Annotated in this window: 400 protein-coding genes, 16 tRNA genes, 6 other RNA genes, 19 pseudogenes and 2 riboswitches (2 of these 443 running past the window's edge); of the genes and pseudogenes, 280 read left to right on the plus strand and 161 right to left on the minus strand. The window is 64.9% G+C overall.

Translation table 11 applies throughout. From position 1 onward, the window contains the following. Together AMD14_RS04215 and AMD14_RS04220 are read right to left on the minus strand one after the other, a co-directional pair. Positions 1–158 carry the 5' portion of a thiol:disulfide interchange protein DsbA/DsbL gene (locus tag AMD14_RS04215; RefSeq protein WP_003482610.1) on the minus strand. 493 nt of this gene lie to the left of the window's left edge, so 158 of the gene's 651 nt are visible here — the first part of the coding sequence; the start codon lies at positions 156–158; its stop codon lies off the left edge, out of view. Positions 159–251: 93 nt separating this feature from the next. Continuing rightward, positions 252–1,049 (minus strand): c-type cytochrome, encoded by a 798-nt coding sequence (locus AMD14_RS04220; RefSeq protein WP_015462860.1) that lies wholly within the window; start codon positions 1,047–1,049, stop codon positions 252–254. Positions 1,050–1,192: 143 nt separating this feature from the next. On the opposite strand from AMD14_RS04220, the gene yihA reads away from it, so the two are divergent. Further along, positions 1,193–1,837 (plus strand): ribosome biogenesis GTP-binding protein YihA/YsxC, encoded by a 645-nt coding sequence (gene yihA / locus AMD14_RS04225; protein ID WP_003482606.1) that lies wholly within the window; start codon positions 1,193–1,195, stop codon positions 1,835–1,837. Between the two features lie 242 nt (positions 1,838–2,079). On the opposite strand, the gene AMD14_RS04230 is transcribed toward yihA, so the two are convergent. Next, positions 2,080–3,060, minus strand: coding sequence for an MBL fold metallo-hydrolase (locus AMD14_RS04230; protein ID WP_015462861.1), 981 nt, complete (start codon positions 3,058–3,060; stop codon positions 2,080–2,082). Positions 3,061–3,164: 104 nt separating this feature from the next. Continuing rightward, positions 3,165–4,001 carry a helix-turn-helix transcriptional regulator gene (locus AMD14_RS04235; protein WP_005911037.1) on the minus strand — a complete coding sequence of 279 codons (837 nt, stop codon included), beginning with the start codon at positions 3,999–4,001 and terminating at the stop codon, positions 3,165–3,167. Positions 4,002–4,286: 285 nt separating this feature from the next. On the opposite strand from AMD14_RS04235, the gene AMD14_RS04240 reads away from it, so the two are divergent. Then, positions 4,287–5,651, plus strand: coding sequence for a glutamate--cysteine ligase (locus tag AMD14_RS04240; protein WP_003482597.1), 1,365 nt, complete (start codon positions 4,287–4,289; stop codon positions 5,649–5,651). Between the two features lie 192 nt (positions 5,652–5,843). Here the strand turns inward: AMD14_RS04240 and AMD14_RS04245 are convergent, their stop codons facing one another. Then, positions 5,844–7,358 (minus strand): ATP-binding protein, encoded by a 1,515-nt coding sequence (locus AMD14_RS04245; RefSeq protein ID WP_011050504.1) that lies wholly within the window; start codon positions 7,356–7,358, stop codon positions 5,844–5,846. Continuing rightward, positions 7,355–8,074 carry a response regulator gene (locus AMD14_RS04250; RefSeq protein ID WP_011050505.1) on the minus strand — a complete coding sequence of 240 codons (720 nt, stop codon included), beginning with the start codon at positions 8,072–8,074 and terminating at the stop codon, positions 7,355–7,357. Before AMD14_RS04250 ends, AMD14_RS04245 begins: the two co-directional genes overlap by 4 nt. A 137-nt stretch (positions 8,075–8,211) precedes the next feature. On the opposite strand from AMD14_RS04250, the gene AMD14_RS04255 reads away from it, so the two are divergent. The 6 genes from AMD14_RS04255 to fghA all read left to right on the plus strand — a co-directional run bounded on the left by AMD14_RS04255 (position 8,212) and on the right by fghA (position 13,488). Beyond that, on the plus strand, positions 8,212–9,312 hold the full coding sequence (locus AMD14_RS04255) for a glycosyltransferase (protein WP_005925236.1): 1,101 nt from the start codon (positions 8,212–8,214) through the stop codon (positions 9,310–9,312). 531 nt (positions 9,313–9,843) lie between these two features. After that, complete coding sequence (locus AMD14_RS04260; RefSeq protein WP_223293192.1) at positions 9,844–10,176, plus strand: hypothetical protein; 333 nt, start codon at positions 9,844–9,846, stop codon at positions 10,174–10,176. Positions 10,177–10,503: 327 nt separating this feature from the next. Further along, on the plus strand, positions 10,504–10,779 hold the full coding sequence (locus tag AMD14_RS04265) for a metal/formaldehyde-sensitive transcriptional repressor (protein ID WP_005911021.1): 276 nt from the start codon (positions 10,504–10,506) through the stop codon (positions 10,777–10,779). A 66-nt stretch (positions 10,780–10,845) separates the two neighbouring features. Next, positions 10,846–11,955, plus strand: coding sequence for an S-(hydroxymethyl)glutathione dehydrogenase/class III alcohol dehydrogenase (locus AMD14_RS04270; RefSeq protein ID WP_011050507.1), 1,110 nt, complete (start codon positions 10,846–10,848; stop codon positions 11,953–11,955). A 68-nt stretch (positions 11,956–12,023) separates the two neighbouring features. Continuing rightward, positions 12,024–12,599 (plus strand): S-(hydroxymethyl)glutathione synthase, encoded by a 576-nt coding sequence (gene gfa, locus AMD14_RS04275; RefSeq protein WP_011050508.1) that lies wholly within the window; start codon positions 12,024–12,026, stop codon positions 12,597–12,599. Positions 12,600–12,657: 58 nt separating this feature from the next. Further along, positions 12,658–13,488, plus strand: coding sequence for an S-formylglutathione hydrolase (fghA, locus tag AMD14_RS04280; protein ID WP_003482586.1), 831 nt, complete (start codon positions 12,658–12,660; stop codon positions 13,486–13,488). A gap of 540 nt (positions 13,489–14,028) precedes the next feature. On the opposite strand, the gene AMD14_RS04290 is transcribed toward fghA, so the two are convergent. Next, positions 14,029–15,429, minus strand: a complete 1,401-nt coding sequence (locus AMD14_RS04290; RefSeq protein ID WP_011050509.1) for an aminotransferase-like domain-containing protein — start codon at positions 15,427–15,429, stop codon at positions 14,029–14,031. Between the two features lie 126 nt (positions 15,430–15,555). Between AMD14_RS04290 and AMD14_RS04295 the strand changes: the two genes are divergently transcribed. Then, a complete protein-coding gene (locus AMD14_RS04295; RefSeq protein ID WP_005911005.1) occupies positions 15,556–16,347 on the plus strand; it encodes a PhzF family phenazine biosynthesis protein in 792 nt (263 codons plus the stop codon). Continuing rightward, the gene (locus AMD14_RS04300; protein ID WP_011050510.1) at positions 16,344–17,255 is read left to right on the plus strand and encodes a DMT family transporter; all 912 of its coding nucleotides are present in this window, start codon (positions 16,344–16,346) and stop codon (positions 17,253–17,255) included. The genes AMD14_RS04295 and AMD14_RS04300 overlap by 4 nt, the downstream gene beginning before the upstream one ends. A gap of 37 nt (positions 17,256–17,292) precedes the next feature. Here the strand turns inward: AMD14_RS04300 and AMD14_RS04305 are convergent, their stop codons facing one another. Continuing rightward, positions 17,293–17,631: a hypothetical protein gene (locus tag AMD14_RS04305; protein WP_015462865.1), complete on the minus strand. Its 339-nt coding sequence runs from the start codon at positions 17,629–17,631 to the stop codon at positions 17,293–17,295. 187 nt (positions 17,632–17,818) lie between these two features. Further along, a complete protein-coding gene (gene ettA / locus AMD14_RS04310) occupies positions 17,819–19,480 on the minus strand; it encodes an energy-dependent translational throttle protein EttA (RefSeq protein WP_005910999.1) in 1,662 nt (553 codons plus the stop codon). A gap of 224 nt (positions 19,481–19,704) precedes the next feature. Here ettA and AMD14_RS04315 point away from each other — a divergent pair, with 224 nt between their 5' ends. The 5 genes from AMD14_RS04315 (at position 19,705) to ribD (ending at position 23,867) form a co-directional block, all read left to right on the plus strand. Further along, positions 19,705–20,202 (plus strand): RcnB family protein, encoded by a 498-nt coding sequence (locus AMD14_RS04315; protein WP_003490306.1) that lies wholly within the window; start codon positions 19,705–19,707, stop codon positions 20,200–20,202. Positions 20,203–20,399: 197 nt separating this feature from the next. Beyond that, a complete protein-coding gene (gene glyA / locus AMD14_RS04320; protein WP_003490309.1) occupies positions 20,400–21,653 on the plus strand; it encodes a serine hydroxymethyltransferase in 1,254 nt (417 codons plus the stop codon). Positions 21,654–21,754: 101 nt separating this feature from the next. Then, a complete protein-coding gene (gene nrdR / locus AMD14_RS04325; RefSeq protein WP_003490311.1) occupies positions 21,755–22,279 on the plus strand; it encodes a transcriptional regulator NrdR in 525 nt (174 codons plus the stop codon). Next, complete coding sequence (locus AMD14_RS04330; RefSeq protein WP_040107575.1) at positions 22,276–22,761, plus strand: GNAT family N-acetyltransferase; 486 nt, start codon at positions 22,276–22,278, stop codon at positions 22,759–22,761. Before nrdR ends, AMD14_RS04330 begins: the two co-directional genes overlap by 4 nt. Further along, positions 22,758–23,867 carry a bifunctional diaminohydroxyphosphoribosylaminopyrimidine deaminase/5-amino-6-(5-phosphoribosylamino)uracil reductase RibD gene (ribD, locus tag AMD14_RS04335; RefSeq protein ID WP_011050513.1) on the plus strand — a complete coding sequence of 370 codons (1,110 nt, stop codon included), beginning with the start codon at positions 22,758–22,760 and terminating at the stop codon, positions 23,865–23,867. The genes AMD14_RS04330 and ribD overlap by 4 nt, the downstream gene beginning before the upstream one ends. A 94-nt stretch (positions 23,868–23,961) precedes the next feature. On the opposite strand, the gene AMD14_RS04340 is transcribed toward ribD, so the two are convergent. Beyond that, on the minus strand, positions 23,962–24,585 hold the full coding sequence (locus tag AMD14_RS04340) for a hypothetical protein (protein WP_005910986.1): 624 nt from the start codon (positions 24,583–24,585) through the stop codon (positions 23,962–23,964). A 219-nt stretch (positions 24,586–24,804) separates the two neighbouring features. Next, a riboswitch (FMN riboswitch) is annotated at positions 24,805–24,983 on the plus strand. Between the two features lie 168 nt (positions 24,984–25,151). Here AMD14_RS04340 and AMD14_RS04345 point away from each other — a divergent pair. The 13 genes from AMD14_RS04345 to AMD14_RS04405 all read left to right on the plus strand — a co-directional run bounded on the left by AMD14_RS04345 (position 25,152) and on the right by AMD14_RS04405 (position 41,327). Beyond that, positions 25,152–25,754, plus strand: coding sequence for a riboflavin synthase (locus tag AMD14_RS04345; RefSeq protein WP_005920959.1), 603 nt, complete (start codon positions 25,152–25,154; stop codon positions 25,752–25,754). After that, the gene (gene ribB / locus AMD14_RS04350; RefSeq protein WP_011050514.1) at positions 25,751–26,890 is read left to right on the plus strand and encodes a 3,4-dihydroxy-2-butanone-4-phosphate synthase; all 1,140 of its coding nucleotides are present in this window, start codon (positions 25,751–25,753) and stop codon (positions 26,888–26,890) included. Before AMD14_RS04345 ends, ribB begins: the two co-directional genes overlap by 4 nt. Before the next feature lie 336 nt (positions 26,891–27,226). Then, the gene (gene ribH / locus AMD14_RS04355) at positions 27,227–27,691 is read left to right on the plus strand and encodes a 6,7-dimethyl-8-ribityllumazine synthase (RefSeq protein WP_003490334.1); all 465 of its coding nucleotides are present in this window, start codon (positions 27,227–27,229) and stop codon (positions 27,689–27,691) included. Continuing rightward, on the plus strand, positions 27,688–28,167 hold the full coding sequence (gene nusB, locus AMD14_RS04360; protein WP_003490336.1) for a transcription antitermination factor NusB: 480 nt from the start codon (positions 27,688–27,690) through the stop codon (positions 28,165–28,167). Before ribH ends, nusB begins: the two co-directional genes overlap by 4 nt. Before the next feature lie 110 nt (positions 28,168–28,277). After that, on the plus strand, positions 28,278–29,252 hold the full coding sequence (gene thiL, locus AMD14_RS04365; protein WP_011050515.1) for a thiamine-phosphate kinase: 975 nt from the start codon (positions 28,278–28,280) through the stop codon (positions 29,250–29,252). Between the two features lie 406 nt (positions 29,253–29,658). Beyond that, entirely contained in the window at positions 29,659–31,239 is a 1,581-nt protein-coding gene (locus tag AMD14_RS04370; protein WP_011050516.1) for a CocE/NonD family hydrolase, read from the plus strand. 224 nt (positions 31,240–31,463) lie between these two features. Then, positions 31,464–32,822, plus strand: a complete 1,359-nt coding sequence (xopI, locus tag AMD14_RS04375) for a type III secretion system effector F-box protein XopI (RefSeq protein ID WP_011050517.1) — start codon at positions 31,464–31,466, stop codon at positions 32,820–32,822. Between the two features lie 450 nt (positions 32,823–33,272). After that, complete coding sequence (locus tag AMD14_RS04380) at positions 33,273–33,365, plus strand: potassium-transporting ATPase subunit F (RefSeq protein WP_005910961.1); 93 nt, start codon at positions 33,273–33,275, stop codon at positions 33,363–33,365. Positions 33,366–33,380: 15 nt separating this feature from the next. Then, positions 33,381–35,174: a potassium-transporting ATPase subunit KdpA gene (gene kdpA, locus AMD14_RS04385; protein WP_011050518.1), complete on the plus strand. Its 1,794-nt coding sequence runs from the start codon at positions 33,381–33,383 to the stop codon at positions 35,172–35,174. A gap of 12 nt (positions 35,175–35,186) precedes the next feature. After that, positions 35,187–37,235, plus strand: a complete 2,049-nt coding sequence (kdpB, locus tag AMD14_RS04390) for a potassium-transporting ATPase subunit KdpB (protein WP_011050519.1) — start codon at positions 35,187–35,189, stop codon at positions 37,233–37,235. 40 nt (positions 37,236–37,275) lie between these two features. Further along, complete coding sequence (gene kdpC / locus AMD14_RS04395; protein WP_015462867.1) at positions 37,276–37,908, plus strand: potassium-transporting ATPase subunit KdpC; 633 nt, start codon at positions 37,276–37,278, stop codon at positions 37,906–37,908. 52 nt (positions 37,909–37,960) lie between these two features. Then, positions 37,961–40,621 carry a DUF4118 domain-containing protein gene (locus AMD14_RS04400; RefSeq protein ID WP_011050521.1) on the plus strand — a complete coding sequence of 887 codons (2,661 nt, stop codon included), beginning with the start codon at positions 37,961–37,963 and terminating at the stop codon, positions 40,619–40,621. Next, positions 40,611–41,327 carry a response regulator gene (locus AMD14_RS04405; RefSeq protein WP_011050522.1) on the plus strand — a complete coding sequence of 239 codons (717 nt, stop codon included), beginning with the start codon at positions 40,611–40,613 and terminating at the stop codon, positions 41,325–41,327. The genes AMD14_RS04400 and AMD14_RS04405 overlap by 11 nt, the downstream gene beginning before the upstream one ends. Here AMD14_RS04405 and AMD14_RS24530 read toward each other — a convergent pair. The 6 genes from AMD14_RS24530 to AMD14_RS04435 form a co-directional block, all read right to left on the minus strand. Next, positions 41,273–42,769, minus strand: coding sequence for an XVIPCD domain-containing protein (locus AMD14_RS24530; RefSeq protein ID WP_155400520.1), 1,497 nt, complete (start codon positions 42,767–42,769; stop codon positions 41,273–41,275). The genes AMD14_RS04405 and AMD14_RS24530 overlap by 55 nt on opposite strands. 149 nt (positions 42,770–42,918) lie before the next feature. Then, positions 42,919–43,491: a lysozyme inhibitor LprI family protein gene (locus AMD14_RS25205; RefSeq protein WP_011050523.1), complete on the minus strand. Its 573-nt coding sequence runs from the start codon at positions 43,489–43,491 to the stop codon at positions 42,919–42,921. Between the two features lie 120 nt (positions 43,492–43,611). Then, entirely contained in the window at positions 43,612–44,997 is a 1,386-nt protein-coding gene (locus tag AMD14_RS04420) for an FAD-binding oxidoreductase (RefSeq protein ID WP_003485313.1), read from the minus strand. Then, a complete protein-coding gene (locus AMD14_RS04425; RefSeq protein WP_011050524.1) occupies positions 44,994–45,533 on the minus strand; it encodes a metal-dependent hydrolase in 540 nt (179 codons plus the stop codon). Before AMD14_RS04425 ends, AMD14_RS04420 begins: the two co-directional genes overlap by 4 nt. Before the next feature lie 32 nt (positions 45,534–45,565). Beyond that, positions 45,566–45,934 (minus strand): YraN family protein, encoded by a 369-nt coding sequence (locus AMD14_RS04430; protein WP_005910940.1) that lies wholly within the window; start codon positions 45,932–45,934, stop codon positions 45,566–45,568. A gap of 3 nt (positions 45,935–45,937) precedes the next feature. After that, on the minus strand, positions 45,938–47,629 hold the full coding sequence (locus AMD14_RS04435) for a penicillin-binding protein activator (RefSeq protein ID WP_003485306.1): 1,692 nt from the start codon (positions 47,627–47,629) through the stop codon (positions 45,938–45,940). 120 nt (positions 47,630–47,749) lie between these two features. Here AMD14_RS04435 and rsmI point away from each other — a divergent pair, with 120 nt between their 5' ends. Continuing rightward, on the plus strand, positions 47,750–48,571 hold the full coding sequence (gene rsmI, locus AMD14_RS04440) for a 16S rRNA (cytidine(1402)-2'-O)-methyltransferase (RefSeq protein ID WP_005920993.1): 822 nt from the start codon (positions 47,750–47,752) through the stop codon (positions 48,569–48,571). Positions 48,572–48,717: 146 nt separating this feature from the next. Continuing rightward, positions 48,718–49,144, plus strand: an RNA gene (rnpB, locus tag AMD14_RS22365) — RNase P RNA component class A. Between the two features lie 925 nt (positions 49,145–50,069). Here the strand turns inward: rnpB and AMD14_RS25535 are convergent. Both AMD14_RS25535 and AMD14_RS04450 read right to left on the minus strand, forming a co-directional pair. Beyond that, a pseudogene (locus AMD14_RS25535) lies at positions 50,070–50,307 on the minus strand (type II toxin-antitoxin system CcdA family antitoxin); the annotation flags it as partial. A 37-nt stretch (positions 50,308–50,344) separates the two neighbouring features. Further along, positions 50,345–51,112, minus strand: coding sequence for an NRDE family protein (locus tag AMD14_RS04450; RefSeq protein ID WP_003485298.1), 768 nt, complete (start codon positions 51,110–51,112; stop codon positions 50,345–50,347). A gap of 315 nt (positions 51,113–51,427) precedes the next feature. On the opposite strand from AMD14_RS04450, the gene mraZ reads away from it, so the two are divergent. The 15 genes from mraZ (at position 51,428) to lpxC (ending at position 69,093) form a co-directional block, all read left to right on the plus strand. After that, positions 51,428–51,883, plus strand: a complete 456-nt coding sequence (mraZ, locus tag AMD14_RS04455; protein WP_005910933.1) for a division/cell wall cluster transcriptional repressor MraZ — start codon at positions 51,428–51,430, stop codon at positions 51,881–51,883. Positions 51,884–51,897: 14 nt separating this feature from the next. Continuing rightward, positions 51,898–52,956 carry a 16S rRNA (cytosine(1402)-N(4))-methyltransferase RsmH gene (rsmH, locus tag AMD14_RS04460; RefSeq protein ID WP_003485294.1) on the plus strand — a complete coding sequence of 353 codons (1,059 nt, stop codon included), beginning with the start codon at positions 51,898–51,900 and terminating at the stop codon, positions 52,954–52,956. Further along, positions 52,953–53,216, plus strand: a complete 264-nt coding sequence (gene ftsL / locus AMD14_RS04465) for a cell division protein FtsL (protein WP_005910928.1) — start codon at positions 52,953–52,955, stop codon at positions 53,214–53,216. The genes rsmH and ftsL overlap by 4 nt, the downstream gene beginning before the upstream one ends. Before the next feature lie 52 nt (positions 53,217–53,268). Further along, complete coding sequence (locus AMD14_RS04470; RefSeq protein ID WP_003485291.1) at positions 53,269–55,137, plus strand: peptidoglycan D,D-transpeptidase FtsI family protein; 1,869 nt, start codon at positions 53,269–53,271, stop codon at positions 55,135–55,137. 8 nt (positions 55,138–55,145) lie between these two features. Then, positions 55,146–56,621, plus strand: coding sequence for a UDP-N-acetylmuramoyl-L-alanyl-D-glutamate--2,6-diaminopimelate ligase (locus tag AMD14_RS04475; RefSeq protein WP_015472572.1), 1,476 nt, complete (start codon positions 55,146–55,148; stop codon positions 56,619–56,621). Beyond that, the gene (locus AMD14_RS04480; protein WP_011050528.1) at positions 56,618–58,129 is read left to right on the plus strand and encodes a UDP-N-acetylmuramoyl-tripeptide--D-alanyl-D-alanine ligase; all 1,512 of its coding nucleotides are present in this window, start codon (positions 56,618–56,620) and stop codon (positions 58,127–58,129) included. The genes AMD14_RS04475 and AMD14_RS04480 overlap by 4 nt, the downstream gene beginning before the upstream one ends. Continuing rightward, positions 58,119–59,204 carry a phospho-N-acetylmuramoyl-pentapeptide-transferase gene (gene mraY, locus AMD14_RS04485; protein ID WP_003485285.1) on the plus strand — a complete coding sequence of 362 codons (1,086 nt, stop codon included), beginning with the start codon at positions 58,119–58,121 and terminating at the stop codon, positions 59,202–59,204. The genes AMD14_RS04480 and mraY overlap by 11 nt, the downstream gene beginning before the upstream one ends. Continuing rightward, on the plus strand, positions 59,204–60,580 hold the full coding sequence (gene ftsW / locus AMD14_RS04490) for a putative lipid II flippase FtsW (protein WP_011050529.1): 1,377 nt from the start codon (positions 59,204–59,206) through the stop codon (positions 60,578–60,580). The genes mraY and ftsW overlap by 1 nt, the downstream gene beginning before the upstream one ends. Then, on the plus strand, positions 60,577–61,857 hold the full coding sequence (gene murG, locus AMD14_RS04495; protein ID WP_011050530.1) for an undecaprenyldiphospho-muramoylpentapeptide beta-N-acetylglucosaminyltransferase: 1,281 nt from the start codon (positions 60,577–60,579) through the stop codon (positions 61,855–61,857). The genes ftsW and murG overlap by 4 nt, the downstream gene beginning before the upstream one ends. Next, positions 61,854–63,287: a UDP-N-acetylmuramate--L-alanine ligase gene (gene murC / locus AMD14_RS04500; RefSeq protein WP_011050531.1), complete on the plus strand. Its 1,434-nt coding sequence runs from the start codon at positions 61,854–61,856 to the stop codon at positions 63,285–63,287. Before murG ends, murC begins: the two co-directional genes overlap by 4 nt. Beyond that, positions 63,284–64,240, plus strand: coding sequence for a D-alanine--D-alanine ligase (locus AMD14_RS04505; protein ID WP_003485275.1), 957 nt, complete (start codon positions 63,284–63,286; stop codon positions 64,238–64,240). Before murC ends, AMD14_RS04505 begins: the two co-directional genes overlap by 4 nt. Before the next feature lie 106 nt (positions 64,241–64,346). Continuing rightward, positions 64,347–65,183 carry a cell division protein FtsQ/DivIB gene (locus AMD14_RS04510; RefSeq protein ID WP_003485273.1) on the plus strand — a complete coding sequence of 279 codons (837 nt, stop codon included), beginning with the start codon at positions 64,347–64,349 and terminating at the stop codon, positions 65,181–65,183. Beyond that, complete coding sequence (ftsA, locus tag AMD14_RS04515; protein WP_003485272.1) at positions 65,180–66,415, plus strand: cell division protein FtsA; 1,236 nt, start codon at positions 65,180–65,182, stop codon at positions 66,413–66,415. Before AMD14_RS04510 ends, ftsA begins: the two co-directional genes overlap by 4 nt. Before the next feature lie 291 nt (positions 66,416–66,706). After that, complete coding sequence (ftsZ, locus tag AMD14_RS04520) at positions 66,707–67,945, plus strand: cell division protein FtsZ (RefSeq protein ID WP_003485270.1); 1,239 nt, start codon at positions 66,707–66,709, stop codon at positions 67,943–67,945. 236 nt (positions 67,946–68,181) lie between these two features. Continuing rightward, entirely contained in the window at positions 68,182–69,093 is a 912-nt protein-coding gene (lpxC, locus tag AMD14_RS04525) for a UDP-3-O-acyl-N-acetylglucosamine deacetylase (protein ID WP_003485269.1), read from the plus strand. Between the two features lie 185 nt (positions 69,094–69,278). On the opposite strand, the gene AMD14_RS04530 is transcribed toward lpxC, so the two are convergent. Next, positions 69,279–69,725, minus strand: coding sequence for a DciA family protein (locus AMD14_RS04530; RefSeq protein WP_005910885.1), 447 nt, complete (start codon positions 69,723–69,725; stop codon positions 69,279–69,281). Here AMD14_RS04530 and AMD14_RS04535 point away from each other — a divergent pair, their 5' ends adjacent. From AMD14_RS04535 to AMD14_RS04545, 3 genes are all read left to right on the plus strand, one after another. Next, positions 69,726–70,667: a M23 family metallopeptidase gene (locus AMD14_RS04535; protein WP_003485267.1), complete on the plus strand. Its 942-nt coding sequence runs from the start codon at positions 69,726–69,728 to the stop codon at positions 70,665–70,667. A gap of 156 nt (positions 70,668–70,823) precedes the next feature. Next, positions 70,824–73,562, plus strand: a complete 2,739-nt coding sequence (secA, locus tag AMD14_RS04540) for a preprotein translocase subunit SecA (RefSeq protein ID WP_005910880.1) — start codon at positions 70,824–70,826, stop codon at positions 73,560–73,562. 335 nt (positions 73,563–73,897) lie between these two features. Continuing rightward, positions 73,898–74,845 carry a Nudix family hydrolase gene (locus AMD14_RS04545; protein ID WP_011050533.1) on the plus strand — a complete coding sequence of 316 codons (948 nt, stop codon included), beginning with the start codon at positions 73,898–73,900 and terminating at the stop codon, positions 74,843–74,845. Between the two features lie 112 nt (positions 74,846–74,957). On the opposite strand, the gene AMD14_RS04550 is transcribed toward AMD14_RS04545, so the two are convergent. From AMD14_RS04550 to AMD14_RS04560, 3 genes and pseudogenes are all read right to left on the minus strand, one after another. Then, positions 74,958–75,587, minus strand: a complete 630-nt coding sequence (locus tag AMD14_RS04550; protein ID WP_011050534.1) for a hypothetical protein — start codon at positions 75,585–75,587, stop codon at positions 74,958–74,960. A gap of 45 nt (positions 75,588–75,632) precedes the next feature. After that, positions 75,633–76,460: a methylenetetrahydrofolate reductase [NAD(P)H] gene (metF, locus tag AMD14_RS04555; protein ID WP_005910875.1), complete on the minus strand. Its 828-nt coding sequence runs from the start codon at positions 76,458–76,460 to the stop codon at positions 75,633–75,635. Between the two features lie 39 nt (positions 76,461–76,499). After that, positions 76,500–77,881, minus strand: a pseudogene (locus tag AMD14_RS04560) (glycoside hydrolase family 2 TIM barrel-domain containing protein). Between the two features lie 692 nt (positions 77,882–78,573). Here AMD14_RS04560 and AMD14_RS04565 point away from each other — a divergent pair. Next, positions 78,574–79,551: an NAD(P)H-quinone oxidoreductase gene (locus tag AMD14_RS04565; protein ID WP_011050537.1), complete on the plus strand. Its 978-nt coding sequence runs from the start codon at positions 78,574–78,576 to the stop codon at positions 79,549–79,551. A 241-nt stretch (positions 79,552–79,792) separates the two neighbouring features. Further along, positions 79,793–81,550, plus strand: coding sequence for a S53 family peptidase (locus AMD14_RS04570; protein ID WP_011050538.1), 1,758 nt, complete (start codon positions 79,793–79,795; stop codon positions 81,548–81,550). 64 nt (positions 81,551–81,614) lie between these two features. Here AMD14_RS04570 and AMD14_RS25215 read toward each other — a convergent pair. Both AMD14_RS25215 and AMD14_RS25220 read right to left on the minus strand, forming a co-directional pair. Continuing rightward, positions 81,615–81,869 (minus strand): annotated as a pseudogene (locus AMD14_RS25215) (VOC family protein); the annotation flags it as partial. Positions 81,870–81,872: 3 nt separating this feature from the next. After that, entirely contained in the window at positions 81,873–82,301 is a 429-nt protein-coding gene (locus tag AMD14_RS25220; protein ID WP_015462875.1) for a VOC family protein, read from the minus strand. 303 nt (positions 82,302–82,604) lie between these two features. Here AMD14_RS25220 and AMD14_RS04580 point away from each other — a divergent pair, with 303 nt between their 5' ends. Then, a complete protein-coding gene (locus tag AMD14_RS04580) occupies positions 82,605–83,540 on the plus strand; it encodes a Gfo/Idh/MocA family protein (protein ID WP_005910858.1) in 936 nt (311 codons plus the stop codon). A 404-nt stretch (positions 83,541–83,944) separates the two neighbouring features. Here AMD14_RS04580 and AMD14_RS04585 read toward each other — a convergent pair whose 3' ends face one another. Further along, positions 83,945–85,315: an alpha-amylase family protein gene (locus AMD14_RS04585; protein WP_015462876.1), complete on the minus strand. Its 1,371-nt coding sequence runs from the start codon at positions 85,313–85,315 to the stop codon at positions 83,945–83,947. A 716-nt stretch (positions 85,316–86,031) separates the two neighbouring features. Between AMD14_RS04585 and AMD14_RS04595 the strand changes: the two genes are divergently transcribed. The 5 genes from AMD14_RS04595 to AMD14_RS04615 all read left to right on the plus strand — a co-directional run bounded on the left by AMD14_RS04595 (position 86,032) and on the right by AMD14_RS04615 (position 90,458). After that, on the plus strand, positions 86,032–86,577 hold the full coding sequence (locus tag AMD14_RS04595; protein WP_011050541.1) for a DUF2058 domain-containing protein: 546 nt from the start codon (positions 86,032–86,034) through the stop codon (positions 86,575–86,577). 239 nt (positions 86,578–86,816) lie between these two features. After that, positions 86,817–87,374 (plus strand): DUF3228 family protein, encoded by a 558-nt coding sequence (locus AMD14_RS04600; RefSeq protein WP_015462877.1) that lies wholly within the window; start codon positions 86,817–86,819, stop codon positions 87,372–87,374. A 150-nt stretch (positions 87,375–87,524) separates the two neighbouring features. Then, entirely contained in the window at positions 87,525–88,211 is a 687-nt protein-coding gene (locus tag AMD14_RS04605) for a sulfotransferase family protein (RefSeq protein ID WP_015462878.1), read from the plus strand. Positions 88,212–88,710: 499 nt separating this feature from the next. Then, complete coding sequence (locus AMD14_RS04610) at positions 88,711–89,643, plus strand: sulfotransferase domain-containing protein (RefSeq protein ID WP_011050544.1); 933 nt, start codon at positions 88,711–88,713, stop codon at positions 89,641–89,643. 32 nt (positions 89,644–89,675) lie between these two features. Then, entirely contained in the window at positions 89,676–90,458 is a 783-nt protein-coding gene (locus AMD14_RS04615) for a class I SAM-dependent methyltransferase (RefSeq protein ID WP_011050545.1), read from the plus strand. Positions 90,459–90,689: 231 nt separating this feature from the next. On the opposite strand, the gene ahcY is transcribed toward AMD14_RS04615, so the two are convergent. Beyond that, complete coding sequence (gene ahcY, locus AMD14_RS04620; protein WP_005921033.1) at positions 90,690–92,132, minus strand: adenosylhomocysteinase; 1,443 nt, start codon at positions 92,130–92,132, stop codon at positions 90,690–90,692. 31 nt (positions 92,133–92,163) lie between these two features. Further along, positions 92,164–92,276, minus strand: a riboswitch (S-adenosyl-L-homocysteine riboswitch). Between the two features lie 173 nt (positions 92,277–92,449). Here ahcY and AMD14_RS04625 point away from each other — a divergent pair. The 6 genes and pseudogenes from AMD14_RS04625 to AMD14_RS22820 form a co-directional block, all read left to right on the plus strand. Then, positions 92,450–94,936 carry a S9 family peptidase gene (locus AMD14_RS04625; protein WP_040107731.1) on the plus strand — a complete coding sequence of 829 codons (2,487 nt, stop codon included), beginning with the start codon at positions 92,450–92,452 and terminating at the stop codon, positions 94,934–94,936. 216 nt (positions 94,937–95,152) lie between these two features. Beyond that, positions 95,153–97,867, plus strand: coding sequence for a phosphoenolpyruvate carboxylase (gene ppc / locus AMD14_RS04630; RefSeq protein WP_015462881.1), 2,715 nt, complete (start codon positions 95,153–95,155; stop codon positions 97,865–97,867). Between the two features lie 136 nt (positions 97,868–98,003). Further along, positions 98,004–98,576 carry a TetR/AcrR family transcriptional regulator gene (locus AMD14_RS04635; protein ID WP_003485218.1) on the plus strand — a complete coding sequence of 191 codons (573 nt, stop codon included), beginning with the start codon at positions 98,004–98,006 and terminating at the stop codon, positions 98,574–98,576. Further along, positions 98,573–99,610, plus strand: a complete 1,038-nt coding sequence (locus AMD14_RS04640) for a DUF4105 domain-containing protein (RefSeq protein ID WP_011050549.1) — start codon at positions 98,573–98,575, stop codon at positions 99,608–99,610. The genes AMD14_RS04635 and AMD14_RS04640 overlap by 4 nt, the downstream gene beginning before the upstream one ends. Continuing rightward, positions 99,607–101,601: an esterase/lipase family protein gene (locus AMD14_RS04645; RefSeq protein ID WP_011050550.1), complete on the plus strand. Its 1,995-nt coding sequence runs from the start codon at positions 99,607–99,609 to the stop codon at positions 101,599–101,601. The genes AMD14_RS04640 and AMD14_RS04645 overlap by 4 nt, the downstream gene beginning before the upstream one ends. A 32-nt stretch (positions 101,602–101,633) precedes the next feature. Then, a pseudogene (locus AMD14_RS22820) lies at positions 101,634–101,849 on the plus strand (OmpA family protein); the annotation flags it as partial. 145 nt (positions 101,850–101,994) lie between these two features. On the opposite strand, the pseudogene AMD14_RS04650 reads toward AMD14_RS22820, so the two are convergent. Next, positions 101,995–102,333 (minus strand): annotated as a pseudogene (locus AMD14_RS04650) (hypothetical protein); the annotation flags it as partial. Here AMD14_RS04650 and AMD14_RS04655 point away from each other — a divergent pair. Beyond that, a complete protein-coding gene (locus AMD14_RS04655) occupies positions 102,332–105,103 on the plus strand; it encodes a TonB-dependent receptor (protein WP_011050551.1) in 2,772 nt (923 codons plus the stop codon). The pseudogene AMD14_RS04650 and the gene AMD14_RS04655 overlap by 2 nt on opposite strands. Further along, the gene (locus AMD14_RS04660; RefSeq protein WP_011050552.1) at positions 105,093–106,706 is read left to right on the plus strand and encodes a histidine-type phosphatase; all 1,614 of its coding nucleotides are present in this window, start codon (positions 105,093–105,095) and stop codon (positions 106,704–106,706) included. The genes AMD14_RS04655 and AMD14_RS04660 overlap by 11 nt, the downstream gene beginning before the upstream one ends. 569 nt (positions 106,707–107,275) lie before the next feature. On the opposite strand, the gene metK is transcribed toward AMD14_RS04660, so the two are convergent. Next, positions 107,276–108,487, minus strand: a complete 1,212-nt coding sequence (metK, locus tag AMD14_RS04665) for a methionine adenosyltransferase (RefSeq protein ID WP_005910819.1) — start codon at positions 108,485–108,487, stop codon at positions 107,276–107,278. Between the two features lie 243 nt (positions 108,488–108,730). Between metK and AMD14_RS04670 the strand changes: the two genes are divergently transcribed. Further along, entirely contained in the window at positions 108,731–109,831 is a 1,101-nt protein-coding gene (locus AMD14_RS04670) for a metal-dependent hydrolase (RefSeq protein WP_011050553.1), read from the plus strand. Here AMD14_RS04670 and AMD14_RS04675 read toward each other — a convergent pair. The 5 genes from AMD14_RS04675 to AMD14_RS04695 all read right to left on the minus strand — a co-directional run bounded on the left by AMD14_RS04675 (position 109,825) and on the right by AMD14_RS04695 (position 116,984). Next, positions 109,825–110,652 (minus strand): class I SAM-dependent methyltransferase, encoded by an 828-nt coding sequence (locus tag AMD14_RS04675; protein WP_003485197.1) that lies wholly within the window; start codon positions 110,650–110,652, stop codon positions 109,825–109,827. The genes AMD14_RS04670 and AMD14_RS04675 overlap by 7 nt on opposite strands. A 28-nt stretch (positions 110,653–110,680) precedes the next feature. Then, the gene (gene dusB / locus AMD14_RS04680) at positions 110,681–111,679 is read right to left on the minus strand and encodes a tRNA dihydrouridine synthase DusB (RefSeq protein ID WP_011050554.1); all 999 of its coding nucleotides are present in this window, start codon (positions 111,677–111,679) and stop codon (positions 110,681–110,683) included. 84 nt (positions 111,680–111,763) lie between these two features. Beyond that, entirely contained in the window at positions 111,764–114,109 is a 2,346-nt protein-coding gene (locus AMD14_RS04685; protein WP_011050555.1) for a glycoside hydrolase family 98 domain-containing protein, read from the minus strand. A 535-nt stretch (positions 114,110–114,644) separates the two neighbouring features. Next, positions 114,645–115,595, minus strand: coding sequence for a ribokinase (locus AMD14_RS04690; RefSeq protein ID WP_003485189.1), 951 nt, complete (start codon positions 115,593–115,595; stop codon positions 114,645–114,647). Positions 115,596–115,685: 90 nt separating this feature from the next. Next, positions 115,686–116,984, minus strand: a complete 1,299-nt coding sequence (locus AMD14_RS04695; protein ID WP_011050556.1) for a NupC/NupG family nucleoside CNT transporter — start codon at positions 116,982–116,984, stop codon at positions 115,686–115,688. Between the two features lie 1,093 nt (positions 116,985–118,077). Between AMD14_RS04695 and AMD14_RS04700 the strand changes: the two genes are divergently transcribed. The 5 genes and pseudogenes from AMD14_RS04700 (at position 118,078) to AMD14_RS04720 (ending at position 123,534) form a co-directional block, all read left to right on the plus strand. Next, complete coding sequence (locus tag AMD14_RS04700) at positions 118,078–119,046, plus strand: potassium channel beta subunit family protein (RefSeq protein ID WP_011050558.1); 969 nt, start codon at positions 118,078–118,080, stop codon at positions 119,044–119,046. Between the two features lie 162 nt (positions 119,047–119,208). Beyond that, positions 119,209–119,448: a hemin uptake protein HemP gene (hemP, locus tag AMD14_RS04705; RefSeq protein ID WP_003485179.1), complete on the plus strand. Its 240-nt coding sequence runs from the start codon at positions 119,209–119,211 to the stop codon at positions 119,446–119,448. A gap of 265 nt (positions 119,449–119,713) precedes the next feature. Further along, complete coding sequence (locus tag AMD14_RS04710) at positions 119,714–121,945, plus strand: TonB-dependent hemoglobin/transferrin/lactoferrin family receptor (RefSeq protein ID WP_015462885.1); 2,232 nt, start codon at positions 119,714–119,716, stop codon at positions 121,943–121,945. A 5-nt stretch (positions 121,946–121,950) separates the two neighbouring features. Further along, a complete protein-coding gene (locus AMD14_RS04715) occupies positions 121,951–122,583 on the plus strand; it encodes a ChuX/HutX family heme-like substrate-binding protein (protein ID WP_005930913.1) in 633 nt (210 codons plus the stop codon). Positions 122,584–122,610: 27 nt separating this feature from the next. Continuing rightward, a pseudogene (locus tag AMD14_RS04720) lies at positions 122,611–123,534 on the plus strand (DUF6607 family protein). A 126-nt stretch (positions 123,535–123,660) separates the two neighbouring features. Here AMD14_RS04720 and AMD14_RS04725 read toward each other — a convergent pair. The 7 genes from AMD14_RS04725 to AMD14_RS04755 all read right to left on the minus strand — a co-directional run bounded on the left by AMD14_RS04725 (position 123,661) and on the right by AMD14_RS04755 (position 131,143). Next, entirely contained in the window at positions 123,661–124,014 is a 354-nt protein-coding gene (locus tag AMD14_RS04725) for a DMT family protein (RefSeq protein WP_005910790.1), read from the minus strand. A 79-nt stretch (positions 124,015–124,093) separates the two neighbouring features. Continuing rightward, complete coding sequence (locus AMD14_RS04730) at positions 124,094–124,978, minus strand: ABC transporter permease (protein ID WP_011050561.1); 885 nt, start codon at positions 124,976–124,978, stop codon at positions 124,094–124,096. Continuing rightward, entirely contained in the window at positions 124,975–125,808 is an 834-nt protein-coding gene (locus AMD14_RS04735; RefSeq protein ID WP_003485166.1) for an ABC transporter ATP-binding protein, read from the minus strand. The genes AMD14_RS04730 and AMD14_RS04735 overlap by 4 nt, the downstream gene beginning before the upstream one ends. Positions 125,809–125,811: 3 nt before the next feature. Beyond that, positions 125,812–126,858, minus strand: coding sequence for an ABC transporter substrate-binding protein (locus AMD14_RS04740; RefSeq protein WP_003485164.1), 1,047 nt, complete (start codon positions 126,856–126,858; stop codon positions 125,812–125,814). Positions 126,859–126,898: 40 nt separating this feature from the next. Then, on the minus strand, positions 126,899–127,816 hold the full coding sequence (locus tag AMD14_RS04745; protein WP_015462887.1) for a TauD/TfdA dioxygenase family protein: 918 nt from the start codon (positions 127,814–127,816) through the stop codon (positions 126,899–126,901). A gap of 247 nt (positions 127,817–128,063) precedes the next feature. Next, positions 128,064–130,547: an ABC transporter permease gene (locus AMD14_RS04750; RefSeq protein WP_011050564.1), complete on the minus strand. Its 2,484-nt coding sequence runs from the start codon at positions 130,545–130,547 to the stop codon at positions 128,064–128,066. Further along, a complete protein-coding gene (locus tag AMD14_RS04755; protein WP_005921068.1) occupies positions 130,544–131,143 on the minus strand; it encodes an ABC transporter ATP-binding protein in 600 nt (199 codons plus the stop codon). The genes AMD14_RS04750 and AMD14_RS04755 overlap by 4 nt, the downstream gene beginning before the upstream one ends. Before the next feature lie 109 nt (positions 131,144–131,252). Between AMD14_RS04755 and AMD14_RS04760 the strand changes: the two genes are divergently transcribed. From AMD14_RS04760 to AMD14_RS04770, 3 genes are all read left to right on the plus strand, one after another. Next, positions 131,253–131,921 carry an arylesterase gene (locus AMD14_RS04760; protein WP_005921070.1) on the plus strand — a complete coding sequence of 223 codons (669 nt, stop codon included), beginning with the start codon at positions 131,253–131,255 and terminating at the stop codon, positions 131,919–131,921. A 91-nt stretch (positions 131,922–132,012) separates the two neighbouring features. Continuing rightward, positions 132,013–132,726, plus strand: coding sequence for a response regulator transcription factor (locus AMD14_RS04765; protein WP_002811889.1), 714 nt, complete (start codon positions 132,013–132,015; stop codon positions 132,724–132,726). Positions 132,727–132,870: 144 nt separating this feature from the next. Next, entirely contained in the window at positions 132,871–134,142 is a 1,272-nt protein-coding gene (locus AMD14_RS04770) for a sensor histidine kinase (protein ID WP_011050566.1), read from the plus strand. Positions 134,143–134,566: 424 nt separating this feature from the next. Here the strand turns inward: AMD14_RS04770 and AMD14_RS04775 are convergent, their stop codons facing one another. Continuing rightward, on the minus strand, positions 134,567–135,268 hold the full coding sequence (locus tag AMD14_RS04775) for an SGNH/GDSL hydrolase family protein (RefSeq protein WP_011050567.1): 702 nt from the start codon (positions 135,266–135,268) through the stop codon (positions 134,567–134,569). Positions 135,269–135,449: 181 nt separating this feature from the next. Here AMD14_RS04775 and AMD14_RS04780 point away from each other — a divergent pair, with 181 nt between their 5' ends. The 8 genes from AMD14_RS04780 to AMD14_RS04815 all read left to right on the plus strand — a co-directional run bounded on the left by AMD14_RS04780 (position 135,450) and on the right by AMD14_RS04815 (position 140,853). After that, positions 135,450–135,830 carry a diacylglycerol kinase gene (locus AMD14_RS04780; protein ID WP_005910722.1) on the plus strand — a complete coding sequence of 127 codons (381 nt, stop codon included), beginning with the start codon at positions 135,450–135,452 and terminating at the stop codon, positions 135,828–135,830. A gap of 96 nt (positions 135,831–135,926) precedes the next feature. Beyond that, positions 135,927–136,565 (plus strand): LemA family protein, encoded by a 639-nt coding sequence (locus AMD14_RS04785; RefSeq protein ID WP_005910712.1) that lies wholly within the window; start codon positions 135,927–135,929, stop codon positions 136,563–136,565. A 336-nt stretch (positions 136,566–136,901) separates the two neighbouring features. Beyond that, positions 136,902–137,795, plus strand: coding sequence for a TPM domain-containing protein (locus AMD14_RS04790; RefSeq protein WP_015472553.1), 894 nt, complete (start codon positions 136,902–136,904; stop codon positions 137,793–137,795). Continuing rightward, positions 137,795–138,286: a TPM domain-containing protein gene (locus AMD14_RS04795; RefSeq protein WP_011050570.1), complete on the plus strand. Its 492-nt coding sequence runs from the start codon at positions 137,795–137,797 to the stop codon at positions 138,284–138,286. Before AMD14_RS04790 ends, AMD14_RS04795 begins: the two co-directional genes overlap by 1 nt. A gap of 53 nt (positions 138,287–138,339) precedes the next feature. Beyond that, a complete protein-coding gene (lgt, locus tag AMD14_RS04800; RefSeq protein WP_011050571.1) occupies positions 138,340–139,230 on the plus strand; it encodes a prolipoprotein diacylglyceryl transferase in 891 nt (296 codons plus the stop codon). Beyond that, positions 139,227–140,021 (plus strand): thymidylate synthase, encoded by a 795-nt coding sequence (locus AMD14_RS04805; RefSeq protein ID WP_005910703.1) that lies wholly within the window; start codon positions 139,227–139,229, stop codon positions 140,019–140,021. Before lgt ends, AMD14_RS04805 begins: the two co-directional genes overlap by 4 nt. 53 nt (positions 140,022–140,074) lie before the next feature. Then, entirely contained in the window at positions 140,075–140,362 is a 288-nt protein-coding gene (locus AMD14_RS04810) for a hypothetical protein (RefSeq protein WP_005925790.1), read from the plus strand. Further along, complete coding sequence (locus tag AMD14_RS04815) at positions 140,359–140,853, plus strand: dihydrofolate reductase (protein WP_011050572.1); 495 nt, start codon at positions 140,359–140,361, stop codon at positions 140,851–140,853. The genes AMD14_RS04810 and AMD14_RS04815 overlap by 4 nt, the downstream gene beginning before the upstream one ends. A gap of 110 nt (positions 140,854–140,963) precedes the next feature. On the opposite strand, the gene AMD14_RS04820 is transcribed toward AMD14_RS04815, so the two are convergent. The 7 genes from AMD14_RS04820 to msuE all read right to left on the minus strand — a co-directional run bounded on the left by AMD14_RS04820 (position 140,964) and on the right by msuE (position 148,021). Beyond that, positions 140,964–142,037 (minus strand): sigma-54 interaction domain-containing protein, encoded by a 1,074-nt coding sequence (locus AMD14_RS04820; RefSeq protein ID WP_045714550.1) that lies wholly within the window; start codon positions 142,035–142,037, stop codon positions 140,964–140,966. Positions 142,038–142,140: 103 nt separating this feature from the next. After that, positions 142,141–143,328 (minus strand): acyl-CoA dehydrogenase family protein, encoded by a 1,188-nt coding sequence (locus tag AMD14_RS04825; RefSeq protein ID WP_003487416.1) that lies wholly within the window; start codon positions 143,326–143,328, stop codon positions 142,141–142,143. 124 nt (positions 143,329–143,452) lie between these two features. Beyond that, positions 143,453–144,211, minus strand: coding sequence for an ABC transporter ATP-binding protein (locus tag AMD14_RS04830; RefSeq protein ID WP_003487417.1), 759 nt, complete (start codon positions 144,209–144,211; stop codon positions 143,453–143,455). Beyond that, entirely contained in the window at positions 144,208–145,059 is an 852-nt protein-coding gene (locus AMD14_RS04835; protein WP_011050574.1) for an ABC transporter permease, read from the minus strand. Before AMD14_RS04835 ends, AMD14_RS04830 begins: the two co-directional genes overlap by 4 nt. Positions 145,060–145,067: 8 nt before the next feature. After that, the gene (locus AMD14_RS04840; RefSeq protein ID WP_003487421.1) at positions 145,068–146,072 is read right to left on the minus strand and encodes an aliphatic sulfonate ABC transporter substrate-binding protein; all 1,005 of its coding nucleotides are present in this window, start codon (positions 146,070–146,072) and stop codon (positions 145,068–145,070) included. 11 nt (positions 146,073–146,083) lie between these two features. Beyond that, positions 146,084–147,247, minus strand: coding sequence for an FMNH2-dependent alkanesulfonate monooxygenase (gene ssuD, locus AMD14_RS04845; RefSeq protein ID WP_005910687.1), 1,164 nt, complete (start codon positions 147,245–147,247; stop codon positions 146,084–146,086). Positions 147,248–147,457: 210 nt separating this feature from the next. Then, complete coding sequence (gene msuE / locus AMD14_RS04850) at positions 147,458–148,021, minus strand: FMN reductase (protein ID WP_011050575.1); 564 nt, start codon at positions 148,019–148,021, stop codon at positions 147,458–147,460. Between the two features lie 500 nt (positions 148,022–148,521). Between msuE and AMD14_RS04855 the strand changes: the two genes are divergently transcribed. Then, on the plus strand, positions 148,522–150,633 hold the full coding sequence (locus tag AMD14_RS04855; protein ID WP_223293156.1) for a TonB-dependent receptor family protein: 2,112 nt from the start codon (positions 148,522–148,524) through the stop codon (positions 150,631–150,633). Here AMD14_RS04855 and AMD14_RS24535 read toward each other — a convergent pair. Next, entirely contained in the window at positions 150,599–151,459 is an 861-nt protein-coding gene (locus AMD14_RS24535) for a hypothetical protein (protein ID WP_155400521.1), read from the minus strand. The genes AMD14_RS04855 and AMD14_RS24535 overlap by 35 nt on opposite strands. A gap of 95 nt (positions 151,460–151,554) precedes the next feature. Between AMD14_RS24535 and AMD14_RS04865 the strand changes: the two genes are divergently transcribed. Genes AMD14_RS04865 through AMD14_RS04890 form a run of 7 tightly spaced genes read left to right on the plus strand, consistent with a single transcriptional unit; the run spans position 151,555 to position 159,436 of the window. Beyond that, complete coding sequence (locus AMD14_RS04865) at positions 151,555–152,847, plus strand: acyl-CoA dehydrogenase family protein (protein ID WP_003487433.1); 1,293 nt, start codon at positions 151,555–151,557, stop codon at positions 152,845–152,847. Continuing rightward, a complete protein-coding gene (locus AMD14_RS04870; protein ID WP_003487435.1) occupies positions 152,844–154,304 on the plus strand; it encodes an LLM class flavin-dependent oxidoreductase in 1,461 nt (486 codons plus the stop codon). Before AMD14_RS04865 ends, AMD14_RS04870 begins: the two co-directional genes overlap by 4 nt. Further along, positions 154,301–155,935: an ABC transporter substrate-binding protein gene (locus tag AMD14_RS04875; protein ID WP_005921091.1), complete on the plus strand. Its 1,635-nt coding sequence runs from the start codon at positions 154,301–154,303 to the stop codon at positions 155,933–155,935. Before AMD14_RS04870 ends, AMD14_RS04875 begins: the two co-directional genes overlap by 4 nt. Continuing rightward, on the plus strand, positions 155,932–156,909 hold the full coding sequence (locus AMD14_RS04880) for an ABC transporter permease (RefSeq protein WP_005925814.1): 978 nt from the start codon (positions 155,932–155,934) through the stop codon (positions 156,907–156,909). The genes AMD14_RS04875 and AMD14_RS04880 overlap by 4 nt, the downstream gene beginning before the upstream one ends. Next, positions 156,906–157,790 carry an ABC transporter permease gene (locus AMD14_RS04885; protein ID WP_003487441.1) on the plus strand — a complete coding sequence of 295 codons (885 nt, stop codon included), beginning with the start codon at positions 156,906–156,908 and terminating at the stop codon, positions 157,788–157,790. The genes AMD14_RS04880 and AMD14_RS04885 overlap by 4 nt, the downstream gene beginning before the upstream one ends. After that, positions 157,787–157,918, plus strand: a complete 132-nt coding sequence (locus AMD14_RS25465) for a hypothetical protein (protein WP_011050580.1) — start codon at positions 157,787–157,789, stop codon at positions 157,916–157,918. Before AMD14_RS04885 ends, AMD14_RS25465 begins: the two co-directional genes overlap by 4 nt. Positions 157,919–157,960: 42 nt before the next feature. After that, positions 157,961–159,436, plus strand: coding sequence for an ATP-binding cassette domain-containing protein (locus AMD14_RS04890; RefSeq protein WP_230598903.1), 1,476 nt, complete (start codon positions 157,961–157,963; stop codon positions 159,434–159,436). Positions 159,437–159,612: 176 nt separating this feature from the next. Here the strand turns inward: AMD14_RS04890 and AMD14_RS04895 are convergent, their stop codons facing one another. The 11 genes and pseudogenes from AMD14_RS04895 to AMD14_RS04940 all read right to left on the minus strand — a co-directional run bounded on the left by AMD14_RS04895 (position 159,613) and on the right by AMD14_RS04940 (position 170,053). Further along, positions 159,613–160,557: a symmetrical bis(5'-nucleosyl)-tetraphosphatase gene (locus AMD14_RS04895; RefSeq protein WP_003487447.1), complete on the minus strand. Its 945-nt coding sequence runs from the start codon at positions 160,555–160,557 to the stop codon at positions 159,613–159,615. Positions 160,558–160,585: 28 nt separating this feature from the next. Beyond that, positions 160,586–160,969, minus strand: coding sequence for a Co2+/Mg2+ efflux facilitator ApaG/CorD (apaG, locus tag AMD14_RS04900; RefSeq protein ID WP_003487449.1), 384 nt, complete (start codon positions 160,967–160,969; stop codon positions 160,586–160,588). A 36-nt stretch (positions 160,970–161,005) separates the two neighbouring features. Beyond that, positions 161,006–161,794 carry a 16S rRNA (adenine(1518)-N(6)/adenine(1519)-N(6))-dimethyltransferase RsmA gene (gene rsmA / locus AMD14_RS04905; protein ID WP_003487450.1) on the minus strand — a complete coding sequence of 263 codons (789 nt, stop codon included), beginning with the start codon at positions 161,792–161,794 and terminating at the stop codon, positions 161,006–161,008. 117 nt (positions 161,795–161,911) lie between these two features. Continuing rightward, complete coding sequence (gene pdxA / locus AMD14_RS04910; protein ID WP_011050582.1) at positions 161,912–162,883, minus strand: 4-hydroxythreonine-4-phosphate dehydrogenase PdxA; 972 nt, start codon at positions 162,881–162,883, stop codon at positions 161,912–161,914. Between the two features lie 19 nt (positions 162,884–162,902). Continuing rightward, positions 162,903–164,294, minus strand: a complete 1,392-nt coding sequence (locus tag AMD14_RS04915; RefSeq protein WP_003487453.1) for a peptidylprolyl isomerase — start codon at positions 164,292–164,294, stop codon at positions 162,903–162,905. Then, a complete protein-coding gene (gene lptD, locus AMD14_RS04920; RefSeq protein WP_005910647.1) occupies positions 164,291–166,732 on the minus strand; it encodes an LPS-assembly protein LptD in 2,442 nt (813 codons plus the stop codon). The genes AMD14_RS04915 and lptD overlap by 4 nt, the downstream gene beginning before the upstream one ends. 128 nt (positions 166,733–166,860) lie before the next feature. After that, positions 166,861–167,034, minus strand: a pseudogene (locus AMD14_RS04925) (histone deacetylase family protein); the annotation flags it as partial. 87 nt (positions 167,035–167,121) lie between these two features. After that, entirely contained in the window at positions 167,122–167,931 is an 810-nt protein-coding gene (locus tag AMD14_RS22835; protein ID WP_005918793.1) for a hypothetical protein, read from the minus strand. A 32-nt stretch (positions 167,932–167,963) separates the two neighbouring features. Next, positions 167,964–168,875, minus strand: a complete 912-nt coding sequence (locus AMD14_RS04930; protein ID WP_011050585.1) for a histone deacetylase family protein — start codon at positions 168,873–168,875, stop codon at positions 167,964–167,966. Between the two features lie 38 nt (positions 168,876–168,913). Then, entirely contained in the window at positions 168,914–169,471 is a 558-nt protein-coding gene (locus AMD14_RS04935) for a cob(I)yrinic acid a,c-diamide adenosyltransferase (RefSeq protein WP_005921106.1), read from the minus strand. A 3-nt stretch (positions 169,472–169,474) separates the two neighbouring features. After that, positions 169,475–170,053: a hypothetical protein gene (locus AMD14_RS04940; RefSeq protein ID WP_011050586.1), complete on the minus strand. Its 579-nt coding sequence runs from the start codon at positions 170,051–170,053 to the stop codon at positions 169,475–169,477. A gap of 128 nt (positions 170,054–170,181) precedes the next feature. On the opposite strand from AMD14_RS04940, the gene AMD14_RS22840 reads away from it, so the two are divergent. From AMD14_RS22840 to AMD14_RS04965, 6 genes are all read left to right on the plus strand, one after another. Further along, a non-coding RNA gene (locus AMD14_RS22840) (sX9 sRNA) lies at positions 170,182–170,259 on the plus strand. A gap of 134 nt (positions 170,260–170,393) precedes the next feature. After that, positions 170,394–171,602 (plus strand): 2-octaprenyl-6-methoxyphenyl hydroxylase, encoded by a 1,209-nt coding sequence (ubiH, locus tag AMD14_RS04945; protein WP_003487462.1) that lies wholly within the window; start codon positions 170,394–170,396, stop codon positions 171,600–171,602. Beyond that, the gene (locus AMD14_RS04950) at positions 171,599–172,780 is read left to right on the plus strand and encodes a UbiH/UbiF family hydroxylase (RefSeq protein WP_003487463.1); all 1,182 of its coding nucleotides are present in this window, start codon (positions 171,599–171,601) and stop codon (positions 172,778–172,780) included. Before ubiH ends, AMD14_RS04950 begins: the two co-directional genes overlap by 4 nt. A 127-nt stretch (positions 172,781–172,907) precedes the next feature. Next, positions 172,908–173,630, plus strand: a complete 723-nt coding sequence (locus AMD14_RS04955; RefSeq protein WP_003487465.1) for an alpha/beta fold hydrolase — start codon at positions 172,908–172,910, stop codon at positions 173,628–173,630. A gap of 102 nt (positions 173,631–173,732) precedes the next feature. After that, entirely contained in the window at positions 173,733–174,164 is a 432-nt protein-coding gene (locus AMD14_RS04960) for a nuclear transport factor 2 family protein (RefSeq protein WP_011050589.1), read from the plus strand. Positions 174,165–174,315: 151 nt separating this feature from the next. Further along, entirely contained in the window at positions 174,316–175,347 is a 1,032-nt protein-coding gene (locus AMD14_RS04965; protein WP_015462895.1) for a SphA family protein, read from the plus strand. A gap of 164 nt (positions 175,348–175,511) precedes the next feature. On the opposite strand, the gene AMD14_RS04970 is transcribed toward AMD14_RS04965, so the two are convergent. Further along, entirely contained in the window at positions 175,512–176,186 is a 675-nt protein-coding gene (locus AMD14_RS04970) for a GntR family transcriptional regulator (RefSeq protein ID WP_005921114.1), read from the minus strand. A 235-nt stretch (positions 176,187–176,421) separates the two neighbouring features. Here AMD14_RS04970 and AMD14_RS04975 point away from each other — a divergent pair, with 235 nt between their 5' ends. The 3 genes from AMD14_RS04975 (at position 176,422) to AMD14_RS04985 (ending at position 178,756) form a co-directional block, all read left to right on the plus strand. Further along, positions 176,422–177,318, plus strand: coding sequence for a gallate dioxygenase (locus AMD14_RS04975; protein WP_005925849.1), 897 nt, complete (start codon positions 176,422–176,424; stop codon positions 177,316–177,318). A 10-nt stretch (positions 177,319–177,328) separates the two neighbouring features. Next, entirely contained in the window at positions 177,329–177,688 is a 360-nt protein-coding gene (locus tag AMD14_RS04980; protein WP_003487477.1) for a protocatechuate 3,4-dioxygenase subunit alpha, read from the plus strand. Positions 177,689–177,754: 66 nt separating this feature from the next. Next, on the plus strand, positions 177,755–178,756 hold the full coding sequence (locus tag AMD14_RS04985) for a LysR substrate-binding domain-containing protein (protein WP_005925852.1): 1,002 nt from the start codon (positions 177,755–177,757) through the stop codon (positions 178,754–178,756). A 178-nt stretch (positions 178,757–178,934) separates the two neighbouring features. On the opposite strand, the gene AMD14_RS04990 is transcribed toward AMD14_RS04985, so the two are convergent. The 7 genes from AMD14_RS04990 to AMD14_RS05020 all read right to left on the minus strand — a co-directional run bounded on the left by AMD14_RS04990 (position 178,935) and on the right by AMD14_RS05020 (position 185,959). Next, positions 178,935–180,413: an AMP-binding protein gene (locus tag AMD14_RS04990; RefSeq protein ID WP_011050592.1), complete on the minus strand. Its 1,479-nt coding sequence runs from the start codon at positions 180,411–180,413 to the stop codon at positions 178,935–178,937. A 203-nt stretch (positions 180,414–180,616) separates the two neighbouring features. Beyond that, complete coding sequence (locus AMD14_RS04995; RefSeq protein ID WP_011050593.1) at positions 180,617–182,086, minus strand: aldehyde dehydrogenase; 1,470 nt, start codon at positions 182,084–182,086, stop codon at positions 180,617–180,619. Positions 182,087–182,169: 83 nt separating this feature from the next. Next, positions 182,170–182,997 carry a p-hydroxycinnamoyl CoA hydratase/lyase gene (locus AMD14_RS05000; RefSeq protein WP_005925862.1) on the minus strand — a complete coding sequence of 276 codons (828 nt, stop codon included), beginning with the start codon at positions 182,995–182,997 and terminating at the stop codon, positions 182,170–182,172. A gap of 45 nt (positions 182,998–183,042) precedes the next feature. Beyond that, positions 183,043–183,516 (minus strand): MarR family winged helix-turn-helix transcriptional regulator, encoded by a 474-nt coding sequence (locus AMD14_RS05005; RefSeq protein ID WP_003487488.1) that lies wholly within the window; start codon positions 183,514–183,516, stop codon positions 183,043–183,045. Between the two features lie 129 nt (positions 183,517–183,645). Next, positions 183,646–184,047 carry an EF-hand domain-containing protein gene (locus AMD14_RS05010; protein WP_015472545.1) on the minus strand — a complete coding sequence of 134 codons (402 nt, stop codon included), beginning with the start codon at positions 184,045–184,047 and terminating at the stop codon, positions 183,646–183,648. A 202-nt stretch (positions 184,048–184,249) separates the two neighbouring features. Next, positions 184,250–184,972 carry a hypothetical protein gene (locus AMD14_RS05015; protein ID WP_003487491.1) on the minus strand — a complete coding sequence of 241 codons (723 nt, stop codon included), beginning with the start codon at positions 184,970–184,972 and terminating at the stop codon, positions 184,250–184,252. Positions 184,973–185,053: 81 nt separating this feature from the next. Then, a complete protein-coding gene (locus AMD14_RS05020) occupies positions 185,054–185,959 on the minus strand; it encodes an SMP-30/gluconolactonase/LRE family protein (protein ID WP_040260305.1) in 906 nt (301 codons plus the stop codon). 122 nt (positions 185,960–186,081) lie between these two features. Here AMD14_RS05020 and AMD14_RS05025 point away from each other — a divergent pair, with 122 nt between their 5' ends. Both AMD14_RS05025 and AMD14_RS22845 read left to right on the plus strand, forming a co-directional pair. Further along, the gene (locus AMD14_RS05025) at positions 186,082–187,191 is read left to right on the plus strand and encodes a Gfo/Idh/MocA family protein (RefSeq protein WP_005917260.1); all 1,110 of its coding nucleotides are present in this window, start codon (positions 186,082–186,084) and stop codon (positions 187,189–187,191) included. A gap of 240 nt (positions 187,192–187,431) precedes the next feature. Then, a non-coding RNA gene (locus AMD14_RS22845) (sX9 sRNA) lies at positions 187,432–187,508 on the plus strand. A 121-nt stretch (positions 187,509–187,629) separates the two neighbouring features. On the opposite strand, the gene rlmM is transcribed toward AMD14_RS22845, so the two are convergent. From rlmM to AMD14_RS05040, 3 genes are read right to left on the minus strand one after another with little or no spacing between them, the layout of a single operon-like run. Continuing rightward, positions 187,630–188,673, minus strand: a complete 1,044-nt coding sequence (gene rlmM / locus AMD14_RS05030) for a 23S rRNA (cytidine(2498)-2'-O)-methyltransferase RlmM (RefSeq protein ID WP_011050598.1) — start codon at positions 188,671–188,673, stop codon at positions 187,630–187,632. Between the two features lie 36 nt (positions 188,674–188,709). Next, complete coding sequence (locus tag AMD14_RS05035) at positions 188,710–189,270, minus strand: nucleoside deaminase (RefSeq protein ID WP_003487499.1); 561 nt, start codon at positions 189,268–189,270, stop codon at positions 188,710–188,712. Then, a complete protein-coding gene (locus AMD14_RS05040) occupies positions 189,270–189,653 on the minus strand; it encodes a hypothetical protein (RefSeq protein WP_005917257.1) in 384 nt (127 codons plus the stop codon). Before AMD14_RS05040 ends, AMD14_RS05035 begins: the two co-directional genes overlap by 1 nt. A gap of 262 nt (positions 189,654–189,915) precedes the next feature. Here AMD14_RS05040 and AMD14_RS22850 point away from each other — a divergent pair. Further along, positions 189,916–189,991: non-coding RNA, sX9 sRNA (locus AMD14_RS22850), on the plus strand. A gap of 13 nt (positions 189,992–190,004) precedes the next feature. Here AMD14_RS22850 and AMD14_RS24835 read toward each other — a convergent pair. From AMD14_RS24835 to AMD14_RS05065, 4 genes and pseudogenes are all read right to left on the minus strand, one after another. Beyond that, positions 190,005–190,202: a hypothetical protein gene (locus AMD14_RS24835; protein WP_003487503.1), complete on the minus strand. Its 198-nt coding sequence runs from the start codon at positions 190,200–190,202 to the stop codon at positions 190,005–190,007. Positions 190,203–190,317: 115 nt separating this feature from the next. Beyond that, complete coding sequence (locus AMD14_RS05055; RefSeq protein WP_011050599.1) at positions 190,318–191,247, minus strand: DMT family transporter; 930 nt, start codon at positions 191,245–191,247, stop codon at positions 190,318–190,320. A gap of 11 nt (positions 191,248–191,258) precedes the next feature. After that, a pseudogene (locus tag AMD14_RS25225) lies at positions 191,259–191,466 on the minus strand (hypothetical protein). 162 nt (positions 191,467–191,628) lie between these two features. Then, positions 191,629–193,368: a glutamine--tRNA ligase/YqeY domain fusion protein gene (locus tag AMD14_RS05065; protein WP_003487506.1), complete on the minus strand. Its 1,740-nt coding sequence runs from the start codon at positions 193,366–193,368 to the stop codon at positions 191,629–191,631. Positions 193,369–193,779: 411 nt separating this feature from the next. On the opposite strand from AMD14_RS05065, the gene AMD14_RS05070 reads away from it, so the two are divergent. Both AMD14_RS05070 and AMD14_RS05075 read left to right on the plus strand, forming a co-directional pair. Beyond that, entirely contained in the window at positions 193,780–194,421 is a 642-nt protein-coding gene (locus AMD14_RS05070; protein ID WP_015462899.1) for a glutathione S-transferase family protein, read from the plus strand. A 1-nt stretch (position 194,422) separates the two neighbouring features. Then, positions 194,423–194,653 (plus strand): putative signal transducing protein, encoded by a 231-nt coding sequence (locus AMD14_RS05075; RefSeq protein ID WP_005917243.1) that lies wholly within the window; start codon positions 194,423–194,425, stop codon positions 194,651–194,653. A gap of 141 nt (positions 194,654–194,794) precedes the next feature. On the opposite strand, the gene AMD14_RS05080 is transcribed toward AMD14_RS05075, so the two are convergent. The 3 genes from AMD14_RS05080 to AMD14_RS05090 are packed head-to-tail and all read right to left on the minus strand — an operon-like array spanning position 194,795 to position 197,870. Beyond that, on the minus strand, positions 194,795–195,259 hold the full coding sequence (locus tag AMD14_RS05080) for a response regulator (RefSeq protein WP_011050602.1): 465 nt from the start codon (positions 195,257–195,259) through the stop codon (positions 194,795–194,797). Further along, on the minus strand, positions 195,256–197,166 hold the full coding sequence (locus AMD14_RS05085) for an ATP-binding protein (protein WP_011050603.1): 1,911 nt from the start codon (positions 197,164–197,166) through the stop codon (positions 195,256–195,258). Before AMD14_RS05085 ends, AMD14_RS05080 begins: the two co-directional genes overlap by 4 nt. Then, the gene (locus AMD14_RS05090) at positions 197,163–197,870 is read right to left on the minus strand and encodes a helix-turn-helix transcriptional regulator (RefSeq protein WP_005917238.1); all 708 of its coding nucleotides are present in this window, start codon (positions 197,868–197,870) and stop codon (positions 197,163–197,165) included. Before AMD14_RS05090 ends, AMD14_RS05085 begins: the two co-directional genes overlap by 4 nt. Positions 197,871–197,994: 124 nt before the next feature. Between AMD14_RS05090 and AMD14_RS05095 the strand changes: the two genes are divergently transcribed. Then, positions 197,995–198,510, plus strand: a complete 516-nt coding sequence (locus AMD14_RS05095) for an SgcJ/EcaC family oxidoreductase (RefSeq protein ID WP_011050604.1) — start codon at positions 197,995–197,997, stop codon at positions 198,508–198,510. Positions 198,511–198,605: 95 nt separating this feature from the next. After that, positions 198,606–199,256 carry a peptide-methionine (S)-S-oxide reductase MsrA gene (gene msrA, locus AMD14_RS05100; RefSeq protein ID WP_011050605.1) on the plus strand — a complete coding sequence of 217 codons (651 nt, stop codon included), beginning with the start codon at positions 198,606–198,608 and terminating at the stop codon, positions 199,254–199,256. Positions 199,257–199,677: 421 nt separating this feature from the next. Here the strand turns inward: msrA and AMD14_RS05105 are convergent, their stop codons facing one another. The 6 genes from AMD14_RS05105 to ahpC all read right to left on the minus strand — a co-directional run bounded on the left by AMD14_RS05105 (position 199,678) and on the right by ahpC (position 205,980). Continuing rightward, positions 199,678–200,247 carry a type 1 glutamine amidotransferase family protein gene (locus AMD14_RS05105; protein WP_003487521.1) on the minus strand — a complete coding sequence of 190 codons (570 nt, stop codon included), beginning with the start codon at positions 200,245–200,247 and terminating at the stop codon, positions 199,678–199,680. A 356-nt stretch (positions 200,248–200,603) separates the two neighbouring features. Then, complete coding sequence (gene tal / locus AMD14_RS05110; protein WP_011050606.1) at positions 200,604–201,572, minus strand: transaldolase; 969 nt, start codon at positions 201,570–201,572, stop codon at positions 200,604–200,606. Between the two features lie 53 nt (positions 201,573–201,625). Next, positions 201,626–202,066, minus strand: coding sequence for a nucleoside diphosphate kinase regulator (gene rnk / locus AMD14_RS05115; RefSeq protein WP_011050607.1), 441 nt, complete (start codon positions 202,064–202,066; stop codon positions 201,626–201,628). Positions 202,067–202,605: 539 nt separating this feature from the next. After that, positions 202,606–203,547 carry a LysR substrate-binding domain-containing protein gene (locus AMD14_RS05120; protein WP_005925902.1) on the minus strand — a complete coding sequence of 314 codons (942 nt, stop codon included), beginning with the start codon at positions 203,545–203,547 and terminating at the stop codon, positions 202,606–202,608. A gap of 91 nt (positions 203,548–203,638) precedes the next feature. Beyond that, the gene (gene ahpF / locus AMD14_RS05125) at positions 203,639–205,231 is read right to left on the minus strand and encodes an alkyl hydroperoxide reductase subunit F (protein WP_011050609.1); all 1,593 of its coding nucleotides are present in this window, start codon (positions 205,229–205,231) and stop codon (positions 203,639–203,641) included. A gap of 185 nt (positions 205,232–205,416) precedes the next feature. After that, positions 205,417–205,980, minus strand: coding sequence for an alkyl hydroperoxide reductase subunit C (ahpC, locus tag AMD14_RS05130; protein WP_003488826.1), 564 nt, complete (start codon positions 205,978–205,980; stop codon positions 205,417–205,419). A 201-nt stretch (positions 205,981–206,181) separates the two neighbouring features. Here ahpC and prmC point away from each other — a divergent pair, with 201 nt between their 5' ends. Further along, positions 206,182–207,042 carry a peptide chain release factor N(5)-glutamine methyltransferase gene (prmC, locus tag AMD14_RS05135; RefSeq protein ID WP_011050610.1) on the plus strand — a complete coding sequence of 287 codons (861 nt, stop codon included), beginning with the start codon at positions 206,182–206,184 and terminating at the stop codon, positions 207,040–207,042. Between the two features lie 238 nt (positions 207,043–207,280). Beyond that, positions 207,281–208,222: a prolyl aminopeptidase gene (gene pip / locus AMD14_RS05140; RefSeq protein WP_003488819.1), complete on the plus strand. Its 942-nt coding sequence runs from the start codon at positions 207,281–207,283 to the stop codon at positions 208,220–208,222. Between the two features lie 214 nt (positions 208,223–208,436). Here pip and AMD14_RS05145 read toward each other — a convergent pair whose 3' ends face one another. From AMD14_RS05145 to AMD14_RS05160, 4 genes are read right to left on the minus strand one after another with little or no spacing between them, the layout of a single operon-like run. Beyond that, complete coding sequence (locus AMD14_RS05145) at positions 208,437–209,222, minus strand: N-formylglutamate amidohydrolase (RefSeq protein WP_003488817.1); 786 nt, start codon at positions 209,220–209,222, stop codon at positions 208,437–208,439. Continuing rightward, positions 209,215–209,766, minus strand: a complete 552-nt coding sequence (locus AMD14_RS05150) for an NUDIX hydrolase (protein ID WP_003488815.1) — start codon at positions 209,764–209,766, stop codon at positions 209,215–209,217. The genes AMD14_RS05145 and AMD14_RS05150 overlap by 8 nt, the downstream gene beginning before the upstream one ends. Then, a complete protein-coding gene (locus tag AMD14_RS05155) occupies positions 209,763–210,749 on the minus strand; it encodes a 5'-3' exonuclease (RefSeq protein ID WP_011050613.1) in 987 nt (328 codons plus the stop codon). The genes AMD14_RS05150 and AMD14_RS05155 overlap by 4 nt, the downstream gene beginning before the upstream one ends. Next, positions 210,746–211,321 (minus strand): nitroreductase family protein, encoded by a 576-nt coding sequence (locus AMD14_RS05160; RefSeq protein WP_005915539.1) that lies wholly within the window; start codon positions 211,319–211,321, stop codon positions 210,746–210,748. The genes AMD14_RS05155 and AMD14_RS05160 overlap by 4 nt, the downstream gene beginning before the upstream one ends. Positions 211,322–211,450: 129 nt before the next feature. On the opposite strand from AMD14_RS05160, the gene AMD14_RS05165 reads away from it, so the two are divergent. Together AMD14_RS05165 and AMD14_RS05170 are read left to right on the plus strand one after the other, a co-directional pair. After that, positions 211,451–213,682 (plus strand): DUF1631 domain-containing protein, encoded by a 2,232-nt coding sequence (locus AMD14_RS05165; RefSeq protein ID WP_011050614.1) that lies wholly within the window; start codon positions 211,451–211,453, stop codon positions 213,680–213,682. 222 nt (positions 213,683–213,904) lie between these two features. Then, on the plus strand, positions 213,905–216,262 hold the full coding sequence (locus AMD14_RS05170) for a PacR family protein (protein ID WP_011050615.1): 2,358 nt from the start codon (positions 213,905–213,907) through the stop codon (positions 216,260–216,262). 460 nt (positions 216,263–216,722) lie between these two features. Here AMD14_RS05170 and AMD14_RS05175 read toward each other — a convergent pair whose 3' ends face one another. Beyond that, positions 216,723–217,580, minus strand: coding sequence for an alpha/beta hydrolase (locus AMD14_RS05175; protein WP_011050616.1), 858 nt, complete (start codon positions 217,578–217,580; stop codon positions 216,723–216,725). A 125-nt stretch (positions 217,581–217,705) separates the two neighbouring features. Here AMD14_RS05175 and AMD14_RS05180 point away from each other — a divergent pair, with 125 nt between their 5' ends. Together AMD14_RS05180 and AMD14_RS05185 are read left to right on the plus strand one after the other, a co-directional pair. Then, on the plus strand, positions 217,706–218,305 hold the full coding sequence (locus tag AMD14_RS05180; protein WP_003488801.1) for a TetR/AcrR family transcriptional regulator: 600 nt from the start codon (positions 217,706–217,708) through the stop codon (positions 218,303–218,305). 621 nt (positions 218,306–218,926) lie between these two features. Next, positions 218,927–220,024: pseudogene (locus AMD14_RS05185) on the plus strand (NAD(P) transhydrogenase subunit alpha). Positions 220,025–220,434: 410 nt separating this feature from the next. On the opposite strand, the gene AMD14_RS05195 reads toward AMD14_RS05185, so the two are convergent. The 3 genes from AMD14_RS05195 to AMD14_RS05205 are packed head-to-tail and all read right to left on the minus strand — an operon-like array spanning position 220,435 to position 221,848. Continuing rightward, the gene (locus tag AMD14_RS05195) at positions 220,435–220,926 is read right to left on the minus strand and encodes a DUF3106 domain-containing protein (RefSeq protein ID WP_011050619.1); all 492 of its coding nucleotides are present in this window, start codon (positions 220,924–220,926) and stop codon (positions 220,435–220,437) included. A gap of 5 nt (positions 220,927–220,931) precedes the next feature. Continuing rightward, on the minus strand, positions 220,932–221,288 hold the full coding sequence (locus tag AMD14_RS05200; RefSeq protein ID WP_003488794.1) for a hypothetical protein: 357 nt from the start codon (positions 221,286–221,288) through the stop codon (positions 220,932–220,934). Next, entirely contained in the window at positions 221,285–221,848 is a 564-nt protein-coding gene (locus tag AMD14_RS05205) for an RNA polymerase sigma factor (protein ID WP_003488792.1), read from the minus strand. The genes AMD14_RS05200 and AMD14_RS05205 overlap by 4 nt, the downstream gene beginning before the upstream one ends. A gap of 123 nt (positions 221,849–221,971) precedes the next feature. On the opposite strand from AMD14_RS05205, the gene AMD14_RS05210 reads away from it, so the two are divergent. Both AMD14_RS05210 and AMD14_RS05215 read left to right on the plus strand, forming a co-directional pair. Further along, a complete protein-coding gene (locus tag AMD14_RS05210) occupies positions 221,972–222,277 on the plus strand; it encodes an NAD(P) transhydrogenase subunit alpha part 2 (RefSeq protein WP_003488789.1) in 306 nt (101 codons plus the stop codon). After that, complete coding sequence (locus AMD14_RS05215; protein WP_011050621.1) at positions 222,274–223,731, plus strand: NAD(P)(+) transhydrogenase (Re/Si-specific) subunit beta; 1,458 nt, start codon at positions 222,274–222,276, stop codon at positions 223,729–223,731. Before AMD14_RS05210 ends, AMD14_RS05215 begins: the two co-directional genes overlap by 4 nt. Before the next feature lie 389 nt (positions 223,732–224,120). Here AMD14_RS05215 and AMD14_RS05220 read toward each other — a convergent pair whose 3' ends face one another. Then, positions 224,121–224,540 (minus strand): hypothetical protein, encoded by a 420-nt coding sequence (locus AMD14_RS05220; RefSeq protein WP_011050622.1) that lies wholly within the window; start codon positions 224,538–224,540, stop codon positions 224,121–224,123. Between the two features lie 185 nt (positions 224,541–224,725). On the opposite strand from AMD14_RS05220, the gene sufT reads away from it, so the two are divergent. From sufT to AMD14_RS05245, 5 genes are all read left to right on the plus strand, one after another. Further along, positions 224,726–225,280, plus strand: a complete 555-nt coding sequence (gene sufT / locus AMD14_RS05225) for a putative Fe-S cluster assembly protein SufT (RefSeq protein WP_003488784.1) — start codon at positions 224,726–224,728, stop codon at positions 225,278–225,280. A gap of 64 nt (positions 225,281–225,344) precedes the next feature. After that, on the plus strand, positions 225,345–226,430 hold the full coding sequence (locus AMD14_RS05230) for a branched-chain amino acid aminotransferase (RefSeq protein ID WP_005915557.1): 1,086 nt from the start codon (positions 225,345–225,347) through the stop codon (positions 226,428–226,430). Positions 226,431–226,739: 309 nt separating this feature from the next. Beyond that, on the plus strand, positions 226,740–228,467 hold the full coding sequence (locus AMD14_RS05235; RefSeq protein WP_011050623.1) for a S8 family peptidase: 1,728 nt from the start codon (positions 226,740–226,742) through the stop codon (positions 228,465–228,467). A 260-nt stretch (positions 228,468–228,727) separates the two neighbouring features. Beyond that, positions 228,728–230,137, plus strand: coding sequence for a S8 family peptidase (locus AMD14_RS05240; protein WP_005925968.1), 1,410 nt, complete (start codon positions 228,728–228,730; stop codon positions 230,135–230,137). A 340-nt stretch (positions 230,138–230,477) separates the two neighbouring features. Further along, positions 230,478–232,175 (plus strand): S8 family peptidase, encoded by a 1,698-nt coding sequence (locus tag AMD14_RS05245; RefSeq protein WP_011050625.1) that lies wholly within the window; start codon positions 230,478–230,480, stop codon positions 232,173–232,175. Positions 232,176–232,375: 200 nt separating this feature from the next. Here the strand turns inward: AMD14_RS05245 and ybaK are convergent, their stop codons facing one another. Continuing rightward, the gene (gene ybaK, locus AMD14_RS05250; protein ID WP_011050626.1) at positions 232,376–232,849 is read right to left on the minus strand and encodes a Cys-tRNA(Pro) deacylase; all 474 of its coding nucleotides are present in this window, start codon (positions 232,847–232,849) and stop codon (positions 232,376–232,378) included. A 4-nt stretch (positions 232,850–232,853) separates the two neighbouring features. Further along, positions 232,854–233,339, minus strand: coding sequence for an asparaginase domain-containing protein (locus AMD14_RS05255; protein WP_003488754.1), 486 nt, complete (start codon positions 233,337–233,339; stop codon positions 232,854–232,856). A 509-nt stretch (positions 233,340–233,848) separates the two neighbouring features. On the opposite strand from AMD14_RS05255, the pseudogene AMD14_RS05260 reads away from it, so the two are divergent. Beyond that, positions 233,849–234,771 (plus strand): annotated as a pseudogene (locus AMD14_RS05260) (glycoside hydrolase family 30 beta sandwich domain-containing protein). A 222-nt stretch (positions 234,772–234,993) separates the two neighbouring features. Here AMD14_RS05260 and AMD14_RS05265 read toward each other — a convergent pair. Both AMD14_RS05265 and wrbA read right to left on the minus strand, forming a co-directional pair. Further along, positions 234,994–235,338, minus strand: a complete 345-nt coding sequence (locus tag AMD14_RS05265; protein ID WP_011050629.1) for a DUF2069 domain-containing protein — start codon at positions 235,336–235,338, stop codon at positions 234,994–234,996. Beyond that, entirely contained in the window at positions 235,335–235,931 is a 597-nt protein-coding gene (gene wrbA, locus AMD14_RS05270) for an NAD(P)H:quinone oxidoreductase (RefSeq protein WP_005925984.1), read from the minus strand. The genes AMD14_RS05265 and wrbA overlap by 4 nt, the downstream gene beginning before the upstream one ends. Before the next feature lie 111 nt (positions 235,932–236,042). Here wrbA and AMD14_RS05275 point away from each other — a divergent pair, with 111 nt between their 5' ends. From AMD14_RS05275 to AMD14_RS05290, 4 genes and pseudogenes are all read left to right on the plus strand, one after another. Continuing rightward, the gene (locus tag AMD14_RS05275) at positions 236,043–237,320 is read left to right on the plus strand and encodes a YihY family inner membrane protein (RefSeq protein WP_005915572.1); all 1,278 of its coding nucleotides are present in this window, start codon (positions 236,043–236,045) and stop codon (positions 237,318–237,320) included. Further along, positions 237,317–237,937 (plus strand): TlpA family protein disulfide reductase, encoded by a 621-nt coding sequence (locus AMD14_RS05280; protein ID WP_011050630.1) that lies wholly within the window; start codon positions 237,317–237,319, stop codon positions 237,935–237,937. Before AMD14_RS05275 ends, AMD14_RS05280 begins: the two co-directional genes overlap by 4 nt. Next, positions 237,937–238,202 (plus strand): annotated as a pseudogene (locus AMD14_RS05285) (acylphosphatase). The gene AMD14_RS05280 and the pseudogene AMD14_RS05285 overlap by 1 nt, the downstream one beginning before the upstream one ends. Positions 238,203–238,287: 85 nt before the next feature. Continuing rightward, on the plus strand, positions 238,288–239,517 hold the full coding sequence (locus AMD14_RS05290) for a hypothetical protein (protein ID WP_011050632.1): 1,230 nt from the start codon (positions 238,288–238,290) through the stop codon (positions 239,515–239,517). On the opposite strand, the gene ppk2 is transcribed toward AMD14_RS05290, so the two are convergent. The 5 genes and pseudogenes from ppk2 to hemA all read right to left on the minus strand — a co-directional run bounded on the left by ppk2 (position 239,499) and on the right by hemA (position 245,248). Continuing rightward, entirely contained in the window at positions 239,499–240,281 is a 783-nt protein-coding gene (gene ppk2 / locus AMD14_RS05295) for a polyphosphate kinase 2 (RefSeq protein WP_011050633.1), read from the minus strand. The two genes, AMD14_RS05290 and ppk2, sit on opposite strands and share 19 nt — an antisense overlap. 32 nt (positions 240,282–240,313) lie before the next feature. Then, positions 240,314–240,832 carry a molybdenum cofactor biosynthesis protein B gene (moaB, locus tag AMD14_RS05300; protein ID WP_005915581.1) on the minus strand — a complete coding sequence of 173 codons (519 nt, stop codon included), beginning with the start codon at positions 240,830–240,832 and terminating at the stop codon, positions 240,314–240,316. A gap of 350 nt (positions 240,833–241,182) precedes the next feature. Beyond that, on the minus strand, positions 241,183–242,889 hold the full coding sequence (locus AMD14_RS05305) for an O-linked N-acetylglucosamine transferase, SPINDLY family protein (RefSeq protein WP_011050634.1): 1,707 nt from the start codon (positions 242,887–242,889) through the stop codon (positions 241,183–241,185). Further along, entirely contained in the window at positions 242,886–243,971 is a 1,086-nt protein-coding gene (prfA, locus tag AMD14_RS05310) for a peptide chain release factor 1 (RefSeq protein WP_005915585.1), read from the minus strand. The genes AMD14_RS05305 and prfA overlap by 4 nt, the downstream gene beginning before the upstream one ends. Next, a pseudogene (gene hemA, locus AMD14_RS05315) lies at positions 243,949–245,248 on the minus strand (glutamyl-tRNA reductase). Before hemA ends, prfA begins: the two are co-directional and overlap by 23 nt. A gap of 65 nt (positions 245,249–245,313) precedes the next feature. On the opposite strand from hemA, the gene AMD14_RS05320 reads away from it, so the two are divergent. The 53 genes from AMD14_RS05320 to AMD14_RS05580 all read left to right on the plus strand — a co-directional run bounded on the left by AMD14_RS05320 (position 245,314) and on the right by AMD14_RS05580 (position 286,973). Continuing rightward, complete coding sequence (locus AMD14_RS05320; protein WP_029996037.1) at positions 245,314–247,002, plus strand: tetratricopeptide repeat protein; 1,689 nt, start codon at positions 245,314–245,316, stop codon at positions 247,000–247,002. Continuing rightward, positions 246,999–247,652, plus strand: coding sequence for a lipoprotein insertase outer membrane protein LolB (lolB, locus tag AMD14_RS05325; RefSeq protein ID WP_003486765.1), 654 nt, complete (start codon positions 246,999–247,001; stop codon positions 247,650–247,652). The genes AMD14_RS05320 and lolB overlap by 4 nt, the downstream gene beginning before the upstream one ends. Beyond that, entirely contained in the window at positions 247,634–248,521 is an 888-nt protein-coding gene (gene ispE / locus AMD14_RS05330) for a 4-(cytidine 5'-diphospho)-2-C-methyl-D-erythritol kinase (RefSeq protein ID WP_011050637.1), read from the plus strand. Before lolB ends, ispE begins: the two co-directional genes overlap by 19 nt. A 3-nt stretch (positions 248,522–248,524) precedes the next feature. Further along, positions 248,525–248,601: transfer RNA gene (locus tag AMD14_RS05335), tRNA-Gln, on the plus strand. A gap of 165 nt (positions 248,602–248,766) precedes the next feature. Continuing rightward, on the plus strand, positions 248,767–249,726 hold the full coding sequence (locus AMD14_RS05340; RefSeq protein ID WP_003486761.1) for a ribose-phosphate diphosphokinase: 960 nt from the start codon (positions 248,767–248,769) through the stop codon (positions 249,724–249,726). 108 nt (positions 249,727–249,834) lie between these two features. Then, entirely contained in the window at positions 249,835–250,470 is a 636-nt protein-coding gene (locus AMD14_RS05345; RefSeq protein WP_003486759.1) for a 50S ribosomal protein L25/general stress protein Ctc, read from the plus strand. Between the two features lie 51 nt (positions 250,471–250,521). After that, positions 250,522–251,103: an aminoacyl-tRNA hydrolase gene (pth, locus tag AMD14_RS05350; protein WP_003486757.1), complete on the plus strand. Its 582-nt coding sequence runs from the start codon at positions 250,522–250,524 to the stop codon at positions 251,101–251,103. A gap of 77 nt (positions 251,104–251,180) precedes the next feature. Further along, the gene (gene ychF / locus AMD14_RS05355; RefSeq protein WP_003486755.1) at positions 251,181–252,272 is read left to right on the plus strand and encodes a redox-regulated ATPase YchF; all 1,092 of its coding nucleotides are present in this window, start codon (positions 251,181–251,183) and stop codon (positions 252,270–252,272) included. A gap of 154 nt (positions 252,273–252,426) precedes the next feature. Continuing rightward, a tRNA-Tyr gene (locus AMD14_RS05360) sits at positions 252,427–252,512 on the plus strand. Positions 252,513–252,541: 29 nt separating this feature from the next. Then, positions 252,542–252,615: transfer RNA gene (locus AMD14_RS05365), tRNA-Gly, on the plus strand. Between the two features lie 33 nt (positions 252,616–252,648). Next, positions 252,649–252,724, plus strand: a tRNA-Thr gene (locus tag AMD14_RS05370). A 46-nt stretch (positions 252,725–252,770) separates the two neighbouring features. Then, positions 252,771–253,961, plus strand: a complete 1,191-nt coding sequence (gene tuf, locus AMD14_RS05375; protein ID WP_003486726.1) for an elongation factor Tu — start codon at positions 252,771–252,773, stop codon at positions 253,959–253,961. Between the two features lie 106 nt (positions 253,962–254,067). Continuing rightward, a tRNA-Trp gene (locus tag AMD14_RS05380) sits at positions 254,068–254,143 on the plus strand. 49 nt (positions 254,144–254,192) lie between these two features. Beyond that, positions 254,193–254,600, plus strand: coding sequence for a preprotein translocase subunit SecE (secE, locus tag AMD14_RS05385; protein ID WP_005917581.1), 408 nt, complete (start codon positions 254,193–254,195; stop codon positions 254,598–254,600). A 13-nt stretch (positions 254,601–254,613) separates the two neighbouring features. Then, positions 254,614–255,171 (plus strand): transcription termination/antitermination protein NusG, encoded by a 558-nt coding sequence (gene nusG, locus AMD14_RS05390; protein ID WP_003486751.1) that lies wholly within the window; start codon positions 254,614–254,616, stop codon positions 255,169–255,171. Positions 255,172–255,368: 197 nt separating this feature from the next. Further along, the gene (gene rplK, locus AMD14_RS05395; protein ID WP_003486749.1) at positions 255,369–255,797 is read left to right on the plus strand and encodes a 50S ribosomal protein L11; all 429 of its coding nucleotides are present in this window, start codon (positions 255,369–255,371) and stop codon (positions 255,795–255,797) included. Between the two features lie 3 nt (positions 255,798–255,800). Beyond that, on the plus strand, positions 255,801–256,499 hold the full coding sequence (rplA, locus tag AMD14_RS05400; RefSeq protein ID WP_003486747.1) for a 50S ribosomal protein L1: 699 nt from the start codon (positions 255,801–255,803) through the stop codon (positions 256,497–256,499). A 543-nt stretch (positions 256,500–257,042) separates the two neighbouring features. Beyond that, a complete protein-coding gene (gene rplJ / locus AMD14_RS05405) occupies positions 257,043–257,576 on the plus strand; it encodes a 50S ribosomal protein L10 (RefSeq protein ID WP_005930748.1) in 534 nt (177 codons plus the stop codon). Positions 257,577–257,630: 54 nt separating this feature from the next. After that, positions 257,631–257,996, plus strand: coding sequence for a 50S ribosomal protein L7/L12 (gene rplL, locus AMD14_RS05410; RefSeq protein WP_003486742.1), 366 nt, complete (start codon positions 257,631–257,633; stop codon positions 257,994–257,996). A 279-nt stretch (positions 257,997–258,275) separates the two neighbouring features. Then, a complete protein-coding gene (gene rpoB / locus AMD14_RS05415; protein WP_003486738.1) occupies positions 258,276–262,427 on the plus strand; it encodes a DNA-directed RNA polymerase subunit beta in 4,152 nt (1,383 codons plus the stop codon). A 150-nt stretch (positions 262,428–262,577) separates the two neighbouring features. Further along, entirely contained in the window at positions 262,578–266,792 is a 4,215-nt protein-coding gene (rpoC, locus tag AMD14_RS05420) for a DNA-directed RNA polymerase subunit beta' (protein ID WP_003486736.1), read from the plus strand. 218 nt (positions 266,793–267,010) lie between these two features. Continuing rightward, entirely contained in the window at positions 267,011–267,385 is a 375-nt protein-coding gene (gene rpsL, locus AMD14_RS05425; RefSeq protein ID WP_002811712.1) for a 30S ribosomal protein S12, read from the plus strand. A 12-nt stretch (positions 267,386–267,397) separates the two neighbouring features. Next, positions 267,398–267,865 (plus strand): 30S ribosomal protein S7, encoded by a 468-nt coding sequence (gene rpsG, locus AMD14_RS05430; RefSeq protein ID WP_005917592.1) that lies wholly within the window; start codon positions 267,398–267,400, stop codon positions 267,863–267,865. Between the two features lie 137 nt (positions 267,866–268,002). Next, the gene (fusA, locus tag AMD14_RS05435) at positions 268,003–270,120 is read left to right on the plus strand and encodes an elongation factor G (RefSeq protein WP_005917595.1); all 2,118 of its coding nucleotides are present in this window, start codon (positions 268,003–268,005) and stop codon (positions 270,118–270,120) included. Between the two features lie 48 nt (positions 270,121–270,168). Beyond that, positions 270,169–271,359 (plus strand): elongation factor Tu, encoded by a 1,191-nt coding sequence (gene tuf, locus AMD14_RS05440; RefSeq protein ID WP_003486726.1) that lies wholly within the window; start codon positions 270,169–270,171, stop codon positions 271,357–271,359. Between the two features lie 466 nt (positions 271,360–271,825). Beyond that, entirely contained in the window at positions 271,826–272,137 is a 312-nt protein-coding gene (gene rpsJ, locus AMD14_RS05445; protein ID WP_003486723.1) for a 30S ribosomal protein S10, read from the plus strand. An 11-nt stretch (positions 272,138–272,148) separates the two neighbouring features. After that, entirely contained in the window at positions 272,149–272,799 is a 651-nt protein-coding gene (gene rplC, locus AMD14_RS05450; protein WP_005917121.1) for a 50S ribosomal protein L3, read from the plus strand. Positions 272,800–272,811: 12 nt separating this feature from the next. Then, entirely contained in the window at positions 272,812–273,417 is a 606-nt protein-coding gene (gene rplD, locus AMD14_RS05455; RefSeq protein ID WP_005917124.1) for a 50S ribosomal protein L4, read from the plus strand. Then, entirely contained in the window at positions 273,414–273,713 is a 300-nt protein-coding gene (rplW, locus tag AMD14_RS05460) for a 50S ribosomal protein L23 (protein ID WP_003486717.1), read from the plus strand. The genes rplD and rplW overlap by 4 nt, the downstream gene beginning before the upstream one ends. Before the next feature lie 10 nt (positions 273,714–273,723). Further along, the gene (rplB, locus tag AMD14_RS05465) at positions 273,724–274,551 is read left to right on the plus strand and encodes a 50S ribosomal protein L2 (protein WP_003486715.1); all 828 of its coding nucleotides are present in this window, start codon (positions 273,724–273,726) and stop codon (positions 274,549–274,551) included. A gap of 6 nt (positions 274,552–274,557) precedes the next feature. Continuing rightward, positions 274,558–274,827 (plus strand): 30S ribosomal protein S19, encoded by a 270-nt coding sequence (gene rpsS / locus AMD14_RS05470; protein ID WP_005917128.1) that lies wholly within the window; start codon positions 274,558–274,560, stop codon positions 274,825–274,827. 12 nt (positions 274,828–274,839) lie between these two features. Next, on the plus strand, positions 274,840–275,175 hold the full coding sequence (rplV, locus tag AMD14_RS05475; RefSeq protein WP_003486710.1) for a 50S ribosomal protein L22: 336 nt from the start codon (positions 274,840–274,842) through the stop codon (positions 275,173–275,175). A gap of 17 nt (positions 275,176–275,192) precedes the next feature. Continuing rightward, a complete protein-coding gene (gene rpsC / locus AMD14_RS05480; RefSeq protein WP_003486708.1) occupies positions 275,193–275,927 on the plus strand; it encodes a 30S ribosomal protein S3 in 735 nt (244 codons plus the stop codon). Positions 275,928–275,932: 5 nt separating this feature from the next. After that, positions 275,933–276,346 carry a 50S ribosomal protein L16 gene (rplP, locus tag AMD14_RS05485; protein ID WP_045714552.1) on the plus strand — a complete coding sequence of 138 codons (414 nt, stop codon included), beginning with the start codon at positions 275,933–275,935 and terminating at the stop codon, positions 276,344–276,346. Continuing rightward, the gene (rpmC, locus tag AMD14_RS05490; protein ID WP_011050639.1) at positions 276,346–276,531 is read left to right on the plus strand and encodes a 50S ribosomal protein L29; all 186 of its coding nucleotides are present in this window, start codon (positions 276,346–276,348) and stop codon (positions 276,529–276,531) included. Before rplP ends, rpmC begins: the two co-directional genes overlap by 1 nt. An 11-nt stretch (positions 276,532–276,542) precedes the next feature. Next, a complete protein-coding gene (gene rpsQ, locus AMD14_RS05495; protein ID WP_003486701.1) occupies positions 276,543–276,812 on the plus strand; it encodes a 30S ribosomal protein S17 in 270 nt (89 codons plus the stop codon). A gap of 14 nt (positions 276,813–276,826) precedes the next feature. Further along, positions 276,827–277,195, plus strand: a complete 369-nt coding sequence (gene rplN / locus AMD14_RS05500; protein ID WP_003486699.1) for a 50S ribosomal protein L14 — start codon at positions 276,827–276,829, stop codon at positions 277,193–277,195. 15 nt (positions 277,196–277,210) lie between these two features. Beyond that, on the plus strand, positions 277,211–277,528 hold the full coding sequence (gene rplX / locus AMD14_RS05505; protein WP_003486696.1) for a 50S ribosomal protein L24: 318 nt from the start codon (positions 277,211–277,213) through the stop codon (positions 277,526–277,528). An 11-nt stretch (positions 277,529–277,539) separates the two neighbouring features. Further along, on the plus strand, positions 277,540–278,082 hold the full coding sequence (gene rplE, locus AMD14_RS05510; protein ID WP_003486694.1) for a 50S ribosomal protein L5: 543 nt from the start codon (positions 277,540–277,542) through the stop codon (positions 278,080–278,082). Between the two features lie 18 nt (positions 278,083–278,100). Beyond that, entirely contained in the window at positions 278,101–278,406 is a 306-nt protein-coding gene (gene rpsN, locus AMD14_RS05515; RefSeq protein WP_005917137.1) for a 30S ribosomal protein S14, read from the plus strand. A 204-nt stretch (positions 278,407–278,610) separates the two neighbouring features. Next, complete coding sequence (gene rpsH, locus AMD14_RS05520) at positions 278,611–279,009, plus strand: 30S ribosomal protein S8 (protein WP_005932726.1); 399 nt, start codon at positions 278,611–278,613, stop codon at positions 279,007–279,009. 15 nt (positions 279,010–279,024) lie between these two features. Next, on the plus strand, positions 279,025–279,552 hold the full coding sequence (gene rplF, locus AMD14_RS05525; protein ID WP_011050640.1) for a 50S ribosomal protein L6: 528 nt from the start codon (positions 279,025–279,027) through the stop codon (positions 279,550–279,552). Between the two features lie 88 nt (positions 279,553–279,640). Further along, positions 279,641–280,000, plus strand: a complete 360-nt coding sequence (gene rplR, locus AMD14_RS05530) for a 50S ribosomal protein L18 (RefSeq protein ID WP_003486684.1) — start codon at positions 279,641–279,643, stop codon at positions 279,998–280,000. Positions 280,001–280,158: 158 nt separating this feature from the next. Continuing rightward, positions 280,159–280,701 (plus strand): 30S ribosomal protein S5, encoded by a 543-nt coding sequence (rpsE, locus tag AMD14_RS05535; protein WP_003486682.1) that lies wholly within the window; start codon positions 280,159–280,161, stop codon positions 280,699–280,701. Next, on the plus strand, positions 280,694–280,885 hold the full coding sequence (rpmD, locus tag AMD14_RS05540) for a 50S ribosomal protein L30 (RefSeq protein WP_003486678.1): 192 nt from the start codon (positions 280,694–280,696) through the stop codon (positions 280,883–280,885). Before rpsE ends, rpmD begins: the two co-directional genes overlap by 8 nt. A gap of 4 nt (positions 280,886–280,889) precedes the next feature. Next, the gene (gene rplO / locus AMD14_RS05545; RefSeq protein ID WP_003486676.1) at positions 280,890–281,333 is read left to right on the plus strand and encodes a 50S ribosomal protein L15; all 444 of its coding nucleotides are present in this window, start codon (positions 280,890–280,892) and stop codon (positions 281,331–281,333) included. Positions 281,334–281,340: 7 nt separating this feature from the next. After that, the gene (gene secY, locus AMD14_RS05550) at positions 281,341–282,705 is read left to right on the plus strand and encodes a preprotein translocase subunit SecY (protein ID WP_003486674.1); all 1,365 of its coding nucleotides are present in this window, start codon (positions 281,341–281,343) and stop codon (positions 282,703–282,705) included. Between the two features lie 332 nt (positions 282,706–283,037). Continuing rightward, complete coding sequence (gene rpsM / locus AMD14_RS05555) at positions 283,038–283,394, plus strand: 30S ribosomal protein S13 (RefSeq protein ID WP_003486672.1); 357 nt, start codon at positions 283,038–283,040, stop codon at positions 283,392–283,394. 10 nt (positions 283,395–283,404) lie between these two features. Beyond that, complete coding sequence (gene rpsK / locus AMD14_RS05560) at positions 283,405–283,797, plus strand: 30S ribosomal protein S11 (protein ID WP_003486671.1); 393 nt, start codon at positions 283,405–283,407, stop codon at positions 283,795–283,797. A 15-nt stretch (positions 283,798–283,812) separates the two neighbouring features. After that, entirely contained in the window at positions 283,813–284,439 is a 627-nt protein-coding gene (gene rpsD, locus AMD14_RS05565; protein ID WP_002811641.1) for a 30S ribosomal protein S4, read from the plus strand. A 53-nt stretch (positions 284,440–284,492) separates the two neighbouring features. Beyond that, positions 284,493–285,491: a DNA-directed RNA polymerase subunit alpha gene (locus AMD14_RS05570; protein WP_002811635.1), complete on the plus strand. Its 999-nt coding sequence runs from the start codon at positions 284,493–284,495 to the stop codon at positions 285,489–285,491. 180 nt (positions 285,492–285,671) lie between these two features. After that, positions 285,672–286,055, plus strand: coding sequence for a 50S ribosomal protein L17 (gene rplQ, locus AMD14_RS05575; protein WP_003486665.1), 384 nt, complete (start codon positions 285,672–285,674; stop codon positions 286,053–286,055). Positions 286,056–286,454: 399 nt separating this feature from the next. Further along, the gene (locus tag AMD14_RS05580; RefSeq protein ID WP_003486663.1) at positions 286,455–286,973 is read left to right on the plus strand and encodes a disulfide bond formation protein B; all 519 of its coding nucleotides are present in this window, start codon (positions 286,455–286,457) and stop codon (positions 286,971–286,973) included. 130 nt (positions 286,974–287,103) lie between these two features. Here the strand turns inward: AMD14_RS05580 and AMD14_RS24975 are convergent. Next, positions 287,104–287,366: pseudogene (locus AMD14_RS24975) on the minus strand (hypothetical protein). Between the two features lie 92 nt (positions 287,367–287,458). Continuing rightward, a complete protein-coding gene (locus tag AMD14_RS05590) occupies positions 287,459–289,582 on the minus strand; it encodes a TonB-dependent receptor (protein WP_011050642.1) in 2,124 nt (707 codons plus the stop codon). A 245-nt stretch (positions 289,583–289,827) separates the two neighbouring features. Here AMD14_RS05590 and AMD14_RS05595 point away from each other — a divergent pair, with 245 nt between their 5' ends. Beyond that, entirely contained in the window at positions 289,828–291,225 is a 1,398-nt protein-coding gene (locus AMD14_RS05595; RefSeq protein ID WP_003486657.1) for a class II 3-deoxy-7-phosphoheptulonate synthase, read from the plus strand. Between the two features lie 85 nt (positions 291,226–291,310). Further along, positions 291,311–292,438: a mechanosensitive ion channel family protein gene (locus AMD14_RS05600; RefSeq protein WP_003486654.1), complete on the plus strand. Its 1,128-nt coding sequence runs from the start codon at positions 291,311–291,313 to the stop codon at positions 292,436–292,438. Between the two features lie 244 nt (positions 292,439–292,682). On the opposite strand, the gene AMD14_RS05605 is transcribed toward AMD14_RS05600, so the two are convergent. The 3 genes from AMD14_RS05605 to typA form a co-directional block, all read right to left on the minus strand. Beyond that, positions 292,683–294,332 carry an amidase gene (locus tag AMD14_RS05605; protein WP_171843856.1) on the minus strand — a complete coding sequence of 550 codons (1,650 nt, stop codon included), beginning with the start codon at positions 294,330–294,332 and terminating at the stop codon, positions 292,683–292,685. A gap of 103 nt (positions 294,333–294,435) precedes the next feature. After that, positions 294,436–294,855, minus strand: a complete 420-nt coding sequence (locus tag AMD14_RS05610; protein WP_008571656.1) for a DUF2127 domain-containing protein — start codon at positions 294,853–294,855, stop codon at positions 294,436–294,438. 67 nt (positions 294,856–294,922) lie between these two features. After that, positions 294,923–296,752 (minus strand): translational GTPase TypA, encoded by a 1,830-nt coding sequence (gene typA / locus AMD14_RS05615; protein WP_011050644.1) that lies wholly within the window; start codon positions 296,750–296,752, stop codon positions 294,923–294,925. 241 nt (positions 296,753–296,993) lie between these two features. On the opposite strand from typA, the gene AMD14_RS05620 reads away from it, so the two are divergent. Both AMD14_RS05620 and AMD14_RS05625 read left to right on the plus strand, forming a co-directional pair. Continuing rightward, positions 296,994–297,488 carry a peptidylprolyl isomerase gene (locus tag AMD14_RS05620; protein ID WP_003486644.1) on the plus strand — a complete coding sequence of 165 codons (495 nt, stop codon included), beginning with the start codon at positions 296,994–296,996 and terminating at the stop codon, positions 297,486–297,488. 118 nt (positions 297,489–297,606) lie between these two features. Continuing rightward, positions 297,607–298,593: a malate dehydrogenase gene (locus AMD14_RS05625; RefSeq protein WP_003486642.1), complete on the plus strand. Its 987-nt coding sequence runs from the start codon at positions 297,607–297,609 to the stop codon at positions 298,591–298,593. A gap of 55 nt (positions 298,594–298,648) precedes the next feature. On the opposite strand, the gene AMD14_RS05630 is transcribed toward AMD14_RS05625, so the two are convergent. From AMD14_RS05630 to AMD14_RS05645, 4 genes are all read right to left on the minus strand, one after another. Continuing rightward, positions 298,649–299,293, minus strand: coding sequence for a glutathione binding-like protein (locus AMD14_RS05630; RefSeq protein ID WP_011050645.1), 645 nt, complete (start codon positions 299,291–299,293; stop codon positions 298,649–298,651). A 408-nt stretch (positions 299,294–299,701) separates the two neighbouring features. Continuing rightward, positions 299,702–300,163: a cell wall hydrolase gene (locus AMD14_RS05635; RefSeq protein WP_005915848.1), complete on the minus strand. Its 462-nt coding sequence runs from the start codon at positions 300,161–300,163 to the stop codon at positions 299,702–299,704. A 1,354-nt stretch (positions 300,164–301,517) separates the two neighbouring features. Beyond that, on the minus strand, positions 301,518–303,557 hold the full coding sequence (locus AMD14_RS05640) for an NADPH-dependent 2,4-dienoyl-CoA reductase (protein ID WP_005932206.1): 2,040 nt from the start codon (positions 303,555–303,557) through the stop codon (positions 301,518–301,520). A 206-nt stretch (positions 303,558–303,763) separates the two neighbouring features. Further along, a complete protein-coding gene (locus AMD14_RS05645) occupies positions 303,764–304,786 on the minus strand; it encodes a zinc-binding alcohol dehydrogenase family protein (protein ID WP_011050647.1) in 1,023 nt (340 codons plus the stop codon). Between the two features lie 415 nt (positions 304,787–305,201). On the opposite strand from AMD14_RS05645, the gene AMD14_RS05655 reads away from it, so the two are divergent. The 3 genes from AMD14_RS05655 (at position 305,202) to AMD14_RS05665 (ending at position 307,887) form a co-directional block, all read left to right on the plus strand. Further along, positions 305,202–306,299, plus strand: coding sequence for an OmpA family protein (locus AMD14_RS05655; protein ID WP_005915855.1), 1,098 nt, complete (start codon positions 305,202–305,204; stop codon positions 306,297–306,299). A 192-nt stretch (positions 306,300–306,491) separates the two neighbouring features. Further along, a complete protein-coding gene (locus AMD14_RS05660; protein WP_011050648.1) occupies positions 306,492–307,007 on the plus strand; it encodes a hypothetical protein in 516 nt (171 codons plus the stop codon). A gap of 19 nt (positions 307,008–307,026) precedes the next feature. Further along, positions 307,027–307,887: a pseudouridine synthase gene (locus AMD14_RS05665; RefSeq protein WP_045720655.1), complete on the plus strand. Its 861-nt coding sequence runs from the start codon at positions 307,027–307,029 to the stop codon at positions 307,885–307,887. Here AMD14_RS05665 and AMD14_RS05670 read toward each other — a convergent pair. Then, on the minus strand, positions 307,838–308,230 hold the full coding sequence (locus AMD14_RS05670; RefSeq protein WP_011050650.1) for a hypothetical protein: 393 nt from the start codon (positions 308,228–308,230) through the stop codon (positions 307,838–307,840). The genes AMD14_RS05665 and AMD14_RS05670 overlap by 50 nt on opposite strands. Before the next feature lie 2 nt (positions 308,231–308,232). Beyond that, positions 308,233–309,441 (minus strand): glycine C-acetyltransferase, encoded by a 1,209-nt coding sequence (gene kbl, locus AMD14_RS05675; RefSeq protein ID WP_011050651.1) that lies wholly within the window; start codon positions 309,439–309,441, stop codon positions 308,233–308,235. A gap of 90 nt (positions 309,442–309,531) precedes the next feature. Between kbl and AMD14_RS05680 the strand changes: the two genes are divergently transcribed. From AMD14_RS05680 to AMD14_RS25645, 6 genes and pseudogenes are all read left to right on the plus strand, one after another. Beyond that, positions 309,532–310,629 (plus strand): sulfate ABC transporter substrate-binding protein, encoded by a 1,098-nt coding sequence (locus AMD14_RS05680; RefSeq protein WP_005922271.1) that lies wholly within the window; start codon positions 309,532–309,534, stop codon positions 310,627–310,629. A 3-nt stretch (positions 310,630–310,632) separates the two neighbouring features. Next, a complete protein-coding gene (gene cysT, locus AMD14_RS05685) occupies positions 310,633–311,493 on the plus strand; it encodes a sulfate ABC transporter permease subunit CysT (RefSeq protein ID WP_011050653.1) in 861 nt (286 codons plus the stop codon). Continuing rightward, positions 311,490–312,443, plus strand: a complete 954-nt coding sequence (gene cysW, locus AMD14_RS05690; protein ID WP_005922269.1) for a sulfate ABC transporter permease subunit CysW — start codon at positions 311,490–311,492, stop codon at positions 312,441–312,443. Before cysT ends, cysW begins: the two co-directional genes overlap by 4 nt. A 7-nt stretch (positions 312,444–312,450) precedes the next feature. Then, positions 312,451–313,482, plus strand: coding sequence for a sulfate/molybdate ABC transporter ATP-binding protein (locus AMD14_RS05695; protein WP_003490451.1), 1,032 nt, complete (start codon positions 312,451–312,453; stop codon positions 313,480–313,482). Between the two features lie 282 nt (positions 313,483–313,764). Then, complete coding sequence (locus tag AMD14_RS05700) at positions 313,765–314,481, plus strand: TorF family putative porin (RefSeq protein WP_003490453.1); 717 nt, start codon at positions 313,765–313,767, stop codon at positions 314,479–314,481. A gap of 454 nt (positions 314,482–314,935) precedes the next feature. Continuing rightward, positions 314,936–315,116, plus strand: a pseudogene (locus tag AMD14_RS25645) (hypothetical protein); the annotation flags it as partial. 108 nt (positions 315,117–315,224) lie between these two features. Here the strand turns inward: AMD14_RS25645 and tdh are convergent. Then, complete coding sequence (gene tdh, locus AMD14_RS05705) at positions 315,225–316,259, minus strand: L-threonine 3-dehydrogenase (protein ID WP_015472527.1); 1,035 nt, start codon at positions 316,257–316,259, stop codon at positions 315,225–315,227. Between the two features lie 432 nt (positions 316,260–316,691). Between tdh and AMD14_RS22880 the strand changes: the two genes are divergently transcribed. Continuing rightward, positions 316,692–316,767: non-coding RNA, sX9 sRNA (locus AMD14_RS22880), on the plus strand. A 4-nt stretch (positions 316,768–316,771) separates the two neighbouring features. Here the strand turns inward: AMD14_RS22880 and AMD14_RS05715 are convergent. Next, positions 316,772–319,192, minus strand: coding sequence for a TonB-dependent receptor (locus AMD14_RS05715; RefSeq protein WP_011050656.1), 2,421 nt, complete (start codon positions 319,190–319,192; stop codon positions 316,772–316,774). Between the two features lie 108 nt (positions 319,193–319,300). Here AMD14_RS05715 and AMD14_RS05720 point away from each other — a divergent pair, with 108 nt between their 5' ends. From AMD14_RS05720 to AMD14_RS05775, 12 genes and pseudogenes are all read left to right on the plus strand, one after another. Next, entirely contained in the window at positions 319,301–321,382 is a 2,082-nt protein-coding gene (locus tag AMD14_RS05720) for a phosphocholine-specific phospholipase C (protein ID WP_011050657.1), read from the plus strand. A 241-nt stretch (positions 321,383–321,623) separates the two neighbouring features. Then, positions 321,624–321,968: pseudogene (locus tag AMD14_RS24540) on the plus strand (S46 family peptidase); the annotation flags it as partial. 17 nt (positions 321,969–321,985) lie between these two features. Next, the gene (locus tag AMD14_RS05730) at positions 321,986–322,168 is read left to right on the plus strand and encodes a S46 family peptidase (RefSeq protein ID WP_003490852.1); all 183 of its coding nucleotides are present in this window, start codon (positions 321,986–321,988) and stop codon (positions 322,166–322,168) included. Between the two features lie 92 nt (positions 322,169–322,260). Further along, on the plus strand, positions 322,261–322,905 hold the full coding sequence (locus AMD14_RS05735) for a histidine phosphatase family protein (RefSeq protein WP_011050660.1): 645 nt from the start codon (positions 322,261–322,263) through the stop codon (positions 322,903–322,905). Positions 322,906–323,173: 268 nt separating this feature from the next. Beyond that, positions 323,174–324,472 carry a bifunctional tetrahydrofolate synthase/dihydrofolate synthase gene (gene folC / locus AMD14_RS05740; RefSeq protein WP_011050661.1) on the plus strand — a complete coding sequence of 433 codons (1,299 nt, stop codon included), beginning with the start codon at positions 323,174–323,176 and terminating at the stop codon, positions 324,470–324,472. Positions 324,473–324,539: 67 nt separating this feature from the next. Continuing rightward, positions 324,540–325,607 (plus strand): SPOR domain-containing protein, encoded by a 1,068-nt coding sequence (locus AMD14_RS05745; protein ID WP_011050662.1) that lies wholly within the window; start codon positions 324,540–324,542, stop codon positions 325,605–325,607. 213 nt (positions 325,608–325,820) lie between these two features. Continuing rightward, complete coding sequence (locus AMD14_RS05750; RefSeq protein ID WP_011050663.1) at positions 325,821–326,579, plus strand: CvpA family protein; 759 nt, start codon at positions 325,821–325,823, stop codon at positions 326,577–326,579. 30 nt (positions 326,580–326,609) lie between these two features. Further along, positions 326,610–328,076: an amidophosphoribosyltransferase gene (purF, locus tag AMD14_RS05755; RefSeq protein ID WP_045714554.1), complete on the plus strand. Its 1,467-nt coding sequence runs from the start codon at positions 326,610–326,612 to the stop codon at positions 328,074–328,076. 174 nt (positions 328,077–328,250) lie between these two features. Continuing rightward, on the plus strand, positions 328,251–329,096 hold the full coding sequence (locus AMD14_RS05760) for a ferritin-like domain-containing protein (protein ID WP_015462910.1): 846 nt from the start codon (positions 328,251–328,253) through the stop codon (positions 329,094–329,096). A 143-nt stretch (positions 329,097–329,239) separates the two neighbouring features. After that, positions 329,240–329,470, plus strand: coding sequence for a hypothetical protein (locus AMD14_RS05765; protein ID WP_015462911.1), 231 nt, complete (start codon positions 329,240–329,242; stop codon positions 329,468–329,470). Between the two features lie 216 nt (positions 329,471–329,686). Further along, positions 329,687–330,940: a zinc-dependent metalloprotease gene (locus AMD14_RS05770; RefSeq protein WP_011050665.1), complete on the plus strand. Its 1,254-nt coding sequence runs from the start codon at positions 329,687–329,689 to the stop codon at positions 330,938–330,940. Between the two features lie 134 nt (positions 330,941–331,074). Next, the gene (locus AMD14_RS05775) at positions 331,075–331,494 is read left to right on the plus strand and encodes a hypothetical protein (protein ID WP_011050666.1); all 420 of its coding nucleotides are present in this window, start codon (positions 331,075–331,077) and stop codon (positions 331,492–331,494) included. 185 nt (positions 331,495–331,679) lie between these two features. On the opposite strand, the gene lpxH is transcribed toward AMD14_RS05775, so the two are convergent. The 8 genes from lpxH to AMD14_RS05815 all read right to left on the minus strand — a co-directional run bounded on the left by lpxH (position 331,680) and on the right by AMD14_RS05815 (position 342,631). After that, positions 331,680–332,423 carry a UDP-2,3-diacylglucosamine diphosphatase gene (gene lpxH, locus AMD14_RS05780; RefSeq protein WP_003483738.1) on the minus strand — a complete coding sequence of 248 codons (744 nt, stop codon included), beginning with the start codon at positions 332,421–332,423 and terminating at the stop codon, positions 331,680–331,682. 492 nt (positions 332,424–332,915) lie between these two features. Beyond that, the gene (locus AMD14_RS05785) at positions 332,916–333,458 is read right to left on the minus strand and encodes a phosphatase PAP2 family protein (protein WP_011050667.1); all 543 of its coding nucleotides are present in this window, start codon (positions 333,456–333,458) and stop codon (positions 332,916–332,918) included. Next, entirely contained in the window at positions 333,439–334,575 is a 1,137-nt protein-coding gene (locus AMD14_RS05790; protein WP_011050668.1) for a glycosyltransferase family 4 protein, read from the minus strand. Before AMD14_RS05790 ends, AMD14_RS05785 begins: the two co-directional genes overlap by 20 nt. Positions 334,576–334,798: 223 nt before the next feature. Further along, positions 334,799–336,319 carry an exopolyphosphatase gene (ppx, locus tag AMD14_RS05795; protein ID WP_005915903.1) on the minus strand — a complete coding sequence of 507 codons (1,521 nt, stop codon included), beginning with the start codon at positions 336,317–336,319 and terminating at the stop codon, positions 334,799–334,801. A gap of 177 nt (positions 336,320–336,496) precedes the next feature. Beyond that, entirely contained in the window at positions 336,497–338,599 is a 2,103-nt protein-coding gene (gene ppk1 / locus AMD14_RS05800) for a polyphosphate kinase 1 (protein WP_003483747.1), read from the minus strand. 112 nt (positions 338,600–338,711) lie between these two features. Then, positions 338,712–340,040 carry a phosphate regulon sensor histidine kinase PhoR gene (gene phoR, locus AMD14_RS05805; RefSeq protein WP_005915906.1) on the minus strand — a complete coding sequence of 443 codons (1,329 nt, stop codon included), beginning with the start codon at positions 340,038–340,040 and terminating at the stop codon, positions 338,712–338,714. A gap of 72 nt (positions 340,041–340,112) precedes the next feature. Beyond that, the gene (phoB, locus tag AMD14_RS05810; protein WP_003483753.1) at positions 340,113–340,802 is read right to left on the minus strand and encodes a phosphate regulon transcriptional regulator PhoB; all 690 of its coding nucleotides are present in this window, start codon (positions 340,800–340,802) and stop codon (positions 340,113–340,115) included. Between the two features lie 182 nt (positions 340,803–340,984). Next, positions 340,985–342,631: a M48 family metalloprotease gene (locus tag AMD14_RS05815; RefSeq protein ID WP_011050670.1), complete on the minus strand. Its 1,647-nt coding sequence runs from the start codon at positions 342,629–342,631 to the stop codon at positions 340,985–340,987. 149 nt (positions 342,632–342,780) lie between these two features. On the opposite strand from AMD14_RS05815, the gene grxC reads away from it, so the two are divergent. From grxC to AMD14_RS05830, 3 genes are all read left to right on the plus strand, one after another. Beyond that, positions 342,781–343,089 carry a glutaredoxin 3 gene (gene grxC / locus AMD14_RS05820; protein ID WP_005915911.1) on the plus strand — a complete coding sequence of 103 codons (309 nt, stop codon included), beginning with the start codon at positions 342,781–342,783 and terminating at the stop codon, positions 343,087–343,089. Beyond that, positions 343,086–343,481 (plus strand): carboxymuconolactone decarboxylase family protein, encoded by a 396-nt coding sequence (locus AMD14_RS05825; protein ID WP_003483760.1) that lies wholly within the window; start codon positions 343,086–343,088, stop codon positions 343,479–343,481. The genes grxC and AMD14_RS05825 overlap by 4 nt, the downstream gene beginning before the upstream one ends. Before the next feature lie 226 nt (positions 343,482–343,707). Beyond that, the gene (locus tag AMD14_RS05830) at positions 343,708–344,715 is read left to right on the plus strand and encodes an isocitrate dehydrogenase (protein WP_003483762.1); all 1,008 of its coding nucleotides are present in this window, start codon (positions 343,708–343,710) and stop codon (positions 344,713–344,715) included. A gap of 124 nt (positions 344,716–344,839) precedes the next feature. On the opposite strand, the gene AMD14_RS05835 is transcribed toward AMD14_RS05830, so the two are convergent. After that, a complete protein-coding gene (locus tag AMD14_RS05835; protein WP_005915913.1) occupies positions 344,840–345,601 on the minus strand; it encodes a Bax inhibitor-1/YccA family protein in 762 nt (253 codons plus the stop codon). A gap of 150 nt (positions 345,602–345,751) precedes the next feature. Here AMD14_RS05835 and AMD14_RS05840 point away from each other — a divergent pair. The 4 genes from AMD14_RS05840 to AMD14_RS05855 all read left to right on the plus strand — a co-directional run bounded on the left by AMD14_RS05840 (position 345,752) and on the right by AMD14_RS05855 (position 346,776). Beyond that, positions 345,752–345,828, plus strand: a tRNA-Pro gene (locus AMD14_RS05840). Positions 345,829–345,870: 42 nt separating this feature from the next. Beyond that, positions 345,871–345,947, plus strand: a tRNA-Arg gene (locus tag AMD14_RS05845). A gap of 32 nt (positions 345,948–345,979) precedes the next feature. Then, positions 345,980–346,056: transfer RNA gene (locus AMD14_RS05850), tRNA-His, on the plus strand. Positions 346,057–346,212: 156 nt separating this feature from the next. Continuing rightward, positions 346,213–346,776: a hypothetical protein gene (locus AMD14_RS05855; RefSeq protein ID WP_011050672.1), complete on the plus strand. Its 564-nt coding sequence runs from the start codon at positions 346,213–346,215 to the stop codon at positions 346,774–346,776. 146 nt (positions 346,777–346,922) lie between these two features. Here AMD14_RS05855 and AMD14_RS22885 read toward each other — a convergent pair. From AMD14_RS22885 to AMD14_RS24840, 4 genes and pseudogenes are all read right to left on the minus strand, one after another. Beyond that, positions 346,923–348,090 (minus strand): annotated as a pseudogene (locus AMD14_RS22885) (IS3 family transposase). A 41-nt stretch (positions 348,091–348,131) separates the two neighbouring features. After that, positions 348,132–349,076, minus strand: a complete 945-nt coding sequence (locus AMD14_RS05875) for a site-specific integrase (protein WP_223293157.1) — start codon at positions 349,074–349,076, stop codon at positions 348,132–348,134. 71 nt (positions 349,077–349,147) lie between these two features. Then, complete coding sequence (locus AMD14_RS05880) at positions 349,148–349,537, minus strand: helix-turn-helix domain-containing protein (RefSeq protein WP_015462914.1); 390 nt, start codon at positions 349,535–349,537, stop codon at positions 349,148–349,150. A 438-nt stretch (positions 349,538–349,975) separates the two neighbouring features. Next, complete coding sequence (locus AMD14_RS24840; protein WP_015462915.1) at positions 349,976–350,173, minus strand: hypothetical protein; 198 nt, start codon at positions 350,171–350,173, stop codon at positions 349,976–349,978. 632 nt (positions 350,174–350,805) lie between these two features. Here AMD14_RS24840 and AMD14_RS05890 point away from each other — a divergent pair. Continuing rightward, positions 350,806–351,336 (plus strand): hypothetical protein, encoded by a 531-nt coding sequence (locus tag AMD14_RS05890; protein WP_011050676.1) that lies wholly within the window; start codon positions 350,806–350,808, stop codon positions 351,334–351,336. 470 nt (positions 351,337–351,806) lie between these two features. After that, entirely contained in the window at positions 351,807–352,358 is a 552-nt protein-coding gene (locus tag AMD14_RS05895; RefSeq protein WP_011050677.1) for a hypothetical protein, read from the plus strand. Positions 352,359–352,436: 78 nt separating this feature from the next. On the opposite strand, the gene AMD14_RS05900 is transcribed toward AMD14_RS05895, so the two are convergent. The 14 genes from AMD14_RS05900 to AMD14_RS24985 form a co-directional block, all read right to left on the minus strand. Then, on the minus strand, positions 352,437–352,967 hold the full coding sequence (locus AMD14_RS05900; protein WP_015462916.1) for a hypothetical protein: 531 nt from the start codon (positions 352,965–352,967) through the stop codon (positions 352,437–352,439). 1 nt (position 352,968) lies between these two features. After that, a complete protein-coding gene (locus tag AMD14_RS05905) occupies positions 352,969–353,601 on the minus strand; it encodes an antirestriction protein ArdA (protein ID WP_011050679.1) in 633 nt (210 codons plus the stop codon). Beyond that, entirely contained in the window at positions 353,598–353,840 is a 243-nt protein-coding gene (locus AMD14_RS05910; RefSeq protein WP_015462917.1) for a hypothetical protein, read from the minus strand. Before AMD14_RS05910 ends, AMD14_RS05905 begins: the two co-directional genes overlap by 4 nt. 186 nt (positions 353,841–354,026) lie before the next feature. After that, positions 354,027–354,188 carry a hypothetical protein gene (locus tag AMD14_RS24980; RefSeq protein ID WP_015462918.1) on the minus strand — a complete coding sequence of 54 codons (162 nt, stop codon included), beginning with the start codon at positions 354,186–354,188 and terminating at the stop codon, positions 354,027–354,029. After that, entirely contained in the window at positions 354,185–354,421 is a 237-nt protein-coding gene (locus tag AMD14_RS05915; protein ID WP_125459538.1) for a hypothetical protein, read from the minus strand. Before AMD14_RS05915 ends, AMD14_RS24980 begins: the two co-directional genes overlap by 4 nt. A 1,942-nt stretch (positions 354,422–356,363) precedes the next feature. Further along, entirely contained in the window at positions 356,364–356,915 is a 552-nt protein-coding gene (locus AMD14_RS25540; protein WP_040107580.1) for a hypothetical protein, read from the minus strand. 672 nt (positions 356,916–357,587) lie between these two features. Continuing rightward, the gene (locus AMD14_RS05925) at positions 357,588–358,037 is read right to left on the minus strand and encodes a lysozyme (protein WP_011050683.1); all 450 of its coding nucleotides are present in this window, start codon (positions 358,035–358,037) and stop codon (positions 357,588–357,590) included. Further along, positions 358,034–358,186, minus strand: coding sequence for a hypothetical protein (locus AMD14_RS24545; protein ID WP_015471743.1), 153 nt, complete (start codon positions 358,184–358,186; stop codon positions 358,034–358,036). The genes AMD14_RS05925 and AMD14_RS24545 overlap by 4 nt, the downstream gene beginning before the upstream one ends. Before the next feature lie 113 nt (positions 358,187–358,299). Next, complete coding sequence (terL, locus tag AMD14_RS05930; protein ID WP_011050684.1) at positions 358,300–359,880, minus strand: phage terminase large subunit; 1,581 nt, start codon at positions 359,878–359,880, stop codon at positions 358,300–358,302. Continuing rightward, complete coding sequence (locus AMD14_RS05935; RefSeq protein WP_015462922.1) at positions 359,880–360,125, minus strand: DNA packaging protein; 246 nt, start codon at positions 360,123–360,125, stop codon at positions 359,880–359,882. The genes terL and AMD14_RS05935 overlap by 1 nt, the downstream gene beginning before the upstream one ends. Further along, entirely contained in the window at positions 360,122–360,394 is a 273-nt protein-coding gene (locus AMD14_RS05940) for a phage holin family protein (protein ID WP_011050686.1), read from the minus strand. Before AMD14_RS05940 ends, AMD14_RS05935 begins: the two co-directional genes overlap by 4 nt. Before the next feature lie 7 nt (positions 360,395–360,401). After that, on the minus strand, positions 360,402–360,866 hold the full coding sequence (locus AMD14_RS22895) for a hypothetical protein (RefSeq protein WP_075149954.1): 465 nt from the start codon (positions 360,864–360,866) through the stop codon (positions 360,402–360,404). Continuing rightward, positions 360,866–362,926 (minus strand): pyocin knob domain-containing protein, encoded by a 2,061-nt coding sequence (locus AMD14_RS05945; RefSeq protein WP_011050688.1) that lies wholly within the window; start codon positions 362,924–362,926, stop codon positions 360,866–360,868. The genes AMD14_RS22895 and AMD14_RS05945 overlap by 1 nt, the downstream gene beginning before the upstream one ends. Beyond that, positions 362,901–363,836 (minus strand): phage tail tip fiber protein, encoded by a 936-nt coding sequence (locus AMD14_RS24985; RefSeq protein ID WP_171843832.1) that lies wholly within the window; start codon positions 363,834–363,836, stop codon positions 362,901–362,903. Before AMD14_RS24985 ends, AMD14_RS05945 begins: the two co-directional genes overlap by 26 nt. Between AMD14_RS24985 and AMD14_RS05960 the strand changes: the two genes are divergently transcribed. Next, positions 363,835–364,979 (plus strand): IS3-like element ISXac3 family transposase gene (locus AMD14_RS05960; protein WP_087943921.1). Its coding sequence is split into 2 segments (ribosomal slippage): positions 363,835–364,072 and positions 364,072–364,979, totalling 1,146 coding nucleotides; the frame shifts between segments, so codons are not numbered across the junction. The genes AMD14_RS24985 and AMD14_RS05960 overlap by 2 nt on opposite strands. 4 nt (positions 364,980–364,983) lie before the next feature. Here the strand turns inward: AMD14_RS05960 and AMD14_RS05965 are convergent. Further along, positions 364,984–365,385 (minus strand): phage-related DNA-directed RNA polymerase, encoded by a 402-nt coding sequence (locus AMD14_RS05965; RefSeq protein WP_011050690.1) that lies wholly within the window; start codon positions 365,383–365,385, stop codon positions 364,984–364,986. 501 nt (positions 365,386–365,886) lie between these two features. On the opposite strand from AMD14_RS05965, the gene AMD14_RS05970 reads away from it, so the two are divergent. Continuing rightward, positions 365,887–365,962 (plus strand) — tRNA-Lys (locus tag AMD14_RS05970). A gap of 425 nt (positions 365,963–366,387) precedes the next feature. Here AMD14_RS05970 and AMD14_RS05975 read toward each other — a convergent pair. Continuing rightward, positions 366,388–367,655 (minus strand): annotated as a pseudogene (locus AMD14_RS05975) (PAS domain-containing sensor histidine kinase). Between the two features lie 245 nt (positions 367,656–367,900). Here AMD14_RS05975 and AMD14_RS05980 point away from each other — a divergent pair. The 10 genes from AMD14_RS05980 to AMD14_RS06025 all read left to right on the plus strand — a co-directional run bounded on the left by AMD14_RS05980 (position 367,901) and on the right by AMD14_RS06025 (position 377,322). After that, positions 367,901–367,985 (plus strand) — tRNA-Leu (locus tag AMD14_RS05980). 201 nt (positions 367,986–368,186) lie between these two features. After that, complete coding sequence (gene tig, locus AMD14_RS05985; RefSeq protein WP_011050693.1) at positions 368,187–369,479, plus strand: trigger factor; 1,293 nt, start codon at positions 368,187–368,189, stop codon at positions 369,477–369,479. A gap of 92 nt (positions 369,480–369,571) precedes the next feature. After that, entirely contained in the window at positions 369,572–370,198 is a 627-nt protein-coding gene (clpP, locus tag AMD14_RS05990) for an ATP-dependent Clp endopeptidase proteolytic subunit ClpP (RefSeq protein WP_002806026.1), read from the plus strand. A gap of 124 nt (positions 370,199–370,322) precedes the next feature. Continuing rightward, a complete protein-coding gene (clpX, locus tag AMD14_RS05995) occupies positions 370,323–371,609 on the plus strand; it encodes an ATP-dependent Clp protease ATP-binding subunit ClpX (RefSeq protein WP_003483788.1) in 1,287 nt (428 codons plus the stop codon). A 144-nt stretch (positions 371,610–371,753) separates the two neighbouring features. Then, the gene (lon, locus tag AMD14_RS06000) at positions 371,754–374,225 is read left to right on the plus strand and encodes an endopeptidase La (protein WP_003483790.1); all 2,472 of its coding nucleotides are present in this window, start codon (positions 371,754–371,756) and stop codon (positions 374,223–374,225) included. A 213-nt stretch (positions 374,226–374,438) separates the two neighbouring features. Further along, positions 374,439–374,711: a non-specific DNA-binding protein Hbs gene (locus AMD14_RS06005; protein WP_002806049.1), complete on the plus strand. Its 273-nt coding sequence runs from the start codon at positions 374,439–374,441 to the stop codon at positions 374,709–374,711. Between the two features lie 11 nt (positions 374,712–374,722). Further along, positions 374,723–374,797, plus strand: a tRNA-Val gene (locus AMD14_RS06010). Positions 374,798–374,825: 28 nt separating this feature from the next. Continuing rightward, a tRNA-Asp gene (locus AMD14_RS06015) sits at positions 374,826–374,902 on the plus strand. 94 nt (positions 374,903–374,996) lie between these two features. Next, positions 374,997–375,073, plus strand: a tRNA-Asp gene (locus AMD14_RS06020). A gap of 278 nt (positions 375,074–375,351) precedes the next feature. Further along, positions 375,352–377,322 (plus strand): peptidyl-prolyl cis-trans isomerase, encoded by a 1,971-nt coding sequence (locus AMD14_RS06025; RefSeq protein ID WP_011050694.1) that lies wholly within the window; start codon positions 375,352–375,354, stop codon positions 377,320–377,322. A gap of 634 nt (positions 377,323–377,956) precedes the next feature. Here the strand turns inward: AMD14_RS06025 and AMD14_RS06030 are convergent. Together AMD14_RS06030 and gloB are read right to left on the minus strand one after the other, a co-directional pair. Further along, a complete protein-coding gene (locus tag AMD14_RS06030; RefSeq protein ID WP_011050695.1) occupies positions 377,957–379,135 on the minus strand; it encodes a lytic transglycosylase domain-containing protein in 1,179 nt (392 codons plus the stop codon). Next, positions 379,132–379,899, minus strand: coding sequence for a hydroxyacylglutathione hydrolase (gene gloB / locus AMD14_RS06035; RefSeq protein ID WP_011050696.1), 768 nt, complete (start codon positions 379,897–379,899; stop codon positions 379,132–379,134). The genes AMD14_RS06030 and gloB overlap by 4 nt, the downstream gene beginning before the upstream one ends. A gap of 12 nt (positions 379,900–379,911) precedes the next feature. Here gloB and AMD14_RS06040 point away from each other — a divergent pair, with 12 nt between their 5' ends. Genes AMD14_RS06040 through dnaQ form a run of 3 tightly spaced genes read left to right on the plus strand, consistent with a single transcriptional unit; the run spans position 379,912 to position 381,791 of the window. After that, positions 379,912–380,568 carry a class I SAM-dependent methyltransferase gene (locus tag AMD14_RS06040; protein WP_003483816.1) on the plus strand — a complete coding sequence of 219 codons (657 nt, stop codon included), beginning with the start codon at positions 379,912–379,914 and terminating at the stop codon, positions 380,566–380,568. Between the two features lie 27 nt (positions 380,569–380,595). Next, the gene (gene rnhA / locus AMD14_RS06045; protein WP_011050697.1) at positions 380,596–381,048 is read left to right on the plus strand and encodes a ribonuclease HI; all 453 of its coding nucleotides are present in this window, start codon (positions 380,596–380,598) and stop codon (positions 381,046–381,048) included. Between the two features lie 8 nt (positions 381,049–381,056). Then, the gene (gene dnaQ / locus AMD14_RS06050) at positions 381,057–381,791 is read left to right on the plus strand and encodes a DNA polymerase III subunit epsilon (protein ID WP_005913877.1); all 735 of its coding nucleotides are present in this window, start codon (positions 381,057–381,059) and stop codon (positions 381,789–381,791) included. 297 nt (positions 381,792–382,088) lie between these two features. Here the strand turns inward: dnaQ and AMD14_RS06055 are convergent, their stop codons facing one another. Continuing rightward, positions 382,089–382,793 carry a PP2C family protein-serine/threonine phosphatase gene (locus tag AMD14_RS06055; protein ID WP_003483822.1) on the minus strand — a complete coding sequence of 235 codons (705 nt, stop codon included), beginning with the start codon at positions 382,791–382,793 and terminating at the stop codon, positions 382,089–382,091. Between the two features lie 197 nt (positions 382,794–382,990). On the opposite strand from AMD14_RS06055, the gene AMD14_RS06060 reads away from it, so the two are divergent. Beyond that, positions 382,991–383,081, plus strand: a tRNA-Ser gene (locus tag AMD14_RS06060). Between the two features lie 256 nt (positions 383,082–383,337). Further along, positions 383,338–383,742 (plus strand): DUF6165 family protein, encoded by a 405-nt coding sequence (locus tag AMD14_RS06065; RefSeq protein ID WP_003483824.1) that lies wholly within the window; start codon positions 383,338–383,340, stop codon positions 383,740–383,742. A gap of 183 nt (positions 383,743–383,925) precedes the next feature. On the opposite strand, the gene AMD14_RS06070 is transcribed toward AMD14_RS06065, so the two are convergent. Continuing rightward, entirely contained in the window at positions 383,926–384,975 is a 1,050-nt protein-coding gene (locus tag AMD14_RS06070; RefSeq protein ID WP_011050699.1) for a glycosyltransferase family 9 protein, read from the minus strand. Between the two features lie 20 nt (positions 384,976–384,995). On the opposite strand from AMD14_RS06070, the gene AMD14_RS06075 reads away from it, so the two are divergent. The 7 genes from AMD14_RS06075 to AMD14_RS06105 all read left to right on the plus strand — a co-directional run bounded on the left by AMD14_RS06075 (position 384,996) and on the right by AMD14_RS06105 (position 389,107). Next, a complete protein-coding gene (locus AMD14_RS06075; protein WP_005913881.1) occupies positions 384,996–385,745 on the plus strand; it encodes a 3-deoxy-D-manno-octulosonic acid kinase in 750 nt (249 codons plus the stop codon). Next, the gene (locus AMD14_RS06080; RefSeq protein WP_011050700.1) at positions 385,745–386,494 is read left to right on the plus strand and encodes an MBL fold metallo-hydrolase; all 750 of its coding nucleotides are present in this window, start codon (positions 385,745–385,747) and stop codon (positions 386,492–386,494) included. Before AMD14_RS06075 ends, AMD14_RS06080 begins: the two co-directional genes overlap by 1 nt. Further along, on the plus strand, positions 386,494–387,525 hold the full coding sequence (moaA, locus tag AMD14_RS06085) for a GTP 3',8-cyclase MoaA (protein ID WP_003483833.1): 1,032 nt from the start codon (positions 386,494–386,496) through the stop codon (positions 387,523–387,525). The genes AMD14_RS06080 and moaA overlap by 1 nt, the downstream gene beginning before the upstream one ends. Positions 387,526–387,699: 174 nt before the next feature. Next, entirely contained in the window at positions 387,700–387,900 is a 201-nt protein-coding gene (locus AMD14_RS24990; protein ID WP_040107581.1) for a hypothetical protein, read from the plus strand. 24 nt (positions 387,901–387,924) lie between these two features. Beyond that, positions 387,925–388,422 (plus strand): cyclic pyranopterin monophosphate synthase MoaC, encoded by a 498-nt coding sequence (moaC, locus tag AMD14_RS06095; protein ID WP_011050702.1) that lies wholly within the window; start codon positions 387,925–387,927, stop codon positions 388,420–388,422. Further along, entirely contained in the window at positions 388,419–388,664 is a 246-nt protein-coding gene (locus AMD14_RS06100; RefSeq protein ID WP_003483836.1) for a MoaD/ThiS family protein, read from the plus strand. Before moaC ends, AMD14_RS06100 begins: the two co-directional genes overlap by 4 nt. After that, positions 388,661–389,107, plus strand: coding sequence for a molybdenum cofactor biosynthesis protein MoaE (locus AMD14_RS06105; RefSeq protein ID WP_033485142.1), 447 nt, complete (start codon positions 388,661–388,663; stop codon positions 389,105–389,107). Before AMD14_RS06100 ends, AMD14_RS06105 begins: the two co-directional genes overlap by 4 nt. Before the next feature lie 380 nt (positions 389,108–389,487). Here AMD14_RS06105 and ffs read toward each other — a convergent pair. Next, positions 389,488–389,584, minus strand: an RNA gene (ffs, locus tag AMD14_RS22900) — signal recognition particle sRNA small type. A gap of 308 nt (positions 389,585–389,892) precedes the next feature. Here ffs and AMD14_RS06110 point away from each other — a divergent pair. From AMD14_RS06110 to AMD14_RS06130, 3 genes and pseudogenes are all read left to right on the plus strand, one after another. Next, positions 389,893–390,504 (plus strand): ATP-binding protein, encoded by a 612-nt coding sequence (locus AMD14_RS06110; RefSeq protein ID WP_011050704.1) that lies wholly within the window; start codon positions 389,893–389,895, stop codon positions 390,502–390,504. Positions 390,505–390,545: 41 nt separating this feature from the next. Beyond that, positions 390,546–391,713 (plus strand): annotated as a pseudogene (locus AMD14_RS22905) (IS3 family transposase). Next, entirely contained in the window at positions 391,714–393,300 is a 1,587-nt protein-coding gene (locus AMD14_RS06130) for a MobA/MobL family protein (protein WP_011050705.1), read from the plus strand. A 52-nt stretch (positions 393,301–393,352) separates the two neighbouring features. On the opposite strand, the gene AMD14_RS06135 is transcribed toward AMD14_RS06130, so the two are convergent. From AMD14_RS06135 to AMD14_RS06150, 4 genes are all read right to left on the minus strand, one after another. Continuing rightward, positions 393,353–393,694 carry a hypothetical protein gene (locus AMD14_RS06135; RefSeq protein ID WP_011050706.1) on the minus strand — a complete coding sequence of 114 codons (342 nt, stop codon included), beginning with the start codon at positions 393,692–393,694 and terminating at the stop codon, positions 393,353–393,355. A 165-nt stretch (positions 393,695–393,859) separates the two neighbouring features. Next, the gene (locus tag AMD14_RS06140) at positions 393,860–394,540 is read right to left on the minus strand and encodes a hypothetical protein (protein ID WP_011050707.1); all 681 of its coding nucleotides are present in this window, start codon (positions 394,538–394,540) and stop codon (positions 393,860–393,862) included. Between the two features lie 145 nt (positions 394,541–394,685). Then, positions 394,686–396,203 carry a site-specific integrase gene (locus tag AMD14_RS24555; RefSeq protein WP_015471798.1) on the minus strand — a complete coding sequence of 506 codons (1,518 nt, stop codon included), beginning with the start codon at positions 396,201–396,203 and terminating at the stop codon, positions 394,686–394,688. An 85-nt stretch (positions 396,204–396,288) separates the two neighbouring features. Continuing rightward, positions 396,289–396,381: transfer RNA gene (locus AMD14_RS06150), tRNA-Ser, on the minus strand. A gap of 135 nt (positions 396,382–396,516) precedes the next feature. On the opposite strand from AMD14_RS06150, the gene dnaX reads away from it, so the two are divergent. From dnaX to AMD14_RS06170, 4 genes are all read left to right on the plus strand, one after another. Next, complete coding sequence (gene dnaX / locus AMD14_RS06155; RefSeq protein ID WP_011050709.1) at positions 396,517–398,586, plus strand: DNA polymerase III subunit gamma/tau; 2,070 nt, start codon at positions 396,517–396,519, stop codon at positions 398,584–398,586. Positions 398,587–398,592: 6 nt separating this feature from the next. After that, on the plus strand, positions 398,593–398,913 hold the full coding sequence (locus AMD14_RS06160; protein ID WP_005913896.1) for a YbaB/EbfC family nucleoid-associated protein: 321 nt from the start codon (positions 398,593–398,595) through the stop codon (positions 398,911–398,913). Positions 398,914–399,010: 97 nt separating this feature from the next. Next, the gene (gene recR / locus AMD14_RS06165) at positions 399,011–399,604 is read left to right on the plus strand and encodes a recombination mediator RecR (RefSeq protein ID WP_003483843.1); all 594 of its coding nucleotides are present in this window, start codon (positions 399,011–399,013) and stop codon (positions 399,602–399,604) included. A 104-nt stretch (positions 399,605–399,708) separates the two neighbouring features. After that, a complete protein-coding gene (locus AMD14_RS06170; RefSeq protein ID WP_003483844.1) occupies positions 399,709–400,059 on the plus strand; it encodes a histidine triad nucleotide-binding protein in 351 nt (116 codons plus the stop codon). Between the two features lie 118 nt (positions 400,060–400,177). On the opposite strand, the gene AMD14_RS06175 is transcribed toward AMD14_RS06170, so the two are convergent. Genes AMD14_RS06175 through AMD14_RS06190 form a run of 4 tightly spaced genes read right to left on the minus strand, consistent with a single transcriptional unit; the run spans position 400,178 to position 404,568 of the window. Then, positions 400,178–400,711, minus strand: coding sequence for a Slp family lipoprotein (locus tag AMD14_RS06175; RefSeq protein ID WP_015471799.1), 534 nt, complete (start codon positions 400,709–400,711; stop codon positions 400,178–400,180). After that, complete coding sequence (locus AMD14_RS06180) at positions 400,708–402,660, minus strand: transglutaminase TgpA family protein (RefSeq protein WP_011050711.1); 1,953 nt, start codon at positions 402,658–402,660, stop codon at positions 400,708–400,710. The genes AMD14_RS06175 and AMD14_RS06180 overlap by 4 nt, the downstream gene beginning before the upstream one ends. Beyond that, on the minus strand, positions 402,653–403,609 hold the full coding sequence (locus AMD14_RS06185) for a DUF58 domain-containing protein (RefSeq protein ID WP_005913900.1): 957 nt from the start codon (positions 403,607–403,609) through the stop codon (positions 402,653–402,655). The genes AMD14_RS06180 and AMD14_RS06185 overlap by 8 nt, the downstream gene beginning before the upstream one ends. 5 nt (positions 403,610–403,614) lie before the next feature. Further along, positions 403,615–404,568: an AAA family ATPase gene (locus AMD14_RS06190; protein WP_003483851.1), complete on the minus strand. Its 954-nt coding sequence runs from the start codon at positions 404,566–404,568 to the stop codon at positions 403,615–403,617. A gap of 37 nt (positions 404,569–404,605) precedes the next feature. On the opposite strand from AMD14_RS06190, the gene AMD14_RS06195 reads away from it, so the two are divergent. The 3 genes and pseudogenes from AMD14_RS06195 (at position 404,606) to AMD14_RS06205 (ending at position 409,282) form a co-directional block, all read left to right on the plus strand. Continuing rightward, complete coding sequence (locus AMD14_RS06195) at positions 404,606–406,459, plus strand: glycosyltransferase family 39 protein (protein WP_005913901.1); 1,854 nt, start codon at positions 404,606–404,608, stop codon at positions 406,457–406,459. Continuing rightward, positions 406,456–407,450: pseudogene (locus AMD14_RS24560) on the plus strand (glycosyltransferase). The gene AMD14_RS06195 and the pseudogene AMD14_RS24560 overlap by 4 nt, the downstream one beginning before the upstream one ends. After that, positions 407,450–409,282, plus strand: coding sequence for a hypothetical protein (locus AMD14_RS06205; RefSeq protein WP_015462930.1), 1,833 nt, complete (start codon positions 407,450–407,452; stop codon positions 409,280–409,282). The pseudogene AMD14_RS24560 and the gene AMD14_RS06205 overlap by 1 nt, the downstream one beginning before the upstream one ends. Positions 409,283–409,569: 287 nt before the next feature. Here the strand turns inward: AMD14_RS06205 and AMD14_RS06210 are convergent, their stop codons facing one another. Next, positions 409,570–410,145 carry a Maf family protein gene (locus AMD14_RS06210; RefSeq protein ID WP_033485135.1) on the minus strand — a complete coding sequence of 192 codons (576 nt, stop codon included), beginning with the start codon at positions 410,143–410,145 and terminating at the stop codon, positions 409,570–409,572. 111 nt (positions 410,146–410,256) lie between these two features. Between AMD14_RS06210 and AMD14_RS06215 the strand changes: the two genes are divergently transcribed. The 14 genes from AMD14_RS06215 to AMD14_RS06280 all read left to right on the plus strand — a co-directional run bounded on the left by AMD14_RS06215 (position 410,257) and on the right by AMD14_RS06280 (position 421,603). Continuing rightward, on the plus strand, positions 410,257–410,766 hold the full coding sequence (locus AMD14_RS06215) for a YceD family protein (RefSeq protein WP_005913909.1): 510 nt from the start codon (positions 410,257–410,259) through the stop codon (positions 410,764–410,766). 97 nt (positions 410,767–410,863) lie between these two features. After that, on the plus strand, positions 410,864–411,058 hold the full coding sequence (gene rpmF, locus AMD14_RS06220) for a 50S ribosomal protein L32 (RefSeq protein ID WP_003483870.1): 195 nt from the start codon (positions 410,864–410,866) through the stop codon (positions 411,056–411,058). 90 nt (positions 411,059–411,148) lie between these two features. Continuing rightward, complete coding sequence (locus AMD14_RS06225) at positions 411,149–412,126, plus strand: beta-ketoacyl-ACP synthase III (protein ID WP_011050716.1); 978 nt, start codon at positions 411,149–411,151, stop codon at positions 412,124–412,126. Positions 412,127–412,367: 241 nt separating this feature from the next. Continuing rightward, entirely contained in the window at positions 412,368–412,808 is a 441-nt protein-coding gene (locus tag AMD14_RS06230; protein WP_005913914.1) for an MEKHLA domain-containing protein, read from the plus strand. Positions 412,809–413,090: 282 nt separating this feature from the next. Next, positions 413,091–414,035 (plus strand): ACP S-malonyltransferase, encoded by a 945-nt coding sequence (gene fabD, locus AMD14_RS06235; RefSeq protein WP_011050718.1) that lies wholly within the window; start codon positions 413,091–413,093, stop codon positions 414,033–414,035. An 82-nt stretch (positions 414,036–414,117) separates the two neighbouring features. Further along, positions 414,118–414,861 (plus strand): 3-oxoacyl-ACP reductase FabG, encoded by a 744-nt coding sequence (gene fabG / locus AMD14_RS06240; protein WP_011050719.1) that lies wholly within the window; start codon positions 414,118–414,120, stop codon positions 414,859–414,861. Between the two features lie 204 nt (positions 414,862–415,065). Next, on the plus strand, positions 415,066–415,305 hold the full coding sequence (gene acpP / locus AMD14_RS06245) for an acyl carrier protein (protein WP_002814322.1): 240 nt from the start codon (positions 415,066–415,068) through the stop codon (positions 415,303–415,305). Between the two features lie 141 nt (positions 415,306–415,446). Continuing rightward, complete coding sequence (fabF, locus tag AMD14_RS06250; RefSeq protein WP_005913923.1) at positions 415,447–416,682, plus strand: beta-ketoacyl-ACP synthase II; 1,236 nt, start codon at positions 415,447–415,449, stop codon at positions 416,680–416,682. Positions 416,683–416,848: 166 nt separating this feature from the next. Then, positions 416,849–418,204 carry an aminodeoxychorismate synthase component I gene (locus tag AMD14_RS06255; protein WP_005920500.1) on the plus strand — a complete coding sequence of 452 codons (1,356 nt, stop codon included), beginning with the start codon at positions 416,849–416,851 and terminating at the stop codon, positions 418,202–418,204. Positions 418,205–418,264: 60 nt separating this feature from the next. Continuing rightward, positions 418,265–419,338, plus strand: a complete 1,074-nt coding sequence (gene mltG / locus AMD14_RS06260) for an endolytic transglycosylase MltG (protein ID WP_005928095.1) — start codon at positions 418,265–418,267, stop codon at positions 419,336–419,338. Beyond that, entirely contained in the window at positions 419,335–420,294 is a 960-nt protein-coding gene (locus AMD14_RS06265) for a DNA polymerase III subunit delta' (RefSeq protein WP_011050720.1), read from the plus strand. The genes mltG and AMD14_RS06265 overlap by 4 nt, the downstream gene beginning before the upstream one ends. Beyond that, entirely contained in the window at positions 420,291–420,644 is a 354-nt protein-coding gene (locus tag AMD14_RS06270) for a PilZ domain-containing protein (RefSeq protein ID WP_003483889.1), read from the plus strand. Before AMD14_RS06265 ends, AMD14_RS06270 begins: the two co-directional genes overlap by 4 nt. 164 nt (positions 420,645–420,808) lie before the next feature. After that, positions 420,809–420,883 (plus strand) — tRNA-Val (locus AMD14_RS06275). 393 nt (positions 420,884–421,276) lie between these two features. Next, the gene (locus tag AMD14_RS06280; protein ID WP_015462931.1) at positions 421,277–421,603 is read left to right on the plus strand and encodes a hypothetical protein; all 327 of its coding nucleotides are present in this window, start codon (positions 421,277–421,279) and stop codon (positions 421,601–421,603) included. A 232-nt stretch (positions 421,604–421,835) separates the two neighbouring features. Here AMD14_RS06280 and prpR read toward each other — a convergent pair whose 3' ends face one another. Beyond that, a complete protein-coding gene (gene prpR / locus AMD14_RS06285) occupies positions 421,836–423,452 on the minus strand; it encodes a propionate catabolism operon regulatory protein PrpR (protein ID WP_041127157.1) in 1,617 nt (538 codons plus the stop codon). Between the two features lie 127 nt (positions 423,453–423,579). On the opposite strand from prpR, the gene prpB reads away from it, so the two are divergent. The 13 genes from prpB (at position 423,580) to pbpC (ending at position 446,743) form a co-directional block, all read left to right on the plus strand. Beyond that, complete coding sequence (prpB, locus tag AMD14_RS06290) at positions 423,580–424,476, plus strand: methylisocitrate lyase (RefSeq protein ID WP_003483895.1); 897 nt, start codon at positions 423,580–423,582, stop codon at positions 424,474–424,476. Between the two features lie 75 nt (positions 424,477–424,551). Then, complete coding sequence (prpC, locus tag AMD14_RS06295) at positions 424,552–425,706, plus strand: bifunctional 2-methylcitrate synthase/citrate synthase (RefSeq protein WP_003483896.1); 1,155 nt, start codon at positions 424,552–424,554, stop codon at positions 425,704–425,706. A 145-nt stretch (positions 425,707–425,851) separates the two neighbouring features. Then, positions 425,852–428,443, plus strand: coding sequence for a Fe/S-dependent 2-methylisocitrate dehydratase AcnD (gene acnD / locus AMD14_RS06300; RefSeq protein WP_011050723.1), 2,592 nt, complete (start codon positions 425,852–425,854; stop codon positions 428,441–428,443). A gap of 85 nt (positions 428,444–428,528) precedes the next feature. Then, positions 428,529–428,771 carry a type II toxin-antitoxin system ParD family antitoxin gene (locus tag AMD14_RS06305; protein ID WP_015462933.1) on the plus strand — a complete coding sequence of 81 codons (243 nt, stop codon included), beginning with the start codon at positions 428,529–428,531 and terminating at the stop codon, positions 428,769–428,771. Between the two features lie 20 nt (positions 428,772–428,791). Continuing rightward, positions 428,792–428,944: a type II toxin-antitoxin system RelE/ParE family toxin gene (locus AMD14_RS24565; RefSeq protein WP_180324513.1), complete on the plus strand. Its 153-nt coding sequence runs from the start codon at positions 428,792–428,794 to the stop codon at positions 428,942–428,944. After that, positions 428,941–429,084, plus strand: coding sequence for a hypothetical protein (locus AMD14_RS24845; protein ID WP_157312935.1), 144 nt, complete (start codon positions 428,941–428,943; stop codon positions 429,082–429,084). The genes AMD14_RS24565 and AMD14_RS24845 overlap by 4 nt, the downstream gene beginning before the upstream one ends. A gap of 93 nt (positions 429,085–429,177) precedes the next feature. Next, positions 429,178–430,377 carry a 2-methylaconitate cis-trans isomerase PrpF gene (gene prpF, locus AMD14_RS06310; protein WP_011050725.1) on the plus strand — a complete coding sequence of 400 codons (1,200 nt, stop codon included), beginning with the start codon at positions 429,178–429,180 and terminating at the stop codon, positions 430,375–430,377. Between the two features lie 214 nt (positions 430,378–430,591). Further along, positions 430,592–432,808 carry a TonB-dependent receptor gene (locus tag AMD14_RS06315; protein ID WP_003483908.1) on the plus strand — a complete coding sequence of 739 codons (2,217 nt, stop codon included), beginning with the start codon at positions 430,592–430,594 and terminating at the stop codon, positions 432,806–432,808. Between the two features lie 76 nt (positions 432,809–432,884). Continuing rightward, complete coding sequence (locus AMD14_RS06320; RefSeq protein ID WP_015462934.1) at positions 432,885–433,883, plus strand: nucleoside hydrolase; 999 nt, start codon at positions 432,885–432,887, stop codon at positions 433,881–433,883. Between the two features lie 723 nt (positions 433,884–434,606). Continuing rightward, positions 434,607–439,508 (plus strand): alpha-2-macroglobulin family protein, encoded by a 4,902-nt coding sequence (locus AMD14_RS06325; RefSeq protein ID WP_162010798.1) that lies wholly within the window; start codon positions 434,607–434,609, stop codon positions 439,506–439,508. 326 nt (positions 439,509–439,834) lie between these two features. Next, positions 439,835–442,822, plus strand: a complete 2,988-nt coding sequence (locus tag AMD14_RS06330) for a TonB-dependent receptor (protein WP_011050728.1) — start codon at positions 439,835–439,837, stop codon at positions 442,820–442,822. Positions 442,823–442,969: 147 nt separating this feature from the next. Next, positions 442,970–443,917 (plus strand): glycerophosphodiester phosphodiesterase family protein, encoded by a 948-nt coding sequence (locus AMD14_RS06335; RefSeq protein WP_040107582.1) that lies wholly within the window; start codon positions 442,970–442,972, stop codon positions 443,915–443,917. Positions 443,918–444,352: 435 nt separating this feature from the next. Continuing rightward, positions 444,353–446,743 carry a penicillin-binding protein 1C gene (gene pbpC / locus AMD14_RS06340; RefSeq protein ID WP_011050730.1) on the plus strand — a complete coding sequence of 797 codons (2,391 nt, stop codon included), beginning with the start codon at positions 444,353–444,355 and terminating at the stop codon, positions 446,741–446,743. Positions 446,744–447,092: 349 nt separating this feature from the next. Here pbpC and AMD14_RS06345 read toward each other — a convergent pair whose 3' ends face one another. Both AMD14_RS06345 and AMD14_RS06350 read right to left on the minus strand, forming a co-directional pair. Further along, positions 447,093–447,653 (minus strand): ferritin-like domain-containing protein, encoded by a 561-nt coding sequence (locus AMD14_RS06345; protein WP_011050731.1) that lies wholly within the window; start codon positions 447,651–447,653, stop codon positions 447,093–447,095. A 42-nt stretch (positions 447,654–447,695) separates the two neighbouring features. Then, on the minus strand, positions 447,696–448,178 hold the full coding sequence (locus AMD14_RS06350; RefSeq protein WP_003483924.1) for a peroxiredoxin: 483 nt from the start codon (positions 448,176–448,178) through the stop codon (positions 447,696–447,698). A gap of 162 nt (positions 448,179–448,340) precedes the next feature. Between AMD14_RS06350 and AMD14_RS06355 the strand changes: the two genes are divergently transcribed. The 8 genes from AMD14_RS06355 to AMD14_RS06390 all read left to right on the plus strand — a co-directional run. Then, positions 448,341–448,817, plus strand: a complete 477-nt coding sequence (locus AMD14_RS06355) for an Hsp20/alpha crystallin family protein (RefSeq protein ID WP_011050732.1) — start codon at positions 448,341–448,343, stop codon at positions 448,815–448,817. Positions 448,818–449,228: 411 nt separating this feature from the next. After that, positions 449,229–450,128, plus strand: a complete 900-nt coding sequence (locus tag AMD14_RS06360) for a DnaJ C-terminal domain-containing protein (RefSeq protein ID WP_003483926.1) — start codon at positions 449,229–449,231, stop codon at positions 450,126–450,128. Between the two features lie 476 nt (positions 450,129–450,604). Next, the gene (gene pilH / locus AMD14_RS06365; RefSeq protein ID WP_003483927.1) at positions 450,605–450,991 is read left to right on the plus strand and encodes a twitching motility response regulator PilH; all 387 of its coding nucleotides are present in this window, start codon (positions 450,605–450,607) and stop codon (positions 450,989–450,991) included. A gap of 687 nt (positions 450,992–451,678) precedes the next feature. Beyond that, complete coding sequence (hflK, locus tag AMD14_RS06370) at positions 451,679–452,806, plus strand: FtsH protease activity modulator HflK (RefSeq protein ID WP_005920523.1); 1,128 nt, start codon at positions 451,679–451,681, stop codon at positions 452,804–452,806. Beyond that, positions 452,806–453,669, plus strand: a complete 864-nt coding sequence (hflC, locus tag AMD14_RS06375; protein ID WP_003483929.1) for a protease modulator HflC — start codon at positions 452,806–452,808, stop codon at positions 453,667–453,669. Before hflK ends, hflC begins: the two co-directional genes overlap by 1 nt. Positions 453,670–454,053: 384 nt before the next feature. Next, the gene (locus AMD14_RS06380) at positions 454,054–454,518 is read left to right on the plus strand and encodes an REP-associated tyrosine transposase (RefSeq protein WP_005913955.1); all 465 of its coding nucleotides are present in this window, start codon (positions 454,054–454,056) and stop codon (positions 454,516–454,518) included. An 898-nt stretch (positions 454,519–455,416) separates the two neighbouring features. Next, a complete protein-coding gene (locus AMD14_RS06385; protein WP_005913957.1) occupies positions 455,417–456,709 on the plus strand; it encodes an adenylosuccinate synthase in 1,293 nt (430 codons plus the stop codon). Positions 456,710–457,085: 376 nt separating this feature from the next. Continuing rightward, positions 457,086–458,307 carry the 5' end (the start) of a M1 family metallopeptidase gene (locus tag AMD14_RS06390; protein WP_011050734.1) on the plus strand. It continues 1,451 nt past the right edge of the window, so only the first 1,222 of its 2,673 coding nucleotides appear in the window; it begins with the start codon at positions 457,086–457,088; its stop codon lies off the right edge, out of view.

A 458,307-nucleotide genomic window follows, 5' to 3' on the forward strand; every position in this document is an offset into this window, starting at 1 on the left:
GTCACTTCGACCTTGCCGGCAAGCGGGGCGTACGGCTGGCCGCCGTCGATCAGGGTGTAGTCCTCGCCTTCGACCGGCGCGGCGTTCTTGTCGGCGGCGCAGGCCACCAGCGGCAACAGCAACAACAACAGCAGGGGCAGACGGGAAAGCAATTTCATGCGGGCTCCGTGGGGGCGAGGGGCGAGCGGTAAACGACGACGCCGGTCGCGGGACCGGCGTCGTGAAGCGGTGTGGCGACGGCAGGGATCAGCTCACGAACGTGCGGGCGCTCCTGCAGGCGGCTGCGCCGCTGCCGCGTCGTCGGCACGATCATGCAGGCCTTGCAGGTAGCTGGCCAGCGCCTGGATCTCCTGCTCGGTCAGCGGATGCGCCACCTGCGCCATGATATTGAACAGCGCTGGATTGCGCTCCTGGGTGGTGCCGGCCTGGTATTCCTTCAGGCGCCGCGCCACGTACTCGGCGTGCTGTCCGCCCAGGCGCGGATAGGCCGGGCCCGGATTGCCGCTGCCGGACGGCCCATGGCAGGCCATGCAGGCCGGCACACCGCGGGCGATGTCGCCGCCGCGGTAGAGCTTTTCGCCGACCTCGTAGAACTTCATGCCCTGGTAGGGGCCCTCGGCGATCGCCGCGTCGTCGGCGACACCGGCAGAGGCCTTCTGGGTGGCGAAATAGGCGCCCAGATCGCGCATGTCCTGGGCGGTGAGGTCCTTGACGAAGGGCACCATCACCGCCGACATGCCGGTATTACGCTCGCCGCTGGCAATCAGCGCCACCTGATGCGCGACGTAGCGCTCGGTTTGCCCGGCAATGCGCGGGTACATCGCCACTGCCGGATTGCCGTCCGGCCCATGGCAGGCTGCGCAGGCAGCCGCCTTGGTCTGGCCGGCCTTGGCATCTCCCCAGGTGGTCTTGGCCAGGTCCACCTCCAGCGGCGCAACGCGCACCGGCGGCGGATCGGGGATCGGCGTGACTGCCGATTGCGCAAACGCCACGGCCGCAATGACCGGGACGGCGAGGGCGGCGAGGACTAGCACACGAGCATGGCGCATCAGCTAAAGCTCCGTATGGACCCGGCCCGCGCGCGTTGGGTACTGGCAGTGGCAGGCGTGCTTCGATTATCGACACGCCTTTGCGCCAGGGTCAACGAACAGTGCAGCAAAACGGCCAGGCCCGAACGTGCGATCCTAAGGGGATGTCGCTCCTTATCGAACAAGCCCGCTACCACCTGTCCGCCCACAACGCCCGGCAATTGCCCGACGATGGCGGCTACGAGGTGGCCTTTGCCGGCCGCTCCAACGCCGGAAAATCCAGCGCGCTCAATGCGCTGACCCGCCAGAACGCGCTGGCGCGCGTGTCCAAGACGCCCGGCCGCACCCAGCAGCTGGTGTTCTTCCAGATCCAGCCCGAGCGCTACCTGGTGGACCTGCCCGGCTATGGCTACGCCAAGGTGCCGCAGGACCTGCAGGCGCACTGGCAGGCCTTCATCGACCGCTATTTCCGCACCCGCGAGGCCTTGCGCGGGCTGGTGGTGGTGATGGATATCCGCCACCCACTGAAGGATTACGACCTGCAGATGCTCGGTTACGCCGCCGAGCGCGGCCTGCCCGCGCACGGCTTGCTGACCAAGGCCGACAAGCTCGGCCGTGGCCAGCAGATGCAGACCCTGCAGAAGGTCAAGAAAGAAGTGACCTCGCGCTTCGGCGACAGCGTGACCGTGCAGACCTACTCGGGCGAGTCGCGCCAGGGCGTGGACGAACTGCGCGGGATCGTCGGTGGCTGGCTGGGCCTGGATGGTGCACCGCCTGCAGCGGAGGGTGAACCGGGCCAGGCGCCATGACGCCCGCCCCGGCAGGCAGTTCAGGACGGCGAGCCAGGGCTCGTCGTTTTCAGGTGCGGCATCGGTGGGCACAGGGGCCGGGTTGCGCCTAGGGAGCGGGCTGCCGCGACTGGCTCGCCTTGCGACCGGTCGCGGGCCAGGTTCTCATGCGCTGAACCGGCTCGATCCTCGTGCCGGCGCGGTCTGCGCGCCGGTTGTCGCAGCGCATCGGGCGGCGATGCGATCTGCGCTGGCGACCTCCTTCAAGGCGTCGCCGGCACCGGGCCGAATTCGGTCGGCACCCAGGCGAACGCGTTGCCCTCGCGGCGCACATGACCCAGACCGGGGAATGGCAGATGCGCGCCGGCCACCCACCAACGGCCGTCGGCTGCCTGCACCAGCAGGCGACGGCGTGAGGCGATGGCCTGGGTGCGATCGCTGTCGGCCTCGAACGACGCGTCCGGCTGGGCAAACTGCACGGCGTGATAGTGCAGGACATCGCCCCACACCAGCAGTGTGTTGCCGGCGCCGCCGTCGAAGCGATAGGACACGTGGCCGGGCGTGTGACCCCGGCTGTCCAAAGCCGTGATGCCGGCCGGCAAGGCGGTCTTGCCGGGCTGGAAACGGCGCAGCCGACCCTGCGCCAGATAAGGCGCCACCGCGGCACGCGCCAACGGGAAGGCGAACCGCACCATCGGCATGGCATCGGCCTCCGAAGCGGGATCCAGCCAGTACGCGGCATCGGCGTCGGACAGCCACACCGTGGCGTTGGGAAACGCCGGTGCGCCGTGCGCATCGAGCAGGCCGCACAGGTGATCCGGATGCGCATGGGTCAGCAACACATCGTCGACCTGGGCAGGGTCGTAACCGGCCGCGCGCAAGTGACTCAGCACCTGACCCAGGCCGGGCCCCATGCACTGCGCGGTGCCGGTGTCGACCAGGCTGAGGTGGCTGCCATCCTGGATCAGGTATGCGTTGACGGCAGTCTGCACGCCGTTCTCGTCTTCGGGTACGTAAGCGTGAGCGAGCAGACGGTCGTGCTCGGCCGGGTCCACATTCGTCAGCTCTTGCCGCGTCAATGCCACGCGACCGTCGAACAAGGCAGCCACGCGTAGGCTGCCGATACGCTGCAGGTAAAAGCCGGGAACCTGTGCGTGGGGGGAGGTGGGCGCAGCGGCGTGTGCGAGCGTGGCGCTGACGGCGAGTACCAGCGGCGCCAGCCCACGCAGGGCGGAAACGGACATGAGCAACTCCAGAGCAGGCGGCAACCGCCGCGATGTCGCCATGTTGGCGCCAGCGAGCTGCGCGCTTCGCTCATTGTGCTGCGCGAAGCGCTCGCTCCGGCGATCTAGCGGCTATTGCCGATGCTGGCAGGATCCAGTCCGTAACGCTGCTGGAATCGCTGACTGAAGCTGCGGGTAGAGCGATAGCCGGCACGCGCGGCCACGGTCTTGAGCGGCCAGCGCGTGCTGTAGAGCAGGCCCATCGCGTGCGCCAGTCGCGCGTCGGTGATCAGTTCGCGCAGCGAGCGTTGTTCGGCGGCCAGATGGCGGCGCAAGGTGGCGCCACTGATGCCCAGGCGGTCTTCGATATCGCGCGAGCGCCACCCCCGCTGCGGTTGCGCGGCGATCAGCGCGCGTACCTGCTCGGCGATGCCTGGTGCCGGCGGCAGCAGCAGGCCGCCGTGGCCGCGACGACAGACATTGACGACCAATGCGGCCAACGCCAGGCGTGCTTCGGTGTACAGACCGTGTTGCAGCGCATCGCGCCATTGCCGCAGCGCCAACTCGAAATCGATCGCCGGCAACCGTGCAATGTCGGCGCCGGCCTCAGGCAGCGGCTCGGTCCATAAGGCGCGCGCAGCGGCCAGCGCCTCTTCGCAGAGAGGGACCACCGCGCTCATGTAGAGCCCGGTCTGTGGGTCGGGCGTATTGATCACATCGATCCGGCAACGGCGCGTCGCCAGAAACAGATCGCCCGGCAGCAGCTGCAGCGATTGCGTCGCGCTGCTCACCTGCTGGCGGCCTTGCAGCAGAATCGCGAACTGCGGCTGGATCAGATCCACCGAACGGGCCCCATGTTCGCGCCGCGCGCTCACGCAGGCGAAGCCTTCTGCGCGCTCGCAGTGCATCAGGCTGGTCATCTGCGCGAGCAGGGTGTCGGTGGGTGTGGGTGCAGCGGTCATGGCTGGGCGATGCTACAGGATTGCGGGTGCGCGGCCGCGGGCGAACCTGGTGCATCTCCTGCCGGTGGATGCCTGCGTGCTGCAGCCCGGGGCGACGCCCGACATCGGGCGGTGCGGTCGCGCCCGTGCCTGCTGCGGCGTCGGCGACCCAGTGCGCATGGATGGAAATCTCAGACGTGGCCGATGGCGGCAATTCTTTCCATGCCCTGCGGTTATAGTGCGGGCCTTGCGGTGGCAGGGGAGTATCCCCACATCGTCCCACCCCTTTCGTTTGCGAGCCTGCCCTTGTCGAGTCCTAGCCACGTTGCCGAAACGCCGATCACCGAACGTGCGGAGCTGGCCCAGGTGCTGGCTTCCGGCGAGAAGCCGAGTGCGGACTGGCGGATCGGCACCGAGCACGAGAAGTTCGGCTTCCAGTTGGATGACCTGCGTGCGCCCACTTTCGACGGTGCACGCGGTATCGAGGCCTTGCTGACCGGTCTGACCCGTTTCGGCTGGGAGCCGGTCCAGGAAAACGGCCGCACCATCGCGCTGCTGCGCGACGGCGCATCGGTCACGCTGGAGCCGGCCGGACAGCTGGAGCTCTCCGGCGCGGCGGTGGAAACCCTGCACCATACGTGCGTGGAAACCGGTACCCATCTGGACGAAGTGGCGCAGGTCGCCGGCGAGTTGCAGCTGGGCTTTCTGGGCATGGGCTTCCAGCCCAAGTGGCGTCGCGACCAGATGCCGTGGATGCCCAAGGGCCGCTACCAGATCATGAAGAACTACATGCCCAAGGTCGGCTCGCTCGGCCTGGACATGATGACGCGCACCTGCACGGTGCAGGTCAACCTGGATTACGCCACCGAAGCGGACATGGTGAAGAAGTTCCGAGTGTCGCTGGCGTTGCAGCCAATCGCCACCGCGTTGTTCGCCGATTCGCCGTTCACCGACGGCAAGCCGAACGGCTATCTCAGCTACCGCTCGCACATCTGGACCGACACCGACGGCGATCGCACCGGCATGCTGGATTTCGTGTTCGAAGACGGCTTCGGCTACGACCGCTACGTCGATTACCTGCTCGATGTGCCGATGTATTTTTCCTACCGCGATGGCGTGTATCACGACGCCAGCGGGCAGAGCTTCCGCGATTTCATGCAGGGCAAGCTGCCTGCGCTGCCGGGCGCGTTGCCGACATTGCGCGATTGGTCCGACCACATGACCACCGCATTTCCGGAAGTGCGTTTGAAGAAGTATCTGGAAATGCGCGGTGCCGATGCCGGCCCCTGGGACCGGTTGTGCGCGTTGTCGGCGTTCTGGGTCGGCCTGCTGTACGACCAGACCGCGCTGGATGCGGCCTGGGACCTGGTCAAGGATTTCAGCCCGACCGAGCGGCACGCGCTGCGCGACGGCGTGCCCAAGCATGCGCTGGGCCTGCCGTTCCGCAATGGCACCGCGCGCGATCTGGCAGTGGAGGCGGTCAACATCGCGCGCGAAGGCCTGCGTCGCCGCGCACGCCTGAATCGCGACGGGCAGGACGAAACCGGCTTTCTGGATGTGATCGCCGAGATCGCCGAAAGCGGCGTCACCGCTGCCGAACGCAAGCTGGCGCTGTATCACGGCGCATGGAACGGCGATATCGACCGCGTGTTCCGCGAGTTCGCTTACTGAGCGCGCCTTGGCCGGTTGCCAGCGCGTGTTGGCGCTGGCGATCCGGTGGGCGTCGGTGATGGCTGGCGGCGCCGGTGTCGCCGCGTCAGCCGATGTAGCCCCACGCGCAAGGCTAGTGCCGGAACAGCTGTGTCGGGTCGTATCAGCACAGCTGCCGCTTGCGCGGCTCGGCAGGCCGCACTCCATCTCAGGTCAGCGTCGCTCCGGCATGCAGGGCAGTCGTACGGTCACGCGCAATCCGCCATGCGGCCGATTGTCCAGACGTAGGTCGCCGCCGTGCGCCAGCACGATGCTGTGCGCCACCGACAGGCCCAGCCCGATGCCGCCGGTGTCGCGATTGCGCGAGGACTCGCCACGCACGAACGGCAGCAACAATTGTTCGCGCTGGGTGGGATCGATGCCGGGGCCGTCGTCGTCGATCCACAACACGCCGTCCTCGCCGTCGCGCTGCAGTTGCAGACGGGCGCGCTTGCCGTATTTCAACGCGTTTTCGAGCAGATTCATGACGGCGCGGCGCAATGCCAGCGGGTCGCCGTCCAGGGTAATTTCCGGGCCGGGCAGCAGCTCGGCGTCGGCGCCGATATCGGTGGCGTTGTCGACCACGCTCTCCACCAGCAAGCGCAGATCCAGCGGCGCGCGTTCGCCGCGATGACGGTCGTTCTGGATGAAGTCCAGCGCTGCGGAAATCATCGCCTTCATCTCGTTGATATCGGCCAGCGCCTTGTCGCGCAGCGGTGGTTGCAGGCCATCCAGACGAAACGACAGCCGCGCCAGCGGCGTGCGCAAGTCGTGCGCGATCGCTGCGACCATGTGCGTGCGTTCGTTGATTAGGCGGTTCAGGCGCGCCTGCATCGCGTTGAACGAATCGGCCGCGCGCACGATTTCCGGCGGGCCGCTGCGTTGCAGGGCCGCGGCATCGGGATTACGGCCCAGGCGGTCGGCAGCCTCGGCAAAGCGCTTGATCGGTGCCGACAGCGCGCGCGAAAACCACCATGCCAGCGGCACGTTGGCCAGCAGGCCGGCCAGGAACAGCAGCACGACATGGGTCTTGAACTCGCCCGAGAGGCGTCGACGCGGCGATTCCACCGTACGCCAACGGCCATCGGGTTGTTGCAGGGCGGCGGTGAACCCGTCCAGCAGCGGTACGCCCGGGGTCAGGCGCTCGCTTTCCCATGCGCCGGGTAACTCGTCCGGCCGCAGCCCGTCGCCGGACAGCGCAGCGGGGTGGCTGTCGCGCGGCCAGTCGTCCGGAAACGGCGGCAGAGGTTGCGTGCCCAGGCGTTCGTGCGCCCCGCCACCGCCACCGCCACCGCCGTCGCCGGCGTGGTCCCGGTTGGACCAACGCTGCGGCGGCAGCATGCCTGGCTGCGGGCCTTCACGATCATTGGCGTTGCGATAGAACCGCACCTGGCGTTCGGGCACATCCAGCCAGTGCGCAAGCAGCATTTCGGCGAAGGGGTCGCGCACCTGGCCTGTCGGCGGCACCGGGGCTTGCGCCGATTCATGCACTTTCAGGGTCTGGGTCCCGGCCGGCATGCGGGTGGAGAGCAGCGCCACCACTTCCGGCGGATGGACGGGAGGCTCGTAGACGGGGGTACGCATCACCAGCAGGGCGATGCCCACCGCCTGGGCGGTGAGCAGGGCCACCGCCAACAATACAAAGGTCCGCGCAAAGATCGACAGCCCGCGCCGTGCCGGTTTGCTCACAGGCGCGAGACGCTCGGCAGCAGCATGTAGCCCTCGTTGCGTACGGTGCGAATCAATTCGGTATGGACGCGCTCATTGATTTTGCGGCGCAGGCGGCTGATCTGGCTGTCGATGGCGCGGTCGTAGACGTCGGTGTCGCGGCCACGGGCGTAGTCCAGCAACTGGTCGCGGCTGAGCACGCGCTGCGGGTGTTCGACGAAGGTGCGCAGCAGCGCGAACTCGCCGTCGGACAGATTGATGAAGATGCCGGTAGGGTCGCGCAGGTCGCGGCGTACCACGTCCAGCCGCCAGCCGGCGAATTCGTAGACGTTTCCGCGCTGGTCGGCCTGTTCGTTGCTGGCCTGGCTGCGCCGCAGCAGGGCGCGCACACGCGCCAGCAATTCGCGCGGATTGCAGGGCTTGGCGAGGTAATCGTCGGCGCCGACTTCCAGGCCGATGATGCGGTCGGTGTCGTTACCCAGCGCGCTGAGCATGATGACCGCAGGTGAACCGCGCTCGCTGGCCAGGGCGCGCGCTGCACTCAGCCCATCTTCTCCCGGCATCATCACGTCGAGTACGATGAGGTCCGGGCGGCGCTGCGCCATGACAGAGCGCATCTCCGCCACGTTTTCGGCCATATCCACCTGGTAGCCGTGGGCGCTCAGAAATTCGCCGATCAGCTTGCGCAGGTCCGGGTCGTCGTCGACCACGAGAACGCAGGGTTGTTGCAGGTCCATAGGGATCATCGTCTGTGGCGCGGCGCTTGGCCCGCGCAAGGTGGTGGCTGCCGGATACATGGTGCTCGCAATTGCAGGGCTGGAGCACGCATCATAATGATCGAATTTGTCAACCATTGGCACACGTGTAACGCACCATGACAGACCAGGACATCGCGCAGGAAGCCACGGCATCGACACTATGCCGTTGTACTGGCGCGTGCGTGCATGACAAGGCATTTCCAATGATGCGGGTGATCAGTCGCGACAACGGCGTGGGGCTGACCCGCGACATGGTGCTGATGGCCGACACGCTGCGCGCCGGCGGCGTGCCGGTGCAGGAAGTGGGATTCACCAGTCAGCGCCTGCACGACACTGGGCGCGAGGCGCGCCTGTGGGCCAGCCGCATGCTGTTCGGGCGGGTGCCGCTGCAGATCTTTTCCGAGCGCGTGTACAAGCGCTGCCTGCCGCTGGGGCAGATCAACCTGCTGGTGCCCAACCCGGAGTGGCTGCTGCCCAAGTGGCTGCCATTGCTGCCGCGCTTCGATGCGGTGCTGTGCAAGACCCACCATGCCGAGCGAATCTTCCGCAGCCTCGGGTGCGCCACACGCTTCATTGGCTTCACCAGCCCGGATCGGTACGACGCACGCGTGTTTCGTCAGCGCGCTTTCTTCCACCTGGCCGGGCGCAGTACCGCCAAGGGCACGCGCGTCTTGCTGGACACCTGGCAGCGGCATCCGGAGTGGCCGCTGCTGACGGTGGTGCAGAACCCGCGCACCGCCGGCAAACCGGTCGTGGCCCCGAACATCGACCACCGCGTGGGGTATCTGGACGATGCCGAACTGCGCCGCATGCAGAACGCGCATCTGTTCCATCTATGCCCCTCAGAGGCCGAAGGGTTCGGGCATTACCTGATGGAAGCGCTAAGCGTGGGCGCGGTGACGCTGGCGACCGACGGCGAGCCGATGAATGAATTGATCAGGCCCGAACACGGGGTGCTGATTCCGGTGGCCGAGGTGCGTCAGCGCCGTCTGGCATCGTATTACTACGTGGACGCGGCAGGCATCGCACAGGCAGTGGAAACCGCCCTGGCATTGCCACAGGCCCAACTGGACCAGTTGTCGGCCAACGCACGCGCGTTCTACCAAGGCAACGATGCGGCATTTGCCGCGCGCTTTCGCGCTGCGGTGCTGGCCTCGCTACCGGAGCATGCAGTGGACGCTGCGGTCGCCGCGGCGCCGGCTGCCGTCGAAAACTGACAGCGACGGCATCTGCGTCGCCATTGTCGGACCAGCTGCATCTTCCGACGCGTCAGCCGAAGCATGCGTTGCACGCACCTTGCATCTGCGCTGCGCATGCCGGCAAGCGCCAATCCTCGCCGGCGCGCGGCGCGCGGTGGCAAATGCGCAGCACAGTCAGCTGCAACGCTTCCCGGACGAGCGCGGCCCAGCCCGCGTCCGCCGTCTGCATGCCGTGCGCAGATGTGCCATCCAGCCAGGGAGATCACGATGGTCCACGCACCACCACGCGTTGTCGTTACCACTGCAATACTCGCAGCGCTCAACCTGGCAGGTTGTGCGAATTTCTGCGGTGCTGCGCATCATGCGCCTGTGCCCTACGCGCATCGTGAACCGCCACCGCCACCGCCACCGCCACCGCCGGATGCAAGAAACATCGATGCGTTACCGGCTTGTGCGCCGGAACACGATGTGGTCCCAACGCCGCCTGCCGACCTCGCGCACCGCGCTGCGCCCGAGCGGCAAGATCGGGAAAGCGTCGACGGCTGCCTGGTGGACAGGGGCGTCCCACCGCCGCCGCCCTTCGATGGCGACGCATTCGACGCACCGGATGCAGCAGATGGACCGCCTGGCCTGCCGCCAGACGATTCCGAATTCGACGCAGCGTTGCAGGCATGCGCTACCGCCGAAGGCATCGCAGCGCCGTTCCCGCAGGCGCCTTCGCCGGACCTGCCGCCCGACCTACTGGCGGAATGCCTGGATGCCGCAGGATTTGCTCCGCCGCCGCCGCCGCCGCCGCCGCCGCCGCCGCCACCGCCACCGCCGCCGCCGCCGCCACCGCCACCGCCACCGCCACCGCCACCGCCGTTCCAGCCCCCGCGCTGATGCGGGGACGCCACATCGGCGATCGGCAACGGTAGGGATGATCGAAGGGTCAGGTGTTGCGGTCATGGCCCGCAGCCATCGTTGTGCTGGGTATCTCGCGCGTCTGCGGCGTGCGAGGTGTCGCCACCTCTGCGCAATGTGCGTGCTGCACTGCGGTTACAGGTGGCCTCTTCACCCATGTGCTGCCAGCGCGCAACTCGCGCATCCCCCCATCTGCCAACGAGGGGCGGTGATCGCGCTCAACAAGACGACCGTCAGCAGGCCGCTGGGCATAGCTTTTTTCGAAACAATCCATATACTGCCCCCCAGTATTTCGCTGGAGCCGTCATGCCGCATTCGCCGCACGAGAAAAAGCGAGCGCTGGCGCGCGTGCGCCGGTTGCGCGGGCAATGCGACGCGCTGGAGCGGGCGCTGCAGGCGGGCGCAGACTGCGCTCCGGTCTTGCAGCAGATCGCCGCGATTCGGGGTGCCGTGAACGGGCTGATGTCGCAGGTGCTTGAAGCGCATATCCGCGAAGATTTCGGGCACGCCGCCGCATCCGATGCGCAACGCGCCGAGCGGGTGCAGGACCTGCTCGGTCTGGTCCGGTCCTACCTCAAATAAAACTCCCACCGGGTCGGCGCTGGCCGCGCTCCCGTCCTCGAACCTCATCGTCAGGAGCGTCATCCCATGAAATCCCGTGCAGCAGTCGCATTTGGGCCCGGCAAGCCGCTGGAAATCGTCGAAATCGACGTCGCGCCGCCGAAAGCCGGGGAAGTGCTGGTCCGCATCACCCACACCGGCGTGTGCCACACCGATGCCTTCACGCTGTCTGGCGACGACCCGGAAGGCATCTTCCCGTCGGTGCTCGGGCATGAAGGCGGCGGCATCGTCGAACAGGTCGGCGAAGGCGTGACAAGCGTCAAGATCGGCGATCACGTGATCCCGCTGTACACGGCCGAATGCCGCAAGTGCAAATTCTGTTTGTCCGGCAAGACCAACCTGTGCCAGGCCGTGCGCGCCACCCAGGGCAAGGGCCTGATGCCCGACGGCACCACGCGCTTCTCCTACAACGGCGAGCCTATTTATCACTACATGGGCTGCAGCACCTTCAGCGAATACACCGTCGTGCCGGAAATTTCGCTGGCCGTGGTCAACCCGGAGGCACCGCTGGAGAAGGTCTGCCTGCTCGGCTGCGGCGTCACCACCGGTATCGGCGCGGTGCACAACACCGCCAAGGTCAAGCCCGGCGAGAGTGTTGCCGTGTTCGGCCTGGGCGGCATCGGTCTTGCGGTAATCCAGGGCGCGGTACAGGCCAAGGCCGGGCGCATCCTGGCCATCGACACCAATCCGGGCAAGTTCGATCTGGCGCGCAGCATGGGTGCCACCGACTGCATCAACCCCAAGGACTACGACAAGCCGATTCAGGAGGTCATCGTCGAGTTGACCGATGGCGGCGTGGACTTCAGCTTCGAATGCATCGGCAACGTCAATGTGATGCGTTCGGCGCTGGAGTGTTGCCACAAGGGCTGGGGCGAGAGCGTCATCATCGGCGTGGCTGGCGCCGGCCAGGAAATCAGCACGCGTCCCTTCCAGCTGGTGACTGGTCGCGTATGGCGCGGCAGCGCCTTCGGTGGCGTCAAGGGACGTACGCAATTGCCGGGCATGGTGGAGCAGTCGATGAAGGGCGCGATCGACCTGGACCCATTCATCACCCACACCATGCCGTTGGAAGAGATCAACGAGGCCTTCCACCTGATGCACGAGGGCAAGTCGATCCGCACCGTGATCCATTTCTGACCAGGCGGCCAGGAGCGGCGCGCGGCCGCTTCCGCGCACGTAGTACCCGACACTCCGGGAGGGGCATGATGACTAGCGTGTCGATTCATCCTTCGGTAGATGGTGGTGTTGCGCGAGGCGGCGCAGAAGGTTTTCAAGGCGGCACGCTTGAATGCCACTGCGCCAGCGACAAGGTGACCGTCGAGGTGTCTGCGCAGACCGCGCATAACCATGCTTGCGGTTGCAGTAAATGCTGGAAACCCGATGGCGCGAAGTTCTCGGTCGTGGCGGTGGTTCCGCGCGACAACGTCGAGGTCACCGCCCACCAGGAAAAGTTGAAGATCGTCGACGAAAGCGCGACGATCCAGCGCCATGCGTGCACCGGTTGCGGCGTACACCTGTACGGGCGGATCGAAAACAAGGACCATGCGTTCTACGGTCTGGATTTTGTGCACACCGAGTTGTCGAAACAACAGGGCTGGTCGGCACCGGGCTTTGCCGCGTTCGTCTCGTCGATCATCGAAACCGGCACGCCGCCGGAGCAGATGGATGAGGTACGCGCGCGTCTGACCGAACTGGGGTTGCCGCCCTACGACTGCCTCTCCCCAGCGTTGATGGATGCCCTGTCGGCCCATGTGGCACGCAAGAAGGGTCTGTTGCATTGATGGTCCAACCCTGCAACCGGCGATCCGGCTGCAGGGTTTTCTCTTCGTAAGGAATCTCATGGAACGTATCGAACACCGCGCCTGCTTCGGCGGCTGGCAGGATGTCTATCGGCATCAGTCGCACACCTTGAACTGCAGCATGCAGGTGGGCGTTTACCTGCCGCCGCAAGCCGCGGACGGCCCGTTGCCGGTGCTGTACTGGTTGAGCGGTTTGACCTGCACCGAACAGAATTTCATCAGCAAGGCCGGCGCGCAGCGCTATGCGGCCGAACATGGCGTGATCCTAATTGCGCCCGACACCAGCCCACGGGGCGAGGATGTGGCGGATGCGGACGGTTACGACATCGGCAAGGGCGCCGGCTTCTACGTCGATGCCACGCAAGCGCCATGGGCGGCGCATTACCGCATGTACGATTACGTGGTGAACGAATTGCCGGCGTTGATCGAAGCGACTTTCGCCACCACCGGTGCGCGTGCGATCAGTGGCCATTCGATGGGTGGGCACGGCGCCTTGACCATCGCACTGAAGAACCCGGGCCGCTATCGCAGCGTGTCGGCGTTTTCGCCGATCGTGGCGCCCAGCCAGGTGCCGTGGGGCGAGAAAGCATTTGGCCAGTATCTGGGCAACGACCGCACGACCTGGAAAGCCTACGATGCCACCGCATTGATTGCCGACGCTCAGGAGCGTTTGCCGCTGCTGATCGATCAGGGCGATGCGGACGAATTTCTGCAAAACCAGCTGAAAACCGCGCTATTTGAAGGCGCCGCCAAGGCCGCGGGCTACCCGGTGACGGTGCGGCTGCAGCCCGGTTATGACCACAGCTACTACTTCATTTCCAGCTTCATCGGCGAGCACATTGCGCATCATGCTGCGGCCTTGCGTGGGTGAGTGCAGGCGCTCGTGTGCATGACCTAAAGACGCGCAGCGCAGCTGGGAGTTGCATGACACAGGCATCGGTTGCGCCTGTACGCTGCCGCACCCTGGCTATCTCATCGCCGCGTTCGCCGAACTGCTGGCTCCGGGTTTCGCTGCGATGATCGCGCCGGGCATTGTGTTGCCGGTGCTGGTTGGCGAAACGACGCCGTGCCAGTGGCCGCTGATCAAAAGCGTCGATCGCGCGCGCTGGGATGCCAGGAGTTTTTTGCAACGTGGATCTGTTTTGGAGCGGCTGCCAGAACGTTGCGAGTCGTCGTTACGTCCGCATGGGCCGCGCTTGGGCGACAGCATGTAAGCTTGATGCACGCCGCACCGAGGGCCGGCCACAGCCGCCTGGCGGCGAGCGCAGTCGTTCTGCCAGTCCGCCGAGCGCGGCCCTTTGCAGCAGTCGCGTATTGATCGAAAACGCAGTTTGATGGACAACGCAGTGTCGGTGCGAACCAGCCATCTGCGTGATGCCTGTGAACGTCCGCGGGCGGCGTTTCAACGCGATCATCGTGCAGCCAGTTTGCCCAGCCGGCGCATTGCCGCTTCCAGGATGTCGCTCCACGGCTGGCCGCAGCTCAGACGCAGGTGGTCGGCGTAGTCGCCACGGCTGGAATACAAATGCCCGGGCGAGGTGCCGATGCGTTCGGTCAGTGCCGCTTCGAACAACGCCTGGCCGCTGCCGCCTGCGGGCAATTGCAGCCAGAGCGACAATCCGCCAGCGGGGTCGCCGACGCGCGTGCCGTGTGGCCAGTACCGCACGATCGCATCGCGCAGGCGTTGCCCGTTGTTGGCCAGTGTGCGCCGCAGCTTGCGCAGGTGGCGTTCCAGATCGTGATGCGCCAGGTAATCGGCCAGCGCCAGTTGCGGCAGGCTGGCACTGCCAACTGTGGAAAAATATTTGGCGCGCACCAGTGCGTCGGTCCAGTCGCCTCCGAGCAACCAGCCCACGCGCAGGCCCGGGGCCAGTACCTTGGAGAACGAGCCGCAGGTGATCACGTTGGCATGCGTATCGAAGTGGCGCAGCGGACGTGGGCGCTGGCCCGACCAATCGAGCTCGCCGTAGATATCGTCTTCGATCACCACCGTGCCATGTCGCGCGCAGCTGTCGAGCAGGGCGCGCTTGGCGCTGTCGGGAGTGAGGCTTCCAATGGGATTATTGAAATTGGGCACCAGCACGGCGGCGCGCACCTTCGTGCGTTGCAGTAGCGACTCCAGGCGCGCGATATCGATCCCCTGGCCGCTGCGGTTGGGCACCTCCAGCACCTTGAGACGCAATGCGGCCATCGCCTGCAAAATGCCGTGATACGTGGGAGTTTCCACCAGAACGACATCGCCGGGCATGGTGAGTGTGCGCAATGCCAGGCTGATGGCCTCCATCGCGCCGGCGGTGATTACCACTTCGTCCGTAGTCACGCTGGTGGCGCAATGCGCGTAGCGTTGTGCGATTTGCCGCCGCAGCGCGGCGTGACCTTGCGGTGGCGCGTAATCCAGTGCGGCAGTGCGCTGGCGCCGCACCTGACGCGACAATGCGGCGGCCAGGTGCGCGGCGGGTAACAGGGCCGGCGCAGGAGTGGCGGTGTGCAGCGGCAACAGGTCGGTGCGCGCCACGGTGTCGAGCACGCGCTGCAATGCCGGATGATCGACCATACCAGGCGTGCGTCGACGCGGCGCAGGTGGCGCGGCAGGCGATGCAACGGCCGTGGCGCGCACGAAGTAGCCCGCGCGCGGTCGCGCCTGGACGCGTCCTTCGCGCTCGAGTTGCAGACACGCCTGCACCGCCGTGGCCGCGCTGATGCCGTGATTGGCGGCCAGCTGCCGGATCGAGGGCAGGCGCTCGCCGGCACGCAACGTGCCACGCTCGATCTGCTCGCGCAGCCGCATGGCGAGCGATTCGTACAAGAGCATTGAAGGCGCCTTATCTGTACTGGTTGATTTGTAGCGTATCTGAATCTGTACTGGTCGGGGGCAGCGCTGCACACTGCTGCTGTGCCGGCCCGCGTGTCGGCGTTCCCGTTGTGTGCGAGGCCGGTCATGCCGCTTTCCGTGTTCGTCATCGATGCGTTCACCACGCTCCGCTTCAAGGGCAATCCGGCTGCGGTGGTGCCGCTGCAGGCCTGGTTGCCGGATGCGCTGATGCAGGCCATCGCCAGCGAAAACAACCTGTCGGAGACGGCATTCTTCGTACGCGATGCCGATGGCGTGTTCGCGATCCGCTGGTTCTCGCCGCTGAAGGAGGTCGGCTTCTGCGGTCACGCGACGCTGGCCAGCGCGTTCGTGATCGCCACCCAGCAACTCGCACCGTTCCCGCTGCGTTTGCGTGCGGCCGCGGTCGGCGAACTGGGTGTGGAACGGCTTGCCGACGGCAGCTTCGAGATGCGCTTTCCGAACCAGGCGCCGGCCTTGGTGGCAGCGGTACCGCAGGCCCTGCTCGATGCCTTGTCGATCGCGCCGCAGGCGGTCTACGCCAATCGGCAGGCGTACATCGCGGTGTACGCGGACGAGCGCCAGGTGCGCGAGGTGGTGCCGGATCTGACGCGCATGCTGGCATTGGCGCCGCGGGATGTTGCGGTGACCGCGGCCGGCAGCGGCCACGATTTCGTATCGCGCTATTTCTGGCCGGCCAATGGCGGCGCCGAAGATCCGGTGACCGGCTCCATCCATGCGGCGTTGGCGCCGTTGTGGGCGCAGACCCTGGGCAAGGCGCAGCTGACCGCACTGCAAGCTTCGGCGCGTGGCGGCGAGCTTGGCTGCCGGGTCGAGGGGCCGCATGTCTATGTGCGCGGCAGCGCGGTGCAGTACCTGCATGGGACGATCGCGTTGTGAGCGCGGCCGTCGCCGTTGCTACCGGCGCAGCGCGCCGTGCCGTCTGGCAATTGCTGGTGGCCGAAGTGCTGATCGGCTCGGTCGGTGTGTTCGTGCATGAAAGCCGGCAGGATCCAGTCACCGCCGTGTTCTATCGCTGCCTGTTCGGTGCGCTGTTTCTCACCGTGTGCGGTGTGTTCGGCGGCCAGTTGCGGGGTCTGTGGCACGAGCGCGCATTGCTGCGCGATGCGAGCATCAGTGGTGTATTGCTGGTGCTCAACTGGGTGGCATTGTTCGCCGGCATGGCGCGCTCGTCGATCGGCGTGGCGACGATGGTCTATCACGTGTTCCCGTTCGTCATGCTCATCCTGGCGGCGGTATTACAGGGCGAACGTACGCGGCGCGCGGATCTGGGCTGGACGCTGCTGGCATTCGTCGGGGTGGCGTGCTCCGCCGATCCGGCGCGGCTGTGGCAGGCGGCCGATCGCGGCTATCTGCTCGGCATCGCGCTGACCCTGCTGGCAGCCTTGCTGTGCGGCGCATCGCTGCTGATGTCGCGTCGCATCAGCCGCGAGCGCCCGCTGGCGGTCGTGACCGTGCAGTGCTGGGTCGGCACGCTGCTGTTGGCCGGCTTCTCCAGCAGTGCGGCGCTGCATCCAGGGCTGCATTGGGTCTGGCTGGTCGGGTTGGGCGTGATCCACAGCGGCGTGGTGTACGTGCTGTTCTATTCGTCGTATCGCCATCTGCACGTGGCCACGATCGCCGTGTTGGCGTTTGTGTACCCGTTGGTCACGCTGCTGCTGGATTACCTGCTCTACGGCCACGCCTTGGTACCGGTGCAGTGGCTGGGGCTGGCGCTGATCGTGGTCGGCACGCTGGCGGTGAATCTGAAATGGCGATGGCCACGCCGCGCAGGGACGACGACATGACCCCGGCCTGCCACGCAGGGCGCGTGGCGATGCAGCTTCAGCGAACGTCGCGCATTTGCCAGTGCGAGCCAGCCAGTGCCTGCATGCGCTGCTTGAAGAGCTCGCCCGGGAGACTGGTGGTGGCGACCAGGTCGATGCGCAGATCGTGCTGCTTGCCGGTGACCGTGGCGGCCGGGTCGGTAATGCCCAGGCTGGGGTCCACCTCGTCCGGGTCGGTCTGCAGCTGGCGCCAACGATCGAACCAGGCCGAGTCGCGCAGCGCCGCCTGCAATTGCTCGGCAAAGGCTTCGGCGCCATTGGCGGTGAAGCTCACCGAGGGCGCGCTACCGCGGGCGAGCTTGGGATCGGGCAGGCTGATCGAATAGCTGACAGGCATGTGCAAGGCTCAGATGGATGACGCCGGCACGGTAGTGCAGCGTAAGTGAGCATGCCGTCGACGGGCGAACAGGCGACTGCACAGGCGCAGGTGGACGGCGATAGCAGCCAACAGCCAAGCATCCGTCCGATGACATCGCAGATAAAAAAGGCGCCTTTCGGCGCCTTTTTTCTACTCCGACGACGACTTACTTCAACGCCTTGAAGCGCAGGCGCTTGGGGCCTGCGTCGTCGCCCATGCGGCGGCGCTTGTCTTCTTCGTACTCGCGATAGTTGCCCTGGAAGAACTCCACGTGCGAATCGCCTTCGAAGGCCAGGATGTGCGTGGCGATGCGGTCCAGGAACCAGCGGTCATGCGAAATCACGAAGGTATTGCCAGGGAATTCCAGCAACGCATCTTCCAGCGCACGCAGGGTTTCGATGTCCAGGTCGTTTGACGGTTCGTCGAGCAGCAGTACGTTGCCGCCCTGCAGCAGGGTCTTGGCCATGTGCAGACGACCACGCTCACCACCGGACAGCGAACCGACCATCTTCTGCTGGTCCTGGCCCTTGAAGTTGAAGCGGCCGATGTAGGCGCGCGACTGGATCTCGATGCCGTTGATGTTGAGGATGTCCAGGCCCCCAGCGATTTCCTGGAACACATTGTGGTTGCCTTCCAGCGCGTCGCGGCTCTGGTCCACGTACGACAGCTGCACGGTCGGTCCGACCACGATCTCGCCGGAGTCCGGCTTTTCCTGGCCGGTAATCATCTTGAACAGGGTCGACTTACCGGCACCGTTGGGGCCGATGATGCCGACGATGGCGCCCGGCGGCACGATCATCGACAGGTTGTCGATCAACAGGCGGTCGCCGAACTTCTTGGACACGTTCTTGAACTCCATCACCGCGTTGCCCAGGCGTTCGCCCGGCGGGATGAAGATCTCGTTGGTTTCGTTGCGCTTCTGGTAATCGACCGATTGCAGCTCTTCCAGGCGGGCCAGACGTGCCTTGCCCTTGGTGCGGCCGCCCTTGGCGTTCTGGCGCGACCATTCCAGTTCCTTCTGGATCGCCTTCTGGCGGGACTTCTCCTGGTTGTCTTCCTGCTTGAGGCGCTCGTCCTTCTGGGTCAGCCAGTCGGTGTAGTTGCCCTTCCACGGAATGCCGCGGCCGCGGTCCAGTTCCAGGATCCACTCGGCGGCGTTGTCGAGGAAGTAGCGATCATGCGTCACCGCCACCACGGTGCCGGTGTAGCGCGCCAGGAACTGCTCCAGCCATTCCACCGACTCGGCGTCCAGGTGGTTGGTGGGTTCGTCGAGCAGCAGCATGTCCGGCTTTTGCAACAGTAGGCGGCACAGCGCCACGCGACGCTTTTCGCCACCGGAGAGCTTGCCGACGATGGCGTCCCACGGCGGCAGGCGCAGCGCATCGGCGGCCACATCCAGCTGGTTTTCCAGGGTGTGCGCATCGCCGGCGGCCAGGATCGCTTCCAGGCGTTCCTGTTCCTTGGCCAGCGCGTCGAAATCGGCGCCTTCTTCGGCATAGGCCAGATACACCGCGTCCAGCGCGGCCTGGGCCTGCAGCACGTCGCCCACGCCCTCTTCCACCGCCTCGCGCACGGTGTGCTCGGGATTGAGCTGCGGTTCCTGCGCCAGGTAGCCGACCTTGATGCCCGGTTGCGGGCGTGCCTCGCCTTCGAAATCGGTGTCCACCCCGGCCATGATCTTCAGTACCGTGGACTTGCCCGCGCCGTTCAGGCCCAGCAGGCCGATCTTGGCGCCCGGGAAGAAGCTCAGCGAGATGTCCTTGATGATCTGCCGCTTGGGCGGGACCACCTTGCTGACGCGGTTCATGGTGTAGATGTATTGCGACATGGGGGCTCCGTGGACGCAGGCAGCCCGCCGGCCGAGGCCGGAGGCAGCGGAAAAGGGATTGCGCCAATTATACGGGCAAGTGGCTTGGGTCGCGGCAGCGCCCCGGCAGTTAAACGGCACCTTACTTTCGACCTGAATGGGCTTTTTCGTAATCGATTCCAGCAAGAATGCGTTAAGGCGGTCCGTCCCTTAATGAAATTACGACACCGCGAACAGGAACCGTCATGAACCGCAAACGCATCGTTACCGTTGTGCTTTCCTCCATCCTGGCGCTGGGTGCCTTCGCACCTGCTGCGTTCGCTGGGGATTGGGACCGCGACCACGATCGCCGCGGCCATGATCGCCACCATGGCCCCGACCATCGAAGGGACTGGCGCGACGACCGCCGTGACGACCGTCGCGAGTGGCGCCAGGACCGCCGCTACTACAGCAATGGCTATCGCGAGGGCTACCGCGATGCCCGCTATCAGGACCGCCGCTACGACCGCAATCGCGTCTACGTCTACGACCGCCCCGCGTACTACCGCGCCGGCCCGCCGCCGCGTCCGTACTGGGCCCGTGGCCAGCGCTACCATGGCCCGGTCTATGTGGTGAACGATTACGACCGCTACGACCTGCGCCGCCCGCCGTACGGCTATCGCTGGCAGCGCGACGACCGCGGCAATCTGCTGTTGGTGGCTATCGCCACTGGCATCATTGCCGACCTGGTGCTCAACAACTAACTCGGCGCGGCCACCGGGTCATTCCCGGCCGCGACCGGCCGTCGGGCCAGTCATCGCACAAAGGCGCATCTCCGGGTGCGCCTTTGTCATGTGCGCAGTACGGGGGCACCGGCCGTGCCGGCTGCGCGGTTGGTCACCCGTGCGGCAGGGGCTTACAATCGGCGACCCTACTGGCAATAGCTGCCCCGGAGCTTCGAATGTTCTCGCGCGATGTCCGACTGGAAACCTACGACCCCGAACTGGCCAAGGCCATCGCTGCTGAAGCCGGCCGCCAGGAGGATCACGTCGAGCTGATCGCCAGCGAAAACTACTGCAGCCCGTTGGTGATGGAAGCGCAGGGCAGCCAGCTGACCAACAAGTACGCCGAAGGCTATCCGGGCAAGCGCTACTACGGCGGCTGCGAGTTCGTGGATATTGCCGAACAACTGGCGATCGAGCGCATCAAGCAGGTATTTGGCGCCGATTACGCGAACGTCCAGCCGCACAGCGGTTCGCAGGCCAATCAGGCGGTGTATCTGGCACTGCTGCAGCCGGGCGACACCATCCTGGGGATGAGCCTGGCGCATGGCGGCCACCTGACCCACGGCGCGAAGGTCAACGTCTCCGGCAAGCTGTTCAACGCGGTGCAGTACGGCGTCAACGAGCAGGGCCTGATCGATTACGACGAGGTCCAGCGCCTGGCGACCGAGCACAAGCCGAAGATGGTGGTGGCCGGTTTCTCTGCGTATTCGCAGAAGATCGACTGGGCCCGCTTCCGCGCCATCGCCGACAGCGTCGGTGCCTACCTGTTCGTGGACATGGCGCACATCGCCGGCCTGGTCGCCGCCGGGGTGTATCCCAGCCCGATGGAACATGCGCACGTGGTCACCTCGACCACGCACAAGACACTGCGTGGCCCGCGTGGCGGCATCATCGTCGCCAAGGGCGCCAGCGAAGAGCTGCAGAAAAAGCTGCAGTCGATCGTGTTCCCCGGCATCCAGGGCGGCCCGCTGATGCATGTCATCGCGGCCAAGGCGGTGGCGTTCAAGGAGGCGCTGGAGCCGGCGTTCAAGACCTATCAGCAACAAGTGGTCAAGAACGCCCAGGCGATGGCCAATACGCTGATCGCGCGCGGCTACAAGATCGTTTCCGGCGGCACCGAGAACCATCTGATGCTGGTGGACATGATCGGTCGCGACGTCTCCGGCAAGGATGCCGAAGCCGCGCTTGGCAAGGCGCACATCACCGTCAACAAGAATTCGGTCCCCAACGACCCGCGCTCGCCGTTCGTCACCTCCGGTCTGCGCCTGGGCACCCCGGCGATCACCACGCGCGGTTACCAGGAACAGGACAGCATCGATCTGGCCAACTGGATCGCCGACGTGCTCGACGCGCCAACCGACGAAGCCGTGCTGGCGAAGGTGCGCGACGCGGTGACTGCGCAGTGCAAGCGCTATCCGGTGTATGGCTGATACGGAATGGGGAATGGGGAGACGAGAATGGTAAAAGCGACGCTGCGATAGCTCTGCTGGCCCGATTCCTTAATTCCCCTCTCCCTATTCCCGGACGTCTGATGCATTGCCCCTTCTGCCAGCACAACGACACCCGCGTGATCGATTCGCGGGTGTCCGAAGACGGCACGACGATCCGTCGGCGCCGCGAGTGCGAGGCGTGCGGCGAACGGTTCAGTACGTTGGAAACGATCGAGCTGAAGCTGCCCACCGTGGTCAAGAGCGATGGTGGGCGCGAGGCGTTCGATGCACGCAAGCTGCGCACCAGCTTCGACCGCGCGCTGCAAAAGCGGCCGGTGGCCGAAGAGCAGATCGAAGCGGCGGTGCGCGCGGTGGTGCACCAGCTGCGCATGTCCGGCGAGCGCGAAGTGGGTTCGCTGCGGGTAGGCGAATACGTGATGGTGGAGCTGCGCAAGCTCGATCATGTCGGCTATGTGCGCTTTGCCTCGGTGTATCGCAGTTTTCAGGACGTGGCCGACTTCCGCGAGGAAATCGAAAAGCTCGAACGCGAACTGCCGGTCGGCAGCGAACAACTGCCGCTGCTGGAAGCGGCATTGGAACGCGCCGGCAAACCCGGCAAGCGATGAGCGCGATGCGCATCGCCTGCGTTGCGCGAACGCCGCAGTACCTGCCTGCGATTGCGCAAGCGCATCTACAGGCCTTCGGCGCGCTGTTGCCGGAGTGGAACATCGATGAGGCGCTGAGCGAGTTGCGCAGCCATGCGCGCGATGGCGTCATTCCGACGACCTGGGTGGCGCTGGATCAAACGCAGTGGCTGGGCTCGGTGAGCCTGCTCGAAAACGACGACGCACGCATCCGACGATGGTCGCCTTGGTTGGCGTCGTTGTATGTGCAGCCGCAAGCGCGCGGGCAGGGCATCGGGGAGGCGTTGGTGGCGCACTGTGTGCAGGCCGCCGCGCAGCTGGGCGTGCCGCTGCTCTATCTGTATTGCCAGCCGGGATTGGTGCCGTTCTACCAGCGCCTGGGATGGCAGACACATACCGAATTATTGCTGGGCCCGATGCAGATCGTGGTGATGCGCATTGCGCCGGGAGTGGTGACGCAATGAGTGAGGCCGCAACGACCGCCAGTGCCGACGACCATCGCTGGATGGCGCAGGCGTTGCGTCTGGCCGAGCGCGGCGCCTACACCACCCGCCCCAATCCGATGGTGGGCTGCGTGATCGTGCGCGATGGCGTATGCGTGGGCGAGGGCTTTCATCAACGTGCCGGCGGCCCGCATGCCGAAGTCTTCGCGCTGCGTGCAGCGGGTGAGTTGGCGCGCGGTGCCACCGCGTATGTGACGCTGGAGCCATGCGCGCATTACGGACGCACGCCGCCGTGTGCGCTGGCCTTGATCGAGGCAGGCGTCAGACGTGTGGTCGCGGCGATGGCCGACCCGTTTCCGCAGGTCAATGGCGGCGGTTTCGCGTTGCTGCGCGAGGCAGGGATCGAAGTGCTGAGCGGCGTGATGCAGGCGCAGGCGCGCACGCTTAACCGGGGATTTCTGTCGCGGGTGGAGCGTGGGCGGCCGTGGTTGCGGGTCAAACTCGGCGCCAGCCTGGACGGCCGTACCGCGCTGGCCAGCGGCGAATCCAAATGGATCACCAGTGCCGATGCGCGTGCAGATGTGCAGCGCTGGCGCGCACGTGCGGGCGCGATCCTGACCGGTGCAGGTACGGTGATGGCCGACGACCCATCCATGACGGTGCGGCTGGGCGAGGACACGCCGGTCGTGCCGCCGTTGCGCGTGGTGCTCGATGCCAGGCTGCGGACGTTGGCGTGCAGGAACATTCGTCAGGGCGATGCGCCCACGCTGTATCTGCATGGCGAGAATGTGGCCGCGCAGTCGCTGGACGATGCGCAGTTCCTTGCGATGCCGTTGCATGCCGGCCGCTTCGATCTGGCGGCTGTGTTGGCCCTGCTAGCCGAGCGCGGCATCAACGAAGTCCACGTGGAAGGCGGCGCCACGCTGAGCGGTGCGCTGCTGCAGGCCGGGCTGGTCGACGAACTGCTGGTCTACATGGCCCCGGTGTTGCTGGGCGACACCGCAAAGCCCTTGCTCGCTGGCCTTGGCATCGAAACGATGGCGCAGCGCGCTGCGCTGCAGCTGCTGGATGTGCGCCAGCTGGGCCAGGATCTGCGTCTGCGCTATGCGCCGGTTGTTGCCGGGTGAGCGCTGCATGGGGCGCGCGATGCTGCGCGGCCGTGCCGTTACGCGCATAAAAAAGGCCCCGCATGCGGGGCCTTTTTTTCATGCGCGACGCCGATCAGAAGCTCGCGCGCACGCCGACCTTGTACTGGTTGGCGTCGTCGACGAACTGCGCTTCGGCGACCAGGCCCCAGGTGCGGGTGAAGTTGACCTGGCCACCCAGGGTGCCGACGAACTCACCCTTGTCCACGTCGCTACCGTCGATGTAGCCGGCCTTGATCCAGGCTTCGGTGCGCGGCGAAGGCTTGCCGCGCAGACCCAGGTTGGCGAAGCCCAGGTTGCTCGAATCCGACGCATCGTCGACCGAACGGCCGCGCAGGCGCAGGTCGGATTCGACCTTGGCGCGCAACACGCTGATGTCGGCGGTGAACTCGACGCGCTCGGTCATTTCCTGGCGGTACCCGATACCCAACGTGGCCTGCTGCAGCGTGCCCTCGAGCACGAAGCCGCCACCGAGGGTGTAATCCTTGTTGGCGCGCTCATAGCTGGCCAACAGGTAGACCGGCTGGGCAATCTGCCAGGAACCGCGGATGTAGCCGCCGTCGATATCGTCCGAATCGCCATTGACGCTGATTTCGGTACGGTTCCAGCCACCTTCGACATAGGTGTAGCTCAGGCCTTCCGCAGACGCGGCAAACGGTGCGGCCGCCAGCAGGGCAGCCAGAATCAGGGTCTTACGCATTGGATGTCTCTCTCCGAATTGATGTCCGTGTCTCCACCCCGTTGCAAGGTGGAAAAGAACGACGTCTCCCGTCGCGGCGCATAAATTAACAGATCCTTCACAATCCTGGCTATGGGGGATTTCCTGACATGACGCAGTGTCCTGCCAGACTTCTTCCACACTCAGCCTTCGCGCCGATGTGCCCTGTTAAACTTTGCGCGCCGGTTCGCCGGTACTCACGAACGTCTTCAGGGCGGGGTGCGATTCCCCACCGGCGGTAGGCATGCGCAAGCATGCGAGCCCGCGAGCGCTTGCACTCCAGGGTTGAGCGGACTAACGCCAAACCCCTGCTGCGCAAGGTCAGCAGATCCGGTCCGATGCCGGAGCCGACGGTATAGTCCGGATGAAAGAAGACGGCCACCGCACAGCCTTGCGGCTGTGCGCGCGCCTGTTTGCTTTGCCTTGCGGCGTTTTTCGCTCAACTCCTGCGAGAAACGACTAATGTCCATGCACCACTTGCCGCGCTGCGCCGCGGCCTTCCAGCGCTCCACCACGGCAGCCTTGCTGCTGCAAGCGGGGGCACGCTGATGTTCACCGGCATCATCGAAGGCGTCGGCCAGCTGGCCGCGCGACAGCCGCAGGGCGGCGATGTGCGTTTCACCTTCGCCACCGGCACGCTGCCGTTCGAAGCGGTCCAGTTAGGCGAGAGCATCGCGGTCAATGGCGTGTGCCTGACCGTGATTGCGTTCGACGCGGCCAGTTTTCAGGCCGATGCCTCGACCGAGACGCTGTCGCTGACCACCTTGGGCGCGTTGCCGGAGGGCGCATTGCTCAATCTGGAACGCGCGATGCGACCCACCGATCGGCTTGGCGGGCACCTGGTCAGCGGACATGTGGATGGCCTGGGCCAGGTGCAGTCGGTCCATGACGATGCGCGTGCGCAACGCTGGCGGTTTGCCGCGCCGGCGTCGGTGTTGCGCTATGTGGCCAAGAAGGGCTCGATTTGCGTGGACGGCGTGAGCCTCACCGTCAACGACGTAGACGAAGACGGCTTCGAGGTCGCGTTGATTCCGCACACCGTAGCCCACACCGCGTTTGCGCAGACTGCGGTCGGTGCGGCGGTGAACCTGGAAATCGATCTGGTGGCGCGCTACGTCGAACGCCTGCTCGGCACGCGGGGGGCAGCATGAATTTCGCGCCCGTTCCGGAACTGATCGAAGAACTGCGCGCCGGACGCATGGTGGTCATCGTCGATGACGAAGACCGCGAAAACGAAGGCGATCTGATCATGGCCGCCGAGTTGGTGAAGCCGTCGGACATCAACTTCATGGTCACCCACGCGCGCGGGCTGGTGTGCCTGTCGCTGACCCGCGAGCGCTGCGCGCAGCTGGGTCTGGCGCCGATGGTGCGCAACAACACCGCGCAGTTCCAGACCAACTTCACTGTCAGCATCGAAGCGGCCGAAGGGGTGACCACCGGCATTTCGGCCTACGACCGCGCGCACACCGTGCGCACCGCAGTCCGCCCGGATGCCCGGCCACAGGATTTGAGCCAGCCCGGGCATATCTTCCCGTTGATCTCCCAGCCCGGTGGCGTGCTGACCCGTGCCGGCCACACCGAAGCGGCCAGCGATCTGCCGATGCTGGCCGGACTGGAACCGGCCGGTGTGCTGGTGGAAGTGCTCAACCCGGACGGCAGCATGGCGCGTCGCCCGCAGCTGGAAGTGTTCGCGCGCGAGCATGGGCTGAAGATGGGCTCGATCGCCGACCTGATCGCATATCGGCTTGCCAATGAGCACACCGTCGAGCGCGTGGACGAGCGCGAGATCACCACCGAATTCGGTCCGTTCAAGCTGGTGACCTACCGCGACCGCATCGCGCACGACCTGCACTTTGCGCTGTTGCGCGGGCGCGCCGATCCGCAGACGCCGACGCTGGTGCGCGTACAGGTGGAAAACCCATTGGCCGACCTGCTGCACTGGCAGCGCGATGACTTCGGCGTGGCAGCCACTGATGCCTTGCGCGCGATCGCCGCCGAGGGGCAGGGCGTGATGGTGGTGCTGTCGGCGCCACGCGACAGCGAATCGCTGCTGGCACGGCTGCGCCAGCAGCCCGAAGCCGCCGCCAATGCCAAGGACGTGAGTCAGTGGCGGCGCAACGGCGCCGGTGCGCAGATCCTGGCCGACCTCGGCCTGGGCAAGTTGCGCGTGCTGGGCACCCCCCGGCGCCAGGTGGGGTTGGCCGGATTCGGGCTGGAGGTGGTCGAGTATTTGGAGTGCCATGCCGGTGAAGGCGTGCGCTCGGTGCCGCCGTCTGCCGTTCCCTGAGATGGCTGCGAGCGGTTGCCGCAATCACTTGGCCGGTCGCGGTGGTCTCGACTGTTGCGTTGCTGACGGCGCGCAGCTGTCAGCAACGCGGTGCGTGTGCCGGCGACGCAGTGGCCTGGTGTCGCTACCAATCCAGCCATGCCTGCGCTGGCTGGCTGCGCAGGCGCAAGAGCCTGGTGGCGCTGGGCGATGTCCTCAATAACTTCGGCCGATTGCCATGGCCTGTGTTGTTGACGCGCATGGCCGGGTCTGCTTTGGCCGACCCGGCCCACACGCGTCGCCAGGCCTGGGCCCGGCAGCTGTTAAACTTCCCGCCCCCTCGAGTTGCCGACCCGCATGACCCACTACGAAGGCGATCTTCGCCCCACCACCGCGCGCTTTGCGATCATCGCCAGCCGCTGGAATGCCCGTATCACCGACGTGCTGGTTGCCGGCGCGCGCCAGAGCCTGGCCGGCAACGGCATCGGCGAAGACGCCATCGACGTGATCCGCGTGCCGGGCGCCTGGGAGATCCCGATCGCCGCCAATCGCGTGGCGCAGTCCGGTCAGCACGGCGCGATCATCGCGCTGGGCTGCGTGATTCGTGGCGATACCCGCCATTACGAGCACGTGGCCGACCTGTGTGCCGAAGGCCTGATGAGCGTGCAGTTGCAGACCGGCGTGCCGGTGCTCAATGGCGTGCTGGCGGTCGAACGCGTGGAAGATGCCGAAGCCCGTGCTGGCGGCAGCCACGGCAATAAGGGCGAGGAATGCGCGCTTGCAGCGCTGGAACTGGTGAATTTGATGGAGTTGCTGCCATGAGCAAGCCCGGTGGGCATTCGCGCCACGGCCGTCGCGACGGCATCGACCCGGTGCTGCGGTCGCGCGCACGTCGGCGCGCCTTGCAGGCGGTCTATGCCTGGCAGATCTCCGGCGGTTTCGCCAAGCAGGTGATCGCCCAGTTCGCGCACGAGCAGGCGCACGAAGTAGCCGATCTGGCGTACTTCGAGAACCTGGTGGAAGGCGTGCTGAGCAATCGCGCCGAGCTGGATACCGCGCTGACGCCGTACCTGGATCGCAGCGTGGAAGAGGTCGATGCGATCGAACGCGCCGTGCTGCGCCTGGCCGCCTACGAATTGCTGTACCGCCAGGATGTGCCGTACCGCGTGGTGATCAACGAAGCGATCGAAACCGCCAAGCGCTTCGGCTCCGAGCACGGCCACACCTACGTCAACGGGGTACTGGACCGCGCCGCGGTGGAGTGGCGCAAGGTGGAGTCGGGCGCCAGCGGCGCCTGAGCGCCGCGGGAAATGGGGAGTCGGGAATGGGGAATCGTAAGAGCACCGTTTCCGATACCTGCTGAGGCGCTTTTGCGATTCCCGATTCCCTTTTCCCGATTCCCGTCGCCATGCCCGAATTCGATCTAATTGCCCGTCTAGGTGCGCGCATTGCAGCGCGTGCCGATGTGCCGTTGGGCATCGGCGACGATGCAGCATTGCTGCAGCCGCCGGCCGGCGAGCAGTTGGCGATCACCGCCGATACGCTCAATGCCGGCGTGCATTTTCCGCATGAGACGCGCGCTGACGATCTGGGCTGGAAGACGCTGGCTGTCAATCTCTCCGATCTGGCGGCGATGGGCGCGCAACCGCGTTGGTGCACCTTGTCGTTGTCGTTGCCGCACGACGATGCGGCATGGGTGGATGGGTTTGCTGATGGCTTCTTCGCGCTGGCTGATGCACACGACATCGTGCTGGTCGGTGGCGACACCACGCGCGGGCCGTTGTCGTGCGCGGTGACTGCGATCGGCAGCCTGCCGCCTGGCGCAGCATTGCGGCGCGATGGTGCGCGCGTTGGCGATGACGTGTGGGTAACCGGTGCGCCGGGTGAAGCCGCCGCCGCGTTGGCGTTGTGGCAGGCCGGCCAGCTGGATGTGACCTGCGCGGCTGCCGACCCGTTGCACGAGCGCTGGCGCGGCCGCCTGCTGCGTCCGCAGCCCCGTGTGCAGGCGGGGCTGCGCCTGCGCGGGCTTGCGCATGCCTGCGTGGACATTTCCGACGGTCTGCTGGCCGATCTGGGACATCTATGCGAACGCAGCGGCGTGGGGGCGCGCCTGTTGCTTGCGGCCTTGCCGGCGATGCCGCGCAGTGCCGGAATCGACGTGGTGCAATGCCTTGGCTGGCAACTCGGCGGTGGCGACGATTACGAGTTGTGTTTCACCGCCGCGCCGAAGCATCGCGATGCCGTGGCGCAGGCAATGGAATTTGCAAAGGTGGCTGCAACCCGCATCGGCCAGATTGTCGCCGCGCCCGGTGTGGTGGTGCACGACGCCGAAGGCAACCCCTGGCACCCACCGCAGCGCGGGTACCAGCATTTCGTCGGCTGAGGCGTGGGGTTGGAGCGTGTAGCGGATGTGGGCGGTGTCGGTGCGCTGCGCTGAGACGATGCTGCTGCGCTGATCGCTGATCGCTGATCGCTGGGTGCGTATGGGCGCGGCGGTGGCGCGTTCTGTGAAGTTGGGTGGAGCGCATTGGGAACGACGGGTGCTGCCAGCGCCCTCATCCGCCCTTCGGGCACCTTCTCCCGCAAGCGGGCGAAGGTCGCAAGCCGGTCTGCCTGGCCGCTCCTGAGCCGGCGGACCCGCACACGCACTTTGACCAATCCCGCATCCCGGCCCTTGAGCCATACCGTACCGTCTGGTACGTTCGCCACGTTCTCCCCCCCCCCAACCACGGATGCATCGCAGTTGCCGCTGGGCCATCCCGGCCCGGCTTTGCGTGGGAGACAGCAGCATGAGCAAGCGTTGGATCGGGAGCATCGCCGCACTGGCGTTGCTGTTGGCATCGGCGTCGGCCGTGGCGGGCGCCTTCAGCAAGACCTATGAACGCATTCCAGGCTGGGACGGCGCCCAAATGGGCGCATTGGTGCTGGTGCCGCAAGGGCAGGGCGCCGGGCCGTTTCCGCTGATCGTGATGCCGGCCAGCTGGTCGCTGCCCAATCTGGAATATCTGGGGCGCGCCACCCAACTGGCCAGCGACGGCTACGTGGTGGTCAGCTATACCTCGCGTGGATTCTGGGATTCGGCTGGGCAGATCGATATCGCCGGGCCGGACACGGTGGAAGACGTCAGTGCGGTGATCGACTGGGCATTGGCGCATACACCGGCCAATCCCAATGCGATCGGCGCGTCGGGCATCTCGTACGGCGCAGGCATCAGCCTGCTGGCGGCCGAGCGCGACCCGCGTATCAAGGCGGTGGCCGCGCTCAGCGGTTGGGCCGATCTGGAAGCCTCGCTGTATTCCAATCGCACGGTGAGCCAGCAGGGCGTGGGACTGCTGGTGGGTGCGGGCGCACTGACCGGCCGGGCCGGCCCGGATCTGGCGCAGATTGGCGCACGCGTGGCGCAAGGCGATTACGACGGCGCGGTGCAGGGCTTCCTGCCGCAGGCCGCCTCGCGCAGCCCTGCGACCGATGTGGCAGCGCTCAATGTGCGTGGTACCGCGGTCCTGTTGGGTAACGCCTTCAACGACGGATTGTTTCCGCCCAATCAGACCATTGCGTTCTTCAACCAGTTGCGTGGCCCCAAACAACTGCTGCTCAGCCAGGGCGATCACGCCACCGCAGAGCTGCCCGGCGCATTGGGGTTACCGAATGAGATCTATACCGCGACCACGCGCTGGTTCGATCGCCATCTCAAGCAGCTTCGCAACGGCGTGGATGCAGAAGCGCCAGTGCGGCTATCGCCACGTGCGGGCCAATGGCTGGACTATCCGGACTGGGCATCGGTCCAACAGGCCACGACACAGCTTGGTCTGTCCGCACCAGCAGGGTTGCTGAGCCCCACCGGTGGATTGACCGGAGGGACGGCGAGCGGTTGGCAATGGCGCATCGCCACCGACGTGCCGAGCGTGGCCGATTCCGGGGTGGTGCTGGTCAGCGGTTTGCTGCAAGGCATCGGCCTGCCGGTGAGCACCTCCATTCCGCTGGTCAACCGCGCCGCCGCCGCAGTGTGGGTCGGCTCGCCATCGAACGGCACCCGGCGCCTGGCCGGTCGCCCGTCGCTACGCGTCACAGTGGTGCCCAGTCAGTCCAACGTCAGCCTTTTCGCGTATCTCTACTGCATGGATGCGCTGGGCGTGGCGAAACTGATTACGCATGCGCCGTATTCGTTGCGCAATGCCACATCGGGGCGCGCAGTCACGCTGGACTGGCCACTGCAGGCGGCGGCAACCGAGATTCCCGCAGGGCAGCGATTGGTCTTGGTGATCGACACCCGCGACGCGCGCTATACCGATGCCAGCGAGGGCGGTGGCACGGTGACATTCACCTCGCCAGTTGCAGCGCCGTCCGTGTTGAACGTGCCGCTGCGGTAGGGCGGCACGCCGCATCTGCATCGATCCCAGGTCGCCCGCCGCGGTACTAGCGAGCAGCGGCGGATGCAGGCCATCCGCAGAACCCACATCTGCACCTGTCACGTCGCGTTCGTTCAGGCGAACGCGATTTCTGACAGTGCGCGCGCACACGATGCCGCTTTCGGGAAAGTAAGCACGAAGCCTAACTCGATGCCGCTGCTGCGGCACACCGCAGGAGACCCGAGATGCCGATCAACCGAACCGGCCTGCCGCATGCTGTGGCGTCGACCAGCCAAACGCAGGAGGCGTTGACGTCACAGGCTTCGGGGAGCCAAGGAGTCCTCGCCCCAGGCGCAGTGCCAACCCAGCGTGCCGAGACCTTCGACGGACTTTCTGCGCTGCCGAATGATCTCCGCCGCGAGATTGTGCAGCGGTGCGGACCACGCAGCCTCGTGCGCCTGGGTAGCGTCTCGCGGCAGATGGCGGAGGACACCAGCGGGATGCGAGCGTCCCTGACCGCGCGGCCGCGCTATGACCCGAGCTTGGAGTTCGGGGCCGTCCATAGTGCAGAAAGCATGCGCGTCGCCCTGGACGAGGTGACGCATTTCCCCTACCCGGACGATGAGGATCGCAGCGAGCAGATATTGCGCGGATACGGAAGGCTTGCGGCGCGGATTCCATCATTGCCGCAGGCGCAGCGATTTGAGGCGTTTACCGCGGTGTTGAATCACGCCACCCGCTATTCCGGGAATATGGCATTTCGCGTGGTGGCGCGCTTGACGGATGACCTGGGATGCTTGCCCGCGGACCTGCGCGCGCTCGCCTTGCATGCAATCTTGCCCAGTTTGATTGCCACGCGAAGGCAAGCGCTGCAGGCTGCTGCCGGAGCAGCGCACGGTGGCCATATGGCGGCAGTAGCGGAGGCTGATGCAGGGGGCGTGCAAGGTGATGCTGCGCCAGGAGCGCAAGGCGCCGTGGCCCCGGTCCAGGGCGGCGCTGCCGGAGGCATTGGCGGAGCACTTCCGTTTCATTTGCTGGCATCGGCGATCAGGCAGCTGCCCGAGGAGGCAGTCAACCTGGCGATCACCGAGGCTGCCGCGCTCCAGACCGGCCCCCGCCTGCTGGCGGAGGTGACCCTGCGCCTGCATCTTGTCGGATTGGAGCCGATCCATCGATTCCAGCAGGCGTATGCGCAGCTTGCCGAGCACCTCGCGCGTTCGGGCGATGGAGCCGAAGCCTTGACCCACTTGGTGGCCTTGTTGAACAGACTGCCCAATCCGGGAGTGCGCCAAGCCGCCTTCAGGGAATTGACGCGGGCCGTGCATGCATTGGACAGCACCGAGAGTGGCGCCGCGGTGTTGAGGCGGTTGGCTGGGGCGTTGCCACACCAGCCTGCCGCGGTGCGTTATCTATGCAGCCTGGATGTGCTTGCAGCGGCAGGGAGCCTCTTCCCGAGCGAGCAGATACCGGTCATCGCCACCGTCCGTGCGCAGGCTGCTGCGATCCCGAACCAGGCCGCTGAACTCATCGCCAGATGCGATGCCGCGATCGCCACGGCCAGCATGATGCTTGCGACTGTGTCGCGCAGGTATCTGGACATGTGAGCACTGTTCGATTGAGTGTGGTGTGGTCACACCAGCGGACGCGCATCCGCCTGGCGCCACCCTGTCCGGCGCGACCCTAGAGCAGATGGGGCTTCACCGTATGGCTGCCATCTGCGCGCCGCCAGGCCCGCGCAGTCGGGGAACCAGCAGTCGGAGCACCCAGAGGGTTATCTGGTTGGGGCGCACGGCTGCTCTGCGCATTTTATGCGGACTTTACGTCGCGCCCGCGGCAGGTCCATAGCGACTTTACGCGGCCCAGGCAGAGACTGCGCAGGTTGGCGGAGCGGTTCCGCCGTGGACGATTCCGATGCATCCCTTGACCTGTCTGCTCCATCGGCGCTGCGCGCACGGTGCGGCAGCGCTTTGCCATGTTGGCACGCATACGCTGCCTACGTTGTTGCACATCGCATTGATCGCGCCGCCGTGCGCGCAGATGGGGGAGTGACCGACATGCCTGGCTGGTTGTCCCTGTTGTGCGGCGTGGCCGTACTCGTTGCTGCTGCGTACCTGCTGTACGTGGTGCTGCGGCCCGAAGACTTCTGATCCGAGTGCGCTCCAATGACTGAAACTTTTCTTGTGTACGCGCTGGCCATCGCGCTGGCGTGGCCCCTGGGCCGTTACATGGCCGCGGTGATGCGCGGCGCACCGATGCGTGGCGATGCGCTGTTCGGCTGGATCGAACGGCCGTTGTACGCACTGCTCGGCACGCGCCCGCAGCAGGGCATGTCGTGGCGCGGCTACAGCATGGCTTTTCTGCTCAGCAACCTTGTCGTTGGTTTGTTGACCTGGGTGGTGTTCATGACCCAGGCATGGCTGCCGTTCAACCCGGATGCCATCCCCAACATGCGTTGGGATACCGCGCTGCACACCATGGTGTCGTTCGTCACCAATACCAATCAGCAGCATTATTCCGGCCAGGCGCAGTTGTCGTATCTGGCGCAGATGACCGGCATCGTCGGCCTGCAGGTGGTGACGCCGATGATGGGATTGGCATTGGCGGTTGCGACGCTGCGCGCCTTGTTCGGTGGGCGCGCAGCCACACAAGCGTCGATTGCCGCACCGATTCTGGACACGACGGCTGTGGCGGAGATTTCGGAGCCGGAAGTGTCGCGTCAGGGACGCCAACACACGGGGTCCGGCCTGGAAGCGCTGCCTGAAGCCGACGTCGGCAACTATTGGGCCGACGTGATCCGCTCCAGCGTACGCGTGTTGTTGCCGCTGTGCCTGCTGTGGACCGTGCTGCTCGGCTGGCAGGGCGTGCCGTCGACCTTGCAGGGCGCGGCCACCGCGACGCCGTTGGATAGCAGCGCGGGCATGCCCAAGCAGACCATTGCGGTGGGCCCGGTTGCGGCGATGGTGGCGGTGAAACAGCTCGGCACCAACGGCGGTGGCTGGTATGGCCCCAACAGTTCAGTGGCGCTGGAAAACCCCACACCGTTGAGCAATCTGCTCGAAACCCTCGCCTTGGTCTTGCTGCCGATGAGCGTGGTGTTCATGGTCGGCTATCTGACCGGGCGCAAGCGACTTACGGCGTTGGTGTTCGGCACGATGTTGACGATGTCCGCCGCATCCACCGCGCTCTTGCTTTGGTCCGAAGCGCACTCGGCCACCGCAAGCTCGCCGGCGCTGATGGAAGGCAAGGAAGTGCGCATCGGTGCGGACGCCTCGGCATTGTGGGCGGCGTTGACCACGCAGACCTCCAATGGCTCGGTCAATGCGATGCACGATTCGTTGGCGCCGTTGAGTGGCCTGGTCACGTTGGTCGACATGCTGATCAACGCCATCTGGGGCGGCATCGGCTGCGGCCTGCAGCAGTTCGTGGTGTATCTGTTGCTGAGCGTGTTTCTGGCCGGCTTGATGACTGGACGCACGCCGGAGTTGTTCGGCCGCAAGATCGAATCGCGCGAAGTGCAGTTGCTGGCGCTGTTGATCCTGCTGCAGCCGCTGGTGGTGCTGGGCTTTACCGCAGTGGCGCTGGCAGTCCCGGCATTGACTGCCAATTCCAACCCCGGCTTCCACGGCATCAGCCAGGTGTTCTACGAGTACACCTCTGCGTTCGCCAACAATGGCTCGGGTTTCGAAGGCCTGGGCGATGCCACGTACTGGTGGAATCTGAGCTGCTCAGTGGTGCTGGCGCTGGGACGGTATCCGGCGTTGATCCTGCCGTTGATGGTGGCCGCACGCATGGCAGTGAAGCGGCGTGCACCGGAGTCGGCCGGCAGCCTGCAGGTCGAAACGCCCACCTTTGCGCTGACCCTGATGGCGATCGTGATCGTGCTGACCGTGCTGCAGTTCATGCCGGCACTGGTGCTGGGTCCTATCGCTGAACACCTCGCCCTGGCGGCGTCCTGAGAGTTTTGAGCAATGTCTACGATCGATACGACTGAAAAACGCGAGCGCGGTGACGCAGCGTTGTTCGATGCCGCCGTGCTGGTTGCGGCGATGCGTGCGGCGTTCGCCAAGTTGGCGCCGCGGCATCTGCTGCGCAGCCCGGTGATGGCGGTGGTGATGGGCGGCACGGTGCTGGCAGCGGTGATCACCGCCAGCGGGCACTCGCATGCCGGCTTCGGCTGGGCGGTGACGGCGATTCTGTTCGTCACCGTGTTGTTCGGCAATTTTGCCGAAGCCATTGCCGAAGCGCGTGGGCGTGGGCAGGCCGCCTCGTTGCGGCGTGCACGCAAGGACCTGGTGGCACGCAGGGTGGAAACCGCACTCGGTGGCCGCGAAACGCGCGTGCCGGCAGCGGAGTTGCGCCCGGGCGATTACGTCATGGTGTCCGAAGGCGAATTCGTGCCGGCCGATGGCGAGATCGTGCGGGGTGTTGCCACCATCAACGAAGCGGCGGTGACCGGCGAATCGGCGCCGGTGCTGCGCGAGGCCGGCACCGATCGCAGCGGCGTCATCGGTGGCACCCGGGTGCTCTCCGACGAGATCGTGTTCAAGGTCACCGCCGAGCCGGGGCACAGCTTTCTCGATCGCATGATCGCGTTGGTGGAAGGCGCCAACCGGCAAAAGACGCCGAACGAAATTGCGCTGACCTTGTTGCTGGCAGCGATGACGCTGACGTTTTTGATCGTGGTGGCATCGTTGCCGGCGATCGCGGGCTTTGTCGGCGTCACGCTGGATCCGCTGCTGCTGATCGCGTTGCTGGTGTGCCTGATCCCGACCACCATCGGCGGGCTGTTGCCGGCCATTGGTATCGCTGGCATGAACCGCGCGCTGTCGGCCAATGTGTTGGCCAAATCCGGCAAGGCCGTGGAAGTGGCCGGCGACGTGGATGTGCTGCTGCTCGACAAGACCGGCACCATTACCTACGGCGACCGCCAGGCCACCGCGTTCCATCCGCTGGCCGGCGTCGACCGCGTGCAATTGCGCGATGCGGCCATGCTCGCCTCGCTGGCCGACCCGACGCCGGAAGGGAAATCCATCGTCAAGCTGGCGCGTCAGCAAGGTGCCATCGCAGTGGAGGCGGAGGGTGGGGATTTCATCGCGTTCACCGCGCAGACGCGTATGTCCGGCGTGGATATCGGCGGGCGCAGCATCCGCAAGGGCGCCGGCGATTCGATCGTGGCGTATGTGCAGGCGCAGGGCGCGACGGTCTCGCCGGAATTGCAGGGCCGCATCGAAGAAGTCGCACGTGGCGGTGCCACACCGTTGGTGGTGGCCGAAGGCCGTCATGTGCTCGGTGTGGTCGAGTTGAGCGACGTGGTCAAGCAGGGCATCAAGGAAAAGTTCGCGCAGTTGCGTGCGATGGGCATCAAGACGGTGATGATCACCGGCGACAACCCGCTCACCGCAGCCGCGATCGCTGCCGAAGCCGGCGTGGACGACTACATCGCCCAGGCTCGCCCGGAAGACAAGCTGGCACGCATCCGTGCCGAACAGACGGGCGGGCGACTGGTGGCGATGGTCGGCGACGGCACCAACGATGCCCCGGCGCTCGCGCAGGCCGACGTGGGCCTGGCAATGAACTCCGGCACGCAGGCGGCCAAGGAAGCCGGCAACATGGTGGATCTGGATTCGGATCCGGCCAAGCTGCTGGCGGTGGTGGAAGTGGGCAAGCAGCAGCTGATCACGCGTGGCGCGTTGACCACCTTCTCGCTGGCCAACGACGTTTCCAAGTATTTCGCGATCCTGCCGGCGCTGTTTGCTGCCGCCATCCCGTCGATGGCAGCGCTCAACGTGATGCAGCTCTCCAGCCCGCGCCATGCGGTGCTGGCGGCGCTGATCTTCAATGCGTTGATCATTCCGGCCTTGATTCCGCTGGCGTTGCGCGGGGTGCGTTTTCGTCCCTCCAGCGCCACCGCGCTGTTGCGCCGGAACATGATGATCTACGGCGTGGGTGGCGTGTTGCTGCCGTTCGCTGCGATCAAAGCGATCGATCTGGCGCTGGTTGCCGTCCTCGGTGCCTGAGCCACGCGTGATGCCCCTTTCTTCTTCCTGGAACATGTCCATGTCTTCTTCCTTGCCGTTACGCGACGACGGCGTCCTGCGCGGTTCGCTGGTGCTCGCGGTGTTCACCTTGTTCGGGTTGGGCCTGGCCTACTCGCTGATCGCCACCGGCATCACCGGTGCGCTGTTCTCCGAGCAGGCCACCGGGTCGCTGATGCGCGTCGATGCGCGCGTGGTTGGTTCGGCCTTGGTGGCCCAGCCGTTTACCGATGCGCGCTATTTCCAGCCGCGTCCGTCGGCCGCCAAGTACGATCTCACCGCCGCGGCCGGCAGCAACCAGGCCCGCTCCAATCCCGATTTGCTGGCCCGCATCGCCACCACGCGTGCGCAAGTGGCCGCACGCGACGGCATCGCCCCTGAGGCCGTACCGGGCGAGCTGCTGACCCAATCCGGCAGCGGCCTGGACCCGCACCTGAGCCCGGCCGGCGCACAGGTGCAGATCCGCCGCGTGGCCGCCGCACGCGGCTGGCCCGAGCAACGCGTTGCCGCCCTGGTGCAGGCGACCACCGAAGCAGCACCCCAGTTCGGACTGCTTGGGCAGCCGCGGGTGAATGTGTTGGCGTTGAATCTGGCGCTTGATCAAGCTGGGAATGGGGAGTCGGGAAGGGGAAATGGTGTGAAGCAAGCGCACTAGGAACACTCAGCTGTACGCTCTGCGATTCCCGATTCCCGATTCCCGATTCCCGATGAACGACGCCCGCACCCAGCAAGCCGATGCCCTGATCGGCGAATTACAGCGCGAACACGGTGGTCGGTTGACGGTGTTCCTGGGCGCCGCGCCCGGGGTCGGCAAGACCTACGCCATGTTGTCGCGGGCGCGCGAGCGCCTGCGCCAGGGCATGGATGTGGTGGCCGGCGTGGTGGAAACGCACGGGCGCAGCGAAACCGCGGCGTTGCTGGAAGGCTTGCCGCTGCTGCCGCGCGCCGGCGTGAGTTACCAGGGCCGCATGCTGGAAGAACTCGACCTGGATGCATTGCTGGCACGCAAGCCGCGGCTGGCCCTGATCGACGAGCTGGCGCACCGCAACGTGCCCGGCAGCCGCCATGAGCGGCGCTGGCAAGACATCGTGGAGTTGCTCGATGCCGGGATCGACGTCTACACCACGGTCAACATCCAGCACCTGGAAAGCCTCAACGACATCGTGCTGCGCATCACCGGCGTGCGCGTGTCCGAGACCGTGCCCGATGCCGTGTTCGACCGCCTGCGCGACATCGTGCTGGTGGACCTGCCGCCACGCGAACTGATCGAGCGCCTGCAGCAGGGCAAGGTGTATTTGCCCGAGCAGGCCACGCAGGCATTGCAGGCGTTTTTCTCGCCTTCCAACCTCACCGCCTTGCGCGAGCTGGCGATGCAGACCGCTGCCGACCGCGTCGACAGCGATCTGCGCGATACCCAGGCCGCGCGCGGCCTGCCTGGCACCGCCGCGTTGCGACGCCGCGTGGTGGTGGCCATCGATGGCCGCGGCAGCTCGGATTATCTGGTGCGCGTGGCGCGGCGTCTGTCGGAGCGGCGCGATGCACCGTGGACGGTGGTCACCGTGCAGACCCGCACCGTGACCGATGCAGCCTGGCAGCTGGAAATCGATCGCGCATTCGCGCTCGCCCATCGCCTCGGTGGCGACACCGCGCTGCTGCATGGCGCCAATGTGGCCGATGCCTTGCTGGATTTCGCCTCGCAGAACGGCATCTCCACCCTGGTGCTGGGGCGCACCCGCGAGCGCCCGCTGGCGCGCATGTTCAACCGCACGCTGACCCAGCAATTGCTGCAACGTGGCGCGCATTACGAACTGGTGATCGTCAGCTCCGCCGATGCGCGCGCACGTGCGCGCCAACGCTGGCGCAACCCGCGCCAATGGCTGCAGCGCTACGACATGGCGTTCGCTGCGATCGCGGCCGCTGGTGCGGTGGGGGTGGCGTGGTTGCTGCAGCGCTGGACCGATATCGATGACCTGTCGATGGTGTTCATCGTCGCAGTGGTGCTGGTGGCTTCGCGCACGCGCATGGCCGCTGCGGTGGTTGCCGCATTGCTGAGTTTTGTCGCCTACAACTTCTTCTTCATCGAGCCGCGTTTCACCTTGCAGATCAGCGCGCGCCAGGGCGTGGTGACGGTGTGCATGTTCCTGATCGCCGCGCTGGTCGCCGGCCGGCTGGCCTCGCGTTTGCGCAGCCAGGTCCTGGCCTTGCGCGCGGCCAATGCGCATGCCAACGCCTTGCAGGCGCTGGCCCGCCAGCTCAGCACCGCCGCCGATCTGGGGCAGGTGCTGGAAGCCGGCCGTCGGGCGCTGACCACTGCGCTGGATGCCGAGGTCTGGCTACGCCTGGAGCAGCGCGAAAGCGACGCACCCGCCAGCTTCGGTGCGCTCGATCGCAGCGCCGCCGATTGGACCCAGCGCCACGGCCAACCGGCCGGCCGTTTCACCGATACCTTGGCCGGGGCGCAGTGGTGGTGCCTGCCGGTGCGCCACGAGCGCGGCACCCTGGGTGTGGCCGCGCTGCGCTTTCGACAGGCGCTGCAACGGCCCGGCCTGGAACAACGCCGCCTGGCCGAAGCGATGGTGGAAGACATCGGCCAGGCTGCGCTGCGCACGCGCCTGGTCGCCGATCTGGAAGGCGCGCGCGTCAGTGGCGAAACCGAGCGCCTGCGTTCTGCCTTGCTCTCGTCGGTCTCGCACGATCTACGCTCGCCGCTGGCCTCGATGATCGGCTCGGCCAGCAGCCTGGCCAGCTACGGCGATGCGATGGACGCGCACGACCGCCACAGTCTGCTCGACACCATCCAGCTCGAAGGCGAGCGGCTGGATCGCTACATCCAGAACCTGCTCGACATGACCCGGCTCGGCCACACCGGCCTGACCTTGAATCGCGACTGGATCGGCGTCGACGAATTGATCGGCTCGGCCGCCCGCCGCCTGCAGCGCTATCAGCCGGAGGTGCGCCTGCAACTGGACCTGGCCGCCGACCTGCCGGCGATCTGGGTGCATCCGGCGCTGGTGGAACAGGCCATCTTCAACGTGCTGGAAAATGCGGCGAAATTTTCGCCAGCCGGCGTGCCGGTGACCGTGCACGCGCAGCTGCGTGCCGGCGCGTTGCAGATCGACATCGGCGACCAGGGGCCGGGCATTCCCGAAGACGAGCGCGCGCGGATCTTCGACATGTTCTACAGCGTGGAGCGCGGTGACCGCGGGCGCAACGGCACCGGCTTGGGTCTTGCCATCTGCCAGGGCATGATCGGCGCGCACGGCGGCAGCGTGGCGGCATTGGCGGGCGCGCATGGTCACGGCACCACCATCCGCATTACGCTGCCGTTGCTCGTTCCCGCCGCGCCACCTCGCCCCGATGCCGACTGACCTCACTGCCATCCCGCCCGCCCGCGTGCTGATCGTCGACGACGAGCCGCAGATCCGCCGTTTCCTCGACATCAGCCTGCGTGCGCAGGGCTATCGTGTGCTGCAGGCCGGCACCGGCGAAGAAGGCCTGGCCTTGCTGGCCGGGCAGGGCGCCGAACTGGTGGTGCTGGACATCGGCCTGCCCGATCGCGATGGGCATGAAGTGCTGCGCGAGATCCGCCAGTGGTCCAACGTGCCGGTGATCATGCTCACCGTACGCGCCGGCGAAACCGAAAAGGTCGCCGCGCTCGATGCCGGCGCCAACGACTACGTCACCAAACCCTTCGGCGTGCAGGAATTGATGGCCCGCATCCGCTCGCTGCTGCGCCAGGCCGGCGCCGGCAGCACGGTGGAAGAAAGCGTGTTCGACGACGGCCGCCTGCATATCCATCTGGGCCTGCGCGAGGTCACCCTCGATGGCGAAGCGGTGCCCTTGAGCCGCAAGGAATACGCCTTGCTCGCGCTGTTGCTCAAGCACGCCGGCCGTGTGGTCACCCAGCCGCAACTGCTGCGTGAGGTGTGGGGCCCCACCCACGAGGAAGACACCCATTATCTGCGCATCCTGGTCGGCAAATTGCGCCAGAAACTGCACGACGATGCCGCCGACCCGCACTACATCGTCACCGAGCCCGGCGTGGGTCTGCGGTTTATCGGGGTAATGCGTTGAGCTCGATCGCCTGCAGGTTGGGTCACCTTCATTCGGTAGGAGTGCACCCGCCTGGCAAGTGGTTGAGAACGGATTGGCGAGCAACTTGGGAACACCAGACCCGTGTCACCATCTATCCGATCCCCGGTCCCTGGCGTTGCGGTTCCTGTGTTTGGTTGCATTCTCTGCTGCTGAGTTAACTGTTCTTGTTGGAGGTCCAGCCCACGCTGGACCGACACTTCGATCGGGGTATTGATCGCCACCTCGGTTTCTACATGAGCTCGCATATGCGCAGGGTTACTAGGACTGCCTTGCACGGCGAAAAGATGATGGCCGGCCTGCAGCGATGGCGTGGCCGTGCTGAGCATTACGTGGTCTACACGCGTGAGGCCGTTTGCCATTGCCTCGGTCGCCAGACATGCGGCCGCCCGATCACTGCGTTCATCTGGTGATCTCCCCAATGATGGGTCCAACGCATGAACGCGTTCTACGCACTGCGCGAATATTGGCGGCAAGGCTGGCGAATCGAGGGTCAGGGGTGCAGGTGGCCCAAAAGGGTGGGCTCCGCGGTGGTAGATCGGGTCGGTTCGTTCTAGTGCTGAAGCCCAAGATCTGCCATTCCAAATATGCATTTCCCCGGAAGGATCAGTCACCGATAAGTGGCCTTGACGATCAACTCTGACCTGAGAGATCTCAGCTCTGGCAAGTTCGTTCGCACCGGCAATCACTAGCGGCGGTCCAGCTGCTTCGGTATCCATCCTTCCAAGAATGCGCGCTCCAATTACTGGATCGCGCAACATGGCATCGAAAAGCTGCAAGCTGGGTTCGCTGTTGAATCCTCTGGCCAAGGCCGGGTTGTTGGCATCCCCGACCTGGGTCCTCCACTCTTCGCTACCTGGTCCACTTCCAAGTTCCAATGCATTGACGAGGCTGACGCCCCTAACTGTCGCGTCGCGCCCGGACGTGATCGCGGCGCGAGCGGCAGGGTTCAGTCCGTTGATTCCCTGGTTTCCGATCCACTCACGGACGCTTTCGGGCGTCATGCCCGTGGACTGCTGGAGGGTGCCGACAAGCAGCTCACCACGGGCTTGGTTCTGGTTGTAAAGTTTGCTGGTGACAGCAACGATCTCAGCGGCTTCGTCCGGGTATGTCCTGTTGAGATCCCGCAGCCATCCTATTTCTGACAAAGGCTGTCCCACAGCCTGCCATTTGCGCTCTACCTGCTGAGCATTCAGATCTTGCACAAACATGCGCCCGTCATCAGATCTGAGAAATTCGTTGAGACGATCCTGTTCTTTAGCGGAAAGGTCGTTACCCACCTGGCCGCGTGTCTGTAGTCGACGTAACAGGCCTGTCTGCTCTGTTTGGGTGAAGCCTTGGTCGGTTGGCGCCCAATCCGAATAATGACGAAGCATCTCCGCAGCAGCTTCACCGCGCCCAGGTTGGCCGAAGTCCCATTGCATGATGCCTACCGACCAGCCCGAGTTACCAGTGCTGTGTTGTAATGCGTATGCAGCACCGAGATTTACCTAGCTGGAGCGTCCGACAGCGTTGTAAGCAAGAACTTCGAAGCTCTGACGGCTGAGCGCATCGTATCTATAAATCTGTGCCATCACTGGACCCTATGGGATGGATTTTGCGAGTTGCTCCAGTTGCGCGATACGGAGCGTGTGATGCTCATCTTGCATGCTGTCGATAGCGCATCTTGCTCGTTACGAGACATTCCCTGCACCAACGGCTCGGCTTGGCAATAGGTGTCGCGATACGTTCGCCAAGCATTGGCGGATGCCGCGAAGTCCTTTTCAAGGTCGTCGAGATACGCTGGGTCGTCGGCGGTGTAGCTGGCATAGCTTGCCCGTGCCTTGCTGATGATATTTTTTTCGGCTGCAGCCATTTCGTTTTCGATGGTACGTGCCTGCTGCAGTGCAAGGCAGGCGGAGCCTAACGCTTCGCACTCCTTTGCTGGTAACGCCAAAAAACAGGCTTCTCTATCTTTGGCTGCAGCAACGCGTGAGCAATCCGTCTTGACCTTTGATGGCTTCACTGACTTGTCTTGGGTGGCGGCGTTGACATCTGGCGATGAGCAGCCAGTGAGTGCCGATAGCAATAATATTGCCACCCATAGGGGTGTGATTTTTCTATAGGTCGCGGAAAATCTCTCTGGTTCCTTTGTTGCCCTGATCATTCGAGATCCGCCCTAAGCGCCTTATTCGGATGATCAGGCTATCCATGTAAGTCTGATTTCATCAAGTGGTTGCTGTGGTATGACGTTGACGTTATGCAACGAAGAGTGCTCATCATTTACTCATGCAGGCGGTAATACCTTGCCCGGGTTGAGAATCCCGTCCGGATCCAGTGCGGCCTTGATTGCGCGCATGGTGGCCAGCGTTGCTGCGCTGAAGGCCTGGCTCATGAAATCGCGCTTGGCCACGCCGATGCCGTGCTCGCCGGAGAGCGTGCCTTCCAGCGCCAGCACCAGCGTAAACAGTCGTGGCAAGGCGGCATGCGCGCGGGCGTTTTCGTCGGCATCGGCCGGGTCGTACATGATGTTGACGTGCAGGTTGCCGTTGCCGGCATGGCCGAAGGCGACGATGGGCAGTGCGAATTCCGCAGCGAGCGCTTCCACGCCGGCGACGAGTTCGGGAATGCGCGACACCGGCACCACCACGTCCTCATTGATCTTGCCCGGCTTGATGGTGCGCAAGGCCGGCGACAGGGCGCGGCGTGCGGCCCACAACTTGTCGCGCGCGCTGCCATCGGCGGCCACGTCCAGGCTCAGTACGCCTTCGCCATCGGCCGCGTCGTGCAGGGCTTGCAGCGCGTAGGGCAAGGTGTCGTGATCGCCGTCGGCTTCGATCAACAGCATGGCGCCAGCGTCGGGCACATCGCTGCCATTGCGGCGTAGCAGCGCAATCGCACTGGCATCCATGAATTCCAGCATGGTCGGCGTGGTCGGTTGCGCCATCAGCCGCGACACCGCGGCTGCGGCGCTGGACGCATCGCGGTACAGCGCGCGCAGGCCGGCTTGCGCAATGGCGCGCGGGGTCAGCTTCAAGGTCGCCTCGACGATGATCGCCAGGGTGCCCTCGCTGCCGACCAGCAAGTGGGTGAGGTCGTAACCGGTGGAATTCTTGGTGTACGCGCCGCCGCAGCGGATCACCTCGCCGGTGCCGGTCACCGCCACCAGGCCGAGCACGTTGTCGCGGGTGGCGCCGTATTTCACCGCGCGCGGGCCGCCGGCGTTGGTGGATAGATTGCCGCCGACGCTGCAGATGTCCGCGCTGGACGGATCCGGCGGCCAGAACAAACCATGCGGCTGCAGCGCCTGTTGCAGGTCGCCATTGAGCAGGCCCGGTTGCACCACCGCGCAGCGGTCTTGCGGACGTAGTGCCAGGATCTGGTTCATGCGCGCCATCGACACCACCACCCCGCCGGAAAACGGCACCGCCGCGCCGGTGGTGCCGGTGCCGGCGCCGCGCGCCACGATCGGCACGCCGTGCGCACGGCACGCCTGCACGATCGCCACCACCTCATCGGTGTCGCGCGGCAACGCCACCGCGGCCGGCAATGCCCAGCGGCGCGAATCGTCTTCGCCATAGCGGCGGCGCGCATCGTCGCCGGTCAACCATCCATCGGTACCCAGGCGCGCGGCCAACAACTCGGCAAGTGCGGTGGGAAGTACATCGGTCATGACATGCGATCCTGTGGTGCCGCGCGCTGGATGCATTTCCACCCCAGCACGGCGACGGTGAGCGGCAACCAGACCCAGCGCAGCTCGGAGAGCAACGTGCTCAGGCCGCGCGCGTTGAAGAAGCCGGTCGCGAATGGTGACACCCGAATCGGCCGCCATGGTGCGAACCAACGCGTCTGGCTCCACGGCCAGCCCAGCGCAACGCCCAGGCCGCCGGAGGTCATCGCATCCAGCAGCGGGTGCGATGCGGCGCAGGCGAACAAAAATACAGACGCCTGCACGGCATCCGCACGCAGGCTGCGATGCGCCGCGATGCCGAGCAGTGCGATGACGCTGGCGAACAACAGCGAGTGGCTGGCGCCGCGATGGCCGAACGCATCGGCGTAGGGAATGCGCAGCGCGAACGCCAGCACATCGGCATCGGGCAGCATCGCCGCCACCACGCCGGCCGCGAGCAGGCGTGGCGAGATGCGGCCGCATTCGCTGGCGCACCACAGCGCCAATGGCACGGCAGCGTGGGTCATGATGGTTGGCATGAAAAAACGTTGGCGTGAGCGTTCGGTGGCGGTCAGCAATCGTCGGCGCGGAATGCGTCGCGGATCCAGTGCAATACCGGCGGTTCGCCGCTGGCATCGACTACATCGAAGCGGCACGGCAGCGCCGCCAGGGCCGGGTGAGCGCCAAGAAACAACTGCGCGGCCAGCACCAACTTGCGACGCTTGCGCCAGTCCACCGATGCCGCACCGCCGCCGAAGCGGTCGTCGCGCCGATAGCGCACTTCCACAAACACCAGCGATGGCCCATCGTGCATCACCAGATCCAGTTCGCCGCCGCGGTAGTTGGCGTTGCCGACCACCAGCCGTAGCCCGGCCTGCTCCAGCAACGCGCGTGCGGCCGCCTCGACCGCCGCACCACGCTGCTGACGCGCCGCCGGCATGGCTCAGCGGCCGTCGGCGATCGGCGTCGGGCGGCCACCGCTGAAGGTGGACCAGGCCGGCGTGCGCAGCACATTGCCGAAGCCGTCCAGGTGCAGGGTGCCGGTGGCGCCGCGCAGGCCGCCATCGGTGCCGGTGGCGAGTTTTTCCAGGTACGCAGTGATCTTCCAGGCGTCGTAGCCGAACGCGAACAGCCGGGCGGCCGGGCCGCGTGCGCTGGGCAGGGTGCTGGCCACCTGGCTGACCGCCGGCAGGCCGGACACGCCCAGGGCGGTCCAGGTTTCGCTCGGGTAGACGATGCCATCCAGCGCCAGATCGTCTTCGACCTTGCCGGTGCCGGCCACCAGTTGCGAGGTGCCCACGCGCGACTTGCCGGCGAATCCGGCCAGCGCCAGCTGCGGCGCCAAAGCACGCGCGGTGTTGCCGCGCACCGCCAGGAACACCGCGTCGGCGGTGCCGTAATTGCGCAGCTGCGCGCCGATGTCGCCCGGCGCGTCGGCCACGCTGATGCTGCCGGCCACCGTGCCGCCGCGTTCGCTGAAACGGTCGCGGAAGGCCTTGATGGTGCGCTTGCCGTTGTCGTCGCTGGTGCCGACGATCAGCACATTGCGGCGTTCGCGCGAGAGCAGGTATTCGGCGGCCATGATGCCGTCGTCTTCCGGCGCCAGCGAGAAGCCTGCGCTGCCGGTGGGCGGGGCCTTGTTGTCGCTGGGACGGTTCAGTGCCAGCACCGGCACCGCGAGCTGGCCGCGCGCGAACAACGCGCTGACTTCGTCGCGCCCCAGCGGGCCGACCACGTAATCCACCCCGGCGCTCACAGCCTTGTCGTAGGCGGCATTGGCACCGGCGGCGGTGCCGGCGGTGTCGAAGAATTGCACCTCCGGGCGGCGGCGGGTTTCCGCGTAGTAGCCGGCCAGCAGGCCATCGCGTACCGGCGCGGCGGCGGTCGCCAGGTTGCCGGTGATCGGCAGCAGCACGCCCAGCTTGACCGGTGGGCGGTAGCCATCGCGCTCGGCGGGCGGGCGCTTGCTCGTATCGAAACCCCATTGTGCATCGCGCTCGAAGGCGCGCGGCAGCGCCAGGCCGCGGCTGATCAACGCGCGCCCGGCGAAGTTGTACAACGGGTCGCCGGCCGGCAGCGCAGCGGTGCGGCCCTTGAGGGTGGCGTCGTCGAGCGCGGCAAGCAGGCGCACGATGGCGCGCTGGTTGTCGCTGCGCGCGGTGCCGGTCAGGCTGGCATCGGCGCGCGCGCGGTCGGCGGCGGCGCCGAACAGGTCGCCGGTGGCTTCCAGCGCCGCAGCGCGGGCCACCAGCCAGCGCGTCTGCAGCGGCTGGGTCAGCCCCTGCGGGCTGTCGCCCAGGGCCTGCAACGCCTGCGCGCCCTGCTTGTCGAGCACCGCCAGCTCGCCGGTGAGCAGCCCGAAGCGAGCCCGCTCCTCGCCGCTCAGGTGGCGTGGGTTGACCTGCGCCAGCAGCGTGCGGGCGCGCGCATCGTCGCCAGCGTCGTGCCAGCCGAACGCCGCGGCAGCCAGCAGCCGGCTGCGTTGCGCGCCGCTGGCACTGGCAGCTTCGGCTTCCAGCTGCTGCGCGGCGTCGCGCGGTTTGCCCTGATCCAGCAGTGCCAGCGCTGCGCTCTGCGTCGGCGAGGCGGTCGGCGTGACGCTGCTGGTGGCGCAACCGGCGGCCAGCATCACCATCAGCGAAAGGGCAGAGATCCTTGCAACACGCTTGTTCATTTCAGATCCATTGGACAGGGGCCGCCGGGGCGGACCGTTAAAAACGCTACGATTCTACCCTTTGCCCCCGGAAAACCGCTGATGACGTCCCCCGGAACCCTGCACGTGGTCGCCACGCCGATCGGCAACCTGGCCGACCTGTCGCCACGCGCGCAGGAGGTGTTGCGTGGCGTGGCCGCGATCTGCGCCGAAGACACGCGCCATACCCGCCAGTTGCTCGGCCATTTCGGCATCGACCGCCCGCTGCTGGCGCTGCACGACCACAACGAAGACGCCATGTCCGAACGCATCGTGGCGCGCCTGCGCGACGGCGAGTCGCTGGCCATCGTCAGCGACGCCGGCACCCCGCTGGTCAGCGACCCGGGGTTCAAACTGGTGCGCGCCGCGCGTGCCGCCGGCATCAAGGTCAGCCCGGTCCCGGGCGCCTGCGCGGCAATCGCTGCGCTCAGCGTGGCTGGCCTGCCCAGCGACCGCTTCGGCTTCGAGGGGTTTCTGCCGGCCAAGAGCGCCGCCCGCCGCGAGCGCCTGGCGCGGTTGGCAGGGGAGACCCGCACCCTGGTGTTCTACGAATCGGCGCACCGCATCGTCGAATCGCTGGCCGACCTGCGCTTTGCCTTCGGTGACGAGCGCCCGGCAGTGATCGCCCGCGAATTGACCAAACTCTTCGAAACCGTGCTCGACGGCAGCCTGGCGCAGCTGCAGGCCCAGGTCGAAGCCGACGACAACCAGCGCAAGGGCGAATTCGTGGTGATGGTGCAGGGCGCCGCCGACGCCGCCGAAGGCCAGCTCGCCGAAGGCCGCCGCGTCTACGCCAAGCTCGCCGAGCACCTGCCCCCTTCCACCGCCGCCAAGCTTGCTGCCGAGCTCACTGGCGCGCCGCGCAAGGCCTTGTATGGCGGCTAATGCGGTCATCGCAGGAACGTGGCTGGAAGCGACGGTGGTTGATCGGTACCGCCTCTCGCGCCCGGGTGCGCTCCTACAGGGCAATGGCAAGCTTGAAATCGCCGCGCCGTTCTGCACGGCAGCGATAGCGTAGAATGCGCCCCGGCGGAGTCGGCCAGACAGTCGCGTCACTCGCAAGAGTGCCGAGGAAAGTCCGGGCTCCATAGGGCAAGGTGCCAGGTAACGCCTGGGCGGCGCAAGCCGACGGAAAGTGCAACAGAAAGATACCGCCTACGTCCCTCGTCACCCCTTTGCCGCCACTGAAACGTGCCAGCGATGCCTCGCATCGCCAAGCGCGCTCGGAGGCCGCAAAGGGGTGGCGAGGGGCCGGTAAGGGTGAAATGGTGCGGTAAGAGCGCACCGCGAGTCCGGTAACGGACCGGCACGGCAAACCCCACCTGGAGCAAGACCAAATAGGGATCCATTGGCGTGGCCCGCGCTGGATCCGGGTAGGTTGCTTGAGCGCCGCGGTGACGTAGCGCCTAGACGAATGACTGTCCACGACAGAACCCGGCTTATCGGCCGGCTCCGCCGCCTTCTTTGGGCGTTCGCCCTTCGAAGGCGCCCACGCTTCGTACCGCCGCAGGCGGTACAAAACGCGGGTCCCGCTCCGGGCATGCCACATCCCCGCGGCTGTCGCCGCGCCCCCTTGACTCAAGGGGGCTTGCAGGTAGCCAGTGGGTCGAGGCTCTCGCTACGCTCCGCCGCCTTCTTTGGGCATTTGCCCTTCGAAGGCGCCCACGCTTCGTACCGCCGCAGGCGATACAAACGCGGGTCCCGCTCCGGGCATGCCACATCCCCGCGGCTGTCGCCGCGCCCCCTTGACTCAAGGGGGCTTGCAGGTAGCCAGTGGGTCGAGGCTCTCTCTACGCTCCGCCGCCTTCTTTGGGCGTTTGCCCGAAGAAGGCGCCCACGCTTCGTACCGCCGCAGGCGGTACAAAACGCGGGTCCCGCTCCGGGCATGCCACATCCCCGCGGCTGTCGCCGCGCCCCCTTGACTCAAGGGGGCTGGCAGGTAGCCAGTGGATCGAGGCTCTCGCTATGCGATCGACTCCCTTCCACCGCCTGCGGGGGAAGGTGCCCGAAGGGCGGATGGGGGTACGCAATTCGCCACGCCTGCAGCCGTGTTTGGCGCTAGCCGAACGAGCGGGTGAACAGCTCGTCCAGGGCGTCGATGATGATCTGGCCCTGGTCCTTCAATGTGCCGGCAGGTGTGTTGAGCACGGACAGCGGCATCCGAGGTCATTTCCAGGGGTGGCAGGATCACGCGGTGGCCGGCGATGGTGAGTTCCGGGGTGAAGCGGGATGGGGTCGGCGAAGAGCTTGGACTTTCGGATCAGGGGCCGCCGCCGCGGCGTGGCGAGGTGTCGAAAATGTTCGACTGAACGACGAGCACGTACGGATGTTCGTGTTCTGGCCGACATTGGCGTGAACATCGAGCTGGTCGGTCACAGCGTGGAAACTCGTCGGCGAAGGAGCCGTGCGCCTCGGTGAAGGCTTTCCATTCGCTTGTCGCGCGTTGCAGCTCAAGCGCTCCTGCGCTGTGGCTGTGGCGTTCCTTGGCGATGTACTCGGCCAGCAACTCTTCCACCTTTGCCGAGAGCTTGCCGGTCATCGCGCGGGCTTGCGCCGCCAGGTCGGCATGGCGGTCAGATTCGATGGTTTTTTTGCGCAGAAACATCGTAATGGCGGTTCATGCGTCGACTCCTCGGCTATGCGCACGAGCGTGGCTTGTCAACGCGAGCCAGGGATCTCCAGGCGTGCCTCGCCCTGGAAAATCCCATTCGGCCCGAAGCGTCGTTCGTGGATGAAGCCATGGCCGTGATGGTCCACCGCAACGATGGTGCTGGCGCGGGTGCCATAGCTGGGGCCGCTGATGAAGGCGGCCGAGAGCAGGCGTTCGGTCGCCAGGTCCACGCCGGTCTGCGGTAGCGCAGCGTCGGGGGCGATGGCCGGGTTGCCCAGGGCGGCCCACAGCGGCTGCAGGTCTTCGTCGCCGTCGGCGCACCAGCGGTGCAGCACCTTGGTCAGCGCAGCGGTCTTGGGCCACGGCGCATCCAGCGGCCCGTTGGACATGCCATGGATGCCCGCCGCCAGTTGCCGCGCCAGTGGCGGGTGGTTGCTCAGGTGCTCACACCGGTCGGCGTCGCACAGCAACAGGTTGAAAGGTGGGAACGCGTGGGCGGCGCCGGCCAGTGCGTCGGCGTACACGGTAGCGCCCAGGCTGCCGGACAGGTAGTCGGCAATCAAATGCCCGCGCGAGCGCCCCGAAGAAGTGGCGAGCGGGTCACGCACATTGGTGACCACCGCAGCGCGTCCGTCCCGATCCAGGCCAACCCAACTGCCACCGGAGCGCAGGTCGCGGCCAGCCAGCAGGTTGTCGGCCGGCGCCGCCCAGCGTGCCAGTGCCGCAGTGGGACGTTCGTGGAATTCGTCGCGGTTGCCCGCCAGCAGCAAACGCCAGCGCGGGTGGACTTTCCAGGCGAGAGCGACCAGACACATGTCGCCGATTGTCACCTTGTTTGCGCAGTTGAGATACGTCGCTGACGCAATGTGAAGTGAGATGGCAGTCGGGTTTACATGGCCTTCACCGCCCTGAATTTCCGTTCAATCTCAAAATATGAGATGAAACAGCAACTTGTGGATAACCTTTGAACAAGTCTCTAAAGAGTGCCGCAACTCATTGATGCGACTGGCGATTTGTGGTCCTCAAAGTTGTTGACAACCTTTGACGCGCTGCTAAGGTGGGCAACGGAGGGAAAACCAGGTGTTTTGTGGTTTTTCGTGGTTCAATGATCCCCCAGCGGGTATTCGAGGTTGCATTCGGTGTTTCAGGGCGAGACTGCCATCACGGTGGACGACAAGGGGCGTATGGCGGTGCCAACCGCATACCGCGACCTCGTTGCGCGTGTCAGCGGCAACCGTCTGGTCCTCACCTACAACCCGTTCGAAGCCGGATGCCTGTGGCTATACGCGGAAAAGGAGTGGGAGCGGGTGCGCGACGACGTGATGTCCAAGCCCAATACCCAGCGCGTGGTCCGCACGCTGCAGCAGAAACTGGTGGGTTCTTCGGCGGTGCTCGAGCTGGACGCCAACGGCCGTCTGAGCATTCCGGCCAGCCATCGCAATGCAGTGGGCATCGAGAAAAAAGCCGTGCTGCTGGGCATGGGCGACAAGTTCGAACTCTGGAGCGAGCAGGCACATCGCGCACTGATCCAGCAGACATTGTCTGACGGGGATCTGGGCGATGAATTGCTCGATCTCAGGTTGTGAGCCGGGGTGCCCGGATGCGCGGTGAAGCGCAGCCCGGTCACCCGGTGTCGCAGTCCCCGGCGGCCCATGTGCCGGTGCTGTACACGCAGGTGCTGGATGGCCTGCAAGTGACCGAAAACGGAACGTATCTGGATGGCACGTTCGGGCGTGGCGGGCACGCGCGCGGCGTGCTGGAACACCTTGGCCCGGGAGGTCGACTGCTGGTGATGGACAAGGACCCCGAAGCGATCGCGGTGGCCGAACACAGCTTCGGTGGCGATGCGCGCGTGTCCATCCATCGCGGCAGTTTTGCCGGGCTCGGCCAGGTGGTTGCCGCCGCCACCGTCGACGGCATCCTGCTGGATCTGGGCGTGTCTTCGCCGCAGCTGGACGTGGCCGGGCGCGGTTTCAGTTTCGGCAAGGACGGCCCGCTGGACATGCGCATGGACCCGGACAGCGGCCAGAGCGCAGCCGAGTGGCTGGCGCAGGCCAGCGACCGCGAGATCGCCGATGTGCTGTGGACCTATGGCGAAGAACGCCAGAGCCGCCGTATCGCGCGCGCCATCGTGGCGCGGCGCGCCGAACAGCCGCTGCTGCGCACCGCGCAACTGGCCGACCTGATCGCGTCGGTGATGCCGCGCGGCGACAGCAAGACCCACCCGGCCACACGCAGCTTCCAGGCCATCCGCATCCACATCAACCGCGAGCTGGCCGATCTGGAAGCCGGGCTGGATGCCGCCCTGGGCGCGCTCAAGCCGGGCGGCCGGCTGGCGGTGATCAGCTTCCATTCGCTGGAAGATCGCATCGTCAAACAATTCATGGCCCGCTACGCCAAGGCGCCGCCGAGCAACCGCCGCTTGCCCGAAGCACAGCCGTTCGTGGCCACGCTGCAACTGGTGAGCGGCGCGATCAAGGCCGACGACGCCGAATTGCACGTCAACCCGCGCGCACGCAGCGCGGTGTTGCGGGTGGCCGAGAAGCTGGGATTGGGGAATGGGGAATCGGGAATGGGCAAAGGCAACAGCGCCGCTGCTTCCCGATTCCCGACTGCCGATTCCCCATTCCCGGCGTCAGCGAACGGTGACGCCGCATGAGCCGCTTGCTGCTCGTCGTGCTGCTTGCCTGCAGCATCGCCTCGGCGATCGGTGTGGTGTATATGCGCCATATGCATCGCAAGCTGTTCGTGCAGTTGTCCAAGCTCGAACACACACGCGACGAATTGAATATCGAATTCGGCCGGCTGCAGCTGGAGCAGGCCACGTGGGCGGAAAGCAACCGGGTCGACCAGGTCGCGCGTGCGCGCATCGGGATGAAGTTCCCGGAGACCAACGACATCGTGGTGGTGCGCCCATGACAAAGCAGCACAGCCGCTTTGCACGGCGCAGCTGCGCACCGGGAGGTGTGCGATGAAGGCTGGCCGCAACCGCCCCCGCAGCAATTTCAATCTCCGTGGTCGCCTGACCCTGGTCGGCATCGCGCTGGGCCTGTGCTCGGTGACGCTGATCGGGCGCGCGGCCTACGTGCAGCTGGTCAACCGCGATTTTTACCAGCGTCAGGGCGAAGCGCGTTACCTGCGCGAACTGCCCATCGCCACCTCGCGCGGCATGATCACCGACCGCAACGGCGAGCCGCTGGCGGTGTCCACGCCGGTGGAGTCGATCTGGGTCAATCCGCAGGAACTGCTGCGTAACCCGGACCGCATTCCCGAGCTGGCAAAAGCGCTGGGGCAGCCGCTGGACGATTTGAACGCCAAGCTGGCACAGAAGGCCGGCAAGGAATTCATGTACCTGCAGCGCCGGATCAATCCGGACAAGGCGCATGCGATCGTCGATCTGAAGATTCCGGGCGTGTTCTCGCAGCGCGAGTTCCGTCGCTTCTATCCGCAAGGCGAGGCGATGGCCCACGTGCTGGGCTTCACCAATATCGACGACCGCGGCCAGGAAGGCCTGGAGCTGGCATTCGACGAATGGCTGCGCGGCAAGCCCGGTTCCAAGAAAGTGGTGCGCGATGCGCGCGGCGCCATCGTGGAAAGCGTGGACCTGGTGCGTCCGGCGCAGCCGGGCAAGGACCTGACGCTGAGCATCGACCGCCGCATCCAGTTCCTTGCCTACAAGGAGCTGCGCAATGCCTTGGTCGAGAACAACGCGGCCGGCGGTTCGATGGTGGTGATGGACGTGGCCACCGGCGAAGTGCTGGCGATGGTCAACCTGCCTACCTACAACCCCAATTCGGTCACCGGCATCAATCCGTCGGCCCGCCGTAACCGTGCGGTCACCGATCTGGTCGAGCCGGGTTCGACGATGAAGCCGCTGACCGTGGCCACCGCGCTGACCGCTGGCGTGGTGACCAAGGACACCGTCATCGATACCAACCCCGGCTACATGTCGGTGGGGCGCTTCACCATTCGCGATGTGCCGCGCAACAACGGCGTGCTCAACGTCACCGGCGTGATCACCCGCAGCTCGAACATCGGTGCGGCCAAGATCGCGGCCAAGGTGCCGGACCAGACCTTCTACCAGTCGATCCGCAACTTCGGTTACGGCAGTGCGCCGCACAGCGGGTTCCCCGGCGAATCGGCCGGCGTGGTGCTGCAGCCGGCGCGCTGGAGCGGCCCGTCCAAGACCACGATGTCCTACGGCTACGGCCTGTCGGTGACGCCGCTGCAGATTGCGCAGGCGTACGCCACGCTGGGCAACGGCGGCAAGCTCACCCCGCCGACCTTCGTGCGCGGCCAGCACAACGAAACCCGTCAGGTGATCACGCCGGAAGTGGCGCGCCAGGTCATCGACATGATGGAGACCGTGGTCACCCAGGGCGGCGCCAAGGGCGCGGCAATTCTGGGGTACCACGTGGCCGGCAAGACCGGCACGGCGCGCAAGAATGGCGCCAACGGCTACGAGCGCGGGCATTACAACGCCCTGTTCGCCGGGCTGGTGCCGGCCACGCGCCCGCGCTTTGCCACGGTGATCGTCATCAACGATCCGCAAGGCAAGGTGTATTACGGCGGCCTGGTGTCGGCGCCGGTGTTCCATCGCGTGATGGAAGGCGCGCTGCGCTTGATGGACGTGCCGCCGGACGATATCCAGTCGTGGCTGGCCGCACAGGCTGCCGGCAAGACCGGCCAGCCGGTGGTCAAGCCGCAGTCGGTCGATCCGGACCCGGCGCTGGTGCCGGACCCGGTGGATGAAGTCTCTGCCGGCATCCCGACCGCACTGGCGCCTGCGCCGGCTGCCGCACCAGCGCAGCCCGCGCCGTTGCAGGAGAGCCGCCAGTGAGCCGCTCCATGGCGCTCTCGCAGTTGCTGCCGGACGTGGCGTTGACGCACGACGTGCAGGTGTCCGGGCTGGTGATGGATAGCCGTGCCGTGCGTCCGGGCGATGCCTTCGTGGCAATCGCCGGTTTCGGTGCGCATGGTCTGGGCTTTGTCGAACAGGCGCGCGCCAATGGCGCAGCGGCGGTGTTGTTCGAGCCGCCGGCTCCCGATGGACTGCCGGTCCCGGCCGATGCGATTGCCGTGCCCGGTTTGCGTGCGCGCCTCGGCGTGATGGCCGATCAATTCCATGGCCGGCCGTCGCAGGCGATGCGTATGGTCGGCGTCACCGGTACCAACGGCAAGACCTCCACCGTGCAGTTGCTGGCGCAGGCATTGACGCTGCTCGGTACGCCCACCGGCACGCTTGGCACCTTGGGCGTCGGTCTGTATGGCGCGGCCGTGCCGACCGGTTTCACCACGCCGCTGGTGCTGCCCACGCATGCCTTGCTGGCGCAGTTGCGCGATGACGGTGCGCAGGCCGTGGCAATGGAAGTCAGCTCGCACGCGCTCGATCAGGGCCGCGTGGATGCGGTGCATTTCGACGTGGCGGTGTTCACCAATCTCACCCGCGACCATCTCGATTACCACGGCGACATGGCGCAGTACGGTGCGGCGAAGGCCAAGCTGTTCGCCCGCGCGGGGTTGAAAGCGGCCGTGGTGAACCTGGACGATGCGTTCGGCCACACACTGTTCGCTGCGCTCGATCCCGCGCTGCGCGCGATCGGTGTGAGCTCGCGCGCGCATGCCGACGCCAGCGTGAGCGCGCAGGCACTGCAGCTGGACCACAACGGCATCAATTTCGCGCTCAATATCCGGGGCCAGGTGCATCCGGTGCATTCGCCGCTGCTGGGCCGTTTCAACGTGGACAACCTGCTGGCCGTGGCCGGCGCGTTGTGGGCGATGGAGTTTGCGCCTGCGCAGATCGCCAGCGTGCTCGGCCAGTTGCAGCCCATCCATGGCCGCATGAACCGCCTTGGTGGCGCACATGGCGCACCGTTGGTGGTGGTCGATTACGCACACACGCCCGATGCGCTGGAGCAGGCATTGAGCAGCCTGCGCTCGCATGCGCAGGACCGCCTGATCTGCGTGTTCGGCTGCGGTGGCGAGCGCGACACCGGCAAGCGCCCGCAGATGGCGGCGATCGCCGAGCTCAAGGCCGACGTGGCGATCGTGACCGACGACAACCCGCGGGGCGAGGACGGCGATGCGATCGTGGCCGATATCCTGCGCGGCTTCGCGCGACCGGATGCGGCCATCGTGCAGCGCGACCGCGCTGCTGCGATCCATCAGGCCATCGGCATGGCCAGCCCATCGGACATCGTGTTGATCGCCGGCAAGGGCCACGAGCCGTATCAGGAAGTTGCCGGCGTGCGGCATGCCTTCGACGACGCCCTCGTGGCGGCGCAGGCGCTGCTGCCACGGACCGTATTGGGAGTGCGCCCATGAAGCTCACGCCCCTGTCGTTGATTGCCCATTGGGCCGGCGGCGAGCTGCACGGCGACGACGCCATGATCGATGCGGTCGGCAACGACACCCGCACGCTCGCCGACGGCAGCCTGTATGTGGCGCTGCGCGGCGAGCGCTTCGATGGGCACGACTTCGCCGCCGAGGCGGTGGCGCGTGGTGCCAGCGGTGTGCTGGTCGAACGCCTGCTGCCGGCGCTGAGCGTGCCGCAGGTGGTGGTGGACAACACCGAGCTGGCGTTGGCGCGCATCGCCGCCGGCATGCAGCGCGACCGCGCCACGCGTGTGCTTGCGCTGACCGGCTCCAACGGCAAGACCAGCGTCAAGGCGCTGCTGCTGTCGATCCTGACCGAAGCCGGGCGCGTGGATGGCACCACCGTGTACGCCACGCCGGGCAACCGCAACAACGAGATCGGCCTGCCGCTGGCGGTGCTTGCGGCGCCCGACGATGCGGACGTTGCGATCTACGAAATGGGCGCGGGCAAGCCGGGCGATATCGCCTATCTCACCGAGATTGCGCAGCCGCATGTGGCACTGGTCAACAACATCGCGCCCGCGCATCTGGAACGCCTGGGCAGCTTGCTCGGCGTCGCACAGACCAAGGGCGCCATCTACGCCGCATTGCCCGCCGGGGGTGTGGCGGTGATCAACGCCGACGACGCATTCGGCATGTGGTTCGAGCAGCAGTTGCAGAGCCAACCGGTGCAGGGACGCCGCGTGTTGCGCTTTGGCGTGCAGGCCAGTGCCGAGATCACTGCGCGGCAACTGCGTCTGCACCCTGGCGGTGCGCAGTTCACCCTGGTGACGCCGCAGGGCGAGGCACAGATTGCGCTGCCGTTGCCGGGCCGCCACAACGTGCTCAACGCACTGGCGGCAACCGGCCTTGCACTCGGTGCCGGCATCGCCTTGCCGGTGATCGCGGCCGGTCTGGCGCAGGCGCGCGCGGTGGCCGGCCGGCAGATCGCACAGACCTTGCCCAATGGCGCGGTACTGATCGACGACAGCTACAACGCCAACCCGGGCTCGCTGGATGCGGCCATCGACGCCTTGGCCGCGGCACAGGGCGAAGGCTGGCTGGTGCTGGGCGACATGCGCGAACTCGGTGCCGAAGGCGTCGCATTGCATGCCGCGGCGGGACGTCGCGCGCGTGCGGCCAAGCTGCAGCGGCTGTATGCGCTGGGCGAACTCAGCGCCGCCGCGGCGCAGGCATTCGGCGAAGGTGGCCGCGTGTTCGCCACGCATGCCGAGTTGATCGACGCCTTGCAGGCGGATCTGGTCGGAGCCGCCAGCCAGCAACAGCAAATGCAGCAACACGCATCAGGAAATACGCAGGAACATGCAGTGAATCAAGAACAGCAATCGCCGTCTGTGGCCGCTCTTTCGGGTGCCGCCTCCATCACGATCCTGGTGAAGGGCTCGCGCGGTAGCGCGATGGACCGCGTCGTCACCGCGCTGCTCGCATCGGCGGAGGGCGCATCCCATGCTGCTTGAGTTGGCCCGTTGGCTGCAGCAACTGGAGAGCCTGTTCGGGCTGTTCAACTATCTGACCTTCCGCGGCATCTTGGCTGCGCTGACGGCGCTGTTCCTGTCGTTGTGGATGGGCCCTGCGGTGATCCGCAAGCTCGCCCAGTTCAAGGGCGGCCAGCCGATCCGCCAGGACGGCCCGCAAACGCATTTTTCCAAGGCCGGCACGCCGACCATGGGCGGTTCGCTGATCCTGCTCACCGTCACCTTGTCGGTGCTGCTGTGGGGCGACCTGCGCAACCGCTACGTGTGGTTGGTGCTGGCGGTGATGATCTGCTTCGGTGCGATCGGCTGGTACGACGACTGGATCAAGATCGTCAAACGCGATCCCAATGGTTTGAAGTCGCGCTGGAAGTATCTGCTGCAGTCGATCTTCGGACTGGCCGCTGGCTTGTTCCTGTACTACACCGCCGACGTGCCGGCGGCGATCACGTTCTACATCCCGATGTTCAAGTCGATCGCGCTGCCGCTGGCCGGCGTGAGCTTCGTGGTGATCGCCTACTTCTGGATCGTGGGCTTCTCCAACGCGGTGAACCTCACCGATGGCCTGGATGGCTTGGCCATCATGCCGACCGTGCTGGTGGCCTGCGCGCTGGGCGTGTTCGCGTATGCGTCCGGCAACGTGGTGTTCGCCGAATACCTGAAAATTCCGCTGATTCCCGGTGCCGGCGAGCTGATCATCATCTGCTCGGCGATTGCGGGGGCAGGCTTGGGCTTCCTGTGGTTCAACACCTACCCGGCAATGGTGTTCATGGGCGACATCGGCGCGTTGTCGCTGGGCGCAGTGCTCGGCACCATCGCGGTGATCGTGCGTCAGGAGATGGTGCTGGTGATCATGGGCGGCGTGTTCGTGATCGAAACGCTGTCGGTGATGATCCAGGTGGCCAGCTTCAAGCTGACCGGCAAGCGCGTATTCCGCATGGCGCCGATCCACCACCATTTCGAGCTCAAGGGTTGGCCGGAGCCGCGCGTGATCGTGCGCTTCTGGATCATTTCGGTGGTGCTGGTGCTGATCGGCCTTGCCACGTTGAAGGTGCGCTGATGAACGACATGTCCCGCCAGGCAACACGACTGGACGCCATCGGCGGCCGCTACGACCCGTGGCTGCTCGGGGCCGCAGTCACGCTCGCGTCGCTGGGTGTGGTGATGGTGGCGTCCAGCTCGATCGAGCTGGAAGCCAGCCCGTTCTACTACCTGACCCGCCACCTACTATTCCTGGGGGGCGGCATCGCGCTGGCGTTCTGGGCGATGCGCACCGAGCTCAAGACCATCGAACAGCACAACCAGATGTTGTTGCTGGCCTGCTTTGTGCTGCTCGTGGTGGTGTTCGTGCCTGGCCTGGGCAGCACCGTCAATGGCGCCAAGCGCTGGATCAACCTGGGCGTATCGCGGTTCCAGGTGGTCGAATCGGTGAAGGTGTTCTACATCATCTGGCTGGCGAGCTATCTGGTGCGTTTCCGCGACGAGGTCAACGCGACCTGGCAGGCGATGCTCAAACCGGTATTCGTGGTCGGCTTCCTGGTCGGCCTGTTGCTGCTGCAGCCGGACTTCGGCTCCTCGATGCTGCTGCTGAGCGTGACCGCCTGCATGCTCGTGCTGGGCGGTGCGCCGATCGGGCGCATCATCCTGCCGATCCTGCTGTTGCTGCCGGCCCTGGTGGCATTGGTGATCTTCGAGCCATACCGCATGCGGCGCGTGACCTCCTTCATGGACCCGTGGGTAGATCAGCTGGGCTCCGGTTACCAGCTGTCCAACGCGCTGATGGCCATCGGCCGCGGCCAGTGGACCGGCGTGGGCCTGGGCGCTTCGGTACAGAAGCTCAACTACCTGCCCGAATCGCATACCGACTTCATCTTCTCGGTGATCGCCGAGGAACTGGGCTTTGTGGGCGTGTGCGGCGTGATCGGGCTATACGCGCTGCTGGTCGGTCGCGCCTTCTGGCTGGGCATGCGCTGCGTGGAAATGAAGCGGCATTTCTCCGGCTACATCGCTTTCGGCATCGGCCTGTGGATCGCGATGCAGAGCTTCGTGTCGATCGGCGTCAACCTGGGCATCCTGCCGACCAAGGGGCTGACCCTGCCACTGATTTCGTCAGGTGGCTCGTCGGTGCTGATGACCTGCCTTGCGATGGGCGTGCTGCTGCGTGTGTCCTACGAGGCCGATCGTGCCGAGCGCCTGCGCAGCAAGTTGTCTCCGCAGGGCGCGGCCAGCTCGCCAGCTGAGCCGGCCGAGCCGGTGGTCGATTCGGTGCCGCCGGCGTACGCGCCTGCGCACAAGCCGCAGCGCGACACTGCCGTCGCGCCCGCACCGGCCGCCGCATCGGTTGGCGCCGCCTACGTAGCGCCGGCGTCGGCCATCCTGCGCGGCACCAGCCGCATGCAACCGCGTGTGGAACCGACGTTCGGGAGGATTGCGTGAGCGTTTCTGCCAATGCCGCGCAAGCGCACGCACAGCCATCTGCGGTGCTGCGGCCGGTCATGATTCTGGCCGGCGGCACCGGCGGGCACATCTTCCCGGGCTTGGCCGTGGCCAAGGTGCTGCGCGCGCGGGGCGTGCCGGTGACCTGGTTGGGCGCCGATGGCGCCATGGAAACCCGCCTGGTGCCGCAGCACGATATTCCCATCGATACGCTGGCCATCAGCGGCTTGCGCGGCAAGGGCGTGGTGAAGTTGCTCGGTGCGCCGGTGCGGGTGATGCGCGCGGTGCGCGCTGCCGGCTTCGTGCTGCGCAAGCGCCAGCCGCGTGCGGTGATCAGCTTTGGCGGCTTTGCGGCCGGCCCGGGCGGCCTGGCCGCGCGCCTGCTCGGTGCGCCATTGCTGGTGCACGAACAGAATCGCGCACCCGGCATGACCAACAAGGTGTTGTCGCGTTTCGCGCGCCGCGTGCTGACCGGTTTTCCGGGCAGCTTCGTTGGCGAAGAAGCGGTGGGCAACCCGGTGCGCGCGGAAATCGCGGCATTGCCTGCGCCGGCCGATCGTTTGTTCGGTCGCACCGGCCCGGTACGCGTGCTGGTACTAGGCGGCAGCCAGGGCGCGCGCGTGTTGAATCAGGCGCTGCCGGCTGCGCTGGTCGCACTCGGCCATTCTGAGGTCGAGGTGCGCCATCAGTGCGGCGAAAAGCTGCGCGCCGAAGCCGAAGCGGCCTATGCACAGGCAGGCGTCAACGCCAGCGTCGAACCCTTCATTGCCGACATGGCCGCTGCCTATGCCTGGGCAGATCTGGTGGTATGCCGCGCCGGCGCGTCCACCCTGGCCGAACTGTGCGCCGCCGGTGTCGGCAGCGTGCTGGTGCCGTTTGCCGCCGCCGTCGACGATCATCAAACCCGCAATGCCGAATACCTGGTCGGCGCCAACGCCGCCGTGCTGCTCAAGCAGGACGACAGCCTGCCAGTGCGCTTGCAGCAGGTACTGCAGACCCTGCTCGCCGACCCGGCACGTCGCCTCTCAATGGCCAACGCTGCCCGCACCCTGGCCAAACCGGACGCCGCCGAGCGCATCGCCGACATCATTCTTCAAGAGGCAGGGAATGGTCCATCGGGAATGGGGAATGGACACAGCTCAGAACAACCGCAGGAACGCACATTGATGCACGCAGACAAGCGCACCGACCAAGTTTCCGTCGCCGCTGGCGCTCAGCTCCACACCATTCCCGATTCCCGATTCCCGATTCGCACCTCCACTGGAGGTGCCCGGTGATCCGCCGTCTGCAAGACAGTGGCGATCTGGTGCGGGCGTTCCCGCGCGTGCATTTCGTCGGCATCGGCGGTACCGGCATGAGCGGCATTGCCGAGGTGATGTTGACGCTGGGCTATGAAGTGTCCGGCTCGGACAACGCCGACAACGCGGCCACGCGCCGGCTGGCCAAGCTGGGTGCGCGCGTGATGCGCGGCCATTCGGCGGCCAACGTGCTGGGCACCGATTGCGTGGTGGTGTCCAGCGCCATCCGCGAAGACAATCCCGAGCTGATGGAAGCGCGCAGCCAGCGCATTCCGATCATGCCGCGCGCGGCGATGCTGGCCGAGCTGATGCGTTTCCGTCGCGGCATTGCGGTGGCCGGCACGCATGGCAAGACCACCACCACCAGCCTGGCGGCTGCGGTGCTGAGCGAAGGCGGGTTGGACCCGACGTTCGTGATCGGCGGGCAGCTGCTGGCTGCAGGCGCCAACGCCAAGCTCGGTGGCGGCCAATGGTTGGTCGCCGAAGCGGACGAGAGCGATGGCAGCTTCCTGCGCCTGAATCCATTGATGGCGGTCATCACCAACATCGATGCGGATCACCTGGAAAACTACGGCAACGATTTCGCCCGCGTGCAGGCCGCATTCGCCGAATTCCTGCAGCGCCTGCCGTTCTACGGCCTGGCGTTGCTGTGCATCGACGACCCGGAAGTGGCTGCACTGGCCGGCAAGACGCCGCGCCACGTGATGAGCTACGGCATGAGCGAAAACGCCGACGTGCGCGCCGAAGATGTGGTGCAGGACGGCCCGTGCATGCGTTTTACGCTGCGCCTGCCCGAAGGCACCACCACCCCGGTGACGCTTGCACTGCCGGGCCGCCACAACGTGCTCAATGCGCTGGCGGCTGCCGCAATCGGCTGGCAGCTCGGCGTGGCGCCGGACACCATTGCGCGCGCGCTGGAAAACTTTGCCGGCATCGGCCGTCGGTTCAACGATCTGGGCGAAGTCACCACCAGCACCGGTGCGCGCGTGCGCGTGGTCGACGATTACGGCCATCACCCGCGCGAACTCGAAGCCGTGTTCGCTGCAGCACGTGGCGGCTGGCCGGACAAGCGTCTGGTCGTCGCCTTCCAGCCGCACCGCTATAGCCGCACCCGCGATCAGTTCGACGCCTTTGCCGCGGTGCTCAGCACGGTCGACGCGTTGGTGCTGAGCGAGGTCTACCCCGCCGGCGAAGCGCCGATTCCGGGCGCCGACTCGCGCGCACTGGCGCGCGCCATCCGTGCGCGCGGCCGCAGCGAACCGGTGGTGGTCGGCCAGATCGCCGGTCTTGCCGAAGTGTTGCCGGACGTCCTGCAGGACGGCGATCTGCTGTTGATGATGGGCGCCGGCGATATCGGTTATGTGGCCCAGCACATCATCAACAACGGGTTTGTCGGAGAACCGGCATGAGCGCGTTGGTCGGCAACGCCCGCACCAGCGATCCGGCTGCCTTTGGCCGCGTCGCCGTACTGCTCGGCGGCACCTCGTCCGAGCGCGAGGTGTCGTTGAATTCCGGCGGCAACGTGCTGGACGCGCTGCGCGCACGCGGCGTGGATGCGCAGCCGGTTGATGGCATTCCGGCCTTGGCCAAGGCATTGGTCGCGCAGCAGTTCGATCGCGTGTTCAACGTGCTGCACGGACATAACGGCGGCGGCGAAGACGGCATCGTGCAGGGCCTGATGGAAGCCTTCGGCGTGCCATATACCGGCTCGGATGTGCTGGGTTCGGCGCTGAGCATGGACAAAATCCGCACCAAGCAGGTGTGGTTGTCGCTGGGCCTGTCGACCCCGCGCTATGCGCGGCTGGCCGCTGGCGCGAGCGCCGAGGACATTCATGCCGCTGCACGCCAGATCGGGTTGCCGATCATCGTCAAGCCGGCCAATGAAGGTTCCAGCGTCGGCGTCAGCCGCGTGTTCGACCAGGCCCAGCTCGAAGAAGCGGTGACCCTGGCGGCGCGCTACGACGGCGCGCTGCTGATGGAGCAACTGATCGAAGGCGACGAACTCACCGTGGCCGTGCTCGGCGACACCGCGTTGCCGTCGATCCGCATCGTGCCCAAGGGCCAGTGGTACGACTACAACGCCAAGTACATCGCCGACGACACGCAATACCTGTGCCCGGGGCTGGAAGGCGAGGCCGAAGCGCAGATCCGCCAACTCGCGCTGGACGCCTTCCGCGCTGCCGGCTGCCGTGGCTGGGGCCGCGTGGACGTGATGCGTGATGGCAGCAGTGGCCAGCTGTATCTGCTCGAAGTCAACACCGCTCCCGGCATGACCAGCCACTCGCTGGTGCCCAAGGCCGCCCGCCAGCTCGGCATCGATTTCGAAACGCTGGTCTGGCGCGTGCTGGAGCAGACGCTATGAAGCCGGGAATCGTGAATCGTGAATCGGGAATGGGTAACAGCGGATGCGCTGTTGCCGTTGCGATTCCCTATTCCCGACTCCCAATTCCCGTGTGCGGAGCGCGCCAATGAACGCCACCCTGCGCATCCTGGCCTGGTTGCTCGCGCTGGCGTTGGTCGCGCTGCCGGTGGTGGCCGTGCTCAATGGCTGGGTCGGTGCCGAGCGCTGGCCGTTGGCGAAGTTGCGTGTGTCCGGCGACTTCAAGCGGGTGCCGGCCGAAGAGTTGCGTGCAGTGGTGTTGCCGTATGCGCGTGCCGGCTTCTTCGCGGTGAAATTGCAGCAGGCGCAGGATGCCATCGCGCGTTTGCCGTGGGTGGAAAGTGCGCAGGTGCGCAAGCGCTGGCCGGATGTACTGGAAGTGCATGTGACCGAGCACAAGCCGTTCGCGCGCTGGGGCACCGACCGCATGCTGTCCGAGCAGGGCCGGCTGTTTCGCACCCCGCCGCTGTTGAAGGATTTCAAGTTGCCGCAGCTGGGTGGTCCAGACAGCAAGACCCAGGATGTGGTGGCGCTGTACAACGAATCACGCGCCCTGTTCGCACCGACCGGGCTGGATGTGGAGCGTCTTGAGATGGACGCGCGCGGCAGCTGGTCGCTGGGGCTGAGCAATGGCGTGCAGATCGTGGTCGGCCGCGACGATGCACGCGCACGGCTGCAGCGCTTCGCACGCGTGCTGCCGCAGCTGTCCGACCCACAGCGTCCGATCGCCCGCGCCGACCTGCGCTACACCAACGGATTCACGGTCGAACGGCGAATGGAGAGTGGGGAATCGGGAATGGAGAAGAAACCCAAGCCGGCGTCACCCGCCGCGCCTCACCCACTTGTCCTCGAAACTCCCCGCATTCGTGCACCGCTGTTGACCATTCCCCATTCCCCATTCGCTATTCCCGGCTTTAAGACATGAATCGCAAAGGCGACAAATCCCTCATCGTTGGACTGGACATCGGCACTTCCAAGGTCGTCGCGCTGGTCGGCGAGTACTCGCCCGGCAATCCGATCGAAGTGATCGGCATCGGTTCGCATGAATCGCGCGGTCTCAAGCGCGGCGTGGTGGTGGACATCGAATCCACCGTGCAGTCGATCCAGCGTGCAGTGGAAGAGGCCGAGCTGATGGCCGGTTGCGAGATCCGCTCGGTGTACGCCTCGATTTCCGGCAACCACGTGCAGTGCAAGAACTCGCCCGGCATCGTGCCGATCCGCGATGGCGAAGTGACCTGGAGCGATCTGGAGCGCGTGCTCGATGCCGCCAAGGCCGTGGCCATTCCGGCCGATCAGCGCATCCTGCATGCGATTCCGCGCGAGTACGTGCTGGACGATTCGCAGGAAGGCATCCGCAACCCGGTCGGCATGACCGGCGTGCGCCTGGAGGTGCATGCGCACCTGGTGGTGTGCGCGCAGTCGGCGGCGGCCAACATCACCAAGTGCGTGCAGAAGTGCGGCCTGCAGGTCGACGATCTGGTGCTGTCGTCGCTGGCATCGTCGGTGGCGGTGTTGACCGCCGACGAACGCGAGCTGGGCGTGGTGCTGGTGGATATCGGCGCCGGCACCACCGACCTTGCGGTCTACGTGCAGGGCGCGATCTGCCACACCGCCTCGCTGCCGATCGCCGGCGACCACGTCACCAACGACATCGCGCACATGCTGCGCACGCCCACCCCGGAAGCCGAGCAGATCAAGGTGCGCTACGCCTGCGCGCTGGCGCAGCTGGCCACCGCCGAAGAAAGCATCCAGGTGCCGTCGGTGGGCGACCGCCCGCCGCGTCGCATGCCGCGGCATGCGCTCGCGCAGGCAGTGCAGGGCCGTTACGAAGAAATCTTCGAGATGGTGCAGGCCGAACTGCGCCGCTCCGGTTTCGAGGAAATGGTGCGCGCCGGCATGGTGCTCACCGGTGGCGCCTCGAAGATGGAAGGTGTGGTGGAACTGGCCGAAGAAATGCTGCAGATGCCGGTGCGCGTGGGCATCCCGCAGCACGTCACCGGCCTGGGCGAAGTCGTCGGCAACCCGGTGCACGCCTCCGGCGTTGGCCTGTTGCTGATGGGCAGCCAGATCGAACACCCGCGCCGGCCATCGATTCCGACCGGGCGCGCAGGCAGCTTGTTCAAGAAATTGAAGAATTGGTATCGCGGGGAATTCTGAAGAACCGGGAATCGGGATTCGAGAATTGGTTGAAGCAAAGGCAAAGCGGTTGCGGCAGATTTGAGTGGAGAGCGGTGAGAGCGGGCAAGGCGTAGTTTTTTTTGCGGTTCCGTCGAGGAAGCAGTGGTTGGCGTGGAGGTGATTCGCTGTTGCGATTCCCCATTTCCAACTTCCCATTCCCGGCATTCAAACAACAACATTCGCCGACATGCGGGTGTTGGGCTGGCGAACGGAGCAATCCGATTCCCCATTCCCGATTCCCCATTCACGGCATCTAAAGAGGACACTGACATGGCACATTTCGAACTGATTGAAAAAATGGCTCCCAACGCGGTCATCAAGGTGGTGGGTGTCGGCGGCGGCGGTGGCAATGCCGTCGCGCACATGGTCAACACCAACGTCGATGGCGTGGAATTCATCACCGCCAACACCGACTCGCAGGCGATCAAGAACTGCGGCGCCAAGCTGCAGCTGCAGCTCGGCACCAACGTCACCAAGGGCCTGGGCGCAGGCGCGAATCCGGAAGTCGGCCGTCAGGCCGCGCTGGAAGATCGCGAGCGCATCATGGACGCGCTGCAGGGTGCGGACATGGTCTTCATCACCGCCGGCATGGGCGGCGGCACCGGCACCGGCGCCGCGCCGGTGGTGGCGCAGCTGGCCAAGGAAATGGGCATCCTGACCGTGGCCGTGGTCACCAAGCCATTCCCGTTCGAAGGCCGTCGTCGCATGCAGGTGGCGCTGAAGGGCATCGAGGAACTGAGCCAGCATTGCGACTCGCTGATCACCATCCCCAATGAAAAGCTGATCACCGTGCTGGGCCGTAACGCCACCATGATCCAGGCGTTCCGCGCTGCCAACGACGTGCTGCAGGGCGCCGTGCAGGGCATCGCCGACCTGATCGTGCGCCCCGGCCTGATCAACGTCGACTTCGCCGACGTGCGCACCGTGATGTCGGAAATGGGTCTGGCCATGATGGGCACCGGTTCGGCCCGCGGCGACGATCGCGCGCAGGCCGCTGCCGAAGCCGCCATCCAGAACCCGCTGCTGGACGATGTGAACTTGGCCGGTGCCAATGGCATCCTGGTCAACATCACCGCCGGCCCGGACTTCACCATGTCCGAGTTCGACGAGATCGGCCGCACCATCGAGGCCTTCGCGTCGGAAGACGCCACCGTGGTCGTCGGTACCGTGCTCGACCCGGACATGCAGGACGAAGTGCGCGTGACGGTGGTGGCCACCGGCCTGAACCGTGCGGTTGCCCGTCAGACCCAGCGTCCAGACCAGCGCGCACCGATCAAGTTGGTGCGCAATGCCACCACCGGCCAGCCGGAATTCGGCGATTTCGACACCACCAGCGGCGATGCGGTGTCCAAGGCCGTCGGCGGCAGCATGGGGCTGGGCCTGCGCCGTCCGAGCAGCGACTCGGTCGGCAGCGGCAGCCACAACAGCGGTGGCTCCTCGACGCCGGCGGCAGACCTGCCCAACGATTACCTGGATATCCCGGCGTTCCTGCGCCGCCAGGCCGACTGAGGAGCGTCGGCTGCGTCGCCACGGTGACGTAGCCCGTCCTACCCCGAAGCCCGCTTCGGGTTGCACCACCATGTCATGTCATTTCTGCCGGATCGGTGCCGATCCGGCAGCTTTTGCCATCGCGTGACTGACTGATTACGGTTGCCGTCACGCGCGACTTGTTAAAATTCGGATAATCTCAGCGGAATAGACAGCCGGTTCAGCGTCTGTCTGCATTGTTCATCCAGACTTCGCATATGACCCAGCAACGCACTCTCAAGAACACCATTCGCGCCACCGGCGTCGGCCTGCACAGCGGCGACAAGGTGTACATGACGTTACGGCCGGCTCCGGTCGATCATGGCGTGGTGTTCCGACGGGTGGACCTGGAACCGGTCGTCGAAGTCCCCGCAGATGCCGAACTGGTCACCGAGACCACGCTGTGCACCGGGCTGACCTGCAACGGCGCCAAGATCCAGACCGTCGAACATCTGATGTCCGCGTTGGCGGGCCTGGGTGTGGACAACGTCATCGTCGAACTGTCCTCGGCCGAGTTGCCGATCATGGATGGCTCGTCCGGCCCGTTCGTATTCCTGCTGCAGTCGGCAGGCATCGTCGAACAGAGCAAGCCCAAGCGCTTCATCCGGATCACGCAGACGGTGGAAGTGCGCGACGGCGACAAGGTGGCGCGCTTTGAGCCGTACGAAGGCTACAAGCTCGGCTTCACCATCGAATTCAATCACCCGATGATTCCGGCCAAGCAGTCGCGCCAGGAAATCGAGTTTTCCACCTCGGCGTACGTCAAGGAAATCTCGCGCGCGCGCACCTTCGGGTTCATGCGCGACCTCGAGTACATGCGCGAGCGCAATCTGGGCCTGGGCGGCTCGATGGACAATGCCATCGTGCTGGACGAGTTCCGCGTGCTCAACGAGGACGGCCTGCGTTACACCAACGAATTCGTGCGGCACAAGATTCTGGACGCCATCGGCGACCTGTATCTGGCTGGCGGCGCCATCCTCGGCGCCTACGAAGGCTTCAAATCCGGCCACGCCCTCAACAACAAACTGGTGCGTGCGCTGTTGGCCGACCAGGCCGCCTGGGAATGGGTCAGCTTCCCGGAAGGCACCGAGCAGCCGCCGGTAACCTACGCCAGCCCTGTCTACGCTTGATGTCAGGGAATGCCCTGGTCGACGTTCGAAGTGTGAACCAGGTCGTATTTCGGGCCCGTTCTTAACATTTATTTAAGGCTTCTCTAACTCCTGCGGGCCACATGCCCGCTAGGATGCGTCGGGTCATGTGCGGTCTTCGCAACTCTTTCACGCACTGGCGGCCGCTCCGGATGGGCGGCACGGCTTCACCGTTTGGTCGGTAACACGTCCTGCAGAGAAGCCAGCGCGTCGCGCAAGCCTTTGTGCGTCGCCTCGGATACAGGTTTGGGACGGTCGCGGTTCTGCTGCGTTGGGGAATGCAGCGGCACGGTTGCGGTCTTGACGGTCACCGCGGTGGCCTTCAGTCCGACGGATCGGGCGGCATCCAGGATTTGGGTTTCGGCAAGCCGCACCTTGGCATGCCAGACCGGCGAATCCACCAGAAAAACGAGCTGTTCGCCTCGGACATTGGCCAACCGGCAACGGGTGGACAGATGAGGTGGTAACAGGGGGCGCAACTGCCGGTCCAGCGCATCGAGCCACAAGGCGCGGCGCAAGGGGTCGCCAGCCTTTTCCCCCAGCGCGGCCTCGATGGCCGGTTGTGGAGTGGAAGGGTTGCGTGCGTTGGACTTGGGCTTGGACATGACACTCATATGGCGTTGAACAAAGTTGTAATCAAATCTCGGCAGACCCGGGCGCAGCGTGTGGCCCGACAGTTCCAGGACTTTGCAGCGGATCGACCGATGGTGGTGCTTGGCGCGGTATTGGGCCTGGGCATGTTGATCGGCGTCGGTGCAAGCACCGCCACAGGCATGGTGACCAATTCGGCGCTGCAGGCCAAGGTTGCGCAGCAGCAGGCCGAGCTGGCCCAGGCGCAGCGCGCCTCGCAGGCGCAGGTCAATGCGCTGGCCGCCCGTCTGGGCGAGCTGCAGGCGCAGGCCACCCGCCTCAATGCGTTGGGCGAGCGCCTGACCGAAATGGGCAAGTTGAAGGACGGCGAGTTCGACTTCGATGAGCCGGTCGGCGTTGGTGGCGGCGATGAGCCGGTCAGCGACATGCCGGTGCAAGACTTCAAGGAGACGTTGGGGCAAGTGGAGCAGCAGTTCTCCGCCTCCGGCCAGCAATTGAACGTGCTGGCCTCGCTGATGTTCGATCATCAGCTGGAGCAGAATTCGGTGCCCTCGCGGATGCCGATCCGCAACACCTACATCACCTCCGGTTTCGGCGGCCGCGCCGACCCGTTCGACGGCGGTTCGGCCTTCCACAAGGGCGTGGACTTCCATGCCAACGTGGGCGACCCGGTGCTGTCGGTCGCCGATGGCGTGGTCAGCTATGCCGGTGTACGCGGCGGTTACGGCAACGTGGTCGAAGTGGATCACGGCAACGGTTATGTGACCCGCTACGCGCACAACTCGCGCCTGGTAGTGAAGGTGGGCGATCTGGTGCGCGCCGGCCAGCAGGTCGCGCGTGCCGGTTCCAGCGGCCGCTCCACCGGTGCACACGTGCATTTCGAGGTGTGGGCGGACGGGCGCGTGGTCAATCCGCGCAAATTCCTGGGTGAAACCACGCCAGTGGGACGTCAGGGGCGCGGTTGACGAGGGCGCGGGCCGCGCTTGATTCGTGAAGGCCCGCCCCAAGCTACAATAGGGTGTTGCCATCGACAGGGCGCAGTGCGCCCTGTTTCGTTTACGGCGGTCGGGTCTGTGGGGACCGGCGTCGGTCAAACCGTTCCTTTTCAACCGGTTTCTTCAATGATCAACAGTCTGCTTACCCGTGTCTTTGGCAGTCGTAACGAACGCCAGCTGCGCCAGCTCAACCGCCTCGTCACCCAGATCAATGCGCTGGAGCCGACGATCGAGAAGCTCTCCGACGCCGAGCTGCAAGCCAAGACCCCGGAGTTCAAGCAGCGGCTTGCCGCCGGCGAGTCCCTGGACAAGATTCTTCCCGAAGCCTTCGCGGTATGCCGCGAGGCCAGCCGACGCGTGCTGGGCATGCGCCATTACGATGTGCAGCTGATCGGCGGCATGGTGTTGCACCTTGGCAAGATCGCCGAGATGCGCACCGGCGAAGGCAAGACCCTGGTGGCCACGTTGCCGGTGTACCTCAACGCGCTGCAGGGCGAGGGCGTGCACGTGGTGACGGTCAACGACTACCTGGCGCGCCGCGACGCTGCGCAGATGGGCAAGCTGTACAACTGGCTGGGCCTGAGCGTGGGCGTGGTGTATCCGGGCATGCCGCACAGCGACAAGCGCGAGGCCTACGGCGCGGACATCACCTACGGCACCAATAACGAATTCGGCTTCGATTACCTGCGCGACAACATGGCGCTGTCGCGCGCCGACCGTTACCAGCGCAATCTGCATTACGCGATCGTCGACGAGGTCGACTCGATCCTGATCGACGAAGCACGCACCCCGCTGATCATCTCCGGCCCGGCCGACGAATCGCCGGAGCTGTACATCCGCGTCAATCGCATCGTGCCGCAGCTGACCCGGCAGGAAAGCGAAGAAGGCGAAGGCGATTTCTGGATCGACGAAAAGGGCAAGCAGGTGCATCTGTCCGAGGCGGGCATGGGCCACGCCGAAGAGTTGCTGTTGCAGGCCGGCATCCTGGAAAACGCCGAAGACGGGCTGTATGCCGCGCAGAACCTGAGCGTGGTGCATCACCTCAATGCGGCGCTGCGCGCGCATGCCATCTATCAGCGCGATGTGGATTACATCGTGCGCGATGGCGAAGTGGTGATCGTGGACGAATTCACCGGCCGCACGCTGTCCGGGCGTCGCTGGTCGGACGGCCTGCATCAGGCGGTCGAAGCGAAGGAAGGCGTGCCGGTTCAGCGCGAGAACCAGACCCTGGCCAGCATCACCTTCCAGAACCTGTTCCGCATGTACAAGAAGCTGTCCGGCATGACCGGTACGGCCGATACCGAAGCCTACGAATTCCAGAGCATCTACGGCCTGGAAGTTGTGGTGATTCCGACCAACCGCCCGACCGTGCGCAAGGATCATCCGGACCAGGTGTTCCTCAACCGCAAGGGCAAGTTCAATGCGGTGCTGGCCGACATCGAAGACTGCGCCAAGCGCGGCCAGCCGGTGCTGGTGGGAACCACCTCGATCGAGACCTCGGAGATGCTGTCCGAGCATCTGCGCAAGGCCGGGGTGAAGCACGAAGTGCTCAACGCCAAGCAGCACGAACGCGAAGCTACCATCGTGGCCAACGCCGGCCAGCCGGGCGCGGTGACCATCGCCACCAATATGGCCGGTCGCGGTACCGATATCGTGCTGGGCGGTTCGTTGGAATCGGAATATCACGCTCTCGGCGAAGACGCCACCGAAGACGCGCGCTTCAAGATCAAGACCGACTGGCAGCGTCGTCATGACGCGGTCAAGGCGGCCGGCGGCCTGCACATCATCGGTACCGAACGCCACGAATCGCGGCGTATCGACAACCAGCTGCGCGGCCGTGCCGGTCGTCAGGGCGACCCGGGTTCGTCGCGCTTCTACCTGTCGCTGGAAGACAATCTGATGCGCATCTTTGCTTCGGACTGGGTCCAGAAGGCGATGCGCATGATGGGCATGAAGGAAGACGACGTCATTGAAGATCGCCTGGTCAGCCGGCAGATCGAAAAGGCGCAGCGCAAGGTGGAAGCGCATAACTTCGACATTCGCAAGAACCTGCTGGATTTCGACGACGTCAACAACGATCAGCGCAAGGTGATCTACGCCCAGCGCGATGAATTGCTGGATGCCGAGTCAGTCAAGGACAATGTCGACGGTATTCGCGGCGACGTGATCTACGACCTGGTCGCACGCTTCGTACCGCCCAATTCGGTCGACGAACAGTGGGACCTGAAGGGCCTGGAAGCCACGCTGGAGTCGGAGCTGGGCATGAGCTTGTCGCTGACGGACATGGTGCGCGCGCAGGAAGAAATCGATGCCGAGCAGATCGCTGCCAAGGTGCAGACAGCGGTGGATGCGCACTTCGCCGAAAAGGAGGCCGCCATCGGCGCGGACACCATGCGCGCGCTCGAAAAGCACGTGATGCTGACCGTACTCGACCAGGGCTGGAAGGAACACCTGGCCAAGATGGATTACCTGCGCCAGGGCATCTATCTGCGCGGCTATGCCCAGAAGCAGCCCAAGCAGGAATACAAGAAGGAAGCCTTCGAGTTGTTCTCCGAGATGCTGGAGAACGTCAAGCGCGAGGTGATCAATTTGCTGGCGCGCGTGCGTATTCGCAGCGAAGAAGAGGTGGCCGAACTGGAAGAGCAGGAACGTCTCCAGGCGCAGGCGCGCTTGATGGCCTCGCAATTCCAGCACCAGGATGTAGGTGGCTACGGCGCCGACGAGGAAGTGGAGCAGATGCAGGGCGGCAACGCGCCTGTGCCGGTGTCGCAGGTCACTCGCGATGAACCCAAGGTGGGTCGCAACGACCCATGCCCGTGCGGCAGCGGCAAGAAGTACAAGCATTGCCACGGTCAACTCAGCTGAGCTGAGTTGACCGTGGGGCCGCCCGCAAGGCGGGCGGCCCACCCAGCGTCCGCGCAGCGGACGCTGGGTGCACGGGTCCTCGCTTCCGATCCCCCGCGCCTTCGGCGCGCCCCCCTTACCAAGGGGGGCTTTGCATTCGGAAATACGGCGATAGTTTTTTGCTAGCTGCGAAGTTGGGGGGGGGTAAGTGCGGTGCTTGTTTGCCGTTGAGGCGGAGATTAGGAATTTGGGATTTGGCATTGGCGATACCGGTGCAACCCCTGCGTCAGCAAATCCCGAATCCCGCATCCCGGCCTGATTGCGCTGCACCGCTCACTCGCGGCACTCTTGCAGCCATGCCTGATTCTCTTCGATCCATTCACGTCGTTGCCGGCGTGGTCACCGACCCCCGCGGGCGCATCCTGCTGACCCGCCGCACCGAAACCCGCGACATGCCTGGCCTGTGGGAATTTCCGGGCGGCAAGCGCGAGCCTGGCGAGACCTCCGAACAAGCGCTGGTGCGCGAGCTCAACGAAGAGCTCGGCATCGAGGCGCAGGTGGGCGATTGGGTGATGGATGTGCCACAGCTCTATCCGGACAAGCGGCTGCGCCTGGAGGTGCGTCATATCACGAGCTGGAAAGGCAGCCCGCGCGGCCGCGAAGGACAGGCCATGACCTGGGTGGCGGCAGACAAGCTGGCGCGTTATTCGATGCCGCCGGCCGACGTGCCGGTGGTGGGTGCGCTACGGCAGCCCGACCGTTACCTGATCACGCCCGACCCGGAGGACGACGCGCGCTGGCTGGAGAGCCTGGAGCTTGCATTGCAGAACGGGATCACGCGGATCCAGCTGCGTGCGCGGCAGCTGGCGCCTGCGCGTTGGCAGGCGCTGTTGCAGCAGGTGATGCGCCTGCGTGGCCGCGCGCGTGCGCAACTGTTGCTCAATCGCGATATCGCACTGGCTGCGGACCTTGGTATCGGCGTGCATCTGGGATCGGAGCAGCTGGCCGGTTTGCAGGAACGCCCGCTGCCCGCAGAGCAACTCGTGGCCGCGTCGTGCCATGGCCTGGACGACTTGCGCCACGCCCAACGGATCGGCTGCGACTTCGCGGTGCTGGGCCCGGTGCAGGCGACCGCTTCGCATCCGGGCGCCACACCCATCGGCTGGGACGGTTTCGAGACCTTGCGCGAACAGGTCTCGCTGCCGATCTACGCGCTCGGCGGCATGCAGGTCGAAGATGTGCGTCAGGCGCGCTCGCATGGCGCGCAGGGCATCGCGGCGATCCGCGCGCTCTGGCCGCAATGAGCGCACCGCAGCGTCTGACGGCCGAACCGCCCGCACAATGCCCGCGATACCTGCCGCGGCGTACAGCGATCCAGCGGTGATCCCACGCAGCCCCGATGCCACGCATACGCCGCTAGAACGTCACCCAGAAGCAGTTGTATTGCCGGCGTAGCCGCAGCACGCTGCGCGCCGGCGTGCCACTGGCGAGGTTCTGTTCCAGCCGCAGTCCCCAGGGGCGCGGGCGGCTGGGCGGAGTAGGGAGCGGCGCATCGATGGCGCTGCCATCCAGCGACGGTGTGGGCGTGGTGGTGTCGGCGTCCCAGGTCGGGGTGTCGCTTTGCGGATACATCGGCACGATGTCCAGCAACGGGCGCTGCACGATGGCTTCCAGGCGGCTGAGCACCTGATTGGCGGCGGCATCGGATTGCCCGCTCCACAGATACAGGCTGGACAGGCGGTTGACGTCGCGGCTGTCGACCGCCAGTTGCAGCAACGACACCAGTTCGCTCAGCCGCCGCGGGCAACCGTAGCGATACAGGCCGGTATTGCCCTGCGGGCGGATGGCAGGCGGTGCGCGGCTGGCCGCGCCGACGTCTTCGCAGCGCCGGTCGGTGAACAGGGTTTGCCCGTCCGGCGCGACGCAGCGATGGATTTCCTGCGCCTGCACGCGCGCGGCGGTACAGGCGCAGAGCAAGAACAACAGGGGCAGAAGGCGATGCATCGGCGCAGCGTAGCCGGGCGCGTGTGAGCTGGCGACATACATGCGCGCGGGTGTGCGAGAGCGAGGACTGGAATGCGAAGCAGGTGCTCAGCGTCCGAGCAGCTGCAACACCTGCGTGGTCGGCTTGGCCAGATTGAGGGTGTAGAAGTGCAGTGCCGGCGCGCCGCCTGCGATCAGGCGCTCGCACAAGGCCGCCACGACCTCTGCGCCGAAGGCGCGCACCGCGTCGGCGTCGTCGCCGTAGGACTGCATCTTCTTGCCGATCCAGCGTGGAATCTCTGCGCCGCACTGCTCGGAAAACCGCCGCAGCTGCGAGAAATTGGAGATCGGCATGATGCCGGGAATGATCGGTATCTCCACGCCCATCCGCTGCACTGCGTCGCGGAAATGAAAGTAGGCATCGGCGTTGTAGAAATACTGGGTGATGGCCGCATCGGCGCCGGCATCGACCTTGGCCTTGAAATAGCGCAGGTCGCTGAGCGCGTCGGCCGCCTGCGGATGGGTTTCCGGATAGGCGCCGACCTCGATCCGGAATGCGTCGCCGTGTTCGGCGCGGATGAAGGCGATCAGGTCCGAGGCGTAACGCAGGTCGCCCGGATGGCCCATGCCCGAGGGCAGGTCGCCACGTAGCGCGACGATGCGGGTGCAGCCGATGGCGCGATACAGCTTGAGCAGCTCGCGGATCTCCTGCCGGCTGCCGCCGACGCAGGACAGATGCGGCGCCGCTTCGAAGCCATGCTTCTGCTTGAGGTGGCGCACCGTTTCGGAGGTGTAGCTGAGCGTGGAGCCGCCGGCGCCGAAGGTGCACGACACGTACTCCGGCGCGTAGCCCTTCAACCTGGCTGCAGTGCGGTCCAGTTGCGCGCGCTGATCATCGGTCTTGGGCGGATAGAACTCGAAACTGAGATGCGTCATCGCGGCGGTTCCGGCGGATCGTCTGGAGATAATATCGCTTCATCGCGATGAATGCATATCGTGCTGCGACGGTTCCGACGCGCCTTGTCGCGTGGCGGCGAGGGCGGCAGCACGCGGAAAGGCAGGTTGGCATAGCCGGCGCGGCCGGCGTCATCGCGGACTTCCACAAACAAACGGTAGTTGCCCGGCGGTGGCGCGATCAAACGCACCTCCTCGCCCGAACCGCGTGCGCCGCTGCGGTCGCCGGCCACGCGGTTCGGCGCAATGGCGGCATCGACCAGCGGTGGCAGCGTCTCGGGATCGCCACCGATGCTGCGCGCGGTGCTTTCGGTGCGCACATGCCAGTCGTAGCGCAGTACGGATGCGCCGCTGGCACGAATGCGTGCGGTCACGGTCTGGCCCGGGCGAAGGCGCACGCTGTCGGTGGCGCGTTGGCCAGCCAGCGTGAGTGCCGACACCGCCGGCGCACGGCTGGCCGGCCACTGGCCGGTCCACAGCAGTTGCAATGTGTCCACGCTGGGCGTGGCCTCGCCCGAAGGCAGGAACAAGCCATACCAGGTGGGCGTGCGCTCCTGCTTGTCGCCCCACAGGAACACGAACGAGCCCAGCCCCTGTCGGGTATCGCTGGCGATGTAGCTGCGGTAGCGCTGTTCCAGCAATAGCGCCTTGCGCGTGCTGTCGTCTTCGATCGGTGCGCCCCAGCGAGTGGTCGGCGATTCCCAATGCCCGGTGGGGCCCCACTCGGTGACCACGTAAGGGCCGCGCCACCCGCTCTCGTGCAGCTTCTGCGGCAGCGCTGCGATATCGCCGTAAAGCTGCACGGCGATCAGGTCCAGTGCCGGCGCGCGCGTCTTGAGTTGGTCGATCAGCTGCTTGTCGAAACCGGCCAGCGTGGTGGTGACCGGATGATCCGGGTCGATGGCATGGATCGCCTCGGCGATCTCGCCGACCGCGTTCCAGACCTTGGGATTGGTGTAATCCAGATTGAGTTCGTTACCGACCACCCACATCAGCACCGCCGGATGCGCCGCCGATTGCCGTACCTGCGCGAGGACGCGCTGCAGTTGCTGTTTTACGGCCGCTGCATCGTCGTAATCGAAGCCATGTCGCTGGTTGCCGAGCTCGATGCCGACCGCCACTTTCAGGCCGTTGCGTTGTGCGCGATCGAGCAGGGCGCGCTGGCGTTGCGGGTCTGGATCCACGCGCCAGGTGCGCAATGCGTTGCCGCCGCGCGCGGCCAGCGTTTCCATGCTGCCATTGCCCAGGCCGGCACCCTTGATCACGAAGGGCGCGCCATCCACCAACAAGCGGTAGCCGTCTGCTTCCTGCGCAATGCGCACCTGCGCCGCGCTTACCTGCGTGCTCGCGGACAGTGCAAGCACGCAGAGGGCGATGACGCGCGCGTTCCATGGCAGTTGCATGGCGACTCCTGGTGGTTAACAAGACACCAGCATAGGCTTGGACACCGAAGTGCGGGCGGCCGCGCAGCATCTGCCTGGTTGGGGTTGCTTGCGGGCAATCGCATCCGGTTCTGGGGGTTTCTGTGCTGCCATCGCGCGCTTGCGTGCTTGAACCTGCGGCGCATTCGGCGAGCGCAAGCATTTCGCTTCATTTAGTCGCAATGCGACATGCAACAAGAGGCGGTGGGTTTGGCGCCGGCTCGGGGGCGCGTTGGCGCACAGCGTCGACGACCGTGTGCCTGCATTGGCCGAGCAATCCAGGGTGGATGGCGCCACGCTGCTGAGCGATGTTGCCGCATGGCGGTTACCCCGTCTCAGGCCCGTCGTCGAGCCCGGCCAACCACTGCGTGCGATGTGGTGTTGGCGGCTGTCGATTCGACGAAGACAGGGTGGACGGCATCTGCATTGCGAACGCATGGCCTGACTGCAGCCGCCCGATTGTGCGCGTTGATCCTTGCGATGCTGTCGAGGATGACCGCTTGTCCAGTGCGCACGGTCTCTGAACACGACGGAGCACCACGACGTTGTCGACGACCCACCATCGCTGGCTTGCTGCTGCTGCGGCAATGCCTGCTGGCAACCGTGGGGTGCATCTGCGCCAGGCGTTGACGTCTGCACGCCTACACTGGGCGCACTTTCCATGGAGCGCTTTCATGAGCGATACCACGATGACCGCCATCGCCATCCGCGACGGCAAGGGCGACGCCGACGCGCTGTACGCCACCGAGCAACCGCGCCCGCGTCCTGCGCCGGGGCAGGTGCTGATCCGCGTGCATGCTGCCGGCATCAATCGCCCCGATCTGCTGCAACGCGCCGGGCACTATCCGCCGCCGCCTGGCGCGCCGGAAACACTGGGGCTGGAAATCGCCGGCGAAATCGTCGAGCCGGCCGGTCGCTGGAAGGTCGGCGACCGCGTGTGCGCACTGCTGGGTGGCGGCGGTTACGCGCAATACGCCGCCGTCGATGCGCGTCACGTCCTGCCGATCCCCGCCGGCATGGATCTGGTGCACGCGGCGGCGTTGCCGGAAACCATCTTCACTGCCTACGCCAATCTGTTCGAACACGGTCGGCTCGCGGCGGGCCAATGGCTGCTGTTGCATGGTGCGACCTCGGGCATCGGCGTCACGGCGATCCAGATGGCCAAGGCGGCGGGCGCGCACGTGCTGGCCACCGCGCGCTCGGCCGTCAAGGCGGCACAGGCACGCGAGTTGGGCGCCGATGTGGCGATCGATTCCACCACTGCGTCGTTTGTCGAGGTGGCCAAGGCGCATGGCGGTGTGGACGTTGCGCTCGACATGGTGGGCGCTGCGGTATTCGCCGACACCCTGGAAGCGCTCAACCCGCACGGACGCATCGTCTACATCGCCTCGCAGGCCGGCGCCACCATCGAGGTGCCGATCCCGGTGCTGATGCGCAAGCAGGCGGTCATCACCGGCTCGACGCTACGCCCACGCAGTGCAGACGAAAAAGCCCGGCTGGCCGCGGAAGTGGAACGCGTGGTGTGGCCCTGGATCGAGCAGGGCAAGCTGCGCGTGCTGCTCGACAAGCGCTTCCCGCTGCGCGAAGCGGCTGCGGCACATCGTTACCTGGAGCAGGGCAGTCACCTGGGCAAGGTGGTGCTGGAGATGTAGAACGAGCCACTCGCCGCATCACCAAGATCGGCGCCAGCGGCTGCAGGGGCCGCGCGCCCGGCGATCGACAAGTGCCGGGCGCACCACCGCCCAACCGCATAGCTACCTCGGCACGAGGTTCGCCTGTCAGTTCGCGGCCGCATCGTTTTACGCACACAGAGTTCGCACTGTCGCGTCTGAAATCACTGCCGCCTCGTGAGAATCCGCAGCCCGTTAACTCACGATCAATGGCGGCAAACGAATGGTGACGCGCTCTTTCTCTCACGCCGTCCTGGCTTGCGCCGTTGCGCTGGGTATGATCGGTATCGCGCCGGCAGCCGAACAGGCACCTGCGCAACTGGCCGTCGGTGGCGCGCTGGCGCCGCAACGCATCCTGCAGGTGGGATTGGTGCTCAAGCCACAGGTGGCCATGCGCCAGCAACATGCGGCGGTGGAGCAGTGGTTGATGCGCGATGGCGGCGATCCGCTGTTGCGCGGTCAACTGGCCCGCGCATCGGCTGCTTCCACCAGCCAGATCGCACAGGTCAAGGCCTATCTGAGCCGGTATGGCATCACCGATGTGCGCCCGGCCACCGATGGACGCTTGCTGCAAGTCCGTGCGACAGCGGCGGCATTGCAGGCCGCCCTTGGCACCCCGCTGCGTGTAGTGAGTGCCGATGGCCGCGTCGGCATTGCCGCCGCGCAGGGCGCGGTCGCAGTGCCGGCAGGCTTGCAGGCAGTGGTGCAAGGCGTGGTTGGCCTGGACGGTACCGCCGGCGCAAAGGTCGCGCCGCACGGGGCGCCGCTGAGCGCCGCGCGCACATCGTTATCGAACAGTAGCGCCGTGGTGGCCGCCAATAGCGGCGGCGCGGAAGTCGTGCGCCACAGCATCGAAGAGCTCAATAGCGCCTACGGCGCCGATACGCTGGCGCCGGCCAGCGATATCGTCGGCGCGGTCATTGCCGCCGGCAATCTGGAACAGACCCTCGTGCGTCTGCAGAGCTTCCAGGCCCTGCACGGCCTGCACACCCCGGTCACGGTGGTGACGGTGGGCGAACCCGGTGCACCGGGCTATCAGTCCAACGCTGCCAGCAAGGATTCCGAAGTCGAGTGGGACATGGATACCCAGTTGCTGGTCGGCAGCGCCGGCGGGTTGAAGCGCCTGATCATCTACAACATCCCGGATTTTTCCTGGAACAGCATGATCGATGGCATGGCGCGCGCGGCCGACGACAACCTGGCCCGCGTGGTCAGCATGTCGATCTATGGGCAGGAAATCCAGGTCGACGACGCGGTCTTCCAGGCCATGGACGCCAGCCTGACCAAGGCGGTGCGCCAGGGGCAGAACTTCGTGATCTGCAGCGGCGACGATGGCGTCTACCTGCCGCTGAGCGCACGCGCCAACGCGCCTTATTACGACACGCTGGCGGGGCGCCCGGACCTGCGCCAGGTCGGTTGGCCGGCCTCGCACCGCTACGCGATCGCGGTGGGCGCCACCGAGTTGCTGACCCAGGGCGGTAACCCCGGCAGCTACGCCTCCGAGCGCGTCTGGAATGCCGGTGTCGGCCGCCAACTCAGCCAGGGCGGCGTGAGCAAGATTGCCTATGCGCCGCAGTGGCAGCGCACCCTGCTGCCGGGGCAGACGGCCTCCGGCTACCGCGCTGTACCCGATGTCAGCTTCAATGGCTCGTTCTACAGCAGTGCGCAGATCCGCGGCACCGATGCGCAGGGTAACGAGGCTGCCTGGTATGTGTGGGGGACCAGTGCCGCCACCCCGACCTTCGCCGGCTATATCGCCCGGCTGTTGCAGTCGCATCCCAATCTGGGCTTCGTCGCGCCGCAGATCTATCAGTACGCGAGCCAGCGCCACGATGCGCAGCGCGCCCATGACGTCGTGGTCGGCAGTAATGGCCTGTATCGCGATGGATACAACGCGAGCTACGGTTGGGACTTCGCGTCGGGCTGGGGCAGCATGAACATCGGCGACTTCGACCGTTTCCTGACGCAGGCATCGCCATGACCTTCATTGCGCGGTGAGCGTGCCGCGCGTGCGGGCCTCCAACCACCGCCATGCCGGTCTTGGGTCACGATGCTGACGCTGAGCGTGGCGGCTTGCGGGCGACCACCGCTTCGATGTGGTGCCCGTCGGGGTCGATGACGAACGCGGCGTACTAATCGTCGCCATCGTCCGGTCGCAAGCCTGGTTCGCCATTGCAACAGCCGCCGTTCTGTAGCGTAGCGCGATGGAAGGCGTCCACCGCTGACGCATCGGTGGCTGCAAATGCCAGGTGACAGCCGGCCCCCGGAGCGCAGCGTGCGGCCTGACGTTGCTGTAGAGCGTGTTATGTCCGTTGAGATGAGATGCGTTGGCCGTCAGCGGTGCGGAGCGGGTGCTGCGTGGCGCCGGCGTGGCTGGCGCCAAGGCAAGCCGCGTGGCGCGTGCTCCGTGCCGCTGACGGCCAACCCTCCGGGAAGTGCCCTGTGGCGCGCCGAGACCGCGTTGCGCGCCTTGCCCAGGCGGCCAGCATGGGCAAGGCGCACGCCTTGTCTCGACGCGCCACAGGACGCTTCGCACTCACCTCAACGGACATGACACGCTCTAACGCCAGGCAGCCTTCGCCGCCGGGCCTGCCGTAGCCGACCGCCTGGTCGCGCGTGCCCGGCTCCAGATCCGACCATACCCGCACATCGCCAAGCGCGCCCAGCGCCGCGTCGTAAAAGGTGGCGGAGGCGTCGATCGCACGAACGCCCAGCGAAACGTGATGCAACATCGGTGCAGCCTGCAAGGGCGACGGCACATCGGCGTGTCGTGGCGATGCTGGTCTGCATGCGTGCTTGCGTCAATCGTGGGCCGCACAGCGGGCCCATGGTGTGCAAGTGAGCCGTCCCCGTGCACGGTGGCCAGCGCGCAGGTATAGCAAAACAAGCAGGAGCGATGTCTCGCAGTGGACTGCACCCTGACCGTACACTGCGCCGTCGCGAGCACCGCCGGCATCGCACCGCCATAGCGGTGACCATGCAGTGTGCGTGAGCAGGCGTTCGTACCCGTTACCACTATCAGCACGCAGGTTTCGATGAAGCATCCAGACGCATTGCGTATTGCCCTTGTCGGGATCGGCAAGATCGCCCGCGACCAGCACGTGCCGACCATCGCGGCACGCGACGATGTGCAGCTGGTGGCCACCGTGAGCCGGCATGGCACGGTCGACGGCGTGCCCGCCTATCACACCCTGGAAGACGCCTTTGCCGCGCAGCCGCAGATCGAGGCAGTGGCCCTGTGCACGCCGCCGGTCGGACGGCACGCATTGGCGCAGGCCGCGTTGGCAGCTGGCCGCCACGTGTTTCTGGAAAAGCCGCCGGCCGCCACGCTCGCCGAAATTCATGACCTGCAAGACGTGGCGCAGCGTGCACAACGCACCCTGTTCACCAGCTGGCATTCGCGCTGCGCCGCCGGTGTCGAGCCTGCCCGTGCATGGCTGGCCGACAAGCAACTCGTGCGTGCGCATATCACCTGGAAGGAAGACATTCGCCATTGGCATCCGGGCCAGGACTGGATTCTGGAACCCGGCGGCATGGGTGTGTTCGACCCCGGCATCAATGCGCTCTCCATCGCGACCCATCTGCTGCCGCGCAGCTTGGCGCTGCGCGATGCCGAACTGCACACTCCGGAGAACCGTCAGGCGCCGCTGTATGCCAGGCTCGCGTTCGTCGACACCGCAGGACTCCCGGTAACGGCCGAATTCGATTTCCTGCAGACCGGGCACCAGCGCTGGGATATCGAAGTGGAAACCACCGCGGGCATGCTGATGCTCAGCGAAGGCGGAGCCAAGTTGCGCATCGAGGGGCAACTGCAGGCGCTGCCAGCGTCCAGCGAATACGACGGCTTGTACGGGCGCTTCGTGCAGCTGGTGCGCGCGGGCCAATCGGAAGTGGATATTGCCCCGTTCGTGCACGTGGCAGATGCGTTCATGCTCGGCGCACGCCAGGTCACCGCACCGTTCGCCTGGTAGGTCGGTCAATCCGCTTGGCCAACGGTGAACGCCGCTGGTCAATGCCAGCAGTCCTGCGGCCGTACGCTATCTGCAGAAGTTGGGTTCGGCGCGCACCAGTCGTGCGCCGCTGCCAGCGTCGTTCGCCCACCGCAGTGCGCGGTGCCGCACGAAACGCGCCGGCTGCAACGCGTGGAGCGGTCCATCGATGCGAGTGCGCATGTGCGCTGCACCCAACGGCATCCTGGTGCAGTCGATCGGCGCAAGCCCGTAGAAACAACCAAGCCCCGACGCCGGTTCGCGTCGGGGCCTGGCCTTGATCGTGGTGCAGCGTCGTCGTGCGAAGTCGCAAGGCACGCCGCAGTCGCCGTTTCAAGCGGAGAGTACACTGCAACGTAGTGTCATCGCCATATTGTGGTGGCCGCTCAGCGGCGCCACATGCGCGCCCCGCGCGCCGGCAGCGTAAAGGTGTAGGAACTACTGGAAATGCGCACTACGTTGCCCGAGCCCAAGGCATCCACGTAATCGGCATTCCAGTACAACACGCTGTTGTTCATTCCCACCGTGGTGGTGACCGGGTTGCCGCACTTGTTGATGCCCACGATGCCCAGGCTGCCGCGACGGAACAGGATGTGGCAGGAGCTGGACGACAAGACCTGCATGTCGGTGCCCTGCACGCCATTATGGAAGCCGATCATGCGGCGCAGATCGTCGCGTAGATAAGCGTTGACCCAGCGATTGTCGCCGCTTTCGTTGTTGTCGGTATAAAGCATCGGCATGCCGCCGTTGCGACCGATCAGGTACGCGTAGGCCAGCGTTTCATCCACCGGGTCGAGAATCGCATAGCGGAATCCGGCGTTGTTGGGAATGTCGTGGGTCACTGCAAAGGTCACGGCGCGATTGCCCGGCAATGCCTGTCCGGACGCGGCGGGATCCACCAGCTGCTGCATGCTGGCGCCAATGGCGAACGCGTTGCGCACCGCATTGAACAGCGGAAAGTCGTAGGCCGCATGCGGCGTGGATTGCAGGTACGGCGCCAGGAACTGGTCGTAATCGCCATTGCCCGTACCGCCGCCGGTGATCACTTCGCCGAAGACATACACACCCGATCGGATGCCGGCATCGAAGACGCGATTGAGATGGTCGAACGTCATGTGCTTGGCCGCATCCACCCGGAAGCCGGTCACGCCCATGCTCTTGAGCGCCTGCAGATAGGCGCGCTGCTGCTGTACCACCCAGTCGTTGCCCAGCAAATCCGGCAGGCCTGGATCGCTGCCGCCGCCGCAGATACGGTAATTGCGCACCTGGTAAGCGTCGTTGTAGTTGCTGATGCACTGCGCCGGGCCGAAATCGCTGGCGCTGAGGAAGTTTGACTGCAGCGTGCCGAACAAGCGCAGCGAATCGTAACGGCCGGGGTTTGCCGCGTACTGCGACAGGACCGCGCCGCCTGGGTAATTGAGGTCCGAGCGTGTGGCCGCTTCGTTGGCCATGTGGTTGAACACGATGTCGGCATAGGTTTCCACGCCGTTGCTGGCCAGCGCCTGGACCATCTTCTTGAATGCAGCGGTGTCGCCGAGCGGATTGTCGATCAGGCGGATGTCCTGGGGTTGATAGCGCGCCCACCAGGCACTTCCTTCGGAGCGGTACGCGGGGGCGACCAATACCTTGCGATAGCCGGCATCGGCAATCTGCTTGGCGCGCGCTTCCACGGTGGCATACGGCCAGTTGAAGGCGTGCAGGATGACATCGGCCTGCGCGTTGGCGGTGGTCACCAGCAGGACCAATGCAGTCAGCAAGAGACGGACACCGCATTGTATCAGTGAGGGTGGAGCATGAGCAGGCGTGTTGCGCATCGGATCGATCTCCAGTGGTAAGCGCAGGCCGACGCGCAGTGCGCGATGCCCGCATCAGGGCTTCCGGCCCCTGTTCCGGAAAGCGCGCGCACGGCGTGCAGCGCGCAGTGATGCTAAGCGCGCATCGCGTCGCAGCATGGGTGTTGTGCATACGTATTCACTGCAGATGGCCGGCAAACTGGGCGCGGGGTTCGGCGCCAACGGCGCGATTGGTCGCAAAAATCAGTGAGCCAGGCGGCCGTTGCAATCTCGCCTGCACCTGCCTTGTCAAATCGAGGCTTGGCGATAGGCAAAGCTCATCGTTAGCATGCGGCGCATGCAACGTGGCCGGCGCATCTGGCCAGAACGTCTCTGTTGACATAGATCAGCTGCTTCGCGTTGTTTACTGCCGGCACCGTGCACGTCACCTTTGCATGCCGCGCTGCCCTCGTGCGGCAAAGCCAAGGTGCCGATGCGCGGCTTGCACGCTGCATCCGCATCGCGCCGAGCAGCAATAGCTCGCCGCAGCGGCGATATGCCCGAACGCGCGGATGGCTGCGTCTGGCAGCGGCACGGCCGCAATCCGGACCACCGGCATTGCCAACGGCCCGGCCCGGCTACGACGATGGGGTGGCGCTGGCCGCGTTAAACTAGGCGCCAGTCCACTGCCCAGCCTCCCGATGCGCAATCCATTGCAAGAACAGCTGCTCAAGGCCGGCCTGGTGAAAAAAGCCCAGGTGGACAAGGTTGCGCGCGAACAGGTCAAACAGCGCCATGCCAAGGGCGCGGCGGTGCAGCCGGCGGCGTCGGACAAGGTCGATGCGGCGCGCCTGCAGGCCGAGCGTGCCGAGCGCGATCGTGCGCTGGCCGAAGAGCGCAACGTGCAGGTGCGCCGGCAGGAAGTGCTCGCGCAGGTGCGGCAGATCGTGGAGACCAACAAGGTCAAGCGCGAAGGCGAGATCGACTACCGCTTCAACGACGGCAGCGTGATCCGTAGCGTGCTGGTGAACACGGTGCTGCGCAGCCAGTTGGCCAGCGGCGCGCTGGTGATCGTGCGGTACGGTGATGGTTTTGAGCTGATTCCGCGCGCGGCCGCCGACAAGGTTTACAGCCGCGATGCCGATGCCGTGGTGCTGGACCACGGACGCAACAGCGCGCCGGCCGCGCCCGATAGCGATGACGACTACTACAGCCAGTTCAAGGTGCCGGACGATTTGATCTGGTAGCGCTGGCGAACCCCCGCATTGGGTGGTTGCCAGACGGATCCAGCTCCACCGCGTGCGCCACACCGCTGCGTGATGCGTACCTGCATGGTGTCGGTGGGTGTTTGGTGACTGCCCGAAACCAGGCTGAGTAGGTGCGCGCGCCAGTCCGATCGCCGCGCGGTCGGCTGATGGTGATTCAACGTAGTCGTGCGGACGCCTGCGCGCTACCCTGGCGCTCTTTGTCGCCGCACAGTCTGCTCATGTCGATCGTCTTGACCCCGTTCGCCCGCACCCGCCTGTTTCCGCGCGATGGGCGTCGCAATGCCATCCAGGACTGCACGCCGGAGCAGTTCATCCAGCGGCTCAACGACGCTGCGCCGCTACGCGTGATCGAGGGCTATGCGCCGTTTTGCCAATTGCATGTGCACCGCAACTGGACTTCGACCCGCTGCCTCACTATTCCCATCACCGATGACAACCGGCACCTGCTGCGTTCCGGCTACGAGGCGCGCAGCACGCAGGAATTGGCCGTGCTGGTGCGTTGGTTCGAAGGTGTCGAGCCAACGGTGGCCGCCTATCTGCTGCCCATCCTCTACAGCCGCGAGCAGTTGGCCAAGGAAGGCACGCCCATCGAGGCTGACTGGGGTGTGGTCGGTTGTCTCTACACCGCAGAGCCGGACGAAATTCCGATGGCACCGATCACCATGTTGCGCAATGCCTTGGGTGTGGAAGAGGGTGGCTCGGGCACGCTGCTGGACCGCGATGCGTATCGGCGTAGCGTGGCGTTCTGGGAGCGCAATGCCAATTGGCGTGGGTGAGCGTGTCGCTCTGGTCCGCGTTCTCGTCCGCCAATTGAATTGCGCGTGGTGCGTGTAGTTGCCACATCCATCCCGACTGCCAGTACCGGGACGTACGCCATGGGTGCGTGCTAGGTTGCCGCCCTGCGTGTAATGGATCGGAGAATCGCCATGTCGTTACAAGTGCTTGGTGCTGGCCTAGGCAGAACCGGAACGCTGTCGCTGAAGTTCGCGCTGGAACATTTGGGATTTGGACCCTGTTATCACGCCACGGAGGTCGCCGCGAACATGCGTACGGCACTGCCGCTGTGGAATGCCGCCGAGCGCGGTGCTGCAGACTGGTCGGCCATCTTCGCCGGCTACCGTTCGAGCACCGACCATCCTGGTTGCTATTACTGGCGGCAATTGATTGAGGTCTATCCGCAGGCCAAGGTCGTCCTGACGGTGCGCGATCCGGACAGCTGGTTCGAATCGGTAACCCAGACCATCCTGATGCCAGGCAGAAAGAGCACCTTCGTCGGCCCCGAAGGCGAAACATTCAGTACGTTTTTGAAACAGCAGATGGGTGGGCGCAGTCAGGACCGCGCCTTCATGGTGGACTACTTCAACCGCTGGAATCAGGCAGTGATCGACGCGGTGCCATCCGATCGGCTGCTGGTGTTCTCGTCTCGGCAAGGCTGGGCGCCATTGTGCGGCTTCCTCAGCGTGCCGGTGCCGCACAAGCCTTACCCACACTTGCATGCACGGCCGCGGCTGCGCTGGTTTACGCGCGGCTTGCGTCTGCCGGATGACGTTGCCGCACGCGAGCGGCATGTACGCGAATATCTGCAGTACCTGCGCGAAGATCTGTTCGGATAAACGCACATTGTGTGTCTTGTTCTGCGACACATGCCTGGTAATTTGATTTTAAAAATAAAATACCAACCATAATGTTGATTGGCCATATGACTATTGCCAGCCTGAATAAGGCGAATGTCAGAGTTCGCCATTTCTGAAACTTCCAGAAGAGGTGCGCGTGATGAAAAATGCCAAAACCATGCTGTCACTCGTGTTTTCGAAGATTCTAAAGATGTTTGGTCCGCGCAAGGTGGCGTATATCTATACGCAGTAACTGCAATGCCAGGGCGGGCTTGGTCGGATGGCCCGCATGCACGCGCATCGTCGGCGACGGCGACGGCGATGCGCGTTGCCGCAGGTCAACGGTGGCCTGCAAGTGCAGTGTGCGGATGTGCAGCGGCGCGTTACGCGGTATTGCCGGGCCTTCGAGCCGGGCGCGGATGTGGATCATGCGGCTGCGAGGTGTTGGCGCGTGCACAGCCGATGAGTCCGATGCGATGACAACCGACAGGACGCCGATGTGGGCATGCCCTCCAAGCAGCGCGAATATTCCAATCGCTTTTTCGACTCGACAGTCTGGAACGACTTCGCCTTTCGTGACGACGATGTCGTCATCGCCAGCTATGCCAAGGCAGGGACGACCTGGGTGCAGCAGATCGTCGCGCAACTGATCTTCGGCGGCGCCGAGGAGATCGAGGTCTCGCGGCTGTCGCCCTGGTTCGACTCGGTGTATCCGGACAAGGCCACCAAGCAGCGCCTGCTCGCCGAGCAGCGCCATCGCCGCTTCGTGAAAACGCATCTGCCCGCCGATGCGCTGGTGCTGTCCGAACGTGCCCGCTATCTCTACGTTGGCCGCGATGCGCGCGACATCGTCTGGAGCCTGTACGACCACCAGCGGGCAGTTAGCGCGGATGCGCAGGCGCGTCTGGATGCGGAGCCGTCCAGCAACGGTAAATTGAGGGTGATGCCGCCGCCCACGTGCTCGGTCGAGGACTATTTCCAGACCTGGATGCGTGCGGACGGTGCGCCGCTGTGGCCGTTCTGGGAGGGCATGCGTTCCTGGTGGGCGCTGCGCGATTACGACAACGTGCTGCTGGTGCATTACGCCGCGTTGCTGCACGACCTGCCTGCACAAGTGCGGCGCATTGCCGCATTCCTGGATATCCCGCTGGATGCCCCGTGCTGCGAGCGCGTGCTGGCGCACTGCAGTCTGGACTACATGCGCGCGCATGCGGCGCGCTACGTTCCACAGGGCGCCGGTTTCTGGCGCAACGGCGGTGGAGCCTTCTTCAATCAGGGTCTCAATGGGCGGTGGCGCGACCGACTGGCGCCGGCAGTCGATACGGCCTATCGGCAGCATGTTGTCGCCGAGCTTGGCGCCGAGTGCGCGCGTTGGCTGGCCACGGGCGATGTTGCGTCGTCGGCGCACGCGACGACCGGGATGGTTGCTTAGGGGTGGCTAGCGAGTCTTTCGCGGAGAACGGTATGGGTGGATCGTCGGCGCACGCCTACGATCAGGTGTCGCAGTACTACGATCGCCTGAGGGACCACTGGGCCGTTGCCAGTGCAGCGCAGTGTGCGCAGGCATTGGCGGCGATGGTCGGCAGCGGCACGGCGCTGGAGTTGGGGGTCGGCACCGGCCGCATTGCGCTGCCGCTGGCAGCTGGCGGCGCGACAGTCTGCGGCATCGACAACTCGCCTGGCATGTTGGACATGCTGCGTGCAAAGCCCGGTGCGGAGCGACTGACCCTGGTCTGCGCCGATTTCGTCGATGTCCCGGTCGCCGGGCCGTTCGACCTGATCTATTCGGTGTACTCGCTCGGCTATCTGTTGACGCAGGATGAGCAGTTGCGTTGCCTGCGCGCCGTGCGCGAGCGCCTGGCAACCTCCGGCGTGTTCGTCCTGCAGACGATGGTGCCGCAGGCGGAGACGTTGCTGGCGGACGGCAAGGTGAAGTCGTTGGAGGCGCCGGCCCTGGGCGAAGGCGACGTGCCGGTGATGCTGATGTGCTCCAGCGCCGATCCGGCCCGGCAACTGATCCAGCAGCGCATCGTGATGATCGGGGAGTCGGCGACCCGCGTCTTCAACGATCGCTATCGCTACCTCTGGCCTTCCGAGCTGGATCTGATGGCACGGATCGCCGGCTTGCGCTTGCGGGCCAGATGGGGCGACTGGAGGGGGCAGCCCTTTACCGCGCGCAGCCGTAGCCAGATTTCCGTGTATGAGCCCGCCGCGATGGATGCAGACGAGGCGAGCGCACGCGGCTGACGGTGCCATCGGCGAAGATCGGCCAAGGGCGGTTGCAGCAAGTGCCACCGTGTTGGTGGCCTTGGCCGCAGGGCGGTCTGCCACTTTCAGCCGACCACAGCGCAGGCGACGACGCGTAGCGCGATGCGTGCGCAGATCCAGCTTCGACGTCGTGCCGATCCTGGCCTTGATGCACAACGGGCGCCTTGCGGCGCCCGTTGATTCACACTGTCGAGGGCGCGCGCCCAGGTCTCAGTAGCGGTAATGATCCGGCTTGTACGGGCCAGCCACGTCCACGCCGAGGTAGTCGGCCTGGTCCTTGGTGAGGGTGGTCAGCTTCACGCCGATCTTTTCCAGGTGCAGACGCGCAACTTCTTCATCCAGGTGCTTGGGCAGGATGTAGACCTTCTTCTCGTAGGTGTCGCGCTTTTCCCACAGGTCGATCTGGGCCAGGGTCTGGTTGGCGAACGAGTTGGACATCACGAAGCTCGGGTGGCCGGTGGCGCAGCCCAGGTTCACCAGGCGGCCGTCGGCCAGCAGGAAGATCGCGTTGCCGTTGGGGAACACGTACTTGTCCACCTGCGGCTTGATGTTGATCTTCTGCACGTCCTTCAGCGCCTTGAGCGCATCGACCTGGATCTCGTTGTCGAAGTGGCCGATGTTGCAGACGATGGCCTGGTCCTTCATCGCCTGCAGGTGCTCGACGGTGATGATGTCCTTGTTGCCGGTGGTGGTGACGTAGATGTCGGCACGGCCCAGGGTGGATTCGATGGTGTTGACTTCGAAACCTTCCATCGACGCCTGCAATGCGCAGATCGGGTCGATTTCAGTGACGATCACGCGGGCGCCATAGGCGCGCAGCGAGGCAGCGCTGCCCTTGCCGACATCGCCGTAGCCGCAGACCACGGCGACCTTGCCGGCCAGCATCACGTCCATTGCGCGCTTGAGGCCATCGGCCAGCGACTCGCGGCAGCCGTAGAGGTTGTCGAACTTGCTCTTGGTGACCGAGTCGTTGACGTTGATGGCCGGGATCAGCAGCTTGCCGGCTTCGGCGATCTGATACAGGCGGTGCACGCCGGTGGTGGTCTCTTCGGAGACGCCCTTCCAGTCCTTGACCACGCGACCCCAGTAGCCCGGGCGCTCGACGGCGACACGCTTGAGCAACGCCTTGATGACGCCCTCTTCGTGCGAGGAGGCTGGTTCGTCCACCCAGGTGCTGCCGTTTTCGAGCTCGTAGCCCTTGTGGATCAGCAGGGTGACGTCGCCGCCGTCGTCCACCACCAGCTCCGGGCCGGTGAGGGTGCCGTCGGGCAGGGTGAAGGTCAGCGCGTCCAGGGTGCAGTCCCAATACTCTTCCAGCGTCTCGCCCTTCCAGGCGAACACGGGGGTGCCGGTCGCGGCGATCGCCGCGGCGGCGTGGTCCTGGGTGGAGAAGATGTTGCACGAGGCCCAGCGCACATCGGCGCCGATGTCCTTGAGCGTTTCGATCAGCACGGCGGTCTGGATGGTCATGTGCAGCGAGCCGGTGATGCGCACGTCCTTCAGCGGCTTGGTCTGCGCGTGCTTGCGGCGGATCGACATCAGGCCCGGCATTTCGTGCTCGGCGATGTCCAGCTCCTTGCGGCCCCAATCGGCCAGGGAGATGTCGGCAATCTTGTAGTCGGTGTGCGGGGTGATCTTTGTGACAGCGTTCATGCAATGGCTCCGGTAGGCAAACGAATGTCTGCAATGCCGGGCGCCGTTGAACGGTAACTGCTGGTCGAGCCTGGCCGTGTACCTGCACCTGTGGTGCAGTGAGCGGATCAGTCCGCCCTACCGGTCGCAGCGCCCCTCGACGAGAGTGCCCGATTATATCGGCACCACCCCCGTGCGGCATGAATTGCGGCCGACCCCCTACCAACGGCAGGGGAGCGGCCGACAGGCGGCTGCTATGGTCCGGAGTCGATCATCAGCGGGGACGGACAATGCGGGCGAAACGGCATGCGCAAGGCTGGCGGCAGCACACATGGGCGTTGGCAGGGGCGCTGGCATTGAGCGCACCGATGATGGCCGGGGCGGCTAGCCCGGCAGTGACCAAGGTGGCAGTCGTGCAACCAGGCCCTGCGTCAGGCAGCGGTTATCAACTTCCCTCCAAGGCGCTGCAGGCGGTGGTGGACGCCCCGCGCGCGCCGCTGCTGCAGCTCTCGCCCAGGCGCGATCTGGCCGCGATGCTGCAACTGCCGGCACTGCCGGACATCGCCGAGGTGGCCCAGCCGGAGCTGAAGCTGGCCGGCCTGCGCATCCATCCGAAGACCTTCGCGGCCAGCCGCTTTTCGTTCGCCAGCAAGCTGTGGCTGCTGTCGGTGGCCGACGGCAGCGAGCGGCAGATCGCCGGGTTGCCCTCGCCGTTGTCGCTGGCCGATTTGAGCTGGTCGCCCGACCAACGCCATCTGGCGTTCCGCCGCGAAGACGCCGCCAGCGGCGCCAACGAACTGTGGCTGGTAGACGTGGCGACCGGGCAGGCGCGGCGTCTGGTGGCCGGCTTGAACACCAGCGTCAACGACGACTTGCGTTGGTTGCCCGATGGCAGCGGTTTGCTGCTGCAGCAGCAGGTCGCCGGGCAGGGCGCGCCACCGACCCGCGATGCGACGCCGACCGGCCCGGCTACCCAGCAGACCAGTGCGGCCGCCGGGGTGCGCTCGCTGCCCACCTACCAGGACCTGCTGCGCAGCGAGGCCGATGCGCGCGTGTTCGAGTACTACGCCACCGGTCAGCCGATCATCGTCACGGTGGCCGGGCAGGTACGTCCGATCGCCACGCCGGGCATCTATCTCAACCTGTCGGTGTCGCCGGATGGCCGTTACATCCTGAGCGAACGCAGCGAGCGGCCGTTCTCGTATCTGGTGCCGGTAGACAACTTCGCGCGCCGCATCGAGGTGCTGGACCTGCAGGGCAAACTGGTGCGCCAGATCGCGCAGCTGCCGTTGGTGGAAGGCTTGCCGACCGGTAACGACGCGGTGCCGACCGGGGTGCGCGACATCGCCTGGCGGCACGATGCGCCGGCCACGCTGGTGTGGGCCGAAGCGCAGGACGGTGGCGACCCGGCACGCGAGAGCAAGGTCCGCGATGCGGTGCGGATGCAGGCCGCGCCGTTCAACCGCGCACCGGTGACGCTGGCGCAGTTGGGCAGCCGGTTCGAAGGCATCCAGTGGGGCCGCGGCGATCTGGCGATCTTGAGCGAAAGCTGGTGGAAGACCCGCCGCACCAAGCAATGGCGCATCGCACCGGATCAACCGCAACGCGCGCCCGAACTGCTGTGGGACCGCTCCTCGCAGGACCGCTACAAGGACCCGGGCACGCCGGCGACGGTGGCCGACGGCAACGGCCGCCCGCTGCTGCAGACCAGCAGCGATGGCAACAGCCTGTTCCTGTTCGGCAAGGGCGCTTCGCCGGAAGGCGACCGCCCGTTCGTGGATCGATTCGATCTGCGCAGCAAGCAGGCCACGCGGCTGTTCCACTCGCAGGCGCCGACCTATTCGGCACCGCTGGCCTTGTTGGACGCGCAGGCCACGCAACTGCTGCTCAGCCGCGAATCGCCGGAGGAACCGGCCAACTATGTCGTGCAACCGCTGGGCGATGGCGCCGCCGCCGCGCGCGCGTTGACGCACTTCGCACACCCGCTGCCGCAATTGCGCGGCGTGCAGAAGGAGCAGATCCGCTACAAGCGTGCCGACGGCGTGGAACTCACCGCCACACTCTTGCTGCCACCTGGTTACGACCCCAAGCGCGATGGCCCACGGCCGTTGCTGATGTGGGCCTACCCGGGCGAATTCAAAAGCGCCGACACCGCCAGCCAGGTCACCGACTCGCCGTACCGTTTCAACGCGATCAGTTACTGGGGGCCGCAGGCGTTTCTGGCGATCGGCTATGTGGTGCTCAACAACCCGAGCACGCCGATCGTGGGCGAAGGCGATGCAGAACCCAACGACACCTATGTGCCGCAGCTGATCGCCGATGCGCAGGCGGCCGTGGACGAAGTGGTGCGGCGCGGCGTCACCGACCGCGAGCACATCGCCATCGGCGGGCATTCCTACGGTGCCTTCATGACCGCCAACCTGCTCGCGCACACGCGCCTGTTCAAGGCCGGCATCGCACGCAGCGGCGCCTACAACCGCACGCTCACCCCGTTCGGTTTCCAGGCCGAAGAGCGCAATTACTGGCAGGCGCAATCGGTGTACCAGGCGATGTCGCCATTCAATTACGCCGACAAGATCAAGGATCCGCTGCTGCTGATCCACGGCCAGGACGACAACAATACCGGCACCTTCCCGATCCAGAGCGAGCGCATGTTCGCTGCGATCAAGGGACTGGGCGGGACTGCGCGCCTGGTCCTGTTGCCCAACGAATCGCATGCGTACCGCGCGCGGCAATCGATCATGCAGATGCTGGCCGAAAGCGAGCAGTGGTTGAAGACCAATGTCGGCGATCCCGCGCAGGCGGAAGTGCCGTCCAAGCGTTGATCGTCGTCGCACGCAATGCGGTGCGAACGCAACGCGGATCGTCGCACCTACGCATTGCTTGCCGGTGCCGGGTGACGGATTCCAATGGCGCGCACGAACGTGGGCGGCGCTTGGTGCAGGATGGTTCGGTCTGAAACCGTCCTGCGCGTCGCGATCATCTAATCCTTTTGGGTTAGTCTTCGACGACTTTGCGCTTGAAGAGGGTGTGCGTTTCCGATGAACGAGTACCGCAGCAGTCTTGTGTTCGCGACCCCCGATCTTCCCTTGCGCGACGATGTGCGTCGGCTCGGCGCGCTGGTGGGTGATCTGCTCGCCGAGCAGGTCTCTGCGGAATTCCTCGATGAAATCGAACGCGTGCGCACCACCGCCATCTCGCGGCGCGAAAGCGATGCCCCACCGTCCACGCTGAGCGAACAACTCGCCGGTCGGCAGCCGCGTGACGCCGAAGCGCTGGTCCGGGCATTCAGTACCTATTTCCAGGTGGTCAATATCGCCGAGCGCGTGCACCGCATCCGCCGCCGTCGCGAATATCAGCGCAGCGGCACCGACACGCCGCAGCCCGATGGCCTGCATGACGCATTGCGCCGGCTCAAGGCGCAGGGCGTGACCCTGGACGAACTCAGCCAATGGTTGCCGCGCATCGACGTGGAGCCGGTGTTCACCGCGCATCCCACCGAGGCGGTACGGCGCGCGCTGCTGGAAAAAGAGCAGCTGATGGTCGCCAGCCTGGTCGACAACCTGGACGGCATGCGCACGCCCAACGAGCGTGCCAGCGATGCCGCGCGCTTCCGCATGGCCTTGACCGCGTCGTGGCAGACCGCCGATTCCTCGCCGGTGCGCCCCACCGTGGACGACGAGCGCGAGCATGTGGGCTTCTACCTCACCCAGGTGCTCTACCGCGTCATCCCGGTGATGTACGAAACGCTCGAACACGCCATCGAAGAAACCTACGGCAGCGTGCCGGCATTGCCGCGTCTGCTGCGCTTCGGCACCTGGGTGGGCGGCGACATGGACGGCAATCCCAACGTGGATGCCAAGACCATCGCCGGGACGCTGGACGCGCAGCGGCGCGCGGTGCTGGACCGTTATCAAAAAGAACTCTGGCAGTTGGCCAGCCTGCTCAGCCAATCGACCACGCTGGTACAGGTGAGCGGCGAACTCACCGCGCAGCTGGAACGCTACCGCGCGCTGCTCCCCGACGCCGCCGCGCGTTCGCGCCCGCGCCATGGCGACATGCCGTACCGCCTGCTCAACGACCTGATGCGCGCGCGCCTGCAGGCCACCCTGGACGATGCCGATGGCGCCTATGCCGCTCCATCGGAGCTCGAACACGATCTGCAGCTGATCCTGGACAGCCTGCAGGCCAACAAGGGCCTGCATGCCGGTTGGTTCGCGGCACGGCGCCTGTTGTGGCGCGTGCGTAGCTTTGGTTTCCATCTGGCGCGGCTGGACGTGCGCCAGGAATCGAGCGTGCATGCGCGCGCAGTGGCCGATGCCCTGGGCCAGACCGACTGGGACGCACAGGACGCCACCCAGCGCGCCGCCGTGCTCGGCCCGTATGCCGCAGGGCAAGACCCCTTGCCGCGCGTGGACGATGAAGGCAATGCACGGTTGGATGCGGTATTCGCCGCGCTTGCCGATGCACGTACCCGCCACGGCGCCGATGCATTGGGCAGCTACATCATCTCGATGGCGCATAACCGCGCCGACGTGTTGACTGTGCTGGCACTGGCGCGGCGTGGCGGCCTGGTCGACGACGCCGGCGCTGTGCCGCTGGATATCGTGCCGCTGTTCGAAACCGTGGACGATCTGCGCGGCGGTACCGGCACCGTGCAGGACCTGCTGGCCGACCCGGTCTATCGCCAGCATCTGGCCGCACGCGGCGATACCCAGATGGTGATGCTGGGCTATTCGGACAGCGGCAAGGACGGCGGCATCGCCGCCTCGCGCTGGGGCCTGCAACGCGCGCAGGTCGAGCTGCTGGAAGCGGCCGCCGAGTTGGGCGTGCGGCTGACCTTCTTCCACGGCCGAGGCGGCTCGATCGCGCGCGGCGGCGGCAAGACCAGCCGCGCGCTGGATGCCGCACCGCGCGGCAGCGTGGATGGGCGCCTGCGCGTTACCGAGCAGGGCGAGGTGATCCACCGCAAATATGGCATCCGCGCATTGGCGTTGCGCTCGCTGGAGCAGATGACCGGCGCGGTGCTGCTCTCGAGCCTGCGCCCGCGTGCGCCCGAGCCGCGCGAGGCGCGTTGGCGCCCGGTGATGGATCTGGTGGCCGAACGCAGCACGGTCGCGTATCGCGCCTTCGTCGGCGCGCCGGAGTTCATGCAGTACTTCCGCCTGGCCACGCCGATCGATGTGATCGAACGCATGACGCTGGGTTCGCGCCCGTCGCGGCGGCTGGGCCAGGACGCGGCGCTGTCCAACCTGCGTGCGATTCCGTGGGTGTTTGCGTGGAGCCAGGCGCGTGCGGTGATTCCCGGCTGGTACGGCGTGGGCAGCGGCCTGCAGGCGGCGGTGGATGCCGGGCATGAAGAGACCTTGCGCGAAATGGCGCAGGACTGGCCGTTCTTCCGCACCTTTCTGGACGACATCGCCATGGTGTTGTCCAAGGGCGATCTGAACATCGCCGAGTTGTTCTCGCGCTTGTCCGGCGACCTGCACACGCGGTTTTTCCCGCTGATTCGCGACGAACTGGCATTGACCAAGGGCTGGGTGAAGGCGCTGCTGCAACAACAGTCGCTGTTGCAGCACGACCCGCGGCTGGCGTTGTCGATCCGCCTGCGCAATCCCTACATCGACCCGATCAGCGTGCTGCAGGTGGATCTGCTGCAACGCTGGCGCGCCACCGATGGCGAAGACGAAGCGCTGCTGCGCGCGCTGGTGGCCTGCGTCAATGGCGTCTCGCAAGGCGTGCAGAACACCGGCTGATCGCATGGCCGGCTGCAGGGGCGGGCACGGAACAGCTCCACCGCAAGCAACGGCAACCACGCCGTTGGTCGGAGAGCGCACGCAAACGGCAAGCGGACTCTGGTGTAAACGGACAAATCTGTCCGATAATGCCGGCATGATGACTTCCCGCCCCGATGCCGCGCTGCGCCGCCGGCAGATTCTCGATGCCGCCGACGAAGTGTTCAGCGAACATGGCGTCAATGCCCCGCTGGAGCTGGTGGTGGAGCGCGCCGGATTGGGGCGCGCCACCCTCTATCGCAATTTCCCCGATCGGCTGGCGCTGATGACGGCATTGATGGCGCGTGGCCTGGATGGGCTGGAGCGCCTTGCCGCCGACCTCGCCGACCGTCCGGATGGCCTGGCGGTGCTGCTGCACGATGTCGCCGAGCACATCGCCCAGTCGTCGCCGCTGGTGGATTTCTGGCGCTCGATCGAACGCGCGCACCCGGCGGTGGAGGCAGCAGATCGGCGTGCGGTCGGCATCTTTCTGCCATTCGTCCATCGCGCCCGCGACGCCGGGCTGTGCCGGGCCGATGTCGACGAGGAGCAAGTGCTGTTGGTGATCGACATGCTGGGGAGCTGTCTGCGCGGCAACGATGAGGCAGAACGCAAACGGCTCGCGCATCGCTCGGCCGATCTGCTGATGCATGCGCTGGGCATGCAGGTGCCCGCAGGCGGCACGCGATGACACCGGCCACCCGTGCCCGCATCGGTCGCTGGGCACTGCGCGTTGCGCTGGTGCTGGCCGCCGGATGGGGTGGCCTGGCGATTTATTACGCACTGACCGGCAACGCCTTCGTACGCGCCGGGTGGGTGGCCTCGTGGTGCGCGATGGCGGTGGCAGCGTTATGGGGGCTGCGTCGTGGCCGCGAGAATTGGGCCCTGGTGGGCATCTTCAGTGCCGCATTCGTGGTGCTGGCGGTGTCGTGGTGGATGATGCAGCCCAGCCAGGACCGCGACTGGGCCGACGATGTCGCCCAGCGTCTGCAGCCGCAGGTGCAGGGAAGCATCGTCACCCTGCACAACGTGCGCAATTTCGATTGGCGCAGCGAGACCGACTATGTGCCGCATTGGGAGACGCGGCGATACGATCTGAACCGCCTGGTCAGCGCAGATCTTGCGCTCTCGTACTGGATGGGACCGGCGATTGCGCACACGCTGGTGTCGTTCGGCTTCGATGACGGTTCGCACGTGGTGTTTTCGCTGGAAATCCGCAAGGAACGTGACGAATCGTTTTCCGCGTTGGGCGGATTCTTCCGCAGTTTCGAAGAAACCCTGGTCGCCGCCGACGAACGCGACATTCTGCGCGTCCGCACCAACGTGCGTGGCGAAGACATGTACCTGTATCGCCTGGCGATTCCCAAGGCCGGATTGCGCCGCATGTTCATGGGGTACGTGGAGCTGGCCAACGAACTCGATCGCAAGCCGGCGTTCTACAACACGCTCACCAGCAACTGCACCACGATCGTGTTTGCGCTGGTGCGGCAATTGCAGCCCACATTGCCGCTGGATCACCGCCTGCTGCTGTCCGGCTATGTCGACCAATACGCCTACGACCATCACGGCCTGATGCCCGGTTATCCCTTCGCCACCTTGAAGCAGCGCGGGCACTTCACCGCGCGTGCGATCGCCGCCGACAAGGCCACGGATTTTTCGGCGCGCATCCGTGCCGGCATGCCGCTGGCGCCGGCGCCAGGCGCAACCGCGACCACGCCGCGATGAGGCCGCGCATGCCCCGATCCCGTGCCGCCGCATTCCTGGCGGGCGTGCTGGCAAGTGTGTGGTTGAGCGGCTGCGCCATGGTGACGGTGCAGTCGCGCAACAGCGGCGACTACATCGCGCAAACGCGTGGCGATGTGCTGAGCACCGGTGAATTGAGTCAGTCCGGCAGCGAGACCCTGCAGGTTGCCGGCCTGCAGCCCAAGGCCTGCCGCACCGCACCGCTGCCGTGCCTGCAGCAGCTCACCAGTGAGGCCGGTATCGGCGATGAGCGGCGTTTGGCCACGCAGGCAGAATTGTGGACCGCGCGTGCCATCGCGCTGAGCGGGCGCAACCCCACCACGATGAGCGATGCCGCGGTGGAGGCCTGGTTGGAAGCGGCGCGGCATGCGTATGCGTACCTGTTTTTTACTGCGCGTGCGCCCAGCGCGCGGGCGTTCGAGAACCGCCAGTCGCAGGTGCGCGATTACTACAATTACGCCGTGCAGCAGGTGGTGGAGCGCCTGTTCGCACGGTCGCAGCAAACCGGCGAAACCACTCCGGCATCCACCACGGTCGGGCGCTGGCAGCTCGACGTCGATCTGTCCGCCTACCGGCTGCCGGGTGACGGCAATACACCACGTGCGATCTTCGCCGCCTCGGCGCTGCGCTTCAATGGCCTGCGCAGCACCTACCGGCGCGATGGATTCGGCGCCGAGCTGGTCGCGGAAGTGGACCCGCAAGTGGTTGGCGACCCCGCTGGGCTGGCGTTGCAGCAAGCCGTCGCGGCGGGCGCGGCGCCCGATCGCCGGTTACCGACGTTCAGCGAAATGCCGTACGCGCCGGCAACGATATTGCTGCGTTTCGAGGGCGAGACGCTCGCTGAGGTGTTGCGCAGCCACCTGGTCACCGTGGTGCCGTACGACCCGTATCGCCAGAACGACGTGGTGCTGCATGGCCAACGCGTGCCGCTGGCGGGCAACTTCACTGCCGCGTATGGATTGTGGCTGGCCAAGTCCGGATTTGCGGAGCAGTCGCTGCGGTCGATGCTGGGCAGCGCACGCGGTATCGATCGTCCGCACCTGTATCTGATGCAGCCCTACGATCCCGACCGACGCGTGCTGCTGATGCTGCACGGTCTGGCCAGCAGCCCGGAGGCCTGGGTCAATGTGGCCAACGAAGTGATGGGCGATGAAACGCTGCGCCAGCGTTACCAGATCTGGCAGGTGTATTACCCGACCAACGCGCCGATGGCGATCAATCGTGCGGAAATCCAGTCGCTGGTGGAACGTAGCCTGCAGCACTTCGATCCGTCCGGCCGTGCGATCGCGTCGCACGAGATGGTGTTGGTCGGGCACAGCATGGGCGGGGTGATCGGGCGGCTGCTGGTGTCGTCCTCTGATGAGCAATTGTGGGATTCCCTGCTGCAGAACTACCGGCTGGACGGCGAACGCGGCGCGCGGATCCGCGCCAAGTTGTGGCCATTGCTGCACCTCTCGCCGATGCCGCAAGTGGACCGCGCCATCTTCATCGCCGCGCCGCATCGCGGTACGCCATTGGCCGAGGGCGGGCTGGGGCGGTTTGTCGGTAAATTGATACGCCTGCCGGGCGCGTTGCTGGATCGCTTCGGCGATGTGATGCAGGACCTGGCCAACAGCGAACGCGACGATCCGGGCGGCGCTCCCCGCCGCAAAGGCCGCGCGTTGGTGCCCACCAGCATCGACAACCTGCGCGACACCGATCCGTTCGTGCGCGCCACGATGGACCTGCCGATCTCTCCAAACGTGCAGTACCACACCATCATCGGGCGCGAGAAGCCGCAGGTACCGCTGGCCGATTCCGACGACGGCCTGGTGCCGTATCGCAGCGCGCATCTGGATGGCGCGGCCTCGGAACTGGTGGTGACCTCCTGGCACAGCGTGCAGGAAACGCCGCAGGCCATTCTGGAGATTCGCCGCATCCTGCATGTGCAGTTGCAGGCGGAGCAACAGGCCTCGCACGCGCCGGGCCGCTAGGCTGCCGGTCGGGCGGTTCCGATTCCGCGTGCTCCAATGCCAAGGGCAGCGATGATGACAACCGGGCGCTGTCCGGGCGCGGCGCCAATGCCGTGCTGGCGGCGTTGCGCGCCCGTGGTGCAGCGCAGTCGGCCAACGCAAAAGGCCATGGCGAATCGCAGCCGGTGGCGCCCAATACCGTCAACGGCCAGGACAATCCGGGTGGGCGGCAGCTCAATCGACGGGTGGAGATCTTCCTGCGTACCTGACGAAGGCGTGGCGGGCGGGGAGAGCGCTTGACGCGTTGGTGCCGATTGCCTTGCGTGCACCGTGACGCGCGTCGGTCGCAGGCTGGCTGGTGGCCGAAGGCTGCCGGCTACACCCGCCGTCCGCGTGCGCAACCATCACATGATTGAGATGCGTCTGCGCCACAACCAGAGCCCGTGCATCGCGTCGCCAGCGCGCATGCCCTGCTGTCGGTGGATGTTTGCGCCAGGCAGACAGCGCACTCCGTCGACAATTTTCGCCTCCATACGGCAACGACTGTGCCGACTTGCGCATGCGTTGCGCGCATTTGTCATGTTCGCAATTACGGTCACCAAACTGACATGCCGCATCACCACCATGCGCGGCGCCTGCTTACAGGCGTGATGCAGTTCCGCCTCCGCTGGCTGCGTCGCTTCCTCACATTCGCGGCGGCGCAGCCTTGGTGCATGTCCATGGCGCGCTGCTGCATTCATCGGATTGGATCATGATCGTTCGTTGTTCGCTGTTGCGTCCTTCGCGGTTGTCGCAGGCGCTGTGTTTGTCGTTGTGCGCCCTGTGCGGCCATGCTGCGGCCCAAGAGACGCAGGCCACCACGCCCGCACAGGGCGAGATGGCAACGCTGGACAAGGTCACGGTCGCTGCCACGCGCTACAACGCGACCGACATGCAGATGGCCGCCACCAATACGGTCAACGTGCTGTCGGCCGACGATCTCAAGACCACCGCCGTGCACAACGTCGCCGAAGCGCTGGGCCTGATGCCGGGCGTCAACGTGATCAATACCGGGCAGTCGTATTTCGGCGGCATCGATGGCGCCGCGCGCGGCGAGGGCATGTTCTCATCGGTGCGCGGCCTCAATGCCGAATACAACGTCAACCTGATCAACGGCATCAACGTCGCGCAAGGCATGCCGTACAGCCGCGGCGTGCAATTGAGCCTGCTGCCGCCCTCGGGCCTGCAGACCATCGTGTTGAACAAGACCTCCACCGCCGACATGGACGGCGATGCGATCGGCGGCACCATCGATTACCGCACGCCCAGCGCATTCGATTCGCCCGATCGCCAGGGCGGCAGCGTGACCTTGAGTGGACGCCTGGAAAGCCGTGCACGCGACTACGGCGATTCCGGGCTGGGCAGTGGCGCAGCCGGCGATTGGCATGCGCGTTTTGGCGATGCCGGGCAGTTCGGCGTGTCGGTCAGTGCGTATTACGACGAGCGCCATTTCGTGAACAGCGAAGTGGCCTCTGCCTCGGCTGCACGCAACGATGGCGCATGGAAATTCGCACGTGCCGATGCCAGCGGCAATCTGGCCGCTGGCGCCGACCCGCAAGAGGTCCTGCAGAGCACCGGCGTCAATATCGGTTACTCGCAGGGCGATACACGCCGCTATGGCGGCAACGCGGCCTTCGATTGGCGCGTGGATCCCAGCTTGCATCTGTACGCACGCATGACCTACGCCTTCGCCAAGACCGAGCAGAACACCGGCTACACGCAGTTCGTGCCGGCCAATGTCAGCTTCACGCAAATCGGCAGCAGCGGCGCGTATCAGCCGCAGATCAATCGCGTCGCAGTGCGTTATTGGTACGAAACCAACCCCGAAGAGGCCGACCTTGCTACCGTGCAGTTCGGCGCAGAAAAGCAGCTCGGCCATTGGACATTCGCGCCCAACATCTTCTACGGCACCGGTAATAACGACCGCCCGGATCACGTGGAAATCTCCGCGCGCAACGACCAGTACAGTTCGACCAACTTCGCCTACGGCGCCAACCGTTTCATCAGCTACAACGGCGACGGTTTCCCGATTCCATTGCTCACCCCGGCCATGCAGGCGCAGGCCTTGGACGTGGGTAGCCTGTATGCGCGACGCACCGGGCAGATTTCCAAGCAATACAGCGGCCAGGACAAGGGCGGCGGCAAGTTCGACGTGGCATATGACCTCGATGCGGGGCTGCTCAACCGCATTGCCTTTGGCGTGAAGTATGTCGACAGCTCGCGCAGCTTTACCGATCGCGATTGGACCAATGCCAAGTACACCGACGGTACCTTGTTGCGCGATACCGGCCTGATCGCGCAGCGCTACGATGCGGTCTATCCAGGCCAATACGCGTTTCCCACCGTACGCCTGAGCAATGCAGCGCTCAACGACCTGATCGCACGCACGCTCACCCCCGCCAGCTTCGACAGTTGCGGCCAGTTGGCGATCAACAATCTCAACTGCAACACCATGCGCGCAACCGAAGCGGTGAGCGCTGCCTATGCGATGGCCACCTTGCGCAGCGGCAACTGGGAAATCCTGCCCGGCGTGCGCTTCGAACATACCGCCATCACCAACACGTTCTGGGCGCAGCCGGTCGCCATCCACGGTGCCGAGCAGGTCGGCGCATTCGCCAACAACCACACGCGCTACAACGTCGCCTTGCCCAGCGTGTTCGTCAATTACCGGCCCGATGGCGATGGCGCGGTGTATCGCGGCTCGGTGTGGACCAGCTACACGCGCCCGGCCTTCGTGCAGCTGGGTGGCGGCCGCTCCACCGACATCTCCAGCGATGGCCAGACCACCATCACCGAAGGCAACCCGGATCTGAAACCGATCAAGTCGCTCAACGTGGACCTGTCCGGCGAATGGCAGAACGACAGCGGCGGCCATGCCATGCTGGCCGGCTATTACAAGCGCCTCACCGATTACATCTACGAAAGCGGTTCCAACGCCGCCAATGCCGGCGAAAGCGAAAGCGGCAATATCCGTTTCGTGCGTCCGCAAAACGGCGGCGACGGCCGCGTGCTGGGTATCGAAGCGGCCGTGCGGCAAACCTTCCAGGGCCTGCCCGCACCGCTGGATGGCTTCGGCATCGGTGCCAACATCACCCGCCAGACCACGCGCGTGGACCTGGGAGAAGAAGGCTTCGCACACGAACGTATCCAGAACGCGCCGAACCTGCTCGCCAATGCGGAGCTGTTCTACGAAAAGGGACCGTGGTCGGTCAACCTGAGCTATCACTACTCCGGCGAATACGTGTCGGTGTACGACTATCTCAACCAGGGCGCAAACTGGGACAACCTGTGGATCAAGCCGATCACCCGCGTGGACCTGCATCTGGGCTATGCACCGAACGATCACCTGCGCGTGGATCTGTCGGTGGCCAACCTCACCAAGCAGCACAGCTACTGGGCGCACGTCGGCCACGAGACCGATGCGATTTCCGACATCGTCGATTCCGGCATGACCAGCCTGTTGACCGCCAAGTATGCGTTCTGATCCCGCACGATTCGCATGCGACGACCTGCCAGGCGCGCAGCAAGATGCAGATGTCATGACGGACGCGCGGCATAGCGCAGGCCGTGCACGCGCCTGCGGTGGAACGGGGCAGTGGGCATTGCAACGCGCGTTGCTGGCCAGCGGTGGGGAGCCGCGATGGGCCGCCCGCGTTGTCGCGAGCGTAGGTGCCGCGATGGGGATCGCGGCACCTACGCGGCAGGCAAGACGCAGGCAGTGCGTCGGCATCGCACCGAGGTCTGGCGCGCCCCGTGCCACGCCGGTGGCAACCGGCAGCGTGCTGTGCCTGGTATTGGCGGCTGCGTTGGCGTTGGGAGGCTGCACCACGTCGATCCCGAGCGTGTCCACAGCGCGCGCATCCACCACACACAGTGGCGATCAATCGACCGTCACTGCCGGCAAACAGGTGGGCACCGGAGCGCCAGCATCCGCGCAGAGCGCGCAACTGGAGCGCGTCGTGGTGGTGTTCCGGCATGGCGTGCGCGCACCGCTGCAAGGCGAGGCCGCCGCCGCGCACTATGCCGACCAACCCTGGCCGCAGTGGTCCACGCCTGCCAGCCTGCTCACTCCGCATGGTCGCCAAGGCGTGCGCTTGAGTGGCGAGTACCTGCGCCAGTGGTTGGTGCAGCAGGCGCTGTTGCCGCGCAGTGGGTGTCCGGCAACCGGCAGCATGTCGGTGTGGGCCAATACCGATCAACGCACCATCGAGAGTGGCGCCCTGCTGGCCGACGCGCTCGCACCTGGCTGCGGCATCGTCGCCGGGCATCGGGAGGCTGGCAGCAACGACCCGCTGTTTCGACCGATCGAAGCCGGCACGTTGCCGTTCGATGCGGCGGCAGCGGTCGCATCGATCCAGCAACAGACCGGAGGCCCTGCCGCCCTGCTGCAAGGCCACGCCGCCGAGCTGCAGGCACTGCAGCAGATTCTGGGCTGCACGCGGACGCCCTGCGATTTCGCGCAGATGCCTTCCACGCTGGCGCCGTCGGCCAACGGGCGTGGGCTTAAGTTAGGCGGGCCCATCGACCTGACCTCCGGCACCGGCGAGGTGTTGCTGCTGCAATACGCAGAGGGCCTGCCGCTTGCGCAGGTCGGTTGGGGACGTGCGACGCCCGAGCGCCTGGCCCAGGTCTCACGCTTGCACGCATTGCTGTTCGACATTTACGCACGGCCGCACTACATGGCCTCGCGTTCGGGCGCACCGCTGGCGCGCGAGGTCTTGCAACGTTTCGGCGACGCGCAGGCGCCGAAAATCTCGGTGTTCGTTGGCAGTGACACCCATATCGCCGCGTTGAGCAGTTTGCTGGGCGTGCACTTTCATCTCCCCGGCTACGGCGCCGACGATCCACCGCCGGGCGGCGCGTTGCTGCTGGAGCTATGGCGCGAACCGAATGGGCAGCAAGTGGTGCGTGCGCAGTATCTTGCGCAATCGCTGGATCAACTGCGGACGCTGGCGCCGCTAAATTTGGAGCATCCTCCGTTGCGGCAGAAGTTGGCGCTTGGCGTTTGCACGGCAGAGCAACGCATGGCGTGCCCGTTGAAGGCGTTCGCCCAGGCGTTGGAGGAACAGTTGCAACGCGAGCCTTGAACGCAATGCTGGGGCTGCGATGTGCAGGCGCCTTCAGCTCATCGAAGCATCCGCATGGAACCGATTGAACAAGATGCAGGCAACGACCAGTTAACCGAAGGCCGCTTTTCTTCCAGTTGTCGACAATGATCGGTGGTGCTTGCGCGCGCACCGGTGTGGGACCTTGAGCGGCATGGATGCCGCGCCAGAGCCTACACGGACGTACTTGCGGCGTGTCCCACGCTGGTACGCGTGCAAGCGCCCGCAGCAAACCGAAGCAATTGCATGAAAATGCCAGATGTCGTGCGCAAGATCGATCGGAGTACGGAGTTGGTCGGCGGCGCGGCGCCGCATCCGGTGTCGGGACACGCCGTGAATCCGTCCCCGGAGGCTCGGTGGCGGCGTCCATGCCGCCACACGGTCCCGCCCCCGGACGCGGCGCCGCGCTTCCAACATTGCCACTGCTGATCGGCAGGCGATGCTTCCCACGCTAGCCTCGATGACTGTACGCATTCCGCCAAAACGCAGATGGGCCGCATGTGCGGCCCATCTCACTTCTTGCCGGTTTCACTCCCGCAGGAGCAGTTGGCTTACTTCAGCTTGGCGGCGGCACGCAGTGCGTCGGCGCGGTCGGTCTTTTCCCACGAGAACGAGGTCGCGCTGTGCTGCGCGCCGGTGCCGTCGGTGTAGGTGAAGTCCTTCGGCTTGCGGCCGAAGTGGCCGTAAGACGCGGTCTGCTGATACATCGGGTGGATCAGGTCGAGCATCTGGATGATGCCGAACGGACGCAGGTCGAAATGCTTGCGGATCAGCTTTTCGATCTGCTCGTCGGCGATCTTGCCGGTGCCGAAGGTGGTGACCGAAATCGAGGTCGGCTCGGCCACGCCGATGGCGTAGGAGACCTGCACTTCGCAACGGTCGGCCAGGCCGGCGGCCACCACGTTCTTGGCCACGTAGCGCGCGGCATAGGCAGCCGAACGGTCGACCTTGGACGGATCCTTGCCGGAGAACGCGCCACCACCGTGACGCGCCCAGCCGCCGTAGGTGTCGACGATGATCTTGCGACCGGTCAGGCCGCAATCGCCCACCGGGCCGCCGATCACGAACTTGCCGGTCGGGTTGATGTGGAACTTGGTGCCCTTGTGCAGCCACTTGGCCGGCAGCACCGGCTTGAGGATTTCCTCGCGCACCGCTTCGATCAGGTCCTTCTGCTTCACGCCCGGGTCGTGCTGGGTCGACAGCACCACCGCATCGATCGCCGTCGCCACGCCGTCTTCATAGCGCAGGGTGACCTGCGACTTGGCGTCCGGACGCAGCCAGGACAGCGCCGAGTTCTTCTTCTTGCGGATCTTGGCCTGCTGCTCGACCAGGCGGTGCGAGAGGTGGATCGCCGCCGGCATGAAGCTGTCGGTTTCGTTGGTGGCATAGCCGAACATCAGGCCCTGGTCGCCCGCACCCTGCTGCTCGGGGTTCTTGCGATCCACGCCCTGGTTGATGTCCGGCGACTGCTTGCCGATCAGGTTGAGCACGCCACAGGTCTCGCCGTCGAAGCCGACGTCGGAACTGTTGTAGCCGATGTCCAGAATGACCTTGCGGGTCAGCGCTTCCAGATCGATCCAGGCACTGGTGGTCACTTCGCCGGCCACGATCGCAACGCCGGTCTTGACCATCGTCTCGCAGGCCACGCGGGCGCGCTTGTCCTGCGCCAGGATGGCGTCCAGCACTGCGTCGGAGATCTGGTCGGCGATCTTGTCCGGATGGCCTTCGGAGACCGATTCGGAGGTGAACAGGTAGCTGGACATCAGGCTTATATCCCTTAATTCGGATGAAAAGATGGGTGCGGATGATACACGCCCCGTGTGTCGGTTGCATTGTGCGCCTGAATGGATCGCTTTGGGGTTAAGCCGACGTCGGTCCCCCGGCTGGAAGCACGGGCCTGTGCGTTGCGGTGACGATTAACTGCCCGGTGACGCAGCGGTACCGGCCGGCCGTACGCCGCGTCGAACATGCCGATCCGTGCATGTCCGGCCTGCTAGCATCGGCCGATGGATTCATTGACCCAGATCGTTCTTGGCGGCGCCATCGCTGCCGCCATCGCGCCGCCCGGACAGCGGCGTGCCGCCTTGTTGGCCGGCGCGGCACTGGGCACCTTGCCCGACCTCGACTCGCTGGCATTGCTGCCGCTGACCGACGACCCGGTCACCCTGATGACCGTACACCGCAGCGTCAGCCATTCGTTGTTCGTGCTGCCGCTGGTGGGCTGGTTGATCTGGTGGCTGTTCCGCCGCTACGGCAATGGACGCGTGGCCAGCGCACCCACGCGCTGGTTCTGGGCGATCCAGCTGGCCTTGATCACCCATCCACTGCTGGACGCGTTCACCGTCTACGGCACCCAGCTGTGGTGGCCGTTGCAGCCGCATCCTACGATGTGGTCGAGCGTGTTCATCATCGACCCGGCGTACACGCTGTGGCTGTTGCTGGCCTGCGCGGTGGCCTGGTTTGCGCGCGCGCGCCCGTTTGCGCAGCACGCGCTGGTGATCGGGTTGGTGGCGAGCACCGCGTATCTGGGCTGGTCGTTGATTGCCAAGCAACTGGTCGACCGCCAGGCCGATCGTGCGCTGGCGGCGATGGGCCTGGCCGATGCGCCGCGGTTCTCGGTACCGATGCCGCTCAACACCTTGTTATGGCGCGTGGTGGCGATGACGCCCAACGGCTATGTCATCGGCGAGCGTTCGCTGGTGGCCGACACCGGCCCGATGCACTTCCGCGGGTTTTCCAGCAACACCCAGGCATTGGGCGAAGTGGCCAGGTTCGATTCGGTGCGTCGGCTGACCTGGTTCAATCGCGGCTTCATGCGCGCGCGTCTGGTCGACGATGACCTGATGCTCAGCGACCTGCGCATGGGCCTGGAGCCGGACTACAACTTCAACTTCGTGGTGGCCCATCGCGACAACGGGACGTGGCAGCCGATCGTGCCGCGGCAGGTGCAGGCGGCGTACCGTGCGCCGGTGGCCCGCGATCAGATCGGCGCGGTGCTGGGCCAGATGTGGCATCGCATCTGGCACGAGCCCCGCAGCACCGTGCTGACCGGCGACCTGGAGCCTGTCGGCGCTCCGGTCGTCGCGCCCCCATCGGCAACTCAATAGACCGTGGCGCGCGCCTGCACGAACGAATAGAAAAACACTGCGTCCGGGTCGCTGTGCACCTGCGCCAGCTCACGGCGCATGCCATCCACGGTGGCGGCCTCGACCGCGCCGGCCTGCAGCAATTGGTCGGCCGCCGATAGCAGCACTTCTTCCCAGAACCCGATCATGGTCTTGCGCCGGCCCGGTTCGCGGTTGTCCAGATGCAGCGTCTTGATCTGCGTGTGCACATCGCGAAAGCCCCCAGCCAGCAACAGGTTGCCCAGCTTGGCACCGACGAACGGGTCGCCGCCCTGGTCGTGCTGGAAATCGTTGAATGCCATCCAGTAGCGCCACAGGCTGGGCGAATACGGATGCAGCAGGAACGAGGCATTCATCACCTCGGTCACGTACACCGGCGAGCCGGGCAGCAGCACGCGCCGCACTTCGTTGAGCACACGCGCAGGCGAGGGCACGTGTTCGAGCACCCAGCACAGAAACGCTGCATCGAACTGGCGCGCTTCGAACGGCAGGTCGCTCGCATCGGCCTGTTGCAGGGTGTAACGCGCGCGGCACCATGCCAGCCGTTCAAGATTTGCGCGCGCCGCATCCAGTTGCGTCTCGCTCAAGTCCACGCCGGTGACATGCAGCTCGGGAAAACGGCGCAGCAGGATTTCAGTCTGCGCGCCGACGCCGCTGCCCACTTCCAGCAGGCGCCGCGCGCCGCTGTAGTCGATCTGATTGAACAGTGTGGTTTCCAGCAAGCGCGCCTGTTTGAGCAGACGCGCCTGTTCGGTGGCGGAAAAGCCGTGCAGATAGGTCGGGGTGTCGCTCGGTGCGCTCATGCATGCAGCTCCAGCAGGACAGAAAACCTCAGGCAGCGTCCGATAGTGCGGGCGGCACGCCGGCGATCAAGGCATCGAAGTAATCGCGCGTCAGGGCCAACTGCGCGTCGGGGGTTTCGGCGCGATTGACCACCGCCCGGAAGTCGGCGCTTTGCGGGTGGTCCTTGGCGTACCAACCCAGATGCTTGCGTGCGATGCGCACGCCTTGCGGTTGGCCATAAAACGCGTGCAGCGCCTCCAGGTGGCCGAGCAAGGTGTCGCGCACGAACGCCAGCGACGGCGGCGGCAATACCTCGCCGGTGGCCAAAAAATGCGCCACCTCGCCGAAGATCCACGGGCGGCCTTGCGCGGCGCGGCCGATCATCACGGCATCGGCGCCGGTTTCGCGCAGCACCTGGGCGGCTTTCTGCGGCGAGTCGATATCGCCATTGGCAACCACCGGGATCTGCAGCGCGGCCTTGATCTGCGCAATCGTCGCGTACTCGGCGCTGCCGGTGTAGTGCTGGTCGCGTGTGCGCCCGTGTACGGCGAGCGCGGCGATACCGCAGTCCTGCGCGATCCGCGCGATCGTCGGGCCGTTGCGGTGGTCGCAATCCCAACCGGTGCGGATCTTCAACGTCACCGGCACGTTCACTGCCTGCACCACCGCGGTCAGGATGCGTGCCACCAGCTCTTCATCGCGCATCAGTGCCGAGCCGGCCCAGGCATTGCACACTTTCTTGGCCGGGCAGCCCATGTTGATGTCGATCAACTGCGCACCGTGGTCGACGTTGTAGCGCGCCGCCTCGGCCAGTTGCTGCGGCTCGGTGCCGGCGATCTGCACGCTGATCGGGTCCGGCTCGCCGGCATGGTCCATGCGGTGCAGCGATTTGCGCGTGCCCCAGAAGCGCGGGTCGGAAATGGTCATTTCCGACACCGCCAGGCCCGCGCCCAGCCGCTTGCACAGCAGCCGGAACGGCTTGTCGGTGACGCCCGCCATGGGCGCGAGGATCACCTTGGGAGCGATGGAGTAGGGGCCGATCTGCATGCCGCTAGTGTAACTTCAGCGATGACAGCACTTGGTGCTGCCAACCCTGCGGCGGCCGGGCCGGCACCGCCGCTGTGGTATCGCTTACTGCGAAACGGCCAGGTTATCCAGGTACAGCTTGGCCTGGGTGCCTGCACTGGCGCGGTACTCGACCACGTTATCGCCGGCACTCAAGGTCGCCGTCAGCAGACTGCTGGCCCAGTCGCTGGCCGAGCTGGTCTGGGCGAAGGCCGGGGTGCCTGCACGCACGCCGTTGACGTACAAGTCTACGGTACCGACGCTTGCGCCCGGTGCGGAATAGCGCGTGGCCAGCGTGTAGGTCCCTGCCTGCGGCACGTTGATGGTGGTCCTAAGGCGCGCGCCGGGGTTGCCGCCGAAGTCGACATAGCCCAGCCCCTGGTAGTTGTGCACCGCGCCGGAGACGCCATTGGCGACAAGACTGCCGATGCGCTGGAAATCGAAGTTCTCCGCTTCGTATTGCCGCACACCGGTATAGGCGGGCGGCGCGGCCGGTGCCTGCAGTGCCGTGACCGCCGCGGCGCTTGCGCGTCCGGTGGCCGAGCCTGAGCACTGGATGGTGATGTCCAGCGGCCCGTTGTGGGCGACGTTCAAGGTCAGGCCGTCGCCGCTGGGCGTGGCGGTCACGGTACTGGCCTGGTGCTCGCCGCGATCGGCGAAGCTATAGGTCGGTGTGCTGCTGGCGCCGCTGATGGTGATGGTGTCGGTCTTGAGCGGGCCGGTTTCGGAATCGAAATTGGTCAGGTAGATCGACAGCGCGTCGGCGAACTCATTGACCACGCCCGTCGTGTAGGGGCCGTAGGTCATGTTGAGCGCGGCGCAACTGTTGTACTTGAGGTTGAACGCGCCGCTGGCGGTCTTGTTGGTCTTGTAGGGGTTGTAGGTGACCCAGGTGTTGTCCTGACGTGCCACATAGAGATCGCCGGTGGATTCCTGCGGGAACAAGGCATTCAGTTCCTGGGTCTTGGCGGCGATGGACGGCCAGCGGGTGGCGTACTCGCTGCGCTTGACCTGTACGGGGAAGGACTTGGCAAGGTCGTCGGTCAACTGCCACACCGTCGGGATGGCGGGGTAGCGCCCGGTCTTCTTGTACCAGCTGTGCTGGTTCAGATAGGTGCCGTCGTCGTCCATCAGATACAGGCCGGAAAACAGCGTTTCCGGCGATGAATACAGGCTTTGATCGTTGCCGCTGGTGGTGTCGTCGACCACCACCAGCTTGGTCCGGTCGATCACCTGCTGGCGATCGAGGATGTGCAAGGTGCCGTCGAGGATCTTGCGGTAGACATCCATGTGGATGTTCTTGAACTGCGGGAAGAACTGCCAGCGCCGCGTGGTGTAGCCGTCGGCGGTGGTCGCGTTTGGCAGGCTTTGGACGGTATCGGTCCAGATCAGTTCCGGGCCGTCGAAGTAGGTTTCGCCGGTCAGTGTCAGGTGTTCGATCAGATGCGGCGCGCCCGCCGCCAGAGGATAGGCGCTGCCATCGGCGGCGTACCAGCCGCTGCTGTCAGGACGGATGCCGTAATGGCCCGCAAATCCCGACAGGAACATGCCCAGGCTGACGCTTTCGATGTCGTGGTAGCCGTAGTTCATCGTGAACTTTTCTTGGATGATGAAATTCTTGGCATAGCTGCCGAGGGCGGTGCGCAAGGCCTCATTGCGCTTGACCATCGCCAGCGGGTTGATGTTCGCGCCCCAGAAGCCGCCAGTGAAGCTCACCGCCAGATAGCCGCCGTACTTGTTGGTCAGCTTGAGCAGGTTGGCCCAATGTTCCCAGCGCTGCGCTGCCGAGACCGAGCAGGCTTCGTCGAATCCCCAGAACTGCTCGGCATAGTTGAAACCGAGGAAGTTCGGGTAGTCGCGGAAGAACTCACCGTAGACCGTCGATTCCAGATCGGTGCCGTTGGGATAGTCGGGGAAGTGGCTGAAGCCGCCGCTGGACGGTTGGACCATCGCCCAGACACCGTTGGCCGCTGCTGTCTTGATCCACGAGCGTGCCGTCTCGATCCCGTTCGCCACCTGGTTCCAGTTGCACTGGTTGTTGGTGGCGCCTTTGTGGCTGATCGAGAGCGAGATCAGCAGTACCGTATAGGGGCGCAGGTCTGCAGGAATCAGGTCGATGATCTTCTGCGGATCGGCGGCGTTCCAGGTGTCGGCATGGATCACGAACATCGGCTTATCGGGCGCGAGGCTGCGCCGGAATGCTGGATCGGTACTGGCGCTCGCCGTTGCCGTGGACGCCTGCGTCGCGGTTGGCGCCATGGCGCGGGGGGCACTCACGGTGACCGTCGCCGACTGCGATAGGGTCGCAGCGGTGCCGGCATCGGCGGCATTCTCGCCGCCACAGGAGCTGAGCAGGCAGGAAAGTAAGACGCAGGGCAGCAGGAGAGGCGTGCGCGATCGACGCAGGATCATCGGTGTTCCGTTGAGCTTGGGGAGGCAAGCCCAGGCACACGCGTGACTGCCATTGCGTGACGCGGCAGTGCGCCAGTCGACGATGCAGGCGCATGTCGGCAAGCCGCGCCGCCAGAGCGTCCTCGCATGACAACAGGAAATGGTCGTGGTGCGCCCGGTGGTGCGGCGATAGTAGGCAAGCGCAGATAACGCGCTAGCGCGTGCAGCCGATCAGCACGCTTTATGCGATGCGCTTTCGTTTTTCGAGCACCCAAAGCAGCGCTGGGTCACATGGCGTCGCGATGGCGCAGCCGGTGGCGTGACGTTGGCAGCAGAGTGTGCGCAGCGCGGCGAGCACACACATGCGCTCGTTGCAGCGTCACATCGCCCGGCGCGGTGGCGCTGCGACGCGGTGCGACGCGACTAGCGCTTGTCGCAATCGTCGTGGAGCGCGAGACATGCGCGCGCATTCCTGCAAAAACCTGGGCACGCCAATCAGGGTGCGGCATCCAGGGCATGCGCGTGTGGCGCACGCCGATCGCAGTGAACCGCGGTCTCAGTCGTCCGCGCGCAGCCGCGGCATCGACACCGCCGCACCTTCCACCTCGGTGGAGCGCGCCGCGTAACGGGTGGCGAAGCGCACGTGGGTTGCGAAGCTGGCAGCCGGCAGCTGCGCCAGCGAGGCAACCAGCGCACCGTTGAAGGCGTCGCCGGCACCGGTGGTGTCGATGGTCTGCGCGCTTTCCGCGCCCACCCGGTAATGCGCCTGGGTATCGCCGCGCAGTTGTTCTTCGGCGTGCGAAATGAAGGCGCCCACCGCGCCCAGCGTCACCACCACGGTACCGCCCGGCAGCAGCTTGCGGCACAGCGAATGCAGCGTATTGCCGTCCAGCGCGGCGACGTCGTCGGCATTGATGCGCTCGCCGACATGGCGACCGAGCAGCGCGGCGAATTCGGTTTCGTTGGGCGTCAGCACATCCGAGAGCTTGAGCAGGCCGATCGATGTCGGCGCATTGGCCGGGGCGGCATTGAGTACCGTCAGCACGCCGCATTCGTGCGCCAGCGCCAGTGCAGACTCGACCGTCTCGGCCGGAGATTCCAGCTGCGCCAGCAGCACTTTTGCTGCAGCCACCAGCGGGCGCTGGTTCTCGATGAAGGCCGGGCTCAACACGGCGTTGGCGCCGGCGCCGATCACGATGGTGTTGCGGCCATGCCCGTCGACGTAGATGCCGCCAGTGCCGGTCGGTTCATTGCTGGGCTCGGCGATCAGCGCAAAGCCATCGTGCGCGGCCAGCGAGCGCGCCAACGCACCACCGGCATCGTCGCCCAGCGCGCACAAGAAATGCGTCCTGGCGCCAGCACGTGCGGCCGCAACCGCCTGATTGAAGCCCTTGCCGCCCGGGCCGGTGCTGTAGCGCCCGGCGATGGTCGCACCCGGCACCGGCAAGGCATCGCAGCGCCACACGTGATCGACATTGAAGGACCCGACAACGACGACCGAACTCATAAATACCTTGCCTTGAATGACTGACTTGAAAGACTGGATGAAACGCGGCGTGCAGTGATTAGACCGTCACGCCGATGAACCCGCACCACCTCAACCGAAATGCGACAGCACGCCGGCAATGGTAGCGGTCATGAAGGTGGCGATCGAACCGCCGAGCACCGCACGCAGGCCGAAGTTGGCCAGATCGTGACGACGTTCCGGCGCCAGCCCGCCGATCCCGCCGATCTGGATCGCGATCGAGCTGAAATTGGCGAAGCCGCACAGCGCGTAGGTGGCGATCAAGCGGCCTTCTGCGCTCAGGCCCACGCCCCGCACTTCGCCCTTGACGATGCGCGACAACTCGCTGTAGGCGACGAACTCGTTGATCACCACCTTCTGGCCGATCAACGAACCGACCGTTGTCGCATCCACCCACGGGGTGCCGATCACCCAGGCGATCGGCGCCAGCACGTAGCCGAAGATCGTCGACAGGTTGGTCGGGCGGCCCAGCAGCGCGGTGGCGCCGGTGACCTCGCCCAGCCAGGTCAGCGGTGCGTTGATCAGCGCAATCAGCGCGATGAAGGCCAGCAGCATCGCGCCGATGTTCAGTGCCAGGCGCAAGCCGTCGCCGGCACCGGCCGCAGCCGCATCGATGACATTGCTGGTGGTTTTTTCCACTTCCATCTTGACCGTGCCGCGGGTCAGCGGGGTGCCGGTTTCCGGCACCAGCAGCTTGGCGACCACCAGCGTGGCGGGCGCGGCCATGATGCTGGCGGCCAACAGATGCTTGGCATAAAACGCCTGTTGCGCCGGATCGCTGCCGCCGAGCATGCCGACGTATGCAGCCAGCACGCCACCGGCGATATGCGCCATGCCGCCGATCATCATCGTCAGCAGCTCGGACTGGGTCATCTTGGGGATGTACGGGCGCACCGTCAGCGGCGCTTCGGTCTGGCCGATGAAGACGCTGGCGCACACGCTGGTGGTTTCCGCACCGGAAACGCGCATCACCTTGGTGATCGCCCAGGCCATCGCACGCACCACCATCTGCATCACGCCCAGGTGGTAAAGCACGCCCATCAGCGCCGAGAAGAAGATGATGGTGGGCAGCACCTGGAACGCAAAGATGAAGCCGTAGCTGTCGATGTTCATCAGGTTGCCGAAGATGAAGGTGGACCCTTCATTGACGAAACTCAGCACCTTGACAAAGCCCTTGCCCAGCGCGTCGAAGACGTCGCGCCCGCCCGGCACCAGCAACACCAGTGCGGCGAACGAGATCTGCAGGGCCAGACCGGTGGCGACCAGCTTCCAGTCGATCGCGCGGCGGTTGCTCGAAAACAGCCAGGTGATGCCGATGAGCACCGCCAGACCGAACAGGCCGAAACCGATCCTTCCCAAACCTTCGACCATTCCAATCCCCGGGCTGCTGACGGCAAAACGGGAAGCCTAGAGCAGGGGGTGACAGGGGGCAAGGCGAGCGGCATTCAGATGCTCCCGGTTGGCCCACAGACGAGAGGTGGCGGGCACGGGCAGGCCCGCGCCGGCGCGCTGTGGGACCGCGCTTGCGCAAAGTCGGGAGTTCGCATGGGCGAGGTGGGCGGCGTTTCGCATCGTGGCGGCGCGGCGGGTGGCGGTCGTGCCGCCCCCGGATGACGTGTTCACGTCATGCGTCAGCGTTGAGGGGACGTGCCGGGCAGCCAGGCGTGGCTGGAGCGCGTGGCGCCGATCTGCGGCTGCGACTGCTACGGCTGTCGTTGCTGCATCAGCTTCATTGGGATGTGGGTTTCCGGCGCAGATGGCTTTGACGGTTGTCGTTTGTGTCTTCGAGTGCTGGTGATTGACGCATGCGTCCGCCGGCGCCATCCGCTGGTCTATCGAGGCACGGTGCCGCATCCGGCGTCCGGGCACGGCGTGAAACCATCCAGGCAAGCTCGCTGGAGGCCTTCATGCCACCAATGGCCTCATCCCGGATGCGGCTCCGCACGCCGGCGATTTTGCTTGCTGATCGGCAAGCGGTCGCTGCAGCAAGGCGGCGCGTCTGTTGCTTGTGGATTGGTGGTGACGCATCGCGCATGCTCACCAGCGACGGCCACCGGGACGCAGATCCAGAACGACGATGATCCACCTGGATGCCGCTTTCCCCTGGCCGCCGACAACGAACGGTGGTGATGACACGCGCATCAGCGTGGGATCTGAGGGGGCATGGAGGCGCGTCAGAAACTTCGTGGATGCACGTGTGGCGTGTCCCGCGCCGGTATGCATGCAAACGCCCATGCAAGCCGAAGCATTCCACGCAGATCACAACCAACCGCAGACCGATACCGACGAAAGCGCCGATCACGATGCATGCGCAGTGCAGGCGGTGCTGCGAACAGACAGTCGCGCCGAGGAGAGGTCGATGCAAGGCGTCGCACATGCCACGCGCTGTGCGGCGCCCGACGCCACGGCCTACACTGCGCACGCCGGTCCGGGGCAGGTGTCCTGGAGGTTGCGGGAGTTCGCCATGCTTTACCGTCGTCTGGGTTCCACCGGGCTGCAGCTGTCGGCCTTGTCGTTCGGGGCCTGGGTCACCTTCGGCAAGCAGATCGGGCGCAGCGAAGCGCGCAATCTGATCGCCGCCGCCTGGGACAACGGCATCAACTTTTTCGATAACGCCGAGGTCTACGCGCGCGGCCGCGCCGAGCAAGTGATGGGCGATGTGATCGCCGATCTGCGTTTGCCGCGCGATGGTTTTTGCGTGTCGAGCAAGGTGTTCTTCGGTGCGGTGGACAGCCCGCGGCCGACCCAGCGCGGACTCTCGCGCAAGCATGTCACCGATGCCTGCCACGCCGCGCTCAAGCGCCTGCACGTGGAGTACCTGGATCTCTATTACTGCCATCGGCCCGATCCGGACACCCCGATCCAGGAAACCGTACGCGCCATGGATGCGCTGATCCGCCAGGGCAAGGTGCTGTACTGGGGCACGTCCGAATGGAGCGCCGCGCAGTTGCGCGAAGCCATCGCCATTGCCGAACGCGAACATCTGCATGCGCCGGCGATGGAACAGCCGCAATACAACCTGCTGCACCGCGAGCGGCTGGAGCGCGAGTACGCGTCGCTGTGCGAGGACGGGCTGGGCACCACGATCTGGTCGCCGCTGGCCTCGGGCCTGCTGACCGGCAAGTACAACGCGGGCGTGGAGGCCGACAGCCGTCTGGGCCAGCCGGGCAACCAATGGTTGCAGGACGAAGTGCTGGGCGCGCCGGAAGCGCGCCGGCTGGAGCGCGCCCGCGCGTTCTGCGCGGTAGCGGCCGAGCTTGGCCAGTCGCCCGCGCAGTTGGCCATCGCCTGGTGCCTGCGCAATCCACATGTGTCCAGCGTGATCCTGGGCGCGAGCCGGGTCACACAGTTGGAAGAAAACCTTGGTGCCTTGAACACCCTGGATCAGGTCGATGACGCCGGCTGGGCGCGGGTGGAGTCGAGCACGCGCTGAGTCATTGAGTCGGACGGGTGCTGCGGTGGACGTCTTGTGCGGTCACCGCAGCCGAGAACAGCGACACCGTATCGATTCGATTGGAGTGATGAATCGAAATTCAGAGTTCGATTTAAACATCAGGTCATTCAAATGAGAATGGCTCTTGATCATTAAATGAGAATGGTTATTATTTGTCTGGCCAACCGACTGGAGAACCAGATCATGACCGCTCACCCCGTGCTGCTTCGCTCCGAACCGGTCAATCTGCGCGACCGCGCCACGCCGCGCGCCGTGCCCGCCGAAGACCTCATCAGCAGCGAGGCGCTGCTCAAGGGCCGGCGTGAAGTGCTGATCCAGCACGGCGACCGCGTCTATCGCCTGCGCCACACCAGCAACGACAAGCTGATCCTGACCAAGTAATTCCAGCCACGAGCTGCGGCTGCGCACAGCCACTGTGCGCAGCTGCTGCCGCAACGATCGCCGTGCGCCATCAGTGCCGATGACGCGATCTTTCTCCGCGCAACGCTCGATCGCCGTCGCATCCATTCGCCGCACTCGCTCAACGCGTGTGCGGAAAGATCGCAGCGGGCGCTGCCGCCGCCGCCCGTCACTCAACTCTATCTTCCCTGCCGCGCGCGGCTTATGCCGCAATGCGCGCTGCCGGGGGGACGCTCAAGGGCTCCTGATGATCCGCCTGCATCCGCTGGTGGTCGCGCTGTCGCTGGCGCTGCCTGCTATTTCCTTGTGTGCCCATGCTGCCGAACGCGATGCCGGAGCGGAGGGTGCGCGTGAGGTGCACGACTTCGACCGGCTACAGGTCACCGCCACACGCACCCAACGCGCACTGGTGGATGTGCCCAGCACGGTGGATGTGATCGATCGCGAACAGCTCGACAACCAACTGGTGCGCGAACTCAAGGATCTGTTTCGCTACACGCCGGGCGTGTCGGTCACCAGCACCAGCGGCCGCTTCACCGGTGCCAACGGCATCCGCATCCGCGGGCTGGATGGCAACCGCGTGGCGATCCTGGTGGATAACGTGCCGGTGTCGGACACCTTCAGTTTCGGCAGCTATCTCAATGCCAACCGTAACTTCGTCGATCTGGAAACGCTCAAGCGCGTGGAAGTGGTACGCGGGCCGGCCAGCTCGTTGTATGGCTCGGATGCATTGGGCGGCGTGGTCGCCTTCGTCACCAAGGATCCTTCGGATTATCTGAGCGCCGACAAGCACAGCTACGTCGGCCTGAAGTTCGGCTACGAAGGCGACTGGAACGGTCTGTTCGCCGGTGCCACCGGCGCGTTCGGTGGCGAACGCTGGAGCGGCATGGTGGCGGTGAGTCATCGCCAGGGCCAGGAAACGCAAAACCAAGGTGATCACCGCAGCCGCGATTTCGCCCGCACCGCGGCCAATCCGCAGCGCATCGATGGCCGCAGTGTGCTCGCCAAACTGGTGTACGCGCCGAGCGCGCAGCAGCGCTTCAAGCTCACCGTGGAAGGCAACGAAGACTATGGCAGCATCGAGGCGTTGACCGGCATCGACCCGCGTGTGACCACGCCATCGCTGCGCATCCTGTCGCAGGACGGACGCGACCATCAGACCCGCGCGCGCGTTTCGCTACGCCACGAACTGGATGCGCTGGATTGGGCGCTTGCCGACGATCTGCAGTGGCAGCTGTATCGCCAGGACAGCGAAAGCCTACAGCGTACCGACGAGCTGCGCGGCAACAACACCCGCCGTCATAACGAACACACCTTCGATCAGCGCGTGTACGGCGTGCTGTTCAACGCGCACAGGGCCATCGACACCGGCACGCTCAGCCACGACATCACCTATGGCCTGGACGGCACCTGGACCGACACCCGCGCCAAGCGCGATGGTTACTCGGTCAATCTGGCCAATGGCGCGATCACCAATCGCGTCGGTCAGGACGTGTTCCCGGTGCGCGATTTTCCCAAGAGCGAGACCACCAAGCTCGGGCTGTATGCGCAGGACGAGATCCGCCTGTTCGATGGCCAGCTGTCGCTGACGCCCGGGGTGCGCGTGGATTACTTCCGGCTGTCGCCGCAGGTGGACGCCATCTTCCGCGAAGACAATCCGGGCGTGGCTGCCGAGACCATCGATCAAACCCAGGTCTCGCCCAAGTTCGGCGTGGTGTGGCGGTTCTCCGATGCATGGTCGGCGTACGCCAACTATGCGCATGGCTTCCGCGCGCCGCCGTACAACGACGTCAATATCGGCTTCACCAATCTGCAGGCGCGCTATACCGCCATCGCCAATCCGGATCTGAAATCGGAGACCAGCCGCGGTGGCGAACTGGGCCTGCGTTTCAACGATGCAGTCGGCTATCTGGGCGTCAGCGTGTACTACACCGACTACCGCAACTTCATCGAATCGTATGCGCCGGCCGGCTTCAATGCCGAAGGGCTGATGCTGTTCCAGTCGCGCAACGTGGACGACGTGGTGATCAAGGGGGCCGAAGCGCGCGGCGGAATCGATCTGGGCGCCCTGGCCGGTTGGCAGGGTTGGTCGCTCAACAGCGCCCTGGCGTATGCGGAAGGCGACAATCTCACCGACGACACCCCGCTCAACTCGGTCGACCCGCTGCGCGGAACGCTCGGCGTGGCCTTCGACGGCGATGCCTGGGGCGCGGAGCTGATCGGCACCTTCGTCGCGCGCAAGCGTCGCCCGCAGCTGGACAGCTATTACACCCCGGCCGGCTACGCCACGCTGGATCTGATGGGCCACTGGGAATTCGCGCCTGGCGCCAAGGTCACTGCCGGCATCTTCAATCTGGCCGACCGCCGCTACGTGGACTGGAATGCGCTGCCCAATGGCACGCTGGCCAGCAGCACGGTGCTCGATCGCTTCACCGGCGCCGGGCGCACTGCCTCGGTCAGCCTGGCGGTGAGCTGGTAGCGGCCATGCCCATCGCCCGCCCGCTGCCGTCGTTGTCGCATGCACGTGCCACCCGCGCCGCACTGCCGCGTCCGCAGCAATTGGCGGCGTTGGGCACGGTGCTGTGCCTGTACCGGCCCGCATTGGGCAACGAGCTGGATGGCTGGCAGCACGCGGTGGATGCGGCGGCGTGCCGGCAGGTCGACAGCGATGGCGTGCGTGAGAGCATCTGGTTCTTCGATGCCGAGGGGCAGTGCTGCTGGCGGATCTGCCTGCTGCCTGACAGCGATTTCCTGATCTGGGATCGCCTGGTCGCGCGGCTGCCACCGTTGCCGATGGAAACCCATGAGCTGGGCGTCGGCGAGCGGCTGTGGCGTCGTCTGGCCGGGCGCATGCGTGGGGAGGCGTGGCGATTGAGCGCGCTGCGCCTGCAGGCCGCCGCCACCCGCGAGCAGCCGTTTGTCGCCAGCCTGGCGACCGTGTCGGCGCTGGGCGCGGAAGTTGCCGCACGCCTGGCGCGTGAAGAGGGCATCGACGGCCGCGTGGCGGTGGACGATTGCTGCTGCGCGCGCGCTGCCGCCTTGCGCACGGCCTCCACCACATCCAGCAACAACAACCCATCCGACATGACGACGTCGCTGGTGCGCCTGCGCCGCTGACGTCTCCAACCACTCCCGAGAGTTCCGATGAGCCGAACGTTTCCCCGTTGTATCGCACTGACGCTGAGCCTGTTGCCGTTGATCGCCGCCGCCGACGCCCAGCGCGATCGGCAAAGCATCCTGGCGATGCAGGGCGAATACGCGGTGGACTTTGCCTTCGACGAGACGGTGTTGCTCAAGCCCGGCTACGAGCGCGCCTCGGCGATGCGCAGCGGTGCCAGCGAAGTGGTGATCGTGGTGGAGGATTCGCCGCGCAAGCTGGTGCTGCAGCATCTGCTGGTCGACGAGAAGACCGGGCATGTGACCAAGCACTGGCGGCAGGACTGGACCTTCGAGGCACCGCAACGGTTTGAATTCACCGCCGAGCAGACCTGGACGGTGCACGCGCTGCCGCCGGCCGTGAGCGCCGGTGCCTGGACCCAATGCGTATATGAAGTCAGCGACGCGCCACGTTATTGCGGGACCGGCCGCTGAGACTACGCCGATGGCCACCCCACCTGGACCAGCGATCCAAGCTGGCGCCCGTTGCCGCGGCGCGAGTACACCAAGCGCAGCGACTACAACGCGCTATCGGTGATCAACCGGCATACGCTGACGCCGAACGGCTGGACCCACGAACAATTCAATACCAAGGTGTTGCGCAAGCCCGACGGCACCCAGGAAGCGATTGCGCGCGAGTTCGGCTTCAACGATTACCGCAAGACCACCGAGGTGGATTTCGCCCCGGCCTATGCGTACTGGAAGGGCACCCAAGCCTATTGGGCCCGGGTGCGCACGCGCTGGGCCTCATTCCTGCATGCACCACCGGGCCTGCATCTGAAAACCAAGCCGGATGGCATGGCGATGATCGTGCCGATGTTCGAGCAGGCCGAGTCAGTGCAGAAGGGCAAGCGGGTCAAGGACGCGCAAATCGATGCGGTGTTCGCGCAGTGGGTCGAACCGGCGAACTAGGCACCCGGATGCCGTAGGAGCGCGCCCGGTCGCGACATGGCATTCCCGATAAGGCCCATCGCGCCGCGGGAGGCTTTGCGAGGTCGCGCCCGGCTGCGCTCCTACGAGCGAGACGGCGCTTTGCCTTTATTCCTTGAACATCAAAAACGCCGCCACCAGGATCAGGCCGAACGCAGCCCAATGGTTCCACTTCAGCGACTGCCCCAGGTAGAAGGTGGAGAAACCGGCAAAGACCAGCAGCGTGATCACTTCCTGCATGCCCTTGAGCTGCGGCGCCGAATACACCGCGCTGCCCAGACGGTTGCCAGGCACCTGCAGGCAGTATTCGAAGAACGCGATGCCCCAGCTGACCAGGATGGCGATCATCAGCGGCGTGGTCTTGTACTTCAGGTGTCCGTACCAAGCGAAGGTCATGAACACGTTGCTGGCGATCAGCAGCAGGACCGGGTACAGGTAGGCGGTGAAGGGGGCGGTGGGCATGGCGGCGAGCGGCAGAGAATGGGGGCCGAAGCATAAGCCAACCTCGTTAAGCGCACGCGACCGCACCGCCGAGGCCGCTCTAGCGCTGCATGCCCCAGCGGCGCACCGTCAGCCGCTCGACCGCCTGGAACACCACGCCCTCCACCAGCAGCCCCAGCACGATCACCATCGCCAGCCCCGCGAACACCTTGTCGGTATAAAGCTCGTTGCGGTTCTGGAAGATGTACCAGCCCAGGCCGCCCTGGCCGGAGGTGGCGCCGAAGACCAATTCGGCGGCGATCAGGGTGCGCCAGGCGAACGCCCAGCCGATCTTCAGCCCGGACAGGATCGCCGGCAGCGCCGCCGGAATCAGCAGCTGCGCCACGTAGCGCGGGCCGCGCAGGCCATAGTTGCGCCCGGCCATGCGCAGCGTGTCCGGCACTGCCTGGAAGCCGGCGTAGGTGGTCAGCGCCAGCGGCCACAGCACCGAGTGCACCAGCACGAACACCAGGCTGCCGGTGCCCAGCCCGAACCACAGCAAGGCCAGCGGCAACAGCGCAATGGCCGGCAGCGGGTTGAACATGGCGGTCAGCGTGCCGAGCACATCCCGGCCCCAGCGTGTGGAAGCGGCCAGTGCGGTCAGCACGAACGCCAGCAGCACGCCCAGCGCATAACCCTGCGCCAGCACCCGCAATGAGGCACCGACCCGGCGCAGCAGTTCGCCGGACAGCAGCCCGTCGTAGAACGCGCGCGCGGTCTGCCCTGCGCCGGGCAGCATCAGATCGTCGCCGACCAGCCGCGCGGCGATTTCCCATGCCGCAACCAAGACCGCCAGCACCAATGTCTTGCGCAGCCACGGCGGTGCCTGCCAACGCGTGGGCGTGGTCGCGGCAACCAGGGCGGGGTCCAGCGGCGTCAGCGCCACTTCGTACTCGGGCCGCACCGGTGGAATCGGTGGCAATGCGCTTGCAGTGCTGCGGCTCATGTCAGCGCCTCGCGCTGGCGCAGGGACGGGCGACGCAGCGGTGCCACCTTGTCGTCATCCAGCGTTTCATCGGGCAGATCGAACAGCAACCGGTGAATGCGTTGCGCGGTCTGCTGGAACGCCACGCTGCCGGCACTGTGCGGGCCGAAGGCATGCGCGTTGAGTTCGGCGCGCACCTGGCCCGGGTGCGGCGACAACAGCAAGACCCGGTTGCCGACCACCAACGCTTCTTCGATGGAATGGGTGACGAACAGCAGCGTGAAGCGCAATTGTTCCCACAATTCCAGCACCTGCTCCTGCATGCGCGAACGCGTCAGCGCATCCAGTGCCGCGAACGGTTCGTCCATCAGCAGGACACGCGGGCGCATCGCCAGTGCGCGTGCGATGGCCACGCGCTGCTTCATGCCGCCGGACAAGGTGTGCGGGTAGGCATCTGCAAATCCGCTCAGCCCGACCTGGGCCAGACTTTCGTCTGCCCGCTCGCGCGCTTCGGCGCGGCCGAGCTTGCGCGCCGCGCGCAGCCCGAACACCACGTTCTCGCGCACGCTTTTCCAAGGCGCCAACTGGTCGAATTCCTGGAATACCACCACCCGGTCCGGCCCGGGGCCGGTGACCGCATGCCCCTCCAGACGGATCTGCCCTTCGCGCGGCGCAACGAAGCCGGCAACCGCCTTGAGCAATGTGGATTTACCGCAGCCCGATGGCCCGAGCAGCACGAAGCGGTCGGCTTCGTGCACATCGAAGCGCACGCGATGGGTCGCGCGCACCACGCGCTGGGCGGAGGCATATTCCAGGCTGACATGATCGACCTGCAGCAGGGGCGTCGACATCGCTCAGCTCCCGCCCGCAATCAGCGGGTCGTCGAAAAAGTAATCGCCCACCTTGCCCGGCGCCTGCTTGATCGCCCCGCTGTGCTGCATGAACTTGCCCAGCCCCAGCGTGTTCTGCGGTGCCACGGTGAACTGCACCTTGGGGTCCTTGAGGATCTGCAGCACCAACGCGCGATCGATGCCCGAGCCATTACGGCGCAGGAAGATATCGGCCGCCTGCTCCGGATGGGCAGTGACGAACTTTGCTGCCTGGTCCAGGGCGGCGACAAATGCGCGATAGGTCTTGGGGTTGTCCTGGCGGAATTTTTCCGTGGCGTACAACACCGTTGCCGACGACGGGCCGCCTTCGATCTCGTACGAACTGGTGACGATATGCGCGGCCGGGTTACGCGCCAGTTCCTGCTCCTGAAACGGCGGGCTGGCAAAATGCGCGGTGATTTCGCTGCGCCCACGGATGATCGCCGCGGCGGCATCCGGATGCGGCAACGCGACCTGCAGCGCATCGAGCTGATGGGTGCCCTTGTCGCCCCAGCGTTGTTGCGAGGCATGCTGCAGAAACCGCGACTGCACCGAGACACCTGTCGCCGGTACCGCAATGCGGTCCTTTGGCGTGAAATCGCCGATGGATTTGATGCGCGGATTGTTGCTGATCAGGTAGTACGGGAAATTGCCCAGCGAGGCGACGCCGCGGACATTCTGGCGGCCGCGCGTGCGGTCCCAGATGGTGAACAGCGGGCCGACGCCGGCACCGGCGATATCGATCGAACCGGTCAACAACGCGTCGTTGACCGCCGCCCCGCCGGAGAGCTGCAGGAACTGCACGTCGATGTCCACGCCGGCGGCCTTGCCCTGCTGTTCGATCAACTTCTGGTCCTGCGCCACGTCCAGCAGCAGGTAAACGATGCCGAATTGCTTGGCGATCCGCAGCTTGCCTTCGGCTTGCGCATGCGCGCTATGCAACAGCGGCAACGCGGCCAACACCAGCAGCGCGATGCGCCGCGAAAAACGCCGGTGCGGCAAAGGAGCGTGGGAAGAGACGGTCAAACGCATGCGGCGCTCCAGTCGAGAAGGGGAAGGGAACAGGTGATGCTCAGAACGGCGCATCGCCTTCGATGGTGGTGCGGTTGAGCCGACGGCGCAGATGATCCGGCGTGCCCGCAGCCAGATGCATCACCGAGCGGTTGTCCCAGAACACCATGTCGTGCGGCTGCCAGCGATGCCGATACACCAGCGCAGCCTGCGTGGAGTGTTCGAACAGCGTCTGCAACAGCGCGCGGCTTTCGTCCTCGGGCAGGCCGACGATGCGAGTAGTGAAATGCTCGCTGACGAACAGCGCCTTGCGGCCGGTTTCCGGATGCGTGCGCACCACCGGGTGCTGCACCGGTGTCACTTCGGCAATCTGCTCCGGCGTCAGTGCCGGGCGCCACGGATTGCGGGCGCGCAGCTCTTCGTACTTGGCCAGATAACTGTGTTCGGCACGCAGATCCTGCACCGTGCGCTTGAGCGATTCGGGCAGCGTCTGCCATGCCAGGTGCTGGTTGGCGAACAGCGTGTCGCCGCCTTCGCTGGGCAGCTCCTGCGCATGCAGCAGCGACCCCAGGCTCGGGGTTTGCTTGTACGACAGATCCGAGTGCCAGTAATGCCCGGCGTCGCCCAGGCCGATCGGCTCGCCGTTTTCCTTGATGTTGGATACCACCAGCACTTCCGGCTGCCCGCGCAGTTGAAAGTTGCGCAGCACATGGATCTGCAGCGGCCCGAAGCGACGGCTGAATTCCACCTGCTGCGCCGGTGTGATGCGTTGATCGCGAAACACCAGCACGTGATGATCCAGATGCGCGCGATGGATACGCGCGAAGGTGGCGGCATCCAGCGGTTGCGCAAGGTCCAGGCCGATCACCTCGGCACCCAGCGGAGCGTCGAAGGGCACGATCCGGACGCTGGAGGTCTGCACGGGGGAAGACGCATCGCGCGGCGTGTGCACACGCGCTGCGGAAGTGATGCTGGCCATGGCGTGGCACCTCGACGGCAACGAAAGGCCGCCTGGGCCGGCGGCCGGACACACCACTCTAGGCCGTCGTGCCACCGCTGCGAACGTACGATTTGCAAGGTGCTTATGCGCTGCAGACATATGCAGCACTCACCGACGGCGAGGCGTCTCACGCGGCGCGCCACGGCGTCCGTCGCCTGGCATGCAGCACAGCCACCAGGCCGCGTGTCGCACGCCGTTGCCCGCATGCGACGCGTGTTACCCGCGCTTACTCGCTCCGCAATGCCAACGCCGGCGGCGTGGACAAGATGCGCCGGGTGCCCGACCAACCCGCCAACAGACTCAACGCCAGCCCGAATGCGCCGCCGAGCAGCAGGCGCGGCCAATCCGGCGTCAACGCAATCTCGAACGCCTGCTTCCCCACGACCGCGCCGATCACGGCCGCAGCGGACACTGCCAGCGTCGCCGCCAGCAAGCCAAGCGCGCCGAATTCCACCAGCACCGCACCGCGTAGCTGGCCACGGCGTGCGCCCAGGGTGCGCAATACCGCGCTGTCGTAACGGCGTTCGCCCGCGGTGGCCTGCAACGCGGCCAGCAACACCAGCACGCCGGCCAGCAGGCTGAAGCCCATCACCAATTGCACCGCCTGTGCCACCTGGTCGATGACCTCGCGCACGCGCCCAAGGATTGCGTCGATATCCAGCAACGAAATGTTCGGATAGGCGCGGCTCAGCGCCGCCAGCTTGGACGCATTGCCCGGCGGCAGGTGGAAGGCGGAAATCAGGTTGTACGGCGCATCGCCGACCGACCCTTGATTGAGCAGCAGGAAGAAGTTGACCCGGAACGAATCCCAATCGGCCTTGCGGATGCTGGTCACGGTGAACGTGCGTTGCTGTTCGCCCAGCAGCAAGGTGATGCGATCGCCCAGTTTGAGCTGGTAGCGTTGCGCCCAGCCTTCTTCCACCGAGGCTTCCGCCGCGGTGCTGTCGGCCGCCCAGAACTTGCCCTGCAGCAGCGTATTTGCGGGCGGGAACGCATGGCGCCAGGAAAAATTCACTGGCCGGTTGTCGCCGTCGCCATCGTCGGCCGGGTCACGCTCGCCGCGCACCGGCGGTTTGTCGTTGATGGCGACCAGGCGCCCGGTGGAAAACGGCTCCACGGCCGCATCGTTCACCCCCAGACCGCGCAGCGTCTGCAGCACCGGCTGGGTTTGTTCGGGCTGGATGTTCATCAGGAAGTAGTTGAGCGTGTCCGCCGGCAGGCGGTCGCGCCATTGACCGAGCAGGCCCGGGCCGACCACCGCCAGCAGCAACAGCGCGCACAACGACAGCGACAGCCCGACCAGCTGCACCACGCTCAAGCCGCGGCGCCGGGTCAGCGAGGCCAGGCCAAGTTTCCAGGCACCGCGCAGGCGGTGCTGGATCGGTCGCAGCAACGCGAGCAGGCCCAGCCCCAGCAACATCGCCACCAGTGCCAGCGCGGCCAGGCCGCCCAGCACCCAACCGGCCAACACCAGATTGCCGGTGGCATAGACGGTGAGCGCCAGCGTGGCGGCCAGGGCTGCGCCATACACCAGCAGCGAGCTGGGCGGCACTGCAGCAAAGCTGCGGTTGAGCACGCGCATCGGCGGCACGTTGCGCAGCCGCAGCAGCGGCGGCAGGCCGAAGCCCAGCAACAGCACCAGGCCGATGCCTGCACCGGCCAGGGCAGGGGTGGCCTGTGGCAGCGGCAACCGGTTCGGGATCAGACTGCCCAGCGCCTGCACCAGGCCTTCCTGCGCGAGCATGCCAAGCCCGATACCGACCAGGCAGGCCGGTATCGCCGTCAGCAACAATTGCAGCGACAGCATCGCCAGGATGTCGCGCTGGCGGGCACCCAGGCAGCGCAGGACCGCCACGGTGTCGATGCGTCGCATCGCAAACCGGTTCGCTGCCAGGGCCGTGGCCACACCGGACAACAGCACCGCCAGCAACGCCGACAAGGCCAGGAAGCGGCCGGCGCGATCAAACGCTGCACGCATGCCGCGCTGGGTGTCTTCGATGCCGACCAGGCGATACTCGCTGGCGCGTGGTTTCAACCAAGCGCGCAAATCGGCGATGGCATCCGGTGCGCCGGCGAACATCAACCGATAGGAGGCGCGGCTGCCGGGGCCGAGCAGGCCGGCGCCTTCGATATCGGCGCGATTGACCAGCAGCGGCGGCGAGAGTTGCATCAGCTCACCGGAGGCATCGGGTTCGGCGCGCAACACGCCGGTGATGGTCAGATGGCCGGCGCCGAATTCCAGTTGCTCGCCTATGTGCAGGCCCAGCGCTTCGAGCAGGCGCGGATCGGCATAGGCCTGGCCCGGCGGCGGTGCGCTGGCGACGCTGCCTTCCGTCCCGGTGCCGTTCTTGGACACCAGCAACTGCCCACGTAGCGGGTAGCCGGCGCCGACGCCGCGGATATTGGCCATCTGGCTGGCATCGCCATGGAACAACACGCTGGGGAAGCTGACCATGCGCGTACTCTGCAGGCCGCGTCGTCTGGCTTCTTCGGCGAAGTCGGCCGGGATTTCCTGCCGCCCGGTCACGCCCAGATCGCCGCCGAGCACTTCGGCCGCGCTGGAGGTCAGCGCGAGCGTCACCCGGTCGACCAGGGTGCCCACCGCGGTCATCACCGCCACGCCCAGCACCAGCGCGGCGAACACGGTCAGCAGGTCCCCGGCCAGGAATTCGCGGCGTACTGCGCGCGCGGCTTGTCGCACGACGTTCATGCGGCCGGACCGGTCTGTGCGTGCAGGCGGCCGCTGTCGATGCGGTAGATGTGGCGACAACGCTGCGCCAGCGTCATGTCATGCGTGACCAGGACCAGCGTGGTGTCGCTGGTGGCATTGAGCGCGAACAACAGGTCGCTGATCTGCGCGCCTGTGGCCTGGTCGAGGCTGCCGGTGGGCTCATCGGCGAACAGGATGCGCGGGCGCGCCACGAATGCGCGCGCCAACGCCACGCGCTGCTGCTCGCCGCCGGACAGCTGGCGCGGATAATGCCGCGCACGTGCGCTCAGGCCCACGGCCTCCAGCACTTCGCGCACCCGCGCCGGATCCTCGCGCCCGGCCAGTTCCAGCGGCAGTGCGATGTTTTCTTCGGCAGTCAGCGCCGGCAGCAGGTGAAAGCTCTGGAACACGAAGCCGACGTCGCGGGCGCGCAGCGCGGCGCGCGCCTCTTCGTCGAGCTGGCCCAGGTCCTGGCCCGCCAGCACGATGCTGCCGCGGCTGGGCAGGTCCAGCCCGGCCAGCAAGCCGAGCAGGGTGGTCTTGCCCGAACCGGACGCACCGACGATGGCGATGCTGTCGCCTTCACTGACCGTCAAGCTCACGTTGTCGAGGATGTGGAGCGTTCCCTCCGGGCCACTGACGGACTTGCCGACCTCGCGAACGTCGATGGCGGTGCGGGTGCTGGAGCGGGGGGCCAGACTGTCGATGAGGAATCTCCGAATGCGTGAAAGAACACTGCGATATGGCGTGCTGGTCCTGTGGCTGCTGACACTCTCCCTGCTTGCGCCGGGGATCGCCTCTGCCAAAAGTCCGGTCGCCACCGCGCCGATCCTGGTCGTCGGCGACAGCCTGAGCGCTGCGCACAACATCCCGGTGCAGTCCGGTTGGGTGACTTTATTGGACCAACGCCTGAAGCGTGACATGGCGACGCCACCGGCAGTCGTCAATGCCAGCATCAGCGGCGAAACCACATCCGGCGCGCTGACCCGGCTGCCGGGCCTGCTGGAAAAGCACCGCCCCGGCGTGGTGGTCATCGAACTCGGCGGCAACGACGCGCTGCGAGGGCTGACTCCGGCCCAGCTCAAGGGCAATCTGGAAAAGATGATTCAGCTCAGCCAGCAAGCCGGCGCGAAGGTACTGCTGCTCGGGATCGACGTGCCGCCCAATTACGGCCCAGCCTACCGCGAGCGGCTCAAGGCGACCTATGCGGACCTTTCCAAACAGTACAAGACCGCGCTGGTGCCGTTCTTTCTGGAAAAGGTCGCGCTGCAGCCCGGCCTGATGCAGGCGGACGGTCTGCACCCCACCGCCGCTGCGCAACCGAAGGTGCTGGAGACGGTGTGGCCGGCGTTGCGCCCGCTGCTCGGCCGCTAAATGCCGGACAACGCAACACGGTATCCAGTCTTCACGCCCTTTCCACCGTCGATCCGGCATGTTTCACAAAGCTGAAGACCGAGGAAAGTCCATGCGTCAGACCAAGGAAACGTCCGGCCTCGTGCTGGTCGTCGAAGACAACCGCAATATCTCCGAAATGATCGGCGAGTACCTGGAAGGCCGTGGCTTCGAGGTCGACTACGCGCAGGACGGCCTGGACGGCTATCGTCTTGCCGCGGAGAACAGCTACGACGTGGTCGTGCTGGATCTCATGCTGCCACGCCTGGACGGCATCGAAGTGTGTCGCCGCCTGCGCAACGACGCACGCAAGTCCACCCCGGTGTTGATGCTGACGGCCCGCGACACGCTGGACGACAAGCTCACCGGCCTGGGCTTTGGCGCCGACGATTACCTGACCAAGCCGTTCGCGATCCAGGAACTGGAAGCGCGCCTGCGTGCCCTGATCCGTCGCGAGCGTCGCCAGGTGGGCTCGGAAGTGCTCAAGGTCGCCGACCTGGTGCTTGACCCGGTGAGCATGCGCGCCACCCGTGCCGGCACCGAGCTGCAGCTTTCGCCGATCGGCCTGCGCCTTTTGACCATCCTGATGCGCGAATCGCCGCGTGTGGTCACCCGCCAGGAAATCGAGCGCGAAATCTGGGGCAACGGCTTGCCCGATTCGGACACCCTGCGCAGCCATCTGTACAACCTGCGCAAGATCATCGACAAGCCGTTCGACCGTCCGCTGCTGCACACCGTGCAGAGCGCCGGCTATCGCATCGCCGACATCGCCCAACCGATGGCGTGATGTCCTGCGCGCCGGCCGCCGTTCTGGCGGCCGGCCGCTGTGCAGGCGCTCACGCGCCGATCGATCTCCTGTGCTGCCGGCTGGTTGCACGAAGGACTCACGGAAGTGCTGCCTATACTCGGGCGCTCCTTCCTGGATGCGGCAATGCCACACGGGCTCCCGAGAAAAATACGTCTGGCCTTCCTGCTGCAGGTCGCGCTGGCGAGCTTGGCGCTCGTGCTGGCCGGGTATCTGGTGTCGTTCGTCATCAAATACAGCCTGGTGCGCACCGTGCTCGCCGACGAGGCCGTGCATTTCTGGCAGATGCAAAAGAGCGTGCCGGACAACCGGCCGCCGAATACGCGCAACATCCAGGGCTATTTTTCGCCCGCCGGTACCGCCGCCGAGGCGGCTCCGGCCGCGCTGCGCCACCTGTCTCCGGGTTTCAGCGAAGTGGCTGCCGCCGATGCGCTGGTGTATGTCGATCAACGTCCGGAGGGGCGGCTGTATCTGGTGTTTCCGCGCTCGCGCGCGGCGCATCTGACCTGGTGGTTCGGTGTGGTGCCGGCGATTGTGGTGTTGGTGGCAATCTACGGCGTGTCATGGTTCACCTACCGGGTTTCCAAGCGGCTGGTCTCGCCGATCAGCTGGCTGGCCCGGCGCGTGTCGCATTGGGACCCGCGCAACCCGGATGTGGACGAACTGGCTCCGGAGCGGCTGCCTGCCGAACTGCAGGGCGAAACGCGCCAGCTGGCCGCCGCGCTGCATGCGCTGGGGTTGCGCGTCAGCGAGCATGTCGCGCGCGAACGCAACTTCACCCGCGATGCCAGCCATGAATTGCGCACTCCGCTCACGGTGATCCGCGTGGCCAGCGACATGGCCTTGGCCGACGACGAATTGTCCGCGCGCACGCAGCGCAGCCTGCGCCGCATCCAGCGCGCCGGCCACGATATGGAGGCGGTGATCGATGCGTTCCTGATCCTGGCACGCGAAGCCGAGATCGACCCGCAGAGCGAAAACTTCGATGTGGCCGAGCTTGCCAGCGAAGAACTGCAAAGCGCGCGTGAGCTGCTTGGCGACAAACCGGTGTCGTTGCGCATGGTCGGCGACCGCAGCCTGCAGATGTTCGCCCCGCCCAGGGTGATGCGGGTGGTGCTCAGCAATCTGTTGCGTAACGCCTGCGCTTACACCGATACCGGCAGCATCGAGGTCGAGGTGACCCACGACCGTATCGTGGTCCGCGATACCGGCATTGGCATGAGCGAAGAAGCGCGGGCACGCGCGTTCGAACCGTTCTTCCGCGCCGACCCTACCCGCCCGCAAGGCACTGGGCTTGGCCTGTCGATCGTCCGTCGGCTGTGCGATCGCTTCGGCTGGCGTATCGAACTGCAGAGCGAAGCCGGCGTCGGTACGTCCGTGGCGGTGGTCGTCGCCTGAGGCGGCATTCAGTGGTGCTGGCGCGTGCTGATGATGTCTTGCTGCCGGCCAAGTCGTCAGGCAGCGATGGCAGGCAACGACGAAGGCCTGCTGCACGCGGTATTGGATCACCGCTTGGACCACTATGTTCCTTGCTCGGCAGCCGGAACGCGCAACGTGGTGTCGATAGTGCAGCGCGCGACGCGTACGCGCTTGCGGCGTGTTTAGCGACGTTGCAGAGGCCTGGCATGGCTGGCATCGCTCGCGCACACCGCCAACGCGTTCGCCGCGGGCCGACATCGCAGATGCCTACGTCAGTTGTGTGTGAGAACAGGACCGGCCGTTTGCCGCCACGATGCAACGTGCCGCCCTGGAGCGGCAGCCAACGTCTCGCCTGCAGACCGGCGATCCGGCGACAGGCGCGCCGGATTGGCTCGGTTGCGTTCTAGCGTTGTTCCAATACCGGTGCCACGACCTTGCGCCAGATCGCGTACCCATCGGCCGTCATATGCAGCCTGTCGGCGCGGAACAGTTCCGCGCGCGGCTTGCCGCTGGCATCGAGCATCGGGGTGTAGATGTCCACGAAGTCCACGCGCGGCAGCGGGGCTAGCGCGTCCTTGATCAGGCGGTTGGCCTTGATCACGGCCGGCAGCAGTTGCGCGCGCGACGGGCTGGGCTTGATCGACAGATAGCTGATGCGTGCCTCGGGCAGGTCGCGGCGTACACGTGCCACGAATGCCAGCACGTCATCGCGCACCTGTTCGGGCGTGCGGCCGCTGTTGAGGTCGTTGTCGCCGGCGTACAGCACCACCTGGCGTGGCGCGTATGGAATCACGATGCGGTCCGCGTACCAGGTGCTGTCGCGCACTTCCGAGCCGCCGAAACCGCGATTGATCACCGGCTTGCCCGGGAAATCCTGTGCCAATGTCTCCCAGAACCGGATCGATGAGCTGCCGACGAACACGATGCCGTGCTTGGGCGGCGGCTGACGCGCGTCGCTTTCGGCGAAGCGTTGCATGTCTTCTTCCCAAGCGGCATTGGAGACCTGCGCCGGCACCGCCGGAGCGGTGTGCAGGGCGTCGGCGTACACATGGCCGGACAGGAGGGCGAGGGCGCACAGCATGATGCGCAGGCGATGGATGGTCATGCAGGAACCTTCAAAGTGAAGCGGGCTGCCATGGTGCGCCAGGCTGGAAGCCGAGGGCAAACCTGGCAGCGGCTGGCGGGGCGGGTCGCCACGGTGCAAGATTCGCACTTTCCCCAGCAGCGACCATGCCATGCGTTCGACTTGTTCCCTTCTTCGCCCATGCGGCAGGACGCGCTGACGCATGGCCGATCAATTGGGGCACGTCCCGCGCGGCCCGCGTCGCATGCTCAAGGCGGCGATCTGGTCATGGCAGGGATTGCGCGCGGCGTGGCTGCACGAATCTTCGTTCCGCCTGGAGGTCTGTCTGGCGGCGGTGCTGGTACCGCTCGGTCTGTGGCTCGGGCAGTCGGGACTCGAGCGCATCGCGCTGATTGCACCGCTGTTGATCGTGCTGGCTGCCGAACTGCTGAACTCGGCCATTGAGGCCGTGATCGAACGCTACGGCCCGGAACACCACGTATTGGCCGGGCGTGCCAAGGACATGGGCTCGGCCGCGGTATTCGTGTTGCTGATCAATGTGCTGCTCTGCTGGGGATTGATCCTGCTGCCGCGGCTGTGGTGACGCACGATGGGCAGGGCGAACCGCTCAGGGGCGTGTGCATGCGGGCTTGACTTGGCACGTGGCATGCTCGGTCTCTCTTCCAACGGAGTCGCCTGCATGCCTGTCCTGATTCGCGCCCTGGTGTTGCTGATCCTGACCGCGTCGCTGTCCGGTTGCGGCTATAACGCGATCCAGCAGAAGGAAGAGGGCGTCAAGGCCGGTTGGTCGGAGGTGCTCAATCAGTATCAGCGTCGCGCCGATCTGATTCCCAACCTGGTACGCACCGTGCAGGGCTATGCCCAGCAGGAACGTCAGGTCCTGACCGAAGTAACCAATGCGCGCGCGCGCGTCGGCCAGATCCAGGTCAACGCCGATGACGAAGCATCGTTGAAGCAGTTCCAGCAGGCGCAAGGCGAGCTGGGTAGCGCGCTGTCGCGGTTGTTGGTGGTCAGCGAAAACTATCCGCAGCTCAAGTCGGACCAGTCGTTCCGCGATCTGCAGGTGCAGCTGGAAGGCACCGAAAACCGTATCACCGTGGCGCGTGGCCGCTATATCCAGACCGTGCAGGACTACAACACCTACATCCGCTCGTTTCCGCAGGTGATCACGGCCAAGATCTTCGGATACCAGCCCAAGCCCAATTTCAGCGTGGAAAACGAAGCGCAGATCTCGCGCGCTCCGCAGGTGGATTTCGGCACGCAGCAGGCGCCACAGCAGACGCCGCAGCAACAGCCCGCGCCGCAGCCTGCGCAGTAATCAGCGGCTGTGCGTGCCTGTGCAGTCGCCGCTAGCAAGCGCAGCACGCGCTGTCGAAGTACGCACAGGCACGCATCAAGGCAACGCATGCCAAGCGGCACATCAGCACGAATCTGCGGACCAAACCACAGAACGTTTGAGGCGAGAGCTAGCCGCTCTGCCGTCGGGGGGAGAGGTTGGGTGAGGGGACGGTGCCAGTCCTCGCAATCGTCCCGACTACCCGTGGCTTCGCTTCGGACGGACCCCCTCTCTGTAAGAGGCACTGTCACGCAGGGAGAGGGCTTGGCAAAACCCAGCGTTGATCGACGAGCGGCGCGCATCACATAGGAGTTGGCAATGCGGCGAATGGTTTTGCGAGTGGTGTGGATGATGGCGTTGTTGCTGCTGCCGGCGTCGTTGCTGGCGCAGGAGTTGGCTGCCATCCCGTCGCTGCGCTCGCCGGTGGTCGACGTCACCGGCACCCTGGATGCGGGGCAGATCCAGCAACTCGAGCAACAGGCGCTGGCCTTGCAGCAGCGCAAGGGCGCGCAGCTGCAGATCTTGATCGTGCCGACCACGCAGCCGGAAGCGATCGAGCAATACACCCAGCGCGTGTTCGACCAATGGAAGATCGGCCGCAAGGGCGTGGACGACGGCGTGCTGCTGCTGGTGGCCAAGGACGACCGTCGCGTCCGCATCCAGCCGGGTTACGGCCTGGAAGGCGCCATTCCGGACATCACCGCCAACCGCATCATCCAGGAGTATCTGGCGCCGCGCTTCCGTGAGGGCGATTACGCTGGCGGCATCGCGGCGGCGACCGCAACCCTGGCCGGCCTGATCGAAGGCGAGGCCCTGCCGGCGCCGGTCAGCGGGCATGCCGAGGGGGGCAACGGCGCGGGCGGCGGTGGCTGGATCATGGCGCTGTTCATCGGCTTGGTGGTGGCCATGGTGGCGCGCGGCATCCTGGGCGCGCTACCGCGCCCGCTGCGCGCCGTGCTGACCGGCGTTGCCGCCGGCGGTGCCGCATTGCTATTGACGTCGTTGCTGTTCGCCAGCGCGGGTGCGGCGGTGATCGGCTTGCTGGCGGGCCTATCCTCCGGCTCACCGGGCCGCTTTGTCGGCGGCGGCGGCTGGGGCGGTGGCGGCTTCGGTGGATTTGGCGGCGGCGGCCGTGGCGGTTTCGGCGGCGGTGGTGGCTGGGGCGGTGGCGGCGGGTCATCAGGAGGCGGTGGCGCCTCGGGGAGCTGGTAATGCGGTGGCTCAGGCATCTCTTCGCGCCCTCGGCGCAGCGCACATTTCCAGCCGCATGCATGGACGCCATTGCAGCGGCGGTGACGGCCAGCGAGCGCTCGCACACCGGCCAGATCATGGTCGCGGTCGAGGCCGACCTGCCACTGGAGGCGTTGTGGCGCGGGCACAGCGCGCGCCAGCGCGCCGAGCAGGCCTTCGCCCAGCTGCGGACCTGGGATACCGAAGCCAACAACGGGGTGCTGATTTACCTGCTGCTGGCCGACCACGCCATCGAGGTGGTGGCGGATCGCGGCCTGCGCAGCCGGGTGCCGGAAGCGCGTTGGGCAGAAGTGTGCCGGCGCATGCAGCAGTTCCTGCGCGAAGGCCAGCACGAAGCGGCTGTCCTGGCCGGCATCGAGGCGGCGACCGAGCTGTTGGCCGAACATTTCCCGGCCACCGACGGCGCGCAGCATGAAGACGAGCTACCTGACCGGCCGCGGATTTTAGGCTGAGCGCGTGCGAGGTGTCAGAATAGCGGCCTCGCTCTACGTGATACGCGGTCCGCATGATCTATCTGCACGCCATCGACCCCATCGCTTTCTCGCTCGGCCCGGTGCAGGTGCACTGGTACGGCTTGATGTACTTGGCGGCGTTTTTCTCGGCCTGGGCCCTGGGCCGTTCGCGCATCCTGCGCGGTCGCTTGCCCGGGGTAGACATGGATGGTTTTTCCGACCTGCTGTTCTACGGCATGCTCGGCGTGGTGTTGGGTGGGCGCATCGGCTACATGCTGTTCTATGCGTTCGAGACCTTCCTGGCCAATCCGCTGATCCTGTTCAAGGTCTGGGAAGGCGGCATGAGCTTCCACGGCGGCCTGCTTGGCGTGTTGATCGCTTGTTGGTTGTGGGCGCGCAAGCACCGGTTGCACTTCTTCGATGTGATGGACTTTGTCGCCCCGCTGGTGCCGCTGGGTCTTGGTTTCGGGAGGCTCGGCAATTTCGTCGGCGGCGAATTGTGGGGAAAATTCACCCAGGCCGGCTGGGGCGTGATCTTTCCGCATGCGCCGGAACTGGCCGACCGGTTGCCCGCGCAGATCCAGGCGCAGTACGCCGCCGGCGCGTTGAACCAGTTCGCACGCCACCCCTCGCAGCTCTATGAAGCTGCGCTGGAAGGGGTCGTGATGTTCGTGGTGTTGTGGACGTTCTCGATGAAGCCGCGCGCACGGTATGCGGTCTCCGGCCTGTTCGCATTGCTGTATGGCGTGTTCCGTTTCATCGTCGAATTCGTGCGCGTACCCGACGCACCGATCGGCTACCTGGCCTTCAATTGGCTGACGATGGGCCAGATTCTGAGCCTGCCGTTGGTTGCGGTTGGCCTGGTGCTGCTGGCGATGTCGCGCCGCGCGCCGGTGTTGCAGCCGGTGCTGCCGGTGCCCGCGGGCGTGGAGGCTGCCAAGTGAAGCCGTACCTGGAGTTGTTGCAGCACGTGCTGGACCACGGCGCAGAGAAGTCCGACCGCACCGGTACCGGCACGCGCAGCGTGTTCGGCTGGCAGATGCGCTTCGATCTCAACGACGGCTTTCCGTTGGTGACCACCAAGAAGCTGCACCTGCGCTCGATCATCCATGAGTTGCTGTGGTTCCTGAAGGGCGACACCAATATCGGCTACCTCAGCGACCACCAGGTGCGCATCTGGGACGAATGGGCCGACGACAACGGCGATCTCGGTCCGGTGTACGGCAAGCAGTGGCGGCGCTGGACCGGCCCGGACGGTGTCGAGATCGACCAGATGCAGTGGCTGGTGGATGAGATCAAGCGCAATCCGGATTCGCGTCGTCTGGTGATCAGCGCCTGGAATGTCGGCGAGCTGCCGCAGATGGCGCTGATGCCTTGCCACAGCCTGTTCCAGTTCTACGTGGTGAACGGCAAGCTCAGTTGCCAGCTCTATCAGCGCAGCGGCGATATCTTTCTGGGCGTGCCGTTCAATATCGCCAGCTATGCGCTGCTGACGCACATGGTGGCCCAGGCCACCGGCCTGGGCGTTGGCGATTTCGTGCACACGCTGGGCGATGCGCACCTGTATTCCAATCACTTCGAGCAGGCACGCGAGCAGCTGACGCGCACACCGCGTGCGCTGCCCAGCTTGCGTCTGAATCCCGAGGTCACCGACCTGTTCGCGTTCCGCTTCGAAGACATCGCCATCGAAGGCTACGACCCGCATCCGGCAATCAAGGCCCCGGTGGCGGTGTGACGAGCGAGTTGCGGCATGGTCCGCTGGTATCCACTTGAGACGGCAGCACTGTGATGGCCAAGCATTCGATCAAGGCACGGGAAAAACTGGCTGATTCGCTGATGGCAATGCAGGCCAGCCTGTTGGTGAATCTCACGAGCATCCTGCTCATCGCACCGATCGGCTTTTTCGGTATTGCCTTGTACAAGGGTGAACCCCTGCAGCTGACGAACGTCTTCGGCGGGCAGTCTTCAGCGGCGCTGGCGGTGATTGGCGTGTTGTACCTTGCGGCTTTCTGCCTTGGAATGATGGGCCGGCACGCGGCGATGAAAATCTACGACACGCTGTATCCGGATCGATGAAACTGACCCTGATCGTCGCCTTCGACCGCAACAACGCCATCGGTCGCGACAACGACCTGCCGTGGAAACTGCCCGACGATCTCAAGCGCTTCAAGGCGCTGACGCTGGGCAAGCCGATCCTGATGGGGCGCAAGACGGCGCAATCGCTGGGGCGTGCGTTGCCGGAGCGATTGAACCTGGTGCTGACGCGTTCGGGGCAGGTGCCGTTCGAGGGCATGCATGCGGTGGCATCGGTGGAACAGGCGATCGAGCGCGCTGCGCAGGATGGCGCGCAGGAGCTGTGCGTGATCGGCGGCGGCGAGGTGTATCGGCTGACCATGCAACGTGCCGATCTGCTGGCGGTGACCGAAGTAGACACGGTAGTGGATGGCGCCGATACGCATTTCCCGCCGATCGACCCTGCGCTGTGGGAGGCCGTGCAGCGCGAATCGCACGCGGCCGATGCCCGGCATGCGTTCGCATTCGACTATGTGGACTATCGGCGGCGTTGACGCCTTTGCGTGAACGATCCAAGCGCGCTGCGTCTGCGGTGACCGCACCCTCGCAGCGCGCCGTGTGAGCCGGCTATGCGCAGCGTGGTCTCGCAAGCAGCCAGGCGTGACTACCCCGGGCGTTTGTTCACCACCAGCTCGCCCAGTTCGATCAGCCGCGCACGCACGATGTTGCGGCTCAGTCCCAGCAGCGCGGCAGTCTTGACCTGGTTGTGGTGGCAGTGCCGATACGCGGCACGGAACAGTTGATCTTCCACCGTCGCATGCAGCGCGCCACCGGCGCTTTCGAACAGGCTGTCGAAGGCGCGTTCGAGCAGGGCCTGGCCGTCTTCGTGGGGGTCGCCGCCGGCCTGGCCTGGCAAGCGCAGTTGCGACAGACGGATGTCTTCGGCGCGCACCACGCCGTCGCGGTGGATCAGCAGGGTGTGGTGGATGACGTTCTCCAGCTCGCGGATATTGCCTGGCCACGGGTACTCGACCAACAGGTGCTCGGCATCCGCGCCGATGGTCACGCGGCCGTGTCCCAGGCGCTGGCTGTAGATATCGACGAAGTGGCGGATCAGCGGCGGAATGTCGCCGGGACGTTCGCGCAGCGGCTTGAGCTCCACGCCCACCACGTTGAGGCGATAGAACAGGTCCTGGCGGAAATACCCATGCTGGATGGCGTGGTCCAGCGGCACGTTGGTGGCGGCCAGTACGCGCACATCGATCGGCACGCTGCGGCGCGAGCCCAGCCGTACCACTTCGCGCTCCTGCAGTACGCGCAGCAGCTTGACCTGGATCGGCATCGGCAGGTCGCCGATTTCATCCAGAAACAAGGTGCCGCCGTTGGCCTCCTCGAACCAGCCGGCCTTGGCGCTCAGGGCGCCGGTGAACGCACCTTTCTCATGCCCGAACAGTTCGGCATCGACCAGCGACTCGCTGAAGGCGCCGCAGTTGACCGCCACGAACGGGTGGCGGGCCCGCGCGCTGCGATGATGGATGTGACGTGCGACCAGCTCTTTGCCGGTGCCGGATTCGCCGACGATCAGCACGCTGGCTTCGCTTGGCGCAACCCGTTCGAGGTGCGTCAGCAATGCCTGGGAAGATGGGTCTTCGAACACGTGCGCGGTGGCGCGCACGGCGTTGCCGGTGAGCGCGTGTTGCTGCGCTGCAGGCAGGGTGAGCAAGCGGACATCGGACATGGGACGGGCTCGTGCGTGGGGGAGGAAGGGCGCGAGGCGGCGTCGGTTCAACACGGCGGGACGCGAGGTCCGAGTCGGAAATGCAGGTGACGCATCGTCGGGCTCAGGAATAGAAACTGGGAGTGGGTGGCTGTTGCCGCAGCGCCCATTCGCCGAGTTCGCGCAGCTTGTAATCGACCGGATCGTGCAGCGTCTGGGTGCGCAGGTTGCGCCAGTAGCGGTCCAGCCGCAGCGCTGCATGCGTGGCACGCGCGCCGGTGACCTCGAAGAGTTTGCTGCACACCTCCAGCCCGACGCGTGTGGTGGCGACCTTGGCGGCGGCCACCGCCAAGGCGACTTGCGCGCGCTCGTCGCGGCCGAGCGCATGCTCCTTGCGCCAGGCGGCGTCGAGCAATCCGGCAGCGCGGTCGGTCAGCAGCCGGGCGCTTTCCAGGCCCAGCCAGAATTCGCCGTAATGGGCCAGGATGTAGGGGTCTTGGCTGGCTTGTTCGACCCCGGAGCGGTGCCAGGCGCGGGCTTCGCCCAGGGTGTAGCTGCGCGCTTCCTCGAATGCGCCCTCGGCAATCCCCAGGAACAGATGCGCGAACAGCAACTGCGCGATCAAGGGGCGCAGACAGGCGAACGGAGTGCTCAACGGACCGGGATCCAGCAATAGCTCGCTTTCTTCCACGCGGACGCGCTCGAAGGTGGTGCTGCCGCTGTCGGTCTGGCGCTGGCCGATGTTGTCCCAATCGTGGCCGAGCGTGATGCCGCTGCGCGCGGTGGGAATCGCACCGATCAACAATTTGCCGCTGCGCTCGTCCAGGGCCGAGGCGATCAGCATTTGCGAATCGATGGCGCCGGAACAGAAACTCTTTCTGCCGGAAAATTCGCGCCAGCCTTCGCATTGCACGGCGACGGTGCGGGTATCCAGGGGGTTGAGCGCATTGCCCCAGAACCACTGCTTGCGCGCGGTCTGCTCCAGCCACGGCTGCCACTGCGCGGGCTGGCCAAACAGCCGCACAGTGGCGAGCATCAGATGATGGAAGCCGAACACATGCGCGATGGAGCTGTCGACCTTGGCGAAGGTGCGCACGACCTGCAGCACCTCGCTCCAGCTTGCGCCGAGGCCGCCGTACTGCACCGGAATGCTGAGCGCGAGCAGGCCGCTGGCGCGCAATGCATCGCGCTCGGCCTTGGGAGTGCCGCCGCGCGCATCGCGCTCGATCGCGGTGTCGGCGAACCCGGCAGCCAGGCGCTGGGCGGTCTGCAGCGGATTGAGCAGGGTCGGTTGCGGTTGGCGGCTGGTCATGTGCGGTGGCCTTGTGCAGATGCGAAGGAGTGGGGCGCTGACCGGACAATGGTCGGCACGTAGTGCGGAAGATCGCCAGCTGGGCATGTCGCATCCGGGAGGGCATTCCAGCGCCGGCCAGCGCTCAGAACACATGGAGGCTGTGCAAGGCCGCAAGCAGGTCCTGGCGGGCCTGCCGCAGCGCCGCCTCATGCGCCTGGCGATCGCGCGGACGCGGCAGCTCCAGCCGCTGGGCATGCGCGATCGTTCCGGGCTGGCCACCGATGACGATGACGCGGTCGCTCAGGTAGACCGCTTCGTCGATGTCGTGGGTGACCAGCAGCACGCTGAAGCCATGTTCGCCGGCCAGGCGCAGCAGCAGGTCCTGCAGCTTGATGCGGGTGAAGGCATCCACCGCGCTGAAGGGTTCGTCGAGCAGCAGCACGCGCGGTTGCCGGTACAGCCCGCGTGCCAGCGCCACGCGCTGCGCCTGGCCGCCGGACAGCTGTTTGGGCAGCGCGGTTGCGTAATCCAGCAGGCCGACCTGGGCCAGCAACTGCTGCACGCGCGCAGATTGCCGCGCGGCCGCCGGCGATAGATCGGCCTCGTCGGCGAAAGCGACATTGGCGGCCACATCCAGCCACGGCAGTAGCCGCGGCTCCTGGAAGATGAAGCCGATCTGCCGGTCCACGCCACGCACACGGGCGCCATCCAGCGCCACCTCGCCGGCGTAGTCGCGCTCCAGGCCGGCCAGGATACGCAGCAGGGTGCTTTTGCCGCAGCCGCTGGCGCCGATCAAGCTGACGATCTCGCCGGGTGCCAGCTGCAGGTCGATATCGCGCAGCACCTGGCGCGTGCCGAAACGTTTGCCGGCGATGTGCAGCTGCAGGCCGGAGCTGCTCACCTAGGGCTCCCAGGGTGGCCGGGCGCGCTACGATTCTGCAGGTTGTCGCGCCAGCGCAAGGTGCGCGATTCGATGCTCTTGAGTAGGCCATCGCTGAGTTTTCCGAGCAGTGCGAGCAATACGATGGCGCCGATCACGATGTCCGGTCGCGAGGTTTCGCGCCCGTCGCTCAGCAGATAACCCAGCCCGCGGGTGGCAGCGATCAGCTCGGCGGCGACCAGGAACATCCAGGCCAGACTCAGGCTGGTGCGCAGCCCGGTGAAGATGGACGGCAGCGCCGCCGGCAGCAGGATGCGCCGCACCAGGCGTGGTTTGGACAGCCCGTAGCTTTCGCCCAGCTCCACCAGCGTGCGGTCGACCTGGCGCAGGCCGCTGACCACGCCCAGATACACGGGGAAGAACGCGCCGATGGCGATCAGGGTGATCTTGGGCGCCTCGTCGATGCCCATCCACAGCAGCAGCAACGGCACCCAGGCCAGGCTGGGCACTGCGCGCAGCGCCTGGAAGCTGGGATCGAGCAGGCGTTCCAGCCAGCGGCTCAGGCCCACCGCCACACCGACCAGCAGGCCGAGCCCGGCGCCGATGGAGAAGCCCGCCAGCACCCGCAACACACTGGCGCCAACATGACTGGCCAGTCCGCGGCTCGCCTCGTCGGCAAGCGTGCGCAGGATCTGGCTGGGCGGCGGTAGCAGGTAACTCGGTGTCCAGCCCAGCGCCGAGGCAAGTTCGAGCCCGGCGAAGAAGACCAGCGGCAGTAGCCAGCCCAGGCTGCTGGCGGGCAGCCTGAGGCGCGGTCGCGGCGGGGTGCCGGCCACGGAGGCGGAAACGCGCAAGGAGGTGTCGTTCATCGCCGTGCTCAGGCCCGCGCCACGCCTGCGCGCTTGGCGTAGCTGGGATCGATCAGCCCAGCCAGCACCTTGCCCAGATCGGTGCCGGGACGGACCAGGCCCTCTTCGAGCAGGATCGGCGCGGCGCTCTGCAGCGCTGCCCTCTCTTCCGGACCAATGACCGGATTGCGCAGGTCGGTGCGCTGCAGCTGCAGCGTGGCGACCTGGGGCGACAGCCGGGCCTCGGCGGCGATCAGCGCGGCCAGTTCGCCCGGGTGCGCGATCGCCCACGTGCGTGCTTTTTCGTAGGCCTGGATCACCAGCGGAATCTGCTCGGGGTACGCGGAGGCGAACGTCTCGCTGACATTCAAGAAGCCGCGCGAATTGAAGGCGGTGTTGCGGTAGATCAAGCGCGAGCCGGCCTCGATCTGGCTCGCGGCCAGGTGCGGGTCCAGGCCGGACCACGCGTCCACGTCGCCGCGTTCCAGTGCAGTGCGCCCGTCGGGATGCTGCAGATGCACGATATCCACCGCGCTCTTGCTCAACCCGGCCTGCCGCAGCGCGCGCAGCAGAAACAGGTAGGCGTCGGTGCCCTTGGTGGCGGCGATGCGTTTGCCTTTGAGTTCGGTCAGCTGCCGGATCGGCGAATTCTTGCCGACCGCCAGCGCGATCCATTCCGGGCGCGAGTAGATATACACGGCCTTGATCGGATTGCCGTTGGCGCGCGCCAGCAGCGAGGCCAGGCCAGCGGTGCTGCCGAAGTCGATGCTGTTGCCGCCCAGATATTCCAGCGCGCGATTGCTGCCGGCCGACAGCACCCATTTGACCTGGGTGCCCTGCGCCTTGAGCGTTTCCTCCAGCCAGCCGAAGTGTTTGAGCACCAGCGAAGTCGGCGAGTAATACGCGTAGTCCATGCGCAGTTGTTTGGGCACTGCACCCTTGGTTTGCGCGAAGGCGGTGCCGGACAGCAACGGCGGGGCGCCGAGCGCGACGCCGGCGAGGGTTCCGAATTTGAGCAGGTTGCGACGCTTCATGAGTGCTCCCGTCAGCGCGCCGAAGCGCGCGGCACGATGGTGTTGGCGATGACTTCGCCGAAGGGTCCGCTCAGTGCCTGGCCAGGAAGTTTTTGCTTGACCGTGCGCGGCAGCAGCGGGAACACCAGCTCGGCGAAACGGTAGGCTTCTTCCAGATGCGGGTAGCCCGAGAAGATGAAGGTATCGATGCCGAGCGCGGCATATTCTTCGATCCGCTTGGCCACGGTCTGCGGATCGCCCACCAGCGCGGTGCCGGCACCACCACGCACCAGGCCGACGCCAGCCCACAGGTTGGGGCTGACTTCCAGATCGGCGCGGGTACGGCGCTGACCGCGGCTGTGCAGTGCGGCCATGCGTCGCTGGCCGACCGAATCCATGCGCGCAAATGCACTTTGCGCGCGTTCCACGGTTTCGTCGTCGAGATGACTGATCAGCGACTCGGCCGCCGCCCACGCTTCTGCCTCGGTCTCGCGCACGATCACGTGCAGGCGGATGCCGAAGGTAAGCGTGCGCCCCAGCGCCGCGGCCTTGCTGCGGACCGAGGCGATCTTTTCCGCAACCGCATCCGGTGGTTCGCCCCAGGTCAGATAGGTATCGACCTGCTCGGCGGCCAGATCGTGCGCAGCGTCGGAAGAGCCACCGAACCACACTGGCGGATACGGCCTCTGCACGGTGGGATACAACAGCTTGGCCGCCTTCACTTGCAGATGTTTGCCGTCGAAGTCGTAGCTCTCGCCGCTGTGGCTGTGGGCGATGATCTCGCGCCAGATGCGGATGAATTCTGCCGATGCTTCATAGCGTTCTGCGTGGTCCAGAAAGACGCCATCGCCTTCCAGTTCGCCGCGGTCGCCGCCGGTGACCAGGTTCACCAGCAGGCGCCCGCCGGAGAGGCGGTCGAAGCTGGCCGCCGTGCGCGCGGCCAGCGCGGGCGCCATCAGGCCGGGACGCAGCGCGACCAGAAACTTCAGCCGGCGCGTCGCATTGATCAGGCTCGATGCGATGACCCACGGATCCTCACAGGAACGGCCGGTCGGAATCAGTACACCCTCATAGCCCAGCGTATCGGCGGCGACCGCCACCTGGGTGACGTATTCGGCGCTGACCTGGCGCGCGCCATCGCTGGTGCCCAGGTAGCGGCTATCGCCGTGGGTGGGGATGAACCAGAACATGTCCATGGTGGGTCTCGGTCATGCGCGTCCCTCGCAGCAGCCCGCACATCATGTGCAGGGATTGAATGGGGAGTTCGTTGCAAGCGTGTTCGGTTTCGACCAGGCGGCTGTCTTCTGGGGCACCGGCAGCTGCGGCGATTGGCTGGCCCCCGTGGTTTGGAAAAGTCCGCATCCTGTGCGTGCATCTGCATCTGCATCTGCATCTGCAGCGTGCAGTCAGGCAATGCGCAACAACGCATCGGTGCGCGCGCCAAGCACGCCGGCGGCGCGCTCTGCGGCCAGCTCGATGCGCTGTCGCACGGCAGGGTTGACCACGCGATACTCGTGGAAATCCGTCTCGGCGGCGTAGATGCCGATCGGTAGGGTCACCGCCTGGAAGAACGAAAACAGCGGGCGCAGTTGGTGATCGATCACCAGCGCATGCCGCTCGCTGCCGCCGGTTGCCGCGAGCAGGATCGGTGTATCGATCAACGCATTGATATCGATCAGATCGAACAGATGCTTGAGCAAGCCCGGATACGAGCCGCGATACACCGGTGCGACCACCAGCAACAGGTCGGCCGATTCGATCTGGCGCAGCGCCTGCTCCGCGGCCTCGTCCAACTCGCTGCGCCACAGGGCGGCGCCCAGCGGCCGGGCGATATCGCCCAGCTGGATGATGCTGGGCCTGATTGCCACGCGCTGCCCGAGTTCGGCCAGGGTCGCCTCGGCTAATGCCAGGCTGCGCGATGGGCGCGAGGTGCTGCCGGAAACGGCGACGACATTCAACGGACTGCGCATGCGAAGAATCCTGTGATGACGATGACGATGGCGGGCGGTCACGCGACCCTGCGTGGCGCCCGCACACCGATGGTGTTGCTGCACAAACACACGCTGGCAGCTGCAGGCTGTTCGTGTGCCGACAGCGAGGCATTCCATCTGACTGCACGGCGGAGGACATGGCAATGGCACAGGGCGCTCAAATGCGTCGATCGCTTATCAGATTTGAGAATGACCTGATGAAAAAACCCTGAAATCTCGGGTTTTTCGGCTTGCGCCGGGCGTTGCTCATGGCGTTTGTGGCATGACGATAGTGCGCGCGGAAATGACCGCGCGAAAAATGTTGGTGGAGAAACACCGAATCAGCATTTCGCCGTCCTGCAGGCACGATGCTGAGCGTTATCGACGGCATTTTTGCGCGTGATTCCATGTGCGACGGCCTTCGCGCGTCGCTGGCACGCGATGTGCGTGTGCAGCATCCAGCCGCGCCACGATGCGCAGACGATCAAGCGGAGAACACGATGTCCACGAACAGACGCGCAGTGCTGTACTCGGCAATTGCCTGGGTGATGGCCGCTTCGGCGCAGCTGCCGGCGCAAGCGCAGCCGACCGATGCCGAGACCGATGCACAGGTGCACACGTTGCAGGCGGTGACGATCAAGGCCGAGCGCAAGCCGGAACAGGCGCAAGCCGAGCAAGCCTTGCAGACGGTTGCCGGCAACACGGCGCTGGTGGACAACGAGCAGGTGGAACGTGGGCGCGCTGCCAGCGCCGAAGACGTGCTGGCTTTCCAGCCGGGCGTATTCGCGCAGTCCACCAGCGGCAACGCGGCCGCCAAGATCTCCATTCGCGGCTCCGGCCTGAATACCTTTTATGGCGGCTACGTGCTGGGCACCAAGTTTCTGTTCGACGGTCTGCCGATCACCGGTCCCGGGGGAACCCAGGAAGATCTGCTCAGCATCGCCGGAGTGAATTACACCGAAGTGCTGTACGGCGCCAACGCCTTTCAATATGCGGCCACCAGTCTTGGCGGCGCGATCAACTTCGTCACCCACACCGGGCAGACCTCACCGGGAACATATCTGCGGGTAGAGGCGGGGAGCTACGGCTATCGCAAGCAGCAGATCAGCAACGGCGGTGCGGCAGGGAATTTCGATTGGTACGTGTCGCTGCTGCACAACAGCCGCGACGGCTACCAGGACCTTACCGACACCAACGGCCGCGAGCTGGTCGCCAATCTTGGGTATCGCTTCGGCCCGCGCCTGGATACGCGCCTGCTGCTGCGTTACCGCGAAGAAGAGTTGATCAACGGCGGCACGCTGACCCTGGCGCAGATCAACAGCGGCTCGCGTGCCAACCCGGCCCCCTATGGCCGCAAGAAAGGCGGCACCACGCTGGTGGGTAGCAAAACCACCTATGTCTTCGACGATGACGCGCGCCTGGAGTTGGGGGTGGACCTCAACAACTATCCGCTCTACAACAGCTGGCGTTATTCCACCACGCCGAACCTGTGGCGATCGACCGACATCAACACCAGCGTGCGTTACTTGCGCAGCGGCGACATCTTGTTCGGCCGCAACCTGGACACCAGCGTGACCTGGAGCGATACGCGGCTGGCGTTCGGCGATGCGCGCACCCACGACCGCGACAGCTGGCGCCTGCTCAAGGAGGTGCGCTATACCGGGTCGCGCGACACCGTGCTGGCGCTCGGTGGCGAGTTGCAACTGGATGCGTCCTCATGGCTGTCGGCAGGCGTGTCGCTGATCAATATCGATCGGGACGTGCGCGTGGTGCAGTCGACCACCGCCAACACCAGCGTGTATCCGCAGCGTTATGCATTGGATACATGGTACGCAGCCCCACGCCTGGGGCTGCGCTATCGGCTGACGCCGGATCTGCAGGCATTTGCCAATGTGAGCCGCTCGATCGATCCGCCGGTCACCTGGCAGATCAGCGGCGGCGGGGTGGCCACACCGTTCGCGCGGCCGTTGGTGCCGCAAAAAGCCACCACCGCCGAAGCGGGCGTCCGCGGTAGCCACGGCATCCTCGATGGCAGCCTCACCATCTACCGCTCCTGGATCAACGACGAACTGCTGACCGTGGTGACCCAGCAGGCCACTGCCAGTACCGATGCGGTGGTGGCCAACGCCAACGCCGGGCCGACCGTGCATCAGGGCATCGAGGCCGCGCTGAGTACGCGCGTATGGGACGGCGACGATGGCAGCGGGTTGAGTCTGCGCCAGGCCTATACCCTCAACGACTTTCATTACCGCCGCGATGCCGCGTTCGCGCAGAATGCGTTGCCCGGCTTGCCGCGGCAGGTCTATCAGGCCGAGTTGCAATACGCGCATGGCAGCGGCTTTTATGCGCATCTCAATGTGCGCGCAGCGTCCAGCTATTACGTCGATTTCGCCAATACGCTCAGGGCGCCCGGTTACGGCTTGCTGGGCGCCAAGCTCGGTTACGGCTTGCCGAGCGGGCGCTGGAGCGCCTGGGTCGATTTACGCAACCTGGCGAACAAACATTACGCCACTGCCACCAGCACCGCCTACGACCTGCAAGGGCGCGATTCCAATGTGTTCTATGTCGGCGACGGTTTCAGCGTTTTTGCCGGCGCATCGCTTCGCTTTTGAGTGCGGCCGCTGCTTGCCGTCGCCGATGAGCGCATGTGTTCGTCGCGTTTCCGAGGTCGTTGCAAATGTGCATGCCATCAGGTGATTTCCGGGGATTATCAGTAAATGGATTTTGCTGCTGTGTGGACGCTGGATCAGCGGCTGATGGCAGGTCATGATCGAAATTGATTACGGAGATTGCTGCGTCGACGCGGCAATTGCTGCAGTTCCGTCCTGCTGGCGTGGGCATGCGATGGGCAGGCAATGGGCCTGCAATGGGCGTGCGGACTGCGATGAGGCCACGCATACCACCGGCGCGCAGCGAGATCCAACACCTGGAGCGATACGAATGGCATTGCTGGAAACCGCAAGAGGTCGACAAGCCCACTTGCATCACCGTACGACCTTTCCTTCGCAGTGCGGCGGTCGGCTGGCAGTGGCATGCATGGGCGATGCATGCCCTGCGGTGGCCGGCGATGCGGTCGCTACGCACGTTGGCGTGCTGGCCGCGATGCAGGTCGATGCTGACGGCGTGGCGGCGAAGGACGCTGCGCACGCCGCTCTGCACGCTGTAGCGGGTGGCGCGATCCCGATCGATCTGCGGCAGCGGCGGCGACGCGTCGCGACCAGACAGGATGTGCTGGCGTATCAGCCCGGCGTCGTTGCGTTGGCCGCAGCTGGCGCCGACGGGTTGAAGAGCAACATGCGCGGTTTGGGCAATCGCCGTGTTGCGGCCACGCTCTGCGCGCAGCTCGGTGCGGATCCGCAGACACGGCCGTGTCCGCGCCACCGCGAGCCCGCGTTCGACAACGCCGGCAGCGCGACGCAGCAGCAGGCCCTGCGGCATCGGCGTGCGGCCATGCCGCCGGCCACGCGTTACGCCTGGGGCCGCACGCATCCCGGCAGCCCCTGGATCGCTATTCCCTACCTTTGGAGCTCCCCATGAATGCTCAAGCTGTCTTTCCCTCCGATACGTCGCCGCAGCTCGGCGCGCCGACCGATGCGGCGCTGGCGCAGCGCTTCGATCCGGTGTTTGCGCGCATCGCCGAGGGCGCACTGGCGCGCGAGCGCGAGCGCATCCTGGCCCATGAGCCGGTTGCCTGGCTGCGGGCGGCCGGCTTCGGCGCCGTGCGCGTGCCGCAGGCCCACGGCGGCCTCGGTGCGAGCCTGCCGCAGCTGTTGCGACTATTGGCCCGGCTCGGCGAAGCCGATTCCAATCTGCCGCAGATCCTGCGTGCGCATTTCGGCTTCGTGGAAGGCCTGTACGGCAGTACTGCAGACGATGCGGCGTTACGCGCGCGCTGGTTTCCGCGCGTGGCCGCCGGCGCGCTCTTCGGGGCGGCCATGGCCGAGCGCGGCCCGGCCACCGAGAACACGCTGACGCTGCGTCGCGACGGGGCGCATTGGCAGCTGGATGGCGAGAAGTTCTATTCCACCGGCACGCTCTACGCCGACTGGATCCTGGCGGCCGCCGTGGACGGTGGCGACCAGCTCGCGCTCGCGGTGCCTGCCGATGCTCAGGGGGTGACGCGGATCGACGATTGGGACGGCTTCGGCCAGCGCCTGACCGGCAGCGGCAGCACCCATTTCAGGGCGGTGCGGCTGCAGGACGAGCATGTGCTGCACCGGCATCCCGCCGGGCAGGCGCGGCCGGACAACTATCTCACCGCGTTCTACCAGAGCGTGCACCTGGCGACCTTGACCGGGATCGCGCGTGCGGTGCTGCGCGATGGCGTGGAATTCGTGCGCGCCCGCACCCGCGTATTCGGCGTGCCCGGGCAAACGCGGCCGGCCGACGATCCACTGGTGCAGCGGGTGGTCGGCCGCTTGTCGAGCCTGGCCTTCGCTGCAGACGCGGTGGTGGAGCAGGTCGGCGTCTCGTTGCAGCAGGCCCACCTCGCGCATCATGCCGGCACCGCGTCAGAGGCCGATTACATCGCCGCCGATCTGGCCGCCTATCACGGCCAGCAGGTGGTGTTGCCACTGGTGCTGGAGGCCAGCACGCTGGTCTTCGAGGTCGGTGGCGCCTCGGCGACCGCGCGTGAGCGTGCGCTGGACCGGCATTGGCGCAACGCGCGCACCATCGCCTCGCATAACCCGGCGATCCTGCGCGAACGTGCGCTTGGCGACTGGCGATTGAACGGTCGTCGTCCACGCGAGGCGTGGTTCGCCGGCACCACATCCCAGAGTGCGGCCGGCGCAGATGCGAGCGTGTCGACGGGAGCGACTGCATGAGCGGCAATGCCGACCCCAAACAATTGCACGTCAACCTGTTCGAAATGAACTGCGTCAGTCACATCGTGCACGGCATGTGGGCGCATCCGGACAACAACCGGCACCGGTTCAACGATCTGGAGTACTGGACCGAGCTGGCACAGCTGCTGGAATACGGCACCTTCGACGGCATCTTTCTGGCCGATGTGATCGGCGCCTACGACAGCTTCGGGCACGGTGCGAAGGCCGCGCTGGAAGAGGCGGTGCAGATTCCCAGCAACGATCCGCTGCTGTTGATCCCGGCGATGGCGCAGGTGACCAGGCATCTGGGCTTCGGCGCGACCTTCTCCACCACCTACGAGCCGCCGTTCGCGTTCGCACGGCGCATGAGCACCCTCGATCACCTGACCCGCGGCCGGGTCGGCTGGAACATCGTGACCTCCTACCTGCCCAATGCGGCACGCAACTTCGGCCTGGAAGGCGAGGTGCCGCACGATCAACGCTACGAGATCGCCGATGAATATCTGGACGTGCTGTACAAGCTGTGGGAAGGCTCGTGGGACGACGATGCGGTGATCCAGGACCGTGAGCGGCGCATCTACACCGATCCGTCCAAGGTGCGCCAGATCGATCACCACGGCGCCTACTTCAAGGTCGCCGGCCCGCATCTGAGCCAGCCCTCGCCACAGCGCACGCCGCTGCTGTTCCAGGCTTCCGGCTCGGCGGCCGGGTTGGAATTCGCCGCGCGGCATGCCGAAGTGGTGTTCACCGGCGGGCTGACCGCCGCCGACGTGCGCGCCAATATCGCCAAGACCCGCGCGCGCGTGGAAGCGCAGGGGCGCGATCCGCGCGCGATCCGGTTCGTGGTGCAGGCCGGGGTGATCGTCGGCCGGACCGATGCAGAGGTCGCGGCCAAACTCGACAGCTACCGCGCGCTGATGAGCGTGCGCGGCGGCCTGGTGCACGCGCAGTCGGACATCGATCTGCTTGCCTATCCTCGCGATCTGGTAATCGGCGAGATCGTCGGCGGGCGCGGCAAGGGCAGCGCCAGCGGGATCGGCCGTGGCGTATTGGCCGGCTTCGACCCGCAGTGGACGGTCGGACAGGTGCTGACGCGGCTGGAGGCGTTCGACCGCGAGCGGTATTTCGTTGCCGGCACGCCGACCGGCGTGGCCGACACCATCGAGCGCTGGCTCGACGAAGACGACATCGACGGCATCAACCTGCGCCAGTATCTGTCGTTCGAGACCGCACGCGATTTCATCGAACTGGTGGTGCCGGAACTGCGCCGGCGCGGTCGCTTCCGCCAGACGTATCGCGATGGCGAGACGCTGCGCGAACGGCTGTTCGGCGCAGGCCAGGCACGCTTGCCGGACGATCATTTCGGTGCGCGTTATCGCGACCCCGCCAATCTCAAGGTGCCACCGCCGCCGCTGCGGTTTCCGGCGCCGTTGGCGGCAGCCGGGAGCGGCGGATGAAGGCGGCGCTCGGCGTGGCGTTGGCGGTGCTGGCACTGGCCGGCTGTCGCCAGCAACCCGCGGCGTCGGCGGGTGCCGCCGGCACCGCTCCGCGCCAGGGCGGCACGCTGATCTACGCCACCGACCGCGAGCCCACCTGCCTGGACCCGCATGTGCAGGGAGACATGCCGCAGGTGTTCGTGGCCCGCCAATACCTCGATTCTCTGGTATCGATGGATGCGCGGGGCCGGATCGGGCCGTGGCTGGCGCGCAGTTGGGAGGTCTCCGCCGACGGGACCGCCTACACCTTCCACCTGCGCGAGGACGTGCGCTTCAGCGACGGCACGCCGTTCACCGCCGAAGCGCTCAAGGCCAACCTGGACCACATCGCCGATCCGCATACCCAGTCCAGCACCGCCGGCGGCTACATCCGCCAGTACCGCCGCACCGAGATCGTCGATACGCATACCGCAATCGTGCATCTCGACAGTGCGTACGCGGCATTTCTGGAAGTCATGGCGCAGGGGTTTCTCGGCTTGCAGTCGCCGGCCGCGCTGGCCCGTTCGCGCGAGCAGAACTGTCAGCAGCCGGTCGGCTCCGGGCCGTTCAAGGTGGAGCGCTGGGACCGCCAGAACCAGCTGGTGCTGGTGCGCAATCCGGAGTATGCCTGGGCGCCGCCGACCGCCCGCCACAACGGCCCGGCCTATCTGGATCGGGTGGTGTGGAAATTCATCGCCGAACCGTCGGTACGCTTCGCCTCGTTGCAGGCTGGCGAGGTCGATGTCATCGACACCCTGCCGCCCGAAGCGCACGCGCCGGCGCGCATCAATCCCGAGCTCTCGCTATTGGTCGCCAATCGGCCCGGCAACCCCACCAACGGCACGCTCAACCTGACCCGCGCGCCGTTCGACGATATCCGCGTGCGTGAGGCCTTCCTGCGCTCGGCCGATGTCGAGGGCGCCTTGCAGAGCGTGTTCTTCGGCGAATTCGCGCGCGCCGGCGGCCCGCTCAGTCCCGGCACGCCGTTCTACAGCGCCGACTTCGAACACGCCGCCGACTACGACCCGGCACGCGCCAACCGCCTGCTCGATCAGGCCGGCTGGACCCGGCGCGATGGCGCCGGTTATCGCAGCAAGAACGGCCGCCGCCTGAGCGTGGATGTGCTGATGCGCAGCCAGACCTGGCCGGCCGAACAGACGCTGTGGGAGCAGGTGCAGGCCACCGCGCGCGGCACCGGTTTCGAGGTACGGCTGCACCTGCTCAGCGACGCGCTCTTGCAGCAGCGCCAGGCAGCCTGGGACTACGACGTGCGCGTGGGCTACTGGAACACCAATACCGCCGACGTGCTGCGGATCATCTTCGGCTCGCAATTCCTGGCCCCGGTCGGCGGCAAGGGCGGCTTCCACCAGAATGGCGCAGGCTTTGCCGATGCGCAGTTCGATGCGGTGGTGGCGCAGGCGCTGGCCACCCAGGACCCGCAGCAGCGTGCGCAGCTCTACCACCAGGCCCAGCGCATCGCGTCCGGCCAGTTCCTGCAACTCACCACCTATCCGCAGAGCACGCGGCTGGGCATCTACAAGACCGCGCACGGCGTGGCGCTGGAGCCAGCGCTGCAGGTCACCACGCTGTACGACGCCTGGGTGAGCAAATGAACGCGATTGCGAGCGAGAGACTCCGCCATGCCCCATGGCTGCGCCAGCTGCGCGCGCTGGCAACGCATCTGCTCGGTGCGGCGCTGGTGCTGTGGGCTGCGGCCACGTTGTTGTTCCTGGTGTTGCGGTTGATGCCGGGCGATCCGGCGCTGGCGATCCTGGGCGGCTCCAGCGCGAATCCAACCGCCGAGACGCTGGCCGCGGTACGCCGCGAGTACGGGCTCGACCAGCCATTGCTCCGGCAGTACGTGGCGCACCTGGGCCGGCTGGTGCAAGGCGACCTGGGCACCTCCTATTCCCAGCACCTGCCGGTGGTGCAGGTGCTGCGCGAGCAGGCCGGGGCGACCCTGCAGCTGACTGGCGCAGCCTTGCTGCTGGCCTGGCTGCTGGCGTTGGCGTCGGTGCTGCCGAGCGTGCGCCGCGGCTGGCGCGACCGGCTGTTTTCCACGCTCGAAACGGTGTCGGCCGCATTGCCGCAGTTCTGGCTCGGACTGGTGTTACTGGCCGTGTTCGCGTTCGGCCTGCGGGTGCTGCCGCCGGCCGGCAGCGATGGTCTGCGCAGCCTGATCCTGCCGGCACTGACGCTGGCGTTGCCGCTGGCCGGCTTCCTGGCGCAGGTCACCCGCGAGTCGATGGCGCTGGCGCTGGAACAGCCGTTCGTGTTGTCGGCGCGCACCCGCGGCCTGGGCGAGGGGGCCGTCCGCCTGCGTCACGCCCTGCGGCACGCCTTGCTGCCGGGGCTGAGTCTGTCCGGCTGGGCAATCGGCGCCACCATCAGCGGTGCGGTGGTCACCGAGGTGATCTTCTCGCGCAAAGGCGTTGGCCGGCAGCTGTTCTACGCGGTGCAGGCGCAGGATCTGCCGCTGGCGATGGGCATCGTGTTGTTCATCGCGGCGGTCTATGTGATCGCCAACCTGTCGATCGACGCCCTGCAGCGATTGGTCGATCCGCGTCTGTCCGGAGAGTCCCGATGAATACCGCAACGCTGTCTCGTGCGCTCCCTCCCTGCGCGCTGTGCGCGCGTGTCCGTGGCGCACTGCGCTGGCTGATCGCGCTGCCTCCCGGGCCCGCGTTGGCGGCTGCCTTTCTCAGCTTGCTGCTCGCGCTGGTGCTGGCGCCAGCCCTGTTCGCCGGCGCCGACCCGCTGGCGGTGGCGCCGCGGCAGGCGTTCCAGGCGCCGAGCTGGGCGCACTGGTTCGGCACCGATGCTTCCGGCCGCGATCTGTGGGCACGCGTGGTCTACGGCGCGCGTGAATCGCTGGCGATCGGCGTGGCCGCCACCGCCCTGGCGATGAGTGTGGCCATCGTCTTGGGGCTGGCCGCCGGGCTCGGCGGGCGGTTGCTCGATCGCTGCATCGGCGCTGCCTTGAACGTGCTGTTCGCGTTTCCGTCGCTGGTATTGGCCTTGCTGCTGGTCGCGGTGTTCGGGGCCGGGCTGGGGCCGGTGATCGTGGCCACCGGTCTGGGCTGTGCGCCCGGCTATGCACGCATGGTGCGTGCGCAGGTGCTGACGGTGCGCGGTTCCGGCTACGTGGAAGCGGCGCGCGTGCTTGGCCATGGGCCGTGGCGGATCGTGCTGCGGCACATCCTGCCCAATGCGATGCGGCCGCTGCTGGTCACGGTCACCCTGGGCGTGGGCCAGATCATCGTGTGGGCGTCGGCACTGAGTTTTCTCGGGCTGGGCAAGCCGCCACCGGCGGCGGAGTGGGGCACCCTGCTGTCGGTGGGGCGCGACTTCGTCGCCCTGGCCTGGTGGATGAGCTTCTTCCCCGGCGTGTTCATCGTGCTCACCACGCTGTCCACCAGCGTGCTCGGACGCTGGTTGCAGCGGCGTCTGGAAGGACGCAGCCCATGAGCACGCCGCTGCTGCGCGTGGATGGCCTCACCGTCACGTTCGCACGCCCCGGCCAGCCTGCGCTCACGGTGGTGCGCGAACTGTCCTTCAGCCTGGCGCCGGGGCGTGCGGTGGCCTTGGTCGGCTAATCCGGCTCGGGCAAGAGCGTCAGTGCGCGCAGCCTGGTCGGCCTGGCCGGTGCGCACGCGCAGGTCAGCGCACGCGTGCTGGCGCATGCCGGCCGCGATCTGCGCGGCTACAGCGAGCGGCAATGGCAGGAGTTACGCGGCAAGGACATCGGCTTCGTTCTGCAGGACGCACTGGTATCGCTGGACCCGTTGCGCCCGGTCGGCCGCGAGATCGAGGAAGCATTGGCCGCACACGGCTGGGGCGATCGCGCACGCCGTCGCGAACGGGTGCTGGAGCTGCTGCAACAAGCCGGTGTGCCGGAACCGGCCTTGCGCGCACGCCAACGCCCGGACCAGCTTTCCGGCGGATTGCGCCAACGCGCGTTGATCGCCTCGGCGCTGGCCAACGCACCCGGCATTCTGATCGCCGACGAGCCGACCACCGCACTGGACGCCACCGTGCAGGTGCAGGTGCTGGCGGCCTTGCAGGCGATCAAGCGACGCGGTGGGGCATTGCTGGTCATCAGCCATGATCTGGCGCTGGTGGCGCAACTGGCCGACGAGGTGGTGGTACTGCGCCACGGCGAGGTGGTCGAGCAGGGGCCGATCGCGCAGGTGCTGCAGCGGCCGGCTCATGCCTATACGCGTGCGCTGCTCGCGGCAATTCCCGGCGGCCGCGGGCCGCGCGTTGCGACTGCCCTGGCCAGTGCAGAGCCCGCCAACGCACCGACACCGCCGTTGCTGGAGGTGCGCGGCTTGCGCAAGGCCTATCGCGGTCCGGATGGCGAGGCGCGTCTGGCTGTCGATGGGGTCGATCTGGTGTTGCAGGCCGGGCGCACGCTGGGGGTGGTCGGCGAATCCGGTTCCGGCAAAAGCAGCCTGGCACGGCTGATTCTGGGGCTGACCGAGGCGGATGCAGGCGAGGTACGGCTGAACGGCCGGCCCTGGATCGGCAGCGCCGCCGCACGCGTGTCCGAAGCGCAACGTCGGCCGTGGCGGCGTGCGATCAGTGCGGTCTACCAGGATCCGCTGAGTTCGTTCGACCCCCGCTGGACGGTGGCCCGCATTCTCGGCGACGCGCTGGATGCGGTCGGCCTGCCGCGTGCTGCACAGCGCGCCCGGATCGCCGAGCTGCTCGAACTGGTACGGCTCGGTACCGCGCTGGCCGACCGCTTCCCGCTGCAGCTCTCCGGTGGCCAGCGCCAGCGCGTGGCGATCGCGCGCGCCATCGCCACCGAGCCGCGCCTGATCGTGCTGGATGAAGCGGTGTCGGCACTCGACGTATCGGTCCAGGCGCAGGTGCTCGACCTGCTGGCCGATCTGCAGGCACACCTGGGGCTGGCCTACCTCTTCATCTCGCACGACCTCGGCGTGATCCGTCAGGTCAGTCACGACATCCTGGTGATGCGGCACGGACAGGTCCAGGAGGCGGGACCGGCCGAGCAGGTGTTCGCACAGCCGCGTGCGGCCTATACGCGTGCGTTGCTGGCGGCGATGCCGCGTCTGCCAGCGCCAGTCGACGCATTGCGGCAGGCCTGACAGGCGGCCGGCATTGCGTCCGGAGCGGCCCGGGCGACCGGCGCCGTTGCAACGTGCAACGCACAACGCGGCAGCTGCGGCCGCACCCGGCCGATAGGCGGTATCGCCTGCAAGCCGCCCAGCACTCCCGTGCCGGGCAGGCGGCGCGACGGCATAGCGCTCGCCAGAGCGCCGGATCAGCCGCCGGCTGGACCGGTCGATGCCGGTGTCGGAGCGGGCCCGGTCTGCGCTTGGTCGCCACCACGCTGCCGCTGCCGGCGACGCGGTTGCCGCGGGCGCTGCGCGGTTTTCGGCGGATGCGTGATCGGATTTCCCGGCACCTGCACCACCCGTAGTTCGTCGGTATCCAGCTGCAACGCGGTCAGCTTGCCGCCCCAGACCGCACCGGTATCGATCGCATGGACGCCCTGGGTGATCGTCAGGCCCAGCGCGGACCAATGCCCGCAGACGATCTTCAGGTCGCGCTCGACCCGTCCCGGCACTTCGAACCATGGATACAGGCCCTGCGCCTGCGTGCCCGGCGTTCCCTTGTCGTCGGTGGCGATGCGCCCACGCGGAGTGCAATAGCGCATGCGGGTGAACAGATTGATGATGGCGCGGCTACGGTCATAGCCGCTCAGGCCCGGCGACCAGCCGGGCTGATCGCCGTACATATTGCGCAGCAGCTTGCGATAGCCGCCGCCCTGCAGTTGCTGCTCGACCTCGCGTGCATGCTTTTCGGCCATCTGCGTGGTCCACTTCGGCGCCAGCCCGGCGTGGATCATCATCCAGCCCAGTTCGCGGTCCACGTGCGCCAGCTTCTGCATGCGTAGCCAGTCCAGCAGCGCATCGCGATCTTCGGCCATCACGATGCGCAGCAGATCCGGGTTGACCTTGCGCTGCTCTTCTTCCGAGCGCGCGCCGATCGCCAGCAGCGACAGGTCGTGATTGCCCAGCACCACCACGCTGTGCGCGCGCAAGGAATGCACCAGGCGCAGGGTTTCCAGCGACTGCCCGCCGCGGTTGACCAGATCGCCGCAGAACCACAGCGTGTCCTGGGCGGGGTCGAAATTGATCTTCTCCAGCAACCGCTGGGTGATGTCGTAGCACCCTTGCAGATCGCCGATGGCCCAGACACTCATTGCGCGCGCTCCCTCACTCCAGCATCCATCAGTGCAGCGTCCTGGGCACGCTCAGCACGAAGGCGGCGATCGGGGCGATAAATTCGGTGCCATCGTCGGCCACCATGTCGTAGTGGCCTTGCATCTGTCCCTGCTCGGTCTCCAGCAGTACGCCAGAGGTGTAATGGAACGCTTCGCCCGGGCGCAGCCACGGCTGTTCGCCGACCACCCCTTCGCCATCCACCTGCTCGGTGCGTCCGTTGCCATCGGTGATCTGCCAATGGCGCGCGACCAGGCGCGCAGGCACCGCGCCCGCATTCTGGATGCGGATGCTGTAGGCAAAGGCATAGCGGCCTTCGTCCGGGGTGGATTGATGGGCGAGGAAGCGGGGCGATACCTCGACCTCGACCCGGTAGCGCGGATCATCTTGCATGGCGAAAGTCTAAATAAAACGGTGTGGGAACGGCGCTCAAGCCAGCTCGACATTGGCCAGCCGGATGAAATCGGCGACCTCAAGTTGTTCGGCGCGTGCATCCGGGCGCACCTGCGCAGCGTCGAAGTGGGCCGGTTCGCAAATGGCGGACAAGGCATTGCGCAGGGTCTTGCGGCGCTGCCCGAACCCGGCGCGCACCACATCGGCGAAGCGGCGGCGGTCGTTGATCAGCACCGTGGCCGGATCGCGCGGCACCAGCCGCACCACTGCCGAGTCCACCTTCGGCGGCGGCCGGAATGCGCCCGGCGGCACTACGAACAGCGCAGTCACCTCGCAATACGCCTGCAGCATCACGCTCAACCGTCCGTACACCTTGCTGCCGGGGCCGGCGGCCATGCGGTCGACCACTTCCTTTTGCAGCATGAAGTGCATGTCGGCCACGGCAGCGGCATGGTCCAGCGCATGGAACAGGATCGGCGAGGAAATGTTGTAGGGCAGGTTGCCGACCAGGCGGATCGGCGTGCCATCGGCCAGTGCAGTGAAATCCACGCTGAGCACATCGCGGTGGATGATGCGCAATGCGCCGATCGGTGCCGCGGCTTCGGTCAACGGCGCGATCAGGTCGCGATCGAATTCGATGACGGTCAGCGCGCCATGCTTGCGCAGCAACGGAAAGGTGATGGCACCCTGGCCCGGGCCGATCTCGACCAGATGCTGGCCGGCGCGCGGGTCTACCGCCTGCACGATGCGGTCGATGTAATACCGGTCGGCAAGAAAGTGCTGGCCAAGCGACTTCTTGGCCGGTGCGCTGAAAGAAGAATTCATCTGCGCAGTTTAACGGAGGCCGCGCCTGCACGCGGTGTCGTTTGCGCGCGCACCGCGCTTGGCGGATAGGCGGCGTGCATCATGCGGCATGCCCGCAGCGAGCAGGCACGCGTGGTTTTAGCGGCGCGCCGCCAATCGCGCGCACAACGCAGTGGCCGCCATCAGGCTGGAGGGGTCCGCGATTCCGCGGCCGGCCAGTTCCAGCGCGGTCCCGTGATCCACCGCCACGCGCGGGTAGGGCAGGCCCAGGGTGATATTCACCGCCTGCTCGAAGCCGCTGTACTTGAGCACCGGCAGGCCTTGGTCGTGATACATCGCCACCACCGCGTCGAAACCACGCAGTTTCTGCGGCAAGAAGGCGGTATCCGCCGGCAGCGGGCCGATCAGCTGCATGCCCTCGCCGCGCAGTTGCTCCAGCGCCGGAATGACGATATCCAGTTCCTCGCGGCCCAGGTGACCATCTTCGCCGGCATGCGGGTTGAGGCCGAGCACGGCGATGCGCGGGTGCTCCAGGCCGAAGTCGCGCTGCATCGCTGCATGGGTGATGCGCAGACACTGCAGCAGGGCATCGGCCGTGATCGCATCGGCCACCGCACGCAGCGGCAGATGGGTCGTCACCAGCGCGACGCGCACGATGCTGTTGGCCAGCATCATCACCACCGGGCAACCGGCTTGTTCGGCCAGCAGTTCGGTGGTGCCGGTGTAGGCAATGCCGCCGGCGTTGATCGCTGCCTTGTGCACCGGGCCAGTGACGATTCCCTGCAGGCGGCCGGCGAGGCAGTCGGCCGCGGCGCTGCGCAGGCCGGCGATCACCGCTGCGGCATTGGCTGGGTCAGGTGCGCCGAAGCGCGTGGCCACGGCTTGGCGAATGGGATGCAGCGGCAGGTCGCCGGGCGCGCGTGCGGGCTGGTCGGGCTCGAGCAGCCGCACGGGCAACGACAGCGCCGTTGCGGCGCTGTGCAGGGTATCTGGGTCGGCGTAGGCAATCAGATGCGCGTCCGAGCGCGGCTGCTGGGCAAGCCGGACGCAGAGTTCCGGCCCGATTCCGGCCGGCTCGCCTGGCACCAGCGCGAGCGACGGGACCATCATGCGATCCGGGCGCCCGCCCTCAGCGCGTCGGCTTTGCCGGCGGCGGCGAGGGCGCTGCAGGGTCTGGCGATTTGGCTGGAGCGGCAGTGGCGTTGTCATCGGCGCGGTCGCCGGTGCGGTAGCTCACATACGCTTCGCCACGCAGTTCCTGCAGATAGCGGTTGTACTCTTCTTCCAGCTTGCGGCGACCGATGGTTTCGCGCACCTGCGCGCGCTGATTCTCGGCGCTGACGTCGGTCTGGCGGCTGCCGACGCGCTGCACGATGTGCCAGCCCGCCTGGGTACGGAAGGGCTCGGAGACCGCGCCGTCGGTCAAGCTTTCGACCTGCTTGCCGAAGTCCGGGCCGAACGCGTCGGCTGGGAACCAGCCCAGATCGCCACCCTGGCCGCGGCTGTTGGTGTCCTCTGAGGACTCCTTGGCCGTCGCCTGGAAATCGGCGCCACCGACGATGCGTGCGCGAATCGTATCGATCTTGGCCTTGGCCTGCGCCTCGGTCTGGTTGTCGCCGATCCGCACCAGGATGTGGCGTGCGTGGTACTCGGTGACCATCTTCTTTTCGCCGCCGGCATTGGCGTCGCGCATTTCCACCAGCTTGAGCAGCTGGAAGCCGCTCGGGCCGCGCAGCGGTCCGGCCACCTGGCCAGGCTGCATGTCGCGGATCAGCTGCGCGAATGCATTGGGAATTTCATCCAGGCTGCGCCAGCCCAGATCGCCACCTTCCAGCGCATTGGGGCTATCGGAATAACGCACCGCAGCGGCCGAAAAATCCAGCTCGCCCTTGTCGATCAAGGCTTTGACGCCATCGACCTTCTTCTGGCCGGTGGCGATCTGCTCGGCATTTGCGCCTTCCGGCAAGCCGATCAGGATGTGCGCCAGGTGGTACTGGCTACCGGTGGCGGCCTGTTGGGCCAGCGCGGTATCCACCTCGCCTTCGCTCACGCTGATGCGGCTCTGCGCGAAGCTCTGGCGCAGGCGCTGCACGATGATCTCGTCGCGCACCGATGCGCGGAAATCGGCGTAGCCCATGCCGTCGGCCGCCAGCTTCTGGCGCAAGCCATCCACGGTCGTGCCGTTCTGCTGGGCGATGCTGGCGATGGCGCGGTTGAGCTCCTCGTCGCTGACGCGGATACCGTTGCCATCGGCGCGGCTGACCTGCAACTTGACCAGCACCAAGCGCTCAAGGACCTGGCGCTGCAGCACATCGTCTGGCGGCAGCTGGTTTTCGCGACCGGCGTACTGCGACTTGACGTTGCGTACGGCGCGATCGAGCTCGCTCTGCAGCACCACGTCTTCGTCGACGATGGCAGCGATGCGATCCAGCGGCTGGGATTGCTGTGCCGAGGCCAACGGCGAAACCGTGCTGGTGATGGCCAGCAGCGAGGCGAGAACAACAGAGAAAGGCTTGGTCATGGAATCAGGTTCGGATCGTAATCGTCCGGATTGGTCGTGGTGTTGCTGGGCGGGACCAGGTAGAGGTCGTCGCGGTAATAGCCGAGAATAGCACGGCGCAAAGTGCGGTCCGTGTTCTGCCCGAACGAGCTCAAGCCCTTCAGCACGAACTCTATCTGGATCGAGTTGTCCATCTCGCCATCGCGGTTGCGCACGAATCGGCGCACCAGTCCGCGTACCGCCAGGCAGCAGCTGTCCCATTGCACGCCACCGATGATTTCCAGCGGCTTGCGGTCCAGAAGCGAGTAGTAATACCGACCGACCGCGCTCCAGCTGGGGTTGATCGGGTAGAGGAAGGAGAAATCGGCCTGTTTGAGCTGGTCGCTGTTGTCGGTGAGGTTGCGACGGTAGCGATACGCCAGGTTGATGATGCCGTCGTTGTTGAGCAGATAGCGCGTGCGCAGGCTGGCCAGATCTTCCTTGCGCGAGTTCGGGTTCCACTGGTAGGTGGCGCCCATCGACCAGCGGTCGTTGATCATGTAGTTGGCGTCGGCCACCCAGGCCGACTTGCCCTGCTCGACGGTCTGCTCGCTGCCGGCCGCCGAGTTGTTGCTGTTGTTGATGGTCACCAGCGAGTCGCTGAAGTACAGGATTTGGCCCGCGCTCAGCGAGAGCTTTTCGCGGCCATCGTCCTGGCGCAGCCAACGCGAGGTCACCGCCAGGGTCAGCTGGTTGGCATCGTTCTGGCGGTCGGCACCGGTGTAGCGGGTGTCGCGGAACAGCTGGCCGTAGCTGAAGGTGAACGGACGGGTGTCGAACACCGGCAGATCGTCCTGGTCGCGGTATGGCACGTACAGGTAGTACATGCGCGGCTCCAACGTATTGAGATAGTTGGTGCCGAACAGCGAGGTTTCGCGATCGAAATACAGGCCGGCGTCCAGCGAGGCGATCGGCAGGCTGCGCGACGGGGTGCGATTGCCGGTCAGCGGTGCGGTGTTGGCAAGCGTGGAATCCAGTTGGTACGCGGTGTAGCGCCATGCCACGGTGGGCGTCAAGAACCACGCTGCGCCCGACAGCGGCATCGAGATATACGGCTTGACGTCCAGGCGCGCGCCGCTGCCATATTCCTTGTTGCGGATATTGGTACGGACGTACTCGTCGTTATCGTCGCGGTTGTTTGTTTCGCCTGGAGCGCTGGGGCTCGGAGGCTGGACGAAGTAGGAGTCGTCATGGGTGAAACGCACGGCTTCGGCGTAGACGCCCGCCTCGAAAATGCCAAACGGCTTTTCCCAGGTGAAATACGCGCGCGGCTGCCGGTTATAGGGCAGGGCCTGCTCGTCCAGCGTGTAGTCGGTGAGCTGCCAACGGTCGGCCATCAGGCCTGCGGTCCAGGTTTCGCCGGTGCCGTAGATGCCCACGGTGCTCTGCAGACTGGAAGCCGAGCCCATGCCGTTCAGACGGCTGGTGAAATCTTCGACGTAGCGCGTGTCGCTGACCCAGGAGATGCTGCTGCGCGCCTGCCAGTGGGTGTTGACGTTGTGGTAGCCGCTGTAGAACACGCTGCCGCGGTCCTTGTCGCGCAACTTGTCGTTGGGCAGGTAATTGCCGGTGACTTCGCCGCGACCGCCTTCGTACAGGTAACGGAATTCGGTGCCGAACATGAAACCGCGCTTGCTCATGTAGCGCGGCAGCAACGTGGCGTCGTAGTTCGGCGCCAGGTTCAGATAGATCGGCTGCAGGTAATCGAAGCCGTTACGACCGGACAAACCGAATTGCGGAAACAGCAGGCCGGTCTGGCGGCGGTCGTCGATGGGGAACTTGAACCACGGGAAGTACAGCACCGGCACCTTGCCGATCTGCAGCACCGCGTTGCGTGCAGTGCCGAAACCTTCCTCGTTGTCGACGTCGATCTCCGGCGCGCGAACGCGCCAGATCGGCTGCGAGGGGTCGCAGGTGGTGTACGTGGATCGATGCATTTGCCCGACCTGGCCCTGCAGGTCCACCGATTCGGCGTCGCCATTGCCGCGGCGCTCCACCAACTGGTACTGGATGTTGGTGACCTTGTGGGTGTCGGTATCCTGATTGCCTTCGGCGCGGTCGGCGACCATGCGGAAAGAGGTGTCCTGGTAGCGGACATTGCCTTCGGCGATGTAGTTGCCCGTTTCGGTGTCCATGCGCAGGTTGTCGGCACCCAGGAACTGGTCGCCGCGCTTCAACGCAACATTGCCTTGGTATTGCGGGGTGGTGCTGGTGCCGGAGAGCTGGTCGCCTTCGATGTCGGTCGGCAACTGCTGGCGCATTTCGGCCGCCTTGGGGTCGGCGGCAGGGGCGCCGTCGAAGCCGGGTAGCGGGTCTACGGCCGGGCACAGTCCCCAGTTCAACGGCTTGTCGGCAGCCATGGCCGGGAGGCAGATGGCGATGCTCAAAGGCAGGGGCAGCAGGCGGAGAGCTCGGCGCACGCGTGGGTTCAACCAATAAAATGGCGACTAGCTTGCCGCATACCCCGCATAGGGGCAATGAAGAGCGCCGGCGCCGGGTGGGCGAGGTTCATCGCCACCGGTGGCGCGACCGGCGCCCCGGCCGGGGTTCAGCGCAGCGCTGCCACGTGCGCCACGCTGCTTTCGCGCAGCGCCTGCAGGTCGTAGCCGCCCTCCAGCATCGAGACCACGCGGCCGCGTGCATGGCGGTCGGCCAGGGTGCGCAGCGCGCCGGTGAGCCAGGCGAAATCGTCGTCGTCCAGCATCAGGTCGGCCAGTGGGTCGGATGCCAACACTTAAATTCATTGCTGTACATACAACGCCTCTATGGTTTCAAGGCGTTGTATGAGTCTATCTCAGTCTCGTTTATCCTATCTCAGTGACCAAAGAACGCCATTTCTGCCGCTAACTCTAAATAAAACAGCAAGTGCCCCATTAGTGCTTAACGACAAGTACGGATCTGTTCCCTGTGTGCCAGTGGACCAAACGGGACTACCTGCAGAATTATATATTACAAAATTCCCGTCGCCTTGCATGACTGCATTCTCTCCTGATCCTGCTGTCCCAGATTGCCATTTAAGAGAGCCGCCAGCATAAAGCTCTAGATTCCCTGAAGCAGTGAAATCAAGTCGTGCAGATCCGTTGGATGTCTGAAAGCTGCTACCTTTAGTAAAAACTGTTCCAGGAGGAAAAGCTATTCCATCTAGCCCGTTTGGAAATTCGCCAGTGGCTCTCCAGGCCGGGCCGAAACCATAGACCACCAAATTTCCATCATCTTGAACTGCAAAGTAAGCGTCCTGAACCATCCCTACAACCGAGGACGGAGCGCATGTTCTGAACAGAGATCCGCCAGATGCGCCATTTTTTTGCAGGCCAGCGCACCTTGATGGCCTTGTTCCGGTTGCGCCCGTAGGTAAAAAGCTAAAGGAGTCTCCTTGAGATACTTGGCCGCTACTTGCCACCCATGTCTGCCTATTATCTGAGTTTCTATAGAGCCTTAATGAGCCATCAGCAAGAAATTTGAGTGAATATGCGCCATTGGGCGACGTCAGGGTTTCTTCTGGGACTAGTCGATTCCCTTGGTTGAGCTGGCCCGGGAAGTTTGCGCGCAGCATTTGGGCATTGACTTGCCCACATGCAATCGTAGCTGCTAGACCCAATACAATATTCAACTTTCTCACTTTTTATCCTTTAAAAGTAAATTGAGAGTGGTTTACTGCAAGAGAACTCTAACATGAGCAATTGAGCATTCTGCAAGCGCCTGCAGGTCGTAGCCGCCCTCCAGCATCGAGACCACGCGGCCGCGTGCATGGCGGTCGGCCAGGGTGCGCAGCGCGCCGGTGAGCCAGGCGAAATCGTCGTCGTCCAGCATCAGGTCGGCCAGTGGGTCGCGCAGATGCGCATCGAAGCCGGCGGAGATCAGGATCAACTGCGGGCGGAAGGCATCGACGAGCGGCAGCATCTCGTCTTCCCAGACATTGCGGAAGCGCAGTCCATCGCTGCCCGGTGGCAGCAGCAGGTTGTGGATATTGCCGACGCCGCGCTCGTAGACGCTGCCCGAATGCGGATACAGCCCGGACTGGTGGGTGCTCAGGTACTGCACGGCGGGGTCGCGTTCGAAGATCGCCTGGGTGCCGTTACCGTGATGGACGTCGAAATCCACGATGGTGATGCGCTCCAGCCCATGCCGGTCGCGCGCATGGGCGGCGGCCACGGCGATGTTGTTGAACAGGCAAAATCCCATCGACACCTGTGCGGTGGCGTGGTGACCGGGCGGACGCACGGCGCAGAAGGCGGTGCGGGTCTGGTCCTGCATCACCGCATCGACGGCGGCGATACCGGCGCCGGCGGCGCGCAAGGCGGCCGCGCGCGAGGCCGGCACCATGCGCGTATCCACGTCCAGCTGACGATAGCCGTCGAAGGCGGTTTCCAGTACCGCATCCACCTGCTCGCGCTCGTGCACGCGGCACAGGTCGCCCAGCTTGGCCAACGGCGCTTCGCGCCAGTCCAGATCCGGGAATGCGCCGCGCAGGGCCTGGACCACCGCTTCCAGGCGGGCGGGGCTTTCCGGGTGCTCAGGGCCGGCGTCGTGACCGAGGCAGGCGGGATGGGTAAAGACCAACATGGGGCAACTCTAGCCTCTGCGCCGACCCGGGCGCATGCTCAACCGCGTCGGCGGTCGTGCCGCCACAGGACTTCCTGCCGACCATCGGCACGCGCCAGCACGCGCGCCAGCACGAACAGCAGGTCGGACAAGCGGTTGAGGTAGCCGATCGCCTCGCTGCGCACCGCTTCCTGGCGCGACAGCGCAACGGTCTCGCGCTCGGCCCGGCGCACGATGGTGCGGGCCAGATGGCAGCGCGCGGCGGCCTCGCCACCGGCCGGCAGGATGAATTCCTGCAGTGCGGGCAGCGTCTGGTTGAAGGCGTCCAGCTGCGTCTCCAGCGCCTGGATGTCGGTCGCGTCGATGGCCGCGTGGCCGGGGATGCAGAGCTCGCCGCCCAAGTCGAACAACTGATGCTGCACGGTGGTCAGCAGTGCGGCGATCGGCTCCGGCACGCCGGGTGCGGCCAGCAGCACGCCGATCGCCGAATTGGCTTCGTCCACGGTGCCGTAGGCGTTGACGCGCAACGCATCCTTGCCGGTCCGGCTGCCGTCGCCCAGGCCGGTGCTGCCGTCGTCGCCGGTCCGCGTATAGATACGAGAGAGACGGTTGCCCATGGCTTAGCCGGCGTAGGGCTGGCGACGCGGTGCGGACAGACGCTCGGCAGCCACCTGGATCACCGCGGCTGCCGCCACGTACAGCGCGGCACTGCGCAGATATGGCCCCAGCCAGTCGGTGTAATTCTTGAACCAGCCGGCCACGGTCGGGTCGGCCACGCTGGCGCTGATCCAGTAGAAACTGCCCTGGGCGATCAGCTGGCACAGCGCCACGGCGATCAGCAGGGCCGGCACCAGCCGCGCCAGCGCGCTCCACTGTGCGCCATGGTAGTGCCGGCGCAGCCATACGCCGCCGGCCCACAGCGCGAAGTACGCCGGGACCAGGCACCAGTACGCCGGCGACACGCAGTAGTGCTGCCAGAAGCTCAGGCCCTGGCCGGTGATCACCAGCCAGTCCACCGCCACGGCCAGCAGCATCAGCAGTGGAAATGCCAGCTTGGTGCGCGCAGCCAGATGAAATCCGCCGATGAAGAACACCGCCCAGGACGCATCCGGAACCGGCGCGAAGTGATTGATCCGCGTGGCCGCCATCAACACGGCGAGCAGACTCAGAATCAGGGTGTCGTGCGAACGAGAAGTCATGCGCGAAGCGGGCCGGATTACAGGCCCTGGAGTGTAGCGTGGAAGTGGTGCTGCCCGCGGCTTGGGTCACGGCAGCTGCAGAACGACTGCGCAGTGCCAAGCGGGCGTGGCCGGCGCCCGGAATCGGCCTGCACCACGCCTGCATCGCCGTTTCTGGGTGCGCCGTCAACGCCCGCCTGGCGACTGCTCGCCAGGTCTTGCCAGCGGCTGCATGCGTTCGGGGAAGGCGTGAAGCCCTGCAGTGCGCGCAAGCCATGCAAGGTGCAGGCGGCAGCGGGCGCGGCAAGATGTCCCGCCCTCCGGCGGCAACGCGCAGGGGGCGAAGGCTTATCATGTGGGAATGACACATCCCCATGACGTTCTGATCGTTGGCGGCGGCCTGGTCGGCTCCAGCCTCGCGATTGCGCTGGACCGCCTCGGCCTGGATGTCGGGCTGGTGGAGGCCACTCCGGCCGGTGCGCCGCCGGCAGTGTTTGATCAACGCAACCTCAGTTTCGCCGCGGCCACCGTGAACGCGCTGGGTGCGCTCGGGGTGATGGCCAAGCTGCGCAGCCCGCCCGGGCCGATCCGGCGCATCCATGTCAGCCGCGCCGGGGACTTCGGCCGCGTGCAACTGGACGCGGCCGATTATGGCCGCGACGCCTTCGGCCAGGTGGTGGTGGCACGCGACTTCGGCGATGCCTTGCAAACGCGTCTGGACGAACTGACCCATCTGCGCCGTTACCGGCCTGCGCGGTGCATCGGCATAGAGCCGGTGCAGGACGATCTGCGCGCGGTGCGCCTGGCCACCGATGCGGGCGAGCAACGTGTGCAGGCCAAACTGGTGGTCGGCGCCGACGGCAGCCATAGCGCGGTGCGCGAGCTGCTGCATATCGGTACCGATGCCCACGATTTCCTGCAGACCCTGTTCGTGGCGCGCGTGCGTGCGTCACGACCGCCCGATGGCACGGCCTGGGAGCGTTTTGGCGAGCATGGGCCAACCGCGCTGTTGCCGCGCGGCGACCGCCATTACGGCGCGATCCATTGCGTGGCGCGCGCCGAGTCCGAAGCCGTGGCTGCGCTCGACGACGCCGGCTGGCTGGCCCGCCTGCAGCGAGCAGCCGGCTGGCGTGCCGGGCGCTTGGTCGCCAGCGGCGAGCGCAGTGCCTATCCGCTGGTGCAGGTGCTGGCCAACAGCCTCATCGCCGAACGCGTGGTGCTGCTGGGCAATGCGGCGCAGACGCTGCATCCGATCGGCGCACAGGGTTTCAACCTGGGGTTGCGCGATGCGCTGACGCTGGCCGAATTGATCGAGCACGATCGCAGCGATGCCGGTGCCGGTGCGTTGCTGGCCGAGTATCTGGCGCGGCGGCGGGTGGACCGCGAGCACACCATCGGGTTTTCCAGCGGTCTGGCGCGGCTCACCGGCAACCCGGCGCCGTTGCTGCGGCCGTTGCGTAGCCTGGGCTTGTTTGCGACCTCGCAGGCGGCCCCGCTGCAATCGATGCTGGTGGGCGGTGCCATGGGCTTCCGTGGCGATGTGCCGCAACTGTGCCGGAGCAGCGCATGAGCCGGCGCAGCACGCGCGAGGCCGTGATCGTCGGCGGCGGCGTTGTCGGCGCGGCCTGCGCGCTGGCGTTGAACGATGCCGGGCTGAGCGTTGCCCTGGTCGAAGGGCGCGAGCCTGCACGCTGGCACGCCGATCAACCCGATCTGCGCGTCTATGCCTTCGCCGCCGACAACGCCGCGTTGCTCGACAGCCTGGGCGTGTGGAATGCGGTGCGTGCCGCCCGCGTGCAGCCTTACCGGCGCATGCGGGTCTGGGATGCTGGCGGAGGCGGAGAGCTGGGCTTCGATGCCGACACGCTGGGACGCGAGCAACTGGGCTGGATCATCGAAAACGACGTGCTGGTGGACCGCTTGTGGGCCGCCGTGCATGCGGCCGGCATCCAAGTGCATTGCCCGGCACGCGTGGTCGAGCTGGAGCAGGACGCTGCCAGCGTGCGCCTGCGCCTGGACGATGGCAGCCGGCTGGAAGCGGCAATGGCCATTGCCGCCGATGGTGCAGCATCCACCCTGCGCGAACTCGCCGGGCTGCCGGTCTCCCGGCATGCCTACGCACAGCGCGGCGTGGTCGCCTTCGTGGAAACCGAACACCCGCATCAGGCCACCGCCTGGCAGCGCTTCCTGACGACCGGGCCGCTGGCCTTCCTGCCGTTCGCCGATGGCCGCAGTTCGATCGTGTGGACCTTGCCGGATGCCGACGCCGAGCGCGTGCTGGCGCTGGACGATGCCGATTTCTCGCGGGAGTTGACCCAGGCCTTCGCGGCGCGCCTGGGCGAGGTACGCGTGGTGTCGGCACGCACCGCCTTCCCGCTGCAACGGCAATTGGTGCAGCAGTACGTCAGCGGCCGCGTGCTGACCCTGGGCGATGCCGCGCATGTGGTGCATCCGCTGGCCGGGCAGGGCGTCAACCTGGGCCTGCGCGATGTGGCGGCGTTGCGGCAGAGCGTGCGCGAGGCGATGGCCAAACGTGCCGATTGGGCCGCGCCGCATCGCCTGCAACGCTGGGCACGTACCCGGCGCAGCGAGAACACCGTTGCCGCCTACGGCTTCGATGCGATCAATACGGTGTTTTCCAACGACGAAATGCACCTGACGTTGTTGCGCGGATCGGTATTGGGCCTGGCCGGCAAGTTGCCGCCGTTGGTCGATGTGCTGTGGAAGCGCGCCTCCGGCGGCGCGTGAGCCAATCGCGCCAGCCGCCGCAATCGGCGTCGGCGGCTGCCTGTCATGCCTTGATATGCCTTTGATGCTATAGCGAAGGCAGCAGGTTCCATACGACGTGCGTGGCTGCCGTGGCTACAGTCGCGCCATGACCTCGTCTGCGCCTCCTTCGTCCAAGCCGGCAGTGCTGCTGTTGTGCGGCCTGCTGTGCGACGCCGCCATCTGGCAACCGCAGCGCGTCGCGCTGCGCGATCTGGCCGACGTGCAGGTGATGGATTTCGCCGGCTTCGACAGCATCACGCAGATGGCCGCGCATGTATTGGCCGTCGCGCCGCCGCACTTTGCGCTGGCGGGACATTCGATGGGCGGACGGGTCGCGCTGGACATCATGCGCCAGGCGCCCGCGCGCGTGCTGCGGCTGGCCCTGCTGGATACAGGCATCGCGCCGCGCCGCGCCGGCGAACGCGAAGAACGACTTGCGTTGGTGCGACTGGCGCACGCCCAGGGGATGCAGGCGCTGGCGCAGCGCTGGCTGCCGCCGATGCTGCACCCCGATCACAGCGCCGACAGCGAGTTGATGGATGGCTTGATGGCCATGGTGCAGCGGCACAGTGCGCAGAGTTTTGCTGGGCAGACCAACGCCTTGCTGGAACGCCCCGATGCGGGGCCGGTGCTCGCGCACATCACGTGTCCTACGTTGTTGGGAGTCGGGCGACAAGACGCGTGGAGCCCGTTGGCGCGGCATCAGGACATGGCACGACACATTCCGCAGGCGCGGCTGGCGATCTTCGAGCACTGCGGGCACATGGCGCCGGTCGAAGCACCTGCCGCCGTCAGCGACGCGCTGCGCGACTGGTTGCAGGCCGCGTGATGGCGCGTCGGCCGAACGCGTGGCACGACGTGACGACTGCTGCCCAAACACGTCGTTCGTCGGGTATCGAGATTGCGTTGGTCACGTCTTGAGGAGCGCTGCATGCACGAAGACGCCTCGATCATCATCGCCTGCGAGCAAGCGATCCGCCGGTTCGCGCTGTACAACGATCGCCATGATCATGCCGGCCTCGCCGCGTTGTTCACCGACGATGGTGTGTTCGCGCGCCCCAGTGCACCGGATGCGCCCGTGCATGGGCGCGAGGCCATCTTGCAGTCGTTTCGCGAGCGTGCGCCGCGCACGACGTGCCACCTGATGCTCGATACCTTGGTCAGCGTCCAGTCGCACACGCTGGCGCACGCGCACAGCCACGTACTGCTTTACACCGCTGGTGATACCGCCGCAGCGCCGCCGTGGACGGCGCAATCGCCGGCATTGCTGGGCAGCTTCGAGGATGTGCTGGTGCTCGAGCAGGGGCGCTGGTTGTTCCAGCGACGGCTCGGGTCGCTGCTGCTGCGGATCGGCACCGGCTGAGTCAGCGCATCCGGGCTGCAGACGACACCCTTACCCATCGCTGTCCTGATGGCGCACGCCGCGCGTCGCCCTCTTGCGGTCCCGTTTTCTCCCCCCTCCACGTCGCGTCGCATCGCAGTCCTCCATTCCCTTTGCATCGGAGATTCGCCTAGTGGAACGCGTCCGTTCGTCTGCTCGTTGTGGTTCGGTGTTGTCGCGTGCGCTGTCGCCTCGTCAACCTGCATTGATCATCGCTGCCTTGCTGGCCGCAGCGTCGCCAGCAGCGTGGGCGCAGGCTGTGCCGGAAACCGCGGCGCCACCCCAAGGCATCAATTTGGGGGGCACCAGTTTTCTAGATGGCTTCGGCTCCATGAAGCCTGGATGGACGGCCATCGAGTATCTGCGGTACTACGATTTCGATGCGATCAAAAATGCCAGCGGCGACAATTCGCCGGCGTTCCGCGACCCCAAGGTTGGGGTCAGCGTCGCGTTGACTCAGCTCATCTACGTCACGCCATACACCTGGAACGGCGGTTCGTTGAGCTTCAATGCGATCGTGCCGCTGGTCAATTACGACACCTCCGTCGCTGCCGATAGCCCGGTGCGCTTGAGCAGCAATGGCTTGGGTATGGGCGATATCTCGTTCGGGCCGGCGCTGCAGATGCCGCCAGTGATGCGCGATGGGCGGGTGTTCTTCTTCCAGCGATTTGCCATCGACGCCTTCGCGCCCGTGGGCAAGTTCGATCGCGATATCGCCATCAACCAGAGTACCGGTTTCTGGTCGGTCGCACCGCATTGGGCCTTCACCGTGCAACCCAGCGACAATTGGGAAATCAGCGGGCGGCTGAATTATCTCTACAACTTCCGCACCAGCCGCGCCGGTGGCGTGACGCCGATTCCCGGGTTCCGTTTTCGCAATGGCCAGGCCGGCGATGTGCTCTGGGCAAACTTCGCCAGCTCGGTCGAGGTTACCGAACAATTGCGTCTGGGCATCAATGGGTATTACCTGCAGCAGTTGAAGAACAACCGCACCAACGACCAGAGCATCCCCGACAGCAAGCGCAGGCAGTTCTATGTTGGCCCTGGGTTGTCCTGGCGGTTCGACGAAAAGAACCTTCTCAACTTCAATGTTTACCTCCCTATCGAGGTCGAGAACTCGGTGGCAGGCAATAGCTATAACCTGATGATTGTGCACTCGCTGTAACGCGCGCCGGTCACCCACATTGCCGGCGCATGCCGGCGTGTGGGTTGGAGCTGGTGCAATGTGCCGAGTGGATCGGCTTGCGCTGTTTGCGCTGTGCACTCCACGTCATCCATCAATATGCGGCACAGCGCGTGCAATGGGTCAACCGCCGCAACACGTGCGTTTCAGATTCCCATGCTGTGCCGTTGCGTGTTGGCGTGTTCGCGGAACAGTAATTCCGCGCGTGCGCCATCGCGTTGTTCGATGGCCGAAACGATCGCGCCGTGTTGCCTGTGTCCGTAAAACAGATCGTCGTAGGCAAGCGCGGCAGTGCGTTGGCCGAACACGACGTTGACCGGGCTGACGAACGGCACCAATGTGCAGCGTTCCACGGTTTCGGTCAGGATCGGCTTGTTGGCCGCCTCCACGATGGCGCGGTGGAAACGGGCGTTCATTGCGCCATACGCCTGCTCATCGTCGGCGCAGAGGTTGCGGCTGGCCAGGATGCGGTCGCCTTCGCCCAGACAGGCATGCAACGTGGCGAGCAGCTCGGCCGGGGCGCCCTGTTCGGCGACGGTGCGTGCGGCCATGCCTTCCATCATTGCGCGCACCGCCAGGGCATCCAGGCTTTCCTGCTGGCTGAAGCGCCGCACGGCGTAACCACGGCTGCCCGCCTGCACCAGCAGGCCTTCCTGGCATAACGCCGGCAGGGCCTGACGGATCGGCGTGCGCGAAATCGCCAGGCGCTCGGCCAGTGCCGCCTCGGTGACGCGCTCGCCGGGCGCGAAGGTGCCGCACAGGATCAATTCGCGTAGCTGCTGAATCGCTTGCAATCGGTGGTTGTTCGCCATTGGCTCCATTCTCTCGCGCCATACCGCAGCGCACGTTCCTTCGACAGGGAAAACTCTCACTTACAGGTATAAAGACCTTGCGGATGAGATCGCTTGATGGCAATTTGGATCCCAAGGATACCGTTTTGGCGATCCGGCGTCGTTGGTCGCCCTTTGTTGGGATCCATTGCGTTGCAGATCCCGAATCACCCACTGACGCGCGCCTGCCCTGATCGGGGCCCGGCCCGCGTCGCAGGAGCGCAACATGGCAAGCATCATCGGCGGTATCGGGACCTCGCACGTTCCCACCATCGGGGTGGCCTACGACAAGGGCAAGCAGCAGGACCCGGTGTGGAAGCCGTTGTTCGACGGCTACACGCCAGTGGCCGCGTGGCTGGCCGCGCAACAGGCCGACGTGCTGGTGTTCTTCTACAACGACCACTGCACGACGTTCTTCTTCGATCTGTATCCCACCTTCGCGCTGGGCGTGGGCGAGCGCTTTCCGGTTGCCGACGAGGGCGCGGGCCTGCGCAACCTGCCGCCGATCCGCGGCGACGTGCAGTTGCAGGCGCATATCGCCGAATGCCTGGTCAATGACGAATTCGACCTGACCGTGTTCCAGGACAAGCCGATCGACCATGGCTGCGCGGCGCCGCTGCCGCTGCTATGGCCGCATGTGCCGGACTGGCCGGGCACGGTGGTGCCGATCGCCATCAACGTGCTGCAGTATCCGCTGCCGACCGCGCGGCGCTGCTATCGCCTGGGCCAGGCGGTACGCCGCGCGATCGAATCGTATCCGGAAGATCTTCGGGTGGTGGTGGTAGGCACCGGTGGGCTATCGCACCAGATCCATGGCGAACGCACCGGGTTCAACAACACCGAATGGGACATGGAATTTCTGGACCGTTTCCAGCATGCGCCCGAGACCCTCACGCATCTCACCCACACCGATTACGTTCGCCTGGGCGGTGCGGAGAGCGTGGAGCAGATCATGTGGCTGGCGATGCGCGGCGCGCTGGATGGGCCGATCCGCAAGCTGCATCAGAACTACTACCTGATGACCACCACTGCGATGACCGTGGTGCTGTACGAGCCGGGCGAAGAAGCAGCCGGCGCGCCGCGTTCGGCCGAACTGCTTGCGCGCACTGCCGCCGCGGCCTGAGGAGGTGCTGATGAATCCGCAAACCCATGGCATGGAGCAGATCGGCGGCACGTACCTGTTCGATCTGCGCACCAGCAATCGCGCGCTGCGCCTGAACCGCTTTTTCTGGCACATGATCCGCGCCCCGTGGCGCGATCGTTTCTTGCAGGATGCAGAAGTATTGATGCAGGAAGCCGACCTCACCGAGCAGGAGAAGGCGCTGATCCGTGCGCGCGACTGGCTTGGCCTGGTGCAGTACGGCGCCAACTTCTTCGTCATCGAAAAATTCGCGCGCGTGGTGCGCATGACCAATCTGCAGGTCTACGCAATCATGCGCGGCGAATCGTTCGAAGACTTCATGCAGACGCGGCGTGTGCCCCATGCGCGCTGAGCTATGCGTACTGGCTGTGCGCCGCATCGCCGCATCACCCGACTTCCCAACGTAAGGCCCACCCCCATGACCATGTCTTCCGTGTTCTTTGAACATCGCATCAAGGTGCGGCACCTGCGTGTCATCGAAGCGCTGGACCGACAGAAAAGCCTGTTGCGCGCCTCACGCGTCCTGAATGTCACCCAGCCCGCGCTCACGCGCGCCTTGCAGGAGATCGAAGAGATCGTCGGTGCGCCGCTGTTCGAGCGGCATTCGCGCGGCGTGCGCCCCAACGCGATGGGCGAGGTGCTGGTGCAGACTGCGCATGTGGTGCTGGGGCAGCTGCGACGTGCGCAGGACACCTTCGAAGGTCTTCTGCAGGACGATGCGCTCACGATCACCGTGGGCGCCTTGCCGGTGGCGGCCAGCGGTTTGCTGCCGGCGGTGCTGGCCGCGTTGTATCGCACCGAACCCACGCTGCGGGTGCGCCTGCTGCACGGCCGCACCGATGAGCTGTTGCCCAAGCTGGCCGGTAACGAGATCGATCTGGTGGTCGGGCGGTTGTATCCGCTGGCCCGCTACGACGCATTGATTCGCAAGGTGTTGTACCAGGACCCGATTGCGCTGGTGGCGCGCAGCGACCACCCGCTGTTCGCGAATGGGCCGGTGCGCATTGCCGAGGCGGTGGCCTACCGGCAGGTGCTGCCGACCTTGAGCCAGCATGTCGAACGCGACGTGGCGCAGGTCATGCGCGAACACGGACTTGCAACGCGCGACCAGTTGCGTTCCAGCTCGGCCAGCTTCACGCGCGAAATCCTGCTCGGTACCGACAGCATTGCGGTGATGCCGAGCATGATGGTAGCCGGCGACATCGCACGCGGCGAGTTGCGTGCCTTCCAGTTGCAGCAACCCTCGCAGGCGCGCGCAGGCGGAGTGATCTATCGCGATGGGAGCGCAATGCACAAGCCCGGCGTGCGCTTGCTGATGCGCGAGCTGGAGCACCAGCTCGCCCTCATGGCCGAACAAGGCGCGGTGTGGGTGGACGACCGCGTTGGCGAAGACGATGTGTTGCTGGATGCGTCTGCGTGATCGCGTAAGGCCGGCGCAACGCACGGCGCTTCGCGATTCCTGCCGAGCTGCCTCAACGCTCAACGGATGTCGAGCGCGGCTGCAGACAGTGGATCGTGCGCCGCGCCAGAGCAACGGGCAGCCCAGGCTGCCCGTTGTGCCCTTGGCGGTGCGCATTCGCGCCGGATGCGATGGCACATCAGGTGTCACTGGCCAAGGTGTCCCTCAAGCGCGCTTTCTGCAATTTGCCGGTTGCCGTGCGCGGCAGTGCGTCCACCAACCGCAGATGCTTGGGCACCTTGTACTTGGCCAGCCGGGTGGTCAGATAATTGCGGATCTCCTCCAGGTCCGGTGCCGCAGCGGCCGGCACGATCGCCAGGTAGCCCACCTCGCCCCATTGCGGGTCGGCCAGGCCGACCACTGCGCATTCGCGGATGTCCGGATGGTCTGCGAGCAAGGCTTCGATCTCTGCCGGATACACGTTCTCGCCGCCGGAAATGAACATGTCCTTCTTGCGGTCGACGACCCAGAAGAAGCCGTCGGCATCGCGCTGCACGATATCGCCGGTACGGAACCAGCCCTGCCCATCGAGCACCTCGGCGCTTGCCTGCGGGTCGCGCCAGTAACCGGGGCTGAGGTTGGGGCCGCGCAAGAGCAGTTCACCGGGAACGCCCGCCGGGCAGTCGTTGCCCTTGTCATCGACCACGCGCGTCTGCACCGATGGCGTTGCGATGCCGGCCGCGCCCAGCTTGTTGCGGATCACATCGCAGTTCACCGACATGCCGAACACCGTGCCCGCCTCGCTCATGCCGAAGCCGCAGACCATCGGGATGCCATCGTCCAGCCAGCCAAGCAGATCGTCGCTGGCGTGCGGCGCACCGCCGCTGACCAATGCGGTGAGATGGCGCAGCGCTGCCGCATCGAAGCCGGGCTGATTGCGAAATGCCTGCATCATCTGCGGCACGCCGACGTAATGCGTGATTCCCAGCGATGGATCGGCAAGCCAGCCCAACGAGCGTTTGGGCTCGAAGCCATTGGACACCTGGATCGAGCCGCCCACCGCCAGAGCCGAGCGCACTTTGGTGACCAGCCCGATGATGTGAAACATCGGCGCTTCGCACAGAAAGCTGCTGCGTGCGTCCACGCGCGTGGTGACGCCGAAGTTATGCGCGGCGTGCTGCAGATTTTGCTCGCTCAGCATCACGCCCTTGGGCTGACCTGAGGTGCCGGAGGTGAACAGGATCAGGCTCACACGATCCGGCGGAATCGATGGCGTGTCGGCGGGCTCCAGTGCATCGGCACTGGCGATAAAGTCCGCCAGGGCGTCCATGTCCGTGCGAGCGGCCGCGACATCGTCGCCCAGCAACACACGCGGCTCGGCGCGTTGCAGCAGCGCATCGAGCTCGCTGGCGCTCAAGCGCCAGTTGAGCGGGACATAGATCGCGCCGACCCGCCCGCAGGCAAAGTGCAGGGCCACCTGCCACACCGAATTGCGCGCCAGCACCGCGAGCCGCTCTCCATCGACGCAGCCACGCCGGCGCAACAAGGCCGCCAGGCGGCCCACCAACGCGTCCAGTTCGGCGTAGGTCCATTCGAGGCTCAGCACTAGGTCGCGTGCGGCAAACTGTTGCGGCGAGAGACGGGCGTGGAGAGCGATCGAGTCGGTCGGCATGGCCATGGCACGGTCTTCTGGGAGAGTGGGAAGTGACTGGGTGTGAGTGCGGCGGCTGGGTGCGAAAGGTTTAGACCGCGCGGAGAAAGTGGTGCGCGAATGCAGGGTGCAGCCACACGTACGCCGGCGAACAGCAGGCAAGCAGTGCGCACTCGGGTGGCGATGTGCATGCCAGCACGCAGGCATGGGCGCGTTCTATCGGCTGTGCGCTAGCTCAGGTAGAGGGTTCTGGTTTCGAGGAAGGCATGCAGGCCTTCGATACCGCCTTCGCGGCCGATGCCCGAGTGCTTGAAGCCACCGAATGGCATGCTGATATCTACCCACATGCCGTTGATCGCATGACTGCCGCTGCGCACGCGGCGCGCGATGCGATAGGCGCGTTCGGCGTCTTCGCTGTAGATGGTGCCGTGCAAACCGTAGTCGCTGGCATTGGCCTTGGCGATGAGGTCGGCTTCGTCGTGGTAGTCGATGAAGCTCACCACCGGTCCGAAGATTTCCTCGCGCGCAATGGCCATGTCGGGCATCACCTCGGCAAACACCGTCGGTTCGACAAAGAAGCCGCGCGACAGGTGTGCCGGACGGCTACCACCCATGACCAGGCGTGCGCCCTCGGCCTTGCCTTTGGCGATGTAGGACTGCACACGTTCGAGCTGGCGGCCCAAGGCCAACGGGCCCATGCCGGTGTCTGCCGCAAACGGGTCGCCCAGTTTCACTGCGCTCAGTGCCGTGCAATACGCCTGCAGGATTTCTTCGCGGCGCTGCGTCGGCACCAGGACGCGCGTCAATGAGAAGCACACCTGTCCGGCGATCGGCATGGAGTAAGGCACCAAGGTGGGCAGCATCTTCGCGAGGTCGGCATCTTCAAGCACGATTGCGGCCGATTTGCCGCCCAGCTCCAGGCCAACCCGTGCCAGGCGCTCGGCGCAGGCGATGCCGATCGAGCGACCGGCCTGGGTGGAGCCGGTGAAGCTGATCTTGTCGACGTGCGGGTGGCGGATCAATTGCTCGCCCACCTCGCGGCCGGCGGGGAGCAGGTTGAACACGCCATCGGGCACGCCGGCGGCGCTGATGCACTCGGCCAGGATATAGGCATCGATCGGTGTCTCCGGCGAGGGCTTGGCCACCACCGTGCAACCGGCAGCCAGTGCGGCGGCGACCTTGTAGCACAGCAATACCAGCGGCGCGTTCCAGGGCGTGATTGCGGCGACCACGCCAACCGGCTCCTGCACCACATGCACGCGGCCACCGCTGGGGCGCACACGCGGTTGGACGAATGCATGGGTGGCAATCAGATCGGCGTAGTAATCGAATAGATCCGGCGCCTGCTGCGACGCGCGCTTGCTGAAGCCGAGGGTGGCGCCCACCTGGCCCGTCCATGCTTCGGCCAACTCCGGCATGCGTGCGCGCAAGTGGTCGGCCACCCGCTTGAGCACTACGCTACGCTCTTGCGGGGAGAGCTGCGGCCAGGGGCCGTTGTCGAATGCGCTGCGTGCAGCGGCGATGGCCGCTTCGGTATCTGAGGGCGAGGGTTCGGTGTAGCGCAGCAGCCGTTCTTCGGTGTGCGGCGCGATCACATCGACGGTGCGATCGCCGGTGCTTGCGCGCCATTGCCCATCGATAAACAGGCCCAGTGGACCCCTTGCGGCGATCCCGCGCAGCGTTTCGGACAAGGCTTCCATACTCCCTCCTCGGTGCAGAAAACCACTGGCAGCGCCAGCGATGCACGCACACCGCGCACCGCTTCGGACGCCGTAGGACGCGCTTACGCGCTGTGTTTGCTGAGGTCGTACTCGCCCAGGCCGGGCTTGTAGCTCTTCTCGTCGATGAACTGACGAATGCCTTCCTTGCGGGCGTTGTTGTCGAACGAGTTGGCCGCTTCCTGCATGCGTACCAGGTAATCTTCGGCTTCGTCGTAAGTCATGGTGCCGACGCGGCGCACCGCATCCTTGGCGTACTTGAGCGCGACCGGGTTCTTGCGCAGCAGCAGTTCGGCCACCTCGCGGGTGCGGGCTTCCAGGCGTTCCAGGGGCACGCTTTCGTTGACCAGGCGCCACTCGGCCGCCTTCTTGCCATCCACCATTTCGCCGGTCAGCGTCATCCACATCGCATCGCGCATCGACAGCAGTTCCACCGCGACCTTGGTGACGCCACCACCGGGCAGGATGCCCCAGTTGATTTCCGACAGGCCGAACTGCGCCTCATCGGCGGCAATCGCCAGGTCGCAGGCGAACAGCGGGCCGAAGCCGCCACCGAAGCACCACCCGTTGACCATGGCGATGGTCGGCTTCTGATACCAGCGCAGGCGACGGAACCAGCCATACGATTCACGCTGCGAGCGCCGCACGCCGCGCAGGCCCTGCGCTTCGGTTTCGCGGAAATATTCCTTCAGGTCCATGCCCGCCGACCAGGCGGTGCCTTCGCCGCCGAGCACCAGCACGCCGACGTTGTCGTCGAATTCCAGCTCGTCCAGCACGTCCATCATGCGGCGGTTGAGCGCCGGGCTCATCGCATTGCGCTTGTCTGGGCGAGCGAACTTCACCCAGGCGATGCGGTTTTCGATGCGAACCGATACCACGTCATGCTCGTTCAAGCGGCGTCTCCTTCGAGTCGTGAGAGTGCTGATGTGTCGATGGGCTCAGAAAGCTTCGGCCAACGCGCTATCTGGCGCGGCGGCGCGCTCCAGTGCAGCGCTGGCGTTCAACTTGCAGAGCAGGCGCAGCAGGGTCTGTTGTTCGCTGGCCTGCAGGCCGGTGCAGGTGCGTTCGCCTGCGCGCGCCAGGCAGCCCTGTGCAACCAGCAGCGTGCGCTCGCCCGAGTCGGTCAGGTACAGGCCCTTGCTGCGACGGTCGCGGCCGGCCAGGCGTTCGATCAGGCCTTGCTCGGCCAGCGCATTGGCGATCTTCATGCCGGCGGCGCGGTTGACCAGCAGACGGTTGCCTAGCTCGGTCTGGTCGCAGCCGGGTTGGTCGCGGATGTGGATCAACGCGGTCACACGCGCCGGGGTGAGCTGTAGCTCGGCCAATTCCTGGCGCGCGGCGTGGCTGGAGGCCAGGGCGGCCAGTTGCAGCTGGTAGCCAAGGTCGGCGGCAAGTGAAAGGCGAGCAGTCATCGGTCCGTCCAGATTGTATCCGTTAAATACAATCTAGCCGACCCAAGCGGGCCCTGCAAGAGGGGGCGATGGCGTGACGCGAAGCGCAGTGCGCGGTTGCGTAGTGCAGCCGCGCCTGCCATACGACGATCAGCGAATCAGCCAGCCGGCGAGCTGTTCGCGGGTCAGGTAACCGCTGTGACGGGTGTCGAGCGCGTCGAATTCATCGGCCAGGGCAGGGTTGGCCTGCGCCTCTGCACGGCTGATGCGCCCATCGCCATCGGTATCCATGGCCTCAAAATCGATGCGATAGCTGCCGACCACGCTGCTGGGCTGGATCGAACGCACGATCACGCTGGATTGGCCGCGCGGGCGCTCCAGTTCGGTTTGATGGGTGACCTCGCCACTGGAGAGCGGCTGGGTGCGGATGGCACTGGGCACGTCGATCAGCGGCATGCTGCTGGCAGGCGTGGGCGCCTGTTGCGCCTGTGCGGCAGTGCAGAGCAATAGCGACAGCGTGGAGACGAGTGTGGCAATACGGCGAGTGGTCATCAGATCCCCCTGATGCGGAACAGTCCACAAGCATAGAGCCTGGCGGCCTCGCGCTGTGCGTGACGGTGACGGTGGCGCGGCGCTTGGCGACGGGATGCGTTTTCGAATGTCACAGCGGGCGAACATGCCTTGTCGCGATGCTGCGTCGTGGCCCTGAGCGAGCACTGCGCAGCGCATCGCGCAGTGCGCTGGTGAGCGCCACTCAGCCGGGGATGAAGGGGAACACGATCTTCAGCAGCCCCTTCAGGCCGCCCTCCGCCGTGCTCGTCACCGCCTTGGCACCCAGGCTGTTGAGTGCGCGACGCACGTCGTCCCAGCGCAGCTGCGCGATGTCCTTCTTGAGCAGATCCGACACCTCTTCTGCGGTGGGCGTGAGCTTCTGCAATGCGCGCACGGTGGCTTGCGGATCCGGTTGCAGGTAGCCCCAGCGCTCGGCGATTTTCAGCAGCGTGTCGAAGCGCACCGCGACCACTTCGCGATTGCGTTCGTACACCGGCAGCGCACCGACATCGAGAATGGCTTGTTCGAACTGTTGCGCGTCGTCGGGATGTTCGATGCGCACCGCCAAAAAGCCTTCCTTGCGGCTGCGTTCGCTGACGTGTTTTGCGCCGGAGCGCAGATTGTCTTCGGTGAGCACGTTGGCAACGATCCGCTGCATCGCGGCGTCGCCCTCTTCGGGCACCAGCGAGCGCCAACGCGCATAGCCATCGCGCCGCAATGCCTTGACCTTGGCCGAAGTCACCCGCAACTGCAAAGCGACCGCTGCGTTGGAGCTGTTGCGCGAGATGGCGCCATCGCGTTCGAGCAGCACGAAGATCAGCAATTCCAGGTCACGCTTGGTCAGCGACTGAAACCCCTGCAACAGGGTCAGGCGCAGAAATTCGCTGCCGAAGGCGGCCGCGTCCTTCAATTCGATCGGTTGCATGGGGAGTCCTCCACAGGTGACCTGCAGGATGCCATCACGCTGTTGCGCGGCCTGAGAACCAATGCGACGCACACGCCAGTTTCAGTGTCCGGTTTCGCGCCCGCGACGATCGGACCTGAACGTTTCAACTGCGCCACGGTCCTGCAAGGTGACGAACACCTGCTTTCCGTCTGTGCCGCCGAAGGCCACGTTGCTGGCCTTGCGCCCCTTCAATGCAACCGTGCGCAGCAGCTTGCCCTGCGGCGACACCACTGCAATTTTCCCGGCATCGTAGCGGGCGATGTACAGATTGCCGTCGGCATCGCAGCGCATGCCGTCCATGCCGAAATCGGGAAAGCTGATCAGCAGCCGTTTGTTGCGCAGGCCGCCGTCGCTGCCGCGGTCGTAGACCCACACCTTGCGCGACATACTTTCGTTGACATACAGCTGTTTGCCGTCGGGGCTGACGTCCAGGCCGTTGGGTGTGGTCATCCCTGCTTCCAGCAGCCGCACCCCGCCGTTGCGACCGATGTGCCACAAGCGCCCGCTATTGTCCTTCCAGTTCGGATCGCTGGCGTAGAAGCTGCCATCGGGCGCCAGCGCCAGATCGTTGGGGCCATCTGCCTCGGGCAACGCCGCGAACGTACTCACCGCGCGCGTCTGCATGTTGACCTGCAGGATCTTGTGGCCGGTGTAATCGGCGACATACATGGTGCCGTCGCGAAAGCGGATGCCATTGCCGGTGCTTCCCTCGGGCAAGGTGACGAACACCTCGGCACGTGCGCTGCCGTCCGCCTGCAGCGCAATGCGCGCGATGGTGCCGTCCTTGCCCAGGTTCACCGCGTACAGCGCGCCATCCGGACCAGTCGCCGGGCCTTCGGCATTGTGCGTGAATGCGCCATCGCCGATCAGATCGCGCGCAACGAACGGTTTGTCGGCAGCGATGGCGAGCGAACTGGACAACAGCAGCGCCAGCGGCAAACGGCCAAGATGGGCAACGACGGTCATGCGCAATGCTCCTGAGTGATCGCCAGCAGTGTGCCAGAACGTGCAGCGCCACCATGGCGGTGATCACACCCGATCAAGTAAGGTGCGCGAGCAGTATGCCCACACTCGCGAAGGAGGTTTGCATGTCCGTGGAATCGATCACACGTCGCCGCTTGCTTGCCGCCTTTGGCGGTGCAGGCATCCTGCTCGCTGCACCGACGTGGGCAGTGCCAAAGAAAAAGCCCGGAAAACCGCTCAATGTCGCGTTGGTCGGGTTGGGTAGTTATGCCAGCGAACAGCTCGCGCCCGGTCTGGCGCTGACCAAGCATTGCAAGCTCGCCGGTATCGTCACCGGCACGCCGTCGAAGATTCCGCAGTGGCAGTCCAAGTACGGCATCGCCGACCGCAATGTCTACAGCTACGAGAACTTCGATCGCATCGCCGACAACGACGACATCGATGTGGTGTACATCGTCACGCCCACGCATCTGCATGCGCCACTGACCCTGCGTGCGGCTGCCGCAGGCAAGCACGTGTGGTGCGAAAAGCCGATGGCGATGCATGCCGGTGAATGCGAGGCGATGATTGCTGCCTGCAAACGCAACAAGGTGGCGCTGACGATCGGCTACCGCATGCAGCATGAGCCAAACACGCGGCGCGTGATTGCGATGGCCAGCGAAAAACCGTTCGGTGCGATGCAACGCGTGCGTGCCGAGGCCGGGTACAACGGTTATCAAGGCACTGCCAAGGCCGACCGCCCATGGCGGTTGCGTTCGCAGTTCGGTGGTGGCGCGATGTACGACATGGGCGTGTATCCGCTCAATGCCGCGCGCTACACCGTGGGTGCCGAGCCGCTGGCGGTGACCGCCAAACGCTGGACCGACCGACCCGATCTGTTCGATGAAGTCGACGAACACATGGACTTCACCCTGGAGTTTCCCAATGCGGTCCGGGCCGAGTGCAAGACCAGCTTCGGCAAGAACATGAATGTGCTGCGTGCCGAATGCGAGCGCGGTTGGTACGAATTGTCGCCGTTCCAGAGCTATCAGGGCGTGACCGGCAAGGCCAGCGATGGACGCGTGTTCGACGCCAAGGTGCCGCATCAGCAGGCGCTGCAGATGGACGAAGACGCGCTGGCGATCATGAACGGCACACCATTACGTGCGCCGGGCGAAGAAGGCCTGCGCGACATCCGCATCGTCGATGCGATCTATCGCTCGGCGCGCGAGGGCAGCAAGCGCATCGTGCTGTAAGGGTGGCCGGCTCCGCCGATGGGCGGAGTGCGGGCGCTGCATGCGCTGAGCAGTGGGCTGGCTCAGCGTAGGCTGCACGATGCAGTGCGGACGCGTTGTATTGCTTGGTGAGCGCTGCTGCGCGCTCGTGGCTGACCACGAGCGCCGGCTATGCGAGTGAAATGCTTCAGTCAGGCTTAGAGCGGCTAACAAAACGACCGCGCAGCCGCCAGGCGGGCGCGGCCTGTGCTCGGAATCGGCATGTACCACCCGTACACTCTGGTTCCGAGCGCGCCGTCCGCGCCCACCTGACAGCTGCTCGCTACGTTTTGTTAGCCGCTCTTATTCGAGAACAGGTGCCCAGCGCACGGCGGACTGCATCGCCGATCGATCGCATGATCGAAGCACTCTTGATGACTCTCCGTCCCAGCCCCACCCTTTTCCGAATTCCGATTCAGCTCAATCCCGCATCGCCAGCACCGTGATCTCCTCGCGATCGTGATACAGCTGCTTGGCGCGCACGCTCAATGATCTCTCGGCCTGTTGCTCGAACAGGTCCAGGCACAGACGGGTCTCGTCCCAGCGCTTTTTCATCGGTAGCTTGAGGTTGAAGATGGTGTTGCGGCACCAACCTTCGCGCACCCAGGTCGCCATGCGTTCGGCCACGCGGCGCGGTTGCTCGACCATGTCGCAGACCATCCAGTCCAGCGGTTGCGCGGGCTTCCAGTGAAAGCCGTCGGCACGCAGGTGTTCCACCAGCCCGGTCTCCAGCACATGCTCGCGCAGCGGGCCGTTGTCCACGCTGGTGACGTGCACGTGCTGCCGCGTCAGTACCCAGGTCCAGCCGCCGGGCGCAGCGCCCAGATCGGCCGCACGCATGCCCGGCTTGACCAGTGCATCGCGTTCTTCGGGCGTGAGCAGCGTCAGCAAGGCTTCGTCGAGCTTGAGGGCAGAGCGCGAGGGCGCTTCCGGCAGCAATTTCAGGCGTGGAATGCCCAGTGGCCACGGGGCGCTGTCGGCGCTGTCGGCCACCGCAAGCAAGGCGTGGTCGCCGTCGAGAAAACAGACGTGCAACCGAGGTTGGCGCGGCTGCGGCTTGTCGGTGAGCAGGCCGGCCTTGCGCAGAGCCGGGCGCAGCGCATTGCCGAAGCTGCGCGCCAGGCCCGCCAGCGGCTTGCCCGCGTCCGAATCCGGGTGTTCCACCCACAGATCGCCAAAGCGCTGCTGCCCGTCCAACGCGGCCAGGATCGGCGTGATGCGGTCCTTGGGGTCGATACCTTTCAGCTCGGCAATCACCACCAGCTTCTGCCGGGCGAAGATCAACTCGCGCCACTGCAGTTTTGCTGCAAGTTGCGCGGCTTCGTCGCAGACGAACAATACATAGCCGTCGTTGCGTTGGGTGCGCGCATAGCCGGCAATGCCGACGAATGCGGCGCGCACACTCAATTCTGCGGCCAGCTCAGGTTCGAAACCCGGCCGGCAGTAACACAGCAGGCCGCTCATCGCTGCACCTGCAGGGCGCCCGCTGCGCCCGCGACATCAGTAATGGTCACCGCCGCCCTCGCCGTAGTTGCGCAGCACTGCACACGCCTGGTCGCGCAGTACGTCGCGCACCACCTCGATGCCGCGGCGGCTCAGTTCACCCACCCAGTCGGCCGGCAATGGGCCTTCGTCGAATTGCGTCAGCGCCATCACGTCGTCGGCGCGCGCGCCGATCAGCAGGCGGTCGATGCCGGCCCAAACGGTGGCGCCGTAGCACTGGCAGCACGGCTGCGCGGAGGTAGCCAGCGTCACCGGCGACAGCACATCGTTCAAACGCGGTGTCTGCAGGCGCTGTTGCGCGAGCATGTAAGCCATGTTTTCGGCATGCGCCAGCGAGGTGGTCTGCGGCACCACACGGTTCACTGCGGCGGCAATGATGCGGTGGTCCGGGCCGAACACCACCGCGCCGAACGGGCCGCCGCTGCTTTCGCGCACATTCATCCGTGACAGCTCGATCGCCAGGGCCACCTTGTCCTCATCGCCGGGATAGGCGCGGCTGTCGTCGACATGCGCATGGATCCAGTCGGGCAGGGTGAGGTGGACGTGCGCGTGAAGCATCAGTGGACCGTTTCTGTAGGGGGAGTGGCGGGGCGCAGTGTATCGGCCTGCGCGTCCTTTGCGGCACATTGGCCGGCGACGCACTGGCAGGCGCTGATCTCGCGGAAGCCGCACACGCTCATCATGCCGCCAGCCTGGCATTGCGCCAGTACGCCTTTGGGGTCGGTGGCGCTGTTGACGTTGACGCAGGCTGGAAACGCACCGCAACAGTTGCCGACGTTCTTCACCGTGCAATCGGCATCGGTGCGGCAGGTGGTGGTGGTGACGATGACCGCTTTGCCGGCTGCCGGGCCGCTTGTCGAGCCGGTTGCCGGAGGCGGCGCGGCGGTATCGGCCGGTGGTGCGGCCACGCAGCCAGTCGACCCAAGACAGGCCAGCAGCACTAGCATGTTCAGGCACCGGGACAAAAGACGCGACATGCGGCCGCTCCGATCAGGATAGGTGAGCGGCCATGGTAAGCCCCGGATGCGCGGATGTGGCGCGCGCTGGATCAGTTACGACCATCACGCGATCCAGGTCTTGCGCGCGTTGCGGCTGATGACGCTAGCGACGGCGTGGCGTGTGGCCGAAACACCTGCAGCCTTGGAGCAGCTAACAAGACTACTGTGCAGCCGCCAGGCGGGCGCGTCCGCTGCTCGGGTCGGCATGCGCCACCCGTACACTCCGGTTGCTCCGCGCCGTCCACGCCCAGCTGACGGCTGCTCGCGAGGTTTTGGTAGCCGCTCTTGGTGTAGTCAACGCCGTCTGCGCAGTGCCCGGTGGCAGCGCGTGGCAACATCCAGTTGCTGCATGCTTTCGTCGCGGCGATCGCTGGGCAGATCGTCATCTGGCCGACCCGGAAGAAGCGTACAGAACACCTCGGCCGGGGTCGCCGCGTTCGAGACGGGCAGCTGCGGCGAGCAGGCCGTCAGGCCGATCGACAGCGAAAACACCGCGCTGCGCCATGTGTTTGCAGGTGGGCGTAAGCATGGCGGTGGGAGGCACATGGCGGCATCGCTGGCTGACACAGCCTGCAATCTAGGCCGATGCGCGCATCAGGTGCCGAGGTCATTTCGCTTCCGCATGCAGTGCTGCGCACCACAGCACGCCGACCAGCAGGCAGGCGATGGCGGCCAGCTCCAGTGGCGTAGGCAGGCGCATTTCCCAGGCGAAGCCGTACAGCAGCGCAAACACCGTCTCGAACACGATCATCTGCCCGACCAGGGTCAGCGGCAGCACGCGGCTGGCACGATTCCACAGCGCGTTGCCGATGATCGAGGCCAGGATGCCCAGCAACAGCGACACGCCCCAGAAACTGGCCCACTCGAGCGGTGCATGCGCTGCACTGCCGATGAGGGCCGCCGGCGCCAGCAACAACGCCAGTGCGCCGGTCACCACGCCGGTCAGCAGCGACCAGTCGCCCCCGGACAGATCCGGGCGCCGCCGCAACCAGCGTGCGTTGGCGATCGAATAGGCCGACCACGACACCAGCGCACCCGCCGCGCACAGCAGGCCGGCGATCCGCGTCAGGCGATCGTTCGCCTGCTGGCCGGAGTCGTCCTGCACTGTGTCCAGTGCCACCAATGTCACGCCGATCACGCACAGCACGCAGGGCGCGGCCAGACGTCGCAATTGCACCGCACCGGCGGCACGCGTCCCTATCACGGTGACCACCACCGGCAACAGCCCGATGATCAACGCAGTTGCCGCGCTGCCCGCCCACTGCACGGCGCTGCCAAGCAGCACGTAATAAACCAGATTCCCCATCAGGCTCAAACGCACCAGTGCCCACCATTCGGCAGCGCCCAGCCGGGCAGCGGTCTGCCGCGCGCGTGGCGCCAGCAGCAAGGCCGCCACCACGCCATACGAGAGATACCGCGCCACCGCCAATTGCAGCGGCGTAAAAGCGCCCAGCAATTGCGGTGCCAGAAACACCAGCCCCCACAGCGCACCCGCACCGATTCCGCAGGCGACACCCACCATCAAGCGTTCACGCATCGTGCTGTTCCTCAGGGCGTGCATTGCAGCGTGCCGTGCGGCAGGGAGTTGAGCAAGACGAGCGCTGCAGATGTATGCAACACCGGCACGCCGCAGCGGTGCGCTGTTCCAGCCGCTGTGATGTCGTCGGCCACGCGCACAGCGCCGCGTGGAAACGATGGCACGGTGCAATGCAGTGGGATGTCTTCGCAGTGCGTGCACGACCGCCAAAACCGTGATGGTCTGGAGCGATCCACGGCGTGGCTGGCAGTGTGCGACGCATCGGCGCTGCGGCGGAGTAGGGGCGTGATGACGCAGATGCCGCCTCTGCAGCCGCGCACCCGCCGCCCGATCTCGGTAGCAGCGACGCCCGCCTTGCAAGGGCGCCGCTGTCCTGCGCGGTTACTTGGCCCAGGTGTCGCGCAAGGTCACGCTGCGATTGAAGACCGGCGTGGCTTCGCTATGGTCGCGACGGTCGGCAACGAAGTAACCGGTGCGTTCGAACTGGAACGCCTGCTCGGGCGCTGCCATCGCAGCGCTCGGCTCTACGTACCCGCGCACGTTGCGCTTGGACTCGGGGTTCAGGTAATCGCGGTAGGTCTTGCCCTCGGACTCGTCGTCAGGCTTCTCCACCGAAAACAGGCGGTCGTACAGGCGGATTTCCGCTTCCACCGCGTGTGCCGCGCTGACCCAGTGGATGGTGCCCTTGACCTTGCGGTTGGCGCCTTCCATGCCCGGGCGCGATTCCGGATCCAGCCAGCCGCGCAGTTCGACGATCTCGCCGTCAGCGTTCTTGATCACCTCGTCCACGCGCGCAATGCCTGCACCGCGCAAGCGGATTTCGCCGCCCGGCACCAGGCGCTTCCAGCCCTTTGGCGGAACCTCGGCGAAATCCTCGCGCTCGATCCACAGCTCGCGCGCAAACGGCACCTCGCGTGTGCCGAAGCTGTCGTCCTTGGGGTGGTTGGAAAACTGCAGCGTTTCGGTGTGGCCTTCCGGCAGGTTGGTCAGCACCAGCTTGAGCGGGTCGATCACGGCCATACGGCGCGGCGCCGCTGCGTCCAGATCCTCGCGCAGGCAACCTTCCAGCACCGAGAAATCGATCAGCGAGTTCTGCTTGCTGATGCCCACGCGGTCCACGAACAGGCGCATCGCCGCCGGCGTATAGCCACGCCGGCGCAGGCCCTGCAGCGTGTACATGCGCGGGTCGTCCCAACCGTCCACCAGCTGCTCTTCCACCAGCGCGGTGAGCTTGCGCTTGCTCATCACCGTGTAGTTGATGTTGAGGCGCGAAAACTCGATCTGACGCGGCTTGGCGGCTTCGCGCGGCAGGCCCTTGTCCAGCAGCGGCTGCAGCAGTTCCGGATGGCCGACCAGGTCCACCTTGTCCACGCACCAGTCGTACAGCGGGCGATGGTCTTCAAATTCCAGCGTGCACAGCGAGTGGGTGATGCCTTCCACCGCATCGCCGAGCGAATGCGCGAAGTCGTACATCGGGTAGATCGGCCAGGCGTTGCCGGTGTTCTGATGCTCCACATGCTTGATGCGGTACAGCGCCGGGTCGCGCAGGTTGATATTGCCGCTGGCCATGTCGATCTTGGCGCGCAGCGTACGCGCGCCGTCGGGGAATTCGCCGGCACGCATGCGCGCGAACAGGTCCAGGTTTTCTTCGACGCTGCGCTCGCGGAACGGCGAATTGCGGCCGGGTTCGGTCAGCGTGCCACGGTATTGGCGCACCTGTTCTGCGGAAAGGTCGCACACGAAGGCATGGCCATCGCGGATCAGCTTCTGCGCGGCCAGGTAATACACCTGGAAATAATCCGAGGCGTGGCGCAGTTGCGCCCAGTCATAGCCCAGCCAGCGCACGTCGTCCTGGATGGCCACCACGAACTCGGGGTCTTCCTTGGCCGGGTTGGTATCGTCCAGGCGCAGGTTGCACAGCCCGCCGAACTCGGCGGCCAGGCCGAAATCCAGGCAGATCGCCTTGGCATGGCCAATATGCAGGTAGCCATTGGGCTCGGGCGGGAAGCGGGTGCGGATGACCGTGTGCTTGCCGCTGGCCAGATCCTCGCGGACGATCTGGCGGATGAAGTCTTTCTTCTCCGCCGGGGCGGTGGCGTCGGTGGCTAGGGTCTCGGACATGCGCGCATCAGCAATAGGTAAACCGCAAGTTTAGGCGGTGGCACCGGTTAGGGGTAGGCGCCGGGTGCGGAGGGGCGGCGTGGGGGCAGTGGTTTCGGCGTGGCCTGGGTGCCGGATAGCCTCTGCAGGCTGCGCCGGCGATGCATGGTTCGGTCGCTGCCAGCCGTCACGATGCAACCCGGGCGCGCCAGGCGGCGCAGGCGGGCCTGGCGAGCAGGCGGTCGGCGCCCAGTGCGCAGCAACCACGGTACAAGGTCCCTCTCACCTCACGCTTGGCCTCTTCACGTTGTTGGCCCGCACGCGCTGCCTTGCGCGCGCGCTGCAGGACAAGGCGTGCTTGCGGCCGGCCATGGCTGGCGGGCATCGGCCGCGACGCGTACGCTGCGCCGACCCCGTTGGAGCGCTCCTGCGATGCCACTGCCCCGTCTGGTGATCGGCGACAAGACCTTGTCTTCCTGGTCGTTGCGGCCGTGGCTGCTGTTGCGACACTTCAAGGTGCCGTTCGAGGAAGTCGCGCTGCCGCTTGCGACGCCCGAATTCCAGGCGCGCATAGCCGGGTATTCGCCGACTCGCCAGGTGCCGGTGCTCTGGGACGACGCCCTGCATGTGTGGGATTCGCTGGCGATCTGCGAGTACATCAACGAGCGTTGGCTGGACGGCCGCGGCTGGCCGGCCGACCTGGCCGTACGCGCGCAGGCACGCGCTGCCGCGGCGGAAATGCATTCCGGTTTTGCAGCCCTGCGCAGCCAACTGCCGATGAATCTGGCCCGCACGCCAGGCCCGGCGCAATGGGACGCGGCCGCCGAGCGCGACATCGCCCGCGTCCAGGCGCTGTGGGCCAGCCTGCGTGCCGAACACGGTCACGCCGGGCAATTCCTGTGTGGCGACTTCGGCATCGTCGATGCGATGTTCGCGCCGGTGGCGCTGCGCTTTTTCAGCTACGGTGTGCCGCTGTTCGAAGCGGCCGGCGATTATCTGGCGGCGCTGGACGCGTTGCCGGCGCTACGCGACTGGCGCAACGGCGCGCAGAGCGAACGCGCAGCGCGCGGCTGAGATGCAGATCGCCTACCGCGCCAGTCACCTCATCGATGCGCATCTGGCCAAGCACGCTCTGGAAGATGCCGGCATCACCGCGTTCGTCTTCGGTGAATCGCTGCTGGGCGGTGCCGGCGAGCTGCCCGCCTTCGGCGTGCTGCAGGTCTGCGTGGCCGACGTGCATCTCAGCCAGGCCCAGGCGGTGCTGGCAGAGATCGGCTTGTGCGGGCAGGTCACCCGCGCGCTGTAGCGCAGCGCCAGTCGTAGGAGCGCACCCGGGCGCGACGAGGCTCTGCCGATAAACGCCACGTCGCGCCCAGGTGCGCTCCTGCGCTGGTGTTATCGGCAAAGCCCCGGTCGCGCCCAGGTGCGCTCCTACGATGTATGCGCGTCATTCCTGCTGACGCCACCCCGGCGGCGCTGCATCCGGCGCGGCCAATGCGCGCAGGCGCTTGAACAACACCGTGGTTTCGGCCACGTTCCAGACCCGCAGTGCGACTTCGAAAGTATCCAGCGGCTTGGTCAGAAAGTCCTTGGCGCCCAGGCCCAGGGCGCGGTGGCGCGCGCTGCGGCTGGGGTCGGCGGTCAGCACGATCACCGGCAGGAACTGGCCCGGGTCTGACAGCCGCGCCAGCTGTTCCAGCAGCGCGTAGCCGTCCAACTCGGGCATCTTCAGATCCAGCAGGATCAGGTCCGGCGCGAATGCCGAGACCAGGCCCATGACCCGCAACGGATCAGTGGTGGCGATCACTTGCTGGAAGCCTTCGCGTTGCAGCAGGTCTTCGAGCAGCCGCACGTTGGCCGGCTCGTCGTCGACGATGAGGATGCGGGAGCCGAGGATTTCATCGTGTGTCATGCCAGCAACCCGTCGATCACGGTGAAGAATTCCGCCACATCGAGTGGCTTGGTCAGATAGGCGCGCACGCCTTGGTTGCCCACGCGCGCCAGCGTGGCGCTCGTGGCATCGGCACTGATTACCACCACCGGGATGGCTGCCATCGCCGGCTGCGCCTGCAGTTCGCGCAACAGCTCTTCGCCGTTGCCATCGCTCAGGTGCAGGTCCAGCAGAATCAGATCCGGCGCGCCGTGCTGCAACAGCTCACGCGCTTGCGCCAGGCTGGCAGCTTCGAGCAGCTGCCATTGCGGGCGACGTTCGGTGAGCGTGCGGATCAGCGCCTGATTGGATGGGTTGTCTTCGATGCTCAGCAGCCGGCACACGCCGCTGCCGGCATTGCTCGGCGGCACCAGCGGCCGCGTTGGTTCGCTGTGCTGATGCTCTCCCTGCGGCAGCGAAATCCAGAACCGCGCGCCATCGCTGCTGCTGTCCACGCCGATCTGTCCACCCATCGCCTCGATCAAACGCTTGCTCAGCGCCAACCCCAACCCGGTGCCTTCCACCGCAGAGCGCTCGGCGCCCAACCGCTCGAACGGGGTAAACAGGCGTTCGATCTGGGCCGGGGTCAGCCCCGCGCCCTGGTCGGCCACGGTGATACGCACCTGCTCGCCATCGGCCTGCGCGCTCACCTGGACCTGCCCGCCAGTACGATTGAACTTGACCGCGTTCGACAGCAGATTGAGCAGCACCTGGCGCAGCCGCTGCGCATCGGCGCGCACCGTCCACGGTCCGTCGATGGATGCCGGTTGCAGCGCAATGCCATGCTTGTCGGCATCCGGTGCGATCAGTCCCAAGGCTTCGTGCACGGCCGCGCGTACCGAGATCGGCTCCGGGCTCAGATCAAGTTGATCGGCTTCGATACGCGCGATGTCCAGCAGCTCGGTGATCAACCCGAGCAAGTGCCTGCCGGCACCCAGAATGTGCCGCAGATGCCGTCGATGACCCGGCTCGGGCAGATCCATTTCCAGCACCTGCGCATAGCCCAGGATCGCATTGAGCGGAGTCCGCAGTTCATGGCTGCTGCGCGAGAGAAATTCGGTTTTTGCGCGGTTGGCGGTTTCGGCCTCGCGCCGCGCCAGCTGCGCTTCGGCTGCGCGTGCGGCCAACAGTTCGCTGGCTTGCGCCAGGCGCTGCCCGACCTGGCCCAGTTCGTCGCCGGCACGCGGTTGCGGTGCCAGCGGCAGGCCTTCGCCCAGCCGGTCGGCGTTGGCGGCCAGGGTGCGCAGGCGCCCGGACAATGCCGAGGCGAACCATGCCACGGCAAATACCGCGCCCAGCCCGCCCAGCATCGCCGCGCTCAAGGTGATGATGAGGTTGCGCTGGCGCAGCCCCTGCGCCTTGGCGGTACGCACCTGCAACTGCGCGGTTTCGTAATTGCGCAATTCGCGCAGCTCCGCACGCAGGATGTCGAGTTTGTACTTGCCATCCCACAGTTGCCGAATCTCTTCTTCGCGGCTCAGATCCGGTGCCAGCAATCGGCGCCAACCCTGCATTTTTTCCGCAAAAAGTGGCTTGATGCGCGCAAAGCGCTGCGCTTGGCTGGGGTCGGTAATACGTTGCGAAAGACGGTCGGCCACGCGCTGCAGCCGCGGCTCGGCATCGCGATACGGGGTCAGAAATTCATCGCGCCGCACCAACCGATAGCCGCGCACGCCGGCCGCGGTTTCGGCTAACAGTGCGTGCGCTTCGTACAGATCGCTGAGCACTTCCAGGGTCTGCCGCACGTCGTTTTCGGCGGCGATGTTCTGCCGTTCCACGCTGTAGATCGCCATCAATGCAACGGCCAGCAACAGCAATGGCAGGGTGACGACCGCCAGGCTTTTGCGGGTAATCGGCCAATCGTTCCAACGCACCGCCAATGCATTCATAGCGCAAGTCCGGATTGGACCGCGTACACCGCGGCCTGGGTGCGATCTTTTACCTCAAGTTTCTGCAGGATTCGCTCCACGTGCACTTTGACCGTGCCGGGAGAAATCCCCAGTTCAGCTGCGAGGGTCGCGTTAGTGAGTCCGCGCGGGAGCAACGACAACACCTGTTTTTCGCGCTTGCTCAGCGCGCCCAGACGGTCGTCCTGCAGCGGTTTGCGCCGCCGTGTGGCAACCGGTTTGGCCGGTTCCGCCACCATCGCCGGCAGCAGCAGCGCGAACGCCTGCAGCGCCTGCACGTCGTCATTGCCGGGGGCCGGGCGGCCTTCGCTCCAGGCCACGCAAAGCATGCCGTGCGTGGTGCCCAGCGCGTGGATCGGCACCCTGGCTTCGCGGATATCGGACGGGCGCGGTGGCATCAACCAGGCCGCCTCATGGCCGTCGCCGGCGGCGCTGGCCCCGGGCGGCAATGCACGGCCGCGGCTGGCCAACACTTGCGCGCGCGGGCCGCGCTGCGCCAGCACTGCGCCGTGTTCCAGGCCCAGTAGCAGCAGCACCCGCCCGAGGACCGCATCGCAGGCCTGCTCGGGACTCTGCACCTGGCGCAGTGCAACGGCAGCTTCCCAAAGCGCCTGCCAACGCGCGCTATCGGAGGCCTCGCGGCGCAAGGTCAGACGCCAATCGCCAGCATTGGTGGGGGTTTCCATAGTTTCGCTCTAGGCCGATCAGCATATTTGAGTATATGCCACTCGGCAGAATTGTTGGGGCTGCTTGATTTCGATACTGAGCCTGCCCGATGCGGCACCCCCATCAATCACACGGAGATTCCCCATGCGTCGCACACTCTTCTCTCTGGTTCTGGCTCTGGCTGCCACCCCGGCGCTGGCTGGCGGCGTGATGCATTACACCGACAAGGCCAAGCTGCCGGCCGGCGGCGAAGAGCGCGAAGTCGCTGCGCTGTTCGACACCTGGAACGCGGCGCTGGCCACCGGCAACCCGCACAAGGTGGCCGACCTGTACGCACCGGACGGCGTGTTGCTGCCGACGGTCTCCAACGAAGTGCGCGCCTCGCGCGAACAGATCGAAAACTACTTCGAGATGTTCCTGACCAAGAAGCCGCAGGGCGTGGTCAATTACCGCACCGTGCGCGTGCTCGATGACGACAGCGCCGTGGATGCCGGCGTGTACACCTTCACGCTGACCGACAAGGCCGGCAACAAGAGCAACGTGCAGGCCCGCTACACCTTCGTGTACGAAAAGCGCGACGGCAAGTGGCTGATCATCAACCACCACAGCTCGGCGATGCCGGAAGTGGACACGCGCGCGGCGGTTGCCAAGGCCAAGTAATGCGGCGCGGACGACAGGCGCTGGCCGGGCAGGCTTGAAAGTGGCTCTGGCCGGCGCCATCCAGCAGGCAATCCTGACGATTGCGGAGCTGCACCATGCTGGGAATCGGCGCCTTCAAACAACGTCTGCCACGCCCGGGCGAAGCACTACCCGGGCGCGAGCAAGCGCTGCCGCTGCATAACACGCACCTGGTCAACGGCCATCCGTTGCGCGGGGAATTCACTGGTCTGGCCCAGGTGCAATTCGGGCTCGGCTGTTTCTGGGGCGCGGAACGCAAGTTCTGGAACGTGCCAGGGGTCTACACCACAGCAGTGGGTTACGCCGGCGGGCAGACGCCGAACGCGACCTATTCGGAAGTGTGTTCCGGGCAGACCGGCCACACCGAAGCGGTGCTGGTGGTGTTCGACGACCATGCGGTGTCGTTCGCACAATTGCTGCGTACGTTCTGGGAAAGCCACGACCCCACCCAGGGCATGCAGCAAGGTAACGATATGGGGACGCAATACCGTTCGGCGATTTACTGCACCACGCAGGCGCAGTACGACGCCGCGCTTGCCAGCCGCGATGCGTATCAGCAACAACTGACCGCAGCCGGTTATGGCGAAATCACCACGGAGATCCGTTTCCCGGCGCCCACGTTCTACTACGCCGAAGACGATCACCAGCAATATCTCGCCAAGCACCCCAACGGGTATTGCGGGCTTGGCGGCACGGGAGTGAGCTGCCCGATCGGGCTGGATGCCTGACGGAAAGGCGGGCCGGATTGAAACGCTGTCATCCACAAGATCGTGGCAGCGTGCCGATGGCCGACAGTGACCGGCAGCGTTATCACGATCAGGCACCGCATGGGAGTGCGTGCTAGGCAACTTGAATGGCTGCGTCGGAGACGGCGCGGCCATCTTTTTTGAGCGGAGGTCGCAACACACGCTGGTGATGGGGCGATACGTTTTTGTAAGGTGAATCGGCTCGGAGACGCTGTACAGCGAATCAGTGGTGTGAGTTGTTGCGGCGAGCGCCGCAGAAGACCGGGCAGCAAATCATCGGAGGCTGCTCAGCGCGGGCAATTACTCCTGATGATTCGCCGCGAACGGTATGGAGACTCGATACGAGCAATCAGCACGGTGAGCCAGGACAGGGCATCAGCTGTACCGGCTTGAATCGGTTGGATCAAACGAATTCTCCGGCAAACATGCCGCGCAACTGGGCAAGCGTGTCGGTGCGCTCCGGATGCAATTGCCGCATGCACGCCAATGCGAACCCCACCGGGCTGGTGCCGGGTGCGGTGATGACGCCGTCGGCGCTGACGACCTTTTCGTGGCGATAGTGCGCAGCGCCTGCGTACGGCACCACGTGCTCCTGCAAGAAGGCCAGCGCGTTGCTGGTGTGCGCGCGCTCATCGAGCAGGCCGGCATAGGCGAAGGCGAGGGTGGCGCCGCAAATCGCCGCGACCGGGCGCTGCTGCTGCACGCGCTCGACAAGCAAACCGCTCAGCCCGGGAATTTCGCCGGCCTGCCAGCGTTCGCTGCCGGGCAGGATCCATAGATCAGCTTCGAGTGGCGCCAGATCGGAGAGGGCGAATTCCGGCGTGATGCGCAGGCCACCGATGGACTGCAGCGGTTGCCCGTCGATACTGGCAATGGCGACCTGGTCGCCGAACCATTCGCGTGCTGCCGGCAGCACCACGCCGATTTCCCAATCGGCCACGCCGTCGACCATCACCACTGCAATGTTTGCCATTGTCCGTTACGCCAGTTGAGGGAATCCGGATTCTAGGCAGTGCGCACGCCGCGGGTGTAAGCGATATGTGGAGAGCAGGGCGTTTGGTCCAAGCGGCACACGGCGCAGGTGTGGCTTTGCTGGGCCGCGGTCTTCTGTCTGTCGTACAGACGCGCTGATATGCGGCTGCGGTTGATCCCGGCACAGCCGGCTGCGGAAGCGACAATCCCCCATTCACGAGCTGCCCGCATCCGTACCCGTTATCGCGACGCAGACCCGCTTGGCCGCACATCCCCATCTAAACCAAGCTCCAAAAACAACAACGCCCGCAGCCGAGCAGCTGCAGGCGTTATGTGCAGAACAGGCTCGCTGCGTGATCAGCCAGCAAGTTTGTCGGCAATGGTCTTGCGCAGTGCGTGCAAGTCCTTTGCGAACGTGTCGATGCCGCCGGCCAGCTTCTCGGTGGCCATCGGGTCGGCGGCCAGGCCCGAAGCGAAGCTATCGCTGTCGATCGGGGTGAACTGGGCATTGTCGGCCTGAGCCGGGGAGAGCTTGCGCGGCAGCTCGCCGTGCTCGGCGTCGAGCTTTTCCAGCAGGTCCGGCGAAATGGTCAGGCGGTCGCAACCGGCCAACGCTTCGATCTGCGCGGTGGAGCGGAACGAGGCGCCCATGACCACCGTGGACGAGCCGCGCTGCTTGAACTCGTTGTAGACGGTGCGCACGAACACCACGCCCGGATCTTCATCGATGCTGGCCGGGGTCTGCCCCTGCGCCACGTAGTAGTCCAGGATCCGGCCCACGAACGGCGAAATCAGGAACACGCCGGCTTCGGCACAGGCCAGCGCTTGCGAGCGGTTGAAGATCAGCGTCAGGTTGCAGTCGATGCCTTCTTTCTGCAGCTGCCGGGCGGCTTCGATGCCTTCCCAGGTCGCGGCGATCTTGATCAGGATCTTGTCCTTGGACACGCCGCGCTCGGCGTACATCGCAATGAACTTGCGCGCCTTGGCGATGGTGGCCTGGGTGTCGTGCGCCAGATCGGCGTCGACTTCGGTGGATACGCGCCCCGGCACCAGTTCGGCCAGCTTGACGCCCACGCCGATGGTCAGGCGGTCGGCGACTTCGTTGACGGTGGCGGTGCGATCGTCGCCGCCGTGCTCGCGGCCCCAGGCCAGCTCGCGTTCGATCAGGTCGGCATAGACCGGCAGGTCCAACGCCTTCTTGACCAGGGTGGGGTTGGTGGTGCAATCGACCGGCTTCAGGCGCTTGATGGCGTCGTAATCGCCGGTGTCGGCGACAACGACGGACAGCTCACGCAGTTGGGCAAGCTTTGAGGGGGATGCAGTCATGCGGGTTCTCTCGAATCGTGGAACGGGTCGGGGATAGGACGCAGCGCGCTACGTTAGCGCGCTGCGCGCCGGAAGTCGCCCGCCGCTGCGGGTTGCTCGTGCACGGCAGTCACGCGCAGGCGCAGGTCGCGTCCGTCGGGCGTGCGCCAATCGATGCGCTGGCCAACCGACAGGCCGAGCAGCGCGCTGCCGACCGGCGCAAGCACCGAGATGCGTCCGTGCTGCACATCGGCTTCATGCGGATACACGAGGGTGAGCGTATGCCGTTCGCCATGCAACTGGTCTTCGCATTCGATGCGTGAGTGCATGGTGACGACATCGCCGGGAATCTGGTCGGGCGGCAGCACACGGGCGCGGCCCAGTTCGTCGCTCAGCGCAGTGGCGGCGGGATGCTTGTTGAAGCTTGGCGAATCGAGCAATGCCTCAAGCCGGGCAAGGTCGCGGCTGGATACCAGAATGGATGGCGGCAAGCCGCTGTGGTGTTGCGAAGTCATGGCAGTCTCCTGACGAATACGGCTTGCCGACATGGCAAGCGTCTCTGACAAGATGAGGGTGCCGGCGGCTGATCGCAATGCATGGATGTTGCGGAACCAAGGCACTGGCAAGGGCTGCCACGCAGGCGCTGCAGGCCTGGTGCAGCGAGCAAGCGCTGCGGTTGAGGCAATCGGAGGGTGAGGGCATCACGGCCGCTGCAAACGAGCCCGCTTCCACCGCATGCCGCAAACACCGCACTATCAGTCTCAAGCAAGCGAACCAAAACGCTGCTCGCAAATCGCATGGTCGCGTGGGCAGCGTGCTGCCGCCAGCCGCGTCCAACAGACAGCGGCGGATTGATGCGCAGCAAACCTGCGGGCAAGAGCGCTGCGCACAAACAAACAAAAAGCGACGCTCGCGCGCCGCCCAATTCCAAACCTCCAACCGGCACTCGAAGCGACCGCAACCGCGATACGCTTTTCCGATTTCCGATTTCCGATTTCCGATTTCCGATTTCCGATTTCCGATTTCCGATTCCCGATTCCCGATTCCCGATTCCCTAAGCCGCCACCGCCTTCGGTCCTGGCGCAGGCTGATCCAGCGTGAACAGGCTCTCGGGCAATTCCTTGAACAGCTGCGACAGCTGCTCCAAAAACGCGGTCATTGCCGAACTGCGCCGCCACGCCATCGCAATGCGGCGGCTAGGCTGCTTGTCTTCACGGAAGCGGATCAGGCGGATGTTTTCCGAGCGCGCAACAGGAGGCTTGACCGCCAGCAGCGGCAGCAAGGTCACCCCGACATTGGCCGCGACCATCTGACGCAGGGTTTCCAGACTTGTGGCCTGAAATTCGGATTTTTCCAGCGCGCCGGCCAGATGGCAGACATCCAGCGCCTGGTCGCGCAGGCAGTGGCCATCTTCCAGCAGCAGCAGGCGCTGCTCGGACAAGTCGTCCAGGGTCATGCTGTCGTGGCGCGACAGCGGGTGGCTTTCCGGCACTGCCAGCACGAAGGGCTCTTCGAACAGGAATTCGGCATGCAGCTGATCGTCCTGCAATGGCAATGCAAGCAAGGCGGCATCCAGGCGACCTTCGCGCAGCTGGTGCATCAGCTGATCGCTCTTCTCTTCGATCAGCAGCAGTTCCAGACGCGGAAAACGCTCGCGGATGCGCGGTACCACATGCGGCAACAAATACGGGGCCAGGGTGGGAAAGATGCCCAGACGCACCGTGCCCGCTTCCGGGTCCTGGCTGCGGCGTGCGGCTTCCTTCATCTGTTCCACCTCGGCCACGATGCTGCGTGCACGCACGGCGGCTTCGCGGCCGGCCGGGGTCAGCATGACCTTGCGCGGCGCACGTTCCACCAGCGACACGCCGAGCTCGTCTTCGAGTTTCTTGATCTGGGTGGACAGCGTTGGCTGGCTGACAAAGCAGGCGGACGCCGCGCGGCCGAAATGCTTGTGGTCGGCCAGGGCTACCAGATATTTCAGGTCACGCAGATTCATATACAGCAGCCTTCATTGCGGTGACGGGGAACCACTGGCGCGTGTTGCAAGCTTAGCGCCCGGGTTGGCCGGGCGCTAAGCGGGCGCTTGCTTATGCGGCCTGGGCCACACTGTCGGCAGTGGCCGGTGCGCTGGTGCGGATCAGGTGGTCGAATGCACTCAGCGCCGCCTTGGAACCTTCGCCCATTGCGATCACGATCTGCTTGTACGGCACCGTGGTGGCGTCGCCAGCGGCGAACACGCCGGGTACATCGGTCTGGCCACGGTCGTCGACGATGACTTCGCCGCGCGGCGACAGCGCCACCGTGCCGCGCAGGAACTCGGTGTTGGGGAGCAGGCCGATCTGCACGAACACGCCTTCCAGCTCGATGTGCTGGATATCGCCGCCGGTGCGGTCCTTGTAGACCAGACCGGTGACCTTCTGTCCGTCGCCGAGTACTTCAGTGGTCTGCGCGCTGGTGATGATGCGTACGTTGTGCAGGCTGCGCAGCTTGCGTTGGAGCACTTCGTCGGCGCGCAGCTTGTCGTCGAATTCCACCAGCGTGACATGCGCCACGATGCCGGCCAGATCGATCGCCGCTTCCACGCCCGAGTTGCCGCCGCCGATCACCGCCACGCGCTTGCCCTTGAACAGCGGGCCATCGCAGTGCGGGCAATACGCCACGCCCTTGTTCTTGTACTGATCTTCGCCAGGCACGTTCATCTGCCTCCAGCGCGCACCGGTGGACAGGATCACGGTCTTGCTCTTGAGCGAGGCGCCATTGGCCAGCTTGATTTCGATCAGGCCATCGGCACCGGCCGGGATCAGCTGCTCGGCACGCTGCAGATTCATGATGTCCACGTCGTACTGGCGCACGTGTTGCTCGAGCGCGGCGGCCATCTTCGGGCCTTCGGTTTCCGGCACGGAAATGAAGTTCTCGATCGACATGGTGTCCAGCACCTGCCCACCAAAACGCTCGGCGGCCACGCCGGTGCGGATGCCCTTGCGTGCGGCATACACCGCTGCTGCCGAACCGGCCGGGCCACCGCCCACCACCAGCACGTCGAACGCTTCTTTTGCAGCGATTTTCGCAGCGTCGCGCTTGGCGGCATTGGTATCCAGCTTGGCGACGATCTGCTCCAGCGTCATGCGGCCCTGGTCGAACAGCTCGCCGTTCAAGTACACGGTGGGCACCGACATGATCTGGCGGGCCTCTACTTCTTCCTGGAACCAGGCGCCATCGATGGCCACGTGCTTGATGCGCGGGTTGAGCACGGCCGCCAGGTTCAGCGCCTGCACCACGTCCGGGCAGTTCTGGCACGACAGCGAGAAATAGGTTTCGAACTGGTAATCGCCATCCAGGTGCTGCACCTGCTCGATCAGCTCGGCGGCGGCCTTGGACGGGTGGCCGCCCACCTGCAGCAGCGCCAGCACCAGTGAGGTGAACTCATGGCCCATCGGCAGCCCGGCAAAGCGCAGCGAGATGTCCTGGCCGGGCGTGGTCAGCGCGAACGAGGGCTTGCGCTGGTTGTCGTCGCGGTGGATGTCCAGGCTGATCTTGTCCGACAACAGCACCAACTCTTCCAGCAGGTCGAGCATTTCGCGCGAGCCGGCACTGTCGTCGATGGAGGCGTTGATTTGAATCGGCCGCGTCACCCGTTCCAGGTAGGCGGTCAGCTGGGTCTTGAGATTGGCATCCAACATGGAGAACTCCTGGGAATGGGCAAGGGGAGGGCATGGCGTCGCTGCGCTGAGGCAGGTCGCCGGGGAGGAAGGGAGTGAACCGCAGCCGGCGCGAGGTCGGGGTGCGTGCTGGCGGCGGCTGGCGGGCAGCCCGGCACCGGCTCCGGTTCACCCCCGGCCCGACTGGGCCGGAGATGACAGCCGGCTTAGATCTTGCCGACCAGGTCCAGCGACGGAGCCAGGGTCTTGGCGCCTTCCTTCCACTTGGCCGGGCAGACCTGGCCAGGATTGTTGGCCACGAACTGTGCAGCGGTCAGCTTGCGCAGCGTCTCGGTGACGTCGCGGGCGATGGAGTTGTCGTGGATTTCCAGCGTCTTGATCACGCCTTCCGGATTGATGATGAAGGTGCCACGCAGGGCCAGGCCTTCTTCTTCAATATGCACGCCGAACGCGCGGGTCAGCTTGTGGGTCGGGTCGCCGATCAACGGGAACTGCGCCTTGCCCACGGCCGGCGAGGTTTCGTGCCACACCTTGTGCGAGAAATGCGTGTCGGTGGTGACGATATAGACCTCGGCGCCAGCCTTCTGGAAGGCGGCATAGTTGTCGGCGGCGTCTTCCACTTCGGTCGGGCAGTTGAAGGTGAATGCGGCCGGCATGAAGATCAGCACCGACCACTTGCCCTTCAGGCTGGCCTCGGTGACTTCGATGAAGTTGCCATTGTGGTACGCATTCGCCTTGAACGGCTGGACCTGGGTGTTGATGAGAGACATTGAGTTTCCTCGTGCGGTAAAAGGGGGCGGGGGATGGAACAGGCGCCATGGTAGGCAGGATCGATAGATTCCTCAAATCGATTGATGGAATTACATAGATAGTCTCTGGCTATCGACTCGTCAGATGGCATCTGGCGCAATCGCGGTGCACGCCATCGTCGATAATGGTCAGCCGATGTTGCGTGTAGGTGAACAGCCCGTATGTCCGACGATCTCGCCGCCATTCCCGCCGATCAGCTGCTTCGCCGCGCCGACGGGCGGATCGAACGCTGCGATGCCGAGGCACTGCTGCTGCACGCGCTGGGCCGCGATCGCGGCTGGTTGTTCATGCACGGGCGCGATGCGGTGCCTCTATCGATCGCGCAGGCCTTCGATGCCTTGGTGCAGCGCCGTGAGGCCGGCGAGCCGGTGGCCTATTTGACCGGCTCACGCGGATTCTGGACGCTGGACCTGGCGGTCTCGCCGGCCACGCTGATCCCGCGCGCCGATACCGAAGCGCTGGTCGAGCTTGCGCTGGAGCGCCTGGACACCCTGCCAGGCCGTCGTGTCGCCGATCTGGGGACCGGCAGTGGCGCGATTGCGCTGGCCATCGCCAGCGAACGTCCGCAGGCGCAGGTGATCGCCACCGATGCGAGCGCTGCGGCGTTGGCCATGGCCCAACGCAACGCCGACAGCCACAGCTTGCGCAATGTCGAGTGCCGCCTGGGCGGCTGGTTCGCGCCCTTGGCTGGCGAGACCTTTGACCTGATCGCCAGCAACCCGCCGTATATCGCCGCGCACGACTCGCACCTGCAGCAGGGCGATCTTCGCTACGAACCGGCCAGTGCGCTGGCCTCCGGCAGCGACGGGCTGGACGATATCCGCCTGATCGTGGCCGATGCGCCTGCGCATCTGCTGCCGGGCGGCTGGTTGCTGCTCGAACATGGCTGGGACCAGGGGGCAGCGGTGGCCGAACTGCTGGTTGCGCGCGGTTTCGCTGCGGTGGCCACGCATCAGGATCTGGAGCAGCGCGATCGGGTGACCTTGGGGCGCTGGTTGCCAGCTGCGGGCCAGGGCGGCTGAGCAACTGCCCGCGCGCTATTGTCGGGAGACGAGGGCCGCGCGTTCCGAAGCGGAGTACGTGCGTTCGATAGAGCGGTTGCGCGCATCGAGTGCGCTCGCCCGCCGGTAAGCGCAGAAGGTTGGGTGCGCTCTTCAGGGCTTGGCCCATCACGGCGAACTCTTCTCTTCGAATCGCATGGCGTTGCCCGTGTGCGTGCGCAGCTGCCGATACACTAGCGGTTTCCCGCAGGACCGACGCATGCGCACGCTCTATCCCGAGATCACGCCCTACCAGCAGGGCAGCCTGAAGGTCGACGATCGCCATACGCTGTACTTCGAGCAGTGCGGCAATCCGCACGGCAAGCCGGTGGTGATGTTGCATGGCGGCCCCGGCGGCGGATGCAACGACAAGATGCGGCGCTTCCACGACCCGGCCAAGTACCGCATCGTGCTGTTCGATCAGCGCGGTTCCGGCCGCTCTACGCCGCATGCCGATCTGGTGGACAACACCACCTGGGATCTGGTGGCCGATATCGAACGGCTGCGCACGCATCTGGGGGTCGATCGCTGGCAGGTGTTCGGGGGCAGCTGGGGATCCACGCTGGCGCTGGCCTACGCGCAGACCCATCCGCAGCAGGTCACCGAGCTGGTGCTGCGCGGTATTTTCCTGCTGCGTCGCTTCGAACTCGAATGGTTCTACCAGGAAGGTGCCAGCCGCCTGTTCCCGGATGCGTGGGAGCATTACCTCAACGCGATTCCGCCGGTGGAACGCGCCGACTTGATGTCTGCATTCCATCGCCGTCTCACCAGCGATGACGAGGCCACGCGTCTGGCTGCGGCCAAAGCCTGGAGCGTGTGGGAAGGCGCCACCAGCTTCCTGCATGTCGACGAGGACTTCGTCACCGGACATGAAGACGCGCACTTTGCCCTGGCGTTCGCACGCATCGAAAACCATTACTTCGTCAACGGCGGTTTCTTCGAGGTCGAAGACCAGTTGCTGCGCGACGCGCATCGCATTGCCGACATTCCCGGCGTGATCGTGCACGGCCGCTACGATGTGGTGTGCCCGCTGCAAAGCGCGTGGGACCTGCACAAGGCGTGGCCGAAGGCGCAGTTGCAGATCAGCCCGGCATCGGGGCACTCAGCGTTCGAACCGGAAAACGTCGATGCCTTGGTGCGTGCCACCGACGGGTTTGCGTAAGCGAGTGCATGCGCATCGATCAGAGTTCGCTTTGGTCGATCGGCATGATCACTCTGCCGGACGCGCTGAGGTGCGATGACATACGCATGACGTGTCGGAGCGCGCTTGCGCGCGACGCGGCGTTACCGGTAACGCTCCATCGCGCGCAAGCGCGCTCCTACTGATTGCAGATGTTCAACGCGGCTGCGATGCAGCCGCCAAACGCTGCTGCTGCTCAACGCACCAGCAAGGCATCCGCCAGCGGCGGCAGAATGCGCGCCAGGCGCGCTGCCCAGGCCTGTTGCCCGGCCGCGTCGGCAATCAGGTCCTGGCGGATTTCCAGTTCGACATGCAGCAGGCCGCGGCCTTCGCCATACACCGGGATGGCGTAATCGGTGGCGTCGCTGACTGCATACGGCTGGTTGTCGCCCACCACCAGGTCGGGTTCTTCACGCAGCGCCTGCAACAGGCGATGCGCCAGCCGCGTATCGCGGTGGTAGAGCACGCCGGCATGCCAGGGCCGCGCGTTTCCGGCCATGACCGGGGTGAAGCTGTGCATCGACACCAATACTGTCGGCTGATTGCGCTGTGCACGCGCCTCCAGTTCGGCCGCGATACGTGCGTGATACGGCGCGAAGATCGCATCGATGCGCTGCTGCCGGTCGCTGTCGGTCAGCTGCTGGTTGCCCGGAACCAAGGTGCCGTCGCTGACCGCAGGCATCAGGCTGGGTGCGTCGTGCGGACGGTTGCAGTCGATCACCAGGCGCGAATACGTCTGCGCGATGGCGAACGCATCCAGCGCCTCGGCCAGCAGCCGCGTGACCTGCGCAATGCCGATATCCCAGCCGATATGACGGTCCAGTTCGTATTGCGGCAGGCCCAGGTCGGCCAGTCGGGCCGGCACGCGCTGGCCGGCGTGGTCGGCGATCAACAGCCACGGCGATGCGGCCTGCGCGTTGTGCACGGCGAACGGCGCCGGATCGTCGGTACTGAGCAATGGTTCGGTGGCTGCGTCAGCCACGCGGGGTGCCGTCCAATGCATGATCGACCAGATACAGGCCGGCCCACAGCTTGGGGTCCATCTGATAGCCCTCGGCCATCTTCTGCACCAGCCAGGCGCCGACCTGCGCGCGCGGGATTGCATGCACGGTGATGTCTTCGCTGGCATCGCCGCCGCCATCGCCGACCTTGCGCAGACCGGTGGCACGCACGAAGGCGATCTTCTCGCTGCTGGCACCGGCCGAGGTGGGGCCGATCATCAGCACTTCGGCATGCTCGGCGGTCCAGCCGGTTTCTTCTTCCAGTTCGCGAATGGCCGACAGTTCGATCGATTCATCGGCATGCACGTCGCCCACCAGCCCGGCCGGCATTTCGATGGTACGTGCCTGCAGCGGCACGCGGAACTGCTCGACGAACAACATCGCATCGTCCGGCGTCACCGCCACGATGATCGCCGCCAGGCCGCCGGCATGCACACGTTCGGAGTATTCCCAGGTGCCACGCACGACCATGCGCTGGTACTTGCCTTCGTAGACCACGGTGGGCGGGGTGTCGTGTCGGTTCATGGGCGGGGACCTTGTGCCAGGGAAGCGGGAGGAAACGGTGCGGGGACGCCGGTGCTGGCGGCCAGCAGACGGCGCCGGGTGAGCGGGCCGAAGCGCAGGCTCTCGCACAACCCGGTCAGCATGTCCGCATCGGCGTGCGCACGCGTGAAGCCGGTCTGGGTGAGCGCCAGCGGCGCGTCGAGCGCGATGGTGGTGAGCTGCCGCCACAGCAATGCGTGTTCGCGCTGTTCGCGCAGCCGCACCGCCATTTGCGCCGCGCCGCGCAGGCGCAGGAAGGGGATTTCGTCGATGCGCTCCAGCAGCGCATCCAGGCTGCCGAAGTGCGCCAGCAGCACTGCTGCCGATTTGGCGCCGATGCCGGTCACGCCGGGAATGTTGTCGATGGCATCGCCGCATAACGCCAGATAGTCGGCGATCTGGTGCGCATGCACGCCATGGCGCGCCTTGACCCCGTCCATGCCCCAGCGCTGGTTGCGCGCGTAGTCCCACTGCTCGTCATGCTCGAGCAATAACTGCGACAGGTCCTTGTCGGCCGACACGATCACCCCGCGCAAGCCGTGCGCCCGCACGCTGTGCAGCGCGCTACCGATCAGGTCGTCGGCCTCGTAATCGCGGTGGGCCAGCACGCTCAGCCCGAGCGCTGCGCACAGCGCCTTGCAATGCGCGAACTGGCGGCGCAGCGCATCCGGCGCAGGCGTGCGGTTGCCTTTGTAGGCCGGGTAGATCGCATGCCGGAAGCAGCTGTCCAGGGCTTCGTCAAAGGCAATGGTGATGTACTGCGGATCCTCGCGTTCGAGCAGGTCCAGCAGAAACCGCGCAAAGCCGTGCACCGCATTGGTCGGCCAGCCCTGCGCATCCTGAAATTCGTCCGGGATGGAGTGCCAGGCACGGAACACGTACAGGCTGGCATCCACCAGATACAGCGGGGTCGGGCGCTGGATTGCCAGTGGCGCAGCGTCGAGCGGGTTGGTCGGCGTGGTCACGGGGTCCAGTCGCGCAGCAGCGCACGCGGGTCCGGGCGCTCGCGTTCGGGCACCTGCATGCGCGGCGTGCCGATGTGGATGAAGCCGGCGATGCGTTCGTTGTCTTCCAGGCCCAGGTAGCCCGTCACCGCCGGGTCGTAGGCCATCCACGCGCTCAACCACTGCGCACCGAAGCCGTGCGCCTGGGCGGCCTGCAGCAATGCAAAACAGACGCAGCCGGCGGTGAGCAATTGCTCCTGCACGGGCACCTTGTGCTCCGGGCGCAGCGAGGCGATCACCACGATCACCACCGGCGCGTCGCTGAAGCGTCCGCGTTCCTTGGCAAGGGTTGCCGGCGATGCCAGCGGGTCGGCGGCCAGGGTGCGCTCGGCAAGAAAATCCCCCAGCGCAGCCCGCGCCTCGCCGCTGATGCGCAGAAAGCGGAACGGCACCAGCTTGCCGTGATCGGGCACGCGCACCGCCGAGGTGAGCATGCGCAGCAAGCTGTCTTCATCCGGCCCGGGGGCGCCGAGTTGTTTGGAGGGAACCGAACGGCGCGCGTCCAGCGCCTGGAGCGAATACGGTGCGTGCATAAATCCGGGTCGGGGCAACGAGGCATTGAATTATAGACGGCCTCTTCCCAACGCCCGCCGCATCATGTCGGCGGGGGCCAGTGGCCCCTCTGCGATTCAACCTCCCGTGCCCATCCAGTGCGTTGTCCAATGACCCAGTTTGTTGCTACCGAACCGCTGCCCAGCCGCAATCCGGACCTGCTCGATCAGGTCCGCGAGGTGGTGCTGGTGCCGTTGGCCGACGCGTTTGTGAATGTGCAGGACGCGCTGGCCGAGGCGTTGTTCCGGCTGGCGGCCGACGCGGGCGCGGCGCAGAACGATTTCATGGAAGCGATCCAGGCCCTGCGCCAGCAGCGCGAACCGATCACCGCACGCTTTCGCGGCCATCTGGCCAAGGCGTGGCAGGGGTTGGAATCCGGACGTCCGCTGTCGGCCGAGCGCACCCTCGCTCGGGGCGCCGCCGGCCTGACCCTGCTGCCGGAGCAGGACCTGGACGTGCGCCTGGCGGTACGCAACCTGGCCGGCGCGCTGCAGCACCAGTGGCGGCCGGAGCTGATGCGGCTCAATCGGTATTTGGGTTTCATCGCCGGTGGGCTGCGCATCGATGGCGACAGCAATCCGTTCGGGCCGGAGCATCTGGGCGTTGCGCTGTACGAGGCGTTCCAGGGCGTGACCCTGGCCCCCAAGGTGCATCTGGCGGTGATCAAGGTCTGCGAGCAGCAGCTGATGGCGCGCGTCGGCCAGCGCTACGGCGAGCTGGAACAGGCGCTGGCCCAGGTCGCGCGGCTGCGCGAGCTGCCGCAGGCACGCCAGCGTCAACGCGGTATTCCGCGCCAGGACGCCGCCGCCAGCGACGAGAGCGCCGAGGCGCCGGACTGGATCGCACGCTTCTTTGCAGACTGGTCGGGCGGGCAGGGCGCACTGGTCGGCGCACAGGTGATCGATGTGCATCTGCGCAGCGACCGCGAGGTGCTGCCGGCGGGCCTGCACCAGTTGCTGCAGCACGCACGCCGCCAGCGCGAGCCGGATGCCGCCACGTTGACGCCGGGGCAGCAGCGGCTGCTGTCGCCGCGCGAGGTGGTGTCGGCGCTGTCGCTGCTGCAGACCATGCCCGGCGCCAGTTTCGAGGTCATCGACGGCACCCATCTGGGCCTGGCGCGCGGTTTGCGCCAGCAGTTGATGCGCGCTGCCGCCTCGCTCGGCGTGGATCCGGCCACCACCCAGCTCAACCCCAGCGACGAAGATGCACTGGATCTGATTGCGCTGCTGTTCGAGGCAATCCTGCTGCAGAGCCATCTGTCGCGGCAGCAACGCGACATGCTCGGCCAGTTGCTGGTGCCGGTGGCCAAGATGGCGATGCTCGATGGCCACCTGTTCGTGCGCGATGGGCATCCGGCCCGGCGCCTGCTCAACCTGCTGGTGGACGCCTGCGACGGCAATGGCGGCGAAACCGCTGCCGAACAGGCCCTGCTCGCCCAGGTTGCGGCAGCGGTGGACACCGTGGTGCGCGACTTCGACGAGCATCCATCGGTGTTCCTGGCGCTGGAAGCCGAATTCGGTGCGCATTACGAGCAGTACCGGCGCCGGGTCGAAATCGCCGAGCGGCGCGCCAACGAATTGCAGCGTGCCGAAGAACGCCGCGAGCGTGCGCGCAGCATCGCCGCGCAGGCGCTGGCCGAGCGCTTGGCGCGCGGGCCGTTGCCGCCGGTGGTGGAACACTTTTTGAGCCGTGTGTGGCACCCGTGCGTGCAACAGGCCGCGTTGCGCTCCGACGGCGCCGGCCCGGCCCTGGACGCCGCGCTGGCGCTCGGCGACGCGGTGCTGCTGCAACTTGGCCGCGTGCACGGCGATGCCGCACTGGAAGCGCATCGTCCCCAGCTGCTGCAGGCCTTCACCCTGGCCGGGCTGGGGCAGCGCGAGGCCGAACAGGCCCTGCAGGAACTGCAGCGCGCGCTGCTGCCGACCCAACCTGCGCCCGCTCCGGAAGCACTCGCGCCGACCCTGACCGCGCTGACGCTCGCGCCCAGCCCAGCCGACCCGGTGGCAGAGCCGCTGACGCCGATGCTGGATGCCACCGCACAGGTGGAATTCGACCGCATCACTGCAGATTTCTTCCGCGTCATGGCAATCGGCACCAGCCTGGACTTCATCGACCGCGAGGGCCGCGTGCAGCCTGGCAAACTGTCGTGGATCAGTCCGATTTCCGGGCGCCTGATGTTCGTCAACCGGCGCGGTGGGCGGCTGTGCGTTTCATCGCCGGAAGAGCTCGCGATGATGGTGTGGCTGGACCGCCTGCGCCTGCACCGCGACGACGACGCCTTCTATAGCGCGATGCAGGACGTGGTGGACGGGCTGGAAGCGCCCCCGAAGCTGAAGGCTTAACACCCGCAGGCGCAGAATGATGATCGGCAAGCTCCACCGCGATGTTGCGAGCTAGGATGGCCGCTTGACACGCAAACCCTGGGCGGTCACGAGTAAAGTGAGTAAAATGTCACACTTAACGGATGCGCGAACCGCCTACCATGCACAGGCGGAATTTGGGGCCGCGTCTGTTTTTTCTCGTTCGAAAATTTTCACGCCTGCAGAGGCGGGGAGCCTTTGCGCATGACTTTTCAGCCCAGTCCGTCGGGACATCCGGGCCGTGACCAACGCTTGCTCGAGCAGGCGCACGACGTTTTCGTGCCGGCGCTCGCGCAGGTTTTTGCTGCTGCAGTTGCGCATTTCGACGATGTGCTGTTCGACCGTGCCGAATCCGCTGGCGCCTCGCAGTTGCTGTTTCTCGATGGCATGCGCGAATTGCGCCGCAAGCGCGAAGAGGTCGCCCGCCAGTTCCGCCAACAGCTGGAAGATGGCTGGCAGGCGTTGGTGCTCGGCACGCCGTTGTCGGCCGAAGTGGTGCTGGCCGGCGACATGGGCACCGGCCCGCTGAGTCTGGTGCCCGAGCACGTGCTCGAATCGCGGCTGGCAGTGCGCAATCTGGCCACGGTGCTGTTGCGCGATTTCAAACAGGTGCTGGCACGGGTGGACCGCCGCCTGGGCTGGATCGCCGGCGGGCTGGAGTTGATGGCCGACACCAACCCGATTGGCCCCGAACATCTGGGCGTGGCGATCCACGAAGCCTTCGCCACCTGCGACCTGGCGCCGGAAGTGCGACTGGTGTTGATCAAGCTGTGCGAGCGCGATCTGGCCGAGCCGATCGGCAAGTTGTACGCACGCCTGGACGAAACCCTGGCCAAGGCCGGGGTGATGCCGGAAATTTCGCAGGCCAAGCGCGCACCGCCGCGCATGCAGTCGCGTGGCGAGATGCCGGATGAGCGCGTCCAGGCCGAGCCGCAGGGCGGTCACGCCGAGATGGGCGGCGACAACCAGGGTGATCAGTACGCACCGGCCTGGGCCAACCGTTTTCTTGACCGCTGGGCACATAGCCGCGGCCGCATGCAGGCCGCGACGCAACGCGGCCATGCCGATGGCGGCGGGGATGGCGGCATGGACGGCGAGGCCGACCATCCCGGCGGCAGCCAGGGCATGCTGCTCGAGGCGCTGCACGAATTGCTGCAACAGACCCGCAGCGTGCGCGACACCGCCGCGTCTGCCGCCACCGTCGCGGTAGGGCAGCAACGCCCGTTGAGCCAGCGCGAAATGATGTCGGTGCTGTCGCTGCTGCAGGCCACGCCCAGCGCGACGCTGCAGGCGGCCATCGGCGACGACACCGAATCGCTTGCGCAGCGGTTGAAGAACGAGGTGCTTTCCAGCGCCACGCGACTGGGCGTGGACCCGGCCACCGCAAAACTCGACCCGATGGACGAAGATGCCATCGACCTGGTCGGCATGCTGTTCGATGTAATGCTGGACGAGCGCGATCTGGAAAATCGTTCGCGCGAAATGATCGGCCGCCTGGTGGTGCCGTTCGTCAAGGTCGCACTGCTGGACCGCAAGATGTTCGTGCAGAAGACCCACCCCGCGCGGCGCCTGCTCAACTCGCTGGCCGAGGCCTGCGAAGGCAACAACGGCGACAGCGCTGCCGAGCGCGTGCTGATGGGCAAGGTCGAAGAAATCGTCGACCGCCTGGTGGCCGAATTCAACGAAAATCTGGCGATCTTCCTCACCCTGGAAGAAGAATTCCGCGACTTCCTGTCGCAGCACCGGCGCCGGGTGGAAATTGCCGAGCGTCGTGCCACCGAAACCCAGCGCGGGCAGGAAAAGCTCGAACTGGCGCGCAGCCGCGCGCTGTCGGAACTGGAGCAGCGTGCGCCCGAAGGCGCGGGCCTGCCCAAGGCGGTGGACGACTTTCTGCGCCAGCCGTGGCTGCATCACCTGACCATGGCGATCCTGCGCGACGGCGAGGAAGGTCCCGGCACCATCGAGGCCCTGGCGGTGGCCGACGGCGTACTGGAAGAACTGGCCGAAGCGCGCCGTCATATCGTCGGCAAGCCATGGCTGCAGGTCTGGCAGCCGGCGTTGCACCGCGTGTTCGCAAGCGTAGGCCTGCACGGGGATGCGGTGGTGGTGGCGATCACCGCCTTGCACGACACCTTGCAGGCGATCGCCGAAGCGCGCCCGGAACTGGAAAAAGCCCTGCCGGAACTGCCGCAGGTCAATCTTCCCCCACCGGCTACCGAAAGCGTCAGCGTGGTGCTGGGTGCCGAAGCGGTCGCGCAGAGCATCGACAGCGCCGATGCCGAACGTTTCCGAGCGATGGATATCGGCACGTGGCTGGATTTTGTCGACAAGGACGGCAAGGTGCAGGCCGGCAAGCTGTCGTGGGTGAGCCCGATTTCGCAGCGTCTGCTATTCGTCAATCGACGCGGCGTGCGTTTCTGCGTCGCCTCGCCAGAAGAACTGGCGGTGATGGTGCGCCTGGGCCGCCTGCGCGAGCACATCAACGACGGCGCCTTCGACAGCGCGATGCAGGGTGTGATCGATCGACTGGATCCGTTGCAGAACAACAGCACGGTGCACTGAGCGGTCCCACGTGCGTATGTGATTAACGGCCGTGCGCTTTCGACGCTGCGGTGCAGGGCGCAAGTGGCTGGACCCATTGCACAACCGCGGTGCGGTGCGTTGAGCGATTCAAAGCGCGTGTGCGGCCGCCAGGCTGCTCGCTTCCCACAGCGCGATGCAGGCTGTGACCGACCTGCCGGCCCGATGACTTGGCGATGCAGTGCCTTGAGCGATCCGGCGTGCGTGCATTTGCCGAGCGGCGCGGTGGAATAGGGAAAGCGCGTTCTGCGGTGCGATGCCTTGCCACTGAGTCCATGCTGCTGAGGTGCTGCGCTCGGAGGCAGCTCACGCGCAGGACAGACACTGCAATTAAATAAATGAGCTGCGTCGCTTGTTTGCCCAAGACCTCATCGATGCGCGCTGCGATGACTGCTGCCTCGGGCTGCGGCCACAATGGCAGAGTTTCTCGTATTTCTTCAGATCATGCCGGCCCGATAAATTGCATCGCCCGCTCGATCACCGAGGTGTGGTCGACCATGCGGTTATGGCCTAGCCCTTCGGTGGTGAACAGCTGCGCGCCCGGCCACAGGCTGGCGAAACGCGCGCCTTCGTCCCACGGCGTTTCGCGGTCGCGACGGTCGGGGATGATCAGCGCCGGGCGATCGAACTGCGGCAAGCGCGGCGTCGCATCGAAATCGGAAAAGCGCTTGCCCGTCAGGTCTGCCAGCCAGTTTTCGAACGGTGCGAACGCGGCAGGCGCAATACCGAATGCGCGAAACTGGCGCTGCGCACTGGCGGCCGGCGCCAGCAACGGTGCGATCAGCACATAGCGCGCAGGGCGCCACACCGGGTCGTCGGCAAATACCACCGAGGCCGCGCCGAGCGAGTGGCCGATAAATGCGGCCGGGCGGCCGAAGCGGCTGCCGATGACACGCAACATTTTCACGAAATGCGGCATGTAGCTGATTCGTCCGCCGCTCAAGCCGTGCGCCGCCTGGTCGAACGCCACGACCGCATAGCCGAGTGCGCGCAACTGCGGCACCCAGGCCGCAAAGCGCAGCGCATAACTGGCCCAGCCATGCGACAGCAGCACATACCGCTGCTGCGCCGGATCGCCCCACTGGTACATGGCGATGTCGATGTCATCGATCCGCAGCGTGTGACGCTGCATGTCGGTCAATGTGGCCGCGATCGTGGCCGCCTGCCGGCGCCCAAGCGCTGCCGGGGTGACGAAGCGACGTGCCAGATAGCGGCCGGTGGGTCCAGGAGCCAACCGACTGGCGCCGGCCAGGGAGCCGCGTAACAGGCGCCTGCGCAGCGTGGCGATGGATGAGCTCATGAGGCATGTCCTGCAAGGAGAGGCGGCATCTAGTCGATGACAAGATGTGCCATCAGTCTGGTGCGCGTATCTTGTCAACGTCAAGATGGTTTGATCCACTGTTGTTTCCATAAGCGAAGCTGCCCATGCCGCCCTCGTCCGCCACTGCTGCCTACCACCACGGCGATCTGCCGGCCGCGCTGCGGCGGGCAGGCTGGGACTTGCTGGGCGAGTCCGGTTTGCGCGGGCTCACCTTGCGCGCCTGCGCGCGCCGCGCCGGTGTGTCGCACGCCGCCCCCGCGCACCACTTCGGCTCGCTGGACGGGCTTTTGGCGGACGTGGCGGCTGACGGTTACGAGCGCATGCTCGCGCGCATCCTCGCCACGCAGCGTGAGGTGGACGACCCGTTGATGGGCTGCGGGCTGGGCTATATCCGGTTTGCGCTGGAGTTTCCGCAGCATTTCCGGCTGATGCTTGGCCTGGATGTGCGTGCGTTGCGCTGGCCACGCTTGACCGAAGCCAGCGCTGCGGCGATGGCGTGCCTGCGCGAGACGGTGCGTGCGCAATGGATTGCCCGGCACGCTAGCGACCCGGGCGCCGCGTTGCTCGAGCAGCGCACCGTGCTCGCTTGGAGCGCCGTACATGGTTACGCCTCTCTTGCCATCGACGGGAAGCATGAGGCGTTGCTGGGCGTTGCCCCCGAGCTGGTGTTTGCGCCGCTGCTGAAAGGGTTGTTTGAGCCTTAGTGCGCCCTCTTCGACGATTTTCGGAGCCTCGACGGTCATGCCGGGACTGCAAGGCGCTAGGAGATGGGCTGGAGCGCGATGAGGCGTGCCTTCAACGTCGGCATTGCCTGCACCTGCACAGCCGCAAGGGTCTCGAATACGATCTGACGCCGGCATGACGTGTTTTGAAGCGGAATGCGCATTCGACGCGGAATACGTGCCGGTTGCGCTCTTGTATGCGGCAGCCGGCCCCCGTTTCCCAGCGAGAGCTGCGGCCACGCGGTCGTTGATTTGCAGGGCAGGGCGATCACGCGTGCGTGTTGACGCCGGAATCAGCGCTGTGCCGCAGGCAACATCCATGATTTGCGTATCGTCCTGCTGGTGTGCCGGCGCGTATCGCGCAGTACAGCTGCAGCGCCGTCGTCCAGAACGATTCTGCGAGTTGCCTCGGGTAACTCCCCGAAACTCGTCATCCAGCTCACGGGTGCCACCAAGCCAAATGCGCGCTGGACCGATGCGTCAGCGGCAGCTCACCCTCGGCCACTGACGCTCTCGCCGAGAGAATGATCCAAGCTTCGCTACCTGCGCGCGCACCGCGCTCTGCTAGCATCGCCGCGACTGGGCGCAAGACCGGAGCAACCCATGGCTGTGCAGGTGCTGGTACTGAAAGAGCAGGCCGCCGGCGAACGCCGTGTGGCCGCGACGCCGGAAACGGTCAAGAAACTGGTCGCGCTCGGTGCCGGCGTGTGGATCGAACCGGGGGCCGGCCGGGCCAGCAGCATGGACGATGACGCGTATCTGCAGGCCGGTGCGCAGCCTGCCGGCGCCGACGCCGTGGCGCAGGCCGAGATGGTGCTGTGCGTGCAGGCGCCTTCTACCGACACGTTGCTCCGGTGCAAGCCGCACGCGGTGGTGATCGGCATGCTGGCGCCGGATGCAGACCCTGCGCGTGCGCAGGCGTTTGCCGCGCGGCAATTGATTGCGTTTCCACTGGAGCGCCTGCCGCGCACCACGCGCGCGCAGTCGATGGATGTGTTGAGCTCGCAGGCCGGCATGGCCGGCTACAAGGCGATGCTGATTGCCGCGCAGCTGGCGCCGCGCTTTTTTCCGATGCTGACCACCGCGGCCGGCACCATGCGCCCGTGCAAGGTGCTGGTGATCGGCGCGGGCGTGGCCGGCCTGCAGGCGATCGCCACCGCCAAGCGGCTGGGCGCGCAGGTGGAAGGCTTCGATGTGCGGCCGGAAACGCGTGAGCAGATCGCCTCGCTGGGTGCGCGATTTCTGGACCTGGGCGTGAGCGCTGCCGGCGAAGGCGGCTACGCGCGTCAACTCAGCGACGACGAACGCGCCGAACAGCAGCGTCGTCTGGCCGAACACCTCACCGGTGTGGATGTGGTGGTGTGCACTGCAGCGGTTCCGGGCCGGCCGGCACCGAAGATCGTGACCACCGAGATGGCACGCGGCATGCGCGCCGGCAGCGTGATCGTGGACCTGGCGGCGGAAACCGGCGGCAATTGCGCGGCCACCCGCCCGGGGTAGACGTATGACCTCGACGGCGTGGTCATCGCTGGCCCGCTCAATCTGGCCAGCCAGGGCGCAGTGCATGCCAGCGAGATGTTCGCGCGCAACGTGTACGCCTTCGTCGCCCTGTTGATCCAGGACGGTGCGTTGACGCTCGACTGGGACGATGAGTTGCTGGCGAAGACGCGGTGGTCGGCGCCGGCCGCAACCACCGCCTAGGCGTCGCAGAAAGCTCGGTGCGCGCAATCCGACAAGGACAGCGCGCTAGCGCATCGCGAGCCGTCGTCAGCCCGGCGCTGACGTGCGATGCGCCAGGCAGGTTGAGGCGTGGCGCGGTCAGTGATTTCGTCGTTGTCGTTGCAACCGACGATGTAGCGAAGCCATCGATGCAACACGGGTGTTGGCGTGCGAGGCGGTTGCTGCGACGTGTTGCAGCTGCGTGCGCTACCAACGTTACGCCACCTCGCGCGCGGGTACGCGGGGTGCGCGTCGCTGCATTGGGTGGCCGTCGCGCGCTGCAAGATGCCAGGCGCGACGGCTGATCAATGGCCACCGCCCATCGCAACCCTGCGCGGCGCTTGAACAGGCGGCATCGTCCGCCGCGTCCGCGGCGCAATTCCTGCCAAACATCAGTCCTCGACCGGCGGATGCTCGCGCAACCAAGCGCTGCGCTCGGCCGGGCTCATCTTCTGCCAGCGTTGCTGCAGTTCGTTGCGCTGTTGCGGGTTGAGCGTGCGCATGCGGTCGAACAAGGCCTTGGCCTCGCGGCGTTGCTCCGGACTCATGTTGCGGAAGCGGTCCATGCCGGCCTTGGCCTGCTTGCGCTGCTCGGGCGTCATGTCCAGCCAGCGGCGGGCGTGCCGGTACATCCTGGGGCGTTCTTCGGGCACGTCGTCCCAGCGCTCGCGCAGCGCATCGATCATGACCTGGCGTTGCTGCTTGGTCAGCTGGTCCCACTCGGGCATGGGCGTCTCGTCACGGGGGCCCTGGCCGCGTGGGCCAGGCGCGTCCATGGGCGCACCCGGTGGAGGAGGTCCGGGCGGGCCGTCCTGAGCCAGCGTGGAGGCGCATGGCCCGGCGCTCAGCAACAGGGTCAACAGCAGGCGGGTGGTGTGGGTCATCGTGCTTATTCCATGGCCAGGGCGGTGTCGGAGCCGAGCCAGACATACAGGTCCGGGTTCTGGGCCAGCAGGTCGTCTGTCTCGGTGGTGGCGCTGGTGCTGGCGCTGGCAACCGACGAGGTCGGCGCGGCGCCAGATGAGACGCTTTGGCTGGGGTGCAGCTGCAGGCCGATGCCGATCGCCAGCAGGCCCGAGCACGCGGTGGCCAGCAACCAGTAGCCGCGCCGGCCGCGCGTGGATGCCGGGGCGTGGCGGGCCTGGCGCAGGCGCGCCAGTGTCTGCGGCGGCAGGCTGGTCAGCGCGGTGGCATGCAGCCGGCGCAGCTGCGCATCCAGCCGGGCGGTGTCGTGGGAGCGGTTCACAGGAAATCCTCGAACTGTTTTTGCAACGCGTCGCGCGCGCGCGACAGGTGGGTTTTGACCGAGCCTTCGGAGCAGCCCATCGCCTTGGCGGTGGTGGCCACGTCCAGGTCTTCGAGCACGCGCAGGGTGAAGGCTTCGCGCTGGCGCGCCGGCAGTGTGCGCAATGCATCGACCAGCCGTTGGTAGGCCTGTTGATGCTGTTGTTCGTCGACCGGTCCGGTGCCGGGGTCGGCCCAGTCGATCGGGCCTTCGTCGTCGGCGCGCTCGGCCGGTGCCCAGAACTTCAGGCGGAAGCTGCGTCGCCGCTGCAGGTCGATGATGCGGCTGCGCAGGATGCTCCAGAACAGCGGCGTCCATTCCTCGGCTGGCCGTTCGCGATAGCCCAGCAGCTTCACCATGGCGTCCTGCACGGCGTCCAGCGCATCTTCGCGGTGCCGCAGGCCGGCCTCGGCAAAACGGAACGCACGCGGCCCGATGCCGGCCAGAAAGGCGTCCAGCGACACCGGCGCGGTGGCGGCCGGTGCGGTAGCTTGCGGATCGAAAGGAGTTCCCACCAGCACAGCGTAGCTTCCGCGGAGACGATACGACGTCAACGGGCGAGCGCGGATTCGGTTGACAGGCGCCCGCACGGGCGTGGCGTGGGTATGATCGGCGGGCCGCACCGACCAGTGGAGCCAGAGACGATGAGCGACGGATTCGTAGCGCTGTACATCTTCATGCTGGCGGCCATTGCCGGCCACGTGATCATCTCGCGGGTGCCGGTGATCCTGCATACGCCGCTGATGTCCGGTTCCAACTTCATCCACGGCATCGTGCTGATCGGGGCGATGGTGGTGCTGGGGCATGCCGACACCACGTTGGAAAAAGCGCTGGGATTTGTCGCAGTGGCGTTAGGTGCGGGAAACGCGGCGGGGGGCTACGTGGTCACCGAGCGAATGCTGGAGATGTTCAAGTCCAGCAAGAAGTCGCCTGGCGGGGATAGGTCATGAACGTCTCCACTGCCGAGTTGCTGTCGTGGGTGGTCAAGTCCAGTTACCTGGTTGCAGCCACCTTGTTCCTGCTCGGTCTGCAGCGGATGGCGTCTCCATTGAGCGCGCGCAGCGGCATCCGTTGGGCCGGGCTGGGCATGTTGATCGCCACGGTGGCCACGTTTTTCCTGCCCGAGTTGCACAACGTGCCGCTGATTCTGGCGGCGTTGGCGATCGGCACCGGCGTGGCGTGGTGGTCGGCCAAGAAGGTCGCCATCACCGACATGCCGCAGATGGTGGCGCTGTACAACGGCATGGGCGGCGGCTCGGCGGCGGCGATCGGCGCGGTGGAACTGCTGCGGTTTTCGTTCTTCGCCAATCGCGACACGGCGCATTGGAGCGCCCAGGCGGTTGCGGAGCTGGCGGCGCGGCAGCCGGACACCGCCATGGTGGTGCTGGCGGTGATCGGTTCGGCGATCGGGGCGGTGTCGTTGTCGGGGTCGATCATCGCGTGGGCCAAGCTCGATGGCCGGCTGGACCGGCGGATGACCTTCCCGGGGCAGCAAGCCTTCAATCTGGCGGTGGCAGTGGCGGTGCTGGCCCTGGCCATCTGGGCGGCGGGCAGCCTGCAGCCGTTGGCGATCATCGCGTTCTTCGTGGTGGCGTTGGCCCTGGGCGTGCTGATGACGCTACCGATCGGCGGTGCCGACATGCCGGTGGTGATTTCGCTCTACAACGCGTTTACCGGGTTGGCGGTGGCGTTCGAGGGGTATGTACTCGGCAACGAGGCACTGATCATCGCCGGCATGATGGTCGGCGCGGCCGGCATTCTGCTGACGCGGTTGATGGCCAAGGCGATGAATCGTCCGATCAGCGGGGTGCTGTTTTCCAACTTCGGCGGTGGCGGGCAGGCGCAGGAAATCAGCGGTGTGCAGAAGCCGATCGAGGCCGGCGATGTGGCGGCGATGATGGCCTTTGCCGAGCGGGTGGTGATCGTGCCCGGCTATGGCATGGCAGTGGCGCAGGCACAGCACAAGATTTGGGAGCTGGCGCAGCGCTTGATGGCGCGCGGTGTCAAGGTGAAGTTCGCGATCCATCCGGTCGCTGGGCGCATGCCGGGGCACATGAACGTGCTGCTGGCCGAGGCCGGTGTGCCCTACGATCTGATCGCCGACATGGACGACATCAATCCGGAATTTGCCAGCACCGACGTGTCGTTGGTGATCGGTGCCAACGACGTGGTCAATCCGGTCGCCAAGACCGATTCGGCCAGCCCGATCTACGGCATGCCGATTCTGGACGTGGTCAATTCGCGCAACACGGTGGTGATCAAGCGCGGCAAGGGAACCGGCTTTGCCGGCATCGAGAATGCGCTGTTCTACGCCGACAACACGCGCATGTTGTACGGCGATGGGGCAGAAGCCGCTGGTGCGCTGGTGAGTGAATTGAAAGCGCTGGATGGCAGCGGGCATTGAGTGTTGGTGTGTCGCCAGGCGCGCTCAGACGCTTGAGGCAACGCAGGGTCGGTCGTGTCCTGTTGCGTTACCGGAGGCGCTTACACGCGCGGATCAAAGCCGGGTGAGTCGAAGGCGCGGCGCCCTCACCGTTTGCGGGACGCGCCGTAAATCCGTCCCTGGAGTCTCGATGGCGGTATCCATGCCGCCACGGAGCTTACAAGGACGTACTTGCAGCGTGTCTGGCGATGGTGGGCAGGAAAGGGGCCCTGCGGCAAACGCGCAGCGCGTTTCCATGTATCTCTGATGAGAGCGATGGCGTTTGACGAGCCGCGGTGCCCGAATCTGTGCAGCTAACGCATCAGCTGCAACGACGTCCGACGTTGGCTACTGAAACAATCGCGCCTGCCTCAGCGCGCCGCCCACCAGGCCACGAGCAGTGCCGCGACATAGCACAGCAGGTCGAAGCCGTTGTTGGCCAGTTGCAGCAGCGTCCAGGCCAGGCCGGTGCCCATCTTCTGGGCCGAGGTCCACGGGTCCAGGCCCAGCGGTCCGCCCAGTTGGGCCGAGGCGATGCCCCAGTTGGCGCCTGCGATGATCAGCGCGGTCGCCACGACGGCCACGCCGATGCGCAGCCGGCCGGCGCGCAGGGTGCCCAGGCGCAGCATCCAGACGATCTCCAGCGCCACGACCACGGCCATCCAGCCGGCCTGGTTGCCCAGGGCCAGGGCGATGAGCAGCCAGGCGATGAGGGCGGTGACGCATCCCAGCAGCAGGAGCGGGGGCCAGAGCCAGTGGACAGTTCTGGCGGACGCGGTGGTGGGCGGCATTGGAGCTCCTGACAGTGCGCACATGATAGACGCGCGCCGGCCTCTGCGACGCACGCCACGCCACGGCAGTGCGGCCGATGGAATGCAGCGTCGTCCCCGGCTGGCACGCTGGCCGGCGGCGGTAGCGTCGTGGTCGGCTAGAATGGCCGACTTGCGCGCGTCCGGCGCGGCCCCATATCCAGCCCATGTATTCCCGTAGCAGCGAACCCGTCCAGTTCGAACGCGATTGCGATGCCGTCATGGTGCCGCAGGGCGATTCGGTGACCCTGCCCGCAGGCAGTTACGGCTATATCACCCAGGCGCTGGGTGGCAGCTATACCGTCTTCGTCGAAGGCAATCTGTTCCGCATTGCCGGCAAGGATGGCGATGCGATCGGCAAGGAGCCGCCGCCGGGGCTGGAATTGCCCGCCAATGCCAGCGACGAAGAGGTGGAAGCGCTGGTGTGGCAGCAGCTGCGCACCTGTTTCGACCCGGAAATTCCGTTCAATATCGTCGATCTGGGCCTGGTCTACGAGGCAGTGGTCAGCCATCGCGAAGAAGACGATCAGCGCCGGGTCGACGTCAAGATGACGCTGACCGCGCCCGGTTGCGGCATGGGCGAAATCCTGGTCGACGATGTGCGCAGCAAGGTCGAAATGATCCCGACCATCGCCGAGGCCGACGTCGAGCTGGTGTTCGACCCGCCGTGGGGCCGGCATATGATGTCCGAAGCGGCCCGTCTCGAGACCGGCATGCTCTGATCGTCACGCGCCATGTCCACGATGTGGCGCTGCGTCCTTTCGCCCGCCATACAGGAATCTCCCGGTGTCCGTGTCCTTCGCTTCCACCCGTTCTCCGTCGCCGCGCAGCGCCGACGAATTGTCCGTGATCCTGGCTGCGCCCGGTTTCGGGTTGCATTTCACCGACCACATGGTCGCCATCTCCTGGAACAACGAGCAGGGCTGGCACGACGCGCAAGTGCGCGCGTACGGCCCGCTGCAGCTGGATCCGGCAGCGTCGGTGCTGCATTACGGGCAGGAGATCTTCGAAGGCATCAAGGCCTACCGGCACGCCGACGGCTCGATCTGGACCTTCCGTCCGCAAGCCAACGGCGAGCGCCTGCAGCGGTCGGCGCGCCGTCTGGCGCTGCCGGAATTGCCGGTGGACCTGTTCGTGGAATCGCTGCGCCAGCTGGTGGCCGTGGATGGCGGCTGGGTGCCGTCGGCGCCGGAGACCAGCCTGTATTTCCGCCCGTTCATGATTGCCGATGAGGCCTTCCTGGGCGTGCGCGCGGCGCACAAGGCCTCGTATTACGTGATCGCCAGCCCGGCCGGCCCGTACTTCGCCAAGGGCGTGGCGCCGGTGTCGATCTGGCTGTCCACCGAATACGCACGTGCGGCCAAGGGCGGGACCGGCGCGGCCAAATGCGGCGGCAATTACGCCGCGTCGCTGCTGCCGCAGCAGAAGGCCTATGCCCAGGGCTGCTCGCAGGTGTTGTTCCTGGACCCGGTGGAAGGCAAGTACATCGAAGAACTCGGCGGCATGAACGTGTTCCTGGTCTACAAGGACGGCACGTTGGTGACCCCGGAACTGTCCGGCAGCATCCTGGAAGGCATCACCCGCGACAGCATCCTGCAACTGGCCCGCGACCGTGGCATGCAGGTGATCGAGCGCAAGGTCGCGATCGACGAATGGAAGCAGGGCGTGGCCTCCGGCGAGATCACCGAGGTGTTCGCCTGCGGTACGGCGGCGGTGGTGACCCCCATCGGCGAGCTGAAGGGCGAGGGGTTCGCGGTGGGCGATCTGTCCGCGCCAGCGGGCCAGGTGACCATGTCGCTGCGCCAGGAACTGACCGATATCCAGTACGGCCGCGTGCCGGACCGCCACGGGTGGTTGGTGCGTTTGTCGTAAGCGGACATATTTCGCCAAACAAGGGCCTCCGTGTGTCAGCACGGGGGCTTTTTTGTTTGCGCAACAGCAAAAAGACCATTTTTCGACCAAGAACAAGTCGAATTCAGCATGAGTAAAGTGTGATTCAAGTCGCGTAGTTAAATTTTGATTTCGAAAAATACAAACTCCGTACTGTCCAGTTCGGTTCCTCTGGGATAGGTTCACTGAACGGATCGATAACAGGGGCGGTCCGGGGCACTGGGCCAGTCGCCATTGCGACGGTTTCGGAACTACCGCTTCGGCGGTTCTCTTGCACTGGAAGGGAATTCGATGTCCAACGCGTCGTTTCGTCCGCGCCACCGAGCGCTCTGCATCCTGGGTGTTTCGGCACTTACCTCGCTGCTGCTGGTAACGCCGGCATTCGCCGGCGATGTCTACCTGGGTGGCCTGGCCACTGCGCAGACCCACCAGAAGTTCATCGTGACCTACAAGGACGGCAGTAGCGCCCTGAGCAGCCCCAGTGTGTTGACGACCTCGTTGCGCACCGCTGCACGTGCGTTGCCGGCCAAGGCCGGCAAGTCGCTGGGCCTGAACAGCGTGCGTCGTCTGGCAGTGGGACCGGAGCTGGTTCAGGCCGACCGCGCGCTGGATCGCGCCGAAGCCGAAACCCTGATGCGCCAGCTGGCCGCCGACCCCAACGTGCAAAGCGTGGAAGTGGACCAGATGCTGTACCCCACGCTGACCCCCAACGACAGCCGCCTGTCCGAGCAGTGGGCCTTCGGCACCACCAACGCAGGGCTCAACATCCGCCCGGCCTGGGACAAGGCCACCGGTGCCAACGTCGTGGTTGCGGTGATCGACACCGGCATCGTCAGCCATCCCGACCTGGACGCCAACATCCTGCCCGGCTACGACTTCATCAGCGATGCCACCGCCGCGCGCGACGGCAATGGGCGCGACAACAATCCTGCCGACGAAGGCGACTGGAACTCGACCAGCGGGTGCGCCACGTCCAATTCCAGCTGGCACGGGACCCATGTCGCCGGCACGGTGGCGGCGCTGACCAACAACACCACCGGCGTGGCCGGCACTGCGTTCAACGCCAAGGTGGTGCCGGTCCGCGTGCTGGGCCGGTGCGGTGGTTCGCTGTCGGACATTGCCGATGCCATCATTTGGGCCTCCGGCGGCACCGTGAGCGGTGTGCCGGCCAATCCCAACGCGGCTGAAGTCATCAACATGTCGCTGGGCGGCGGTGGCACCTGTTCGTCCACGATGCAGAGCGCAATCAACGGCGCAGTCTCGCGCGGTACCACGGTGGTGGTGGCGGCCGGCAACAGTGCCGCCAACGTGTCCGGTTCGTTGCCGGCCAACTGCGCCAATGTGATCGCAGTGGCGGCCACGACCTCGGCCGGTGCCAAGGCCAGCTACTCCAACTACGGCAGCGGGATCGACGTCTCCGCGCCAGGGTCGGGGATCCTGTCCACGCTCAACAGCGGGACCACCACGCCGGGCAACGCCAGCTACGCTTCGTACAACGGCACCTCGATGGCGGCGCCGCATGTGGCCGGCGTTGTTGCCCTCGTGCAGTCGGTTGCGCCCACCACGTTGACGCCTGCCGCAGTGGAAACACTGCTGAAGAACACCGCACGCGCCTTGCCGGGTGCCTGTTCGGGCGGTTGCGGTGCGGGCATCGTCGATGCCGATGCGGCAGTGACGGCGGCCATCGCCGGCAGCAGTGGCGGTGGCGGAACCGGCAACACCTTGACCAACGGCACGCCGGTGACCGGCCTCGGCGCGGCCACGGGCGCGGAGTTGAACTACACCATCTCGGTGCCGGCCGGCAGCGGCACGCTGACGGTCTCCACCAGCGGCGGCAGCGGCGATGCAGACCTGTACGTGCGGGCCGGTAGCGCGCCGACCGACACCGTCTACGCCTGCCGCCCGTATCTGGATGGCAATGCCGAAACCTGCAACATCGCCTCGCCGTCGGGAACCTATTACGTGCGGATCAAGGCTTACAGCACGTTCTCCGGCGTGACCCTGACCGCCAGCTACTAAACGCTGGATCGCTGCACGCGTTCCCTGGCATGACGTCAGGGAACGCTGCCACCATCGCTTCAACCCCATTTGCGATACCTCGCCCAGGTCTGCCGTTTCGGCAGGCGCAGGCGATGTGTTGCCACTTGGCCGGAATGGACGCCGGTCAGTCGCTCCGACGGGCCTGGCGCCCGTGCAGTTTCCGGCCCCGAACCGCAGCCTGCGGCAAAGGGCAGGCCCTCTCGCCGCAGCTGCGGCACCTCTCCAATAAGGAACGATCGATGTCCAATGTGTCGCAACGTCGTGCGCCCACGCGCGCGCTGGTAGTCCTGGGTGTTTCCGCGTTGACCTCGCTGCTGGCCGTGCCGGCATTCGCCGGTCAGGTCAATCTGTCCGGGTTGGATGCGCAGCCCACCCTGGACCGCTTCATCGTCAAATACAAGGACGGTTCCAGTGCGGCGGTCAGCCCCACCTCGATGCGCGCATCGCTCAATTCCGTCGCCGGTGCGATGCCGGCACGCGCCGGCCGTGCGCTGGGCCTGAACCACGTGCGCCGCACGGCGCTGGGTTCGGAAGTGCTCAAGACCGACCGTGGCCTGGACCGCGCCGACGCCGAAACGCTGATGCGCCGCATTGCTGCCGACCCCAGCGTGGACTATGTGGAAGTCGACCAGATCATGTACCCGGTGCTGACCCCGAACGACACGCGCCTGTCCGAACAGTGGGGCTTCGGCACCTCTTCCTCCAGCATCAACGTGCGCCCGGCCTGGGACACCGCCACCGGCACCGGCGTGGTGGTGGCGGTGATCGACACCGGCATCACCAGCCATCCTGACCTCAACGCCAACGTGCTGCCGGGTTACGACTTCATCAGCGATGCCACGCGTGCACGCGACAACAACGGGCGTGACAGCAATCCGGCCGACCAGGGCGACTGGACCACGGCCGGCCAGTGCGGCAGCGGCACCTCGGCCGCCAATTCCAGCTGGCACGGCACGCATGTGGCCGGCACCATCGCGGCGGTGACCAACAACAGCACCGGCGTGGCCGGTACCGCGTTCAACGCGCGCATCGTGCCGATCCGTGCGCTGGGCGCATGCGGCGGCGCCACGTCCGATATCGTCGATGCGATCGTGTGGGCCTCCGGCGGCACCGTGTCCGGCGTGCCGGCCAATGCCAACCCGGCCGAAGTGATCAACATGTCGCTGGGCGGCAGCGGCAGCTGCTCGAGCAGTTACCAGAATGCGATCAACAGCGCGGTGTCGCGCGGCACCACCGTGGTGGTGGCGGCCGGCAACAGCAATGCCAACGTGGCCAACTTCACCCCGGCCAGCTGCGCCAACGTGATTTCGGTGGCGTCGATCACCTCGGCCGGGGCGCGTTCGAGCTTCTCCAACTACGGCACCGGCATCGACATCTCCGCGCCGGGTTCGGCGATCCTGTCGACCTTGAACAGCGGCACCACCACGCCGGGTTCGGCCAGCTACGCCAGCTACAACGGCACCTCGATGGCGGCCCCGCACGTGGCCGGCGTGGTGGCGCTGGTGCAGTCGGTCGCCAGCCGTCCGCTGACGCCTGCGGCGGTGGAAACGCTGCTGAAGAACACTGCACGTCCGCTGCCGGGCGCCTGCTCGGGCGGCTGCGGCGCGGGCATCGTCAACGCGGCCGGCGCGGTCAGCCAGACCCCGTAAACCTGCGCCGACGACCGCGATGCCGGCACGCAGCCGGCATCGCGTCGGGCCTTTCCCGACGCCCGTGTCGGTGGTTTGAAACCTGCACTGCCCCGCTCTATGCGGGGCCCTGTGCGTTCGGGCAGCGGCAATTGCCGCAGCGCCAGCCAGGGCCGGCAGCGATGGCTGAATGAAACGCGCGCCAGTACGGCATGGCCGCTTCAGCGCACCGGCGGCACGCCGATAGCCACCCCACGTGAGGCATGCAACATCTGCATGCACGCGCATCGGGCACGGCGCAGCGCACTGGCGTCAGCGCGTTGCCAACCGGGTTGCCAGATCCTTGGGGAGGGATGGAGTCATGCCGTATCACTCAGTAGGCGTACTGCGCCGCGTTGCATTCGTCTGTGCGTTGTCATGCACGTTTCATGCCGCTGCTGGCGAGGTCAATCTGCAAGGATTGAATTCCAGTAACACCCATCAGCGCTTCATCGTCAGCTACAAGAACAGCGTCGGCAGCAGCCGGGCGACTGGGTTGTCTGCGCCATGGGGCGACATCGCGCGTGCCGTGCCGCAAGCGCGCGGGAAGGCGCTGGGCCTGTCGGCCACGCGCCGGCTCAGTGGCGGGCCGATGTTGCTGGTGGCAGACCGCAAGCTGGACCGCGTGGATTCGGAAAGCCTGATGCGGCGCCTTGCCGCCGACCCGGCGGTCAAACGCGTGGAAGTGGACATCCTGATGCGGCCATTGCTGGTTCCCAACGACCCGGGCGTGCCGCAGCAGTGGGCGATGGGCGCGACCGCCGCCAGCCTCAACATCCGTCCGGCCTGGGACCGTTCCACCGGCAAGGGCATCGTGGTGGCGGTGATCGACACTGGCATCACCAATCATCCGGACCTGGCAGCCAATGTGCTGCCCGGCTACGACTTCATCGTTGATCCGGCCACTGCGCGCGATGGCACTGCGCGCGATGCGAACGCCGCCGACCAAGGCGACTGGGCCGCGGCCAACGAATGCGGGCCCGGAGCGTCGGCGTCCAATTCCAGTTGGCATGGCACGCACGTGGCCGGCATCGTGGCGGCGGTGGGCAACAACGCGGTGGGCGTGGTCGGTACCGCGTTCAACGCCAAGATCCTGCCGTTGCGGGTGCTGGGCCGCTGCGGCGGCTACATGTCCGATATCGCCGATGCGATCGTGTGGGCGTCCGGCGGCAAGGTCACTGGCGTGCCGGCCAACCCGAATCCGGCCACGGTGATCAATCTGTCGTTGGGCGGAGCGGGCACCTGCTCGGCGACGTTGAACAACGCCATCACCGCAGCGGTCACGCGCGGCAGCGCGGTGGTCGTGGCCGCCGGCAACAGCAATATGGACGTCTCCACCAGCGTGCCGGCCAATTGCGCCAACGTGATCGCCGTGGCCGCCACCACCTCGGCCGGCGCCAAGGCCAGCTTCTCCAACTTCGGCAAGGGCGTGGATATCGCCGCGCCCGGGCAATCGATCGTGTCCACGCTCAATACCGGAACCACGGCACCGGGCAATCCGGCATATGCGGTGTATAGCGGCACCTCGATGGCTGCGCCGCACGTGGCTGGCGTGGTGGCGCTGATGCAGTCGGTGGCCCTGAATCCGCTGACGCCGGCAACAGTGAAAGCCCTGCTCAAGGCCAGCGCGCGGCCCATGCCGGTGGCCTGCACGCAGGGGTGCGGGGCCGGGCTGGTGAATGCCGATGGCGCGGTGGCGGCGGTGATCGAGTCGACCACCTTGAGCAGGAATGTGGCACGCACCGGGCTGAGCGCAGCGCTTTCCGATTCGCTGTATTACCAGGTCAATGTGCCGGCCGGCACCCGTTCGCTCAAGGTCACGCTCGCCGATGGCAGCGGCAACGCCGACCTTTCGGTACGGGCCGGAGCGTTACCGACCGACGCCGCGTACAGCTGCCGCAGCATGTTGCCGGGCAATGGCGACAGCTGCACGCTGGCCGCGCCGGCTGCGGGCGTCTATTACGTGCGCTTGAAGGCAACGCTGGGCTTTTCCGGAGTCAGCGTCACTGCGGCGTATTGAGTGGTTCCGGCGCGGTGGTGCTGCCGTGTCCAGAGGCGCTGCTGCCTGCTCTAGTGCGGCAGTGCTGCATGCGTGCAATGCGGAGACATCGGTGGAAGATCGAAATCAATGCAGGCGATCCGCCGAGAGCATCGCGTGAGTCGAGTCCCAAACGCGTAGCGCGCATACCGGCCGATACGCGCGGCATCGCGTTTACGCGTTCACTCGCACAGCGCGCAAGCGCGTGCGGCGAGTGCATGCACCAGCTGGGTGCCGGGCAATTCCAGCAGCAGCCCCCGCTGGCCGGCGTTGATCCACAGCGCCGGTACGTCCAACGCCGTGACTTCGACCAGCACCGGCGCCTGCCGTTGCTGGCCGAGCGGGCTGATACCGCCGACCTTGTAACCGGTGCGCCGCTCGGCATCGGCCACGTCCATCATGCGTGCCGACTTGCCGCCGTAGGCGCTGGCCAGTTTCTTCAACGACACCCGGCGGTCGCATGGAATCACCACGCACACCGCCTTGTCGTCGACCCATGCCATCAGCGTCTTCAACACGGTATGCGGCTGCAGGCCCAACGCATCTGCGGCTTGCAGTCCCTTCGCATCGGCATCGGCCCGGTAGTCGTAAGGATGCAACACATAACCTACGCCGGCCGCGTCCAGGGCCTTGGTGGCGCGTGTGGCCTTGCTCATGCGCTCAGACCGATTCGAAGCGGTTGGCAGCCACGTTCTTGCGCACCTTTTGCGGATTCCAGATGCGGCCGTTCATGGCGATATAAACGCCTGCCGGCAGCGATTGCACCGCACCGACAGCGCAACCGATATTGAATTCGGCATCCGAGCCGCGAAAGCGCGCCGGATTCAATGCGCCGGTCATCACGATGGTCTTGTCGGCGATGGTCTGCAGCACCTTGCCGGTTTCCACCATCGAATCGGTGCCGTGGGTGATCAGCACGTGGCGGGTGGGCTGGGCGGCGATGGTGGCGCGGATCAGTTCGCGGTCGGCATCGGTGATGTGCAGCGAATCCTTGCGGATGATCGGAATCACCGAAAAACGAAACGTCACGCCCAGTTCTTTCAAAATCTGACCGATCTGCGGGTCGCCGATCTGGTAGTCCGATTTGTCGTCGAAGTAGATCTTGTCGATCGTGCCACCGGTGGTGACGATCAGGAGGTCTTCCATTGCTGCGGATCCTGTAGGGCTAACGCGGCGCAGGCCGCGCGCGGGCCGCCATGATACCGCCCGGCCAGGAGAGTGGCAGTAGAACAACGGCCTTGACCAAAGGGTGCGCTGAATCTGCGCTCGCTGTGCCGAATGTGGCGGTGCTACATGTGCTTGGGTTGATCCGGTGCAGGCATGCGTCGACCAGCGGAGCGTGACGCTCGGTTCAACGCGTAGGGATCATGACGCACGCTGCGAGCAGCCTTCGCACATGCAGCGCACGCGCAGACTCTGGATGCGGCGTTAGGTCCGAATCGGAGGCGTTGCTTCAAAGTTGCCTCCGCATCACTGCCTATGCCGCAGTGCAAAACGCTGCGTGATTCATGCAAAGCTCCAACGCACTACGCGCTTGTCCTGCGTCACGAAACCAACAATGAGACGCCACAGAAATTGAACTGCCATCTCCGCAGTCGATAGTCGGCGGGCCGTCCGTACCGCGATGCCGTCGCCATCCCTTTCCGGAGAAACCCATGAAGAAGCCTTTGTCGATGTTGCGCGCTCTCACCTGCGCGATGGCCGTGCTGGTGGCGGGCCAAGCCGCCGCGCAGACGGTGACGATCACGCCCACGCAGACCTACCAGACGGTGCGCGGGTTCGGCGGCATGAACGGCGCCGGCTGGATCAACGACCTGACACCCGCGCAGGTGGATCTGGCTTACGGCAGCGGCACCGGGCAGATCGGGTTGTCGATCCTGCGCATGCGCATCGACCCCTCCAGCTCAGGCTGGGCGACCCAGGTGCCGACGGCAACGCGCGTGCATGCGCTGGGCGGGTTGGTGTTCGCAACCCCCTGGACGCCACCGGCTTACATGAAGTCCAACAACAGCCTGGTCAATGGCGGCAAGCTGCTGACGAACTATTACGGCGCCTACACCCAGCACCTGCTGGATTTCGCCAATTACATGTCGGGCAAGGGCGCACCGCTGTACGCGATTTCCCTGCAAAACGAGCCGGATTGGCACCCGGATTACGAATCGGCCGACTGGAGCGGCAGCGATTTCGTCAACTACCTCGCTGGTGGTACATCCGGCGCAGCTACGGGCTGATCAGCGGAAACGGCGCAGTGAGCAAGCGCGGCTATGCGATGTCGCAGTTCGCGCGCTTCGTGCGGCCAGGGTCGGTGCGGGTCGGCGCCACCGAGCACCCGTATAGCGATGTCTCGGTGACCGCCTACCGCACGCCGGACAACAAGCTGGTGGTGGTGGCGGTCAACACCGGCACCGGCCACCAGCGGCTGGACCTGACGCTACCGTCCGGCACTGCCACGCAGTTCGCCAAATACAGCACCTCGAGCACGCTCAATGTCGGGTTCGGCGGCAACTACAGCGTGGTCAACGGCAAGACCTCGCTGTATGTCGACCCGCAGAGCGTGGCCACGCTGGTCGGAAACTGAGCGCCGAACGAAACGTCGCAAGTCGTCGACAGGTGGCGTGGACGGCGCGCAGGGATCGGAGTGGAGGCGTGTGCACGCCACCCTGAGCCCCGGCTGTGCCCGCCTGACGATGATCGAACTTGGTTGAGTGGCTGCGTTGGGGTGGTCGCGGCTGACCACCTCGGCCGGACGCATGCGCAGCTGCATCGCGCAGTTGCGCATGCGCTTTGTTCGACTCGCCGATCAACGTGGCGGGCGCTTCCTGCCCAAGCGCGTCGCCATGCCGGGGCCGCCGACCAGGCCCACCACGGCCAGGGCGAGCAGCAGTTCCAGCCACGCCATTCCACGTGCCTGCGGCTGGCTCCAGGCGGCCATGACGCCGTGGCTGAACCAGCCCAGTGCGAACACGCCGGCCCAGAAGCGGGCACGCGCACTGCGCACTGCCAGCACGCCGGTCAGCGCGGCCGGCAGCACGAACACGATGAACGCGGCCAGTGGGCGCGGGTCGTCGTGGAACCACACCGCAAACAACGCCGCCAGCGCCAGCAGCGCGGCGCTCAGCAGCCACTGCATGGCGCGCACGCTCACGGGCTTGCCAGCCGCCGCGCGATGTCGGCCACCCGGCGGCCCAGCGCACGCGCCAGCAGCGCTTCGTCCTCGCTCGGTTGCGGATCGCCGCCAGCGCCGGAGACATGGCTGGCGCCATAGGGCGTGCCGCCGCTGGTGGTGTGGCTGAGCGCGGCTTCGGTAAACGGAATCCCCACGATCAGGCAACCGTGATGCAGCAGCGGCAGGTGCATCGACAGCAAGGTGGATTCCTGGCCGCCATGCATCGAGGCGGTGGAGGTGAACACGCCGGCCGGCTTGCCGGCCAGGGTGCCGCTGGCCCATTCGGCGCCCAGGCTGTCGAGGAAATGCTTCATCGGTGCGGCCATGTTGCCGAAGCGGGTGGGGCTGCCAAGCAGCAGGCCGCTGCACTCGGCCAGATCGGCGCGGTCTACATAGGGCGCGCCTTCGTCCGGCACCGGCGGGGCGCTGGTCTGGGTGACCGCGGCCACCGGTGGGACGGTGCGCAGCCGCGCGCTCATGCCGGGCACTTCGCCGATGCCGCGTGCGATCTGCCGCGCCAGCCGCGCCACCGAACCGCCCCGGCTGTAATACAGCACCAGAATCTCCGCCATCGTGTCGTTGCCGCCTGTGTGAGTTGCCGCAGTATCGGCCAAGCCAGCCTGTTGCTGCACGCCGCAGCTGCGGCAAGGCCGCGATGACGGCGCATCGGGTACCCTTGCGCGATGTCGCGTGTGAACAAACTCCACCAATGGAAAGAACGTCTGCGCGACCGCGCGCGGACGGTGAGCTTCGGACGCTTTCTGTGGCGCCGCTTCCTGGACGACCGGTTGTTCCAGGCGGCCGCCTCGCTTGCATACACCACCGTGTTCGCACTGGTGCCGCTGGCGATCGTGGTATTCGGCGTGCTGTCGGCATTTCCGGCCTTCAACGAGTGGAAGGACGCGCTCACCGACTTCATCTTCAACAATTTCGTGCCTGGCGCGGCGCGTTCGGTGCAGAACTATCTCAACCGTTCGCTGGAGGACCTGGGCAAGTTCACCGTGGCCGGTATGGTCGCGCTGGTGGCCTCGCTGCTGATCACCCTGCACAGCATCGAACAAACCTTCAACAGCATCTGGCGGGTCGCCGCTGCGCGCCCCAAGGTGACGCGCTTCCTGATCTACTGGACGGTGCTGACGCTGGGCACGATGCTGGCCGCCGCCTCGATGGCGATGGCGGCCTACGTGTTCGCGCTGCCGCTGTTCCGCACCACCGAAGGCCAGTGGCTGGCCGAATTCGCCTGGCGGCTGGCGCCGATGGCGGTGGAGTTCGTGTGCATCGTGCTGATCTACCGCGTGGTGCCGCAGCACGTGGTGCGGCTGCGGCATGCGCTGCCGGGCGCGCTGCTGGCGGTGATCCTGATGGAGATCGTCAAGTGGGGCTTTGGCTTTTACCTCGGTAATTTCCAGACCTATCAGCGCATCTATGGCGCGCTGTCGGCATTGCCGATCCTGTTGTTGTGGATCTACCTGAGCTGGGTGTCGGTGCTGTTGGGTGCCTCGCTGGCCTCGTCGATGTCCGCGTTCCGCTACCAGCCAGAGGCCATGCGGCTGCCGCCGGGCTTCGAGATCTACGGCCTGCTGCGTCTGCTCGGCCGCTTCAGCCAGGCGCGCGTCCACGGCGATGGCCTGGACGAAGATCGCATCCTGGCGCTGGAGCCGATGCTCACCGACACGCTGATGCAGGAGCTGCTGTGCGAGCTCAAGCGTATTCGCCTGCTGCGTCGCGACGAGCGCGGGCAGTGGCTGCTGGCGCGCGATCTGGATGTGGTGCCGCTGGCCGAACTCTACGAAAACTGCCAGCTGCGCGTGCCGATCGAAGACCGCCCGTTGCCGTGCCGCGACGATGCATTCGGCCAGGCCGCCGCCGCGGCGCTGGAACAGCTGCGCCAACCCTTGCGCAGCGTGCTGGCGCAGCCGGTCGGTGACCTTTACACCCACCTTCCCGGAGATCCTCCATGACCGTGCGTCTTGTCCGCAGCGCCTGCGGGCTGCTGTTGCCACTGCTGTTGCTGACCGCCTGCAAGCCCGCCAGCGAGGCCACTCCCGCTGCCGGCAACGGCGCTGCGCCTGCCGCCACGCCCCAGGCGCCGACCACGCCGGCCACGCCGGCCACGCCGGCCGACCCGGCCGCACCTCCCAACAGCTCGGTGGTGCAGCAGACCGCCCAGATGCCCAGGCTCTCGCTGCCGACCGTGACCGGCGAGACCTACGACCTGGCCGCGCACCGCGGCAAATGGGTGGTGGTGAATTTCTGGGCTACCTGGTGCGCGCCGTGCCTGAAGGAAATGCCCGAACTGTCGGCGCTGCACACCATGCGCGACACCGTCGAGGTGGTGGGTCTGGCCTACGAGGACATCACCAGCGCCGACATGCAGGCATTCTTGAAGGACCACCCGGTGTCCTACCCGATCGCCATCCTCGACCCGTACCAGCCGCCACAGGACTTCGCCACCCCGCGCGGCCTGCCGATGACCTACCTGATCGGCCCGGACGGCAAGGTCGCCAAACAATTCCTTGGCCCGGTGACCGCACGCGATATCGAAGCGGCCGTCGGCATCACCGGCAAGGCGGGTTGATGCAGGCGGCGCGTTTTGTGGTGAGCGGGGTGGTGCAGGGCGTGTATTACCGCGCTTGCACCCGTCAACGCGCAGTGGCACTCGGTCTGGTCGGGCATGCCCGCAACCAGGCCGACGGCAGCGTGGACGTGGTCGCCGCCGGTAGCGCGGCGGCGCTGGACGCTTTGGAAGCATGGTTATGCAGGGCCCGCCGGCCGCCACGGTCGCGGCGGTCACGCGCACGGCCTGCGCGGTTCCGCCGACTGAAGACTTTGTAACTGGGTGAGCGTGCACCACTGAAGCGGGGCAACAGAGTTGGGTTGCCTCGCCGATAACCCTGTCAACGCGATCAGGCGTGCACGGGGAATGTAATGGCCGCTCCATCTCAAGACCGCAACGACGGGCACGACCTGCCCGCGCATCGCCGCCACCGCCAGATGGCGCAGCTGGCGCCGTGGCTGTATCTCGGTGTCCTGCTAGGCAGCGGCTGGTTGTTGTTTCTGCACCCGCCAACCCGCGTGCTATCGACCGGACAGGCGGCAACCAGCTGGCTGCTGGCCTGGATCTTTGGCGGCATCGTGATCGGCGCGGTGGTGTGGAGCCTGCGTCTGGCACGCCAGGGGCTGGCTCAGCCCTCGGCAAGCTACCCGCTCTCGGCGCGCTTGCCCGATTCGTGGGCCGATGCCTACGCCGCACTCCTGCGCCCGGCCACGGCAGCTCCGGTGGCCGCGGCCCGGCCGGACCCGGCCGGCGCCCAGCGTGGCGCAGCCTGGCACCGCTTCGGCGGCGGCATGCTCAGCGCGGAAACCTTCGATCCCAACGACGCCACCCGCGCACCGTGGGACGGGCTGGATGCGCAGTCCTGCATCCTGCGCCTGGACGATGTGCGTCAGGCCTGGCACAACGCCGCCGCCAACCGCACGCTGCAGCAGGAACGCCGCTACTGGCTGGATGTGGTGCTGTCGCTGCTCGACCACGGCGTGATGCGCCCGCTGCAGGACGGCTACCTGCCCGACACCGCGGCCCTGCGTACCGAACGTTTTCTGATCGGCGCCGATGCCGGCCCGATCGTGCTGTCCGAGGTGCCGGCGTTGTTTGCGCGGCGTCTGGCACTGGCCATCGAGACCATGCCGACCGCCCAACGCGAGGCCGCCGGCGTGCAATGGCGCCTGCTGCAGCAATTGCATGCACTGGTCGCCGAAGGGCGCATGCTCGACGAGCGTTCGCAGGTGATCCAGGTGCTGGCATGGAACCCGGATGTGGACCTGGACCAGGTCGAAGTGGCCTACATCCTGGCCGCCGAATACCGCGAAGGCATGCGCGACTGGCTCCGCCGCGCCGCACTGGTGCGCCTGCCCGACAGCGCGTTGCGCCTGGACGAAGTGCTGCTGTCGTCCTGCAGCCCACTCGGTGCGCAGGCCGACGATGTGGACTACATGGAAGCGATGCGCCCGCTGCATCGCGGTTTCATGCAATTGTTCAGCCAGCGTCTGAGCCAGCTGGTGCTGCAGGCCGAGCAGGCCGAACGTCAGGCCGGCCTGCACCCGCTGCCGCGTGCCACGGCCGCCAGCGACGAAGTCTCTCAGGACTGGGCGGCGTAATCGTCGATCGGTTCCAGCACGCCATAGCGTTCCTTGTGCAGCTTGCCGGGCAATGGCGGCAGCTGCACCAGCGCATCGGGCACAGCGATGTCCGGTAGCCGGTCCAGCAGATCGCGGATCAGGCTCAGGCGGCCACGCTTCTGGTCGTTGAAATCCACCAGCGTCCACGGTGCATCGGGCGTATGCGTCGCCTCCAGCATGCGTTCGCGCGCGGCGGTGTAGTCGTCGTATTTGGTGCGTGACTGCAGGTCCACCGGCGACAGCTTCCAGCCCTTGAGTGGGTCTTCGCGGCGTTCGGCAAAGCGCTTTTCCTGCTCGGCCTGGTCCACGCACAACCAGTACTTGAACAGCAGGATGCCGTCGTCGACCAGCATCTGTTCGAAGCGTGGCGCCTGCTCCAGGAACAGGTCGTATTGCGCGTCGGTGCAATAGCCCATCACCTTCTCGACGCCGGCGCGGTTGTACCAGCTGCGATCCATCAGCACCAGTTCGCCGGCCGCCGGCAGGTGCGTGACATAGCGCTGGAAATACCACTGGGTGCTTTCGCGGTCGTTGGGCTTGGGCAGCGCCACCACGCGACACTGCCGTGGGTTGAGGTGGCTGGCGATGGTCTGGATGACGCCGCCCTTGCCGGCGGTGTCGCGGCCTTCCACCAGGACCAGGGCGCGCTGGTTGGTGTGGCGCAACCAGCGCGCCATGTCCACCAGTTCCAACTGCATTGGCGCCAGCAACTTTTTATAAGCCTTGCGTTTCAAGTGCGACATGCGCGTTCCAGCAGCGGTGGAAAGCGCGCAGACTATTCGCCTAAGCGTGGACGCAATGTCGCCAGATTGCAGGGTTTGGTGCGCGCATCCAGCTGCGCGCGCACGATCTTTTCCCAGGCCGTGCGGCAGGCCGAGGTGGAGCCGGGCAGACAGAACACGAAGCTGTGATTGGCCAGCCCGGCAAAGGCGCGCGACTGCAGCGAGGAGGTGCCGATTTCTTCCACGCTGATCGCGCGGAACATCTCGCCGAAGCCAGGCATGACCTTGTCCAGCAACGGGGTGATCGCTTCCGGGGTGCTGTCGCGACCCGTAAAGCCGGTGCCACCGGTGATCAGGATCCCATCCACCTGCGCATCTGCGATCCAGCCGGAGACGATCGCCCGCATCCGGTAACGGTCGTCCGGGCACAGCGCACGTTCGTGCAGGACGTGGCCTTCATGGGTGAGGACATCGGCCAGGTAATCGCCGGAGCGGTCGTCGGCCAGGGTGCGGCTGTCGGACACGGTCAGCACGCACAGGCGCAAGGGAATGAAATCGAGATTGGAAGGCATGCGCGCAGCCTAGCGAGCCTGGACGGCCGGGTACAGCGCCGCGGTGTGAAGTTGCACGGAGCACCTGACTATCGGGCACGGACTGATGCACTGCCGTTAGCCCCTCTCCTGCGGGAGAGGGGTTGGGGTGAGGGTAAGGTTGACCAGTGTGATTGCCGCAGACGTCGCCTCATCCCGCGCTACGCACCACCTTTCCTCCACGAAGGGGAACAATGTCCCGACGCAAGGAGGGAATGCAGCGTCGATGCGTATCGGCCGCTTTGGGCAGCGTTTTCAGCCATGCCATCTCAGGCCAACACAGCAGCGAGGCCAGCTCGCAGCATCCAATGAGCCAAGTCGGGCACCAACGACTAAACCCCCAGCCATCCACGGCGCTGAGCAATGCCACGCAGCAGCGCGGCCAGGTCATCCGCAAATCCATCCATATCGAACAGGCCACTGCGCAGGCGTTGCTCCGCCAGCTGCGCACGCACGCCACGCAAGGCCTCCGCATCGCTCGCCAGCTCGATCGCTTTGGCCACGAACGTAGCGTCATCGGCCACATTCATTTCATCCAGCCCCAGACGATGATTCAGGCTGCCGGCAACGCGCGCGGCAAATGTCTGACCAGGTGTGGTCAAGACCGGGCAGCCTGCCCATAACGCATCGGAGGCGGTGGTGTGCGCGTTGTACGGATGCGTATCCAAGAACAAGTCCGCATGTCGATAGCGCGCCAGATACTGCGGGTGCGGCAGTTTGGGCATGAAGACCAAACGCTGCGCGTGCACGCCCTGTGCCTGCGCTGCTGCACGCAATCGCGCATCCGCTTCACCCGGGCCGGACAGCAGCCACAGCACGCTGCCGGGCACAGCGCGCAATACCGCCAGCATGCGCGCCATGCTGCGTGGATTGAGCTTGTAACTGTTGTTGAAGCAGCACAGCACCACAGCGTGATCCGGCAGCCCGCACTGCGCGCGCGATGGCGCTTCGGCCACCGTGCGCGAGGTGTCCGATGGTTGAAATGCGCGCGGCAGGCGCAGCACCTGTTCGCTGTAGAACGGCTCCAGCCACGTCGGCAATGCGATGGCGTCGCCAAGCACATAATCCATCCACGGCGCGCCCGAGGTGCCCGGATACGCCAGCCAGTTGAGTTGCACCGGTGCCGGCCGCAATGCGAAGACTTCCGGTCGTCCCCCACCCCCCCAGCCGCGCAGATCGAACAGCAGGTCGATGCCCTGGTTGCGGATATGTTGCGCGGTTGCCAGATGCCCCAGCGCAGTGACATCGTGCATGCGCGTTGCCTGCGCCAGGCGCGCGCGAATGTCGCTGCCATCGTCCGGGCTGGTTGCAAACAACTGCACCTGCAGGTCCGGCTGGCGTCGCCGCAACGCTTCGAACAGGGCCACCGTCAGCAAGCCCGTCGGGTGGGCGCTAAAGCCGTTGGACACGAATCCGAGTTGCAGCGTGCCGCGGCTGCGCAGCGTGGCCGCTGGCAGTGGGTGCACGGAGGAGGCAATCGCCTGCGCGCGGGTGCGGGCGCACGCCAGCTGCTCCGCAGCGCTGGCGTCCTCGCTCAGGAACGCGAAAGGCTCCACGGCCGCCTCGCCTTGCGTTACTGCGGTGCGCACCTGTGCAGCCAGGGAGTCCAGCTCGCGCCAATCGCACAGGCGGCGTCGCCAGTTGAGCAGTTGTGCGGTGATGTAGGGCTCGTCGGGCAGCAGCTTGTGGGCGCGCGTATAGGCGGCCGCGGCCTGTTCCGGTTGGCCTGCATCTTCGAGCGCGTGCCCAAGCCACAGGGCGATCCCCGGATGCTGCGGTACCAGGTCCGAGGCCTGTTGGAGCAGCGTGGCCGCTTCTGCATGGCGCTGCTGCGCCCAGCGTACCCGTCCCAGCCGCGCCACCGCTTCCGGATGGCCCGGGTGCAGCGCCAGCGCGCGCTGCACGGCCGTTTCGCCGGCAGCGGTGACGCCCATGCCCAGCTCGGCATCGGCCAGCATCAACCAGGCGACGAAATCGCCAGGCTGGCGTCGCACTTGCTCGCGCAGCTGCAGCAGCTCGCGCGGGACTTGCGCACTCACGGGCTATCGCTCAACCGTGCCAGTTCGTCGGCTTGATGTTCGTGCAGCAGCCGCCCGATCAATGCATCCAGATCGCCTTCGATGATGTTGGGCAGGTCGTACAAGGTCAGCCCTTCGACGCGATGGTCGGTGATGCGACCCTGCGGAAAGCTATAGGTGCGAATGCGCTGGCTGCGGTCGCCGCTGCCCACCTGCAACTTGCGCGTCTGCGCTTCGGCCGCTGCCGCCTTGCTGCGTTCGGTGTCCAGCAACTGCGCCTTCAACCGCTTCATCGCCTTGTCGCGATTGGCATGCTGGCTGCGCTCGGTCTGGCATTCCACCACCACCCCGCTGGGCACGTGGGTGATGCGGATCGCCGATTCGGTCTTGTTGACGTGCTGGCCGCCCGCACCGGACGAGCGGAACGTGTCCACCTTCAGATCGGCTGGATTGATCGTGATCTCTTCCACGTCGTCGGCTTCGGGAATGATCGCCACCGTTGCGGCCGAGGTGTGGATACGGCCTTGCGATTCGGTTGCCGGCACGCGTTGCACGCGATGGGTGCCGGATTCGAATTTCAGCCGCGAATACGCACCGCGCCCGACCACCCGCGCCACCACTTCCTTGTAGCCGCCGTGCTCGCCGGGACTGTCGGATTCGATTTCCACCTTCCAGCCCTGGCGCTCGGCGTAGCGTGCGTACATGCGGAACAGGTCGCCGGCAAAGATCGCCGCTTCGTCACCGCCAGTGCCCGCGCGCACTTCCAGAAACAGGTTGCCGTCGTCGCGCGGGTCGCGCGGTACCAGCAGCGATGCCAGCTGTGCATCGAGTTGTTCCAGGCGCGCCTGTGCAGCGGCAATTTCCTCTTCGGCCAGCTCGCGCATCTCCGGGTCGTTGCGCAGGGCTTCGGCCGTGGCCAGGTCGGCCTTGGCGCGCGCCTCCTCTTCCAGCGCCACCGCCACCGGCTCCAGTTGCGACAGTTCGCGCGAGAGCGTACGGAACGTGTCGTTGTTGCCCACCACATCGGGGTCGGAGAGCAGGTGCTGCAGTTCTTCGCGGCGCTCGGCCAGCGCTTGGAGCTTACGGCGCAGGGTCGGCGTCATCGGTCCTCACGATCGGGGTAGCTATGGGGGGGATGTTGGTAACCCGGCTTTTCCGGAAACAGCCGGTCGGCCGCAGCGGTCAATTCCAGGTCGTTGTTGAGCGCCGCATCGCGCAGTGCGGCGGTGGGCGGATGCAGCAAGCGGTTGGTCAGCGCATGCGCCAACTGTTCCAGCACTTCGTCGGCCGGTTTTCCGTTGTGCAACTGCTGGCGTGCCTTGGCCAGCAGTTCGTCGCGGGTGCTATCGCCAAACGCGCGCAGCCGCTTGAGTGGTGCCTGATGCGCAGTGGCCTGCAGCGTTTCGACATAGCGCGCCACTTGCAGGTCGATGATGGCTTCGGCCTGGTCGGCCGCTTCGCGGCGCCCGCGGCGATTGTCTTCGACCGCACGTTCCAGGTCGTCCACCGTGTACAGGTAGGCGTCGCTCAACTCGCCCACCGAGGCCTCGATATCGCGCGGCACCGCCAGGTCGAACAGCAGCATCGGTTTGCGCTTGCGGGCGCGTAAGGCCTGTTCCACCTGTACGCGGGTCACCAGCGGCTCACGCGCAGCGGTGGCCGAAAACACCACGTCGGCCTCGGCCAGGTGGCGTTCCAGATCGGTCAGCGGCAAAGCGAAGCCGCCGTGCTGGCTGGCCAGTGTCTGTGCATGGGCCAGGGTGCGGTTGGCGATCAGCAGGCGGCGCACGCGGCCTTCGCTCAGATGCTTGGCCGCCAGTTCGATGGTTTCGCCGGCACCGATCAACAGCACCGTGGATTCGTTGAGCCGGGCAAACGAGTCCTGTGCCAGTCGCACCGCCGTGGATGCGACCGACACTGGATTTGCGCCGACACGGGTGTCGGTACGCGCACGCTTGGCCACCGAAAAGGTCTGTTGGAACAGCCGGTCCAACCCGCTGCCCAGCGCGCCGTGCGCCCGCGCCACTGCCCAGGCGTCCTTCACCTGGCCCAAAATCTGGGGTTCTCCCAATACCATCGAATCCAGCCCGGTGGCGACACGAAACAGGTGACGCACCGCCTCGGCTTCCTGGTGCTGGTACAGATAACCGCTCAGGCCGGGCGCGTGGGTTTCCAGCCAGTTGACCAGGCTGTGCGCCTCCTCGGCCATCGCATACAACTCGGTACGGTTGCAGGTGGACAGCAGCGCGGCCTCGCTCACCTGGGGCAGCGCACGCAGCGATTCGAGCGCGCGCGGTAGCGCATCACCTGCGAACGCCGCGCGTTCGCGCAGGTCCACAGGTGCGGTCTGGTGATTCAGTCCGAGCACCCACAACGTCATTGTTCAGTTGCTTGCGATAAGCTGGCGGCCATTCAGGGCCCCATTTTACGGCCCGGTTGCCCCCGATGCCTGTACCGATTCGCATCCTGAGTGTTCTTTTGCTGGTCGCAATGTCCGCCAGTGCCACCGCAGCACCCAAGAAAGCACCGCCCGCTTCGCCGCCAAGCAGTGCCGGCGCCTCGTCGCTGGAACCCGTGCTTGCCGGCGAATTCGCCTTGCAGGCCGGGCAACTGGACGATGCCGCGCGCGCCTACCTGGACGCCGCCAAGGCCGAGGCCGGCGATGCCGGGCTGGCCGAGCGCGCCGCCCGCATCTCCATGCTGGCCAACGACGACCCGCGCGCGATCGAAGCGCTGGCGTTGTGGCGCGCCCGCGCACCGTCGTCGATGTCCATGCGCAGCACCGAGGCCTCGCTGGCCCTGCGCCGCAACGACCTGCGCACCGCACGCCGCGACCTGCTCGGCCTGCTCAAGGAGCCCGACCCGCGTGGCTGGCGCTTTGCGCTGATCGCCCTGGCCAACGGCGGCCGCGAGCCGGAAGCCTCGGCCGACGTGCTCGAAGACCTGGTCAAGGCCGGCGCCATCCCGAATCAGATCGAAGCCTGGCAGGAATTCGGCCGGCTTGCGCTGCGCATGGAGCGCCCGGCGCTGGCCAAGCGCATCGTCGACGAGGTGGTGCGCCGCTTCCCCGAAGAGCCGCGCGTGGCCTTGCTGCACGCGACCCAGTTGCAGCAGGAAGGCAAGAACGACGAAGCGCTGGCGCTGCTGAAGAACATCGAACCGCAAGCGGTCAAGGACTCCGAGCTGCGCGGCGCGCTGGCGTTCGCCTACGACGCCATGGGCCAGACCGAAGCTGCTGCACGCGTGCTCTCGACCGGGCCGCAGGACACGCAGACCTATGGCTTGCGTGCCTCGATGCTGGCCAAGGAAAAAGACCGCAGCTCGCTGGAGGCGCTGTACGCCGAGCTCAAGAGCAACGCCACCAAGCCCGATCCGGACCGCCGTCTGCTGCTGGGCAAGATCGCCGAATTCCTCAAACGCTACGACGAGGCGGTGGAGTGGTATCGCGGCGTGCCGGGTGGTCCGCAACTCAGCGAGGCGCGTCTGCGCGCCGCCAGCGCCTTGTATGAACTGGGCCGCAAGCCCGAAGCGCTTGCCGAAGCCCGCGCCCTGCAGGGCGACGCCAGTGCCGACGATGACGCGCGCCGCGACGCCTACGTGCTCGAAGCCGAGCTGCATCAGCGGGCCGACGATGCACCGGGCGAACTGGACGCGTTCGAACGTGGCCTGGCCGCCTACCCGGACGATAGCGCGTTGCTGTATGCCCGCGGGCTGGCCTGGGAGCGGCGCGACGATGTCCCGCGTGCCGAGGCCGATCTGCGCAAGATCCTGGTGACCGAACCGGAAAACGTCGCAGCCCTGAACGCGCTGGGCTACACCCTGGCCGACCGCACCACCCGCTACAAGGAAGCGTTGGCGCTGATCGACCGCGCCCGCACCGCCGACCCGGACAACCCGGCCATCGTCGATAGTTATGGCTGGGTGCTGTACCGGATGGGCCGTACCAAGGAGGCGCTGGTGCAGCTGCGCCGCGCCTGGGCGCTGGTCAAGGACCCGGAAATCGCGGCCCACGTCGGCGAAGTGCTGTGGGTTAGCGGCAAGCAGGACGAAGCACGTCGCTACTTCGATGAAGCGCGCCGTCTCGACCCCGACAACCGTGCGCTGCAGCGTGCGGTGGAGAAGTTCGGGCTATGAGCAAGACGGTCCGAACGCTGGCCCTGGGCGGGCTGGTGCTGGCCGGGCTGTCGGCCTGCGTCAGCGTGCCGCGCGGGCAGGGCAGCGGTGCGGCGGTGGTCGATCACGTCTCCGACAGTGCGCGCCAGGCCGAAGCCGCTCGCCAGGCCTGGTTGCAGGCGCATCCCCACTGGTCCTTCCAGGGCCGGGTGGCGATCAGCAAGGACCGCAACGGCGGCAGCGGCCGCATCGACTGGCAGCAGGATGGCCCGCGCTACCGCGTGCAACTCAGTGCGCCGGTCACCCGGCAAAGCTGGGTGCTCACCGGCGACACCACCAGTGGCGCCGGCCGGCTGGAAGGGCTGGAGGGCGGTCCGCGCAGTGGCCCCGATGCCGAGCAGGTGCTGCTGGAAGCAACCGGCTGGACCATCCCGGTCAACCAGATGCCGGACTGGGTGCGCGCGCTGCGCATCGCCGGTGCGGGTGCCGCACGCGTCGACCTGGATGCCGCCGGGCGCCCGCGCACCGTGCAGCAGGACGGCTGGACGATCGACTTTCTGGCCTGGACGCCAGCCAGCGCCGAGCAGCCCGAGCTGCCGCAGCGGATCGAAGCCCGTAGCGGCGAGGCCAAGGTGCGCCTGCTGGTCGACCAATGGACCGTATCGCCCTGATGGACGCGCCGGACACGGACTGGTCGGCCTGGCCTGCGCCGGCCAAGCTGAATTTGTTTCTGCAAATCACCGGGCGCCGGGCCGACGGCTACCACCTGCTGCAGACCGTGTTCCGGCTGCTGGACTGGGGGGACACCGTTCATCTTCGCGTGCGCAGCGGCGGCCAGATCCGCCGCGTGGGCGAGAGTTTGCCCGGCGTGGCCGAAGACGATGATCTGGTGATCCGCGCCGCGCGCCTGCTGCAGTCGGCAACCGGCGCCCAGGCGGGCGCGGAGATTCGGGTCGACAAACGCATCCCGGCAGGGGGAGGTTTCGGCGGCGGTTCCTCGGACGCGGCCACCGTGCTGGTGGCGCTCAATGCCTTGTGGGGCCTGGGTCTGGCGGCCGATGCGCTGGCCGAGCTGGGCTTGCAGCTGGGCGCAGACGTGCCGGTCTTCGTGCGCGGCCACAATGCCTGGGCCGAAGGCGTGGGCGAACAACTGACCCCGATTTCCCTGCCGGAAGCGGCCTATCTGCTGGTCGATCCCGGCGTTCACGTGCCGACACCAGCGTTATTTCGATCACAGGAATTGACGCGGGATGCTGCGCCCGCGAAAATAGCGGACTTCGCTTCCGGTTCCCTGCTCGACAATGCGTTCGAGCCGGTCCTGCGGCGCCGCGAACCCGCCGTCGAGGCCGTGTTCCAGGCGCTTTCCAGGGTCGGTACACCGCGCTTGACCGGGTCGGGAAGTGGCTGTTTCGTCGAATTCGCCACGCGCGCTGCTGCAGAGCAGGCGCTGGCGCAGTTGCCGGGCGGCCTGCGGGCGTGGGTGGCGGAGGGTGCATCGCACTCGCCGTTGCTCGACGCACGGGACGCGAGACAAGTTTGATGCAGGGGCGTCGCCAAGAGGCCCAAGGCACCAGGTTTTGATCCTGGCATTCGTAGGTTCGAATCCTACCGCCCCTGCCAGTTTGTCGAGAAAGGCAGGTCCGCCTGCACCAGGTTTCACTGCAGATCCGTCTGCAACACCTCGCGCATCCTTGCGCGGGACTCGAACGAAAGCCCGGCATTGGTTCGGCTTTGTCCTGCTCCACCATCGATCCGCACGCTCTTCGCCGCCGCCCGAGAGATCTCATGCAAGACCAACGTAATCTGCTGGTGTTCTCCGGCAATGCCAACAAGCCGCTTGCCCAGAGCATCTGCAAGGAACTGGGCGTTCGCATGGGCAAGGCGTTGGTCACGCGCTTTTCCGACGGCGAAGTGCAGGTGGAGATCGAAGAGAGCGTGCGTCGGCAGGAAGTGTTCGTCATCCAGCCTACCTGCGCGCCCAGCGCCGAAAACCTGATGGAACTGCTGGTGCTGATCGACGCGCTCAAGCGCGCCAGCGCCCAGTCCGTTACCGCGGTGATCCCGTATTTCGGTTATTCGCGCCAGGACCGTCGCATGCGCTCCTCGCGCGTGCCGATCACTGCCAAGGTGGCGGCCAAGATGATCTGCGCCATGGAGGCGGACCGCGTGCTGACGGTCGACCTGCACGCCGATCAGATCCAGGGTTTCTTCGATGTGCCGGTCGACAACGTCTATGCCTCGCCGCTGCTGCTGGCCGACATCTGGCGCGCCTACGGCACCGACAACCTGATCGTGGTGTCGCCCGACGTGGGTGGCGTGGTGCGCGCACGCGCCGTCGCCAAGCGCCTGGATGACGCCGATCTGGCCATCATCGACAAGCGCCGTCCGCGCGCCAATGTGGCCACCGTGATGAACATCATCGGCGACGTGCAGGGCAAGACCTGCGTGCTGGTCGACGACCTGGTCGACACCGCCGGTACCTTGTGCGCCGCTGCCGCAGCGCTGAAGCAGCGCGGCGCGCTCAAGGTCGTGGCCTACATCACCCACCCGGTACTCTCGGGCCCGGCGGTGGACAACATCAACAATTCGCAGCTCGACGAGCTGGTGGTCACCGACACGATTCCGCTGAGCGAAGCGGCGCGCACCTGCGCCAAGATTCGTCAGCTGAGCGTGGCCGAACTGCTGGCCGAGACCATCCGCCGTATCGCCTTCGGCGAATCGGTCAGCTCGCTTTACGTCGACTGATGCCCCATTCGGTGCCCGGATTCCCGGGTGCCGCCACACGTCTCACCTGGTCGCGGGTGAGACGCTTCATCGCCGCGAGGCGGTGTTCCAACCAGGTAGTGAAATCCAATGGCAAAGACTCATGAAATCAAGGTCGAGCGCCGCGCTGACGAGGGGAAGGGTGCGAGCCGCCGCCTGCGTCACGCTGGCGTCATTCCGGCCATCGTGTACGGTGGCGAACTCGAGCCGGTCAGCATCCAGCTCAACCACGAGCAGATCTGGCTCGCCCAGCAGAACGAGTGGTTCTACTCGTCCATCCTGGACCTGAACCTCAACGGCGACGTGCAGCAGGTGCTGCTGCGCGACATGCAGCGCCATCCGTTCAAGCAGCTGATCATGCACATCGACTTCCAGCGCGTCAGCGCCAACGAGAAGCTCAGTGCTGCCGTGCCGCTGCACTTCATCAACGAAGCATCCTCGCCGGCCGGCAAGTCGAGCGAGGTGGTCGTCACCCACGAACTCAACGAAGTCCAGGTGGTCTGCCTGCCGAAGGATCTGCCGGAGTTCATCGAGGTGGACCTCGGTGCACTGGAAGTGGGCAACGTGATCCACCTGTCCGAAATCAAGCTGCCGGCCGGTGTTGAAATTCCGGAGCTGAAGCTGGGCAAGGAGCACGACGTGGCAGTGGTGGCTGCCAAGCACGTGCGGATCGAAGAAGACGACGCTGCCGGCGAAGAAGGCAGCGAAGGCGCCGAGACCAAGTAATCCGTCGGCCGATCCCCTGCATTGCGCGCGGGATCGGCTGCGGTCACTGGCATGACTGCACTCCGCCTGATCGTCGGGCTCGGCAATCCGGGCCCGGAACACGCGCAAACCCGGCATAACGCCGGGTTTCGTTTCGTCGATGCCCTCATCGAGCGCAGTGGCGCCCGCTGGGCATTGGACAGCAAGTTGTTCGGCGAGACCGCCAAGGTCGAGGTCGCGGGACAACCGGTCTGGCTGCTCAAGCCGGCTACCTTCATGAATCTCAGCGGCAAGTCGATCACCGCCGCATTGCGGTTCTGGAAGATCGAGCCCGAACACCTGCTGGTCGCCCACGACGAACTGGATCTGGCGCCCGGTACCGCGCGGCTCAAGTTCGACGGCGGTCACGGCGGGCAAAACGGCTTGCGCGACACCATTCGCCTGCTCGGGCACGGCAAATTTCACCGTCTACGCGTTGGCATCGGTCATCCCGGTCATAAGGATCGCGTGGTGCCCTGGGTGCTGGGGCGGGCAGGGCGCGAGGACGATGCGGCGATCGGCGCTGCGGTGGACGCCGCCATCGATGTGCTGCCGCTGGCGATGGAAGGCAATTTCAACGAGGCGATGAAACGCCTGCACACCGAAAAAAAATAGAGAATGGGGAATAGGGAATGGACAGGGCGCTGCTCCTGCCATTCTCCATTCCCGATTCTCCATTCACTGGAAAACCCATGGGTATCAAATGCGGCATCGTCGGCCTGCCCAATGTCGGCAAGTCGACCCTGTTCAATGCGCTGACCAAGGCCGGCATCGCTGCGGCCAACTTCCCGTTCTGCACCATCGAGCCGAACGTCGGCATCGTGCCGGTGCCGGATCCGCGTCTCAATCAGCTGGCTGACATCGTCAAGCCGCAGAAGCTGATTCCTACCGCGGTCGAGTTCGTCGATATCGCCGGCCTGGTGGCCGGCGCGGCGAGCGGCGAAGGCCTGGGCAACAAGTTCCTGGCGCACATCCGCGAAGTCGATGCGATCACCCACGTGGTGCGTTGCTTCGAGAACGACGACGTCATCCACGTCAACAACAAGGTCGACCCGATCGCCGATATCGAAACCATCGATACCGAGCTGGCGCTGGCCGATCTGGATAGCGTGGAAAAGGCCCTCAACCGTGCCGAACGCAGCGCCAAGGGGGGCGACAAGGATGCAGCGGCGCGCAAGCCGGTGCTGGCCAAACTGCAGGCCGCGTTAGCGGATGGCAAGGCGGGTCGTGCCGCCGGTCTGGACGAGGAAGAAAAGGCGCTGGTGCGCGATCTGTTCCTGCTGACGCTCAAGCCGGTGCTTTACATCGCCAACGTGCTGGAAGACGGCTTCGAGAACAATCCGCACCTGGATGCGGTGCGCGCGCATGCGGCTGCCGAAGGTGCCGAAGTGGTGCCGGTCTCGGCGGCCATCGAAGAAGAGCTGTCGCAGCTGGACGATACCGATCGCGACAGCTTCCTGGCCGATCTCGGCCTGGAAGAGCCGGGCTTGAATCGCGTCATCCGTGCGGCCTACACGCTGTTGGGCCTGCAGACGTATTTCACTGCAGGGGTCAAGGAAGTGCGCGCCTGGACGGTCAAGGCCGGTTCGACGGCGCCGCAGGCTGCTGCCGTGATCCATACCGATTTCGAAAAGGGCTTCATCCGCGCCGAAACGATTGGTTTCGACGACTTCATCAAATACCGCGGCGAAACCGGTGCCCGCGATGCCGGGCGCCTGCGCCTGGAAGGCAAGGAATACCGTGTCCAGGAAGGCGATGTGCTGCACTTCCGCTTCAACGTGTGATCGGCTGTGCGTGGCGCCTGGCGCCGCGTGTCGTTGAGAGTGAAGGATTGCTCAAAATTTTTGTTGACACTGCATGCGTCCCACAACAAAATAACGGGCTGCTTCACCCCGAACCGAATTCGCCTCGCGGCGCACAGGTCCGGTAGTAAAAGCTGGAGGGATACCCAAGCGGCCAACGGGGGCAGACTGTAAATCTGCTGGCTTACGCCTTCGGTGGTTCGAATCCACCTCCCTCCACCAGTTTCACGTTGTGGCATGCAGTTCCCGGCGCGGGAGTAGTTCAACGGTAGAACCTCAGCCTTCCAAGCTGATGGTGCGGGTTCGATTCCCGTCTCCCGCTCCATTGAACGCAAATGCATGGCATAATGCAAAACTCGCTCACGTAGCTCAGTCGGTAGAGCACCTCCTTGGTAAGGAGGAGGTCGAAGGTTCGATTCCTTTCGTGAGCACCATTACTCAATCGTCTTCAACTCCAAACGATTACCGAGACACGCACCCATGGCAAAAGCTAAATTCGAGCGCACCAAGCCGCACGTGAACGTCGGCACCATCGGTCACGTTGACCATGGCAAGACCACGTTGACCGCTGCGCTGACCAAGATCGGTGCCGAGCGTTTCGGTGGTGAGTTCAAGGCGTACGACGCGATCGACGCGGCGCCGGAAGAGAAGGCGCGCGGCATCACGATTTCGACCGCACACGTCGAATACGAATCCCCGACCCGCCACTACGCGCACGTCGACTGCCCCGGCCACGCCGACTACGTCAAGAACATGATCACCGGTGCGGCGCAGATGGACGGCGCGATCCTGGTGTGCTCGGCCGCCGACGGCCCGATGCCGCAGACCCGTGAGCACATCCTGCTCTCGCGTCAGGTCGGTGTGCCGCACATCGTGGTGTTCCTGAACAAGGCCGACATGGTCGACGACGCCGAGCTGCTCGAGCTGGTCGAAATGGAGGTGCGCGAGCTGCTGAGCAAGTACGACTTCCCGGGCGACGACACCCCGATCATCCACGGTTCGGCGCGTCTGGCGCTGGACGGCGATCAGAGCGACATCGGTGTGCCGGCGATCCTGAAGCTGGTCGAAGCGCTGGATTCGTTCATTCCCGAGCCGACCCGCGACGTCGACCGTCCGTTCCTGATGCCGGTCGAAGACGTGTTCTCGATCTCCGGCCGCGGCACCGTGGTGACCGGTCGTATCGAGCGCGGCATCATCAAGGTGGGCGACGAAATCGAAATCGTCGGTATCCGCGATACGCAGAAGACCACGGTCACCGGCGTGGAAATGTTCCGCAAGCTGCTGGACCAGGGCCAGGCAGGCGACAACGCCGGTCTGCTGCTGCGCGGCACCAAGCGTGACGACGTCGAGCGTGGGCAGGTGCTGTGCAAGCCGGGTTCGATCAAGCCGCACACCGAGTTCGAAGCCGAAGTCTACGTGCTGTCCAAGGATGAGGGTGGCCGTCATACCCCGTTCTTCAAGGGCTACCGTCCGCAGTTCTACTTCCGCACCACCGACATCACTGGCGCTTGCCAGTTGCCGGAAGGCGTGGAAATGGTGATGCCGGGCGACAACGTGAAGATGGTCGTGACCCTGATCAACCCGGTCGCGATGGACGAAGGTCTGCGCTTCGCCATCCGTGAAGGCGGTCGTACCGTCGGCGCCGGCGTGGTTGCCAAGATCATCAAGTAAGTGCCTGTATCCAGCTGCCTGTTGGTGGCTGGATTCAAACGAATGGCGGGCCGGCTGAACCGCGGTCCGCCTTCGTTGTCTTGGGGTTTGCGGTAAACGAGTACATACGCCAGTAGCTCAATTGGCAGAGCAGCGGTCTCCAAAACCGCAGGTTGGGGGTTCGAGTCCCTCCTGGCGTGCCACTCCTCTTTCCGGCCCAGCGACTCGGGTCAGATCGGTAACTAGAGCCGGATGAATAGCAAAATCGAGCCTTCCAAGAGCGCGTCCTCTAGCGCTGATGTCGTTAAATACGTTGTCTCCGCTGCCCTGGTGGTTGCGGGGCTTTTTGTGTGGTTCTGGTTCTCCGCTCCCGAGCGCGCGACCCAGCTGGGCGCGTGGACGCCGCAGCTGCGTGCATTGGCTGTCATCGTCGGGTTGGTGGCGGGTGCATTTGTGTTTTTGGGTACCGGCAAGGGCCGGGAGACCCGCGAATTCCTGTCCGAATCCAGGTTCGAGTTGCGTAAGGTTGTCTGGCCGACGCGCCAGGAAGCTATCCGCACCACCTGGGTCGTCATTGTTGTTGTAATCATTCTGAGTTTGCTGTTGGGCGGCTTCGACTTTGTCATCCAGAAGCTCACGCAGTGGTTCCTGGCTCGTTGAGGAGAATCAAGCAGTGAAGCGTTGGTATGTCGTTCACGCCTATTCAGGCTTCGAAAAATCCGTTGCGCAGGCATTGCGCGACCGTATCGCGCGTGCCGAGATGGAAGATCGTTTCGGCGACGTGCTGGTGCCGACCGAAGAGGTCATCGAAATGCGCTCCGGCCAGAAGCGTCGGTCAGAGCGCAAGTTCTTCCCCGGCTACGTGCTGGTGCAGATCGAAACGCATGAAGAAGCCGGCATTCCGCGCATCGACAACGAAAGTTGGCACCTGGTGAAGGAAACTTCCAAGGTGATGGGTTTCATTGGCGGCACCGCCGACCGTCCTCTGCCGATTCGCGACGAAGAGGCGGATGCGATCCTGCAGCGGGTGCAAGATGGCGTCGAGAAGCCGCGTCCGAAGGTGCTGTTCGAGCCGGGCCAGATGGTGCGCGTCACCGAGGGTCCATTCAACGACTTCAACGGCGTCGTCGAGGAAGTCAATTACGAAAAGAGCAGGCTGCGTGTTGCCGTGCTCATCTTCGGTCGCTCCACGCCGGTCGAGCTCGAATTCGGTCAGGTCGAGAAAGGCTGACCCTGTGGGCGCCGGCTAGGCGCTCGCCCCAAATGCTGCTATAGTGCGCGGCTCGCTGTCCTGGCGAACCGCCTGGAACCAATGGCTGCCGCATGGCGGCCATCTGCGTGTGGTCAACAAACGTGAAGCCGGGACACGTGAATCCCGGTCCGATGGGGAGCCTGCAGGTCAGGCGCTAGCACCCGGAGAGTATTGAAATGGCTAAGAAGATTACCGCTTTCATCAAGTTGCAGGTCAAGGCCGGTCAGGCCAACCCTGCGCCGCCGGTTGGCCCTGCACTGGGTCAGCGCGGTCTGAACATCATGGAATTCTGCAAGGCATTCAACGCGGCAACGTCGAAGCTGGAGCCGGGTCTGCCGACGCCGGTGATCATCACCGCGTATTCCGACCGTACCTTCACGTTCGTCACCAAGAGCACTCCGGCCAGCGTGCTGCTCAAGAAGGCCGCAGGCGTGAGCTCCGGCTCGAAGCGTCCCAACACCGACAAGGTGGGCAAGGTGACGCGCAAGCAGCTGGAAGAGATCGCCAAGGTCAAGGAAGCCGATTTGACGGCAGCCGAGCTGGAAGCGGCGGTGCGCACGATTGCGGGTTCTGCCCGCAGCATGGGTTTGACGGTGGAGGGCTAAGACATGGCACAGAGCAAGCGCGTTAAGGCCATTACGGCCGCTGTCGTTCCGGGCAAGACCTATGCCTTCGAAGACGCAATCAAGATCCTGAAGACCGCCACCAAGGCCAAGTTCGTCGAGTCGATCGACGTTGCCGTGCGCCTGGGCGTGGACGCCAAGAAGTCCGACCAGCAGGTGCGCGGTTCCACCGTGCTGCCGGCCGGTACCGGCAAGAGCGTGCGCGTTGCAGTGTTCGCACCTGCAGGCGCCAAGGCTGACGAAGCCCTGGCCGCTGGTGCCGAGGCCGTGGGCATGGACGACCTGGCCGAGAAGATGCAGGCCGGCGACCTGAACTATGACGTGGTCATCGCGACCCCGGACGCCATGCGCGTCGTCGGTAAGCTGGGCACCCTGCTGGGTCCGCGCGGCTTGATGCCGAACCCGAAGGTCGGCACCGTGTCGGCCAATCCGGGCGAAGCGGTCAAGAATGCCAAGTCGGGCCAGGTGCGCTACCGCACCGACAAGGCCGGCATCATCCACTGCACCATCGGCAAGGCCAGCTTCGACGACGAAGCGCTGAAGTCGAACCTGCAGGCGCTGTTGCTGGATCTGGTCAAGGCCAAGCCGGCCACCTCCAAGGGTACCTACCTGCAGAAGGTGTCGGTCAGCTCGACCATGGGTCCGGGCGTGACGGTGGACCAGTCGAGCCTGTCGTTGAAGTAAGCGAATGCGTCCGGCGTCATGCGCCTGACGTATTTGGCAGTACAGCATTGTTTTTCCGGCCCGGGTCACCGTGTGCTGGGAGTCCGTTCCCTCCTTTGGGGTAACGGACATTTTGAAGGCGATCGCCGGCACGTCCGGCGGTAGCCGTCAAAGACCGCAGGCGCGGTCAGCGCGGATCGACGACGGGCAGGGATGCTCGCACTGGCAAGGAGTCGCCGTCGATGCAGCGGGATCGCTTAATTGGTTCGTTTCGAACCGGCCGGCGTAGATGGTGTCGCCCTTCTGGAGCTTTCTGGTATACGCGCGTCTGGGACATCCCGGATCGAGTCCACTCCAGGTCTAGAACGGCCACCAAAGGAACATCGGTCGATGTTCCCGGCTTCCAGGAAGGAGGCTGCCCTGGACCGCAACCGGCAGGAGCCGCGAGCGGAGTAGTTTGAAGCGGGGATTAGGGATTCGGCATTGGGGATTTGCAGGCTGCTTCACGGCTCTGGCGAATCCCGAATCACCAATCCCGAATACCGGCTTTAACGGAGGAGTGCAATGGCTCTCAATCTGTCCCAGAAGCAAGAAGTAGTCGCCGAGCTGGCAGACATCGCCGCCAAGGCCCACTCCCTGATCGCTGCCGAATACGCTGGCACCACGGTCTCCCAGATGACCGCGATGCGCAAGCAGGCCCGCGAAACCGGCGTGTTCTTGAAAGTTGTCAAGAACACCCTGGCTGCGCGCGCCGTTGAAGGTACTGATTTCGCTGTCGCTGCTGACAAGCTGGTCGGTCCTTTGCTGTATGCGTTTTCGATGGAGGAGCCCGGCGCAGCCGGTCGCCTGATCAAGGAATTTGCCAAGAGCAACGACAAGCTGCAGGCCAAGGTCGTGTCCATCGGCGGGGAACTGTTCCCGGCTGGACACGTCGACGTATTGGCCTCGCTGCCGACCCGTGACCAGGCCCTGGCCATGCTGGCCCGCGTGCTGTCCGAACCGGCTGCCATGTTCGCCCGTGCCGTCAAGGCCGTTGGCGACAAGCAGGGTGGTGGCGACGAAGCCGCCGCGCCGGTCGCCGAGACTGCCGAAGCTTGATGTCCTAGCGTTCGCTAGAACCCCAATCCAGAAAATCATTTAAAGGTAATCACAATGTCCCTTACCAACGAACAGATCGTCGACGCCATCGCCGAGAAGTCCCTGATGGAAGTGATGGAGCTGGTCAAGGCCATCGAAGAAAAGTTCGGCGTCTCCGCCGCTGCCCCGGTCGCTGCTGCTGCAGCTGGCCCGGCCGCCGTGGTTGAAGAGCAGACCGAGTTCAACGTGGTGCTGACCAACTGTGGCACCAACAAGGTCGGCGTCATTAAGGCCGTCCGCGCCGTGACCGGCCTGGGTCTGAAGGAAGCCAAGGATCTGACCGAAGCCGGTGGCATGCTGAAGGAAGGCGCTTCGAAGGACGAAGCCGAGAAGATCAAGAAGGAACTGACCGAAGCTGGCGCGACTGTCGAAATCAAGTAAGCAACACCTTGCATCGCCAGCGTTTCATGGTGATGCACTGAAGGCTGGGAGCGTAAAGCTCCCGGCCTTTGGCCGTTTCGGACGGGAAGTGGGATTGGAGAATCGTACATGCAGCATGGTGCGATCATCCGATTCCCGATTCCCGGCCTCACCGAGTTGGTAGTTGGAAGTAGCGGGAGAAGGCGTGCTGGTGCCGGCAATACCAGCGACTTCCAACTGACAATTTTGTTATTTCAGGGCCGCCGCGATGTGGCCCCCGCAGCCTAGGGTGAAGACCTCATGACGTCTTATTCGTTCACCGAAAAAAAGCGTATCCGCAAGGACTTCGGTAAGCAGCGCTCGATCCTCGAAGTGCCGTTCCTGCTTGCCATCCAGGTGGATTCCTATCGCGAATTCCTGCAGGAAGACGTGGAGCCGAACAAGCGTAAGGACCTCGGTCTGCACGCGGCATTGAAGTCGGTGTTCCCGATTTCCAGCTACAGCGGCAACGCTGCGCTGGAGTACGTCGGTTACAAGTTGGGTCAGCCGGTGTTTGACGAGCGTGAATGCCGTCAGCGCGGCATGAGCTATGGCGCGCCGCTGCGCGTGACCGTGCGTCTGGTGATCTACGACCGCGAGTCGTCGACCAAGGCGATCAAGTACGTGAAGGAGCAGGAGGTCTATCTCGGCGAAATTCCGCTGATGACCGGCAACGGTACCTTCATCGTCAACGGCACCGAGCGCGTGATCGTCTCGCAGCTGCACCGCTCGCCGGGCGTGTTCTTCGATCACGACCGTGGCAAGACCCACAGCTCGGGCAAGCTGCTCTACAGCGCCCGCATCATTCCGTACCGCGGCTCGTGGTTGGACTTCGAGTTCGACCCGAAGGATGCGCTGTTCACCCGTATCGACCGTCGCCGCAAGCTGCCGGTGTCGATCCTGCTGCGTGCGCTTGGCTACAGCAACGAAGAGATGCTGGCCGAGTTCTTCGAGATCAACACCTTCCACATCAACCCGGACGAAGGCGTGCAGCTGGAGCTGGTGCCGGAGCGTCTGCGTGGTGAAACGCTGAACTTCGACCTGGCAGACGGCGACAAGGTCATCGTGGAAGCGGGCAAGCGCATCACTGCGCGTCACGTCAAGCAACTGGAAGCCGCCGGCGTTGCCGCGCTGGCCGTGCCGGACGACTACCTGGTCGGTCGTATCCTGTCGCACGACGTGGTCGATGGCTCCACCGGCGAACTGCTGGCCAATGCCAACGACGAAATCAACGAAGACCAGCTGGCTGCCTTCCGCAAGGCGGGCGTCGATGCGGTCGGCACCCTGTGGGTGAACGATCTGGATCGTGGTCCGTACCTGTCCAACACCTTGCGCATCGATCCGACCAAGACGCAGCTGGAAGCGCTGGTCGAAATCTACCGCATGATGCGTCCGGGCGAGCCGCCGACCAAGGAAGCGGCGCAGAACCTGTTCCACAACCTGTTCTTCACCTTCGAGCGCTACGACCTGTCCACGGTCGGCCGCATGAAGTTCAACCGTCGCGTCGGCCGCAAGGACGTGCTGGGCGAGTCGGTGCTTTACGACAAGAAGTACTTTGCCGAGCGTAACGACGAAGAATCCAAGCGCCTGGTTGCCGAGCACGCCGACACTTCCGACATCCTGGAAGTGATCAAGGTGCTCACCGAAATCCGCAACGGTCGCGGCGTGGTCGATGACATCGATCACCTGGGCAACCGTCGCGTGCGTTCGGTCGGCGAAATGGCCGAGAACGTGTTCCGCGTGGGCCTGGTCCGCGTCGAGCGCGCGGTCAAGGAGCGTCTGTCGATGGCCGAGTCCGAAGGCCTGACCCCGCAGGAGCTGATCAACGCCAAACCGGTGGCTGCCGCGATCAAGGAATTCTTCGGCTCCTCGCAGCTGTCGCAGTTCATGGACCAGAACAACCCGCTGTCGGAAGTGACGCACAAGCGTCGCGTCTCCGCGCTGGGTCCAGGCGGTCTGACCCGCGAACGCGCCGGCTTCGAAGTGCGCGACGTGCACCCGACCCATTACGGCCGCGTCTGCACCATCGAAACGCCGGAAGGCCCGAACATCGGCCTGATCAACTCGCTGGCCGTGTTCGCCCGCACCAACCAGTACGGCTTCCTCGAGACGCCGTACCGTAAGGTGCTGGACGGCAAGGTCTCCGACGACGTCGAATACCTGTCGGCGATCGAGGAAAACGAGTACGTGATCGCCCAGGCGAACGCGCTGACCGATGCCAAGAACATGCTCACCGAGCAGTTCGTGCCGTGCCGGTTCCAGGGCGAATCGCTGTTGAAGCCGCCGTCCGAAGTGCACTTCATGGACGTCTCGCCGATGCAGACCGTGTCGGTCGCAGCGGCGCTGGTGCCGTTCCTCGAGCACGACGACGCCAACCGCGCACTGATGGGCGCCAACATGCAGCGCCAGGCCGTGCCGACACTGCGTTCGCAGAAGCCGCTGGTCGGTACCGGCATCGAGCGTGCGGTTGCGCGCGACTCGGGCGTGACCGTCAATGCGCTGCGTGGTGGCGTGATCGAGCAGATCGACGCAGCCCGCATCGTGGTCAAGGTCAACGAGGCAGAAATCGGCGGCGGCACCGATGCCGGCGTGGATATCTACAACCTGATCAAGTACACCCGCTCCAACCAGAACACCTGCATCAACCAGCGTCCGCTGGTGAATGTGGGCGACGTGATCGCGCGCGGCGACGTGCTGGCAGACGGCCCGTCCACCGACATCGGCGAACTGGCGCTGGGCCAGAACATGCTGATCGCGTTCATGCCGTGGAACGGCTACAACTTCGAAGACTCCATCCTGCTCTCCGAGCGCGTGGTGGAAGAGGATCGTTACACCACGATCCACATCGAAGAGCTGACCTGCGTTGCGCGCGACACCAAATTGGGGCCGGAGGAAATTTCCGCCGACATCCCGAACGTGTCCGAGCAGGCCTTGAACCGTCTGGATGAAAGCGGCGTGGTGTACATCGGTGCGGAAGTGCGCGCCGGCGACATCATGGTCGGCAAGGTCACGCCGAAGGGCGAAAGCCAGCTGACTCCGGAAGAAAAGCTGCTGCGTGCGATCTTCGGCGAGAAGGCGTCCGACGTGAAGGACAGCTCGCTGCGCGTGCCCCCGGGCATGGACGGCACCGTCATCGACGTGCAGGTCTTCACCCGCGACGGCATCGAGAAGGACAAGCGTGCGCGTCAGATCGAAGAGTCTGAAATCAAGCGCGTCAAGAAGGACTTCGACGACCAGTTCCGCATCCTGGAAGCGGCCATCTACGCGCGTCTGCGCTCGCAGATCGTGGGTAAGGTCGCCAACGGCGGCGCCAACCTGAAGAAGGGCGACACCGTCACCGACGCGTACCTGGACGGGCTGAAGAAGTCCGATTGGTTCCAGCTGCGCATGAAGGACGAAGACGCTGCCGACGCCATCGAGCGTGCGCAGAAGCAGATCCAGGCGCACGAGAAGGAATTCGAAGCACGTTTTGCCGACAAGCGCGGCAAGATCACCCAGGGCGACGACCTCGCACCGGGCGTGCTGAAGATGGTCAAGGTGTTCCTGGCCGTGAAGCGCCGCATCCAGCCGGGCGACAAGATGGCGGGCCGCCACGGCAACAAGGGTGTGGTCTCCAACGTGGTGCCCGTGGAAGACATGCCGTACATGGCCACCGGCGAGTCGGTCGACATCGTGTTGAACCCGCTCGGCGTGCCGTCGCGCATGAACATCGGCCAGATTCTGGAAGTGCATCTGGGTTGGGCCGCCAAGGGCCTGGGTCGCAAGATCCAGCGCATGCTGGAAGCCCAGGCCGCCGTCAGCGAACTGCGCAAGTTCCTCAACGACATCTACAACCACGACAACGCGATCAATGCACAGCGCGTGGACCTGTCGCAGTTCAGCGATGAGGAATTGCTCAACCTGGGCAAGAACCTGATCGACGGCGTGCCGATGGCGACCCCGGTGTTCGACGGCGCCAGCGAAGCGGAAATCAAGCGCATGCTGGAGCTGGCCGATCTGCCGCAGAGCGGTCAGACCCAGCTGTACGACGGTCGCACTGGCGAAGCGTTCGATCGCAAGACCACGGTCGGCTACATGCATTACCTGAAGTTGAACCACTTGGTCGACGACAAGATGCATGCGCGCTCGACTGGCCCGTACTCGCTGGTGACCCAGCAGCCGCTGGGCGGCAAGGCGCAGTTCGGTGGTCAGCGCTTCGGCGAAATGGAAGTCTGGGCGCTGGAAGCCTACGGCGCGGCCTACACCCTGCAGGAAATGCTGACGGTGAAGTCCGACGACGTGCAGGGCCGCAACCAGATGTACAAGAACATCGTCGATGGTGAGCACGAGATGGTCGCGGGCATGCCGGAATCCTTCAACGTGTTGGTGAAGGAAATCCGCTCGCTGGCGATCAACATGGAACTGGAAGAGTAAGAGCCGGGCCCGGTCAGCGGCCTGCAACCCGGAAGTGGCGAGCGCTCAGCGCGTTCGCTCTTCCCGGGTACGGTGTCCTGATCGCAGTCCCGTTTGAAGCTGTTCGCGTTTCATCTCAGATACGAAATTCCTCCGACCCGGAGATATCAAATGAAAGACCTGCTCAACCTCTTCAATCAGCAGCGCCAGACGCTGGATTTCGATGCGATCAAGATCGCGCTGGCGTCGCCGGACCTGATCCGTTCGTGGTCCTACGGCGAAGTGAAGAAGCCCGAAACCATCAACTACCGGACCTTCAAGCCCGAGCGTGATGGCCTGTTCTGCGCCGCCATCTTCGGACCGATCAAGGACTACGAATGCCTGTGCGGCAAGTACAAGCGCATGAAGCACCGTGGCGTGGTCTGCGAAAAGTGCGGTACCGAAGTCACCCTGGCCAAGGTGCGCCGCGAGCGCATGGGTCACATCGACCTGGCCTCGCCGGTTGCGCACATCTGGTTCCTCAAGTCGCTGCCGTCGCGCATTGGCTTGATGCTGGACATGACCCTGCGTGACATCGAGCGCGTGCTGTACTTCGAAGCCTATGTCGTCACCGAGCCGGGCCTGACCCCGCTCGAGCGCCGCCAGCTGCTGACCGAAGAGCAGTATCTGACCGCGCGTCAGGAGTACAACGACGACTTCGACGCCGCCATGGGCGCCGAGGCTGTGTATGAGCTGCTGCGCACGATCGACCTGCAATCGGAAATGACTCGTCTGCGCGAGGAAATCGCCAGCACCGGTTCGGAAACCAAGCTCAAGCGTTTGACCAAGCGCATCAAGCTGATCGAAGCCTTCCTGGAATCGGGTAACCGTCCGGAGTGGATGGTCATGACCGTGCTGCCGGTGCTGCCGCCGGATCTGCGTCCGCTGGTGCCGCTGGATGGCGGCCGCTTCGCGACCTCGGATCTGAATGATCTGTACCGCCGCGTGATCAACCGCAACAACCGTCTGCGTCGCCTGCTGGAGCTCAATGCTCCGGACATCATCGTGCGCAACGAAAAGCGCATGCTGCAGGAATCGGTCGATGCGCTGCTGGACAACGGCCGTCGCGGTCGTGCCATCACCGGCACCAACAAGCGTCCGCTGAAGTCGCTGGCCGACATGATCAAGGGCAAGCAGGGCCGGTTCCGTCAGAACCTGCTCGGCAAGCGCGTGGACTATTCCGGCCGTTCGGTCATCACCGTCGGTCCGTACCTCAAGCTGCACCAGTGCGGCCTGCCGAAGAAGATGGCGCTCGAGCTGTTCAAGCCGTTCGTGTTCGCCAAGCTGCAGCGTCGTGGCCTGGCCACCACCATCAAGGCCGCCAAGAAGCTGGTCGAGCGCGAAGAAGCCGAAGTCTGGGACATCCTGGAAGAAGTGATTCGCGAGCATCCGGTGCTGTTGAACCGCGCGCCGACCCTGCACCGCCTGGGCATCCAGGCGTTCGAGCCGGTGTTGATCGAAGGCAAGGCCATCCAGCTGCATCCGCTGGTCTGTACTGCCTTCAACGCCGACTTCGACGGCGACCAGATGGCTGTCCACGTTCCGCTCTCGCTGGAAGCCCAGCTGGAAGCGCGTGCGTTGATGATGTCCACCAACAACATCCTGTCGCCGGCCAACGGCGAGCCGATCATCGTGCCGTCGCAGGACGTGGTGTTGGGTCTGTACTACATGAGCCGCGCCCTGGAGAACAAGAAGGGCGAAGGCATGGTGTTCGCCAACACCAGCGAAGTGAAGCGCGCCTACGACAACCGCGTGGTCGAACTGCACGCCAAGGTCAAGGTACGCATCACCCAGGTGGACGTGGAAGCCGGCGGCAAGCGCAGTAGCGGCACCTCGATCGTGGACACCACGGTCGGTCGTGCGCTGCTGAGCGAGATCCTGCCCGAGGGCCTGCCGTTCCAGCTGGCCAACACCGAGATGACCAAGAAGAACATCTCGCGCCTGATCAACTCCAGCTACCGTCTGCTGGGCTTGAAGGACACCGTCGTGTTCGCCGACAAGCTGATGTACACCGGCTACGCCTACGCAACCCGCGCCGGCGTGTCGATCGGTATCGACGACATGCTGATCCCCGACGAGAAGAAGGGCATCCTCACCGAGGCCGAAGCCGAAGTGCTGGAAATCCAGGAGCAGTACCAGTCGGGTCTGGTCACCGCCGGCGAGCGCTACAACAAGGTCGTGGACATCTGGTCGCGGACTAGCGAGCGCATCGCCAAGGCGATGATGGACACCATCGGTACCGAAAAGGTCGAGAACGCCAAGGGCGAGACCATCGACCAGAAGTCGATGAACTCGCTGTACATCATGGCCGACTCCGGTGCCCGTGGTAGCCAGGCGCAGATCCGTCAGCTGGCCGGTATGCGCGGCCTGATGGCGCGTCCGGACGGCTCGATCATCGAGACGCCCATCAAGGCGAACTTCCGCGAAGGCTTGAACGTGCAGGAGTACTTCAACTCCACCCACGGCGCCCGTAAGGGTCTGGCCGATACCGCGCTGAAGACGGCGAACTCCGGTTACCTGACCCGCCGCCTGGTCGACGTGGCGCAGGACGTGGTGATCACCGAAATCGATTGCGGCACCACCGAGGGGTTGATCATGACCCCGATCGTGGAAGGCGGCGACGTGGTCGAGCCGTTGCGCGAGCGCGTGCTGGGCCGCGTGGTGGCCGAGGACGTGTACCTGCCGGGCAACGACGAAGAGCCGATCGTCACCCGCAACACGCTGCTCGACGAAGCCTGGGTGGCCAAGCTCGAAGACGCCAGTGTGCAGTCGGTGAAGGTGCGTTCGACCATCAGCTGCGAATCCTCGTTCGGCGTGTGCGCACGCTGCTACGGCCGCGATCTCGCACGTGGTCACCAGGTCAACATCGGCGAAGCGGTCGGCGTCATCGCCGCGCAGTCGATCGGTGAGCCGGGCACCCAGCTGACCATGCGTACGTTCCACATCGGTGGTGCGGCGTCGCGTGCGGCTGCGGTGGACAACATCACCGTCAAGACCACCGGTTCGGTGAAGTTCAACAACCTCAAGTCGGTGGCGCATGCCAGCGGTTCGCTGGTTGCGGTCTCGCGTTCTGGCGAACTGTCCGTGCTCGATGGCCATGGCCGCGAGCGCGAGCGTTACAAACTGCCGTACGGCGCGACCATCACTGCCAAAGACGGCGATGCGGTCAAGGCTGGGCAGAGCGTTGCCAACTGGGATCCGCATAACCACCCGATCGTGTCGGAAGTGGCCGGTTTCATTCGCTTCATCGACTTCGTCGACGGCGTCACCGTCATCGAGAAGACCGACGAGCTGACCGGTCTGGCGTCGCGCGAAATCACCGACCCGAAGCGTCGCGGTGCACAGGCCAAGGAACTGCGTCCGATCGTGCGCATCGTCGATGCCAAGGGTAACGACCTGACGATTCCCAATACGGATCTACCGGCCCAGTACCTGCTGCCGCCGCGCTCCATTGTCAACCTGCAGGACGGCGCTGCCGTCGGTGTGGGCGACGTGGTTGCCAAGATCCCGCAGGAAGCGTCCAAGACCCGCGACATCACCGGTGGTCTGCCGCGCGTTGCCGACTTGTTCGAAGCACGCAAGCCGAAGGATCCGGCGATCCTGGCAGAACGCTCGGGCATCATCAGCTTCGGTAAGGACACCAAGGGCAAGCAGCGCCTGATCATCAAGGATACCGATGGTTCGGAACACGAAGAGCTGATTCCCAAGTACCGCCAGATCATCGTGTTCGAAGGCGAACACGTGACCAAGGGCGAGACCGTGGTGGACGGCGAGCCGAGCCCGCAGGACATCCTGCGTCTGCTGGGTGTCGAACCGCTGGCCGCTTATCTGGTCAAGGAAATCCAGGACGTGTATCGCCTGCAGGGCGTGAAGATCAACGACAAGCACATCGAGGTGATCACTCGCCAGATGCTGCGTAAGGTCGAGATCGTTGATCAGGGCAACAGCAAGTTCCTCAACGGCGAGCAGGTCGAGCGGCAGCGCGTCATCGAGGAAAATGCCCGCCTGGTCAAGCGCAACGAACTGCCGGCCAAGTACGATCCCGTGTTGCTGGGTATCACCAAGGCATCGCTGGCCACCGAGTCGTTCATCTCGGCGGCATCGTTCCAGGAGACCACCCGCGTGTTGACCGAGGCAGCCGTGCGCGGCACCCGCGACAACCTGCGCGGTCTGAAGGAAAACGTGATCGTGGGTCGCCTGATCCCAGCCGGTACGGGTCTGGCGTACCACGCCGGACGTCGCAAGGCCTCGGGTCTGACCGACTCGGAAATGGAAACGCTGTCGGGCAAGCCGGCAGTCGCCGAACCGGTCGCCGCAGTGGCCGACGCTGGCGCGGACGAGGAGTAAGCGCTCCGACGGCGGTCGCAAGATCGCCGTAAGCCAAGCGAAAAGGAGGGCAGGACGCCCTCCGTTTTCCGGCCTTGGATGGGCCAGCAGGTTCAGATTTCGTGAAGTTGACGGAGTTTCCTCCTGCCAGCTATACTTCTCTGTCTCGGTGGGCCGGTCTCGGCCTGCCTTTGTTTTCGTGCAGGCCGTCTCGGCCTATCAATCAGAAGAATCAACTGATGACGACGATCAATCAGCTGGTCCGCAAGCCTCGGCAAGCGACCACCTACAAGAGTGCCTCTCCGGCACTGGACAAGTGTCCGCAGCGCCGTGGCGTCTGCACACGCGTCTATACCACTACCCCGAAGAAGCCGAACTCGGCCCTGCGTAAAGTCGCCAAGGTGCGCCTGACCAATCAGGAAGAGGTCATCAGCTACATCGGTGGTGAAGGCCACAACCTGCAGGAGCACTCCGTGGTCCTGATCCGCGGTGGCCGCGTCAAGGATCTTCCCGGTGTGCGTTATCACACCGTCCGTGGTTCGCTGGACGCCGCCGGCGTCGCCAAGCGTCGTCAAGGCCGTTCCAAGTACGGCGCCAAGCGCCCGAAGAGCTAAGGAAATACTCAAATGTCCCGTAAAGGTTCTACTCCGCAGCGCACCGTCCTGCCAGATCCAAAGCATGGCAGCGAAACCATTGCCCGCTTCATCAATATGGTGATGCAGAGTGGCAAGAAGTCGGTTGCTGAGAAAATTGTCTATGGCGCAATGGACGTCATTGGCGAAAAGAATCCGAATGCCATCGAACTGGTGCAGAAAGCACTGGACAACGTGGCCCCGGCTGTCGAAGTCAAATCGCGTCGCGTCGGTGGTGCTACCTATCAGGTGCCCGTCGAAGTGCGTTCCTCCCGTCGCATGGCGCTGGCGATGCGCTGGTTGATCGATTCCGCGCGCAAGCGTGGCGAGAACACCATGCCGCGTAAGCTGGCTGCAGAACTGTTGGACGCCTCGGAAAGCCGCGGCGGCGCGATCAAGAAGCGCGAAGAGACCCACCGCATGGCGGAGGCGAACAAGGCGTTCGCACATTACCGCTGGTGACCTCGGGGGCCTTGGTAACGGGGCCCTTCAGCACCATATGAGTGCTGTTTGCGACGCATCTTGCGTCGCATCCAATCCGAAGGCCGCCGAAAGGCGGCGTTCGGCCATCCGAAATCCAAGAAATTGAGAGGCTCCCCGTGGCCCGCACCACCCCTATCGAGCGTTACCGCAACTTCGGCATCATGGCCCACATCGATGCCGGCAAGACCACCACGTCCGAACGCATCCTGTTCTACACCGGTGTGAGTCACAAGATCGGCGAAGTCCATGACGGCGCTGCAGTGATGGACTGGATGGAGCAGGAGCAGGAGCGTGGTATCACCATCACCTCCGCTGCGACCACCGCGTTCTGGTCGGGTATGGACAAGTCCATGCCGCAGCACCGCTTCAACATCATCGACACCCCCGGGCACGTCGACTTCACCATCGAAGTGGAGCGCTCCTTGCGCGTGCTCGACGGTGCGGTGTTCGTGCTGTGCGCCGTGGGTGGCGTGCAGCCGCAGTCCGAGACCGTGTGGCGCCAGGCCAATAAGTATTCCGTGCCGCGCATGGCATTCGTCAACAAGATGGACCGTACCGGTGCCAACTTCGACAAGGTCGTTGAGCAGCTGAAGGCCCGTCTGGGTGCCTATGCCGTGCCGATGCAGGTGCCGATCGGCGCCGAAGACGGCTTTGAGGGCGTGGTCGACCTGCTGAAGATGAAGGCGATCCATTGGGATACCGCATCGCAGGGCACCACCTTCGAATACCGCGACATTCCGGCCGACCTGGTCGATGTCGCCACCGAGGCGCGTTCGTTCATGGTCGAGGCGGCTGCAGAAGCCAGTGAAGACCTGATGGACAAGTACCTCAACGAGGGCGACCTGAGCGAGCAGGAGATCCTGTCGGGTCTGCGCGAGCGCACCTTGAAGGTGGAGATCGTGCCGGTCTTCTGCGGCTCGGCGTTCAAGAACAAGGGCGTGCAGGCCATGCTCGACGGCGTGGTGCATTTGCTGCCGTCGCCGGCGGACCGTCCGCCGGTGCAGGGTATCGACGAAGACGAGAAGGAAGACACACGCGCCGCGACCGATACCGCGCCGTTCTCGGCGCTGGCGTTCAAGATCATGACCGATCCGTTCGTGGGCTCGCTGACGTTCTTCCGTGTCTACTCGGGCACGCTGAACTCCGGCGACCAGGTCTACAACCCGGTCAAGTCGAAGAAAGAGCGCGTGGGCCGCATCCTGCAGATGCACTCCAACAATCGCGAAGAGATCAAGGAAGTGCGCGCGGGCGACATCGCCGCTGCCGTGGGTCTGAAGGACGTCACCACCGGTGACACGCTGTGTGCGCAGGACAAGATCATCACCCTGGAGCGCATGGTGTTCCCGGAGCCGGTGATCTCGATGGCGGTGGAGCCGAAGACCAAGTCGGACCAGGAAAAGATGGGCATGGCCCTGGGTCGTCTGGCGCAGGAAGATCCCTCGTTCCGCGTCAAGACCGACGAAGAATCCGGCCAGACCATCATCTCGGGTATGGGCGAGTTGCACCTGGACATCATCGTCGACCGCATGCGTCGCGAGTTCAATGTCGAGGCCAACGTCGGCAAGCCGCAGGTGGCCTACCGCGAAACGATCCGCAAGTCTGACGTCAAGTCTGATTACAAGCACGCCAAGCAGTCCGGTGGTAAGGGTCAGTACGGTCACGTAGTGATCGAGCTGTCGCCGATGACCGAGGAAGAGCGCAAGAGCGACAACGTCAAAGACGATTTCTTGTTCGTCAACGACATCACCGGCGGCATCATTCCGAAGGAGTTCATCCCTTCGGTCGAAAAGGGTCTGCGCGAGACGATTACCAGTGGTCCGATCGCCGGCTTCCCGGTGGTGGGCGTGAAGGTCAAGCTGGTGTTCGGCTCGTACCATGACGTCGACTCCTCGGAAATGGCGTTCAAGCTGGCTGCATCGATGGCGTTCAAGCAGGGCTTCGCGAAAGCCAGCCCGGTGTTGCTGGAGCCGATCATGAAAGTCGAAATCGTCAGCCCGGAGGATTACCTGGGTGACGTGATGGGCGACGTGAGCCGCCGTCGTGGCGTGTTGCAGGGTCAGGACGACAGCCCGTCGGGCAAGATCATCAACGCGATGATACCGCTGGGTGAAATGTTCGGTTACGCCACTTCGCTGCGCTCGATGAGCCAGGGCCGTGCGACGTTCTCGATGGAATTCGACCACTACGAAGAGGCACCGGCCAACATCGCCGACGCCGTCACCAAGAAGGGCTGAGTTCGCTCAGCCGCTTCTCACAAATTTTTCAATTAGAGGTAGTTAGTCATGGCAAAAGCTAAATTCGAGCGCACCAAGCCGCACGTGAACGTCGGCACCATCGGTCACGTTGACCATGGCAAGACCACGTTGACCGCTGCGCTGACCAAGATCGGTGCCGAGCGTTTCGGTGGTGAGTTCAAGGCGTACGACGCGATCGACGCGGCGCCGGAAGAGAAGGCGCGCGGTATCACGATTTCGACCGCGCACGTCGAATACGAATCCCCGACCCGCCACTACGCGCACGTCGACTGCCCCGGCCACGCCGACTACGTCAAGAACATGATCACCGGTGCGGCGCAGATGGACGGCGCGATCCTGGTGTGCTCGGCCGCCGACGGCCCGATGCCGCAGACCCGTGAGCACATCCTGCTCTCGCGTCAGGTCGGTGTGCCGCACATCGTGGTGTTCCTGAACAAGGCCGACATGGTCGACGACGCCGAGCTGCTCGAGCTGGTCGAAATGGAAGTGCGCGAGCTGCTGAGCAAGTACGACTTCCCGGGCGACGACACCCCGATCATCCACGGTTCGGCGCGTCTGGCGCTGGACGGCGATCAGAGCGATATCGGTGTGCCGGCGATCCTGAAGCTGGTCGAAGCGCTGGATTCGTTCATTCCCGAGCCGACCCGCGACGTCGACCGTCCGTTCCTGATGCCGGTCGAAGACGTGTTCTCGATCTCCGGCCGCGGCACCGTGGTGACCGGTCGTATCGAGCGCGGCATCATCAAGGTGGGCGACGAAATCGAAATCGTCGGTATCCGCGATACGCAGAAGACCACGGTCACCGGCGTGGAAATGTTCCGCAAGCTGCTGGACCAGGGCCAGGCAGGCGACAACGCCGGTCTGCTGCTGCGCGGCACCAAGCGTGACGACGTCGAGCGTGGGCAGGTGCTGTGCAAGCCGGGTTCGATCAAGCCGCACACCGAGTTCGAAGCCGAAGTCTACGTGCTGTCCAAGGATGAGGGTGGCCGTCATACCCCGTTCTTCAAGGGCTACCGTCCGCAGTTCTACTTCCGCACCACCGACATCACTGGCGCTTGCCAGTTGCCGGAAGGTGTGGAAATGGTGATGCCGGGCGACAACGTGAAGATGGTCGTGACCCTGATCAACCCGGTCGCGATGGACGAAGGTCTGCGCTTCGCCATCCGTGAAGGCGGTCGTACCGTCGGCGCCGGCGTGGTTGCCAAGATCATCAAGTAAAAGAGCTGCAGGTTGACGGTCTAGGCCGTTGGTGCAGTGGAAAAGGGGTCGGCGCAAGCCGGCCCTTTTTCGTTGCTGTCAAGCAGTGGTGGTAAGGATGGCCTGCGGGTCTACCCAAGCATCGGCTTGCGCGCCCAAATCATGTTCGCTACAATGCGCGGCTCGGTGTCCCTGGGTAGGGCGCTGAGTTACAGCGAAAAGAACGGCAGGATGCCGCTCGTGTTCGCCAGACCGGGAAGGTCGCGTTGCATGAAGCACTCAGCAACTCATACGTTGTTGACCGTGCTCTTGTTGCGCATTATACTTTTCCGTCTGGGCAGGCCGGGTTACCGGGCTGCCTCAGTTTTTGGGCGGAGGAAATGCCCTCGCCAGCAGGACGCGCGGCGATTTCATCAACGTCAGGAATATCGGGGCAGGTATCCCAGAGGCCTTGCCCGTCGCTCTTTTAACGAAGGAAGCTTCCGTCATGTCGGAACAAAAGATCCGGATTCGGTTGAAGGCGTTCGATCATCGTTTGATCGACCGTTCGGCCAGCGAGATCGTCGAAACGGCTAAGCGGACCGGCGCGCAAGTGCGTGGCCCGATCCCGTTGCCGACCAAGATCGAACGTTACACCATCCTCGTATCCCCGCACGCTGACAAAGATGCGCGTGACCAATACGAAACCCGCACGCACAAGCGTGTGCTCGATATCGTCGACCCGAACGACAAGACCGTGGACGCGCTGATGAAGCTCGAACTCGCGGCTGGCGTCGACGTCCAGATCAAGCTGACCTGAGGACTACGACCATGACGAAGAAATATTCGTTGGGCTTCGTGGGCCGCAAGGCTGGTATGAGCCGCGTCTTCACTGAAGACGGTCGCTCGGTACCGGTCACGCTGATCGAAGCAACTCCGAACCGCATCGCGCAGATCAAGACCGTCGAGGTTGACGGCTACAGCGCCGTGCAGGTCACCGTTGGCGCCCGTCGTGCCGCGCTGGTCAACAAGCCGGCTGCTGGCCACTTCGCGAAGGCGAAGGTGGAAGCGGGTCGTGGCCTGTGGGAATTCCGTGTTGAAGATGCCCAGCTCGGCGATTTCGCCGTCGGTGGCGAAATCAAGGCGGACATTTTCGAGGTCGGCCAGAAGGTTGACGTCCAGGGCGTCACCAAGGGTAAGGGTTTCCAGGGCACCATCAAGCGCTACAACTTCCGTATGGGCGATGCAACCCACGGTAACTCGCTGTCGCATCGCGCGCCGGGTTCGCTGGGTCAGCGCCAGACCCCGGGTCGCGTTTTCCCGGGCAAGAAGATGTCGGGCCACATGGGCGCCGTGCAGCAAAGCACGCAGAACCTGGAAGTGGTCAAGGTCGACGTCGAGCGTGGTCTGATTGCTATCCGCGGCGCCGTGCCTGGCGCAGCAGGTGGCGACGTGATCGTCCGTCCGGCGAGCAAGGCATAAGGAGAGATGACGATGGAACTCGTTATCACGGGTAGCAACAACAAGGTCTCGGTCTCCGATGCCGTGTTCGGTCGCGAATTCAGCGAAGATCTGGTTCACCAGGTCGTCGTCGCTTATCGCAACGCCGGTCGCGCCGGTACCAAGGCACAGAAGACGCGTTCGGAAGTTGCGGGCACGACCAAGAAGTCGAAGAAGCAGAAGGGCGGCGGTGCGCGTCATGGCGCGCTGACGGCTCCGATCTTCGTCGGTGGCGGCGTGACCTTCGCGGCCAAGCCGCGCAGCTTCGAGCAGAAGGTCAACCGCAAGATGTACCGTGCGGCCATCTGCGCGATTTTTTCCGAGCTGAACCGTCAGGGTCGTCTGATGATCGTCGACGCATTCGACCTCGAAGCGACCAAGACCAAGGGCTTGATCGAAAAGCTCAAGGGGCTGGAAGTGGGCAAGCGCCCGCTGATCGTCACCGAAGAGGCTTCCGAGCACCTGTATCTGTCCGCTCGCAACCTGCCGTATGTGCAGGTGCGTGACGTGCAGGGCCTGGATCCGGTCGCTCTGGTCGGGGCCGATACGGTCGTGATCACCGCTGACGCGGTCAAGAAGGTCGAGGAGTGGCTGGCATGAGCAGCAACGAAAAAATCTTCAGCGTGCTGCGCGCTCCGCGAGTCTCCGAAAAGACCGCGCGCCTGCAGGAAATCTCCAACCAGTATGTCTTCGAAGTTTCGAACGAAGCCACCAAGGCCGATGTAAAGGCCGCGGTTGAGCAGCTGTTCGACGTCAAGGTCAAGGCAGTCAACGTGGTCAACGTCAAGGGCAAGAGCAAGTCCTTCCGTAACCGTGCTGGCAACCGTGGCAATTGGCGCAAGGCGTACGTCCGCCTGGTCGATGGTCAGTCCATCGACGTAACGGCCAAGGCCTGAGGTCCATCCCATGCCATTGATGAAGTTCAAACCCACCTCTCCCGGCCGTCGTTCCGCCGTGCGCGTGGTTACTCCCGATCTGCACAAGGGCGCACCGCACGCGGCGCTGCTCGATTCGCAGAGCAAGTCCGGTGGTCGTAACCACCACGGCCGCATCACCGTGCGTCACGTCGGTGGCGGCCACAAGCAGCACTACCGCATCATCGACTTCAAGCGCAACAAGGAAGGCATTCCGGCGCGTGTGGAGCGGATCGAATACGATCCGAACCGTACCGCTCATATCGCCCTGCTGTGCTATGTCGACGGCGAGCGCCGCTACATCATCGCCCCCAAGGGCCTGAAGGCTGGCGACCAGGTCATTGCCGGTGCCAACGCACCGATCAAGACCGGCAACACGTTGCCGCTGCGCAACATCCCGGTCGGTACGACGGTTCACGGTATCGAGCTGAAGCCGGGTAAGGGCGCTCAGATCGCACGTGCTGCCGGTGCAGCCGTCCAGCTGGTCGCTCGCGAAGGCATCTATGCCACGCTGCGTCTGCGCTCGGGCGAAATGCGCAAGGTGCCGGTCGAGTGCCGCGCCACCATCGGCGAAGTCGGCAACGACGAGCATAACCTCGAGAAGTTGGGCAAGGCCGGCGCCAAGCGTTGGCGCGGTGTTCGCCCGACCGTTCGCGGTGCGGCCATGAACCCGGTCGATCACCCGCACGGTGGTGGTGAAGCGAAGGCTGGTCAGGGTAATCCGCATCCGGTCACCCCGTGGGGTGTTCCGACCAAGGGTTACAAGACGCGCAAGAACAAGCGCACCCAGCAATTCATCGTCCGCGATCGTAGGGGCTAATCGACCATGGCACGTTCACTTAAGAAGGGCCCGTTCGTCGATCACCACCTTGCAAAGAAGGTGGAGTCCGCTGCGGGTAGCAAGAAGCCGATCAAGACCTGGTCGCGCCGTTCGATGATTCTGCCTGAAATGGTAGGCATCACCATCGCCGTGCATAACGGCAAGAACCACATTCCGGTGCTCGTCAACGAGAATATGGTCGGCCACAAGCTCGGCGAATTTGCCGTCACCCGGACCTTCAAGGGTCACGGTGGCGACAAGAAGTCGGGCAGGTAAGGAGAGATGACGATGGAAGCGAAAGCAATCCTGCGCACCGCGCGCATCTCCCCGCAGAAGGCCCGCCTGGTCGCTGACCAGGTGCGTGGTTTGTCCGCCGAGCGTGCGGTCAATCTGCTGAAGTTCTCGGACAAGAAGGCTGCACACCTGATCAAAAAGGTGGTGGAGTCGGCGATCGCCAATGCCGAGAACAATCAGGGCGCGGATGTCGACGAGCTGAAGGTCAAGACCATCATGGTTGATGAAGGTCCCTCCCTGAAGCGTTTCATGGCGCGGGCGAAAGGCCGCGGTACCCGCATCCTCAAGCGCACCAGCCACATCACTGTGGTTGTGGGCGCCGCCAAGTAAGCGGAAAGGAAAAGACCATGGGTCATAAAGTTCATCCGACTGGAATCCGCCTCGGCATCGCCAAGGACTGGAATTCCAAGTGGTACGCAAACAAGGCCGAGTTCGCCTCCTATTTGGCAGCCGACCTGAAAGTGCGTGAAATGCTGCGCAAGAAGCTCGCGCAGGCAGGTGTCAGCAAGATCTTGATCGAGCGCCCTGCCAAAACCGCCCGCGTGACCATTCACACCGCCCGTCCGGGTGTGGTGATCGGCAAGCGTGGCGAGGACATCGAAAAGCTGCGCAAGGAAGTGAGCGAGCTGATGGGCGTTCCGGCGCACATCAACGTCACCGAAGTGCGCAAGCCGGAGCTGGACGCGCAGCTGGTCGCCGAGTCGATCGCGCAGCAGCTTGAGCGTCGCATCATGTTCCGCCGTGCAATGAAGCGCTCGGTCGGTAACGCGATGCGCCTGGGTGCCCTGGGCATCAAGGTCAATGTGGCTGGCCGCCTCAACGGTGCAGAAATCGCCCGTTCGGAGTGGTACCGCGAAGGCCGCGTGCCGCTGCACACGCTACGTGCCGACATTGATTACGGTTTTGCCGAGGCGTCCACGACGTACGGCATCATCGGTATCAAGGTCTGGATCTATAAGGGCGAAGTCTTCGACTTCTCTCAGGTTGGCCAGGAAAAGCAGGACGACAGCCCGCGCAACGATCGTAACGATCGCGGCGACCGTGGTGACCGCCCGTCGCGCCCGGCTCGTGAAGCGAGGTAACGGCAATGTTGCAACCCAAGCGAACCAAATATCGCAAGATGCACAAGGGCCGTAACGACGGCCTGGCATGGAGCGGAAACGCCGTCAGCTTCGGCGAGTACGGCCTCAAGGCCACGGCGCACGGTCAGCTGACCGCACGCCAGATTGAAGCAGCACGCCGCACGATCAGCCGCCACGTCAAGAAGGGCGGCAAGATGTGGATCCGTGTGTTCCCCGACAAGCCGATCACCAAGAAGCCGATCGAAGTCCGCATGGGCTCCGGTAAGGGCAACGTGGAGTACTGGGTCGCGCAGATTCAGCCGGGCCGCATGATCTATGAAATCGAGGGAATCCCCGGAGAAACCGCACGTGAGGCGTTCCGCCTTGCCGCTGCCAAGCTCTCGGTGACCACCACTTTCGTGACCCGGACGGTGCGCTGATGGATATCGAACAACTCCGCGAGAAGTCGGCTGACGAATTGAAGGCCCATCTGACCGATCTGCGTAAGGAGCAGTTCTCGCTCCGTATGCAGCAGGTCACCGGCCAGCTGCCGAAGACCCACGAAACCCGCCGGGTGCGCCGCGAGATTGCTCGCGTCAAGCACCTGCTCGGCAGCACCAAGTAAGGACGGCCGCGATGAGCGACAATAACGAAAAGCAAACGCTGCGCACGGTCGAAGGCCGTGTCGTCAGCAACAAGATGGACAAGACGGTCACCGTGTTGGTGGAGCGCCAGGTCAAGCATGCTCTGTACGGCAAGTACATCAAGCGCTCGACCAAGCTGCACGCACACGACGCCGACAATGCCTGCAACGAAGGCGACGTCGTGCGTGTGACCGAGATTGCTCCGATGTCCAAGACCAAGAACTGGCGGGTGGTGGAAATCGTCACCCGTTCGGCCGAATAAGGGAGATCTGAATCATGATCCAGATGCAGAGCTACCTCGATGTCGCCGACAATTCGGGTGCCAAGGAAGTGATGTGCATCAAGGTGCTGGGCGGCTCCAAACGCCGTTACGCACATATTGGTGACATCATCAAGGTGACCGTCAAGGACGCCATTCCGCGTGGCAAGGTCAAGAAGGGCGAAGTCTACGACGCCGTCGTGGTGCGTACCCGTAAGGGTGTGCGCCGTCCCGACGGTTCGCTGATCCGCTTCGATGGCAACGCCGCTGTGCTGTTGAACAATAAGCAGGAGCCGATCGGGACCCGCATCTTCGGGCCGGTGACGCGCGAGCTGCGTTCCGAGAAGTTCATGAAGATCGTCTCGCTCGCTCCCGAAGTGCTGTGAGCGGAGGACATACACATGGCTAACCGTATCAAGAAGGGCGACCAGGTCGTCATCAACACCGGCAAGGACAAGGGTAAGCAGGGTGAAGTGGTGCGTGTGGACGGCGATCGCGTGATCGTCTCCAACGCCAACGTCATCAAGCGCCACACCAAGCCGAACCCGCAGGCAGGCGTTGCCGGCGGCGTGGTCGAGCGTGAAGCGTCGATCCATATCTCCAACGTCAATATCGTCAACCCGGCAACGGGCAAGGGCGAGCGCGTTGGCTTCAAGGTGCTGGAGGATGGACGCAAACTGCGTGTGTTCCGCTCCAGCGGTGAGGCGCTCGACGCCTGAGGAATGAGATCATGAACACTCGTCTCGAAAAGTTTTACAAGGACAACGTGGTGCCGGCCCTGATGAAGGAGTTCGGCTACACCAATCCGATGGAAGTGCCGAAGCTGGTCAAGGTCACGCTCAATATGGGCGTAGGCGAAGCCGCTACCAACAAGAAGATCCTGGAAAATGCGGTTGCCGACATGGCGAAGATCTCCGGTCAAAAGCCGGTGGTCACCAAGTCGCGCGTTTCGGTCGCATCCTTCAAGATCCGTGACGGCTGGCCGATCGGCTGCAAGACCACCTTGCGTCGCGCCAAGATGTACGAGTTCCTGGATCGTCTGATCAACATCTCGTTGCCGCGCGTGCGCGACTTCCGTGGTGTGTCCGGTCGCTCCTTCGACGGTCGCGGCAACTTCAACATGGGTGTGAAGGAACAGATCATCTTCCCGGAAATCGACTTCGACGCCGTCGACGCGATCCGTGGTATGGATATCGCCATCACCACCACCGCCAAGACGGATGCGGAAGCGAAGGCGCTGCTGGCAGCGTTCAAGTTCCCGTTCCGTAACTGACCGTCGAGGACATCCGAAATGGCAAAGACCTCCATGATCCACCGCGACATCAAGCGTGCGAAGCTGGCGAAGAAATTCGCCGGCAAGCGTGATGCGTTGAAGAAGATCCTCTCCAGTCAGGATGCGTCCTACGAAGAGAAGATCGATGCGTCGACCAAGTTGCAGAAGCTGCCGCGCGATTCGTCGCCGAGCCGCCACCGCAACCGTTGCGAGCTCTCCGGTCGCCCGCGCGGTGTCTACCGCAAGTTCGGCCTGGGTCGCAACATGCTGCGCAAGGCCACGATGAACGGCGACGTTCCGGGCCTGCGCAAGGCAAGCTGGTAACGCATTCCGGCCGTTCGCGGCCGGATTTGAACAGGATCGTTCTGTTCAACAAGGGAGTCCGACGCAAGTCGGGCTCTTTTGTCGTATACTTCCGCTTCTGTCTTGCCCGTGCGGGTCTGGCATGGCGTCAAGGGTCCTGGCCCGTCCCCAGGAAAACACAAGATTTTCGCGAAAGCGGATATCGGTGCACTCAAAGGTACTCACATGAGCATGACTGATCCCATCGCCGACCTGCTGGTTCGCATCAAGAATGCGGCCGCGGTTGGTAAGCAGACGGTGAAATTGCCGTCGTCCAAGATTAAGGTTGCGATCGCCCAAGTCCTGAAGGACGAGGGTTACATCACCGACCTGCGCGTGACCCAGGCCGAAAACAACAAGGCGGAACTGGAAATCGTGCTGAAGTATTTCGAAGGCCGCCCGGTCATCGAGACCCTGAAGCGTTTTTCGCGCTCGGGTCTGCGCCAGTACCGCGGCAAGACCGAGCTGCCCAAGGTCCTGGGTGGCTTGGGTATCGCCATCATCTCCACGTCGAAGGGCATCATGACCGATGCGCAGGCTCGCGAAGCCGGCGTTGGTGGTGAAGTTCTGTGCTTCGTGGCCTAAGGGAAGGAATCGAACATGTCCCGTGTAGCCAAGAAGCCTGTCTCCCTCCCGAAGGGTGTTGAACTCAACGTCCAGCCTGGGCTGGTCAGCGTCAAGGGCCCGAAGGGCACGTTGACCCTGCCGAAGCCGGCTGGTGTCGAAATCGCCATCGATGGCGGCGTTGCCACGCTGTCGGCCAACGATCCGTCGCAGATCGCCCTCACCGGCACCGTCCGCGCCATCCTGGCCAACATGGTCAAGGGTGTCTCCGAAGGCTTCGAGCGCAAGCTCGAGCTGGTCGGCGTCGGTTACCGCGCTGCCATGCAGGGCAAGGACCTGAGCCTGGCGCTCGGTTTCTCGCACCCGCTGGTGTTCGTGGCGCCGGAAGGCATCACGCTGTCGACTCCCACTCAGACCGAAATCGTGGTCCAGGGCGCCGACAAGCAGCGCGTCGGCGAAGTTGCCGCCAAGATTCGCGGTTTCCGTCCGCCGGAGCCCTACAAGGGCAAGGGTGTGAAGTACGCCGGTGAAGTCATCATTCGCAAGGAAGCCAAGAAGGCTTAATGGCGAGTCCCTCGCAAGAGCCCGCACATCCCTGTGCTGACTTTTGGTAGGAGCACGCTTTCCCTTCAGCTTTCGTAGGATAAATATCATGAGCATCAACAAGAACATCGCCCGTCTGCGCCGCGCCAAGTCCACCCGTGCGCACATCCGTGAGCTGGGCGTTGCCCGTCTGTCGGTGCTGCGCACCGGTCAGCACCTGTATGCGCAGGTCTTCACTGCCGATGGCTCCAAGGTGATCGCTGCTGCGAACACCCTGCAGGCCGACGTCAAGGATGGCCTGAAGAATGGCAAGAACAGCGATGCGGCTGCCAAGGTCGGCAAGCTGATCGCCGAGCGCGCCAAGGCTGCTGGCATCGAGAAGGTTGCATTCGACCGCTCGGGCTACCGCTACCATGGCCGCATCAAGGCGCTCGCCGACGCAGCACGCGAAGGCGGCCTGCAGTTCTAAGCACTGCTGCGGAGGCGGTCATCGACCGCCTCCGCAATACCGCCGGCAGGGAAATGCCGGACCGCCCCGTTCTTTTGCAACGGTGCCGGGAACACCGCTTCACTTCACAACCATAAGCGGCTTCGAGCCGTACATACTCAATCAATCAAGGAATCAAGATGGCAGAAGAACGTGCACCGCGGGGTCGTGATCGCGACCGTAACCGCGAAGAGAAAGTCGACGATGGCATGATCGAAAAGCTGGTCGCGGTCAATCGCGTCAGCAAGACGGTCAAGGGCGGTCGCCAGTTCACCTTCACCGCGCTGACCGTGGTCGGCGATGGTCTGGGCAAGGTCGGTTTCGGTTATGGCAAGGCGCGCGAAGTGCCGGTCGCCATCCAAAAGTCGATGGAACAGGCACGCAAGAACCTGGCTACTGTCGATCTGAACAACGGCACCCTGTGGCATGCCGTCAAGTCTGGCCATGGCGCAGCACGCGTCTACATGCAGCCGGCGTCGGAAGGTACGGGCGTCATCGCAGGCGGCGCCATGCGCGCTGTGCTGGAAGCGGTTGGCGTCAAGAACGTGTTGGCCAAGGCCGTCGGTTCGCGTAACCCGATCAACCTGGTCCGTGCGACTCTCAAGGGTCTGTCGGAAGTGCAGTCGCCGGCACGCGTTGCGGCCAAGCGCGGCAAGAAGGTGGAGGAGCTCAACCATGGCTAAGGACACCAACAAGACCGTCAAGGTGCGCCTGGTGCGTGGCCTGCGTGGAACCCAGTCGCGTCACCGCCTGTCGGTGCGTGCGTTGGGCCTGAATAAGCTCAACGATGTGCGTGAACTGAAGGACAGCCCGCAGGTGCGTGGCCTGATCAATACGGTTCACTACCTCGTCAAGGTTGAGGAGTAATCCCATGACTCTGCGTCTTAATGACCTCAAGCCGGCCGACGGCGCCCGTACCGAGCGCACCCGCGTCGGTCGTGGTATCGGTTCGGGCCTCGGCAAGACCGCTGGTCGCGGTCACAAGGGTTCGTTCGCTCGTAAGGGTGGCGGCAAGATCAAGGCCGGCTTCGAAGGCGGCCAGACCCCGATGCAGCGTCGTCTGCCGAAGATCGGTTTCCGCTCCAAGATGGCGCGCGATACCGCAGAAGTGTTGTCCTACCAGTTGGACAAGCTGGATGCCGGCGATGTCGACTTTGCAGCGCTGCGTGCGGCCAATCTGGTCCCGAGCCGCGCCAAGAAGGCGAAGATCGTGCTGAAGGGGGAGCTGAGCAAGAAGTTCGTGCTGAAGGGCGTTGCGGCAACCGCAGGCGCCAAGGCGGCAATCGAAGCTGCCGGCGGCAGCGTAGAGGAGTAATCGGCAGATGGCGCAGGCTGGCATTGGTAACCTCGGCGGCGGGCTCGGCAAGTTCACGGAACTTCGCCAGCGGTTGCTGTTCGTCCTCGGGGCATTGATCGTTTATCGCATCGGCTGCTATGTGCCGGTGCCTGGCGTGAATCCCGATGCCATGCTTTCGTTGATGCAGGCGCAGGGCGGCGGCATCGTGGACATGTTCAACATGTTCTCGGGCGGCGCCCTGCACCGTTTCAGTATTTTTGCATTGAACGTGATGCCGTATATCTCGGCATCGATCGTGATCCAGTTGGCCACGCACATCTTTCCCGCCCTCAAGGCGATGCAGAAAGAAGGCGAATCGGGCCGACGCAAGATCACCCAATATTCGCGCATCGGTGCGGTGTTGCTGGCGGTGGTGCAGGGCGGCAGTATCGCGCTGGCACTGCAGAACCAGACCGCCCCTGGTGGCGCTCCGGTGGTGTATGCGCCGGGCATGGGCTTCGTGCTCACCGCGGTGATCGCTTTGACCGCTGGTACCATCTTCCTGATGTGGGTAGGCGAGCAGGTTACCGAGCGCGGCATCGGTAACGGCGTATCGCTGATCATCTTTGCCGGCATCGTGGCTGGCCTGCCGTCGGCGGCCATCCAGACGGTCGAAGCCTTCCGCGAAGGCAATCTGAGCTTCATTTCGCTGTTGTTGATCGTCATCACCATCCTGGCGTTCACGCTGTTCGTCGTGTTTGTCGAGCGTGGGCAGCGGCGGATCACGGTCAACTACGCGCGCCGCCAGGGCGGTCGCAATGCGTACATGAACCAGACCTCGTTCTTGCCGCTCAAGCTGAACATGGCCGGTGTGATTCCGCCGATCTTTGCGTCCAGCATCCTGGCATTCCCGGCAACGTTGTCGATGTGGTCGGGTCAGGCTGCATCGGGTGGTATCGGCTCGTGGCTGCAGAAGATTGCCAACGCGCTTGGCCCCGGTGAGCCGGTACACATGCTGGTCTTCGCTGCGCTGATCATCGGTTTTGCATTCTTCTACACCGCGCTGGTGTTCAACTCGCAGGAAACCGCCGACAACCTCAAGAAATCGGGCGCGCTGATTCCGGGCATCCGTCCAGGCAAGGCCACCGCAGATTACGTCGATGGCGTACTGACGCGCCTGACAGCTGCCGGTTCGTTGTACCTGGTAATCGTCTGCCTGCTGCCGGAAATCATGCGCACGCAGCTCGGCACTTCGTTCCACTTCGGGGGCACCTCGCTATTGATTGCAGTGGTGGTGGTGATGGACTTCATTGCGCAGATCCAGGCGCACCTGATGTCGCACCAGTATGAGAGCTTGCTGAAGAAGGCCAACCTCAAGGGCGGCTCACGCGGCGGTCTTGCGCGCGGTTAAGTGGTACACTAGATCTTCATCACGTGAAGACGGCCTGGTTCCCGGGCCACGATCTTCCGATCAGAAGGGCGGCTCGCGCGACGTCTCGCGCGCGGGTGTGACGGGGTGGTTCTGTGCGGGAGTAGCACAGGCGATTCGGAGTGGTTTTCTGGATCAGCACCGTCCGGCGCCGGAGCGAGGGCACACTCCCCACGCCGGGTCCATGGAACCTCTGGTTCCACGGGCTTCAAAGCAATCCGAGGCCTTGCTATAATTCCGAGTTCACTTTTGATCCATCCTGCCGGATGGCGCCTGGGCGCTGTCGGGCCATCACTCAGTTGGAGAATCGCGTCATGGCGCGTATTGCAGGCGTCAACCTGCCAGCCCAGAAGCACGTCTGGGTCGGGTTGCAAAGCATCTACGGCATCGGCCGTACCCGTTCAAAGAAGCTCTGCGAATCCGCAGGCGTTACCTCGACCACGAAGATTCGTGATCTGTCCGAACCCGAAATCGAGCGCCTGCGCGCCGAAGTCGGCAAGTATGTCGTCGAAGGCGACCTGCGCCGCGAAATCGGTATCGCGATCAAGCGACTGATGGACCTCGGCTGCTATCGCGGTCTGCGTCATCGCCGTGGTCTTCCGCTGCGTGGTCAGCGCACCCGTACCAACGCCCGCACCCGCAAGGGTCCGCGCAAGGCGATCAGGAAGTAAGGGATAGATCATGGCCAAGCCAGCAGAAAAGAAAACGAAGAAGAAGATCAAGCGCGTCATCACCGACGGCGTCGCTCACGTCCACGCTTCGTTCAACAACACCATCGTCACCATCACCGATCGCCAGGGCAACGCGCTGTCGTGGGCTACGTCCGGCGGCGCCGGTTTCCGTGGTTCGCGCAAGTCGACCCCGTTCGCTGCCCAGGTTGCCGCCGAGAAGGCTGGCCGCGCTGCGCTCGATTACGGCGTGAAGTCGCTGGAAGTGCGTATCAAGGGTCCGGGTCCGGGCCGTGAGTCGGCCGTGCGTTCGTTGAACAACGTGGGCTACAAGATCACCAACATCATCGACGTGACGCCAATCCCGCACAACGGGTGCCGTCCGCCGAAGAAGCGTCGCGTCTAAAGGGAGCGATAAGAAATGGCTCGTTATATCGGTCCTACCTGTAAGCTCGCGCGTCGCGAAGGCGCCGACCTTTCCCTCAAGAGCCCGGCGCGTGCGCTGGACTCCAAGTGCAAGCTTGAGCAGAAGCCCGGCCAGCACGGCGCGGCTCGCAAGGGCAAGCTTTCCGACTACGCCACCCAGCTGCGCGAAAAGCAGAAGGTCAAGCGTATCTACGGTCTGCTGGAACGTCAGTTCCGCAACTACTACAAGAAGGCCTCGACCAAGAAGGGCAACACGGGCGAGAACCTGCTGCAGTTGTTGGAAACCCGTCTGGACAACGTCTGCTATCGCATGGGTTTTGCCGTCACCCGTCCGGCCGCGCGCCAGCTGGTGTCGCACCGTGGCGTGCTGGTCAACGGCAAGTCGGTGAATCTGGCCTCGTACCAGATCAAGGCTGGCGATGCGATCACGCTTTCGGAAAAGGCGCAGAAGCAGCTCCGCGTGCAGGAAGCCCTGACCGTGGCTGAGCAGCACGACATGACGCCGTCGTGGGTTGAAGTCGATTCGAAGAAGTTCAGCGGCGTGTTCAAGGCCGTCCCGGATCGCGCTGACCTGCCTTCGGATATCAACGAAGCGCTGATCGTCGAGTTGTATTCGAAGTAATTCACATTGGAGAACCTCCGGTACTGCCGGAGGTTCGCAGGAGACCCCGCAACATGACGGTTACCGCCAACCAGGTTCTGCGCCCCCGTGGTCCGCAGATCGAACGTCTTACCGACAACCGTGCCAAGGTCGTGATCGAGCCCTTGGAGCGCGGTTACGGGCACACGTTGGGCAATGCCCTGCGTCGTGTGTTGTTGTCGTCGATCCCCGGTTTTGCGATCACCGAGGTCGAGATCGACGGTGTGCTCCACGAGTACACCACGGTCGAAGGTCTGCAGGAAGACGTGCTCGACGTCCTGCTGAACCTGAAAGACGTGGCGATTCGTATGCACAGTGGCGATAGCGCCACGCTGTCGTTGTCCAAGCAGGGTCCGGGTACGGTCACTGCGGCAGACATCAGGACCGATCACAACGTCGAGATCATCAACGGCGACCACGTGATCTGCCATCTGACCAAGGACACGGCGCTGAACATGCGCCTCAAGATCGAGCGCGGTTTCGGCTATCAGCCGGCTGCTGCGCGTCGTCGTCCGGACGAAGAGACCCGCACCATCGGTCGTCTGATGCTGGATGCGTCGTTCTCGCCCGTGCGTCGCGTTGCCTACGCCGTGGAAGCTGCGCGTGTTGAACAGCGCACCGACCTCGACAAGCTGGTGATCGATATCGAAACCAACGGCACGATCGATGCAGAGGAAGCCGTGCGCACCGCCGCCGACATCCTTAGCGATCAGCTGTCGGTGTTCGGCGATTTCACCCACCGCGATCGCGGTGCGGCCAAGCCGGCTGCCAGCGGCGTGGATCCGGTGCTGCTGCGTCCGATCGACGACCTCGAGCTGACCGTGCGTTCGGCCAACTGCCTGAAGGCCGAGAGCATCTACTACATCGGCGATTTGATCCAGAAGACCGAAGTCGAGCTGCTCAAGACCCCGAATCTGGGCAAGAAGTCGCTGACCGAAATCAAGGAAGTGCTGGCGCAGCGCGGCCTCGCTCTGGGCATGAAGCTGGAGAACTGGCCGCCGGCCGGTGTCGCCCAGCACGGCATGCTTGGTTAATGCGTCACCGCATGGGCGTCTTCGGGCGCCCATGCTGTTTTTCTACATCGACGGGCCGAAGCCCGCGATGACATCCGGTCAAAGGACGGCCGGCTCGGACCAACCGCAGTCCATTCAACAGCGCCAGGATGGCGACAACGTCACTGAAGCAGTCTCAATATTCCTTAGGAAACCATACTCATGCGTCACCAGAAATCCGGCCGTAAGTTCAACCGTACCAGCGCACACCGCGAAGCCATGTTCCGCAATATGGCCGCCTCGCTGTTCAAGCACGAGCTGATCAAGACCACCTTGCCGAAGGCCAAGGAACTGCGTCGCGTCGCCGAGCCGCTGATCACCATCGGCAAGGTCGATGGCGTTGCCAATCGTCGTCTGGCATTTGCTCGCCTGCGCGACAAGGAAGCCGTGGGCAAGCTGTTCGTCGAACTGGGCCCGCGTTACGCGACCCGTCCCGGCGGCTACCTGCGCATCCTGAAGGCTGGCTTCCGTGCCGGCGACAATGCGCCGATGGCGTATGTCGAGCTGGTCGACCGTCCGGTCGTTGCCGAAGAAGTGGCCGAGTAATCTGATCGCCTCTATAAAGATTCTTGAAAAGCCCGGCACACGCCGGGCTTTTTTATTGCTGGTCGAAGGGGGGGGCGCTGAACGCTGTCGGCTCTATCGGTCGGCCGACGCGTGCTGCACACGATGAGGCGATGCCGCTAAGCAGGCCTCAAGTGGAAGCGCCTGCGGCTTGGTCGGTGCGTGCCGTTGCCCGAGGGTGCACCGTGCGTCGCGGCGATTGGGTTTTTGTTGCGGTGTTCCTGATCTTGGGGTAATGCGTCCAGGTCTTGCTGGGCTTGCCGCGGCCATGCGGAAGATCCCACCAGTGCCTGGCCCGATGGCCCGCCCGTTCGGACATGCGTGGTCACGGCCGTGGCGATGGCTGATAATCGACAGCCTGACCCAAGGCAAGCAGTGACGATGAATCCATTTCGTTGGAGTTTCCGGGCGCAGTTTCTGCTGGGCTTTCTTGCATGCGCAGGATTGCTGGCTTACGCGATCTATGTGCAGTTGCATCTGGGTCTGGAGCCTTGCCCGCTGTGCATCTTCCAACGGATCGCCTTCGCAGCGCTGGCAGTGTTTTTCCTGCTTGGCGCGCTGCATGGGCCGCGTGCCGCCGCCGGGCGCAAGGTCTATGGGGTCTTGAGTTTCATCGCCGCAGGCGTGGGTATGGGCATCGCTGCGCGGCATGTGTGGGTGCAGATCCGGCCCAAGGACATGATGTCTTCGTGCGGGCCGCCGTTGAGCTTTCTGAGCGAGACGATGGGGCCCTTCGAGGTGTTCCGCACCGTGCTGACCGGCACCGGCGACTGCGGCAATATCGATTGGCGCTTCCTCGGGTTGAGCATGCCGATGTGGAGCATGGTGTGGTTCGTAGGGTTGGCTCTGTGGGCCCTATACGCGGGCTTCAAGGTACGGCGTAGTTCGGTTCATCACTAACAGGTCCGGCGCTTTGCAATGCCCTGCGGCAGCCTCGTAGGCGTGCATCGCGACGGGAACGGCCGCTGTGCGTTATCTAGACGACGCTGATGCGTAATTGACGGGTAAAAGGTGCGCCTTCCGCTGCAGGTCAGGCGCCTTGATTCGTCGCAAGGTGGCTTGCGCTGCGCTCGCTCGACGCGTCTGCTTCCTGGCCTTCATACTTGAAGCCGTTGCTGCGGCTTGCATGCGTCTGCGTCGTGTCGACCGTTAGCGAGAATAGCGACATCGGAGGCGTGACTGATTACTGGCTCTTTCCGCTGGCTAGCGCTGGTGGATCGCAGTTGGATCGTGGCACCGCTCGAATCAATAAGCCGATATGTACACGTCCGCCAAACGATGCGCACCCGCCATGCAGGCGGTACGCAGCGTGGCCAGCCGTGCTGCAGCCTTTCGGCAACGAATGGGCTGGTCCTGTTCCGGTCATTCGCTGCCTCGCACCGCAATCAGAAGTCCTGCTGCAGGCTCACATAGACGCCGCGGCGCGGCGCCCATTGCGGCGCGAACACGCCGATGCCGCCACCATCGCGCAACTGGTAGCTGCGGTTGAGGACATTGACCGCGGCCAGTTGCACATGCAGCGGATGCGTGCTGACGTCGAAGTCGTGACCGACGCTGGCATTCAACTGGAAGTACGACGGAAGCGAAGCGCCGTTGGGTACCGTGTCGGTATCGGTGCGCAAGCCGCTGCCGAACAGATAGTTGAGGCCGACCTTGCTGCCTTCGCTGAAGGCGTAGTTGACGCCGCCGGACGAGGTCAGCTTCTGGTCGTGATCCAGATGGATCCAGTTGTCGTAGGTATAGGCCAGCGCATCCGGATCGAAGTTGTACAGGCTGGTCATGACCCGCTTGCCCATGGCCTTGCTGTAGGCGAGGTTGAAATATGCCGTCACGGGCCCGTTGGTGTAGTCGGCGCTGAATTCGGCGCCGCGGATGCGGCCATAGCGGTAATTGAAGGTGGAATAGACATAGGCGGCACCGAACTGGCCTTCGTCCTGGAGCCGGTCGGCCTCGCGGTAATAGGTGTCCAGGCCAAGCGTCAGATGATCGGTGACCACCTGCGAGATACCCAGGTCGTAGTAGTCGCTACGCTCGCTCAGTGGCGTGGTCGGGCCGTCACCGGCCGACTGCTGATTGGTGGTGCCGTCGTAGAGCGCGATGTCGCTGGTGGAGATCAGCTCGCTGGCCGGTGGGGTGAAGTAACGCGCGTATCCGGCGTGCAGGGTGGTGCTGTCGCTGGCGCGCCAGATGACGCCCAGGCGCGGACTGAGCTGACCTTCGGTCGTGCCGAAGGCCTTGTACTTGTCGCCGCGCAGGCCGTAATTGACGGTCCAGTCCTCGCCGATCTTCCACTCGTCCTGCAGGTAGAGCGCGTAGGTGCTGGCATGGAAGCGGCTGCCGTCGAGAATGAACAGCGGCACGTTGCTGCTCTGGCTGCCGTCGTCGTTGGCAGGGAAGACATACGAATTGTTGCTGGCGATGGCGTGTTCGAAATTGCCGTACACGCCGTAGCGCAGCGTGTGCGATCCGCCCCAGGGCGTTGCGAAGTCCGCCTGCACGGTATTGGCGCGGTTGCTGCGGTCCACTTGCGAGGCGATGCCGTTGAAGATCAGGTCGCCGGCAACGTCGGGGGAGAAGGCGACGCTGCTGTAACGCTGGCCGGCGGAGAGCTGATAGTTGGTGTCGCCGAGCGTGCCTTGCAGGGCCAGGGTGCCGAAACGGGTGTTTTCGCGCTGGTTCTCGTCCAGGCGCGAGGAGTCGAAATCGGTGGTGCCCAGGTAATCGAAGGCCGGCGTCTGCCCCGGATTGTTGGGGATCTGGAAGCGGTTGTTCGCGTAGCCGACCAGCAGGCTGAGACGGGTGTCCTCGTTGACCAGGTAGGTCAGATCGGCGAAGCCCTTGCCCTGATGGGTTTTGTCATGGAGGGGGTTGAGGCTGTCGACCGGGTTTTCCAGGCCATTCTTGTTCTGGTCGTAATCGCCGCTGACGAACCAGCTCAAACGCCCGCTGCTGCCCCACAGCGAGGCGTTGGGGTTGATGGTGCCGTAGGAGCCCGCGGTGATGCCGACGCTGCCGCCATTGCCGAGCTCGGCCCCATTCTTGGTGGTGATGTCGACCACCGCAGCGGTGCGGTCGCCGAACTGTGCCGGCAATGCGCCATCGAGCAGCTTGAGGTTCTTGATGATGCGCGGCTCCAGGCTCTGGCCGAAGCCAGAGATGGATTCGGGAATGATCACGCCGTTGATGCGGTACTGCAGGTTGGCGTGGTCGCCGCGCACGTGGATGCCGCCGTAGGAATCCTGTACCACGCCCGGCGCCTGCAGCAGGACCTGATTGAGTGGCGTCGCCGCGCCGAGCGGCAGGCGATCGATATCGTCAGCGGTGATGGCAAATTGGCTGCTGCCGATGTCCGGCGACAGGGCATTGCGTGCCGCCTCGAGCTTGGCGATCACATTGACCGTATCCAGGTCGGTCGTGCGCTCGGAGTCGGCATCGGCGGCAGACGCCGCACCGATGGGGGCGGCCAGCAAGGCGACGGTGATGGCGGCAGACAGAAGGCGAGGAGTCATGGCGGTTTCGCGCGGTGGGTGAGGGAGGATGTTGTTATTTTGTAACGTTGGGCGCTTTGGCGAGCGCTAGCGTAGGTCGAAAGTCATGGCTCGACGGGCGATGTTGTTTGCTGTTCAGGTCGAAGGGGCCGCCGCGCGACTGCCACGTCGGACCGACGCGGCGGCAATTCGGAGCCACTGGCCTCCCGGCGCTTTGCGTAGCGTTCCGGCTCTGCCAACATCGCAGGCTGCCTAGGAGTCCTCTCATGAATCTTTCCGCTGCCACTTCCGTTACCGATTCCGCCGCCGCAGCGTGGGCGCCGGACAGCTGGCGCGGCAAACCTGCATTGCAACTGCCGGTGTACCCGGATGAAAACGCGCTGCAGGCGGCCATGCACGAGTTGGGGCGGCTGCCGCCGCTGGTGACCTCGTGGGAAATCTTTGCGCTCAAGCGCCAGCTGGCGGAAGCGCAGGAAGGCAAGCGCTTCCTGCTGCAGGGTGGCGATTGCGCTGAGAATTTCAGCGATTGCGAATCGGGCACCATCTCCAACCGGTTGAAGGTGCTGCTGCAAATGAGCCTGGTGCTGGTGCACGGCCTGCATTTGCCGGTGGTGCGGGTGGGTCGCTTCGCCGGGCAATACGCCAAGCCGCGCTCGGCCGATACCGAAACGCGCGATGGCGTGACCTTGCCGAGCTATCGCGGCGATGTGATCAATGCGCCGGCCTTCACCGAGGCCGCGCGCGTGCCCGATCCGCGCCGCATGATCACCGCGCATTCGCGCTCGGCAATGACGATGAACTTCGTGCGCGCGTTGATCGACGGTGGCTTCGCCGACCTGCATCACCCCGAATACTGGAATCTGGATTGGGTGGGCTATTCGCCGCTGGCGGCGGACTACCAAAAGATGGTTGCCTCGATCGGCGACGCCGTGCGCTTCATGGAAACGCTGTCCGGGGCGGAGGTGTACAACCTCAATCGCATCGATTTCTACACCTCGCACGAGGCCTTGTTGCTGCCGTACGAGGAAGGCCTGACCCGTCAGGTGCCGCGGCAGTGGGGCTGGTTCAATCTCAGCACGCACTACCCGTGGATCGGGATGCGGACGGCCGCGCTGGATGGCGCGCACGTGGAATACCTGCGTGGCGTGCGCAACCCGATCGCGATCAAGGTGGGGCCGTCGGTGCAGCCGGACCAGCTGCTGCGCCTGATCGATGTGCTCAATCCTGAGGACGAACCCGGGCGCTTGAGCTTCATCCATCGCATGGGTGCGGCGCAGATCGCCGACAAGCTGCCGCCGTTGCTGGATGCGGTCAAGCGCGACGGGCGGCGGGTGCTGTGGGTCTGCGATGCGATGCATGGCAATACCGAAAGCACCGGAAATGGCTATAAAACCAGGCGTTTCGACAATATCCGCAACGAAGTGGAGACCTCGTTCGATCTGCACGCGGCCGCCGGCACGCGGCTGGGTGGCGTGCATCTGGAACTCACCGGCGAAGATGTCACCGAATGCACCGGCGGTGCGCGGGAGCTCACCGAGCGGGATCTGGAGCGGGCGTATCGCTCCAGCGTGGATCCGCGTCTGAACTACGAACAGTCGCTGGAAATTGCGATGGCGATCGTGCGCAAGCAACAACAGGCGGCCTCGCAGCCGCTGGGCGCATGAGCGGCGTGTGCGCATGACGTGATGCTCATGCCGCGTGCGGCATGCTCTGGCAGCCATCCCTCTTTCCCCCCACAGGAGGAACGGTTTGACTGCCGATTGGAACGTCATCCGCGAATACGCAATTCCGCTCGGTGCCTCGCTGCTGGCGGGCATCGTCACCTGGTCGTTGATGCTGTGGCTGTTTCGCCGCATGCAGGGCCGCGACTACCGCCGTGCGCGCATCATTCGCGTGATCACGCTGCCGGCGGCGTTTATCCTGCCGCTGTTGTTTCTGGGGATCGCCACCGAAGCGACCCCATTGGCCGGCAAGGCGCTGGCAGCGGTGCAGCATCTGCTGCATCTGGGAATCGTCGGCTGCGTCACCTGGTTGCTGGTACGCGCGGTGGCCGCCGGCGAGGCGGCGATCTTGCGCAGCAACCCGATCGAGGTGTCGGACAACCTCACCGCACGGCGTATCCAGACCCAGACGCGGGTGCTGAGCCGCGTGCTGATGGGCACGGTGATCCTGCTCGGCATTTCGGTGGTGCTGCTGACCTTCCCGCAGGTGCGCCAGATCGGCAAGACCTTGCTGGCGTCGGCCGGCATCATCGGGCTGGTGGCCGGTATCGCGGCCAAGCCGGTGTTCGGCAACCTGATCGCCGGCTTGCAGATCGCACTGACCCAGCCGATTCGCCTGGACGATGTGGTGATCGTGGAAGGCGAGTGGGGCCGCATCGAAGAGATCGGCAGCTCGTACGTGGTGGTGCGGATCTGGGACGAGCGCCGCATGGTGGTGCCGCTGACCTGGTGGATCGAAAACCCGTTTCAGAACTGGACGCGCAGCAGTGCCGACCTGCTCGGCACCGCGTTCCTGTGGCTGGATTACCGTACGCCGATTGCAGCGGTACGTGCGGAACTGGAGCGTATCTGCCACAGCGAACCGCTATGGGATGGCCGCGTGTGCGTGACCCAGATTACCGACACCAGCGACAACACCATCCAGGTGCGACTGCTGGTAAGCGCGCGCAATTCCGGCGATGCCTTCGATCTGCGCTGCCTGGTGCGCGAACGCATGATCGATTTCCTGACGCGCGAGCATACGTATGCATTGCCGAGGCTGCGCGCCGAAATCGCGACGCAGGAAAGGCCGCCATCACGCCCTGCCGAGCCGATTGCGCAGGAGAGCGTGCGCTCGCCGGGCGCCGAAGACGGCGAGCCTGCGGCCAGCATCTAGCGCGGCCAAGAAAACAACTGCATGGCCGCCAAGCGGGTGCGGCCGTGCTCGGAATTGGCATTGACTACTCGTACATGCGGTTCCGTGCACGCCGGCCACGCCACCTGACGACGCTCGCTACGATATGTAGCTGCTTTTGTCGGGTGGTATTGCGCCAACTGCCGGCATCACATGTATTCGGCAGGTATTTGCACAAGTACCCACCGGGCCGGTTCTTCCTCTGGGACGCAAGGCGTCACAGCGGTCAATCATGCTGGCGCGACCCCTGCGCCGGCGCGACGGGTGTCGTGCCTGACGTTGCCGGACCTGGCGCAGCCGGCGCACTGGGCGCATAGCCAGGCGTAAAGCGCGCATGGCTGCGTTGTTCGTACGCATACGCCAGCTCGATCAGGCGCGGCTCGCTCCAGGCCGTGCCCATGAACAACAGGCCAAGTGGCAAGCCCTGGGTCTGTCCCATCGGCACGCTCAGGCTTGGATAGCCGGCCACTGCAGCGGCACCATAGCCGGCGCCGGGGAAGGTATCGCCCTTGCCGAGCGTGGTGACCCACGCCGCGCCGGTGGTGGGCACGATCAAGGCATCCAGGCGATCTGCCTTCAAGGCTGCGTCGATGCCTTCCGGCCCGGCCAACCGCTTGGCGTTGGCGCGCGCGCTCAGATACCCCGCATCATCGAGACCGGGCGCTGCCTGCGCCTGTTCGAACAGCTCCTGCCCGAAGTACGGCATCTCGCGCTGCGCATGGTTGCGATTGAACGCAATCAACTGCTGCAGGGTCGCCACGGGCGTGTGGTGGTTTTGCAGATACGCATTCAAGCCGGCCTTGAATTCGACCAATAAGACCATCTGCTCGGCTGCGTCCCACTTGCCATCGGTGACCAGGGCGGTCTCGACCACAGTAGCGCCTGCTGCACGCAGCGTCTGCACGGCGCGGTCGAGCGCCGTGGCGATCGCCGGGTCCTCGCGGAGCGGGTTGCGCAACAGGCCCAGGCGCGCGCCACGCAGGCTGTCGGGTTTCAGGTGGGCGAGATAATCGACGCTGGTCGCCGGTGCCCTGGCGGTGGCCGGGTCCTGCGGGTCGGGTGCGGCGATGGCCTGCAGCACTGCAGCCGCATCGGCGACGCTGCGGGTCATCGGGCCGGCGGTGTCCTGGCTGGTGGAAATCGGGATGATGCCGTCGCGACTGACCAGGCCAACGGTCGGCTTGAGCCCGACCAGGCCGCTGACCGATGCCGGACAGGTAATGCTGCCATCGGTTTCGGTACCGATGCCGACGGTAGCCAGGCTGGCCGCGATGGCCGCACCGGTGCCGGCACTGGAGCCGCAGGGATTACGATCCAGCGCATACGGATTGCGCGTGAGCCCCCCGCGTCCGCTCCAGCCGGAGCTGGATTGGGTGGAGCGGAAATTGGCCCATTCGCTGAGGTTGGTCTTGCCCAGGATCACCGCACCGGCAGCGCGCAGGCGCTGCACCACAAACGCGTCGCGGTCGGGACGGAACTCGGCCAGCGCCAGCGAGCCGGCGCTGTTGACCATCGGCAGCGCGTCGATATTGTCCTTGAGCAGCACCGGGATCCCGTGCAGCGGCCCACGCACGTGGCCGGCTTTGCGTTCGGCGTCCAGGGCGCGGGCGTCGGCTTCGGCCTGCGGATTGAGTTCGACCACCGCGTTGAGCCTGGGGCCGGCGCGATCGATGCTGGCAATACGCTGCAGATACGCGCGCGTCAGTTGCAGGCTGCTGCTCTGGCCGCTGGCCATGCGCGCCTGCAGGCCGGCCACGTCGGCCTCGCTCAGATCGATAGGGTGGGCGGTGGACGCGTCGGCAGTGCCGGTCGCAGAACGCGATGGATCATCGGCATGCGCACAGCCGCACAGCGCGGCAAGCAGCGCGAAGGACAAAAGGGTGAATCGCATGGATGGTCATCCCCGGGGAGAAGTCGCAGGCTAACGGCGCTGCGTCGGGGTGACAACGGAGGGCGTGCCCGCAAACGGGCAGGCAGGCTCAGCGACGGCGGCGTCGCACCAGGTCGCGTGCGAGCACGCCGACCACCAGCAGGTTGATCGCCAACACGCCCCAGGCGGTCCAGCCGGGATGACGCACGATGGCGTAGATATCGAAAGGCAGATAGATGGCCGCCGACAGGCAGCCCAGCACCGAGGCCCACGCCTTGGCACGCCACAGACCCCAGGCTTCCACCACATGCAGCAGGCCATAGGCCAGCATGGCGGCAGCGGCCAGATGCACTGCATCGGGGCTGATGGTCTTGAGCAACGACGGCAGTGCGCCGTGGTCGGGGTCCAGATTGAAGCGGCGGATCAGGGTGATGACCGCGTTCTGCAGCGGGAGCGGGCCCAGAATTTCCAGGCCCGTCGCCGCCAACAGCGCAAGCGTCCCCTTGACCGCCTCAAGCAAGGCGATCACATGCAGTCCCGGATGCGCGCGCGGATCCGGGCTATAGGGTTTGTCACTCACGCGTCAGCTCAACAACTCAGCCCGAACGGCCAGCACGCTTGCGGTCGCTTTCGGTCAGGAACTTCTTGCGCAGGCGGATTTCCTTCGGCGTGACTTCCACCAGCTCGTCGTCCTCGATGAAGTCCAGCGCCTGTTCCAGCGTGTACTTGATCGCCGGGGTCAGCTTGATCGCATCGTCCTTGCCCGAGGCGCGCATGTTGGTCAGCGGCTTGGTCTTGATCGCGTTGACGGTCAGGTCGTTGTCCTTGGAATGGATACCGACCAGCTGGCCTTCGTACACGTTGTCGCCTTCGGCGGCGAACAGGCGCCCACGCTCTTCCAGCGGTCCCAGCGCATAAGCCGGCGTCGCGCCCGGTGCATTGGCGATCATCACGCCGTTCTGGCGCTTGGCGATCGCGCCCTGTTCCTTCGGACCGTAGTGGTCGAACACGTGGAACAGCAGACCCGAGCCCTGGGTCAGGGTGCGGAATTCGTTCTGGAAGCCGATCAGGCCACGCGCCGGGATCATGTAATCCAGACGCACGCGGCCCTTGCCGTCGGGTTCCATGTTCTTCAGCTGGCCCTTGCGGGTGCCCAGCTTTTCCATCACGCCGCCCTGGTGCTGTTCTTCGATGTCCACCACCAGCTGTTCGATCGGCTCCATCAGCTTGCCGTCGATTTCCTTGATGATCACTTCCGGACGCGACACGGCCAGCTCGTAGCCTTCACGACGCATGTTTTCGATCAGCACCGACAGGTGCAGCTCGCCACGGCCGGAGACCAGGAACTTGTCGGCGTCCGAGCCTTCCTCGACCTTCAGCGCCACGTTGTGCACCTTCTCGCGGTCCAGACGGTCGCGCAGCTGGCGGTTGGTCAGGAACTTGCCGCCGGACAGGTCCTTGTTACCGGCGAACGGCGAGTTGTTGACCTGGAAGGTCATCGAGATGGTGGGCTCGTCCACGGTCAGCGCCGGCAGCGCTTCGGGATGATCGAGCGCGCACACGGTGTCGGAGATGGTCAGTTCCTGGATGCCGGAGATGGCCACGATGTCGCCGGCCTCGGCGGTGTCCTGCTCGATACGCTCCAGGCCCAGGAAGCCCAGCACCTGCAGCACCTTGCCCTGGCGCTTCTTGCCCTCGCGGTCGATCACGCTGACCGGCATGTTCTTCTTCAGGGTGCCGCGCTGGATGCGGCCGATGCCGATCACGCCCACGAAGTTGTTGTAGTCCAGCTGGCTGATGCGCATCTGGAACGGGCCGTCCGGGTCCACGTCCGGGGCCGACACGTGCTGCATGATCGCTTCGTACAGCGGGGTCATGTCGCCTTCGCGCACGTCCGAATCCAGGCTTGCGTAGCCGTTCAGTGCGGAGGTGTAGACGATCGGGAAATCCAGCTGCTCGTCGGTGGCGCCGAGCTTGTCGAACAGGTCGAACACCTGGTCGATCACCCAGTCAGGGCGTGCGCCGGGACGGTCGATCTTGTTGACCACCACGATCGGCTTGAAGCCCATCGCAAAGGCCTTCTGGGTCACGAAGCGGGTCTGCGGCATCGGGCCATCCATCGCGTCGACCAGGATCAGCACCGAGTCCACCATCGACAGCACGCGCTCGACTTCGCCACCGAAGTCGGCGTGTCCGGGGGTGTCGACGATATTGATGCGGTTGCCCTGCCAGGTGATGGCGGTGTTCTTGGCCAGGATCGTGATGCCACGTTCCTTTTCCTGGTCGTTGCTGTCCATCACGCGCTCAGCCAACACGGTGCGTTCGGACAGGGTGCCGGACTGCTTCAGCAGGCAGTCGACGAGGGTGGTCTTGCCATGGTCGACGTGCGCGACGATGGCGATATTGCGGAGTTTTTCGATAGACATGCGGAAAGGGCCCCTGTCTGGCGCCAGTCTTGAGATGAGGTAAGCCCGACATTATAGCGGTTTCGTTGCGCTGCCGTTGCCGATTGCCCTGAGTCGATTCAGATCGCCCATTCAGCTGGCGTGACGGGCCGGGTACGTGGCAGGCGGGAGCGTTGGACGATGGTCGTACCCATGCGGCCGGCCACGCACCCGGGTGTATCCTAGCGGGCTATTGATCACCCCAGAACCTGCAAGGATTTCTATGTCCCTGATCGCCACTTTCGACACCTCCCGCGGCCCCATCGTCGTCGAGCTGTACCCGGACAAGGCCCCGCTGACGGTTGCCAACTTCGTCAACCTGGCCAAGCGCGGCTTCTACAACGGCCTGAGCTTCCACCGCGTCATCGCCGACTTCATGATCCAGGGCGGTTGCCCGGAAGGTTCCGGCCGCGGCGGCCCGGGCTACCGTTTCGAAGACGAGACCAACAATGGCGTCGGCCACGAGCGCGGCGTGCTGTCCATGGCCAATGCCGGCCCGAACACCAACGGCAGCCAGTTCTTCATCACCCACACCGCCACCCCGTGGCTGGACGGCAAGCACACCGTGTTCGGCAAGGTCACCCAGGGCCTGGACGTGGTCGATAGCGTTGCCCAGGGCGACACCATCAATACCCTCACCATCGAAGGCGACACCGACGCCGTGCTGGCCGCCAAGGCCGACCGCGTTGCGGAGTGGAACAAGATCCTCGCCGCCTGATCGCATCCCGTCGAACGGCCGCCATGTGCGGCCGTTCGCTTGTCAATGCGCGCCGCCAGGCCTTGCGCCCCGCCAGCGTACGACCCTTACCAACGTTTTTTAGCAGAGGAAACACCCCATGAAAGCACCTGTTCGTGTTGCTGTGACCGGCGCTGCCGGCCAGATCGGCTATGCCCTGCTGTTCCGCATCGCTTCCGGCGAAATGCTGGGCAAGGACCAACCGGTCATTCTGCAGTTGCTTGAACTGCCGATTGAGAAGGCCCAGGCCGCCCTCAAGGGCGTGATGATGGAACTGGAAGACTGCGCGTTCCCGTTGCTGGCCGGCATGGTCGGTACCGACGACGCCGAAGTGGCCTTCAAGGACGTCGATGTCGCCCTGCTGGTCGGTTCGCGTCCGCGCGGCCCGGGCATGGAGCGCAAGGACCTGCTGCTGGCCAATGCGGAGATCTTCACCGCACAGGGCGCGGCCCTGAACAAGGTCGCCAAGCGCGACGTGAAGGTGCTGGTGGTCGGCAATCCGGCCAACACCAACGCCTACATCGCCATGAAGTCGGCGCCGGACCTGGACCCGAAGAATTTCACCGCCATGCTGCGCCTGGACCACAACCGTGCGCTGAGCCAGCTCTCGGCCAAGCTCGGCAAGCCGGTGGCCGGCATCGAGAAGCTGGCGGTGTGGGGTAACCACAGCCCGACCATGTACCCGGATTATCGTTTCGCCACCGCCGATGGCGCCTCCATCGGCGATGCGATCAACGACCAGGAGTGGAACGCTTCCACGTTCATCCCGACCGTGGGCAAGCGCGGCGCGGCGATCATCGAAGCGCGTGGCCTGTCCTCGGCTGCCTCCGCGGCCAATGCCGCCATCGACCACATCCGTGACTGGGTGCTGGGCACCAGCGGTAAGTGGGTGACGATGGGCGTGCCGTCGGACGGCTCCTACGGCATTCCGGAAGGCGTGATGTTCGGCTTCCCGGTCACCACCGAAAATGGCAAGTACACCATCGTCAAGGATCTGCCGATCGACGACTTCAGCCAGAAGTACATCGACAAGACCCTGGCCGAGCTGGAAGAAGAGCGCAGCGGCGTGGCGCACCTGCTGGGCTGAGTTGGTCGATCACGGCAGTCATGAAAACGCCGGGCATTGCCCGGCGTTTTTGTTATTACGCGTCGTGTGGCAAACGGCTGCGCTGCCAGGCCAGACCCTCGGCCTTGAGTGCAGCCTGCACATCGGCATCGGCCAGCATGCGTTGCACGAACGCTTGCAGCGCGTTCAAGCCATCCAGATTCACAGCGGCTTTCTGCGCCCACAGCAAGGTGACGAACAAATACGCATCGGCACCGGTGTGGCTGTCGCTGGCAAGCCAGGTACGACCTTGCAGATGCGCATCGACGCGCGCGTACAGCGTGCGCAATTTGACGCGCGCATCGTCCTGGCTGCGCGCAATCAGCGCCGGGTCTTGCAGATACGCGGTGCTGCCGAAGATCGGCTTGAAGGTGGGGTGCACGTCGGCATTGACGAAGGCGATCCAACGATTGATTTCGGCACGGCTGCGCGCGGTGCCATCGCCGGATAGGCCGGTGAGCGGCGCGATGTCGGCGATGTAATTGAGGATGGCTGCATTCTGGGTCAGTGCCCAATCGTCGACCAGCAGCAATGGCACGGCGCCTGCTGGATTCAGACGCAGGTACTCGGGAGATTTCATCGTCGCCGCATCGACCACACTCAGGTCGAACGGCAGCCCCGACCAACGCAACACGATGTGATCTGCCAGCGAACAAGCGCCGGGCTTGGTATACAGCTTCATGGACGATCCACACGGAAATGAAGACCCAAGCTTAGCGGGCAGACGATGCCGTGTGGAGCGCGCAGCGGGTATTGGAGGCTTGAGCAGGGTGTCGCCCATTGGCCCGTTGGTCGCTGAAGTTGGTGTTATGCCGATACGAAGCTAGCCAGCGCGGCAAGTGGCGACAGCGGCTACAGCTTGGTCAGGGTCTTCTTTGCAACCTATCCGGGTGCGGGAGGCGAGTCGGTGCCTGATACCGCTTTCTGCCACGCCGGTCGATCGTCACGCATGCGGTGTGTCCGTTGTACTGCGACGCATGGGTGTCTCGAGATGGGCGCATCAAGACGCGTCAGACGCATCGGCACTGCATCTCGATAATCAACGACCTCAGCGACGTATGACGCTCAGAGATACCGCGACAGTCCGCGCTCAGGACGCGTTGCGCGGGCGCAGCGATTGCACGCGATAGAACGTGTGGTCGCCGATGGTGGCCACCTGATAGGCATTACGCCAGCTAGGGCTCGCGATTGCGCTGGCGGCAAAGTGGCTGGCGCCCGGCACGATTTCTTTGCGTTGGCCAACCGGCAATGCCCAGTTGCGCTGCGCCGCCAGTGCCACGCCCAAAGCCTTGTTCCAGGCATCGTCGTTCTTCAGCTGCGTGCCTGGCGCCACGATCGTCGGCGCGAATTGCTTGCGTGCAGTGACCACCTGGCACATCGAGTCGCCCCACAAACCGCTATCCAGGCGACGCAATGCAACTTCTGCAACGGCCTGCTGGCCACGCAAGGTCTGGTCGCGCGCTTCCAGATAGACGGTCGTACTCAAACACAGCGAATCTGCAGCTGGCTGCGGCAACACATGCGACAGCCAGAGTATCCAAACAAGTTTCATAGAACTCCTTGCTCCGTATGGGCCGGTCCGCAGAGCATCCAATGTGGATGCACCAGTGCAGAGGGCTTGGCGTCATGGGGAGGCGACCTGCCACCGGTCGCCAAATGCTTCGGCGAAAGACCATCTGCCGAAGGCGCCCACCAAATGCGGTGGGTCAAAAAGTTGGCGCAAGGTAGGCGTCGATCACACAATCGCGGCTGAATGAGAGGGGTTGACGATTCCGACTGCCCGCGATGCATCGCGCTGTGAAACAGCCTAGCGTGCATCGCAACATCGAATCTGCGTCGCATTGTTAAAGCGACTGTTGTGTTTGCATGAATTGTTTGCCACATCGCGCGCTGCGGCATTGCGTATCGGTTCGGATGATCGCCTGGTGGCAAAAAACCGCCTTCCTGATAAGCGCAAATTTCATACACGCACTCGTCACGCGTGGTTGTGCTGTCGAGTGCAGTTGTGCAATTCGGTTTCGTACATCGATCAAGGGTGCGCGAGAAAGACGGGCGTCGCGGAGACGCCCTGGATGGCGAAAGTGCTAGCGTCTGAGATGCAGCGGTGTGTGTGCTGCATCACTGGCGCGTTATGCGTCATCTCCTCTGCGTATGGATACGCAGTCTTGACGCATCTCGCTGATCACGCCATCAGAAGCAGTACAGATGCTAGCTGTTGCAGCGAAAGCTATCTGCCATCACGACGTGATGGCCGTTGTCGCATGATGTTCGGAGGGCACGTAGCGATGTTTCGAAAGCTCGTCGAGCATTCGATGCGCCAGTGGTGTGTCTTATTGCGTTGCGATCTGTTTGCGAGGTCGCATGTTCAAGAGCGCAAGAGCGCGAAGATGCTCAAGTGCAGAAGTGTCAGATACGAAAGTTTTAAGACCAATGGGTGCCAAAACGAAGTAGGCGCTGATACGCCAGGTACTGCACTCAGTGCAGCATGCACTGTCGTCAGAAACGTGCATGCACGTTGCGAAAATCTCTGTCGAAGCGATAAGACACGCGGTGTCATCGCATCCCACAAGCGCACGCTGATGCTGTAGCGGCGATTGCGAATCGACAATGCAGGCAGCAAGCGGTACCTGAGCGCGTTTTAGATGCGCGAAGTGCCCGCGCGTCTACCACACAGGCCCGTGTCGAGATGCGCTGCCGCGTAGGCGCGCAATGCGACAGGCGGTAATGCGTGCGGTAACGATGCATGCGGCACTTATCGCCGATCCGCACGGCAAGAAAAAGAATCGGCGTGGCAGGCCACCACATCCGCATGCATGTCGACGTCGGTAACGCTGCATGCACGGCAGTCGTGCGGCAAGCCTCGAACGCAACGACGGCCTCGTCGTGACGCCGTCCTCGAAAATCCGTTACAGGGTCGCGGCCAGCCGACTTGCCTGGTTGATCGCGCGCTTGGCATCCAGTTCGGCCGCCACGTCCGCGCCGCCGATCAGATGCGGCTGCTGGCCATTGGCCTGCAGCGCGGCCAGCAATTCGCGACGCGGCTCCTGCCCGGCGCACACCACCACCGTACCGACATCCAGCAGCTGTTCGCTGCCTTCCACGCGAATGCGCAGGCCGGCGTCGTCCACGCCCAGATATTCCACGCCGCCGAGCATCTTGACGCCCTTGGCCTTGAGCGTCGCGCGGTGGATCCAGCCAGTGGTCTTGCCCAGGCGTCCACCGGGCTTGCCGGGGCTGCGCTGCAACAGCCAGACCTGACGGGCGGCACGCTCGGGTTGCGGTTTGTTCAACGCACCGCGCGCTTCGAAGCTCGGATCTACGCCCCATTCGGCCATCCAGCGCTGCGGATCCAGCGATGGCGATTGGCCCGTGTGCACCAGAAACTCGCCGACATCAAAGCCAATTCCGCCGGCACCGATGATGGCCACCTTGTCGGCGGCGACGTGGCGGCCCAGCACCACGTCGAGGTAGCTCACCACCATCGGATGATCGGCACCGGGGAAATCCACCTTGCGCGGCTCGATGCCGGTGGCCAGCACGACTTCGTCGAAGTCTTTCAGATCGGCCGCCTGCACCGGGGTGTTCAAACGCAGCTGCACGCCGGTCGCTTCGATGCGATGGCCGAAGTAACGCAAGGTCTCGTTGAACTCTTCCTTGCCCGGAATGCGCCTGGCGACATTGAATTGCCCGCCGATCGCATCGCTTGCATCGAACAAGGTCACCCGATGCCCGCGTTCTGCCGCCACCGTCGCGCAGGCCAGACCGGCCGGGCCGGCACCGACCACGGCAATGCGCTTGGGCGTGGCAGTCGGGGTGTAGTTGAGTTCGGTCTCGTGTGCGGCACGCGGGTTGACCAGGCAGCTGGCCAGCTTGTTGTCGAACACGTGATCCAGGCAGGCCTGGTTACAGGCAATGCACGTATTGATGGTGTGCGACTGCCCGGCGCGCGCCTTGTTGGTCCACTGCGGGTCGGCCAGCAGCGGCCGCGCCAGCGACACCATGTCTGCGGCACCGTCGGCCAGGATGCGCTCGGCCACCTCCGGCATGTTGATGCGGTTGGTTGCCACCACCGGAATGCGCAGATGCGGCTTGAGCTTGGCAGTGACCCCGGCAAACGCGGCGCGCGGCACCGAGGTGGCGATGGTGGGAATGCGCGCTTCGTGCCAGCCGATACCGGAATTGATGATGGTCGCGCCGGCCGCTTCGATCGCCTGCGCCTGGGCCAGGATTTCCTGCCACTGGTTGCCGTCTTCGACCAGATCCACCAGCGACAGCCGGTAGATGATGATGAAGTCCGGCCCGCACGCCTCGCGGATGCGCCGCACGATCTCTACCGCAAAGCGCATGCGCTTGCTCGCATCGCCGCCCCAGGCGTCGCTGCGCCGATTGGTGCGCGCGGCGGTGAATTCGTTGATCAGATAGCCTTCCGAGCCCATGACCTCGACGCCGTCGTAGCCCGCCTCGCGCGCTAGCCGCGCGGCGCGCGCATAGGCTGCGATCTGCCGGTCCACCGCGCCGGCCGACAACGCGCGCGGAGTGAACGGGTTGATCGGTGCCTTGAGCCTGGATGGCGCAACCGACAGCGGGTGGTACGCATAGCGCCCGGCGTGCAGCAGCTGCAGGCAGATCTTGGCGCCGTGTTCGTGGACTGCGCGGGTGACCTGGCGATGCGGGCGTACTTCCCACGGCCACGATAACTTGCCGCCGAATGGCTTGAGCCAGCCCACCACATTCGGCGAAAACCCACCGGTCACGATCAGGCCCACGCCACCGGCGGCGCGCTCTGCGAAATACGCCGCCAGCTTGGGGAAGTCGCGCGCACGGTCTTCCAGGCCCGTGTGCATCGAGCCCATCAGGACGCGATTACGCAGTTGCGTGAAGCCCAGATCGAGCGGGGTGAACAGGTGCGGGAAAGACAAGGCGGAAGGGCCGGTGGCGGGCGACATGATGTGGATACGCTGGCGTACGGATTGCGCACGATGCCGGCAAACCGGCCTGGCGGCAAGTCCCGACGCATGCAGCGGCCCTACCGATGCCCCGGAGACGCCTGGTAGGTAACACGCCTTCGCTGTCGCCCGCACGGGCGCGCGCCGATACGCAGGCGCCGCGCGCATCCATGCATCGCCGCAGCGACGTGAGCCAGACCGCCGCCTTACCAGCCGGCCAGCACCAGCTTGCCGATCGTGCTGCCGCTTTCCAGCCGACGGTGCGCCTCGCGCAGCTGCTGCGCATTGATCGGCGACAGCGTCTCGGTATGCGTGGTGCGCAGCTCGCCGGCATCGATCAGGCTGGCCGCCCGGTTGAGGATGCGGTGCTGCTCGACCATGTCTTCGGTCGCGTAGCGTGCGCGCGTGAACATTAGCTCCCAATGGATGCCGATGCACTTGGATTTGTATGGGTCGCCGATCGACAACGGCCCGCGCGGCTCCACGATCAGGCCCACATGGCCCTGCGGCGCCAGCACTTCGCCCAGTGGCTGCCAGTAGCGGTCGGTGTCGGCCAGATTGAGCGCCGCGTCCACCGTTTCCAATCCCAGCGCCTGCAGTTGCGGCTGCAGCGGTTGATGATGATCGATCACGTGGTGCGCGCCCATTTGGCGAACCCATTCGATGCTCTCCGGGCGCGATGCGGTGGCAATCACCGTGAATCCGGCATGCCGCGCCAGCTGGATCGCGATGGAGCCCACGCCGCCAGCGCCGCCGACGATGAGCAGATGCCTGCCGCGATTGCGTGCACCGTCGAATGAATAGGGCATGCGCTGGAACAGCAGTTCCCACGCCGTCAGGGTGGTCAGCGGTAGCGCGGCCGCCTGCGCGAAGCTGAGCGAGGTCGGTTTGCATCCGGCAATCCGCGCGTCCACCAACTGATACTGCGCATTGCTGCCCGGCCGCCCGATATCGCCGGCATAGTAGACCTCGTCGCCGACCGCGAAGGCGGTGACCTCCGGGCCGACCGCCTCGATCACTCCGGCTGCGTCGTAACCCAGGACCTTCGGCGCCTGCAGGGGCTGCGGCTTGGGCGCGCGCACCTTTGTATCGACCGGGTTCACCGAGATCGCCTCCACCCGCACCAATAAGTCATACCCCGACGGCGCCGCAGGTGCCGGAAGTTCCACGTCAAGTAGCGATTCGGGATCGTCGATCGGAAGATGGCGGGTGAGGGCGACAGCTTTCATTGGAGCGCTCCTGAGCGGGAGGTTCAGGGTGCGTTGTGGGGCAAGTCGTCCGCAACCATCCACCCCACAATTCAGCTCGGACGGGGCTTGGCGTTCACCAATGTAGTTTTCCAGGCAACCTGGAACGCTGAAAACCAGTCGGCACGGAACCGTATTCAAGTGACCTAATTGGGCTGCCGTTCATGCAGACGCGTTGTGCGAATTGGGTGCCCGGTCCTTTCCTTCATGAAGCTGTATACGTAGGATTGCTTGGCGTTGCGGGACCTGGTGATTGCTTTCACATGTTATATGACCGTTAACGCGATCTTCACCGAGGCCGGCTTAATCTGCGCCCCGATGGCTCTGGATGTGACGAGCATCTTTACCAAGCACAACGCCTCTATCGGTTTTATCTCCCAAAGAAGGAGCTGTATAAATGAACAAGAAAATTCTCACTGCCGCGTTGCTCGGCGGTCTGGCAGTTGCCCAGGCTGCTTCCGCGCAGGAGTTCGACGACCGTTGGTACCTGACCGGTAGCGCTGGCTTCAACTTCCAGGACAGCGATCGCCTGACCAATGATGCCCCGTTCGTCACCCTGGGTCTGGGCAAGTTCGTCAGCCCGAACTGGTCGATCGACGGTGAGTTGAACTATCAGAACCCGAACTTCGATGCCAACCAGGATCTGAACTGGAGCCAGTACGGCATCTCGTTCGACCTGCGTCGCCACTTCATCCAGGAAGGCCGCGGCTGGAACCCCTACCTGCTGTTCGGTCTGGGCTACCAGCGTTCGGAAGAAGAATTCGACGCGACCCCGAACCCGGTTTCGCCGGGCCAGCAGAAGGACGGCAACTTTGCCGCCAAGGCCGGTGTCGGTCTGCAGACCACCTTCGACAAGCGCGTCGCCGTGCGTGCCGAGTTGGCCTACCGCGCTGACTTCAACGACCAGAGCGTTGCTGCTCCGCAGGAAGACTGGTTCGGCGACGTGCTGGCTTCGGTCGGCGTCGTGATCCCGTTGGGACCGGCTCCGTCGACCGCTCCGCCGCCGGCTCCGGCTCCGGTTGCTCCGAGCTGCGCCGATCTGGATGACGACGGTGACGGCGTCAACAACTGCGACGACAAGTGCCCGAACTCGCAGCCTGGCCAGACCATCGGTCCGGACGGTTGCCCGGTTCCTGTCTCGATCGACCTGAAGGGCGTGAACTTCGACTTCAACAAGTCGACCCTGCGTCCGGATGCCGTTTCGATCCTGAGCGAAGCGACCGAGATCCTGAAGCGCTACCCCGACCTGAAGGTCGAGGTTGCCGGTCACACCGACTCGAAGGGTACCGACGCGTACAACCAGAAGCTGTCCGAGCGTCGTGCGACCACCGTGTACGACTACCTGACCAAGAACGGCGTCGATGCATCGCGCCTGGTCGGCCCGATCGGCTACGGCGAGAGCCGTCCGATTGCTCCGAACACCAACCCGGATGGTTCTGACAATCCGGAAGGTCGTGCGAAGAACCGTCGTACCGAGCTGAACGTCCAGAACTAATCGGACCGCTAGCTTTATTGCAGACAAAACCCGGCCTTGTGCCGGGTTTTGTCTATGCAGGTCCGGGAAAAGCGCGCTCAAGCGCTGCCGATCCTGTCTGTGTTGCCATCCAGGCACGGTTCCTGTTGAAACAGCGTTCATCGCTGCCTACACTCGCCGCGTCAACACCACACTCATACTTGGAAGAACCCGATGCTGCGTACCGCTACGGCAGGACTGCTCTGTCTCGCTCTGATCCCCGCTGCCTACGCCGCTCCAAACTGCGCCGGCAGCATGGTGTCCCAGCCACTGCCGTTGCCCGCTACTGTCGTTGCACCCGCGGCTGCCGAGTTCTATACCCGTAGCGTGCAGCTGGGCATGCCCACCGGCGTGCTGGCACAGCCCTATAGCAGCGACCAGTCGGTGGATCGTGTGCTGCTGCGCCTGCGCGTGGAAGGTTGCCAGGATCTGGCCAAGGTCATTCCGCCCGGCGGCACCGTCAACCCGAACGACCCGGCGGCCTACAAGGCCACTACCGCGTTCGACAACACCCCGTGGCGCTTTGACATGAGCCAGAACGGCAAGCGCATGACGGCAGAAGAATTCGATGCCTGGATGAAGGCCCGCGGTGTGCGCGTGGTCAAGGCTCGCCCGGCCGCTGGTGCGGCACCTGCAGCGGCAGCGCCCGCAACACCTGCGGCCGACGCCAAGTCGGTCGAAAACAAGTAAGCCCTGCGGTCGGGACGGCATGCCCCGGCGACCTGCGCCGGCAACGTCCCGGCAGCGTCAGCGTGGTCCGGGGGAGGGCGGCGCGGTGCGCCCACCCGCTGCCGCATCCGCCAATGCCGCGCCACGCCATGGGCTGGCGCGCGTGCTGTCCAAGCTTGGCGTGTGTTCGCGCACCGAAGCGGCGCGCTGGATTGCCGCTGGCCGCGTCAGCGTGTCGGCACGTGTGGTGCGCGACCCCGAGTTTCCGATCCGCGGCGATCAGCAATCGTCCATCGCTGTCGATGGGCAACCGCTTGCGGGACTGGCACGCTGCTACCTGATGCTCAACAAACCGCGCGGCGTGGTCACCACCGTGCGCGACGAGCAGGGCAGGGACACGGTCTACCGTTGCTTCGATGACGCCGGCCTACCGTGGATCGCGCCGGTGGGGCGCCTGGACAAGGCCAGCGAAGGCCTGTTGCTTTTCAGCAACGACCCACAGTGGGCGGCGACGGTGACCGACCCGGCGACCGGGCCGGACAAGACCTACCACGTGCAGATCGATTGCCGTCCCAGTGCCGCGCAACTGGTGCAGCTGCATGCCGGTGTGGTCGATCCCGATCCACAGGGCCAGGGCCTACTGTTGCGCGCCAAGCAGGTCAGCGTACTGCGCGAAGGCGAGCGCAATGCCTGGCTGGAGATCGTGCTGGACGAAGGGCGCAATCGGCAGATCCGCCGGCTGTTGGCCGCAGTCGACATCGGCGTACTGCGGCTGGTGCGCGTGGCGATCGGCCCGCTGGCGATGGGGGAGCTGGGCAAAGGCGCGTGGCGGATGCTGAGCGCCGAGGAAGTCAGTGCGTTGGTGCCGGCGGCGCACGCCAGCGCGCCAGACGCGCGCTGAGCAGGGCGCTGACCACGTCGTAAGCGCGGGCGTCGCCGGCGCCGTTGGCATCGTGGCGGCGACCCTTGGCGTGATTGCAGCCGGCACAGGCCAGCGCCAGATTGCGCGCATCGTTGGCATCGTCGCCCACCAATACGCACAGCGACGCGGCCGCGCGCCGACCGAACCAGGCCTGCGGCACCACGTGTTCGAGCGTGGTGTGGCCGAGCGGTTCGCCGTCGGCGCGCATCTGCAGATGCCGACGGCAGTGCAGGCAGCGCGTCTCCCAATGGCCGTCGAGCAGCTGCGCCTGCGCATCGGTCTGCGCCGCCAGCAGCAGCCGTTGGCGCAGCACCGTGCGCATGCTCAGGCCTCGATGACCTTGAGTTCGCGCCCGATCTTGATGAACGCTTCGATCGCTTGATCCAGGTGCTCGCGCGTATGCGCTGCGCTGATCTGGGTGCGAATGCGCGCCTGGCCTTTCGGAACCACCGGGAAGAAAAAGCCGATGGCGTAGATGCCTTCCTCCAGCAAGCGCTCGGCGAATTTTTGCGCCAGCGGTGCGTCGTACAGCATCACCGGGCTGATCGGATGCACGCCCGGTTTGACGTCGAAACCGGCGGCGGTCATGCGTGCGCGGAAATACGTGGTGTTTTCGACCAGCTGCGTGCGCAGCTCGCCGGCGGCATCCAGCATTTCGAAGGCTTTGATGCCGGCAGCCACCACGTGCGGCGGCAATGAATTGGAGAACAAGTAGGGACGCGAACGCTGGCGCAGCAGCTCGATCACTTCGCGCTTTGCGGTGGTGAAGCCGCCCAATGCGCCGCCCATGGCCTTGCCCAGCGTGCCGGTGAAGATGTCGATCTGGTCGAGTACGCCCTTGACCTCGGCCGAGCCGCGGCCGGTGGCGCCGAGGAAGCCGGTGGCATGGCATTCGTCGATATGTACCAGCGCGTTGTATTTGCGGGCCAGGGCAGTGATTTCGTCGAGCGGGGCGATGAAGCCGTCCATCGAGAACACGCCGTCGCTGGTGATCAGCTTGGTCTTGCAGCCGGCGGCGTCGGCGGCCTGCAGCTGCGCTTCCAGGTCGGCCATGTCGCAGTTGGCGTAGCGGAAGCGCTTGGCCTTGCACAGGCGCACGCCGTCGATGATGGAGGCATGGTTGAGCGCATCGGAAATGATGGCGTCGTGCTCGCCGAGCAGCGGTTCGAACAGGCCGCCATTGGCATCGAAGCAGGCTGCGTAGAGGATGGTGTCTTCGGTGCCGAAGAACGTGGCGATGGTGCGTTCCAGTTGCTTATGCAGATCCTGGGTGCCGCAGATGAAGCGTACCGAGGCCATGCCGAAGCCGTGGCTGTCCAGCGCGTCCTTGGCGGCCTGGATGATGTCCGGGTGATCGGCCAGGCCCAGATAGTTGTTGGCGCAGAAATTCAGCACGCTGCGACCATCGGCCAGCGTGATCTCCGCTGACTGCGGGCCGGTGATGATGCGCTCGGACTTGAACAGGCCCTGGGCCTGGATGGCGTCCAGTTCGGCGGCGTAATGGGCGGTCAGCGCGGCGGGAGCGGTGGTCATGGCGGTCGCAATGGCAGAAAGAAGCGCGATTTTAACGATCACGGTGGCATACCACTACGTCATGCAAAATCGGCATAAGCGGCGGCGCTGATGTCATTTCACCGCCTGCGTGCCGCTGCGCAGCATGGCATGCTTGCTGTTCAGCTGTGCTCAACCGGCCAGGAGATCGTCGTGACATATTCCCGTTTCCGTTTTACCTCCTTTCTTTTCGCCTTGCTGGTCCTGGCCGGCCCAGCTGGCGCACGCGAGATCGGGCTGCTCAACGTGAGCTACGACCCGACCCGCGAGTTCTATCGCGACTACAACGCCGCCTTTGCAGCGCAGTGGAAACAGCAGCACCCGCAGGACACGGTGACCGTGGAAACCTCGCACGGCGGCTCGGGCAAGCAGGCGCGCGCGGTGATCGATGGCATCGAGGCCGACGTGGTGACCTTGGCGCTGGCCTACGACGTGGATGCCATCGCGCAGAAGGCCAAGCTGATCGAGACCGATTGGGAAAAGCGCCTGCCCGACAACAGTGCGCCGTATACCTCGACCATCGTGTTTCTGGTACGCAAGGGCAACCCGAAGAACATCCACGACTGGCCGGACCTGCTGCGGTCTGGCGTGGCGGTGGTGACGCCGAACCCGAAGACCTCCGGAGGCGCGCGCTGGAACTATCTGGCCGCCTGGGCGTACGCCGACCACATCTTCAAGGGCGACCGCGAGCGCATCCTGCGCTATATGCAGGCGTTGTTCCGCAACGTGCCGGTGCTGGATACCGGCGCACGCGGCGCCACCACGACGTTCGTGCAGCGCGGTATCGGCGATGTGCTGCTGGCCTGGGAAAACGAGGCGCTGCTGGCGCGCGAGGAACTGGGCAAGGACAAGTTCGAGATCGTGGTGCCGAAGTTGTCGATCCTGGCCGAGCCGTCGGTGGCGCTGGTGGACAAGAACGTCGACAAGCATGGCACCCGCGAGGTGGCCGAAGCCTACCTGCGCTATCTGTATGCGCCTGAAGGTCAGAAGCTGGCAGCCAAGCATTTCTATCGCCCGCGGCATCCGGAATTTGCCGACCCGGCCGACATCGCGCGGTTTCCGGAGATCAAGCTGGTGACCATCCAGCAGGCGTTCGGCTCGTGGGAGAAGGCGCAGCAAGAGCATTTCGCCGACGGTGGCGTGTTCGACCAGATCCAGGCCAACAAGTAAGCGATGTCGATGTCGGTTGCACCTCACCCAGCGCCGTCATCGCGCCGACGCGTGATGCCGGGGCTGGGCCTGAGTCTGGGAATCACCTTGACCTGGCTTGGCCTGATCGTGCTGATCCCGCTGCTGGGTATCTTCATCAAGACCAGTGGCCTGGGCTGGGAGGGCCTGTGGCGGGTATGGAGCGAGCCACGCGTGCTTTCGGCGCTGCGGGTGAGCTTCGGCACCGCGTTTGCGGCCGGTGCCTTCAACGCGGTGATGGGCACCTGGGTGGCATGGGTCTTCGTGCGCTACAGGTTTCCGGGCAAGCGCTTTTTCGATGCGGTGATCGATTTGCCGTTCGCGTTGCCTACCGCGGTGGCCGGCATTGCGCTGACCGCGCTGTATGGCGGCAACGGGTGGGTGGGACGCTGGCTGGAGGCGATCGGGATCAAGGTGGCCTACACGCAACTGGGTATCGTGCTGGCATTGGTCTTTGTGGGCCTGCCCTTCGTGGTGCGGGTGGTGCAGCCGGTGCTGGCCGAGAGCGATCGTGAAATGGAGGCTGCCGCCGCCACACTGGGCGCCTCGCGCTGGCAGACGGTCTGGCGGGTGGTGCTGCCGGGGGTGTGGCCGGCGGTCCTGACCGGGTTTGCGCTGGCGTTTGCACGCGGCGTGGGGGAATACGGCTCGGTGATCTTCATTGCCGGCAACCTGCCCAATTCCACCGAGATCGCGCCGCTGCTGATCACCATCCGACTGGAAGAGTTCGACTACGCCGGCGCGACTGCCATTGCCGCGGCCATGCTGTTGCTGTCGTTCGTGATCTTGTTGGTGGTCAATACGCTGCAGGCACGGCTGCTGCGCTATCAACGCAGGCCCGTATGAACGATGCTGTTTCATCGCTGCCTTCCATGTTGCCGACCCATGCCATGACCAAGCAGGCGCGTCGCATCAGCGATTCGGCCACCAATGAGCCGCGTTGGGTGCAATGGCTGATGATCCTGGGCGCCGTGCTCTTTCTACTGGCGTTCTTGCTGCTGCCGCTGGTGCTGGTGTTCGCCGAGGCGTTGCGTGGCGGTTGGGAAACCTTCCTGCACGCGGTAGTCGACCCGGACGCGTTGTCGGCGATCAAGCTGACCTTGCTGGTGACTGCGATCGTGCTGCCGTTGAATCTGGTCTTCGGCGTGGCCGCGGCGTGGGCCATCAGCAAGCATCAGTTCCGGGGCAAACGCCTGCTGGTCAGCCTGATCGACCTGCCATTCTCGGTGTCGCCGGTGGTGGCGGGCTTGATCTTCGTGCTGATCTTCGGCCGCAACGGCTGGGCCTGGCCACTGATCGACGAAGGCTGGCATGTGCAGCTGCCGGCGCTGGGCGACCTTGTGATCCAGTTGCCGCGGATCGTGTTCGCGTTGCCGGGCATCGTATTGGCGACCACGTTCGTAACCTTTCCCTTCATTGCGCGCGAATTGATGCCGTTGATGGAGCAGCAGGGCAGCGACGAAGAACTGGCGGCACTGAGCCTGGGCGCGAACGGCTGGCAGATGTTCTGGCGGGTGACGCTGCCCAATATCCGTTGGGGCCTGTTGTACGGCGTGCTGTTGTGCGCGGCGCGTGCGATGGGCGAATTCGGGGCGGTGTCGGTGGTGTCCGGGCATATCCGTGGACGCACCAATACGCTGCCGCTGCATGTGGAAATTCTCTACAACGAATACGCCTACAGCGCCGCATTTGCCTGCGCGTCGCTGCTGGCATTGACCGCGCTGCTGACGTTGGCGCTGAAGACGTATCTGGAATGGCGACACGGCGATTCGCTGGCCGCCAACCACCGCCATTGAGGTGACCATGGGCATCCGCATTCACCGCCTGCGCAAGCAGTTCGAGACTTTTACCGCGCTGGACAACATCGACCTGGAAGTGCGCCAGGGCGAGTTGCTGGCCTTGCTTGGGCCCTCCGGCTCGGGCAAGACCACGCTGCTGCGGATCATGGCCGGGCTGGAGCATGCCGATGGCGGGCAGGTGCTGTTCGGCGACGAGGATGCCACCCGCATGAGCGTGCAATCGCGCCGGGTCGGCTTCGTGTTCCAGCACTATGCGTTGTTCAAGCATATGGACGTGTTCGAGAACATCGCATTCGGCTTGCGCGTGCGCCGCGGCAACGCGCGTTGGGCCGAAGCGCGCATCCGTGCGCGCGTGGAGGAACTGCTGGCGCTGGTGCAGCTGCAGGGCCTGGAACAGCGTTATCCCACCCAGCTCTCCGGCGGCCAGCGGCAGCGCGTGGCGCTGGCGCGCGCGCTGGCGATCGAACCGCGCGTGCTGTTGCTGGACGAGCCATTCGGTGCCCTGGATGCGCAGGTGCGCCGCGACCTGCGCCGCTGGCTGCGCGAGTTGCACGAACGTACCGGCCTGACCACGGTATTCGTCACCCATGACCAGGAAGAAGCACTGGAACTGGCCGACCGCGTGGCCATCCTCAATCGCGGCCGCATCGAACAACTCGACACGCCGGCCATGATCTACGACAAGCCGGCCTCGCCATTCGTGTATTCGTTCGTGGGTGCGGTGAACCGGATTCCCGGGGTGTTGGCGCAGGGCCAGATCCAGGTGGCTGGGCACGCACTGCCGTTGGCCAATGCGGCATTGGCGGCCGGGCCGGTCGAGGTGTATGTGCGGCCGGAAGATTTGGTGCCCGACCAGGCCGGCTGGCCGGCCACGGTGGCGTGGTCGCAGCGCAGTGGCTCACGCCTGCGGCTGCGCGCAACGCTGGAACCGTCAGGCAACGAAGTGGAGGTGGAACTGCCGGCCTCTGCCGGCAGCTTTCAGCCAGGGCAGCAAGTGCGCTTGGCAGCACGGCAGTACGGGATATTTCCCGCGTAAGCGGGCGCCGGCTGGGGTCGGGGCTCGCCGGAATGGGTGTGCGAAGCGTGGGTTTCTCCTTGGCTGTGGCGAATCTCCGATTCCCAATCCCAGCTTCCGAACATCAAGATTCGGCGCAAGCGGTCGATGACATCAACACCTGATTCGCGCATGGGCTCTTGAGTGTGTGCGCTGGATCAAGCGAACGCGACTTTCATGTTGCGCTGCAATGACAGTTGGACTAATAAGTCTTTGCAGCCTCGCTTCGCGCCATCCCACCGTTCATCGCTCCAGGAGATGCCCATGAAGTCGTCCCCGCTCGCTTGTTGTCTGTCGTTACTGCTGCTCGGCGTTGCGCCGCTTGCGCAGGCGCAGGACGAAGATGCGTCTACATCGCCGTTCAGTGGCACCTTTGCGGTGACCAGCGATTACCTGTTCCGCGGTATTTCGCAGACAAATGAAGAGCCTGCGTTTCAGGCCGGTTTGACCTACAAGACGCCATTCGGGTTGTACCTGGGGACCTGGACGTCCAACGTCGATTTCGGCGCCGGCGATCCGGATTGGGAAGTGGATGGTTTCGTCGGCTACAACACCGACCTTGGCAGCCACTGGAACTTCGACGTCATGATCAACCGCTACCAGTATCTGGGAGCGGGCGCATCCAACTACGCCGAGCTGATCACCAAGACCACGTTCCTGAAGACCTATAGCGTGACGGTCGCCTACACCGACGATCTCTACGGCAGCAAGACCGATGGCTATTACTACGCCTTCGATGCCAACTGGACGTTGCCGTACGACTTTACCTTCGGCGCGCACGCAGGGCATAGCGTCTACACCTCGTCGCTGAGTCAGGTGGACCACGACTACAACGATTTCGGCGTCAACGTCGGCAAGACGTTCGGCCCGCTGGGTTTGAGCGTGGGGTATTACGACACCAGCAAAGCCGCCGAATTCGGCTTCGGTCGTCAGAATTCGCAGAACCATCTGGTGGCGACGGCGACGGTTGCTTGGCCGTGATGGCGATTGAATAAAAGCGACAAGAAAATGTAGGTGCGCAGTAGTTCTTCTCGCTGCTCCGAAGCTGTTTTGAAGACCTGGCTGTGTCGTTGTGAGGCAGGCAGAGTTGATGCTCGCACTTCTCATTGTTACGTCTGAACAACGGCAGGACGCAAAATCCCGGTTGTGTTGTGTATTGACGCGATTGGCCGTGCGGATCGATCACTCCTAGAGCGCCTGATCTGTGGGGTGGCTGCGCGGCCCTTGCCCGCCACTGTCGCGGGACACGCTGCAATGTAAGCTCTTACGCGGCATCCATGCCGCATAAGGTCCCGCGACGGTGGGCGGACAAGGACCGGTTGAGATGCTCGGTGCGTAGAGTTTCCAGCAAGGCGTTTCGTCGAATCACCTAGCGCAGTGTTTTCGTTGTTCACTGAAGCGACCAGACAAACTGTCTGGTGCGTGTTTCTGTTCTTTAGGTCAACAGCAAACTGTCAGGTGCGGTGTCCTTGCCGATTGCGTGACCGTTGGCGGCATGGATGCCGCCATCGAGCCTACATGGACGTACTTGCGGCGTGTCCCGCGAGCGGCGAGGGCATCGCGCCCTCGACCCACTAGGCTTTTATCCAGACCCTAGCCGACCCCGCGTCGCGTGAGACGCTTCGCCAGCTTCAGAAAATCGCTCGCGCACTCGTCAGCGCGCGTAGCTTAAAAACGCGAAAGGCGCCTCGCGGCGCCTTTCGCACATCTGCAGTGTCAGCCGATCAATTCCAGCTCAGCACGACCTTGCCGGCCTTGCCTTCTTCCATCAGGTCGAAGCCCTTCTGGAAATCGTCGATCGGCAGTTGATGGGTCAGCACCTTGTGCAACGGAAAACCCGACAGCACCAGCTGCGTCATCTTGTACCAGGTCTCGTACATCTTGCGGCCGTAGATGCCCTGCACGGTGAGGCCCTTGAAGATGATCTTGTCCCAGTCGCAACCGGCGCCACGCGGCATGATGCCGAGCATGGCGATCTTGCCGCCGTGGTACATGCAATCGAGCATGTCGTTGAACGCGCGCGAGTTGCCGCTCATTTCCAGGCCCACGTCGAAGCCTTCCATGTGCAGGTCGGCCATGACGTCCTTGAGCGAGGTCTTGGAGACGTTGACTACGCGCGTGGCTCCCATGTCGGCAGCCAGCTTGAGACGGAAATCGTTGACGTCGGTGACCACCACATTGCGCGCACCGATGTGCTTGCAGATGCCGGCGGCAATGATGCCGATCGGGCCTGCGCCGGTGATCAGCACATCCTCGCCGATGACGTCGAATTCCAGCGCGCAATGCGCGGCATTGCCGTAGGGGTCGAAGAACGCGGCAAGCTCGGACGGGATCTGGTCCGGGATCGGCCACAGGTTGCTGGCCGGCATCACCATGTATTCGGCGAAGGCGCCGTTGACGTTGACACCGATCCCGACCGTGTTGGGGCACAGGTGCGGACGGCCGCCACGGCAGTTGCGGCAATGGCCGCACACGATGTGGCCTTCGGCCGACACCCGTTGGCCGATCTGGTAGCCGGTCACTGCCGAACCGAGCTCAGCCACCCGGCCGACGAATTCATGACCGATGGTCAGGCCAGGCTCGATCGTGCGCTGGCTCCATTCGTCCCACAGGTAGATGTGCAGGTCGGTGCCGCAAATGGCGGTCTTTTCCAGCTTGATCAGCACCTCGTTGGGGCCGGGCGTCGGCACTGGCACCTGTTCCAGCCAGATGCCCTTGTTCGCTTCGCGCTTGACCAGCGCCTTCATCGTCTGCGCCATCTGGCGGAACCTGCTGAGTGAAAGTAAGCCGGCGATTATAGGCGTCGCGGCCTGTATGCCATGCGGCGGTGCGGGAATGGACGTGATGCCGCCCTGGATCCACGGTGGGCCAGGGCCGATCCGGCCCATGCCCGTTGAGACGAAGTTGGCACCTCAGCGCAGGATTGAGAGCCGCCGTCCAGGCCTGTCGCTGCCTGCGAGGGCTAGCGCGTTGGCCAAACATCGCAGGCGTGCGTCATCTGCGCCAGCATCGCTCCAATGCCCTTGCTCCGCGCTACGGCCCCATCTGCGATGCGGCGACGCTGGCTTTCACGCATGGCGCCAGCCTGGTCTTTTGGGCCCTGCAGGCGGAAGGAGCAGGCAGCGGGGCCAGAGCAGTCAAAAAAACACTGCACAGCCGCCATGCGGGCGTGCCCACCACTCCGAATCGGCGTGTGCCACGCGTACATTCCGGTTGTGAGCGCGCCGTCCATGGCCCTCTGCCCGCGGCTCGCCACGTTTGTCAGCCGCGCTCAGAACTTCACATCCAGGCTCATGAAGTACTGCCGCGGTGCGCCGACAACCATGGTCTGGTTGTAGCCATCCGGATCGGAGGCGACGTAGCCGTTGGTGCCGGTGCTGGCGAAGTAGCGCTTGTCGGTGAGATTGCTGATGTTGAGCGCCAGCGCCACATCCGCTACCCCGCCGACACGGCCGAAGTCGTAACGCGCGCCGGCATTGAACAGCCAGTACGACGGCACCTGCGAATCGTTGAGGAAGGTGATGTAGCGCTTGTCCACGTACTTGCCGTCCAGATCCAGGCGCAGGTTGCCGATCTGGTAGCTGGCGCTGGAAGAGAACATCAACGCCGGGATGCCGACCACGTCCTTGCCGGAGGTGGCGACCACGCCGTTGTTGAGGTAATCGTCCTGGTAGCGCGAGCGATTCCACGACAACGAGTTCAACCAGCTCAGGCCTTCGGTTGGGCGCCACATCAGCGCCAGATCCGCGCCGGCGCTGTGCACCGCGCCGACGTTGCTCAGGATCGAGGCGCAGGTCTGCACCGCGGTGCACGGCGAGGTGGTCAGCAGGCGGTTGGAGAACTTGGTGAAGTAGGCGTCGGCCGAGAGCTGGAACTGCGCATCCTGCACGCGATAGCCCACCTGCACGGTCTGCGATTGTTCCGGCTCCAGCGTGGAGCGGCTGCGGTCGAAGGCGGCCTGCGAGGTGGCGAACGGGGTGAAGCCAAACGCCGCGATGTTCTTGCTGTAGGACGCGTACAGGTCCTGGCGTTCGTCGAGCTTGTAGTTGATGCCCAGCTGCGGCAGGAAATTATCTTCGGCGCGGATGCGGCCCTGCGCCAGCGCGGTGGTCGGCACCAGCGATTGCGCGCGCGTGGTGGTGCTGAGCGCCTTTGCGCCGTAATTCAGGGTCAGGCGGTCGTCGAGCAGGCGCACGGTGTCCTGCACATACAACATCCGGGTTTGCGTGGTGTAGCGCTGCAGGAAGTCGCGACGGAACGGGGTCTGTGCTTCGTAGACGTTGTAGAGCGAGGTGTAACCTTCGTTGCCGAGCGCGAAGTAATTGCGGCCCTGCGTGGTGCGCGCGTTTTCTGCCCATGCGCCCACTTCCAGATCGTGATTGCCCCACGACCATTTCAATGCGCTCGTGCCGCCGAAGCGGTCCAGGCCGTAGTCGGTGGTGCGCATCGACACTGGAATCTGCGCGGAGGTGCGCACGTACGGTGTCACCCATTGGCCTTCGCCACGATTGCCGTGGTAATAGCCACTGGCATCGAGCGTGGCGCCGCCGAACACGAAGGTGCCCGACAGGCCTGCCAGGTTGTCGCGACGCAAGCCGCCGCCGGCGTAATAACTGGCATCGAGCCAGCTGTAGTCGCTGGGCAGACCGGCAAGCGATTGTGGGTAGCCGTTGGCCACGCCGCTAGTGGCCCCGGTGTTCTGGTAGGCGCGTGCCATCTGCACGGCGGTGGCCCAATCCGGTTGCAGGTAATCGTAGTTCCAGCCGAGCGCGCGCTGGCTGGTCAACGACAGATCCATGTAGTCGTATTCCTTGCGCCGCGAGGTATCCACGAACAGGCTCAGGCGGTTGCCGTCGCCCCACTGGTACACCGTCTTGAGATTGGCCTGTTCGGATGTCTGATCGCCATAGCCCTTCCACTTGTCGGTGCTGGCGTTGGCGTACGACAGATACGCCGACAACCCATCGCGATCGCCGGTGTCGGCACGCACGAAGGTGCGGCGCGTTGCATCGCTGCCCACCGTCTGCACCAGGCGCGCGCCGGGCGTGGTCTGCGGGTCGGCCGAGTAGAACTGCATGGTGCCGCCAAGATTGGTGTTGGAGGCGGTGCCGAGCGCGCCTGCCCCTTGCGCAATTTCCACCGAACCGAGGTTTTCAGAAATGATGGCGCGCGTGATGTGCAGGCCATTGGTCACGCCATAGCTCATGTTGCCCAGTGGAATGCCATCGAGCGTGTAACCCAGGCGGCTTTGGTCAAAGCCGTGCAGGGTCACCTGCGTGGACCATTCGTAGGTGCCGAATGGATCGGCGGACTGGAACTGCACGCCCGGCAGTTTTTCCACGGCCTTGAATGCGCTGCTACCGGGCGTCAGCTGCTCGATGTCCTGCTGGCTGATGCGTTGCACCTGGCGCGTGCTGCCTTGTGACACCACGTTGATCGCATCCAGTTGCGTGGCATTGGCGGCGGCATCGGCGGTCAACGCTGCCTCTGCCGGAGCGACGGCAGCCGGGTCGGCCGGTGTCGCAGCCTGCGAAATGACGGGAAGCAGCGTTGCCAGGGCAAGCGCCAGCGGGGTGACATGAAAGCGACGAGCGGAAGTCATGGGGGAGTCCTGTTCGGGCACGGCTGAGGGCGGACGCACGGTGCAAAGCCGGCGTTTCGCGACGCAGGGTGTCAACGGCTCATGAAACATTGATGACGGTCGCTGTCGCAAAACTGTCGTGCTCGCCCGCTATACGTGTCGTGTCCAGCCGCGCTGCGCGGTGACAAAGGCACCACTTTCTTTGCAGGTTCTGCCGCCATGACGTCTTCCTCCTCGCGTCGCGATTTCCTCAAGCGCGTTGCTGCGCTCACTGCTGCCGGCGCCTTGCCGTCTTCGATCGGTCGCGCACTCGCGCTGCCGGCCAACGCGCGGACCGGCACGTTGCGCGATCTCGAACATGTGGTGATCCTGATGCAGGAAAACCGCTCGTTCGATCATTATTTCGGTGCGCTACGCGGCGTGCGCGGCTTTGGCGATCCGCGCGCGCTGCAACTGCGCGACGGCCATGCGGTATGGAGTCAGCCCACGCCCGACGGACGACGCGTGCTGCCATTCGCGTTCGATTCGCAAAATACCTGCGCGCCCTTGATCAAGAGTCTGGATCATTCCTGGAAGGCCGGTCACGGGCAGGACCCGGCACGCTGGGCCGAATACGATGCGTGGGTGCCGTACAAGGGGGAATTGACGATGGGATATTTCCAGCGTCACGACATCCCGTACTACCACGCGCTTGCCGACGCGTTCACCATCTGCGACGGCTATTACTGCTCGCTGCACGGGCCGACCAATCCCAACCGCATGTATCTGTTCACCGGTACCAGCGGCCCAAGCGTGGGCAACGTCGGCGCGCAGGCGGTCACCAATGCCGACGATGGCAACTGGACCGCCGACATGGCGCGCGACAAGCCCGGCTACGCAGCGCTGCAGTGGACCACGTACGCGCAGCGGTTGCAGGCTGCCGGCGTGGACTGGCGCGTGTATCAGGAATACGACAACTTCGGCTGCAACTCGCTGGCGTATTTCTCGCACTATCGCGATCTACGCACCGACGACGAACGTTACCTGCGTGCACGTGCATGCGTGCCCGGTTCCACCGCGGGCAATGCCGCCACCACCCAGGCCGAGCACCTGGTCGCCGCGATCGCTGCCGATGTGCGGGCCAATCGCCTGCCGCAGGTGTCGTGGGTCATTCCGCCGACTGCGTATTGCGAACACCCCGAAGCGCCGCCTGCCTATGGCGAGTCCCTGGTGGCGCGTCTGATCGATGCGCTCACCGCCAATCCCGAGGTGTGGGCCAAGACGGCGCTGATCATCAATTACGACGAGAACGACGGCTTCTTCGATCACGTGCCCGCGCCGTTGCCGGCATTGGACGCACGCATGGGGCGCAGCAATGTCGACACGCATGGCGAGGTCTACGATGGCGTGCCGATCGGCCTGGGCATTCGCGTGCCGATGCTGGTGATCTCGCCGTGGACGCGTGGTGGCTGGGTCAACTCGCAGGTGTTCGATCACACCTCGGTGCTGCGTTTGCTGGAACGCCGCTTCGGCGTGGCCGAGCCCAACATCAGCCCGTGGCGGCGTGCGGTCAGTGGCGATCTCACCAGCGTGTTCGACTTCCGCAAGCCGGACGATTCGGCGTTGAGCGCATTGCCGTCGGTCGACGACTATCGGGCACGTACCGCTGCCGTGCGCGATAAACCGCTACCGTCTGCGCCTGCTGCCGCAACGATGCCACGGCAGGAACCGGGGCAGCGGCCGGCGCGCGCATTGCCATATGCCTTGCAGGTGCATGCACGCGTGCAAGAGGGTGCCGCCGTGCAGTTGCAGTTCGTCAACAGCGGCGCGGCGGCTGCGGCGTTCAACGTCTACAACAGCGCGGCCGGCGGCGGCCCCTGGTATTACACGGTGCTGCCCGGCACGCAACTGGACGATGCGCCGATTGGGGCCACGCACGAGGGTGCATACGCCTTGCGCGTGCACGGGCCCAATGGCTTCTTGCGCGAGTTCGCCGGGCAGGTGCCGCGCGCCTCTGCGCCATCGGCCGCGCCATGGGTGGAGGCGCGACAGGAGGGCGACGCCTTGGTGCTGGAAATCGGCAATGCCGGGCAGCGCGCCTGCACCGTGCAGCTGCGTGCGCTGGACTACGCAGACCCAAGTGCGCGCACTTTGTCGTTGGCCGCAGGTCAGCGCGAGACCATTCGCCTGGCGCTTGCCGCCAGCGATCACTGGTACGACCTGGTGGTGGAACAACCGGGCAGCGCCTTCCGCCGCCGTCTGGCCGGGCATCTGGAAACCGGCAGGCCTAGCCGCAGCGATCCCGCATTCGGCCGCGTCTAGCCAGCGCTCGGCCGCGGTACGCAGCAGGCGAATCCGCCGACGCCTGCTGCGCGGCAAACGTGCGCGAGTGCGTGTGGAGCGGGCGCGTGCCGACCCTGCCATCGGTCATGGGTTTGCCAGTAGGTATTGGCGTTGCACTGTAACGAAATAACCCGTGGGGCTGTCGATGCGTCCGAACCTGTTCGCTGTTTCCGTGCTGGCCACGCTGGCCGTCGCTGCATCTGCACAGGCCGGCGAGGGGATGTGGGTTCCACAACAACTGCCCGAGATCGCCGGGCCGCCCCAGCAAGCAGGCTTGCGGCTTTCGCCTCGGTAACTGGCCGACCTGACTGGCGATCCGATGGGCGCCGTGGTCGCCTTGGGTGGTTGCACCGCCAGCTTCGTCTCGCCGCAGGGTCTGGTCGTCACCAACCACCACTGTGCTTATGGCGCGATCCAGCTCAACTCCACCGCGCAAAAGAACCTGATCAAGGACGGGTTCAACGCCGTACGCCCTGCCGACGAGCTCAGCGCAGGTCCCAGTGCGCGCATCTACGTGCTCGATGCGATTACCGACGTCACGGCGCCGGCAAAGGCCGCGATGGCAACTCCGGTTCGCCGGTGATGGACGCGCAGGGCAAGCTGGTCGGCCTGGCGTTCGACGGAAATTGGGAGTCGGTGAGCAGCAACTGGATCTTCGACCCGGCAATGACCCGCATGATCGCCGTGGACGGCCGCTATCTGCGTTGGATCATGACCGAGGTCGCTCCGGCGCCACAGCTGTTGAAGGAACTCGGCGTGCGCTGACGCGGGGCGGCCGGCGCGCAGGCGCCAGGGGTTATCATGCGGTCCCGTTTCGCGGTGGCGAGCGGGCCCCTCCCCCAAGGAACCCCCAGCGCATGCGCATCCTGCTTGCTCGTCACGGCGAGACGCCGTGGAACGCCGAAGGCCGTTACCAGGGCCAGATCGATATTCCGCTCTCGCCGGTCGGCGAAGGCCAGGCGCGCGCATTGGGCGAACGGCTGCACTCGCTGCAGATCGACCGCGCGGTGGCATCGCCGTTGTCGCGCGCGCAGGCTACTGCCAAGGCCGCGTTGGGCGCTTCGCGTCAAGCGCTGCTGCAGACCGATGCCGACCTGCAGGAAATTGCGCACGGCGAATGGGAGGGCCTGCTGGCCAGCGAGATCAACGACAAGGATCCCGCACGTCTGCGCGCCTGGCGCGAAGAGCCCGATACCGTGTTGATGCCGGGTGGCGAATCGCTGCGTCAGGTGCTCGATCGCAGCTGGCGCGGCCTGATGCGCGCCGCCGATGGGCTGGGCGCCCACGACACCTTGCTGGTGGTTGCGCACGATGCGGTCAATCGCGTGATCCTGTGCAAGATCCTGGGCCTGCCGTTGTCCAGGCTATGGAGCTTCCGCCAGGCCCCGACCACGCTGAACCTGCTCGAAGGCGATGACGTCGAGCATCTCGAAGTGGTGCGCCTCAACGACTGTGCGCACCACACACCGTTCTTTGGTGAGGCAAAGCATCGGGCGCTTTAAGGCGAGGCAAGGCGCTGGATCACCCAATGGCGCGCCATGCCGTTGCAGTTTCCAATGGCGAAACGTTGTCGCATACACGCTTTTTGCAGGTGCGGTTGATTTGCTGGTGCCTGGGGCGTTCTCCGATTTCCTTCCTGCACCGTTTCCATGCGGGCCGCGGTGAACCGGGCTGCTTCGGTCTGGCCAAGCAATTGCGAGAGCACCGACGTGGCGTGCGACGCGCAAGCGCAAATGGCGATAATGTGCCCCTCTCTGCGCAGCCCTCCCCATGAACGCAACCGACTCCCTCTCCGCCTGGCTCGCCTATATCGAGCAGCAGCATCCCAGCGCTATTGCCATGGGCCTGGAGCGCGTGCGCGAGGTTGCGGTGCGGTTGCAGATCGCCGCGCCGGCCAAGCACGTCATCGTCGTAGGCGGGACCAATGGCAAGGGTTCGACGGTGGCCTTCATCGAGGCGATCGGGCGTGCCGCCGGCTGGAAGGTGGGTGCCTACACCTCGCCGCACCTGCTGCGCTACAACGAGCGCGTGCGCATCGATGGCCAAGAGGCCAGCGACGCCCAGCTGGTCGACGCGTTTGCGGCGGTCGAAGCAGCACGCGGCGACACCGCGTTGACCTATTTCGAGTTCGGTACGCTGGCGGCGCTGTGGTTGTTTCAGCAGTCGGCGCTGGAGTTGGCGGTGCTGGAAATCGGCCTGGGCGGGCGTCTGGATGCGGTCAACATCGTCGATTCGGATGTGGCGGTGATTACCACTGTCGATCTCGACCACACCGATTGGCTGGGCGACGACCGCGAGGCCATCGGCGCCGAGAAGGCCGGCATCATCCGCGCCTGGAAGCCGGTGGTGCTGGGCGAGATCGACCCGCCGTCCAGCGTGCTGCGTCGCGCCTACCAGTTGGGCGCCAATGCCATCCGTGCCGGCAGCGATTATTTCTTCGAGCCGATCGACACACAGCACGCCGAGAGCCCGCAATCCGATGCGCCGCGCTGGCGCTGGCGCGATGTGGCGGTGACGCTGGAATTGCCGATGCCGGCATTGCACGCGCCGGTGCAGCTGGCCAACGCCGCTGCCGCGATCGCCGCATTGCAGGCATTGCCGGTGGAGGTGCCCGACGCGGCCTGGGCGCAAGGCATCGGTAACGCGCAAGTGGCCGGACGACTGCAGCGGCTTGAGGTCGATGGCGTGCAGGTATTGCTGGATGTCGGCCACAACCCGCAGGCCGCGCGGGCGCTGGCTGCCGCGCTCGATGCGCAGGCGCATGCCGGCAGCACCTATGCGATCTACGCTGCATTGGCCGACAAGGATGTGTTGGGCGTGGTGGAGGCAGTCGCTGCGCAGATCGACCGCTGGGCGCTGGCGGGGCTGGAAGGCGCTCGCGGCCAATCGGCGCAGGCGTTGCAGGCCCGCCTGCAAGGCAGTGCCGCCGCGCAGGCGCCGTGTCATCGCGATGTTGCCAGTGCGGTGCGTGCGGTCCTGGACGCGGCCAGCCCCGGCGACCGTGTGCTGGTCTTCGGCTCGTTTCACACCGTGGCCGACGCGCTTGGCGCACTTCGTTCAGCCCGCTGAGGTCGTCGGGGTGGCGCCGGCCTTATAATCGCCGCGGCACCCCGCCACGCCGCCTCTCGTCTCTTCCGTGGATACTGCTCTGAAACAGCGACTGATTGGCGCCATCGTTCTGGTGGCGCTTGCCGTGATCTTCCTGCCGATGCTGGTCAAGGGCCCCGCGCCGTCGAGCGGTGTGGCCGATGTGCCGCTCGAGGCGCCCGCAGCGCCCGCCAATGGCGAGTTCGAAACCCGCGAATTGCCGCTGGTCACCCCGGGCAATGCGCCGGCCGGTGGCGCGTTAGGCATGGCCGGCGCGCCGGCGCCGGTGCAGAACAACCCCGACGCCGCCGATCTGGCCGCCCCGTCCAGCACGCCCTCAGCTCCGGAAGTGGCTGCCGGCAATTACGCAGTGAATTTCGGTGCGTATGCCACCAGCGCCGACGCCGATGCGGTGATTGCGCGGCTCAAGCAGGCGCAGTTGCCCGGCTTCAGCGAAAAGACCCAGATCAGTGGTCGCCCGGCCTGGCGCGTGCGCGTGGGGCCGTATGCCGACCAGGCCCAGGCCGAATCGGCCCGCCTGCAGGCAGTGAAGGTGCGCAGCGACGTCAACGCCCAGGTGGTGACGTTGGACGCCAATGCCGGCGCGCCATCGCCTGTGGCCAGCACCCCTGCGCCCGCACCGGCCCCCAAGCCGAGCAGCAGCGTCGCCGCCGCCAGCACCACCGCACCGACCAAGACCGAGAGCCTGCCGCCGGAACCCGCCAAAGCGGTGGCCGCCGCGCCCAAGCCGGCCGAAGTGGCCAAGCCCGCGCCCACCAAGCCTGAGGTCACCAAGCCCATCCCCGCCAAGCCCGAGCTTGCTGCCAAGCCTGAACCCGCCAAGCCTGTGGTCACCGCGCCTGTGGCGCCTGCGGCCAGCGCGGTCGGGTTTGCAGTGCAGCTGGGCGCGTTCGGTCGTGCCGAAGATGCCGATGCCTTGCGCGACCGCGTGCGCGCCGCCGGCTTCAGCGCCTTCGTCGAGCAGGTGCGGACCGACAAGGGCGCACTCAATCGTGTGCGTGTTGGCCCGGTTGCCAATCGCGCCGATGCCGAACAGTTGCGCGCGCAGGTGGCAGCCAAGGTCGGTATCTCCGGCATGGTGCGTCCGCATCCGTAACCGCCATGCCGGCCGTAAGCAAACGCGGCCGCCGCGCACTTGGCAGCCGCTCGTACACTGCACTGCCGGCGGACCGCCACGTGTCTGTTGACTGCCTGCACTGCGCGCCTGCAGCTGCTGGATTTTCGAACGCCTCGCACCCATGGAGGGGAGGGCAATGACGACCGAGCCCAATTGCACTCACGGCGCGCGCGCCACGCGGAGAGGTTGCCCATGATCGATATGGTGCTGGGCGTCATCATTCTGGTGTCGGCCCTGTTGGGCTTGCTGCGTGGCTTTGTCGCCATCGTGGTGGGCACGTTGTCGTGGTTGTTGGCCGGCTGGGCCACCTTCATGTTCGGCGGCGCGGCCGCGCGCTGGCTGGCCGATGGCAAACACCCGTCTGCGACCGAATCGTTCGGCGGCTACGCCATGGTGTTCGTCGGTGTGCTGATCACCGTGGCAGTGATTGGCATGGTGATCCGCGCGGGCGTGGATGCGATCAAGCTCGGCGGCACCGACCGCATGCTCGGGTTCGGCCTGGGCGTGGTGCGCGGCGCGTTTCTGGCCAGCGTGCTGGTGCTGCTGATGGGCTTCACCCCGCTGCCGCGCGAGCCGGCATGGCGCCAGTCGGTGCTGCTGCCCATGCTGCAGCCGGGCGCCGGCTGGATGCGGGCGCAACTGCCGGCCTGGCGGATGCCGTCGATGGAGATGCCATCAATGGAACTGGGCAACTTGCCCACGGAGTTGGGGAAGTTGCCTTCGGCAGGCGATAATACGGACCTGGGCAAGGCACTTGGCGGTTCCGGGCTGAGCGACACCATCACCCGTGCGCTTGCCCGTGCGCTTGGCAAACCCGGCAAGACGGCTGGCGACGGACGCGATCCGACGCAGGCGATGCCGGCCAACATCGATCCGGCGCAGGTTCGCGGCGGAGAAAGCGACCCGGCTCGGGTCGAATCCCAAGGCCAGGCACGGCCACCTTCACAGTAACGGCGCAAGCCGAAGCGGAGAACGCGCACCATGTGTGGCATCGTCGGTATTGTCGGCAACCAGAACGTCGCCGGGCAGCTGTATGACGGCCTGACCGTCCTGCAGCATCGTGGGCAGGACGCCGCAGGCATCGCCACCGCAGATGGCACGCGCCTGCGCGTGCAGAAGGCCAACGGCCTGGTGCGCGACGTCTTCGACGAAAAGAAGATGGCGGTGCTGGAAGGCCGCGTCGGCATCGCGCATTGCCGCTACCCGACCGCAGGTTCGGAAGGCATGGACGAGGCGCAGCCGTTCTACGTCAACTCGCCCTACGGCATCGCGCTGGCGCACAACGGCAACCTGATCAACACCGAGGCCTTGCGCCAACAGGTGTTCGAAGCCGACCGCCGCAATATCAATACCGATTCGGACAGCGAAGTGCTGTTGAACGTGTTCGCCTACGAGCTGGACGCGCAGCGCATGCTTACCCCCGAAGCGGCGATCCGCGCGGTGGCCGGCGTGCACCGCCGTTGCAAGGGCGGCTACGCGGTGGTCAGCGTGGTGCTGGGCCTGGGCCTGGTGGCGTTCCGCGATCCGCACGGCATCCGCCCGCTGGTGCTGGGCAAGCGCGAGCATGCCGAAGGCACCGAATACATCGTGTCCTCCGAATCGGCAGCGCTGGATATCCTCGGCTACCAGCGCGTGCGCGACGTGCGCCCGGGCGAAGCGCTGGTGATCACCGCGCGCGGCGAACTGTTCTCGGAAGTCTGCGCGGCACCGACCAACAACGCGCCGTGCATTTTCGAGTACGTGTATTTCGCGCGCCCCGATTCGATGATCGACAACATCTCGGTGCACAAGGCGCGCATGCGCATGGGCCTGAAGCTGGGCGAAAAGATCCTGCGCCTGCGCCCGGACCATGACATCGACACCATCATTCCGATCCCGGACACCTCGCGCGATGTGGCGTTGGAGATGTCCAACGTGCTCGGCGTGAAGTACCGCGAGGGCTTCGTCAAGAATCGCTACGTGGGCCGCACCTTCATCATGCCGGGGCAGGGCGAACGGCAGAAATCGGTACGTCGCAAGCTCAATCCGATCCATCTGGAATTTCGTAACCGCGTGGTGCTGCTGGTGGACGATTCCATCGTGCGCGGCACCACCAGCCGGCAGATCGTGCAGATGGCGCGCGATGCCGGTGCGCGCAAGGTGTACCTGGCCTCCGCCGCGCCGCCGGTGCGCTACCCCAACATCTACGGCATCGACATGCCGGCCGCCGAAGAGCTCATCGCGCATGGCCGCAGCGAGCCGGAAATCCAGGAGTTCCTGGGCTGCGACTGGCTGATCTACCAGGATCTGGAAGACCTGGAAGTGGCGGTGCGCGAAGGTAATCCGGACATCAAGCAGTTCGATTCTTCGTGCTTCAACGGCGAGTACATCACCGGTATCGAACCGGGGTATTTCGAACGCATCCAGCAGCTGCGCTCGGACGATGCCAAGAAGCGTCGCCGCGCCTGAGTCACCGAACCAGGGTGGCCGATTGGCCGCCCTGGTTGGCATGCGGATGGCGTCGGCAGCCAGTGGCGAACAAAACACTGCAGTCATCGACACGCTCGATGACGCGCGCCTGCGCAACGGGCAGGTACCTGCGACCGAACGCGTGCAAGCGCAATCCGTTTCTGCAGCGCGCCATTGCTCCGTACGGCCAACGGCATGAGCAGCGATCTGTTCGCAAGCGCGGATCTGTTCGACGCTGCGCGCCTGTGCCTGGACCAGGCCGACCCGCGACAGAAAGTCGCGCTGACCCAGCACTACGCAGCCGCCTTTCGCGAAGGCGTCCTGACGCTCGATCCGTCGGCGCCTGCGCCTGCGCCGATCCGCATGCCGGGGCGTCCGGCGACGCCACTGCTGGTGCATCCGCGCGACTTGCCGCGCCGTGGACTGGGCACGCCGGAAGGGCGCGCTGCGTTTATTCACGCCATTGCGCACATCGAGCTCAACGCCATCGATCTGGCCTGGGATGCGGTGTATCGCTTCCGCGGGCTTCCTGCGGCGTTCTATGCCGATTGGGTCGCGGTGGCCGACGATGAATCGCGCCACTTCATGCTGCTGCGCGCACGACTGCAGGCGCACGACCACGACTACGGCGATTTCGCCGCGCATAACGGGTTGTGGGAAATGTGCGAGAAGACTGCACACGACGGCCTGGCGCGCATGGCCCTGGTGCCGCGCGTGCTCGAAGCGCGCGGCCTGGACGTAACGCCGGGAATGATCGTCAAACTTCGTTCGCTTGGCGACGCTGCCACTGCCGAGGTACTCGAAACCATCCTGCGCGAAGAAGTGGCGCACGTGGCCGCCGGCTCGCGTTGGTACCGCTGGTATTGCGAGCAGGCCGATGTCGAGCCGCGCGCACGGTTCAAGGCTCTGTTGCGCGAATACGCCGGCGGCTATCTGCATGGGCCGTTCAATCTGCAGGCGCGCCTGCTTGCCGGTTTCGACGAGGACGAGCTAGCCGACCTGGTGGAGCAGGCTGGCTGAGCGTGGCCCGCATGCGAGCTGCGAACTTGCGTTCGTGGCCTGTGTCGTGGATCTACCTGACGCATGCGTGCGCAGATTTCAATGACGCCACCCACGCCGCGTCACGTTCCACAGATCGGGGCGCACCTCAACGCCCATGGCCGATGGGAGCGGGCATCGATGCACGCTGCGCCGTGCATGACGACGCGGCGGCGCTCGCCATCTGCACCGGCACCGACGCCGACGCGGACGCGGACGCGGCACGGTGTCCTGCAACACAGGCGAGGATCGACGCAGCCAATCGCGTGGCGGACGCAGTCACGTCCATGCGCATCGATCTGTATGACGACGCGGGATCGCCGCGTTGTCCGGGAAGGTGGCCTGTGCTGGTGTGACACGCTGCTTCCGAACGCGCTCTCCGGAGGACTGTGCGCTGGTTCCCGTTCGAGAGTTGCTGGAATCGCATCCAGGGATTGGTAAACATCACAGAAACATAATTTTCCGTTGCAACAACTTGCATTCGGTACAGTCAAACGCGCCCTAATGGCGTCCCGGGGACAGGGGGCCGGTGTTTCACATCCGTAACTTTCATGTCTTAGGAGAGAAAGACGATGAAGTCGAAGTCGATGTGCACCACGGTGGGTCTGATCGCCATGTGCCTGGCCGGCTCGGCCGCCGCTGCCGGCAAGCCGTTGTATCAAACCGGCCCTGCGCTGAGCCGCAGTGCCACCGCGACCGCTGCAGCCGAACCTTCGCTGCAACGCCTGTTGAGCGCCCCGTCCACGGCCAACGCGCAGGTGGTTCAGCTCGACGCCGCCGCGGTGACCGCCTCGGAAAAATTGCTGGAGCTGCAGCTGGATGGCCAAGCCATCACCGCCACCCAGGCCAAGGTCGATGCCCTGGAGGATGGCGACAGCGTGTGGTACGGCAATCTCGGTCCGCGTGCCGGCACCCGCGCACGCACGCTCTCGGGCGTGGACCCGCTGAACTCGGCCATCTTGGTGCGCAGCGGCGACACCGTGACCGGCACGATTCGCTACGCCGGCAAGCTCTACCGCCTGCGTCCGCTGGCCGATGGCCGCCACGTGCTGGTGCAGGTGGATGAGCGACGCATGCCGCAGGAGCATCCGGCCGACTACAGCCTGCTGCCGAAGTTCGACATGCCCGGCGATGGTCGCGTGACGGCTGCCGCCGCCTCATCAGGTAGCCCGGCCACCATTCGCGTGCTGGTGGTGGCCACCAACAAGGCCGTGACCGCTTACGGCGGCAACATGCAATCGCTGGTGCAACTGGCGGTGGCCGAAGCCAATCAGGGCTACATCAACAGCAATGTCGGCATTACCTTGCAGCTGGCGCGCTACGAGACCACCAGCTACACCGAGACCGGCAACTTCACGACCGACCTGCAGCGTTTCCGCGTGACCAACGACGGCTACATGGACAGCATCCACACCAGCCGCAACACCTACACGGCCGATGTGGGAGTCATCGTGCTGGACAACAGCAGCTACTGCGGCCTGGCGTCGGGTATCGGCTCGAACGCCGCGAGCGCATTTGCGTCGGTGTACTGGGATTGCGCCACCGGCTACTACAGCTTCGCCCATGAAATCGGGCATCTGCAAAGCGCACGCCACGACGCCACCAACGACCCGAGCACCTCGCCGTACGCGTATGGCCACGGCTACCGCTACGGCAACAGCTGGCGCACCATCATGGCCTACGACTGCACCAGCGGCTGCCCGCGCCTGAACTACTGGTCCAACCCGAACATCAGCTACAACGGCGTGCCCATGGGCAATGCCAGCACCGCCGACAACCAACGCGTGCTGGTCAACACCAAGGCCACGATCGCCGCCTTCCGTTGAGTGGTTGCTGACCGATCCAAGCCCGGCCCGGCACCGCAAGTGCCGGGCTTTTTAGCTACACCTGCGCGCATGGATCGCGCAGACTAGGCGCATCGCCGGTGACTGCCGGCCCTGTCCTGTCGAGCGGAGCCCTCATGTCCACGTCCCTGCGTCATGCGCTTGTGTTCCTGGCCGCGCTGACGGTTGCCGGATGCAAGCAGCAACCGGCCGACCCTGTCGCCACGCAACCCAAACCTGCCGTGAGCGCACCGGCGCCGCCCCCCGGCGGCGACGCGCAAGCCCGCGCGCTGCAGGCGCTCGAAGCCCGCTTGCAGGGCGACAACGCGTACCCGGATCATTGCATCAGCATCATGGCCGAGGACGGCGATGCGCCTGCGCCGGACACGTTCGATTTTGCGGTGCGCGAACGCCATGGCGACGGCTGCCCTGGCGACCCGCAGACCAGCCCGGTACGCGACCGTTTCCGCGTGCAGGCCGATGGCACGCTGCTGTGGTACGACGTGGTGAATGCCGATTTTGTCGACTACGCCGAGCGTGCGCGAAGCCTGCAGTAATGCGGCGCGACCATGATTGATTGGCACGCCTGACGATGCTGCGCGTCTCTATCGGCAAGCGCTGTTGATCCATCGCTGCATAGCCGCGCGTCTGTGGCCTCAGGCGCGCTTTCGGTCTTGCTGTGCGCCTTGCGTGCAGCACTGCGTCGCTGCGCCTTGCCATGGCAGGCACGGGATCGGCCGCGTTACAGCGCCAACTGCTCCAGCGACGCGCCATCGGCATCCACGCGCAAGACCGAGCCTTGCTCGTACCAGTCGCCCAGCACGATGCGCGTGCAGGTGTGACCACCGGCCTGCAAGGTATGGATGGCAGGGCGATGGGTGTGGCCGTGGATCAGCCGATCCAGGCCGTAACGCACGAAGGTGGCTTCCACCTCGGCCGGCGAGACGTCGGTGACGGTTTCGAAGCGCGACTGGTCGCCCTGCTTGAGTTCTGCATGCCGCGCCTGGCTTGCCGCGCGCGCCTGCTGCGCGAACGCGACGCGTGCGGCCAGCGGCTGGGCCAGGAATTGCGCCTGGAACACCGGGTCGCGCGTCTGCGCGCGGAAGGCCTGGTAGGCCGTGTCGTCGGTGCACAGCAAATCGCCGTGCATCAGCAGCGTGGTGTGCCCGTACAGATCGATCACGGTGGGGTCGGGCAGGATCCGGAAGCCCGCCCGCTGCGCGTAGGTTTCGCCCACCAGGAAGTCGCGGTTGCCGGCCATGAAGAACACCGGCACGCCGGAATCCGCCACTGCATGCAGGGCCACCGCCACGGCATCGGCGGCGGTGGATGGGGTGTCGTCGCCGATCCAGGCTTCGAACAGATCGCCCAGGATGTAGAGCGCGTCGCTACCGGGGACCTGCGTGCGCAGGAATTCCAGGAACAACTCGGTGATCGCCGGCCGGGCCGGATCCAGATGCAGGTCGGAAATGAACAGGGTCGTCATTGCGCCATTGTACGGCGGCAGCGCGGGGCGGTCAGGGGCGGGGACAGGAATTCGGGTTGCGAGATTCGGGTCAGGATTCAAAGATCATGCAGGCGTGGCGTTCGTGAACATTGCTCGGCGCCAGAGCGTTACGCGCAGCCGCTTTCATGCAAGAGCGAAAACGTAGCGCGCCCCTCTCCCTGCGGGAGAGGGGGAGGGGTGAGGGTACGCGGTGAGGGTACGCGGCGAAGCCACACGCTGAGGCGGCACGCTGTGTGTTTCTTTATCAGCAACAGTTGATCGTGCAAAAACAGTCGACGATAAGTGCATGAGGCTTGGTCGTACCCTCATCCGACCCTGCGGGCACCTTCCCCCCATGACGGAGGACAATGTCCCGCTGGGAGAAGGGTCAGGCGAAGCCGCGCTGCTGCCTGCTTGGTTCCGTCCCGGTTGCTCGTCCGTCCGTCTGTCCGCCTGCCGGTCCGTAAGCCGCGTCCCGCCATTGGCTAGCGCTTACCCCAACACCACCGGCAACCCCCACAACGACAGGCTGGCCAGCAGCACGCCGATCAGCGTGGCGGCCAGCACGTCGCTGGGATAATGCAGCCCCAGCACCACCCGCGAGAGCGCCACGCCTGCCGAAAACGGCACCAGCAAGGGGGCCAGCCAGGGGTAGTAGGCCAGCGCCACGATGCTGAAGGACACCGCGTGCAAGGTATGGCCGGAGGGGAAACTGAACTCGTCCAGCGGCGCCACCCATGCGCGAATACGCACGTCCGCCGCATACGGGCGCGGGCGGCGGGTCCAGCGTTTGAGCGCCTTGTACAACGTCAATGCAAGCACGCCGGTGGCGGCCATATGCGCCGATGCGCGCACGCCGTCCATGCCGTCGAGCACCACCAACAACCCCATCAGGGCGTACCAGAACACGCCGTCGCCCAGCCGGCTGATGGTGGCGAAGACGCGCCGTACCGGGTTGCGTCGGCACCAGAGATTGGCGCGTCGGCACCAGCGCGCTTCGTGGCCGCGCAAGACCTCAAGCCGCGTTGACGACATAACGCCCCCGTGCAGCGCTGATTCCCAGCAACAAGGCCTCGAAGTCGGAGACCACATTGTCTGGATGCAATTTCTTCATCGCCTGCGCCGCCGCCGTGCCCATGCGCCGGCGCAACGCGTCGTCTTCGGTGAGCGCGACGGCGGCCTGGATGAAGGCCTCATCGTTGTCCACCGCCGCGCCGGTATGGCCGTTGCGCAGATATTCGCGCGCCGCCCCGTAATCGAAGGCGACCGTCGCCACGCCGCTGGCCATCGCTTCCAGCGTCACATTGCCGAAGGTTTCGCTGCGGCTGGGGAACAGGAACAGGTCACCGCTGGCGAAGTGACGCGCCAAGGCATCGCCACGCTGGACGCCGCAGAAAATGAAGTCCGGATTGTCGTGCGCAAGCTTCTCGCGCGCCGGGCCATCGCCCACCCATACGAAGCGTGCCTTGGGGCGGATCTGCTGCAGTTTGCGAAAGGCGCGCACGGCCAGCGGCAGATTCTTTTCGCTGGCGATGCGCCCCACATAGATGGCGGCAAAGCCTTCGCCTTCGATGCCCCAATCGGCGCGCAATGCGAAATCGCGACGGTTCGGATCGAATTGCTGGCTGTCCACTGCGCGCGCCAGCAATTGCACGCGTTCGAAGCCATCATTGCGCAGGAACTGCTGCAGCTCGCGCGTGGGCACCAGGGTGGCGTCGGCCTGGTTGTGGAAGCGCCGCATCCAGCGCAACGCGGTGCCCTGCAGCCAGGCAGCGCCGTAATCGGGCAGGTATTCGTCGAAGCGGGTGTGGAAGCCGGTGGCGACCGGAATGCCAAGCCGGCGGGCTGCGCGCATTGCCGACCAGCCCAGGGGGCCTTCCGTGGCCACATAGATCGCGTCCGGTTGCGTACTGCGCCAATGACGGAGGAGGCGTTGCGTGGCCGGGAGGCCAAATTTCAATCCCGGGTAGCGCGGCAGCGATGCGCCACGCACCAGCAGCGCATCGGTCGGCGCGGTATCGGCGCTCTGGCGTGGCCGCACCACATCCACCTGGTGTCCACGCGCGCGCAGACCGGTTTCCAGACCGTGCACGGTCAACGCAACACCGTTGACCTCGGGGGGATAGGTTTCGGTAACGATCGCGTAGCGCATGCCCGTTCTCCCGTTTTGACTAGCTTCCGGGAGCGCGATGGCATTGATGTTGCGCCGAGAAGACGTGGCGGTGACAGCTGTGACGGGAATGGAGAATCGGGAATCGCAAAGGCAGCGTGTTGCACCGGTTCGGCGCCATCGACACCACTCAGAAACTTCTAAGAGCCCCGTGGCGGACTATTCCCGATTCCCGATTCCCGATTCCCGCCTGAGGCCGCAGGCCTCAGGTCACAAACGGTTTGAACGCAATTCCCAGCCCGGCCATGCTGTCGACTTCGCCGATCAGGTCGGCGCGCAGCAGCGGGCGCGAGTCGATCCAGCTTTGCGACAGGATCAACGACAACCGGGTGTCGTCGGCGGTGAGTTCCAGGGTCGGGATCGGGTCGGACTCATGCGCGCGGTGCAGCAACACCGCCAGTCGCAGCAGTGCGGCCTTGCGTCGGGTCGGCAGCAGCAGGCGGTCGGGCAGCGCATCGAAGGCGGTCTTGGGCACATTGCGCCGGTGCGTGCGCACCAGCGAGGCCAGCACCTGCTGTTCCTGCCGCGAAAAACCCGCGATATCCGAGTGTTCCAGGATGTAGCTGCCGTGCACGTGGTACTGGCTGTGCGCAATGATCAGCCCCAGCTCGTGCAGTCGCGCGGCACGGCGCAGTACCTGCGCGTCGTCGCCATCCAGTTGCCAGGATTCGCAGACCTGGTCGAACAGGCGGCAGGCGGTGGCTTCCACGCGCTGCGCCTGTACTTCGTCGATGCCGTAGCGTTGCATCAGCGAGGTCACCGAACTGTCGCGCGGGTCGTTTTCGCCGCCGCGGCCAAGCATGTCGTACAGGATGCCTTCGCGCATCGCCGCCTTGCTGACCATCAGTTTCTCCAGCCCCAGCGCCTGGAACGCAGCTTCCAGCACCAAGATGCCACCGGCGATGATGGGCCGCCGTTCGGCGGCCAGACCGGGCAGCTGGATGTCTTCGATGCGCTTGGCCTTGAGCAACTCCTCGCGCAGCGCCGGCAGCGCCTGCGCCGTGATCGCCCCCTTGGTCAGCTTCATTGCAGCGCACATCTCGCCGATGGCCTTGTGCGTGCCGGACGAGCCGATCGCCTCATGCCAGCCCAGCGCCTTGTACTGGCCGGCGAACTGCTGGAACTCGGCGCCGATCTCGGTCAGCGCGTCCTTCCATTTCTTCTTCGACAATTTGCCGCCCGGGAAAAACCGCCGCGTGCTGGCAATGCATCCGGCCTGCAGACTCTCGCGTTCCAGCGTCTGAAACCCGCGGCCGATGATGAACTCGGTCGAGCCGCCGCCGATGTCGATCACCAGCCGGCGTTGGTCGGGCTTGGGCGGTTGCGCATGCGCCACGCCCAGATAGATCAGGCGTGCTTCCTCGCGCCCGCTGACCACTTCGATCGCATGACCCAGCGCGGTTTCGGCCGGCATCAAAAACGCTTGCGGCGAACGCAGCTGACGCACCGTGTTGGTCGCTAGCGCGCGCACGCGTAGCGAAGGCACGTCGCGAATGCGCTGGCCAAACCGCGCCAGGCATTCCAGTGCGCGCTGACGCGCTTCGTTGGAGAGCCCACCTTTGCCATCCAGGCCATCGGCCATGCGCACGGTCTCGCGCAGGCGATCGACGACACGCAGCTGACCCATCAGGTAGCGCGCAATGACCATGTGGAAACTGTTGGAGCCTAGGTCGATGGCGGCGAGAAAATCGCCATCGCGCAGGGGCGGAATCGTGGGGGAGGGCATTGGCATGGCCGCATGGTAGCCGATGGGCTGTTGGCCACGTGAGAGGCCATGCGTGCGCCCAGCTGCAGGCGCACGCGCTCGGTATTGGAAGCGCTGGGGGCGGGCGGCCGGTCGCCGTGATGGGCATGCCGCATGCCTGCGCAAGCGGCTTGCCACCTTGGTCGCTGCAGTGAGCGCTCAGATCCGCTCGAGCAAGGTCATCTGCGCCGAATGCGCCGGCTCGCCCGGTGCGGGAGTGCGCTTGTGGTACACGCCCTCGGCATCCAGCTCCCAGGCGCTGACGTTGTCGTCCAGATAGTTCTGCAGCACTTCGCGGTAGACGCGCTTGGCCAGGTCCGGTTCCAGGATCGGGAAGCAGGTCTCCACCCGCCGCAGCAGATTGCGTTCCAGCCAGTCGGCACTGGCGCAGTACAACTCGGCAGCGCCGTCGTTGCCGAACCAGTACACGCGGCTATGTTCCAGAAAGCGGCCCACGATCGAACGCACGCGGATGTTGTCGGACACGCCTGGCACCCCGGGACGCAGCGTGCAGGCCCCGCGCACGATCAGATCGATCTGCACCCCGGCCTGCGACGCCGTGTACAACGCACGCACCACCTGCGGTTCGTTGAGGGCGTTCATCTTGGCGATGATGCGGCCCGGGCGACCCTTGCGGGCCAACCGTGTCTCCCGATCGATCCGCTTCAACACCCCCGCATGCAGCGTAAACGGCGACTGCAGCAACTGGTCCAGCTTCATGCGCGGCGCAAGCCCGGACAACTGCTGGAACAGCATGTGCACATCGTTGCCGATCTCGGCATCGGCGGTGATCAGGCTGATGTCGGTATACAGGCGCGCGGTGCCGCTGTGGTAATTGCCGGTGCCCAGGTGTACGTAGCGTTTGAGCTTGCGGCCCTCGCGCCGCACGATCAGCAGCATCTTGGCGTGGGTCTTGAAGCCGACCACGCCGTAGACCACCTGCACGCCGGCTTCCTGCAGTTTGTCGGCCAGGCCCAGGTTGGCTTCTTCGTCGAAGCGCGCACGCAATTCCACCACCACGGTGACGTCCTTGCCGTTGCGCGCGGCCAGAATCAGCGCATCGACAATCAACGAATCCTTGCCGGTGCGATACAGCGTCTGCTTGATCGCCAGCACGTTCGGGTCGACTGCGGCCTGGCGGATGACATCCAGCACCGCGGTAAACGCATCGAAGGGGTGATGCAGCAACACATCGCCTTTTTTGACGATCTCGAAGATGCCCTCGCTGTCGCGCAAGGTGCGCGGATTGAACGATGGGTACTTGAGTTCGGGGCGCTGCACCAGGTCATAGACCTGCGTGACGCGGCTCAGATTGACTGGCCCGGTGATGCGATACACCGCGTTCTCGTTCAGGCCGAAATTCTGCAACAAGGTGCGCAGGATCGGTGCCGGGCAATCGTGCGCGATCTCCAGCCGCACCGCCGGCCGGTAGCCGCGCGTGACCAATTCGTCGCGCAGGGCCAGCGCCAGGTTTTCGACTTCTTCCTCGTCCACCACCAGCTCGGAATTACGGGTGACGCGGAACTGGTACGAGCCCATCACCTGCATGCCCGGGAACAGCTCGTCGACGAATTCGGACAACACCGACGACAGGAACACGAAGCTCTGCGTGCCCTCCGGCGACAGGCTTGCCGGCAGCTGGATGATGCGGGGCAGCGAACGCGGCGCGCGCACGATGGCCAGATGCCCGGCGCGACCGAACGCGTCCTGGCCTTCGAGCACCACCACGATGTTCAAGGTCTTGTTGAGGATCTTCGGGAACGGGTGCGCCGGGTCCAGGCCCAGCGGCGACAGCACCGGCATGATCTCGTTGCGGAAATACGCACGCAGCCAACGTTTCTGGCGCGCCGTCCATGCCGAGCGGCTGAGCACCGCAACGCCTGCGTCTTCCATCGCCGGCCGCAGCACCTCGTTCCACGCGTGGTATTGCTGCTCGACCAACTTGGCGGCGCGATCGTGCACCGCGTTGAGGATGGCGGTCGGGCTCAGTCCGTCCGGTGCCGGCGGCAGCCCGAACTCCTGTGCGTGCCGCACGGTGGCCGCGCGGATCTCGAAGAACTCGTCCAGGTTGGTGCACGAGATGCACAGGAAGCGCAGCCGTTCCAGCAATGGCACCTGCTCGTCGAGCGCCTGCGCCAGCACCCGGAAATTGAAGTCCAACTGCGACAGCTCGCGGTTGATGTACAGCGCCGGATCACGCAACGGATCGGTGGCGACGTCGTCGCCGGGTGTGATGTCGTGCAGTTCTTTGGCGTGGCCCATGGAATCGATCGTCAAGACGGGTTGTGTAATTGCCTGGTGCGCGCAACGCAGGCAATGCGGCGCGTGGCAGACGCGTCCATCGCAGCGCGCTGCGGCGCGCACTGACTACATATCACGCCGAGCGTGACAGTGGCACCGATTGCTCGCGCTGCACGACGCGCGCCGGTACGAAATGACACGAGAATTCGCTGCCGCGCCCCACTTCGCTTTCGATGTCCAGGCGCGCCTGATGCAGCCCCAGGATGTGCTTGACGATCGACAGCCCCAGCCCGGTGCCGCCGCTCTCGCGCGAGCGGCTGCTGGAGACGCGGTAGAAGCGTTCGGTGATGCGCGGCAGGTGCGAGGCGGGAATGCCATAGCCGGTGTCGCGCACTGCCAGCGCCGCACCATCGCCTTCGCGCACGAAACGGATCGTCACCGTGCCGCCGCCGGGCGTGTAGCGCACCGCATTGGTCACCAGATTGGAAAACGCACTGTGCAGCTCCTTGTTGGAGCCGAGCAGGTCCACGCCGGCCTCGTCGATCACCTCCACGGTATGGCGGCCCTGGCTGTGCGCCTCGGCCTCGCGGCGCAAGGTCGACAGCATCGGCGCCATCGCCACGTGTTCTTCGCCGAGTTCTTCCTGCGATTCCAGCCGCGAGAGCGTCAACAGGTCTTCGACCAGCTGCGCCATGCGTTGGGATTGCTTGCGCATTTCCGCCAGCATCGGGCCCGAATCGGGGAAATCTTCCGGGTCGAGCATGTCCAGATAACCGTGCACCACCGTCAGCGGGGTGCGCAGTTCATGCGAGACGTTGGCCACGAAATCGCGGCGCACCTGTTCCAGCCGCAGCAGCTTGCTGACATCGCGCGCCACCAGCAGCCAGTAGTCGTCGGAGTAGGGAATCAGGCGCAGATTCAGGCGCAGATCCGGGTCTGCCGGCGAGGCGGCATCCAGCATCGGCTCTGCATTGCGCCCGGCCGCCAGCCAATGCGCCAGCGGCAACGGCTGCAGCCGCTCCACGATCGACACCCCCATGTCGCCGGGATGGTGCAGGCCGAGCAAACCGCCGGCCGCCTTGTTGAACCACTGCACGCGCTGGCTGTTGCGATCCACGACCACCACCGCATCCGGTAGCGCCTGCGCCGCCGCGCGGTAGGTGCGCAACATTTCGATCAGGCGCCGCTTGCGCGCGCGCATTTCGGCCTGGCTGCGATACAGCAGCCGGTCCAGTTCGTTCCAGGCGCCGATCCCGGCCGCCGGCTCGGCACGCTGGCGTGCGGTCAGCCGCCGCAGCACCTGGCGCAGCCGCCAGTAATGCCAGGCCAGCACGCCCAGGGCGGTGAGCGTCAGCGCCATCCACACATGCCCGATCAGCACGCCGGCGACGACGGCAGCGCCCAACAACAGCGCGAGGGTGCCGAGCGTCTTGAGCCAGGCGGAACGGATGTGTTGAGGCATGGAAGGCGTTACCACGAAGCGTCAGGTAGGCAGCCACCCGGCCGGACTGTGGCCGGGTGGCTTTGCGGCACGTCAGGTCGCCGAAGAAAAACGATAGCCGGAGCCACGTACGGTCTGCACCATGTTTTCCAGCCCGAACGGTTCCAGCGTCTTGCGCAGGCGGCGGATATGCACGTCGATGGTGCGCTCTTCCACATACACGCTGCCGCCCCAGACATGGTCCAGTAGCTGGGTACGCGTATACACGCGCTCGGGGTGTGTCATGAAAAAGTGCAGCAGCCGATATTCGGTCGGGCCGATCGGCACCGGTGCATCGCCAGCGAACACCCGGTGCGCGGCGCCGTCGATGCGCAGCTTGCCTACCGCCACGCTACCGTCTTCGTCGTCTTCGCGGGTGCGCCGCATCACCGCGCGGATGCGTGCCAGCAGCTCGCGCGCCGAGAACGGCTTGACCACATAATCGTCGACGCCGGCTTCCAGGCCGCCGACGCGGTCGTTTTCTTCGCCGCGCGCGGTGAGCATGATGATCGGAATCTCGCGGGTCAGCTGCTCCTTGCGCCAGCGCCTTGCCAGGTCCAGCCCGCTGGTGCCTGGCAACATCCAGTCCAGCAGGATCAGGTCCGGCACGCGGTCGGCGATGGCGGTTTGCGCCTCGCGGGCATCGCCGGCATGGATGGGCTCGAACTCGCCTTTGCGCAGCGCGAACGCCACCATGTCGCGGATCGCGGGTTCGTCATCGACGATCAGAATGCGTTTCTGCACGCGGGGCTTACCGTCTGGCTTTGGTTGATCGCCAGTAGACTACGGTTTTGTGACTATAATGTGACATCGTCGGCGGCGCCTGCGCGGCGGCAACGACCCGTGAAGCGGACTGCGCGGTTTCGTTACCGGCAGGCGGCCGTCCGACCCCCTACTGCCGTGAAGAGCCGGCAATGCGTCAGCGATCAGCGCGTGGACAAATCCGGGTCGCGGATGCCCTGGCGACGCAGCTCCAGCACGGTTGGGGTGATCGCGGCGATGCGCGCGTCCACGCGCGCCCGTGTCACATAGTCGAGATCTTTCTTTTTCAGTGCTTCCAGCTGGATCAGCGCCTGTTCGGCGCGACCGTTCAAGAACGCCGCTTCCGCATACGCCTCGCTGGCGCGCAATGGGTCGCCGGACAGCTCGCAAGCACGGGCGTAGCTCTGTTGCAGCAGCGGGTCGTCGCTGCTCCGGTGCAACAACGGCTCCAGCACCTGGCGCGCGCGCTGGCCGGACTCCTTGCTGGCCTGCTCGTTGAGCGCAGTGGCATAGGTCAGCGCGACCGCGCGGTTGTTCGGCAATTGCTTGAGCAGCGCATCGAAGCGGGCATTGGCCGCTTCTCGCGGACCTATGCGCGCCTGCGCCTCGCTCAGGCCCAACGCCAGCCATAAGTTGTCCGGATGTGCCTCGAGCAGGCTGGTCAGCTCGGCCACCGGCTCGCCCGGCCGCCCGCCGCTGTTGCGCAGCCGCGCCAGCGCCAGGCCATAGCGCTGCGGATCGCTCAAGCCTTGTTTGGAGCTGCGACGCAGGTTTTCGTACTCGCGAATGGCCGCATCCGGCGTGGCTGCGCTGAGCACGCGCAGGCGCTCCTTGGCCCAATCGAAGCCCTGCTGGTCGGCGCCGCGGCTGAGCGCATCCACCGGCAACCGCAGCGCGTAAGGGAGCAGCGCGTTGCCATTGCGGCTGAGCGGCTCCGACAGCGACGGGTCGGCCGGGTCTACGCGCTCCTGGCGCGTCCCGCCCGGCACCGAGGTCGTCAGCACCACGGTGTTCTTCTTCATCTGTTCGGCGCGCGACTTGGCTTCGCTGATGCGGGTGACGGTCACCGGGTGGGTCTGCAGGAAATCCGGCGCGCTGTAGCCACCCTCGTTGGCGCGCATCGCCACCGACATGCGCTCGAAGAAGCCGGCCATCGCATCCACGTCGTAGCCGCTGCGCGCCAACGTGCGGATGCCCAGCCGGTCGGCTTCGGATTCGTTGGAGCGGGTGTAGTCGATCTGGCGCTGCTGCATCAGCCCCATCGCGCTGGTGATGGTGGCCATGGTGGCGTCGCCCTTGGAGTTGCCGCCGGCCTGCTGCGCTGCCACCACCGCCGCCAGCATGCCGAGCAGGATCGGAATCTGGTCACGTTCCGCACGCTCCACTCCACGCAGCACGTGCTGCTGGGTGACGTGGGCGATTTCGTGCGACAGCACCGCCGCCACTTCGTCCTCGCGCTCAGCGGTCAACACCAGCCCGGCATTGACGGCGATGTAGCCGCCCAACGTGGCGAATGCATTGATCTGGCGGTCGCGCAGCATGAAGAAAGTAAACGGTTGCTGCGGTTGGTCGCTGTTGGCGCCCAGCCGGGTGCCCATGGTCTGCAGCCAATCGGTAATCAGCGGGTCGTCCAGCACGTAGTCGTAGTTGCGCAGCTCGGCCAGCATCATCCGGCCGTATTCGGCCTGGCGAGCGGGGGTCAGCAACTCGCCGGCCGACGAACCGATGTCGGGAAGGCGGCTTTCCTGCGCAGGTGCCACACCGATGGCAACGGCCAGCGTGAGCGCAGTGGCGAGCGGTAGCAGGCGCAAGTGGAACTCCCAGGTGGTGCGCGGAGCATGCGGGCAGCCCGGCGCAGAGGCGTGAATCGTCGGTTAACCCACAGTGTTGCGGTGACGACGTGGAAATTCCAGTCGCCCGGTACCATGTGTCAGACCTCACACCAACCACGGAGTTTCCCGTGAGCCAAGACCATACCGATCAGGACGCGGCCTCCGGCCCGCAGATCACCCTGTATTCCTCCGCCATCTGCCCGTATTGCGTGGCGGCCAAGAACTTCCTCAAGAGCAAGGGCAAGACCTGGACCGAGGTGCGGATCGACCTGGACCCGGCCGAGCGCGACAAGATGGTCGCCCTGGCCAAGCGCACCAGCGTGCCGCAGATCTTCGTCGGCGACGTCCATGTGGGTGGCTACGACGACATGATGGCCATGCATCGTGCCGGCAAGCTCGAGCCGCTGCTGGCCGGCAGCGCGGGCGGCCAGGCATGAGTGGTTCCGACGAGGGCAGCGCCGACCGCCTGCGCGAGTTCACGCAATTCCGCCAGCGCATGAACCAGCGCATCCTGGCCGAGCCGAACCAGGTGGTGCGGCGGTTCTTCGCGCTGGACACGCAGACCTACCAAGCCGGCGCGCTGGACGTGAAGACCAAGGAACTGCTCGGCCTGGTCGCCTCGATGGTGCTGCGCTGCGACGATTGCATCAGCTATCACGTGGCCCAGTGCAAGGAAGCCGGCGTGAGCCGGGAAGAGTTCTTCGAGACCTTCTCGGTCGGCCTGGTGGTCGGCGGCTCCATTGTCATCCCGCATCTGCGCCGCGCGGTGGATTTCCTGGACCAGCTCGAAGGTGGCGCGCAGGCGCCGGCCCAGCACGCACACGACTGAGCGTGTTGCTGCGGCGCGCACGTGGGGATCGGGGTTCGTCAAAGCCAGTAACGCACGCGCCGCCCACCGAGGCGGCGCGTTGCGTTCGGGCACTTGCACTCTTAGACCAAGGTCGGTTTGGGCGCCTTCACCGGCATCGGGCATAATTGCCCGTGAAACCTCCTTGCGCCGCTTTGCCGGGTATTGCGGCTGGCGCTCCCCCCTTCAAGTTCGGAAACCCAACGTTATGACGCAGACAATCACGGTCATCCGCGGCGACGGCATCGGCCCGGAGATCATGGATGCCACGCTGTTCGTGCTCGACGCGCTGCAGGCTGGCCTGACCTACGAATACGCCGACGCCGGCCTGGTTGCGCTGGAAAAGCATGGCGATCTGCTGCCCGAGTCCACTCTGGCGTCGATCACCAAGAACAAGGTGGCGCTGAAAAGTCCGCTGACCACGCCGGTCGGCGAGGGTTTCAGCTCGATCAACGTCGCCATGCGTCGCAAGTTCGACCTGTACGCCAACGTGCGTCCGGCCAAGTCGTTCCCGAACACCAAGTCGCGTTTTGCCGACGGCGTTGACCTGATCACGGTCCGCGAAAACACCGAAGGTGCGTATCTGAGCGAAGGCCAGACGGTGTCCGAGGATGGCGAGACCGCGTTCTCCGGCACCCGGATCACCCGCAAGGGCTCCGAGCGCATCGTGCGCTACGCCTTCGAGCTGGCCAAGAGCACCGGCCGCAAGAAGGTCACCGCCGTGCACAAGGCCAACATCATCAAGTCGACCTCGGGCCTGTTCCTGAAGGTGGCACGCGATGTGGCCGCGCAGTATCCGGAAATCGAATTCCAGGAAATGATCGTCGACAACACCTGCATGCAGCTGGTGATGCGTCCCGAGCAATTCGACATCATCGTGACCACCAACCTGTTCGGCGACATCATCTCCGACCTGTGCGCCGGCCTGGTCGGCGGCCTGGGCCTGGCGCCGGGCGCCAACATCGGTCTGGACGCGGCGATCTTCGAAGCCGTGCACGGCTCGGCGCCGGATATCGCAGGGCAGGGCAAGGCCAACCCGTGCGCGCTGCTGCTTGGCGCGGCGCAGATGCTCGACCACATCGGTCAGCCGCAGAATGCCGAGCGCCTGCGCGAAGCCATCGTCGCCACCCTGGAAGCCAAGGATTCGCTGACCCCCGACCTGGGCGGCACCGGCAACACCATGGGCTTTGCCAAGGCCATCGCCAGCCGCCTCTGAGCGCACTGGGTGATCGCTTAAACAAAAGGCGCCTAGGCGCCTTTTGTTTTGCTCGGAAGTCGCTGAGAAGCCGTATCTGCTTATCGATTGCAGGAAATCGCTCTGACGATTCCCAATTCCCCACTCAATTGCGCGACTGCAGCTTCGACAGCAGGCGCAGGAACTCGATGTACAGCCACACCAGCGTCACCATCAGGCCGAATGCGCCGTACCACTCCATGTGCTTGGGCGCTCCGTGCTCGACGCCGCTCTCGATGAAGTCGAAGTCCAGCACCAGGTTCAATGCCGCCACCACCACCACGAACAGGCTAAAACCAATGCCGATCAGGCCCGAGTCGTGGATGAAAGGGATGCGCACACCGAACAAGCCGAGCACGATGGTCGCCAGATATACCAGCGCGATGCCGCCAGTGGCTGCGACCACACCCAGCTTGAAGTTCTCGGTGGCCTTGATCATGCCGCTGCGGTACGCGAACAGCAGCGCGAACAGGGTGCCGAAAGTGAGCAGGACGGCCTGGAACACGATGCCGTTGAAGCGTGCTTCGTACACCGCCGAGATCGAGCCGAGGAAGAAGCCTTCGATCAGTGCGTACAGCGGCGCCGTAATCGGTGCCCAGGTCGGCTTGAGGCTGGTGGCCAGTGCGAACACCAGGCCGCCGATCGCGCCGGCGATCATGTAGATACGCGCGACGGGCAGCGGCATGCCATCGGCGCCGATCGATTGCGACCAGGCGAAGGCGGCCGTGATCACCGCCATCAGCAACAACGCGCCGGTCTTGTTGACCGTGCCGTTGAGGGTCATCGCCTGGCCGTCGCGGGTGACGACCGAGCCGGAGCCGGAGTCGAGGAATGTGGATTCCCGAAGGGCAGGGTTACCGCTACGCATGCGTGTTCTCCATGAAAATAGTGCTCACCCTACTGGCGAACGTTGTTGCGAGGATAGCTGATCGGTCAAGTTGCACAGGGTGATTGACAGCGAGGCCAAACGTTCCCAAAATAGCCGACCTTTCGAGCCTTCGGGATTGAAAGGTCCCGCCGGGGTATAGCGCAGTCTGGTAGCGCGCCTGCTTTGGGAGCAGGATGTCGGGGGTTCGAATCCCTCTACCCCGACCATTCCGAGCTTTCGACGGCGTGGGAATGCGAAGTTCGGTCCGGGCGCCCGTAGCTCAACCGGATAGAGCACCGGCCTTCTAAGCCGGCGGTTACAGGTTCGAGTCCTGTCGGGCGCGCCATCGGCGGTACGGTAGGAAGCAGGTTTTCAGTGGTGGCTGTAGCTCAGCTGGTTAGAGTACTGGATTGTGATTCCAGATGTCGGGGGTTCGAGTCCCCTCAGCCACCCCATCTCTTCAAGCGATTAGCTGGAAACCCTAGGGTTTTCAGTTATTTGCAGCTATTAAATCCCTATTGTGGGCTGTGTTGCAGTCATGGATTTGTCCCTTTTCAGGGATTGGTGCCGCGCTTCCTAATCTTCAGTATTTTGTCGAGCAAGGGGGGAGCATGAAAGATTTCTTCAGCAAAATTCTTGTCGATCTGCTGGCTAAGGTGATCGTAGGCCTGTTGGTGGCTGTCGGCGCGCTGTTGGTTGCGTCGCCGACCCTTCGTGCGTGGGCTGTAAGTGAGTACTTAGTTCAAAAATGGGCGGTGTGGATTTTCTTTCCTATGTTCATCCTCGTAACTGCTGCAGCTAGTGCTTGGCTGGGCCGAGTTAGGGGAAGCAGGGCGGGAAGCGGCCCGCAGAACTTGACACTGACCGATGGTGACCCAACTTATGTGCCGACTGAGCTTGAAGACGAATGCATTGTGCTCATTCGGTTCAGTGATGAGTTGGGCGTCACCGTGAAGACCATGCATGGAGTGATGAACGAGGGGCATGCAGTTCGCGACCTTGAGTACGCAGCGGAGCATCTTATTGATGTGGGCTGGGCAGAGGCGCACTATGGCTTTCTCGGTGAGAAGCTGTACGTTCTTGCAGGTCCTGGGTTGACCTACGCGCGTGAGAAGAATTATGCGGCGGCGACCGGTACTGCGCGCGAATCGTTACGCAAAGCACTTAGGGTTTAACTGTCAGCCAGGGCGCTCAGCTGAAATGTCTAGCGTGCGGGAAAGCGAGGCGGTGCCTAACTAACAGAGTTTTTTTGATTGGGATGGGCTGCTCAGAGGGGAGAGTGAGTGCCGTTCCATTGATACGCCCAGGGTTCCGTAGACACTCAAGACCCTCGTTGCGCGTAGCGCCGTTCAAACTCTACAGGGGACAGGTCGCCAGTTGAACCATGACGGCGTTGTGGGTTGTAGAACATCTCGATGTAGTCGAACACCTCGGCGCGTGCGGCGTCCTTGGTGGGGTAGATCCGCCGCCTGATCCGCTCGCGTTTGAGCAGACCAAAGAAGCTCTCCACCGGTGCGTTGTGCCCCAAGGGCAGGCTTCGCGCTCGTGGCAGTTGCCACGCCGACTCATGCTGCACACCAAGCCATGGGACGCCAGGAAACTGCGCCAGTCATCGCTGGTGTAGACAGACCCCTGGTCCGAATGAACCAGGCAACCAGCGCTGGGTTTGCGCCGCCACACCGCCGACAGCAAGGCCTGCACGACCAACTCGGTATCGGCTCGATCGCGCATCGCCCAGCCGACGACCTGCCTGGAAAACAGATCGATCACCACAGCCAGGTACATCCAGCCTTCATGCGTACGGATGAAGGTGAAGTCGCTCGCCCAGGCCGTGTCCGGCTCGGTCACGTCGAACTGTCGATCCAGCAGGTTGGCTGCCGCCTTGCACGGCGTTCCGCCATGGAAGCGCGGCTTGCGGCCATAGCCCACCTGGGCACGCAGTCCCTCGGTGCGCATCAATCGATGCACCCGATGGCGACTGCAACGCTCACCCAGATCGCGTAGATCCTTGGCAATCTTGCGATGCCCATAGACACTGCCGCTGGCCAACCAGTGGTGCTTGATCAGCCCCAGCAGGCGTTCGTCTTCCTTGGCGCGTTCACTGTCGGGCGACTTTAGCCACGCGTAGTATCCAGCCCGGTTCACCCGCAAAACCCGGCACATCGCGCACACCCTGAATTCTTCGCGGTGGACTTGCATGAAGAGGTACTTTGCCTTTACCCCTTGGCAAAGTACGCGGCGGCCTTTTTTAGGATGTCGCGCTCCTCCGTCACCCGGCGCAACTCGATCTTCAGCCGCCGGACTTCGGCGCTCTGGTCCGCCTCAGCGCGCTGTACTACGCCGGGCTTGCCGAACTTGCGCAGCCAAGCGTACAGGCTGTGCGTGGTGACACCCAGTCGCTCGGCGACCTCTGCCACCTTGAACCCACGATCGGTCACTTGCCGGACCGCCTCGATCTTGAACTCATCCGTATACCGCTTACTGCTCATGGACACCTCCGAATCAGCCATTTTCCATGGCCTTGAGATGTCTAGGAAATCCTGGGCGTATCAAGCGCTGTTTTTGCTTTGCCTAGATTCCAGAGCTGAGTTGCTCGGATGCGTCGTAGCCCTGCGAAAGGCCCGTCCGTATTGTTTGCTTTGCGGCGTTTGAGGATCTGCAAAACACGATCCGTGCATGGAATCGTTCGGATTCGTCCTCCCTTCTGTTCCCCTTTGCGCCAGAACTTAACACCAACCACTCCAGGCTGTAGCTCCCAGTCGATGTCCCTCCAGCGAACTTTGAGCGCCTGGCCGGCACGACAACCGATGTCTGCGAGAAAGGTGAAATAGTCCACGTAGTCTGCAGCATCTCGTACGACGGGGTTGCCCCCCTTTGGACCGTCTTCTCGCTCGTCCAACTTAGCTATGGCATCGAAGATCGCTCGCTCGTCCTGTGCGGTCAACACAAACTGCCGCGCGTTGTCGCCCTCCTTATATGGCTTCCACCTGGGCAAGTCTCCGGGATACTGCTTATGAGCCTTTGCGTAAGCCAGGACGTGCATGAGGGCGAACAGCTTACGGTTGACCGTTGCCTTGGCGTTCTCTTCGTCGTTTATGAGGAAATCGGCGTAGTCCTCGATTTTCTCTTGGTCAACGAAAGCAACCGGTACGTCAGCTGTCAGATATTTCTGCGCCTGTCCACAGTTGACCTTGTAAGTCTCGTTGGAGAGGGTGGTGCCCCATCCACCTTCTCCGCGGTCGCGCAAGCAGGCATCGCAGGCCTCCTTGAGGCTCCAGGACTTCGCTTCATGGCGGCGCTCCTGGATAGCTGCGAGACGTTCGCCGCGGAGAATGCGCTTGAGTTCGAGCGAGGTCACCGCGGGGTCATCGCGCAGTGCATCGATGATATTTTGTTCTTTCTTCTCGGCGAGGTGCCGATCTCGTGTTCCGGTTGAGAGCCGCTCGCGACGATTCCCAACTTGCACATCGATCATGTAATAGCGTCGGTCGGCCTCCCCTGGTCGGGGGGCCGTGCCCTTGAGACGTAGTGGCATCGCATCTCCATTTATGCGGACTTAGCGGCGCGGATACCTCGTTTTTCGAGACTCTTATTCACGCGCTCGGTGAGACTGTTTAGGTACTGCTGGCCCTTCGGCGTAACGAACAGCAGGTTCCGCCGCCGATAGGCGGGGTCAGGACGTTGCTGGACGAACTCCACGCCAGGCTTGCCCTTCTTGTCATACTCGCTCCAGTCCATGACGTGGCGAGATGCAGAGGAGCTGCTGAGGCCCTTGATGTGCTTTCCGAGGTCTAACTGTTGAAGCCCTGGGTGCTCGTAGGTCGTCGTCAAACAGAGCAACTTGGAAGCCAATAAATCCGCGTCCACATCTTCCCGAAGCCCTTCCAGTGCAACCTGCAGGATATGGACGAGTTCGTCGGTCGTAAGTTTGGTCATGGGGTGGTTCCAATGGGTTTCAGGAAGTGGGCGCCACCTTCCCCCAAGGTCGGCGCTATTTCGGGTTATGTCCCTCAATTGCAATAATACCGGGGCCGCACCCGATGTACACCTCGTCGTTCGAGTAATAGTCGATCCAGAAGCCCTTCTGGTTCGTGCTTGCCGCCAAAAACGAAATTCTGGCGCGGAAAGTAACAACAGAGAGAAGGGCAGAAATCAGTCTCACAGATGCTCGGTCTCTATGGCTCGACAAAGGGTCACGTCCCGCAATGGGGCCAATTCCATCACGACTCATGATTGCTCGAAAGCAAGTTTAGGCGGCGCCAAACGGCGCGGCGGCGATAGCGGCCCAGAGGGCGACTCCGCCTAGCAGGAAGCCCAGGAACAACCCCTTTACCACCAAGATGCCGATCTCCTGGACGATGCGGCTGGCGTGCCTCACGCGGCCTCCGCCGGAATCGGGTGGCGGAGCACTGATAGCTCCCAAGCCTGCCCGTTTTCGGTGACGGCGTGTAGTTGGACAGGAGCCTCCGGGGCGGCAACGCGAGCTATCGCAAGGGCGTCGGCAATTGCTTCTAGTAGGTCCTGAGAAGTGCGGTATTCAGTGCGCACAATGCGGGCAATCTGCGGGGTCATGTGGCCTCCTGATCGTCCGTGTCGTAGTGCTTCCGCATGGCGCTATTAGAGCTTTGATCGGTCTCATGGGCGGAGACTAGTGGTCGGCCAGCTAGGTCATAAATAACAACAAACATTGCGATAACTCCTTTTGATTGAGACAGCCGCAGGTCTCTACCTCAGTTGTTGAGTCTGCTGCGTAGTCCACGAGTGGTGTCCCATGTTGGTGTTTTGGGTATGACCGTTCGTCAGTGAGTGCCTAGTGGCACAACGGGTTACAGGAATTTCCCACATTTGGTGTTGACCCCTCCCTGGCACCCCACTATCTTGGGGGCCAGGCGAGGGGGTTAGCCGCGGACAGCGGGTCAAAGGTGTGCAGTGGTCCGCTTGCTGTCATGTCACAGCTGACGAAAGTGCAGCTATTCATGCGCATAGGTATGGGCTTCGCCGCAGTTGGTTTTAACTTGCGACAACAACGTTGTGATTCGATGCGCGACGATTAGCGTTTATTTGTGACGTACATCGCGGTAGGCGTGGCGCAATGCCTCTAGATGGAGTCAGTGAGTTACTTTCCATTCATTTGTGAACGGAATATAAACTATGAAAGTTGTCAACTCTTCTAGAGATCTTCGTATGCGTTTAGAGTTCGTTACATGGACGCAATCAAGGCCGCCACCGAGGAAATTGCTAAGGCTGATCGACAGATCGAGGCCTTGCTCAAGCGTCGGGATGAGCTAGTCAGCTTCTTGAATATGGCGAAGGAGTTGTTAGGTCTGCAGGTCACTTCACTGCCGACCGTCCCGCTGCCGCCTCTGCCCAAACCAATTGCACCAGGCTTACAACCTGGCGTTATTCGGACTGTAGTGCCGGCGGTCCAGGTTGCGGTCGTACCCCGGCCACTCAAGGACAGGGTAGTTGAGGCTTGCTTGGAGTTGCTGAAAGACGGATTTCCCATGAAGCCCGTGACGCTTGTTGAGGCTTTAGAGCTTCGTGGGATTGAAATTGGCGGCGCGAACAAAGCAATGTCGCTTTCTTCGATGCTGTCTAAAGATAAGCGTTTTCAGCCTGATCGAAAGTGGGGCTGGAGCCTGAAGCGAGCCCCCTCTCCAGTTGCAGCTGGAGAGGGAGGTAATACTAAACAGGGTGAGACCCCTGACGCAGACAGCAGCGACAATGAGCTGTGAGGAGGTACGAGATATGGCACACATTCACCATATGACCTTAAGAGTCTAAGGTGGTTCATAGGCCCTGACGTTAGCGTCGGGGCCTATTCTTTGGTGAAAGCGAAATTACGTCAAGTTGTTCCTTGCGGATGACTTGTCCGTGTCTTTCTACGCTGGCTTCGTCAGCATCTCTGTAAGCAACTTCGCGTGTGCTTCGACCGCGCAGTCGGCAATCCAGCCGTCGATGTAGTGACCCGCGTTGTCGTGGTAGTCCACCCAACGGACTTCCCAGTGGTCGGGAGTCTCGCCAGGCTTGGGAGGCTCGGTGTACTCAGTTCGCCGAAGGTGCCCCCGCGGGTGATGCGGGGGCCGTAGGCAAAGACGCGGCCGTCTGAGGTATGGACTGTCTTGTCAACGTGCGGGGCGTAAAAGCTGTTCACCGCCGTCCTCGTAGATTTTTAGGCTGCATAGCTGTGCTCCAATAGCCCCGGATGTCGATCACTGGGGATTCGATGGTTGATGTAATTGAATTCATGAAAGCCACTCTCGGCCCTGCCGTCGCGGCATTGGGCGTGGCGGTAGCAGTTGCTCAGTGGCGCACTGGAACCATCAAACTTCGGCTTGATTCGTATGACCGACGGTTGAGGGTCTACAAGGCCACGATAGGGTTGCTAGATTGCGTACTGGCAGAGGTCCGATGGCGGCGCGGGCCGGCGTACCGACAAAAGAGCAATTGTTTTCACAAGCCGTACGAGGACATCCCGGCGGACGTTCTTGCAGAATTTGACGATTGCCTCCTTGAAGCGTCCTTCCTCTTCGGCAGGGAGGTAACAAGCCTCATGTATGCAATCAGGAGCGATATGGAGCTGATCCGGAGAGAGGCGACAGCTCTTGAGCGCAAGTCGCCTTTCGACCTCTCAGATGCGGTCACGCTGAATGACATGGCAAGCCTGCGGGCAGTGGAGAGAAAAATTGGCAATGCGCGTGGGCGAGTCGAATCAGCCTTCGGGCGCTATCTTCGTTTTCAGAAATTTCGGAAATAGTGGCGGCCAAATCCACGTGTCCCTGCCCCTAGTCGCCTGTCGCAGAAGCACCGTGTGCGTGTTGGTTGTGACAGCCGCTTATGCGGCCCTCCGCAACTCGACAGTGCGCGCCGGCAGCTCAATAGTCGGTCCCCAGTTCACCAGCGCACCGATACTCAGTGCGAGGTCGCAAGCCATCGTGTCAGCGTGTGAACCGTCATCCGCGACGCCCCATAGTTCATCGCTGTAGTCGGTCTTGTTGCCGTCCGCATCAAGCAGCGTGACGATTACGCCGATGTAGCCCCAACCATCGCGGCACCACGCCTTGAGGTGTTCGTAGTCCTCGCGGGCGGCCAGTGCGGCGATCTGGCGCTTGCTCATGCCCGGCTCGGCGTAGCGCGATCCCCAGCCATCACGTAGGGCGATCTTGCAGGCTTCCGCGAAGTCGTAGAAGCGGACCTCCATCGGGCTGTGCTGATTCAACACCAGCTCACCGGGGCGCTTGGTGCGCTTGTGTCGCCACCCGGAGACAGGCCCATGTCCGTCCTCGCGGTCCCAGGGCGTGCCGGCGTCGTGGTCGTGTTCCTTCTCAACGGCGAAGGTCAGGCTGTGCAACTCAATGGTGCTCATGTCAGTGGCTCCAGAAGTAGTGGCCGCGCGATTCGTAGGCCTCGCCACCCGTCCGCATGTCACGGCCATAGCTTTCGTAATCAAAGTAGCGCCGCAGGTTCTCGGGGACGTCCTCAAGAAGCGCAGTCTCGTCCGCGTGGTGCTCGGCCATCTCCGCCCAGCTGTTGAACTCGCCGATGTAACGCTCGCGGAACGTATCCACGTCCTCTTCCCCCTCGACCTCGCAGAAGGCATCGAAGGCTTCGCGTTCGTCGTCACTGAGGTCTTCCAGCTCCTGCAGCCGTTCCACCAGAGCGGCCAGGTCGGGGTGTTCGGTGTCCCGGAAGCTGGTCGGCAGGTCTTCGCTGTCATGGACGGCCCATTCCTCGGCGCTGGGCACCTTGCCTGTGCCACCGCACATGGGGCACGCCTTACGTTCGTTGGAGACGCAGGACGCGGCCAATCCGCCGTCACCGTCGCCACCGCACTCAGGGCACTTCACGGTCACGTTAGGCTCCGGCGACTCGCGCAGCATCTCTGCTATCTCGGCCTGCACGTCGTCATAGTCCAGGCCGTCCAGTTCGATCCAGCGGCCATGCAGGACGCCATTGTTGTAGGAGGCCAGGCAGGCCACGTAGATGCGTGGGGCGGTCACGACGCGTCCCCTTTCGGTGCGTGGAAGTTCAGCGCCACGCTGTTGCCGCTCTTCGTGATGTCGTGATCTGCCTGTTCAACCGCCGCCTCTAGCAGTGCCTCGGCAATGGCGTCGGCATGCTTGCGCGCGGTCTTCTGCGGGTCACCGCCGACTCGGCGCATAACTTGAAGAAGCATCGAAGCTTCGACGTTGGTAAGCAGCAGGACGGTGGCGCCCTTTTCGTAATAGGCGAAGGCCATGCGGTTTCTCCAGGCAACAAAAAAGCCGCCCGGAGGCGGCTTGTGGGAATTTTCGGACAGCGCAACGCGCCTTCCAGTGATGTTCAAAGACCTGCGCGATGCTAGGATTTACTCACCAGCCACCGGGCCGTAGGCAGCCCATCCGGTGTGGCGCTAGGGCAGCGCTCCCGCTGGTACTTCAGGCATTCAGCCGAACAACTTGATGACCGCCGCGACCGCTGCGAACAGCGCCGTGGTGACGACCATCGGATACCAACGAGTCTCAAGCATCAGCTTGTCGGACTCGCGGTTGAGTTTGCGAATCTCAGCGCGCAGCTTGGTGAGCTTCAAAGCGTCCTCCTCGATCATGCGGACGCTCCAGAGTTTACGTCCTGAATGCAGAAGTTCCACCCCTCGATCCGCAGCCACTCCTGCTCGTCAGTGCACCAGGCGCGGAAGTGTCCGTCTAAATCGGTGTCGGGGCGGATCAATAGGTGCAGATCGAGCGTCGTTGTCCTGGCGAATACTTCGCGAGTGAAGCCGGCCATGACTGCGGCGTTGTCGCACTCCAGCCCCTCAGTGATCCCGTCGTGCTCAGCCATGAGTGCGTCCTTCGTGTTCGAGCCGGGCAGCAACAAGTGCGCCCAGAGTCGGATAGATGCCAACCGCAAGGCCGTGGTGCCGCAGCACCCAACGGCCAACGACGCGCAGGCAGGTGTACTGCGCTCTTCTTGCCGGCCTCCCCATGCCGGCTTGAACTCTTCTGTGGTGCGCTTCCTTATACCTGGTCATGTCACGCTCCTTCGTGGGATTTGTGCCAGATGTGGGATGCAGTGGACAGGGCTTCGGTACGGCCGATGCTCGTCCGGTAGCACGCCAGTTCCCACCTCACGGTGTCCATCAGGCGGTCGTCGGGTGCAACGTAGGGGATCGCATCGTGTTCCATAGGGTTCTCCATTGAATCAAGCCACTCAAACACCCCCGTGTGACCGAGGCGCTTGAGTGGCCCGACTCTCCTGCGGTGTGCAGGATTGTCAGGCCGTGCCGGTTTCGGGCCAGTGCCGCTCCGCTGTCGTTGAGGGGTCGTCATGTGGGTGGGTGAAGGCAGAGCCATTCCCGTCCCGGACTTCCCGCAACGACGCCTCATCGCGCCTTAGCTGGTCCAGCCGCACCGTGTTATTTACGACCCCGTGCAAGGGTCGGAATGCGGCGGGAGAGCTTCCCGCCTTGTCAGCTGGCTGCCTCAGCAGCCGTGGGACATATCCTAAATCTGCTAGCGTCCCGTTGTCAAGTCATTTCCCAATAATGGGATGATACGGCCGCGATATCTGAGAGCACCCCGGAACCGTGCGGCCTCTAGCCGCCTTGGCCTCTTTCGGTTCCCCTGCGGTTGCCTCTCGGCTTAGTCGCAGGCCCTTGAAGGCCACCCCAGTAGCGCATCGCACGGGCTGGGGCCGGTTGAATCCGATTGCTTCTCCTAGCGCCGCGCTGGGCGGCTCAGGGATCGCTTCGGCCGGTGTGGCTGGCCGATGGGATATAAGCTAGATCAATTCCTCATATGGGTCAAGTCCCGAATTAGGGATTAAGTAAAAATTGCCTGGGTGATCACAAAGACGGTAGGGCGCTAGCCGTGGTCTGTCAGTGCTATATCAGTGGGGCGACTAGTGCGCCGGCTGCTGGGCTGTGCGGCAGGAGTAATCACGGGGCAGGGTAGGGCCGTGAGCGATCGGCGGGTGCTGGCCTATGGTCGGAAGCAAAACGACAGATAGGGACAGAGAGACGCGAACACATGCGGACAGCTTAAGCGCGCCAGCTGTGCGCTATTGGTGCGCGTTGGGGTAGCCCTTGGATAGGGAATCCAGCGCGGTATGCCTCAAATCAATGACATAGCCCAGCAGGTGACGCCGTAGAAGACGGCTAGGCCAGGCAGGCGTTCGAAGAGAAGGGAAGACGGCACACCGCGACCCCAGAGGGGGGGAAGCGCGCGACGTTTCGGAGTCAGATACCGCCGCGGAAATTTGCGGTGCACATTTCTCCCCTCTTCCGCGCACCTCAAGAGACCTCTAGGAAGGCTGAGACGGCCAGAAGCCCGCTGCCGCCAGAGGGGCGGGAGAGATTATCAGAGGGTGTTAAGAAGGCGGCGCTCTGGGTCGCGCAATCAGTCCCTGGGGTCAGGGGTAGCTTCACCTTTCTCACCGGAGGAGCGGGAAGCGGCTGCAAGGCGCGCCAACGCTGCGAGAATCATCACCACTGGTGCCACGCCGATGATCCAAGCAAACGCGCTGTAGCCTTCATACCGAGCCCAAGCAAAGAGCAGAAGCAGTACGAAGCATCCCGGCCCCAGCATCAACGCTCCGAGGAACGGCGTTAGCCTCTTAATACTCACTAACGATATTCCAAGATAAGAAAATGTAACCAACGGGCGATGGGGTGGTGGCAGATTGATCGCGGTAATCCCAAGGCACTTCCCTGTGCCCTGCAGAAGACTCCAAGCGCTTTAACGAATTGATGTCACACGCGCTTGGATTGCATTCCAAAGATCGGTCAATACGCCGAGCGCTCTACCGTGCAGGTTTGAGTCACGCACACGATTCTGGTGATTGTGCCACCAGTGCCGCCAGACCCTGAAAAGCTCACGGTGCCGCCAAAGCGTTGAATGAGCGCAACCATCGGAGCCAAGTTGTCACCACCGTAGTTGGTCCAAGTGCCCGAAAGTTCGCTGGCCTGCTTCGGAATCGTCTGGCCCGCTGCCGTTCTTTCGCTGCCGGGTTCGGATTTTCCATTCGCCTGGGCCAAATCGACGATCACGCTGACATACGAGCCGTCCTTGAAGACAATTCGGAAGATGAGGCGTGCTTGATCTCTGACGCCAGTGTAATTCGTTACGAGTTGCAGCAGATCGGTCAAAGCCCCCATGACGCTAGAGCCTGTGACCTTATCTATAAGCACGCTGCTACCTGCGGCACCTTCAACCATTCCCCGCAGATTCGTATCGGTTACGTAATCGTATGCGGTCTTCTCCCGTGCATCAGGATTCAACCCCAGCATTGCGACCGGGATGTTGTAGATTGGTCGAATGGTGCCCCCAGCAATCACGTGAAACGTGTGCGCCTTAGAAATCTCTTGAGTTGCACCGCCTGGCGCCGTCTGCTTGCGCACGACTGGTGTCGACGCGGCCCCGGCCCTCGCGGGTACCGTTCCACCGCCACCACCCGACCCAACATACCACTGCTGAACCAAGTTGTTAGAAACGCTGTAGACGATATGCGTGCCCGGGCCAGCCCGCACCGCTTCGGCTCGAAAGTCGCCGTCTACCTGACAGGTTTCGCATCTGATTGCAACAGCTTCTGCGCGATCTGAGACGGCAGCAAAGCCTGCCGCCAGAATGACTATCCATATGTATTTCACAACAGCTCCCTAGCCTCTGCGAATGCAGCATGAACAGCGTATTAGAGAGGCGCTATTGTTGCAATAGAGGCACATGAGTGACCTTCCCGATTTTGACAAATCAAGCGCGTATGCACGTACAGAATCACGAGCACAACAACACAGGTTGGTGTGAAGCAGACTCATGCGGATACCTAGACTGCCCCGTTCGCGCAAAGGCTGTACCCGGGTGGCGCGCAGCGTGTTGTGCAGTTCATTAAGGACCGGCAGGAGGCCAGAAGCATCAGAGGGGACGCTTGAGGTGCTTCAGCGCAACCAGGAAAGCAGTAGCAAGACCGAACGAAGTGATGGCTTCGCTGCAGCACTTACAGAAAGCTCGCTTCATGAGCGCGTTTCCCACATCGCCACGTTCGCCCTGCGGCGGACGATGAGGCCGGGAAGCCTTTTGGCCTTGCCGTTGACCTCACCGTACACCCAACGTGGCAGCTGCGTGGATACTGATGCGTAGTTGCCGGAGTTAAGCAAACGTAGCAGGGTCGAGGTGCGAAGGCGCTCGGCCCCTAGGTTGAACACGAAATCCACTAGGGCAGCCTCCTGCTGCGCTGTGAGGGGCACGTGCACGTACTTCCTTACGCCGGCCAAGGCCTTTGCCAGGTCGGCCTCCAGCAGCGCATCAGCGCGCTCCTGAGTGATCGTCAGTCCAGGGGTTACGTCGTAGCCTGTGTGGCCGTATCCGATGGTCAGCTTGCCGGCTGGGCACACGTAGGAGCGAAGGCGCAAACCCTCACTCAACTTGGTGAGCGGGGTTGCGATGCGGATGGATTCGCTCAACGGACCTGCTTGCGCGGCTTCGTGCCAGTCGAACTGCCGCCACCGCTAGGTGTGCCGGTCGCGGCCGATGCCTTGGCCTTACGGATACGGTTGCGGATGAAGAGGCCGAACGCCAGGAAGACGGCGGCAGTGATGAAGAACTCGGTCATGGGTATTTCCTTTGTTAGTAGTTGTCGTAAAAGTTCGCCTCGTCCACCGCACGGCCAGTGACCGATTGGATGAAGTCGAGGTAGTCCTGCTCTTGGAGTTCCTCCATGCGCCGCTACTCTTCGTCCTCGACATTGCGTGCGAGCTGGTCGGCCCAGTACGCGAGCGCCATGGCGAGTGGTTCCACGCGGTCGTCGTGCTTGACGGCGCCGCGGTCGCGGGTCATTCGGGAGAGTTGGTGGAATAGTTGGTAGTGATGGTTTTCGGTGTCCGCATCGGCGCGGATCACGGCCTTGTCCACGACCAGGCGATGCTGGTTCAAAACCGGCTCGATGGTGTCGCAGATTCGGCGCTCCTTCTGCGTTGAGTGCTTGATTTCCTCGACGGAGCACGGGTAGATCCGCTTAAGAACCGGCTCGAACAGCTTGTTGAACATGCCGTCGCCGAAGTTTGATTCGACAAGGATTAGCTGGACCTTCTCTGCGCGCGCAATGTGCGCTAAGCCCTCCAGCGTGGAGTCCTCGTATCCGCCCTTGAAGCCGCCCGAGCGGCGCAGGTAAATCATGCCGCGCAGCACTTTGGTGACGCAGAAGCCTGTCTCGTCGCCGCCCCGTCCGGACGGATCGACGGTCATCAGCGATCCAGTGAACTCTTCCATTTCGGGAGCCACGTACATCGGCTGGTGCCAGCGGTCGCCCGAGAAGCCCACGGAGGGCAATTCCTCGACTACATGCTGTTTACCGGAGGACCACACGACGCGGATCGGCGCGACCTCGCGGTCAACGTCCATGACGATGAAGTCCGACAGCTTGAGCGGATACTTCTCGGCGTCAGACAGCGTGGTGTCCAGCATGAACTGCAGAGCGAAACCAGCACGTCCGTAGGACGCTTCGCGCTCCATCAGGTCCTTCTCGTCGAAGCGCCTGGAGTCGGTCGGCGTCCAGGCGAGGGCCTGATTGTCGTCGAACGCCGCCGCGATCACTGGAGCGAGCATGGCGCCGTATGCGACGCGCTGCTTCATGTTCTTTGGAAAGCGCGCGGGCCAAATGCGGATGTCGTACCCGCGTTCCGGCAGCTTGTTGTAGAGCGACTCTTCGGTCTGTGGCGTGCCGAGGTAGATCACCTGTCCACCTGGCTTCAGTACCGCATCGAACTCCTTGATGAGTTCTGCGAGCTTCTCCCGCTGCACGATGGTCTGCGAGTTCTTCACGACCTCGATGTCATCGGGAATAATCGTGTTAGCGCGCGAGCCGGTCAGCTGGCCCGTGATGCCCACCGACTTCACCGAAGGCGATTGGTCAGGGAGGGCAGGGCCAACGTCGAAGGCAAGGTTGGAGTTGCGCTGGTCGCTGCGAGGGCGCAGGTGCGAAAGCGGCTCGAAGGTTTCGATGATCTGCTTGACGAACACCGAGAACGCGTCAGCGCGTTCCTTGCTCGCCGATACGACCATGATTTTGTGTTGCGGATCTTTCCATAGAAGCCAGCACACGTATCCTGCTGTGAGGAACGACTTGCCCACGCCTCGGAACGCCTGGACCATTCGACGCCTTGGCCCGTGCTGCAGGTACGAACAGATGTCGTACTGCACGGGCGTTGGCGAGGGCAGGGCCAGGTGCGTCCAGAGGTCGAACGCGAAGTTGCGGAAGTCCTCCCAGGGGTGAATGACGTGCAGGGAAGTGATCCCTGACGCTTCCATCAGTGGTGCTTCAGGCTCTCGGCGGGATCGAAGGGATGCTTCGAGACTGCATCGGCGACCTTGCCAACCGGGTTAGTCTCGGTCGCCACGGAGTCGATGCCGTTGTCCTTTAGGAACTGGCGGGCCACATTAAGCAGCGCGGCCAGCCCTTTGTCGCCGGCCTCCATATTCCGGATGGTGTCGCTCAGCTTGTCTGCGATGGCGCCATGAAGGCGTTCCATCGAATCCTTGCTGGCCTTGCTCATTTCTTCAGGTACTTGTTGAAGGCTGCCTCTAGTGCGGAGGTGCCGAGCGAGGAGAATACGCACGCGATGCCAACGATTGCTGCGGTGCCCAGGCCAGGGATCAGTACCAGGATGCCGGCCGACGCCACCCCGAGGCCGGCGTGTAGAAGGGCACGACCAATCACCTGGCGGGGCTTGAGGGGTTCGTCGGAGACAAGCAATTTTGCGATGCCGATCAGCGCTCCGACAGCACCGAGGGTGCCGAGGAGCGTAAGTTCTTCTTTGTTCAAGGGTTCCTTACACAGTGTTGAAGTAGTCGTAGTAATTCGTCGCGTAGGCGGTAGTGCTGCTCTGTCCGTCACTGACAGTGCACCCCACGGTTACGCTTCCGGTTTGATTCATCGTGGCGGTGACGCTTACATCGCAGTGCGGCCCAGATGGGCCGATCGATACATTCGACACTTGGCTGGAGCCGCTCACGAACCAGGAATAGGTGAGGTTTCCGTTTCCGCCTGCGGTGTAGATGCTTGCGCGTGCCCCCAACTGCCGGGTCATAGGTGTGCGACTGTTTCCGTTGTTGTACTGGGCGGAGCTCCCAGTGGCGTTGCTTGAGAGTGAGGTGTATGCGGTGTAGATGGTCACCCAGCCACCACCCCACCGAAGGCGGACGGCAGCTGGGTTGATCCACGTGCCACCCCATTTCAGGCGCACGATCCAGGGCTTCCGATACGCGCCGCCCCATTTGATAAGCCAGCCACTCATTACGGCTGAATCCAAAGGACACCATCGGCGCCGCCAGGATCTGTCGTCGATACGATGACCATGCCGCATTGCTGACAGGCGCCCCAGCTGCCGCCCTGCCTTTGGCGGCGAAATTGCTTGGGCGGATTTGATGTGAAGTTGATGACCTCCTGCTGCACCCAATCACCGTTGTGGACGGTTACGTGGCCGAGCCACCAATCTGAGTTGTCGGGAGAGTTGGTAGCGCCTACAGCCATCCAGATTCCCTGAGTGACACAAGTGTTCCAGTCACTATGCTGCCGCCCACTCACGCCGTAGTATCCGGTGTTGCCGGCATGCTTGAGTTCCTGTCCCGCCGCCTGCAGGGTGGTGCCGTCCCAACCGATTGTCGGTCCCGTTCCGAACTGCAGAAATCCGATGTTCCCGTTAGCCGTGCTTTGAATAGCCGTGGTGTGGCTTCTACCGATGTCAACTAGGCGCACGTCGTCGCCAATCTGTACGTAAGCTCCGTTGCCGGAGCCACCCGCAATTAAATGGGGCGCGGTGAAGGCGCCAGTGACGCCATTCCACTTGGCATACTTGAAAGACGTGCCATAGCCGAAGCGCAGTACGACGCTCTGATTGGCATCTTCGGCGTAAAAGTATTGATCGTTGTTGGCGCCGACAAAAACGCCGGCGAAGCGCGGCTGCCCGCCCATATCCACCTTGGAGGCAGGATTGAAGTTGCCAGATGTCCACACGGTTCCCGAGGAGTCCAGGGATGCGTTGAACTTGCCTTCAATTTGGAACCTGAAGGCGTCTCCCTGCTTGAAGAGCCAGCTATCGCTTGCTCCGAAATAAACCACGCCATCGTTTGCGATTCCGCCCCAGCCGCTTAACCGGAGAGAGCTATTCCGCACGGTGACACCGCCCGTAAAGGAGGGCTTGTCGATAGGTGCTTTCGTGTCCAGCGCTGCCTGCTGAGCGTTGCTCACCGGCTTATTTGCGTCGGATGTGTTGTCCACGTTAGAAAGCCCAACGTCGCCCTTCGTGTGCATGTGTCCGCTCGGAGGGTATGAAGCTGGCTTGTTTGTGACATGACTGCTGAAATCCACGCTGTCGCGTGTAGCTAAAGTGCCCAGGCCGGAGATGTCGCTCGGTACCAGCTGGACCGCTCCGGACTTGCCTGCCACTGAGGTGACCTGCTCGGTGTTGTCGATGTGGTCCCAGCCGGAGCCGTTATGGACGATCTGGTCGCCGGGGTTGTACTGGCGACCGCCAATGGAGCCGCCCGTAGTGACTTTGTAAAACGCGCCAGTGTTACCGCCCGATGGGAACGACCCGGTACCGGCGTCCCAGCCGCCTCGATAGACCAGCGTGCCCGTAAGGGATGCTTTGGCCTGCTCGGACCAGTGCTTAGCTGAAAAGGCCCCTGGCTCAATCTCAGTTCCAGCCGGGGCGTTCGCCCACGACTGCGCGTGGTCGCTCCAATCTTCCGCCTGGTGTGCGTAGGACGCGGCCTGCGCTTCACTTGACGCGGCTGCGCTTGCGGAAGCCACGGCCTGGGCCTTGGAGTTCGCTGCTTGGATCGCGTCAGCGTCAGCATCGGCTGCGCTTGCGGAAGCGGCGCTATCATGCAGTCCGGCCGATTGGTTGCTCGACTCCGACGCAGACGCGCTTGCGGCACTTGCCGTTGCACTTGCAGCTGACGCTTCTGCTTGGTCGGTCGCGTCTGCGAGTTGCTGAGCTGCGTCTTCGGCACTCGTTTGTGCATCGTTGGCGGAGGCCTGCGCGCCCTCAGCGTACAGCCGGGCCATATTGGCAAACTCGGAAGCGCCGCTAACGGCGCCCGTTAGTTCATCCACCAACTCTGAGACATCCTTGGAGAGCTGGAGGAAGGAAGGCAGGACGTGATCCTTGCCGAGGCCGTCAGTGACCGTTACAGCTCCTTGGGGTTGAGTGAGGAGCGCGATCATCTGGCCCTCGCGCGTGTTCCAGCGATCTACCAATGCCGAGATGCGTTCCGCGAGCTTTGCATTGGAAACGTAGCCTGGTGTTTCTGCCATTAGTTCCTCGTTATCGGAGTCCTTGGATGAATCCACGGACCTTTGTGATGATCAGGCGGTCACCGCGCGAAGAATCGGCGATGGCCACACGGTAGGTGGCTTCCGCCGTTGTCGGGTCTCCGACGTAATTGAGCGCATGGTTGAACTTGTGGCCCGAGCCTTGAATGATGAAGTAGGTATCCACCGTCACCCAGGCCGCACCAACTAGCTTTTGGATGTAAATGAATGCACGCCCGTTGTCTGACGACGCATGGTCCACGCCTGCACTGAGTACGATCAGCGGCGTGTGCGACTCGCCTAGTAGCACAGGCGCCGGGAGTGTGAAGTTGACGATTCCCGTGGTGTTATTCATCGACACCGAGCCAGTCCAATCTACGGGGGCCAAGCGATTGAAGTTGCCGACGATGTTTGGCGCGGACACGCGGCCTTTGAAGCCTGCGTTGCCCGAGCGATCAACCCAGAAGACGGCGTTGTTCTCGTTCTTGTCTCCTGCCCCGACCCAAATGGGCCAAGCGCCGACGTTGGACAACTCGACGCGGAACTCGTGCGCGTCGACGATATTGCCGTTGACATCGAGCGTGTGCGTCTTGAACGTGCCGCCGTTGACGGTTCCCATGTTGGCGGTGATGGCGGCTAGCGAGTTCACTGTCAGCTTGTTCGCGGTGATCGAGCCGTCTACCAGCAATTGCCCAGTGATGCCCACCGTGCTCAGGCCACCCACGGTCCCTACCACGAAGGGAAACTTGCGAGCACCGTAGCCCGCGGTTGGTGTCGTGATGGCGAAGCGATCCGACTGGACTACGAAGTCCGACCCGCCCGGGTATGCACTAAGCGCGATGCCGGCGACGACAGGGTTGTTAGGGTCGCCGCCGTTGATCCGGTGATACGCCCAGGATTTCCTAGACATCTCAAGGCCATGGAAAATGGCTGATTCGGAGGTGTCCATGAGCAGTAAGCGGTATACGGATGAGTTCAAGATCGAGGCGGTCCGGCAAGTGACCGATCGTGGGTTCAAGGTGGCAGAGGTCGCCGAGCGACTGGGTGTCACCACGCACAGCCTGTACGCTTGGCTGCGCAAGTTCGGCAAGCCCGGCGTAGTACAGCGCGCTGAGGCGGACCAGAGCGCCGAAGTCCGGCGGCTGAAGATCGAGTTGCGCCGGGTGACGGAGGAGCGCGACATCCTAAAAAAGGCCGCCGCGTACTTTGCCAAGGGGTAAAGGCAAAGTACCTCTTCATGCAAGTCCACCGCGAAGAATTCAGGGTGTGCGCGATGTGCCGGGTTTTGCGGGTGAACCGGGCTGGATACTACGCGTGGCTAAAGTCGCCCGACAGTGAACGCGCCAAGGAAGACGAACGCCTGCTGGGGCTGATCAAGCACCACTGGTTGGCCAGCGGCAGTGTCTATGGGCATCGCAAGATTGCCAAGGATCTACGCGATCTGGGTGAGCGTTGCAGTCGCCATCGGGTGCATCGATTGATGCGCACCGAGGGACTGCGTGCCCAGGTGGGCTATGGCCGCAAGCCGCGCTTCCATGGCGGAACGCCGTGCAAGGCGGCAGCCAACCTGCTGGATCGACAGTTCGACGTGACCGAGCCGGACACGGCCTGGGCGAGCGACTTCACCTTCATCCGTACGCATGAAGGCTGGATGTACCTGGCTGTGGTGATCGATCTGTTTTCCAGGCAGGTCGTCGGCTGGGCGATGCGCGATCGAGCCGATACCGAGTTGGTCGTGCAGGCCTTGCTGTCGGCGGTGTGGCGGCGCAAACCCAGCGCTGGTTGCCTGGTTCATTCGGACCAGGGGTCTGTCTACACCAGCGATGACTGGCGCAGTTTCCTGGCGTCCCATGGCTTGGTGTGCAGCATGAGTCGGCGTGGCAACTGCCATGACAACGCACCGGTGGAGAGCTTCTTTGGTCTGCTCAAACGCGAGCGGATCAGGCGGCGGATCTACCCCACCAAGGACGCCGCACGCGCCGAGGTGTTCGACTACATCGAGATGTTCTACAACCCACAACGCCGTCATGGTTCAACTGGCGACCTGTCCCCTGTAGAGTTTGAACGGCGCTACGCGCAACGAGGGTCTTGAGTGTCTACGGAACCCTGGGCGTATCACGCAGCTTCTTGTAGTTCACGTCCTGTGCGATGGCAGAGCCGACAGAGCGCGCAACGGCGGTCAACTTAGCCTGCTCACCGGCAAGGGCGTTCACGCATACCACGGCAGTTAGGTAGGCGCAGCCCTCGGGGTCGAGATGCTCCAGCCACTTCACCGCCGTGTGTCTCCGGCCACCGCCGCCCTGTTTGGCCTTCTCGACAAACTCACGGATGGCCTGGCCGGTGGCCGCGACCGCCTGCATGACCAGCTTCTTGCCGGGGCCGGTGTCAGCCTCGTCGGAATTGGCGCGGGCCTTTTCGTAGCGAGCGATGCCGAGGGAGGTTGATTCGGACTCCAGCTGGAGTTGGCGTTCGTGGAGCGTCTGGGCGGTGGATTGCATATTAGGAATGCGTCCCGAAGTTGAGATTGAATGGGCAAACGAAAAACGCCCCCGCCCGAAGGCGGAGGTGTTGGCTGAACAGTTGAAACCGGCACGGCCGGAAGTGTCACTTGAAGCGCACCTCCAGTAGGACTGGAAGAGACCTCTAAGTGGCTCCTCTATAGTGATGTTGAATCATATCCCATATGCGGGATATATGTCCTGACTCAGAGGGGAGGCCTGCGTCCTCCACACTTAAAGTTCGTTTGGTCTATAGCCCCGACTAATTGGCGCGTCACCTGTGACGCCACGGATGTCACCTTTACGTCACCCGCGGCGTCACAAAACCAAGAAAACGTTGTATGCTTACGGGCTGGGGCGGGATTGTGATTCCAGATGTCGGGGGTTCGAGTCCCCTCAGCCACCCCACTGATGACGAGAAATTGCAGGTATGTTTGACCCGATGTGTCACAGGGTGTTGCAACAAAGCAAAAATGCACATACAATGTGCGACCAGTTTCAGGGCCGTTAGCTCAGTTGGTAGAGCAGTTGACTCTTAATCAATAGGTCCAAGGTTCGAATCCTTGACGGCCCACCAAATAAAAGCACTTAGGCACTGCCTAGGTGCTTTTCTTTTTCCAGGATTGAAAGCGGCGCGCGCGCTCGTTGGGCCTGCTGTAAACGAATCGAGACCAGCGATAGGTTGGCGTCGCGACGGCGGTGCTGCAGCTTCGCGATAGCGCCGGCATCGCCAACGTCTGATTTGGATACCAATGGCTCTTCAAAGCCTTTGGGCGACGCTCATCATCGAATGCCTGGCTGGGGTGCGGTTGCCGCAGCCGGCGTCAGCGATCGAACCCCGGTCACATCGTCAGCGATGCCGGAAGTATCGCCGTGCGCCACTGCGGCGCCACGTCATTGCCTGTGGTGAGCGCGTGGCGCGACGTGCTCTGCGATCTGCAAGCAATTGCCGCAAGCAGCCATGTCACCAGCGCCTGCGTGTAAGGCCAGCAATGCAGGCGTCTAGCTTCGCTGCACGCGCGGAAATGCCAGCACGAAGCGCGTGCCCTGGCCAGGCGCCGAGAAGACTTCTACAAAGCCGCCGGCCTGGCGCACTGCGCTATAGACCTGCGACAATCCCAGGCCGGCGCCCTTGCTGGCGTGCTTGGTGGTGAAGTAGGCCTCGAACAAGCGCGCCTGCACTGCGCTGTCCATACCGTGCCCGCTGTCGGCGACGGCGAGGGTCATGTAGTGCCCGGCCGGTCTGGCCAGTTGCGCCTGCTCTTCTGTGACGAAGGTTTCCCCGGTTTCCACGCTGATGCTGTCGCCGCTGGCACAGGCATCGCGGGCGTTGATCACCAGATTCAGGATGGCGCGCTCCACGGTATGACGGTCGACCATGGCACAACACCCGCCGTTGCCGGTGTGCAGCCGTAACCGCAGTTCTGCGCCAACCACCTGTTGCAGTAACGGGCTGAGCTGTTCTGCCAGTTCGGCCAGATCCACCGCTTCGGGGCTATAGGGGTAATGGCGCGAGAAACCGACCAGGCGCCGCGCCATCACCGCGCCGTGTTGAAGCGCCGCGTCCGCAACGCTGAGCAGCTTGGCATCGTGGGCGTCGATCTGCGCGCGCTGCACGACCAGATTGATCGCCGATGTGGCGGCCTGCAGCACGTTGTTCAAATCGTGGACCACGCCGGCCAGCAGTTGTCCTACCGCTTCGCCTTTCTGCGCCTGCTCGGCGATCTTCTCGGCTGCCTTCTGTGCGGCGCGCGCGATGTCCAGGTCGCCTTCGATGCGCTCGTGCGAATCGCGCAGGCTGTGCAGCTCGGTCGACAGCGAGGTTTCGCGTGCGCGCGCCAGCATCAGGCGTTGGTGGAAAACGCGCGTTCTGCCGTCAGGGTGCTGTCCAGGGTGTGAAAGGCTGCTTCCAGCGCGCGGCGGTCGGAGACATTCTTGCTCACCGCCAAGATGGCTTCGACCTTGCCTTGCTCGTCGAACAATGGGCTGGTGACGGCCTGCCAGGTCTGGCGCACGCCGGCCAGGTTCACGCAACTGGCCTCGAATTCCCGGGTTGCGCCCTTCGCCGCCGCGGCCATGGCTGCGCCCACCATGGCTGCCGCTTCGGGTGGCCAGAGTTCGCGCCACGGGCGGGCAAGAACCTGATCCGCAGAACTGGCCCCAAGTCCGACCAGCCCGTTGAGATTGACCGACGTGATCCGACCGTCCAGATCGATCTCTTTAATGCAATCGCGCGACAGTGCCACGATCTGGCGATATCGGTCTCGCATCGCGACTGATGCCCTTGGGCTGAAATTAACGGAATTTTCGCAAATCCTGCTGCTGCGATGTACTGGTGGACAATACGGGCCTTGTCTGGATTCAGGCGGGGGCACTGCACTCCCTTGTTCGGGCAGCGCCTCAAGTCTCCACGTGAGGCCATCACCGTGCCCATCGCGTAGTCACACGTTTCGGGCTTCTCGGCGCTTTTTCTTTACGGGCATCCCTGCAACAATAGCCGGGCATCTACGGCATTGCGAAAGTGGCGGAATTGGTAGACGCACCAGATTTAGGTTCTGACGCCGCAAGGCGTGGGGGTTCGAGTCCCCCCTTTCGCACCAATGCCGCGCGGCCGTGTGGGTTCCGGCCGCTGCACTTCCTGCAAACTGGTCGCTTCTGTCCGTGAGGCCGCTGCGCGCATGCCGCTGGCAGCGGCCGCCGTTATCGGCGAAACTACAAGGCTCGGCGGCATTCTCGCCATCCGTCAACCCGCATCTTCCATCTCGTGCCGACGCTGTGCGCTGTCGGTGGCAGGAGTCAACATGCAAGCATCGATCGAATCCACCGGCAATCTGGAACGCCGACTGACCTTCACCCTGCCGCAGGAGCGCCTGGAGACGCACGTCGGTGGCCGCCTGCGCGAGCTTGCGCGGACCACGCGCATCAAGGGCTTCCGTCCCGGCAAGGTGCCGACCAAGGTGATCGAGCAGCGCTTCGGTCAGCAGGTGCGTGCCGAGGCGATGGAAGGCCTGCTGCGTGAGACCTTCGATTCGGCCGTGCGCGAGCACTCGTTGCGTCTGGCCGGCAACCCGCGTATCGATCAGGGCGAGACCGATTTCGACTTCGTCGCCACCTTCGAAGTGGTGCCGGATTTCGGCGACATCGACGTGACCAAGCTGTCGGTGGTGCGCGCGACCGCTGAAGTGACCGATGCCGACATCGACCAGATGATCGAAAACCTGCGCCTGCAGCGCCGCACCTGGAATCCGGTCGAGCGCGGTGCGCAGGTCGGCGACCTGGTGGCGCTGGAGACCTGGTCGCAGGCCGGCGACGAGCGCCTGCCCGCCGAAGGCGTGGAGACCGGCAGCAGCGTGCTGGGTTCGGGCGTGATGTTCGACCAGATCGAAAAGGGCCTGGAAGGCCTCACCAAGGGTGAAGAAAAGACCCTGACCGTCGATTTCCCCGCAGAATGGCGCGTGCCGCAGCTGGCGGGCAAGACCGTGCAGGTGCACGTCAAGGCGGTCGAAGTCTCCGAGCCGGTGTTGCCGGCAGTGGACAAGGACTTCATCAAGAGCTTCGGCGTGAAGAGTGGCGATGCCGAGCAGTTCCGCGCCGATATCCGCACCAACCTGGAGCGCGAGCTCAAGGGTGCGCTGATGAACCGCCTGCGCCGCGAAGTGGGCGAGCAGCTGATTGCCGCCTACGCGCATGTCGAAATGCCGCCGCGTCTGGTCGAGAGCGAAGCGCGTTCGATGCTGGCCCAGCAGGTCGAGCAGGTCCGCCGCAGCGGTCGCGATCCGGGTCAGGTGCCGGCCGACGCGCACCAGGGATTCATGGATGCCGCCGCCAAGCGCGTGCTGGTCGGTCTGCTGGTGGGTGAAGTGGCGCGCCGCAACGAATTGCGCCTGGAATCCAAGCGCGTCAGCGAAACGCTGCGTCTGATCGCTTCGACCTACGAAGAGCCGGAACAGGTCATTGAGATGTACCGCAACGACCCCCAACTGATGAACGGGCTGCAGAGCCGCGTGATGGAAGAGCAGGTGATCGACTGGATCGCCGAGCGCGCCCAGCACACCGAGCAGTCGCTGTCGTTCCAGGACGCCATCCGCGTCTGATCCGGCAGTAAGAGAAGAACCGCGCCCGCAGTCAGGGGTGCGGATGTCGAACACGGGCAGCGGCACAGGCCGCTGCCACAACGGGAAGACTGATGAGCATTGTGACCAAAGCCCTGAACCTGGTGCCCATGGTGGTCGAGCAGACCAGCCGTGGCGAGCGTGCGTACGACATCTACTCGCGTCTGCTGAAGGAGCGTCTGATCTTCCTGGTCGGTCCGATCGACGACCACATGGCCAACGTGATCGTGGCCCAGCTGCTGTTTTTGGAAGCGGATAACCCGGAAAAGGACATCAGCATCTACATCAATTCGCCCGGTGGCGTGGTCACCGCCGGCATGGCGATCTACGACACCATGCAGTACATCAAGCCGGACGTCAGCACCATCTGTGTCGGCCAGGCCGCCTCGATGGGCGCGCTGCTGCTGGCCTCGGGTGCGGCAGGCAAGCGTTACGCGCTGCCGAATTCGCGCGTGATGATCCATCAGCCGCTGGGTGGCTTCCAGGGCCAGGCGACCGATATCGATATCCACGCGCGCGAGATCCTGACCTTGCGTTCGCGCTTGAACGAGATCCTGGCCAAGCATACCGGCCAATCGCTGGAGACCATTGCGCGTGACACCGAACGCGACAATTTCAAGAGTGCAGTCGATGCGCAGGCCTACGGCCTGGTGGATCAGGTGCTCGAACGTCGTCCGGAAGAGTCGATTCAGCCGTCTTGATCTTCAAGTCATTGAAATTGAAGGAAAAACCGGCAGGGTCGGGCGGGGCGAATGTCCTCCCGACCCTGTGCTATTCTCGAATCGAACCCCCGTGCATCGGGTGGGGTAACTGGGTAACAGAAGCATGAGCGAAGACCGCCAAGGTCGTTCCGGCGACAGCAACAAGATTCTCTACTGCTCGTTCTGCGGTAAGAGTCAGCATGAAGTCCGTAAGCTGATTGCCGGTCCCAGCGTATTCATCTGCGATGAGTGCGTTGAGCTGTGCAACGACATCATCCGCGAGGAACTCGAAGAGAAGGCGCAGTCGGCACGGTCCAGCCTGCCCAAGCCGCGCGAGATTCTCGAGGTACTGGATCAATACGTGATCGGGCAGCTGCGCGCCAAGCGTACGCTCGCGGTAGCGGTGTACAACCACTACAAGCGTATCGAGAGCCGCAGCAAGAACGATGATGTGGAGCTGGCGAAATCCAACATCCTGCTGGTCGGCCCGACCGGGTCGGGCAAAACCCTGCTGGCCGAAACGCTGGCGCGGCTGCTCAATGTGCCGTTCACGATCGCCGATGCCACCACGCTCACCGAAGCCGGCTATGTCGGCGAGGACGTGGAAAACATCATCCAGAAGCTGTTGCAGAAGTGCGATTACGACGTCGAAAAGGCGCAGCAGGGCATCGTCTACATCGACGAGATCGACAAGATCTCGCGCAAGAGCGAGAACCCGTCGATCACCCGCGATGTGTCCGGTGAAGGCGTGCAGCAGGCGCTGCTCAAGCTGATCGAGGGCACGGTTGCCTCGGTGCCGCCGCAGGGCGGCCGCAAGCACCCGCAGCAGGAATTCCTGCAGGTCGACACCAAGAACATCCTGTTCATCTGCGGCGGCGCATTCGCCGGCCTGGACAAGGTGATCCAGCAGCGTTCCAACGACGCTGGTGGCATCGGCTTCGGCGCCAAGGTCAAGAGCAGCGAGCGCAAGCAGGAAGTGGGCAAGATCCTGGCCGAAGTCGAGCCGGAAGATCTGATCAAGTTCGGCCTGATTCCCGAGTTCGTCGGCCGTCTGCCGGTGGTCGCCACGCTCGAAGAGCTGGACGAGCCGGCGTTGATCAAGATCCTGACCGAGCCCAAGAACGCCATCACCAAACAGTTCAAGAAGCTGTTCGACATGGAAGGTGTGGAGCTGGAGTTCCGCCCCGACGCCCTGTCTGCGATCGCCAAGAAGGCGCTCAAGCGCAAGACCGGCGCGCGTGGCCTGCGCACCATCGTCGAATCGGTGCTGCTGGACACGATGTACGAGCTGCCGTCGCAGGAAAACGTCAGCAAGGTGGTGGTGGACGAGTCGGTGATCGAGCACAAATCCGAGCCGTATCTGATCTACCAGGCGCAACCGGCGCCGGCCAAGGCTGCGTCCGGAGACTGAGTCCGTTGGCCGCCTCGCCAGGCCTCGGCCTCGCTGGCGGATAACCGCTTTCCTAACGCTACTTGCAACACCTCGCCGATGGCCCCATAACGGGGCCATCGGCTTTTTACTGCCCCAAAAACCCCCATTCCTGCGGAGTGCCCCATGGCCCAGTCCCAACCAGAAGTTCTCGATCTGCCGGTGTTGCCGCTGCGCGACGTGGTGGTGTTTCCGCACATGGTGATCCCGCTGTTCGTCGGCCGCGACAAGTCGATGCGTGCGCTGGAAAAGGCGATGGAGGCGGACAAGCGCATCCTGCTCGTCGCGCAGAAGTCGGCCGAGACCGACGACCCGGCTGCCGGCGATCTGTATACCGTCGGTACCCTGGCGCAGGTGCTGCAGCTTCTCAAGCTCCCCGACGGCACCATCAAGGTGCTGGTCGAGGGTCTGTCACGGGTCACCGTGGACAAGGTTGTCGAGCAGGACGGCGCATTGCAGGGGCAGGGCACCGAAATCGAAGCCAGCGACGCGCGTGAGCCGCGCGAGGTGGAAGCGATTGCGCGGTCGCTGATGTCGCTGTTCGAACAGTACGTCAAGACCAATCGCAAGCTGCCGCCGGAACTGCTGCAGACCTTGGCTGGCATCGATGAGCCGGGCCGTCTGGCGGACACCATCGCCGCCCACATCGGTGTGCGTCTGGCCGACAAGCAGCGCCTGCTGGAGATCACCGACATCGGCGAGCGGCTGGAATTGCTGGTCGGCTTGGTCGATGGCGAAATCGACGTGCAGCAGCTGGAAAAGCGCATCCGCGGCCGCGTGAAGTCGCAGATGGAAAAGAGCCAGCGCGAGTACTACCTCAACGAGCAGATGAAGGCGATCCAGAAGGAGCTGGGCGACCTGGACGATGCGCCTGGCGAGCTGGAAGAGCTGGCGCGCAAGATCGCCGAGGCGGGCATGCCCAAGCCGGTCGAGACCAAGGCCAAGGCCGAGCTCAACAAACTCAAGCAGATGTCGCCGATGTCCGCTGAGGCAGCCGTGGTGCGCAATTACCTGGACTGGCTGCTGGGCGTGCCGTGGAAAAAGCGCACCAAAGTGCGCAAGGACCTCAAGGTTGCCGAAGACACGCTGGACGCCGATCACTATGGCCTGGACAAGGTCAAGGAGCGCATCCTCGAGTACTTGGCGGTGCAGTCGCGCGTGAAGCAGATGAAGGGGCCGATCCTGTGCCTGGTCGGTCCGCCGGGCGTGGGCAAGACCTCGCTCGGGCAGTCGATCGCCAAGGCGACCAACCGCAAGTTCGTGCGCATGAGCCTGGGCGGCATTCGCGACGAGGCCGAAATCCGTGGCCACCGCCGGACCTATGTCGGTTCGATGCCGGGCCGCCTGGTGCAGAACCTCAACAAGGTCGGCAGCAAGAACCCGCTGTTCCTGCTGGACGAAATCGACAAGATGTCGATGGACTTCCGTGGCGACCCGTCGTCGGCACTGCTGGAAGTGCTCGATCCAGAGCAGAACAATTCGTTCAACGACCACTATCTGGAAGTCGATCTGGACCTGTCGGAGGTGATGTTCGTCGCCACCTCCAACTCGCTCAATATCCCGGGCCCGTTGCTGGACCGCATGGAGGTGATCCGCATCCCCGGCTACACCGAGGATGAGAAGCTCAACATCGCCACGCGCTATCTGGTGCCCAAGCAGATCAAGGCCAACGGCTTGAAGCCGGAGGAGATCGAGATCGCCAGCGATGCGATCCAGGACATCGTGCGGTATTACACACGTGAGTCGGGTGTGCGTAATCTCGAACGCGAGGTGGCCAAGATCTGCCGCAAGGTGGTCAAGGAAATCGCGCTCGCAGGTCCGCAACCGGCGGCCAAGAAGGCGGTCGCCAAGAAGGGCAAGCCGAAGGCGCTGGTCACCGTTAATGCCAAGAATCTCGACAAGTATCTGGGCGTGCGTCGCTTCGACTTCGGCCGTGCCGAAGAAGAGAACGAGATCGGTCTGGTCACGGGTCTGGCATGGACCGAAGTCGGTGGTGAGCTGTTGCAGGTCGAGTCCACGTTGGTGCCAGGCAAGGGCAACCTGATCCTCACCGGCCAGCTCGGCAATGTCATGAAGGAATCGGCATCGGCTGCATTGTCGGTGGTGCGTTCGCGCGCCGAGCGACTTGGCATCGATGTGGATTTCCTGCAAAAGCAGGACGTGCATGTGCATGTGCCCGACGGCGCCACGCCCAAGGACGGCCCAAGCGCAGGTATCGCGATGGTGACCTCGCTGGTGTCGATACTGACCCGGGTGCCGATCCGCGCCGATGTGGCGATGACCGGCGAGATCACCCTGCGCGGGCGGGTATCGGCAATCGGTGGCTTGAAGGAGAAGTTGCTGGCGGCCCTGCGCGGCGGCATCCGCACCGTGCTGATCCCCGACGAGAACCGCAAGGATCTGGCCGACATCCCGCCAAACGTGACCCGCGATCTGAAGATCGTGCCGGTGAAGTGGATCGACGAGGTGCTCGATCTGGCGTTGGAACGTCCGCTTGCGCCGAAGAAGGCCAGCAAGGAAAAGGCACGCAAGGCGGCCTCGCGCGTGACCGTGCGCGGCAAGTCGCGTAGCACGCCCGGTACCCGCGTCAAGCACTAACGAGGGCTGTCTGGGCCTCGCCAAAACAAGCCAAAACCCGCGTCGTTATTGGGTTTTGGCTTGCGTGCTGTTGGGGGCGCTGGTATAAATGCACGACTCGTGGGCGCGGCAAATGTGATGCGTCATGCGATACCACTTGTGTCGGGTTCTTCGCTTACGGCAAGAGCGCCGATTGTCGATTCCGCGGCATCTGCCGCAAAGGGAGTTTCAAGAATGAATAAAACCGAATTGATCGATGGCGTTGCCGCTGCCGCTGACATCTCCAAGGCTGAAGCTGGCCGTGCTGTTGACGCGGTTGTGAGCGAAATCACCAAGGCACTGAAGAAGGGCGACGCCGTCACCCTCGTTGGCTTCGGTACCTTCCAGGTCCGCGAGCGCGCTGAGCGCACCGGCCGCAATCCGAAGACCGGCGACAGCATCAAGATCGCTGCTTCGAAGAATCCTGCATTCAAGGCTGGTAAAGCCCTGAAGGATGCAGTAAACTAATCGACTCGCTAGGGTGCTTAGCTCAGCGGTAGAGCGTCTCCCTTACACGGAGAGGGTCGGGGGTTCGAAACCCTCAGCACCCACCATTAAGCACCAGGCAAACGTTTCAAGCGCGGAGCGGTAGTTCAGCTGGTTAGAATGCTGGCCTGTCACGCCGGAGGTCGCGGGTTCGAGTCCCGTCCGCTCCGCCAGTTACACGCGAAGCCCCTGAGCAATTGGGGGCTTCGTTTTCTCCACGACATTCGTGCTGCGAACGGAATGGAGGCAGACGTCCAAGTTTAAAACGGAGCGGTAGTTCAGCTGGTTAGAATGCTGGCCTGTCACGCCGGAGGTCGCGGGTTCGAGTCCCGTCCGCTCCGCCAGTTATACCAAGCCCTCGGCCTTGTGCCGGGGGCTTTTTTTTTGACTGTCGGTAATGGATGCGGGTCCATCCTGGCATGGCGGTGCGGCGTACTGCCGCGCATCCTGCAGCGGCGCGCTCTGCTGCGTTTGAAGGCGCTTCGGTATGTGGCTCTGGCTTGCGCCGTTCACCCTGGGGCCGATTGGATGCGCCACGACGCCGTCGTCACGGGCATTGGGCTGGGTGCCTGGCGCCAAGCGCGTTACACTGCGCGGCTCGCCCACAGGCCGTGATTTGCCAATGCTGCAGAAACTTCGCGACAAGACGTCAGGCTGGATCGCTACCGCCATCCTGGGGTTGCTGATGATTCCGTTCCTGTTCGTCATCGACAACAGCTACCTCGGCGGCATTGGCGCCAACAATGTGGCCAAGGTGCAGGCGCCGCCGGCCTGGTGGAAATCGGCGCCGTCGTGGTGGCCGGTCTCTTTGCTGTGGCAACACCATGAAATCAGCACGCAGGATTTCCGCACGCGTTTCGAGCAGGCGCGTATGCAGGAGCGTCAGCGTCAGGGCGAGAAATTCGATCCGCGCAGCTTCGAATCCCGCGAAAACAAGCTGCAGGTGCTCGATCAACTGGTCGACGAACAGGTCGTGCGACTGGGTGCGGAAGACGCCGGAATCGTCATCGGCGATGCGACCGTGCGGGATTACATTGCCAACATTCCCGCATTCCAGGTCGATGGTAAGTTCAGTCCGGACCAGTATCGCGCCGCACTCGCGCAGGGCACGCCGCCGCGCACGCCAGCGCAGTTCGATGCGTTGGTGCGCGACAGCCTGCAGCAGTCGGTGATCCCGCAGGCGGTGGCGGAGTCCGGCTTTGCCACCACGTCCGAGTTCGAGCGCCTGCTCAAGCTGATGGGTGAAACGCGCGATGTGGAGTTGGCGATGCTGCCGCCGCCGGCCGCAGATGCTGCGCCGGTGAGCGATGCGCAGATCAAGCAGTGGTACGACGGGCACACGCAGGATTTCCGCCAGCCGGAAACCGTGACGATCGAATACGTGGAGCTCAACGCCGCCACGATGCCGCCAGCCACTGCGGCCGACGAGGCCACGCTGCGCAAGCGCTATGAAGACGAGAAGGCGCGCTTCGTCGAGCCGGAGCAGCGTCTTGCGTCGCACATCCTGATCAGTGCCGGCACCGATGCAGCCGCGCAGAAGGCTGCCGAGGCAAAGGCTGCCAAGCTTGCCGCCGAGGCCAAGCAGACGGGTACCGACTTTGCTGCACTGGCGAAGGCTAATTCGCAAGATCCCGGTTCCAAGGATGCCGGCGGCGACCTGGGCTGGGTCGAGAAGGGCACGATGGTCAAGCCGTTCGAGGACGCGCTGTTCTCGATGAAGGCTGGCGAGGTGGTGGGCCCGATCAAGAGCGAATTCGGCTACCACGTGATCCAGCTGCGTGAGGTCAAGGGCGGCCAGGGCAAGTCGTTCGAGCAGGTGCGCGACCAGCTGGCTGCCGAGCAGCTCAAGGCCGACGCAGACAAGGCCTTTGCCGATGTCAGCGGCAAGTTGGTGGACCAGGTTTACAAGAACCCCACCGCACTGGAGCCGGCGGCCAAGCAGGTTGGCCTGCCGGTGCAGACGCTGGGGCCGTTCTCGCGCAGTGATGCCAGCGGTGTTGCCGCCAACCCGGCTGTGCTGCGCGCGGCGTTCTCCGAAACGCTGGTGCAGGACGGCACGGTGAGCGACCCCATCACCATCGCGCCGAACCATAGCGTGGTGCTGCGTGTGACCAACCACACCGCCGAACAGGCGTTGCCGTTGGACAAGGTGCGCGACAAGGTGACGGCGGCAATCCGCGCGGACCGTGCCGAGAAGGCCGCCGCTGCTGCTGCCGATGCCTTGCTGGCACGCGTGCAGAAAGGCGAAACGCTACAGGCACTGGCCGACAGCGAGAAGCTGCAGGTGCAGCCGATTCCGGGGCTGCCGCGGACGGCGCCGATCCCGACCCCGGCTGCGAACCGTGCGATCTTCAGCGCGCCGCGACCGACCGAAGGCAAGCCGTCGGTTGGCAAGGTGGAGTTGGATGGCGGGCGCTTTGCTGTCTTTGTCATCAGCAAGGCGACGCCGGGCGATCTGAAGCAGATGCCGGCCGAGCAGCAGACGATGCTGCGCGAGCAGTTGAGCCAGATCGACGGAAACAACGCTGCGCAGGCTTACGTCAAGGAAATGCGCAAGCGCTACAAGATCCAGATCGAAGAAGCCCAGCTGTAAGGCTGGATCATCGATTGGTGAGAGCAAAGCCCGGGCAACCGGGCTTTTTCTTTGGGCGTTCGTGATGGAAGACGCAGTCCGGCTGGCGGGCATCCCAGTCAAGCTCCCGCGCGGCGCGTATCGATTTGCCGGCGGTGTCTGCGCGCCTGACGGGAGCTGCGATTCCTGCGCGCAAGTCGCGGGGTTGTCGGCCGGTTCCCTGACGATCTGGCCGTCGTCGCTGCTGACGCTCGATTGTGCGACGGCGCGCGCGGGCAGCGGTCCTGAAAGACATGCGAGGTGTCGCGCTGATGATCTGCGGTGGTCGGGTCAGTTGAATGGCTGGGCGTGATTGACTCAACGAGGAGCGTCGCCAATGTCATGGCGCGCATTGCGTAGGGTCTGCAAGATCGATTTTTGCCGGAGCTCGGCTCGCACGTGGAGCGCCAAGTCGGCTCCCCGGCGCGACGCGCAGCAGGTGCTCACTGCACGTTTGCAACCCGGTAACTTTCAACATCCATCTTTCGCGACCGAAGCGGCCTGACGAAGAAGGCTGGGTTGGTGAGCGAAGTTCAGGATCGACGCGATCATGCTGGCGGCCGCCTGCCTGCGCGTACGACAGCGTCCAAGGTCGCGCCGCACCTCGGCGCATCGCTCAGGGCGAGTCGTCGAACGACAACACCATGCCAGGCTTCAGAATGGCGCTTTTGTCCAGGCCGTTGGTGGCGAGCAGCGTCGTGACGGTGATGCCATAGCGGCGTGCGATCGCCCAGGCCGATTCGCCATTGCGCACGGTGTGGGTGCGTGCTGGCGAGGTCGACGCTTTGCTGGCTGCAGCGGCGACGGCTGTGGGCGCGGCAGTGCTGCTGGCGGCGCCAGTTTCCATCTCCGCAGATGCGACCATGGCGCTATTTGCACCGGGCTGCGGCGGCGCAAGCGGTGCGAGCACGTACACACCGCGCGGTGCGGCGCGTGCGCCAGCGAGGGCGGGATTCAGGCGCGCGAGCAATTGCGGCTCGATCGCGCGCTGTCCAGCCCAGGTGTTGAGGCTGGTGCCTGCCGGTAACGCATGTTCGGTGAGGACAGGCACCGGACGGTCCAGCGAGGTCAGCAGGTTGCCCTGCTGCTGCGCGTGATCGAGCACGCAGGCAAGCGCGTGCAGTTTTTCCACATAGTCGTAGGTGACCTTGGACATGCCCGGCAATTCGGACGGACGCACGTTTTGCGCGTTCATCCCGGCGCTGCGCATCGCCTGCAGCACGCGGTACTCGCCGGCGTTGTAGGCCATCAGGGCCAGGCGCCAGTCTCCGCCGAACATGCCGTAAAGGGTTTTGAGATAGCGTACCGCCGCAGTGGTGGAATCCACTGCCGACAGGCGTCCGTCGTACTGCGCGCCGACCGGCACCTGGTGGTTGCGCGCGGTGGTTGCGATGAACTGCCACAAGCCTGCAGGGCCGCTGCCGTTGCGAGCCCCGGGGCGGTAGCCGCTTTCGACGAACGGAATCAGCGCAAATTCGGTCGGCATGTCGGCCTTGCGCAATTCATCGACGACATAGCCGAATAGCGGCAGGACATCCTGCGCATCGTCTGCCAAACGTGCCGGGGCGCGCGAAAAATGCTGTTCCCAGCGGGCATCGCTATGGGCGCTGTCGCAGCCCGGGTCGGCGCGTCCGTCGAGGAAGGCCGAAAAAATCTCGCGCCCGTTGCGGAGGCCTGGCGCGCTGGCCGGCGCGGCCTGGCCACCTGCGGAGGCGGAGCTTGCGTCGTTGGGCGATGCGGCTGCCGGTGCAATGGCCGAACACGCGGCCAGCACTGCCAAAACCAGGCGCCTCATGCCCGAAATTCGTCTTTCCAGCGCCGAAGTTCGGCAAAAATATCCACTTCAGAGGAAAGTGCGCTGGCTGCGCGTGGTGCCACTGCAGCGCGGATCTCGGGGTGGCTGGTGCGTAAGAACGGATTGGTGGCCAGTTCACTCTTGAGCGAAATCGGCAGGGTAGGACGGGCTGCATGACGCATGGCCTGGGCTTCCTGTTGACGGCGCTGCAAGGCAGCGTTGGTGGGATCGACATGCAGCGCGAAGGCCGCGTTGGCCAACGTGTATTCGTGGCCGCAACACACAAGCGTTTCGCCAGGCAGGGAGGCCAGGCGCTGCAACGAGTCGAACATCTGGGGAGCGGTACCTTCGAACATCCGCCCACAGCCTAGGCTGAACAGCGTATCACCGCTGAACAGGTGGCCGTCAGCGAGAAAGGCGATATGGCTGCGGGTGTGGCCCGGCACCTTGATCACCTGGAACTCGACATCGAGCAGGCGCAAGCGCTCGCCGCGACCCACATGATGCGCGTTGGTCGGGATGCGTTCGTCGGCCGGGCCGAACAGCGCCAGGTCCGGCCAGCGCTGCTGGAGTTCGGCAACGCCGCCGATGTGGTCGCCGTGGTGATGGGTCAGCAAGACGGCGCTCGGCACCAGGCCCTGGCGCTGCGCGGCAGCCAGGACAGGCTCGGCTTGACCGGGGTCGACAATGATGGCGCGGCCATCTGCGGCGACCAGCGCCCAGATGTAGTTGTCGTCGAATGCGGGCAGGGCGATCAGTCGCATAGAATTGGGACCATGCCTGCCCCGCCATTCTCCCGTCAAGCTGGCGTCTCATCCTGGTTTGAAACCGGCGCGGGGCGCGGCCTGCTTCAGCTGGAGCGTCGTCTGGCGTTGGAAGCGCTGCAGACACGGCCGTCGCAGCCGTGGTTGTGGCTGACGCCGACCGCCGACATGCCGGCGCGCGAGTTGCTGCAAGGGCGCGGTTTGCGGCTGCATCGCAGTGCCGGCCGTTTTGCTGGCGACGCGCGCTGCGCGCTGCCGTTTCCGCTGCCGACCGAGAGCCTGCAGGCGATCGTGGCGCAGCATGCGGTGGTTGGCGGGGCGGCGGACTTTCTGGCCGAATGCGAGCGTCTGCTGATGCCCGGCGGCCGCCTGTGGCTGTTCACGCTCAATCCAATGAGCCCCTACCGCTTCCGGTGGGCGCGGCGCGGGCCGGTCGCGTTGCGCCCGGATCGCTGGCGCCTACTGGCGCAGCGTGCCGGGCTGCACAGCGTGCAGGCGGAGCGCTATCTGGGGCCGATCTGGCGCCCCAGCGGCGAGTCCACCGACCCCGGCCGGGCGCCCTGGCGCGCGGTGTATCTGCTGGAAGTGGAAAAGCGCGCTGCCGCGGCGATCGGGCCGACGCCAATCGCCCTGCCTGCCCGCTGGCCACAACCGGTGGCTACGATCTGACCTGTTTACGTTCAACTCTGGAACCTGATGAAATCCATTGAAGTGCATACCGATGGCTCCTGCCTCGGCAACCCCGGCCCGGGCGGTTGGGCGGCCTTGTTGCGTTACAACGGCCGCGAAAAGGAGCTGGCTGGCGGTGAGGCGGTGTCGACGAACAACCGCATGGAATTGATGGCGGCGATCATGGCGCTGGAAACGCTGACCGAGCCGTGTCAGATCGTGTTGCATACCGATTCGCAGTACGTGCGCCAGGGCATCACCGAATGGATGCCAGGATGGGTGCGACGCAACTGGAAAACCGCCGGGTGCGATCCGGTCAAAAATCGCGAGTTGTGGGAGCGGCTGCACGCGGCCACGCAGCGCCACCGCATCGATTGGCGTTGGGTGAAAGGCCACAATGGCGACCCGGACAACGAGCGCGTCGACGTGCTCGCCCGCAATCAGGCCATCGCCCAGCGCGGTGGTCTTGCGACATCGTAAGAGGACACATGCGTCAGATCATTCTCGATACCGAAACCACCGGCCTGGAATGGCGCAAGGGCAACCGCGTCGTCGAAATCGGCGCGGTGGAGCTGCTGGAGCGGCGCCCGAGCGGCAACAATTTCCATCGCTACCTGAAGCCGGACTGCGACTTCGAGCCGGGCGCGCAGGAGGTGACCGGGCTGACCCTGGAATTTCTGGCCGATAAACCGCTATTCGGCGAGGTGGTGGACGAGTTTCTCGCCTATATCGACGGCGCGGAACTGATCATCCACAACGCCGCGTTCGACCTGGGGTTTCTGGACAACGAACTGGCGCTGCTGGGCGATCACTACGGGCGCATCGTCGAGCGCGCCACGGTGGTGGATACCTTGATGATGGCGCGCGAGCGCTATCCGGGGCAGCGCAATTCCTTGGATGCCCTGTGCAAGCGTCTGGGCGTGGACAACTCGCATCGCCAGTTGCACGGCGCCTTGCTCGATGCGCAGATCCTGGCCGATGTGTATATCGCGCTGACCTCGGGTCAGGAGGAGATCGGGTTTGCCAGTGCCGACGCCGGCCAGCAGGCCGACGCCGCGAGCGGCATGATCGCGTTCGATCCGGCGCTGCTGTTGCCGCGTCCGCGCGTTGCGGTGACCGCTTCCGAATCGCAGGCGCACGAGGCGCGTCTGGCGCAGTTGCGCAAGAAAGCGGGGCGTGCGTTGTGGGATCCGCCGGTCGAAGAGATTGCCGTCGCCGGGTAAGGCGTCGGACCCGAGGCACATCGCCGCCGTTGGTCGGCAAAGGCGGTGCATGTGCGCACCTGGGTCGTCCGTTGCGGCGATGGCTGCATGCGCGCACGGCAGGTGTACACAGAACACATCGGCATGTAGTGACGCGCGATGTTCGCCGGTGTGGCTCTGCTTGCCGTCAGAGTGGCTGGCAAGGCGTGACGAACGATGGCGACGTTTCGTCGCAGAAACCAAGCGGCCACATGGGGATTGAACGATGGCTGGCGGTCGCTGCGCTTTGTTGCGCAACTGTCCGCTTGCGCGCAGCGCTCAGTAACTGCGCACCAGGATCGCGGTGATGTTGTCCGAACCGCCGCCATCCAGTGCGGCGGCGACCAGGCATTCCACGCATTCCTGCGCGCTGCAATCGGCCTGCGACAACGTGGCTGCGATGGCGGCATCGTCCACCTCTTCGGTCAGGCCGTCGCTGCACAGCAATAGCTGCATGCCGGATTTGAGTTCGCCTTGCATGATGGCGACATTCAGGTGCGCCGGGTCGGTCACGCCGAGTGCCTGGGTCACCACGTTGCGATGCGGGTGCGCGCGTGCCTGCTCGCTGGTCAGCGTGCCTTGGGCGATGAGCTCCTGCACATAGCTGTGGTCCTGGCTCAGCTGCGCCAGCCGGCCATCGCGCCACAGGTAGGCGCGGCTGTCGCCAACCCAGGCCACTTCGAAACGCTGGCCGAGTACGCGCGCGGCGACCACGGTGGTGCCCATCGGCAGGGTGTCGTTGCAGCGGCGCGAGGTCTTGATGATCTCTTCGTCGGCGATGCGTACCGCCTGGGCGAGCGGGGTCCCGGCGCGAACTTCTCGCACGATGGTTTCGCGCGCCAATGCGCTGGCTACTTCCCCGCAGGCATGCCCCCCCATGCCGTCGGCGACCAGCCACAATCCCAGCTCGCTGTCGCCGTAATAGGTGTCCTCGTTGAGGTCACGGCGCAGGCCGACATGGGTGAGGTGTCCGAATTCGAGCATGGGGCCGGGTCGCCAAGAAGAAGATGCACCACCATCATCGCGGCCCGGCCGGTTAGCGGCAACACGCCGCGCGCGGGCGTCGCAGCACCGGTTCACGCCTGGACGCGCGCTGCCCCTGTCGACGCCGGCCCGGGCCGCTTGTGGCGGGGGCCATGTGCCCGTATGATGCACGGCCCCAGGACACTGGGGACCCATCTGGAGAGGTGGCAGAGCGGTTGAATGTACCTGACTCGAAATCAGGCAGGCGTTTATAGCGCCTCGGGGGTTCGAATCCCCCCCTCTCCGCCAGATTGAGGCGAGCAGTTGTGCCAGTGCCGCGTGAGTTTCGCCGGCGGCATTGGGGGGTGAGGAGCCCCGGGTTCGACAGGCAGCGCAGCTGCCTACACGGCGAAGCCGCCCGCAGGGCGAAGGCACGTCGTGCCGCGTGAATCCCCCTCTGCCGCCAGATTCGCATCGGCCCCCGCAAGGGGGCTTTTGTTTATGTGTAGCCGTCGCCGGCCGCGGCGATGACTACAATCCGCCCGATCCCCGTTGGAGGCCTGTCATGTCCGAGATCCTGGTGCCCGTGTCGTTTGGTGAGCTGCTCGACAAGATCGCGATCCTGCAGATCAAGTCCGAGCGCATGCGCGATGCGGCCAAGTTGGCCAATGTGCGCAACGAGCTGTCTGCGCTGGAAACCAGCTGGATGGCGCATCCGGCCGCCGGGCACGACATCGTGCGCCTGCGCGCCGAGCTCAAGGCCGTCAATGAGCGGCTGTGGGTGATCGAGGACGACATCCGGCTCAAGGAGCAGGCGCAGAGCTTCGACGATGCCTTCGTGCAGCTGGCGCGCAGCGTGTATATCGAGAACGACGAGCGCGCGCGCATCAAGAAAGAGATCAACCTGGCGCTGGGTTCTTCGTATGTGGAAGAAAAGTCCTATCAGGACTATCGCGCTACCGGCGCTTGAGCGCGCCGGTTGACCAATCGCGCTGGCCGCCTGGTCGGCGCCATCGCCCAGTCATGGTGACTGGCATTAAGCGATTGGGCGGTGCCTGCGGTTGTGACGTCGGCGTTGATTGGCGGCATCTGCACGGTGTCTGGCAGTCAGCATTTTTGAATGCAATGCGCCTTCAATCGCGGTGCCGAATCCCTAACGCCGATGGTCGGCGCGATAACGCTCAAAGGCGGCGATCGCGTCATCCACGGTGATCAGCGACATCACCTCGTCGAATTCGATCTTCGTTCCCCAGCTCAGCTGGTCGGCCGGTTTCTGCAGGAATTTGCGCGCAGCGGCGTCGTAACGGTCCACGCAATAGCGCACGTCCGAATACGGGCCGCTCCGTCGCGGGTTGCTGGCGGCATGCAGGCCGAGCACCTTCGTGCCCATGGCGTTGGCGATATGCATCGGCCCGGAATCCGGCGTGACCACCAGGTTCGCGCGCGCAAGCAGTGCGGGCAGCTGTTTGAGGGTGTCCTTGCCAACCAGATCCAGCACCGGCGTGCGTGCGGCTGCGACGATGGCATCGGCAGTGCTGCGTTCCAGGTCGCTGCGGCCGCCGCACAGCACGATCCGCCAGCCCTGCGCGGCGGCATGATCGGCCAGCGCGGCATGGCGATCGGGATACCAGTTGCGACGCGCGTGGCTGGAGCACGGCGAAATCATCAGTACCGGGCGGCCATCGTCGTCCCATTGCGCGCGTGCCCAAGTGTGTGCCTCATCGGGCACCGGCAGGTCCCAGCGCACCTGGGTCTGGCGCAGGCCCAGCGGCTCGGCAAAGCTGCCGATGGCGTCGAGCACATGGATGCCAGGGCGGTCGGCAATGCGCTCGTTGACGAACAGGCCGTGCAGGTCCTTGGAGCGGCTGCGGTCGTAGCCGATGCGTCGCCGCGCCGGCACGAAGGCCGACAGCACATTGGCGCGCAAGGCCACCTGCATCTGCAGCAAGGCATCGAAACGCCCCAGCGGGGCCAGCGACCGACGGAGCGCGCGCATGCCGGCCACGCCACTGCGTTTGTCGTAGGCATGGAACTGCACGCCGGGCAGGCCATCGAGCAATTTGAGCCCGGCCCGGTCGATGATCCAATGCAGTTGGGTTTCAGGAAACCCTGCCTGCAGCGTGCGTACCAGTGGCACCACGTGCGTGACATCGCCCAGGGCGGACAAGCGCAGCAAACACAGCGATGCGGGCGTTACAGCCATGGTGTTGTTAGACTCGATAGATGGTTTCTTTCGATGCCACCGAAGCGCTGGCGCCGTACCGCGAAGGTCGCGGTTATGGCGCCATTCTGTTCGACCGCGAACGGCTGCGGCAAGCCGATGCCAGCCTGTTTTCGCCGCAATCGTGGGGCGACAGGGCGCGTCCGGTGGATGCAGGCGGGCGTGGCGGCGCGTGGTTCGTGGATGCGCCATTCGGCCATAGCGTGTTGCGGCAGTACCTGCGCGGCGGCATGGCCGCACGCGTGAGCCGCGATCGCTACCTGTGGAAAGGGGCGGGGCGCACGCGCAGTTTTGCCGAGTTCCGGCTGATGCGTGAACTGATCAAACGCAAGTTGCCGGTGCCGCGTCCGTTGGCTGCCTGCTACCTGCGCGAAGGCCTGGGTTATCGCGCTGCGCTGTTGATGGAGCGGCTGGAAAACGTGCGCTCGTTGGCCGAGCACGCCCAGGTGGCCGGACGCGGTGCGCCGTGGGAGGCGACCGGCCAGCTGATCGCACGCTTCCATCGCGCTGGCCTGGATCATGCCGATCTCAACGCGCACAACATCCTGTTCGATGCCGGCGGGCATGGCTGGCTGATCGACTTCGACCGCGGCGTGCTGCGCATTCCGGCCACGCGCTGGCGCGAGCGCAACCTCAAGCGGCTGCATCGCTCGCTGTTGAAGCTGCGCGGTAACCGCAGCCGCGAGGACGTCGACAAGGACTATGCGCGCCTGCATCGCGCCTACGAACTGGCCTGGGGCCGGGGCTACTGATGGACTGGGCCTTGCGGGTGCAGGGAGTCGGCAATGCGTCGGCGGTGGCGCTTGGCTCGCCGATGGCCACGCTCGAGCGCGCCGGTGCGCCCTGGCTGACCATCGATTGCGGCAGCGAGGGGCTGACCGCCTATCAGGCCCACTATGGCCAGCTGCCACAGGCAATCTTCATCACCCATGTGCATCTGGACCATGTCGGCGGGCTGGAACGGATGTTCGTCGACAGTTATTTCTCCGCGCGCCGCGGACGCACGCGCCTGTACGTGCCGGCGCCGGTCGTGCCGCTGCTGCAGCGACGCATCGCCGATTACCCGAACGTGCTGGCCGAGGGCGGGGCGAACTTCTGGGATGCGTTTCAGCTGGTGCCGGTCGGCGATGCGTTCTGGCACGACGGCGTGCGGCTGGAAGTGTTCCCGGTACGCCACCACTGGCCCGAGACGGCTTACGGATTGCGTCTGAAGGGCGCGCTGGTCTGGACCGGCGATACCCGGCCGATCCCGGAAATGCTGAAGCGTTATGCGGACGACAGCGAGCTCATCGCACATGACTGCGGCGTTCACGGCAACCCGTCGCATACTGGCGTGGACGATTTGGAGCGGGAATACCCGCAGGACCTGTTGAGCCGCATGCTGCTGTACCACTACGCCAGCGACGCCGACGGCGATGTGCTGCGTGCACGTGGCCACCGCGTTGCCGTGCCCGGTCAATACCTCGCGTTGGCGAACCCGACCGCCGCGACGGTACCCTGATGGGCGCCTTGCTGCAGCCGGATCTCGTGACGGCGCCGATGCAGGACCGCTACGGCCGCCCGCTGCGCGATCTGCGCCTGTCGGTGATCGAAGCCTGCAATTTCCGCTGCGGGTACTGCATGCCGGCCGATCGCGTGCCCGACGATTACGGCTTCGATTCACAGCAGCGGTTGAGTTTCGATCAGCTGGAAACCCTGGTGCGTGCCTTCGTCTCGGTCGGGGTGACCAAGGTGCGCCTGACCGGCGGAGAGCCGCTGCTGCGTCGCGACCTGCCGAGCCTGATCGCACGGCTGACCGCGATCGAGGGCATCGAAGATCTGGCACTGACCACCAACGGCACCTTGCTCGCCCGCCAGGCCGTCGCGCTGCGGCAGGCCGGGCTGCGCCGCATCACCGTCAGCATGGATGCGCTGGAACCGGCGTTGTTCAGGCGCATGAGCGGCGATCGCGGCGAGATTGCGCAGGTGCTGACCGGCATCGCCGCCGCCGAGCAGGCCGGTTTTCAGCGGCTGAAGATCAATTGCGTGGTGCAGCGTGGCGTCAACGAAGATCAGGTGCTGCCGCTGGTGGAGCACTTCCGCGGCACTGGGCACGTGCTGCGCTTCATCGAATTCATGGATGTGGGCAGCTGCAATGGCTGGACCCCGGATGCGGTGGTGACCTCTGCGCAACTGCACGAACGCATCCACGCGCGCTGGCCGCTGGTGGCGCTGGACGCCAATTACACCGGGGAAGTGGCCCAGCGCCACGCCTTCGCGGATGGCGCCGGCGAGGTGGGCTTCGTCAGTTCGGTCAGCGTCCCGTTCTGCGGCGATTGCCAGCGTGCGCGCGTTTCGGCAGACGGGCATCTGTATACCTGCCTGTTCGCCAGCCAGGGGCATGACCTCAAGCCGGCACTGGCCAATGGCGAGCCTGCGCTGGCGACGCATCTGCGGCAGCGCTGGAGTGTGCGTGGCGACCGCTACAGCGAAGTGCGCGCCTCGGTGCCACGGCGCGGCAAGCCGGTCGAGATGTTCTTGATCGGCGGATAAGCGAGGACACGCTGCCGGTGCAGTTGCGCACGCTGGAACAGCGCCTGCGCGATCCGTCGCTGCGTGCCGGTGTACAGGTGTTGGAAGCGCTGCTGGATCCGGCCTTTGTCGAGTCCGGTAGATCGGGCCGCAGGGACATGCGCAGCGAAGTGATCGCGGCCTTACGCACCCGGTATTGCTGCCGATTACCAGGCCGACGGCGTCGAATGGGCGTGGCTGGCGCCGGATCTGGCGCAGTTGCGCTATCGGTCGATGGATCGTCGTCAGGGGATTGAGCGGCGGGCCTCGCGCAGCTTGTTGTGGCGAAACGAGCCTGTTGGATGGCAGCCGCTGTTCCACCAAGGCACCCTGTTCACCGAGAATGCCGCATCCTGATGGCCTGTCTTCGCGTCGCTTCCCATGCCTGCAAACTCCCGCTCCGCCCGCCTGACCCACCTCGACGATGCCGGGCTTCCCACCATGGTGGATGTCTCGGACAAGGCGGTTACCGCCCGTAGCGCCACTGCGGAAAGCCGCGTGCGCTTTCCGGCTGCCGTAGCCGCACAGTTGCGCGCCAATGGCTTGCGTAGCGCCAAGGGCGGCATCGTGGAGACGGCGGTGATTGCCGGCACCATGGCGGTCAAGCGCACGCACGAATTGATTCCGTTCTGCCATCCGCTACCGATCGATGCCTGCCGTTTCGGGATCGACTGGGCGGGCGAACAGGTGCTGGACATCCGTTGCACGGTGCGCTGCGTGCATCGCACCGGGGTGGAAATGGAAGCGCTCACCGGGGCCAGCGTTGCCGCATTGACGATCTACGACATGTGCAAGGCGTTGTCGCACAGCATGAGCATTGGTCCGACCAAATTGGTGTCCAAGCGCGGCGGCAAGCGCGACATCGGAGCGGCACAATGACCGCCACGGTGACGGTGCTGTATTTCGCCAGCCTGCGCGAGGCCGCAGGCATTGCCGACGAGCGTGTGCAGACCGGCGCGCAGGATCTGCGCGGCCTGTATGCAGAACTCGATGCACGGCATGGCCTGCGCTGGGCTCCTGCGCAGTTGCGTGTAGCCGTGGATGGCGCATTCGCGCGCTGGGAGGATGCGCTGCGCGACGGCAGCGAAGTGGTGTTCATTCCGCCGGTGTCGGGAGGTTGAGCATGAGCGAGCAGGGTGTCGCAATCTTTGCGCTTTCCGAGGTGCCATTGCCGATCGATCAGCTGCGTGCCGGGGTGGAACATCCGCATGCCGGCGCGTTCGCCAGCTTCGAAGGCTGGGTGCGCAATCACAACGAAGGCCGCGGCGTGGCCGGCTTGCGCTACGAAGCCTATGCCGCGCTCGCGCAGGCCGAGGGGCAGCGTGTTCTTGACGAAGCAATGCAGCGATTCGCCATCGTGCACGCGCATTGCGTGCACCGCGTGGGCGAGCTGCGTGTCGGCGAGATGGCGGTGTGGGTCGGCGTCAGTGCGGCGCATCGTGGCGCCGCATTCGACGCATGTCGCTACATCATCGATGAGGTCAAGGCGCGCGTGCCGATCTGGAAGCACGAGCATTACCTGGAAGGCGACGCGGGTTGGTTGCATCCCGAATTGCAACCGTAGCAGGTTGGATGCGGTGCGCATCCGCGCGTGAGCAGGCGACCGGCGTTGCATAAGCGCGCGGCGCAGCACGAGCTGCCTGCTGCTTTTCGCTGGATCAATCGCGCGCAAGTCGATGCTCCGGGCGGCTCGCCTGGAATCTTTCGAAGTTGGGGTGGTATCCCCGCCGGTTGACCTCGGCGCCCGCATCGCGCCGTGGGAGACGCTAACGCTGCGGGATGCGTGCGCCGTCGCCACGGCGGGCACCAGTGACTGATGGGCTTTTCGCCTCGGCTTGCGAATGAGCGCAGCGCTGCACGTGATGATCGCTGTTGTTCGATCAATCGCGCCCAAGCCGGAGATTCCAGCTAGTTCGCCTGGCATTGTCGAAAGTTAGGGTGGTGTCCCCGCCGGTTGACCTCGGCGCCCGCATCAATCGATACCGTTGCTGCCTTCCGGCCCTGGCGGGATTTTCGATCTAGCGTCGCGAGGGACCGACGGGGCCACCATAAGACGCGGGCCATTGGCATGACCCTGCGATTTGCGGCGTTGGTGCCTTTGCGCAAATCATAAAACTGGCGGAGAGAGGGGGAGGTACTGATCCCGATCCAACTTCCTGACTCTCCTACAGCCACGCAAACCAGGAGGGTGTCCTGCTTTGTGGTCCGCCATTGTAGCTTCACGGAGGATAAGGCGCTAGCGTAATCTGCTGGGGTCAACGAACAGAGGTGTGGCACTGAGGCTAAGCAAGCGCGGGTAGAAGCGCCCACTCGGTCCGCAACGCGAAAAGTCTGCAACGAGGGAACGAGATGCCAAAGAAAGTTGTAAAGAAAGGTGCGACCGCCAAATCCTCAGGACAAGGGGGAGGGGCGGCGGCGGGCAAGAAGTACACCTTGCAGATTGAGCTGGGCGTTCTCGACCACCTAGCGGGAAATCTTTACAGCAACGTTCCTGCCGTCTTGACGGAGATGGTGGCTAACGCATGGGATGCCGATGCCAAGGAGGTTCGAATTGATGTCGACCTCAAAGCGGGAAAAATCGTTGTGACCGACGACGGATTTGGCATGACGGCGAAGGACATCAACGAAAAATTTTTGACGGTCGGCTATCGCAAGCGGGAACAGCCCGGAGGTGATGTGACCCCCGGAGGTCGGCCCGTGATGGGGCGTAAGGGGGTGGGGAAACTCGCACCATTCTCGATCGCTGATAGCATTGAGGTCTATTCGAGAAGCAAAAATCAAAAGTCCGGCCTGTTGATGACGACCGCCGGCATCAGGACTGCCAAGAAGCGCAAAAAGTCTTATCACCCTGATGTGCGCGACTCGTCTGAGCTCATTCCCAAAAAGGGGACGACAATCGTCCTCACTGAACTAAAGATGGAGAGGTTCCGGCGGCCTAATGATACGCCCAGGATTTCCTAGACATCTCAAGGCCATGGAAAATGGCTGATTCGGAGGTGTCCATGAGCAGTAAGCGGTATACGGATGAGTTCAAGATCGAGGCGGTCCGGCAAGTGACCGATCGTGGGTTCAAGGTGGCAGAGGTCGCCGAGCGACTGGGTGTCACCACGCACAGCCTGTACGCTTGGCTGCGCAAGTTCGGCAAGCCCGGCGTAGTACAGCGCGCTGAGGCGGACCAGAGCGCCGAAGTCCGGCGGCTGAAGATCGAGTTGCGCCGGGTGACGGAGGAGCGCGACATCCTAAAAAAGGCCGCCGCGTACTTTGCCAAGGGGTAAAGGCAAAGTACCTCTTCATGCAAGTCCACCGCGAAGAATTCAGGGTGTGCGCGATGTGCCGGGTTTTGCGGGTGAACCGGGCTGGATACTACGCGTGGCTAAAGTCGCCCGACAGTGAACGCGCCAAGGAAGACGAACGCCTGCTGGGGCTGATCAAGCACCACTGGTTGGCCAGCGGCAGTGTCTATGGGCATCGCAAGATTGCCAAGGATCTACGCGATCTGGGTGAGCGTTGCAGTCGCCATCGGGTGCATCGATTGATGCGCACCGAGGGACTGCGTGCCCAGGTGGGCTATGGCCGCAAGCCGCGCTTCCATGGCGGAACGCCGTGCAAGGCGGCAGCCAACCTGCTGGATCGACAGTTCGACGTGACCGAGCCGGACACGGCCTGGGCGAGCGACTTCACCTTCATCCGTACGCATGAAGGCTGGATGTACCTGGCTGTGGTGATCGATCTGTTTTCCAGGCAGGTCGTCGGCTGGGCGATGCGCGATCGAGCCGATACCGAGTTGGTCGTGCAGGCCTTGCTGTCGGCGGTGTGGCGGCGCAAACCCAGCGCTGGTTGCCTGGTTCATTCGGACCAGGGGTCTGTCTACACCAGCGATGACTGGCGCAGTTTCCTGGCGTCCCATGGCTTGGTGTGCAGCATGAGTCGGCGTGGCAACTGCCACGAGCGCGAAGCCTGCCCTTGGGGCACAACGCACCGGTGGAGAGCTTCTTTGGTCTGCTCAAACGCGAGCGGATCAGGCGGCGGATCTACCCCACCAAGGACGCCGCACGCGCCGAGGTGTTCGACTACATCGAGATGTTCTACAACCCACAACGCCGTCATGGTTCAACTGGCGACCTGTCCCCTGTAGAGTTTGAACGGCGCTACGCGCAACGAGGGTCTTGAGTGTCTACGGAACCCTGGGCGTATCACCGCGCCAAAGGGCATTCGTCCATCGCAGCGGCCGCCTACCGCGCTGGCCTGCTGCTGGAGGACGTGCTCACCGGCCTGCGCCACGACTACCGCCGGCGGGACGGCGTGGTCGAAACGCGCTGCATCGCCCCCGAAGACGCGCCCGATTGGGCCCTGGTGCCCGCTGAGCTCTGGCCGGCGGCAGAAGCAGCCGAGCGCCGGAAAGATGCGACCGTCGCGCGCGAGTTCGAGTTTGCGTTGCCCCACGAACTCGATGACCTCCAGCGGTCCGACCTGGCCGTCGAAGTCACCCGTGCGCTCGTCGGGCGCTATGGTTTTGCGGCGCAGGCCAGCATCCACAGTCCTGGTTCCAAGGATGGGCTGAACTGGCACGTCCACGTCCTGGCAACGACGCGTCGCATCGGACCGGGCGGCCTCACCGACAAAACCCGGGAACTCGACGGCGGGCCGTCGGGCAGGGCAGAGGTGGAGTGGGTCCGCGAGCTGGTCGCTTCCACCATCAATGCCCATCTTGAGAAGGCGGCGCTCGAGATTCGGGTGGACCATCGCAGTCTGGCCGCTCAGGCGGACGACGCGCTGGCGCGCGGCGATTTAGCCGCCGCTGCCGTGCTGTCCCGGGAGCCGACCAAGCACGTCGGCAAAAATGGCACAGCGCTAACCCGGCGGGGCCAGCCGTCGGAGCGTTCGGACGCAAACCGTCGAATCGAAGAGACCAACGAGGAGACCTTCCGAAAACTCATTGCCGTTTTCGAGCAGGAAGGGCGTGTCATGCCGGTGCCCGACGGTCACAGCCCGGCCCAGGCCGAGCGCGAGGCTCGCCGACCTTCTGATGTGCTGTTCTTGCCGCTCAGACGCGGGGCAGGGCACATCGAGGTGTCCCGCAGCATGGCGCCCATTGCCCGTGGGCTCGGACTGATGGAGGCCGAGGAGGCCAAGCCGTCGCGCGAGCCACGTTCGGTCTCGCAGCTCGCGGAGGAGGCCAGCGACGAGTGGGGCGTGGCTGCTCAAGCCGATCCCCGCTTGGCTCAAACGCTCCAAACAACCCTGGACCTGCTGCAGTGGATCAGAGAGCGCGTGACCGCCTTCGCCGAAGCGGCGCAGCTCCGTCCAGACCTCAACGAATTGCTGCGCCGGTTGCGGCGCTTCAAGGCAGCCACCATGAAGTTTGCCCGGCGGCTACTGGCGGTGCGCCGAGCGGAGAAGCTGCACCACATGGCCGAGAACGCGTGGCACGACTTCCTGGCGAACAATCCCGAGCCGGGAGCCTCATGGACGCAGGGAGACTGGAAGCAGCGGCGTGGGCGTCGGTTGAGCACCCTCGAAGCCCGAGCCGCAGAGCTGACCGATGCAAGGGCCAGGGTGACCCCGGAGGAACAAGCCCTCTGCGAGAAAGAAGCGTCGGCCAGCGCGGCGCATCTGGAGGCTTGGAGCCGGGACATGCTTCAGCGCTATCCCCTGCAGCTCGACATGGCGATCGAACCCGATCAGCCCCGGCCAAGCCCTGCCGTCTCCGCCTCCCCTGCTCCCGCCTACGTTCCCAAGCCGCCGCGCCTCCACTGAAAACAAAGAGCCCCGCAGTGTGGGGCTCAATGTTTGCGGGCCCTTGGCCGCCTCAGTGAACCGTTGGGCGCTTCTTGCTGCGGACTGGATCCATCTGCGCGTCTTTCTTCTTCCGGCCCGCGCGCCATTCCTCCACCGACGGGAACTCGCGCACGATGACGGCCTCGCGGGTGCGCACCGGTTGGGAGGGCTGGGGTGGGGTGTGATCCAACGATTGAGCGGCGTTTCCTCCACCTGGTGGCTTCTTCTGGCTGTAAACGATCAGTTCGCCAGCGGAGGCCCAGGCGTTACAGACATTGCGTTGGCGCACCAGCGGTTCGTCCGAAAGCGTCTGGCTCATCAGACCGGCGAGCAGCTGGCCGGCGATTTCGAGCTGTTGGGGATGGGTGGTCATGAAGAACTCCTGCGTGTGGGGGAAGTCCTCATCCAACCAAGAATCGCAGCTTGCGCAAGAGCTCGCTTCGAGCCGTGTTTCACAAATTTGAATGCGCGCCGAAATTCGATGTCTTGTATGCGAATTTAGGAATGGGGGCGGGGCGGGGTGGCGCGACGTGATGCATTAGCCAATCACTTTCCCTGGCCCAGGCTTCTGTTCAATACGATCCGCCGCTAGTGCGAGCAGTCCTGCAATGCGCTCAAGCTTTCCGGCCAAGATAAACACCACGACAGAGCCGATGAGTATGCCAAGGCTTCCAGCGTAAACAAATACTTTGGCGTTGGCTGGGTTAGACCATATGTTGACCTTCTCACCAGCGTCGAAAAGATTGACCAACACGACGCTAATCGCACCAAAGAACGTGGATAGTCCTGCCCGGCGAGTCAATAGTTTGTTTTCAAGGTCTATGTGTTTTGAGCGCTCTCGGAGAGTCTGCGGGTTGCATGTGCCGAGTTCGTCCATAATCTCGCTCTCTCTGGAGATAGCCGTGTCGATTCGGTCTGCCATCGGTTCATAGCCCTCCTTCCACGCCACAATGACCTGAATGATCTGAAGAAGCCCAAAGACGAGAAAGACAGCCACTAATGCCGGTAGTGCCACTATCAAGACATTCTTGGCATTTGTGTTGCTAATCCATGCAAGGTTGCTAGCTGCAACCACCCCGAAGGCAAAAAGTAAAAGAGCCACCATTCCACGAAATATGTATTTTTCAAAGCGCTCAAGCTTTCCTGCTCTCTCGGGGCGCTTGATCTTTTGGAGCATCTGAAAGGTGCTTGGGATTGGACTGTATTTGGGCTCAGTCATTTTTGGCCCCCTGCTTGAATGATCGCGATTTTCGTCAAAACGGTCTCACCGGCTGCGACTAAAATAATCAGCTTATATTTCTACTGCGGCCATCCGTCAGGCGCCGTAGTCTTTGGCGTAAAGCAATACGCTGCATTCGTTTCATTTAGCGCGGTGCCCGCGCGCCAGATGCTTTCCTGTTACCGGGGGCTTCTGAAAGAAGGGGACGAATCGCGTCGAGGCTGAGTCCGTAAGCCAGCACGGATAGCCCAGGCGATACACCCCGAAGCCCGTCCAGCTTCTCCTGGGCGGTGAAGGCACGGCTGTAGGTGACGTGGTGCTCGTCGTCCAACTCGTGACCCACAAGCTGTGCGCGAAGCTCGGAAACCACTCCCGCGCCCTGCAACTCTTGGATCAGGGTTTTGCGCAGCGAGTGGAAACCGCGCTTGGCCGTGGGCCAGTTCTTTCCCACCTCGGCCAGGTGCCGGCTGAAGGCCTTGGAGATCCAGTTGCCTTGGCCATTCTTGGCATCGGCTTTGGCCGCCGGGAACAAGCGCTCCTGGCCCTCGGCGCGCGCCTGCTCGACCCAGCTCAGGAAGCCCAGGGCGAGCAGGTCGGGGTGGACCGGCACCGTCCTCAAGCTCACGTCCGTCTTCACCTTTTGATGCTCGCCTTCGTCCGAAATCTGGATGCAGGGGAGGCCGCCTTCCTCCACCACATCGGCGGTCAACAGTTGGCCCACCTCCGAAGCGCGGGCGCCGGTATACAAGCCAATGAGGGAGGCCCACCGCGCAGCCAAGGGCAGACCTTCGAAGGCCGCCGGCGCGAACAGGGCCTGAACCTGGTGGGCGTCGTAAGCCTTGAAGCCGAACTTGCGCCGGGCGCGTTTCTCGCGAGTGGAGTAGCTCACGTGCCCGGACGCGGGGTTGTCGCCCCGGTGGTAGTGGCCGGAGGCTTGGGCCCACTCGAAGAAGCCGCCCTTGCCGCCGATGTAGGACTGCTTGTTGGTCAGGGTCGGAGTGGAGGCGCCTTTGTCGCGCATATCCTGATACCACCGGGCCAAGTCCGAGCGGGTAACCGTGTGCAGCTTGGTCTTCTCGCCCAGGAAGCTGGTCAACAGCTCGATGGCGGTCCGCTTGATGGTCCAGGTCTTGGGCAAGGTGCTGCCCTTGAGGCTGGTCAGCCAAGCATCACGGGCCTTGCCCAGGGTGATCGTCTCAATGGCGGGCTTCGTCGTCCGCCGTGGTGTCGGAAGAGGCGGCACGTGCTGTTGAATCAGCTCCCCCAGCGCGCTGGGCTGCGGGGCGGTGAGCGCCATGAGTTGCTGGTAGAGCGTGACGTCCTCTGGGGAGTCGATCTGCCATTGCTCGGTGATCGACCCGTCTGCCGAACGCGTCCGGTTCAGCGTCAGCTCCTGCGGACGTTCGGTGCCGGTCAGGCGTGCCAGGAGCGCGTCCAAGTCGTCGTCTCGGCTTTGCATGCGTCGTTCCCTCAACACAATGAAGACCTGAGCATAGCGGGCAGCCAGCGTCAGTGCGCGCAGCCGGGCCTCGCGCATGTCGTAGGTGTGCAGGGTGCGTTTGAAGGTCTGGCGACCGACGATGGGCTGCAAATCGACCGGCACACGCTGGCGGTAGGACCAGAGTCCGGAGGGGGCTCGAACGAGATGATGAGGAATGCGCATGGGGGTCGTGTGTTCCGACTTGCGCAGCTGCCGCCAGTTTTTACGCTAACAAAAAACCCCTGATTTCTCAGGGGTTTGCGTATTCTGGCGGAGAGAGGGGGATTCGAACCCCCGAAGCGCGGTTTAGACGCTTACACACTTTCCAGGCGTGCTCCTTCAACCACTCGGACACCTCTCCGTGCCTGTACGACTGTGGTCGAACAGGGCCGCAAATTCTAGCGGTCGCCGGCCCGTACCACAAGCTGAATCTTCCAGCCGCAGTCGTGGAGACCGGGCGTGGCACAATATCGGCTCAAACAAAGCCGGTTGCCCGATGTCTTATCTTGTTCTCGCCCGCAAGTGGCGCCCGAAGCGTTTTGCCGAACTCGTAGGCCAGGAACACGTGGTCCGCGCGCTCAGTAACGCGCTCGACAGTGGGCGCGTGCATCACGCGTTCCTGTTCACCGGCACCCGTGGCGTGGGCAAGACCACCATCGCGCGCATTTTCGCCAAATCGCTCAATTGCGAGACCGGCACCAGTGCCGATCCGTGCGGGACGTGCCCGGCCTGCCTGGACATCGATGCCGGTCGCTACATCGACCTGCTGGAGATCGACGCCGCGTCCAACACCGGCGTGGACGACGTGCGCGAGGTGATCGAGAACGCCCAGTACATGCCCTCGCGCGGAAAGTTCAAGGTCTACCTGATCGACGAAGTGCACATGCTCTCCAAGGCGGCGTTCAATGCGCTGCTGAAGACGCTGGAAGAGCCGCCGGAACACGTGAAGTTCCTGCTGGCCACCACCGATCCGCAGAAACTTCCGGTGACGGTGCTGTCGCGCTGCCTGCAGTTCAACCTCAAGCGGTTGGACGAAGACCAGATTCAGGGCCAGATGACACGCATCCTGGCCGCCGAACCGATCGAATCGGATCCGTCGGCGATCGTGCAGCTGTCCAAGGCGGCCGACGGTTCGCTGCGCGATGGTCTGTCGCTGCTGGACCAGGCGATCGCCTATGCCGGCGGCGCGCTGCGCGAGGACGTGGTGCGCACCATGCTGGGCACGGTCGATCGCACCCAGGTCGGCGCCATGCTGCACGCGTTGACCGACGGCGATGGCGCGCGCCTGCTGCAGGTAGTGGCGGCGCTGGCCGAATTTTCGCCCGACTGGAGCGGCGTGCTGGAGGCCCTGGCCGAGGCGTTGCATCGAGTGCAGGTGCAGCAGCTGGTGCCCTCGGTGGCCTTTGTCGGCGACGGCATCGACCCAACCCCGTTTGCAGCGCAGCTGCGGCCGGAAGTGGTGCAGTTGTGGTACCAGATGGCGCTGAACGGGCGCCGCGATCTGTATCTGGCGCCCAGCCCGCGCGCCGGTTTCGAAATGGCGGTGCTGCGCATGCTCGCCTTTCGCCCCGCAGCGGCGGTACCGGCTGGCGGCTCGGATGACGGGCGCGGTGCCACTGCTGGCGGTGGCGCGCGTTCGGCCGCTGCCGGCGGTCAGCTTGCTGCTCCAGTAGCGGCGGCACCGGTGACGTCCGCGCCCGCCGTAGTGGCCGCGCCGACTGCGGTGACGGATACGATGCCTGTTGCGGCTGCGGAGGCGTCCTTGCCGGCATCAGGGACCCGGGCAACTCCGGCTCCCCTTGTCGTGCTTTCTCCCCAAGAGTCTTCTCCGGCCAGTCGCGCGTCTGCAGCCAATGCGCGCAATGACGACACGCCGCCCTGGGCAGTGGACGATGCGCCGGTGCGTGCGCGGGCCACGCCTACACCCGACACGATGGGCGTGCTTGCGCCTGAAGCGGCAATGGCTCCGCCGTCTGCACCCGTCGAGCTCGCGCAACCCGATGGGATTGCGTCTGACGCTGCGGTGGAAGCTCCGGCTTCGGTTGTAGTGCCTTCACCGGCCGCGCTTGTCGAGCCCTCGTCGCCTGAAGAGCCAGCGGTGGTCGCGTCAGCGGCAACGGCAGGGGCTGCATCAGACGCGGCAACCGACGCGGCGGCCCTGCTCGATGACGGCCGCATCGCCGATGCCGAGCAATGGCTGGAGCTGGTGACGCGCAGTGGCTTGAATGGCCCGTCGCGCCAGCTGGCCGCCAACGCCGCGTTTATCGGCCATCGCGATGGCGTGCTGCGGCTCGCACTCGCGCCGGGCTTCGAATATCTCAACTCCGAGCGCTCCATCGCCAATCTCGCGCAGGCGCTGGCACCGGTGTTGGGAAACGCGCCGCGCATCGTCGTCGAAACCGGCAGCGCCGACGTCGAAACCTTGCATGAGCGTGCCAGCCGCCAGAAAGGCGAGCGCCAGAGCGCGGCCGAAACAGCCTTCATGAACGACCCGACGGTGCAGCTGCTGGTTCAGCAGCAAGGCGCGCGGATCGTGCCCGATTCCATCCGCCCTTACGACGAGTAACGACCCATGCGTGGAAACATTGCCCAACTGATGCAGCAGGCGCAGAAGATGCAGGAAAACCTGCAGCGCGCCCAGGAAGAACTGGCCAAGCTGGAAGTCACCGGCACCGCTGGCGGTGGCATGGTCAGCGTGACGCTGACCGGCGCCAAGGAGTGCCGCAAGGTGCGCATCGACCCAAGCATCCTCTCCGACCAGGAGATGGCCGAGGATCTGATCGCCGCCGCCTTCAACGACGCCTCCAACAAGATCGACGCCGAATCCAAGGACCGCATGGGCTCGGCGACCGCCGGCATGCAGTTGCCGCCGGGCATGAAGCTCCCGTTCTGAGCGAGGGAGAATTGGGAATTGGGAATGGGGAATCGCAAGAGCGAATGCGGTCTTGCTTTTCACAATTCCCTACTCCCGATTCCCGATTCCAGGCCCAATGTCCACTCTGCTCGAACAACTGATCGAGGCCTTCCGGGTATTGCCCGGTGTGGGCCAGAAATCGGCGCAACGCATGGCCTATCACGTGCTCGAACGCGAGCGTGAGGGCGGGCGTCGGCTTGCCGCTGCGTTGGGCAGCGCGGTGGAAAAGGTGGGGCATTGCGTGCAGTGCCGCGACTTCACCGAATCGGAAATCTGCACCATCTGCGCCAGCAGCAGCCGCGACCGGCAGCAGCTGTGCGTGGTGGAGTCGCCGGCCGACCGCCTGGCGATCGAGCACGCCACCGGCTACCGCGGGCTGTATTTCATCCTGCAGGGGCGCCTGTCGCCGCTAGATGGCATCGGCCCGCGCGAACTGGGGCTGGACCGGCTCAGTGAACGTCTGGCTGCTGGCGAAGTGACCGAAATGATCATCGCCACCAACGCCACCGTGGAAGGCGAGGCAACCGCCCATTACCTGGCGCAGCTTGCCCGCCAGCACGCAGTGCGCCCGAGCCGGCTTGCCCAGGGCATGCCACTGGGCGGCGAGCTGGAGTACGTGGACCGCGGCACCCTGTCGCACGCCTTCGGCACCCGCAGTGAGGTGCTTTGAGGGTCGGGAATGGGGAATGGTGAATAGGAATCGGAGAAGCAAAGTCAGAAGCACGCGCGGTAAGCTCTTGCGATTCCCCAATCCCGATTCCCTATTCCCATCCCATGTCTGACACCATCTTCGGCAAAATCATTCGTCGCGAAATTCCGGCCACCATCGTCTATGAAGACGACGAGGTGCTGGGCTTCGAAGACATCGCGCCGCAGGCGCCAGTGCATGTGCTCTTCATTCCCAAGCAGCACGCTTTTCCGACCCTGGACGATGTCCCGCCGGAGCAGGCGCTGTTGGTTGGCAAGTTGGCAATCGCGGCGGCGACCTACGCGCGCGCGCAAGGGCTGGCGCAAGACGGCTACCGCATCGTGATGAATTGCCGCGAGCATGCCGGCCAGACGGTCTTCCATATCCATTTGCATCTGCTGGCCGGTGCGCCGCTGGGCCGTTTCGGTACGCCGTGATGGGTCGTTGGGTCATGCGTTGCGGGCAAGCCGCGTAACCAGCGATCATCGCGCACAGACAAAAACGCCGCTCCCTGCGAGCGGCGTTTTTGCGAGTCACGCTTAGGTCAGCGGCGCATCACCACCAGCCGCGGCCCCAACCCCAACCGCCGCCCCAGCGCGGACCCCACGGGTCGCCCCACGGGCCATACGGGTAAGCCGGCACGACTTCCACATCGCGCACGATCGGCCACAGGTAGACCACGTCGGCATTGACCTTGGGCAGCTTGTAGTCGTACTCGCCGATCTGGGTGGTTTCGTAGCCTTCGATCTTGCCGATGAAGGTCACTTCGCGCCCCGGCTCGAACACCGCTGGATCGTAGAAGCCAGAGCGGCAGGCCAGGAAGCGGCCATCGCTGGCATCCACGGCATTACGGTCGGGGCGACCGCTGGCATTGAGCGGGCGCGAGATCAGCTCGAAGCAGGTCTGGCCCTGGCCAGGCGTGGTCTTGATGATCTTGCCACCCCAGCGCACGGGCGTGCCGACCTGGGCGCTGGCGGTGGAATCGCTCGGACTGACCGCGGGGAACTGGCCCTGCAGCGGCTTGGGTGCGGTGGCGCAGGCTGCGAGCCCGAGCACAGCGATAAGAGGAACAAGAAAACGGGTACTCATGAGGAAGCTCCGGTTCGCGGGCGATGCTGCAGCAAGTCTTTCAAGAGAGGGGCGCTGTCCGAATCAGCGCCAGCGTATCGCGCGGCAGCGAAACGTTGGCTGAGTGCCAACAGGGGCGTATTCGGGTGTGAGCGGGCGACACGTTGCGCCCACACACTGGCCGGTTCGTGCGGTTCACGGGCAAGGCCGAGCTTGCGGTAGCGGTGGCTCAGTCGGTGCCAGGCGCGCAGCAACGGGTCGCGCTCACGTTCGCCCCGTGCCAGCAGCCAGCCCATCCACGCCAGCGCGCTCACCGCGAACACGCCGAAGATGGCGGCCAGTTGCGAGGTGTCCAGGCGATCGATGCCGAAGGGTTGCAGCAGCCGTTGCTGGCGATCGGCATCGAAGGACAGCACCAGCTCGTTCCAGCCTCGCCGCAGCCAGTCGCTGACCTGGCCCAGGCTGGCCCATGTGCCAAGGTCGGCGAAGTCGTTGCCGCCGCCGGTTTGCAGGCGATCTTCGAGCGTGTCGTAGATGCGTTCCGGCGCCACTGCGGCGGTGGGGTCCACGCGCGCCCAGCCACGCCCGGCCAGCCAGACTTCGGTCCAGGCATGCGCATCCATGCGCCGTACCACCCAGTAATTGCCCAGCCGGTTGTAAGTGCCGCCGGCGTACCCGGTCACCACGCGCGCCGGGATGCCGGCCGCGCGCATCAGCACCACGAACGAGGAGCTGAAGTGTTCGCAGAAACCGGCCTTTTGCTGAAACAGGAATTCGTCGACGCTGTTGCGGCCGAGCAGCGGCGTTTCGAGCGTGTAGGCGAATTCGCGGGTGATCCACTGCAGCGCGCGCTGCACCACCGCATCGTCGTTGTTGCCGGCCTCGCGACGCCATTGCCGTGCCAGCGTCAGCGTGCGCGGATTGAAACCGGGCGGCAGGGCAAGGGCACGCTTGCGCAACTGATCGGGCAGGTCGGCATCGAAGCGCGTTGGCGGTGCCGATTGCAGGTCCCAGCGGGTCAGTGCACTCAACGGCCGTTGCGCGAACAGTTCGTAGTCGGGCGATAACTCGGCGTTGGGCACGCCCTGGGTAGGCAGATCCAGCGACACCAGTTGGCGGCGATCGGTGGGCTCGTAATCCAGGCGGTAACGGTAGGTTTGCGGGCCTGCGGTGACCGAAGCGGGCTGGGCGCGGCCGGTCCAGCGCGCGCGCTGCCAGGTGCGGCCGTCGAAGTCCCACATCACCGGACCGCGCCAATAGCGCTGTTGCGGCGGTGGCGCCTTGCCGGCGAATTGCACGCGCAAGGCCGGGCTGTCGTCGGCCATCAGGTCGATCCATTCGCCTGGCGACATGTTGTCCGACAAGCCAGGCCGGGAGAGCGCGCGTTCGGGCACGCCCCACAGCGGCGCACTCAGGCGCGGCAGCAACCAGAACGTGGCCAGGGCCAGCGGCACGCCGATGGCAACCAGCTTGCCGATACCGCGCAATTGCAGGCGCAGGGCCGGCGTGGCGGTATGGTGTTCTTCGTCGGCCAGCCGCTGCATGCTCAGCAAGGCGCTGACCACCGCCAGCAGCGCCAGGCCCATCGTCGCCGGGCCCTGGTCGAGCAGAAAGGCGGCAAACGGTGCGAACAACGCAAAACCCAACAGGCTGCGTGCATCGCGCAGGGTGCGCAGCTCGGAGGCCTTGATCGCCAGCATCGATGCCAGCACCGCGCAGCCGGTGTCGCGGCCGAAGCGCATGCCGATCTGCCAATACACCGCCGCCAGCATTGCGATCACCAACAACAGCCGCACCGGCGCCATCAAGGTGCCGCGCCAGCTCAGCACGCCGACCAGCACCGCGGCCACCGCGACAGTGGCCGCAAGCAGGCCCGGCAACTGCAACAGCAACGGCGTCAATGCCAGCCAACTGGTGGCCAGCACCCAGGCGCGGCTGGCCTGGCTGATCGGGAGGGCGGGCTCAGTCATGCGGAAGCAGGGCCAGGGCGCGTTGGCACAGGTGGTGGTGCGAAGGTCCCTGCGCGGGACCTAACGGTGGCTGGCCAGGCAGCAGCAGGCGATAACGGCGCCCGTCGCGTTCGGCCAGGTTGACCCAGCGGGCAAGGCGCGCAATGCGGCGCTCATACGGCAGCGCGTTGAGTGCACGCCAGTCCAGTGTGACGTCGATTCCCAGTGGCTGTTCGTATTCGCGCACCAAGAGCGTGTCGCGCCGTGCCGAGTGTTTCCAGGAGATCGTGCGCGGGGCGTCGCCAGCGCGATACGGGCGCAGTTGGTGCAGCTCTTCGCCTTGCGCATGCAGGCGCGTCTTGTTGGGCGAGCCCGCACCATCGGGCAGCGCCGGACCTTGTTCTTCGGGCCTGGGATAGGCCAGCAACGGCGTTTCCGGCCATACCCACGACCAGGCGCGCACCAGGCCCAGCGGCTGGGTGCTGGACAGACGAATGCGCTCGATATCCTGCCAGCCGCGGCGCTGGGTCGGCACCAGCAGATCGACCTCGGCCATATCGTGCTCGATCAACGCACAGAAGCCACTGCGGTCCAGGTGATCCAGGCGCAGCCCGCGTCGTGCGCGGGTATCGCGACGCGCCAACGACACCCGCATGCGCAGCGGTTCGCCGGCGACCACCGGTTCGGCCGATACCGCTTCGATACGCAGCGCCGATAGCTGCAGGTGCGCCATGATGCTGCTGGCGATCCCGGCCGTGGCCAGCAGCAGTGCGAGCAGCAGCGCCGGATTGTTGTTGTAGTTCAGTGCGCCGAGCAGCATCGCCAGCAGTAACGCCGTGACGAACAGCCCGAAGCGGGTCGGCAGCACATAGATGCGCCGCCGATCCAGCACGATCGGCAAGCCTTCCGCGCCCCGCGGCCGCACCAGCAGGCTGAGCCGGCGGACGATGCCGCGCATGTGCCCACGCACCTGAGTCAGTCCACCGGCACGCTGTGCAGCAGCGCCTTGGCCAGCGCCGGCCCGGACGACGATTCGGCTTCCGGCACCAGCCGGTGCCCGGCCACAGCCACAAACAGCGCCTGCACGTCTTCGGGCAGCACGTGCTCGCGCCCGAGCAGCAGTGCGTAGGCCTTGGCCGCGCGCAGCAAGGCGATCCCGGCGCGTGGCGACAGGCCCACGCGCACCCCGGCATGCTGGCGGCTACGCAGCAACAAGGCCTGCACATAGCCGATCAGCGCATCGCTGGTATGGACTTGGTTGACCACCCCGCGCAGCGCGACCACGTCGGCGTCGCTCAATTGCGGGGCGGCCTGGGCGATCAGTTCGCGCCGATCCGTGCCCGACAGCAGCGCACGCTCGGCATCGGCGCTGGGGTAGCCCAGGCTCAGCCGCAGCAGGAAGCGGTCCAGCTGCGAGTCGGGCAGCGGGAAGGTGCCCGACAGATCGACCGGGTTCTGCGTGGCAATCACGAAGAACGGCTCCGGCAATGCATGCGTCACGCCATCCAGCGTCACCTGCTGCTCGGCCATCGCTTCCAGCAGCGAGCTCTGCGTACGCGGCGGAGCCCGGTTGATTTCGTCGGCCAGCAGCACGTTGGTGAACACCGGGCCGGGATGGAACTGGAACTGCCGCGAGGCGGCGTCGTAGACGGACACGCCCAGCACATCGGCCGGCAGCAGGTCGGAGGTGAACTGCACGCGCTGGAAGCCCAGCCCCAGGCTGGAGGCCATCGCATGGGCGAGGGTGGTCTTGCCCAGGCCGGGCAGGTCCTCGATCAATAAATGTCCTCCGGACAGCAGTGCCACGAACGCCAGCCGCACTTCCTGCGCCTTGCCCAGCAGCAGCGAATTGACCTGGTCTTGTGCGCGCCGCAGCGATTGACGCAGCGCATCGGTTAGCATTTCCGTGGAACGCAGCGGTGTCGACATCACAATTCCGTAGGTGGAAAGAAGAGTGCACAGGGCAATGCAGGGGGACCAACGCGCACATCGCACCTTCGTGATCCTGTGGACACTGGCGACAGCCGTCAAGCTGTTGATCGCCGCACGCTTGCCGCTATTCGTTGACGAGGCCTTCTACTGGCAGGAAGGCCAGCATCTGGCGGCGGCGTATTCGGATCTGCCGGGCATGACCGCCTGGCTGGCGCGGCTGGGCGTGGAGCTGGGCGGACATCATCTGCTGGCGTTGCGGCTGCCGTTTCTGGCCATTTCCGCGCTGATTCCCTGGTTGATCGCGCATATCGCCACGCGCTGGTTCGGCTCCACGCTGGGCTGGCAGGCCGGCAGCCTGACCTTGCTGATGCCGCTGTCGGCCACGCTGGGCATTCTGGCCGTGCCGGATGTGCCGATGGCATTGGCGGCGGTGCTGTGCATGGATGCCGGTGCGCGCTTGTTGCGCGAGGTCGATGCCACCAGCGCGCTGGAGCTCGCCATCGGCCTGGTCATCGGTGCGCTCAGCCACTACCGCTTTGTCGGGGTGATCGGGGTGGGCTGCATCGCATTGCTGTGCATCCCGCAGGGGCGTGCGGTGATGCGCGACCCACGCATCTGGATGGCGCTGACCGTCGGCGCGGTGAGCTGGCTGCCGCTGCTGTTCTGGAACACCGACCACGACGATGCCGGGTTGCGCTTTCAATTGGTCGACCGGCATCCGTGGCGGTTCCAGATCGGCGGGCTGTGGTTTGTGCTGATCCAGACGGTGGCGGTGACGCCGCTGTTGGCCTGGGCGATGGTCAAGGTCGGTCTGGCCGGCACCCGCAGCGGCGGCGGCTCGCGCGCGCAATGGCGCTATTTCGGCTTGCTCGGCGGCATTTCGACCGTGGCGATCTTCGTGCTGGGCTTCTTCAGCGATGCCGAGCGGATCAGCTTCCACTGGCCGCTGCCCGGCTATCTGGCGCTGCTGGTGGCGGTGCCGGTGATCCTGATGCGCTGGCCGCATCCGCTACGCCGCACGGCGTGGTTGATCGCACTGCTGGGCATGCTCGGCGCATACGGCTACTACTTGGCGGTGTCGGTGCCGTCGATCCGCGCGCATGCCGCCGGCGAAAAATACTACCCGCGCAACTTCGCCGGCTGGAACGATCTGGCGGCTGCGGTCAAATCGCGGCTGGCGCAGATGCCGCCGGGCACGCGCGTGTTGGCGGAGAACTTCAAGGTTGGCGCCGAGCTCGGCTTCCAGTTGCACGATGCCAAGATCGAGGTGCTGCGTGCCGCGTTGAACGACAAGCACGGGCGCAGCGCGCAGCTGCAGCAGTGGGGGTTGCTCAGCGACGGTACGCGTGACGGGCAGCGGCTGCTGGTGCTCTCGCCCAGCGATCAGCGCTACCGCGACCTGCTCACGCGTTACCACGCCATCTGCGACATGGTCGGCCCGCTGCCGCCGCCCACTGTGGTCTCCACCGATCACGGCTATCAGCGCTTTCTGCTGTTCGCACTGCCCGCGCAACGCCAGCCCGGGCCGTGCGCGACCCCGGCGATGGCGTGGATCGATGCGCCGCTGCCGGATGTCGCCGTGTCCGGCACGCTTCAAGTGCATGGCTGGGCCTTCAAGGATGGCGTTGGGCTAGCGAATGTCGAGCTGCTGCTCGACGGTCGCCCGATCGCGCAGGCCACCTACGGCACGCCGCTGGATGTGCGCCCGTACTGGAAAATCTCCACCGACCCGCAGCATCCCAACGTCGGCTTCACTGCAACGCTCGACACCCACGCCTTGCCGCCCGGCACGCACTGGCTGGGCCTGCGCCTGCATGGCCGCGACGGCAGCGTCGAGGATTGGTGGGAGCAGCCCCTTACCGTTTCAGCACCTCAGAGCACGCGATGACCGATGCCATGCCTGTTGCCCATCCCGCGCCGGTGCCCGGGATTCGAATCGCCGTGCTGGTGCCGTGCCACAACGAAGCGGCGACTGTCGCTGCGGTCGTCGGCAATTTTTCTGCCGCTTTGCCGGGTGCGGTGATTCATGTGCTGGACAACAATTCCAGCGATGCCACCGCAGCGATCGCCGCGGCGGCAGGCGCCCAGGTCTGTCGTGTCGCATTGCAGGGCAAGGCAACGTGGTACGGCGTGGATTTGCCGATGTCGAGGCCGACATCTACGTGTTGGTCGATGGCGACGCCACCTACGATGCCGCCGCCGCGCCGGCGCTGGTGCGCAAGCTGGTCGACGAGCGCCTGGACATGGTGGTCGGTGCGCGGCGCGATCAGCAGCAGGCCGCGTATCGGCCGGGGCATCGGTTGGGCAACGTCTTGCTGACGCGCTGCGCGGGGCTGCTGTTCGGCCGCAGCTTCGACGACATGCTGTCCGGCTACCGGGTGTTCTCGCGGCGCTACGTCAAATCGTTCGCCGCCCACGCGCAGGGCTTCGAGACCGAAACCGAACTGGCCGTGCATGCCTTGCAGCTGCGCATGCCGGTGGCCGAGGTCGAAACCGCCTATGGCGTGCGTCCGGAAGGCTCGCAAAGCAAGTTGAACACCTGGCGCGATGGCTGGCGCATCCTCGTCACGATCGTCAAATTGTTCAAGGCCGAGCGGCCGTTACTGTTCTTCTCGATCGGCTTCGTGCTCAGCGCCACATTGTCGGTGGTGCTGGCGATCCCCTTGTTCGAGACCTATTTCCAGACCGGGCTGGTGCCGCGCTTCCCCACTGCAATTCTGTGCGTGGCGCTGATGCTGCTCGGCTTCCTGCTGCTGGCCTGCGGTCTGATTCTGGATACCGTCACGCGTGGACGGGTGGAGGCCAAGCATCTGGCGTATTTGTCCGAGCCGGGCGTCGGCAGGCTGGTCGCGGTAGAAGACAACAAGGAACGTCGCTGATGGCATCGATTGCGGGCTCTGCACCTGTTGCGCGGCGGCAGCGTGTGTTGCGGTGGGCAGATCGCTGGTTCGGGTTTCATTCGCGGCGCCAGATCGCATCGGCAGTGGTCGCGGTCCTCCTGTTGGGGGCATTGCTGTCGCTTGGCCTGGGGCAGGACGCCAATTGGGATTTGCGCAATTACCATCTTTATATCGGCGATGCCTGGGCAAGCGACCGACTGGGCACGGATCTGGCCCCAGCGCAGATGCAGAGCTATTTCAGCCCGCTGCTCGATGCGATGCATGCCTGGCTGATGCTGCAGCTGCCCGGGCCGGTGGCCGGTGCGTTGCTCGGTGGCTTGCATGCGCTGGTCTTCATCCCGCTGGCGGCGCTGGCGTGGCGGGTATTGTCGAATGAATCCCGCCGCGCGCAGTGGGTGCCGCTGTTCGCGTTGGCTGGAATGTGCAGTGCGGTGTTCCTGTCCGAACTCGGCAACACCATGGGGGACACAGCCAGTGCAATTCCGGTGCTGGCTGCATTGGCGGTTGTGTTGTTGGCGCAGTTCAGGGCGCGCAATGGCTTGCACGTCGTGCATCTGTGGGCCGTTGCTGGTGCGTTGATCGGCCTGGCGGTGGCGCTCAAGCTCACCAATGCGTTGTATGCGTTGGCATTGGTGCCGGCAGTGCTGTGCGACGGTGGCCGCCTGCGCTCGCGCGTGCTCGCGTTGAGTGTGCTGGCGGGCGTTGCGCTGCTGGTGCTGTTGCTGGTGGCTGGCCCTTGGTATTGGCAGGTCTGGCAGCACCTGGGCAACCCGCTGTTTCCACAGTTCAACGGCGTGTTCAAATCGCCGCTGGCCCAGCCGGTCTCGATCGCTGATGTGCGCTGGTTGCCGCGCACTATCGGCGAGCAGCTCATCTGGCCGCTGCTGTTTACGCTCAAGCCGCAGCGCATCGGCGATCTCGGTCTGGTGCAGGCGGGCTGGGCAGTGCTGTATGGGGTGGTGGCGATTGCTGCAGGGCGTGCGTTGGTGCGTCGTCCGGTGCGTGCTGCCGCTGTCGATCGCGCTGCCATCGTGCTGCTGGTGTTCTTTGGCGTGGCGTATGCGCTGTGGCAGGCGATTTTCAGCATCCACCGCTATCTGGTGGTACTGGAGCTGCTGGCGCCGCTGGTGCTGTGGATCGTGTGCCGGCATGCATTTGCCGCGCGCGCAAATCGCAAGGCCGCCTGGTTGATCGGCGCATGCGCGCTGGTTGCGGTGGTCGGCTGGAAGGACTGGGGGCATGAGTCCTGGGCGCGCGAGAGCTTCCAGGTGGAGCAGCCGGTGCTCGGGAATCCCGCAGCGTCCAGTGTGTTGCTGGTCGGCGACGAACCGCAATCCTGGCGCGTGCCGTTGTTGCCGTCGCAGGCGCGCTACATCGGGGTTGCCACCAATATCTCCGAGACCGACCACTACCGACAGCGCGTGCGTGCATTGATTGCCGAGCGACCGCAGCTTTACGCGATGTTGGGGGCGGCGCGTGACAAGCAGCAAGTGCGCATCGATCGCATGAATCGCCTGGCGCAGCAGTTCGGCTGGGAGCGTCAGCCGGGCTGCTCGCGGCTGCGCTGGTTGGTCGCACGCGGTCTACGTGCCGAACTGGATACCTCACAGCCTGATCGCTGCGTACTGGCTATTCCCAAAGGCAAGGCGCTGGATATCGCAGCCGCAGATCAGGCCGTGCGCGAGGCTGCGCAACAGCGTCTGGCAGCGTACGGGCTGACGTTGGATCCCGCGCGTTGCCGCACGCTGTCCTCGCAGGTGGGGCAGGCCGTCTATCCGTATCAGTTCTGTCAGCTGGCGCTACCGAATTAAGAGCAGCCAACAAGCGCCTGCGCTCACCGCCAGGCGGACGCGGCCGCCGCTCGGTGCTGCATGCGCCACGCGTGCACTGCTGTTCCTGCTCGCCGCCGACACCCACATGGCGACCGCGCGCGACGTGTTATTGGTCGCTTCGAAAGTTAGGTGCGAGCCGGCAGCCTGCGCGCGTTTGCGGGGACACGCAGTTGAGGCTGGAATTCGAGCGCGCGCGTGTTCCAGCAGGCCACGTGCGGCCCTACAAATTGGTCCGCCAAACACGCAGTGCTGATCCGTGGCTTACCTCAGGGAATCTGGAATCCCGCCTGCCGCAGCAATCTTGCCAGCGCGATCATCGGCAGGCCCACCAGGGCGGTGGGATCTTCCGAGCGGATCGCGTCGAACAGGCTGATGCCGAGGCCTTCGCATTTGAAGCTGCCGGCGCAATCCAGGGCTGGTTCGGCGTCCAGGTAGCGTTCGATCTCGACGACCGTCAGCGCGCGAAGTTGCACCTCGGTCAGGTCCAGCGCGTGCAGCTGGCGCTCCGGGCCGACCAGGCTGACGGCGGTATGGAAGCGCACGGTCTGGCCAGACATGGCAGTCAGCTGCATCCGGGCCCGCTCGTGCGTGCCGGGTTTGCCCAGCGCCTGGCCGTCCAGGTCGGCGACCTGATCCGAGCCGATCACCCAGGCGTCAGGGAAGCGGGCTGCCACCGTGGCGGCTTTTTCCACGGCCAGGCGGCTGGCCAGTGCGCTCGGGGATTCGCCCGGCCGTGCCTGCTCGTCGACCTCCGGCCGGACGGTGTCGAAGTCGAGCTGCAGGCGGCCGAGCAGCGCGCGCCGATAGACAGACGTGGAAGCAAGGATCAGGCGTGGCATCATGGGGCCGCTGCGAGGGGGGCAGGGGAGTCTGCCGTCCTGCGGGCCGCGCGGCAATCGCATGAATTGGGTCATTTGACAGGGCTGCCGCGGGTCTTTAACATTCTGCGGCTTATGTCCGCGAACGTGCCCGAAATGCTGGATGCTTGGCGGATGGTCGCAGCGCGCAGGCGCTTCGATGGCCGCATCCCGCTATCTGCGATGACCCGTTTGCAGGGAAGCCTTGTCGATACCGACGGCGAATGTGTCTATTCGCTTCAATTCGATCAAGACCCTCTGCTCAAGGTCGCCTATGTCGAACTCAGTATCGATGTGGAGCTTCCGCTGGCCTGCCAGCGCAGCCTGCAACGCTTCCTGTATCCGGTGCAAATCAGACAGCGTCTTGGTTTGATCCGTGACGAGGCCGACGAAGCTGCATTGCCGGCCGAGTACGAAGCGTTGCTGGTGCCGGAAGATGGCATGCTGCGGGCCGTCGACATGATCGAGGACGAGCTGGTGCTCTCAGTACCGGTGGTGCCGGTGGCGCCGGGTAGCGAAGCGATCGACGCCGAATGGGTTCCGACCCAGGAAGAGCAAGACAGGGCCAGTCCGTTCGCGGCGCTGGCAGCGTTGAAGAAACAGTAACCGCCGCTGTTAAGGGCGGTAAGACAGGTCGACGCGGGCGTAGAGCGTGCTGTTCGACTCAACAGACAAGTTATCGAACTAAAGTTGGAGCAATCCCATGGCTGTGCAGAAATCCCGTGTCACCCCGTCCCGCCGCGGCCAGCGTCGTTCGCACGATGCCCTGACCGCCAAGCAGCTGTCGACCGACCCGACCAGCGGCGAGATCCATCTGCGCCACCACATCACCGCTGACGGTTACTACCGCGGCAAGAAGGTGATCGCGACCAAGTCGTCGGCCGTCCAAGAAGATTGATCCGTGGCGCCCGCCGCGTTCGGCGCGGCCGGGTGACTCTCGCTTCTTCAGGAGCCGCCGATCACCGCGGCTCTTGCAATAGGGAACAGTATGAGCAAGCGGATCTATTCCAGAATCGCGGGCACGGGTAGTTATTTGCCCGAAAAGGTGTTGACCAACGACGACATGTCGAAGATTGTCGACACCAGCGATGAATGGATCTTCTCGCGCACTGGCATCCGTGAACGTCACATCGTCGCCGACGACCAGACCACCAGCGATCTGGCGTATTTCGCCTCGCTGAGGGCGATGGAAGCGGCCGGTGTGACCGCCGATGAGATCGATCTGATCGTCATCGGCACCACCACCCCTGACCTGATCTTTCCGTCGACCGCCTGTTTGCTGCAGGCCCGACTGGGTAACATCGGTTGCGGTGCGATGGACGTCAACGCTGCATGCTCGGGTTTTGTCTACGCGCTCAGCGTGGCCGACAAGTTCGTGCGCAGTGGCGACGCCAAGACCGTGCTGGTGGTTGGCGCAGAAACCTTGACCCGCATCGTCGACTGGACCGATCGCACCACCTGCGTGCTGTTCGGCGATGGCGCCGGCGCGGTGATCCTCAAGGCCGACGAAGAGACCGGCATCCTCAGCACCCATTTGCACGCCGATGGCAGCAAGAAAGAGCTGCTGTGGGACCCGGTGGGGGTCTCGGTGGGATTCGGCGAAGGCAAGAATGGCGGCGGTGCATTGCTGATGAAGGGCAACGACGTCTTCAAGTATGCGGTCAAGGCGCTGGACTCGGTGGTCGATGAGACCCTGGCGGCCAGTGGCTATGACAAGCACGACCTGGATTGGCTGATTCCGCATCAGGCCAACCTGCGCATCATCGAAGCCACTGCCAAGCGGATGGAGTTGCCGATGGAGCAGGTGGTCGTCACCGTAGATCGCCATGGCAACACGTCGTCTGCCTCGGTGCCGCTGGCGCTGGACGAAGCGGTGCGCTCCGGTCGCGTGCAGCGCGGCCAGTTGTTGTTGCTGGAAGCCTTCGGTGGCGGGTTTACCTGGGGCTCGGCGCTGCTGCGCTACTGACGGTTCTGCTTCCTGCGCCAGGTAGACGCGCACGTCCACTCAGGCGGATTCGTGCATGGCGGGGACACTCGTCTTCCCTTGCGGTGGGGGCAGGCTTGCCTCCTGGTGCCCGGTGTACGTTTTCGGGGGCGCTTGAAGTCCGCCAAGTGCAGCGCACGTTTTTAGGTCGCGTGATTCGCTCAATGCGACCAGTTTGCGGGCTAGCGCGTCGGACAAGCCGGCCGGCAAGTAAATTCAGCGCATGCACCCCGCCCACGATCCTGTCTTCGTCGCCTTGCTCACCGGCAGTTACCAGCGGTTTGCAGGCCGCCCGCTGGTTGCAGATCGACAGATCGAGCCCGATTGGCTGTATCACGATGCGCCGTTCGCCCTTCTTGCGCACGATACCGCTGTAGACCCGCGGTTTGTCTATGCGAACCAGGCGGCACAGCGCGTTTTCGGCTACAGCTGGGGCGAGTTCGTTGGCATGCCTTCGCGGCTATCGGCAGAATTGCCGGAACGAGCGGAACGTCAGCGTTTGCTCGACGCGGTCGCCCGCGATGGCGTCGTCACGGACTACGCGGGTGTGCGGATCGCGAAAGATGGTTCCCGCTTCCGGATCGCCGAAGGTGTGGTCTGGCAACTCGTCGATGAGGATGGGGTGCTGCATGGACAAGCGGCGACATTCCCGCTGCCAGGCTAGACGAAGCGCAAGCGGCAGCACCGGCTGCGCCCGACCCTTCGGCTTCCTCGCCGGCCTTGCCGGCGCTGGTGCGCCGCCTTGGCCGGCAGCGCTTTCACTATCGAACCCGAACGGCGGCGCGTCAGCGTCACTGCTGCCGTTGTGCGCCCGGCCCGACCAAGCCCGGTGTGCGGTTTTGCGACGTCGCGACACAGTCGCGTGGCCTTCTGCATACGCGGCAGTACAGACGCCGGGGCGATTTCGCACGTATGATCCCGGCTCGATTTTTGTAGGCAGCAACGCGTGACCGAATCCACTCTCGCCTTCGTGTTTCCCGGCCAGGGCTCGCAGTCCTTAGGCATGCTGGCCGAACTGTCCGAACTGCACCCGCAGATTCGCGAAACGTTCGCCGAAGCCTCCGAGGGCGCTGGCGTCGACTTGTGGGCGTTGTCCCAGGGCGGCCCGGAAGAAATGCTCAATCGCACCGAATACACCCAGCCCGCCTTGTTGGCTGCGGGCGTTGCGGTGTGGCGTCTGTGGACTGCCCAGCGCGGGCAGCGCCCGGTGCTGCTGGCGGGACACAGCCTGGGCGAATACACCGCGCTGGTCGCGGCTGGCGCCTTGTCGCTGCACGACGGTGCGCATCTGGTGCGGTTGCGCGGCCAGTTCATGCAGGCTGCGGCACCGGCGGGCGTCGGCGCGATGGCTGCGGTGCTGGGCGCCGAAGACGCCGTGGTGCAGGAGGTCTGTGACCAGGCGTCCGGCAGCGACGTGGTGGTGCCGGCCAACTTCAATTCGCCCGGTCAGATCGTGATCGGCGGCCACGCTGCGGCGGTGGATCGCGCGCTGGGGCTGCTGGCCGAGCGCGGCGTGCGCAAGGCGGTCAAGCTGGCAGTGAGCGTGCCCTCGCACACCCCGCTGATGCGCGAAGCCGCCAATCAGCTCGGCGAGGCGATGGCCGGGCTGACCTGGCACGCCCCGCAGATTCCGGTGGTGCAGAACGTGGACGCGCGCGTGCATGAGGGCAGCACCGCCATCCGCCAGGCCTTGGTGGAACAGCTCTACCTGCCGGTGCAATGGACCGGCTGCGTGCAGGCGCTCGCCAGCCAGGGCATCACCCGCATTGCCGAATGCGGCCCGGGCAAGGTGCTGAGCGGGCTGATCAAGCGCATCGACAAGAGCCTGGATGCGCGGCCGCTGGCAACGCCCGCCGACTATGCCGGCGCGCTCGACGCGTGGGCGCACTGATCCAACGCCGCTGCCGGTCGTGCCGGCATCCCTCGACGTTCGCGGCCACGGTTGCGGCGTCCCCCATCGAGGAACAGCAATCATGAGCAAGCCCCTGCAGGGCGAAATCGCCCTCGTCACCGGCGCCAGCCGCGGCATCGGTGCGGCCATTGCCGATACCCTGGCCGCCCATGGCGCCACGGTCATCGGCACCGCCACCTCGGCTTCCGGCGCTGCGGCGATCGGCGAGCGTCTGGCCGCCCACGGCGGACACGGTCGTGAACTGAACGTCACCGACGCGGCTGCAGTCGATGGCGTGATCGATGCCATCGGCAAGGAGTTCGGCGCCATCTCGATCCTGGTCAACAACGCCGGCATCACCCGCGACAACCTGTTGATGCGGATGAAGGACGACGACTGGCAGGCGATCATCGACACCAACCTGACCAGCGTGTTCCGCACCTCCAAGGCGGTCATGCGCGGCATGATAAAGGCGCGCAAGGGCCGCATCATCAATATCGCCTCGGTAGTGGGTGTGACCGGTAATCCTGGGCAGACCAACTATGCCGCCGCCAAGGCCGGCATCATCGCGTTCTCCAAATCGCTGGCCAAGGAAATCGGCTCGCGCGGAGTGACCGTGAATGTGGTGGCGCCCGGTTTCATCGATACCGACATGACCAAGGCGCTGCCGGACGAGGCCAGGACCGCCTTGCTGCAGCAGATTGCGCTGGGTCATCTGGGCGAGCCGGAAGACATCGCCAATGCGGTGGCGTTTCTGGCCGGCCCGACGGCCCGCTACATCACCGGTGAGACCCTGCACGTCAACGGTGGCATGTACATGCCGTAAGCGCGCGGCGCCGGGAGGCGCTAAGTGGCTGATCGGCCGGGAGTTGTGATGCAATGCAAGGCCCGGTCGCTTCCACTACACTATCCAACGCGGCCATCGCAGCGCCGATGGCGTTTTGTGAGTCCCTCACAGGAGCACCGCACATCCGTGTGCGGGGATCCTAAAACTCGAACCACCACTACTCCAGCTGGAGCGATATCCCCAATGAGCACCATCGAAGAACGCGTCAAGAAAATCGTCGTCGAACAACTCGGCGTCAAGGAAGAGGAAGTCACCACCAGCGCATCGTTCGTCGATGATCTGGGTGCCGACTCGCTGGACACCGTCGAGCTGGTGATGGCGCTGGAAGAAGAGTTCGAGTGCGAGATCCCGGACGAAGAGGCCGAGAAGATCACCTCGGTGCAGCAGGCGATCGACTACGTCAAGGCTCACGTCAAGAGCTGATGCGTTGTTCCTGATCGTGGCGGCGTGCATCAAGCCGCTGCCGCATCAGACATTCCATGGGGCCGCTGATGCGGCCCTGTGTTTTTCAAGTGTCACCCGCAAACCCCAAGCACCGTCCGTTCCGTGGTGAGGAGATCTGCAATGAGTCGTCGTGTTGTCGTTACCGGCATGGGCATGGTGTCGCCGCTGGGCAATGATCTGGCCACCAGCTGGGACGGAATCGTCCACGGCCGCTCAGGCATTGGCCCGATCACGCAGATCGATGCCTCGCAGTTCACCACCAAGATCGCCGGTGAAATCAAGAATTTCGACCCCACGCTTTTTGTGTCCGCCAAGGACGTCAAGAAGATGGATTCGTTCATCCACTACGGTGTCGGCGCCTCGTTCATGGCGCTGGACGATTCCGGACTGGAAATCGACGAAAGCAATGCCGAACGCGTGGGCGCCATTCTCGGCTCCGGCATCGGCGGGCTGCTCGGCATTGAAGAGCAGACCATCAAATTCCATGAGGGCGGCGCGCGCAAGATTTCGCCGTTCTATGTGCCCAGCACCATCATCAACATGCTGCCCGGCCAGGTGAGCCTGATCAAAGGCCTGAAAGGCCCGACGTTCTCGGCTGTATCGGCCTGCGCCACATCCAACCATTCGATCGGCACCGCGATGCGCATGATCCAGCACGGCGATGCCGATGTGATGCTGGCTGGCGGTGCCGAGCGCGGTTCGTCGCCGAGTTCGGTGGGCGGCTTTTGTGCGATGAAAGCGATGTCCACCCGTAACGACGACCCGGCCGGCGCGTCGCGGCCGTGGGACAAGCAGCGCGATGGCTTCGTGCTGGGCGACGGCGCCGGCGTGCTGGTGCTGGAGGAGTACGAACACGCCAAGGCGCGTGGCGCACGCATCTATGCCGAGCTGGTCGGCTTCGGCGCCAGTTCCGATGCGTTTCACATGACCGCCCCCAGCGAAGACGGCGAGGGCGCGGCGCGCAGCATGGCGGCAGCGATGCGCGACGCCAAGCTCAACCCCGAGCAGATCGGCTACCTCAACGCGCACGGCACCTCCACGCCGCTGGGCGATCTGGCCGAAACGATGGCGATGAAGCGCGCGCTGGGCGATCACGCCTACAAGACCATGGTGAGCTCGACCAAGTCGATGACGGGGCATCTGCTCGGCGCGGCCGGCGGTGTGGAAGCGATCTTCTCGGTGATGGCGCTGCACACCGGCATCATCCCGCCGACCATCAACCTGGAAGAGCCAAGCGAAGGCTGCGACCTGGATTACGTGCCGAACGTGGCGCGCCAGGTGCAGGTGGATGCGGTGATGTCCAACGGCTTCGGCTTTGGCGGCACCAACGGCACGCTGGTGTTCAAGCGCGTTTGACCCCGCATATCGGTCGCGTGGCGTCATCGGCGCGCGACCTGCCTGGCTGTCGCATGCACTGCCGGCTTGCGGGTTGATGTTCAATCCTGCGATCAACCGTTGATCCACTCCTCGCGCGTGCTGCGTACGGCAGCGGTGCGTCCGTATCTCACGCCATGCCGGACCGATGACGCTTACCCGATCACTGCACGCGGACATCGACCTGCTGGCGCTGCATCGGCTGTCACCGCAACGCTATCCGGCCCTGCTGGAGTCCAGCGCTTCCGGCACCGAGCATGGTCGCTGGGATGTGCTGCTGCTGGCAGAGGGGCCATGCCTGCGGCTGGATCCGGACGGATGTACGCGCGATGGCGCTGGGCGGTTGCTGGAGGGCGGCTTTCTGGCGGCGCTGGATGCCGCCTGGCAGGCCGAGCGCGTGCCGCACGACGCGGCAAGCCCATGGCCGTTTCGCGGCGGTTGGGCAGTGCTGCTGGATTACGAACTTGCCGCGCAGGTCGAGCCGATTCTGCAACTGCCCACGCGCCGCGACGGCGTGCCCACCGCGCTGGCCTTGCGCGCGCCGGCAGCGGTGCTGCGCGATCGCCTGCACGGGCGCTGTGTGGCGCTGGCAGAGCCGGGCCGCGAGGAGTTGTTGCAGCAGATCGGCGACGACCTTGCTGCCTGCGCTGCACTGCCGCCGCTGCCTGCCTGGGCCGGGCCGCTTGCGGTGGACGAAGAGGCCCCCGAGCGTTTTACCGGGGCAGTGGAGCGCGTGCTCGATTACCTGCGTGCCGGCGATGTCTTCCAGGCCAATATCTCGCGCGCCTGGCACGCGGCATTCGCTGCGGTGGTCGATCCGGCCGCGTTGCATGCGCGCCTGCGTGCGGCCAATCCGGCGCCGTTTGCCGGCCTGTTCGTTGCCGCCGGGCGTGCAGTGGCCAGTTCCTCGCCAGAGCGGCTGGTCTCGGTACAGGGCGATGTGGTGCAGACGCGCCCGATCGCCGGCACCCGCGCGCGGTTTGCCGGGGACGACGATGCCGCACGTATCCGGGAGCTGGTCGGGCATCCGAAGGAGCGCGCCGAGCACGTGATGCTGATCGATCTGGAGCGCAACGACCTGGGCCGCATCTGCGCGCCGGGCACCGTGGAGGTGGACGAGTTGATGTGCGTGGAGAGCTATGCGCATGTGCATCACATCGTCAGCAACGTGCGCGGGCGTCTGCGCGCCGGGGTAACGCCCGGTGAGGTGATTGCCGCGGTGTTTCCCGGTGGCACCATTACCGGTTGCCCGAAGGTGCGCTGCATGCAGGTCATCGCCGAGCTCGAACAAACTGCGCGCGGGGCCTATACCGGTGCATTCGGCTGGCTCAATCGTGATGGCGACATGGATCTGAATATCCTGATCCGCACCGCCGAGGTGGCCGGTCACCATGTGCATTTCCGCACCGGTGCCGGGATCGTGGTGGATTCGGATCCGCAGCGCGAGCTGGATGAAACCCGCGCCAAGGCGCGTGGCGTGTTGCGTGCGATCGAGCAGACATGAGCGCTTCAACGGGACATCACCGGCGCGCGGTATCCTGCGCGGCGCAGGGGCAATGACGAGGTGGGTGTGGCGGTGACTGGCAAACGCGGATGTCTGGCCGTGCTGGGTACGGTAGTGCTGCTCGTAGCGCTGCTGGCGATTGCCGCCGTGGTGGCGTGGCGGCATTACCTGCACTTCGCCGATACCCCCGTGCCTGCGAGCGCGCCCAGCGTGGTGATTGCGCCCGGCGATTCGCTCAAGGCTACATTGCGCAAGCTGCGCGCTGCCGGCCTGGCGCAGGGCACCGAGCTGGAATGGCAGCTGCTGGCGCGCCAGGTCGATGCGGCCGGCAAGCTCAAGGTGGGCGAGTACGCGCTGTCGCCAGCGCTGTCGCCGCGCGAACTGCTGACGCGCATGCGCCAGGGGCGGGTGATCCAGTACCGCTTCACGATCGTGGAAGGCTGGAATTTTCGTCAGCTGCGCGCCGCACTGGCGACCGCCACGCCGCTGCAACATTCCATCGATGCGCTGGACGATGCGGCACTGATGGCCCGGCTGGGAGTTGCCAGGCAGCATCCGGAAGGGCGCTTCCTGCCGGAAACCTATGTGTACCAGCGTGGCGACAGCGATATCGATGTACTCAAGCGCGCGCATGCGGCCATGGACAAGGCATTGGCGCAGGCCTGGGAGCAGCGCGCCCCGAACCTGCCACTCGCCTCGCCGGAGCAGGCATTGATCCTGGCCTCGATCATCGAAAAAGAAACGGCCCTGGCCTCCGAGCGCCCGCTCATCGCCGGGGTGTTCCTGCGCCGCTTGCAGCTGGGCATGAAGCTGCAGACCGACCCCACCGTGATCTACGGCATCGGCAGCAGCTACGACGGCAATATCCGTCGCCGCGACCTGACCACCGATACGCCGTACAACACCTACACCCGTACCGGCCTGACGCCGACGCCGATCGCCATGCCGGGCCGCGAGGCGCTGCTGGCGGCGGTGCGGCCGGCGCCCGGCGAGGCGCTGTATTTCGTGGCGGTGGGCGATGGCACCGGGGCGCACGCGTTCTCGGCCACGTTGGCCGAACATAACGCAGCGGTGGCGCGCTATCTGCAGCGCCGCCGGCTGCCGAGCACGCCGCAGACGGAGCCTATGCCATGACCGCCGCATTTTCGCCCTGGCAGCAGCGCGCCTTCGACCAGACCGTGGCTGCACTGGATGCGGGGCGCCTTGGACATGGGTTGCTGATCTGCGGCCCGGAAGGTCTGGGCAAGCGTGCCGTCGCCCTGGCCCTGGCCGAGCACGTCCTGGCCAGCTCGCCAGACCCGGCACTGGCGCAGCGCACGCGCCAGCTGATTGCCGCCGGTACCCATCCGGACCTGCAACTGGTCTCGTTCATTCCCAATCGCACCGGCGACAAGCTGCGTAACGAGATCGTCATCGAGCAGGTGCGCGAGATTTCGCAGAAGCTCGCGCTGACCCCGCAGTACGGCATTGCCCAGGTCGTGATCGTCGACCCGGCCGATGCGATCAATCGCTCGGCCTGCAATGCCTTGCTCAAGACCCTGGAAGAGCCGTCGCCGGGGCGCTACCTGTGGTTGATCAGCGCGCAGCCAGCGCGTCTACCGGCGACCATCCGCAGCCGCTGCCAGCGCCTGGAATTCAAGTTGCCGCCTGCGCACGAGGCGCTGGCCTGGTTGCTCTCGGAAGGTGTGAGCGAGCGCGCCGCACAGGAAGCGCTGGACGCCGCGCGCGGCCACCCCGGTCTGGCCGCGCAGTGGTTGCGCGAAGATGGCCTGGCCGTCCGGCGTGCGGTTGCGCAGGATCTGGAGCAGATCGCCAATGGACGCGCCGGCGCAGTCGATGTCGCGCAGCGTTGGACCAACGATGGCCAGGCCGACCAGCGCCTGCGCCATGCCGCCGATCTGGCATTGGCACAGGCATCGGCCGGCTTGACCGATCCATCGCGGTTGCACAAGCTTGCGACCTGGTTCGACGCTGCCAACCGCACCCGCGATCTGCTGCGCACCACCGTCCGCGCCGACCTGGCGGTGACGGAATTGTTGCTGTCCTGGCGCGAGGGAGAGCGCCAGCCACGTTCTAGGGGAACTCGATGAGTGCAATGAATGCACGCCAAGGCATTTTGTCGCTGGCGTTGAAAGACAAGCCAGCGCTCTACAGCGCCTACATGCCGTTCGTGAAAGGCGGCGGCATCTTCGTGCCCACGCCCAAGCGCTACATGTTGGGCGATGAAGTCTTCCTGCTGCTGACCCTGCCGGACTCCAGCGAGCGTCTTCCGGTCGCCGGCAAGGTCATCTGGACCACGCCTGCCGGCGCACAGGGCAACCGCGCCGCCGGCATCGGCGTGCAGTTCCCCGACGGCCCGGAAGGCGAGGCGGTGCGCAACAAGATCGAGACGCTGCTGGCCGGATTGACCACCTCGGACAAGCCGACGCATACGATGTAAGCGGCAGAGGCGCGGCAAGACGGCAGCGAGGCTTGCGGTGGAGCCGCTAGGTCATCGCGGCAGACCGGTGCGATGGAGGTGCCATCTCGCTGGCGTGCAAGAGGGCAAGTAAACAATTGTTGACGACCGCCGCCGCTGCCCTATAATGTGCGGCTCGCGTCACCGGGCGGTTAGCTCAGCGGTAGAGCATTGCCTTCACACGGCAAGGGTCACAGGTTCGAACCCTGTACCGCCCACCATTGAAATCCAGGCATTCCATGGGTTTCGACGCGAAGAAGACAGCCGGCCATGCGCCGGTTTTTTGTTGTCTTCCGCCATCCTGCAAAGCCTTCTCTATCGGCCACCTCATCAGGTGGTAGGCCGCAGACGCGATCAACCATGTTGAATGCATGGCGTTGCAATGGACGAACCTGGCTGACCGCAATTGCCGACGCCATCCGTCGTGACAACGCAGTTGGGCGATCAGCACGATGCCATCGTCGGCTGTCTAGACGATCCGGTGCTCGTCATTGCTGGTGGGCGACAGGTGCATTCAAGCCGCCGATGGCTTGGTCAATCGCTTGTGTCTGCTTGTTGCGGGCTCAGCAAGGACTTGCCATCCTTCGATGCCCCGCGTTGAAGAAGGTGTAGCGATGAAGGCGCCGCTTGGAAGTGCTCTGGTTGCGATGGCGTTGCTGGCTGGCTGTGCCCGCGATGTGGGCGAGCAGTACGTGGGCAAGTGGGTCGATGTGAAGTCGGAAAAGCACGTGCTGAGCATCGAGCACAATGGCGAAAGTTTCATCATTCGCGACACCCAGCCGGAACTGTTCGGCAATGGCGTCAAGACGCGCAATCATCCGGCGCTGCTGACCAAGGGGGTGCTGCAGGTGTCCAACGGGGTCGGCACGGTCAACTACGCGATCGATGAGGCGACCGGCAAGCTGAGCACGGGCGATACCGAATACACGCGGGTGAAGTGACGGCGAGACGCTTGGTCAACGGCATGCGATGGGCGTGCGGCGCTGCGGTAGGCGAGGTGATCGATTCACCAGATAGCTGCCTCATGTCGTTTGGATTGCGGCGCATACGGCGATGAGCGTGGGCTGCGCATCCATGCGCTGAGTGCGCCATACCATGCCTTCACTTACCGCCTGAGTGTGGAAGTCATGCATGCATGGGTCGCCTGACCAGTCGTGTAAGTTCGCGCTTGCCCTATGCACGCGCCGCCGCCTGCGCCTGCATCCAGCGCCACAGCGTGGTGCGCGAGACGCCGAGCGCTTGCGCGGCAAGGGCGCGGTTGCCGTTGGCGCGGTCGAGCGCGACGCGGACTGCACTGGCAGTGAGCTGCAGGCGAGAGGTCGCTAAATCGGCATGCTCACGTGGTGCGCCGCGGTTGTCGGCAGGCGTATCGAATAATTCCGGCGCCCAGCGTTCGAGTTGCTCCAGGCTCAGGCTGTCGTGCGCTTGGGCTTTCCAGTGAATGCACAGGCGTTCGACCAGGTTGCGCAGTTCGCGCACGTTGCCGGGCCAGGTGTGTTGCTGGAGGCGTTGCAATGCAGCTGGCGATAGCGGCGATGGAATGCTGCCGAGTTGCTGGAAATAATGCGCAAGCAATAGGGCGATGTCGTGGTGGCGGTCTCGCAACGGCGGTAGTGCAATGCGCAGCGCGGCAAGGCGATAGAACAGGTCGCGGCGGAAGCGGCCTTGTTCGACCAACTGCTGCAGTTCCTGCAGGCTGGCGGCGACCACGCGCACGTCGATCGCAACGGGTATGGTTGCGCCGACACGCAGCACTTCGCGCTCTTCCAATACGCGCAATAGCCGCGTTTGCAGCGGCATCGGTAACTCGCCGATTTCGTCGAGGAATAGCGTGCCGTCCTGCGCGGTTTCGATCAGGCCGGTGTGGCCGCCGCGGCGGGCTCCGGTGAAGGCGCCGTCGCTGTAGCCGAACAGTTCCGCCTCCAGCAACGATTCGCTGATGGCGCCACAATTGATCGCCACGAAACGGCCGCGGCGGCGACTGCCGGCATGCAGTTGACGCGCGACCAGTTCTTTGCCGGTGCCGGTTTCGCCGCTGATCAACACGGTGCCGGCATGCGGTGCGTACAGCTGCACCAACTCGCGCACGTGCAGCATTGCGCTGTCGTCGCCCAGCAGGGCGTCGGCCCGTCGTGCGCGGCGCGTGGCGGTACGGCCGGCAACGCGATCCGTGCCTGGAGCAGTGCCCAGCGTGATGGCCTGTTCCAGCGCATGACGCACCGAATCGGCCGAATACAGCAGCACGCCAGGCAGCCCGGCCTGCTCGGCGAAGTCGATCGCCATGCCGGTGCCGACAATGACCTGGATGCCGCTGGCGCGCAGATCGGCGATGCAATCGCGTGCGTCTTCGGCGGTGACGAAACGGCGGTGTTCGATCTCCAGGTCGAAGCTGTGCTGGAAGGCGTGAAACGACGGCACATCGGTGGCATGGGTGACCACGCCGATGCGCGGCGCAATGCGGCGCGCCCGCGCCAGCGCTTCCATCAGATCGAACCCGGTGGCCTGGATGGGCGCCAAGGGCAGCGCGAGCCGGCTGCGCAGGTACGCTGCATTGGATCCGCCCGCCACCAGCGCGTCGCAGCGCTCGCGTCGCAGCCGCTGGCCGATGACCTCGACCGCTTCGGCAAAGCCGAGGTTGATCTGCTCGATGCGTGCGCGCTGGTCGAACTCGGGGATGACATCGGCCAGCAGGCCGGTCAGGCGCGAGACGCTGACGGTCCAGATGATGGGCAAGGAAGCGTCCGCGGTTTCCGGAAGAGTAGGGCTGCGCATGACGTTGTCGCGTTTCAAGAGTGTTTCAGCGTGAATCATTCGTTGCAATTTTGCAACAATCGATGCCCTGGGTGGTATGAAAATCAACGAGTTACGCTTGGCATGGTGTTTGCGGCTGCACGGTCATCCCATCCAAGGAACCGCCATGACGTTCTCGTCCGCTCCCTCTGCCGGCACGCGGTTTCGCGCCGCACTGGCTGCCGAATCGCCGCTGCAGGTAATCGGCGCGATCAATGCCAACCATGCGCTGCTGGCGCAGCGCGCAGGCTATCAGGCGATTTATCTGTCAGGCGGCGGCGTGGCGGCCGGGTCGCTGGGGTTGCCGGATCTGGGCATCAACACGCTGGAAGACGTGCTGATCGACGTGCGCCGTATCACCGACGTGTGCGAGCTGCCGCTGTTGGTGGATGTGGACACCGGTTTTGGCCCGAGCGCATTCAACATCGAGCGCACCATCAAGTCGCTGATCAAGGCGGGCGCGGGCGGTTGCCATATCGAAGACCAGGTTGGTGCCAAGCGCTGCGGTCACCGGCCGGGCAAGGAAATCGTGAGCCAGGGCGAGATGGCGGATCGGGTCAAGGCCGCAGCCGATGCCAAGACCGATGCGGCGTTCTTCCTGATTGCGCGTACCGACGCAATCCAGATGGAAGGCGTGGAGGCGGCGATCGAACGCGCCATCGCCTGCGTGGAAGCGGGTGCGGACGGCATCTTCGCCGAAGCCGCCTACGACCTGGATACCTACAAGCGTTTTGTCGATGCAGTGCGCGTGCCGGTGCTGGCCAACATCACCGAGTTCGGCAAGACCCCGCTGTTTACGCGCGACCAGCTGGCGCAAGCCGGCGTGGCGATCCAGCTGTTTCCGCTGTCGGCATTTCGCGCCGCCAACAAGGCGGCTGAGGCGGTTTATACGGCGATTCGGCGCGACGGTCATCAGCAGGGCGTGCTGGACAGCATGCAGACGCGCGAAGAGCTGTACGAACGCATCGGCTATCACGAGTACGAGCAGCGGCTGGACGCGTTGTTTGCGCGCGAAGGCGCATGATGACGCGTTGCTGATCATCTTCATTGCCACCTCGCACGCCATACCGCGACACCACACAGTTTGGGAGCTCATCGCATGAACGACACTGCCACTCCTGGTTTCAAGCCGAAAAAGTCCGTCGCCTTGTCCGGCACTGCTGCCGGTAACACGGCCCTGTGCACGGTGGGGCGCAGCGGCAACGATCTGCATTACCGCGGTTACGACATTCTCGATCTGGCCACCACCAGCGAGTTCGAAGAGATTGCGTATCTGCTGGTGCACGGCAAGCTGCCCAACCGCGGCGAGCTGCGCGGTTACAAGGCTAAGCTGCGCTCGCTGCGCGGCGTTCCGGCTGCGGTCAAAACCGCGCTGGAACAGTTGCCTCCGTCGGCGCATCCGATGGACGTGATGCGCACCGGCGTGTCGGTGCTGGGCTGCCTGCAGCCGGAAAAAGACGACCATAACCACCCTGGTGCGCGCGACATCGCCGACAAGCTGATGGCCTCGCTCGGTTCGATGCTGCTGTACTGGTATCACTACAGCCACAACGGCAAGCGCATCGAGGTAGAGACCGAGGACGATTCCATCGGCGGGCATTTCCTGCACCTGCTGCATGGTTTCGCGCCCAAGGATTCGTGGGTGCGTGCGATGCATACCAGCCTGATCCTGTATGCCGAGCACGAATTCAATGCGTCCACCTTTGCGAGCCGCGTGATTGCCGGGACCGGCAGCGATATGTACAGCGCCATCGCCGGTGGCATCGGTGCGCTGCGTGGGCCCAAGCATGGCGGCGCCAACGAAGTGGCGTTCGAAGTGCAGAAGCGCTACGACACCCCGGACGAAGCAGAAGCCGATATCAAGGCGCGCGTGGAACGCAAGGAAGTGGTGATTGGCTTTGGGCACCCTGTGTACACGGTATCGGATCCGCGCAACAAGGTGATCAAGGTGGTGGCGCGCGAGCTGTCCGATGAACAGGGCAGCCGCAAGATGTACGACATCGCCGAGCGTTTGGAGAGCGTGATGTGGGACATCAAGAAGATGTTCCCGAACCTGGATTGGTTCAGTGCGGTGAGCTACCACATGATGGGCGTGCCGACAGCGATGTTCACCCCCTTGTTCGTGCTGGCGCGCACAGCCGGCTGGAGCGCGCACATCATCGAGCAGCGCGTGGACGGCAAGATCATTCGCCCCTCGGCCAATTACACCGGGCCGGAAGATCAGGTGTTCGTGCCGCTGGATCAGCGTTCTTGAGTCGCTATGAGGGCGATGCCGGCCCTCATTGCCTTATTCCCTGGTTTCCCCGTTCCCTCATCCGCCCTTCGGGCACCTTCTCCCGCTTGCGGGAGAAGGACAAAGTGAATGCAAACTCCTCGGCCGCCTTGTGATATCGCCAGCCATGAATAGCCAGTACCGCAAGCCCTTGCCGGGCACCTCGTTGGATTACTTCGATGCACGCGCTGCCGTCGATGCGCTGCAGCCCGGTGCGTATGCGACCTTGCCGTACACCGCACGCGTGCATGCCGAGAACCTGGTGCGGCGTGCAGAGCCGCAACTGCTGGAGGCGTACCTGCGGCAGTTGATCGAGCGCAAGCGCGAGCTGGATTTCCCGTGGTTTCCGGCACGTGTGGTGTGTCACGACATCCTGGGCCAGACCGCATTGGTCGATCTTGCCGGCTTGCGCGATGCCATTGCCGAGCAGGGCGGCGACCCGGCACAAGTCAATCCGGTGGTGCCGGTGCAGTTGATCGTGGATCACTCGCTGGCAGTGGAATACGCCGGCTTCGACAAGCAGGCGTTCGCCAAGAATCGCAGCGTGGAAGATCGCCGCAACGCCGATCGCTTCCACTTCATCGAATGGACCAAGCGTGCGTTCGAGAACATGGAAGTGATTCCGCCAGGCAACGGGATCATGCATCAGATCAATCTGGAGAAGATGTCGCCAGTGATCTACACGCTCGATGGCGTGGCGTTCCCGGATACCTGTGTGGGCACCGACAGCCACACGCCGCATGTGGATGCGCTGGGCGTGATCGCGGTGGGCGTCGGCGGGTTGGAAGCGGAGAACGTGATGCTGGGCCGCGCCTCGTGGATGCGCCTGCCGGACATCATCGGCGTGGAATTGACCGGCCGGCCGGCGCCTGGCATCACCGCCACCGACATCGTGCTGGCATTGACCGAATTCCTGCGCGCGCAACGCGTGGTTGGGGCGTATCTCGAGTTTTACGGGGATGGTGCGCGGGCGCTGACCATCGGCGACCGCGCGACCATTTCCAACATGACGCCGGAATTCGGTGCGACGGCGGCGATGTTCTCTATCGACCAGCAGACCATCGACTACCTGCGGCTCACTGGTCGCGACGATGCGCAGGTCGCATTGGTGGAGACCTATGCGCGGCATACCGGCCTATGGGCAGACGATCTGGCCACCGCGCAGTACGAGCGCGTGCTGCAGTTCGATCTGGCGAGCGTGGTGCGCAACATGGCCGGGCCGTCCAATCCGCACAAACGCGTGGCCACCACCGCACTGGCGGATCGTGGCATTGCCGGTGCGTGGGAGCAGGTGCCGGGGAAGATGCCCGATGGCGCAGTAATCATCGCAGCGATCACCTCGTGCACCAATACCTCGAACCCGCGCAACGTGATTGCTGCCGGTTTGCTGGCGCGCAATGCCAATGCGCGTGGCTTGACCCGCAAGCCGTGGGTGAAAAGCTCGCTGGCTCCGGGATCCAAGGCAGTGCAACTGTACCTGGAAGAAGCCGGGTTACTGAGCGAGCTGGAACAATTGGGCTTCGGCATCGTGGCGTTTGCCTGCACCACCTGCAATGGCATGAGCGGGGCGCTGGATCCTGCGATCCAGCAGGAAGTCATCGATCGCGATCTGTATGCCACGGCGGTGCTGTCGGGCAACCGGAATTTCGATGGGCGCATCCATCCGTATGCCAAGCAGGCGTTTCTTGCTTCGCCGCCGCTGGTGATTGCCTATGCCATTGCCGGCACCGTGCGCTTCGATATCGAGAAGGATGTGTTGGGCATCGACGCCGACGGCGTGCCGGTCACGCTCAAGGATCTGTGGCCGAGCGATGCCGAGATCGACGCAGTGGTGGCGCGCAGCGTCAAGCCGGAACACTTCCGCAGCGTGTACGACCCGATGTTCAAGCGCAGCGCGGGGCAGGGGATCAGCGTGAACCCGTTGTACGAGTGGCGCCCGGCCAGCACGTATATTCGGCGCCCGCCGTACTGGGAAGGCGCCTTGGCCGGCGCGCGCACGCTGCTCGGCATGCGCCCGTTGGCCGTGCTGGGCGACAACATCACCACCGATCACCTGTCGCCGTCGAACGCGATCATGGCCGGCAGTGCCGCCGGGCAATATCTGGCGCAAATGGGCGTGCCGGAGGAGGACTTCAATTCCTACGCCACCCATCGCGGCGACCACCTCACCGCCCAGCGTGCGACGTTTGCCAACCCCAAGTTGATCAACGAAATGGCGGTGGTCGATGGGCAGATCAAAGCCGGCTCGCTGGCCCGGCTGGAGCCGGAGGGCCAGGTGCTACGCATGTGGGAGGCGATCGAAACCTATATGACGCGCAAGCAGCCGTTGATCATCATTGCCGGCGCCGATTACGGGCAGGGCTCGTCGCGCGACTGGGCAGCCAAGGGTGTGCGGCTTGCCGGTGTGGAAGTGATTGTCGCCGAAGGCTTCGAGCGGATTCACCGTACCAACTTGATCGGCATGGGCGTGCTGCCGCTGGAGTTCAAGCCGGGCACCGACCGCAGGACCTTGGGCATCGATGGCAGCGAAACTTTCGACGTGGTGGGTGAGCGCACGCCGGGCGCCACGCTGACGTTGTCGATCCATCGGCGTGATGGCGAGCAGCTGCAGGTGCCGGTGACCTGCCGACTGGATACTGCAGAGGAAGTGTCGATTTACGAAGCCGGTGGCGTGTTGCAGCGGTTTGCGCAGGATTTTCTGGAAGCCTCGGCTGCCTGAGAGCGCTGATTGAAACGCCCCAGTCGGCTTGCACCTGCCGAACGGGGCGCGCACACTTTGGCAATCTTTGCCATCCGGAGGCGGTATGGCCACCATGAACATTTCTTTGCCTGACGAGCTCAAGCAGTTCGTCGATCAGCAGGTGGCGGAGCATGCTTACGGTTCCAGCAGCGAGTACTTACGTGAGTTGATTCGCAAGCAACGCGATATCGAACAGCTGCGTGGTGTGTTGCTTGGTGGAGCGAACTCCGGACCGGCAGTGGCGGCCGAGGCTGGCTTCTTCAACGCGATGCAAGCGCGTGCCAACGCGCGTGCCGGCGAGCAGTGAAGCCTGCGCACTGGCGTCCGTTGGCGCTGCGCGATGTCGAGGCCGCAGCCGCGTGGTACGGCGAACAGGCGGGGCTGGAGGTCGAACTGGCGTTTGTCGACGCACTGGTATCGGCGGTCGACATGCTCGTGCAGCATCCTAGCGCTGGTGCAAGTCGCTATGCGGTGATGTGAAGCTGCAGGATGTGCGCGTGTGGCCGCTCGACGGATTTCCCTACCTACTTTTCTACGTTGAGCGTGATGCCAGCATTGTGATCTGGCGTGTGCTGCAGATGCAGCGCGACCTCCCCGCATGGATGAGCGAAGCACAATGAACTGCATAACGCACGCGTGGTGCTGAGCGCTTGCACTGCTGCAATCGATATCCCCTTTGCTGCGACTCCATCCAGTGAGCTAACCGAGGTTCCATGCCGCATCTTCCCCAACTCCGCATCCCCGCCACCTACATGCGCGGGGGCACCAGCAAAGGCGTGTTTTTCCGTCTGCAGGATCTGCCGACCGCCGCGCAGCAGCCGGGGGCTGCACGCGATGCGTTGTTGTTGCGGGTGATCGGCAGCCCGGATCCGTATGCCAAGCAGATCGATGGCATGGGCGGGGCCACATCGAGCACCAGCAAGAGCGTGATCGTGTCGGCCAGCACGCGCGATGGGCATGATGTGGACTACCTGTTCGGGCAGGTGTCCATCGATAGCGCGTTCGTGGATTGGAGCGGTAACTGCGGCAATCTGTCGGCGGCGGTGGGGCCATTCGCCATCGCCAGCGGCTTGATCGATCCCGCACGCGTGCCACGCGATGGTGTGGCCACGGTGCGGATCTGGCAGGCCAATATCGGCAAGACCATCGTGGCGCATGTGCCGATGACCGGTGGGCTGGTGCAGGAGACCGGCGACTTTGAACTGGATGGGGTGACCTTTCCGGCGGCGGAAGTGCAGCTGGAATTTCTCGACCCGGCCGACGATGCCGAAGGCGACGGCGGGGCGATGTTTCCCACCGGCAACGTCATCGATCAACTGGAGATTCCCGGGCTGGGCACGCTCGATGCCACGCTGATCAATGCGGGCATTCCCACCATCTTCGTCAACGCGCGCGACCTGGGTTACACCGGGACCGAGCTGCAGGACGCCATCAATGGCGACCCGCGCGCCTTGACCATGTTCGAGACATTGCGCGCGCACGGTGCGGTGCGGATGGGTTTGATTGCGAAGGTGGAAGACGCCGCGACGCGGCAACACACGCCCAAGGTCGCCTTCGTGGCACCGCCGGCCGACTACACCGCGTCCAGCCGCAAGCCGGTGCACGCGGCAGAAATCGATCTGCTGGTGCGTGCGATGTCGATGGGCAAATTGCATCACGCGATGATGGGCACTGCAGCAGTTGCGATCGGCACCGCTGCGGCCGTGCCGGGCACGCTGGTCAATCTGGCTGCCGGCGGTGCGGCGCGCTCGGCGGTGCGATTCGGGCATCCGTCCGGCACCTTGCGGGTCGGCGCGCAGGCGCAGCTGGTCGAGGGCCAGTGGCAGGTGACCAAGGCGCTGATGAGTCGCAGTGCGCGGGTGTTGATGGAGGGTTGGGTCAGGGTGCCGGCGCCTGTTGCCGAGGTTGGATAAGCCTGTAAAGGGGGATATGGCCAGCGCCGCTAACGGAGCTTCCCACTTGCCGTCGTATAAATCGCAAGACTGCGTTGCATTAATTAGAACACGTTTTCGAATTCCGGAAACTTTTTCGCACGCGCTCTGCCATATTTGTGTAAATCGTGTTAATTCTGTTGCGCCGCGGCACGCAGGCCGGGCCGCCCCGCCACCAGAATCCGGAGTTCTTCCCATGTCCGCCAGCCGGTCGCTCAAGATCAGCGCGCTTGCCGTTGCCGTCGTTTCCCTTCTTCCGCTCCATGCTGTTGCCCAGCAGACGCCCAGCGACGACGGCGTCGTACGTCTGGATGCGGTCAAGGTCACGGTCGAGCGGCGTTCGGAAGACTCCAAGGACGTGCCGGTATCGGCATCGGTGTTGCGTCCGGAATTCCTGGATGCCATCTCCACCAGCGGTTCGGACATCCGCGTGCTCGCCGGCAAGGCGCCCAGCCTGAACATCGAATCGTCCAACGGCCGTGTGTTCCCGCGCGTGTACATCCGCGGCTACGGCAATACCGACTTCAACACCTACGCCTCGCAGCCGGTATCGTTGATCTATGACGACGTAGTGCAGGAAAACGCGTTCCTGAAGGGCTTCCCGATCTTCGATCTGGAAGGCCTGGAAGTGCTGCGCGGCCCGCAAGGCACGCTGTTCGGCCGCAACACGCCGGCAGGCGTGGTCAAGTTCAATTCGGTCAAGCCGACCATCGGCGCCAATGACGGCTACGCCAGCCTGTCCTACGGCACCTACGGCACCATGACCCTGGAAAGCGGCCTGAGCATCGCGATGGGCGACCATTGGGCGGCGCGTCTGTCCACGCTGGGCCAGCGCCGCGACGACTGGGTGGAAAACCGCGACGGCCGCGATCTGGAAGGCTATACCGATTCGGCCGTGCGCCTGCAGCTGCTGTACCAGGCCAGCGACGACTTCAGCGCGTTGTTCAATGCGCATGCGCGCCATCTGGACGGCACCGCGCGCCTGTTCCGCGCCAACATCATCCAGCCCGGTACCAATCAGCTGGTGGATGGCTTCGATGCGGATAAGTCCTTCATCGACGGCGCCAACCGCCAGGAACTGCAGACCTACGGCGGCAGCGCCAACCTGAGCTGGGATCTGGGCGACATCGCGCTGCACTCGATCACCGCATACGAAGGCATCGGCAAGTACTACAGCCGTGGCGATATCGACGGTGGCTTCGGTGCGGTGTTCGCACCGCCGTCGGGCCCGGGCGTGATTCCGTTCCCGGTGGAAACCGCCGGCGGCATCAAGAGCCTGGATCAGTACAGCCAGGAAGTGCGCGCCGAATCGCAGTACGACGGCCCGCTCAACTGGCAGGCCGGCCTGTACTACTTCCATGACGATGTGGAAGGCGAAAATTACACCTACAACACCCTCAGCGGCGGCGATCTGGCCAGCTACCAACTGACCCGCCAGCGCAATACCTCCTGGGCGGCGTTCGGCTCGTTGAACTACGCGGCCACCGACCGCTTGAACCTGCGCGCCGGTATCCGCTACACCTACGACAAGAAGACATTCGACGTGCTGGCGCTGGACCGCGTCACCCTGGTCGAACCGTCCAGCGGGCAGACCGACAACTCCAAGGTCACCGGCGATCTGGCGGCAACCTTCTCCATCAACGACGACGTCAATGTGTATGCACGTGCCGCACGCGGTTTCCGCGGCGCCAGCTTCGGCGTGCCGTCGGGCACCGCGCCGCTGACCGTGGCCGAGCCGGAGACGGTGGATTCGTTCGAGCTCGGCATCAAGTCGGACCTGTTCGACAACCGCGCGCGCCTGAGCTTCGATATCTACGATTTCCGGGTGAAGAACCAGCAGCTCACGGCGGTGGGTGGTGCGTCCAACGACGTACGTCTGCTCAACGCCGACAAGACCAAGGCCCGCGGTGCGGAGTTCGATTTCGAAGCCTTGCTGACCCAGAACCTGCGCGTTACCGCAGGCGGCGCCTACAACTGGACCCGCATCGACGACCCGAACCTGTCGGTGGGCATCTGCCGCACCTGCACCGTCACCGACCCGATCAATGCGGCCGGCCGCGCAGTGATCGACGGCAACGATTTGCCGCAGGCGGCGAAGTGGATGGCCAACGCCACCCTGCGTTACGGCATTCCGATGGGCAACGACGGCGAGCTGTTCTTCTACACCGACTGGTCGTACCGCAGCGAGGTGAACTTCTTCCTGTACGACTCCAAGGAATTCACCGGCCAGCCGCTGGTCGAAGGTGGCGCCAAGATCGGCTACAACTGGGGCGCGGGTGCGTACGAGTTGTCGGTGTTCTGCCGCAACTGCACCAACCAGATCCGCGTGACCGGTGCGATCGACTTCAACAACCTCACCGGCTTCATCAACGACCCGCGCATCGTGGGTGCGCAGTTCCGCGCCAACTTCTGATCGGCGCTTTGGTGTAGCACTATCGAACCGCCGGCGATCATGCCGGCGGTTTTTTTATGGCAGCAGGAGTGGACAGATGCGGCGGACCTGGCAGCGCGCGTGGGGATTGGTAGCGATGTGGTGCGTGTCCACTGCCGCGTGGGCGCAGCAGTCCGCCGCGGCCGTGCCATCCATGCCGGCATCGGTGCAGACCGAGAAAGTGGTGGTCTCCACCGACATCGGCGACGATATCGACGATGCGTTCGCGTTGGGATTGCTGCTGCGTCGTCCGCAGTTGCAGGTGCTGGGCATCGCATCGGCATGGGGCGACACCACGTTGCGCGTGCAGTTGCTGCAGCGGTTGTTGCAGCAGGCCGGGCGCAGCGAGATCCCGCTGGCGGTGGGCGCGCGTACCACCAGCAGCATTGCGTTTAGCCAGGCAGGCTGGGCGGCCAAGGGACAGGTACCGGCGGCACTGCCTGATGCGGCTGCGATGATCCTGCAGCAGGCGCGCCAGCATCCGGGCGAGGTCACCTTGCTGGTGCTGGGGCCGATGACCGATGCGGCGCTGGCGCAACAACGCGACCCGGCCGGCTTTGCCAAGCTCAAGCGTGTGGTGGCGATGGGCGGATCTGTGCGGGTGGGCTATGGCAAGTCTGCGTATCGTCCGGCCAGTACGCCGGTGCCGGAGTACAACATCCTGGCCGACGTGCCGGCAGCGCAGCGCGTGTTCTCATCTGGTGTGCCGATCGTGTTGTTGCCGCTGGATGCCACGCAGATCACGCTGGAAGAGCCCGAGCGCGTGGCCTTGTTCGCGCACGGTGACGGACTGACCGATGCGCTGACGCAGCTGTACTACCAGTGGCGCAACACCGACCAGCCCTGGGCCAGTGCCACGCCCACATTGTTCGATGTAGTGCCGGTGGCCTGGCTGCTACGCCCGGCGCTGTGCCCGACCACGCCGCTGCATCTGGACGTGGATGCGCAAGGCTATACCCGCGAAGGCGCTGGTGCGCCCAATGTGCAGGCCTGTCTGCGCGTGGATAAGCCGGCGCTGATCGAACTGTACATGCGTGCGTTGCTGGAGTTGCCCTGATAGCGGGGAACAAATGTCGTCAATGCCTGTGCCCCGCGGCGAGTGCTTTTTTTGCAGCTCTTTGTGAGCTAGTCAAAAGCCTGGTTGGTCGACAGCGCGATGCCCTCACCGCTTGCGGGACACGCCGTGAATCCAGCCTTGGAGGCCCGATGGCGGCATCCATGCCGCCAACTGTCCCGCAATCGGCGAGGTCACCGTGCCAGACAGTCAGCTGGCGACCCACTGAAAGCGGGTCATTTCGACTCGGCTAGCGTGCTGTCGCGGATCGATTGCTTGGCATTCGATGGACGCGACGACAGAACGAGCGAGGGGCGATCAAAAAAGCGCTTTGAGCACTGCCCTCAGAGACACCGGCCAATCGTCATTGGTCCTTGCCCGCTCACCGTCGCGGGACCCTGGGCGGCCTGGATGCCGCCACGAAGCTTACATGGACGTACTTGCAGCGTGTCCTGCGATGGCGGGCGCGCAAGGGCCCTGCAGCCAAGTCTCAGCCCAGCTGTCTGCACTAGGCGGCATGACGTGGTTCGGCAGTCGCTCCAAGCGCGGTTACCAATCATGCGCTCACCGCCAGTTTGCCATCGCAACGCTCGCCAGCAGCGCACGCTTGCCGCCCATCGGCAAGCAGCCAGGTCGTCGCTTTGGCGCCATCAGCCAGATGCGCGGCGTCGCTATACTTGCGTTCTCACATTGCGAGTAGCACGAATGGACAGCCAGGGATCACGGATGATGCGGTCGGGCACACGGCGGATGTTGCTGTGGGCGGTGTTGCTGGTCGTGGCAATCGGCGCGGTGGCGTGCAAGCGCAACGAAAGCGGTCAGCTGCCCGCGGCAAGCGGCGAGGCGATCAAGGCCGACAAGCAGGCCATCACCGGTTTCGCGCTGGCGCGTGCCTATCCCGACCAGACCAGCGACGGCCTGTCGCTGGCACTGGAATTCTCGCGGCCGCTGGTCGGTACGCAGGATTTCGATGCGCTGGTGCGCTTCGAAGAGAAGGTCGGCACGGGCGACAGCAGCTGGGCGCTGTCCGAGGACGGCAAGACGCTGCGCTACCCGTACGTCGAAGCGGCCAAGGACTACACCGTACTGGTCGACGCCAACCTGCTGGCCGCCGACGGCAGCCGCCTGGGCAAGCCGCTCAAGCAGAAGGTCTACACCGGCGAACTCAAGCCGGTGGCCGGGTTCGCTTCGCAGGGCAGCGTGCTGCCGGCGCGCGAGAGCCGTGGCCTGCCGGTGGTGTCGGTGAACGTGCCGGAGGTGGATGTCGAGTTCCTGCGCGTGCGCGAAAAATCGCTGCCGGCATTCTTCCAGCAGTTCCAGCGTGGCGGGCGCCGCGGCAGCTGGGATCTGGAGAGCGAGTACAGCGGCAACCAGCCGTTGTCCCAACTGGCCGACCCGGTGTACGTCAATCGCTTCATTCTTGGCGGCAAGCAGAACGAACGCGTGCTGACCTACCTGCCGACGCAGGACATCAAGGAGCTGCAGGAACCGGGTCTGTATTTCGCGGTGATGAAGCGCGCCGGCAGTTTCGAAAACGAATTCGACACCGCGTTCTTTACCGTCAGCGACATCGGCCTGCATACGCGCGCCTACAAGGACAAGTTGTTCGTCCACACCGCCTCGTTGCAGAGCGGCGAGCCGATCAAGAACGTGGAGCTGCGCATCCTCGACGCCAAGGGCGAGTTGTTCCTGAAAGGTGCGACCGACGGCAACGGCAATGCGCTGCTCAACTACACGCTCGACGCCGGCCATGTGCTGACCGCACGCAGCAAGACCGACATTTCGCTGCTGCCGTTCAACCAGCCGGCATTGGATCTGAGCGAGTTCGCCGTGGCCGGGCGCCAGGGCGCGTGGTTCGATGTGTTCGCCTGGGCCGGTCGCGATCTGTATCGCCCCGGCGAAACCATGCGGGTGTCGGCGATCCTGCGCGACAACGACGGCAAACCGACCAAGCCGCAACCGGTGTTCCTGCGCCTGAAGCAGCCGGACGGCAAGACCTTCCGCGAGACCAAACTGCTGCCGGGCGAGCAGGGCTATTTCGAATTCGCCCAGCAGATTCCGGCCGATGCGCCGACCGGCCGCTGGCAGGTGGAATTCCGCACCGATCCGGCCAGCAAGGACGCCGTGCAGGGCATGACCGTGCGCGTGGAAGAGTTCCTGCCCGAGCGCATGAAGCTGGACCTGGACAGCACGCAAAAGATCTTGAGCGCCGGCCAGCCGTTCAAGCTGGTGGTCAATGCCGCGTATCTGTACGGCGCACCGGCCGCTGGCAACCGTTTCACCGCCAAGCTGGCAGTCAGCGTCGAGCAGCATCCGCTTGAAACGCTGCCCGGCTGGTTCTTCGGCGACCCCACGCTGGAGCTGCCGCGCGAAGCCAAGGACGTGATCGACACCGAGTTCGGTGGCGACGGCATCCTGCGCGAAGACATCGCATTGCCGGACGAGGCCAAGCCGGTCAGCACGATTGCCGCGGTCGTCTCCGGCAGCGTGTACGAAACCGGCGGGCGCACGGTCACCCGCACCCTCAAGCGCGTGCTGTGGCCGGCCAAGGCCCTGGTCGGCGTGCGGCCGTTGTTCGACGACGGAGACGGCGCCGATGCCAATGGGACGGCGCGCTTCGAAGTCACCCGCGTGGATGCCGATGGCAAGCCGCAGCCGGCAAAGGGCCTGAAGGTCACGTTGGTGCGAGAGCTGCGCGACTACCACTGGAACTACACCGACAATCACTGGGATTACGACTTCACCCGGCGCTTCGAAAACAAGGACACGCGCACGCTCGATGTGGGCAGCGTCAATGCCAAGATCGATTTCCCGGTGGAATGGGGCGAATACCGCCTGGACGTCTTCGACCCGGCGAGCGGGCTGACCACGCGTTACCCGTTCCGCGCCGGCTGGAGCTGGAACGATGAAAACCGTGGCCTGGATGCGCGCCCGGACAAGGTCAAGCTGGCGCTGGACAAGACCGGCTACCGCGCCGGCGATACGCTCACCGTCACGCTGACCCCGCCGCATGCCGGCAAGGGCGTGCTGCTGGTGGAAAGCGACAAGCTGCTGTACGTGCAGGACATCGACGTCAAGCCGGGCAGCAGCTTCGAGATTCCGGTGACCGAGGCGTGGGAGCGCCACGATGTGTATGTCACCGCACTGGTCTTCCGCGGCGGCAGTGCGCCCAGCAAGATCACCCCGGCACGTGCGGTGGGTGTGGCTTATGTGCCCATGGACCGCAAGGCGCGGCGGGTGGCGGTGGGCGTGTCCGCACCCAAGCAGATGCGCCCCGAGCAGCCCCTGCCGGTGACGGTGAGCGTGCCCGAGTTGGCAGGCAAGGCCGCGCACGTGACCATTTCGGCAGTGGACGTGGGCATCCTCAACATCACCCGTTTCCCGGTGCCCGATGCCAACGCGCAGTTCTTCGCGCAGCGTCGTCTGGGGACCGATGCGTACGACATCTATGGGCGGGTGATCGAGAGTTTCGAAGGCGCCAGCGGCAAGCTCAAGTTCGGCGGCGACATGGCGCTGGAAGCCCTGCCGCAGGCCAAGCGCCCGACCGCGCGCGTGCAGACGGTTGACCTGTTTTCCGGCTCGGTGAAACTCGACGCCCGAGGCAACGCGCGCGTGCAACTGCCGGTGCCGGATTTCAACGGCACCTTGCGGGTGTCGGCGCTGGTGTACTCGGACACGCGTTATGGCAATCGCGACATGGAAACCATCGTGCGTGCGCCGATCCTGGCCGAAGCCAGCATGCCGCGCGTGATGGCCCCAGGCGACCGCAGTACGGTGACGCTGGACGTGCAGAATTTCACCGGCAAGCCGGGCGAGTTCAACGTGCGTGTGGAGGGCATTGGCCCGCTCGCCCTCGGCGAAGCGTCGCGCAGCGTCAAGCTCGGCGTGGACGCCAAGCAGACGCTGAGCTTCCCGCTGAGCGCCACCGAAGGCTATGGCGTGGCCAAGGTGCGCGTGCGCGTTGACGGCAACGGGTTCAAGGCCGACCGCAGCTACGAGTTGCCGGTGCGCGCCGGCTGGCCGCAGGTGTTGCGTGCGCAGACCCGCGTGCTCGATCCGCTGGCGCCGATCACCCTGGACAGCGGATTTGCCGATGGCCTGATGGCCGGCTCGGTGACCGCACGCATGGTGGTCAGCGCGTTGCCGCCGATTCCGTTCGCCAGCGCATTGCAGGGTGCATTGGAGTATCCGTATGGCTGCGCCGAGCAGACCACCAGCAAGGGCTATGCAGCGCTGCTGCTCGACGATGCCACCGCCAGGGCGCTCGGCACCAAGGGGCTGGAGCCGGCCAAGCGCCGCGAGCGCATGGAAGGCGCGTTCGGGCGTTTGGCGTCGATGCAGATCGCCAGCGGGCATTTTTCGATGTGGGGCGACGATGGCTACGTCAATCCGGGCCTGAGCCCATACATTGCCGAATTCCTGCTCGACGCCAAGGACGCCGGTTTTGCGGTGCCCGACAACGTGTTGCAAAAGGCGCTCAATCGCCTGAGCGAAGATCTGTTGTCCGGTGGCAACGAGTTTTACGGGCAGGACCGTCGCGACAACTTGAAGTTCGCCAATCAGGCTTGGTCCGGGTACGTGCTGGCACGCGTCAACCGCGCGCCGCTGGGCACGCTGCGCGCGCTGTACGACAACCAGCGCGACAAAGCGCTGACGGGCCTGTCGTTGGTCCATCTGGGCATCGCCTTATCGCTGCAGGGCGATACCAAGCGTGGCGAAGCGGCGATCAAGGCCGGGTTTGCCAAGGACAGCAGCGAGCGTCCGCCCTACTTCGGCGATTACGGCAGCGCGATCCGGGACGATGCCTTGATGATGGTGTTGCTGCACGAACGCGGGTTGTCCAAGCCCGAGTACGACACCCGCGCGGTGGCCCTGGGCCGCGCCCTGGATGCGCGTCGCGCGACCGGCTGGCTATGGCTGAGCACGCAGGAGCAAGTGGCGCTTGCGCGGTTGGGCAAGGCCTTGATGGTCGGGCAGGGCAAGCAGGTGTCCGGTACCTTGACGGTGGGCGACCAGGTGCAGCAGATCGCACCTGCACGTGTGTTTGGGCGTAGCTTCGACAGCGCCGCCCTGGCGCGCGGTGTGCAGTTCGCACCACAAGGCGAGGCGCCGATGTACGCCAGTCTGGAAGTGGCCGGCATTCCGCGCAGCGCACCGGAACCGGATACGCGCAATCTCAGCGTGGAGCGCAGCTGGTACACCACCGACGGCAAGCCGTGGACCCCGCGCCCACTCAAGGAAGGCGAAGCGTTGATCGTGCGCGTCAGCATCACTGCCAATAGCAGCATGCCCGACGCCTTGCTCACCGACCTGTTGCCGGCCGGCCTGGAAATCGAGAATTTCAATCTCGGCGATGCCAAGCAATGGTCCGACGTGGTGGTGGACGGCATCGGCATCAGCGAGCGGTCCAGCGCCGCCGACGTCAAGCACGAAGAGTTCCGCGACGATCGCTATGTGGCCGCGCTTGCGCTGTCATCTGGCGGCAAGGCGCAGGTGTATTACCTGGTGCGTGCCGTCACGCCGGGTACCTACACGGTTCCGCCATCGCTGGTGGAAGACATGTACCGGCCGGAGCTGCGTGGTGTGGGGCGCAGCACGCCAGCCACGATGACGGTGGTGCAGCCGTAAGGTGACGCGTTCGCCCTTCTCCCGTCGGGAGAAGGTGCCCCGCTAGGGGCGGATGAGGGTACGAGCGAAGCCTCGTGTAGTTGGCATGGCATGAGTGGTTTCGCCCGTACCCTCACCCCAACCCGTCTCCCGCAGGGAGAGGGGCTTTTGCAGGGCGCTTGCGACGTTTCCCGGTAGCCGCTGAGTGCTTGCTTCGCATACCGCGACATCGCTGCGCGTTGTCTTTTCGCTGCGACGCGGACGACACGCGAAGGTCATTTTTACGCTCTACGGTGGCGTGCTTTCTCATCGGCGCAGCGTTAGTGCTGCGCAACTCACGGGATTCCATGCAGCGCTTCGATCCGTACCGTTTGCACCTGTCCGTTCTCGCCGTGGCCATTGCCGCATGCTCGCCTGCAGTGCAGGCGCAAACCGTCGACGTGTCATCCGACGCCTTGGGTCTTGCGTCACCAATACGCCCGGACACGGCGTCATCCAATGAGAGTCAGCGTCCCACAGAGACGGCGTCGGTGGCAGAGCATCCCGCGAACACCGCCTCCACAACCTCGCGCAACGATGCAGCCGGCCGCGGGGCGCCCGCCGCAGACGCGCCTGAAAGCGGCGTAAAGACACTCGATGCCATGCAGGTCACCGGCGTGCGTCGCGCCAACGCGGCTGCGGTGGAAAGCAAGCGCGCGGCGACCAATATCACCGATGTGATCAGCGCCACCGACGTGCGTGCCTTGCCCGACAGCACCATCGTCGAGGCATTGCGGCGCGTGCCTGGCTTGTCCGTCCTGCCTGCCACCGATAACGAGCATCCGCGCGATGAAGCAGCCACGCCGGTATTGCGTGGCCTGGGGCCCTCGTACAACAACGTCACCATCGACGGGCTCACCATCGCCTCGCCCGGCACACCGAACGGCACGCTCGGTTCGATCACGCGCGGCGTGCGCCTGGACCTGTTGCCGGCCTCGATGGTCAGCGAATTGCAGGTGGTCAAGACCTTCACCCCCGACCTGGATCCCAACGCCACCGGCGGTGCGATCAACCTGAAAACCCGCAGCGCCTTCGAAAACGGCGGCAAGCCGTTCTTCAGCGCCGAGGCGGCGCTAGGCCACGCCAACGATGTGGGCAAGCCGCGCGATCAGGACGATCCTGGCTATCGCCTCAACGCCACCGGCAGCCGCACCTTCGGTAGCGAGCAGCAATACGGTGTCACCGTGTCTGCCAACTATCAAACGCTGAGCAGCTACACCGAAACCCATATGACCACCGACACGGTGCACTACGGGTTCTACGACAACAGCGGTGTCTTGCAGACCGGCGACAGTCTCGGCAATGGCTGGGCGGTGCCGCAGCAGGATAAATATTGGTACGTGCAGGATCAGCGCGACCGTTATGGCCTCACCGGCAAGTTCGAGATGCGGCCCAGCGCGGCGCTCGAAGCCTACGCGATGGCCGGCTACTACTATTTCAAGGACGACATGGAGCGCAACGAGGTCATCATCGATCCGCGCAACCGTGGCCGTGTCTTCAATCAAACCGCAACGTCCGGCAGTTATCCCGGTGGCGACATCGAGGTGGGCTATTCAAACCAGGTCGTCACCACGCGTACCAAGGTTGCGCAGCTGGGAACCATCTGGCGGCCCACCGATCGCCAACAGTTTTCCGCACGCGGAGCGTGGTCGGACGCGACCTACGACGAGCCGATTCGCATGATCAAGTACGCCACCGGCATCACGCGCCCGGCACCGGTGCCGGTGGGCCAGACCGGCAGTGGCGTAACCGTCAATGCCACGCCCAACTATGCGTTCAATTACGACACCTCCGGCTTCGATCAACGGTTCGGCGTGTCGCCGCAGGCATATGACAATCTCGACAATTACAGCCTGTCGTACTGGCGCCCGGACTATCAGCGCACCGCGTCCGATCGCATCCTGACCGGTCGGCTCGATTACGGTTCCAACCAAGGCGAAAGCGATCAAGGCATCGGTCTTGCGGCAGGCGTGTCGTATACCACCGACAAGCCGTCCTACGAGATCTATCGCGTCGAGTATCAGCCCAATACGACGGCGCCGGCGTTCGGCCTGGCCGACGTGGTGGGCACCGGCAGGGCGCCGATGCGCTATGCCGGTTTGAACCTGCTGAGCATCGATCCGAACAAGGCCAATCGCGTGCTGGCGGCCGCGCCGTTGAGCGCGTTCAACAGCACCGACCAGCAGGCCTTCAGCAATCAGGATAATTTCACGCATACCGAAAAGACCTTCGGTAGCTATGGCTTGATCAGCTATCGCAGCGATCGTTTGAATGTGCAGGCCGGTGTGCATTTCGACAGCACCAAGCTCGACACGGTGGGCCGCCAACGGCAGCTGGATGCGGCAACCAGTCACTACGTGTACGTCGATAACCCGACCAGTGCGGACTACGACTACCTACTGCCGTCGGCGGTGATGACCTATCACCTGACCGATGCGCTGGATCTGCGCGCCGGTGCAAGCCGCACGTTGGGCCGCCCGCCGTACGATGCCTATGCGGCGCGTACCTCCATCGGCTTCGTCAATACGACAGACGCCGGCAACCCGAACGCGCAGGGCGTCACCGTCACCATCGGCAACCCAGACATCAAGCCGCGTGTGTCCAACAACCTGGATCTATCGCTGGAATGGCGCCTTCCCGGGGATTTCGATGCGTTCGCGTCCGCTGCCGTCTTCGACAAACATATCCAGGACGAGATCTTCACGCTCTCGCGCACCGATAGCTTCACCTTCGACGGCACCACGTATGCGAATGCGTTGATCAGCACACCGGCCAATGCCGCCAAGGCGCGTATCCGCGGTGTGGAGTTCAACGGCATCGTCAACACATTGGGGCCGATCGCGCCGTGGTTGAGTGGCGTCGGTTTCAGCGCAAACCTCGCATTGCTGGATGGCAGCCTGGATGTGCCTTACAGCGTCGGCAGCGGCAGCAGCCTGACCCAGCGTGAGCGCAAGCTCGACAATCTGGTGGGTCAGCCCGATTACACCGCCAACGCAACGCTGTTCTACAACGCCGGCGGGCTGGAACTGCGTGCGGCCTACAACCGGCAAGGCAAGGCGCTGCGTTCCATCGTCAGCAACATCGATTGGCAGGACCTGTATTGGTCGCCGCGTTCGCAACTGGATTTCACCGCCACCTATGCGGTGAGCAAGCAGTTGAGCGTGATCGGCCAGGTCAGCAATATCACCCACAGCCGCATCACCAGCGTGACCGGTCCCGTGCAGAATCTGCTCAAGGACAGTTATTCGGTGCCCACCACCTATTGGGTGGGTTTGCGGTTCACGCCGACGCTGTGAGCGCCACCCGGGCGACAGGTGGGCAATGCCTGCCAGCCTGAAATCGATGCCTGCCGTTTACCCGCTTGATTTCACCAGCGCGTGCGAAGCGCGGCAACGCCCGTCTGCCGCGCTACCGTATTGCAAACATCTGCTTGGAGTCGTTCGATGACATCACGCCCTATTGCCGTCCTCGCCGCCGTGCTGTGCGCGGTCGTGGCCACCGCGGCGAGCGCCGCACCGACAGGCGTGGCCGCGATCCAGGCACGCCTGACCAATCCGCAGGGCGGCCTCGTGGTGGTTGCGCACCGCGGGTGTCATGCCGCCGCGCCACAGCATGGCTTCACCGAGACCGCGCCGGAAAATTCGCTGGCGGCGTTGGAGCGCTGCATCGCCATCGGCGCCGATGTGATGGAAACCGATGTGCGGCGTGCCGCCGATAGCAGCCTGGTGATGCTGCATGACGCCACCGTGGACCGCACCACCGATGGCACCGGCAAGCTGTCCGAGTTGACCCTGGCCGATCTGCAGAAGCTGCGCCTGCGCAGCGACGAAGGTGGCGCACAGGCACCGTTGACCGACCAGCGCGTGGTCACGCTCGATCAGATGCTGGCCAGGGCCAAGGGGCACATCCTGCTCAACCTGGATGTCAAGGACGCGATCTACGTGCAGGTGATCGACGCGGTCGCACGCGCCGGCATGCAGCATCAGGTGATCGTCAAGGCCGAAGCCGGCATGTTCACCGCGCCACTGGCGGCGATGCCGCCGTTCGATACGGTGTACTTCTTCCCGATCCTGATCAACGCGCATGGCAAGGCCGATCTTGCTGCCATTGCAACGGCACAGACACGCAATGCACGGCCGATGGCATTCGAGTTGCCCAAGATGACCGCCGCGCAATTGCCGGCACTGGCAGCGGTAAGCAAGGCGCATAACGTGCGGCTGATGGTCAATTCGTTGTGGGAAGGCTTCATTGCCGGCTATGGCGGCGATGCGGACGCCGAGCGCGATCCCGACAAGGTCTGGGGCCGGATGCACCGCGACGGTGTGTCGATCATCCAGACCGATGCGCCGGAAGCCTTGCTGCGCTATCGCGCCACGTTGGAAAAGCGCTGAGCGGAAGCGACCAGGCCGCCGTCCCAAGCGGTGGCAACGAGGTCTAGCACGGCGCGCCGCGCACCAAACTACTCGACGGACGAGATGTCACGTCTAAACGAGTGCATTGGCGGGGTATCGCGACCACCTGCCGATGATGCGTGCTGCTGCCGAAGGGTGCCGTCCGCACCTTCGGTGTGAGTGCCCTGATCATCGCAGGCACCTGCATGCGGCGACCACAGGCGGGATCAAACGGTTGCCGCGCAAGGATGTCCGCATGTCGCCCAGGGTCTGCGCCTGTCCTTGGGCCAGTCGCTTGTCCGGCTGGCCGTGCAGTTGGTCGTGCGGCTGATCGCGCTGCAGATACGCTGGCCTGGAATCGCGCAGCGGTAGCCGAAACGCGTTTTGCCCTGCATGCTTTGCGCGATGGATGAACAGCCGCAGGCACCAACAGGGATGGATCGGACGCAGTCGCGCCCGCAAACGCCGAACCATCAGGCCCGCAACGGACGCCGCTGGCTGCGGTGGCTGCGCTTGGGTGCGGCTGCCTTGCTGAGCGTCATGCTGCTGCTCGATCTGGCCTTCCCGTTGCCGTTGCCCAAGTCCCGCGACACCTCCGCCTTGGTGGTTGCGCGCGACGGCACGCCCTTACGTGCATTCGCCGACCGCAATGGCGTATGGCGCTACCCCGCCACGCTGCAGAGCGTGTCGCCGTTGTATTTGCAGGCACTGCTGAACTACGAAGATCGCTGGTTCTGGCGTCACCCCGGCGTCAATCCCTGGGGTCTGCTGCGTGCCGGTGGGCAGTGGATCGGGCAGGGCCACATCGTGTCCGGCGGCTCCACGCTGACCATGCAGGTGGCGCGCATCCTGGACCCGCATACGCGTACGCCGTGGGGCAAGGCCAAGCAGTTGTTGCGCGCATTGCAGCTGGAAGCGCACCTGAGCAAGCACGAGATTCTCATGCTGTATCTCGAGCGCGCGCCCTACGGCGGTACCATCGAAGGGGTGGAGGCGGCCAGCTGGGCGTATCTGGGCAAGCCGGCCAAGGCCTTGTCGCACGCCGAGGCCGCGTTGCTGGCGGTATTGCCGCAATCGCCCAGCCGCCTGCGCCCGGACCGGCACCCGGAAGCGGCGCAGCGCGCACGCGACAAGGTGCTCGACCGCATGGTCGAGCTGGGCGTGTGGTCGCGCGCGCAGGTGGACGATGCGCGCATCGAACCGGTGGTCACACGCTCGCTCAAGCCACCGTTGCATGCGGCCTTGCTGGCACAGCGCCTGCACGGTGCGCAGCCGCGTGCGGCGCGTATCGTCACCACGCTGGATGTGGAATTGCAGCGCACGCTGGAAGAGCGCGTGGCCACGTATTTTTCGCAGTTGCCCGAGCGCACCTCCGCGGCATTGTTGGTGGTGGACAACGCCACGATGGAGGCCCGCGCCTACGTGGGCTCGGCCAGTTTCGGCGACCGCAAGCGCCTGGGTCATGTCGACATGGTGCAGGCATGGCGCTCGCCCGGCTCCACGCTCAAGCCGTTCCTGTATGGCATGGCGCTGGACGATGGCCTGATCCATTCCGAGAGCCTGTTGGTGGATGCGCCGCAGAGTTTCGGCGACTACCGGCCCGGCAACTTCGATGCGGCGTTCAATGGTCCGGTGAGCGCGGCCACGGCGTTGCGGCTGTCGTTGAACGTGCCGGCGGTGGATCTGCTCGAGCGCATCGGCCCGGCACGCTTCGCTGCGCGGTTGTCCAATGCCGGGATCGCGCTGCATTTTCCTTCCGGCAGCACGCCATCGCTGGCGTTGATACTGGGCGGCACCGGCGCACAGTTGCAGGAGTTGGTGGGCGCGTTCGCCGCGCTCAATCGCGGCGGTATTGCCGGACGTGTGCGCTACACGCCAGACGATGCGCGCATCGATCGCCGCTTGATGTCGCCGGGTGCGGCCTGGATCGTGCGCGAAATTTTGCAAAGTAATCCGCGCCCCGGATACGGCAGCGGTACCTTCGACACCACTGCACGCCCCGGCGTGGCGTGGAAGACCGGCACAAGTTATGGCTACCGCGATGCATGGGCCATTGGCGGGACGCGGCGTTATACCGTCGGCGTCTGGGTAGGACGGCCGGATGGCACGCCGTTGCCGGGCCAATACGGTGCGGTCACCGCATTGCCGTTGATGTTCGAAGTCATCGATGCCTTGCCGCGCAGCGCCGGCGACAGCGCCCCGTTGCCGATGCCCGCCACCGTGCAGGCAATCAACATCTGCTGGCCGCTGGGCGGCGCTGCCGATCAAACGCCACCGGCTCTGTGCGCACGTCGTGCCGATGCGTATGCACTCGACGGTGCTGTGCCCCCCACCTTTGCCGAACGCGATGCGCGTCTTTGGCAAAGCGGGCAAGTGCGCTTGGAGGTCGATGCGCGCAGCGGTCAGCGGTTGTCGCAGGAATGCAGCCAACCGCATGAGCGTGTGCCGCGCGCGGTCGCGCGCTGGCCGGCGTTGGTCTCGCCCTGGCTCAATACATCCGAACGCGCCGCCGCGCAACTTCCGCCCTTGGCTGAAGATTGTGCGCCGGACGGGCGCATGACCGGTGGCGGGATGCTACGCATCGATGGGTTGAGCGACCGCGCCACGCTTGCGCGGGCCAACGACGCCGCACGCCCGGTGCGGTTGCAGTTACGTGCGTTGGGCAGCGAGGCGCGCATCGATTGGCTGCTGGATGGCCGCTGGATTGCACAGACCAACGGAAGACAAGGATTTCAGCGCGATTTCGAAGAGGTTGGGTTGCACACGCTCACCGCACTGGCCAGCGATGGCGCATGGACGCAGGTGCGCTTTCGGGTGTTGCGTTGATCGGGTCGCCAACGAAGTGCTACCGCCCCGTGCTCAGCGGCAGACACCTGCTGCTTGCGACAACCCCTGTAGGAGCGCACTGGGCGCGAGGAGGCGTTACCGGGGATGCTCCATCGCGCCCGGGTGCGCTCCGACATATGCGTGGGCGAGGGCGGCGGCGCGTCGGGATCTGGCCACCTCGTAGGGTCGTTGCTCCTACGGGGCGCAATCGTATACGCGCAACCTAGCGGCAAAAAAAACAGACAGGGCGCTCAAGGCGCTGCCCTGTCTGTTTCATCATCGAGTCGATTCCGATGTCAACTCGCTGCGATCTTTCATCGCAACGCATCGCTACATCGCAAAACTCAACTCACTCGCCGATCCAGCCTTCCAGCATGTCGGCGAATTCATCGGCATGCTCTTCTTCCTGGGCCAGGATGCTTTCGAGAATGCGCTTGGTGGTGGTGTCCTGGTCGCCGATGAAATCGATCATCTCCCGGTAGCTATCGATGGCGATGCGTTCGGCGATGAGATTTTCCTTGACCATGTCGCGCAGGTCGGTGCCTTCCTTGTATTCGGCATGCGAGCGCTTGGTCAGGGTGTCCGGATTGAGATCCGGTTCGCCGCCCAGCTGCACGATGCGCTCGGCCAGCTTGTGCGCGTGTTCTTGTTCCTGTTGCGCGTGCTCCAGGAACTCGCCCTTCACTGCGTCGGCAAGCATGCCCTTGGCCATGAAGTAGTGGCGGTAGTAGCGCAACGTGCACACGTATTCGGTGGCAAGCGCGGTATTGAGCAACTCGATCACCTTCTCGCGATCGGCGTGGTAGCTCTCGGTGATGGCGCCGTCTTCGATGCTCTGGCGCGCGCGGGCGCGCAAGGTGGCAGTGTCGGTGATACCGGCGGGAGTGTTGGTGGCTGGCTGATCAGACATGGCTGGCCGTCTTCCTTCTGGGTGGATGGGAGAAAGGGGTATTCAATCCGGCAGGTGCTGCAGCACGTAATCGGCTGCAGAGACTTTGAATTCGCCGGGTTCTTCAACAAACAACGCCTTGACCACCGCGTCGTCTGCATACAGCGCGTAGCGGCGCGAGCGCAGGCCCATGCCCGACCCGCTGGCGTCGATTTCAAGGCCCAGGGCGCGCGCCAGTTCGGCGTTGCCGTCGGGTAACAGGTGCAGGCCGTCGGGAATCAACTGGCTGCGTCCCCAGGCCTGCATCACGAATGGGTCGTTGACCGCGGTGCACAGCACTTCGATACCGCGCTTGCGGAATTGCTCGAAGTGTTCCACATAGCCCGGCAGGTGCTTGGCCGAGCAGGTGGGGGTAAAGGCCCCCGGCACCGCGAACAGCAGCACCTTGCGGCCTGCGAACAGGCTATGGGTGTCGACGGCCTCGATGCCGTCGCGCAGGCGCTTGAGCACGACTTCGGGAATGCGGTCACCAACGTGGATGGTCATGCGGCAGGCTCCTGTGGCTGAACGGATTCTAGAAAGGGGCAGGGGAAAAGCGCGTCAACGCGCTTGAAATCCGTCCGGCCACGCCTATCTGACGCACATGGCCGGCGCAGCTGCGCACCTTGCAGTCGCCGGTCCCGTCATCAACCTTTTTGGAGGCTCGCAATGAACATCGTTCGTTATCCCCAATTTCCCACCCACGCGCTGCAGAACGAGATCAAGCATGTGTTCGATCGCTTCTTCGAGCAGAACGGCGACACCGACGAATCGGCCGTGGTGACCGCGCAGTGGGTGCCGCGCGTTGACATCAAGGAAGAGGTGAATCACTTCGTGCTGTACGCCGATTTGCCGGGCATCGATCCGAGCCAGATCGAGGTGCAGATGGACAAGGGCATCCTGTCGATCCGGGGGGAGCGCAAGAGCGAATCCAGCACCGAAACCGAACGCTTCTCGCGCATCGAGCGCCGCTACGGCAGCTTCCATCGCCGCTTCGCGCTGCCCGACAGCGCCGACGCCGATGGCATCACGGCTGCAGGCCGTAACGGCGTGCTGGAAATCCGCATTCCCAAGCGCCCGGCCGCCACGCCGCGCCGTATCCAGGTTGGCAACGGTCAGAACACCAGCGGCAGCACGGTGCAGTAAGCGCAAGAAACGTCGCGGCGGCGCGCGATGCAGGCGCGTGGTGTTCGCCTGGCCGGCCTGTACTGTGCGTGCAGGCTGGCCAGGCGACCGGCAGTTCCGACCGGTACCTCTGCCAGCCGGAACTGGCCGCCGCAGGACGCCGGACCTGGGGCGAGGCCACGGCTTCGCTCCCCGGCGACAGTCGCGCCGTAGAATAGGCGCGGTTGCCCGCCCGGCTGCGAATAGATTGGCCAACAGCTCCATGGCGTGACCGCTTGCGGACGCGGCTGGTATGCGAATTCGGCACGTACGCCCGTACGGTGCAGGGTTGCACGCCTTCCGCGCCGCACACGCGCTGTCCGCCGGAGCGCTGGCCGTTCGAACTGGCTCGTGGCCTCGGCTGCGGGCCGTTTTTTTTCCAGAGGTGATTAGATGGAATTCAAGGATTACTACGCAACGCTCGGCGTGGAGCCCAGTGCAGGCGATGCGGAGATCAAGACCGCCTACCGCCGGCTCGCGCGCAAATATCACCCCGACGTCAGCAAGGAAGCCGGCGCCGAAGACAAGTTCAAGGCGATCAACGAAGCCTACGAAGCGCTGCGCGACCCGGCCAAGCGCAAGGCCTACGACCAGTTGAAGGCGCAGGGATTCCGCCCGGGCGACGAGTTCCAGGCCCCGCCCAATTACGGCGGCGGGCAGGGCTTCGATTTCGAAGAGGTGTTCGGCAACGGCGGCGCTGGTGGCGGCTTCAGCGATTTCTTCGAGAGCCTGTTCGCCGGCCAGCGCGGTGGCCGTCCGCGCGGCCCGGGTGCCGGGCCTGGTGCAGGTGCCGGCCCGCAGGCGCGCGGCGACACCCGCGCCAAGCTTGCGGTGCCGCTGGAAGCGGTGTATTCGGGCGACAGTGTGCGCATCACCATCAACGGCAAGCAGCTGGATGTGCGCGTGCCCAAGGGCGTGCAGCCCGGCCAGGTGATCCGCCTGAGCGGGCAGGGCAACGGCGGCGGCAACCTGTTGCTGGAGATCGAATACGCGGCGCATCCGCATTTCGAGGTGGACGGGCGCAACATCCTGTACACCTTGCAGGTCATGCCCTGGCAGGCCGCGCTGGGCACGACCATCAGCGTGCCCACCCTGGGCGGCTCGGTCGAATTGAAGGTGCCGGCCGACTCGGATGCCGGGCGCAAGCTGCGGCTGCGCGGTCGCGGCCTGCCGGGCACCACCCCGGGCGACCAGATCGTGGAACTGGAAATCCTCGCCCCGGCCCCCACCGACGATGCGCAGAAGAAGGCCTACCGCAATCTGGCCAAGGCGTTCGGCGAGACCGTGAGCTGAGCAGCGCGGGCCAGATCAGCTTTGCGCGCGCAAGGGTTGGGTGAGGCCACGCGCGCTCAGCGCTGAGGCGGTTGATGTCGATCCGCATCGTCGAGTCTTGGCCGCTGGCTCAGCCGGCGCTGGGGAAGGGGGCCAGCCCCTCTCCTTTGGAAGAGGGGCTGGGGTGAGGGTTTGGCTGCCCCGCAACGTGATCATCAACTCGATCAGGATCCCACTTCCTCCAGCGCTACGCGCTCCTTCCCTGCCATAAAAGCGGAGTAGGCAGGAGAGCGAATCAACGCGGCCGCTCGGTGAGTCCTGTATTGAATCCAGTCTGTGATATTGGACGTAATGGCTCCAGCTACTCAAAAACAGCGCGTCGCTCCATATATGTCTGGCCACGCTCGCCGACCACGAACCCTCCAGCAACTCACCTGGCCCAGCTACCGAAAGCGCGGCCGGCGCACTACACTCGCCGCGCACACTAGGGGAAACACATGGCACGTATTTTGATCGTCGACGACTCGCCGTCGCAGCTGCTGGGGATTCAGCGCATCGTCGAGAAGCTGGGGCACGAAACCATCACCGCCACCGATGGTGCCGCCGGCGTGGAAGCGGCCAAGCAATCGCTGCCGGATCTGGTGCTGATGGACGTGGTGATGCCCAACCTCAACGGATTCCAGGCCACGCGCACGCTCAAGCGCGAGCCCACCACCCAGCATATTCCGGTCATCCTGGTCACCACCAAGGATCAGGACACCGACCGCATGTGGGGCATGCGCCAGGGGGCCCGCGCCTACATCACCAAGCCGTTCTCCGAAGACGAGCTGCTGGAAGTGATGGAGCGTGTGTTCAACCAGAAAGAAGAGCCGCCGAAAGCGTAAGTGCACCGGCCAGGCGTGATCGACGTCGGATTTCGGCAACGCAGATGTGGGATTAGCGGTAGACGGTCCAACCCTCTCCCGCGGGAGGGAGTCCGATGAGGACTCTGCAATCGGGCGATGCGGACGTCGACGTCGTTTCGCGCCATCGCATCGCAGCGAGACCTTCAGCCTATGCCGAGCGCCACCTTCTGCCGATGGGCCAGGGCAGAGCAGTTGGGGTGACGCCCGCGGCGCAGCCGTCGTCGCCTTGGAACAACGTGTGGTTGAAAGGATGGGTGCCAAGGACGCAATCGCCGCTTGGCACGCACGCTTTCCGCCTCCCATCGCCTCCCGTGCCCGAAATCCTGCCAAGCAGGCACGCGCCCGGTAAACGGTCTTCAGCCGCCAAGACCAATCATGTGCCCGGCCGCGCGCATTAGACGCGTGCGCAGCGCTCGACAGGGGCAGCCCGTGCCTGCCGCCGGCACGTCGCATCCTGGTCTTCAGGTCCTCAGCGCGAAGGCCCTCGCCGGACAACCATTGCCTGTGTCCCAGCCCAGCCCGATCCGCCCCGCCGGCTAAACCAACAATGCATCGCACCGGGCCTTTCAAAACGGTGTGTCTGCCCCATCTAGTAGAATCGGCGAATCAAACAACATGGCGGCACTGCGGGACTGGCCCGCACAGCCCCTCGATCATGGAGCGTGCATGGCCTGGAACACACCCGGCAACAAGGGCGGAGACGGCCCGGACCCCAACCGTCGCAGGTCCTGGGGCCCGCGCGGTGGTGGCAACGGTGGCGGTTGGGGCAATCTGCCCGCTCCGTTGAAGGAGCTGTTCGATGGCGGCGTGGGGCGCTGGATCCTGGTCGCGGTGGTGCTGATGGTGCTGTTCTCCAGCTTCCAGCTCATCGGCGAGCAGCAGCGTGGCGTGGTGCTGCGCTTCGGCCAGTTCTCGCGCATCCTGCAGCCCGGCCCGAACTTCAAGCTGCCCTGGCCGATCGAGTCGGTGCGCAAGGTCAATGCCACCGAGATCAAGACCTTCAGCAACCAGGTGCCGGTGCTGACGCGCGACGAAAACATCGTCAACGTGTCGCTCAACGTGCAGTACCAGATCAGCGACCCGCGCAAATACCTGTTCGGTTCGCGCAATGCCGATCTGGTGCTGGAGCAGGCCGCGCAAAGTGCCGTGCGTGAGCAGGTGGGGCGTTCGGACCTCAATACCGTGCTCAACAATCGCGGCCCGCTGGCGATCGCGTCCAAGGATCGTCTGCAGGCGGCGCTGGATGCCTATAACACCGGCCTGGCGGTCACCGGCGTGACCTTGCCGGATGCGCGCCCGCCGGAAGAAGTGAAGCCGGCCTTCGACGAGGTCAATGGTGCCCAGCAGGTGCGCGAGCGCCTGATCAACGAAGCGCAGGCCTACGCCGCCAAGGTGGTGCCCGAAGCGCGCGGCCAGGGGGCACGCACCCGTACCGGTGCCGAAGGCTACAAGCAGGCCACCATTTCGAAGGCCGAGGGTGATGCCGACCGCTTCACGCTGTTGCAGGCCCAGTATGCTGGCGCGCCGGAAGTCACCCGCAAGCGGCTGTGGCTGGAAACCGTGCAGAAGGTGCTGTCGGAGAACCGCAAGGTCATCGGTAGCGATGGCCGCCAGGTCATCTACGTGCCATTGCCGGCCGATGCCAGCAAGCCGGCCGCTTCCGGCGGCACTGCCAGCATGCCGTCGATGGTGCCCCAGGACGTGCTGTTGAATCCGCCGCAAAGCGCCAGTAGCGAGACCATCCGCAACCCGGAGCGCGGCCCGCGCCCGACCGGCCGTGAGGGAACCGAATAATGAAGAATTCGCTAGTCATCGGCCTGATCATCGCCGTGTTGCTGACCCTGATGGGCTCGGTATTCGTCGTGCGCGAAGACCAGACCGCCATGGTGCTCAACCTGGGCCGTGTGGTGCGTGCCGACCTCAAGCCCGGCCTGCATTTCAAGATTCCGGTGGTGGAATCGGTGCGCGTGTTCGACCGCCGCTTCCAGGTGCTGGACACCGCTCCGGCGCGTTACTTCACTGCCGAACAGAAAGACGTGAGCGTGGATTTCTTCGCCATCGGTTACATCTCCGACGTGCGGGCGTTCTATCGTGCGACCGGTGGCGAGGAATCGGTGGCCAACTCGCGCCTGGCCCCGATCATCACCGACTCGCTGCGCAACCAGATCAACTCGCGCACGCTGCAACAGCTGGTTTCCGGCGATCGCAGCGAGCTGATCGCCAACCAGCTCAAGGGCATCAACGGCGCCATCAAGGGCCTGGGGATGCAGATCACCGACCTGCGCATCAAGCAGATCGACCTGCCGACCGACAGCCAGGTGATCACCGACGTGTACGAGCGCATGCGCGCCCAGCGCAAGCAGGAAGCCAGCAAGCTGCGCGCCGAAGGCGAAGAGCAGGCCCTGACCATCCGCGCGCAAGCCGACCGCGAGTCCACCGTCATCGTGGCCGACGCCGAGCGCGACGCCCAGAAGCTGCGTGGCGAAGGCGATGCCGAAGCGGCGCGCATCTACGGCCAGGCCGGCTCCAAGGACCCGTCGTTCTATGCGTTCTACCGCAGCCTGGAGGCCTACCGCAGCTCCATGACCGACGGCAACGGCGTGGTGGTGCTGGACAAGAACGACCCGTTCCTGCAGTACCTCAAGAGCGATCGTTGATCGCTCTGGCTTGAGACAAGAACGCCCGCGTAATGCGGGCGTTTTTGTATCTGCCTTTCACCGCCGGGCAGACAGACGCGCGCGCCCCACCGCAGGAGCGCACCCGGGCGCGCTCCTACGCGGGGTATATGTGGCCGATGGATCGGGCGCTGGCGCTTCGTGCACTGCGATGCTGATGGGTATGTCCGGAATCCGCAGCTGCCTGGAGCGCCTCTTCCGTCGCGTTGGCCAGACTCGGCCCGGTAGGAACGCGCCCGGGCGCGACGGGCCTTACCGGTCGACCCCGCTGATGGCCTCTGACAGTCGGTCGCGACATGGATCCCCTAGCGCAGAATGCGGTAACCGCCGATATCACGCGTGGTCCAAGGCCATCAGCATCGCGGCATGGCCAACATTGACTCTCCAGGGCATCGCGCGCTGCGTCGCGGCAGGCGGTCTTCGCCCAACAGCGTGTACCTGCTGACCACCACGACCTGGCAGCGTCGCGCCGTGTTCGCAGATTTTCTGCTGGCAGCAACCGCCTGCCGGGCATTCACCGCAGCAACGCCTTGCGATGCCAGGCTGCTGGCCTGGGTGTTGATGCCGGATCATGCACATTGGCTGTTGCAGCTGGGGAGCGTCACCTCGTTGGCCGACGCCGTGTCTCGCATGAAAGCGTGCGCAGCGCGTTCGGTGAACGATCAGCGGCAGCATCAGGCACCGGTCTGGAGCCGTAGCTACCATGACCACGCGTTGCGCAAAGACGACGACCTGCACGCAGCCGCGCGTTACCTCATCGCCAATCCGCTCCGGGCCGGGCTGGTCACCCACATCGGCGATTATGCGTTCTGGGATGCGATCTGGCTCTGAGCTTCGAGCCGCCAGCAGAGCGACTGCGTGTCCACCGTTTGCCGCGCTCCTAGCGGGTGGGTTTGTCTGGAGTGTTGGGTCGGGCTGCCTGTCGTGGATCGGGCGATGGTGCTTTGGGCGGTCTGCAGGTTTGCCAAGGTTCGCTACGTTGCCGCGTAGGAGCGCACCTGGGCGCGACGGCTTCACCGGTAATGCCCGTCGCGCCCGGGTGCGCTCCTACGATGTAGGTTTGTCAGGGCGGTGATTCGGGCTGCCTGTCGTGGATCGGGCGATGGTGCCTTGGGCGGTCTGCAGGTTGCCAAGGTTCGCTACGTTGCCGCGTAGGAGCGCACCTGGGCGCGACTGATTTATCGGGAATGCCCGTCGCGCCCGGGTGCGCTCCTACGATGTAGGTTTGTCAGGGCGGTGATTCGGGCTGCCTGTCGTGGATCGGGCGATGGTGCCTTGGGCGGTCTGCAGGTTGCCAAGGTTCGCTACGTTGCCGCGTAGGAGCGCACCTGGGCGCGACGGCTTCACCGGTAATGCCTGTCGCGCCCAGGTGCGCTCCTACGACCTCATTGGGATTGTCGCTACGGTGATCTTCCAGGCTAGGGGCCTAGGGACCCTAGTGGCCGGCAGCGCTCGGAGCACCGCGCAAACGACAGCCAGCCGCAATCTGACCCGCCCCCCGATCCGCCGTCGCCAGGGGTAGTGCACGTCACTCGAAACCCGGATAATGCACAAAAGCCGGCCGGGCGCGCTCCAACCAGAGCACTCGGTTCGGCTTTTTCCGTGTCAGGGCTATCGCGCCACTGCAACGCTCCCCGATGGAGTCGCGCGCAGGGTGTCGCGGCCAGCCCTGCAGCGGTCCCATCCCGCGGCCCCGATGGCCGCAGCAAAACGTAGGAGTTCACCCGTCATGGGTCAGTCAGTTGTCGTGCTCGGTGCCCAGTGGGGCGATGAAGGCAAAGGCAAGATCGTCGATCTGCTCACCGAGGAAATCGGTGCGGTGGTCCGCTTCCAGGGCGGCCACAACGCCGGCCACACGCTTGTCATCAACGGCAAGAAGACCGTCTTGCATCTGATTCCGTCCGGCATCCTGCGCGACGACGCGCTGTGCCTGATCGGCAATGGCGTGGTGATCTCCCCGGCCGCGTTGATCAAGGAAATCAGCGAGCTGGAAGACGCCGGCGTGGAAGTGCGTTCGCGCCTGAAGATCTCCCCGGCTGCGCCGTTGATCATGCCCTACCACATCGCGCTGGATCAGGCGCGCGAGAAGGCGGCCGGCGGCAAGGCCATCGGCACCACCGGCCGCGGCATCGGCCCGGCCTACGAAGACAAGGTGGCGCGTCGCGGCATCCGCATCGCCGACCTGCATTACCCGCCGCAGCTGGAAGAGTTGCTGCGCACTGCGCTGGACTACCACAACTTCGTGCTGACCAAGTACCTGGGCGTGGAAGCGGTCGATTTCCAGAAGACCTACGACGAGGCGCTGGCCTTCGGCGAGTACGTGCAGCCGATGAAGTCGGACGTGGCCGGGATCCTGCACGACCTGCGCAAGCAGGGTAAGCGCGTGTTGTTCGAAGGCGCGCAGGGTGCGTTGCTGGACATCGACCACGGCACCTATCCGTACGTCACCAGTTCCAACACCACCGTGGGCGGCGCATTGGCCGGTACCGGCGTTGGCGCCGATGCGATCGACTACGTACTCGGCATTGCCAAAGCATATGCCACGCGCGTCGGCGGCGGCCCGTTCCCGACCGAACTGGACGACGAAGTGGGCCAGGGTATCCGCGACCGCGGTGCCGAGTACGGCGCGTCCACCGGTCGCCCGCGTCGCTGCGGCTGGATGGATATCGTGGCGCTCAAGCGTGCGGTGGCCATCAACGGCATTTCCGGCCTGTGCATCACCAAGCTCGACGTGCTCGACGGCATGGAGAAGCTGAAGATCTGCATCGCCTACGAATATCACGGCAAGCGCACCGAGTACGCGCCGCTGGACGCGCAGGGCTGGGAAGAGTGCACCCCCGTGTACCTGGAGTTCCCGGGCTGGAGCGAAAACACCCACGGCATCACCGTGTGGGACGACCTGCCGCCGGCCGCCCGCGCCTACCTGCGCGCGCTGGAGGAACTGGCCGGCTGCCCGATCTCGATCGTTTCCACCGGCCCGGACCGCGACCACACCATGGTGCTGCAGGACCCGTTCGCCTGATCGGCTGATGCGTGATTGAACCGACGAAAGCCCTGTGAAAGCGGGGCTTTTGTTTGCAGAACGCCATTGCGTTGCCTCATCCACGCGCCCCGCACCTTCCTGACGGCTGCAGATGAAGTGGTGTTGGTCGCCCTCGCCCGATCGATGCGGGGCGGGTTCAGCATGGCCGTGTAGCATGCTCGCGCCAGCCGGGATTGCCTTGCCCTGGTTCGATGCATGCGTGCCCTGTCGTTGCCGTGGCTTCTCTTTGACGTGTGTGTCTTCGCGTCTGTCAGGCAGGCGCATGACTTTCGGCCGTGTGTGGTCTTGCGGGCCGGCGCCATGATGCTGGCCGCTGTACCACTTCGTTTACTTCATTACTCTTTTTAGGAATGTCATGCGCCAGATCCTGGTGACTGCTATTGCGCTGGCCCTGGCCAGCACCTGCGCCGTTGCGCCGGCTCACGCTGCTGTCGCTGCACCGGAGGCGGTCAGCGCATCGGCCGCGCAGGTCACCAGCCAGTTGCCGCGCACGGCCAAGCCCACCCACTACGCGGTGGAGATCACACCGTATGCCGACAAGATGACCTTCGACGGCAAGGTGGCCATCGACATCGTGGTGCTACAAGCCACCGACCGCATCGTATTGCAGGCGGCCAACCTCAGCTTCGCGCGCAGTACCTTGGCGCAGCGCAAGGGGGGCACGCCGCAGACGGCCAAGGTCAGCACCGATGAGCAGGCGCAGACCGCCACCTTCGCCTTCGACAGACCGCTGGCACCGGGCAACTACGTGTTGTCCATCGAGTACAGCGGTGTGATCAATACGCAGGCCAACGGCCTGTTCGCGCTGGATTACGCCACCGCGCAAGGCCAGCGCCGCGCGTTGTTCACCCAGTTCGAAAACTCCGATGCACGCCGCTTCATTCCGTCGTGGGACGAGCCTGATTTCAAGGCTACCTTCGACCTGGCAGTCAATGCGCCGGCCGCGCAGATGGCGGTGAGCAACATGCCGGTTGCCTCGTCCGGCAATGGTGCCGGCGGCATGAAGCGCGTGGCCTTCCAGACCACGCCCAAGATGTCCACGTACCTGTTGTTCCTGAGTGTCGGCGACTTCGAGCGGGCGACGCGCAAGGCCGACAATGGCACCGAGATCGGCGTGATCGCGCAGAAAGGCAAGGTGGACCAGGCGCAGTTCGCACTGGATTCCGGCCGCGATGTGCTGCACGAATACAACGCCTATTTCGGCATTCCATATCCGTTGCCGAAGCTGGACAACATCGCCGCACCCGGGCAAAGCCAGTTCTTCAGCGCAATGGAAAACTGGGGAGCGATCTTCACCTTCGAATACTCGCTACTGCTCGACCCGGCCACCTCCAACATCGACGACAAGCAGGACGTTTTCACCGTTGCCGCGCACGAGATCGCGCATCAATGGTTCGGTAATCTGGTGACCATGGCCTGGTGGGACGACCTGTGGCTCAACGAAGGGTTCGCCAACTGGATGGAGGCGCGCACCACGCACAAGCTGCACCCGGAGTGGGATATCGACAACACCGGCGCAGCCTTCAAAAGCCGCGCGGCGATGCAGCGCGATGCCTATGTAACCACCCACCCGGTGG

Origin of the sequence: Xanthomonas citri pv. citri (assembly GCF_000961215.1) — a bacterium.
GTDB classification, from domain to species: Bacteria; Pseudomonadota; Gammaproteobacteria; order Xanthomonadales; family Xanthomonadaceae; genus Xanthomonas; species Xanthomonas cissicola.

Bases quoted from the DNA above. Each gene is read 5' to 3' on its own strand.
- AMD14_RS04220 (WP_015462860.1), bottom strand. From the start codon at position 1,049: ATGCGCCATGCTCGTGTGCTAGTCCTCGCCGCCCTCGCCGTCCCGGTC.
- yihA (WP_003482606.1), top strand. From the start codon at position 1,193: ATGTCGCTCCTTATCGAACAAGCCCGCTACCACCTGTCCGCCCACAAC.
- AMD14_RS04230 (WP_015462861.1), bottom strand. From the start codon at position 3,060: ATGTCCGTTTCCGCCCTGCGTGGGCTGGCGCCGCTGGTACTCGCCGTC.
- AMD14_RS04235 (WP_005911037.1), bottom strand. From the start codon at position 4,001: ATGACCGCTGCACCCACACCCACCGACACCCTGCTCGCGCAGATGACC.
- AMD14_RS04250 (WP_011050505.1), bottom strand. From the start codon at position 8,074: ATGGACCTGCAACAACCCTGCGTTCTCGTGGTCGACGACGACCCGGAC.
- AMD14_RS04255 (WP_005925236.1), top strand. From the start codon at position 8,212: ATGACAGACCAGGACATCGCGCAGGAAGCCACGGCATCGACACTATGC.
- AMD14_RS04265 (WP_005911021.1), top strand. From the start codon at position 10,504: ATGCCGCATTCGCCGCACGAGAAAAAGCGAGCGCTGGCGCGCGTGCGC.
- AMD14_RS04270 (WP_011050507.1), top strand. From the start codon at position 10,846: ATGAAATCCCGTGCAGCAGTCGCATTTGGGCCCGGCAAGCCGCTGGAA.
- gfa (WP_011050508.1), top strand. From the start codon at position 12,024: ATGACTAGCGTGTCGATTCATCCTTCGGTAGATGGTGGTGTTGCGCGA.
- fghA (WP_003482586.1), top strand. From the start codon at position 12,658: ATGGAACGTATCGAACACCGCGCCTGCTTCGGCGGCTGGCAGGATGTC.
- AMD14_RS04290 (WP_011050509.1), bottom strand. From the start codon at position 15,429: ATGCTCTTGTACGAATCGCTCGCCATGCGGCTGCGCGAGCAGATCGAG.
- AMD14_RS04295 (WP_005911005.1), top strand. From the start codon at position 15,556: ATGCCGCTTTCCGTGTTCGTCATCGATGCGTTCACCACGCTCCGCTTC.
- AMD14_RS04305 (WP_015462865.1), bottom strand. From the start codon at position 17,631: ATGCCTGTCAGCTATTCGATCAGCCTGCCCGATCCCAAGCTCGCCCGC.
- ettA (WP_005910999.1), bottom strand. From the start codon at position 19,480: ATGTCGCAATACATCTACACCATGAACCGCGTCAGCAAGGTGGTCCCG.
- AMD14_RS04315 (WP_003490306.1), top strand. From the start codon at position 19,705: ATGAACCGCAAACGCATCGTTACCGTTGTGCTTTCCTCCATCCTGGCG.
- glyA (WP_003490309.1), top strand. From the start codon at position 20,400: ATGTTCTCGCGCGATGTCCGACTGGAAACCTACGACCCCGAACTGGCC.
- nrdR (WP_003490311.1), top strand. From the start codon at position 21,755: ATGCATTGCCCCTTCTGCCAGCACAACGACACCCGCGTGATCGATTCG.
- AMD14_RS04330 (WP_040107575.1), top strand. From the start codon at position 22,276: ATGAGCGCGATGCGCATCGCCTGCGTTGCGCGAACGCCGCAGTACCTG.
- ribD (WP_011050513.1), top strand. From the start codon at position 22,758: ATGAGTGAGGCCGCAACGACCGCCAGTGCCGACGACCATCGCTGGATG.
- AMD14_RS04340 (WP_005910986.1), bottom strand. From the start codon at position 24,585: ATGCGTAAGACCCTGATTCTGGCTGCCCTGCTGGCGGCCGCACCGTTT.
- AMD14_RS04345 (WP_005920959.1), top strand. From the start codon at position 25,152: ATGTTCACCGGCATCATCGAAGGCGTCGGCCAGCTGGCCGCGCGACAG.
- ribB (WP_011050514.1), top strand. From the start codon at position 25,751: ATGAATTTCGCGCCCGTTCCGGAACTGATCGAAGAACTGCGCGCCGGA.
- ribH (WP_003490334.1), top strand. From the start codon at position 27,227: ATGACCCACTACGAAGGCGATCTTCGCCCCACCACCGCGCGCTTTGCG.
- nusB (WP_003490336.1), top strand. From the start codon at position 27,688: ATGAGCAAGCCCGGTGGGCATTCGCGCCACGGCCGTCGCGACGGCATC.
- thiL (WP_011050515.1), top strand. From the start codon at position 28,278: ATGCCCGAATTCGATCTAATTGCCCGTCTAGGTGCGCGCATTGCAGCG.
- AMD14_RS04370 (WP_011050516.1), top strand. From the start codon at position 29,659: ATGAGCAAGCGTTGGATCGGGAGCATCGCCGCACTGGCGTTGCTGTTG.
- xopI (WP_011050517.1), top strand. From the start codon at position 31,464: ATGCCGATCAACCGAACCGGCCTGCCGCATGCTGTGGCGTCGACCAGC.
- AMD14_RS04380 (WP_005910961.1), top strand. From the start codon at position 33,273: ATGCCTGGCTGGTTGTCCCTGTTGTGCGGCGTGGCCGTACTCGTTGCT.
- kdpA (WP_011050518.1), top strand. From the start codon at position 33,381: ATGACTGAAACTTTTCTTGTGTACGCGCTGGCCATCGCGCTGGCGTGG.
- kdpB (WP_011050519.1), top strand. From the start codon at position 35,187: ATGTCTACGATCGATACGACTGAAAAACGCGAGCGCGGTGACGCAGCG.
- kdpC (WP_015462867.1), top strand. From the start codon at position 37,276: ATGTCTTCTTCCTTGCCGTTACGCGACGACGGCGTCCTGCGCGGTTCG.
- AMD14_RS04400 (WP_011050521.1), top strand. From the start codon at position 37,961: ATGAACGACGCCCGCACCCAGCAAGCCGATGCCCTGATCGGCGAATTA.
- AMD14_RS04405 (WP_011050522.1), top strand. From the start codon at position 40,611: ATGCCGACTGACCTCACTGCCATCCCGCCCGCCCGCGTGCTGATCGTC.
- AMD14_RS24530 (WP_155400520.1), bottom strand. From the start codon at position 42,769: ATGCAATGGGACTTCGGCCAACCTGGGCGCGGTGAAGCTGCTGCGGAG.
- AMD14_RS25205 (WP_011050523.1), bottom strand. From the start codon at position 43,491: ATGATCAGGGCAACAAAGGAACCAGAGAGATTTTCCGCGACCTATAGA.
- AMD14_RS04420 (WP_003485313.1), bottom strand. From the start codon at position 44,997: ATGACCGATGTACTTCCCACCGCACTTGCCGAGTTGTTGGCCGCGCGC.
- AMD14_RS04425 (WP_011050524.1), bottom strand. From the start codon at position 45,533: ATGCCAACCATCATGACCCACGCTGCCGTGCCATTGGCGCTGTGGTGC.
- AMD14_RS04430 (WP_005910940.1), bottom strand. From the start codon at position 45,934: ATGCCGGCGGCGCGTCAGCAGCGTGGTGCGGCGGTCGAGGCGGCCGCA.
- AMD14_RS04435 (WP_003485306.1), bottom strand. From the start codon at position 47,629: ATGGTGATGCTGGCCGCCGGTTGCGCCACCAGCAGCGTCACGCCGACC.
- rsmI (WP_005920993.1), top strand. From the start codon at position 47,750: ATGACGTCCCCCGGAACCCTGCACGTGGTCGCCACGCCGATCGGCAAC.
- AMD14_RS04450 (WP_003485298.1), bottom strand. From the start codon at position 51,112: ATGTGTCTGGTCGCTCTCGCCTGGAAAGTCCACCCGCGCTGGCGTTTG.
- rsmH (WP_003485294.1), top strand. From the start codon at position 51,898: ATGCGCGGTGAAGCGCAGCCCGGTCACCCGGTGTCGCAGTCCCCGGCG.
- ftsL (WP_005910928.1), top strand. From the start codon at position 52,953: ATGAGCCGCTTGCTGCTCGTCGTGCTGCTTGCCTGCAGCATCGCCTCG.
- AMD14_RS04470 (WP_003485291.1), top strand. From the start codon at position 53,269: ATGAAGGCTGGCCGCAACCGCCCCCGCAGCAATTTCAATCTCCGTGGT.
- AMD14_RS04475 (WP_015472572.1), top strand. From the start codon at position 55,146: ATGGCGCTCTCGCAGTTGCTGCCGGACGTGGCGTTGACGCACGACGTG.
- AMD14_RS04480 (WP_011050528.1), top strand. From the start codon at position 56,618: ATGAAGCTCACGCCCCTGTCGTTGATTGCCCATTGGGCCGGCGGCGAG.
- mraY (WP_003485285.1), top strand. From the start codon at position 58,119: ATGCTGCTTGAGTTGGCCCGTTGGCTGCAGCAACTGGAGAGCCTGTTC.
- ftsW (WP_011050529.1), top strand. From the start codon at position 59,204: ATGAACGACATGTCCCGCCAGGCAACACGACTGGACGCCATCGGCGGC.
- AMD14_RS04505 (WP_003485275.1), top strand. From the start codon at position 63,284: ATGAGCGCGTTGGTCGGCAACGCCCGCACCAGCGATCCGGCTGCCTTT.
- AMD14_RS04510 (WP_003485273.1), top strand. From the start codon at position 64,347: ATGAACGCCACCCTGCGCATCCTGGCCTGGTTGCTCGCGCTGGCGTTG.
- ftsA (WP_003485272.1), top strand. From the start codon at position 65,180: ATGAATCGCAAAGGCGACAAATCCCTCATCGTTGGACTGGACATCGGC.
- ftsZ (WP_003485270.1), top strand. From the start codon at position 66,707: ATGGCACATTTCGAACTGATTGAAAAAATGGCTCCCAACGCGGTCATC.
- lpxC (WP_003485269.1), top strand. From the start codon at position 68,182: ATGACCCAGCAACGCACTCTCAAGAACACCATTCGCGCCACCGGCGTC.
- AMD14_RS04530 (WP_005910885.1), bottom strand. From the start codon at position 69,725: ATGAGTGTCATGTCCAAGCCCAAGTCCAACGCACGCAACCCTTCCACT.
- AMD14_RS04535 (WP_003485267.1), top strand. From the start codon at position 69,726: ATGGCGTTGAACAAAGTTGTAATCAAATCTCGGCAGACCCGGGCGCAG.
- secA (WP_005910880.1), top strand. From the start codon at position 70,824: ATGATCAACAGTCTGCTTACCCGTGTCTTTGGCAGTCGTAACGAACGC.
- AMD14_RS04545 (WP_011050533.1), top strand. From the start codon at position 73,898: ATGCCTGATTCTCTTCGATCCATTCACGTCGTTGCCGGCGTGGTCACC.
- AMD14_RS04550 (WP_011050534.1), bottom strand. From the start codon at position 75,587: ATGTATGTCGCCAGCTCACACGCGCCCGGCTACGCTGCGCCGATGCAT.
- metF (WP_005910875.1), bottom strand. From the start codon at position 76,460: ATGACGCATCTCAGTTTCGAGTTCTATCCGCCCAAGACCGATGATCAG.
- AMD14_RS04565 (WP_011050537.1), top strand. From the start codon at position 78,574: ATGAGCGATACCACGATGACCGCCATCGCCATCCGCGACGGCAAGGGC.
- AMD14_RS04570 (WP_011050538.1), top strand. From the start codon at position 79,793: ATGGTGACGCGCTCTTTCTCTCACGCCGTCCTGGCTTGCGCCGTTGCG.
- AMD14_RS25220 (WP_015462875.1), bottom strand. From the start codon at position 82,301: ATGTTGCATCACGTTTCGCTGGGCGTTCGTGCGATCGACGCCTCCGCC.
- AMD14_RS04580 (WP_005910858.1), top strand. From the start codon at position 82,605: ATGAAGCATCCAGACGCATTGCGTATTGCCCTTGTCGGGATCGGCAAG.
- AMD14_RS04595 (WP_011050541.1), top strand. From the start codon at position 86,032: ATGCGCAATCCATTGCAAGAACAGCTGCTCAAGGCCGGCCTGGTGAAA.
- AMD14_RS04600 (WP_015462877.1), top strand. From the start codon at position 86,817: ATGTCGATCGTCTTGACCCCGTTCGCCCGCACCCGCCTGTTTCCGCGC.
- AMD14_RS04605 (WP_015462878.1), top strand. From the start codon at position 87,525: ATGTCGTTACAAGTGCTTGGTGCTGGCCTAGGCAGAACCGGAACGCTG.
- AMD14_RS04615 (WP_011050545.1), top strand. From the start codon at position 89,676: ATGGGTGGATCGTCGGCGCACGCCTACGATCAGGTGTCGCAGTACTAC.
- ahcY (WP_005921033.1), bottom strand. From the start codon at position 92,132: ATGAACGCTGTCACAAAGATCACCCCGCACACCGACTACAAGATTGCC.
- ppc (WP_015462881.1), top strand. From the start codon at position 95,153: ATGAACGAGTACCGCAGCAGTCTTGTGTTCGCGACCCCCGATCTTCCC.
- AMD14_RS04635 (WP_003485218.1), top strand. From the start codon at position 98,004: ATGATGACTTCCCGCCCCGATGCCGCGCTGCGCCGCCGGCAGATTCTC.
- AMD14_RS04640 (WP_011050549.1), top strand. From the start codon at position 98,573: ATGACACCGGCCACCCGTGCCCGCATCGGTCGCTGGGCACTGCGCGTT.
- AMD14_RS04645 (WP_011050550.1), top strand. From the start codon at position 99,607: ATGAGGCCGCGCATGCCCCGATCCCGTGCCGCCGCATTCCTGGCGGGC.
- AMD14_RS04655 (WP_011050551.1), top strand. From the start codon at position 102,332: ATGATCGTTCGTTGTTCGCTGTTGCGTCCTTCGCGGTTGTCGCAGGCG.
- AMD14_RS04660 (WP_011050552.1), top strand. From the start codon at position 105,093: ATGCGTTCTGATCCCGCACGATTCGCATGCGACGACCTGCCAGGCGCG.
- metK (WP_005910819.1), bottom strand. From the start codon at position 108,487: ATGTCCAGCTACCTGTTCACCTCCGAATCGGTCTCCGAAGGCCATCCG.
- AMD14_RS04670 (WP_011050553.1), top strand. From the start codon at position 108,731: ATGGATTCATTGACCCAGATCGTTCTTGGCGGCGCCATCGCTGCCGCC.
- AMD14_RS04675 (WP_003485197.1), bottom strand. From the start codon at position 110,652: ATGAGCGCACCGAGCGACACCCCGACCTATCTGCACGGCTTTTCCGCC.
- dusB (WP_011050554.1), bottom strand. From the start codon at position 111,679: ATGCAGATCGGCCCCTACTCCATCGCTCCCAAGGTGATCCTCGCGCCC.
- AMD14_RS04685 (WP_011050555.1), bottom strand. From the start codon at position 114,109: ATGATCCTGCGTCGATCGCGCACGCCTCTCCTGCTGCCCTGCGTCTTA.
- AMD14_RS04690 (WP_003485189.1), bottom strand. From the start codon at position 115,595: ATGAGTTCGGTCGTCGTTGTCGGGTCCTTCAATGTCGATCACGTGTGG.
- AMD14_RS04695 (WP_011050556.1), bottom strand. From the start codon at position 116,984: ATGGTCGAAGGTTTGGGAAGGATCGGTTTCGGCCTGTTCGGTCTGGCG.
- AMD14_RS04700 (WP_011050558.1), top strand. From the start codon at position 118,078: ATGCTTTACCGTCGTCTGGGTTCCACCGGGCTGCAGCTGTCGGCCTTG.
- hemP (WP_003485179.1), top strand. From the start codon at position 119,209: ATGGTTATTATTTGTCTGGCCAACCGACTGGAGAACCAGATCATGACC.
- AMD14_RS04710 (WP_015462885.1), top strand. From the start codon at position 119,714: ATGATCCGCCTGCATCCGCTGGTGGTCGCGCTGTCGCTGGCGCTGCCT.
- AMD14_RS04715 (WP_005930913.1), top strand. From the start codon at position 121,951: ATGCCCATCGCCCGCCCGCTGCCGTCGTTGTCGCATGCACGTGCCACC.
- AMD14_RS04725 (WP_005910790.1), bottom strand. From the start codon at position 124,014: ATGCCCACCGCCCCCTTCACCGCCTACCTGTACCCGGTCCTGCTGCTG.
- AMD14_RS04730 (WP_011050561.1), bottom strand. From the start codon at position 124,978: ATGAGCCGCAGCACTGCAAGCGCATTGCCACCGATTCCACCGGTGCGG.
- AMD14_RS04735 (WP_003485166.1), bottom strand. From the start codon at position 125,808: ATGTCGACGCCCCTGCTGCAGGTCGATCATGTCAGCCTGGAATATGCC.
- AMD14_RS04740 (WP_003485164.1), bottom strand. From the start codon at position 126,858: ATGCGTTTGACCGTCTCTTCCCACGCTCCTTTGCCGCACCGGCGTTTT.
- AMD14_RS04745 (WP_015462887.1), bottom strand. From the start codon at position 127,816: ATGGCCAGCATCACTTCCGCAGCGCGTGTGCACACGCCGCGCGATGCG.
- AMD14_RS04750 (WP_011050564.1), bottom strand. From the start codon at position 130,547: ATGAACGTCGTGCGACAAGCCGCGCGCGCAGTACGCCGCGAATTCCTG.
- AMD14_RS04760 (WP_005921070.1), top strand. From the start codon at position 131,253: ATGAGGAATCTCCGAATGCGTGAAAGAACACTGCGATATGGCGTGCTG.
- AMD14_RS04765 (WP_002811889.1), top strand. From the start codon at position 132,013: ATGCGTCAGACCAAGGAAACGTCCGGCCTCGTGCTGGTCGTCGAAGAC.
- AMD14_RS04770 (WP_011050566.1), top strand. From the start codon at position 132,871: ATGCCACACGGGCTCCCGAGAAAAATACGTCTGGCCTTCCTGCTGCAG.
- AMD14_RS04775 (WP_011050567.1), bottom strand. From the start codon at position 135,268: ATGACCATCCATCGCCTGCGCATCATGCTGTGCGCCCTCGCCCTCCTG.
- AMD14_RS04780 (WP_005910722.1), top strand. From the start codon at position 135,450: ATGGCCGATCAATTGGGGCACGTCCCGCGCGGCCCGCGTCGCATGCTC.
- AMD14_RS04785 (WP_005910712.1), top strand. From the start codon at position 135,927: ATGCCTGTCCTGATTCGCGCCCTGGTGTTGCTGATCCTGACCGCGTCG.
- AMD14_RS04790 (WP_015472553.1), top strand. From the start codon at position 136,902: ATGCGGCGAATGGTTTTGCGAGTGGTGTGGATGATGGCGTTGTTGCTG.
- AMD14_RS04795 (WP_011050570.1), top strand. From the start codon at position 137,795: ATGCGGTGGCTCAGGCATCTCTTCGCGCCCTCGGCGCAGCGCACATTT.
- lgt (WP_011050571.1), top strand. From the start codon at position 138,340: ATGATCTATCTGCACGCCATCGACCCCATCGCTTTCTCGCTCGGCCCG.
- AMD14_RS04810 (WP_005925790.1), top strand. From the start codon at position 140,075: ATGGCCAAGCATTCGATCAAGGCACGGGAAAAACTGGCTGATTCGCTG.
- AMD14_RS04815 (WP_011050572.1), top strand. From the start codon at position 140,359: ATGAAACTGACCCTGATCGTCGCCTTCGACCGCAACAACGCCATCGGT.
- AMD14_RS04820 (WP_045714550.1), bottom strand. From the start codon at position 142,037: ATGTCCGATGTCCGCTTGCTCACCCTGCCTGCAGCGCAGCAACACGCG.
- AMD14_RS04825 (WP_003487416.1), bottom strand. From the start codon at position 143,328: ATGACCAGCCGCCAACCGCAACCGACCCTGCTCAATCCGCTGCAGACC.
- AMD14_RS04835 (WP_011050574.1), bottom strand. From the start codon at position 145,059: ATGAACGACACCTCCTTGCGCGTTTCCGCCTCCGTGGCCGGCACCCCG.
- AMD14_RS04840 (WP_003487421.1), bottom strand. From the start codon at position 146,072: ATGAAGCGTCGCAACCTGCTCAAATTCGGAACCCTCGCCGGCGTCGCG.
- ssuD (WP_005910687.1), bottom strand. From the start codon at position 147,247: ATGGACATGTTCTGGTTCATCCCCACCCACGGCGATAGCCGCTACCTG.
- msuE (WP_011050575.1), bottom strand. From the start codon at position 148,021: ATGCGCAGTCCGTTGAATGTCGTCGCCGTTTCCGGCAGCACCTCGCGC.
- AMD14_RS04855 (WP_223293156.1), top strand. From the start codon at position 148,522: ATGTCCACGAACAGACGCGCAGTGCTGTACTCGGCAATTGCCTGGGTG.
- AMD14_RS24535 (WP_155400521.1), bottom strand. From the start codon at position 151,459: ATGCCGCAGGGCCTGCTGCTGCGTCGCGCTGCCGGCGTTGTCGAACGC.
- AMD14_RS04865 (WP_003487433.1), top strand. From the start codon at position 151,555: ATGAATGCTCAAGCTGTCTTTCCCTCCGATACGTCGCCGCAGCTCGGC.
- AMD14_RS04870 (WP_003487435.1), top strand. From the start codon at position 152,844: ATGAGCGGCAATGCCGACCCCAAACAATTGCACGTCAACCTGTTCGAA.
- AMD14_RS04875 (WP_005921091.1), top strand. From the start codon at position 154,301: ATGAAGGCGGCGCTCGGCGTGGCGTTGGCGGTGCTGGCACTGGCCGGC.
- AMD14_RS04880 (WP_005925814.1), top strand. From the start codon at position 155,932: ATGAACGCGATTGCGAGCGAGAGACTCCGCCATGCCCCATGGCTGCGC.
- AMD14_RS04885 (WP_003487441.1), top strand. From the start codon at position 156,906: ATGAATACCGCAACGCTGTCTCGTGCGCTCCCTCCCTGCGCGCTGTGC.
- AMD14_RS25465 (WP_011050580.1), top strand. From the start codon at position 157,787: ATGAGCACGCCGCTGCTGCGCGTGGATGGCCTCACCGTCACGTTCGCA.
- AMD14_RS04895 (WP_003487447.1), bottom strand. From the start codon at position 160,557: ATGAGTGTCTGGGCCATCGGCGATCTGCAAGGGTGCTACGACATCACC.
- apaG (WP_003487449.1), bottom strand. From the start codon at position 160,969: ATGCAAGATGATCCGCGCTACCGGGTCGAGGTCGAGGTATCGCCCCGC.
- rsmA (WP_003487450.1), bottom strand. From the start codon at position 161,794: ATGAATTCTTCTTTCAGCGCACCGGCCAAGAAGTCGCTTGGCCAGCAC.
- pdxA (WP_011050582.1), bottom strand. From the start codon at position 162,883: ATGATGGTCCCGTCGCTCGCGCTGGTGCCAGGCGAGCCGGCCGGAATC.
- AMD14_RS04915 (WP_003487453.1), bottom strand. From the start codon at position 164,294: ATGACCAAGCCTTTCTCTGTTGTTCTCGCCTCGCTGCTGGCCATCACC.
- AMD14_RS04930 (WP_011050585.1), bottom strand. From the start codon at position 168,875: ATGTTGGTCTTTACCCATCCCGCCTGCCTCGGTCACGACGCCGGCCCT.
- AMD14_RS04935 (WP_005921106.1), bottom strand. From the start codon at position 169,471: ATGGGCAACCGTCTCTCTCGTATCTATACGCGGACCGGCGACGACGGC.
- AMD14_RS04940 (WP_011050586.1), bottom strand. From the start codon at position 170,053: ATGACTTCTCGTTCGCACGACACCCTGATTCTGAGTCTGCTCGCCGTG.
- ubiH (WP_003487462.1), top strand. From the start codon at position 170,394: ATGACACATCCCCATGACGTTCTGATCGTTGGCGGCGGCCTGGTCGGC.
- AMD14_RS04950 (WP_003487463.1), top strand. From the start codon at position 171,599: ATGAGCCGGCGCAGCACGCGCGAGGCCGTGATCGTCGGCGGCGGCGTT.
- AMD14_RS04955 (WP_003487465.1), top strand. From the start codon at position 172,908: ATGACCTCGTCTGCGCCTCCTTCGTCCAAGCCGGCAGTGCTGCTGTTG.
- AMD14_RS04960 (WP_011050589.1), top strand. From the start codon at position 173,733: ATGCACGAAGACGCCTCGATCATCATCGCCTGCGAGCAAGCGATCCGC.
- AMD14_RS04970 (WP_005921114.1), bottom strand. From the start codon at position 176,186: ATGGAGCCAATGGCGAACAACCACCGATTGCAAGCGATTCAGCAGCTA.
- AMD14_RS04975 (WP_005925849.1), top strand. From the start codon at position 176,422: ATGGCAAGCATCATCGGCGGTATCGGGACCTCGCACGTTCCCACCATC.
- AMD14_RS04980 (WP_003487477.1), top strand. From the start codon at position 177,329: ATGAATCCGCAAACCCATGGCATGGAGCAGATCGGCGGCACGTACCTG.
- AMD14_RS04985 (WP_005925852.1), top strand. From the start codon at position 177,755: ATGACCATGTCTTCCGTGTTCTTTGAACATCGCATCAAGGTGCGGCAC.
- AMD14_RS04990 (WP_011050592.1), bottom strand. From the start codon at position 180,413: ATGGCCATGCCGACCGACTCGATCGCTCTCCACGCCCGTCTCTCGCCG.
- AMD14_RS04995 (WP_011050593.1), bottom strand. From the start codon at position 182,086: ATGGAAGCCTTGTCCGAAACGCTGCGCGGGATCGCCGCAAGGGGTCCA.
- AMD14_RS05005 (WP_003487488.1), bottom strand. From the start codon at position 183,516: ATGACTGCTCGCCTTTCACTTGCCGCCGACCTTGGCTACCAGCTGCAA.
- AMD14_RS05010 (WP_015472545.1), bottom strand. From the start codon at position 184,047: ATGACCACTCGCCGTATTGCCACACTCGTCTCCACGCTGTCGCTATTG.
- AMD14_RS05015 (WP_003487491.1), bottom strand. From the start codon at position 184,972: ATGCAACCGATCGAATTGAAGGACGCGGCCGCCTTCGGCAGCGAATTT.
- AMD14_RS05020 (WP_040260305.1), bottom strand. From the start codon at position 185,959: ATGACCGTCGTTGCCCATCTTGGCCGTTTGCCGCTGGCGCTGCTGTTG.
- AMD14_RS05025 (WP_005917260.1), top strand. From the start codon at position 186,082: ATGTCCGTGGAATCGATCACACGTCGCCGCTTGCTTGCCGCCTTTGGC.
- rlmM (WP_011050598.1), bottom strand. From the start codon at position 188,673: ATGAGCGGCCTGCTGTGTTACTGCCGGCCGGGTTTCGAACCTGAGCTG.
- AMD14_RS05035 (WP_003487499.1), bottom strand. From the start codon at position 189,270: ATGCTTCACGCGCACGTCCACCTCACCCTGCCCGACTGGATCCATGCG.
- AMD14_RS05055 (WP_011050599.1), bottom strand. From the start codon at position 191,247: ATGCGTGAACGCTTGATGGTGGGTGTCGCCTGCGGAATCGGTGCGGGT.
- AMD14_RS05065 (WP_003487506.1), bottom strand. From the start codon at position 193,368: ATGTCCGAGACCCTAGCCACCGACGCCACCGCCCCGGCGGAGAAGAAA.
- AMD14_RS05070 (WP_015462899.1), top strand. From the start codon at position 193,780: ATGCCACTGCCCCGTCTGGTGATCGGCGACAAGACCTTGTCTTCCTGG.
- AMD14_RS05075 (WP_005917243.1), top strand. From the start codon at position 194,423: ATGCAGATCGCCTACCGCGCCAGTCACCTCATCGATGCGCATCTGGCC.
- AMD14_RS05080 (WP_011050602.1), bottom strand. From the start codon at position 195,259: ATGACACACGATGAAATCCTCGGCTCCCGCATCCTCATCGTCGACGAC.
- AMD14_RS05085 (WP_011050603.1), bottom strand. From the start codon at position 197,166: ATGAATGCATTGGCGGTGCGTTGGAACGATTGGCCGATTACCCGCAAA.
- AMD14_RS05090 (WP_005917238.1), bottom strand. From the start codon at position 197,870: ATGGAAACCCCCACCAATGCTGGCGATTGGCGTCTGACCTTGCGCCGC.
- AMD14_RS05095 (WP_011050604.1), top strand. From the start codon at position 197,995: ATGCGTCGCACACTCTTCTCTCTGGTTCTGGCTCTGGCTGCCACCCCG.
- msrA (WP_011050605.1), top strand. From the start codon at position 198,606: ATGCTGGGAATCGGCGCCTTCAAACAACGTCTGCCACGCCCGGGCGAA.
- AMD14_RS05105 (WP_003487521.1), bottom strand. From the start codon at position 200,247: ATGGCAAACATTGCAGTGGTGATGGTCGACGGCGTGGCCGATTGGGAA.
- tal (WP_011050606.1), bottom strand. From the start codon at position 201,572: ATGACTGCATCCCCCTCAAAGCTTGCCCAACTGCGTGAGCTGTCCGTC.
- rnk (WP_011050607.1), bottom strand. From the start codon at position 202,066: ATGACTTCGCAACACCACAGCGGCTTGCCGCCATCCATTCTGGTATCC.
- AMD14_RS05120 (WP_005925902.1), bottom strand. From the start codon at position 203,547: ATGAATCTGCGTGACCTGAAATATCTGGTAGCCCTGGCCGACCACAAG.
- ahpF (WP_011050609.1), bottom strand. From the start codon at position 205,231: ATGTTGGATGCCAATCTCAAGACCCAGCTGACCGCCTACCTGGAACGG.
- ahpC (WP_003488826.1), bottom strand. From the start codon at position 205,980: ATGTCTCTCATCAACACCCAGGTCCAGCCGTTCAAGGCGAATGCGTAC.
- prmC (WP_011050610.1), top strand. From the start codon at position 206,182: ATGTCCGACGATCTCGCCGCCATTCCCGCCGATCAGCTGCTTCGCCGC.
- pip (WP_003488819.1), top strand. From the start codon at position 207,281: ATGCGCACGCTCTATCCCGAGATCACGCCCTACCAGCAGGGCAGCCTG.
- AMD14_RS05150 (WP_003488815.1), bottom strand. From the start codon at position 209,766: ATGAACCGACACGACACCCCGCCCACCGTGGTCTACGAAGGCAAGTAC.
- AMD14_RS05160 (WP_005915539.1), bottom strand. From the start codon at position 211,321: ATGCACGCACCGTATTCGCTCCAGGCGCTGGACGCGCGCCGTTCGGTT.
- AMD14_RS05165 (WP_011050614.1), top strand. From the start codon at position 211,451: ATGACCCAGTTTGTTGCTACCGAACCGCTGCCCAGCCGCAATCCGGAC.
- AMD14_RS05170 (WP_011050615.1), top strand. From the start codon at position 213,905: ATGACTTTTCAGCCCAGTCCGTCGGGACATCCGGGCCGTGACCAACGC.
- AMD14_RS05175 (WP_011050616.1), bottom strand. From the start codon at position 217,580: ATGAGCTCATCCATCGCCACGCTGCGCAGGCGCCTGTTACGCGGCTCC.
- AMD14_RS05180 (WP_003488801.1), top strand. From the start codon at position 217,706: ATGCCGCCCTCGTCCGCCACTGCTGCCTACCACCACGGCGATCTGCCG.
- AMD14_RS05195 (WP_011050619.1), bottom strand. From the start codon at position 220,926: ATGACCCACACCACCCGCCTGCTGTTGACCCTGTTGCTGAGCGCCGGG.
- AMD14_RS05210 (WP_003488789.1), top strand. From the start codon at position 221,972: ATGAGCGACGGATTCGTAGCGCTGTACATCTTCATGCTGGCGGCCATT.
- AMD14_RS05215 (WP_011050621.1), top strand. From the start codon at position 222,274: ATGAACGTCTCCACTGCCGAGTTGCTGTCGTGGGTGGTCAAGTCCAGT.
- AMD14_RS05220 (WP_011050622.1), bottom strand. From the start codon at position 224,540: ATGCCGCCCACCACCGCGTCCGCCAGAACTGTCCACTGGCTCTGGCCC.
- sufT (WP_003488784.1), top strand. From the start codon at position 224,726: ATGTATTCCCGTAGCAGCGAACCCGTCCAGTTCGAACGCGATTGCGAT.
- AMD14_RS05235 (WP_011050623.1), top strand. From the start codon at position 226,740: ATGTCCAACGCGTCGTTTCGTCCGCGCCACCGAGCGCTCTGCATCCTG.
- AMD14_RS05240 (WP_005925968.1), top strand. From the start codon at position 228,728: ATGTCCAATGTGTCGCAACGTCGTGCGCCCACGCGCGCGCTGGTAGTC.
- AMD14_RS05245 (WP_011050625.1), top strand. From the start codon at position 230,478: ATGCCGTATCACTCAGTAGGCGTACTGCGCCGCGTTGCATTCGTCTGT.
- ybaK (WP_011050626.1), bottom strand. From the start codon at position 232,849: ATGAGCAAGGCCACACGCGCCACCAAGGCCCTGGACGCGGCCGGCGTA.
- AMD14_RS05255 (WP_003488754.1), bottom strand. From the start codon at position 233,339: ATGGAAGACCTCCTGATCGTCACCACCGGTGGCACGATCGACAAGATC.
- wrbA (WP_005925984.1), bottom strand. From the start codon at position 235,931: ATGGCGGAGATTCTGGTGCTGTATTACAGCCGGGGCGGTTCGGTGGCG.
- AMD14_RS05275 (WP_005915572.1), top strand. From the start codon at position 236,043: ATGTCGCGTGTGAACAAACTCCACCAATGGAAAGAACGTCTGCGCGAC.
- AMD14_RS05280 (WP_011050630.1), top strand. From the start codon at position 237,317: ATGACCGTGCGTCTTGTCCGCAGCGCCTGCGGGCTGCTGTTGCCACTG.
- AMD14_RS05290 (WP_011050632.1), top strand. From the start codon at position 238,288: ATGGCCGCTCCATCTCAAGACCGCAACGACGGGCACGACCTGCCCGCG.
- ppk2 (WP_011050633.1), bottom strand. From the start codon at position 240,281: ATGTCGCACTTGAAACGCAAGGCTTATAAAAAGTTGCTGGCGCCAATG.
- moaB (WP_005915581.1), bottom strand. From the start codon at position 240,832: ATGCCTTCCAATCTCGATTTCATTCCCTTGCGCCTGTGCGTGCTGACC.
- prfA (WP_005915585.1), bottom strand. From the start codon at position 243,971: ATGACGCCGACCCTGCGCCGTAAGCTCCAAGCGCTGGCCGAGCGCCGC.
- AMD14_RS05320 (WP_029996037.1), top strand. From the start codon at position 245,314: ATGCCTGTACCGATTCGCATCCTGAGTGTTCTTTTGCTGGTCGCAATG.
- lolB (WP_003486765.1), top strand. From the start codon at position 246,999: ATGAGCAAGACGGTCCGAACGCTGGCCCTGGGCGGGCTGGTGCTGGCC.
- ispE (WP_011050637.1), top strand. From the start codon at position 247,634: ATGGACCGTATCGCCCTGATGGACGCGCCGGACACGGACTGGTCGGCC.
- AMD14_RS05340 (WP_003486761.1), top strand. From the start codon at position 248,767: ATGCAAGACCAACGTAATCTGCTGGTGTTCTCCGGCAATGCCAACAAG.
- AMD14_RS05345 (WP_003486759.1), top strand. From the start codon at position 249,835: ATGGCAAAGACTCATGAAATCAAGGTCGAGCGCCGCGCTGACGAGGGG.
- pth (WP_003486757.1), top strand. From the start codon at position 250,522: ATGACTGCACTCCGCCTGATCGTCGGGCTCGGCAATCCGGGCCCGGAA.
- ychF (WP_003486755.1), top strand. From the start codon at position 251,181: ATGGGTATCAAATGCGGCATCGTCGGCCTGCCCAATGTCGGCAAGTCG.
- tuf (WP_003486726.1), top strand. From the start codon at position 252,771: ATGGCAAAAGCTAAATTCGAGCGCACCAAGCCGCACGTGAACGTCGGC.
- secE (WP_005917581.1), top strand. From the start codon at position 254,193: ATGAATAGCAAAATCGAGCCTTCCAAGAGCGCGTCCTCTAGCGCTGAT.
- rplK (WP_003486749.1), top strand. From the start codon at position 255,369: ATGGCTAAGAAGATTACCGCTTTCATCAAGTTGCAGGTCAAGGCCGGT.
- rplA (WP_003486747.1), top strand. From the start codon at position 255,801: ATGGCACAGAGCAAGCGCGTTAAGGCCATTACGGCCGCTGTCGTTCCG.
- rplJ (WP_005930748.1), top strand. From the start codon at position 257,043: ATGGCTCTCAATCTGTCCCAGAAGCAAGAAGTAGTCGCCGAGCTGGCA.
- rplL (WP_003486742.1), top strand. From the start codon at position 257,631: ATGTCCCTTACCAACGAACAGATCGTCGACGCCATCGCCGAGAAGTCC.
- rpoB (WP_003486738.1), top strand. From the start codon at position 258,276: ATGACGTCTTATTCGTTCACCGAAAAAAAGCGTATCCGCAAGGACTTC.
- rpoC (WP_003486736.1), top strand. From the start codon at position 262,578: ATGAAAGACCTGCTCAACCTCTTCAATCAGCAGCGCCAGACGCTGGAT.
- rpsL (WP_002811712.1), top strand. From the start codon at position 267,011: ATGACGACGATCAATCAGCTGGTCCGCAAGCCTCGGCAAGCGACCACC.
- rpsG (WP_005917592.1), top strand. From the start codon at position 267,398: ATGTCCCGTAAAGGTTCTACTCCGCAGCGCACCGTCCTGCCAGATCCA.
- tuf (WP_003486726.1), top strand. From the start codon at position 270,169: ATGGCAAAAGCTAAATTCGAGCGCACCAAGCCGCACGTGAACGTCGGC.
- rpsJ (WP_003486723.1), top strand. From the start codon at position 271,826: ATGTCGGAACAAAAGATCCGGATTCGGTTGAAGGCGTTCGATCATCGT.
- rplC (WP_005917121.1), top strand. From the start codon at position 272,149: ATGACGAAGAAATATTCGTTGGGCTTCGTGGGCCGCAAGGCTGGTATG.
- rplD (WP_005917124.1), top strand. From the start codon at position 272,812: ATGGAACTCGTTATCACGGGTAGCAACAACAAGGTCTCGGTCTCCGAT.
- rplW (WP_003486717.1), top strand. From the start codon at position 273,414: ATGAGCAGCAACGAAAAAATCTTCAGCGTGCTGCGCGCTCCGCGAGTC.
- rplB (WP_003486715.1), top strand. From the start codon at position 273,724: ATGCCATTGATGAAGTTCAAACCCACCTCTCCCGGCCGTCGTTCCGCC.
- rpsS (WP_005917128.1), top strand. From the start codon at position 274,558: ATGGCACGTTCACTTAAGAAGGGCCCGTTCGTCGATCACCACCTTGCA.
- rplV (WP_003486710.1), top strand. From the start codon at position 274,840: ATGGAAGCGAAAGCAATCCTGCGCACCGCGCGCATCTCCCCGCAGAAG.
- rpsC (WP_003486708.1), top strand. From the start codon at position 275,193: ATGGGTCATAAAGTTCATCCGACTGGAATCCGCCTCGGCATCGCCAAG.
- rplP (WP_045714552.1), top strand. From the start codon at position 275,933: ATGTTGCAACCCAAGCGAACCAAATATCGCAAGATGCACAAGGGCCGT.
- rpmC (WP_011050639.1), top strand. From the start codon at position 276,346: ATGGATATCGAACAACTCCGCGAGAAGTCGGCTGACGAATTGAAGGCC.
- rpsQ (WP_003486701.1), top strand. From the start codon at position 276,543: ATGAGCGACAATAACGAAAAGCAAACGCTGCGCACGGTCGAAGGCCGT.
- rplN (WP_003486699.1), top strand. From the start codon at position 276,827: ATGATCCAGATGCAGAGCTACCTCGATGTCGCCGACAATTCGGGTGCC.
- rplX (WP_003486696.1), top strand. From the start codon at position 277,211: ATGGCTAACCGTATCAAGAAGGGCGACCAGGTCGTCATCAACACCGGC.
- rplE (WP_003486694.1), top strand. From the start codon at position 277,540: ATGAACACTCGTCTCGAAAAGTTTTACAAGGACAACGTGGTGCCGGCC.
- rpsN (WP_005917137.1), top strand. From the start codon at position 278,101: ATGGCAAAGACCTCCATGATCCACCGCGACATCAAGCGTGCGAAGCTG.
- rpsH (WP_005932726.1), top strand. From the start codon at position 278,611: ATGAGCATGACTGATCCCATCGCCGACCTGCTGGTTCGCATCAAGAAT.
- rplF (WP_011050640.1), top strand. From the start codon at position 279,025: ATGTCCCGTGTAGCCAAGAAGCCTGTCTCCCTCCCGAAGGGTGTTGAA.
- rplR (WP_003486684.1), top strand. From the start codon at position 279,641: ATGAGCATCAACAAGAACATCGCCCGTCTGCGCCGCGCCAAGTCCACC.
- rpsE (WP_003486682.1), top strand. From the start codon at position 280,159: ATGGCAGAAGAACGTGCACCGCGGGGTCGTGATCGCGACCGTAACCGC.
- rpmD (WP_003486678.1), top strand. From the start codon at position 280,694: ATGGCTAAGGACACCAACAAGACCGTCAAGGTGCGCCTGGTGCGTGGC.
- rplO (WP_003486676.1), top strand. From the start codon at position 280,890: ATGACTCTGCGTCTTAATGACCTCAAGCCGGCCGACGGCGCCCGTACC.
- secY (WP_003486674.1), top strand. From the start codon at position 281,341: ATGGCGCAGGCTGGCATTGGTAACCTCGGCGGCGGGCTCGGCAAGTTC.
- rpsM (WP_003486672.1), top strand. From the start codon at position 283,038: ATGGCGCGTATTGCAGGCGTCAACCTGCCAGCCCAGAAGCACGTCTGG.
- rpsK (WP_003486671.1), top strand. From the start codon at position 283,405: ATGGCCAAGCCAGCAGAAAAGAAAACGAAGAAGAAGATCAAGCGCGTC.
- rpsD (WP_002811641.1), top strand. From the start codon at position 283,813: ATGGCTCGTTATATCGGTCCTACCTGTAAGCTCGCGCGTCGCGAAGGC.
- AMD14_RS05570 (WP_002811635.1), top strand. From the start codon at position 284,493: ATGACGGTTACCGCCAACCAGGTTCTGCGCCCCCGTGGTCCGCAGATC.
- rplQ (WP_003486665.1), top strand. From the start codon at position 285,672: ATGCGTCACCAGAAATCCGGCCGTAAGTTCAACCGTACCAGCGCACAC.
- AMD14_RS05580 (WP_003486663.1), top strand. From the start codon at position 286,455: ATGAATCCATTTCGTTGGAGTTTCCGGGCGCAGTTTCTGCTGGGCTTT.
- AMD14_RS05590 (WP_011050642.1), bottom strand. From the start codon at position 289,582: ATGACTCCTCGCCTTCTGTCTGCCGCCATCACCGTCGCCTTGCTGGCC.
- AMD14_RS05595 (WP_003486657.1), top strand. From the start codon at position 289,828: ATGAATCTTTCCGCTGCCACTTCCGTTACCGATTCCGCCGCCGCAGCG.
- typA (WP_011050644.1), bottom strand. From the start codon at position 296,752: ATGTCTATCGAAAAACTCCGCAATATCGCCATCGTCGCGCACGTCGAC.
- AMD14_RS05620 (WP_003486644.1), top strand. From the start codon at position 296,994: ATGTCCCTGATCGCCACTTTCGACACCTCCCGCGGCCCCATCGTCGTC.
- AMD14_RS05625 (WP_003486642.1), top strand. From the start codon at position 297,607: ATGAAAGCACCTGTTCGTGTTGCTGTGACCGGCGCTGCCGGCCAGATC.
- AMD14_RS05630 (WP_011050645.1), bottom strand. From the start codon at position 299,293: ATGAAGCTGTATACCAAGCCCGGCGCTTGTTCGCTGGCAGATCACATC.
- AMD14_RS05635 (WP_005915848.1), bottom strand. From the start codon at position 300,163: ATGAAACTTGTTTGGATACTCTGGCTGTCGCATGTGTTGCCGCAGCCA.
- AMD14_RS05640 (WP_005932206.1), bottom strand. From the start codon at position 303,557: ATGTCGCCCGCCACCGGCCCTTCCGCCTTGTCTTTCCCGCACCTGTTC.
- AMD14_RS05645 (WP_011050647.1), bottom strand. From the start codon at position 304,786: ATGAAAGCTGTCGCCCTCACCCGCCATCTTCCGATCGACGATCCCGAA.
- AMD14_RS05655 (WP_005915855.1), top strand. From the start codon at position 305,202: ATGAACAAGAAAATTCTCACTGCCGCGTTGCTCGGCGGTCTGGCAGTT.
- AMD14_RS05660 (WP_011050648.1), top strand. From the start codon at position 306,492: ATGCTGCGTACCGCTACGGCAGGACTGCTCTGTCTCGCTCTGATCCCC.
- AMD14_RS05665 (WP_045720655.1), top strand. From the start codon at position 307,027: ATGCCCCGGCGACCTGCGCCGGCAACGTCCCGGCAGCGTCAGCGTGGT.
- AMD14_RS05670 (WP_011050650.1), bottom strand. From the start codon at position 308,230: ATGCGCACGGTGCTGCGCCAACGGCTGCTGCTGGCGGCGCAGACCGAT.
- kbl (WP_011050651.1), bottom strand. From the start codon at position 309,441: ATGACCACCGCTCCCGCCGCGCTGACCGCCCATTACGCCGCCGAACTG.
- AMD14_RS05680 (WP_005922271.1), top strand. From the start codon at position 309,532: ATGTCATTTCACCGCCTGCGTGCCGCTGCGCAGCATGGCATGCTTGCT.
- cysT (WP_011050653.1), top strand. From the start codon at position 310,633: ATGTCGATGTCGGTTGCACCTCACCCAGCGCCGTCATCGCGCCGACGC.
- cysW (WP_005922269.1), top strand. From the start codon at position 311,490: ATGAACGATGCTGTTTCATCGCTGCCTTCCATGTTGCCGACCCATGCC.
- AMD14_RS05695 (WP_003490451.1), top strand. From the start codon at position 312,451: ATGGGCATCCGCATTCACCGCCTGCGCAAGCAGTTCGAGACTTTTACC.
- AMD14_RS05700 (WP_003490453.1), top strand. From the start codon at position 313,765: ATGAAGTCGTCCCCGCTCGCTTGTTGTCTGTCGTTACTGCTGCTCGGC.
- tdh (WP_015472527.1), bottom strand. From the start codon at position 316,259: ATGGCGCAGACGATGAAGGCGCTGGTCAAGCGCGAAGCGAACAAGGGC.
- AMD14_RS05715 (WP_011050656.1), bottom strand. From the start codon at position 319,192: ATGTTTCATGAGCCGTTGACACCCTGCGTCGCGAAACGCCGGCTTTGC.
- AMD14_RS05720 (WP_011050657.1), top strand. From the start codon at position 319,301: ATGACGTCTTCCTCCTCGCGTCGCGATTTCCTCAAGCGCGTTGCTGCG.
- AMD14_RS05730 (WP_003490852.1), top strand. From the start codon at position 321,986: ATGGACGCGCAGGGCAAGCTGGTCGGCCTGGCGTTCGACGGAAATTGG.
- AMD14_RS05735 (WP_011050660.1), top strand. From the start codon at position 322,261: ATGCGCATCCTGCTTGCTCGTCACGGCGAGACGCCGTGGAACGCCGAA.
- folC (WP_011050661.1), top strand. From the start codon at position 323,174: ATGAACGCAACCGACTCCCTCTCCGCCTGGCTCGCCTATATCGAGCAG.
- AMD14_RS05750 (WP_011050663.1), top strand. From the start codon at position 325,821: ATGATCGATATGGTGCTGGGCGTCATCATTCTGGTGTCGGCCCTGTTG.
- purF (WP_045714554.1), top strand. From the start codon at position 326,610: ATGTGTGGCATCGTCGGTATTGTCGGCAACCAGAACGTCGCCGGGCAG.
- AMD14_RS05765 (WP_015462911.1), top strand. From the start codon at position 329,240: ATGGGAGCGGGCATCGATGCACGCTGCGCCGTGCATGACGACGCGGCG.
- AMD14_RS05770 (WP_011050665.1), top strand. From the start codon at position 329,687: ATGAAGTCGAAGTCGATGTGCACCACGGTGGGTCTGATCGCCATGTGC.
- AMD14_RS05775 (WP_011050666.1), top strand. From the start codon at position 331,075: ATGTCCACGTCCCTGCGTCATGCGCTTGTGTTCCTGGCCGCGCTGACG.
- lpxH (WP_003483738.1), bottom strand. From the start codon at position 332,423: ATGACGACCCTGTTCATTTCCGACCTGCATCTGGATCCGGCCCGGCCG.
- AMD14_RS05785 (WP_011050667.1), bottom strand. From the start codon at position 333,458: ATGTCGTCAACGCGGCTTGAGGTCTTGCGCGGCCACGAAGCGCGCTGG.
- AMD14_RS05790 (WP_011050668.1), bottom strand. From the start codon at position 334,575: ATGCGCTACGCGATCGTTACCGAAACCTATCCCCCCGAGGTCAACGGT.
- ppx (WP_005915903.1), bottom strand. From the start codon at position 336,319: ATGCCCTCCCCCACGATTCCGCCCCTGCGCGATGGCGATTTTCTCGCC.
- ppk1 (WP_003483747.1), bottom strand. From the start codon at position 338,599: ATGGGCCACGCCAAAGAACTGCACGACATCACACCCGGCGACGACGTC.
- phoR (WP_005915906.1), bottom strand. From the start codon at position 340,040: ATGCCTCAACACATCCGTTCCGCCTGGCTCAAGACGCTCGGCACCCTC.
- AMD14_RS05825 (WP_003483760.1), top strand. From the start codon at position 343,086: ATGAGTGGTTCCGACGAGGGCAGCGCCGACCGCCTGCGCGAGTTCACG.
- AMD14_RS05830 (WP_003483762.1), top strand. From the start codon at position 343,708: ATGACGCAGACAATCACGGTCATCCGCGGCGACGGCATCGGCCCGGAG.
- AMD14_RS05835 (WP_005915913.1), bottom strand. From the start codon at position 345,601: ATGCGTAGCGGTAACCCTGCCCTTCGGGAATCCACATTCCTCGACTCC.
- AMD14_RS05855 (WP_011050672.1), top strand. From the start codon at position 346,213: ATGAAAGATTTCTTCAGCAAAATTCTTGTCGATCTGCTGGCTAAGGTG.
- AMD14_RS05875 (WP_223293157.1), bottom strand. From the start codon at position 349,076: ATGATCGATGTGCAAGTTGGGAATCGTCGCGAGCGGCTCTCAACCGGA.
- AMD14_RS05880 (WP_015462914.1), bottom strand. From the start codon at position 349,537: ATGACCAAACTTACGACCGACGAACTCGTCCATATCCTGCAGGTTGCA.
- AMD14_RS24840 (WP_015462915.1), bottom strand. From the start codon at position 350,173: ATGACCCCGCAGATTGCCCGCATTGTGCGCACTGAATACCGCACTTCT.
- AMD14_RS05890 (WP_011050676.1), top strand. From the start codon at position 350,806: ATGGACGCAATCAAGGCCGCCACCGAGGAAATTGCTAAGGCTGATCGA.
- AMD14_RS05895 (WP_011050677.1), top strand. From the start codon at position 351,807: ATGTCGATCACTGGGGATTCGATGGTTGATGTAATTGAATTCATGAAA.
- AMD14_RS05900 (WP_015462916.1), bottom strand. From the start codon at position 352,967: ATGAGCACCATTGAGTTGCACAGCCTGACCTTCGCCGTTGAGAAGGAA.
- AMD14_RS05910 (WP_015462917.1), bottom strand. From the start codon at position 353,840: ATGGCCTTCGCCTATTACGAAAAGGGCGCCACCGTCCTGCTGCTTACC.
- AMD14_RS24980 (WP_015462918.1), bottom strand. From the start codon at position 354,188: ATGATCGAGGAGGACGCTTTGAAGCTCACCAAGCTGCGCGCTGAGATT.
- AMD14_RS05915 (WP_125459538.1), bottom strand. From the start codon at position 354,421: ATGGCTGAGCACGACGGGATCACTGAGGGGCTGGAGTGCGACAACGCC.
- AMD14_RS24545 (WP_015471743.1), bottom strand. From the start codon at position 358,186: ATGACCGAGTTCTTCATCACTGCCGCCGTCTTCCTGGCGTTCGGCCTC.
- terL (WP_011050684.1), bottom strand. From the start codon at position 359,880: ATGGAAGCGTCAGGGATCACTTCCCTGCACGTCATTCACCCCTGGGAG.
- AMD14_RS05935 (WP_015462922.1), bottom strand. From the start codon at position 360,125: ATGAGCAAGGCCAGCAAGGATTCGATGGAACGCCTTCATGGCGCCATC.
- AMD14_RS22895 (WP_075149954.1), bottom strand. From the start codon at position 360,866: ATGAGTGGCTGGCTTATCAAATGGGGCGGCGCGTATCGGAAGCCCTGG.
- AMD14_RS24985 (WP_171843832.1), bottom strand. From the start codon at position 363,836: ATGGACACCTCCGAATCAGCCATTTTCCATGGCCTTGAGATGTCTAGG.
- AMD14_RS05965 (WP_011050690.1), bottom strand. From the start codon at position 365,385: ATGCAATCCACCGCCCAGACGCTCCACGAACGCCAACTCCAGCTGGAG.
- tig (WP_011050693.1), top strand. From the start codon at position 368,187: ATGCAAGCATCGATCGAATCCACCGGCAATCTGGAACGCCGACTGACC.
- clpP (WP_002806026.1), top strand. From the start codon at position 369,572: ATGAGCATTGTGACCAAAGCCCTGAACCTGGTGCCCATGGTGGTCGAG.
- clpX (WP_003483788.1), top strand. From the start codon at position 370,323: ATGAGCGAAGACCGCCAAGGTCGTTCCGGCGACAGCAACAAGATTCTC.
- lon (WP_003483790.1), top strand. From the start codon at position 371,754: ATGGCCCAGTCCCAACCAGAAGTTCTCGATCTGCCGGTGTTGCCGCTG.
- AMD14_RS06005 (WP_002806049.1), top strand. From the start codon at position 374,439: ATGAATAAAACCGAATTGATCGATGGCGTTGCCGCTGCCGCTGACATC.
- AMD14_RS06025 (WP_011050694.1), top strand. From the start codon at position 375,352: ATGCTGCAGAAACTTCGCGACAAGACGTCAGGCTGGATCGCTACCGCC.
- AMD14_RS06030 (WP_011050695.1), bottom strand. From the start codon at position 379,135: ATGAGGCGCCTGGTTTTGGCAGTGCTGGCCGCGTGTTCGGCCATTGCA.
- gloB (WP_011050696.1), bottom strand. From the start codon at position 379,899: ATGCGACTGATCGCCCTGCCCGCATTCGACGACAACTACATCTGGGCG.
- AMD14_RS06040 (WP_003483816.1), top strand. From the start codon at position 379,912: ATGCCTGCCCCGCCATTCTCCCGTCAAGCTGGCGTCTCATCCTGGTTT.
- rnhA (WP_011050697.1), top strand. From the start codon at position 380,596: ATGAAATCCATTGAAGTGCATACCGATGGCTCCTGCCTCGGCAACCCC.
- dnaQ (WP_005913877.1), top strand. From the start codon at position 381,057: ATGCGTCAGATCATTCTCGATACCGAAACCACCGGCCTGGAATGGCGC.
- AMD14_RS06055 (WP_003483822.1), bottom strand. From the start codon at position 382,793: ATGCTCGAATTCGGACACCTCACCCATGTCGGCCTGCGCCGTGACCTC.
- AMD14_RS06065 (WP_003483824.1), top strand. From the start codon at position 383,338: ATGTCCGAGATCCTGGTGCCCGTGTCGTTTGGTGAGCTGCTCGACAAG.
- AMD14_RS06070 (WP_011050699.1), bottom strand. From the start codon at position 384,975: ATGGCTGTAACGCCCGCATCGCTGTGTTTGCTGCGCTTGTCCGCCCTG.
- AMD14_RS06075 (WP_005913881.1), top strand. From the start codon at position 384,996: ATGGTTTCTTTCGATGCCACCGAAGCGCTGGCGCCGTACCGCGAAGGT.
- AMD14_RS06080 (WP_011050700.1), top strand. From the start codon at position 385,745: ATGGACTGGGCCTTGCGGGTGCAGGGAGTCGGCAATGCGTCGGCGGTG.
- moaA (WP_003483833.1), top strand. From the start codon at position 386,494: ATGGGCGCCTTGCTGCAGCCGGATCTCGTGACGGCGCCGATGCAGGAC.
- moaC (WP_011050702.1), top strand. From the start codon at position 387,925: ATGCCTGCAAACTCCCGCTCCGCCCGCCTGACCCACCTCGACGATGCC.
- AMD14_RS06100 (WP_003483836.1), top strand. From the start codon at position 388,419: ATGACCGCCACGGTGACGGTGCTGTATTTCGCCAGCCTGCGCGAGGCC.
- AMD14_RS06110 (WP_011050704.1), top strand. From the start codon at position 389,893: ATGCCAAAGAAAGTTGTAAAGAAAGGTGCGACCGCCAAATCCTCAGGA.
- AMD14_RS06135 (WP_011050706.1), bottom strand. From the start codon at position 393,694: ATGACCACCCATCCCCAACAGCTCGAAATCGCCGGCCAGCTGCTCGCC.
- AMD14_RS06140 (WP_011050707.1), bottom strand. From the start codon at position 394,540: ATGACTGAGCCCAAATACAGTCCAATCCCAAGCACCTTTCAGATGCTC.
- AMD14_RS24555 (WP_015471798.1), bottom strand. From the start codon at position 396,203: ATGCGCATTCCTCATCATCTCGTTCGAGCCCCCTCCGGACTCTGGTCC.
- dnaX (WP_011050709.1), top strand. From the start codon at position 396,517: ATGTCTTATCTTGTTCTCGCCCGCAAGTGGCGCCCGAAGCGTTTTGCC.
- AMD14_RS06160 (WP_005913896.1), top strand. From the start codon at position 398,593: ATGCGTGGAAACATTGCCCAACTGATGCAGCAGGCGCAGAAGATGCAG.
- recR (WP_003483843.1), top strand. From the start codon at position 399,011: ATGTCCACTCTGCTCGAACAACTGATCGAGGCCTTCCGGGTATTGCCC.
- AMD14_RS06170 (WP_003483844.1), top strand. From the start codon at position 399,709: ATGTCTGACACCATCTTCGGCAAAATCATTCGTCGCGAAATTCCGGCC.
- AMD14_RS06175 (WP_015471799.1), bottom strand. From the start codon at position 400,711: ATGAGTACCCGTTTTCTTGTTCCTCTTATCGCTGTGCTCGGGCTCGCA.
- AMD14_RS06180 (WP_011050711.1), bottom strand. From the start codon at position 402,660: ATGACTGAGCCCGCCCTCCCGATCAGCCAGGCCAGCCGCGCCTGGGTG.
- AMD14_RS06190 (WP_003483851.1), bottom strand. From the start codon at position 404,568: ATGTCGACACCGCTGCGTTCCACGGAAATGCTAACCGATGCGCTGCGT.
- AMD14_RS06195 (WP_005913901.1), top strand. From the start codon at position 404,606: ATGCAGGGGGACCAACGCGCACATCGCACCTTCGTGATCCTGTGGACA.
- AMD14_RS06205 (WP_015462930.1), top strand. From the start codon at position 407,450: ATGGCATCGATTGCGGGCTCTGCACCTGTTGCGCGGCGGCAGCGTGTG.
- AMD14_RS06210 (WP_033485135.1), bottom strand. From the start codon at position 410,145: ATGATGCCACGCCTGATCCTTGCTTCCACGTCTGTCTATCGGCGCGCG.
- AMD14_RS06215 (WP_005913909.1), top strand. From the start codon at position 410,257: ATGTCCGCGAACGTGCCCGAAATGCTGGATGCTTGGCGGATGGTCGCA.
- rpmF (WP_003483870.1), top strand. From the start codon at position 410,864: ATGGCTGTGCAGAAATCCCGTGTCACCCCGTCCCGCCGCGGCCAGCGT.
- AMD14_RS06225 (WP_011050716.1), top strand. From the start codon at position 411,149: ATGAGCAAGCGGATCTATTCCAGAATCGCGGGCACGGGTAGTTATTTG.
- AMD14_RS06230 (WP_005913914.1), top strand. From the start codon at position 412,368: ATGCACCCCGCCCACGATCCTGTCTTCGTCGCCTTGCTCACCGGCAGT.
- fabG (WP_011050719.1), top strand. From the start codon at position 414,118: ATGAGCAAGCCCCTGCAGGGCGAAATCGCCCTCGTCACCGGCGCCAGC.
- acpP (WP_002814322.1), top strand. From the start codon at position 415,066: ATGAGCACCATCGAAGAACGCGTCAAGAAAATCGTCGTCGAACAACTC.
- fabF (WP_005913923.1), top strand. From the start codon at position 415,447: ATGAGTCGTCGTGTTGTCGTTACCGGCATGGGCATGGTGTCGCCGCTG.
- AMD14_RS06255 (WP_005920500.1), top strand. From the start codon at position 416,849: ATGACGCTTACCCGATCACTGCACGCGGACATCGACCTGCTGGCGCTG.
- AMD14_RS06265 (WP_011050720.1), top strand. From the start codon at position 419,335: ATGACCGCCGCATTTTCGCCCTGGCAGCAGCGCGCCTTCGACCAGACC.
- AMD14_RS06270 (WP_003483889.1), top strand. From the start codon at position 420,291: ATGAGTGCAATGAATGCACGCCAAGGCATTTTGTCGCTGGCGTTGAAA.
- AMD14_RS06280 (WP_015462931.1), top strand. From the start codon at position 421,277: ATGAAGGCGCCGCTTGGAAGTGCTCTGGTTGCGATGGCGTTGCTGGCT.
- prpB (WP_003483895.1), top strand. From the start codon at position 423,580: ATGACGTTCTCGTCCGCTCCCTCTGCCGGCACGCGGTTTCGCGCCGCA.
- prpC (WP_003483896.1), top strand. From the start codon at position 424,552: ATGAACGACACTGCCACTCCTGGTTTCAAGCCGAAAAAGTCCGTCGCC.
- acnD (WP_011050723.1), top strand. From the start codon at position 425,852: ATGAATAGCCAGTACCGCAAGCCCTTGCCGGGCACCTCGTTGGATTAC.
- AMD14_RS06305 (WP_015462933.1), top strand. From the start codon at position 428,529: ATGGCCACCATGAACATTTCTTTGCCTGACGAGCTCAAGCAGTTCGTC.
- prpF (WP_011050725.1), top strand. From the start codon at position 429,178: ATGCCGCATCTTCCCCAACTCCGCATCCCCGCCACCTACATGCGCGGG.
- AMD14_RS06315 (WP_003483908.1), top strand. From the start codon at position 430,592: ATGTCCGCCAGCCGGTCGCTCAAGATCAGCGCGCTTGCCGTTGCCGTC.
- AMD14_RS06320 (WP_015462934.1), top strand. From the start codon at position 432,885: ATGCGGCGGACCTGGCAGCGCGCGTGGGGATTGGTAGCGATGTGGTGC.
- AMD14_RS06325 (WP_162010798.1), top strand. From the start codon at position 434,607: ATGATGCGGTCGGGCACACGGCGGATGTTGCTGTGGGCGGTGTTGCTG.
- AMD14_RS06330 (WP_011050728.1), top strand. From the start codon at position 439,835: ATGCAGCGCTTCGATCCGTACCGTTTGCACCTGTCCGTTCTCGCCGTG.
- AMD14_RS06335 (WP_040107582.1), top strand. From the start codon at position 442,970: ATGACATCACGCCCTATTGCCGTCCTCGCCGCCGTGCTGTGCGCGGTC.
- pbpC (WP_011050730.1), top strand. From the start codon at position 444,353: ATGGATCGGACGCAGTCGCGCCCGCAAACGCCGAACCATCAGGCCCGC.
- AMD14_RS06345 (WP_011050731.1), bottom strand. From the start codon at position 447,653: ATGTCTGATCAGCCAGCCACCAACACTCCCGCCGGTATCACCGACACT.
- AMD14_RS06350 (WP_003483924.1), bottom strand. From the start codon at position 448,178: ATGACCATCCACGTTGGTGACCGCATTCCCGAAGTCGTGCTCAAGCGC.
- AMD14_RS06355 (WP_011050732.1), top strand. From the start codon at position 448,341: ATGAACATCGTTCGTTATCCCCAATTTCCCACCCACGCGCTGCAGAAC.
- AMD14_RS06360 (WP_003483926.1), top strand. From the start codon at position 449,229: ATGGAATTCAAGGATTACTACGCAACGCTCGGCGTGGAGCCCAGTGCA.
- pilH (WP_003483927.1), top strand. From the start codon at position 450,605: ATGGCACGTATTTTGATCGTCGACGACTCGCCGTCGCAGCTGCTGGGG.
- hflK (WP_005920523.1), top strand. From the start codon at position 451,679: ATGGCCTGGAACACACCCGGCAACAAGGGCGGAGACGGCCCGGACCCC.
- hflC (WP_003483929.1), top strand. From the start codon at position 452,806: ATGAAGAATTCGCTAGTCATCGGCCTGATCATCGCCGTGTTGCTGACC.
- AMD14_RS06380 (WP_005913955.1), top strand. From the start codon at position 454,054: ATGGCCAACATTGACTCTCCAGGGCATCGCGCGCTGCGTCGCGGCAGG.
- AMD14_RS06385 (WP_005913957.1), top strand. From the start codon at position 455,417: ATGGGTCAGTCAGTTGTCGTGCTCGGTGCCCAGTGGGGCGATGAAGGC.